332 protein-coding genes, 6 tRNA genes, 2 other RNA genes and 50 pseudogenes (2 of these 390 running past the window's edge) are annotated in these 461,373 nt (G+C 57.4%); 258 read left to right on the forward strand and 132 right to left on the reverse strand.

Features of this window, described 5'->3' with window-relative positions; genetic code table 11:
* The 6 genes and pseudogenes from hisD to priA all read left to right on the forward strand — a co-directional run.
* Window positions 1–876: the 3' portion of a histidinol dehydrogenase gene (hisD, locus tag GSD1FS_RS00265; protein ID WP_196425000.1), read on the forward strand. The gene continues 507 nt to the left of window position 1, outside the view; the window shows 876 of its 1,383 coding nt (coding positions 508–1,383); the start codon falls outside the window, past its left edge; it ends in the stop codon at window positions 874–876.
* Window positions 873–2,039 (forward strand): histidinol-phosphate transaminase, encoded by a 1,167-nt coding sequence (locus GSD1FS_RS00270; protein WP_155587885.1) that lies wholly within the window; start codon window positions 873–875, stop codon window positions 2,037–2,039. The genes hisD and GSD1FS_RS00270 overlap by 4 nt, the downstream gene beginning before the upstream one ends.
* Window positions 2,040–2,085: 46 nt before the next feature.
* Window positions 2,086–2,687, forward strand: a pseudogene (hisB, locus tag GSD1FS_RS00275) (imidazoleglycerol-phosphate dehydratase HisB).
* Window positions 2,687–3,397 (forward strand): hypothetical protein, encoded by a 711-nt coding sequence (locus GSD1FS_RS00280; protein ID WP_155587886.1) that lies wholly within the window; start codon window positions 2,687–2,689, stop codon window positions 3,395–3,397. The pseudogene hisB and the gene GSD1FS_RS00280 overlap by 1 nt, the downstream one beginning before the upstream one ends.
* Before the next feature lie 33 nt (window positions 3,398–3,430).
* Complete coding sequence (hisH, locus tag GSD1FS_RS00285) at window positions 3,431–4,078, forward strand: imidazole glycerol phosphate synthase subunit HisH (RefSeq protein WP_155587887.1); 648 nt, start codon at window positions 3,431–3,433, stop codon at window positions 4,076–4,078.
* A 33-nt stretch (window positions 4,079–4,111) separates the two neighbouring features.
* Complete coding sequence (priA, locus tag GSD1FS_RS00290) at window positions 4,112–4,837, forward strand: bifunctional 1-(5-phosphoribosyl)-5-((5-phosphoribosylamino)methylideneamino)imidazole-4-carboxamide isomerase/phosphoribosylanthranilate isomerase PriA (protein ID WP_155587888.1); 726 nt, start codon at window positions 4,112–4,114, stop codon at window positions 4,835–4,837.
* A 9-nt stretch (window positions 4,838–4,846) separates the two neighbouring features.
* Here the strand turns inward: priA and GSD1FS_RS00295 are convergent, their stop codons facing one another.
* Window positions 4,847–6,292 (reverse strand): DUF2252 domain-containing protein, encoded by a 1,446-nt coding sequence (locus tag GSD1FS_RS00295; RefSeq protein WP_155587889.1) that lies wholly within the window; start codon window positions 6,290–6,292, stop codon window positions 4,847–4,849.
* 110 nt (window positions 6,293–6,402) lie between these two features.
* Between GSD1FS_RS00295 and glnA the strand changes: the two genes are divergently transcribed.
* The 4 genes from glnA to GSD1FS_RS00315 all read left to right on the forward strand — a co-directional run bounded on the left by glnA (window position 6,403) and on the right by GSD1FS_RS00315 (window position 10,596).
* Window positions 6,403–7,740 (forward strand): type I glutamate--ammonia ligase, encoded by a 1,338-nt coding sequence (gene glnA, locus GSD1FS_RS00300; RefSeq protein WP_155587890.1) that lies wholly within the window; start codon window positions 6,403–6,405, stop codon window positions 7,738–7,740.
* Window positions 7,741–7,945: 205 nt separating this feature from the next.
* Window positions 7,946–8,707, forward strand: a complete 762-nt coding sequence (locus tag GSD1FS_RS00305; protein WP_155587891.1) for an ATP-binding cassette domain-containing protein — start codon at window positions 7,946–7,948, stop codon at window positions 8,705–8,707.
* Between the two features lie 10 nt (window positions 8,708–8,717).
* Window positions 8,718–10,034: a DUF7224 domain-containing protein gene (locus tag GSD1FS_RS00310; protein WP_155587892.1), complete on the forward strand. Its 1,317-nt coding sequence runs from the start codon at window positions 8,718–8,720 to the stop codon at window positions 10,032–10,034.
* Window positions 10,035–10,071: 37 nt separating this feature from the next.
* Complete coding sequence (locus tag GSD1FS_RS00315) at window positions 10,072–10,596, forward strand: hypothetical protein (protein ID WP_155587893.1); 525 nt, start codon at window positions 10,072–10,074, stop codon at window positions 10,594–10,596.
* Between the two features lie 32 nt (window positions 10,597–10,628).
* Here the strand turns inward: GSD1FS_RS00315 and hrpA are convergent.
* Both hrpA and GSD1FS_RS00325 read right to left on the reverse strand, forming a co-directional pair.
* Window positions 10,629–14,677 (reverse strand): annotated as a pseudogene (gene hrpA, locus GSD1FS_RS00320) (ATP-dependent RNA helicase HrpA).
* 52 nt (window positions 14,678–14,729) lie between these two features.
* Window positions 14,730–15,377 carry a class I SAM-dependent methyltransferase gene (locus GSD1FS_RS00325; RefSeq protein WP_246165665.1) on the reverse strand — a complete coding sequence of 216 codons (648 nt, stop codon included), beginning with the start codon at window positions 15,375–15,377 and terminating at the stop codon, window positions 14,730–14,732.
* Between the two features lie 207 nt (window positions 15,378–15,584).
* Between GSD1FS_RS00325 and hflX the strand changes: the two genes are divergently transcribed.
* From hflX to GSD1FS_RS00340, 3 genes are all read left to right on the forward strand, one after another.
* Entirely contained in the window at window positions 15,585–17,075 is a 1,491-nt protein-coding gene (gene hflX, locus GSD1FS_RS00330) for a GTPase HflX (RefSeq protein WP_343030165.1), read from the forward strand.
* Between the two features lie 196 nt (window positions 17,076–17,271).
* Window positions 17,272–18,234, forward strand: coding sequence for an L-lactate dehydrogenase (locus tag GSD1FS_RS00335; protein WP_155587894.1), 963 nt, complete (start codon window positions 17,272–17,274; stop codon window positions 18,232–18,234).
* Window positions 18,235–18,397: 163 nt separating this feature from the next.
* Window positions 18,398–19,333, forward strand: a complete 936-nt coding sequence (locus GSD1FS_RS00340; RefSeq protein ID WP_155587895.1) for a cation diffusion facilitator family transporter — start codon at window positions 18,398–18,400, stop codon at window positions 19,331–19,333.
* A 104-nt stretch (window positions 19,334–19,437) separates the two neighbouring features.
* Here the strand turns inward: GSD1FS_RS00340 and lexA are convergent, their stop codons facing one another.
* On the reverse strand, window positions 19,438–20,133 hold the full coding sequence (gene lexA, locus GSD1FS_RS00345; protein ID WP_155587896.1) for a transcriptional repressor LexA: 696 nt from the start codon (window positions 20,131–20,133) through the stop codon (window positions 19,438–19,440).
* Window positions 20,134–20,275: 142 nt separating this feature from the next.
* Here lexA and GSD1FS_RS00350 point away from each other — a divergent pair, with 142 nt between their 5' ends.
* Both GSD1FS_RS00350 and nrdR read left to right on the forward strand, forming a co-directional pair.
* Window positions 20,276–20,674 carry a LysM peptidoglycan-binding domain-containing protein gene (locus GSD1FS_RS00350; protein WP_246165666.1) on the forward strand — a complete coding sequence of 133 codons (399 nt, stop codon included), beginning with the start codon at window positions 20,276–20,278 and terminating at the stop codon, window positions 20,672–20,674.
* 83 nt (window positions 20,675–20,757) lie between these two features.
* Window positions 20,758–21,207, forward strand: coding sequence for a transcriptional regulator NrdR (gene nrdR, locus GSD1FS_RS00355; RefSeq protein WP_155587897.1), 450 nt, complete (start codon window positions 20,758–20,760; stop codon window positions 21,205–21,207).
* Window positions 21,208–21,371: 164 nt separating this feature from the next.
* Here nrdR and serA read toward each other — a convergent pair whose 3' ends face one another.
* Both serA and GSD1FS_RS00365 read right to left on the reverse strand, forming a co-directional pair.
* Window positions 21,372–22,574 (reverse strand): phosphoglycerate dehydrogenase, encoded by a 1,203-nt coding sequence (serA, locus tag GSD1FS_RS00360; RefSeq protein WP_155587898.1) that lies wholly within the window; start codon window positions 22,572–22,574, stop codon window positions 21,372–21,374.
* A 9-nt stretch (window positions 22,575–22,583) separates the two neighbouring features.
* Window positions 22,584–24,844, reverse strand: a pseudogene (locus GSD1FS_RS00365) (HelD family protein).
* A gap of 374 nt (window positions 24,845–25,218) precedes the next feature.
* Between GSD1FS_RS00365 and mraZ the strand changes: the two are divergent.
* The 15 genes and pseudogenes from mraZ to GSD1FS_RS00435 all read left to right on the forward strand — a co-directional run.
* Window positions 25,219–25,731, forward strand: a complete 513-nt coding sequence (gene mraZ / locus GSD1FS_RS00370; RefSeq protein WP_155587899.1) for a division/cell wall cluster transcriptional repressor MraZ — start codon at window positions 25,219–25,221, stop codon at window positions 25,729–25,731.
* Window positions 25,731–26,778, forward strand: a pseudogene (gene rsmH / locus GSD1FS_RS00375) (16S rRNA (cytosine(1402)-N(4))-methyltransferase RsmH). The gene mraZ and the pseudogene rsmH overlap by 1 nt, the downstream one beginning before the upstream one ends.
* Before the next feature lies 1 nt (window position 26,779).
* Window positions 26,780–27,313, forward strand: a complete 534-nt coding sequence (locus GSD1FS_RS00380; protein WP_246165667.1) for a hypothetical protein — start codon at window positions 26,780–26,782, stop codon at window positions 27,311–27,313.
* A pseudogene (locus tag GSD1FS_RS00385) lies at window positions 27,310–29,105 on the forward strand (peptidoglycan D,D-transpeptidase FtsI family protein). The gene GSD1FS_RS00380 and the pseudogene GSD1FS_RS00385 overlap by 4 nt, the downstream one beginning before the upstream one ends.
* A gap of 17 nt (window positions 29,106–29,122) precedes the next feature.
* Complete coding sequence (locus GSD1FS_RS00390; RefSeq protein ID WP_155587900.1) at window positions 29,123–30,004, forward strand: UDP-N-acetylmuramyl peptide synthase; 882 nt, start codon at window positions 29,123–29,125, stop codon at window positions 30,002–30,004.
* 67 nt (window positions 30,005–30,071) lie between these two features.
* Window positions 30,072–31,544, forward strand: coding sequence for a UDP-N-acetylmuramoyl-tripeptide--D-alanyl-D-alanine ligase (locus GSD1FS_RS00395; RefSeq protein WP_155587901.1), 1,473 nt, complete (start codon window positions 30,072–30,074; stop codon window positions 31,542–31,544).
* Window positions 31,545–31,619: 75 nt separating this feature from the next.
* Window positions 31,620–32,725: pseudogene (gene mraY / locus GSD1FS_RS00400) on the forward strand (phospho-N-acetylmuramoyl-pentapeptide-transferase).
* 41 nt (window positions 32,726–32,766) lie between these two features.
* Complete coding sequence (gene murD, locus GSD1FS_RS00405) at window positions 32,767–34,287, forward strand: UDP-N-acetylmuramoyl-L-alanine--D-glutamate ligase (RefSeq protein WP_155587902.1); 1,521 nt, start codon at window positions 32,767–32,769, stop codon at window positions 34,285–34,287.
* Entirely contained in the window at window positions 34,274–35,032 is a 759-nt protein-coding gene (locus tag GSD1FS_RS10095) for an FtsW/RodA/SpoVE family cell cycle protein (RefSeq protein ID WP_281349810.1), read from the forward strand. The genes murD and GSD1FS_RS10095 overlap by 14 nt, the downstream gene beginning before the upstream one ends.
* The gene (locus tag GSD1FS_RS10100) at window positions 34,999–35,655 is read left to right on the forward strand and encodes an FtsW/RodA/SpoVE family cell cycle protein (RefSeq protein ID WP_343030166.1); all 657 of its coding nucleotides are present in this window, start codon (window positions 34,999–35,001) and stop codon (window positions 35,653–35,655) included. The genes GSD1FS_RS10095 and GSD1FS_RS10100 overlap by 34 nt, the downstream gene beginning before the upstream one ends.
* Window positions 35,656–35,714: 59 nt before the next feature.
* Window positions 35,715–36,899: a UDP-N-acetylglucosamine--N-acetylmuramyl-(pentapeptide) pyrophosphoryl-undecaprenol N-acetylglucosamine transferase gene (locus GSD1FS_RS00415; RefSeq protein ID WP_246165669.1), complete on the forward strand. Its 1,185-nt coding sequence runs from the start codon at window positions 35,715–35,717 to the stop codon at window positions 36,897–36,899.
* A gap of 28 nt (window positions 36,900–36,927) precedes the next feature.
* A complete protein-coding gene (gene murC, locus GSD1FS_RS00420; protein WP_343030147.1) occupies window positions 36,928–38,466 on the forward strand; it encodes a UDP-N-acetylmuramate--L-alanine ligase in 1,539 nt (512 codons plus the stop codon).
* Window positions 38,467–38,531: 65 nt separating this feature from the next.
* The gene (locus GSD1FS_RS00425; RefSeq protein WP_155587903.1) at window positions 38,532–39,917 is read left to right on the forward strand and encodes a cell division protein FtsQ/DivIB; all 1,386 of its coding nucleotides are present in this window, start codon (window positions 38,532–38,534) and stop codon (window positions 39,915–39,917) included.
* 106 nt (window positions 39,918–40,023) lie between these two features.
* Window positions 40,024–40,426: a transfer-messenger RNA gene (ssrA, locus tag GSD1FS_RS00430) on the forward strand.
* A 263-nt stretch (window positions 40,427–40,689) separates the two neighbouring features.
* A pseudogene (locus GSD1FS_RS00435) lies at window positions 40,690–41,088 on the forward strand (DUF4186 domain-containing protein); the annotation flags it as partial.
* A gap of 419 nt (window positions 41,089–41,507) precedes the next feature.
* Here the strand turns inward: GSD1FS_RS00435 and dtd are convergent.
* The 6 genes from dtd to GSD1FS_RS00465 all read right to left on the reverse strand — a co-directional run bounded on the left by dtd (window position 41,508) and on the right by GSD1FS_RS00465 (window position 47,565).
* A complete protein-coding gene (gene dtd / locus GSD1FS_RS00440; protein ID WP_155587905.1) occupies window positions 41,508–41,987 on the reverse strand; it encodes a D-aminoacyl-tRNA deacylase in 480 nt (159 codons plus the stop codon).
* A gap of 112 nt (window positions 41,988–42,099) precedes the next feature.
* On the reverse strand, window positions 42,100–42,996 hold the full coding sequence (locus tag GSD1FS_RS00445; RefSeq protein ID WP_155587906.1) for a carbohydrate kinase family protein: 897 nt from the start codon (window positions 42,994–42,996) through the stop codon (window positions 42,100–42,102).
* A gap of 77 nt (window positions 42,997–43,073) precedes the next feature.
* On the reverse strand, window positions 43,074–44,297 hold the full coding sequence (locus GSD1FS_RS00450) for an ROK family transcriptional regulator (RefSeq protein WP_155587907.1): 1,224 nt from the start codon (window positions 44,295–44,297) through the stop codon (window positions 43,074–43,076).
* 235 nt (window positions 44,298–44,532) lie between these two features.
* Complete coding sequence (locus GSD1FS_RS00455) at window positions 44,533–45,195, reverse strand: NAD(P)H-binding protein (RefSeq protein WP_155587908.1); 663 nt, start codon at window positions 45,193–45,195, stop codon at window positions 44,533–44,535.
* 240 nt (window positions 45,196–45,435) lie between these two features.
* A complete protein-coding gene (locus GSD1FS_RS00460; RefSeq protein WP_155587909.1) occupies window positions 45,436–45,963 on the reverse strand; it encodes an NUDIX hydrolase in 528 nt (175 codons plus the stop codon).
* Window positions 45,964–45,981: 18 nt separating this feature from the next.
* Window positions 45,982–47,565 (reverse strand): aminopeptidase P family protein, encoded by a 1,584-nt coding sequence (locus GSD1FS_RS00465; protein ID WP_155587910.1) that lies wholly within the window; start codon window positions 47,563–47,565, stop codon window positions 45,982–45,984.
* Between the two features lie 353 nt (window positions 47,566–47,918).
* Here GSD1FS_RS00465 and GSD1FS_RS00470 point away from each other — a divergent pair, with 353 nt between their 5' ends.
* Window positions 47,919–49,493 carry a bifunctional folylpolyglutamate synthase/dihydrofolate synthase gene (locus GSD1FS_RS00470; protein WP_155587911.1) on the forward strand — a complete coding sequence of 525 codons (1,575 nt, stop codon included), beginning with the start codon at window positions 47,919–47,921 and terminating at the stop codon, window positions 49,491–49,493.
* A 549-nt stretch (window positions 49,494–50,042) separates the two neighbouring features.
* Here the strand turns inward: GSD1FS_RS00470 and GSD1FS_RS00475 are convergent.
* From GSD1FS_RS00475 to GSD1FS_RS00485, 3 genes and pseudogenes are all read right to left on the reverse strand, one after another.
* A complete protein-coding gene (locus tag GSD1FS_RS00475) occupies window positions 50,043–51,014 on the reverse strand; it encodes a hypothetical protein (protein WP_155587912.1) in 972 nt (323 codons plus the stop codon).
* A gap of 1,396 nt (window positions 51,015–52,410) precedes the next feature.
* Window positions 52,411–53,403: pseudogene (locus GSD1FS_RS00480) on the reverse strand (lipid II:glycine glycyltransferase FemX); the annotation flags it as partial.
* 109 nt (window positions 53,404–53,512) lie between these two features.
* A complete protein-coding gene (locus tag GSD1FS_RS00485; RefSeq protein WP_155587914.1) occupies window positions 53,513–55,045 on the reverse strand; it encodes a UDP-N-acetylmuramoyl-L-alanyl-D-glutamate--2,6-diaminopimelate ligase in 1,533 nt (510 codons plus the stop codon).
* A gap of 191 nt (window positions 55,046–55,236) precedes the next feature.
* Here GSD1FS_RS00485 and GSD1FS_RS00490 point away from each other — a divergent pair, with 191 nt between their 5' ends.
* Window positions 55,237–55,935 carry a sigma-70 family RNA polymerase sigma factor gene (locus tag GSD1FS_RS00490; protein ID WP_155588199.1) on the forward strand — a complete coding sequence of 233 codons (699 nt, stop codon included), beginning with the start codon at window positions 55,237–55,239 and terminating at the stop codon, window positions 55,933–55,935.
* Window positions 55,932–56,297 (forward strand): hypothetical protein, encoded by a 366-nt coding sequence (locus GSD1FS_RS00495; RefSeq protein WP_155587915.1) that lies wholly within the window; start codon window positions 55,932–55,934, stop codon window positions 56,295–56,297. The genes GSD1FS_RS00490 and GSD1FS_RS00495 overlap by 4 nt, the downstream gene beginning before the upstream one ends.
* Window positions 56,298–56,390: 93 nt before the next feature.
* On the opposite strand, the gene GSD1FS_RS10310 is transcribed toward GSD1FS_RS00495, so the two are convergent.
* Both GSD1FS_RS10310 and GSD1FS_RS00500 read right to left on the reverse strand, forming a co-directional pair.
* Window positions 56,391–56,465, reverse strand: coding sequence for a 50S ribosomal protein bL37 (locus GSD1FS_RS10310; RefSeq protein WP_369803150.1), 75 nt, complete (start codon window positions 56,463–56,465; stop codon window positions 56,391–56,393).
* A 149-nt stretch (window positions 56,466–56,614) separates the two neighbouring features.
* Window positions 56,615–57,556, reverse strand: coding sequence for an aldose 1-epimerase family protein (locus tag GSD1FS_RS00500; RefSeq protein ID WP_155587916.1), 942 nt, complete (start codon window positions 57,554–57,556; stop codon window positions 56,615–56,617).
* A 156-nt stretch (window positions 57,557–57,712) separates the two neighbouring features.
* On the opposite strand from GSD1FS_RS00500, the gene GSD1FS_RS00505 reads away from it, so the two are divergent.
* Entirely contained in the window at window positions 57,713–58,744 is a 1,032-nt protein-coding gene (locus GSD1FS_RS00505; protein ID WP_155587917.1) for a 4-hydroxy-3-methylbut-2-enyl diphosphate reductase, read from the forward strand.
* Between the two features lie 119 nt (window positions 58,745–58,863).
* On the opposite strand, the gene ybaK is transcribed toward GSD1FS_RS00505, so the two are convergent.
* The 3 genes from ybaK to GSD1FS_RS00520 form a co-directional block, all read right to left on the reverse strand.
* Window positions 58,864–59,367, reverse strand: coding sequence for a Cys-tRNA(Pro) deacylase (gene ybaK, locus GSD1FS_RS00510; protein WP_155587918.1), 504 nt, complete (start codon window positions 59,365–59,367; stop codon window positions 58,864–58,866).
* A gap of 171 nt (window positions 59,368–59,538) precedes the next feature.
* Window positions 59,539–60,597, reverse strand: coding sequence for a type I glyceraldehyde-3-phosphate dehydrogenase (gap, locus tag GSD1FS_RS00515; RefSeq protein ID WP_155587919.1), 1,059 nt, complete (start codon window positions 60,595–60,597; stop codon window positions 59,539–59,541).
* Window positions 60,598–60,769: 172 nt separating this feature from the next.
* A complete protein-coding gene (locus GSD1FS_RS00520; RefSeq protein WP_155587920.1) occupies window positions 60,770–61,495 on the reverse strand; it encodes a thiamine diphosphokinase in 726 nt (241 codons plus the stop codon).
* Between the two features lie 70 nt (window positions 61,496–61,565).
* On the opposite strand from GSD1FS_RS00520, the gene GSD1FS_RS00525 reads away from it, so the two are divergent.
* From GSD1FS_RS00525 to GSD1FS_RS00580, 12 genes and pseudogenes are all read left to right on the forward strand, one after another.
* Window positions 61,566–62,159 carry a sugar O-acetyltransferase gene (locus tag GSD1FS_RS00525; RefSeq protein WP_196424981.1) on the forward strand — a complete coding sequence of 198 codons (594 nt, stop codon included), beginning with the start codon at window positions 61,566–61,568 and terminating at the stop codon, window positions 62,157–62,159.
* A gap of 243 nt (window positions 62,160–62,402) precedes the next feature.
* Window positions 62,403–63,076 (forward strand): annotated as a pseudogene (infC, locus tag GSD1FS_RS00530) (translation initiation factor IF-3).
* Window positions 63,077–63,111: 35 nt separating this feature from the next.
* On the forward strand, window positions 63,112–63,303 hold the full coding sequence (gene rpmI / locus GSD1FS_RS00535) for a 50S ribosomal protein L35 (protein ID WP_155587921.1): 192 nt from the start codon (window positions 63,112–63,114) through the stop codon (window positions 63,301–63,303).
* Between the two features lie 50 nt (window positions 63,304–63,353).
* The gene (gene rplT, locus GSD1FS_RS00540; RefSeq protein WP_155587922.1) at window positions 63,354–63,737 is read left to right on the forward strand and encodes a 50S ribosomal protein L20; all 384 of its coding nucleotides are present in this window, start codon (window positions 63,354–63,356) and stop codon (window positions 63,735–63,737) included.
* A gap of 138 nt (window positions 63,738–63,875) precedes the next feature.
* On the forward strand, window positions 63,876–64,799 hold the full coding sequence (gene xerD, locus GSD1FS_RS00545) for a site-specific tyrosine recombinase XerD (RefSeq protein ID WP_155587923.1): 924 nt from the start codon (window positions 63,876–63,878) through the stop codon (window positions 64,797–64,799).
* A 144-nt stretch (window positions 64,800–64,943) separates the two neighbouring features.
* Window positions 64,944–65,783: a ParA family protein gene (locus GSD1FS_RS00550; RefSeq protein ID WP_155587924.1), complete on the forward strand. Its 840-nt coding sequence runs from the start codon at window positions 64,944–64,946 to the stop codon at window positions 65,781–65,783.
* Between the two features lie 141 nt (window positions 65,784–65,924).
* The gene (locus GSD1FS_RS00555; RefSeq protein ID WP_246165670.1) at window positions 65,925–66,776 is read left to right on the forward strand and encodes an NUDIX hydrolase; all 852 of its coding nucleotides are present in this window, start codon (window positions 65,925–65,927) and stop codon (window positions 66,774–66,776) included.
* A gap of 85 nt (window positions 66,777–66,861) precedes the next feature.
* Window positions 66,862–68,274, forward strand: a complete 1,413-nt coding sequence (locus tag GSD1FS_RS00560) for an MFS transporter (RefSeq protein ID WP_196424982.1) — start codon at window positions 66,862–66,864, stop codon at window positions 68,272–68,274.
* Window positions 68,275–68,431: 157 nt separating this feature from the next.
* On the forward strand, window positions 68,432–70,363 hold the full coding sequence (gene typA, locus GSD1FS_RS00565) for a translational GTPase TypA (RefSeq protein WP_155587925.1): 1,932 nt from the start codon (window positions 68,432–68,434) through the stop codon (window positions 70,361–70,363).
* A gap of 125 nt (window positions 70,364–70,488) precedes the next feature.
* Complete coding sequence (locus tag GSD1FS_RS00570; RefSeq protein WP_196424983.1) at window positions 70,489–71,013, forward strand: alcohol dehydrogenase; 525 nt, start codon at window positions 70,489–70,491, stop codon at window positions 71,011–71,013.
* Between the two features lie 12 nt (window positions 71,014–71,025).
* Window positions 71,026–72,057, forward strand: a complete 1,032-nt coding sequence (locus GSD1FS_RS00575; RefSeq protein WP_343030148.1) for a prephenate dehydratase — start codon at window positions 71,026–71,028, stop codon at window positions 72,055–72,057.
* A gap of 8 nt (window positions 72,058–72,065) precedes the next feature.
* A pseudogene (locus GSD1FS_RS00580) lies at window positions 72,066–73,162 on the forward strand (prephenate dehydrogenase).
* Between the two features lie 26 nt (window positions 73,163–73,188).
* On the opposite strand, the gene GSD1FS_RS00585 reads toward GSD1FS_RS00580, so the two are convergent.
* A complete protein-coding gene (locus GSD1FS_RS00585) occupies window positions 73,189–73,449 on the reverse strand; it encodes a DUF6725 family protein (RefSeq protein WP_155587926.1) in 261 nt (86 codons plus the stop codon).
* Entirely contained in the window at window positions 73,436–74,620 is a 1,185-nt protein-coding gene (locus GSD1FS_RS00590) for a CdaR family transcriptional regulator (RefSeq protein WP_196424984.1), read from the reverse strand. Before GSD1FS_RS00590 ends, GSD1FS_RS00585 begins: the two co-directional genes overlap by 14 nt.
* Before the next feature lie 321 nt (window positions 74,621–74,941).
* Here GSD1FS_RS00590 and GSD1FS_RS00595 point away from each other — a divergent pair, with 321 nt between their 5' ends.
* A complete protein-coding gene (locus GSD1FS_RS00595) occupies window positions 74,942–76,240 on the forward strand; it encodes a GntP family permease (protein ID WP_155587928.1) in 1,299 nt (432 codons plus the stop codon).
* 105 nt (window positions 76,241–76,345) lie between these two features.
* On the forward strand, window positions 76,346–77,482 hold the full coding sequence (locus GSD1FS_RS00600) for a glycerate kinase family protein (protein WP_155587929.1): 1,137 nt from the start codon (window positions 76,346–76,348) through the stop codon (window positions 77,480–77,482).
* 442 nt (window positions 77,483–77,924) lie between these two features.
* Here the strand turns inward: GSD1FS_RS00600 and GSD1FS_RS00605 are convergent, their stop codons facing one another.
* From GSD1FS_RS00605 to GSD1FS_RS00625, 4 genes and pseudogenes are all read right to left on the reverse strand, one after another.
* Window positions 77,925–78,113: a hypothetical protein gene (locus GSD1FS_RS00605; RefSeq protein ID WP_196424985.1), complete on the reverse strand. Its 189-nt coding sequence runs from the start codon at window positions 78,111–78,113 to the stop codon at window positions 77,925–77,927.
* Window positions 78,110–78,988, reverse strand: coding sequence for an aldo-keto reductase family protein (locus tag GSD1FS_RS00610; protein ID WP_155587931.1), 879 nt, complete (start codon window positions 78,986–78,988; stop codon window positions 78,110–78,112). The genes GSD1FS_RS00605 and GSD1FS_RS00610 overlap by 4 nt, the downstream gene beginning before the upstream one ends.
* 522 nt (window positions 78,989–79,510) lie before the next feature.
* Window positions 79,511–82,356, reverse strand: a pseudogene (locus GSD1FS_RS00620) (ABC transporter permease).
* Window positions 82,357–82,359: 3 nt separating this feature from the next.
* Entirely contained in the window at window positions 82,360–83,145 is a 786-nt protein-coding gene (locus GSD1FS_RS00625) for an ABC transporter ATP-binding protein (protein ID WP_155587932.1), read from the reverse strand.
* Between the two features lie 195 nt (window positions 83,146–83,340).
* On the opposite strand from GSD1FS_RS00625, the gene GSD1FS_RS00630 reads away from it, so the two are divergent.
* From GSD1FS_RS00630 to GSD1FS_RS00670, 9 genes are all read left to right on the forward strand, one after another.
* On the forward strand, window positions 83,341–84,342 hold the full coding sequence (locus GSD1FS_RS00630) for a tyrosine recombinase XerC (RefSeq protein WP_155587933.1): 1,002 nt from the start codon (window positions 83,341–83,343) through the stop codon (window positions 84,340–84,342).
* Between the two features lie 534 nt (window positions 84,343–84,876).
* Window positions 84,877–86,505 (forward strand): peptide ABC transporter substrate-binding protein, encoded by a 1,629-nt coding sequence (locus GSD1FS_RS00635; protein WP_155587934.1) that lies wholly within the window; start codon window positions 84,877–84,879, stop codon window positions 86,503–86,505.
* A 267-nt stretch (window positions 86,506–86,772) separates the two neighbouring features.
* On the forward strand, window positions 86,773–87,699 hold the full coding sequence (locus GSD1FS_RS00640) for an ABC transporter permease (protein WP_155587935.1): 927 nt from the start codon (window positions 86,773–86,775) through the stop codon (window positions 87,697–87,699).
* Window positions 87,700–87,711: 12 nt separating this feature from the next.
* Window positions 87,712–88,668, forward strand: coding sequence for an ABC transporter permease (locus GSD1FS_RS00645; protein ID WP_155587936.1), 957 nt, complete (start codon window positions 87,712–87,714; stop codon window positions 88,666–88,668).
* A gap of 17 nt (window positions 88,669–88,685) precedes the next feature.
* On the forward strand, window positions 88,686–90,725 hold the full coding sequence (locus GSD1FS_RS00650; protein ID WP_155587937.1) for a dipeptide ABC transporter ATP-binding protein: 2,040 nt from the start codon (window positions 88,686–88,688) through the stop codon (window positions 90,723–90,725).
* Window positions 90,726–90,941: 216 nt separating this feature from the next.
* Window positions 90,942–91,802, forward strand: a complete 861-nt coding sequence (locus GSD1FS_RS00655; protein WP_155587938.1) for an exodeoxyribonuclease III — start codon at window positions 90,942–90,944, stop codon at window positions 91,800–91,802.
* A 113-nt stretch (window positions 91,803–91,915) separates the two neighbouring features.
* On the forward strand, window positions 91,916–92,800 hold the full coding sequence (locus GSD1FS_RS00660; protein WP_155587939.1) for a DUF3710 domain-containing protein: 885 nt from the start codon (window positions 91,916–91,918) through the stop codon (window positions 92,798–92,800).
* Between the two features lie 35 nt (window positions 92,801–92,835).
* Complete coding sequence (locus GSD1FS_RS00665) at window positions 92,836–93,570, forward strand: DUF3159 domain-containing protein (protein ID WP_246165671.1); 735 nt, start codon at window positions 92,836–92,838, stop codon at window positions 93,568–93,570.
* 58 nt (window positions 93,571–93,628) lie between these two features.
* A complete protein-coding gene (locus GSD1FS_RS00670) occupies window positions 93,629–94,942 on the forward strand; it encodes a class I SAM-dependent RNA methyltransferase (protein WP_155587940.1) in 1,314 nt (437 codons plus the stop codon).
* A gap of 19 nt (window positions 94,943–94,961) precedes the next feature.
* On the opposite strand, the gene GSD1FS_RS00675 is transcribed toward GSD1FS_RS00670, so the two are convergent.
* Together GSD1FS_RS00675 and GSD1FS_RS00680 are read right to left on the reverse strand one after the other, a co-directional pair.
* Window positions 94,962–95,429, reverse strand: a complete 468-nt coding sequence (locus GSD1FS_RS00675; protein ID WP_196424986.1) for a DUF2871 domain-containing protein — start codon at window positions 95,427–95,429, stop codon at window positions 94,962–94,964.
* A gap of 173 nt (window positions 95,430–95,602) precedes the next feature.
* Window positions 95,603–96,385 carry a MerR family transcriptional regulator gene (locus GSD1FS_RS00680; RefSeq protein WP_155587942.1) on the reverse strand — a complete coding sequence of 261 codons (783 nt, stop codon included), beginning with the start codon at window positions 96,383–96,385 and terminating at the stop codon, window positions 95,603–95,605.
* A gap of 121 nt (window positions 96,386–96,506) precedes the next feature.
* Between GSD1FS_RS00680 and GSD1FS_RS00685 the strand changes: the two genes are divergently transcribed.
* The 10 genes from GSD1FS_RS00685 to GSD1FS_RS00730 all read left to right on the forward strand — a co-directional run bounded on the left by GSD1FS_RS00685 (window position 96,507) and on the right by GSD1FS_RS00730 (window position 107,452).
* A complete protein-coding gene (locus tag GSD1FS_RS00685; RefSeq protein ID WP_155587943.1) occupies window positions 96,507–97,358 on the forward strand; it encodes an ATP-binding cassette domain-containing protein in 852 nt (283 codons plus the stop codon).
* Window positions 97,355–98,002, forward strand: coding sequence for a hypothetical protein (locus GSD1FS_RS00690; RefSeq protein ID WP_155587944.1), 648 nt, complete (start codon window positions 97,355–97,357; stop codon window positions 98,000–98,002). Before GSD1FS_RS00685 ends, GSD1FS_RS00690 begins: the two co-directional genes overlap by 4 nt.
* Before the next feature lie 12 nt (window positions 98,003–98,014).
* Window positions 98,015–98,539, forward strand: coding sequence for a DUF4097 family beta strand repeat-containing protein (locus GSD1FS_RS00695; RefSeq protein WP_155587945.1), 525 nt, complete (start codon window positions 98,015–98,017; stop codon window positions 98,537–98,539).
* 289 nt (window positions 98,540–98,828) lie between these two features.
* Complete coding sequence (locus GSD1FS_RS00700) at window positions 98,829–99,431, forward strand: type 1 periplasmic-binding domain-containing protein (protein WP_155587946.1); 603 nt, start codon at window positions 98,829–98,831, stop codon at window positions 99,429–99,431.
* A 114-nt stretch (window positions 99,432–99,545) separates the two neighbouring features.
* On the forward strand, window positions 99,546–99,872 hold the full coding sequence (locus tag GSD1FS_RS00705; protein WP_155587947.1) for a putative quinol monooxygenase: 327 nt from the start codon (window positions 99,546–99,548) through the stop codon (window positions 99,870–99,872).
* Window positions 99,873–99,908: 36 nt separating this feature from the next.
* Window positions 99,909–102,437 (forward strand): HAD-IC family P-type ATPase, encoded by a 2,529-nt coding sequence (locus GSD1FS_RS00710; RefSeq protein WP_155587948.1) that lies wholly within the window; start codon window positions 99,909–99,911, stop codon window positions 102,435–102,437.
* Window positions 102,438–102,491: 54 nt separating this feature from the next.
* On the forward strand, window positions 102,492–105,194 hold the full coding sequence (gene acnA, locus GSD1FS_RS00715; RefSeq protein ID WP_155587949.1) for an aconitate hydratase AcnA: 2,703 nt from the start codon (window positions 102,492–102,494) through the stop codon (window positions 105,192–105,194).
* A gap of 286 nt (window positions 105,195–105,480) precedes the next feature.
* On the forward strand, window positions 105,481–106,755 hold the full coding sequence (locus tag GSD1FS_RS00720; RefSeq protein WP_155587950.1) for a KAP family P-loop NTPase fold protein: 1,275 nt from the start codon (window positions 105,481–105,483) through the stop codon (window positions 106,753–106,755).
* On the forward strand, window positions 106,710–107,087 hold the full coding sequence (locus GSD1FS_RS00725; RefSeq protein WP_155587951.1) for a hypothetical protein: 378 nt from the start codon (window positions 106,710–106,712) through the stop codon (window positions 107,085–107,087). The genes GSD1FS_RS00720 and GSD1FS_RS00725 overlap by 46 nt, the downstream gene beginning before the upstream one ends.
* A gap of 53 nt (window positions 107,088–107,140) precedes the next feature.
* Window positions 107,141–107,452, forward strand: coding sequence for a hypothetical protein (locus GSD1FS_RS00730; RefSeq protein WP_155587952.1), 312 nt, complete (start codon window positions 107,141–107,143; stop codon window positions 107,450–107,452).
* 126 nt (window positions 107,453–107,578) lie between these two features.
* Here the strand turns inward: GSD1FS_RS00730 and GSD1FS_RS00735 are convergent, their stop codons facing one another.
* Window positions 107,579–107,821: a hypothetical protein gene (locus GSD1FS_RS00735; RefSeq protein WP_155587953.1), complete on the reverse strand. Its 243-nt coding sequence runs from the start codon at window positions 107,819–107,821 to the stop codon at window positions 107,579–107,581.
* Window positions 107,822–107,951: 130 nt separating this feature from the next.
* Between GSD1FS_RS00735 and GSD1FS_RS00740 the strand changes: the two genes are divergently transcribed.
* The 3 genes and pseudogenes from GSD1FS_RS00740 (at window position 107,952) to GSD1FS_RS00750 (ending at window position 111,516) form a co-directional block, all read left to right on the forward strand.
* Window positions 107,952–108,596 carry a sugar O-acetyltransferase gene (locus tag GSD1FS_RS00740; RefSeq protein ID WP_155587954.1) on the forward strand — a complete coding sequence of 215 codons (645 nt, stop codon included), beginning with the start codon at window positions 107,952–107,954 and terminating at the stop codon, window positions 108,594–108,596.
* A gap of 198 nt (window positions 108,597–108,794) precedes the next feature.
* A pseudogene (locus GSD1FS_RS00745) lies at window positions 108,795–109,420 on the forward strand (isochorismatase family protein).
* Between the two features lie 2 nt (window positions 109,421–109,422).
* Complete coding sequence (locus GSD1FS_RS00750; protein ID WP_155587955.1) at window positions 109,423–111,516, forward strand: GmrSD restriction endonuclease domain-containing protein; 2,094 nt, start codon at window positions 109,423–109,425, stop codon at window positions 111,514–111,516.
* A 120-nt stretch (window positions 111,517–111,636) separates the two neighbouring features.
* Here the strand turns inward: GSD1FS_RS00750 and GSD1FS_RS00755 are convergent, their stop codons facing one another.
* Genes GSD1FS_RS00755 through GSD1FS_RS00765 form a run of 3 tightly spaced genes read right to left on the reverse strand, consistent with a single transcriptional unit; the run spans window position 111,637 to window position 115,255 of the window.
* Window positions 111,637–112,941 carry an ABC transporter permease gene (locus tag GSD1FS_RS00755; protein ID WP_246165672.1) on the reverse strand — a complete coding sequence of 435 codons (1,305 nt, stop codon included), beginning with the start codon at window positions 112,939–112,941 and terminating at the stop codon, window positions 111,637–111,639.
* Window positions 112,928–114,199, reverse strand: coding sequence for an ABC transporter permease (locus GSD1FS_RS00760; protein WP_155587956.1), 1,272 nt, complete (start codon window positions 114,197–114,199; stop codon window positions 112,928–112,930). The genes GSD1FS_RS00755 and GSD1FS_RS00760 overlap by 14 nt, the downstream gene beginning before the upstream one ends.
* Window positions 114,200–114,244: 45 nt before the next feature.
* Window positions 114,245–115,255 (reverse strand): ABC transporter ATP-binding protein, encoded by a 1,011-nt coding sequence (locus GSD1FS_RS00765; RefSeq protein WP_155587957.1) that lies wholly within the window; start codon window positions 115,253–115,255, stop codon window positions 114,245–114,247.
* 175 nt (window positions 115,256–115,430) lie between these two features.
* On the opposite strand from GSD1FS_RS00765, the gene GSD1FS_RS00770 reads away from it, so the two are divergent.
* Window positions 115,431–116,645: a sensor histidine kinase gene (locus GSD1FS_RS00770; protein ID WP_155587958.1), complete on the forward strand. Its 1,215-nt coding sequence runs from the start codon at window positions 115,431–115,433 to the stop codon at window positions 116,643–116,645.
* Between the two features lie 24 nt (window positions 116,646–116,669).
* Window positions 116,670–117,320, forward strand: a complete 651-nt coding sequence (locus GSD1FS_RS00775; RefSeq protein ID WP_155587959.1) for a response regulator transcription factor — start codon at window positions 116,670–116,672, stop codon at window positions 117,318–117,320.
* Between the two features lie 196 nt (window positions 117,321–117,516).
* Here GSD1FS_RS00775 and GSD1FS_RS00780 read toward each other — a convergent pair whose 3' ends face one another.
* Window positions 117,517–118,542, reverse strand: a complete 1,026-nt coding sequence (locus GSD1FS_RS00780) for an NAD(P)H-dependent amine dehydrogenase family protein (protein ID WP_155587960.1) — start codon at window positions 118,540–118,542, stop codon at window positions 117,517–117,519.
* A 338-nt stretch (window positions 118,543–118,880) separates the two neighbouring features.
* Here GSD1FS_RS00780 and GSD1FS_RS00785 point away from each other — a divergent pair, with 338 nt between their 5' ends.
* A complete protein-coding gene (locus GSD1FS_RS00785) occupies window positions 118,881–119,645 on the forward strand; it encodes a Bax inhibitor-1/YccA family protein (protein WP_155587961.1) in 765 nt (254 codons plus the stop codon).
* A gap of 90 nt (window positions 119,646–119,735) precedes the next feature.
* Here GSD1FS_RS00785 and GSD1FS_RS00790 read toward each other — a convergent pair.
* Window positions 119,736–120,421, reverse strand: a pseudogene (locus tag GSD1FS_RS00790) (GTP pyrophosphokinase).
* Between the two features lie 168 nt (window positions 120,422–120,589).
* On the opposite strand from GSD1FS_RS00790, the gene miaB reads away from it, so the two are divergent.
* The 9 genes and pseudogenes from miaB to GSD1FS_RS00835 all read left to right on the forward strand — a co-directional run bounded on the left by miaB (window position 120,590) and on the right by GSD1FS_RS00835 (window position 130,731).
* On the forward strand, window positions 120,590–122,041 hold the full coding sequence (gene miaB, locus GSD1FS_RS00795) for a tRNA (N6-isopentenyl adenosine(37)-C2)-methylthiotransferase MiaB (RefSeq protein ID WP_155587962.1): 1,452 nt from the start codon (window positions 120,590–120,592) through the stop codon (window positions 122,039–122,041).
* Between the two features lies 1 nt (window position 122,042).
* Window positions 122,043–123,063, forward strand: a pseudogene (gene miaA, locus GSD1FS_RS00800) (tRNA (adenosine(37)-N6)-dimethylallyltransferase MiaA).
* Between the two features lie 79 nt (window positions 123,064–123,142).
* A complete protein-coding gene (locus tag GSD1FS_RS00805) occupies window positions 123,143–125,983 on the forward strand; it encodes an FtsK/SpoIIIE family DNA translocase (RefSeq protein ID WP_155587963.1) in 2,841 nt (946 codons plus the stop codon).
* Between the two features lie 182 nt (window positions 125,984–126,165).
* Window positions 126,166–126,834, forward strand: a complete 669-nt coding sequence (gene pgsA, locus GSD1FS_RS00810) for a CDP-diacylglycerol--glycerol-3-phosphate 3-phosphatidyltransferase (RefSeq protein WP_155587964.1) — start codon at window positions 126,166–126,168, stop codon at window positions 126,832–126,834.
* 174 nt (window positions 126,835–127,008) lie between these two features.
* A pseudogene (locus GSD1FS_RS00815) lies at window positions 127,009–127,595 on the forward strand (CinA family protein).
* A 56-nt stretch (window positions 127,596–127,651) separates the two neighbouring features.
* Entirely contained in the window at window positions 127,652–128,164 is a 513-nt protein-coding gene (locus tag GSD1FS_RS00820) for a helix-turn-helix domain-containing protein (protein ID WP_155587965.1), read from the forward strand.
* Window positions 128,165–128,307: 143 nt separating this feature from the next.
* Entirely contained in the window at window positions 128,308–128,550 is a 243-nt protein-coding gene (locus tag GSD1FS_RS00825; RefSeq protein WP_155587966.1) for a DUF3046 domain-containing protein, read from the forward strand.
* Window positions 128,551–128,735: 185 nt separating this feature from the next.
* Window positions 128,736–129,881, forward strand: coding sequence for a recombinase RecA (gene recA, locus GSD1FS_RS00830; RefSeq protein ID WP_155587967.1), 1,146 nt, complete (start codon window positions 128,736–128,738; stop codon window positions 129,879–129,881).
* Window positions 129,882–130,005: 124 nt separating this feature from the next.
* Entirely contained in the window at window positions 130,006–130,731 is a 726-nt protein-coding gene (locus tag GSD1FS_RS00835; protein ID WP_425481770.1) for a regulatory protein RecX, read from the forward strand.
* On the opposite strand, the gene rnpB is transcribed toward GSD1FS_RS00835, so the two are convergent.
* An RNA gene (rnpB, locus tag GSD1FS_RS00840) (RNase P RNA component class A) lies at window positions 130,729–131,083 on the reverse strand. The two genes, GSD1FS_RS00835 and rnpB, sit on opposite strands and share 3 nt — an antisense overlap.
* 251 nt (window positions 131,084–131,334) lie before the next feature.
* Here rnpB and hpf point away from each other — a divergent pair.
* The 3 genes from hpf (at window position 131,335) to trpD (ending at window position 136,437) form a co-directional block, all read left to right on the forward strand.
* Window positions 131,335–132,021, forward strand: coding sequence for a ribosome hibernation-promoting factor, HPF/YfiA family (gene hpf / locus GSD1FS_RS00845; protein WP_155587969.1), 687 nt, complete (start codon window positions 131,335–131,337; stop codon window positions 132,019–132,021).
* A gap of 253 nt (window positions 132,022–132,274) precedes the next feature.
* Window positions 132,275–135,199 carry a preprotein translocase subunit SecA gene (gene secA, locus GSD1FS_RS00850; protein WP_343030149.1) on the forward strand — a complete coding sequence of 975 codons (2,925 nt, stop codon included), beginning with the start codon at window positions 132,275–132,277 and terminating at the stop codon, window positions 135,197–135,199.
* A 188-nt stretch (window positions 135,200–135,387) separates the two neighbouring features.
* A complete protein-coding gene (gene trpD / locus GSD1FS_RS00855) occupies window positions 135,388–136,437 on the forward strand; it encodes an anthranilate phosphoribosyltransferase (protein ID WP_155587970.1) in 1,050 nt (349 codons plus the stop codon).
* 158 nt (window positions 136,438–136,595) lie between these two features.
* On the opposite strand, the gene GSD1FS_RS00860 is transcribed toward trpD, so the two are convergent.
* Window positions 136,596–137,150 carry a hypothetical protein gene (locus GSD1FS_RS00860; protein ID WP_155587971.1) on the reverse strand — a complete coding sequence of 185 codons (555 nt, stop codon included), beginning with the start codon at window positions 137,148–137,150 and terminating at the stop codon, window positions 136,596–136,598.
* Window positions 137,151–137,201: 51 nt separating this feature from the next.
* Here GSD1FS_RS00860 and GSD1FS_RS00865 point away from each other — a divergent pair, with 51 nt between their 5' ends.
* The gene (locus GSD1FS_RS00865) at window positions 137,202–137,942 is read left to right on the forward strand and encodes a lysophospholipid acyltransferase family protein (protein ID WP_155587972.1); all 741 of its coding nucleotides are present in this window, start codon (window positions 137,202–137,204) and stop codon (window positions 137,940–137,942) included.
* Between the two features lie 105 nt (window positions 137,943–138,047).
* On the opposite strand, the gene GSD1FS_RS00870 is transcribed toward GSD1FS_RS00865, so the two are convergent.
* On the reverse strand, window positions 138,048–140,228 hold the full coding sequence (locus tag GSD1FS_RS00870; RefSeq protein WP_155587973.1) for a Stk1 family PASTA domain-containing Ser/Thr kinase: 2,181 nt from the start codon (window positions 140,226–140,228) through the stop codon (window positions 138,048–138,050).
* A gap of 89 nt (window positions 140,229–140,317) precedes the next feature.
* Window positions 140,318–141,415 carry a polyprenyl synthetase family protein gene (locus GSD1FS_RS00875; RefSeq protein WP_155587974.1) on the reverse strand — a complete coding sequence of 366 codons (1,098 nt, stop codon included), beginning with the start codon at window positions 141,413–141,415 and terminating at the stop codon, window positions 140,318–140,320.
* Window positions 141,416–141,640: 225 nt separating this feature from the next.
* Here GSD1FS_RS00875 and GSD1FS_RS00880 point away from each other — a divergent pair, with 225 nt between their 5' ends.
* The 9 genes and pseudogenes from GSD1FS_RS00880 (at window position 141,641) to uxaC (ending at window position 152,605) form a co-directional block, all read left to right on the forward strand.
* On the forward strand, window positions 141,641–142,381 hold the full coding sequence (locus GSD1FS_RS00880) for a hypothetical protein (RefSeq protein WP_155587975.1): 741 nt from the start codon (window positions 141,641–141,643) through the stop codon (window positions 142,379–142,381).
* A gap of 142 nt (window positions 142,382–142,523) precedes the next feature.
* On the forward strand, window positions 142,524–144,014 hold the full coding sequence (locus GSD1FS_RS00885; protein ID WP_155587976.1) for an RNA polymerase sigma factor: 1,491 nt from the start codon (window positions 142,524–142,526) through the stop codon (window positions 144,012–144,014).
* Window positions 144,015–144,141: 127 nt separating this feature from the next.
* Window positions 144,142–144,848 (forward strand): annotated as a pseudogene (locus GSD1FS_RS10315) (ATP-binding protein); the annotation flags it as partial.
* 230 nt (window positions 144,849–145,078) lie between these two features.
* Window positions 145,079–146,466: pseudogene (locus tag GSD1FS_RS10320) on the forward strand (toprim domain-containing protein); the annotation flags it as partial.
* A gap of 156 nt (window positions 146,467–146,622) precedes the next feature.
* A complete protein-coding gene (locus tag GSD1FS_RS00895) occupies window positions 146,623–148,143 on the forward strand; it encodes a tagaturonate reductase (RefSeq protein WP_155587977.1) in 1,521 nt (506 codons plus the stop codon).
* Window positions 148,144–148,287: 144 nt separating this feature from the next.
* A complete protein-coding gene (locus GSD1FS_RS00900; protein ID WP_155587978.1) occupies window positions 148,288–149,244 on the forward strand; it encodes a sugar kinase in 957 nt (318 codons plus the stop codon).
* A gap of 79 nt (window positions 149,245–149,323) precedes the next feature.
* On the forward strand, window positions 149,324–149,992 hold the full coding sequence (gene eda, locus GSD1FS_RS00905) for a bifunctional 4-hydroxy-2-oxoglutarate aldolase/2-dehydro-3-deoxy-phosphogluconate aldolase (RefSeq protein WP_155587979.1): 669 nt from the start codon (window positions 149,324–149,326) through the stop codon (window positions 149,990–149,992).
* A 114-nt stretch (window positions 149,993–150,106) separates the two neighbouring features.
* On the forward strand, window positions 150,107–151,120 hold the full coding sequence (locus tag GSD1FS_RS00910) for a LacI family DNA-binding transcriptional regulator (protein WP_155587980.1): 1,014 nt from the start codon (window positions 150,107–150,109) through the stop codon (window positions 151,118–151,120).
* A gap of 78 nt (window positions 151,121–151,198) precedes the next feature.
* A complete protein-coding gene (gene uxaC / locus GSD1FS_RS00915; protein WP_343030150.1) occupies window positions 151,199–152,605 on the forward strand; it encodes a glucuronate isomerase in 1,407 nt (468 codons plus the stop codon).
* Window positions 152,606–152,699: 94 nt separating this feature from the next.
* Here uxaC and GSD1FS_RS00920 read toward each other — a convergent pair whose 3' ends face one another.
* The 3 genes from GSD1FS_RS00920 to GSD1FS_RS09570 form a co-directional block, all read right to left on the reverse strand.
* On the reverse strand, window positions 152,700–153,170 hold the full coding sequence (locus tag GSD1FS_RS00920; RefSeq protein ID WP_343030168.1) for a LacI family DNA-binding transcriptional regulator: 471 nt from the start codon (window positions 153,168–153,170) through the stop codon (window positions 152,700–152,702).
* A 157-nt stretch (window positions 153,171–153,327) separates the two neighbouring features.
* Window positions 153,328–153,714, reverse strand: coding sequence for a LacI family DNA-binding transcriptional regulator (locus GSD1FS_RS00925; protein ID WP_155587983.1), 387 nt, complete (start codon window positions 153,712–153,714; stop codon window positions 153,328–153,330).
* Window positions 153,715–153,967: 253 nt separating this feature from the next.
* Complete coding sequence (locus GSD1FS_RS09570; RefSeq protein ID WP_246165675.1) at window positions 153,968–154,132, reverse strand: hypothetical protein; 165 nt, start codon at window positions 154,130–154,132, stop codon at window positions 153,968–153,970.
* Between GSD1FS_RS09570 and GSD1FS_RS00930 the strand changes: the two genes are divergently transcribed.
* The 7 genes and pseudogenes from GSD1FS_RS00930 to GSD1FS_RS00960 all read left to right on the forward strand — a co-directional run bounded on the left by GSD1FS_RS00930 (window position 154,131) and on the right by GSD1FS_RS00960 (window position 165,912).
* Complete coding sequence (locus GSD1FS_RS00930; RefSeq protein ID WP_246165676.1) at window positions 154,131–155,396, forward strand: ABC transporter substrate-binding protein; 1,266 nt, start codon at window positions 154,131–154,133, stop codon at window positions 155,394–155,396. The genes GSD1FS_RS09570 and GSD1FS_RS00930 overlap by 2 nt on opposite strands.
* A 184-nt stretch (window positions 155,397–155,580) precedes the next feature.
* Window positions 155,581–156,534, forward strand: a complete 954-nt coding sequence (locus GSD1FS_RS00935) for a carbohydrate ABC transporter permease (protein ID WP_155587985.1) — start codon at window positions 155,581–155,583, stop codon at window positions 156,532–156,534.
* Window positions 156,534–157,519 (forward strand): annotated as a pseudogene (locus tag GSD1FS_RS00940) (carbohydrate ABC transporter permease). The gene GSD1FS_RS00935 and the pseudogene GSD1FS_RS00940 overlap by 1 nt, the downstream one beginning before the upstream one ends.
* 9 nt (window positions 157,520–157,528) lie before the next feature.
* Window positions 157,529–159,229 carry a glycoside hydrolase family 43 protein gene (locus tag GSD1FS_RS00945; protein WP_155587987.1) on the forward strand — a complete coding sequence of 567 codons (1,701 nt, stop codon included), beginning with the start codon at window positions 157,529–157,531 and terminating at the stop codon, window positions 159,227–159,229.
* A gap of 185 nt (window positions 159,230–159,414) precedes the next feature.
* Window positions 159,415–160,956, forward strand: coding sequence for a glycosyl hydrolase family 28 protein (locus GSD1FS_RS00950; protein ID WP_155587988.1), 1,542 nt, complete (start codon window positions 159,415–159,417; stop codon window positions 160,954–160,956).
* 18 nt (window positions 160,957–160,974) lie between these two features.
* Window positions 160,975–164,073 carry a pectinesterase family protein gene (locus GSD1FS_RS00955; protein ID WP_155587989.1) on the forward strand — a complete coding sequence of 1,033 codons (3,099 nt, stop codon included), beginning with the start codon at window positions 160,975–160,977 and terminating at the stop codon, window positions 164,071–164,073.
* Window positions 164,074–164,265: 192 nt separating this feature from the next.
* A complete protein-coding gene (locus GSD1FS_RS00960; protein WP_196424989.1) occupies window positions 164,266–165,912 on the forward strand; it encodes a UxaA family hydrolase in 1,647 nt (548 codons plus the stop codon).
* A 173-nt stretch (window positions 165,913–166,085) separates the two neighbouring features.
* Here GSD1FS_RS00960 and GSD1FS_RS00965 read toward each other — a convergent pair whose 3' ends face one another.
* Window positions 166,086–167,237, reverse strand: coding sequence for a glycosyltransferase family 4 protein (locus GSD1FS_RS00965; protein ID WP_155587990.1), 1,152 nt, complete (start codon window positions 167,235–167,237; stop codon window positions 166,086–166,088).
* Window positions 167,238–167,345: 108 nt separating this feature from the next.
* Between GSD1FS_RS00965 and GSD1FS_RS00970 the strand changes: the two genes are divergently transcribed.
* Together GSD1FS_RS00970 and GSD1FS_RS00975 are read left to right on the forward strand one after the other, a co-directional pair.
* Window positions 167,346–168,578: an MFS transporter gene (locus GSD1FS_RS00970; protein ID WP_155587991.1), complete on the forward strand. Its 1,233-nt coding sequence runs from the start codon at window positions 167,346–167,348 to the stop codon at window positions 168,576–168,578.
* Window positions 168,579–168,648: 70 nt separating this feature from the next.
* Complete coding sequence (locus GSD1FS_RS00975) at window positions 168,649–173,349, forward strand: DEAD/DEAH box helicase (RefSeq protein ID WP_155587992.1); 4,701 nt, start codon at window positions 168,649–168,651, stop codon at window positions 173,347–173,349.
* 4 nt (window positions 173,350–173,353) lie between these two features.
* On the opposite strand, the gene GSD1FS_RS00980 is transcribed toward GSD1FS_RS00975, so the two are convergent.
* Window positions 173,354–176,023 (reverse strand): DNA gyrase/topoisomerase IV subunit A, encoded by a 2,670-nt coding sequence (locus GSD1FS_RS00980; protein WP_155587993.1) that lies wholly within the window; start codon window positions 176,021–176,023, stop codon window positions 173,354–173,356.
* A 118-nt stretch (window positions 176,024–176,141) separates the two neighbouring features.
* On the opposite strand from GSD1FS_RS00980, the gene GSD1FS_RS00985 reads away from it, so the two are divergent.
* Window positions 176,142–177,419 carry an alkaline phosphatase family protein gene (locus GSD1FS_RS00985; protein WP_155587994.1) on the forward strand — a complete coding sequence of 426 codons (1,278 nt, stop codon included), beginning with the start codon at window positions 176,142–176,144 and terminating at the stop codon, window positions 177,417–177,419.
* 3 nt (window positions 177,420–177,422) lie between these two features.
* Here GSD1FS_RS00985 and sepH read toward each other — a convergent pair.
* Window positions 177,423–178,783: pseudogene (gene sepH, locus GSD1FS_RS00990) on the reverse strand (septation protein SepH).
* A gap of 170 nt (window positions 178,784–178,953) precedes the next feature.
* Here sepH and GSD1FS_RS00995 point away from each other — a divergent pair.
* The 3 genes from GSD1FS_RS00995 (at window position 178,954) to GSD1FS_RS01005 (ending at window position 182,197) form a co-directional block, all read left to right on the forward strand.
* Window positions 178,954–179,247, forward strand: a complete 294-nt coding sequence (locus tag GSD1FS_RS00995) for a DUF4193 domain-containing protein (RefSeq protein ID WP_155587995.1) — start codon at window positions 178,954–178,956, stop codon at window positions 179,245–179,247.
* Window positions 179,244–179,714, forward strand: coding sequence for a dUTP diphosphatase (gene dut / locus GSD1FS_RS01000; protein ID WP_155588207.1), 471 nt, complete (start codon window positions 179,244–179,246; stop codon window positions 179,712–179,714). Before GSD1FS_RS00995 ends, dut begins: the two co-directional genes overlap by 4 nt.
* A gap of 143 nt (window positions 179,715–179,857) precedes the next feature.
* Complete coding sequence (locus GSD1FS_RS01005; protein ID WP_155587996.1) at window positions 179,858–182,197, forward strand: RelA/SpoT family protein; 2,340 nt, start codon at window positions 179,858–179,860, stop codon at window positions 182,195–182,197.
* Between the two features lie 104 nt (window positions 182,198–182,301).
* Here GSD1FS_RS01005 and GSD1FS_RS01010 read toward each other — a convergent pair whose 3' ends face one another.
* From GSD1FS_RS01010 to GSD1FS_RS01025, 4 genes are all read right to left on the reverse strand, one after another.
* Complete coding sequence (locus GSD1FS_RS01010; RefSeq protein WP_155587997.1) at window positions 182,302–182,841, reverse strand: peptidylprolyl isomerase; 540 nt, start codon at window positions 182,839–182,841, stop codon at window positions 182,302–182,304.
* A 177-nt stretch (window positions 182,842–183,018) separates the two neighbouring features.
* Entirely contained in the window at window positions 183,019–183,348 is a 330-nt protein-coding gene (locus GSD1FS_RS01015; RefSeq protein ID WP_196424990.1) for a PIN domain-containing protein, read from the reverse strand.
* The gene (locus tag GSD1FS_RS01020) at window positions 183,348–183,638 is read right to left on the reverse strand and encodes an AbrB/MazE/SpoVT family DNA-binding domain-containing protein (RefSeq protein WP_155587999.1); all 291 of its coding nucleotides are present in this window, start codon (window positions 183,636–183,638) and stop codon (window positions 183,348–183,350) included. The genes GSD1FS_RS01015 and GSD1FS_RS01020 overlap by 1 nt, the downstream gene beginning before the upstream one ends.
* 90 nt (window positions 183,639–183,728) lie before the next feature.
* Window positions 183,729–184,541 (reverse strand): Cof-type HAD-IIB family hydrolase, encoded by an 813-nt coding sequence (locus tag GSD1FS_RS01025; RefSeq protein ID WP_155588000.1) that lies wholly within the window; start codon window positions 184,539–184,541, stop codon window positions 183,729–183,731.
* 164 nt (window positions 184,542–184,705) lie between these two features.
* On the opposite strand from GSD1FS_RS01025, the gene GSD1FS_RS01030 reads away from it, so the two are divergent.
* From GSD1FS_RS01030 to GSD1FS_RS01115, 19 genes and pseudogenes are all read left to right on the forward strand, one after another.
* On the forward strand, window positions 184,706–185,704 hold the full coding sequence (locus GSD1FS_RS01030; RefSeq protein ID WP_155588001.1) for a MetQ/NlpA family ABC transporter substrate-binding protein: 999 nt from the start codon (window positions 184,706–184,708) through the stop codon (window positions 185,702–185,704).
* 215 nt (window positions 185,705–185,919) lie between these two features.
* A pseudogene (locus GSD1FS_RS01035) lies at window positions 185,920–187,177 on the forward strand (methionine ABC transporter ATP-binding protein).
* Entirely contained in the window at window positions 187,177–187,890 is a 714-nt protein-coding gene (locus tag GSD1FS_RS01040) for a methionine ABC transporter permease (RefSeq protein WP_155588002.1), read from the forward strand. Before GSD1FS_RS01035 ends, GSD1FS_RS01040 begins: the two are co-directional and overlap by 1 nt.
* A 167-nt stretch (window positions 187,891–188,057) precedes the next feature.
* Window positions 188,058–189,242, forward strand: a complete 1,185-nt coding sequence (locus GSD1FS_RS01045) for a M20 metallopeptidase family protein (RefSeq protein WP_155588003.1) — start codon at window positions 188,058–188,060, stop codon at window positions 189,240–189,242.
* 48 nt (window positions 189,243–189,290) lie between these two features.
* A complete protein-coding gene (locus GSD1FS_RS10325; RefSeq protein ID WP_425481762.1) occupies window positions 189,291–189,818 on the forward strand; it encodes a nitrilase-related carbon-nitrogen hydrolase in 528 nt (175 codons plus the stop codon).
* An 85-nt stretch (window positions 189,819–189,903) separates the two neighbouring features.
* Window positions 189,904–190,986: an NAD(+) synthase gene (gene nadE / locus GSD1FS_RS10330; RefSeq protein WP_425481763.1), complete on the forward strand. Its 1,083-nt coding sequence runs from the start codon at window positions 189,904–189,906 to the stop codon at window positions 190,984–190,986.
* Between the two features lie 146 nt (window positions 190,987–191,132).
* The gene (locus GSD1FS_RS01055; protein ID WP_155588004.1) at window positions 191,133–191,339 is read left to right on the forward strand and encodes a hypothetical protein; all 207 of its coding nucleotides are present in this window, start codon (window positions 191,133–191,135) and stop codon (window positions 191,337–191,339) included.
* Between the two features lie 281 nt (window positions 191,340–191,620).
* A pseudogene (pflB, locus tag GSD1FS_RS01060) lies at window positions 191,621–193,997 on the forward strand (formate C-acetyltransferase).
* A 147-nt stretch (window positions 193,998–194,144) separates the two neighbouring features.
* On the forward strand, window positions 194,145–195,047 hold the full coding sequence (gene pflA / locus GSD1FS_RS01065; RefSeq protein WP_155588005.1) for a pyruvate formate-lyase-activating protein: 903 nt from the start codon (window positions 194,145–194,147) through the stop codon (window positions 195,045–195,047).
* 120 nt (window positions 195,048–195,167) lie between these two features.
* Window positions 195,168–196,462 (forward strand): annotated as a pseudogene (locus tag GSD1FS_RS01070) (HRDC domain-containing protein).
* Window positions 196,463–196,516: 54 nt separating this feature from the next.
* Window positions 196,517–197,896 carry a trigger factor gene (gene tig / locus GSD1FS_RS01075; RefSeq protein WP_343030151.1) on the forward strand — a complete coding sequence of 460 codons (1,380 nt, stop codon included), beginning with the start codon at window positions 196,517–196,519 and terminating at the stop codon, window positions 197,894–197,896.
* Between the two features lie 237 nt (window positions 197,897–198,133).
* Window positions 198,134–199,417, forward strand: coding sequence for a chloride channel protein (locus GSD1FS_RS01080; protein WP_155588208.1), 1,284 nt, complete (start codon window positions 198,134–198,136; stop codon window positions 199,415–199,417).
* A gap of 122 nt (window positions 199,418–199,539) precedes the next feature.
* On the forward strand, window positions 199,540–200,127 hold the full coding sequence (locus tag GSD1FS_RS01085) for an ATP-dependent Clp protease proteolytic subunit (protein WP_155588209.1): 588 nt from the start codon (window positions 199,540–199,542) through the stop codon (window positions 200,125–200,127).
* Between the two features lie 5 nt (window positions 200,128–200,132).
* Window positions 200,133–200,834: an ATP-dependent Clp protease proteolytic subunit gene (locus tag GSD1FS_RS01090; protein WP_155588006.1), complete on the forward strand. Its 702-nt coding sequence runs from the start codon at window positions 200,133–200,135 to the stop codon at window positions 200,832–200,834.
* 128 nt (window positions 200,835–200,962) lie between these two features.
* Entirely contained in the window at window positions 200,963–202,294 is a 1,332-nt protein-coding gene (gene clpX, locus GSD1FS_RS01095) for an ATP-dependent Clp protease ATP-binding subunit ClpX (RefSeq protein WP_155588007.1), read from the forward strand.
* A gap of 85 nt (window positions 202,295–202,379) precedes the next feature.
* Window positions 202,380–202,453, forward strand: a tRNA-Arg gene (locus GSD1FS_RS01100).
* 56 nt (window positions 202,454–202,509) lie between these two features.
* Window positions 202,510–202,586 (forward strand) — tRNA-Arg (locus GSD1FS_RS01105).
* 306 nt (window positions 202,587–202,892) lie between these two features.
* The gene (gene nhaA, locus GSD1FS_RS01110; RefSeq protein ID WP_155588008.1) at window positions 202,893–204,299 is read left to right on the forward strand and encodes a Na+/H+ antiporter NhaA; all 1,407 of its coding nucleotides are present in this window, start codon (window positions 202,893–202,895) and stop codon (window positions 204,297–204,299) included.
* 94 nt (window positions 204,300–204,393) lie between these two features.
* Window positions 204,394–205,167: an LOG family protein gene (locus tag GSD1FS_RS01115; RefSeq protein WP_155588009.1), complete on the forward strand. Its 774-nt coding sequence runs from the start codon at window positions 204,394–204,396 to the stop codon at window positions 205,165–205,167.
* A gap of 6 nt (window positions 205,168–205,173) precedes the next feature.
* On the opposite strand, the gene GSD1FS_RS01120 is transcribed toward GSD1FS_RS01115, so the two are convergent.
* The 7 genes from GSD1FS_RS01120 to GSD1FS_RS01150 form a co-directional block, all read right to left on the reverse strand.
* Complete coding sequence (locus tag GSD1FS_RS01120; protein ID WP_155588010.1) at window positions 205,174–205,845, reverse strand: O-methyltransferase; 672 nt, start codon at window positions 205,843–205,845, stop codon at window positions 205,174–205,176.
* Window position 205,846: 1 nt separating this feature from the next.
* Window positions 205,847–206,794, reverse strand: a complete 948-nt coding sequence (locus GSD1FS_RS01125; protein ID WP_155588011.1) for a succinate dehydrogenase/fumarate reductase iron-sulfur subunit — start codon at window positions 206,792–206,794, stop codon at window positions 205,847–205,849.
* Window positions 206,795–206,881: 87 nt separating this feature from the next.
* The gene (locus GSD1FS_RS01130; protein WP_155588012.1) at window positions 206,882–208,759 is read right to left on the reverse strand and encodes an FAD-binding protein; all 1,878 of its coding nucleotides are present in this window, start codon (window positions 208,757–208,759) and stop codon (window positions 206,882–206,884) included.
* Window positions 208,760–208,810: 51 nt separating this feature from the next.
* Complete coding sequence (locus GSD1FS_RS01135) at window positions 208,811–209,944, reverse strand: DNA-processing protein DprA (protein WP_246165677.1); 1,134 nt, start codon at window positions 209,942–209,944, stop codon at window positions 208,811–208,813.
* Between the two features lie 20 nt (window positions 209,945–209,964).
* Window positions 209,965–211,497 (reverse strand): YifB family Mg chelatase-like AAA ATPase, encoded by a 1,533-nt coding sequence (locus GSD1FS_RS01140; RefSeq protein ID WP_155588014.1) that lies wholly within the window; start codon window positions 211,495–211,497, stop codon window positions 209,965–209,967.
* A complete protein-coding gene (locus tag GSD1FS_RS01145) occupies window positions 211,497–211,952 on the reverse strand; it encodes a YraN family protein (RefSeq protein ID WP_155588015.1) in 456 nt (151 codons plus the stop codon). Before GSD1FS_RS01145 ends, GSD1FS_RS01140 begins: the two co-directional genes overlap by 1 nt.
* Before the next feature lie 174 nt (window positions 211,953–212,126).
* A complete protein-coding gene (locus GSD1FS_RS01150) occupies window positions 212,127–212,996 on the reverse strand; it encodes a pyridoxamine kinase (RefSeq protein WP_155588016.1) in 870 nt (289 codons plus the stop codon).
* A 307-nt stretch (window positions 212,997–213,303) separates the two neighbouring features.
* Here GSD1FS_RS01150 and GSD1FS_RS01155 point away from each other — a divergent pair, with 307 nt between their 5' ends.
* From GSD1FS_RS01155 to GSD1FS_RS01175, 5 genes are all read left to right on the forward strand, one after another.
* Window positions 213,304–214,626: an O-acetylhomoserine aminocarboxypropyltransferase/cysteine synthase family protein gene (locus tag GSD1FS_RS01155; RefSeq protein ID WP_155588017.1), complete on the forward strand. Its 1,323-nt coding sequence runs from the start codon at window positions 213,304–213,306 to the stop codon at window positions 214,624–214,626.
* 206 nt (window positions 214,627–214,832) lie between these two features.
* Complete coding sequence (locus tag GSD1FS_RS01160; protein WP_343030152.1) at window positions 214,833–216,353, forward strand: ABC transporter ATP-binding protein; 1,521 nt, start codon at window positions 214,833–214,835, stop codon at window positions 216,351–216,353.
* Window positions 216,353–217,156 (forward strand): energy-coupling factor transporter transmembrane component T family protein, encoded by an 804-nt coding sequence (locus tag GSD1FS_RS01165; RefSeq protein ID WP_155588019.1) that lies wholly within the window; start codon window positions 216,353–216,355, stop codon window positions 217,154–217,156. Before GSD1FS_RS01160 ends, GSD1FS_RS01165 begins: the two co-directional genes overlap by 1 nt.
* Before the next feature lie 175 nt (window positions 217,157–217,331).
* Window positions 217,332–218,159 carry an ABC transporter ATP-binding protein gene (locus tag GSD1FS_RS01170; RefSeq protein WP_246165714.1) on the forward strand — a complete coding sequence of 276 codons (828 nt, stop codon included), beginning with the start codon at window positions 217,332–217,334 and terminating at the stop codon, window positions 218,157–218,159.
* A 74-nt stretch (window positions 218,160–218,233) separates the two neighbouring features.
* On the forward strand, window positions 218,234–220,807 hold the full coding sequence (locus tag GSD1FS_RS01175) for an FtsX-like permease family protein (RefSeq protein ID WP_155588021.1): 2,574 nt from the start codon (window positions 218,234–218,236) through the stop codon (window positions 220,805–220,807).
* A 143-nt stretch (window positions 220,808–220,950) separates the two neighbouring features.
* On the opposite strand, the gene GSD1FS_RS01180 is transcribed toward GSD1FS_RS01175, so the two are convergent.
* The 3 genes from GSD1FS_RS01180 to GSD1FS_RS09585 all read right to left on the reverse strand — a co-directional run bounded on the left by GSD1FS_RS01180 (window position 220,951) and on the right by GSD1FS_RS09585 (window position 224,311).
* A complete protein-coding gene (locus GSD1FS_RS01180) occupies window positions 220,951–221,658 on the reverse strand; it encodes a response regulator (protein WP_155588022.1) in 708 nt (235 codons plus the stop codon).
* Window positions 221,659–221,756: 98 nt separating this feature from the next.
* Complete coding sequence (locus GSD1FS_RS01185; protein WP_343030153.1) at window positions 221,757–224,153, reverse strand: sensor histidine kinase; 2,397 nt, start codon at window positions 224,151–224,153, stop codon at window positions 221,757–221,759.
* Entirely contained in the window at window positions 224,099–224,311 is a 213-nt protein-coding gene (locus GSD1FS_RS09585) for a hypothetical protein (RefSeq protein WP_246165678.1), read from the reverse strand. Before GSD1FS_RS09585 ends, GSD1FS_RS01185 begins: the two co-directional genes overlap by 55 nt.
* A 147-nt stretch (window positions 224,312–224,458) precedes the next feature.
* Here GSD1FS_RS09585 and GSD1FS_RS01190 point away from each other — a divergent pair, with 147 nt between their 5' ends.
* The 7 genes and pseudogenes from GSD1FS_RS01190 (at window position 224,459) to GSD1FS_RS01215 (ending at window position 229,460) form a co-directional block, all read left to right on the forward strand.
* The gene (locus GSD1FS_RS01190; protein WP_155588023.1) at window positions 224,459–225,796 is read left to right on the forward strand and encodes an alpha/beta fold hydrolase; all 1,338 of its coding nucleotides are present in this window, start codon (window positions 224,459–224,461) and stop codon (window positions 225,794–225,796) included.
* A 177-nt stretch (window positions 225,797–225,973) separates the two neighbouring features.
* Window positions 225,974–226,176: pseudogene (locus tag GSD1FS_RS09590) on the forward strand (NAD(P)-binding domain-containing protein); the annotation flags it as partial.
* Window positions 226,177–226,488: 312 nt separating this feature from the next.
* Window positions 226,489–226,737: a pyrroline-5-carboxylate reductase dimerization domain-containing protein gene (locus GSD1FS_RS09595; RefSeq protein ID WP_246165716.1), complete on the forward strand. Its 249-nt coding sequence runs from the start codon at window positions 226,489–226,491 to the stop codon at window positions 226,735–226,737.
* Between the two features lie 88 nt (window positions 226,738–226,825).
* A pseudogene (gene ychF / locus GSD1FS_RS01200) lies at window positions 226,826–227,922 on the forward strand (redox-regulated ATPase YchF).
* A gap of 391 nt (window positions 227,923–228,313) precedes the next feature.
* Window positions 228,314–228,742: a DUF2975 domain-containing protein gene (locus tag GSD1FS_RS01205; RefSeq protein ID WP_196424991.1), complete on the forward strand. Its 429-nt coding sequence runs from the start codon at window positions 228,314–228,316 to the stop codon at window positions 228,740–228,742.
* The gene (locus GSD1FS_RS01210) at window positions 228,742–228,960 is read left to right on the forward strand and encodes a helix-turn-helix domain-containing protein (protein WP_155588025.1); all 219 of its coding nucleotides are present in this window, start codon (window positions 228,742–228,744) and stop codon (window positions 228,958–228,960) included. Before GSD1FS_RS01205 ends, GSD1FS_RS01210 begins: the two co-directional genes overlap by 1 nt.
* Before the next feature lie 89 nt (window positions 228,961–229,049).
* The gene (locus tag GSD1FS_RS01215) at window positions 229,050–229,460 is read left to right on the forward strand and encodes a GNAT family N-acetyltransferase (RefSeq protein WP_155588026.1); all 411 of its coding nucleotides are present in this window, start codon (window positions 229,050–229,052) and stop codon (window positions 229,458–229,460) included.
* An 80-nt stretch (window positions 229,461–229,540) separates the two neighbouring features.
* Here GSD1FS_RS01215 and GSD1FS_RS01220 read toward each other — a convergent pair whose 3' ends face one another.
* The 3 genes from GSD1FS_RS01220 to GSD1FS_RS01230 all read right to left on the reverse strand — a co-directional run bounded on the left by GSD1FS_RS01220 (window position 229,541) and on the right by GSD1FS_RS01230 (window position 233,518).
* On the reverse strand, window positions 229,541–230,623 hold the full coding sequence (locus tag GSD1FS_RS01220) for an alpha/beta hydrolase (RefSeq protein ID WP_246165679.1): 1,083 nt from the start codon (window positions 230,621–230,623) through the stop codon (window positions 229,541–229,543).
* Between the two features lie 135 nt (window positions 230,624–230,758).
* Window positions 230,759–232,099 carry a uracil-xanthine permease family protein gene (locus GSD1FS_RS01225; RefSeq protein ID WP_155588211.1) on the reverse strand — a complete coding sequence of 447 codons (1,341 nt, stop codon included), beginning with the start codon at window positions 232,097–232,099 and terminating at the stop codon, window positions 230,759–230,761.
* A gap of 300 nt (window positions 232,100–232,399) precedes the next feature.
* Window positions 232,400–233,518, reverse strand: a complete 1,119-nt coding sequence (locus tag GSD1FS_RS01230; protein ID WP_196424992.1) for a YeiH family protein — start codon at window positions 233,516–233,518, stop codon at window positions 232,400–232,402.
* Between the two features lie 261 nt (window positions 233,519–233,779).
* Between GSD1FS_RS01230 and GSD1FS_RS01235 the strand changes: the two genes are divergently transcribed.
* Window positions 233,780–235,726, forward strand: coding sequence for a DEAD/DEAH box helicase (locus tag GSD1FS_RS01235; RefSeq protein WP_155588212.1), 1,947 nt, complete (start codon window positions 233,780–233,782; stop codon window positions 235,724–235,726).
* 9 nt (window positions 235,727–235,735) lie between these two features.
* On the opposite strand, the gene GSD1FS_RS01240 is transcribed toward GSD1FS_RS01235, so the two are convergent.
* On the reverse strand, window positions 235,736–236,527 hold the full coding sequence (locus GSD1FS_RS01240; RefSeq protein ID WP_155588028.1) for an SDR family NAD(P)-dependent oxidoreductase: 792 nt from the start codon (window positions 236,525–236,527) through the stop codon (window positions 235,736–235,738).
* 209 nt (window positions 236,528–236,736) lie between these two features.
* Here GSD1FS_RS01240 and GSD1FS_RS01245 point away from each other — a divergent pair, with 209 nt between their 5' ends.
* Window positions 236,737–239,547, forward strand: coding sequence for a heavy metal translocating P-type ATPase (locus GSD1FS_RS01245; protein ID WP_155588029.1), 2,811 nt, complete (start codon window positions 236,737–236,739; stop codon window positions 239,545–239,547).
* Window positions 239,548–239,689: 142 nt separating this feature from the next.
* On the opposite strand, the gene brnQ is transcribed toward GSD1FS_RS01245, so the two are convergent.
* Window positions 239,690–241,051, reverse strand: a complete 1,362-nt coding sequence (brnQ, locus tag GSD1FS_RS01250) for a branched-chain amino acid transport system II carrier protein (RefSeq protein WP_425481771.1) — start codon at window positions 241,049–241,051, stop codon at window positions 239,690–239,692.
* Between the two features lie 391 nt (window positions 241,052–241,442).
* Between brnQ and GSD1FS_RS01255 the strand changes: the two genes are divergently transcribed.
* Together GSD1FS_RS01255 and gndA are read left to right on the forward strand one after the other, a co-directional pair.
* Window positions 241,443–242,123, forward strand: a complete 681-nt coding sequence (locus tag GSD1FS_RS01255) for a Type 1 glutamine amidotransferase-like domain-containing protein (RefSeq protein WP_155588031.1) — start codon at window positions 241,443–241,445, stop codon at window positions 242,121–242,123.
* Between the two features lie 45 nt (window positions 242,124–242,168).
* Window positions 242,169–243,626, forward strand: coding sequence for an NADP-dependent phosphogluconate dehydrogenase (gndA, locus tag GSD1FS_RS01260; RefSeq protein ID WP_155588032.1), 1,458 nt, complete (start codon window positions 242,169–242,171; stop codon window positions 243,624–243,626).
* A 105-nt stretch (window positions 243,627–243,731) separates the two neighbouring features.
* On the opposite strand, the gene pgl is transcribed toward gndA, so the two are convergent.
* The 7 genes and pseudogenes from pgl to GSD1FS_RS01295 all read right to left on the reverse strand — a co-directional run bounded on the left by pgl (window position 243,732) and on the right by GSD1FS_RS01295 (window position 251,579).
* A complete protein-coding gene (gene pgl, locus GSD1FS_RS01265; RefSeq protein ID WP_155588033.1) occupies window positions 243,732–244,523 on the reverse strand; it encodes a 6-phosphogluconolactonase in 792 nt (263 codons plus the stop codon).
* 10 nt (window positions 244,524–244,533) lie between these two features.
* The gene (locus GSD1FS_RS01270) at window positions 244,534–245,481 is read right to left on the reverse strand and encodes a glucose-6-phosphate dehydrogenase assembly protein OpcA (protein WP_155588034.1); all 948 of its coding nucleotides are present in this window, start codon (window positions 245,479–245,481) and stop codon (window positions 244,534–244,536) included.
* On the reverse strand, window positions 245,478–247,037 hold the full coding sequence (zwf, locus tag GSD1FS_RS01275) for a glucose-6-phosphate dehydrogenase (RefSeq protein ID WP_155588035.1): 1,560 nt from the start codon (window positions 247,035–247,037) through the stop codon (window positions 245,478–245,480). Before zwf ends, GSD1FS_RS01270 begins: the two co-directional genes overlap by 4 nt.
* A gap of 85 nt (window positions 247,038–247,122) precedes the next feature.
* Window positions 247,123–247,485 carry a hypothetical protein gene (locus tag GSD1FS_RS01280; RefSeq protein WP_246165680.1) on the reverse strand — a complete coding sequence of 121 codons (363 nt, stop codon included), beginning with the start codon at window positions 247,483–247,485 and terminating at the stop codon, window positions 247,123–247,125.
* Window positions 247,482–249,568 (reverse strand): annotated as a pseudogene (feoB, locus tag GSD1FS_RS01285) (ferrous iron transport protein B). The gene GSD1FS_RS01280 and the pseudogene feoB overlap by 4 nt, the downstream one beginning before the upstream one ends.
* Before the next feature lie 105 nt (window positions 249,569–249,673).
* The gene (locus GSD1FS_RS01290) at window positions 249,674–249,943 is read right to left on the reverse strand and encodes a FeoA family protein (protein ID WP_246165681.1); all 270 of its coding nucleotides are present in this window, start codon (window positions 249,941–249,943) and stop codon (window positions 249,674–249,676) included.
* Window positions 249,944–250,106: 163 nt separating this feature from the next.
* On the reverse strand, window positions 250,107–251,579 hold the full coding sequence (locus GSD1FS_RS01295; protein WP_155588036.1) for an aspartate ammonia-lyase: 1,473 nt from the start codon (window positions 251,577–251,579) through the stop codon (window positions 250,107–250,109).
* 139 nt (window positions 251,580–251,718) lie between these two features.
* On the opposite strand from GSD1FS_RS01295, the gene GSD1FS_RS01300 reads away from it, so the two are divergent.
* The 3 genes from GSD1FS_RS01300 (at window position 251,719) to GSD1FS_RS01310 (ending at window position 255,961) form a co-directional block, all read left to right on the forward strand.
* Window positions 251,719–252,183: a nucleoside 2-deoxyribosyltransferase gene (locus tag GSD1FS_RS01300; RefSeq protein WP_155588037.1), complete on the forward strand. Its 465-nt coding sequence runs from the start codon at window positions 251,719–251,721 to the stop codon at window positions 252,181–252,183.
* A 94-nt stretch (window positions 252,184–252,277) separates the two neighbouring features.
* Window positions 252,278–254,035: an ABC transporter ATP-binding protein gene (locus GSD1FS_RS01305; RefSeq protein ID WP_155588038.1), complete on the forward strand. Its 1,758-nt coding sequence runs from the start codon at window positions 252,278–252,280 to the stop codon at window positions 254,033–254,035.
* A 3-nt stretch (window positions 254,036–254,038) separates the two neighbouring features.
* Window positions 254,039–255,961, forward strand: a complete 1,923-nt coding sequence (locus GSD1FS_RS01310; RefSeq protein ID WP_246165682.1) for an ABC transporter ATP-binding protein — start codon at window positions 254,039–254,041, stop codon at window positions 255,959–255,961.
* Between the two features lie 5 nt (window positions 255,962–255,966).
* Here GSD1FS_RS01310 and GSD1FS_RS01315 read toward each other — a convergent pair.
* Window positions 255,967–257,387 (reverse strand): annotated as a pseudogene (locus GSD1FS_RS01315) (glycoside hydrolase family 3 N-terminal domain-containing protein).
* 66 nt (window positions 257,388–257,453) lie between these two features.
* Here GSD1FS_RS01315 and GSD1FS_RS01320 point away from each other — a divergent pair.
* The 4 genes and pseudogenes from GSD1FS_RS01320 to mfd all read left to right on the forward strand — a co-directional run bounded on the left by GSD1FS_RS01320 (window position 257,454) and on the right by mfd (window position 265,493).
* The gene (locus GSD1FS_RS01320; RefSeq protein ID WP_155588039.1) at window positions 257,454–260,606 is read left to right on the forward strand and encodes a UPF0182 family membrane protein; all 3,153 of its coding nucleotides are present in this window, start codon (window positions 257,454–257,456) and stop codon (window positions 260,604–260,606) included.
* Window positions 260,607–260,744: 138 nt separating this feature from the next.
* Entirely contained in the window at window positions 260,745–261,257 is a 513-nt protein-coding gene (locus GSD1FS_RS01325) for a GNAT family N-acetyltransferase (protein WP_155588040.1), read from the forward strand.
* 60 nt (window positions 261,258–261,317) lie between these two features.
* Window positions 261,318–261,917 carry an aminoacyl-tRNA hydrolase gene (pth, locus tag GSD1FS_RS01330; RefSeq protein ID WP_155588041.1) on the forward strand — a complete coding sequence of 200 codons (600 nt, stop codon included), beginning with the start codon at window positions 261,318–261,320 and terminating at the stop codon, window positions 261,915–261,917.
* A 94-nt stretch (window positions 261,918–262,011) separates the two neighbouring features.
* A pseudogene (gene mfd, locus GSD1FS_RS01335) lies at window positions 262,012–265,493 on the forward strand (transcription-repair coupling factor).
* A 130-nt stretch (window positions 265,494–265,623) separates the two neighbouring features.
* Here mfd and GSD1FS_RS01340 read toward each other — a convergent pair.
* The 3 genes and pseudogenes from GSD1FS_RS01340 to GSD1FS_RS01350 form a co-directional block, all read right to left on the reverse strand.
* Window positions 265,624–266,370 carry an ABC transporter ATP-binding protein gene (locus GSD1FS_RS01340; protein ID WP_155588042.1) on the reverse strand — a complete coding sequence of 249 codons (747 nt, stop codon included), beginning with the start codon at window positions 266,368–266,370 and terminating at the stop codon, window positions 265,624–265,626.
* Window positions 266,367–267,331, reverse strand: a pseudogene (locus GSD1FS_RS01345) (ABC transporter substrate-binding protein). Before GSD1FS_RS01345 ends, GSD1FS_RS01340 begins: the two are co-directional and overlap by 4 nt.
* A gap of 69 nt (window positions 267,332–267,400) precedes the next feature.
* Window positions 267,401–268,201, reverse strand: a complete 801-nt coding sequence (locus GSD1FS_RS01350) for an ABC transporter permease (protein WP_155588215.1) — start codon at window positions 268,199–268,201, stop codon at window positions 267,401–267,403.
* 418 nt (window positions 268,202–268,619) lie between these two features.
* On the opposite strand from GSD1FS_RS01350, the gene eno reads away from it, so the two are divergent.
* The 9 genes and pseudogenes from eno to GSD1FS_RS01395 all read left to right on the forward strand — a co-directional run bounded on the left by eno (window position 268,620) and on the right by GSD1FS_RS01395 (window position 275,739).
* Window positions 268,620–269,912 carry a phosphopyruvate hydratase gene (gene eno / locus GSD1FS_RS01355; protein ID WP_343030154.1) on the forward strand — a complete coding sequence of 431 codons (1,293 nt, stop codon included), beginning with the start codon at window positions 268,620–268,622 and terminating at the stop codon, window positions 269,910–269,912.
* 108 nt (window positions 269,913–270,020) lie between these two features.
* Window positions 270,021–270,586 (forward strand): annotated as a pseudogene (locus GSD1FS_RS01360) (FtsB family cell division protein).
* Between the two features lie 48 nt (window positions 270,587–270,634).
* Complete coding sequence (locus tag GSD1FS_RS01365) at window positions 270,635–271,225, forward strand: DUF501 domain-containing protein (RefSeq protein WP_155588216.1); 591 nt, start codon at window positions 270,635–270,637, stop codon at window positions 271,223–271,225.
* A gap of 16 nt (window positions 271,226–271,241) precedes the next feature.
* Window positions 271,242–272,243 (forward strand): Ppx/GppA phosphatase family protein, encoded by a 1,002-nt coding sequence (locus GSD1FS_RS01370; protein ID WP_155588043.1) that lies wholly within the window; start codon window positions 271,242–271,244, stop codon window positions 272,241–272,243.
* A 20-nt stretch (window positions 272,244–272,263) separates the two neighbouring features.
* Window positions 272,264–272,343 (forward strand) — tRNA-Leu (locus GSD1FS_RS01375).
* 143 nt (window positions 272,344–272,486) lie between these two features.
* Window positions 272,487–273,068 carry a cadmium transporter gene (locus GSD1FS_RS01380; protein ID WP_246165684.1) on the forward strand — a complete coding sequence of 194 codons (582 nt, stop codon included), beginning with the start codon at window positions 272,487–272,489 and terminating at the stop codon, window positions 273,066–273,068.
* Between the two features lie 81 nt (window positions 273,069–273,149).
* Window positions 273,150–274,624 (forward strand): annotated as a pseudogene (locus GSD1FS_RS01385) (L-serine ammonia-lyase).
* Window positions 274,625–274,754: 130 nt separating this feature from the next.
* On the forward strand, window positions 274,755–275,162 hold the full coding sequence (locus GSD1FS_RS01390; RefSeq protein ID WP_155588044.1) for an FKBP-type peptidyl-prolyl cis-trans isomerase: 408 nt from the start codon (window positions 274,755–274,757) through the stop codon (window positions 275,160–275,162).
* 94 nt (window positions 275,163–275,256) lie between these two features.
* On the forward strand, window positions 275,257–275,739 hold the full coding sequence (locus tag GSD1FS_RS01395; protein ID WP_155588045.1) for a GreA/GreB family elongation factor: 483 nt from the start codon (window positions 275,257–275,259) through the stop codon (window positions 275,737–275,739).
* A gap of 158 nt (window positions 275,740–275,897) precedes the next feature.
* On the opposite strand, the gene trhA is transcribed toward GSD1FS_RS01395, so the two are convergent.
* Window positions 275,898–276,788 (reverse strand): PAQR family membrane homeostasis protein TrhA, encoded by an 891-nt coding sequence (trhA, locus tag GSD1FS_RS01400; protein ID WP_155588218.1) that lies wholly within the window; start codon window positions 276,786–276,788, stop codon window positions 275,898–275,900.
* Window positions 276,789–276,926: 138 nt separating this feature from the next.
* Between trhA and GSD1FS_RS10335 the strand changes: the two are divergent.
* The 3 genes and pseudogenes from GSD1FS_RS10335 to GSD1FS_RS09600 all read left to right on the forward strand — a co-directional run.
* Window positions 276,927–277,271 (forward strand): annotated as a pseudogene (locus GSD1FS_RS10335) (histidine kinase N-terminal domain-containing protein); the annotation flags it as partial.
* A gap of 168 nt (window positions 277,272–277,439) precedes the next feature.
* Window positions 277,440–277,910 (forward strand): histidine kinase dimerization/phosphoacceptor domain -containing protein, encoded by a 471-nt coding sequence (locus tag GSD1FS_RS10340; protein ID WP_425481772.1) that lies wholly within the window; start codon window positions 277,440–277,442, stop codon window positions 277,908–277,910.
* A pseudogene (locus GSD1FS_RS09600) lies at window positions 277,842–278,386 on the forward strand (sensor histidine kinase); the annotation flags it as partial. The gene GSD1FS_RS10340 and the pseudogene GSD1FS_RS09600, both read left to right, overlap by 69 nt.
* A 115-nt stretch (window positions 278,387–278,501) precedes the next feature.
* Here GSD1FS_RS09600 and GSD1FS_RS01410 read toward each other — a convergent pair.
* From GSD1FS_RS01410 to GSD1FS_RS01425, 4 genes are all read right to left on the reverse strand, one after another.
* Entirely contained in the window at window positions 278,502–278,780 is a 279-nt protein-coding gene (locus tag GSD1FS_RS01410; RefSeq protein WP_155588046.1) for a WhiB family transcriptional regulator, read from the reverse strand.
* 121 nt (window positions 278,781–278,901) lie between these two features.
* Window positions 278,902–280,632, reverse strand: a complete 1,731-nt coding sequence (locus GSD1FS_RS01415; RefSeq protein WP_246165685.1) for an FtsK/SpoIIIE domain-containing protein — start codon at window positions 280,630–280,632, stop codon at window positions 278,902–278,904.
* A gap of 82 nt (window positions 280,633–280,714) precedes the next feature.
* The gene (locus GSD1FS_RS09605) at window positions 280,715–282,103 is read right to left on the reverse strand and encodes an LCP family protein (protein WP_246165686.1); all 1,389 of its coding nucleotides are present in this window, start codon (window positions 282,101–282,103) and stop codon (window positions 280,715–280,717) included.
* Between the two features lie 103 nt (window positions 282,104–282,206).
* The gene (locus GSD1FS_RS01425) at window positions 282,207–283,688 is read right to left on the reverse strand and encodes an LCP family protein (RefSeq protein WP_155588047.1); all 1,482 of its coding nucleotides are present in this window, start codon (window positions 283,686–283,688) and stop codon (window positions 282,207–282,209) included.
* Between the two features lie 199 nt (window positions 283,689–283,887).
* Between GSD1FS_RS01425 and GSD1FS_RS01430 the strand changes: the two genes are divergently transcribed.
* The gene (locus tag GSD1FS_RS01430; RefSeq protein ID WP_155588048.1) at window positions 283,888–286,986 is read left to right on the forward strand and encodes a glycosyltransferase family 2 protein; all 3,099 of its coding nucleotides are present in this window, start codon (window positions 283,888–283,890) and stop codon (window positions 286,984–286,986) included.
* Complete coding sequence (locus GSD1FS_RS01435; RefSeq protein ID WP_155588049.1) at window positions 286,983–288,533, forward strand: DUF5719 family protein; 1,551 nt, start codon at window positions 286,983–286,985, stop codon at window positions 288,531–288,533. The genes GSD1FS_RS01430 and GSD1FS_RS01435 overlap by 4 nt, the downstream gene beginning before the upstream one ends.
* Here the strand turns inward: GSD1FS_RS01435 and GSD1FS_RS01440 are convergent, their stop codons facing one another.
* Complete coding sequence (locus GSD1FS_RS01440) at window positions 288,534–288,962, reverse strand: metallopeptidase family protein (protein WP_155588050.1); 429 nt, start codon at window positions 288,960–288,962, stop codon at window positions 288,534–288,536.
* Window positions 288,963–289,036: 74 nt separating this feature from the next.
* Between GSD1FS_RS01440 and GSD1FS_RS01445 the strand changes: the two genes are divergently transcribed.
* Together GSD1FS_RS01445 and GSD1FS_RS01450 are read left to right on the forward strand one after the other, a co-directional pair.
* Entirely contained in the window at window positions 289,037–289,861 is an 825-nt protein-coding gene (locus GSD1FS_RS01445) for an HAD-IIB family hydrolase (protein WP_155588051.1), read from the forward strand.
* A 37-nt stretch (window positions 289,862–289,898) separates the two neighbouring features.
* On the forward strand, window positions 289,899–290,618 hold the full coding sequence (locus GSD1FS_RS01450) for a ComF family protein (protein WP_246165687.1): 720 nt from the start codon (window positions 289,899–289,901) through the stop codon (window positions 290,616–290,618).
* Window positions 290,619–290,636: 18 nt separating this feature from the next.
* On the opposite strand, the gene GSD1FS_RS10345 is transcribed toward GSD1FS_RS01450, so the two are convergent.
* The 4 genes from GSD1FS_RS10345 to glgB form a co-directional block, all read right to left on the reverse strand.
* On the reverse strand, window positions 290,637–290,960 hold the full coding sequence (locus GSD1FS_RS10345) for a sensor histidine kinase (RefSeq protein WP_425481764.1): 324 nt from the start codon (window positions 290,958–290,960) through the stop codon (window positions 290,637–290,639).
* Between the two features lie 39 nt (window positions 290,961–290,999).
* Window positions 291,000–291,656 carry a sensor histidine kinase gene (locus GSD1FS_RS10350; protein WP_425481766.1) on the reverse strand — a complete coding sequence of 219 codons (657 nt, stop codon included), beginning with the start codon at window positions 291,654–291,656 and terminating at the stop codon, window positions 291,000–291,002.
* A 97-nt stretch (window positions 291,657–291,753) separates the two neighbouring features.
* Window positions 291,754–292,473: a response regulator transcription factor gene (locus GSD1FS_RS01460; protein WP_155588052.1), complete on the reverse strand. Its 720-nt coding sequence runs from the start codon at window positions 292,471–292,473 to the stop codon at window positions 291,754–291,756.
* A gap of 24 nt (window positions 292,474–292,497) precedes the next feature.
* Entirely contained in the window at window positions 292,498–294,750 is a 2,253-nt protein-coding gene (gene glgB, locus GSD1FS_RS01465) for a 1,4-alpha-glucan branching protein GlgB (protein ID WP_155588053.1), read from the reverse strand.
* 136 nt (window positions 294,751–294,886) lie between these two features.
* Here glgB and GSD1FS_RS01470 point away from each other — a divergent pair.
* Window positions 294,887–295,482: pseudogene (locus tag GSD1FS_RS01470) on the forward strand (CarD family transcriptional regulator).
* 20 nt (window positions 295,483–295,502) lie between these two features.
* Complete coding sequence (gene ispF / locus GSD1FS_RS01475; RefSeq protein WP_343030169.1) at window positions 295,503–295,979, forward strand: 2-C-methyl-D-erythritol 2,4-cyclodiphosphate synthase; 477 nt, start codon at window positions 295,503–295,505, stop codon at window positions 295,977–295,979.
* 38 nt (window positions 295,980–296,017) lie between these two features.
* Here ispF and GSD1FS_RS01480 read toward each other — a convergent pair whose 3' ends face one another.
* From GSD1FS_RS01480 to GSD1FS_RS01490, 3 genes are all read right to left on the reverse strand, one after another.
* A complete protein-coding gene (locus tag GSD1FS_RS01480; RefSeq protein WP_155588223.1) occupies window positions 296,018–296,815 on the reverse strand; it encodes a metal ABC transporter permease in 798 nt (265 codons plus the stop codon).
* 44 nt (window positions 296,816–296,859) lie between these two features.
* Entirely contained in the window at window positions 296,860–297,774 is a 915-nt protein-coding gene (locus GSD1FS_RS01485) for an ABC transporter ATP-binding protein (RefSeq protein WP_155588054.1), read from the reverse strand.
* Between the two features lie 126 nt (window positions 297,775–297,900).
* Window positions 297,901–298,968 carry a metal ABC transporter solute-binding protein, Zn/Mn family gene (locus tag GSD1FS_RS01490; RefSeq protein WP_246165688.1) on the reverse strand — a complete coding sequence of 356 codons (1,068 nt, stop codon included), beginning with the start codon at window positions 298,966–298,968 and terminating at the stop codon, window positions 297,901–297,903.
* Window positions 298,969–299,071: 103 nt separating this feature from the next.
* Between GSD1FS_RS01490 and GSD1FS_RS01495 the strand changes: the two genes are divergently transcribed.
* The 14 genes and pseudogenes from GSD1FS_RS01495 (at window position 299,072) to glgX (ending at window position 316,472) form a co-directional block, all read left to right on the forward strand.
* On the forward strand, window positions 299,072–299,950 hold the full coding sequence (locus GSD1FS_RS01495; RefSeq protein WP_155588055.1) for a bifunctional methylenetetrahydrofolate dehydrogenase/methenyltetrahydrofolate cyclohydrolase: 879 nt from the start codon (window positions 299,072–299,074) through the stop codon (window positions 299,948–299,950).
* Between the two features lie 194 nt (window positions 299,951–300,144).
* A complete protein-coding gene (rpsA, locus tag GSD1FS_RS01500) occupies window positions 300,145–301,626 on the forward strand; it encodes a 30S ribosomal protein S1 (protein WP_155588056.1) in 1,482 nt (493 codons plus the stop codon).
* 268 nt (window positions 301,627–301,894) lie between these two features.
* Window positions 301,895–302,410: an NAD(P)H-dependent oxidoreductase gene (locus GSD1FS_RS01505; protein WP_155588057.1), complete on the forward strand. Its 516-nt coding sequence runs from the start codon at window positions 301,895–301,897 to the stop codon at window positions 302,408–302,410.
* Window positions 302,411–302,419: 9 nt separating this feature from the next.
* Window positions 302,420–303,046: a dephospho-CoA kinase gene (coaE, locus tag GSD1FS_RS01510; protein WP_155588058.1), complete on the forward strand. Its 627-nt coding sequence runs from the start codon at window positions 302,420–302,422 to the stop codon at window positions 303,044–303,046.
* Window position 303,047: 1 nt separating this feature from the next.
* Window positions 303,048–305,159: an excinuclease ABC subunit UvrB gene (gene uvrB, locus GSD1FS_RS01515; protein ID WP_155588059.1), complete on the forward strand. Its 2,112-nt coding sequence runs from the start codon at window positions 303,048–303,050 to the stop codon at window positions 305,157–305,159.
* Between the two features lie 97 nt (window positions 305,160–305,256).
* Window positions 305,257–306,263 (forward strand): annotated as a pseudogene (locus GSD1FS_RS01520) (TerC family protein).
* Window positions 306,264–306,408: 145 nt separating this feature from the next.
* The gene (pyk, locus tag GSD1FS_RS01525; RefSeq protein ID WP_155588060.1) at window positions 306,409–307,851 is read left to right on the forward strand and encodes a pyruvate kinase; all 1,443 of its coding nucleotides are present in this window, start codon (window positions 306,409–306,411) and stop codon (window positions 307,849–307,851) included.
* Between the two features lie 127 nt (window positions 307,852–307,978).
* Window positions 307,979–308,052: transfer RNA gene (locus tag GSD1FS_RS01530), tRNA-Leu, on the forward strand.
* Window positions 308,053–308,159: 107 nt separating this feature from the next.
* Window positions 308,160–308,792, forward strand: coding sequence for an NUDIX domain-containing protein (locus GSD1FS_RS01535; protein WP_155588061.1), 633 nt, complete (start codon window positions 308,160–308,162; stop codon window positions 308,790–308,792).
* A 123-nt stretch (window positions 308,793–308,915) separates the two neighbouring features.
* A pseudogene (locus GSD1FS_RS01540) lies at window positions 308,916–309,673 on the forward strand (ANTAR domain-containing response regulator).
* 90 nt (window positions 309,674–309,763) lie between these two features.
* A pseudogene (polA, locus tag GSD1FS_RS01545) lies at window positions 309,764–312,636 on the forward strand (DNA polymerase I).
* Window positions 312,637–312,697: 61 nt separating this feature from the next.
* Complete coding sequence (locus tag GSD1FS_RS01550) at window positions 312,698–313,633, forward strand: Nif3-like dinuclear metal center hexameric protein (RefSeq protein WP_155588062.1); 936 nt, start codon at window positions 312,698–312,700, stop codon at window positions 313,631–313,633.
* A gap of 62 nt (window positions 313,634–313,695) precedes the next feature.
* Window positions 313,696–314,277, forward strand: a complete 582-nt coding sequence (locus GSD1FS_RS01555) for an NUDIX hydrolase (protein WP_246165721.1) — start codon at window positions 313,696–313,698, stop codon at window positions 314,275–314,277.
* 54 nt (window positions 314,278–314,331) lie between these two features.
* Window positions 314,332–316,472: pseudogene (glgX, locus tag GSD1FS_RS01560) on the forward strand (glycogen debranching protein GlgX).
* A gap of 99 nt (window positions 316,473–316,571) precedes the next feature.
* Here the strand turns inward: glgX and GSD1FS_RS01565 are convergent.
* A complete protein-coding gene (locus GSD1FS_RS01565) occupies window positions 316,572–317,804 on the reverse strand; it encodes an ABC transporter permease (protein WP_155588064.1) in 1,233 nt (410 codons plus the stop codon).
* Between the two features lie 90 nt (window positions 317,805–317,894).
* Between GSD1FS_RS01565 and GSD1FS_RS01570 the strand changes: the two genes are divergently transcribed.
* Both GSD1FS_RS01570 and aroA read left to right on the forward strand, forming a co-directional pair.
* Window positions 317,895–317,971, forward strand: a tRNA-Pro gene (locus GSD1FS_RS01570).
* A gap of 167 nt (window positions 317,972–318,138) precedes the next feature.
* Window positions 318,139–319,530: a 3-phosphoshikimate 1-carboxyvinyltransferase gene (gene aroA, locus GSD1FS_RS01575; protein ID WP_155588065.1), complete on the forward strand. Its 1,392-nt coding sequence runs from the start codon at window positions 318,139–318,141 to the stop codon at window positions 319,528–319,530.
* A gap of 106 nt (window positions 319,531–319,636) precedes the next feature.
* Here the strand turns inward: aroA and GSD1FS_RS01580 are convergent.
* The 3 genes and pseudogenes from GSD1FS_RS01580 to GSD1FS_RS01590 all read right to left on the reverse strand — a co-directional run bounded on the left by GSD1FS_RS01580 (window position 319,637) and on the right by GSD1FS_RS01590 (window position 325,437).
* A pseudogene (locus GSD1FS_RS01580) lies at window positions 319,637–320,859 on the reverse strand (acetate/propionate family kinase).
* Window positions 320,860–321,006: 147 nt separating this feature from the next.
* Window positions 321,007–322,689, reverse strand: a complete 1,683-nt coding sequence (gene pta / locus GSD1FS_RS01585; RefSeq protein WP_343030155.1) for a phosphate acetyltransferase — start codon at window positions 322,687–322,689, stop codon at window positions 321,007–321,009.
* 270 nt (window positions 322,690–322,959) lie between these two features.
* A complete protein-coding gene (locus GSD1FS_RS01590) occupies window positions 322,960–325,437 on the reverse strand; it encodes a phosphoketolase (protein WP_155588067.1) in 2,478 nt (825 codons plus the stop codon).
* Between the two features lie 493 nt (window positions 325,438–325,930).
* On the opposite strand from GSD1FS_RS01590, the pseudogene guaA reads away from it, so the two are divergent.
* Both guaA and GSD1FS_RS01600 read left to right on the forward strand, forming a co-directional pair.
* A pseudogene (guaA, locus tag GSD1FS_RS01595) lies at window positions 325,931–327,492 on the forward strand (glutamine-hydrolyzing GMP synthase).
* A 289-nt stretch (window positions 327,493–327,781) separates the two neighbouring features.
* A complete protein-coding gene (locus tag GSD1FS_RS01600) occupies window positions 327,782–328,228 on the forward strand; it encodes a GNAT family N-acetyltransferase (protein WP_246165689.1) in 447 nt (148 codons plus the stop codon).
* A gap of 29 nt (window positions 328,229–328,257) precedes the next feature.
* Here GSD1FS_RS01600 and GSD1FS_RS09610 read toward each other — a convergent pair whose 3' ends face one another.
* Both GSD1FS_RS09610 and GSD1FS_RS09615 read right to left on the reverse strand, forming a co-directional pair.
* Window positions 328,258–328,416, reverse strand: coding sequence for a hypothetical protein (locus tag GSD1FS_RS09610; RefSeq protein ID WP_246165690.1), 159 nt, complete (start codon window positions 328,414–328,416; stop codon window positions 328,258–328,260).
* A gap of 88 nt (window positions 328,417–328,504) precedes the next feature.
* Window positions 328,505–329,500, reverse strand: coding sequence for an ATP-binding protein (locus GSD1FS_RS09615; RefSeq protein WP_155588069.1), 996 nt, complete (start codon window positions 329,498–329,500; stop codon window positions 328,505–328,507).
* A 250-nt stretch (window positions 329,501–329,750) separates the two neighbouring features.
* Here GSD1FS_RS09615 and GSD1FS_RS01615 point away from each other — a divergent pair, with 250 nt between their 5' ends.
* Entirely contained in the window at window positions 329,751–330,719 is a 969-nt protein-coding gene (locus GSD1FS_RS01615; RefSeq protein ID WP_155588070.1) for a hypothetical protein, read from the forward strand.
* 178 nt (window positions 330,720–330,897) lie between these two features.
* Here GSD1FS_RS01615 and GSD1FS_RS01620 read toward each other — a convergent pair whose 3' ends face one another.
* The 4 genes and pseudogenes from GSD1FS_RS01620 to GSD1FS_RS01635 all read right to left on the reverse strand — a co-directional run bounded on the left by GSD1FS_RS01620 (window position 330,898) and on the right by GSD1FS_RS01635 (window position 335,443).
* Window positions 330,898–332,103 carry a MalY/PatB family protein gene (locus tag GSD1FS_RS01620; protein WP_155588071.1) on the reverse strand — a complete coding sequence of 402 codons (1,206 nt, stop codon included), beginning with the start codon at window positions 332,101–332,103 and terminating at the stop codon, window positions 330,898–330,900.
* A gap of 20 nt (window positions 332,104–332,123) precedes the next feature.
* On the reverse strand, window positions 332,124–332,966 hold the full coding sequence (locus GSD1FS_RS01625; protein ID WP_155588072.1) for a DUF3737 family protein: 843 nt from the start codon (window positions 332,964–332,966) through the stop codon (window positions 332,124–332,126).
* Window positions 332,967–333,228: 262 nt separating this feature from the next.
* Entirely contained in the window at window positions 333,229–334,734 is a 1,506-nt protein-coding gene (locus tag GSD1FS_RS01630; protein ID WP_425481767.1) for a nucleobase:cation symporter-2 family protein, read from the reverse strand.
* A gap of 128 nt (window positions 334,735–334,862) precedes the next feature.
* A pseudogene (locus tag GSD1FS_RS01635) lies at window positions 334,863–335,443 on the reverse strand (xanthine phosphoribosyltransferase).
* Between the two features lie 184 nt (window positions 335,444–335,627).
* Between GSD1FS_RS01635 and GSD1FS_RS01640 the strand changes: the two are divergent.
* Window positions 335,628–338,333: an ATP-dependent helicase gene (locus tag GSD1FS_RS01640; protein WP_425481768.1), complete on the forward strand. Its 2,706-nt coding sequence runs from the start codon at window positions 335,628–335,630 to the stop codon at window positions 338,331–338,333.
* A gap of 218 nt (window positions 338,334–338,551) precedes the next feature.
* The gene (rpsD, locus tag GSD1FS_RS01645; protein WP_155588074.1) at window positions 338,552–339,172 is read left to right on the forward strand and encodes a 30S ribosomal protein S4; all 621 of its coding nucleotides are present in this window, start codon (window positions 338,552–338,554) and stop codon (window positions 339,170–339,172) included.
* 111 nt (window positions 339,173–339,283) lie between these two features.
* Here rpsD and GSD1FS_RS01650 read toward each other — a convergent pair whose 3' ends face one another.
* Complete coding sequence (locus GSD1FS_RS01650; protein ID WP_155588075.1) at window positions 339,284–339,649, reverse strand: phage holin family protein; 366 nt, start codon at window positions 339,647–339,649, stop codon at window positions 339,284–339,286.
* A gap of 68 nt (window positions 339,650–339,717) precedes the next feature.
* Between GSD1FS_RS01650 and GSD1FS_RS01655 the strand changes: the two genes are divergently transcribed.
* The 6 genes and pseudogenes from GSD1FS_RS01655 to mltG all read left to right on the forward strand — a co-directional run bounded on the left by GSD1FS_RS01655 (window position 339,718) and on the right by mltG (window position 345,548).
* Entirely contained in the window at window positions 339,718–340,395 is a 678-nt protein-coding gene (locus GSD1FS_RS01655) for a histidine phosphatase family protein (protein WP_155588076.1), read from the forward strand.
* An 81-nt stretch (window positions 340,396–340,476) separates the two neighbouring features.
* Window positions 340,477–340,877, forward strand: a pseudogene (locus GSD1FS_RS01660) (DUF948 domain-containing protein).
* The gene (locus GSD1FS_RS01665; RefSeq protein WP_155588077.1) at window positions 340,877–341,113 is read left to right on the forward strand and encodes a hypothetical protein; all 237 of its coding nucleotides are present in this window, start codon (window positions 340,877–340,879) and stop codon (window positions 341,111–341,113) included. Before GSD1FS_RS01660 ends, GSD1FS_RS01665 begins: the two are co-directional and overlap by 1 nt.
* Before the next feature lie 59 nt (window positions 341,114–341,172).
* Window positions 341,173–343,875 carry an alanine--tRNA ligase gene (gene alaS / locus GSD1FS_RS01670; protein ID WP_155588078.1) on the forward strand — a complete coding sequence of 901 codons (2,703 nt, stop codon included), beginning with the start codon at window positions 341,173–341,175 and terminating at the stop codon, window positions 343,873–343,875.
* Complete coding sequence (gene ruvX / locus GSD1FS_RS01675; protein WP_155588079.1) at window positions 343,875–344,366, forward strand: Holliday junction resolvase RuvX; 492 nt, start codon at window positions 343,875–343,877, stop codon at window positions 344,364–344,366. Before alaS ends, ruvX begins: the two co-directional genes overlap by 1 nt.
* Window positions 344,367–345,548, forward strand: coding sequence for an endolytic transglycosylase MltG (gene mltG, locus GSD1FS_RS01680; RefSeq protein ID WP_343030156.1), 1,182 nt, complete (start codon window positions 344,367–344,369; stop codon window positions 345,546–345,548).
* 19 nt (window positions 345,549–345,567) lie between these two features.
* Here the strand turns inward: mltG and GSD1FS_RS01685 are convergent, their stop codons facing one another.
* Window positions 345,568–346,035 carry a prepilin peptidase gene (locus GSD1FS_RS01685; protein WP_196424993.1) on the reverse strand — a complete coding sequence of 156 codons (468 nt, stop codon included), beginning with the start codon at window positions 346,033–346,035 and terminating at the stop codon, window positions 345,568–345,570.
* A 56-nt stretch (window positions 346,036–346,091) separates the two neighbouring features.
* Here GSD1FS_RS01685 and aroC point away from each other — a divergent pair, with 56 nt between their 5' ends.
* The 13 genes and pseudogenes from aroC to fucO all read left to right on the forward strand — a co-directional run bounded on the left by aroC (window position 346,092) and on the right by fucO (window position 366,229).
* The gene (gene aroC / locus GSD1FS_RS01690) at window positions 346,092–347,282 is read left to right on the forward strand and encodes a chorismate synthase (RefSeq protein WP_155588081.1); all 1,191 of its coding nucleotides are present in this window, start codon (window positions 346,092–346,094) and stop codon (window positions 347,280–347,282) included.
* A 25-nt stretch (window positions 347,283–347,307) separates the two neighbouring features.
* Window positions 347,308–348,951: a bifunctional shikimate kinase/3-dehydroquinate synthase gene (locus GSD1FS_RS01695; protein ID WP_155588082.1), complete on the forward strand. Its 1,644-nt coding sequence runs from the start codon at window positions 347,308–347,310 to the stop codon at window positions 348,949–348,951.
* 102 nt (window positions 348,952–349,053) lie between these two features.
* Window positions 349,054–349,524, forward strand: a complete 471-nt coding sequence (aroQ, locus tag GSD1FS_RS01700; RefSeq protein WP_155588083.1) for a type II 3-dehydroquinate dehydratase — start codon at window positions 349,054–349,056, stop codon at window positions 349,522–349,524.
* A 450-nt stretch (window positions 349,525–349,974) separates the two neighbouring features.
* Window positions 349,975–355,116, forward strand: coding sequence for a type I pullulanase (gene pulA, locus GSD1FS_RS01705; protein WP_343030157.1), 5,142 nt, complete (start codon window positions 349,975–349,977; stop codon window positions 355,114–355,116).
* 247 nt (window positions 355,117–355,363) lie between these two features.
* Window positions 355,364–356,956 carry an alpha amylase C-terminal domain-containing protein gene (locus GSD1FS_RS01710; protein ID WP_155588085.1) on the forward strand — a complete coding sequence of 531 codons (1,593 nt, stop codon included), beginning with the start codon at window positions 355,364–355,366 and terminating at the stop codon, window positions 356,954–356,956.
* A 174-nt stretch (window positions 356,957–357,130) separates the two neighbouring features.
* Window positions 357,131–357,964, forward strand: a complete 834-nt coding sequence (locus GSD1FS_RS01715) for an ABC transporter ATP-binding protein (protein ID WP_155588086.1) — start codon at window positions 357,131–357,133, stop codon at window positions 357,962–357,964.
* 755 nt (window positions 357,965–358,719) lie between these two features.
* Window positions 358,720–360,105: pseudogene (locus tag GSD1FS_RS10355) on the forward strand (FtsX-like permease family protein); the annotation flags it as partial.
* Window positions 360,106–360,320: 215 nt separating this feature from the next.
* Window positions 360,321–360,452: pseudogene (locus tag GSD1FS_RS10360) on the forward strand (helix-turn-helix transcriptional regulator); the annotation flags it as partial.
* A 39-nt stretch (window positions 360,453–360,491) separates the two neighbouring features.
* Window positions 360,492–361,187, forward strand: coding sequence for a hypothetical protein (locus tag GSD1FS_RS01725; RefSeq protein WP_246165692.1), 696 nt, complete (start codon window positions 360,492–360,494; stop codon window positions 361,185–361,187).
* A 120-nt stretch (window positions 361,188–361,307) separates the two neighbouring features.
* Window positions 361,308–362,993 carry a CTP synthase gene (gene pyrG / locus GSD1FS_RS01730; RefSeq protein WP_155588089.1) on the forward strand — a complete coding sequence of 562 codons (1,686 nt, stop codon included), beginning with the start codon at window positions 361,308–361,310 and terminating at the stop codon, window positions 362,991–362,993.
* A gap of 155 nt (window positions 362,994–363,148) precedes the next feature.
* Window positions 363,149–363,508, forward strand: coding sequence for a hypothetical protein (locus GSD1FS_RS09625; RefSeq protein ID WP_246165693.1), 360 nt, complete (start codon window positions 363,149–363,151; stop codon window positions 363,506–363,508).
* Window positions 363,430–364,794, forward strand: coding sequence for a L,D-transpeptidase family protein (locus GSD1FS_RS01735; RefSeq protein WP_343030158.1), 1,365 nt, complete (start codon window positions 363,430–363,432; stop codon window positions 364,792–364,794). Before GSD1FS_RS09625 ends, GSD1FS_RS01735 begins: the two co-directional genes overlap by 79 nt.
* Before the next feature lie 283 nt (window positions 364,795–365,077).
* Entirely contained in the window at window positions 365,078–366,229 is a 1,152-nt protein-coding gene (fucO, locus tag GSD1FS_RS01740) for a lactaldehyde reductase (RefSeq protein ID WP_155588227.1), read from the forward strand.
* A 103-nt stretch (window positions 366,230–366,332) separates the two neighbouring features.
* On the opposite strand, the gene GSD1FS_RS01745 is transcribed toward fucO, so the two are convergent.
* Window positions 366,333–367,370: a LacI family DNA-binding transcriptional regulator gene (locus GSD1FS_RS01745; protein ID WP_155588090.1), complete on the reverse strand. Its 1,038-nt coding sequence runs from the start codon at window positions 367,368–367,370 to the stop codon at window positions 366,333–366,335.
* Between the two features lie 181 nt (window positions 367,371–367,551).
* Between GSD1FS_RS01745 and GSD1FS_RS01750 the strand changes: the two genes are divergently transcribed.
* The 11 genes and pseudogenes from GSD1FS_RS01750 (at window position 367,552) to GSD1FS_RS01800 (ending at window position 379,202) form a co-directional block, all read left to right on the forward strand.
* Window positions 367,552–368,835 carry an enolase C-terminal domain-like protein gene (locus GSD1FS_RS01750; protein WP_155588091.1) on the forward strand — a complete coding sequence of 428 codons (1,284 nt, stop codon included), beginning with the start codon at window positions 367,552–367,554 and terminating at the stop codon, window positions 368,833–368,835.
* Between the two features lie 159 nt (window positions 368,836–368,994).
* Window positions 368,995–369,786, forward strand: a complete 792-nt coding sequence (locus tag GSD1FS_RS01755; RefSeq protein WP_155588092.1) for an SDR family oxidoreductase — start codon at window positions 368,995–368,997, stop codon at window positions 369,784–369,786.
* 118 nt (window positions 369,787–369,904) lie between these two features.
* Window positions 369,905–371,187: pseudogene (locus GSD1FS_RS01760) on the forward strand (MFS transporter).
* Window positions 371,188–371,193: 6 nt separating this feature from the next.
* A complete protein-coding gene (locus tag GSD1FS_RS01765; protein ID WP_155588093.1) occupies window positions 371,194–371,964 on the forward strand; it encodes an amidohydrolase family protein in 771 nt (256 codons plus the stop codon).
* Window positions 371,965–372,055: 91 nt separating this feature from the next.
* Window positions 372,056–372,949 carry a dihydrodipicolinate synthase family protein gene (locus tag GSD1FS_RS01770; RefSeq protein WP_155588094.1) on the forward strand — a complete coding sequence of 298 codons (894 nt, stop codon included), beginning with the start codon at window positions 372,056–372,058 and terminating at the stop codon, window positions 372,947–372,949.
* Between the two features lie 175 nt (window positions 372,950–373,124).
* Window positions 373,125–374,605 (forward strand): annotated as a pseudogene (gene sufB, locus GSD1FS_RS01775) (Fe-S cluster assembly protein SufB).
* A gap of 1 nt (window position 374,606) precedes the next feature.
* A complete protein-coding gene (gene sufD, locus GSD1FS_RS01780; RefSeq protein WP_155588095.1) occupies window positions 374,607–375,833 on the forward strand; it encodes a Fe-S cluster assembly protein SufD in 1,227 nt (408 codons plus the stop codon).
* A 2-nt stretch (window positions 375,834–375,835) separates the two neighbouring features.
* Window positions 375,836–376,615, forward strand: coding sequence for a Fe-S cluster assembly ATPase SufC (gene sufC, locus GSD1FS_RS01785; RefSeq protein ID WP_155588096.1), 780 nt, complete (start codon window positions 375,836–375,838; stop codon window positions 376,613–376,615).
* Window positions 376,616–376,648: 33 nt separating this feature from the next.
* A complete protein-coding gene (locus tag GSD1FS_RS01790) occupies window positions 376,649–377,920 on the forward strand; it encodes a SufS family cysteine desulfurase (RefSeq protein ID WP_155588097.1) in 1,272 nt (423 codons plus the stop codon).
* Between the two features lie 122 nt (window positions 377,921–378,042).
* Window positions 378,043–378,582 carry a Fe-S cluster assembly sulfur transfer protein SufU gene (sufU, locus tag GSD1FS_RS01795; RefSeq protein ID WP_155588098.1) on the forward strand — a complete coding sequence of 180 codons (540 nt, stop codon included), beginning with the start codon at window positions 378,043–378,045 and terminating at the stop codon, window positions 378,580–378,582.
* A 36-nt stretch (window positions 378,583–378,618) separates the two neighbouring features.
* Window positions 378,619–379,202, forward strand: a pseudogene (locus GSD1FS_RS01800) (metal-sulfur cluster assembly factor).
* 144 nt (window positions 379,203–379,346) lie between these two features.
* Here GSD1FS_RS01800 and glgC read toward each other — a convergent pair.
* From glgC to GSD1FS_RS01815, 3 genes and pseudogenes are all read right to left on the reverse strand, one after another.
* Window positions 379,347–380,593, reverse strand: a pseudogene (glgC, locus tag GSD1FS_RS01805) (glucose-1-phosphate adenylyltransferase).
* Between the two features lie 205 nt (window positions 380,594–380,798).
* Window positions 380,799–381,659 carry a TrmH family RNA methyltransferase gene (locus GSD1FS_RS01810; protein WP_155588099.1) on the reverse strand — a complete coding sequence of 287 codons (861 nt, stop codon included), beginning with the start codon at window positions 381,657–381,659 and terminating at the stop codon, window positions 380,799–380,801.
* A gap of 79 nt (window positions 381,660–381,738) precedes the next feature.
* A tRNA-Leu gene (locus tag GSD1FS_RS01815) sits at window positions 381,739–381,829 on the reverse strand.
* Window positions 381,830–381,957: 128 nt separating this feature from the next.
* Between GSD1FS_RS01815 and GSD1FS_RS01820 the strand changes: the two genes are divergently transcribed.
* The 6 genes from GSD1FS_RS01820 (at window position 381,958) to era (ending at window position 387,296) form a co-directional block, all read left to right on the forward strand.
* Window positions 381,958–382,755, forward strand: coding sequence for a 16S rRNA (uracil(1498)-N(3))-methyltransferase (locus GSD1FS_RS01820; RefSeq protein ID WP_155588100.1), 798 nt, complete (start codon window positions 381,958–381,960; stop codon window positions 382,753–382,755).
* A gap of 83 nt (window positions 382,756–382,838) precedes the next feature.
* On the forward strand, window positions 382,839–383,174 hold the full coding sequence (locus tag GSD1FS_RS01825; protein ID WP_155588101.1) for a histidine triad nucleotide-binding protein: 336 nt from the start codon (window positions 382,839–382,841) through the stop codon (window positions 383,172–383,174).
* 41 nt (window positions 383,175–383,215) lie between these two features.
* Window positions 383,216–384,358: a PhoH family protein gene (locus GSD1FS_RS01830; protein ID WP_155588102.1), complete on the forward strand. Its 1,143-nt coding sequence runs from the start codon at window positions 383,216–383,218 to the stop codon at window positions 384,356–384,358.
* A complete protein-coding gene (gene ybeY / locus GSD1FS_RS01835) occupies window positions 384,348–384,893 on the forward strand; it encodes an rRNA maturation RNase YbeY (protein WP_155588103.1) in 546 nt (181 codons plus the stop codon). Before GSD1FS_RS01830 ends, ybeY begins: the two co-directional genes overlap by 11 nt.
* Window positions 384,894–384,913: 20 nt before the next feature.
* Window positions 384,914–386,320: a hemolysin family protein gene (locus GSD1FS_RS01840; RefSeq protein WP_155588104.1), complete on the forward strand. Its 1,407-nt coding sequence runs from the start codon at window positions 384,914–384,916 to the stop codon at window positions 386,318–386,320.
* Window positions 386,307–387,296, forward strand: coding sequence for a GTPase Era (gene era, locus GSD1FS_RS01845; protein ID WP_155588105.1), 990 nt, complete (start codon window positions 386,307–386,309; stop codon window positions 387,294–387,296). Before GSD1FS_RS01840 ends, era begins: the two co-directional genes overlap by 14 nt.
* Before the next feature lie 93 nt (window positions 387,297–387,389).
* On the opposite strand, the gene GSD1FS_RS01850 is transcribed toward era, so the two are convergent.
* Complete coding sequence (locus GSD1FS_RS01850) at window positions 387,390–389,450, reverse strand: AMP-dependent synthetase/ligase (RefSeq protein WP_155588106.1); 2,061 nt, start codon at window positions 389,448–389,450, stop codon at window positions 387,390–387,392.
* A gap of 262 nt (window positions 389,451–389,712) precedes the next feature.
* Between GSD1FS_RS01850 and GSD1FS_RS01855 the strand changes: the two genes are divergently transcribed.
* From GSD1FS_RS01855 to GSD1FS_RS01865, 3 genes are read left to right on the forward strand one after another with little or no spacing between them, the layout of a single operon-like run.
* Window positions 389,713–390,855: an NAD(P) transhydrogenase subunit alpha gene (locus GSD1FS_RS01855; RefSeq protein WP_155588107.1), complete on the forward strand. Its 1,143-nt coding sequence runs from the start codon at window positions 389,713–389,715 to the stop codon at window positions 390,853–390,855.
* A 4-nt stretch (window positions 390,856–390,859) separates the two neighbouring features.
* Window positions 390,860–391,171, forward strand: a complete 312-nt coding sequence (locus GSD1FS_RS01860) for an NAD(P) transhydrogenase subunit alpha part 2 (RefSeq protein WP_155588108.1) — start codon at window positions 390,860–390,862, stop codon at window positions 391,169–391,171.
* Window positions 391,171–392,586 carry an NAD(P)(+) transhydrogenase (Re/Si-specific) subunit beta gene (locus GSD1FS_RS01865; RefSeq protein ID WP_155588109.1) on the forward strand — a complete coding sequence of 472 codons (1,416 nt, stop codon included), beginning with the start codon at window positions 391,171–391,173 and terminating at the stop codon, window positions 392,584–392,586. Before GSD1FS_RS01860 ends, GSD1FS_RS01865 begins: the two co-directional genes overlap by 1 nt.
* Before the next feature lie 119 nt (window positions 392,587–392,705).
* Here GSD1FS_RS01865 and GSD1FS_RS01870 read toward each other — a convergent pair whose 3' ends face one another.
* On the reverse strand, window positions 392,706–393,710 hold the full coding sequence (locus GSD1FS_RS01870; protein WP_155588110.1) for an alpha/beta hydrolase: 1,005 nt from the start codon (window positions 393,708–393,710) through the stop codon (window positions 392,706–392,708).
* 216 nt (window positions 393,711–393,926) lie between these two features.
* On the opposite strand from GSD1FS_RS01870, the gene GSD1FS_RS01875 reads away from it, so the two are divergent.
* From GSD1FS_RS01875 to GSD1FS_RS01885, 3 genes are all read left to right on the forward strand, one after another.
* Window positions 393,927–394,562, forward strand: coding sequence for a 50S ribosomal protein L25/general stress protein Ctc (locus tag GSD1FS_RS01875; RefSeq protein WP_155588111.1), 636 nt, complete (start codon window positions 393,927–393,929; stop codon window positions 394,560–394,562).
* Between the two features lie 275 nt (window positions 394,563–394,837).
* On the forward strand, window positions 394,838–395,965 hold the full coding sequence (locus GSD1FS_RS01880) for a branched-chain amino acid aminotransferase (protein ID WP_155588112.1): 1,128 nt from the start codon (window positions 394,838–394,840) through the stop codon (window positions 395,963–395,965).
* Window positions 395,966–396,126: 161 nt separating this feature from the next.
* Entirely contained in the window at window positions 396,127–396,978 is an 852-nt protein-coding gene (locus GSD1FS_RS01885) for a trimeric intracellular cation channel family protein (protein ID WP_155588113.1), read from the forward strand.
* Window positions 396,979–397,040: 62 nt separating this feature from the next.
* On the opposite strand, the gene rpsT is transcribed toward GSD1FS_RS01885, so the two are convergent.
* The gene (rpsT, locus tag GSD1FS_RS01890; protein WP_343030159.1) at window positions 397,041–397,301 is read right to left on the reverse strand and encodes a 30S ribosomal protein S20; all 261 of its coding nucleotides are present in this window, start codon (window positions 397,299–397,301) and stop codon (window positions 397,041–397,043) included.
* Window positions 397,302–397,460: 159 nt separating this feature from the next.
* On the opposite strand from rpsT, the gene lepA reads away from it, so the two are divergent.
* The 20 genes and pseudogenes from lepA to GSD1FS_RS01995 all read left to right on the forward strand — a co-directional run bounded on the left by lepA (window position 397,461) and on the right by GSD1FS_RS01995 (window position 425,366).
* Window positions 397,461–399,341: a translation elongation factor 4 gene (gene lepA / locus GSD1FS_RS01895; RefSeq protein ID WP_343030160.1), complete on the forward strand. Its 1,881-nt coding sequence runs from the start codon at window positions 397,461–397,463 to the stop codon at window positions 399,339–399,341.
* Between the two features lies 1 nt (window position 399,342).
* Window positions 399,343–400,596 carry a radical SAM family heme chaperone HemW gene (hemW, locus tag GSD1FS_RS01900; protein ID WP_246165694.1) on the forward strand — a complete coding sequence of 418 codons (1,254 nt, stop codon included), beginning with the start codon at window positions 399,343–399,345 and terminating at the stop codon, window positions 400,594–400,596.
* Between the two features lie 306 nt (window positions 400,597–400,902).
* Window positions 400,903–405,423, forward strand: a complete 4,521-nt coding sequence (gene gltB / locus GSD1FS_RS01905) for a glutamate synthase large subunit (protein ID WP_196425001.1) — start codon at window positions 400,903–400,905, stop codon at window positions 405,421–405,423.
* A gap of 1 nt (window position 405,424) precedes the next feature.
* A complete protein-coding gene (locus GSD1FS_RS01910) occupies window positions 405,425–406,957 on the forward strand; it encodes a glutamate synthase subunit beta (RefSeq protein ID WP_155588116.1) in 1,533 nt (510 codons plus the stop codon).
* A gap of 121 nt (window positions 406,958–407,078) precedes the next feature.
* Window positions 407,079–407,534, forward strand: a complete 456-nt coding sequence (locus GSD1FS_RS01915) for a tripartite tricarboxylate transporter TctB family protein (protein ID WP_155588117.1) — start codon at window positions 407,079–407,081, stop codon at window positions 407,532–407,534.
* Window positions 407,535–407,925: 391 nt separating this feature from the next.
* A complete protein-coding gene (glgA, locus tag GSD1FS_RS01925; RefSeq protein WP_155588118.1) occupies window positions 407,926–409,167 on the forward strand; it encodes a glycogen synthase in 1,242 nt (413 codons plus the stop codon).
* A gap of 178 nt (window positions 409,168–409,345) precedes the next feature.
* On the forward strand, window positions 409,346–410,194 hold the full coding sequence (locus tag GSD1FS_RS01930) for an ABC transporter ATP-binding protein (RefSeq protein WP_155588119.1): 849 nt from the start codon (window positions 409,346–409,348) through the stop codon (window positions 410,192–410,194).
* Between the two features lie 71 nt (window positions 410,195–410,265).
* Window positions 410,266–411,357 carry a tRNA (adenine-N1)-methyltransferase gene (locus GSD1FS_RS01935; protein WP_155588120.1) on the forward strand — a complete coding sequence of 364 codons (1,092 nt, stop codon included), beginning with the start codon at window positions 410,266–410,268 and terminating at the stop codon, window positions 411,355–411,357.
* 65 nt (window positions 411,358–411,422) lie between these two features.
* Entirely contained in the window at window positions 411,423–411,971 is a 549-nt protein-coding gene (locus GSD1FS_RS01940; protein ID WP_155588121.1) for a SixA phosphatase family protein, read from the forward strand.
* Between the two features lie 162 nt (window positions 411,972–412,133).
* Window positions 412,134–414,449 (forward strand): 5-methyltetrahydropteroyltriglutamate--homocysteine S-methyltransferase, encoded by a 2,316-nt coding sequence (metE, locus tag GSD1FS_RS01945; protein ID WP_155588122.1) that lies wholly within the window; start codon window positions 412,134–412,136, stop codon window positions 414,447–414,449.
* 102 nt (window positions 414,450–414,551) lie between these two features.
* A pseudogene (metF, locus tag GSD1FS_RS01950) lies at window positions 414,552–415,408 on the forward strand (methylenetetrahydrofolate reductase [NAD(P)H]).
* A 57-nt stretch (window positions 415,409–415,465) separates the two neighbouring features.
* A complete protein-coding gene (locus tag GSD1FS_RS01955; RefSeq protein ID WP_155588123.1) occupies window positions 415,466–418,594 on the forward strand; it encodes a bifunctional [glutamine synthetase] adenylyltransferase/[glutamine synthetase]-adenylyl-L-tyrosine phosphorylase in 3,129 nt (1,042 codons plus the stop codon).
* Window positions 418,595–418,740: 146 nt separating this feature from the next.
* Window positions 418,741–419,694 (forward strand): aspartate carbamoyltransferase, encoded by a 954-nt coding sequence (gene pyrB, locus GSD1FS_RS01960; RefSeq protein WP_425481773.1) that lies wholly within the window; start codon window positions 418,741–418,743, stop codon window positions 419,692–419,694.
* A complete protein-coding gene (locus GSD1FS_RS01965; RefSeq protein WP_155588125.1) occupies window positions 419,694–420,113 on the forward strand; it encodes an aspartate carbamoyltransferase regulatory subunit in 420 nt (139 codons plus the stop codon). The genes pyrB and GSD1FS_RS01965 overlap by 1 nt, the downstream gene beginning before the upstream one ends.
* Entirely contained in the window at window positions 420,113–421,510 is a 1,398-nt protein-coding gene (locus tag GSD1FS_RS01970; RefSeq protein ID WP_155588126.1) for a dihydroorotase, read from the forward strand. The genes GSD1FS_RS01965 and GSD1FS_RS01970 overlap by 1 nt, the downstream gene beginning before the upstream one ends.
* A 64-nt stretch (window positions 421,511–421,574) precedes the next feature.
* Window positions 421,575–422,525: an orotidine-5'-phosphate decarboxylase gene (gene pyrF / locus GSD1FS_RS01975; RefSeq protein WP_155588127.1), complete on the forward strand. Its 951-nt coding sequence runs from the start codon at window positions 421,575–421,577 to the stop codon at window positions 422,523–422,525.
* An 84-nt stretch (window positions 422,526–422,609) separates the two neighbouring features.
* Complete coding sequence (locus GSD1FS_RS01980) at window positions 422,610–423,422, forward strand: dihydroorotate dehydrogenase electron transfer subunit (protein WP_155588128.1); 813 nt, start codon at window positions 422,610–422,612, stop codon at window positions 423,420–423,422.
* A 10-nt stretch (window positions 423,423–423,432) separates the two neighbouring features.
* On the forward strand, window positions 423,433–424,404 hold the full coding sequence (locus GSD1FS_RS01985) for a dihydroorotate dehydrogenase (protein WP_246165724.1): 972 nt from the start codon (window positions 423,433–423,435) through the stop codon (window positions 424,402–424,404).
* 29 nt (window positions 424,405–424,433) lie between these two features.
* On the forward strand, window positions 424,434–425,129 hold the full coding sequence (gene pyrE, locus GSD1FS_RS01990; RefSeq protein WP_155588129.1) for an orotate phosphoribosyltransferase: 696 nt from the start codon (window positions 424,434–424,436) through the stop codon (window positions 425,127–425,129).
* Window positions 425,130–425,150: 21 nt separating this feature from the next.
* Window positions 425,151–425,366 (forward strand): hypothetical protein, encoded by a 216-nt coding sequence (locus GSD1FS_RS01995; protein WP_155588130.1) that lies wholly within the window; start codon window positions 425,151–425,153, stop codon window positions 425,364–425,366.
* A 107-nt stretch (window positions 425,367–425,473) separates the two neighbouring features.
* On the opposite strand, the gene GSD1FS_RS02000 is transcribed toward GSD1FS_RS01995, so the two are convergent.
* On the reverse strand, window positions 425,474–426,373 hold the full coding sequence (locus tag GSD1FS_RS02000; protein WP_155588131.1) for an ADP-ribosylglycohydrolase family protein: 900 nt from the start codon (window positions 426,371–426,373) through the stop codon (window positions 425,474–425,476).
* 175 nt (window positions 426,374–426,548) lie between these two features.
* On the opposite strand from GSD1FS_RS02000, the gene GSD1FS_RS02005 reads away from it, so the two are divergent.
* Entirely contained in the window at window positions 426,549–426,989 is a 441-nt protein-coding gene (locus GSD1FS_RS02005) for a MarR family winged helix-turn-helix transcriptional regulator (RefSeq protein WP_155588132.1), read from the forward strand.
* A gap of 91 nt (window positions 426,990–427,080) precedes the next feature.
* Entirely contained in the window at window positions 427,081–427,683 is a 603-nt protein-coding gene (locus GSD1FS_RS02010) for an NAD(P)H-binding protein (protein WP_196424994.1), read from the forward strand.
* A gap of 336 nt (window positions 427,684–428,019) precedes the next feature.
* Here the strand turns inward: GSD1FS_RS02010 and GSD1FS_RS02015 are convergent, their stop codons facing one another.
* The 13 genes from GSD1FS_RS02015 to GSD1FS_RS02055 all read right to left on the reverse strand — a co-directional run bounded on the left by GSD1FS_RS02015 (window position 428,020) and on the right by GSD1FS_RS02055 (window position 445,183).
* Window positions 428,020–428,379 carry a hypothetical protein gene (locus GSD1FS_RS02015; protein ID WP_155588134.1) on the reverse strand — a complete coding sequence of 120 codons (360 nt, stop codon included), beginning with the start codon at window positions 428,377–428,379 and terminating at the stop codon, window positions 428,020–428,022.
* A gap of 541 nt (window positions 428,380–428,920) precedes the next feature.
* Window positions 428,921–429,952, reverse strand: coding sequence for a hypothetical protein (locus GSD1FS_RS02020; protein ID WP_155588135.1), 1,032 nt, complete (start codon window positions 429,950–429,952; stop codon window positions 428,921–428,923).
* A 687-nt stretch (window positions 429,953–430,639) separates the two neighbouring features.
* Window positions 430,640–431,659 carry an SIR2 family protein gene (locus tag GSD1FS_RS02025; RefSeq protein ID WP_196424995.1) on the reverse strand — a complete coding sequence of 340 codons (1,020 nt, stop codon included), beginning with the start codon at window positions 431,657–431,659 and terminating at the stop codon, window positions 430,640–430,642.
* Window positions 431,660–431,681: 22 nt separating this feature from the next.
* A complete protein-coding gene (gene brxL / locus GSD1FS_RS02030; RefSeq protein ID WP_155588137.1) occupies window positions 431,682–433,802 on the reverse strand; it encodes a BREX system Lon protease-like protein BrxL in 2,121 nt (706 codons plus the stop codon).
* A gap of 32 nt (window positions 433,803–433,834) precedes the next feature.
* Window positions 433,835–436,444, reverse strand: coding sequence for a BREX-1 system phosphatase PglZ type A (gene pglZ, locus GSD1FS_RS02035; RefSeq protein ID WP_155588138.1), 2,610 nt, complete (start codon window positions 436,442–436,444; stop codon window positions 433,835–433,837).
* Between the two features lie 73 nt (window positions 436,445–436,517).
* Window positions 436,518–436,859 carry a BREX-1 system adenine-specific DNA-methyltransferase PglX gene (locus GSD1FS_RS09630; RefSeq protein ID WP_246165695.1) on the reverse strand — a complete coding sequence of 114 codons (342 nt, stop codon included), beginning with the start codon at window positions 436,857–436,859 and terminating at the stop codon, window positions 436,518–436,520.
* 45 nt (window positions 436,860–436,904) lie between these two features.
* On the reverse strand, window positions 436,905–437,639 hold the full coding sequence (locus tag GSD1FS_RS09635; RefSeq protein WP_246165696.1) for a BREX-1 system adenine-specific DNA-methyltransferase PglX: 735 nt from the start codon (window positions 437,637–437,639) through the stop codon (window positions 436,905–436,907).
* 95 nt (window positions 437,640–437,734) lie between these two features.
* On the reverse strand, window positions 437,735–440,077 hold the full coding sequence (gene pglX, locus GSD1FS_RS02040) for a BREX-1 system adenine-specific DNA-methyltransferase PglX (protein WP_246165697.1): 2,343 nt from the start codon (window positions 440,075–440,077) through the stop codon (window positions 437,735–437,737).
* Window positions 440,074–440,706, reverse strand: coding sequence for a hypothetical protein (locus GSD1FS_RS09640; RefSeq protein WP_246165698.1), 633 nt, complete (start codon window positions 440,704–440,706; stop codon window positions 440,074–440,076). Before GSD1FS_RS09640 ends, pglX begins: the two co-directional genes overlap by 4 nt.
* Before the next feature lie 41 nt (window positions 440,707–440,747).
* Window positions 440,748–442,451 (reverse strand): hypothetical protein, encoded by a 1,704-nt coding sequence (locus tag GSD1FS_RS09645; protein WP_246165699.1) that lies wholly within the window; start codon window positions 442,449–442,451, stop codon window positions 440,748–440,750.
* Between the two features lie 15 nt (window positions 442,452–442,466).
* Window positions 442,467–443,720, reverse strand: a complete 1,254-nt coding sequence (brxC, locus tag GSD1FS_RS09650) for a BREX system P-loop protein BrxC (protein WP_246165700.1) — start codon at window positions 443,718–443,720, stop codon at window positions 442,467–442,469.
* Between the two features lie 63 nt (window positions 443,721–443,783).
* Window positions 443,784–444,488 carry a DUF1788 domain-containing protein gene (locus GSD1FS_RS02050; RefSeq protein WP_155588139.1) on the reverse strand — a complete coding sequence of 235 codons (705 nt, stop codon included), beginning with the start codon at window positions 444,486–444,488 and terminating at the stop codon, window positions 443,784–443,786.
* A 128-nt stretch (window positions 444,489–444,616) separates the two neighbouring features.
* Window positions 444,617–445,183 carry a BrxA family protein gene (locus GSD1FS_RS02055; RefSeq protein ID WP_155588140.1) on the reverse strand — a complete coding sequence of 189 codons (567 nt, stop codon included), beginning with the start codon at window positions 445,181–445,183 and terminating at the stop codon, window positions 444,617–444,619.
* 289 nt (window positions 445,184–445,472) lie between these two features.
* Here GSD1FS_RS02055 and GSD1FS_RS02060 point away from each other — a divergent pair, with 289 nt between their 5' ends.
* Complete coding sequence (locus tag GSD1FS_RS02060) at window positions 445,473–446,315, forward strand: aminoglycoside phosphotransferase family protein (RefSeq protein WP_196424996.1); 843 nt, start codon at window positions 445,473–445,475, stop codon at window positions 446,313–446,315.
* Between the two features lie 217 nt (window positions 446,316–446,532).
* Here the strand turns inward: GSD1FS_RS02060 and GSD1FS_RS02065 are convergent, their stop codons facing one another.
* The 8 genes and pseudogenes from GSD1FS_RS02065 to GSD1FS_RS02100 all read right to left on the reverse strand — a co-directional run bounded on the left by GSD1FS_RS02065 (window position 446,533) and on the right by GSD1FS_RS02100 (window position 454,031).
* On the reverse strand, window positions 446,533–446,973 hold the full coding sequence (locus GSD1FS_RS02065) for a GNAT family N-acetyltransferase (protein ID WP_155588142.1): 441 nt from the start codon (window positions 446,971–446,973) through the stop codon (window positions 446,533–446,535).
* A gap of 71 nt (window positions 446,974–447,044) precedes the next feature.
* Window positions 447,045–447,467 carry a PIN domain-containing protein gene (locus GSD1FS_RS02070; protein ID WP_155588143.1) on the reverse strand — a complete coding sequence of 141 codons (423 nt, stop codon included), beginning with the start codon at window positions 447,465–447,467 and terminating at the stop codon, window positions 447,045–447,047.
* Window positions 447,457–447,750 (reverse strand): hypothetical protein, encoded by a 294-nt coding sequence (locus GSD1FS_RS02075; protein ID WP_155588144.1) that lies wholly within the window; start codon window positions 447,748–447,750, stop codon window positions 447,457–447,459. Before GSD1FS_RS02075 ends, GSD1FS_RS02070 begins: the two co-directional genes overlap by 11 nt.
* Before the next feature lie 110 nt (window positions 447,751–447,860).
* Window positions 447,861–448,786, reverse strand: a pseudogene (locus GSD1FS_RS02080) (LysR family transcriptional regulator).
* A 72-nt stretch (window positions 448,787–448,858) separates the two neighbouring features.
* Window positions 448,859–449,491 (reverse strand): HAD family hydrolase, encoded by a 633-nt coding sequence (locus tag GSD1FS_RS02085; protein ID WP_343030161.1) that lies wholly within the window; start codon window positions 449,489–449,491, stop codon window positions 448,859–448,861.
* Between the two features lie 175 nt (window positions 449,492–449,666).
* A complete protein-coding gene (locus GSD1FS_RS02090) occupies window positions 449,667–451,448 on the reverse strand; it encodes an FAD-dependent oxidoreductase (protein WP_155588145.1) in 1,782 nt (593 codons plus the stop codon).
* A 35-nt stretch (window positions 451,449–451,483) separates the two neighbouring features.
* Entirely contained in the window at window positions 451,484–452,047 is a 564-nt protein-coding gene (locus GSD1FS_RS02095; RefSeq protein WP_155588146.1) for a redoxin domain-containing protein, read from the reverse strand.
* Between the two features lie 164 nt (window positions 452,048–452,211).
* Window positions 452,212–454,031 (reverse strand): annotated as a pseudogene (locus tag GSD1FS_RS02100) (bifunctional ADP-dependent NAD(P)H-hydrate dehydratase/NAD(P)H-hydrate epimerase).
* 211 nt (window positions 454,032–454,242) lie between these two features.
* On the opposite strand from GSD1FS_RS02100, the gene bsh reads away from it, so the two are divergent.
* The 3 genes from bsh (at window position 454,243) to GSD1FS_RS02115 (ending at window position 457,210) form a co-directional block, all read left to right on the forward strand.
* Entirely contained in the window at window positions 454,243–455,187 is a 945-nt protein-coding gene (bsh, locus tag GSD1FS_RS02105; protein WP_155588147.1) for a choloylglycine hydrolase, read from the forward strand.
* 101 nt (window positions 455,188–455,288) lie between these two features.
* On the forward strand, window positions 455,289–456,047 hold the full coding sequence (locus tag GSD1FS_RS02110; protein ID WP_155588148.1) for a carboxymuconolactone decarboxylase family protein: 759 nt from the start codon (window positions 455,289–455,291) through the stop codon (window positions 456,045–456,047).
* 101 nt (window positions 456,048–456,148) lie between these two features.
* Window positions 456,149–457,210, forward strand: a complete 1,062-nt coding sequence (locus GSD1FS_RS02115; RefSeq protein ID WP_155588149.1) for a cation diffusion facilitator family transporter — start codon at window positions 456,149–456,151, stop codon at window positions 457,208–457,210.
* Between the two features lie 99 nt (window positions 457,211–457,309).
* On the opposite strand, the gene GSD1FS_RS02120 is transcribed toward GSD1FS_RS02115, so the two are convergent.
* From GSD1FS_RS02120 to GSD1FS_RS09660, 4 genes are all read right to left on the reverse strand, one after another.
* Window positions 457,310–458,911 carry an ABC-F family ATP-binding cassette domain-containing protein gene (locus tag GSD1FS_RS02120; RefSeq protein WP_155588150.1) on the reverse strand — a complete coding sequence of 534 codons (1,602 nt, stop codon included), beginning with the start codon at window positions 458,909–458,911 and terminating at the stop codon, window positions 457,310–457,312.
* Between the two features lie 259 nt (window positions 458,912–459,170).
* Window positions 459,171–459,707, reverse strand: a complete 537-nt coding sequence (locus GSD1FS_RS02125) for a DNA-deoxyinosine glycosylase (protein WP_343030170.1) — start codon at window positions 459,705–459,707, stop codon at window positions 459,171–459,173.
* Window positions 459,708–459,845: 138 nt separating this feature from the next.
* Entirely contained in the window at window positions 459,846–460,478 is a 633-nt protein-coding gene (locus tag GSD1FS_RS09655) for a hypothetical protein (protein ID WP_246165701.1), read from the reverse strand.
* Window positions 460,388–460,783, reverse strand: a complete 396-nt coding sequence (locus tag GSD1FS_RS09660) for a hypothetical protein (protein ID WP_246165702.1) — start codon at window positions 460,781–460,783, stop codon at window positions 460,388–460,390. Before GSD1FS_RS09660 ends, GSD1FS_RS09655 begins: the two co-directional genes overlap by 91 nt.
* 300 nt (window positions 460,784–461,083) lie before the next feature.
* On the opposite strand from GSD1FS_RS09660, the gene uvrA reads away from it, so the two are divergent.
* Window positions 461,084–461,373, forward strand: partial view of an excinuclease ABC subunit UvrA gene (gene uvrA, locus GSD1FS_RS02135; protein WP_155588232.1) — the start only. Its footprint extends 2,656 nt past the window's final position; 290 of the gene's 2,946 nt are visible here — the first part of the coding sequence; the start codon lies at window positions 461,084–461,086; its stop codon lies off the right edge, out of view.

Genomic DNA, 461,373 nt, shown 5'->3' on the forward strand with positions numbered 1-461,373 from the left:
CCGAACAAAACGATTCTAGCCACGTGCGCGATTCTCGGCGTAGACGAAGTGTATGCCGTCGGCGGCGCACAGGCCATCGCGATGTTCGCCTACGGTGCCACCGATGTCGACAACCCACAGTCTCCGGTGCTGTGCGAACCGGTCGACAAGATCACCGGCCCGGGCAACATCTTCGTCGCCACCGCCAAGCGTCTCGTCTCCGGCATCGTCGGCATCGACGCCGTGGCAGGTCCAACCGAAATCGCCATTCTCGCCGACAAGACCGCCAAGCCCGGATTCGTGGCAGCTGATCTGATCGGTCAGGCCGAACACGACGAACTCGCCGGCTCCGTGCTGATCACCGACGACGAACAGCTCGCCGACGAAGTGCAGGCCGAGCTGAAGAAGCGCGTGCCGCGCACCGAGCATGCACAGCGCGTCGCCACCTCGCTGTCTGGCAAGCAATCCGGCATCATTCTCACCGATTCGCTCGAACAGTCGATCGACGCGGCGAACGCCTATGCCGCCGAACACTTGGAAGTGCAGACCGCAGACCCAGATGCCGTGATCGCGAAGATCCACAACGCGGGTGCGATCTTCCGCGGCGACTATTCACCAGTGCCTCTCGGCGACTACATGTCGGGTTCCAACCACGTGCTGCCAACGTCGGGCACCGCTCGTTTCGCCGCAGGTCTTGGCGTGCACACGTTCATGAAGCCGGTGGAAGTCATCGAATACGACGAGCAGGGGCTCAAGGAGCTGGCTGCGAAGGTGAACGCCTTCGCCGTCTCCGAAGACCTGCCGGCACACGGTGAAAGCGTGCTGACACGCTTCATCGACGATCCATACAACAAGAGCACCATCATTGAACAGGAAGAAGAGGCTGGTCTTCGATGAGCGAAGCGATGATCCCGGCGGATCTGCCACTGCGTAACGATTTGATAGGCGAAGTGCCTTACGGCGCTCCACAACTTGACGTTCCGGTATGCCTGAACGTCAACGAGAATCCATATCCGCCGGATCACGCCGTGGTCCACAGCATCGTCGAACGTGTCAAGCAGGTGGCACCCACGCTCAACCGCTACCCGGATCGCGAGCACATCGAACTGCGCGAAGCCTTCGTGAAATACCTCAAAGAGGAGTCAAAAGCCGATCTCACCGTCGATCAGGTGTGGGGTGCCAACGGTTCAAACGAGATCATGCTGCAGCTGTTCCAGGCCTTCGGAGGCCCGGGGCGTTCGGCGCTCGGATGCGACCCGACCTATTCGATGTACCCCGAATATGCGCGCGACACGTTCACCGCATGGCACACCGCTCACCGTAACCCGGATTTCACGCTCGACGTCGATCGCACGATAGCCGACATCGACGCGCTCGAACCGTCGATGGTGCTGCTCACCAGCCCGAACAATCCGACCGGCACACCATTGCCGATGCAAGATCTCAAGCGTATCCTCGACCATTGCCAGAGCGCACAGGTCGCAGGCGCGGCAGACGGCGTGCACCCGATCGTCGTGGTAGACGAAGCCTACATCGAATTCCGCGATCCGGGCACGCCATCGGCCACCACGTTGCTCGGCGCCTACGAGAACCTCGCCGTGAGCCGCACAATGAGCAAGGCGTTCGCCTTCGCCGGAGCACGCGTGGGCTACATCGCCGCCAGCGCAGGCATCATCGACTGCCTGCGCATTGTGCGCATGCCATACCACCTTTCGGCGGTCACACAAGCTGTGGCATTGGCGGCGTTCGACCACACGAAGGAACAGCTCAGCCAAGTCGACCATCTGCGCCACACGCGTGAAGAAACCGCGGCATGGCTTAAAGAGCAGACCTACAACGGCAAACCACTCCAAGTGGCGCCGTCGCAGTCGAACTTCCTGCTCTTCGGCGGGTCGTTCGACGATCGCGGCGCGATATTCGACCAGATGCTGCAGCGAGGCGTGCTGATCCGCGTCGTCGGCCCTGAAGGCTGGCTGCGCGTATGCATGGGCACCGACGAGGAGATGCGGCGGTTCCGCGAAGCGCTCGTCGAATCCATGCGAGTGGTGGAACACGCATAACTGTTCGAAATCGCACACAATTTCAGGATTGCCAAAAGGAGAAAACATGGCGCGCACAGCCCATATTGTCCGTCAGACCAGCGAATCCAGCGTTGATCTCGAATTGAACCTTGACGGCACCGGCCAAACGCATATCGAAACCACCGTTCCGTTCTTCAACCACATGATGACGGCGCTGGGCAAGCATTCGCTCATCGACCTCAACATCGTGGCGAGCGGAGACACCGACATCGATGCTCATCACACCGTCGAAGACACGGCCATCGTGTTCGGAGAGGCCCTGCACGAGGCATTGGGAGACAAGCGCGGCATCCGCCGTTTCGCCGACGCCACCGTGCCGCTTGACGAAGCGCTCGCCAAAGCGGTCGTCGACGTCTCCGGACGCCCATACTGCGTGTGCAGCGGCGAACCGGAAGGCTTCCAATACGCGATGATCGGCGGCCATTTCACCGGCTCGCTCGTGCGTCACGTGATGGAATCCATCGCATTCCACGCGCAGATCTGCCTGCACATGCACCTGATCGCCGGTCGCGACCGCACCATATCGCCGAAGCCGAGTTCAAGGCTCTGGCACGAGCGTTGCGTTTCGCGATCGAGCCTGATCCACGCATCGCCGGCATCATCCCCAGCACGAAAGGCGCGCTCTGATGGCAGAGAACAACAACGATCTTCCAGAAGGATTGTTTGACGACGCGGAGTTCGAAAAAGAATTCGCCGACCTCAACAAGCAGCTCGAAGATCTCGACAAGGCGCAGCAGGCAGACACCGCGAGCCAAGAGAACACTGATGATTCTTCCGCACAGTCCTTGAGCGACTCGGTAGACGATGAGTTCTCGCAGATCATGAACTCCAACGCCGAGACGAGTTTCGACGATGAATTGGAGGGATTGATCGGCAACAAGGCCAAGCGTGCGATCATCGTCACCAGACTGTCGTCAGCTGAACTGCTCGCCGCGTTCTGCACTCTCGCCGACATTTCCGCACAGTGCCTCGACTCGCAATCGGGAGCTGTCGCTGTGCTACGCAATCTCGACGGTGACGGGCCGGAAGCCGCAGCGAAAGACCTGACCACCGTGGTGACCGGACTCAGCGCGCTGCTGCTCGTCGACCGTGCCGACAAGATGACGGCGACCCCGTTCGCGAACGGGGTCGCACAATCCGCACAGTTGCCACCACCGTTCGTGCTCGAAACGTTGGCTCCATTTGTCGAAGACCTGATGCTCGGCATCACCGACCTCGACGCCATCAAACAGTCAGGCACGACGATCATCGATTCCGCGAGCATCGACAAGCCGCGCGCATTCGAGATCATCGCAGAACACACGCATCTCGGTCGTGGCGGTTCATCCATCAAATAGTCGCGTGCGCACCACGCAGAACACAGGAGAGTCATGAAATCAGTTGTCGTTTTTGACTACGGCTTCGGCAACGTGCGTTCGATGATGCGCGCGCTCGCCAATCAGCATCTCGATGTGACGCTCACCTCGGACTACCGCGCGTCATTGGAAGCGGACGGTCTTGTGGTGCCCGGCGTCGGTGCATTCGCCGCATGTATGCAGGGACTTCGCGCGGTGAGCGGAGACGGTGTGATCTATGACCGCCTGCGTGCAGGCCGCCCAGTGCTCGGCGTGTGCGTGGGAGAACAGATCATGTTCGACCGCGGAACGGAGCACGATCTCGACACGCAGGGTCTGCAACTCATCAACGGCAAAGTCGAACGACTCGATGCCGACGTGATTCCGCACATGGGCTGGGACACCGTTGAGGCTCCCGCCAATTCGATTCTGCTCAACGGCGTCGAAGATGAACGATTCTATTTCGTGCACTCATACGCCGCGTTTGATGCTCAACCAGCGGATTGTTCGCAGTTCTCCATCGACTTCGGTGACGCCGAGCAACGAGTCGGCTACTGCCAATACAGCCGCAGCCGTTTCGTCGCCAGCTATGAGCGCGGACCATTGTTCGCCACCCAGTTCCACCCCGAGAAATCCGCGCAGGCCGGCGGCAAACTGCTAGCCAACTGGGCTGCGATTCTCTGACGAAACCACCATTCACAAATCAAAGGAAGATATATGTCGCTCACGCTGCTACCCGCCGTTGACGTTCGAGATGGCAAGGCCGTGCGCCTTCGCCAAGGTGAATCCGGTTCGGAAACCGACTACGGTTCGCCGTTAGAGGCAGCCCGCGCTTGGGTTGAAGCAGGTGCCGAATGGATTCACTTGGTAGATTTGGACGCCGCCTTCGGCACCGGCAACAATCGTGCGCAACTGCGTGCGATCGTCGCCGAGCTCGGAGACAAAGTGAACATCGAGATGTCTGGCGGCGTGCGTGATGACGCATCCCTTGACGCTGCGCTTGAAGCCGGTGCCGCACGAGTCAACATCGGCACAGCCGCGCTCGAGAACCCAGAGTGGACGGCGAACGTGATCGCCAAGTATGGCAGCAAGGTGGCTGTGGGACTCGACGTGCGCGGGCATACGCTCGCCGCACGCGGATGGGTCAAAGAAGGCGGCGACCTGTTCGAGACGATGAAGTTCCTCAACGATGCCGGCTGCTCGCGCTACGTGGTCACCGATGTGACGCGTGACGGCATGATGAGCGGCCCGAACATCGATTTGCTGCGTGAAGTCGCCGAACGCACCGATGCCAAGGTCACCGCATCCGGTGGCATCTCCAAGCTCGACGACCTGCGTGCCATCAAAACGCTCGCCGATCTCGGTGTGGACTCGGCAATCCTCGGCAAATCACTGTATGCCGGCGCGTTCACGCTGCAGGAAGCCCTCGAAGTAGCCAAGTAAACTGAGCGGTTATGCGCAGGGGAGTTCGCCGGATTTGATAAGCGAATCGAAGAGCTCATAGTCATCTTCGTTCTGATCGGCGTACGAATCCGCGAAACTCGTCATCGCAGTCTCGAACTCATCGGTGTCGCCGAGGTAACCGGAGATGGCGAGACTGTCACCACTGCGGGCATGTGCGTGCGCCAAGCACCACGCGCACAGCGAACCCAAGTTGCTCAACGAATCGGCGTGCAGCGTGTCCAAGTCGATGGAACCCTTGCCGTTCCACAACTGGCGCACGTAATAATCGCGCGGCAAGCCATCACTGGCGACGAACTGCGCCCAGCCGAGCAGAATATCGGCTGTGGATTGCACGAGTTTCTGCCCTTGGATCACGCGTTCGCCATGCGTCGCATACCCTGAGCAGCCAACGTATTTCGCGAGTACGCTCGCCACGGCTTCCTTCATCTGCAGAATAAGCGGGTCGTCGATGTCACGCCCGATGAACGCGCTCACCCAGCAGCGCGTACCCACCGAGCCGACGCCGACCACTTTGCGCGCGGTGTCTTGGTAATGGTATTGCTCGAGCACGTGCCTGCGGTCTTCATACAGCGAATCGCGGTAAGTGTCGAACAGCTGCTGCAGTCGGGAGCGCAAAGCGTCGATGTCTTCATACCCCTCCAGCTCGTTGATCTGCACGAGTTCAGGCGGGTCGGACTTGAACCGCAGCCTGTTGCCGTCCAAATAGGTGAGCTTGTTCGCCGCCTTCTTCGAATCCTTTGAACGCGCTTTCTCAATGGCGCCGTGCAGTGTGCGCGACGGCTTGGCCTTCAGCTTCTTTTCGAGGAAGTCGAGCCTATCTTCCACGTCGAAGTGCGTGTACCACGTGTCGAGGAAGCCCATCTGCGAAAACTCATGAAGTGTTTCACGGTACTGTTTCACACAACGGTAGACCGCCTCGTGCCGATTCTTCTCCTTGAGACCGATGTTACGGCCGGCAATCTCCACGGAAACGGCGAGACGCTTGATGTCCCACTCCCAAGGGCCGGTGGTCGTCTCGTCAAAATCGTTGACGTCGAACACAAGACGTTTCGAAGGGGAGTAGAAGATGCCGAAGTTGCCGATATGCGCGTCGCCGATGCACTGCACCGGAATGCAAGTGGTGGGCGTGCGCGCCAAGTCGTTGGCCATGATCGCCGCAGTGCCGCGGTAGAACGTGAACGGGTTCACCCCCATGCGCTTGAAACGAAGTGGAATCAACGATTGCAGGCGTTTGACATTCTGCTGTTCGAGCAGGCCGATCACATCTCGGCGTTTTGTGCACACGCGCCATACGGCATGCGACGCCAGCGGGAACTTCTCACGCAGTGCGATGCCGGCATTCGTGCGCTCTTCGGGGTCTTTGAGCTCCTTCCACGCACTCATGTCGAGAATCGGGTGGTCTTCGCTGGACTCTACGAGATTTCCTTCACTCATAGTTCACACAGTAGCGCGACGGGGTGCACAGCAGCCAGCATTGTGAAAAGCGTGTCAATATCTCGTCTGTTAACGTCTTCCGTAACATGTGTTTGGAACGATGGAGTGCTATGGATAAACAACAAGAATTTGCGCTCCGAACCGTTGAGGAACGCGATGTTCGTTTCATTCGCCTGTGGTTCACGGACGTGCTGGGAACGTTGAAATCGGTGGCGATCGCGCCTGCGGAGTTGGAGGCGGCGTTCGAAGAGGGCATCGGCTTCGACGGCTCGGCGATCGAAGGCATGACGCGCGTGTCGGAAGACGACATGATCGTCAAACCGGATCCGAGCACCTTCCAGATTCTGCCGTGGCGAGGCGGTCCACAAGGCACGGCACGCATGTTCTGCGACGTGCTCACGCCGGAAGGCACCCCATCCCTCGCCGATCCACGCCACGTGCTGAAGCGCTCGCTTGCCAAGGCGAAAGAAAAGGGATTCACGTTCTACGTGCATCCTGAAATCGAATTCTACTTGTTCGAAAAGCAAGACGATTGGTCGCAGACCCCTGTGCCGATCGATCAGGGCGGCTACTTCGACCACGTGCCGCGCAGCCCAGGAATGGACTTCCGTCGTGCAACCGTCAACATGCTCGAGCAAATGGGCATCTCCGTGGAATACTCTCACCACGAAGGCGGCCCCGGCCAGAACGAAATCGACCTGCGCTATGCCGACGCGTTGACGATCGCCGACAACATCATGACGTTCCGCACCGTGGTCAAGGAGATCTCGCTGGAACGCGGCATTCACGCCAGCTTCATGCCCAAGCCGCTCGCGGATGCTCCGGGTTCGGGCATGCACACCCACCTGAGCCTGTTCGAAGGCGATTCGAATGCCTTCTATGAGGCAGGTCAGGAGTTCAACATGTCGCTGACCGCCCGCCAGTTCGCCGCCGGCATTCTGCACCATGCGGCTGAGATTTGCGCGGTCACCGACCAATACGTGAACTCCTACAAGCGCCTGTGGGGAGGCAATGAGGCTCCGAGCTACATCTGCTGGGGTCACAACAACCGTTCCGCGTTGCTGCGCATCCCGCAATACAAGCCGGGCAAAGGCAATTCGGCACGCATCGAATTCCGTGCGCTCGACCCGGGCGCGAACCCGTACCTCGCCTACTCGGTGCTGCTCGCAGCCGGTCTTGACGGAATCGAGCAGAAGATGACGCTGGGCGAGCCGACGAGCGACGACGTGTGGGAGCTCACCGACGCCGAACGCCAGGCGATGGGCATTCAACCATTGCCGGAATCGCTTGACGAAGCGTTGAAGATCATGGAGAAATCCGACTTCGTGGCCGACGTGCTCGGCGAACACCTCTTCGAGTTCTTCCTGCGCAACAAGCATCAGGAATGGGAGGAATACCGCAGCCAGGTCACTCCGTTCGAGCTGAAGAAGTATCTCGCCAAGCTGTGAGGGAATAAAGCTCACATCAAGATACCCAATATAGAGTTCTATATTGGGTATCTTTTTTATTTATTATTATAAATAAATATATTATTTTAAAATTCAACAACTGACGTATAAGTGATTGATATCTTTAGTAGAGAACAGTTCTCTCCACTGATAATCTGATTCTACGAACTGGAAATAATAGATAAAACTTGGAATAAATGAATGCGTGGTAGACACAATGATGTGTGCGCACAATGGATCTAGTTTTTGCTTGCAAAAGGTGAGCTATCGGTATGGACATGGTACGCGGGTGCTGAATGACGTTTCAGCATATATCTCTGCGGGAGCGACTGCGCTCGTGGGGGAGAATGGCGCAGGGAAAACATCATTGATGCGGGTGATGGCTTCGCTCCTTGCCGTAGACAGTGGCACGGTGGGCGTTGATGGTGTGCCATTGTCGCGTAAGATGATTGGTGAGTATCGGACGCATATTGGTTGGATGCCACAAGATATTCCTGTGATATCCGGTTTCACTGTACGTGAGTCTGTGGCCTACCATGCGTGGCTGGGCAAGGTGCCAAGACAACAGTCGGATAAGTGGGTTCAACAGGCGCTCGCGCAGGTCCATTTGATCGAGCTGGAGGATCGTAAGGCATCCAGCCTATCGGGTGGCCAATTGCGCAGACTCGGTTTGGCGCAAGCATTGGTTCGCGGTGCAGATTGGCTGTTGCTCGATGAGCCGACTGCTGGACTCGATCCACGTCAGAAACGTTCATTGGCATTGCTGTTGCAGGAACTCCGCGCACATGTGAATTATGTGATATCCACTCATGACTTCGATTATTTCGAAGAGCTTTTCGACCAAGTTGTAGTGCTGCATGAAGGTCGGATTCTTTGGCAGGGAAGTACTTCGGATTACCTGAGTATTGCCGGAGGTGCGACGCAGACCGCGGCTTTTGATGCGTTCAATGCCATCCTTGATAGATGAGGAGTTCGCAATGGATGGTTATGCGAACGGTTCTACTCGTACAAAAATCCGTGTGACGCAACTGTTCCCTGCATTGCGCGCAAGATTGTTGCATGTTGCATATGGCATTGCAACGTGTGCGGTGTTTATATTCTTCTTACTCGCATTTGGACGGCACAATGTGGCGGGCTTAAGCGCGGCCGCATCTTGGGATGCTGCGGTGGAAACCGGCAACACGATGATCGCTATTATTGGCCCTATTGTTGCCGGCAAAGCTGCATGGGACATATCGGCTTTGCGAAAGGGGCAAGTGTTCCAATACCCGAATGTTCGTTCACATTGGCAGATCTTCGGCCGCGCATTGATGCCAATAATGGCATGGGGTATGACGTGCATGGCAGTTATACAGGTTGTATGTGCCAGATATGCCCGCGACTCATTTCGCATGGCTGACGCCGTTGTGCTGTTGACCGCTGCGCTTATGGTTGTTGGACTGGCATTATTCGGGGCGATGTGCGGCATGGTATTGCAACGGTTGTGGGCTACGGCGGCGACGATTGCGATTGTCTTTTTCGGACTGCTGTTCCCCAGTGCAGTGCAGCCAATGTGGCTTCGTCACCTGAACGGATATGAAGATGCGATGGGGATTCCCAACACGATGCTGAGCATACGTGCGGTTTGCGCTCCGGTACTTGTGTATATTGCGCTGATAATATGCTGCATCACAGTGCTAGGTATGACAGCGCAAAGATCTGCACATGCGATGAACTACTCGATACGCAGACTTGTCGTAGCATTCGCTGCATCCGTTGCGCTGGTGGTTATTGCAGTGTTGTTGGCTCTACCGTTTGGCTCCGCTCCTGTTGTCGCACGAGATACATCGACGATATGCGCACAAAGTGGTTCGACGAAGGTGTGCGTTTGGCCGGAACACGAGGAATATTTGCCGCAATTGGTTGACGATGTACACAAGTTTGATGAAACATTGTCTGCCGCCGGTATCACTGTCCCCGTCATGGTAAGCGAACGCATTCCAGATAAGGCGACGATGACCATAAGCGTGAACGATCTATCTGCAGCAGATGAGAGCGGTAGACAGCGCATTCTATTGGATGCGTACACCGATTTTGCGCCGTCTGAAATTGATGGTTGTAGCATATCAGAGACTTTGCCGGCGTATCAACAGGCTATTGAGACTTTGAATGAGCGGTTGCAGGCTATGAAAACGGTGCAGAACCTGCATCTATGTCAGGCGACGCGTCGAGCATTTCTCGCGCGATCAGTGATGCGCGTGCAGAATGCCAAGCACACGCAGCAAGTTGAGGTGAGCAATGAAACTATGGTGTAAGGCGCATCATGTCTGGTTTGTTTGCATTGCACTTGTAGTGGCGATCATTGCCGAATTGTTTTTCGGCGGATTGCTCATTGGCATGCCTGCTTTTGTGTATGCCGACACGAATCTAGTATTGTCGCTTATCGCAGCAATGCCGCTCATTGTGGCGATTTCGATATGTTTCGATGGTAATGAGCCGGATGTGGGAGTTCCCGTGCGCAATACCGTTCTGTTGGATTATGCTGCGTTCGCGATTATTGTGCTGACTCTGGTTGCAGTGGGATTCGCGGCGATTCCGCTCATCGGTTATGCAGGAATATGTTCCGCGCTCGCAGTGCTTGGGTGTGGAGCTCTTGGTGTTGTTTGCTCACGGTTGTTTGGGAGAAAAACCGGAGGTGCCATAGGTCCTGTGTATATCGTGGTATGTTGCGCGGTGGGAACCCCACCTATGCGCGATCCCGCGGCATGGCAGTTCCCTCTGGCCGTCACTCCGACGCTGGCGCAGTTCCTTGTGGTGCTCGCATTGGTGGTCGTTATGCTGTGGACGCCACCGCATCCGGAGCGCCGTATCGCTTGATTGAATATCGGCTGATGCGGCGCTCCTTGAATCTATCGAAGGGCCTTTTGGATGCGCTGCACGCTCACCGGGTAGGGGGTGCCGAGCTCCTGCGCCCACAGTGACACATAGAACTCTTCGAGCATCCAGCGTGCGTGCTGCGCCTTCGCCTCCAATTCGTCATGCTTGGCTCCGGCAGGCTCCTGCTTAGCTTTATCGAGCGCCTTGTCGACGATCTGCTTGGCTTCGTCGGCCTGCCATGCCCAGCGCACGTCGCGGTTCTTGTCGGTTTTCGCTTTGTTGATGCGCATCAGATCCGCCTGCAGATAGGTCGGCAGGCGGCGGAACGCGTCGGCAGGGGTTTTGCCGATGAAACCGGGGTAGACGAGCGTGGCGATGTGCTCACGCACCGACTGCAACACCGAGAGCATCGGCAGATCCGCTTTGCCGGACACCGCTTTGTCTACCTGCGCATAGTCGCGCAGCACGTTGATCGTGTCTTTCGCCACGTCGTAGACGGCATCCTCGTAGATCTCCTTGACGCCATCGACGGCAAGGCTCAGTTCCTCGTCGTCATGGAGCTTCGCGATGTTCGGCAGGAGGCGTTTCACCGTTTGCAACTGCATGTCTTCCACCAAATCCTTGGTGGTGGAATACGGGGCGGCGGCCAACATGAGCGCTTCGGTGCCGAGCCAGCGTGAGGAGATGCGGTCGGCGGGCAGGCGCAGACGATCCAGTGCGCCGCGCCACAGCATCTGTTCGCGGGACTCGCGCGTGGCACCGGCTTTGCGCAGCAGATCGGCCTCGGCAACGACCTGGCCTTTGCTGGCAGCCTGCTGAGCCTTCTTGTGCACGATCTTGCGCGCGGAATCCTGCGCCTGCTGAGCAAACTTGCGCTGCAGCTCAACCAGTGATTTGCCGCTCGCCAGCACCACCACGCTGTCCGCATACGAACGGTGACGCGGAGCCTTGCGGGGCTTCGGCTTCGGGCGTTCGATCACATAGGTCAAACGCAGGTATGGCGGCAGTTTCTCCATGAGACCGTCAAGCACTTCGGGGTGAATCTGAGCGCCCACCACCGCGATCGCCGCCTGTGTGAACACATGCGCGAAATCAGGCCAAACGCCGTCATCAGGCGCCTCGGCGGGGTGCTCCAAATCACCGGAACCAGGGGAGTCGGGGAAGTGGGCGTCGATCCAGTCCTCGATCTTCACGGCGGTGTCAGGAGCCGGAACGAACTGCACGCGCAACGATTTCGGCAGCGCCTTGATCATCGCGACGATCAGCTCATGCCGCAATCCAGGCACATTCCACGTGAACTCCGGCGCGCTGATGCGCGACAGCGCGGACAGCGGAATGTGTATGCTCACGCCGTCAGACACATCATTCGTGTCGTAGATATAGCTCAAGCGCAGCTCGATCACACGTTCGTCAGAGCCCAGCGTGATCCAATGGTCGGGGAAGTCGCTCATGCTCACCGACTGCTGATCGATCAAGCGGTCGACGTTCGCCGGGTCGAAGGTCAGCAGATCGGGCTGCTTGGCGAACTCGTCCTTCCACCATTTCGCCAGTTCCGCCACATTCGTGACGGTGTTCGGAATCACGCCGTTATAGAAATCGTAAAGATCCTCGTCACTGACGGTCTGCGCAACCTGACGCGTGCGGTTCGACTCGTCGCTGGCCTCCTCGATGATCGCACGGTTCGCGTCGATGAACTCGTCGTGTGCGAAGCGCTGCTGAATCTCACCCTCCACCAGGCCTTGGCGAATAAGAAAATCGCGGGCTTCCAGCGGGTTGATGCGCCCCCACTGCACGTGCCTGCCTTCGACGATCGGCAAGCCGTAGAGCAGCACCTTCGATTCGGCGACGGCGGAGCCACGCGACGCCGACCAATGCGGGTTGGCGTAGGTCACGCGCGTCAGATTGCCGGCCAACGGTTCAGCCCACGCAGGGTCTATCTGCGCGCAGTACCGCGCCCACAGGCGGCTCGTCTGCATGAGTTCGGTGCTCATCACCCAGCTCGGCGTGGTCTTCGACACCACGGAGGCGGGGAAGATCGCGAAATGCGTGCCGCGCGCGCCCTGATAGTCGTTCTTCGCCATCTTCTGCGCGCGTTTCATCGCACGCGCACGGGCAGCGCCCTTGAGTCCGGCGAAATCGGACGCCTTCGGCTCATGCACCACTTGCATGCCCATCATCGACAGTAGTCCAGCCAGCATCGACGTGTGAATGCCCTGCGCATCCCACGAGCACGCCAGCGAATGCGCGGCCTGCTGGTTGATCGGCAGTTCGCGGATCTCACGCGGCGGACGGGAGAGCGGTAACGGGTCGCCCACCTTGAACTTCAGTTCACGGCACAGTTCACGCAGCTGGGAGACGAGATCCTTCCACTGACGCATGCGCAGAAAATGCATGTATTCGGTTTTGCACAGTTTACGCAGCGCATGGTTGCTCATCTCGCCGTCCGCGCCGAACGCACGATCCCAAATATTCAGCGCAGTCAAAAATCACTGGTCGGATCCGCGTAGCGGTTGTGAATGCGGTCGGCCTCCTCGCGTTTCTCATCAGGTCGTTCACGAGGATCCTGCAAGCTCAGGAACGCGACGATCACCAATACGGCGGCCAGCGTGTTCGGCGTCGTGGAGCGAGCCGCCTCGATCACCATGCGCCCCAAACGCACGTCGATCGGAATGCGAGCCAGCTGACGGCCGGTATGCGTCAACTGCATCGACCCATGCTTTCGCGTGATCGCACGCAACTCGGTCAGCTCGTTGATGCCATCCGACACCGCCTTGATGTCAGGCGGATCGATGAAACCGAAATCGGTGATGTCTTCCGCCGTCTTCGCCACGCCCACCGACAGCATGTGCAAGACGACTGCACCCAGCGACGTGCGCAGAATCTCAGGTTCGGTGAAACGCGGGCGAGACTCATAGTCTTCACTCGAATACAAGCGGATCGCAATGCCGTCGGCGATGCGGCCGCAACGACCGGAACGCTGGTCTGCGCTCGCCTGTGAAATCGGTTCGATCGGCAGCCTCTGCACCTTCGCCTGCTTCGAATAGCGCGAAATGCGGGCGGTGCCCGGGTCGACCACATATCGGATGCCTGGCACGGTCAACGATGTTTCGGCGACGTTCGTGGCGATCACAATGCGCTGATGCGAATGCGATTCGAACACGCGATGCTGTTCCTTCGCGCTCAGGCGGGCGAACAACGGCACGATCTCAATGGCGTCGGGTCTGCGCATATCCGCCGCACGAGGTCCGAAATGGTGGCGCAACGCCTGCTCGAAGTCGCGAATGTCGCGCTCGCCGGAAGCGAACACCAGAATGTCACGCGGGCCTTGGTCGTGCGTCGAGAGAATCGCCAGCTCGGTGCAGGCGCGCGCGACGGCGGTGGGCATGTCCATCGCCTCGGCGTCGGGATTCGTGATGTCTTCACCGGCCTCGCCGTCTGCGAAACCGGGCACGTGCCGCATCAGCGCAGGCGTGCCGCCAAGCGGCTCATAGCAGATCGTCACCGGGTAGGTGCGGCCAGACACCTCGATAACCGGCACCTTCGTGTGCAATGCGTCTTCGAAATGCTTTTGGAACTTCACCGAGTCGATCGTCGCCGACGTGATGATGAGCTTCAGATCACGGCGTTGCGGCAGCAGCGCGGTCAAATAGCCGAGCAGAAAGTCGATGTTCAGGCTGCGTTCGTGCGCCTCGTCGATGATGATCGTGTCATAACGGGTCAAATGCGGGTCACGTTGAATCTGCGCGAGCAGAATGCCATCAGTCACCACGCGCAAACGCGTCTTCGGCGAGCTCTCGTCGGTGAAACGCACCTGATAGCCGATCTCATCGCCCAAGTGAACGCCCATCTCGTCGGCGATGCGCTCGGCCACAGTGCGCGCCGCCAAGCGGCGGGGCTGCGTGTGCACTATCTGCTTGCCGTGCGAGCCGCGCCCCAGTTCCAGCAGAATCTTCGGCAGCTGAGTCGTCTTACCCGAGCCGGTCTGCCCGGAGATGATCACCACCTGACTTGAGCGCACAGCGTTCGCGATCGCCTCGCGCGCCGCACTGACAGGCAGTTGATCGGGATATTCGAATTTCATAATCTCTTTTCGTCAACAATCTTGTGAACAGCGCAGAACACTGCGCGCGAACTCAAGCGAGCTTATGCACGTCGATCACGCGATAGCCCTTGGAACTCGCATATTTACTCACGTCGTAGCCCTCGCCGAGATTCTCGGCGAGCCATTTGATCAGCGAATCGGAGCCGAGGTTGCGCTGCACCACCAAGTATGCGTGCCCATCGGCGGCAAGCCGTGGCAGCCACTCCATCAACAACTCGTGCAGTGCGTCTTTGCCGATGCGAATAGGCGGATTCGACCAAATCACATCAAAGCGCGCACTCTCAGGAACTTCAGCAGCAGTGCCCGCGTGAATATTCCCGCAGCCGTTGACCTGCGCGTTGTGACGCGTGAGCTCGATCGCACGCTCGTTCACATCGACCGCATACACAGTGGCGTCGGGGGACTCCAGCGCGAGCGCGAGGGAAATAGCACCCCAGCCGCAACCCAAGTCGAGGAACGTGCCCTCAAGCGGCGGCATCGGCGCGTGCCTGAGCAGCACCGACGTTCCCAGATCGACGCGGTGCGCGGAGAACACGCCGTTCGACGTCTCAACGGTCACCGGGTGGTCGCGCAGCGTTATCTCAAGTTGCTTACGCACGTCCTTCGAAGAAGGGGAGGCACTGAAATACTGTTCGTTCGCGTTTTTTGCGCGCTCGTCGCTCATGATTCCTCGATCCATTGGAATTATCACGTGAAAAGTCTTGTTCTATGCTACGTTCAATGATATAAGCAGGCTACAAACTACTCCTAGCTCAATATAAAACTCAATAGATTCTAGAGATTCAATAGAGAGGCGCATTTGACCCAATTGCACAGCGGCACACGCAGTGATACGCGCGTCAACGATACGCAGGCAAGCGTAGACAACGCTAACGAAGAGGAACTCGTGACGAGTGACGCACAAGACGTGCTGTCGGACCAATCGCAGGTGCTGCTCGAGCATGAGTATTCGGCTCACTCGGCGGACGACGAAACTTGGCGGGAACGCGAGTCCCGTAATGAGCTCAAACATGTCACTGGTTTGGGTGAGCTCGAAGATGTGACCGAAGTCGAATACCGCAAGGTTCGACTTGAAAAGGTGGTGCTCGTGGGCATATGGTCGTCGCGCGAGACGACGCTCGCGCAGGCAGAGGAATCGTTGCGTGAGCTCGCGGCTTTGGCACAGACCGCGGGTGCGGAGGTGTGCGACGGCGTGCTGCAGCAGCGCTCGCGACCGGATGCGGCGACATACGTGGGCTCGGGCAAAGCTCACGAGATCGCCGACATCGTGGCGGCGAACGACGCCGATACGATTATCGTCGACGCGGACCTTCCACCGAGCCAACGTCGCGCGTTGGAGGATCTGACGCGCGTGAAGGTCGTGGATCGCACGGCGGTGATTCTCGACATCTTCGCGCAGCACGCGACGTCGCGCGAAGGCAAGGCGCAGGTCGAGCTCGCGCAATTGCAATACATGCTGCCCAGACTGCGCGGCTGGGGTGCGGCGCTGTCTCGTCAGGCGGGCGGACGCGCGGCCGGCGCGGACGGTGGCATCGGCTCACGTGGTCCGGGTGAAACGCAGATCGAACTCGACAGGCGCGTCATTCGCACGCGCATCGCACGCTTGCGCAAGCAGATCAAGCAGATGTCGGGCACGCGTGAAGTCAAACGCGGCTCGCGCAGACGTTATGGACTGCCGACGATCGCGGTCGTCGGCTACACGAACGCCGGTAAATCCTCGCTGACCAATCGGCTCACCGGTTCCACCGAACTTGTGGAAAACGCACTGTTCGCCACGCTCGACACGGCTGTGCGTCGCGCGAAGACGAAGGACGGCAGACTCTACGCATACGTAGACACCGTGGGATTCGTGCGCAAACTGCCGACGAACCTGGTGGAGGCGTTCCGTTCGACGTTGGAGGAGATCGCGGACGCCGACCTGATCGTGCACGTGGTCGACGCCTCGCATCCCGATCCGTTCTCGCAGATCGACGCGGTGAACGAGGTGCTGCAGACGATCGACGGCGTGGAGCGGCTGCCGATGATCACCGTGTTCAACAAGGCTGATCTGATCGACGATACGAAGCGTGAACGACTGCACGCGCTGGCTCCGCAGGCGCACATCGTGTCTTCCGCTACGGGGGAGGGCATCGCCGAGCTGCGCGCCGACGTGGAATCGATGCTCGCCGATCCGGACGTGCACATCGAAGCATTGCTGCCCTACACGCAGGGTTCGCTTATTTCGAAAGTGCGCGAATACGGGCGACTCGAATCGTTGGAATACCGTGACGACGGTGTGATGCTGCAGGCTTTCGTTGACGAGCGCTTGGCTGCGAAGATCATGGATGTTGCGCTGGAAGAACCATTCGAGCACGAGCGAAACGAACGTGATATATAATCACTTCGGCTGAACTCCGAACCGATGGTGCCATGCCGATGGCATGCCAATAGCATGGCACCAGATGGCACAACGCGCTTGTTCGCGGTCAATCGCAAAAGGACCCGCAAACACAACCGGTAGGGGCGATTCTGCTAAAGTACATGTGAAAGATATGGAATCCCGCCATAAGCGGGTACAACGAGAGGTCGTCAGCATGGTTAATTCTCCAATTAAGCCAACAAAGCTTGCCATCGTCGGTGCAGGCGCCGTTGGTTCCACCCTTGCATTCGCCGCAGCAGAACGCGGCATCGCTCGTGAAATCGCGCTGCAAGACATCGCCAAGGATCGCGTCGAAGCCGAAGTGCTCGACATGCAGCACGGTTCCAGCTTCTTCCCGACCGTCTCCATCGAAGGCTCCGACGACCCAGAGGTCTGCCGCGACGCAGACATGGTGGTCATCACCGCAGGCGCTCGCCAGAAGCCGGGTCAGTCCCGCCTCGACCTCGCCGGCGCGACGATCAACATCATGAAGTCGATCATCCCGAACATGCTCAAGGTCGCCCCGAACGCGATCTACATGCTCATCACGAACCCGGTCGACGTCGTGACCCACGTCTCGATGAAGCTCTCCGGTCTGCCGGCATCGCGCATGTTCGGCTCCGGCACCAACCTCGATTCCGCACGTCTGCGTTTCCTGATCGCTCAGCAGACCGGCGTCAACGTCAAGAACGTGCACGCCTACATCGCTGGCGAACACGGCGACTCCGAAGTGCCGCTGTGGGCTTCCGCAACCATCGGTGGCGTTCCGATGTGCGATTGGCAGCCACTGCCGGGTCACGACCCGCTCGATGCCGAAGCACGCGAACGCATTCACCAGGAAGTCAAGAACGCCGCCTACAAGATCATCAACGGCAAGGGCGCCACGAACTACGCCATCGCCATGTCGGGCGTTGACATCATCGACGCGATCCTCAAGGATTCCAACCGCATCCTGCCGGTTTCGTCGCTGCTCAACGACTTCCACGGCATCTCCGACGTGTGCATGTCGGTTCCGACGCTGCTCAACCGCAACGGCGTGAACTCCCGCATCAACACCCCGGTTTCCGACCGTGAGCTCGCCGCTCTGAAGCGCTCCGCAGACACGCTGCGTGAGACCGCCGCACAGTTCGGCTTCTGATCGATTTCGATCGTTAGTAGCAAATGCCGCCGTTATTCGGCGGCATTTTTGTTGCTCGTCAACCGGTTTTGCGCTAGGAGTAGCACGGTGGGTGCACTTATCATGGTCACGTTGAGAACATCGCAGGTGAATGCTGGTTGACTGCAGGAAGGCGGGAATCCTAATGGCACACGATCACGCACAGGCTTCAACGGCGTCGGACGCATCCGGCCACTACAAGCGGTTGATGACCACGCTGGTGCTCACGGCGTCCATTCTCGTCGCCGAAGTGGTCGGCGCCGCATTGACGGGCTCGCTGGCTCTGCTCGTCGACGCAGGGCACATGACCACTGATGTGGCGGTGCTGGCCGCTTCGACCGTCACCGCACTGCTGATGCGCCGCAAGCCAGACAAGTCGAAGACGTGGGGGTGGGCGCGCCTTGAGGTGATCACCGCCGCGGGTGGCGGACTGGTGCTGATGTTCGTCGGACTCTATGCGCTGATCGAGGCGATTCTGCGGTTGACGGGCGTGCAGGCGGAATCGGTGCACGACGTGCGACTGCTGCTGTTCTTCGGCGTGCTCGGACTCGCGTCGAATGTCGGCTCAATATTCGTTCTGCGCGCGCAATCGAACGACAACATGAACATGCGTGCTGCTTTCCTTGAAGTGTGCAACGATGCTCTGGGTTCGGTCGCCGTGATCGTTTCGGCTATCGTGCTGATGTGCACGGGTTGGGATGGTTTCGATGCCGTCGCTGGCGCGGTCATCGCGTTGATGATGATTCCGCGCGCCTACAAACTGCTGCACCGTGCGATGCGCGTGCTGCTGGAGGAGACACCGGAAGGATTGGATCTGGATGCCGTGCGCAACCATTTGAGCAATGTGCCGCACGTCGTGGCCGTGCATGACCTCCATGCGAGCGTTGTGTCTACCGGCATGCCGATTCTGACCGCACACGTCATCGTGGACCGTGATCTGACGATGGAACAGGCGGGCGTAGTGCTCAAACAGTTGCAGGATTGCACCAGAAAGCATTTTCCGGTTTCCATTGCGCACACCACATTCCAATTGGAGCCGGAAGGGTACACGAATGTGGACGTGGGGCAGATCCACGCCTAACCGAGGCGCATCTCTGCTACGCATATACAACCAGTCCCTGCTCAATCCGTTGTTGGATTGAGCAGGGACTTTTACGTAGTGAGAAGAAAACTTTGTGAATGAGGTCAGACCTTGCGCAGAACGGTGACGACCTTGCCCATGATCTGTGCATGGGTGCCGTCGATCGGGGCGTAGTTCGGATTGTGGGGGATGAGCCACGTGTGACCGTTCTCCTGACGGAACGTTTTCACCGTCGCCTCATCGTCGAGCAGAGCCGCAACGATGTCGCCGTTCTCGGCACTATGCTGTTCGCGCACCACAACGAAATCGCCGTCGCATATGGCCGCGTCGATCATCGAATCGCCTTTGACCTCGAGCATGAACAGGTTGCCGGTGCCGGTGAGACGCACGGGGAGACGCATCACGTCTTCCACATGCTGTTCCGCCGTGATCGGCTGGCCTGCGGCGATTGCGCCGACGAGTGGCACGTCGAGGAACTCCGATGGCTGCATGTCCGCGGATTCGAATGGCGGCAACGAGACATCCGCCGGCGTGTCGGAATCGAGATTGACGATCTCGATGGCACGACCTTTGTTCGGGTCGCGACGAATGTAGCCTTTGCTCTCCAGCGCATGAAGCTGATGCTGCACCGAAGACGTGCTCTTGAGATTGGCGGCTTTGCCGATCTCGCGCAAAGAGGGCGCGAAGCCTTGTTCGTTCAACAGTTTCTTGATGGCATTGAGTACCTGAAGCTGACGCTCGGTCAATGACTCCAGGGTCGGTTGCTCGCTGGCCGCCGTAGCCGCTTCGAGGTTGCTCATGGCGTTGTCCTTTCGTTCGAACACCACCATAGCGCGAAACGCCGAGAAAATCAAACAGATGTTCGAATATGGGTTGACGAAATCGAACATCTGTGCGAACATGTTCTTGGATCGAATAGAACAGATGTTCGAAGGAGTCGATATGCGTTCGATTGATGTTCAGGCGCTTTCCATTCAAGAGCGTCGCCCACAGGTAGGCATTGCGAAAGCGAATATTGCAGGTTCGAACATGAAGGCGGGCACTGCTGCGTCTCGACGCACTTGGAGTGTTCGTCACCGCGTCATCATCTTCGTTGTGGCATTGATCGCTTGCTTTGCTGTCGGAGTCGCGGCTGCAGGAGCTGGCGAGCCTTCGGTGACGCAAGACTCTTCGCAGGTGGTGCACTACACAGTGCAGCCCGGTGATTCATTGTGGAGCATTGCAAACCGTTTCCCCGATGGATCGTCCAGTGACTATCAGCGTGTGGAGAAGCTCAAGCAGGTGAACAACCTCCGTGGTGGGGCGTTGCAGGCCGGGCAGTCGATCGTCATTCCGATGTGAGATCGGTGCCCGATATGGCGATTGATGTGCATGAGCGTTCACAAATGTGCATAAAAGGGCACACTCGCGCTATTCTTGTGTACATGCATTGTCCTTTTTGCCATAATCCCGATACCAAGGTTATCGACACCCGCATCAGCGACGACGGCCATTCGATTCGCCGTCGGCGCGAATGCCCGAATTGCGGTGCGCGATTCAGCACGCTTGAAACCACGATGCTGCTGGTGAAGAAGCGCTCCGGCAATGTGGAGCAGTTCAGCCGCGACAAAGTTATCGCCGGCGTGCGCAAGGCATGCCAAGGGCGTCCGATTCACGAAGACGATCTCAAGCGCCTTGGCCAGCAGGTCGAGGAGGATCTTCGCGCGCGGGGCGTCGCACAGGTGCCGTCGGAAGAGATCGGCAAGGCGATCCTCAAGCCACTCAAAGACCTTGACGAGGTGGCGTATTTGCGTTTCGCCAGCGTTTATCAGAACTTCGAAGATCTTGAAGACTTCCAGCACGCCATCGACAGTCTCAGGCAAGAGGAGAAGTAACGCACAGATTCGTTGAATCTATCGCTTGTTGAATGTATATGGGGCAGTGCGTGCGTTTCAACATCGGTGGTAAATGCAGCGAGTGAATCTGTGATGTCTCTCGAAACAATTGAAAGGGCCCGACCTGTTGAAGGTCGGGCCCTTTCAATTGCGTAACAGCGCGATCACGGTTCGAGTATGCGGGTGCGAATCGTGCCGGTGATGGCGTTCAGCGCGTCAATGGTCTCTTGGCTTGGACGCTCTGTCACATCGGTCACCACATAGCCGATCTCGCCTTCGGTGCCCAAAGCCTGAGCACAGATGTTGATGCCTTGCTCTCCGAGTGCGTGGTTCACGTTAGCCAGCACGCCTGGAAGATTCGCGTGCAGATGCGCGATGCGAGCCGCACCCTTGAGCGGGTTCGTCGTGATCTGCGGAAGATTCACCGAGAGCATCGTGGAAGCCTTGAACCAGTAATCCTCAAGACGCTGCGACACGAACTGCGCGATGTTGCGCTGTGCCTCAAGCGTGGAGCCACCGATATGCGGCGTCAGAATCATGTTGTCTTCATCGGCCAAAGGGGTGGAGAACGGGTCGCCCGTCTTCTTCGGCTCGGTCGGGAACACGTCGATGGCGGCGCCGGAAAGGTGGCCGGAGTCGAGATGCTCCTTCAGCGCGTCGAGATCGACGACGAAGCCACGCGAGCAATTGATGAAGATGGCGTTCTGCTTCATCTGCGAGAACTGCTCTTCACCGAAGAAACCGGTGTTCGACTTGCGGCCGTCCACGTGAATCGTCACGGCGTCGGCTTCCTGCAGTAGTTCGTTGAGCGTCTCGCAACGGCGGGCGTTGCCCAGCGCCAGTTTTTCCTCGAGGTCGTAGAAGATGACGCTCATGCCCATCGCCTCGGCCAGCACCGACAGCTGAGAGCCGATGTTGCCATAGCCGATGATGCCGAGGGTCTTGCCGCGCACCTCATGGGAGCCGGACGCCGACTTGTCCCACACTCCATGCTTCATGTGGTGTGTGTGCGCCGGGATGCGGCGCATCAGGCAGATGATGTCGCAGATCACCAGTTCAACGACGGAACGGGTGTTCGAATATGGGGCGTTGAACACGGCGATGCCGTTCTTCGCGGCGTATTCAAGGTCGACCTGATTCGTGCCGATGCAGAAGCAGCCGATCGCCGTCAGCGTTGGGTGAGCGTCGATCACGGCCTTGGTCACGTTCGTCTTGGAGCGGATGCCGAGCAGATCAACACCGTCGAGGGCTTCAATCAGTTCGGACTCGGAAAGAGCGCCCTTACGGGTCTCGACTTCGAAGCCATGCGCACGAAGGGCCTCTTCGGCCAGCGGATGAATGTTTTCCAGAAGTAGTGCTTTAGGCATGTTCCCACCTTATAGCGTCAGTAGTCTTTCGTCATCTCGTGTCCGAACTATAAGCAATCGCTGTGTCGGGCGTGTCAACGCCACATAGAGATCGGCCGCAGCCGCTAGACGGCTGGGAGCCTCCTGTGCAATGAGGCCGGGTTGCGCCACGACCACCGCATCGTATTCCAAGCCTTTCACCGACTGCGCGTCGCACACCAGCATCTGTGCGTCTTCGATGTGCATCTCACGAGTGCCGGCGATCGACTTGAATCGCTTGGCGATGGCTGCGCGCGCGGCGTCTTTGAGTTCATGGGGCACGATCACGGCCACCCGTCCGGTGCCGTCGCTCTCGATGAATTCCTTCGCCAATTCTGCGGCGTGGAAGCTCAGTTGGTCGAACAGCGTCTCGTCGTCATCAACAAGCAGATGCTGCACGGAATCAGGAATCGAGCGAATCGCCTTGACCGTGGAAATATAAAGTCCTTCGCGTTCGGCGAAATCAGAGGCGAGGTTCGACACCTCCTGCGGGTTGCGGTAGTTGATCGTCAGCTCGTTGAGCGACCAGTTGCGTTCGCCGAACAGCGGGGTCATCGTCTTGTTCCAGTTGCGCGTGCCGCCTAACGCGGATGTTTGCGCAACGTCGCCGACGATCGTGAACGACCTCGACGGGCAACGGCGAATGAGCATGCGCCAATCCATCGCGGTCAGCTCCTGAGCCTCGTCGACGACGATGTGCCCATACGTCCACTCGCGATCCGCGGCGGCACGTTGCGCCACCAGTTCGGCATCCTGCCCGTTCATCTGATCGACGAGCATCTTTGAAGAGACGATTCCGGAGCCGATGCCGTTCTGTGCCAAAGTCTCCTGTGCGAAACGCTCCTCCTCTTCACGCTGCGCGTTGCGAGCTGCCGCTCGCGCCGCTTCTCGTGGATCGGGGCCAAGCAATTCCATCGCCTCATCGAGCAGCGGAATGTCGGAGCGTGTGAACTCCGCACCGCGAGGACGCGTGAGCATGTTCACCTGCTCATCGGTGAGCCACGGCGCAAACCTTGTGAGCTGCTGCGGCTTCGAGAACATCTGGTCGAGCATCCATTTCGCATTCATCGGCAGCCAAGCCATGTTGAGCGCCACGCGGATCGGGTCGCTCAACCGCAGTTGGCTCATGATGTCGGAGAGCTCGGCCTGCTCTGGCGTGTAGTCCAATTGCTCAACGTATTGGGTGCGCAGACGCTCGAGCATTTCGGTGACGAACGTCTCGCGGGCCTTGTTGTGCGGCTGCCGCGTGCGGCGTGCACTCGCGATCGCCTCGGTGACATCCGTGGCGCGCATCGTGATGGCGATGCCGTTCAAATAGATGGTCGGCAGCTTCGATGGAACCCGTTCGCGCGCGGCAACGGCGTTCGCGATCGCGCGTGCCATGCGACGCTCGCCTTTGAGCTGCGCCACATGCGGCTCGTCGTAGCGCTCGGCGACGATTCCTGGAATGAGCTCGCCGATAGTGCGGCTCACCACACCGGTTTCACCGAGCGACGGCAGCACCTGATCGATGTAGTGGAGGAACTCCTCGCTCGGGCCGACCACAAGCACGCCGGAACGTTCAACATGCGACGGTGCGTGTACAGCAGGTAAGCCGCGCGGTGCAACGCCACTGCGGTTTTACCGGTGCCAGGGCCGCCCTGAACAATGACCGCCCCACGCAGATCGGCGCGAATAATGCGATCCTGCTCGCCCTGAATGGTGGCCACGATGTCGGTCATCTTGCCGGTGCGACGCGAACCGAGCGACGCCAGCAACGCGCCCTCGCCGGTCAGTGTGCCCTGTTCGGAGGCGGAGTTGACATGTGGGGAGTGCACATCGAGCACTTCGTCTTCAATGCCCGCCACCTCGCGGAAATGCAAGGTGATGTGCCTGCGCATCACGATGTCGCCGTGATGCGATGGTGTGGCCTCATAGAACGGGCGTGCGGCTTCGGCACGCCAGTCGGTGAGCATCGGCTCATGATTCGCGTCCGAAAGCCCGATGCGCCCAATGTATCGGCGATTGCCCTGTTCGTCGTCGAGCCTGCCGAACACAAGGCGATCTTCCACGGCACGCAGCTGCGTGAGGCGATCCTCATACATCGTGGCGAATGAATCGCGTTCCGTGCGCTGCGTGGGGGAGCCGTGCGAGCCTGCCGCACGCACTTCGTCAAGGCGCTCGCGCGCTTGCGCGCGAAGATCGTCGAGGCGTCCATACGCACGGTCAACAACCTGTTGTTCTTCTTGAATCTGCGAAGAGTACTGTGACATCTATCCGTATTCTCTCTATCAATATGAGCCACACTATTCTACCAATGGGCAACTACTGGGTTAGGTGGTGTTTTTCTTCTCCGTGCATCGCGGCGAGCGAAAACGATGAGGTGCGCACGTCTGCGCTTCGGCAGATCGCCGTGATATGCGCAGTTAGTGATTTACGGGCTCTTCATAAGCCTTTCATAAGGAATATCTCGCATCTGTTGAATGAACCTATGCTGTGCCCAAAGTTGAAAGATTGCGGTATGAAACGCCGCAATACAGGGTATTTGCGTGTTCAGTGGGGATTTTAGGTGAAGTGTGGGGTAGAGTGGAACAACGATATCGATATTTTCAGACCCATCGGGTCATCTGCGGCGTAAGGAGGAGACATGGCCGATTCACAGGTCGCGTTCAACTCCTTGGCAGATTCCTCCGATGCGACTACCAGTGCCAGCCCGGTTCCTCCACTGCTGCTTGGCACATATATGCCCAAAATCGACGCAAAAGGGCGCATGGCCATCCCCGCGAAAATGCGCGAACAACTCGGCGAAGGCATGGTGATGGCCCGCGGTCAGGAACGATGCGTGTATTTGCTGCCGCAAAGCGAATTCCGTCGCATCGCCGCACAGATTCAGCACGTGTCGGTCGGGAACAAGGCGGCACGTCAGTATCTTCGCGTGTTCCTTTCCGGTGCCGTCGACCAGGATGTCGATAAACAGGGTCGCGTGGTCGTTCCGCAGATGCTGCGAGATTATGCCGACCTCGGTAACGACATCGTGGTCATCGGCGTGGGCACGCGCGCCGAGATATGGAACAGAGAGGCTTGGGAGCAATACCTGCACGACAACGAAGAAGAATATGCCGATATTGCCAATGACGTTCTACCGGATCTGGAGTTCTAATGACTGATTTCTCGCAGATTCACCAACCCGTTCTTCTCGAACGCTGTGTCGAGCTCATCGCACCAGCCCTGCAACAACCGAATGCCGTCGCTGTGGATTGCACACTCGGCTTGGCCGGGCATACCATCGCTTTTTGAAGGCTGCGCCACTCGCCACCGTTATCGGCATCGACCGTGACGCCGAAGCTCTCGGCAAAGCGAGCGAACGCATCGCGCAGGAGGGGCTCGCGGATCGATTCGTGCCCGTGCACGCCGCCTTCGACGAATTCGACCAGGTGCTGGCCGAACAGGGATAGACCAAGTGCAGGCCGTGTTCATGGATCTTGGGCTGTCAAGCCTGCAGATCGACGAGCGTGAACGCGGATTCTCGTACGCGCATGATGCGCCTCTTGACATGCGCATGGACGTGTCGCAAACCCTGACGGCGCAGGATATGCTGGCGACCTATGACGTCGACCAGCTCACACGCATCTTCAAGGAGTACGGCGAAGAACGGTTCGCTCGCCCGATCGCGAAGCGAATCGTGCATGAACGTGACCAGCAGCCGTTGACGACTTCGGCTCAGCTGACCGAACTCGTCGACGAGGTGATTCCCCGCTCCAAGCGAAGCGGAGGCAATCCGGCGAAACGCGTGTTCCAGGCGCTGCGCATCGAAGTCAACGGCGAGCTCGACAAACTGGCTCGCACGTTGCCGCAGATAGCGTTGCATCTCGCTGTTGGCGGGCATTTGGCCGTCGAATCGTATCATTCGCTGGAAGACCGTACGGTGAAGAACTTCATGGCGAAAGGTCTTCGCGTGGATGCGCCTGCCGATATGCCTGTTGTGGCGCCCGATATGCAGCCGTTCTTCAAGGCGCTCGTCAAAGGCGCGGTGAAAGCCGACGAACAGGAGATCGCACATAATCCGCGCAGTGCCTCCGTGCGGTTGCGCGCAGTCGAGTTGGTACGGCCTGTGCCACAGCGTTGGCGCAAAGCGTTCGAAGAGGAAAGCCGCGAGGTTGTGCGCACACAGCATGCGCGTCATCATTCACATGCGAGGAGGGGATAACATGGCAGCTCCAATGCGTTCTACCCGCTCACACGTGTCTCCGGCAGGCCGTGACGGGCGCACTGATGCTCCATCGAAGAGACCGGAACTCCATGTGGTGAGCAGCAGTGATCAGCATGGCAAGAAGAACGAGAAACACAGTTTTGCCGAGAATGTGATCACGTGGACGAAGACGCGTTCCCGCCCGTGGCTGCACACCGGCATCGCGGTGTTGTTCTTGATTCTGTGCTGGATCGGCACGCTTCTGCTCCGCACGCAAATGGTGGAGAATTCGTTCGAATCCGCACGCATCGAACAGAACATCACGATGTTGCAGCAAGATGTTGAAGACGATCAGGCGAAACTCTCGAATTTGGAGGCGACGCTGCCTGACCGCGCGCAAAAACTCAACATGGTGCCGGCATCGGGCTCGTTGAGCATCGACTTGCAGGGCTACAAAGCGCCGGAAGACACCAAACAGAACTCGAGTAGCACACAGACCCAGAGCGATAGCTCCAAACAAAACGCCGATGCCGATCAGGGAGGTCAGCAGTGAAAGGGCTGAAGTCAACGTGGAATCGTCTCTCGCAGATGATGAAGCGCACCACCGTCATCGCATTAGTGATGGCGGTTTTGGCCGTTTTCTGCCTCGGCAAGCTCGTCTACATCCAACTCATCGAGGGACCTCAGCTCGCATTGGCGGCGCAGGAAAGCCGAACCCTGAAAGTCACATTGCAGGCGAAGCGTGGCAAGATCACCGACACGAACGGGGTTGTGCTGGCTCAAAGCGTGGAACGCTACACGATCATCGGCAACCCCGATGCGGCACAGACCTTCACGCCGACCGAATGCACGAAGAACACCGAATCGGTGTGCCAGTCATTGGATGGGAAACCGTTGACGACGACAGGCGTGGCTGCGGTGGCGCAACTGCTCGCGCCCGTTCTGGGCATGAGCGCTTCCGAAATCGGCGGCAAACTCTCCGGCGTCGGGCAATACGCCGTGATCAAAAAGACGTGACGCCCGAAGTAAAGCGCAAGATCGCACAGCTTCACTTGGGAGGCATCGTCTATTCCGAGCTGAGCAGTGAACGCGTGTATTCGAACGGAACGTTGATGGGCGCATTGCTCGGCGGTGTTGACGCCGATGGCAAGGGCGTCGCCGGCATCGAACAGTTGGAGAACAAGACGCTGACCGGCACCGACGGCTATCAGGTGTACCAGCAAGGCAATGGCGGCGAAGAGATTCCAGGCACGATGACGGAATCGAAGGATGCCGTTGACGGTTCCAACGTGGCCCTGACCATTGACCGCGACGTGCAGTGGCGAGTCGAGAAGATCCTCGCCGACGCACAGGAGAAATACAAGTCGCGGTGGGGCATCGCAGTGGTGGAAGACGTGCAGACCGGGCAGATCGTCGCGCTTGCCGATAGCGACAAGATCGAAGCCGGTTCCGATGACGCGAAGGTGCAGGTGGCACGCTCCGTCAACGAAGTGTTCGAACCGGGTTCCATCGGTAAGGTCTTCACGATGGGCGGCCTCATTCAAGAGAAGCTGCACCATATGGGCGACAAGTTCACCGTTCCCGACACGCTCACGTTGGATGGCCAGACATATAAGGATTCGTTTAACCACGGTTCCGAACGTTGGACGCTGGCTGGCATTCTCGAACAATCCTCGAACGTCGGCACGATCCTCGCCTCCGAGAACTACTCCGACCAGAAGCGTTACGAATACCTGACCAAGTTCGGCATAGGCCAGCCTTCCACGCTGAACCTGCCTGGCGAATCGCAGGGTGTGCTCGCTCCGGCGAACACGTGGGATGGCCGTACCCGCAACACCGTGCTGTTCGGCCAAGGCTATTCGATGAACGCGCTCCAGATCACCAACGCGATCTCGGTGGTGGCGAACAAAGGCGTCATGAAACCGCAGAGCATCATCAAATCAGTGACTTCGGCGGATGGGCATGAGACGACGGTGAAAGCCGGCGAATCCAAGCGAGTCATCGACGAGAGCGTCGCCAACGAATTGCTCAACGGCATGGAATCGGTGTCTGAGCACTATGCCAAGTTCGCCGGAGTGAGCGGCTACCGCGTCGCAGCGAAGTCAGGTACCGCAGAAATTGTGGGCGATGACGGCAAGCTTTCGTCGCTCATCAGCGACTACACGGCGATCATTCCTGCCGACAATCCCCGGTTCGTCGTCACCGTGGTGCTGCGTGACCCCGAAGGAAGCTACGGCGGTTTGACAGCTGGTCCGGTGACCGCGGAAATCGGCCAGTTCCTGATGCAGAAATACGAAGTTCCGGAATCCAAGCAACGCACCGACGCCATTCCGGTCGAGTGGTGAAGAAAGGAGCCAAGGCCATGAGTTCGTTAAGTGAAGCCTCAACCCATCGCACCACGTTGGGAATGCTTGCCGACCGATATGGGTATGACCTGTCGCCGGAGTTCGCGCGAGCGGTCACCGTCACATCGTTGGCCAACGACATCGATTCGGTGACTGCCGGGACGCTGTTCATGCCCGGCAAACGCATCGACAGTGCGCGTATCGCGGCCGCCTCCCAGCGAGGAGCCTATGCTGTGATGCTCCCGCGTTCAGCTCGCAATAGCGACATTCAGGCCGATATTCCATTGGTGTTCGCCGACCCGACGCCGCGTGAGCTTGGCGAGATCGCATCGAACATGGCCGGTAATCCGGCATCCACACTTGCGGTGTTCGCCGTGGCTGGAGTGCGCGAAGAGCAGGTTCACGCCAATGTGGAGATGCTCTCGCAGTTCCTGCACATGCTCGGCAATCCCGTTGGAACGATCTGCGCAGGCGATTCGCAGTCGTTGGATCGCTTCCTCGATTTGGAATACCCGATGGACATCCTGTCTACACAACGAGTGCTGTCGGTATGCGCAGAAGATGGTGCGGCGGCCGTGATCATCGCGTTGGACGACAACACGTTGCAGCCAGACGCGTTGGCATCCATTGGAGCGGACGTCATCGGATGCGACGGCGTTGCGGATCCGGTGAAAGGGCAAGAGCTTATCGAGCAGATGTGCGCACGATATGGCTGCGGCATCGATGAAGGCACGCATATAGCATTCCGAACCGATGAGACCGACCAGATGGCCGTGCAAGCCGATTTCGGTGTCGATAAGATTCGACCGCTTTCGGTGGCGATAGCCATGGTGATGGCTGCCGGAGTCAAGAAGCAGAACATACGTAGCGCCCTGAGAGTGTCGCGGGAACTCCACTGAGTGTTCGCGAACAACAGTTGAGAAGACTAGAGACTACAAGACGAGATGGTGAAGTGAGGAGACTGCCATGATGCCTATGACTGTGAGTCAGGTGGCGCAAGCCGTGTCAGGCGCAATGGTGCATTGCGCCGATGCAGGGGAGCGAACCGTCACCAATGTGGTCACTGATTCGCGTCAGGTGACCGATGGATCGCTGTTCGTCGCCATCGCCGGCGAACACGTCGACGGGCATGATTTCGTGGCGCAGGTCGGCGAACACGGTGCTGCGGCGGCCTTGGTGGACCATGAGATCGAAGACGCGCCGATCACGCAGATCGTCGTGCCCAACACCGTGGAGGCACTTGGCGCGCTTGCAGCACAGAACCTGCGCCTTCGCAAACAGACGAACGAACCGTTCACCATCGTCGGCATCACCGGCTCCGTTGGAAAAACCACCACGAAAGATCTGCTCAAGAACCTGCTTGCCGTGATGGGCCCAACGGTTGCCCCCATCGGTTCGTTCAACAATGAAATCGGCCTGCCGCTGACGGCACTTGAAGTTGAAGCCGGCACTCGATTCCTCGTCGCGGAGATGGGTGCGAACCACGTTGGAGAAATCGCAAGTCTGACCAAGATCGCGCCTCCAGACATCGCCGTCGTGCTCAAAGTCGGCGTCGCGCACTTGGGAGAGTTCGGCTCAGTGGAACGCATCGCTCAAGCGAAAAGCGAAATAGTCCTCGGAGAAGCCGCCAATGCCACGACGGTGCTCAACGCTGACGACGAGCACGTGGCGGCCATGAGCCAGCTCGCGCAAGGTAATGTGTTCTGGTTCGGCATCGACAAAGCTCAGGCGCACGACATTGATGGCTATATCGCAGCCGACAACATCACACTTGACGATCTGGGCAGGCCGACATTCACTCTCGTCTCGTCGCAAGGCATGGAACAGCGTCTGACATTGGGGATCAGCGGCAAACACAACGTGATGAACGCGCTCGCAGCGGCAAGCGTTGCCAATCTGCTCGGCATGTCTCTCGAACAGATTGCGCAGGTGCTCGGCGACGTGCGTGCTATCAGCCCTCATCGCATGGCTGTCAGCACCGTCTCCAATGGTAAGGAACACTTCACGCTCATCGACGACTCGTTCAATGCGAATCCTGACTCGATGAAAGCAGGCATCAACGGACTGATGGCATGGCATGCTCAGGAAGAACGCCAGCCGTTCCGTGTGGCAGTGTTGGGTGCCATGCTCGAACTTGGCCCCGATGAGCGAGCATTGCACGAATCCGTCGGCGCATATGCCGTGCAATCCGGTGTCGATGCCTTGATCGCAGTCGGTGGCGGCACCGATGAAACCTTGAATGCGTTGGCGCGTGACATCGCCGTAGGAGCGGATGGCGTAGCCGGAACCGACATCGTTCGAGCCGTGTCGACGATTGACGAAGCAGATGCGTTGATCCGCGAGCTCAACGCGGAGCACCCAGATCTGCTGGTGCTGCTCAAAGGTTCCCATGCTTCAGGTCTGAGTGCATTGGCAAGCCGCTGGACGGCGGGGCAATAGCAGTAACCGTCAAATGGAACACGAAGCCCAACCAACAACCCCACATATTGTTCAACCGCGAATGGAGAGATTCTAGTGATTGCCCTCATCATAGGAATTCTGACGTCGCTGATCGTCACGCTGATTGGCACGCCTCTGCTGATCCGTATTGTGCACAAGCTCAACTACGGGCAGTACATCAGGCAGGACGGGCCTAAATCTCATCAGGTCAAACGAGGCACGCCGACACTCGGCGGCGTCGTGATCGTGCTGGCGATCGTGCTGGGCTGGGGTGCTTCGGCGCTCTACAGGTATCTGACCGAAGGAGTGGCCCCCACATGGGCTGCTGGTCTCGCTTTGTTCGCCATGGTGTCGATGGGCCTGCTCGGATTCATCGATGATTTCGCCAAAGTGCGCAAGAAGCAGAATGAGGGCCTGACCGTTGGCGGCAAGTTCTTCGGCCAAGTGGTGTTCGCCACGATCTTCGCGATTCTCGCCCTGATCGTGCCTACACGTTCCGGTTTCCCCGTGGCTCAGGCGGGCATGAGCTTCATCGAGAAGCCGTTCCTGAACTTCAACTTCGCAGGAAGACTTGTGGCGACCATTCTGTTCGTGGTTTGGGTGAACTTCCTGATGGCGGCGTGGACGAACGCGGTGAATCTCTCCGACGGTCTCGATGGATTGTGCGCAGGCTCGTCGATGATCGCCTTCGCAGGCTATGCCGTGATCGCTGTCTGGCAAATGTATCACCTCAAGGGGCAATCACATTCAGGGTTCAGCTATTCGGTGTCTGATCCACTGGATCTGGGTATCATCGCCTGCTGCGCCGCTGTTGCCTGCCTTGGATTCCTGTGGTACAACTGCAATCCGGCGTCCATTTTCATGGGCGATACGGGCTCTTTGGCATTGGGGGTCTGTTCGCAGCGCTGTCGATCATCACGCACACCGAGTTCCTCGCGATCATCATCGGTGGCCTGTTTGTGATCGAAACGCTGAGCGATGTGATCCAAGTCAGCTATTTCAAGGCCACGCATAAACGCGTGTTCAAAATGGCGCCGATTCACCACCACTTCGAATTGTGCGGGTGGAGCGAAAGCAAAGTGGTCGTGCGCTTCTGGATCATCGAGCTAATGTTCGTGATCACCGGTCTGATCATCTTCTACGGCAACTGGGTTGGGCAATCCGGCCTGCTCGGTCACTGATCGTGAACGATTGAACGGCGGCTGCATGTGAGCCGGTACGCATGCAGCCGCACCAGTCAGCCGGCACTGAAACGCGGAGCACGCGCGAAGAAACGAGAAACACGAGGTGCGATATGAGCAGGCATGGGTTTGACGTACAAGGCAAAACGGTTGTGGTGGCAGGTTTGGGAATCTCCGGCCGAAGCATGGCGAAGATCCTCAAAGATCATGGCGCAACGGTGATCGGCGTCGATGAGAAGCAGAAAGACGCCGATCTTCACTCCTTCGACGAAATCGATTGGAGCGGCGTCGATCTGGTGTGCACATCACCTGTGTTCAACCCACGCACCCCATTCATCGTCGAAGCAGGCAAACGCGGCATAGAAGTGATCAGCGAAGTGGAGCTGGCTTGGCGTATGCGCGTCGACAATGCTCGCACAGGCCGACCGGCGCCATGGATCGGCATCACCGGCACGAACGGCAAGACCTCCACGACCGAAATGACGTCGGAAATGCTCCGAGCATGCGGGTATGACGCGCCGGCGGTCGGCAACATCGGCAAAGCCGTTTCACAAGCCGCGCTCGATCCAAGCCACGATGTGCTGTGCGTCGAACTGAGCTCCTTCCAACTGCATTTCACCTATTCGCTTGAACTCGCGTGCGCCGCGATCACGAACATCGCCGCAGACCACCTCGATTGGCATGGTGGCATGGAGAACTATGCGGCAGACAAGGCGAAGGTCTACGACAACGCGAGTGGCGTGATCGCCTATAACGCGCAAGACAAGCGAGTGACCACGCTGGCACAGACCGCACGAACCGCAGAGGGCTGCGAGCATATCGGCTTCACACTGGGCGAGCCGCAATCCGGTCAGATCGGCATCAAAGACGGTTGGATCGTCGACATGAGCGGTTTGACGGGAGGCGAAGTCGGTGAGGAATACGCCGTGGCACCCATCCGCGAGTTCAAATACCTCGCAGAGCCGGACGGCACGATCTACCCGCATCTGCTCGCCGACGCGTTGACCGCCCTGATCCTGGTGCTGGGCATCGGCGCCGACCTCAATACGGCACTGAACGCGTTGAAGGAATTCGAACCAGGTGGCCACCGCATTCAGAAGGTCGCCGAACTCAAGCAGGGCGAAGCGCCATCTATCCGCTTCATCGACGACTCCAAGGCCACGAACGCCCATGCAGCCCGCGCCTCGCTGAGCAGCTTCCCAGACGGCAGCGTGGTGTGGATTGCCGGTGGTCTGGCGAAAGGCGCCACGTTCGAAGATCTCGTGGCACAAGAGCGCGGCAAGATCAAAGCCGCAGTGGTGATCGGAGTCGACCAGCAGCCGATGATCGATGCGTTGCGTGTAAGCGCCCCCGATCTGCCGTTCACACTCATCGATCCGTCTGGCAACGAAACGGTGATGCAACGCACCGTCGATGCCGCAGGCGCCCTCGCACAACCGGGAGACGTGGTGCTCCTCGCACCCGCCTGCGCCTCGATGGACCAATTCAAGTCGTATGCCGACCGTGGCGACCAGTTCGCCAAGCAAGCACAACGTTGGGTGGAAGCACATGCCAAGGCCTGAACTCAAAAAACGCACTGCACGCTCCGCCCGGAGCGCTGGCAGCACGAACACGCAAACCGTGCCGTCGACGCAAACGAACCTGCCGGCAAACACGTCGTCGCAGCAGGCGCAGCAGAGCACGATCGAACAGTTGACGCCATCCGCGCGCAAAGCCGCGATGAACCGTGACTCACGCAATTCGTTCGGCATGATCGATTTCGCCGGCCAATACAAGGGTTGGCGTGCATTGCTGAACCCGTTGGGCTGTTACTACGGTTTCATCGCCGCAGTCGGCATTCTCACGGTGTTCGGCGTGATCATGGTGTTCTCCAGCTCGTCGGTCGACATGGTGGCGGCTGGGGCCTCTCCGTGGGCAAAAGCGCTGAATCAGGGAATCTTCTGCATTCTCGGTCTCATCATCGCATTGTTCGTCGCCCACGTTCCGGGCAGACGATTGGAACAGGTTTCGTTTGTGCTGTATGCGCTCAGCGTCGCGATTCAATATTTCACCGTGTTCTTCGGCGTTGAAGTCGCCGGCAACAGGGGCTGGCTTCGCATAGGCGGATTCCAGTTCCAGCCCGCGGAGTTCATGAAGTTCACGATATGCCTGTGGTTCCCGCTCGCCATGATCTCGGCGATCAAAAAGAAGCCGGGCATCAAGAAACCTACAAGGCGTGGGATCTTGGTGATTGGGGACGCACATTCGGTTTCTATGGTCTCGGACTGCTCGCCGTGCTGCTGGGCAAGGATCTCGGCACCGCATTGATCATCATTCTCATCGGCTTGATGGCCATCGTCGCCAGCGGATTCTCGCTGAAATACGTCGCTATGGTCGGTGCTCTCGCAGCCGTCGTCGTCGCCGCACTGACATTAATGAGTTCGAACCGCATGTCTCGCATCATAGCCACATACACCGGCTGCACTGCAGACAATGCCGACGTGTGCTATCAGGCGACGCATTCGAACTATGCGCTGGCATCAGGCGGATTGCTTGGCGTGGGGTTAGGCAATTCGCGAGAGAAATGGAATTACCTGCCCGCCGCGCACAACGACTTCATCTTCGCCATCATCGGCGAAGAGACCGGCTTTATTGGTGCAGCACTCGTCATTCTGCTGTTCGTCGTGATCGCCTGGTGCCTGATCGCCGTGGCCATGCAGCTGCGCAACCGCTACGCTAGTGTGGCTCTGCTCTGCTTCATGATGTGGATCGTGGGGCAGGCGTTGATCAACATCGCCGTCGTCGTGGAGATCTTCCCGGTGATGGGCGTTCCGTTGCCGTTCGTTTCGGCAGGCGGCTCATCGATGATCTTCTGCTTGGCTGCCGCAGGCGCCTGCGTTGCATTGATGCGCATGCAGCCGGAGATCAAGGCGGCGCACGTGCGCGCATAATAGGTGCACAGGTAGTTCGAAATCTTGCAAGACGTGATCGATCAGATAGAGTGGATGGTATGAGTTCGAGCAAACAACACCGTATTATTCTGGCTGGCGGAGGCACCGCAGGCCATGTCAATCCATTGCTGGCGGTGGCCGATGCCATACGCCGCATCGACCCCGATGCCGATATCGTGGCGTTGGGCACGGCAGTCGGTTTGGAGGCGGATCTCGTTCCACAGGCCGGCTACAAGCTCGAGACGATCGAAAAGGTGCCATTCCCGCGCAAGCCGAACAAAGCGGCACTGCAATTCCCGAAGAAATGGCGTGCGGAAAAGAACAAGGTGGGCGAGCTGATCGAACGTCAGCACACGCAAGTCGTCGTCGGGTTCGGCGGCTATGCGTCGGCCCCGGCATATTCCGCGGCTCACAAGGCCGGCATTCCGGTAGTGATACACGAGCAGAACGCTCGCGCTGGCATGGCGAACAAGCTCGGTGCCCGTTGGGCCACGTTCATCGGCACGGCGTACGACAACACTGGTTTGAAGCCGGCGAAAAACGCGACCATCGAACGTGTCGGCCTGCCGCTACGACCAGCCATCGCAGCACTGGCGGACGAGCTCGAGCATGATCCGAAGGGCGCGCGCGAACGCAATGCGCACGACCTCGGTCTTGATCCCGATCGCCCGATCATCGTCGTCACAGGCGGCTCGCTTGGCGCCGTCAGCCTGAACCGCGCCGTCGCCGGTAGTGCCGCCAGCCTCATTCCGGTGGCACAAGTGGTGCATCTGACAGGAAAAGGCAAAATCGACGAAGTACGCGACCTGGTGGTGCAGAACGCCGGTGCGAAAGTGCTCACCGGATTGGGGGAGGAGAGCCAGCCGGGGCGCGACTACCATGTGGCGCAATATCTTGAACGCATCGACAAGGCCTTCGCCTGCGCGGATCTGGTGATCTGCCGTTCCGGCGCGGGGTCGGTGAGCGAACTGACAGCGTTGGGACTTCCCGCCGTCTATGTGCCACTGCCTATCGGCAACGGCGAACAACGCTTCAACGCTTTGCCCGTTGTGCAATCCGGCGGCGGTCTTTTGGTGGAAGACAGCGATTTCACACCGCAGTGGGTTGAATCGCATGTTCCGCAATTACTGGCAGACCCCGCGAAACTGCGCGCATACGGCGAACAGGCATGGAACTACGGCATTCGCGATGCCGCCAATCGCATGGCGAAGCGAATCCTCGCCATCGCAGACGAACAGAAATAATACGTGAATACTCAAAAGGAGCATTGTCGTGCAAGAGAACATCGTTCTTGACCCAGCCGCCGCGCAATTCGGTGACGCGCAAACCGTGAACGATCTCGGAACCGTCCACTTCATCGGCATCGGGGGAGCGGGCATGAGCGTGCTCGCCGAAATGCTGCACGAGCAAGGCGTCGACGTCAACGGTTCGGATCGCGAGGCAAGCGCGAAAACCAAGCGTTTGGAAGCGCTCGGCATTCCTGTGCAGATCGGCCAGCAGGCAAGCAACGTCGACGGAGCCGATGTCGTGGTGTATTCCAGCGCCATCAAGCCAAATAATCCAGAGATCGTCGCCGCAGTCCGCAATGGTGCCCAACTGGTGCACCGCAGCGACATTCTCGCCCTGCTGATGAACGGCAGGCGCGCAGTGACGGTGGCGGGCGCGCACGGTAAAACGACGACGAGCTCACTGCTCGCGCATATTCTGCTGCATGCCGGTGAAGACGCGCTCGCAGACCCCAGCTATGCAATCGGCGGATCGATTCAAGGGCCAGACGGCACATCACTCGACGGCGGTCACGCAGGTGCCGGCGACGTGCTCGTCGCCGAAGCCGACGAGTCTGACGGCAGCTTCGCGAAATACCACCCTGATATCGAGATCATAACGAACGCGGAAGCAGATCATCTCGACCACTACGGCAACGCGGAAAACTACCACGCGGCGTTCGTCAACCATGCTTCGCACGCCAAGCGAGCAGTCATCATCTGCGTTGACGATGACGGGGCGCTCGCAGTCGTGCGCGCACTCGACCCACAGACGGCGCAGAAAACAATCGCCTATTCCACACGCTCACGCGAAGAAGTCGGAGATCTGAACGGTGCGACCTTCGTGCACATCGCCTCCGAGCACGAGAGTGCGAACAGCGGCACCGAAGATTTCGTCATCGACATTCCCGCGGCTATCGCAGGCGAGGATCTCGCGCTGCCGGTGGAACTCAAAATCCCCGGTTTGCACAATGCCCGCAACGCGACCGCGGCGATTCTCGCGGCAATCCTGCTTGGCATGAATCCGCAACGCGCAGCGCAGGCGGCGGGCACGTTCCTCGGTGCGAATCGTCGATTCCAGATCCGCGGCACAGTCGGCAACGTGACCGTGGTCGACGACTACGCGCACCATCCAACGGAAATCGCGGCACTGCTCACCGCGGCACGCCGCCGCTACCCGCAGTCGAAGCTGCATGTGCTGTTCCAGCCGCACCTGTTCTCCCGCACGCAATTCTTCGCGCAACAGTTCGCCGACGCGCTGATGCTCGCCGACGACGTGATCGTCACCGGCATCTTCCCAGCGCGCGAAAAGCAAGCGGATTTCCCGCAGGTGAATCCTCACACCATCGTCGACCTTGCGCATGCGGACGGCGATAAGCAGATTCAAGCGGTGGAAGATATGAACACGGCAGCGCAGATGCTCGCCATGCGCGCACAATCCGGCGACGTGATCTTCACAGTCGGCGCAGGCGACATCACGAAGATGGGGCCAGTCATCGTGCACGTGCTCACCGCGCACTATGCGGGCGACGATCAGCAGCAGTGAGCCGGCACGCAGACGAATAATACGTCGAAAACACACAGTCGAATAGCGCGCAGCGGGAAGGAACTATGGCAAGACGAACGGTGAGCTCTTCAGGGCAGGCGATGAACGACGACAAGCCACAGGGCAGAAGCGTCAGATCGTCGCGCTCTCATGCCAGCACACCGACCGAGCAGTCGATTCCCGAACAGCAGGCCGAGCCTACAGTTCGCAGAACAACGTCAAGCCACCCGCTGTCGAGCCAAGCGATTCCGATGCAAAGCGAGGCGCCGACTCCACGCACGGCACGAACCACGCGTTCGGGACGGCCGTCGCAAACGAATCAGAGGCTCAGGCACCCTGTCGCCGGGCGAAAAATCCAGAACGATGCGACGGGCATGCGTACCGCGCAATCTCAAGCAGCGCAGCCTCGCACAGCACAGTCCGCAAACGGTGGCGAACAGTCTGGCACCGTTGCGAAATCACCGGCGACCGGGCAAGTGCCAGCACAGTCTCCGGACTCCGCGCGGCATCACAGATTCCGCAAGCTGGTGCGCCGCCGCAAGCAGGAGGCATCCGCGCAAGCGGCGAGAAGCGCGCAATCCACCAATTCGTCACAGCCCGGTTCGTTCGTCGACGCGCGCGCATTGCCAAGCGAAGACCTCGTGGAACGCACACTGCAGGAGAGCGCGGGCACGATTGGCGTCGCCACCAGACCGAAAGTCGTCGATTTCAAAGCGCGCCTGCGTGAGCGAAAAGCGGCGAACACGCGCGTGCTGCTCACACGCATCGGCATCGGCGTTGCGGCGTTCGCGGCACTCGTCGCGTTAATCTGGCTGCTGTTCTTCTCGCCAATGCTGCGTTTGGAAGAAGACCGCATCACCATCAACGGCGCGAACGAGTGGGTGAACAGCACGCAGATCATGAACATCGCCAAGGAACAGGTCGGCAAATCACTGCTCGTTGTGTCAGACAACGCGATCGAGCAGAAACTCAACGACATTCCAGGCGTGTCATCGTCCACTGCCACGAAGAAGTTCCCACGCGGACTCGAAATATCCATCGTGTCGCAGCGACCGGCGGCAATGCTCAAGGTCTCCGGCAAAGATGGACTCACGGCAGTTGACAGCGAAACGCGCGTGCTCAACCAAGTGACCGATCAGACGGTCAAGGGCATTCCGGTCATCGAGGTGAAGAACATCGACACGGCGCTCAAACAGCGCTCCGTGCAGTCGGCGGTCACGATTCTCGACGCCATGCCGGAATCCTGGCGCACAAAAGTGACGGCGGTGAGCGCGAACACGCAGGATTCTGTGACGACGACGCTTGATAACGGCATCACGATCGTGTGGGGTGATTCCTCAGATATCAAGCTGAAAATGGCGATCGTCGACAAGATCATGAACGATCCGAATGTGATCGGAGACAAGAAGCAGATCAACGTGTCTGCACCGGGACGCCCGATCATCAAGTGATTTCGCCCCCTGCATGCTCTATGCCGGTTGTGTGCTTGCATATGCGTGATTCTCGTGTTATATTGAGAAGTCCGGCTTTGTGCCGGTTTGGTTTGATAACTGAAAAGGGGACGATTGGTTTCGACGGTGATCTGTTCGCTTCGGTGAAGCATGCCGAGAATGTAGAGTCCACTCGTGATGTTCTCTGCAATTAAATTAAGTGCTAAATCTAATCGCACTGAGTTTGCCCTCGCTGCCTGATTTTAAACGTAATCAGATTTAAATCAGCGAGCTGGCGCTCCATCTGCTCTCTCGTGTCTTCGGGGAGAGGCCAGGTGTCGTAAGAAGACTTACTCATGCAGTTGAACTGCAGGACTGCGTGAGGACATTGTACTGCGGCTAGGCTCGCCATCAGTTGTCTGCGGCATTGATGGGAGCCGAAAATATGCCTTTCGGGTCAGCAGACTAAGCATGTAGAAGAACGAGGGTACGGTCACCGGACCGGGGTTCAATCCCCCGCGTCTCCACAAAGTTAAGCGCCACTCAGGAAACTGGGTGGCGCTTTTTGTTTTCGCAACCCTTTCTCCCACCCATTTTGCTGGGGGAGATACAAAACTTCCGCAATGCCAAGTATTCAAATTTTCTTTGCGTTGAAAAATAGCCGTTCTTCGTTTCGCATACCCGCCAGTTGCCGAGTTTTATATCCCCGCCAGCAAAATTGGGTGGAGGAAGCGTGTTCGAGGCTATTGACCACGCGGGTGATGCGAATATGCTGGAAACTATGGGACACGACATGCCGGTGGAAGCGGCGACACCTGAGCCAAGCGATGAAGAACAGTGGATCGCATGGTCGTTGCAACGGCTGGCGGGCTCGCCGTTCCGCGCGAAGTTCCAGCTCAGCGACGCAGACCGCGCATATGCTCGCGCAAAAGGCAAGGCGACGATCGACCGTCATGCCCACGAAATGCTGCGCGACCGCGTTGGCGCGGCATACCCGAAGAAAGACGGCAAGCAAACACCGTGGAAAGGGCATCCGGTGTTCACCGCCCAACATGCGACGGCCACATGCTGCCGAGGTTGCATCATGCGCTGGCATCATATTCCCAAAGGGCAACCGCTCACCGAAGCGCAAATAGATCGTCTTGCCGCGCTCGTCATGGCATGGATCGAGCGCGATCTTCGCAGGCACCCCGAACAAGGCGAATTGAATGTGGATCCCGCCGTTCCCACGCCTTCTACGCCGAAACGCAAAGCTCATGCGAAAGAAAATCTAGCAGAGAACGTGATGGATCCCCTGTTCTGAAGCCCGATACTGCATGTCAACGATCGCGTGGGGCATGATGGTTGCGTAATATGTGCTGTATCAGGCATTGATGTAGTATGACAGTATCCGCGTTTCCTGTGTTTTCACGGGAAAGAAGTACGGGAATTGGGTGGCGGCCGGCAAACGGTCGCCACCCAATTGCTTATCCATGCGTATCGTATTCTGCTATGCCGGCAGACATGTTCGAGTGGAACTCATGCACGCAACATATCCGTGGCTGAGTCTGCTCGACGGCACTATCTACTCTTCTTCTGCCGAATCCGGTATGTGATTATTTACCACGGGACTCAGATGCCGAGTTCCTCAGTGTCAAACAGAATCGTCACCGGACCGTCGTTCGTGAGTGAAACGTTCATATGCGCGCCGAAGCGCCCGGTTTTGACCTCCAGTCCCTGCGCACGCAACGCCTCATTGAACTCCTCCCACACGCGTTGCGCATGGTCGGGTTTACCCGCTCCCACGAAACTGGGGCGATTGCCTTTGCGCACGTTGCCATACAACGTGAACTGAGAAATCGACAGCACCGCGCCGCCGACATCGTGAATCGACAGGTTCATTTTGCCGTGCTCGTCTTCGAACACGCGCAGATTCGCGATCTTATGTGCGAGCCAATCAATCTGCGTCTTGCCGTCGTTGTCACTCACCCCCACGAGCAACATGTAGCCAATGCCGATCGATTGCGGGGCGAACGTCGTGTCAAGCTCGCCGGTCTCCTCGTCGACGACGTTGACCGACGCCTCGCTTACTTTCTGCAGAACGATTCTCATAGTTGCAATATAAAACGTCAGCTGGAGGAATACTCGCACAAAATACATGTGTCTCGCACTCCGCACATGCGGAACGCGAGACACATTGGAAATCACGCCACAACCAGCGGAATCACTTGCCGATCTGCGCGAGGTAATCGGTGATCTGAGCCGGGTAGGTAGGCCATGCGCCGTTTTGCGTGCACACGAACGCGGCGGTGTTGACGGCGGCGCGGTGAGCGAGACCGAGCGAATCACCGGCGAGAATGCGGCCGGTGAACGTGCCGGAGAACGAGTCGCCGGCGCCAACGGTGTCGACCACGGTGACGTGTGGCGTGGCCAGCGTGGAGACTTCACCGTCGTTCGACATGATCGTCGAGAACGTGGCGCCACCGGTCAGAATAAGGTAACGCAGGTTGAACTGGTCGATGAACCACTTGCAGGCTTCCTCATCGGAGGTGTTTTCGATGCCGAACATGCCGCGCAGCAGCAGAAGCTCTTCGTCGTTGATCTTGAAGACGTTCGCATAGCCGAGCATCTCTTCGATGAGTTCCTTCGAATACATGTCGCCACGCAGGTTCACGTCGAAGAACTTGAGCGCGCCTTCCTTGGCGTGCTTGAGCAGCTCGATGATCGTGTCGTGCGATTCGGGGGAGCGCAGTGCGAGCGTGCCGAAGCAGATGGCGTCGGCCTGCTCGACGATGTCGATGAGCTGACGTGTGTATGAGATGTGATCCCAGGCCACGTTCTCGACGATCGTGTATTCCGGAATGCCGTTCTTGAGCGCGACCTCGACGGTACCGGTCGGCCATGCGTTGCGCTGCAGCACGGCATGGATGCCGACCTTTTCGGCTGCGATGGCGAGCTCGTCACCCAGATCGTCTTCGCCGACGGCGCTGATCGAATAGGCTTCCGCGCCGTTGTTCATCGCGTGGTATGCGAAGTTGACCGGTGCGCCGCCCGCGCGCTTGCCGGTTGGGAGCATGTCCCAGAGAATCTCGCCGAGGGAGACAACGATTGGCTTTGACATGATGTCGCCTTTCTTCTTTGTTATGTTGCGTTTTGCTAACAGTTTGTGATTATTGATTGCGTGGGTTCTGCCGCGGTTTATGTGGCCGTGGCAAAGAACTTGGAGGGGTGATCGAGAATGTGCATGATCGCCACGGCCGCAGCGCCCGTCACCGCCGCGTCGGTCGGCAGACCAGACAGTTCGATGGTGGTGGAGTTCGCGATTTCCGGCAGCACACGTTCTGCAACGACTTCGCGCACGCGTTCCAGCAGTGGCGTGCCGGCCTGTGCCACGATGTCGCCGATCACGATGCGCGACGGGTTGAACGCGTTGCATATCGTCACGCACCCGTAGCCCACATATGTGCCGATGCGTTCGACGAGTTCCTTCGCCCGTTCATCGCCGGCTTCCGCGCGCTCGAACAATGCGGCGCAAGCTTCATTGTGCGTGAGATCAGCGGAGTTCGGGACAATCGCTTCGCTGCCGGTGCCGCTGCCTAGCTCGTTGAGCGTGTCGTGGATGGCAACGGCGGAGCAATACCGCTCAAGGCAGCCGACGTTACCGCATTCGCATGGTCGGCCGTTCACGTCGATGCTCACATGACCGATTTCGGTGGCCGAACCAAGCGCGCCGTCGATGACGTTGCCGTGGTCGATGACGCCCAAGCCAATGCCTTCGCCGAGCAGATAGTAGGCGAGGCTGTCGTCCTGCGTATGCGCGAACAAATACTGCGCGAGCACGCCGGCACGCGCATCTTGTTCGATGATGACCGGCACGTCGAACGCGTGCTCGAACTCGTTCCTGAAGTTGACTTCACGCCACTGCTGCATGGATGATACGACCGCCGTGTGCCCGATGTTCTTGAGATATGGCCCAGGCACAGCGATGCCGATGGCCATGATCTTGGGGAATTTGCGCAGAATCGAATGGATGAGTGTGCGCACTGATTCCACTGCGTCGGCCGGGGTGGGGTAGTCGGTCGCCTGATCGACCCAAATGGATTTTGAGTTGCCCGCGAGATCGAACAGGCCGATTTGAATGAGGCTGCGCGCGAATTTGACGCCGAGCACCTGATGCTGCTCGGTGTTGACGGCAAGTCCGATGGAGCGGCGCTTGCTCCGACCTTTCAAAGAGCCGGTTTCGGTGATGGCGCCGCTGTCGAGAAGATGATTGCTTATTTTGCTGAGCGCGGCCGGTGTCAGATGCAGGGCTTTCGCTACTTGTGCGCGTGAGACGACATCGTGATGATAGATGTATTGCAGCACTCGCGCGCGGTTGTATTCGGAGGTATTCTGTTGCTCGGTGTTGTTCTGCGAGTTCATGACACCTCCTTTGGCGCTGTGTGCTGCACATCTCTGTGTTAACGATGTTTATATATTAACGCTGTTAATCAATAACGCAAAAACGACACGCCGTTAATGTGCGCGGACATGCATGGAGACATACATAGGGGTCGGGTGGAACCGTAATAACGGTTCGCCGACCCCTATGCGGTGGCAGTGGTTGTGTTGTCGTTGATTACCGCTGCCTACTTCAGATGGATGCTCTCGTTGAGCTCTACATCCATGCCGGCTTGTCGCCGTCGGTGCCGGGCTTGTCAAGACCGATGGACTCGTGCACTTCGTCGGCCGGGTTGAGCAGCAGCTTGACGACTTCGGCGGCCACGGACTTGCGCGATACTTCGGTGCCGCGGAACGGTTCGTTCTTCGTGGTGATTTCGAAGTCCACCTCGTCCTTGTTGGTGAGCCATGCCGGGCGGATGACCGTGTAATCGAGGTCGCTGCCTTCGATGACGTCGGCGGCCTTGCGGTAGTTGACGAGGTAGTCGCCGAGAATCTTGGTGTTCCACTCGCCGAACTTGCCCGGAACCTCGTTGTAGATGCCGATCGACGAGATCCAGATGAGGCGCTTGATGCCTGCCTTGTCCATCATGGCGACGACGGTCTTGGCCATCGATACGATGTCGGCGATGCCTTTGCCGCCGGCGGCGAGGTTCGCGTATACCGCATCGGCGTCCTTGATGGCGGCGAACACGTCATCCGGGTTCTTTGCGTCGCCTGTGACGATGGTCACGCGGTCGTTGTTCCTGATGTCTGCGCTGAGTTTGTTCGCGGAGTGGATGAACAGCGTCAGTTCGATGTCTTCATGTTCGAGCAGCATCTGCTCCGCAATACGGGCGATGCGCCCGTTGGCACCGAGAATTGCAATTCTAGTAGTCATATGCATTACCTCACGAAATTCGTGAAATCATGCTCGAAACTGAACATGAGGCGGTGTCTCCGCCAATTTCCATGAGCCAATAGTAGACGCTGCGCTATGTGCCAGCCGAGAGTAAACAGCGGGAATTTCTGCCCCTCATATGTTGTTTCTAGGTTCTTTCCCGCAATCAATGGAAGCCCGGCTCCAATGGAATATCGGAGCCGGGCTTCCATAGAATATCGCGGAATACGACCGCAAGGCCTAGAGATGTTCGGTCACGCCGTCGCAGGTGAACTGCGCGTGCGCATCCCCCTCGGCTTTGTGCCTGAGGTATTCATGCACGTACCCTATGCGCTCGCGTGTGCTTGCGCCAAGCGGTTCGGGAAGCTCGTCGAGGGAGAACCATCCGACGGACGTGCTCTCGTCGTCGCCGACCATCGGCTCGCTGTTGCCTCCCGGCTTCACCTCGCACAGGAACAGGTGATCCATGTACCAGGTCTGGTCGCCGTTGACGTAGGTGATGATGCGGTCACCTGATTTGACGCTCACCAAGTCGGTGACGATCACGTCGACCCCCGTCTCCTCCTTGGCTTCGCGCACCACCGTGTCGGCCGGTTCCTCACCGGGCTCGTTGATGCCGGTGACGAGCGTCCACTGGCCGTTGTCGCTGCGCCGTTCAAGCAGGATCAGTCCGTCATCGCGGCGTACATAGCCGGTGACGCCCATGAGCCACAACGGCATGTGGCCGATGCGCTTGCGAAGTTCGAGAATGAATTCGGGAGTCGCCATGTCAATCGCCTCTTCTGCTCAGTCGTTGGACTTTGCGCCTTCGGCGGCCATCTGAGCCATCCAAGCCTCAACGTCGTCGATCTGCTTCGGAATGCCGGCGGAGATCCACTCCGGGCCGTTCTCCGTCATCAGCACGTCATCCTCGATGCGGATGCCGATGCCGCGGTATTCCGGCGGAATCATCAGATCGTCCTCACGGAAGTAGAGTCCAGGTTCGATTGTGAACACCATGCCCGGGCGAATCGGAGCCTCTTGGTACGACTCATAGCGAGCCTGTGCGCAATCGTGCACATCAAGTCCGAGATGATGCGCCACGCCGCAGGCGAGCCAACGGCGATGCTGCTGACCTTCGGGGGAGAGGCTCTCCTCCACGTCGACCGGCAGCAAGCCCCAATCATGCAGTCGCTCTGCGATCACGCGCATGCACGCATGGTGAATGTCGGAGTAGGTGGCACCCGGCTTGGCAGCCTCGAAACCAGCCTGCTGAGAGTCGAGCACGGCCTGGTACAGCTTCTTCTGGAAGTCGGTGAACTTGCCGTTCGTCGGGAACGTGCGTGTGATGTCGGCAGTATACAGCGAATCAACTTCCACGCCAGCGTCGATCAGCAGCAAATCGCCGTCGTTCACCGTGCCGGTGTTGCGAATCCAGTGCAGAATCGGGGCGTGCGCGCCGGAGGCGATAATCGTGTCATAGCCAACTTCGTTGCCCTCTTCGCGAGAGATCGAATTGAACGCGCCCTCAAGAATGCGCTCGGAACGCGGCTTGCCCAGCGCGCTCGGCAGTTTGCGCAGAATGTTGTCGAAGCCATGCTTCGTAGCTTCGACCGCCTTGCGAATCTCACGCACTTCGAAATCATCCTTCTCCATGCGCGCCTCGGAAGCGAATTCGTGCAGCTTGTCGTCGTGCGCGGAATTGTCTGCCGCATCAGAGAAACCGTGTTCGGAGCGCAGCTCCTCAACCATATCCGTGATCTGCGGATCAGTCTCAGAAATCACGCGCAACTGCACGGCACCTGCCTCGTTGCCGACATCTTTGCCGAGCATGTCGGCGAGCTGCGAGATATCGTGCGTCTCGATGCCGGTCATCGCCTCGAGCTCCTTCAAGCCAGCGCGCGGGCCTACCCAGTACTCGCCGTAATGCGGGTCTTTGAAGAAGTCCTGCGTGTAGTGATCCGCGCGCGGAGCCACGAACAGCATCGGCGTATGCGTGCCGTCTTCGTTCGGGTCGAGCACGAGCACCGCGCCCGCCTCGTAATCCTGACCCAAACCGGTGTAATACGAGAATGCGGAATCCGGGCGGAACGCGTAATCGCAATCGTTGTTGCGCACCTTCGGCTGACCTGCCGGAATCACCAAGCGCTCGCCGGGGAACGCCTCACTGAGTTTCTTCAGGCGCTCCGGCACGTAGCTCGCGGATTCCAGACGCTCGATCTTTGGCTCGTTGTCATCCCAGCCGGTGCTCATGAACTCAACGAACGCCTCGGACTGGGGGCGCAGAGAACGGTTGTTCACGCGGTCGCCCATCGGCTGATCCTCGCCCGGCGCGTTCGCCTGCTCGCGTGCCTCATACTCTTTGTCTTGTTCGGTGATGACTTCGCTCATCTGCCTTCCTTTCGCATGATTGTGCAACTTGCAACTACTGTCTTCTATCATCGCGCGGCGTTTGGCATTCCCGTTCCTCTGTGAGCTTCCTCGGCGCGGCAGCGCGGCACTTGAGCAAACGGCGGTATGCGTGGCGTGTGATGCTGCACATCATCGTAGTCGGCGGGTGTCACGCGAAGACACGCGCGCGGTGAGCTACGTGTGTTTCGGAACTGCATCGTTGCTTATGAATACGCATAGATACGCATAGAGGATAGCGGTGTTGTGGCGTGCACGTTTGCGCATAGAATGGAACACGGTTTGCAATTTGTAGTGCGCGGATGATCAGCGCAGAAAACGGGGTATGAGGTTTTATGGCAGACGCACAGCTCACCATTCACGATGTCGAGCGCGACATCATGAGCCGTCCATCGGAACGTAACACAACGAATCTCGATCTCAAGAGAATGAAGATGATCCTCGATTTGCTGGGCAATCCACAGGATTCGTTCCGCATCATCCACATCACCGGCACGAACGGCAAGGGATCCACGGCACGCATGGCAGAGGCGATTTGCCGTGCATATGGCATGCGCACCGGACTCTACACGTCACCGCATCTTGAGCATGTGAGCGAGCGCATCGCCATCGACGGGCAGCGTCTCTCCGACGACGACTTCGTGGAACTGTGGACGCAGGTCAAGGATTTCGTGGCGCTCGTCGATAAGAAGATGGATGAAGAGGGCTCGCCGCGCATGAGCTTCTTCGAGGTGCTCACCGCCATGGCCATCTGGAAGTTCGCCGACGCGCCGGTTGACGTGGCGATCGTCGAAGTGGGCATGGGCGGCCGCTGGGACGCGACGAACGTGCTCGATGCAGATGCCGCGGTCATCGGGCCTATCGACATGGACCACATGGCTTGGCTCGGCGACACCGTTGAGCAGATCGCGCATGAGAAGGTGGGCATCATCAAGCCGGATTGCACGGCGATCATCGGCGCCCAGCCGCACGAATTCGCCGTCATGCCGATCATCGAAGAGGCCGCGAAAGAGAATCATGCGCAGCTGATTCGCGACGGCTATGAGGCAGAAGTCGTTTCACGTGTACCGGCCGTGGGCGGGCAGATGGCCACGTTGCGCACGCCGAATGGCACGTATGCCGATGTGCCGATCGACAAATTCGGCGAGCATCAGGCGCATAACGCGCTCGCCGCACTGTGCGCCGCGGAAGTGGTGATTCCGGTGAACGGTGCGCTTGACGGCGATTTGGTTGGTGAGGCATTGAGCTCGGTGAAGATTCCGGGGCGCATCGAACAAGTGCGCACGTCGCCGACGATCATCGTCGACGGCGGCCACAACGTGAACGCGGCGGAGTCTCTGCGCGCGGCGATCGAAGAGAACTACGATTTCACCCAGCTCGTCGCGGTGGTCGCGATGATGGAAGACAAGCAGGTGGAGGAATACCTTGGTGTGCTCGAACCGATTGTCAGCGAACTGATCGTCACCGAGAACTCCTGGAAAGACCGCGTGATGCCGGCCGACGAACTGAAGAAGATAGCGGACGGCGTGTTCGGCCCAGAGCGCGTAACCGCCATTCCGTCCCTGCCCGATGCGATTCAGGAGGCCGTCAACCGTGTGGATGCCGACGATGAGCTCGGTGTCGGCTACGGTCACGGCGTGCTCATCTGTGGCAGCTTCGTGACCGCCGGCGACGCGCGTATGCTGCTCAAGGAAACGGTGAATCCGGATCTGAAGAAGTCGAAGGCGGATCGCGTGCATCAGGTGGCCGTCACCCCGGAATACCAGAAGAAGGCCGAGGAAGAGGACGCCGCAGAAATCGACTTCGAAACCGATGCGAACCCGGACTTCGACGTAGACGACGTGCTAGGCCTCAAATCCGCCGCCGCTGACGCCGCAGACAGTGACGATCAGCCATCCGCCGAAGAGTAGTCGCAATCTGGCGTTGCCTCGGCGAACAGCAGCTGTGCATGTTGTCTAACCGCTGTAGACAACATGCACAGCTGGGCAGTACTTTCATGCCATGTTGTCTAGTCACCATAGACAACATGCACAGGTGGGCAGTGTCAATCGGTCATGTTGTCTAAGAATCGTAGACAACATGACCGATTCAGCGTTGAAATCGTGCATGTTGTCGAACTGGTTTATACAACTTGGCCACGGAGGGCAGCCGGGCTGTACATGTTTCCGGACCAGCTTAGACAACTTGACTACGAAGAGACAACGGCCGCTGAGAAAACACCTAACTGTGCATGTTGTCGCTCGGAATAAGACAACATGACTGTCTCAGTCTCAGAACGTGCATGTTGTCGTTTTGAATACGACAACATGACCAAGTAAGACTGCTCATCCGTGCATGTCGTCTAACCATAGTGGACAACATGTGCAGATACGGGCGATCAAATAGTCATGTTGTCTAAGAACGGTAGACAGTATGCACAAGACACAGGCGTAGATCCAGACCTACTCAACGTCGGTAAATTAGTAGGTACTCCCGCGGTTGTCGGCGGAACCGCGGTACGGAACGCCGGCGGCCTCAAGTTTTGCGCGGAGTCGTTCGGGATTAACTACATCTGTGTATGTGAAATGCACTATCGCCGTGACGCCCTGCTCCATGAGGATTTTGTCTCGCGCCGCCTGACGTGCAACATGTTCGCTGATTTGCGAATACTCAGTACCATATTTACCCATACCGTCGTATTCGCCGACTATAACCGCGCCGTTCGGTCCGTACCACAGAAAATCTGAGCGTAACGGAGCTCGCGGATTCCGTGGGTTTACAAATTGGTGCTGAAGAATCGGCGGCATGAAGCCTGAATCAATGATCACCGCACGTGCTCGTGACTCTCCGCCATTTTCTGCTAATGGATCGGTAAATTCAATCAATCTTTGTATTCTGCTGGTGTCTTCTTTGGCTGTTACACAAATATCTCTGACTCTATCGAGATCGACACCATGTTGAACGAAAGAATCGAATAGGGGGAGCGTATGTTCAAACGCAAACTTCATGCCGCAGTCAAACAGTGTGCGCGTTGAACTAGTGACGCGAACATTGTCGATAGTTATTATTTGAGATGATTCCCAAGGTAGTCTGTGCAAGTTCTTATGGTCGTTTGTTTGTGGCGGTAACTTTGACATGATGACCAGTTCTTGTGGAGCGTAGATCCCGAACGACTGCTCCGATGGGAACATGCATGCCGCACTTTCCCTCGCGAACACCCAACTGGGATGCATTGCTTGCGCAGTGATGACCATATGCTGCATTTGAGCGCGTGGATCGAGACTCTTCCAGTACTCGGCTCGCGCGTACATGCGGTAGTACGGTCTCACCAGAACTCCGTTGATGTATAGTCTGCGCAGGATTCTGCTGTCGTTGCTGTTGCGTGCAACGGTGCAGCGCTGGTGTGCTTCGTCAGCTGCGAACTGCCTGCTTAATCTGTCTATGATTCTCATGCAAGTACCGTATATGATTCGGTAGCGGAGTGATAGCTTCGGAAGAAAATAGTGGATAACTAGGGCGTTTTGAAGGGAAATGTGGATAACTCAGTACTAATTCACATTGGAAAAGTATCGTTGTGGAGAGGATGAAGGGGTATACGCACAATCATTGTATGCATGTCGTATGGCCCGCATGCATGTTGTGCCACCGGTGCTATCTAGCAGCTATGTGTGTTGCCATGTGCATGTTGTCTATGTGCGTTAGACAACATGCACGGGTAGGGACGTGTTACTGGTCATGTTGTCTAGGAAAGAAGACAACATGCACGAGGAGACGGGGCTTCACCGTCATGCTGTCTATGGAACCTATACAACTTGACTACTTCGTCTTCCATAGCTGTGCATGCCGTCCATGAGCGCTAGACAACATGCACAACTATGGATTGCGAGGTCATGTTGTCTAGTGAGTATAGACAACACGCACAGCTAGACGGCGTTAAATGACCATGTTGTCTATAGAGTAAGGATGATTTGACCGCTTTGACTGCAAAGCTGCGCATGTTGTCGAGCTGACTTAGACAACTTGACCACGGAGAGACACTTAACCGTGCATATTGTCTACAGATATTAGACAACCTGTGTATATGAGCAGTAGATGGTTATGTTGTCTATTCCTGCTAAACAACATGAGTGGGCAGAAGCTTGGTATTGGTCATGTTGTCTAGGAAGAGTGGACGATATGCGCCAGTAGACGCTGGTTTAAGGGCATGTTGTCTACGGGAGATATACGGCTTGACTGATTTTACTGCTGAAAATATGCATATCGACTAGCTGGCGTAGACAACATGCACAATGGGACGGGATCGTGATAGGAACGACATCGGTTTCATGCAGCTGGGTGGTAATGGTTGGAAGGACTGGTGGGGTGTAGTGGTTGGAAGGACTGGCACATTGCGGATATGTTGACGTAACGGACTTGGGCGGAAATGGATGATGCCTGACAACAGAGACGTTCTGTTGCCAGGCATCGATGTGAAGCAAGGGGCATGTGGCGTTACTTATTCGTCGACTCGTCTGACTGCGATGATTCCTGCTGGGCAGAGGCTGGCTTGGAATCTGCCTCAGCTACCTGCTGGGGAGCGGGCTGAGCTGCTGAATCCGCCGACTGCGACGAAGACGATGCTGGCTGCACAGGGGCTGCCGGCTTAGTTGCCTGCTCAGGCGACTTCGTAGGGGTTGCTTTTGCAGGCGTCGACTGTGCAGGCGCTGCTTTGGCCGCTGCCTCCTTCTCGGACTTGCGCTCCTGGTGGGCGGCGGCTTTGGCGGCTTTCTTCGACTCGGCTGCCTCATGCGCCTTCTGGTCGGCTGCCTTCTTGATCGCCATTTTGTCGGCATTGCCCTGCTTCTTGCCCTGCATCTTGTGACGCAGCGACTGCAGCAGACGAAGCATGCTGTAGAAGGTCTTCTTCACCGGCACGTCTCGACCCGCGGCAAGCTGGGTGGTCTCCTTGGTGAACTTCGTTTTGAACTCGTTGAGCGACTTCAATGACGGCGCGAAATCGTTGCCGATGCCCATCAGATCGAGTTTCTCGTACCCCGCCTCGCCGAGCATGCATGCCACCGAATAGAGTAGCTTATCGGGCACATGCAGACGACGCACCGAAGTGAGCATCGATGCGTAGTAGTAGACGCCGGTCTTGCCCTGCAACGTGACGAGGGACCACGCCACCACCTTGCCGTCGATGCGCGCGGCGAACACGTGGCAGTGGTTCGGGCCAAGCGCCTTGATCATGTCGGTGTAGTCGGTCATCGGCGCCGGCGTGAAACCGTCGCGCTTCGCGGTTTCGACCATGACGGCGTAGTATTCGCTGAAGTCTTTGGCTGCTTTCTCGGTTTCATCCGCGATTTCGGCGGGGCTTTCGCGCAACGCCTTACGCACGTCGCGGCGGCCGCGTCCCTTCATACGTGCGAGAATGGCGTCATCTCCGCCGGTGACGTCGAGCACGACCGTCTCGTTATATGGCACGGTGGAGAGCACTGGGAACGTGCCGTTGCTGAACCACGTGTCGATGCGCAGGAACGCCACATGCCTGTCGTGGCTCTTGACGAACGAAACGAGTGCTTTGATGACGGCTTGTTCTTGCGCTTCGGTCGGCTTCGTCTTCCAAACCGGCCCGTGCATGGCACGCAGATAGTGGTAGCCGTGGGTTTCCATGTCGATCAGCGAAATCACCGCCACGAGATTGTCGTTGCTGCGCACGAGCAACGCTCCCCATGGGCGGCGTCCCGCAATGCCCGCTTGGAAATCCTCCCAGACTTCTGTCTGCTCGATGGGAAGTTCAATGTTGTTGTTCTGCGCTTCCTGCTCCATGACGGCAGGGGAGACGCGTTCGATGGTGATCATGGAATCCTTCCAAAGACGTTAGGTGAATAACTAACTGTTCTGATTGACTAACTATTCATTGTATGCGACTGTGCGCATTGCCAGCTGAGCACGCAACGCACACGGCGCGTTACGCGAACATGCGGGAGATGATCTGCGAATCGCCCTCGTACGGCGTGTGGATGTTGCGGTTCTTGATCCAGCGCTCATCACCCTTGCCGATGAGCAGCACGATGTTGAAGCCGTCGCGGGCGCGCGCCTCTTCGACGAGATGATTCACCGCCTCCGTGCGATCATAGATAGTCTGCACGTCGAGATTCGGATTCGTCACATAGCTCGCCATCTGCGCGCAGATCTGCTCCACAGGTTCTGTGTCGGTGTCTTCGAGCGTGAGGATGATCTCGTTGACTCGGTTCTGCGCAGCTTCGATGATGCCCGAGCGGCGGTCATACGCTTTATTACCCGCCGAACCGGTGAGCAGTGTGATATATGGGTGCTGATCACCGTAGCGCTGGTCAACGAAGTCGAGCAACGCCTTGAGTGACGCGTAATTATGCGCATAGTCGACGATTGCGAGCGTATTCGAGTGAGCGTCGCGCATCTCTTCCATACGACCTGAAATACGCAGATCACTCAATGACTGCAACGCGCGCGGATCGGTGACGTCGATGCCGGCGTCGCGCGCGATCGCCACCGCCGCAGCTGCGTTCGCATAGTTGAAATCACCTTGCATGGCAAGGCTCAGCGTGCCGATCGACGCGCCGTCGACGAAGAATTCGAAGCTCGTGTGCTGATCATCGACTGGCTTGGCGGTGACGTTCGCGGCGCTGTCGTCCAGCGCAAACGTGCTCACCGGCACGTTGTGCAGAGCGGCGTCCTGCAACAGCAGATCTTCGTGGTGACTGTGCGCGCCGAGCACGAGCATGTCGGTGTTGCGAATAATCTGCCTCTTGCACCACAGATAATCTTCGAGTGTCGGGTGCTCGATCGGGCTGACGTGATCGGGGGAGATGTTGAGGAACGCTGCCACGTTGAAATGGAAATCGTAGACGCGGTTGACTTTGTATGCCTGCGAAGACACCTCCATCACCAAGTATTTCATGCCGTTATCTACTGCCTCGCGCATCATGCGCACCGCGTCGAGAGATTCCGGGGTCGTCAGATCAGACTCCACATAGTGCACGCCGTCCACGCAGTTGTCCACAGAGGAGAACAGCGCGGTCGTGTTGCCGCTCATCTCATTGATGATCGCGTGCGTGTAATACGCGGTGGTCGTTTTGCCTTTGGTGCCGGTGATGCCGATCAGTTCGAGCTCGCGATCGGGGTGGTCGTAGAACGCCAACGCGAGCACGCTCAGCGCCTTCTTGTCGTCGTCCACGATGAGACCCGGCACGTCCGTGTAGTCGCTGTAGTCCTGCGTGGCCACATATGCAGCCATGCCGAGCTCGTTCGCCTTAGCCAAATATTTCGGGTCGAAGTTGCCCTTGCACACGAGCAGCGAGCCGGGCGTCACCTTACGCGTGTCGTAGGTGATCGCGGAAAACGGGGTGTCGCTGTCGGCAACGGAGGCGGCGTCGAGAGTCCAGCCATCCGTCGTGATGATTTCATGAAGCAGATTTTCGGCGAGCAGATCATGCGCCGCGGATTGCAAAGTCAAAGACATTCGTATTCTCCTTGTTACGCTGTCTTGAGATTCTACCGTGCACCATGCATTGCGCTGCATTTTTCGCGACCTGTATATATATGGGTCGCGAAACAACGCCTGCGTACAATCTCGAACGGCGAACGAACATGTTTGCCCTCTTCACGTACAATACAGGTGTGAGCGAAACAAGCGAGACTGAACAAGAAACAATGGAAGAAAAGCGGGCGCGCTTTGAAAAGCTTGCCATGCCTGCCGTGAACGCGCTCTACCGACAGGCGATGAAATTCACGAACAATCCGGAAGACGCGCAGGATTTGGTGCAAGACACCTTCGAGCGTGGCTTCAAGGCGTTCGACACATTCAAACCAGGCTCGAATTTCGAAGCTTGGATGACGACGATTGAACGCAACGCGTTCTTCAACCAGTATGCGAAGGCGAAGCGTCGGCCGCAGCGTGCGAATGATTCGACCGGCGAATATGACGATTGGGATATTTTCGCCGCCTCCGAACACTCTTCACAAGGTCTGCGTTCCGCAGAGCAGGAGTATTTGGAAGCGTTCGCGCCGGACGAGATCATGGCCGCGCTCGACAAGCTGCCGCCGGAACGCCGTCAGGTGTTCATCGACGCGGCGATCGACGGCAAGTCGTACCAGCAGGTCGCCGACGAGCAGGGCATCAAAATCGGCACGGTGATGAGCCGTCTGAACCGCGCGCGCACGCAGCTTCGCAAGGAACTGTCGGAGTATGCGGCGGCACGCGGCTATGGCAAAGCGGCCAAAACGTCGACGCGCAGTTCGAAGCGTGGAAATAAAACCAGCGCCAAAACCGTTGAGACAAATAGTGAAACACAGCGAGCACAGACTCGCGAGAAGGAACTAGTTGGAGCTCAAGGAAAGGCGAAGCAATGAATAACGGCATGTCGCAGCCTTTGGATGAGCATGATGAGACGGCACAAAACGCAGAAGCTGGGAAGATTACCAAGTCCCGCGACAACTCTGTAGATTCTGCGAACTCTGCAAACAGTGCAGGTAGCACGCAGAGTGATGTGTGTGCGGGGGATTGTTTCGACCCGGCATCATGCTGTGATCCACGTGAACAGGTGATGATCGCCGCGATGAAGGCGTATCTGCGGCCGGAGGAAGCACCGGAATGCTTGTATGAGAAGCTGAAGCTCACGCTTGATAGATGCTGTGGTGAAATGATCACCGAGCATACGGTGATCACCTCGCATACGATTATTCATCATCGCCATCGCGAAGATCTGAACTAGATCGCAGACTTCAGAAAAATCTATAGAAATATAGAGATAGAGAAATACAGAAGAGCCCCGCAGAATATTCTGCGGGGCTCTTCTCACAGCTGCTCAGGCATTTGGCCTTTTGCCGTGGTTTGCTGCCTTTTTACGGCGAGCCTTACGCTTACGTCCGCGCATACCCATAAGGGACTCCTTTTCTAAAGCCGTCATGTGCCTTCTGCATTATCGCATGTCGCGAAGACGTGCGAGTCACTGACACAATCACCATACTGTACTGGCGGCAACGGACTTGTTCTCTTTTGCGACCATATATATTGGTCGCAAAGTGCAGGTCAGAGCACGCGGTAGGTGATCGTGGTGTGCGCAGTGCCTCCCGGAGCGATCTCAATCAGATCGGTTTTCGTGTTGAACGCGTTCGCATATGCGGTCTGCGGTTCGACTGCAACGCCGGCCGGATGAATCGCCTCAGGGAAGCCTGTGCCGGTGCACACTTGGAACGACGTGATGCTCTCGTCGCCGATAATCGCCACGCGACGTCCGTCAGGGCGAGTGAACACGGCGGTCACCGTGCCATCAGCGGCGTGAGTCAAGCCGGTCAGTGCATCGTCGTACGGCTGCTCGTTGAGCAGGCGTTCCTTGCGGAAGTCGAACTTCGTGCCGTCAACGGGCTCGGTGCCGGTGGGAACCAGGTTCTCGTTGGCCAGCACATGCACGTTCGCCGGAATCTCAAGAGAGCAGCGGGCGGTGACGGCATCGATCGCGTCACCGTGCGCGTCCTCGCCATTGGCGAACCACGGGTGCAAAGCCAGCGCCCACGGAGCAGGTCCGGTGCCGTGGTTGTGGGCGTCGCAGCTGATGTGCAAACCGTTGTCGTCAAGCGTGTAGGTCATGAACACGATGAGCGAGAACGGGTAGCCGGGCATGAGCGGCACGCGCCAGCTCAGCGTGACGCTGCTCTCGGTGAGTTTCTCAAGAGTCCAGTAATAGTTCATGCCGAATCCGTGAATCGCATTGTCGCGTTCCGGCTCATTGATCGGCAGCTGGTAGTGCTGGCCGTCGAAATCATATTCGCCATGTGCCAAACGGTTCGGGAACGGGATGAGCGGGCGCCCCTCGCAGCATGGCACGATGTCGTCGGGACCAAGCGCCACCGTCACATCGCTGCCTTGGTAACGGAACACGCGCAGTGTGGCGCCGAGTTCGGTGATCACAGCGCTGTAGTCACCGTGTGAAATCGAGAATTGCTGACCTGTGCGCGGCAAATCGAGAGTCATACATACTCCAGTCATCAAAAGAAACCTCAATGCCCAACGTCGAGCATCCGTTTCATTGTATGCCAGCGTGTGCGCCAACGGTTGCGGAGCGCGGCGCAATGAGGCGGCCGCAATAGTGGCGTTCGGTTATGATGTAACAGATTGGAAAGGCTCCTGATGGCAAAACGTATTATTCTGGCGAATCCGCGCGGATTCTGCGCCGGTGTGGATCGTGCGATCCAGTCGGTGCAGACCATTCTGAACACGGCACAATCGCGTGAAGACGGGCTGCCGCCGGTGTATGTGCGCAGGCAGATCGTGCATAACAAGCACGTGGTCGACGAACTGTCTCGCCAAGGTGCGGTGTTCGTTGACGAACTTTCGCAGATTCCACCTGAAGCCGCCGCAGCAGGAATTCCGGTGGTGTTCTCGGCACACGGCGTGTCTCCGCAAGTGGTCAAGGAGGCACAGGAACTGGGCATGAGCGTCGTAGATGCCAGCTGCCCGCTCGTGAGCAAAGTGCATCGCGAAGTGCTGAGATTCGTGCGCGAAGGCTATGAAATCGTATACATCGGGCATCGCGGGCACGATGAAGCGGTTGGTGTGATTGGCGAATCGCCGGAGCACGTGCATTTGATCGAACATGAGGGAGACGTTGATGATCTCGACTTCTCTTCGGATACCAAACTTGTGCTGCTCACACAGACCACGTTGAGCGTCGACGAGACTGCGGGCACGATCGCCGCACTGCAACGACGCTTCCCGTGGATCGAACTGCCACCGAGCTCAGACATCTGCTACGCGACGTCGAACAGGCAGGCCGCCGTCAAACTCGTTGCCGAACAATCGGATTGCGTGATCATCGTCGGCTCCGCGAACTCTTCGAATTCCGTGCGACTGATGGAAGTGGCGAACGAGGCGCTCGCAGGCAGGGGGAGTGCGCATCGCGTCGACGACGCCGGCGAACTCGACCCCGCATGGCTGGACGGCGTACAGACCGTGGGCGTGTCTTCCGGCGCATCGGTGCCCGACACGCTTGTGCAGGGGCTCGTGGAAGCTCTGCAAGGTTACGGATTCACCGAAGTGGACAGCGTGACGACAATAGAGGAAAACATGCACTTCGTGCTGCCCGCCGCATTGCGCAAAAACAGTGAGTTTGGGCTGCTGACCGGGTATTTCGCTTACAAGGCGACATTAGTGACTATATAGGCATATATGGGGGTTGATTTTCCAACGATTTTCCGATGTGATACCTCGCAGATGCCCCACTAATGTCGCCTCGTAAGCGAGAAGCGTTCCGCCGACGTCACATATTGTTTTCCCGATGATTAATATGACTTCTTCTGCGTGGCTATCGGCGCGGTCGTTGCATTGAGCACTGCCAGCAGATCGTGCGGATTGACTCCCAGGCTGAGTCCGCGCTTGCCTCCGGAGACGAGAATCTCATCGAAATTCAACGCCGACTCGTCGAGCACGGTTTTGTGATGGGTTTTCTGGCCGAGTGGAGAGATGCCGCCAACCACATAGCCGCTTTCACGCATCGCGACTTTCGGATCGGCCATTTCCGCTTTCTTGGCGCCTACGGCATGAGCCAGTTCCTTGAGGCTCATATGGCCATTGACCGGCACCACGCCGATCACACGTTCATCGCCGGTGTCGGCCATCAGCGTTTTGAACACCTGCGCTTCGTCGTAGCCGAGTTTCTTCGCAGCTTCAAGCCCGTAGCCTTCATCGCTGGCCTCGTGCACATATTCATGCAGGGTGAATGGGATATTGGCGTCTTCGAGTTGGCGAATGGCTGGCGTGGCCGCGCTTTTCTTCTTCTTACCCATGGTTGCCAGTATAGAATGCTGCCTTCATGCTGTTTGTCGAGCATCATAAAACAGTGAGCTGATGCATGTGATGCAGCAAACACATGAAGAGATATGACAATATGAACAATATGAAAAGGGTCCGAACCACCAGGTCCGAACCCTTTACATTCAGCTTTTCAGCTAATCAGCTCACTCGGAGATCTCAGCGAAGTACTCGAGCGTGCGCACCATGTTGGAGGTGAAGCCATACTCGTTGTCGTAGAAGGCAACGGTACGAGCCATGGTCACGCCGTCAACGGAGTTGACGTCGGTCTGCGTCGGATCGAAGACGCCACCGTGGGTGTCGCCAACGATATCGCCGGAGACGATGCCCTCATCGTTGTAGCCGTAGTAAGCGCAATCAGCGAACGCATCCTTGAATGCGGCGTTGATCTCGTCGGTGGTAGCCGGCTTGTCGAGCACGGTGAAGAGCTCGGTGATGGAGCCATCCGGAACCTGAACACGCTGAGCGTGGCCCTGGAGCTTGCCGTTGACCTCAGGAACGACCTTGCCAATAGCCTTGGCAGCGCCGGTCGAATGAGGAATCGTGTTGATGGCGGCAGCGCGCAGAGCACGGCCTTCCTTGTTGCCACGAGGGCCGTCAAGGATCATCTGGGTGCCGGTGTAGGCGTGGATCGTGGTCATGAAGCCGGTCTTGATGCCCCACTTGTCGTTGAGCAGCTTGACCATTGCAGCCATCGAGTTGGTGGTGCAGGAGCCGGCGGACACGATGTTGTCGTCCTTCTTCAGAATGTCGTGGTTCACGCCGAAGACGACGGTCGGGGTGGTCTCATCCTTGGCAGGAGCGGAGATCAGGACCTTCTTGGCGCCTGCATCGAGGTGAGCCTGGGACTTCTCAGCGGAGGTGTAGAAGCCGGTGCACTCGAGCACGAACTCAACGCCGTCGTTAGCAACCCACTTGAGGTCGCGAGCGTCGCGCTCAGCATAGACCGGGTATTCCTTGCCGTCAACGACGATGGCGTTGTCGGTGGCCTTGACGTCAACCGGGGTGCTGTCAACGTGCTTGAACACACCGTGGGTGCTGTCGTACTTGAGCAGATAAGCCAGAGCGGACGGCGACGTCAGATCGTTGATAGCGGTGACCTCGATGTCGGCAGCTTCGCCGCCCTTCTCCTGCAGTTCGAAAATGCGGCGGAAGGCGAGACGACCAATACGACCGAAGCCGTTGATACCAATCTTTACTGTCATGTAGTTCTCCCTTTGGGAACAGCCAGCGAATGTTCGCACCCGCTGGCTTGGTTAACCAACACCGTTTATTCTAGTGGCGTTGTTTGACTTCACGCGTTTGTTCGCGTGCCGTGAGACGTTGGAATTCCTTGCGAACGTATGCATTCGAGAATTTGAGACAACACTCGGTGCGTCAACGGTGAGACAGCGCGCTGCTGACCGATGTGGAGGGCTCGCCAAGCGAACCATGCGGCTGTGCTCCGGTCAGGCGGGGCAGCGGCGACGTGTCGTCAAACACGATCGTGAGCATGCCGTGCGCCACCGAAATGCTGGCTTCGAGCGAATCCACGAACTCGTTGCTCAGACCATTGACTTGCAGATTATTGAGCTGCGCATCGTTGAGCTCATACTTCAGCCCGCGTTCACACACTCCCGTGGCGGTGTCGGTGTGCGCGAACACCGACACGTATTGCGTGCGCGAGACTTCATGTGTGGGGAAGGTGAGCGTGGAGTCATGAATCGCCGTGACGATCTGCCCGTTGCCGTGCAAATAGGCGATGCCGCCATGCGAGGCGACGAGTGCGAGCTGCTGAATATTCGAGATCGTATGATCCACGCGGCCGCCGAGTCCGCCGTAGATGTGGAATTCGCGCGCGCCATTGTTCCAGCCGACTTTCAGTGCGGAGAGCAAATCTGGATCGTCTTTCTCAGGCGGCAACGCCACCGTTTCGGCGTCGATGTGCTGCCGTGTTTCTTCGGTCGAGTCGAAGTCTCCGACGACCACGTTGACGTGCACGCCGAGCTCGCGCGCGTGGTCATAACCGCCGTCTGCAGCTACCACGAACGCGTCGCCAGGCAGATAATACGGCGAATCGTAATATTCTCCCGCGCCGAACACCACACAGGTCGTGTATGCCATGAGTCAGCTCCTCTTCGAAGATTGCCAGCTACAATGAGCTTCTGAATACTTAGAATACAAAGGACTTGATATGGCAGACGATGCAGCTCGCATGAGCGAAGTGGAGAAACTGGACGCGGGCTTGGAATACGACTTCTGGGATCCCGAGGTAGATGCGCGCAAACTGCATGCGGTGGAAGGCTGCCAGAAACTCAACGCGATTCCGGTGCAGCAGTCCGCGGAACGCGAGGCCGCTGTGCGCGAACTCTTCGGCTCCGCCGGTGCGAACGTGACCGTGCTGCCCACGTTCAACTGCGACAACGGGCGCAACATTCACGTGGGCGAGAACTTCCTCGCGAACTACAATGTGACGATTCTCGACATCGCACCGGTGAACATCGGCGACTATGTGATGATCGGCCCGAACACGCTGATCGTCACCGTGAATCACCCGCTTTCCCCGATGGGCAGGCGTAAGCACCTGGGCATCGCCAAGCCAGTGACCATCGGCGATGACGTGTGGATCGGCGGCGGCTGCACGATTCTGCCCGGCGTGACGATCGGCAACAACGTGGTGGTTGCAGCCGGTGCCGTCGTGACCAAGGACGTGCCCAGCAATTGCGTGGTCGCAGGCGTTCCCGCGAAGGTGATTCGTCAGCTCGAAGACGACGTTCCCAACAGGTGATGTGAACAACGAACGTATTTGGTCGAGGGGTGTGGTATTATCTACAAGGCTTGAGAAATCAAGAAAGTGGGAAACCCACCTGGAAATCCATCATGATTTCGGGTTAAGGCACGGCCTGACGGCTGATATGCATGAATGCACATAACCATTGCATGCGTTTGAACAGTTCCGAGGATTGTTCGGATTTATGTTGTGATGCCTTGATTCGATTGATGTGTTCCTCGCAGGTTTTCCGGCACGAATATGAGGAATGGAGTCATCATTAGCGACGAACCACGCATTAACGACGAGATTCGCGTCTCCCAGGTACGCCTTATCGGACCGAACGGCGAACAGGTGGGAGTCATCGCGACTTCCGTCGCACTGAACCTGGCAAAGGAAGCGAACCTCGATCTCGTCGAGGTGGCACCCAACGCAAAGCCTCCGGTTGCCAAGCTGATTGATTACGGCAAGTTCAAATACAACGAGAAGATCAAGGCTCGTCAAGCACGCCGTAACCAGAGCACCGCGGAAATCAAGGAGATTCGTTTCCGCCTGAAGATCGACGACCACGACTTCGAAGTCAAGAAGGGTCATGTTGAGCGCTTCCTGAACGCCGGTGACAAGGTGAAGGTCACCATCATGCTTCGCGCCGCGAGCAGTCCCGCCCGATCGGTGGCGTCGAACTGCTGCAGCGCTTGGCCGAAGAGGTTTCCGACTTGGGAACCGTGGAGCATGCGCCGAAGCAGGAAGGCCGCAACATCATCATGACGTTGGCGCCGAAGGGCAAGAAGGTGCACACGCAGTCCGAGCAGCGCAGGCGTGGTGCGGAATCCCGCGCCGAACGCCAGGCTCGTCAGGCGGCGCGCCTCGCAGCGAAGCAGGAAGCCAAGGCCGAAGAAGCCAAGGCAGCCAAGGCCGCTATCAACAACGACTAATACTTCAAACACGAAGAACAACAAGGAGGGCAGCAATGCCGAAGATGAAGACAAAGACCGCAGCAGCAAAGCGCGTTCGCGTTACCGCTTCCGGTAAGGTGATGCACGCTGGCAGCGCCATGCGCCACAACCTCGAGCACAAGTCCGCTCGCAAGCGTCGTGCGCTCAGCCGTGACGGTGTTCTGCCAACGGCACAGGCCAAGAAGATGAAGGGCCTGCTGGGCTGAACCCCGCAAGCAAAACAAGTTTTTAGAAGCGTACTGAAAAGAGGAATCACATGGCACGTGTCAAGCGCGCAGTAAACGCACACAAGAAGCGTCGTACAGTTCTCGAAAGGGCCTCGGGATACCGCGGTCAGCGTTCCCGCCTGTATCGCAAGGCGAAGGAACAGCTGCTGCACTCCTTCAACTACAACTACCGCGACCGCAAGGCTCGCAAGGGTGACTTCCGCAAGCTGTGGATCCAGCGCATCAACATCGCCGTCCGCAACGAAGGCATCACCTACAACCGCTTCATCCAGGGCCTGCGTCTGGCCGGCATCGAACTCGATCGCCGCGCTCTCGCCGAGCTCGCTGTGAACGATCCAGACACCTTCAAGGCCATCGTCGAGCAGGCCAAGGCCGCTCTGCCTGAGGATGTCAACGCTCCGGTCGCTGCCTGAGCATCGTGACTTACAAGCCCCGCCTGAGTGCGGGGCTTTTGCTTTATCTGCTTCCGCGTATTATCTGCTCAAACACAGTGCGAATACCGGCAATCCGCTACCATGTAACATCGCAGGAGAACTACTGAGGGAGAGAACATGAACGGCGAACTGCCGATGGTCGAAGCGCGTTTCCTTGCGCACATCGACGTGGAACGCGGGCTGTCTGCGGCCACTGTGCAGGCGTACGAGAACGATCTCGATCAATATGTGCACTGGTTGTGCGACCGCGGCATCACCAAAGCCGACGCCATAACTGCGCGCGACATCGAGGAGTTCGTCGCCGCGCAGTCCCACGACGGGGTGAGCGCAGGTTCTTTGGCGCGCAGACTCGCCAGTATTCACATGTTCCACAGGTTCATGCAATCCGAGCGACTCACCAGTAACGATGTCTCGCAAACAATAAAACCGCCGAAATCAGCGCAAACACTGCCCGACGTGCTCACCGTGGACGAAGTGAGCGCATTGTTGCAGGCGGCAGCGAACGACGACGCAGACAGCGCGGCGAGCATGCGAGACAGCGCGTTGCTCGAATTCATGTATGCCACCGGCTGCCGCGTCAGCGAAGCCGTGGGGCTGAATCTCAACGACATCGACTACGAGGCGCACGTAGTGCGACTCACCGGCAAAGGCTCCAAACAGCGGCTCATGCCGTTCGGCACATACGCTGCACAGGCATTGCACACATACCTCACGCAGGGGAGACCGGAACTCGAGAATCGTGCGAAAGGCGAGCACGAGCGCACGGCGGTGTTCCTGAATAAGCGCGGCAAGCGTCTCTCTCGGCAGTCAGTGTGGGAGATCATCAAGCATGCCGGCGCATTGGCGGGCATCGACAAGCCGTTGCACCCACATATTCTGCGCCATTCATTCGCCACGCACATGCTGCAGGGCGGCGCCGACGTGCGCACCGTGCAGGAACTGCTCGGTCACGCCTCGGTGAAAACCACGCAAATATACACGCATGTGAGTCCGGATTCGCTCATCGAAACCTACATCACCTCGCATCCGCGCGCGAAATAACGCGCAAAGTGAGGGGAAATAGTACGCAAATTGCCAAAAGAACGCCGGCAATCTACTCGGAGCATTACACTTAAGTATTTAGTGAGTGAACAGGGCGTGCTTATACAGGCGCTGACGGAGAACTGAACTGGTAGAGTGAACGGTATGCCTACGGATCTGCTTGGACGTGAATACGAGACCTTCCCGGTGCCGGAACCATTGCGGCAGCATGGTCCCGCGCGGGTCATTGCCATGTGCAACCAGAAGGGCGGCGTAGGCAAAACCACCAGTTCCATCAATATCGCGGGCGCGCTCGCACAATACGGCCGCCGCGTGCTGATCGTCGACTTCGATCCGCAAGGTGCTGCGACGGTTGGTTTGGGCATCAACGCGAACGCGTTGGAGAACACGATTTACACCGCGCTGTTCAACCCGAAGATGGACGTGCACGAAGTTATTCAGCACACCAAATTCGACGGGCTCGACATCATTCCCGCGAACATCGATCTTTCCGCCGCCGAAGTGCAGCTCGTCACCGAAGTCGGGCGCGAGCAGATCCTCGCTTCGGTGCTGCGGCCGATCATCAAGGAATACGACGCGATCATCATCGACTGCCAGCCGTCACTCGGCTTGCTCACAGTGAACGCGCTGACCGCCGCCGACGGCGTGATCATTCCCGTCGCCGCCGAATTCTTCGCGTTGCGCGGCGTCGCGTTGCTGATGCAGTCCATCGAGAAGGTGCAGTCGCGCATCAACCCATCGCTCGAGATCTACGGCGTGCTCGTCACGATGTTCACGCGCACATTGCACAGCGACGAAGTGTTGCAGCGCATCTATGAGGCGTTCGGAGACAAGGTGTTCCACTCGGTCATCTCGCGTTCCATCAAACTGCCGGACGCGAACGTGGCGGCGGCGCCGATCACGTATTTCGCGCATAATCACAAGACCGCGAAAGAGTATCGCGAAGTTGCGCGCGAAATGATCGCGCGCAATATTGTTGCGTGATTTTGCTACGAATTATTGAGGAACTGAGTATTGCAGAAATATTTTCTACTACTAGTGTTCAATATGTGAACTTTAACTAATGGTCATAGTGACTATTACTGCTAGTGTATAACTGACACAGATAAGAGGGAGCATTCGCGGATGGGCATCGGCAATGTCAGCGAACGACGAAACGCGCCGCCGCAGGTGGGCGTGACCTCGGTTATTCTCGCATTGGAATCCGAGGAACGCGCGACCCGCGACGGCGTGAGCAGGCGTCGATTGTGGTTGCCGCTGGTGCGCAGGACCCGTGAACCGTTCAAAGGACTGTGGGCGTTGCCCGGAGGCCCATTGAAGGCGAACAGGTCGCTGGAAGAATCCGCGTATGAGACGTTGGCTTCGACGACCGATTTGCATCCGACGTATTTGGAGCAGCTGTACACATTCGGGGATCCGTCGCGTTCGAGCGGCGGAATTCCGATGGTGTCGATCTGCTATTGGGCGTTGGTGGAGCAGGCGGAATTCGATGTGCGAGACAGCGAGCACAATGTGCGCTGGTTCGCGCAGAATGACCTGCCCCAATTGGCGTTCGACCATGCGCGCATCATCGACTATGCGCTGTGGCGTCTGCGGCATCGCATCGACACTCCGAACGTGGTGCGGCAGCTGATCGGCGAGCCATTCACGTTGGGTCAGTTGCACAGCGTGGTCGAGGCGGTGCGAGGTGAGCAGCTTGATTTGGCGAATTTCCGCCGCAAGATGCTCGCTTCACAGATGCTTGAAGACACCGGCGATGTGCTGCGTGAAGGCAGACGAAGGCCAGCCGCGCTGTATCGGTTCAATTCCGAATTCGAATCGGCGGCGCTCGATCCGACGCTTTTCACGGCTTCGGCCGATGAAGTCGGCGGCTTCGGCGGCGGTTATGGTCGCGGTGACCATGAATCGGACGGCGGCATGTCAGACGAGTTGAGCGCTTTGTCTGCATTGATGCCGAATACGCCGCACACACGCTGACAAGTGCGCCGAATACCGGCACGTACCCTCATATCCGTTTGTCTTTCCATACATTCACACAGTTATTCACACAGTGGGGAGAACTATGACGACCGCGGAATTGGGAATCGGCGCAACGCAGCCGGTTGAGAATCCGGCTTCAGGGCCGGGGGAGCCGTTGGCTCACGCCGATGCGACGACTCTGACGCGCAACGAACGCCTCGACAGATTGCCGTTTAACAAGGCGCATCGCAAGCTTTTGGTCGCTTCGGGCATCGGATGGGCCTTCGACGCTATGGACGTCGGTCTCGTCTCGTTCGTGGTGACCGCCATCGCAGCCGACCCGCATTTCAACTTGGACGCCACACAGAAATCCTGGGTGTTGTCGATCGGATTCATCGGCATGGCGATCGGTGCGGCCTTAGGCGGCTTCCTCGCCGATAAAATCGGTCGCAAGACGGTGTTCACCGCGACGATGATTATCTTCGGTCTCGCCAATGGCGCCATGGCGTTCTCGTGGACGCTGCTCGCTTTGCTGGCGGCGCGTTTCGTGATCGGTTTGGGGCTTGGCGCGGAACTGCCGGTGGCTTCGACGCTCGTTTCGGAGTTCTCTCCGACCAAGCAACGCGGGCGCATCACCGTTCTGCTCGAATCGTTCTGGGCGGTCGGTTGGATTCTCGCCGCGATGATCGGTTACTTCGTGATTCCCAACACCGGCGACTGGGGTTGGCGTTGGGCACTGCTTATCGGCGCTATTCCGCTTATCTACGCTATTATCGCCCGCCGTCACCTGCCTGAATCGGTGCGCTTCCTCGAAGCGAGGGGAGACAACGAGCGTGCTGAGGCATCGGTGCGTTACTTCGAGCAGGCGAGCGGTGTGAAGGCTGTGCCATCGAAGCCGGCGAAGAAGCTCGCGAAAATCAGCGTGCGCGAACTCGTCAGCCGCAAATACCTGGGTATCACCGTGGCTATATGGGCCACATGGTTCTTCGTCAACTTCTCGTATTACGGCGCGTTCACATGGATGCCGTCGCTGCTGGCCGACCAGTTCGGTTCGCTGACGAAATCGTTCGGCTATACGCTCGCCATTTCGATCGCACAGCTGCCAGGCTACTTCCTCGCCGCATTCCTCGTGGAGCGCTGGGGTCGGCGCAAGACGCTGAGCACGTTCCTCGCTGTTTCCGCCATCGCCGCGTTCCTGTTCTCGCAATCCGCAACCGTGGCGCAGGTGCTGTGCTTCGGTATGTTGCTGTCTGCATCGAACTTGGGTGCATGGGGAGTGATGTATGCTGTGACGCCGGAGATCTACCCGACCCGCATGCGTGCCGCCGCATCCGGTGCCGCCGCCGCAGTCGGTCGTATCGCGGCTATTGTGGCTCCATTGCTCGTGCCGTGGTTCCTGACGATGGCAGGCGGGAACAAGTCGGTCGCGTTCATCGTGTTCGCCGTCGCCTTTGTGCTGGCGTGCGTCGCCGCGCTGTTCCTGCCCGAGCGCACCGGCGCTTCCCTCGAAGATTGATGCTGCGCTTTTCGACCTGTATATATATCTGGTTATATATACAGGTCGCTTATTGTGTCAGAACAGTTGAGTAGTATCGTGTTGGTTTGCGACTATGAGTACATATGACCAACATCTGTATGTGAATCACATAGAAATTTTTGAGAGAGGCTTTTGAATGGCTGTTCGCGGCGATATTCGAAATGTTGCAATCGTAGCTCACGTTGATCACGGCAAGACCACGCTGGTCAACGCAATGCTTCAGCAGTCCCATGTGTTTAACGAACGCGAGGAAGTTCCCGATCGCGTCATGGATTCCAACGATCTGGAACGTGAGAAGGGCATCACGATCCTCGCCAAGAACACGGCCGTGGAATACACCGGCCCGTTGGCGGCCAAATACGGCCATCCCGAAGGCATCACCATCAACGTCATCGACACCCCTGGCCACGCCGATTTCGGTGGCGAAGTGGAACGCGGCATCTCGATGGTCGATGGCGTCGTGCTGCTCGTCGACGCTTCCGAAGGCCCGCTGCCACAGACCCGTTTCGTGCTGCGCAAGGCTCTTGAAGCCAAGCTGCCGGTCATTCTGTGCGTCAACAAGGTTGATCGTCCGGATGCCCGCATCGAAGAGGTCGTCGGCGAATCCTCCGACCTGCTGCTCGGCTTGGCGCAAGACGTTATGGAAGAGGGCGTCGACCTCGACCTCGACTCGCTGCTCGACCTGCCGGTGATCTATTGCGCCGCCAAGGTGGGCTATGCTTCGTTCAACCAGCCGGCCGACGGCGCTCTGCCAGACAACGACAATCTCGAACCGCTGTTCGATGCGATCATCAAGAACATTCCGGCTCCGGAATACGATCCTGATGCGCCGCTCCAGGCCCACGTCGCGAACATCGATTCCTCCGACTTCCTCGGTCGTCTTGGCTTGGTGCGCATCTACAACGGCACGTTGGAGAAGGGCAAGACCTACGGCTTGTCTCGTGTCGACGGCTCCATCGAGAACTTCCGCGTCTCCGAGCTGCTGCGCACGCAGGGCCTCGACCGCATTCCGGTCGAATCCGCAGGCCCCGGCGACATCGTTGCAGTCGCAGGCGTCAACGACATCATGATCGGCGAAACGATCGTCGATCCGAACGACCCACGCCCACTGCCGCTCATCCACGTCGACGATCCGGCGATTTCGATGACCTTCGGCACCAACGATTCCCCGTTGGCAGGCACCGAGGGCAAGGATCACAAGCTCACCGCCCGCATGATCAAGGATCGTCTCGATCGCGAGCTCATCGGCAACGTGTCGATCAAGGTGCTCCCGACCGAACGCCCTGACGCGTGGGAAGTGCAGGGTCGTGGCGAACTCGCTCTGGCCGTGCTTGCCGAGCAGATGCGTCGTGAAGGCTTCGAGCTGACCGTCGGCCGCCCGCAGGTGGTCACGAAGACCATCGACGGTCAGGTGTGCGAGCCGATGGAGAACACGACGATCGACGTTCCGGAAGAATACATGGGAACGGTCACACAGCTGATGGCAGCCCGCAAGGGCCGCATGGACAGCATGTCGAACCACGGCTCCGGCTGGGTGCGCCTGCAGTTCACCGTGCCGTCTCGTGGCCTGATCGGTTTCCGCACCGCATTGCTTTCGGCCACCCGCGGCACCGGCATCGCTTCGTCCATCGCAGCCGGCTACGCACCATGGGCAGGTGAGATCGTCACCCGCCAGAACGGTTCGATGGTCTCCGACCGTCAGGGCGTGGCCACGCCATACGCCATGCAGCGTCTGCAGGCGCGCGGCAACTTCTTCGTCGAACCGCAGTCGCCGGTCTACGAAGGCCAGGTCGTCGGTATCAACAACAAGCCGGACGAGCTCGACGTGAACATCACGCTCGCCAAGCACATGACGAACATGCGTTCCTCCACGGCAGATGTGCTCGAAACGCTGACCCCGCCGATCAAGATGAGCCTCGAGGAATCGCTTGACTTCGCCAACGAAGACGAGTGCGTCGAGGTGACGCCTGAGGCGATTCGCGTGCGCAAGATCATCCTCGGCCGTGAGGATTGGTACAAGTGGCGTGCGAAGCAGCGTCGTGCCAACGCGCAGCAGAATAACAAGTAATAATCAATAATAAATAACCGTCGGTGTGGGCGGGCAACGGAACGACGTTGCCCGCCCACACCGTTTTGATATCAGTTTTGATATCAGTATGCGAGAAATCGCGCGCGCCGCCTACCATCTAGAATATGAGCGAGCAAGAGAACAACGTGAGTGTGAACAATGACCTGCCGTGGTCATACAGGCAGCGGACGTGGGTGCAATATCTGATCGACGTGCTCGCGGGCATCGCGTTCGGCATCATCGGCACGCTTGGGCATCGCATGGGAGCCGCCTACAGCATTCCGTACGGCTTGGTGCTATCGCTGCTACTCGTGACGCTCGGTGCGTGGAGTGCGCGCAGTCGCAGCGGCACAATAGGGTACGCGCTCTATCTGGTCGCCATGACCGGAGCGATCTACATGATCGCTACGCACGCCTCCAACAGCGGTGACGCGCTGCTCGTCGTCGGCTTCAACTCGACCACACTGCCGTTCTGGTCGCAGAAAGTGGGGTATTTCTGGTTCTACGGCAGCGTTATTCTGCCGCTCATACTGTTGCTCTTCCCGCGCAAGTTCTTCCGCATGCCCACCGAGCGCACGCGCCGTGTGACAGATGCGGAAGATCCGCAGGATTCGCAGAAATCACAGAACTTGCAACCGAACGCCGTGTGAGAGGAGCGAACCGTGACGCAGATACTCTACCTTGGGCCCGAAGGCTCGTTCACGCATCAGGCCGCGCTTGAAGCCGGCGAGCAGATTCGCGCGCGTTTCGGTGAGCAGCAGTTCGAATATACGGCCTGCGAAGACGTTCCGACGATTCTGCACGCGGTCGAACATGGCGACGGTTGGGGAGTGATCGCGTGGGAAAACAACGTCGAGGGATTCGTCGTGCCGAATCTCGACCTGATGATCGACGCCGATGACGCCGCCGGTTTCACACGCGTCGGCGTGCAAGTGCAATTCGACGCGTTCGTGACGCAAGACACCTATCAGTTGGCTCAGCAGGAGGCGCTCGCGACCGGCGAAGATGCCGATGAGGTGGCCATGCGCAACTGCACCGTCGTCACCGCGCACTCGCACGGGCTCGCGCAGTGCAAACAGTTCACCAGAGCCCATGATCTGCGTGCCGTGCCAGCGGCTTCGAACGCGGCCGCCTGCCGTGATCTGCAAACCGGGCAGATCGCGCTCGGCCCATCGATTTGCGCGGAAATCTACGGATTGCACCGCGTGCGCGGCAATGTAGGCGATTTCGACGGCGCGCGCACCGAGTTTCTGGTGATCGCCCCGCGCGAACAGGTCATGCGCGAACTCGCCGCCGTGCGCGAACAGCCGGACGCGCGGTTCGAATCGATCATCGCGTTCATACCATTGAGCACAGGCCCAGGTGTGCTGGCGAATCTGCTTGACGTGCTGCGTGACGCGCAACTGAACATGGTGAGCCTTATTTCAAGGCCGGTCAAAGGTCGCGATGACACCTACAGCTTCCTGGCGACGCTCGACGCCGCCACTTGGGACGATCGTTTCGTGAACGCGCTGACCGACATCTGCGAGCACGGTGACTGGGTGCGCACGCTGGCGGTGTACCCGCGAAATGAGCGCACATACCCAACCGTGTCGGAGTGGATGCTTCCTCAGGGAGGAGTACGATTCGTAGGGAGGCCTGCATTGGCCGACTGGCGCAATGATGCAGCTGTGCGAAAGGAATTGCTGTGGTAGATCCCGACATGCATGAGGAAACGGTCAAGCAGTGGGACCGCGACAATGCCGGAGAGAAGCATATCGCTCCCGAGGGCATCGAATGCCCGAAACATGTGGCCATCGTCGGCCTCGGACTCATCGGGGGATCTCTCGCAAGGCGTTTGAGGGAGTCGGGCTGCCATGTGAGCGCATGGAATCACCGCGATCACCCGTATGCGAACGCGCGCGCCGCAGGCATCGATTGCAAAGACACTCTTGAAGAACTCGTGCGCGAAGACCCTGACGTGCTGGTGCTATGCAACCCGCTTATGGCGATGCCGGAAGTGCTCGGCACGATCAAACCGCTTATCAACCCCGACAAAACCACGCTGACCGATGTGGGCAGCGTGAAGGCTCCGGTTCGTGCGCAGGTGCGCGAAGTCGGGCTGCTCGACTGCTACGTCGGCGCTCACCCGATGGCCGGCAATGAGCGTTCCGGTTGGGTCGCCGCCGATCCGTCGCTGTTCGACGACGCACTGTGGGCGGTGACGTTCGGCCCCACCACGCAATACCGCCGCGTCGTGCAGATCGCCGGCATGATCACGCGTGGAGTGCGCAACACGATGATCGTGCTCGACGACGAAACGCACGATCGCGAAGCCTCCCTTATTTCGCACATGCCACACGTGGTTTCCACCGCGCTGATCAACGAGATGAGCAACGACCCGAACAATGCGATCGCTCGGCATTGTCCGCCGGTTCCTGGCGCGACATGACGCGCGTCGCGTTGACTGATCCGGATCGCACGCGCGCAATGGTGGTCGAGAATTCCGTCAATGTGGAAGAGCTGCTGCACCGCATGATTGACCGACTCAGTGAGATCGCCGACGCACTGCACGAAGGCGATGACACGGAGATCAAGCGTTTCTTCGCGGAAGGCCAGCCGTACCGCGACTACAAGGCGCAGCTCAACGGTACGCGTCTCTCCGACAGCACTGAGACGGTGTTCCGTTCCATTCGCATCGATCCTGAGCATTGGCGCGAACAGTTGCTCAAATCCGCCCAGCACGGCGAATACATCGTGCGTTTCACTTCAGGCCATCGTCTGATCGCCGAGCAGAGGCCAAATATTCGAGCAAAATAATAAGTAATAATTAGTAATTTATTAACTTAATTATTATCTTGTGTTCGGAATGTACGCTCGGGCACTGGTTTGAGTACCGCGATGTCGCGCGCCTCGATATGCACGATCTGCTCAGGGCGCGACCCGTTCGCCGGCGCATCGCGCCGCAGCAGCAGGCGCTCGCCGTTCCAGTTGATCACATGCCCGACGAAATCGCGGTAGGTCATGCGCCCGGTGTGCTCGTCAACGCCGTCTTCGCAACGCACGACAACGCGTGCGCCGCTCGGAATCATGTCAGGAAGTCTCATATTCTCTCACTGTAGACCGTAGTTCGACGAAATCATATGCGTGCGGTGGCACTGCCTTCGAGCGTGTCGTGAAACGGAGATAGTAGTAGAGGCGGAACGCGGTGTCGAGCACGCTGAAATCACGCAGATCGCGTGGATTGTAACCGGTGTCGCGCGCAATCGTATCGAGATGGTTCTGCATTGTGTTCTTATGGATGAACAGCGACTGCGCGGCGCGCGTGATCCCTCCATTGAACGACGCGTACGCCTGGAACGTGCGAAAATGTGCACTGATACGCGTTTCATCGAGCCCTGCGAACACGCGTTCGACGAACTGTTTCATCGCTTCGCGCGGCATGCTGGGCACGATGAGACCGAAGTCAAGATCTTCTATGTGCATAAGCGTGGCAGAACGGTCGAACAAACACCAGTGCAAAGCCAGCTGCGCCTGCTCATACAGTCGCGGCAGCTGCTCCACGCTATTCGTCGTGCCACTCGCACCGAACACGGCTTTCGTGTTATTGCTTTCCAACTGCGCTGCAATGCGCTGCACTATGTCGTCCGCCGAATCATCGCCGTTGAGAATCAGGCAACATTCGTCGGCGTCCGCGGTGACCAGCACGTTCGGCATACTGCTGAAAACATGCTCGGGAATGAAACTGGTGGCATCGTCGGGAATCGAAGCGAGTGAGGTGACACGCCCCACGACGATGCGGTGGGACGCATGCCGATCCCAGTCGAGGGAAGCGGCGAGGTAGCGTATGATATCGGAATCCTGGTGTTGTGCAATGAGCTGATTGATCAGATTCGCCTGCGAAATACGGCGGTTGAATTTCGCGGTCTGCTCGATATTCTCGCGCAGCAAGATCTCTGTCATTTTGCGAATGACGTTGCCGAATGATTCCACTGCCTCGCGTTCGCCGGTCACGCCGATCACCGCGACCACCTGCCCGTCGATGACCACCGGAGTGTTGATGCCGTTCTTCGCGCCCGCGTATTGGTGCTCGTCATCCACGTAGATCGTGCGGTGGTCGCGCGCGGCCTGCATTGCCGCGTCGTGATACGTGCCGATGCGCGAGACGTCGGTGCTCGAGATGATGTGCCCGTGGGTGTCGAACAGATTGATTTCATGGCGAAGTACGTCTTTGATGTTCGAGACTATGGTGGCTGCGATCTGCGGGTCGATCTCCATCGTGACCTTCTTTGCAAGTGTTGTTGCCGGTTGATATGTGCTGCTGTGCGCATATGGGCACGTTTTGTGTATTTCTAGTATACAAAGCTGCATGTTCAGAAATAGTACGTGTACCAATCTGAGACTGAGAAACGCGAAATGTTTCTGTAGCGCGGAACAGTGGTGAAATTGCGAAGAATGGCAATAATAGAAGTATCTGAAATATTGAAATCATATTTCACTGAATGTGTTTTCAATGGTTGAAAACACTTCCATATAGTCTAGAGAATAGTGTGCGGTGCCAAAGGCGACGTCGTGCGCGCAATTAGAGGAGAACTTAACATGGACGGAACATTGCATTGGTGGGCCGCACTGATCGGCTTGGCGCTCGCCATCTTTTTGATTCTGCGTAAACTCAACGCCACATACGCGTTGTTGCTCGGCGCGGTTGTCGGTTGCCTGCTCGGAGGCGCTTCGCTCGCCGATACCGTCACCGTCGTGGTGAACGGGTCACAAAGCGTGATGGGAACGGTGATACGCGTGCTCGCCGCCGGTGTGCTCGCAGGTGTCATGATGGAATCCGGAGCCGCCGAACGCATATCTCGAGCCATCGTCGAAACAATGGGAGACAAGCTCGCCATCTTCGCGCTCGCACTCGCCACGATGATCATCTGCGCGATCGGCGTGTTCATTCCAGTCGCCGTGCTCATCGTCGCGCCTATCGCCATCGAAGTAGGTTCGAAAATGCACATTTCAAAGCTCGCACTGCTCGTCGCGCTTTCCGGCGGTGGCAAAGCCGGCAACATCATCTCGCCGAACCCGAACGCGATCGCCGCGGCATCAGGCTTCAAAGTGCAGCTCTCCGACGTGATGGTCGGCAGCTTCGTGCCGGCATTGTGCGGTTTGGCGATGGCCGTGCTGCTCGCCTCGATCATGCAACACCGCAGCAAAGAGGTGACGTTGGCGGATCTCAATGCCACGCAGAAGGCTGAGCTTTCGGAATCCGACCTGCCGAGTCTGTCACGCGCTCTTGTGGCACCTGTTCTCGCAGTCGTGCTGCTGATGCTTGGCCCAATCGGTTCGCTCACCCACATTGCGTTCCTTGAACACCTGCAAATCGACGCCATGTATATTCTGCCGTTCGCAGCCATTGTGGGCATGCTCGCGATGGGAAAGGGCAAGCATGTGCTCGAATACACGAAATCCGGTTTGGGTCGCATGGTCGACGTCGTGATGATCCTGATCGGAGCGGGTGCCATCGGCGGCTTGATCTCGGCTTCAGACTTGCCGCAGCAGATTGTTTGGCTCATCAACGCCATGGGCGTTCCTGGCTCACTGCTCGCACCGATCTCCGGCATCCTGATGGCCGCCGCAACCGCTTCCACCTCGACCGGCGTCATTCTGGCCAGCGGCTCGTTCGGCGACACGATTCTGAGCTTCGGCACCGCTCCGACGGCCGCCGCCATCACCATGCAGGCCGGCGCCACCGTGATCGACGCATTGCCGCAGGGCAACTACTTCCACGTCACTGCGAAGTCGATGAACATGGACATCAGCGAACGTATGAAGGTCGTGCCGTTCGAAGCCGCCGTCGGCCTGACGATGACGATCGTTGCCACACTGCTGACGATCGTGCTGTGAGTGTGCTCGTGCACGCACATGCATAGGCACTCCGCATAACCATTACATACATTTACGGCACTTACATCACTTACATCACTTACATCACATCGGTAAGGAACACTCATGAAAATCGTTATCGCACCTGATTCGTTCAAAGGATGCATGACCGCTCAGCAGGCGGCGCAAGCCATTGCCGAAGGCGTGCGCAAGGCCATACCCGACGCGCAACTGGAACTCGTTCCGATGGCGGATGGCGGCGAGGGCACAGTGCAATCGCTCGTTGACGCGACGGGAGGCAGCTTCATCACAGTAACGGTGACGGGCCCACTGGGCGCACCTGTTGAAGCACGCTACGGATTGCTGGGCAACGGCGAAACGGCTGTCATCGAAATGGCAGCCGCCAGTGGCATCAATTTCGTCGATGAACGCACCCGCAACCCATTGGTCACCACCACCTATGGCACAGGCGAACTTGTCAAAGACGCATTGAGCCGAGGAGTCACGCAGATCATCGTCGGATTGGGCGGTTCAGCCACCAATGACGGTGGCGCAGGTATGGCACAGGCGCTGGGCGTGCGGCTGCTCGACGCGGATGGCAACGAGCTTCCGTTCGGCGGTGCCGCGCTCGCTAACCTTGCAGCCATCGACACGTCTCACATCGATTCACGGTTGCAGAACGTGGAAATGCTGCTCGCCTCCGACGTGACGAACCCATTGACGGGCGAACGCGGAGCCTCCGCGGTGTTCGGACCCCAGAAAGGAGCCACCCCGCAAATGGTTCAGCAACTCGATGCCGCGTTGCACCACTATGCGCAGATCATTGAGCGTGATACAGGCAAATCGGTGGAGAATATCCCGGGAGCAGGCGCCGCTGGAGGATTGGGCGCCGGCTTCCTCGCCTTCACCAATGCGCAGATGCGTTCCGGCATTTCACTCGTCGTAGAAGCCACGCATCTCAAGGAGCGTGCTCGTGATGCTGCATACTGCTTCACCGGCGAAGGTGGCATCGACGCCCAGACGCATTACGGCAAGACGCCAATGGGAGTAGCCCAAGCCGTCAAGGAATCCGCTCCCGATTGCACGGTGATCGCGCTCGCAGGCAATGTCGGTGAAGGCACCGACGTGCTCTACGGCGATGGTATCGATGCGATTCTAGGCATTGTGCCCGGTGCCGTCACCCTGTCTGATGCCTTGGCGCATGGCCGCGAGAATCTCGAGCGTACTGCACAGAACGTGGCGCGCATCATCGCGCGGCAGTGATCTGTGTGACCCATGCAACCCGCGTAATCTATGTGAGTTATGTAATTGGCTATTACTAATAATCAGTAATAATTAGAAATATTAATTAATCATAATTCGCATAGTCTGCGACATAATCAGTAACGGCAACTCTCTGAGTAAAAACGGCAAATCCATCTGCTGTAACGTCAAATCCAGTGGTAGAAACAGCAAAATTATATTGCTTTTGCTGTTTCTGCCACTTGACTCGCCGTTTTGTACTATTTCTCTTCTGAAAAGTGTGTATAAACGGCAAATCCATCGGCCGGAACAGCAAAAAGACAGTTTTGCCGTTTTGACCGATGGATTTGCCGTTTTGTCACAGATTGATAGAAAAAGTGAGTTAAAACAGCAAAATTAGCTGATAAAACGGCAAACTGCTGCATAGGACAACTACATAGAGCAATACAAAACAATGCAATATTCAGAACGGCAGCTCGCGTGCATGGCGTAATCGTGGCACGCGCGCTGCAACAAGTTTGCGCACTAATCTATCCGGTCGATAGATGTCTTCGCTGAAGCAGTGAATGATCTCAGAAACTCCCTGATCGAACAGCATCTTGTCACGCCTTGCCTGTCGTGTAATGTTCTCTTCCTCCGCGCGCCGTGTCATTGACGGATTGCTGTATTTGCCAAGTCCGTCGAATTCCAGCACGATGATTCTTCCATCTGTGGTTTCCAATAAAAATCACTGCGTAACGGAGCACTTGGGTTCTCAAAATTAGTGAATTCGTGCTGAAGCTCTGGAATGGCGAATCCCTCACGAATAATAGCGGCCAGAACCATTGATTCGCCGCCATTCTCAGCTAGCGGAGTCGCATATTTCAATATGCAGTCCATGCGACGCGGATTTGCGTGCAGCTGCGCGCAATATATTCTGAGATCTTGTTTTGAAATACCCGTACGCAGCACATGATTTACGCATTCCAAAGCAGAGTCAAAAGTGCCGAGCATAACTGCGTCGAAAACTGTGCGAAACAAGGAAGTGGTGCGAATCCCGCTCACGGTAACTGTTTCATCGTTGGTGATGAACAGGCGTCGCAACGGTTGTTTTGAGCCGCGCACCGGCGTAAGAATAGCCGGGGGAGAGCCGGGAACAAAAGAGTTTGGGGGCGCGTCACTCGGCGTCGCATATCGTTTCCCGCCGTAGGGATTACTGCTGGCCCATTTACTTGCTATCGTGATGAGGCCGTCATGCTGCGACCACGGATGCGGCATGCCGTGCACCTCTATTGCCGACATGCCGGCTGCCACCCAAGCATGAATCTTCTGTAGGCCGCGCAATATGTAGAGATGTTGCTGGCAATACGGCATCACCTGCCATTCCTCTTTTGGATAGAACAAGTTGAGGTAGGGGCTGACGAAAATATCGCGTTTGGTCAAGCGCAAAAGTGTCTGATGCGTTGCGCGCGTTGTTGCAGTGAAGCATCGGTGTTCGCGCTTTGCTCGCTGTACGAGCTGCTGAATTTCTATCTGTGCATTATTCATAGCGTCACCGTATACACTGCGGTGCCAAGCTGTCTACCGAAAAGCAGTGGTGTGGAAAACTAGACTTTCGTGCACTGAAATGTGGATGACTGGCGTCGGATAGAAATTATTGTGGATAAGTCGTGCGCTGGATTTGCCGTTTTGACTAATTTGCTGTTTTCTCAATAAGATTTGCTGTTTTATATGCTTTTCTGCTTGCTGAGTAAGTTAAAACAGCAAAATGTTGGTAAAAACAACGAAAAGACTTAGTTTTGCTGTTTTGCAAGATTTTGTCGCTGTTTTTACCTATTTGAGGTCCGGTATATAGGTAAAAACATCAAAACTTCAGGTAAGAACGGCAAAACTATATATATTGCTGTTTCTACTACTAGTTTTGCTGTTTTATACAGAAGATTTGCTGCTTTATATTATGTTGCATGTGCAGTATGTGTGCATACGAAGTGGATTACATAGGAGGGCCTGCGAATCTGTTCTAAACAACTGATTCGCAGGCCCTGTACAGAATGAATAACGGCGAACTAATTATTCACTGGCGACGGCATCGAGCACGGGTTGCTTCAATGCGCGGCTGGCTGGCGAGATGCTCGCTATCAAACCAATCACAATTGAGAGCAACAGGAACAGCACCAGCTGACCCCACGGAATGCTCAGAGTGTTCAAACCTTGCGCCTTGTATGCTTCACGGATCACCACACCTGCGGCAACACCGGTGATGATGCCGAGCAGCGTGCCGAATACGGAGAGGATGACCGATTCGATGGCGATCATACCGCGAATCTGGCCGTTCGACGTGCCGATGGCGCGCAGCAAACCAATTTCCTTGGTGCGCTCGGAGACGTTCAATGCCAACGTGTTCACGATGCCAAAGATCGCGATGATGATCGACAGGGCGAGCAACGCGTAGATGATCGACAGCATCGTGTTGATCATCGTGCTCATCGTCGACTTGAAGCTGTCGCGATCCATGACGGTGATCGTGTAGTACGGCTTCACCGCTTTCTGCAGATTGGTGCGCAACGTCTCCAGATTCGTGCCGGACTTGGCTTGCACATACATCTGCGTGATCAGCATCATATTCGTGTCGCAGAGTTTCTTCGCAGTGTCTTCGGAAACGAAGATGTTATCCATATACACCGATTCGTCGATGATCGCACCGATCTTGACTTTCTCGGTTTTCGTGACTTCCTTCGTCTTGACGAACTGCTTCTGATCGACGTTCTGCGCCTGCTTGACCACGTCCTGAGCTTCCTGCGCTTTCTGCTGGGCGCCGGCAGCATCTCCCGACAGGGCGAGCTTCTGAGCCTCCTCCTGCAAGGTCATGGCCTGGGTCTCCACCTTGTTCTGGTAGGCTTTTATGGCTTCAGCCGTGGCCTCTTCATCGACTTCCGTGTTCTTCGACGTCAGCTCGATCGTATCGCCGATCTTCCAACCCTCATCGTCGGCAACGTTCTTGCCGATCGCCGCCTCGCCGTTCGACAACGCCTTGGCGGTATCGCCCTCCTGTTTGTCGATCGGGTAGAGCTTCGTCACCAGATCCGTGTTGATGACGGCTGTGAACGTGGTCTTCTTGGCGTCTTTCGCGCTCACCGTGGGAAGCAGACGAATCGTGCTGGTCGCGCCCACGCCTTCGGTTTTCTCGACTGCATCGGCTGCCTTCTGCGATATCGGCTGGGCCATCGAAGCGGAAGTGAGCACATAATCGGCATGCAGGTTGTTGTCGATCATGTCGCTCACCGAGCCCTTCATCGATGACGCCACCACGCCCAAGCAGCTGACGATTGCCACGCCCACGAACAGCGCGGCGGCTGTGTTCGCCGTGCGCCGCTTGGCGCGACCGATGTTGCGCGTCGCCAGCTTGCCGGTCACAGGGAAGATCAGCGTCGGAATCCAGCCGAGCACTTTCGCCGCGGCGGTGACGAATGCGGGGGAGACGACGATCACGCCGATGACGACGAACGCGGCACCCAAGCCAAGCGTCCACCCTGTGCCGAGCGTGTCAAGCCACGACCACTGCACTTTCTGCGCGTTGAGCATCCAGCACAACACCCAGAACACCGAGCCGACAATGACCATGATGAATCCAAGCCAGCCACGCTTGGCGACAGGCTTCTCGGGGTTCACCGTCTCGTTCATCGCCTGAATGGGCGGTGCGGTCGCCGCGGTGCGAGCCGGCAACGTGGCACCGATGATCGTCACCACAATGCCGACGATCATGCCGATCGCCACATCGGTGGCCGAAGGCGCCGGCGACCCCGACAATGGCATGCCGTTGTTCGAAAGAGCCCAGGCGATGAGTTCGAGCAGCCCCCAGCCGAGCAGCACGCCGAGCACCGAGCCGACCAAGCCGAGAATCACGGCCTGAATAATCACCGTGCCAAACACCTGCGCGGGGGAGGCGCCCACCGAACGCAGCAGCGCATAGCCGCGCATCGAATCGCGCACGATCATCGTGAACGTGTTCGCGATGATGAATGCGCCGACGAACAACGCGATCGCAGCGAAAATCAGAATAAGCGGCTGAATGAATCCAAGTGCATCCTGCGTGCTCTTCGTCTCCTCATCGCGGAGCGAATCGCCGGTGATGGCGTGCGCGTCATCGTCTTTGGTCAGCGCGGCGTTGACCCGATCCGCGAGCTGCTGTTGCTCGTCTTGCGTCAACGGCGTTGAATCGTTGCCGTAAATGCCGCGATGTATTGCGTTTGCGTGGTCGATGTGCCCTCTTGCTGCAAATAGTGCTCGACCATCGAAGGCTGCCCGAGCACCAGCAACGCTCCCAACTGCGAATTGCTTGTCGAGAAGACGCCCGAAACGGTCACGTCATGCGGTTCGCCGTCGATGACGATTCTCGTGGAATCTCCGGTTGTCACACCAGCTTTGTTCGCAGCCTCCTCGTTCAACGCCACTTCGCTGTCGGTTTTTGCGTATGAACCGGAGACGAAATTCGCGGAACGCCAAGGTTGCTGAGCGTCGGCGCCGATGAGCAGAGTAGGCGCGCCGACCGTAGACACTGCATTGCCGTCATGGTCGAGTAGCACGACGCCGCTGATCGAATAGGTGACGCTCGCGCTCGCCACACCTTTGACTTTTTCCAGAGACTTCACGAGGTCGGTGCTGATCTCGTTGTACGTCGTGATGGACGAAGAACTCGTGGAACTGGTGGAATCCGCGTCATTCTTCTGCTCGGTGGCACCTCGCACATACACGTCATGGTCCGAATTCGTGCCCATCATCTGAGACACCTGATCGTTGAGCATCTCGCGGAAGCAGAACGAACCGACTACAAAAGACACACCCAGGGCGATGGCGATGATCGACATCACGAATCGACGCATGTGCGCCCTGGCGTCTCGTAAACCAATGCGAATCATTGCTCAGGCCTCCGTCGATTCGACGTCGACCGGCCCATTCTCCGGATCGTCGTGCTCTGCGAACACCGACAGAATCTCGTCGTAGGTCGGGTGATCCATGTCTTGCGTGATCTTGCCGTCAGAGAGCACGAGCACGCGGTTCGCAAAGCTCGCGGCGCGCGGATCATGCGTGACCATGACGATCGACTGGCCGTAGTCTCGCACGCACTGGCGCAGGAAGCCGAGCACTTCGCGGCTCGACCGCGAATCGAGGTTGCCGGTCGGTTCGTCGGCGAAGATGACGCTCGGGCGTTCCATCATTGCGCGTGCGCAGGCTACGCGCTGCTGCTGACCGCCTGAAAGCTGGCTGGGGCGGTGGTCAAGGCGATCTTGCAAGCCGACCACCGACACCACTTTGTTGAACCAATCCATGTCGATCGGCCTGTGCGCAATCTGCAACGGCAGCAGAATGTTCTCTTTTGCGCTCAACGTGGGCACGAGATTGAACGACTGGAAGATGAAGCCGATCTCTTTGCGGCGCAACTGCGTGAGCTGCTTCTGCTTCATTGCGGAGACCTCGAGATTCTCGACGAACACCTGCCCGCTCGTCGGGGTGTCCAACCCCGCCATGCAGTGCATGAGCGTGGATTTGCCGGAACCCGACGGTCCCATGATCGCCGTGAGCTGCCCTCGCTTGAAGTCCACGCTCACGTGGTCGAGCGCCGTCACTTTGTTGTCGACGTCGCCATAGCTTTTATAGAGATCCACTGCTTTCGCCACGATTGGATCGGCGTTGCTGCTTGTGCTCATGGGGTCCTTTCTTGCACTTCTGCCGCTTGCGCGAACGACTGCAATACTCACTGCGTGCACGTTCTGCGTACCCTCGCATAATCCGCTACGATGGTGGCAGATGCGTGACAGACACATGTCGTTCGCAAACAAAAGACCAGCTTATAATATGGGGTATTTCTCCGCTTGGAGAATTCTCACGAGATGGAAGTGAATATGGACGCGAGAGTAGTGATGGAGCGCTTCATCGACTATCTGCGCACCAATCGTGGTTTGAGTGAACACACCTGCATTGCCTACCGTAGTGATATTTCGCAATGCCTGGATGTGCTTGACACGCTCGGCTGCTCGAATCTCGAAGACGTGACGCTTGACGATCTGCGCATGTGGATGGCGCGCGCTTCGAAAACGCTGAGCAAATCATCTCTCGCGCGAAAAACAATCGCCGTGCGCCGGTTCTTCGCATGGAGTTACGAGCAGAATTACTGTTCGCATAATCCGGCGCAATCATTGCAGATTCCCAAAATAGACAAGAATCTGCCCGCAGTGCTGAACGAAGCTCAGGCCGAGCGGTTGCTCGACACAGTGGACGCCGAAGCCGGCGAGAGCATGCCGGGGCACGCGTATGCGCGCAATGCCAATGAAAACGGTGCGCAAAACGCGCAGAAAACCGCGAAAGCAGATGCGAGCGATGCACAGACCGCGCACGCTCGCGCAATGGCTCTGCGTGATTGCGCGATGATCGAGCTGCTGTATGCGACGGGCATGCGCGTGGGAGAGTTGGTTGGGCTCGACATCGGCTCTTTTGAATTCTCCAATAGAACGGTGCGAGTGCTCGGCAAGGGGAACAAGCAGCGCGTGATTCCGTTCGGCGTGCCCGCCGAGCGTGCGGTGAGGGAGTGGCTGAACGACGGCAGGCCGCTTCTCGCCAACGAGCGCAGTGGTAATGCGCTGTTTCTGGGCGCGCGCGGCGGACGCATAGATCAGCGGATCGTACGCGACGTGGTGCACGCGCAGGCGAAGGAGGCGGGGGTGCCCGACATCAGTCCGCACGCATTGCGTCACTCCGCCGCGACGCATCTGCTCGATGGCGGCGCGGATCTGCGCGAAGTGCAGGAGCTGCTCGGCCACTCGTCGTTGCAGACGACGCAGCGATATACACACGTTTCGATCGAACAACTCAAGGCGCGTTACCGGCAGGCGTTTCCGCGCGCGTAGCGTATCGCCCGAGATTGCGCGAGATTATGCGGGCTTATGCAAGTTCGCGATGAAGAAGTGGCTCGTCTTGGGCGTTCGCGTTTTTCTGTGACCAATATAACCAATATATATGAGTCACTTTTATATTGAATGTTTCTTATGGTTGAATGCATGGGTTGTGGAGTTCTTCTCTGTCAATGCAGGTGCATGAGGAACGCAATTAGACACACAGAATAAATGTGTTGAGCATGTAGCCCTATTGCGGGCGTATGGAGCCGGCCGTTTTACGATATGAGACGGTTCCGGCGGATAATTAACGAACTGTTAACACGTGGTGAAGCACGCGACACTGAGTGCAAACCCTTGAAAACCTTAAGATTCCATGAGAAAACCACGCTGGTGAATAGCAGTTTCAGGCAATGAATTGTATGAGCGGCGATTTGGATTTGACTGAGGGTATGGCAATAATGATGGGTAACAGCAATGGGGTTGAAGGATTTCCTTCAACCCCATTGCGTAAGACGGCAAATGCCGTCTTAGCAGATAGGAGACAACATGAAGAAGAAGGCACTGGCGGCTGTCGCCGGTATCTGCGCGTTGGGCATGATGCTCGGCGGCTGCGGATCGAGCGGCGCCTCAAACAGTTCCGGTGACAACATCATCACCGCATACAACTCGGAACCTCAGAACTCCCTGATTCCGGGCAACACCAATGAAACCGGCGGCGGCAAGGTTGGCCAGCTGCTGTTCTCGAACCTCGTTGCATTCAACTCGAAGGGTGAAGCAGAGAACGAGGTCGCTGATTCCATCACGCCGAACAGCGATTCCACCCAGTACACGATTAAGCTCAAGGACGGCTGGAAGTTCACCGACGGCACCGCAGTCACCGCTGAATCGTTCACGAAGGCTTGGAGCTACGTGGCCAACGCGAAGAACGCGCAGAAGTGCTCGTCGTTCTTCAGCTCGATCAAGGGCTACGACAAGCTGCAAGACGCGAACTCCCTCAAGGGCACCGAGCAGCTCGAAGGCCTGAAGGTCAAGGACGACAAGACGTTCACCGTCGACCTTTCGGCGCCTGATTCGGTCTTCCCGATCAAGGTGGGCTACCTCGCATTCGCCCCGCTTCCTGAGTCCTTCTACAAAGACACGAAGGCATTCGGCGAGAAGCCTGTCGGCAACGGCCCATACAAGCTGGATTCCTGGGATCACAACAAGCAGATCGTGCTCTCCAAGAACGCCGACTACAAGGGCAGCCAGAAGATCGCCAACAACGGCGTCACCTTCAAGATCTACACCTCCCCGGATTCGGCATATGCCGACGTTCAGGCAGGCAACCTCGATGTGATGGACACCGTTCCGTCGTCCAACACGAAGACCTTCCAGAGCGATCCAGACGTTGAGGCCTACAACAAGGCCGGCTCCCTCATCCAGACCTTCACCATTCCGGCTGATCTCGAGCACTGGAAGTGCGACACCGAGGAAGGCCAGCTGCGTCGTCAGGCACTGTCGATGGCCATTAACCGCGAGCAGATCGTCAGCAAGGTGCTCAACGGCATCGGTACCGTTGCCACCGACTTCACCGCTCCTGTGATCCCGGGTTACTCCAAGGACCTCAAGGGCTCCGACAACCTGAAGTACAACGCTTCCAAGGCCAAGGAACTGTGGGCGAAGGCCAACGCGATCTCGCAGTACGACGGCAAGCTCACCTTCTCCTTCAACGCCGATGGTGGCGCACAGCCGATCTACGAGGCAATCGTCAACTCCGTGAACAACACGTTGGGCATCCAGGCTTCCGTCAACGCGATGCCGACCTTCCAGGAGTTCCGTGACGCGGTTTCGAACCGTTCGATCAAGGGCGCGTTCCGCACCGGTTGGCAGCCTGACTATCCGTCGGCTGAGAACTACCTGTATCAGCTCTACGACACCGATGCCGCTAACGGCAACGGTTCCAACGATGGCGATTACTCCAACGCCGATGTCGACAAGTACCTCGCACAGGCAGCCGCCGCAACGAGCGACGACAAGGCCATCGAGTACTACCACCAGGCCGAGGAGATCCTGCTCCAGCAGCTTCCTGCCATCCCGCTGTATTACTCCAACGCTGACGGCGTTGCAGCGAAGGGTGTCAAGAACTTCGCAATGGACTGGCAGAACCAGCCGATCTATGAGCAGATGTCCAAGTGACGCATAATATTTCACAATCAAGTGAAAATATTCTCTAAAGAGGGGCGAAAGCAAATGCTTTCGTCCCTCTTTTCATATGTTCAGCTGAAAACACCCATACATAAATGAGAAGGTAAGCCAGTTATGAGTGGGCGTTCAGCCTATTCGAAGCTATGTGTGCAACTCGTTAAGTCAACGCGTGCGGTAAACTAGGCACGAACTGAGTGGCCGATGTGTGCGCTGCATCTTCGCTGTGCGCGTCGGCTTTAGATTTACAAGGAGAAACCGATGGGCAAGTATCTTCTGCGACGCATTCTGCAGATGATCCCCGTGGTTCTTGGTACGACATTGTTGGTGTACGCGCTCGTGTTCGCGTTGCCAGGCGATCCAGTCAAAGCGATGTTCGGTGACAAGCCGGTCAATGAAGCAGTCGCAGCCCAGATCCGCGCTGAATACAATTTGGACAAACCGTTCATCGTCCAATATCTGTTGTTCTTGAAGAATGCCTTGTCTTTGGACTTCGGCAACACGTTCGCAGGGCAGCCGGTTATCGATGAGATCAGCCGCGCGTTCCCGGTCACGTTGAAGCTCGCACTCATGGCATTCTGCTTCGAAGCCATCTTCGGCTGCGTGTTCGGCGCCATCGCCGGTTTGAAGAAAGGCAAGTGGTACGACACCGTTATTCTGATCGTCTCACTGCTGCTCATCTCCGTGCCGACCTTCGTCACCGGTTTCGTCGGCCAGTACTTCCTCGGCGTCAAGGCTCACATCTTCCCGGTGACCGCAGGATCTGACCCAGGCTTCTTCGATCTGCTGATGCCTGCCATGGTGCTCGGATCGGTTTCGATGGCATACATCATTAGACTTGCCCGTTCCGAAATCTCTTCGAACATCTCGCAGGACTACGTGCGCACCGCTCGTGCGAAGGGCATGAGCAACACCGCCGTCACGTTCCGCCACGTGCTGCGTAACTCGATGATTCCAGTGGTCACATATCTCGGCCAGGATCTCGGTGCACTGATGGGCGGCGCAATGATCACCGAGCAGATCTTCAACATTCACGGTATCGGCTACCTGACCTATCAGAGTATTCTCAAGGGCGAAGCGAATCTCGTCGTGTCCGTCGTGACGCTGCTGACGCTCGTCTTCGTGATCTGCAACCTGCTCGTCGATATGCTGTACGCGGCACTTGACCCGCGTATCCGGTATGCGTAAGGGGAGAAGTTAATGTCTGATATTACAAGCAAACCGCTTCCGGGGCAGGAACGTTTTGTCGCGCCTGTAGACAAGACCCCGTTGCAGTCGGTCGACAACGTCGATGAGTCGGCACCGGCCACCAGCATGTGGGCGGATGCGTGGCGCACGCTGCGCAAGAACCCGATGTTCATCATCTCGGGCATCGTCATCATCTTCATTCTCATCGTGGCGTTGTTCCCAGGGCTGTTCACCAAGCAGAACCCTAATTACTGCAACCTCGACAACTCGTTGGCAGGCTCGCAGGCAGGGCATCCGTTTGGCTTCGATCTTCAGGGTTGCGACGTGTATTCACGCGTCATCTACGGTGCCCGCACGTCGATCAGCGTCGGTGTGCTCACCACACTCATCGTCGTCGCCGTCGGTACACTCGTCGGTGCCATCGCCGGTTTCTTCGGCGGTTGGATCGACGCTGTGCTGAGCCGCATCGTCGACATCTTCCTGGCCATCCCAATGTTGCTGGGCGCAATCGTCGTGCTGCAGATGTTCCGCACGAGCAGTTCGATCTGGAAGGTCGTGCTGGTGCTGGCACTCTTCGGCTGGGTGTCGACCGCGCGTATCGCACGTGGCGCGGTGCTGAGCTCGAAGAACCTCGAATTCAACACGGCATCCACCGCATTGGGCTCCACGCCAATGCGTAACCTGTTCCGTCACATTCTGCCGAATTCGGTGGCGCCGATCATCGTCATCGGCACTACTTCGCTCGGCTCCTACATCGTGTCTGAAGCCACACTGAGCTTCCTTGGCATCGGTCTTCCGTCGAGCGTCGTGAGCTGGGGTGGCGATATTTCGAAGGCACAGTCGGTGCTTCGTACCGACCCGATGGTGCTGTTCTACCCGTCACTGGCATTGGCCATCACCGTGCTCGCGTTCATCATGATGGGCGATGCAGTCAAAGACGCGCTTGATCCGAAGAGCCGTACGGCATGAGCGCACAGGAGAAATCGATGACTAACGAAAAGCAGCCAGAAGAGACTCTCGAAGAGAAGATCAACGACATGCAGCGTGAATTCGGGCCTCTGCTCGAAGTCAAGGATCTTGCTGTCGATTTCACGACCGACGAGGGCAAGCCGATCCATGCTGTGCGCGATAGCTCGTTCAGCGTGTATCCGGGGCAGTGGGTCGCCATCGTGGGTGAATCGGGCTCCGGCAAGTCCACGTCGGCTATGGCGTGCCTCGGTCTGCTGCCGGGCACCGGCCATATCGTCGGCGGTTCGATCAAGCTCGAAGGCAAGGAGATCAGCCACTACACGCAGAAGCAGTTCGTCTCCGTGCGTGGTTCGAAGATGGGTCTTGTGCCTCAGGACCCGATGAGCAACCTGAACCCTGTGTGGCGCATCGGCACGCAGGTCAAGGAAGCGTTTGTGGCCAACCACATGGATGTTTCTCACGAGAAGCGTTCCAACCTGTCGAAGGCTCTCGCCGACGCCGATATTCAGATCAAGAGCGAAGGCGATGAGACATTCCTCGGCTCCAAAGAGCTTCCCGAACTGATGGAAGCGGCTGGTCAGGCTCTGATCAAGGCCGGTGTGGAAGGCGATAAATACGAGAAGCGCATGGAATACTTCCACAACGAATGGGTGCCAGGCTCCGAAACCCGTTGGCGCGTCGCCGATGATCTGATCAAGTCGGGTGTGAAAGACGACGATGCTTGGTATATCGCCAAGAAATACGTTGTCGGCTCCACCACGACCGATCGCGCCGCAGGCCTGCTCGACGAAGCCGGTCTGCCGGATGCGGCTGTTCGTGCTCGTCAATACCCGCACGAGTTCTCCGGCGGCATGCGCCAGCGTGCGCTGATCGCCATGGGTCTTGCCTGCCGTCCTGAACTGCTGATCGCCGATGAGCCGACTTCGGCACTCGACGTGACCGTGCAGAAGCGCATTCTCGACCATTTGCAGGATCTGACGAATTCGTTGGGCACCGCCGTGCTGTTCATCACGCACGATCTGGGTCTTGCCGCCGAACGTGCACAGCACATCGTCGTCATGTATAAGGGTCAGGTCGTGGAATCCGGCCCGTCGCTCGAAGTGCTGCAGAACCCGCAGCACCCATACACCAAGCGACTCGTCGCCGCCGCCCCGTCGCTGTCTTCGCAGCGCATCATCTCGTATGAGGAGAAAGGCGAAGACGCCAGCGCGATCATGGAGCACAAGGTCAACGAGGAATCGTTGGAGAAGGGCGACGTCATCATCGACGTCGAGCACCTGACCAAGGAGTTCAAGCTGCCACGCCGTCGCGAGATGTTCAAGGCGGTTGACGACGTGAGCTTCAAGATTCGCCGTGGCACCACACTCGCCATCGTCGGCGAATCGGGCTCCGGCAAGTCGACCGTCGCCAACATGGTGCTGCGACTGCTCGACCCTACCGCGGGCAAAGTGCTGTACAACGGCAAGGACATCGCCAGCTTCAAGAAGGATAGCCTGCTCGAGTTCCGCCACCACGTGCAGCCGGTATTCCAGAACCCATATGGTTCGCTCGATCCGATGTATTCCATCTACCGTTCGATCGAAGAGCCGTTGCGCATTCACAAGATCGGCGATAAGGAAAGTCGTCTCAAGCGAGTCAAGGAACTGCTTGACCTGGTTGAGCTCCCGGAGTCGGTTATGCAGCGCTACCCGAACGAGTTGTCTGGCGGTCAGCGCCAGCGTATCGCGATCGCGCGCGCCATGGCATTGAACCCAGACGTGATCGTGTGCGACGAGGCCGTTTCCGCACTTGACGTGCTGGTGCAGGATCAGATTCTGCATCTGCTCAACGATTTGCAGACTCAGCAGGGACTGACCTACCTGTTCATCACCCACGATCTCGCGGTCGTGCGTCAGATCGCCGATGACGTCGTGGTGATGCAGCATGGCAAGCTCGTGGAACATGGCACGACCGACGAAGTGTTCATGCACCCGAAGAAGCAATACACGAAGGATCTGCTCGACGCAATTCCTGGTGGCAAGCTCGAATTGGGCTTGAACCTGGATCACAAGGCCTGATCAATATGCCACAACAAGTTTGAGGGGCTCGGCACACAACGCCGAGCCCCTCAAACTATGTTATGCACAGTAAGCAGGTATGTATTAAGCAGATATATATTTTGAAGATTGCGCTGATAATACTATTACTGTGAAACTCAGCGTGAAACAACAGTGTTATATTCGTCTCGATTTCGCTCGAAGTCATATGTTCGCCACACTGGTACTCTCGAAATCATGACGATGACAATCACGACTTCCAATCTCAACGGCATTCGCGCAGCCAAACGCAAAGGATTCGAACATTGGGCCCAAGCACACACGCCGAACGTGTGGTGCATGCAGGAGACGCGCGCGCCGCAAGAGATCATTGGCGATATTTATGGAGACTTGGCGAGAGAATACGTCGATGCGGGCAGCATCGCGAGCGTAGACGAGCTCAACACAATCGCCGATGTCTGCAAAATAAAGGGACGCGCAGGCGTGGGCATGATCAGTGACATGCCGGTGCTCGAGACGCGCATCGGCCTGCCGGGACTGACCGAAGATGTTGACACCGGCCGTTGGATCGAAGCCGACATCAAAAGCGAGCAAGGGTACGTGATCACCGTCATATGCGTGTACGTGCACGCCGGTGGACTCGTCGGCGACATCAAAGAAGACCAGAAATACCGCTTCCTCGACACGATGACCGAGCGCATGCGCCAGCTGCAGGACGAAGCCGCACGTGGCGGCAAGCAAGCGGTGCTGTGCGGTGATTTCAACATTGCGCACACGCCGATCGACATCAAAAACGCCAAGGCGAACGAGGATCGCAACGGATTCTTCCCACGCGAACGCGCCTACATCGACAGGTGGATCGACGAATTGGACTTCGTCGACGTGATGCGCGAACTCGCCGGTGACATTCAAGGACCATACACGTGGTGGAGTCAGCGTGGCCGTGCGTTCGACAACAACACCGGCTGGCGCATCGACTACCAGTTCGCCACTCCCGAACTGGCGCAGCAGGCTCGCGGATTCGTGATCGACCGTGCTCCAAGCTACGACGCGCGCTGGTCCGACCACGCGCCACTGACGATCACCTACGATATTTAACAGTGAATTGATTGTCGAGAGACGCGAGTTTCGTGGAGTTCTCGAACATAGCGCGACAGTCGGCATGATAGGCTTAAGACCGGTAACACGATGGCATGCGATGGAGGCATACAATGGGTCTGTTCGGATTCGGAAAGAAGAAGAAAAAGCAGCACGAGGAAGACGAGGATCGTCTCGCCGAAGCCGTTGCGTCGCAAACCGAAGACGTGGCTCAAGAGGATTCCCAAGAAGACGCCGACACTACGGACTTTACGGATCAGGAGCCTCTCGATGGCGCTCCCGTTGAGGTGAGCGCGGAATATGAGGGACGCGGCGAAATCGTAGGCCCGTGGGATGTCGATGACGAGAACGCGCCCGACTACGACGAATACCTGTCGCTCGGCGCATATTACCTGCCATTCGTGCAAGGCGTGGAACTGCGCATCAAGGCGAGCAACGCCACCCACGAGATCGTCGGCGCCACGATGACACTCGGCAAGTCAAGCCTCGAGATCGAAGCATTCGCGGCTCCAAAGACGATGGGTCTGTGGGAAGACGTGCGTGAAGACCTGCTCAACGCTAATCCGGATGCGGAAGAAGAGGATGGCGTGTTCGGCACCGAAGTGCAACTGCCGGTGAAACTGCCCAATGGCAAGACCGCACACACGCGCATCGTTGGCGTCGACGGACCACGCTGGATGCTTCGCGGCATCTTCTCCGGCAATGCGGCCACCGACCCGAACAGCAAAGAGACGAAGGCTCTGAACGATTGCTTCGCGCAAATCGTCGTCGAGCGCGGTGACGAACCGTTGTCGCCACGCGATCTGATTCCTATGGCACGCCCGCTGACGCCGAACGAGCGTCGCGAACTCGCGGCCAAAGCCAACGAATCCGATGAGAACACCGGCGATGATCATTCAACGATTCCGGGACGTCCCGACGGTCCGCTGTCTTCCGACCAGCAGGTCGAGCAGCAGAACACGCTGCGTCGTGGACCAATGTTCTCGGAATTGCGCTGACCTCAGCCACAGCTCGGCCACAACACTGAACACCTATGAACGATTCCGCACACAACACACCTTCCGAACAGCCCAAGCGCACTGGTATGCGTGCGCTCGCCACTGCCGGCGACGACGGTGAATTCTCGGTCATTGCAGCGATCGGAGGCGTCCGAGGCGTCATCGAATCGATGCTGCCAGGGCTCCTGTTCGTCGTCATGTTCATCTGCACGTCAGATCTGCGCATGACGGTCATCGCATCGGCGGCACTCGCCGTCATACAGGTCGTGGTGCGTCTCGTTCAGCGCCAATCGGTTATGGGCGCGCTCGGCGGCATGATCGCCGTGGCCATTTGCCTGTTCTGGGCGTGGAAAAGCGGTGAGGCCCGCAACTACTACATGTATGGGTTCATCACGAATGCCGTCTACATCGTGCTGCTGCTCATCTCGATGGCGGTTCGCGTGCCGGGCTTGGGCTTTGTGATCGAATTCATCCGATCGCTGCCCACCGAGCATTTCAAGGCATGGCTGAACGGTTGGCGAACCGACAAGGCGCTGTACAAGGCCTATGCACAGATCACATGGCTGTGGATCGGCTTGTTCGCACTGCGTCTGATAGTTCAAGTTCCGCTGTATCTGACCAATCAAGTCGGCTGGCTCGGCACCACGAGACTGTTGATGGGCATTCCGTTCTGGGCGTTGGCGATTTGGATCAGTTACCTGATCGTCGCCACCCCGATGCACTACCACAGGCTCGAAGAGAAGAAACGTAAGGAAGCCGCGGAACAGTAACGGCAATTCGCGACCCGCATATACGGGTCGCGAAATTCTATGAGATGGGAACAATAATATGGAAGCGACGCTTCGCATTGAACGATACGCGGATCAAGGCCGTTGCGTAGGGCACATCGACGGACGTGTGGTGTTCGTGCGCTTCGCCCTGCCCGGCGAACTCGTGCGCATCGAACTTGATGAGCCGACGAATCGTGATGACAGGTTCTGGACCGGCGAAGTGGTTGAAGTGCTCGAAGCGAACCCCGACCGCGTGGAACCGCTGTGGCCACTCGCCGGACCTCTCGCCATGGGCGGCGGCGTCGGGGGAGCGGACCTCATCCATGTGTCGCTTGAAGGCCAGGAACGCTGGAAGGAAGCGACCATCAAAGACGTGATGAAGCGCCTTGGCCATATCGAGCTCGACGAAGTGCCGGTCTATGCGATGCCCGGTGACGAGGAAGCCCAAGGCCTGCATTGGCGCACGCGTATCGAGATGATAACCGACGAACACGGCAAACCATCGATGCGCCGCCGTGGAACGCATGTGCGTGTGCCGATCGACACGATGCCGTTGGCATCACAGGCCGTGCTCGAAGCGGCTGCCATGAACGGCGTGTGGGAGGGCGGCTTCGAGCCGAACGCCCAGATTCGCATCGCCGTGCCCGAGCCACGCACGGCAGAACAGGAGAGCGAGCTCACTGGGCAAGCCCTGCGCAAAGCCATCGGCAAGAACTACGCGATCATGGTCGATGGCAAAGTGCGTGACGGCAGCCGTCGCCTTAAAGAGCACATTGAAGTGGACGGCAAACCGTTCGACTACACGGTGGATGCCGGTGGCTTCTGGCAGATGCACAAGCAGGCTCCAATGGTCTTGCCGCAATACGTGATCGATCAGATCAGGGAAGTGCTCGGTGACCGCGCACCACGCAACGGACGCAATCTGGTGATCTGGGATCTCTATTCAGGTTCTGGGCTTTTCACTTTGCCGCTCGCCACGCTGATCGACGACCACGCGAAACTGGTGAGCATCGAGGGTTCCAAAGACGCTGTGGCGAACGCCCGCAGAAATCTTCGCGAAGCTGGAATCCATACCGTGCAGGCGTTGAACGGCGATGTGCTCAAAACTCTGAACAAAGATATCGACCCGCAACGCGCGCACCCCGACATCGTGGTGCTCGACCCGCCGCGTGCCGGTGCAAAAGCGAAGGTCTGCCATAAAATCGCGAACTCAGGCGCGCCGATCGTCGTCTACATCGCCTGCGATCCGGCGAGCCTGGCACGAGACACGGCGACGCTCACCGAGCACGGCTATAAGCTGCACTCGATCGCGGCGTTCGACATCTACCCGATGACCCACCATGTGGAGACCATCGCCGTGTTCACCAAGTAATACTCGAGTTTGCAATACTCTAATTTTTCGCGTCGGCTTGCTCGTCAGTATTCTGCTGATCGTTTGGCATGCGGCGCTTCATCGCGACGAACAGCAGGATGAGCGCCACAGCCAAGCCGATGTGAGAAAGTCCGGCGATGCCGGAGATCGACATGTCAAGCGCGTGACTGATCTGCGTGTGCTCGACGGTGAACATGCCACGAGCAAACAGGCACAGCACCATAATCGGCAGAGAGATGTTATAGATCACATAGAACGCGGTGAATGAGCGGGAATCCGCGAGTTTCGGGTTGTTCTGGCAGAACAGCGCAAGAATAAGAAATAGCAGCATGCCAAGCGCAAACAGATGTGTGTGCATCACCTTGAGATTCGTCGGGCCGGTGTAGCCCACCGCTTTCGTGAACTCGCGGTAAAACACTCCCGCCACACAAGCGCACGCGAAATACACGATCGCCGTGTTGATCATACGGTTCACGGATGCCGTCATCGACTTCATAGTTCTCTTCCCGTCTCGTAATACTATTGCGTATAAGATTTCGTGATCGAGTGTAGTCAGTAAACGTGCTGGTTCCGCCGCCGTTTGCGTTGGGCGAGTGTGATCTCGCCGACACTGCGCGCAGATCGTAATAAAATGAAATATTTCATAATATTTAAAGTAATTTACTTACTAATATATACTTGTAATTCATAATTCCAGTGCAAAATTCCTGAGACGACAATAAGCTGTACCGTAAATCGAGGATCTGCTCCATATTCGTTTGTGGCTTTGCTCAGCAACTCATCCAATGCAGTTTTCCTGTTTTCCTCGGTGCAGTTCGCACACAGATATCTTCCCTCCGGCAATATCTTCAATCCGGCAGTATTCGCATAACGAACGCAAACGGCAAACAGTCTCGACAGTCCGTTTTTGGTGTATATCCCTGCCAGATCCTCAAAATAGAATTGATCCTTCAAGGTGGCGGGCACTTGTTCGTAGAAGTGGCTCAGGTAATTCCAAAGAGTGTCTACAGTGGGCGTTTCCAACGCGTCGGACAGCAGGATAACGCGTTTCGGTATCGTCTTGATGAAGGGGCTGTCAGAGTGTTCGGAAGTCTGCATCTTCCTCTCATAATCCGATTTCGCCAACCGGATTTTGGATTTGGCGTATTGCAATGCGGCGATTTTCTCGTCGGCTTTTGCCTCGGCCAGCGTCAGAGCATCCACGATCTTCTCGAGATCGTCGTAGTCCAGAACTCTCTTGATTTCCTGCAACGGCAAGTCCATCAGCTGCAAGGCTCGAACGGTGTTCAAGCGGACGATGTCTTGATCGGTGTAGTAGCGGTAGTTCGTCCACTCATCCCGTTTGCTCGGCTTCACCAATCCGATGCGGTCATAGTGCCGCAACGTCTCCGTCGTCGTATGAACCGCCTTGGCCGCTTCCCCAATTGAACGGTATTTTTCCAATCTGCCCTCACCTTATTGACATTTGTGTAACACAAAGGTTTAGAACTACTTTAACAAAGAAATTGCGGGAAATGAACTCTGGGGCACAGGGGAATACCGCAATCGATAGGAGGAACGCTGCATGATAGAACTCAGTAATGTGGTGAAACGGTACGGGCAGGCAACCGTGCTGAACAACATCACTTTGGCGATCGACGAGCCGAGCATCTATTGCCTGCTCGGCAGGAACGGCGCAGGCAAGACGACGCTGCTCAAATCAATCGCAGGGTATCAGAACATAACAAGCGGTACGATACAGGTGGATGGCAAGCGCATCAGTACGGCCACGCTGGATACGGGTGTCAGTTATATAGAGAACTTTGCCAAGCACCTCAACCTGCCGGTGGGAAAGCTGCTGAGGATTGCTTCAGAAGTGAACCCCGACTACGATTACGACTTCGCGTCTGAAATGATGGAACGTTTCGAACTGGACGTGAATAAGAAATTCAATCATCTTTCGCTTGGCATGAAGACAATGGTCTCCACAATCATCTGTTTGGCAAGCAATAAAAGCGTGGTGCTCTTGGATGAGCCAGTCCTCGGATTCGATGCAATCATGCGCGTGGAGTTTTACGACATGCTCACCGAGAGTTTCCGCAGACACCCTCGAATCATCATTGTATCCACCCACATCATCGAGGAAATCGCGAAAACGATTCAAAAACTGATCGTCATCGATAGAGGGAGCATCGTCTTTTTCGACACACTTCAATCGGTTGAGACGAAGGCATTCAGCGTCAGCGGACTGCAAAAAGACGTGGAAACGGCAACAAAGCATCTACACGTGATCGGTAAAGATGCGGTCGGCGGTCTTGTAACGGCCTACATCTTTGATGACCCGCCGGAACAAAACGCTTCATTGGAGATTCACCCGCTATCGCTGCTTGATTTCTTCATTCAAATGGTCGGTCACAAAGGAGGCACGGCAAGATGAAAGCTATTTTCGCGATTGTGAAACGTCTATTGGCCAGCAATGCAATCAGCTATATCGTTACGCTTCTCATGGTGCTGTGCGCAACGTCCTCCGGAGACACCGTGCTCAGCAATGGAAACTACACTTGGCTACTTGCCGTGATGACGCCGTTCTTCTTCGTCTTCTACGACTACGCGAAGTTAATGCATTTGGGTGCAAGCAAAAAGGATTACTGTATCGGCTGCCTCATCAGCTATGGCATTCTGGCTTTCGGCATTTCCCTCGTCAATACGTTGATCCATATGCTGATCGATCCCGTATACCCGGCAAGGGCGGTCATCAATATGATGGACGTGTGCAAGTGGACGGGCAACAACATCGTTGTTGCCGCACTGCAGCAGATGTTTTTCCTGCTGCTTGTCATGATTTTCCTTCATGTGCTGCTTTCCATGCAACTTTATTGGTATGGGTGGCTGACGGATGCGGCATTGGTAGCCATTGTCTGCATCTTCACTCCGATTGCGGCGCTGCGCTCTGTGCTGTCTAACTTCTTCCAAGTCATCATGATCAACGGCAACGCGTTCTTACAGATTGGCTTCTGCCTGCTGCTCAGTGCCGCCTTGTCTTGTGTCGGGCTCTATGTTTTGAAAAGAAAAACTTTGTAAAGGGGAATTGTAATGAAGAACGTGAAAATACTCGCACTCGCACTGTGTTTGGTGATGAGCTGTTTTGCCATGGCCGGTTGTTCGGGGCAAAACGAATTTTTCGAAGAGAAGAGTTTTACGCCAAGCACTCAGGTCACCGGAGTGAACGTTGATGTGCGAGACAGGAAAATCGAAGTGACGCCGTCCAAAGACAAGCAGGTGCATGTTCAATATTTTGAAAGCAGCAAAGAGTATTACAATATTTCCGTTTCCGATGCGCATGTGATGACCATGACGAGTGCCAGCAACAAGGAGTGGACGGATTATATCGGAGGGAAACCCTCTGCCGAAAGCCGGACGATAATATTGCAACTCCCAACCTCACTGCTGAACACCGTTGCGCTGTCTACGACGAATGAGGATATCTCACTTCCGGCATTGTCCGTGCAAAGGAGCATAAACGTTTCCGTTAATAATGGGGATATTGCCTTCAAAGCTCTGGATGTTGGGAGCGCCGTGACATTGAACGCAAAAACGGTGACATTTCCGGTGAGATAGCAGGCAGCTATAATGATTTCGCCATTCAATCAACGATCAAGAATGGCGATAGCAACTTGCCTGCCAGCAAAGACGGAGGCAGGAAATCATTGCATGTATCTTGCAATAACGGTGATGTCAGTATTGGTTTCGCGGAGAAATAATCATTTTGCGCACCTATGAAGTAATATGCAACTAATCGTTTGCAAAACACCGAACAATGAGATGACCGGTTGTGCGCGGTGCCATTCGCGCCGCGCACAACCATGTGCGATCAGATACGTAGATGCGTGGAAACAGGGGAGACGGGATGAGACGGTTCATTCGAGCGTGCGCCGCGTGCCTGTGCTGTGTGGCGCTCGCGGCAACCGGCTCATGCGCACCGCACGGTCACGCGGTGGGAGACACGCAAAGTCAGGGCACATACGAGCAGAACCACAACGAGAACGCCGGCTCGCGTCTCAAAGTCGCGGTCATCGGTTCGTCAAGCGACGATGCAAAGCTCGACAAACAAGTGATGAACGCGTTGTCAGATAAGCGATTCGATGCGTCATACACAAGCATGAACCAATATTCCTCCGATGCCGAGCGCGCCGCACGCTTGTCACAGCGTGCGGTCGAAGATGCGGTGGCGTGCAATGTGAAGATCATCGTGCTCAGCGAGTTCACCTTCGCCGGCAGCACCGAGCAAACGTGGGATTCGGTGCTGAGCAAGGCGCGCAACGCCGGCATTCCGGTGGTTCTGCTCGATCCGATCGACGAACCGAAGAACACGCTGCTGTTCGCGGCGACGTTCACGGTGAACAACAAGCAAACCGACGCCGTGGAGATTGGTAAAGCGTTGCAAACCGTCATATTCGACAATCCTCACGAACGTGCCATGACTGTTACGACGCTCAAGCCAAGCGAATAATTCTCGGCAACGCAGACGCGGCACTGGCGACAATAATTACACTGGGCAACAGTTCGCAAGCAAAACCGTGCATGTGAGAAACCACTGCGCTGTGAGGAATATGAGGAGAATGCTATGAGCCTGACCGTGAATCTCTATTACACCGGCACCAACGGCAGCGCGCGAAAATTCGCGGAAGAGATGGAATCGAGCGGCGTCGCAGCGGCGATTCGCGACGAAGACGGCAACGAACGTTACGATTACTTCATTCCGATGAATGACCCCGAAACCGTGCTGCTCATCGACAGTTGGCGCGACCAGCAGGCGCTCGACGCGCATCATGCGTCGAAGATGATGCAGCAACTCGCAGATCTGCGCGACAAATACGACCTGCACATGCACGTGGAACGCTACGTTTCAGTCGATGAACCAAGCAGTGACGAGCGATTCATTCGCAAGTAGTGCGCATGTGCCACGCGGTGTGTAGTGTTGGCTAACATGAGCGCAACCAACAGTGCAACCACCGTGGCAACAAGGCAGCAACTGCCGCAGGTCAACGAGCAGGGGCTGACCGCGGAGCAGGTCACCGAGCGCATCGCGCGCGGTCAGACGAACGCGGTGAAATCATCGACGTCGCGTTCTCTCGCCGACATCGTGCGTGCGAACGTGTTCACACTGTTCAACGGCATCATTCTCGCCGCGATGATTGCCGTGCTGCTCACCGGATCGTGGAAAGACGCGGTGTTCGGCGTCGTCATCATCATCAACACCGGCATCGGCATCATCACCGAGCTGCGCGCCAAGCACACGCTCGACAAACTGTCTATTTTGGTGGCGTCGGATTATCTCGTGCGGCGCGATGGCAAAGACGTTGACGTTTCACACAACAACATTGTGCTCGGCGACCTGATGTGGCTGCGCTCGGGCGAACAGGTGCCCGCCGACGCGACGATCGTGCGCACATGGGGACTCGAGCTCGACGAGTCGATGATCACCGGCGAATCGCGCACCGTGCGCAAAGGCGAAGGCGACACCATCTACTCGGGTTCGACAGCGGTTTCCGGCATGGCGCTCGTCAAAGTGACGGCGGTCGGCGAACACAGTTACGCGGCCACGCTGACCGCGCAGGCGAAGGTCTACAAGAAGAATGTCTCCGACCTGAACAAGGGCATCAACACGATTCTCAAGTTCATGACTTTCCTCGTGGTTCCGCTGTGCATTCTGCTGATTTTCACACAGATGCACACTGTTGGCGGCTGGCACAACGCCATCGCGACCGGCGAATGGCGACAGGCGGTGGTCTCTTCGGTCGCCGGCGTCGTAGGCATGGTTCCTGAAGGCTTGGTGTTGCTCACTTCCCTGAACTTCGCGCTCGCGGCCATACGCCTGGCTCGTAAGAACACGCTCGTGCAAGACCTCGACTCGGTGGAAACGCTGGCTCGAGTGGATGCTTTGAATCTCGACAAAACGGGCACGATCACCGATGGCGGCATCATCTACGACGACTTCATTGCTTTGCCTGATTGCGTGAACAAACAGCACGCGATGCAGGCGCTGTTCGATTTGTCGAACGAGGAGAACCCGAACGGCACCGGCAAGGCGGTGCTCGCCGGACTGGGGGAGCAAGGATTCTCCGGTTCTTCCGATTTGCAGCGCGTGCCGTTCTCCAGCGCACGCAAATGGAGCGCAGTGGCCTTCCATGATCTGCCTGATGAAGACCGCAATGGCGTGTGGTACATGGGCGCTCCCGAAGTACTGCTGTCTGGTCTTTCGCAACAATATCCGGACGTGCTCAGGCAGGTGAACGAATACGCGAATAACGGCATGCGCGTGCTGCTGATCGCGCATGTGCCCAACGCACCCGTGCCCGCCGATTTCGAGACGAATCCGCAGCTTGAGGCTTCCGCCGTGCCGGTGGCGATTGTGCTGTGCTCCGAGCGCATTCGTTCCGATGCTGAAGCTACGTTGCAATGGTTCCGTGAGCAGGGCGTGCGTTGCCGTGTGATTTCCGGCGATAATCCGGTGACCGTTGGCGCGATCGCCGGCAAGGTGAAGCTGACGGGGGATCGCAAACCGGTGGCCATGGATGCTCGCGAACTGCCGTCCGACATTGATGAACTCGCTCGCGTGCTGGAAGGTGTGGACGTGCTCGGACGTGTGCTTCCGGAGCAGAAGAAGGCGATCGTGCAGGCGTTGCACACACAGCAGCATGTGGTGGCGATGACCGGCGATGGCGTCAACGACACGTTGGCGATCAAGGAAGCCGATCTGGGCATCGCGATGGGCAATGCGGCTCCGGCTACCAAGGCCGTGGCAGAAGTGGTGCTCGTCGATTCGAAGTTCTCGCATCTGCCCGACGTCGTGGCTCGCGGCCGTCAGGTGATGGCCAACATGGAGCGTGTGGCATCGCTGTTCGTCACGAAAACCGTGTATTCGGCGCTGATTTCGCTTGGCGTGGTGCTCATGGGTATTCCGTTCCCATATTTGCCGCGTCACATCAGCTACATCGGCGCGTTGACGATCGGCGCACCAGCGTTCTTCCTCGCCTTGGCGCCGAACACTCGCCGCTACATTCCGGGCTTCTTGCGCCGTGTGGTCGCGTTCTCGTTGCCTTGCGGCATCGCCACCGGGCTCTCGGTGCTGTTGAGCGCCTGGTTCATACCGCGTTTCATGCACTGGAACGTGTTCGCATCATCTCAGGAACTGTTCTGGTTGCGTTCGATGTGCGCCACCGTGCTGTTCCTGATGGGTGTGTATGTGCTGGCACGCGTCTCCCAGCCTCTTCGTTCGTGGCGAGGCTGGCTTGTGCTGGCATTCCTCGCCATCGGTGTGATCGGCGTGTGCATCCCGTTCGTGGCGAATTTCTTCGCCTACGGGTTGCCCGGTGGCGTCGCGCTGGCGTATCTGGCGTTGCAGATGGCCATTGCCACCGTGCTGTTCGTGGTGAGCCTGCTGGTGTTTCGCCGGTTCCTGCCCGGTTGGATGAAGGCCGGCATCTCACAATACAAGCGCCTGAAAAAGAACTGACACAAACGCGCGGTAGGGTGAGACCAATTGTCTATTCACACTACCGGAGGAACTATGTCGCTGCATGACGAACAGTTGGATTCCCTTCAGGTGGGCGATCGCTCGTATGACTATTACCGCATTGCCGATCTGGATGGCATCGACCACCTGCCGTATTCATTGAAAGTGCTTGTCGAGAACCTGGTTCGCAACATCGACGGTGCGAATATCACCGACGAGCAGGTGCGTGAACTGCTCGCATGGGATCCAGCGGCGGATCCGAGCCACGAGATCCAGTTCACTCCATCACGAGTCGTCATGCAGGATTTCACCGGCGTGCCCTGCATCGTCGATCTGGCTACGATGCGCGATGCCGTCAAGAACCTCGGCGGCAATCCGGAGGTCATCAACCCGCAGGTGCAGTCCGACATGATCATCGACCATTCGGTGCAGATCGACGCTTATGGCGTCGACAATGCGGTTGAGATCAACATGGACATCGAATACAAGCGCAATGCGGAACGCTACCAGTTCCTGCGCTGGGGTCAGCAAGCTTTCGAGAACTTCCGTGTGGTGCCGCCGGGAACAGGCATCATCCATCAGGTCAACATCGAATACCTGGCACAGGTTGTGATGAGCCGCCCGTTCGGTGACGGCAACACGCTGGCCTACTTGGATTCCTGCGTAGGCACCGACTCGCACACCACCACTGTCAACGGTCTGGGCGTGCTGGGCTGGGGCGTCGGCGGCATCGAAGCCGAGGCCGCCATGCTCGGCCAGCCGATCTCAATGCTCGTGCCACGCGTCGTCGGCTTCAAGCTCACCGGCTCCATTCCGGAAGGCGTCACCGCCACCGACGTGGTGCTGACGATCACCGACATGCTGCGTCAGCACGGCGTAGTCGGCAAATTCGTGGAATTCTACGGCGAAGGCATCAAGTCGGTACCGCTCGCCAACCGTGCCACCATCGGCAACATGAGCCCAGAATTTGGCTCCACCTGCGGCATCTTCCCGATCGACGAGGTGACGCTCGACTACCTGCGTCTGACCGGCCGCTCCGAGGAACAGGTGGCGCTCGTCGAAGCCTATGCGAAGGCAAACAAGCTGTGGCACGACGTCGACGACCCGAACTTCGTGGAACCGCAGTACTCCGAATACCTCGAACTCGACCTGTCGACTGTCGTGCCATCCATCGCCGGCCCGAAGCGCCCGCAGGACCGCATCGAACTGGCCAAGTCGAAGCAGCTGTTCGAAGAAACGTTGCCGCAGTACGTGACGAACGACACGAACTACGATCCGATTCCGGTCTCCACCGACTTCCGTGGCGACTTCGACTTGAAGAACGGTGACGTGGCCATCGCGTCGATCACCTCGTGCACCAACACGTCGAACCCGTCGGTGATGATCGCCGCTGGCCTCATCGCCCGCAGCGCCGTAGCCAAAGGCCTGAAGCCGAAGCCATGGGTGAAGACCTCGCTCGCGCCGGGATCCCAGGTGGTTGCCGACTACTTGCAGCAGGCTGGTCTCCAAGACGATCTTGACAAGCTCGGCTATCAGTTGGTCGGTTTCGGATGCGCCACCTGCATCGGCAACTCCGGCCCACTGCTGCCGGAGATCTCCGAAGCGATCAACGCCAATGATCTGACCGTCACCGCAGTGCTGTCGGGCAACCGCAACTTCGAAGGCCGCATCAGTCCGGATGTCAAGATGAACTATCTGGCATCGCCGCCGCTTGTCATCGCATATGCGCTCGCCGGCACGATGGACTTCGACTTCGAGACGCAGCCACTTGGCGTCGACAAGGATGGCAACGAGGTGTTCCTCAAAGACATCTGGCCTACGAACGCCGAAGTGGAGCAGGTGGTGAGCGGCAACGTGAACCGCGACATGTTCCTCAACGATTACGCGTCCGTGTTCGAAGGCGACGCCCGTTGGAAAGGCCTCGACGTGCCGGAAGGTGAATTGTTCGCATGGGATCCGGAATCCACCTATGTGCGCCGCCAGACCTTCTTCGACGGCATGAGCGCGGACCCGGCTCCGGTGCACGACATCCGTGGCGCTCGCGTGCTTGCCCTGCTCGGCGATTCCGTCACCACCGATCACATTTCCCCGGCAGGTGCTTTCAAGGCTACGAGCCCTGCGGGTGAATACCTGATCGAGCATGGTGTCGAGCCGAAGGACTTCAATTCCTACGGTTCGCGTCGTGGCAACCACGAGGTCATGGTTCGTGGCACCTTCGGCAACATCCGCCTGCGTAACCTGCTGCTCGCTTCGGTGGGCGAGGAGATCGTGCCGGGTGGCTACACCTATGACTTCCTTGCGATGAAGCCGACGACCATCTTCGACGCGTCGCGTGACTACATCAAGAACGACATTCCGCTTGTGGTGCTCGGCGGCAAGGAATACGGTACCGGCTCCTCCCGCGACTGGGCGGCCAAGGGCACTGCCATGCTCGGCGTCAAGGCCGTGATCGTCGAGAGCTTCGAACGCATCCACCGTTCCAACCTGATCGGCATGGGCGTGCTCCCGTTGCAGTTCCCGGAGGGTGAATCCGCCGAATCGCTGGGTCTCGACGGCACCGAGATCTACAACATCGACGGCATCGAAGCGCTCAACAACGGTGAAACCCCGTCCATCGTGCATGTCGAAGCTGTGCATGCAGACGGTTCCCGCACTGAGTTCGAGGCCGTTGTGCGCATCGATACGCCAGGTGAGGCCGACTACTACCGCAATGGCGGCATCCTGCAGTACGTGCTCCGCAACCTGATGAGCGCCTGATGTTTTATGCTGCGTAGAGAATCTGATAGGGATTAATAGAGATTCGGGGCTGGACGCAATTCTGCATCCAGCCCCGAATCTCTATCTATGTATAAGCGACAACATCGATAAGCTGTGTAATGCGAGTCTGATTTTCCGAGCATGGTAATGCGATTGATGAAGATAATGCCTTAATCCAATATATCTCATCAGACGTGCGTATTATTCGAATTCTGGCTAGGCAATAGTACATTCTTTGTGGTTCGTGTACCATCAAAATCGTCAAATAAATTAAGAAGGGTGAATAATGAGCGATATTTTAATGACGAAATATCCGGCTTTCAATGATGAACCAGCAGCTCCATCAGAAATCGAAGAAGATAGTCTGCATGTAAGGAAATATCTCGATGCTTTCACCGAGTTCATTCGTAATTGCGAGACGCCGATGACTGTTGCGATTCAAGGGGATTGGGGTAGCGGCAAAACCTCCGCAATCAATTACATCACGGAACAACTGGAAAAGGATGACAAGAACATCATCCTGAAATTCAATACTTGGCAGTACTCGCAATTCAATTTGGGCGATGATCTTTCTTTCTCTCTTCTGCGAGGCATTTTTGAACGTTTGGAGCCTGAACAATTAAAGAGACAAAAAGATAGCACGGCTGAAATGCTCAACAAGCTGAAATCCATTTTCAAAACGGTCAGTGCTCTGACTTCTCCGACCATTCGTTATCTTGCGAATATGATTGGCCCTGGCGGATTAGCAAACGTATTCGCTGAAACAGGGCAAAATATTGCCGAGCGTAAAGAGGAGATTCAGCAGAATTCTTCATTACCGGAAAAATTACAAGAAGAATCCCCTGCTTCAATGTTGGAGGATTTACGCAAAAATTTGGAAAGCTATATCGATGAGGTTACAAAGATTGATGAGAACGATAAAGATAAGAAAAGAAAATGGAAAATAGGTCATCAGAGCGAAAAAGATAACGCATCGCATCGCAGAATTTACATCATGATCGATGATCTCGATCGTTTGGAACCCGAGCGAGCGGTTGAGATTATGGAGGCCCTCAAGACCTTCCTCAATGTACCTAACTGCATATTTATTTTGGCCATCGATTTCAACGTGGTGTTGCGTGGGGTGCGAAAGAAATATGGTGATGATTTCACGGAGGATAAAGGTCGCGCATTCTTTGACAAGATTATTCAGGTTCCGTTCAATCTGCCGGTCGGTGCCTATTCTCTTAACAATTATGTGAAGAGGTTCGTATCCAATTTGAGCGATGCGGATCAGGATTTCTATATGCGCATTCTTCAGACGACGGTGGGGAACAATCCGCGATCCATTAAGCGTATATTCAATACGTTTAATTTGACCCGTTCTATTTCAGACTCGGAGAGCCTTCAGGATGCCAATAAAAACGAATCGGATATATTCGCTATGCTGTGCTTCCAAAAAGATATCCAAGAGTGTTCGAAGATCTGGCCATCGAGACGCGAGGAGACCAAAAGGCAACGGATTATCTCACCACATTGGAAAATGATCTTGCCGATGACTCTGATACCTGGCAGGATCTGAGCCGTAATGACCGTATTTCTCTTACTCGTATGCTGGTGGAGTTCGGAGAACATTTTGGTTATAACGATTCAGGAGGCAAGCATGATTCTGAAAGTGATGATGATCAGGCTGAGGAACGGTTACGTCAGGCTTTGATGAATGTTGCCGTCACCTCAATTCGTTCAGCATCCAATGACGAACAGGAGGAGGACCCCACTCGGAACGCCGAAGATCTTCGGGAGCTTCGGGTTGATGCGAATGGCATCACCATGATTAATTCAGATGGCAAGTACAAAAATCGTTACTTGCCGGAGCCAAGCTTGTCGGAGCGACATTGGATGGTATACCGATAGATAGCGCAAATTGGAGTGCGCTATCGAATGCCATCATTAAGACATATGCCAGTGTGATTGAGCGGAATGATAAAATTGGTGATGGCACGTCCGGAGACATTACACATAAGCACTTCCGCTATTTCCGAGATGAGCACAAAGCGGAGAGCTACCGTCGGAATATAACAAAAGGGGATGGAAGTCCGCTAAAACAGAGCAATATCAAAGCTACGGAGGTAATGGTCGACGGTGTAAAAGGATATGTGGTAGCCAACCACATGGGTAATGCCGTCAACCTCGAAGGAGTGAAGAATTTGATTGCCGCATATGCGGAGATGAATGAAATCGCATCTTCACCGGTGCTCGTGGTGAAATTCCAAAGATAAAAGATAGTGGTGCGAATATATCGCGGCATATGTTCCGCAACCTGATGCGTAACGAGTGATGCAATGCGAATGGTCGGGCATCATCTTCTGATGGTGCCCGACCATTCGGTCTCTCAACCAGCAAACTTACTTATTCGACTTCTTCTGGGATTGTGCGTTGATGACTGCCTGCACACGTTCCTCCTGCAGAGCTTCACGAGTTCGCTGGAGCTGATCTTCCTTGGTTTCCGGCGTATGCACCAGACCCATCTGCTTGTATGCGTCGATGGTACCGGCGCGAACGGCCGCACGAATCACGTAATACAACGCCCAGATGGCGATGGCGACGACGATGATGGTGAACAACGATGTCCAAACGAAAGCGCTCATGATTTCTCCTTGCCTCATAATGGGAATATCAACACATCCCATGGCAGTCATTCTAATTTCGCTTGAGTGTGCACAACTACAATGGCCGCTAACAGCGGAGCACGCCACAGTGGCTGCTACTATAAGTGATATGTCAACTGCTTTCGAACCTGATACCCGTGAATATGATCGCATGATCAGCGGCGAACTGTACATCGCTCAAGATGCTCACCTCGCAGAGCTCAGCCGCAAGAAACGTAGGCTGATCCAGGCGATCAACACTTCCCCCTACGATGCTTTCAGCGAGCGAGATCAGATGTTCCATGAACTGTTCGGTGCTTTTGGGGAAAACTCGTTCATCGACCCGCCGTTCTACAGCGACTACGGTTGCAATACGTTCATCGGAAGCAACATGTATGCGAACATGGACTGCATGTTCCTCGACGTTGCGCCGATCACCATTGGAGACAATGTGTTCTTCGGTCCGCGCGTGGGCCTGTATACGCCATACCATCCGATTGACGCGCAGGCGCGCAACGAGCAGCTCGAAGGTGGCAAGCCCATCGTCATCGGCAACGACGTGTGGTTCGGCGGCAACGTGGTCGTATGCCCGGGTGTCACCATCGGCGATGACGTGGTTATCGGCGCAGGCTCCGTGGTGACGAAAGACATTCCTTCGCACAGCATCGCCGTCGGCAATCCGTGCCATGTGATTCGCACTATTGGCAAGAGTGATCGTGACTACTGGCGTGCCAAAGCCGACGAATACCGTGCTTGGCGTGAACAGGCCGAGTAAATTGGAAAATACGCCGGTTAGTTGGAAAATACGTCACTTTTCAGACCAAAATGTGACGTATTTTCCAAATAACGCGCGTGATTTCCGATTAGACATAACGTGACGGCGATACCTGCGATAGGTTGAATTCCACATATTCACAAGCACGCATATGTGCATACTGATCGCTGCAATCCTTGGTAGAATGACGTGGTGGATATGAAGCGAACAGCATTGATCATAGTGGACGTTCAGCCGACGTTCTGCGAAGGTGGGGAACTGGCCGTGGAAGGCGGCAACGCAACGGCGCGCGCCATTCAAGATTTCGTGATGCGTAACCGGGGCGATTACCAACTGATAGTCACCACGCAGGATTGGCATATCGAGCCTGGGAATCATTGGGCTGAGCAACCTGATTTCGTGGATACTTGGCCACGTCACGGAGTCGCAGGAACGCCGAATGCAGCATTGCATCCAGCGATTGCGAGTCTGAATATAGGGCATCATGTGAAAAGGGGCAGTACAGCGCCGCGTATTCAGGCTTCGAGGGCATTGAAGACAACGGTGACCGGTTGCAGACACCCGAGGAGGTCGAACAGGCTCTGGTAGAAGGCCGCACACTCAACCGACTTCTGCAAAACCACGGCATCACCGACGTTGACATTGTTGGCATTGCGTTATCTCATTGCGTGCGAGACACCGCGCTCGATGCAAAGCAACGCGGCTTTGCCGTTCGAGTGCTGCGCGATTTGACCGTGCCGGTGAGTGCCGAATTGGGCGAGCAGGCGGTTAACCGTATGCGTGCCGTCGGCATCGATGTAGTCGATGTGACGGAAGGGGAATAACCATGTCGATCAATGCGAGCGAAAAGCCGCTGTCGAAAGTGTTCACGTCGGACTACCGTTTTGCGATTCCGTCGTTCCAGCGCTCGTACAGTTGGCATCCTGAGCAGATGCGCCAGCTGATCAACGATGTGATCGACGCGTGCGCCGTGCAAGACAGCTCATATTTTCTCGGTTCGCTTATTCTGGTGCGCGACGAGCATGGCATCCATCAGGTGATCGACGGGCAGCAACGCCTGGTGTCGCTCTCGATTCTGTTCTCCGTGCTGCTCGCCCTGGAAGATGACTCGCAGCTGGCGCACAGTCTCGAGGGACTGCTCGTTGAATCCGGCGACAAACTACGCGGCATAGAAACCGAGCCGCGACTGCGCTTGCGCGAACAGGACGAGGAGTTCTTCCGCGAATACGTGCAGCAAGGCGATTTGGAGGCATTGTTCGATCTGCGAGAGAACGACATTCAAACGCAGGCACAGCGCAACATTCGCGACAATGCACAATGTGCATACGATATTCTCGCGTCGATGAAAGTCGAAGAGCGCCGCGTATTCGCGTCATATCTAGTCAACAACGTGTTCTTCGTGATCGTGACGACCGGTGATATCTCCGGCGCCTATCGCATCTTCGACGTGATGAACATGCGCGGCATGCCGCTCACCCCGTCCGACGTGTTCAAAGCCAAAGTGGTCTCCGGCATCTCCCCGGCGGCACGTGACGCCTACGCACGCTATTGGGACGACATCATGGAGCCGATGGGAGACGACAACGCGCGCATCGAAGCGTTCTTCGCCGACCTCGACCTCATCTACACGAAGACGCCACTGTGCGAATCGCTGATCGCCGACTTCACCGATCACGTGCTCGACAAATACATACGAAAAGACAAAGGCATCGACTTCATCGATGACGTGCTGCGCCCATACGCCATCTGCGCCGACATCATCGACAGGCCGGGGGAGAGCCTGTTGCCGGACGACATCGCCGACCTGCTCATCGGCTTGAACGACTACCCGTCAACCGACTGGAAGCCGGTGGCGATGTGGATTCTGACGCATTCACTGAACGGTCTCGACGACCCAGACACCGTGGTTACGCGCACCCAACTGAACAATGGAGGTGACGCAAGCCGCGCGGTTCGATTGCACGACGCGAGCCGTCTTCGTGAGGTATTGCAGGCGCTCGACCGCGTGACCGGCATCGATTGTTTGAATGGCAAAAGCATGCTCGAACGACGCACTCGCGCGGCGACGATCATACGCGACCTCAGCAAGAACATGCCATTGCAGCGCATCGCCGGATTCCACGTGGACGGCGACGAGCAACGGCTCGCAATGCTGCACTTGCGCGGCGAGCTCTCCATTGATGACAACATGAAACGATTGTTGCTCATCCGCGCGAACGAACAGCTCGCCGGTGGGCGGATCACACGCCCGCGCTCGCTGCGCGCGGTGCCTCTGATTCCAGAACATGTGCCGGCAGACAGTGAGTTCGCCTCATGGCCGGCGGGGCAGTGCGATTACTGGGCAGAGCGCATCGGCAACTTCGTGCTGACGCAGGCCACGAAGAAGTCCGTGGACGAGTTCAGCGGGTTCAACGAACGCCGCGCCCGCATCCTGAGGAGTTCAAGCTCACGGCAGTTCCCGCTGACGCGCACGCTGGGGGACTTGGAACGGCTCACCCCACAGTTCCTGCAACTGCGGCAGAACCAGATCGTCGAACTGATCGCGCAATCATGGCATATCAGTTACGATGACGTGATGATCGACTCTGTGGCACCAGAGGAGGCGGAACGTCAGGCACGCGAAGCCGAACACCGCAGCCGCCGCACATCGAAACGCGTGGGCATCGGGCAGGTGGTGCGCGCCGGCCTGCTCAACGTGGGCGACGTGTTCGTATGGAACCGCCCGCGCAAGCACGAGGTGCTGAAAGTCACCGTCACCGAGAACGGATTGCGTGGCGAAGATGGCACCGAATACGCGACACCGACCGCCGCGGCACGCGGCGTGGGAGGCGTGAGCAGCGCCAGCCTGAACGTGTGGAAACGCGAATCGGACGGCCGCGCATTGAGCGACATCTGGAAGACCTACCGCGTCTCCATGTGATTCTTTGCACCGCAAGTACTGCACGGTATCACACGCAGTGGGCGTATGGCATGCGGGATAACCCGCACGCCATACGCCCACTTTTGATTCTAAGAAAGCGAATTGCTTGAATTCGCCAGTTTACGCTTCGGCGAGCTGCGTGGTGGCGCTCGCCTGCAGATTCGGACGGCTGCGGCGCAGCTTCGAGAAGGCGAGTCCCAGGCAGATGAACGCGATGCCGAACAGCAGCACGAGGCCATTGTTGGCAAGCCATGCGCCAGCATCAACGGCGTTGCTTGCACCGCCGGCCGCGGTGATGGACTGGCAGTACCACCAGCCGGGCAGGAGCTTGCCGATCATGATCATGATCCTGGGCATCATGTCGATGGGGAAGGCCATGCCCGATGTGAACATGACGAGCAGACCGAACACATTGGCGATCGCATTGACCGCAACGGCGTTGACGGCGAGCATGCTCACCATGAAGCCGCTGGCCACGGCAACGAGTGCATACAGAACCAGAGATCCGGCGCACATCGCCACCGAAGCCGGGGCAAGACCGCTTACAGGCAGTCCGGCCAAAGCCGGCAATGCGAGCGAAATCGCCAGATACACCAGTGCGATGACCACGGCGAACACGCCACAGGCGGCGAACTGTTGGAGCATCATCGACCCCGAGCGTTGCGGGGCGGCATACAGGCGGCGGCGCACATTCGCGTCGGCGAACGAGTTCATCGTCAACGCGGTGACGACCAGCATGGCGGCGAGCAGCGGGTAGACGCCCATCTTCACGGAGGTGACGAATGCGACGCGTGCGGATTCCTGCGCATCGGTGGCGCTGTGCGGGTCGTCGGCGACGCTGATTGTCGGATATGAGTTCTCGTTGCCGTCCAGTGCATCGACCACGTGCTGCGCCGCGGTAGTCAGCGAAGTCGCGGTTATTGCGCTGCCGCCGGCGCCATGTTGGGCAAGCGCCTCGGTACGCGTCAGATTCAGGAAGTTGTTCACCTGCAGTTGCGCAAGAGACCCATACGCGCCGGTGAAACTGACCACCGTATCAAGCTCGGGCACATCCGTGCCGTCAGTAATCGTCTGAGCGAAACGGTCGGCGAAGCCTTGCGGCACGATCACGATCAGATCGGTGTAATTCGAGGCCACAGCGGTCTGCAATTCCTCGTCGCTGCCGCCAACGTCCACCAGATCGCAGTCCTTGGCGAGGAACTCGTTCAGGGAACGAACCAGCGCATCGGAATCATCGTCATCGCGGTTCACCACGGAGACTTCCGGGCGTGCGGAAGCGAAGGTCGTGGAATTGTCGGAATGCGCGAGATTCTGGATGATCGACCAGCTCAAACCGAACATCATCAGGCACAGCCAGACGACGTAGATCATGATCATCAGCTTCTTGGAAACCAGGACTTTGAGGGAAGCCTTAAAGGTGCTCATAACGTTGCCTCCTGAGGAACACGGTCGCAAGTGCAAGGGCGATGGCCGACATGATCATGAGAATGCCCACGGTGCGGAAGAACGGGGCGTAGGAATCGTAATAGAGCAGGTCGTAGAACAGGTTGGTGACCTGCTGCGTGGGATTGACCAGAGCCACAGCGGGTGCGTTGCGTTGGATCCAATCGCTCAGCTCCATCGCACCCGAACCGTAGAGGCCGCTGAGCAGCGAGAGACCGCATGAGAGCGCGGTGGTCAGGCCTATCTTCGTGCCGGAGCTGAGCTTGGGCAGAGCGCCGAGCAACGTGCCCAAAGCGTTCGCGGCGAACGAGGCGACGAGCAGTGCAAATATGATGGCTGCCCAGCGACCGCCGAACTGCACGTTGCAGACGAAGCGGATGTACAGCAGCGCCACGAGCAACGCCAGGAACGTGCACAGCCAGCTGGCGAGGAAGCCTCCCATGAGCTGACGGAACTTGGTGAGCGGCGCAAGCGAACGTCTGGCGCCGAGTGCAGACAGATTCGCCTGCGTGGTGCACACGCTCGTCACGGCGAAGCTCATCGCCATCAACGCCGTCATCGCGAGCAATGCGTAGTAGTAGCGTGCGCCTTCGTCCGGCTGGAAATGAGTCAACGAGATCTCATGCGTGAACGAGTCGGTCTGCTGGGTCTCATGCAGGAACGTCGAGTCTCGCAGCAACGCCGGGCCGGTACGCACGATGTCGCCGACCGTCACGTTCTGCCGGTTGAACATGCCGATCGCGCCGTTCAGAATGCTCAGCGACACCGGCAGACCGGCGGAACCCATCGCATCATTCGCGTCGGACACCGTGGAACGGCTGATCGTCATATGCATGAGCCCGTCACCGTCCACGGTGATGTAGCCGCGCACGTCCGCGTTGCCGTTGATCAGTTCGACGGCCTCATCGGTGGTCGGCACCGTGTGCAGCGTGAGCAGGTCATGTAGGTCGGTGCCGCCGGTGTCCGTGGTGTCCGCTGCGCTCTCCGTGCCGGCCGAGCAATCCGCGGTGACGGGATCGCGCTGCATCGCATCGAGCAACTGCCGTGCGCCCGCCGCCTTGCAATAGGAGTCGTCGGCCACGACGGCGAAATCCATCGTCGTGATCGTATAGGTGGCGCTCAGGTTGCCGAACATGCCGAGGAACATCGTGGACAGCAGAATAGGGAAGCAGAACAGCCAGAACAGCGACGACTTCTCACGCAGATTCACACGCATCGCGGTGAGGAACGTGCTCCACATGTCTTCTCCTTTCGTCTCTTTCGTCGTACATCAATGAACTTGCCGTCAGTCGCGCAGTTCGGTGCCGGTCAACGCCAGGAACACATCGTTCAACGTCGGCGTGTGTGAGCTGACGTGCCCGAGCGGCACGTCGAGCGTGCGCAGCGTCTGCAGCACATCGATGAGATTGTGCGCGCCCTGCGTGCACGTGATCTCCAGCATGTCGTCGGCGAAATCGACGTCGATCACCGCCGGCAGCGCGCGCACGGAGTCCAGAACATGCTCGCGCAGCTTGGCATCGGAACCGAGGGTGGGAGCCTCCACGCTGATGCGCTCGCCGACGTCGATCATGCGCTTGAGCTCGTCCGCCGTGCCGAGCGCGATCTGCCTACCATGGTCGATGATCTGGATGCGGTCGCAGATCTGCTCGACCTCCTCCATGTAATGACTCGTATATATGACGGTCGAACCTTGCGCGTTGAGCCTTTGGATGCCTTCGAGAATCGAATTGCGGCTCTGCGGATCCACCGCCACCGTGGGTTCGTCGAAGAAGATGAGCTCCGGCTGGTGCACGATGCCGCACGCGATGTTCAGCCTGCGCAGCAAGCCGCCGGAGAGTTTGCGCGGGCGGTACGTGCGGTAGTCGCCCAATCCGACGAAGTCGATCGCCTCGTTCACCAGCTGCGCGCGGCGTGCGCGTTCCGGCACATACAGCGAGCAGAAATATGTGATGTTCTCCTCGACGGTCAGCTCGTTGAACACCGCTATATCCTGCGGCACAACGCCGATTCGCCGTTTGAGCGCGTAGTTCGTTGGGCTCATGTGCTCGCCGAAGATGCGGATGTCGCCCGAATCGTAGGAGAGCAGGCCGAGAATGCAGTTGATCGCCGTGGTCTTGCCCGAGCCGTTCGGTCCAAGCAGCCCGTAGATCTCTCCGCGGCGAACCTGCATGGTCAGGTAGTCGAGCGCAATGTGCTCTCCGTACCGTTTCACCAGTTCGTCAACGGCGATCGCCGCTGTGGTCTGCGCGTCGGCTGTACGCGCGTTGTTGTGTGCCGTGGTGGTTGCAGTGTTCATACCATCCATCATGCTCACCGCGAACAGCCCGACACGGTGTCCGCGGTCACGACTCTTGCGGAGAGTATGTGACAAATGTCATATTCGAGACGCGCGCCGCAATGCGATGCTGGATATTGGAAACTGGATACAGCTCGATTTTCACGGGAATCGCATGGATTGGAGGGCAGGAGACATGGCCAACATCGCTGCGCATACGCTCATGTTCCTGTCCGCCGTGCTGTTCGCCATCATGTTGGAAGCCGATGTGACCGCAACCATGATCATTGGTCTTCTACTGTTCATCTGTGTGGTTTCGCTGGGCAGGTTCATGACGCTGAGAACATGGGTCGCCGTCTGCTGCGCGCTGTGCTCGGCGAGCGTGGCGGTGCCCGTGTGGATCACGCTGCTGCCCGTGCTCGCCGCCGACATGGGGTACCGTCTGTTTTCCACTGATGTGGGGCGTTCACGCAGACTCACGTTCGTCAGCTTGCCGGTTATCGCCACATTCGCCGTCGCGTTCCGCCGCATAAGCGAACAGGCTGCCCTGACACAGGACTCCACCGCGCATACATTGTGGTCAGTGCCGACGTTCATGTGCCTGGCACTAGTTGTGCTGACCGCGCTCGCCGCACTGGCCGGCGCGACCTACGCCAAGGAACAGGCGGCGTTCCGCCGCTACCGCGCGCTCGCAGATGCTCAGCGTGAGCGATTGAGGCGCTCGCGCTCGCGTATTTCCGACATGGAGGCGGCTCGCAGCGCAGATATGCAACGCGCACGATTGAACGAGCGTACGCGAATCGCTCGCGAGATTCACGACAACGTCGGTCATCTGCTCACACGCGCGATCATGCTGACGAACGCGGACGAAGTGGTGGCGCGCAGCACCGGAGACAACATGCATGCCAAGCAATTCGAAGAGATCGTCGGCGCTCTGGACGAGGCGATGACGATGATCCGCCGTTCCGTGCACGATCTCAAAGACGAAGGCACTGATTTCACGGCGATGATCGAAGACGCCACTTCTGTGACGGGTGACGCGCGCGTACAAGTGCACGTAACCAATGGCATTACGCAGCCGCCTTCCAATGTGGCACACTGCTTCGCTGCGGTGGTTCGCGAGGCGTTGACGAACACCATGCGTCACAGCAACGCCACGCAAGTGAATGTCAAGCTGGTTGATCTTCCCGGACTCTGGCAGTTGATCGTGCAAGATAACGGTGGGGTGATCAAGCGAAATGCACGACATACTGCGCAGATGCGAGGTATTGGTTTGACTGATATTGAGGAGCGAGCGCGCGTATTGAACGGCTCCGCCGTATGCGGTCCGTATGGTGCCGGGTGGCGAGTATTCGTGTCGGTTCCGAAGGAGTCACGGAATACAAACCGCGTTCATGAGCAGATTTTGTGATGCAGGGCATGACAGGAGATTGATATGAAAGTGGCGATTGTGGATGACGATCCGATCGTCTGCTCGTCGTTGGGCACTATTCTGACGGCCACGGGCACCGCTGAGGTGATCTGGACCGCCCACGACGGTGAGACCGCCGTCGCCGAATACGAGCGGCACGAACCGGACGTGCTGCTCATCGACGTGCAGATGCCCGGCATGGATGGTCTGGAAGCGAGTTCAAGGATTCTTCATGCGCATCCGCAGGCCCGCATTTTGATTCTCACCACCTTCGCCGACCCCGACTACATCCGCCGTTCAATCGAACTGCATACGCGCGGATACCTGATCAAACAGGACGTCGCGTCGGTGATCCCCGCGGTGCAAGCGGTGATGGCAGGCCAAGTGGTGCTTGGTGCCGAAGTGCTGCAGAACCTGCCGTTGTCCGGTGATGCCGGTCAGCCTGTTGGGAGTGCTGGTAGCGCGCCGGTGGAGGAGAATCCTCGGTTCTCGTCTCTGACCGACCGCGAACGCGAGATCATGGCATTGGTCGCCGAGGGCTGCGACAACCGCCAGATCGCCCGCGAGCTGTTTTTGAGCGAGGGCACGGTGCGTAACCGCATCAGTGACATCCTGGCGAAAACGAACATCCCAAACCGCACGAAGCTGGCGGTCGAGTGGCTCTCCTGCCACTAACCTCCCCTTAATTTTGCTGGCGGGGATATAAAACGCTCAGGGAACCAAGTATCTCAAGCCGATTTTCGTTGGAAAATGACCGTTTTCTAAATCGGTATACATGCACATAGAGGAGTTTTATATCTCCACCAGCAAATTGGGGTGACGCCAACGCGTTGGCGTCACCCCAATTTCGTATAAGAGCTGGTCTAATGGCTTATGCGACGTACATTGACGCAGGGTAGGCGAGGTAGCTGATCTCGTCGAGCTGGTCGACCGTCACATAGCCGGCTGGAGCGTTCAGCACATCCGGGATGCGGTTGATGATCGTGGCGCAGGTGTGCTCCACCGTCGCAGGCTTGACCACATGGAACTCGGTGTCGGGTTCGCCGCTGATCTTCCAGTCGCACATGTCGCCATCGTCAGGGCCGTACACCTTGCCGATGCACGCGGTTTCGAGCACTGGACCCTGCATCGTCTCGGTGGTTACCACTGCGGACATGCCGATGCACTTGCCGGCTGGAATCGTTTCGCCCATCGTCTCGCTGTACACGTCCACGTCGCTGAAATACGGCACGGCCTTCTGCGTCTGCGACTTGATTGTGAGTCCCAGCTTCTGCGCCAAGGACTCATTGGAATTCCACACATACGACGGCACGATCTCCTCGGGGTGGGCGAGTTCCTTCTCGAACTCCTCGGCGGTCAGACCCACGCCGTGCGCCTTGGCGAGCGCCAAGCCGTAATCCTCCACGTTGTAGCTGACGGCGCCGGTGATCTTGTCAATCGACTCGCAGCCACCGGCCACCTGGGCCACCATGTTGATCCAGAAGATGTCTTGCATGCCGGAGCCGACGATGGTGGCGCCATGCTCCTTGGCGAGACGGTCGAGCCTGTTCGTGGCGGCCGGATCGGTGGTCCACGGGTAGATGGCTTCCTCACAGGTGGTGATGACGCTCACGCCGTGCTTGAGGCACAGTTCGCACATCGGCTCGATCTCGTTGACGAAGCTGAACAGCGTCACGACGGCGATGTCGGCATCGCAGGAGTCGAGCACGGCCTCGGCGTCGCTGCTGATCTTCACGTTGAGCGGCCCGATGCCGGCGAATTCGCCGATATCCATGCCCACCACGTCCGGGTTGACGTCGATGGCGCCCACGATCTGAATGCCTTTGCTGTGCATGTAGCGAACGGTGTATTTCGCCATCTTGCCGCATCCGAATTGAATGGCTTTGATTGGTTCCATGAATACTCCTTTGTGAGCGGTATGGATGTTGATTCACATTGCGTGTGCCGTTGCCTCGTTGCAGGGGCGGGACGCATACCCTTACTATATCCGTTTTGAAATCCGCGTCCATCGTATTCACATAACATCCACGAATGGTGGGCAAAGTAAGCGTTCGTTCGATAGGACAATGGTAGATTGCGCGGAATAGCGCCAATATCGCCGGTGTTGAATGGCATGTGAGCGTCAGAATAGGCATGTCAGCGGGCTCTCAGCTGGTTTTCAGCGAAGATTATGCATATGGTATGTCTACGCTGTCTATAATGCTCTAGGAAACGTACTACGAAAAAGGACACATTATGACTTTCGGTCAGCAGCCTCAGGGATATAACGGCGCGCCATATGGTCAATATCAAAGCGCCGTGAACGTTCAGCCCACGCAGGTGTATGAGCGTGCGGAACATGTTTCGGTCACCCGCGCATACGGTGAGATGACGCTCGGCTTGGTCATCACCGCCGTCGTCGCGATCCTCACGCAAGTGAGCGGCTTCTACATCAGCTTCCTGCGCGCCACCGGCGGCATGGGTATGTGGATTCTCGCGATCGTGCAGATCGGCCTCGCCATCTATCTCGGCGTGCGCGTCATGAACATGTCGACCACCGCGGCACGCGTCTGCTTCTATGTATACGCGGCGTTGATGGGCGTGACGCTCAGCACTATCTTCCTCGCATACGATCTGGGCACCATCGGCATCGCCTTCTTGGTGAGCGCCGGCTTCTACTTCGCGTTGACGATGTTCGGTTTGACCACCAAGGGCGACATGCTCAAGGCTGGTCCGATTCTGATGATCGCGCTTATTGTGCTGATTATCGCCGAAGTCGTCATGATGTTCGTGGCTCCGACCAACACGGCGCTCAAAGTGGTGACCGCGATCGGCATCATCCTGTTCGCCGGCTTGACGATCTACGATGCTCAGTTCACGAAGAAGGCGTTCGCCGCCTATGCTTCGCAGGGGCCGGAGATGATCGAGAAGATCTCCATTCTGTGCGCACTGAACCTGTATCTCGACTTCGTGAACATCTTCCTGTATGTTCTGCAGGCGTTCGGTTTGAGCAGAGACTGAGTTTTCGGAATATAGCTCGAAGTAATTCGTGAGAACGAAAGGGCTCGCATCCGCGCGGATGCGAGCCCTTTCGCATGTTCGATTAGCTCACTACTTGTCGCGAATAGGCGAATCCTGCGTGGCAGTAGGTGCTTCGCCTCCGTGCGGAGCACCGTTGATGTCGCGGTGGATCGTCTGCATCTGCGTCTCCACGTTTTGCAGCGAGCGCGCGCAATCAAGCAATGTCTGTGAATGCTCGGCGAGCTTGGCGTCGGGCAGGTCGGTTTTGTAGCGCAACGCGTGCTCGAGGCTCGCCCAGTAATCCATCGCGATCGTGCGGAACTGCACTTCGACCGGCGTGTAATACGCGCCGCTCGACAGGAACACCGGCACCGAGTAGATCACGTGCAGTGAGCGGTACCCGTTTGCTTCGGATTCTTGATATAGTCCTTGACTCGCAATACCTGAATATCTGACTGTCCGGAAAGATAGTTCGCCACCGAATACACGTCGTCGCGGTAATTGCAGATCACACGAATGCCGGCAATGTCGAACAGATTATTGCGAATGGCGTCGATCGTGTGCGGAAGTTCGCGGCGGTCGAGCTTGCCGAGAATCGAGTCGATCGACTTCAGGCGGCGTTCCATGTGATGAATGGGATTGTGCGAGAACCGCACTTGAAACTCGGAGTCGAGAATCTCGAGTTTCGTGCTGATCTCGTACATCGCTCCCTCATAGACCTGCATCTGGTTGATGAAGTCGGCGATGAAGTCGACGTCATCCTCCGACATCGACATGAGATTGTTTACCTGATCGTCCGCGGCGAGTCGCACACGGATCTCCGATGTGTTCAATCGTTTCTGTCTGTCAAGTATCACATCACCGATTCTAGTAGCGTAGCTGAAAAAGAGGTGTGTGCGAGCTGCGTGCCGTGCTGTGCGCCGGTTCGGTTAGCATATTGCGGTATGAACGAAGACATGATGACCCGTGAGGAACGGTTGACGAACACGCAGGAGAGTGGGGGAAGCGAACAGCGGGGCAAAGGACTCTATTATGTGCACACGCTGGGTTGCCAGATGAACGTGCACGATTCCGAACGCATCGCCGGCATCATGGAGGCGAACGGCTACAAACCGGCGAGTGAGGAGCAGTTCGAGAACCAGGATGTCGACGTGGTCATCATGAACACGTGCGCGGTGCGCGAGAACGCCACCGAACGCATGTATGGCACGATCGGCCGGTGGAAGCGTTTCAAATACAAGAATCCGAACGCGCAGATCGCCATCGGCGGCTGCATGGCGCAGCTTGATCGCGAACGCATCGCGAAGAAGACGCCGTGGGTCGACGCCGTGTTCGGCACGAAGAACATCGAGGACCTGCCGGCATTGCTCGAACAGGCGCGTGGCAGCAAACGCACACAGGTCAGGGTGAACGATGATCTGGAGATGTTCCCGAGCCAGCTTCCCGCGCATCGCGCGTCGAAACATTCGGCGTGGGTGGCGATTTCGATGGGGTGCAACAACACGTGTACGTTCTGCATCGTGCCCACCACGCGCGGCAAGGAGCATGACCGCAGACCGGGAGACGTGCTCGCCGAGATCCGCTCGGTGGTGAGCGGCGGTGTCAAAGAGGTGACGCTGCTTGGCCAGAACGTGAACTCCTACGGCTACGCGATGGGCGACCGCTACGCGTTCTCGAAACTGCTGCGTGCCTGCGGTGACATCGAGGGATTGGAACGCGTGCGGTTCACGTCGCCGCATCCGGCGGCGTTCACCGATGATGTGATCGCGGCGATGGCCGAGACGCCGAACGTGATGCACCAGCTGCATTTCCCGCTGCAATCCGGTTCCGATCGCATTCTGCGCGCAATGCGCCGCTCATACCGTTCGAGCAAATTCCTCAATATTCTGGGCAAGATACGCGAGGCGATGCCGGACGCGCAGATTTCCACCGACATCATCGTCGGCTTCCCCGGCGAGACCGAGGAAGATTTTCAGGAGACGTTGCGAGTGGTGGAGGAGGCACGGTTCGCGTCGGCGTTCACGTTCATCTATTCGCCGAGACCGGGCACACCGGCCGCCGCCATGGAGCAGGTGCCCTACGAAGTGGCGCTCGACCGGCTCGAACGATTGCTCGCCGTGCAGGAACGCATCACCGAAGAGATCCTCTCCGGCTTCGAAGGGCGCGATGTCGAAGTGATGATCACCGGCACCGCCGGGCGTAAAGACGATGAGACGCATCGCTACACCGGGCGTGAGAAGACCGGCGTGCTCGTGCACGTCGGCGTGCCGGAGGGAATGCCGGCACCGCAGATCGGTGATTTCGTGACGGCCACCGTCACCCACGCCGGCAAGCACAATCTGATCGCCGATCCAGATCCGAGCAAGGGGCAGACCTATGCCATCCGCACAGCCTGACATGGAACTGTCGCAGCAGCCGAAACAGCAGGGGCGCCAACCGCGCGTGATCTCCATCGTAGGCCCGACCGCATCCGGAAAACCGGTTTGGGTATCGCGATCGCACGCCGTCTCGCCGAACGCGGTGAAACGGCGCATATCGTGAACGCCGACGCCTACCAGATGTACAAGGGAATGGACATCGGCACGGCAAAAGCCAGCGCGCAGGAGCAGGCGGCCGTGCCACACCATCTGCTCGACGTGATCGAGCGTCCGACACGATGTCGGTCGCAAGATTCCAGCACATGGCTCGAGAATGCATCGCCGAACTGCAGGCAGAAGGCATTCGTCCGATTCTCGTAGGCGGGTCGGGGCTGTATGCGCGTGCGGCCATCGACGACATCTCGTTCCCGGGGACCGACCCCGACGTGCGCGCTCGTCTGGAGGAACGCGAAAGGGTTGAAGGTTCGGGTGTGCTGTTCGCCGAGCTGCGTGGCAAAGACCCACAGGCGGCCGCTCATATGGATCCGCACAATCCACGCCGCATCATTCGTGCGTTGGAAGTGATCGAAGTGACCGGACAGCCGTATTCTGCCACTTTGCCGCAATACCGCTATGTGATTCCCTCGGTGCAGATCGGGCTCGACCTTGATCGCGTCGATCTTGACCAGCGCATCGACCTGCGCACCAAGCAGATGTTCGATCAGGGTTTCGTCGACGAAGTGGAGCGCCTGCGCCCACACCTCGGTGTGACGGCGGCGCGAGCCCTGGGCTACCAACAGGTCATCGACTATCTGGATGGCTTATGCGATCTGGACGATGCCATGGCGGCCGTCGCACAGAAAACCAAGCGGCTTGCCCGCAAGCAGATGGGTTGGTTCGGCAGGGATCCGCGCATCCACTGGCTGTCCGCACTGAACCCCGATCTGGTCGACAATGCGATGGCGGTCATCGACAACGCCGACGCCGGCGCATACGATGCGATCGACATGCATGCCCAGGAATACGTGCAACACCATCTCGGAGACATCAACCCGTCCTAAACGCATAGACGCACGTCGATGCGCGGTTGCGTGACGAGCTGATACTCAGGAATGGTGTGGGGTAGAATCTGAAGACGTTATGGCACAATCATCCTCCAAATCGAAGTCACGTTCAGCCCGTTCAGCCTCATCTTCCGGCGCGGGCTCATCTGCGCGTTCCTCGCAAACCTCAACCGGTTCGGCAAAAGCATCCGAGCAGAATGTTGAACCGTTCTGGCACAAGGCGTTGCTGGCCATTCCACGCGCCTTCGGATCCGCTGTGCGCAAGGTGAGTGTCGGAGAATACGATCCGGCGTACCGTCGCGATGGCCTGTGCTTCGTGATGATCGTGCTCGCCATCTTCTTCTGCGGTTCCGAATGGTTCCGCGTCGACGGAGCATTAGGTCGCGCCCTGCACTCGTTCGCATCGGCGCTGTTCGGCGTGATGAGCGTCGTTGTGCCCGTGCTGCTCATCGTGTTGGCGATACGACTCATGCGCAATTCCGGCAAGGAATCAGGCAACACCAGTGTCATCGCCGGTTTCGTCATGCTGCTGTGGTCGATCTGCTCGATCATCGACGTCGTGATGGCGGCAGACACGAAGGAGTTCTCATGGCAGAACCTGCAACATGCGGGCGGTCTGCTCGGTTTCGTGATCGGCTCGCCGTTGGCTTGGGGGCTTTCGCAGACATTCGCGATCATCGTATTCGTGGTGGCCGCGCTGTTCTCCATCCTGCTCATCACGCGCACGCATGTCACTGAAATACCCGACAAGCTGAGGGAACTGGGCGGGCGAGAACCTCGCAGCGTCTCCAGCGATGGCGCGGAGCAATCCGAGCAGTTCCCGAACGAAGTGCGCGTGGGCGACGACACCTTGGCGTTCGCGGACGGCGTGCCATCGCACGACGGTAGCGATGAAGATGAAGCTCCACGCAAGGAAAGCCTGTCCTCCCGACTCTTCAAGCGTCGCAAACCGCAAGGCGACGACGATGGCAAACTCGACCAATACGCCGGTGACGAAGCGTTCCTCAAAGCCGCCAGCCGTCACGGTGAGGCCGCCGAAACCAATCTGGGCAACGGCGCCCGCAGCGTGAGCAGCGGTGGCGCCTACAACGACGACATGACGCGTAGCATCGATTCGGGAACATGGAACGCCCAGCCCGCGCCATCCGGTTCGACGGTGCCGATGCCATCGGGCAACATGCCCGCCGTGTCGCAGCGCACCGACCCGTGGGCGCATATGGATAGCGACGGCGAAACGATGGTCGTTTCCACGCAGACCGGCGAGATCCTCGATCAGGCGCCGGGTGCCCAAGCGGCGGCCGACCAGGCGACTGAAGCGATGGTGCCCGTCGCCGGTGGCACGATGGACGATCTCACAGCCCCGAACGCGCAAGCCGACTCCAATGCGCCATACCAGCTTCCCGACCTCAACCTGTTGATGAAGGGCAAGCCCCACGCGGCGCACACGCAGGCCAACGACAACGTGATCCATGCCTTGACCTCCACGTTCCAGCAATTCAACGTCGACGCCAAAGTCGTCGGCTTCCTGCGTGGCCCATCAGTGACCCAATACGAGGTGGAACTGGGTCCCGGCGTCAAGGTTGAGAAGGTCACGAACCTGCAGAAGAACATCGCCTATGCGGTGGCCAGCTCCGACGTGCGCATCCTGTCGCCGATCCCCGGCAAATCGGCTATCGGCATTGAGATCCCGAACATCGACCGTGAGATCGTGCACTTGGGAGACGTGCTGCGCTCCGATAAGGCGGTGCAGGACCCGAATCCTATGCTCGCCGGCGTCGGCAAAGACGTCGAAGGCCACTTCGTCACCGCCGACTTGACGAAGATGCCGCATTTGCTGGTTGCAGGTGCCACTGGCTCCGGTAAGTCGAGTTTCATCAATTCGATGCTCACGTCGATCATCATGCGCGCCACCCCAGATCAGGTTCGCATGATCATGGTCGACCCGAAACGTGTGGAACTCTCCGCATACGCCGGCATACCGCATCTGCTCACACCGATCATCACCGATCCGAAGAAGGCCTCCCAAGCGTTGGAATGGGTGGTCAAAGAGATGGATGCGCGCTACAGCGACCTCGAGTTCTTCGGCTTCCGCCACGTCAAAGACTTCAACGAAGCCGTGCGTGCAGGCAAAGTGCATGCACCTGCGGGTTCCAACCGCAAGGTCGCCCCATACCCATACCTGCTCGTCGTCGTCGACGAGATGGCCGATCTGATGATGGTGGCCAAGAACGATGTGGAGAGCTCCATCCAGCGCATCACGCAGCTGGCGCGAGCCGCCGGTGTGCATCTGGTGCTGGCCACGCAACGCCCGTCCGTCGATGTCGTGACCGGCCTCATCAAGGCGAACATTCCGTCACGCTTGGCGTTCGCCACGTCATCGGCCACCGATTCGCGAGTCATCCTCGACACCACTGGTGCCGAAACGTTGATCGGCCAAGGTGACGCGCTGTTCCTACCAATGGGCTCCGCCAAACCGATCCGCGTGCAGGGAGCATGGGTCAACGAATCCGAGATCCGCAAAGCAGTCGACTTCGTGCGTACGCAACGCAAGCCCCACTATCGCGAAGACATCGAACAGATGGCGAACGAGGCCGAGAAGTCGAAGCTCGACCCGACTGAAGACATCGGCGGCGACATGGACGAGCTGTTGCAGGCCGCCGAGCTCGTGGTCAGCAGCCAGTTCGGTTCCACATCGATGCTGCAGCGCAAGCTGCGCGTGGGCTTCGCGAAGGCGGGGCGTCTGATGGACTTGCTGGAATCACGTGGCGTCGTGGGCCCGTCCGAGGGCTCCAAAGCCCGTGAGGTGCTTGTCCAACCGCAGGATCTGCCGCAAGTACTCGCCTTCATCAAAGGTCAGAGCGACTCTCTGACCGGTTCGCCGAGCCAGCAGTCAGCCGCGCACGAGCAGGAATACTAAATACTGGAACCGTTCGAAAGAACATTGCCGAGCCGCTTGCCGGCACGCGAAGTCATGCGTGCCGGCAAGCGGCTCATTTTGGCATAATCAGTCACGGCAGTACGTGCAACAGTTGTGTATGAGCTGCGCATGTTCGCGATTCCGCCACGGGGTTGGACATATCAACGAGTACTGTGAAACACATGGAGACTGAGCAAGCAAGCAAAACATCGATGTGGAGCGAGTGGAATTCACCGCCGAATCTGGTCACCATCGCTCGAATCATTCTCGTTGTCGTTTTTCTGGGCCTGTACATCGCCGCCGGAGCGTGGGGAGCGAACAACATCGGCATGCGGTGGGCGGCCGCCATCGTGTTCATCGTCGCCGCCTCCACCGATAAGATCGACGGCTGGATGGCCCGCAAATACAACCAAGTCACCGAACTCGGTAAGTTACTGGATCCGATAGCCGACAAACTGCTCACATTGGGCGCGCTCATCGTCGCCGCCTGCTTCAATGAGTTCGGCAATCCTTGGATCGGTTGGATCGTCACGATTCTGTATGTCGTACGTGAAGTGGGCATCACGATCATGCGCTTCACCGTGATCGACCATGGCGGCAAGGTGATAGCGGCATCGCAGGCGGGCAAATACAAGACGTTCACCCTGTGCTTTGGCCTTGGCATGCTGATGCTGCCGGTGTGGAGCTTCGTGCCATACGGTGCGCAGCCCGTCTGGCTGAGCATCTATTTCGTCGTTGCCTATGCACTGATCTACTTCTCGCTTATTCTGTGTCTGTACTCCGGCTACGAGTACGTGCACGGTGTACTCGCGAACCGCAAGCGCAGCGGCCACTCGCATAAGAAAGCGTGATTGCCACGACAATTGATAGAGGAGCCCATGTGATCTTTAGTCACATGGGCTCTTTTTGTTGCGACGTTTTATAGGTGCAACACACCATAATGTCAAGTTGTCTTCACAATTTTTCACACTAGGAGTGAACATCGATGAACAGTAACGAAAAACGTTCACGGACAGGAGGAAGCGATGAGTGAAATATTCGAGCTTCCTGAGCTTGACACCATGACGACTGTGGATGAAGTGCATGCCTACTGTGATGAGCGTGCTCGACGAGTCCTCGCGTTCTGTGAGATGCACGAGTTGAAGATCGCGTGCGCTGAATCTCTGACCGGTGGCCTGCTGGCCGATGCGTTTGTTCGTATTCCAGGTGCTTCGAAGGTGTTTCTGGGCTCCGCGGTCACGTATGACATTCGAGCAAAAGCGAGCGTGTTGGGTGTGAATCGGGAACTCTTACTTTCTGAAGGTGCCGTTGACCCGAATGTTGCCATGCAGATGGCGCATAGCACGGCGCTTCTATTTAACCAAGAGCAATATGGCCACCGAGTGATCGGATTGTCTACCACTGGTGTCGCGGGTCCAGGACCTGACGAAGGAAAACCCGCGGGATTGGTATATGTCGGCTTCTTCATCCCTGATTATGCTGGCAGCAAAATTGGAGAAAAGAATTTTGCGCTCAGATTATCTCTGAAAGGCGCGCGAGAGCTTATTCGACAGAAGAGTGTCGCTTGTATTCTTGGAAAATGGAAGAATTCACAGGTTATTCACAGGAATAATTTCAGATAATAGAAACAAGGAAACACGAGGGGAATGGAAAGGTAAGGTGTCGGTCATGGAACAGGTCATGATGAACGAGCAGATTGATGTCAATGCCGTTGAGACCCCAGAGCAGATTCGTTCGAGCAGTGCTCGTATGCGTGAACTGACCCCGGCGCAGCGCAGGGCGGTCATGTTCGCTCAGCAACAGGTGATTCGTGCCCGTGCGGCGAAGAAGGCGAAAGATGAGCATCAGGCGGCTCTTGTCAGAATGTGGCAGGAGGAAGACGCCGAGACCGCCCGCCCGCGCGCCGTGGTGCGTCGCCGCGAGACGGTCGGTGAAGTCAAAGAGGTTTCGCTCCGCGAGGCCATCGGCCATGTGCTGCGTGATCTGCGCACACGTGATCACAAGACATTGCGTGAGGTCAGCGAAAAAGCTGGAGTGTCGCTTGGCTATCTCTCCGAAGTCGAACGTGGGCAGAAGGAGGCCAGCTCCGAACTGCTCGCTTCGATTTCCGAGTCGCTTGGACTGAGCACTTCGCAGATGCTGCGTATGGTTGCGGATTATCTGGATTCGGTTGATGCCTGATCAGGCGTGAATTAGCTATCGATTATTGAGGGCCCGTCGTCGTCAAGGTGACGGGCTCTCTTGTTGTTGCGCGGGCATGCGTTCGCATTGCCTGCGTGTTCGGGTTCTTTACATCTTCGGGTCGCGCGAATATGCTGGAGCGCATGCGTGAACGTGAATTCTGGCAATTGCTCGAAGAGGTGTTCGGCCGGAGCTACGGTCGTTCCCTTGCACGGGATCAAGGTCTGACGAAACTTGGTGGTCTCACGGTTGTCGAAGCATTGGCCAATGGCGAGGAGCCCCGTGTCGTATGGAATGTGCTGTGCGATCAGATGGACGTTCCTGATTCGCGTCGATGGGGCAAAGATCACAATGCGCCGCCGCTGCCGGTCGATTTCGGCAGGTAGAGGCATAAATCGCAGTGGCAAAGATTCGAACAAATGTTCGCATCGCATCGTATACTTGAAATCAGCAAAACAGCATAAGTGTTGTGGATAACCTGATCCTCCGACCACAATCGTCGTTTGGGCTTGTGGGGGCGGTGCGCCTTCGGTAGGGTGATGGCATCAACGAAGAACGTCAAGGAGACACAATGGCAGCACGTACGAAAACCGCCGCCAAAGAATCGGAAACCGATTCGAATGGCATCGACAAGCGTCGTCAAGACGCATTGAATTCGGCGCTCGCCCAAGTCGAGAAGCAGTTCGGCAAGGGCTCGGCGATGCGCTTGGGCGACAAGCCGGAGCAGAACATCGAGGTGATTCCCTCCGGGTCTCTGGCTCTTGACACCGCGCTGGGCATCGGTGGCCTGCCTCGCGGTCGCATCGTGGAGATCTACGGCCCTGAGTCCTCAGGTAAAACGACCCTCGCGTTGCATGTGGTGGCCAATGCGCAGAAGAACGGCGGCGTCGCCGCATTCATCGATGCCGAACATGCGCTCGATCCGGTGTATGCGCGTCATCTGGGCGTCGACACCGACTCCCTGATCGTGTCGCAGCCAGACAACGGCGAGCAGGCATTGGAAATCGCCGACATGCTCATCCGTTCCGGCGCACTCGACGTGATCGTCATCGATTCCGTGGCGGCTCTCGTGCCGAAAGCCGAAATCGAAGGCGATATGGGCGACAGCCACGTCGGTTTGCAGGCCCGCCTGATGAGTCAGGCGCTCCGCAAGATGACGGGTGCTTTGGCGCAGGCCAACACCACAGCCATCTTCATCAACCAGCTTCGTGAGAAGATCGGCGTGTTCTTCGGCAGCCCCGAAACCACCACCGGCGGCAAGGCGCTGAAGTTCTACGCATCGGTTCGCATGGACATCCGTCGCATCCAGACGCTCAAGAGCGGTGATGAGCCGATCGGCAATCGCACGCGTGTCAAAGTGGTCAAGAACAAAATGGCTCCGCCGTTCAAAACCGCCGAATTCGACATGCTCTACGGTCAGGGCATTTCGCAGGAAGGCTCGATTCTCGACATGGCGCTCGAAACCGATGTCGTCAAGAAGTCCGGCTCTTGGTTCACCTACAACGGCGATCAGTTGGGGCAAGGGCGTGAGAACGTGCGTCGCTTCCTCATCGACAACCCGGAGGTCACGAACGAGATCGCACAGCAGGTCAAGATCAAGACCGGTCTGATCTCCACCGACGACCAGTTCGGGCTCGATGGCACCGACGACGAAAACGGCGAACCGGTCGCAGCCACTGAAGCGAATGCTTCCGGAGCCAAGGCGGAATCGAAGTAAACGCATCATAACGCCGTCCGTCATACACAATGAGCTTGTATGGCGGGCGGCGTTAGTGTCGTTGCGCCTTGTTGACGCGGCGCAAGGTTGGTTGAACAAGGCACAAGCGACGAAAGGGGCAACGGTGATCAGTGCCGAAGAGTTTCTGCGAGGGCGCACGCTGCAGATAGGCGAAGAAGAACCTCGCGTTGAAGCCATTGTGGATGGTGACAAGACGAACGAGAAGGCAGCAGTCTCTAAGCCGGTTTTTCGCGAGCGTGACGCCAGTTCCTCGAAACGATTCGGTAGGGGAGAGTCGCAACGCACCGCGGAGCGTAAGCGCTCACGCAGTGGCTTCACTTACACGGCGGCTGAAGATCCCAACGACGTCGAGGCTTGCAAAGAGAGCGCATTGCGCTTGCTGGACGCGGCGGCGCGGTCGAGCGGCATGTTGCGAGACAAGCTTGCCGAACGCGAATACGATCCCGAAGTGATCGAACAGGTTCTGGCGCGTCTCGAAGAACTCGGGCTCATCGATGACGAGGAATATGCGCGGTCGGTTATCCGCTCATGCTTGGGCAGAATGATGGGGGCGCGGGGAACGGTGATGGAACTGACCCGCAAGGGGATTGACCGTCAGTTGGCGCAACGCATGGTGAACGAAACGGCGAGAACTGGGGCGTTCGAAGAAGCCGCATGGGAACTGGGGCGCAGTGTGGCGAAGAAGACGCGTGGCAAAGATCTGGACGTGCGCAAGCGTCGCTTTTGGAGTGCGGGTGGACGCAAAGGGCATAGTCCCGACGATCTTCGTACGGTCAGTGCGGAACTGTTCACACGAAATGCAGATGATGATTACATCGAAGAAGAGTGAGTGAGACCTCTTATACCCCGGGTTCTGTCGAATGCAAATGCAAACGGATGGCCATCCATCTCGACCTGACGTCGCCGTCAGGCTCTAGCAGCCTACCCGAAGGCAGAGCGAGCAACTCTATAGCCTTCTGCTTGGCCTTGCTCCCGATGAGGCTTGCCGTGCGGCGTTCTGTTACCAGAAGCCCGGTGGTCTCTTACACCGCCGTTTCACCCTTACCGGCCAACAGCCGGCGGTCTGTTCTCTGCTGCGCTATCTCTCAGGTCACCCTGGGCAGACGTTATCTGCCATCGTGCTCTTTGGAGCCCGGAAGTTCCTCAATCGCATACGCGATCGCGGCCATCAAGAGGTCTCGCAATGATTGTAGCAAAGGGCAAGACCGTGCCGGCGCGCAAAAACGGCCTACTATAACGAAAGTTGCGACCGTAGGCTCGATCTATTCCGACTTTTGGAGAAATGGTGCGTTTTTCGAGAATAGAAGAAAGACGGGGCGTGTCTTGTACCGTTCCGTGCCGACTCGGTTACAATATGAAGCATAGCCGGGCGGCAGTAGCTGTTCGGTTCCGCATATAGCGGCGCAAGCCGCTTGAGTCTAGGGAGGTCCACATGGATATCGTTCTTACCGGCCGTCACATTCAGATCAAGCAGAAGTTCCGTGACGTCGTGGAAAGCAAGATGAATCGTGTGACCGCAATCGCGCCTGACGCGCAGCGCGTGCAAGTCGTGCTGTCGCATGAGGGCAATCCACGTTTGCATGATACTGCGGTTCGCGTGGAGTTGACCGTTATCGCCGGTTCCACCGTGGTCCGCGCCGAAGCGTCCAGCCTCGATGAAGTGAGCGCACTCGATCTCGCGCTCGACAAGCTGACGTTGCGTCTTCGCCGCGCACGCGACCGCCGCAAGGATCACCGCAAGAACTATTCGCCGGTTCCGGTTGATGCAGGCAAGTTCGTTCCGCCGAGTGAGGAACGCGAAGACATCATGGGTGATGAGCCTGCCGACAACAGCCCGGCGAACGCCGTCGCAGGAGATCTCGGTCCAGGTGAATCCGTTGAGGTTCACGTTGGTGACACCCCGATCGTGATTCGTCGCAAGCTGCACATCGCCGAACCGATGACCATCGATGAGGCGCTGTATGAGATGGAGCTGATCGGTCACGACTTCTTCCTGTTCGTGAACAAAGACACCAACCGTCCATCGGTCGTCTATCACCGTCACGGTTGGAGCTACGGCGTTTTCGAGATCGATACTCCGGAGAACGTCAAGAAGCTCGAAGAAGAGCGCAAAGCCTGATTCGCAACGTCTGTAAAACGACGAAGTAACAGCATACGGAAGGGCGACCCAAGCAGATTTGGGTCGCCCTTTCATATGTGCACACGGGGCAGGAAAGAAGATCTGCAGCATGGGGCGGAGTCATTTCAGGAATGCGAAATCTCCAAACATGCAAGGCATCTCTATTTCTTACGTATTTCGGTCGAAAAAGTGGATTAATGGGTGAAAACCGTCTATGGTAGATACGTCATTTCAAACCTCATAGGGAGTGAATGTGGTAGATATCGTAGACAAAGCCCTGCGAATGGGCGAAGGTCGCCAGATCAAGAAGCTCGAACACGTCGCTGAAGCCGTGAACGCGCTTGAAGATCAGATCGTGGCCATGAGCGATGAAGAGCTCAAAGGCCAGACGGCCAAATTCAAGCAGCGCCTCGACAACGGTGAGTCGCTCGACAGCCTGATGCCGGAAGCGTTCGCAACGGTGCGAGAAGTGTCGAAGCGCACACTCGGCCAGCGTCACTTCGACGTTCAGTTGATGGGCGGCGCGGCACTGCACTGGGGCAACATCGCCGAAATGAAAACCGGTGAAGGCAAGACCCTCGTGGCAACACTGCCAAGCTATCTGAACGCATTGGAAGGCAAAGGCGTTCACGTCGTCACCGTCAACGACTACCTCGCCAGCTACCAGAGCGAGCTGATGGGCCGCATCTACCGCTTCCTCGGCATGAGCGTCGGATGCATCGTCACCGGCCAGAAGCCGCCGGAGCGCCGCAAGCAATACAACGCCGACATCACCTATGGCACGAACAACGAATTTGGCTTCGACTACCTGCGTGACAACATGGCATGGGAGAAGAGCGAACTCGTGCAGCGTGGCCACCATTACGCCATCGTCGATGAGGTCGATTCCATTCTCATCGATGAGGCTCGTACCCCGTTGATCATCTCCGGTCCGGCCGAGGGTGACGTGACGCGTTGGTATCGCCAGTTCGCCAAGCTCGTGCTCAAGCTCAACCGTGATGAGGACTATGAGGTCGACGAGAAGAAGAAGACCGTCGGCATTCTCGATCCGGGCATCACGAAGATCGAAGACTACCTCGGCATCGACAACCTCTATGAGCCGAGCAACACCGCATTGATCGGCTACCTCAACAACGCCATCAAAGCGAAGGAACTGTTCCTGCGCGACCGCGACTACGTGGTCACCGGTGGCGAAGTGCTCATCGTCGACGAGCACACCGGCCGTATTCTGCCGGGCCGCCGCTACAACGAAGGCCTGCATCAGGCCATCGAAGCGAAGGAGGGCGTCGAGGTCAAGGCCGAGAACCAGACCTTCGCGACGATCACGCTGCAGAACTACTTCCGTATGTACGACAAGCTTGCGGGCATGACCGGTACGGCAGAAACCGAAGCCGCCGAATTCATGGGCACCTACAAGCTAGGCGTGCTGCCGATCCCGACGAACAAGCCGATGATCCGCATTGATCAGGACGATCTGATCTACCGCACGAAGAAAGAGAAGCTCGCCGCCATCGTCAAAGACGTCGCCGAGCGCCACCGCAAGGGCCAGCCGGTGCTGCTGGGTACCGCATCGGTGGAATCCTCCGAAGTCGTGTCGTCGCTGCTCGACGTGGTGAACATTCCACACAAGGTGCTCAACGCGAAGCAGCACGAGAAGGAAGCGGCCGTCGTGGCTGTCGCCGGCCGCAAGGGTGCCGTCACCGTGGCCACCAACATGGCAGGCCGTGGTACCGACATCATGCTCGGCGGCAACGTCGAGTTCCTCGCCGACGCCAAGCTCAAGGAAGAAGGCTATTCGCCGGACGACACTCCGGAGGAATACGAGAAGCGTTGGCCTGAGACCTTGAAGCAGATCAAGGAGCAGGTCAAGGATGAGCACGAGGAAGTCGTTGAACTCGGCGGCCTGTATGTGCTCGGCACCGAACGTCACGAATCCCGCCGAATCGACAACCAGCTGCGCGGTCGTTCCGGACGTCAGGGCGACCCGGGCGAGTCCCGCTTCTACCTGAGCCTGGAAGACGATCTGATGCGTCTGTTCAACACGCAGCTCGTGGCACGTGTGATGTCGAGAGGTTTGCCGGAAGGTGAGCCGATCGAATCGAAGAGCGTGTCGAAGGGTGTGCGCAATGCGCAGAAGGCCGTCGAATCTCGTAACTTCGAAATTCGTAAGAACGTGCTGAAGTACGATGACGTGATGAACAAGCAGCGCACCGTGATCTATGCGGAGCGTCAGGCTGTGCTCAAGGGTGAAGATATTCACCAAGACATCGAAGCGTTCATCAAAGACACCGTCACCAGCTACGTGCAGGGCGCCAAGAACGGTTCAGACAAGCCGAAGGACTGGGATTGGGATGGTCTGTTCAAGGCCATCAACGAGCTGTACCCGACCAAGGTCACCGTCGATGAGGCGCAGGAGGCCGTCGAAGGGCTCAAGGGCGACAAGGCCGTGGATGCCGTGGTCAACCTCTTCGTTGAGGATGCCGACAAGCAATACGAGACCTTCGAAACGAAGCTCGGCGCCGATGGCCTGCGTACGCTCGAGCGTCGCGTGGTGCTTGCTGTGCTCGACCGCAAGTGGCGCGAACACCTCTACGAGATGGACTACCTCAAGGATGGCATCGGTCTGCGTGGCATGGGTCAGCGCGACCCGCTGGTGGAATACCAGCGTGAAGGCTACCAGATGTACAACCAGATGATCGAAGCCATCAAGGAAGAGACCGTGCAGTTGCTCTTCCACATCGATCTCGACAGCATCGCCCAGACCGAAGAGAACGGCACCGACACCGTTGACGATGAGGCAGTCGATTCGGCGGAGATCAAGATGGGCGATGACGTGAGTGAAGACGATGAGCTCTCGAAGGGCAATCTGGCCGAGCATGAGCCGGAAGAGGCCGCTCGCATCGACAACCACGCCGACGAGCTGGAGACCGCCGAGAACGAGGAAGCGCTCAAGGAAGCCGAACAACGAGGCGAGGAGATTCCGGAATCCGGTCTGCTTGGCCCTGAGCCGATGTCGCACGCCGAAGGCGAGATTCCAGCCTCGAAGCGTCCGAAGAGCATCGAGCTCAAGACCCCATGGGCCGACGGCCGCACGTTCCCGGGCACGCCGAAGAACGCGCCATGCCCATGCGGTTCCGGGCGTAAATACAAGATGTGCCACGGCCAGAACGAGAAGTGATCGTCGCTGAACACAACACGACCACCATCTAGCGTCTAAGCGCATCGAGAAGCGGGAGATCCCAGTGGGGACTCCCGCTTCTCGCATTCGGGGCAGGAGGCGCGTGGCCATGATGTGGACGTGGGGTAGCGCGTTACAGACCTCTACCTATGATGGGAGAAAAGTCCGGTAGCCGACGAGGAGATGCTATGGCAGAACTCACATGGAAGTCGATTCTCACGAAGCTCGTGCAAGGCGAGCATTTGAACGCCGAAGAATCCGAGTGGTTCGTCGACGACCTGATGAAGGGCAATGCGAATCCGGCATCCGTTGGCGCGGTGCTCGCCACGCAGCAGCAACTGGGGCTGACCGCGCCGGAGATCGCAGGTGCTGCCAAGGCCATGGTCTCCCATGCCGTTCCACTGCGTGTGGAAGGTGAATGCACCGATATCGTCGGCACAGGTGGCGATGGCGCTCATACGGTGAACCTGTCGACGATGGGTGCGGTGACGGCCGCGGCATCCGGCGTCACGATCGTCAAGCACGGCAACCGTGCAGCATCGTCGAAATGCGGTGCAGCCGACTGCTTGGAAGCACTGGGGCTTCCACTGGATCTCAAGCCTGAAGCCGTTGCGCAAGTTGCCAACGAGGTTGGCATCACCTTCGCGTTCGCCAAAACCTTCCATCCGGCGATGCGCTTTGTGGGCCCTGTGCGCGCAGCACTCGGTGTTCCGTGTGTGTTCAACGTGCTTGGTCCGCTGACGAATCCGGCGAAGCCACAGCACATGGCCATCGGCTGCGCGAATCGTGCGATCAGCCCATTGATGGCGCAGGTGTATGCGTCGAACGGGCAGTCCGGCATGGTTTACACATCGAACGAGGGGCTGGACGAGATGGCTCCAACGGGTCCGATCAGCGTTTGGGAATTCAAAGACGGCAACGTGACCGAAACCGACTTCAACCCGATCGACGAACTTGGACTCGCTCCGGTGACGGTGGACGATCTTCGTGGTGGTGAACCTGACTACAATGCGCAGGCCGCACGCGACTTCTTCGCAGGCAACGACGTTCCGTTCCGCTCCACGGCGTTGCTGAACGCGGCTTCTGCAATCGTCGCAGACGGTCATCAGGTGCCGGCCGACGGCACGCTGGCGGAGCGTTTCGCAACTGCTTACAAGATCGCTGAGGAAACCGTGGATTCTGGTCGCGCGGCGAAGCTGCTCGACGAGTGGATCGCAGTGGCGCGCCGTCACGCCTGATCCTCACAGTCTCTTCTCTACTTCTACTTTTGCTGGTGGGGATATAAAACCACTGTCGTGCAATAATGAGCAAATGCAAAATCATTGGAAAATAGCGGTTTTCAGTGTTGCTATATCAAGCACGACAGTGGTTTTATATCCCCCCAGCGTATTGGGCGCTAGACTCGAGCGCCGTCGTCTTCCTCGCTGGTTTTCGTCTCGTCATGACCGCGATGCGTCACGAACAGGCCACCGGCACCGACCAGCACGCAGATGCCGAAGATCACACCCAACACCGTGGCATATGCTGGAAGGAACGTCGTGGCGATCACACCCACAACGCCCACCACGAGCAGAATGCCGCAAACGAGTCGCGACCAACGTATTTTGCCAAGATCGGGATTCGGGGGAGTGAACACACTGCCGCGATCCATCACATCATCGGTGTCGAGCCAGCTGGAATTCGTGAAATCGCGCGGGCCGGAAGCGTTGACGAAACTGTCTTGCTTCAAATCGTCGACCGACAGCATCGCCTTCTTCTCCTGCTTGGCGGCATGCTTGTCGAATTTCTTTGCAGTGCGTGACTTCTCAACATCTTGCAAATCTTCGGAATACTCGTCGAGAAAACGATCCCACGCCTGCTCTTCGGAGAGCGCGGGCGTATCGGAATCGTGCTGATGTGAGCTCTTTTGCTTCTTTTCTTCGCCGTCGTTGCTATTGTTGAGGTCAGTCATACTCAATACTGTACCAAGCGGATGTCATTGGTGCGAACACAGGAGGCACACATGCTGTATTGGTTCTTTGTCAAAGGATTAGGACCTCTGGCGAGGCACCGTTTCAATCCGACGTCCGAAGGATTGCAGAACATTCCGCGCACCGGTGGCGGCATTGTGGCCGCCAATCATCTCGCTGTCATCGACGATGCTCTGCTGCCGTTGACCTGCCCGCGCATGATTCACTTCATGGGCAAGGCCGAATATTTCGAAGGCAAAGGCATCAAAGGCAAGTTCAAAAAGTGGTGGTTCACGTCCGTCGGCGTGTTCCCCGTAGACCGTTCCGGAGGCTCGAAGTCGCTGGGCGCGTTGGAACATGCGCGCGAGATCATAGAAGACGGCCACCTGTTCGGCATTCACATCGAAGGCACGCGCAGTCCGGACGGACGCCTCTACAAAGGCCATACCGGTGCGGCTCGTCTCGCGTTGGAGACCGGCTGCCCGATTATTCCGGCTGCGATCATCGGCTCGCGTGATCTGCAGAAGCCGGGGCAGGTGATTCCTAGCAAAGGCCACTCGAAGGTGATCTACGGCAAGCCGATCGAAGTGGAGAAAGTACCGGCTGACGAAGTGACCCATGAGCGTCTTCGCGAACTCACTGATGAGATCACGCGCCGCATTCAGCAGATGAGCGGTCAGGAATACGTTCCCGAATACGCGCAGGTGGTCAAGCAGCAGATGAAGGAAGAGCAGAACGTGCTCGATTCAGCCGGTGCCGCCGCAGCCGCCGATGTTACCGAGAAACACGAGTAAATCAGTAGTAAACATACAAATCATTTATGTAAAGAGACAAGAGAGGGGTGCTGTTTGCTGATGGATATGCAGCAAACAGCACCCCTCGAGTTTTTATCTGCAGACTTAGATAACAGTCAAAGTGATGACGGTCGGTTTGCCGTCTTCGCCGCGCACACGCACCTGCTTGCCTCCCGACGGGCTTTGCATGCGCACCGTGTGCAACAGATCGCCGAGCGGTGACGAGACCTTGACCTCGAAACCGAGATCTTCGAGGATCTTCTTCGCCTCATCGGTTTTCTTGCCGGTCACGTCGGGGACTGTGACCATCTGCGGGCCCTTCGACACGGTGACGGTCACCGAATCGCCCCAGTGCAGTTCGGTGCCGGCGTCAGGGGTCGCGGAGATCACCGTGCCGCTGGGCACGGTGTCGCTGTATTCCTCTTTGTACGTTGCCTGCAGTTTGTTGTCTGCCAGAGTCTTCGCCGCCTGATCTTTCGTGACGCCGGCGAGCGTCGGCATCGACACGGGCATAGGCCCCTTCGACAGCGTGACCGTGACTTCGGTGTTATGGTTCGTCGTGGTGCCCGGGTCGGGGGAGATGCTCAGAATCTGGCCTTCGGGAACATCCTCGGAATATTCGTCGGCATTCGTATCGTGCTTGATATTCGTGAATCCGGCGTTGCGCAGCACAGTGAGCGGATCACTTTCGCTTGCAATATTCTCCGGAATCGTCGCCTGCTGCACACCTTTCGACACGGTGACGGTGAGCTTCGCATCGTTGCGTTTGCTCAGATGCGCGTCGACGTATTGCGGATCGGTGGAGATGATGTTGCCGCTGGGCACGGTGTCGCTATACGCCTGCTTCTCTTCATACGGAATATTCGACACGTCAAGCGTGCGCTTGTAGTCACTCCAACTCACGTTGGTGATCTTGCACGCCGTGTTCTCCTGGCACTGCAGGGAATCCGGTTTCGGCAACGTCCAATAGCTGCCCGGACCCACGAAATACCATGCGGCGAACGAACCACTGCCGATGGCCAGAACGCCGATGACGATCAACGTGACGATGAGCCACGTCTTCCGCTTACGCTTCGGTTGCGCCACCGTCGGCTGATCGTTCGGAGATGCGGGAAGCGGCCCAGCCGGCACATTCGGTGTGCCGGTGCCGTCTCCTGAAACGTTCGAAGCGTTGGCGTCGGCCAGTTCACGCAGGAACGGAGGCACGGTGACGGTGGCCTCTTCCTCGGCATGAGTGGTCTGGTCCGCAGGTGTAGACGAGTCTGCCGAGGAGGAAGTCGGTGCAACGGCAACCGTCTCCTGCTGCGACGAAGAGGAGGGAGGCGTCGGGGGTGCCGGAGGAGCAGGCGCATTCGCACCCAGTGGGAACACCCGTGTGCTGTTGATCTTCGGCTCTTCAGGATGATATTGGTAGTCGAGCGCCTCACGGCTCAGCGTAGGCATCAGGTCGCGCAGACGCTGCAACGCCTCCTGCGCGTTTTTGGGGCGCTGATCGACGTCGCGCGCAGTCAAATACGAGATGAATGCAGACACGCGAGGGCCGATGCCATAGCACACAGTGCCAATCGACGGCACGTTCTCGTTCACATGCTTGAACACCATCGTCACCGGGTTGTCGGATTCGAATGGCACTCTGCCTGCAAGCAGTTCCCAAGCCATGATGCCCACCGAATAGCAATCACCCTGAGGTGTGGCCAGATTGCTTTCGATCATTTCAGGAGCCAGATATGCGGCGGTGCCGAGCAGCATGCCGGTGGAGGAAAGCGTCGCCTGCGAAGCGGCCTTGGCCAAACCGAAATCGGTTATCTCCACATGACCGCGGTCGTTGATCAGAATGTTCTCCGGTTTGATGTCGCGGTGCACGACGCCGATCTCATGTGCTGCGGCCAAACCGTTCAATGTCTCGCCGATAATACGCAACGTGTCGCGCACACTGAACGTGGTGTGCGTCTGAATCTCACTGCGCAGGTTCACGCCGTGCACGTATTCCATCACGAGATAATACGAACCGTTCGTCTCACCGGTGTCGTAAACCTGCACGACATGCGGATTCGCGATCGCGGCGGCCGACTTCGCCTCGCGACGGAAGCGTTCGATGAACTGCTCACGGTGGGGCCCCTGCGCGAGCTGCAGATGCATGATCTTCACCGCGACATTGCGTCCCAGTCGTTCATCGACGGTCTGATACACGGTAGCCATGCCGCCGTCGGCGATTTTGCGCACGACTCGGTATCTGTTGTCGATAACAGCGTTGTCGGGCGTGTTCTCAGCCAAATTGTCAGCCATGCTGTACAGTCGTTCCTTCTGCCGCACCTATCAGGTGAAAGATTTCACGAAAATCTCGAGTAAGTTCTCCTGAGTCAAGAATACCGGTGCTACGCGAAATCGGGAAGGAACCTTGCGCAAGCGCTACGCAGCAGCTGCGACTGATCTTGCAGCAGCTGCAGCTGTGAAATAGCTGATTGCGTGGCATCCCACAGATCACCGATGCGTTGACGCGAACGATAGACCGCGCCGGTGGAGTGGAACAGTGCGATGACCTCACTGATTTCCTGACTGCTGCGCTCATCTTGCTCATACAAACTCTGCAGTCGTGCACGCTGGGTGTCATCGCCGAGTTCGAGCGCGTCTGCGAGCAGCACCGTGCGCTTGCCCTCCTTTATGTCGCCGCCCACCGGTTTTCCGGTGGCGCGCGACGAGCCGATCACATCGATCAGATCATCGGCGAGCTGGAACGCCTGCCCCAGAGGAAGTCCTATGGCAAATGCGTGCTCCTGGGCCTGCTGAGCGGGCACGTCGGCGGCGAGGAACGCGAGCTGCAGCGGCGCGATCGTGGTATAACTCGCCGTTTTCCAACGGAACACGTTCAATGATGCCTGTGCGAGAGCGCGCGGATCGTCGAGAGGCATACGCTCGATCGCCAGATCGAGCACCTGGCCGATCTCCACGTCGCGTTGCATGGCGAGGAACGATTCGACGAGACGCTGATGTTCGTTCATGCCGGCGCTCGCATGCTCCATGATCATTGTGCAGGCGGTGGCGAGCATATCGCCGAGCATAAGTCCCAGACCGCGGCCGATGCTCGCCTGACCGACTTGCTGCGTCAACGCGCAGTGAGCGGACGGTTTGCCGCGGCGCAGATCGGAGTCGTCGATGAGATCGTCATGCACGAGCGCGGCGGTTTGGAACACTTCGATCGCGCAAGCGAAGTCGAGCACGTTCGATTGCGCGCTTGCTGTTTGCGTATGCTCAGGCACGGCGTGCAACGTCATGGCATCGTAGGCGTCGATCGTGAGCAATGCGCGCAGTCTTTTGCCACCTTCGCTTGACGAGAGCGCCTGCCTGACCACCGACTTGAGCATCGGCTGCAGCGAAGGGGAGATCTGCGCGTGTGCGGCGTTCGGCTCCACATATTCCCGCACAAGTTCGCCGATGCGCCGCTCAATGGATTTCAGCTCGGATGAATCGCTCATATCGCCAGTGTATTCACATTCTTCCGACATTGCAGCGAAGCGCGCTATGGCGGAATGTTCGTGCGAAATATTCACACGGGGCGCGACGCGCAATGTGCATAACTCGACCTTCGACCACATGTGCCCGACGAGCTGGATTCGACATGCGAATTACCGGACGATGAACGTAAGCGATGCGAACGCAACGCCGTACATAAGCGCAAGCAACGACGCAAGGAGAGCGCAATGAGCAATGCAGAGAACCGCGATATGCCAAACGAAACGATGATTATTGAGCATGACGAACCCGAACGACGAGCGGGTTCGCCTGCGAAACGATTCGAGGAACTGCGGGGCGAATTCGTGCGCATGTATGTGCACAAGGGGATTCACGCCACGGCGGCACACTGGGTTGGTGAGATAGCCGAGGCATGGTTCCCTTGGCTTGACGATGTGAGCAGAGACGTCGATGAATATGACGAGGAAGCATTGCTGACGATGGCGGTGGGCATCACCGAATCCTTGGCGATACGAGACGCACTGCTGATCTCGGTGGTGATTGACAAGGAACGCTGGAACATGCAGATGATTCGCGATTTCGCAACCGACCCACATGAGGTGCGCAATGCGACCGCGATGTCGAGCATGCTCACTGACGCCTTCGCCGACAAGCAACACGGACCGGATCGCGCACGATGCATGCATGCGGTGGATGTGATGCGGCGGATCACGCGGGAACTGCAGCCGATGCAGACACTGCAGGTGCGTTCGGTGATCGCATACCTGCTATGGTGGCTGGGAGACGACGAGGCGCTTGGATACGGGCTTGACGTGCTGAGCGACGACAACGGGATCACGTTGGCGTCGATAGTGGTGACCGCGGTGAGCCGGCACGTGTATCCGGCATTCGTCGAACAGCAACGGCGCACAAGCGACTCGCTTGTGGAAATACGGGACACCGTTGAAGACCGCTCGGCTCCCGCTTGAGCTTGCTCCGAACGTGCGAGCGAGGAAAATACACGGGAATAATCGTCCCCGACGCATGGTTTACTCACATAGTTGGCGACTTGCCCTTGCCGTAACTATGTCTTGAGGCAAGTCGCGCATCCACAGATAGAGGAGGTAGAGTTTGGTCGCCAAGGAAACGACGAACACCGCAGCAGCATCGAAGACAACGACCTCCGAACATGCGGTCGACGAGGAGACGACGTCGAAGAAGAAGAAAACGACGCGTAAGAGCACGGCCAAAGCTTCAACTTCTGCGAAGAAAACCGCGAAGAGAACGACCAAAAAGTCCACAGCCAAGAAGTCGGCGGAAAAGAGCGCCGTCGATGAGAAGGAAGCGACGGCGACTCCGAAGAAGAGGACTCGCAAGTCGAACAAGTCGTCCGCGAAGAAAACCGCGTCAACCAAGCATGAGGAACTTGATGACGACGAGTTGATGGACGATGAAGACGTCATCGACGAGGAGGATCTAGATCTCGACGAAGATCTCGACGCCGACGACGATGAAGACGATCTCGATGAAGATGCCGACGAGGAATCCGAGCCCGAAGACGACGAAGATGAGGAAGACGAGGAGGAGCAAGCTCCTCAAGAGCCTAAGGAGAAAGGCGCATTCGTCGTCAACGACAACGATGAAGACGATGAGGCGTTGCTCGCCAATCCGGGAGTCAACCCGAAGCGTCGAGTAGTGACCGCGGGCGCCACCGCTGATCCGGTGAAGGACTACCTGAAGCAGATCGGCCGCGTCTCGTTGCTGAACGCCGAACAGGAAGTCGACCTGTCAGAGCGTATCGAAGCAGGACTGTATGCACAGCACCTGCTCGACACGGAGGGCGACAAGATGGACTTCCACCGCAAGCGTGAATTGAAGTGGGCCGCGGCTGACGGCAAGAAGGCGAAGGATCACCTGCTGGAAGCCAACCTCCGTCTCGTTGTCTCGCTGGCAAAGCGCTACACAGGCCGTGGCATGCTCTTCCTCGATTTGATTCAGGAAGGCAATCTCGGTCTGATCCGTGCTGTCGAGAAATTCGATTGGAAGAAGGGCTTCAAATTCTCCACCTATGCGACGTGGTGGATTCGTCAGGCCATCACCCGAGCCATGGCGGATCAGGCGCGTACGATTCGCGTGCCGGTTCACATGGTGGAAGTGATCAACAAGCTGTCGCGCGTCCAGCGCCAGATGCTGCAGGATCTCGGCCGCGAGCCAACGCCTGACGAGCTTGCACGCGAACTCGATATGCCGGTTGAGAAAGTGCAGGAAGTGCAGAAGTACGGCCGCGAGCCGATCTCGCTGCACACTCCTTTGGGTGAAGACGGCGACTCCGAATTCGGTGATCTGATTGAAGACACCGATGCGATCGCGCCTTCCGAAGCCGTGGCGTTCTCACTGCTGCAGGAGCAGTTCCGTCAGGTGCTCGAAACGTTGTCTCCACGCGAGGCGGGCGTCATCAAGATGCGTTATGGCCTTGAAGACGGTCAGCCGAAGACGTTGGACGACATCGGACGCGTTTACGGTGTCACCCGTGAACGCATTCGCCAGATCGAGTCGAAGACGATGTCGAAGTTGCGCCATCCGTCTCGTTCGCAGACACTGCGCGACTTCCTCGACCAGTGATTGATACAATGAATTGCTGACTTTACACGTACAGCGGGGCTCAACACCCCGCTGTACGCATTTTCGTATTTCGTATATGCACAATGATGGCCCGAACAGGGCATGTGGAACGGGAAGTGACAGATAGATGGCAAAGCAGGACTACGGCGCCGACTCGTTGACGGTTCTCGAGGGCCTTGACGCCGTGCGCAAGCGTCCGGGCATGTATATCGGCACAACCGACAGCCAGGGGCTCATGCACTGCCTGTGGGAGATCATCGACAATTCCGTCGATGAGGCGCTCGCCGGCGCATGCACGCACATCATCGTCACATTGCATGAAGACGGTTCCATCGAAGTGGCCGACAATGGCCGTGGCATTCCGGTGGACGTGGAGCCGAAAACGAAGCTGACCGGCGTTGAAGTGGTCCTCACCAAACTGCATGCGGGTGCGAAGTTCGGCAACGCCTCATACAACGCGGCTGGTGGCCTGCATGGTGTCGGCTCCTCCGTCGTCAACGCATTGAGCTCGCGCATGGACGTCGAAGTCGACCGTGACGGAAAACGTATCACATGGCGTTCCATCAGGGCATCCGGGTGTGTACACCGACGCGGATCCCGATAACCCGTCACCGAATTCACCGTTCAAGAAAACGCGCAAGAACCGTCCGACAGAACTCGAGATCATCGGAAAAGTGCCGCCGAAGCGCACCGGCACGCGTATCCGCTACTGGGTGGATCCCGAGATCTTCAACGACACCGCAAAGTTCGACTACGACCAGCTGATCGACCGTGTTCGTCAGACGAGCTTCTTGGTGCCGGGACTCAAAATAACCGTCATCGACGAGAACATTCGTGAAACCGGTGACTCCCACACAGACGTGTTCGAAGAAACCGATGTCGCGCAGGCGCAAGCAGGGCAGGCGGAACAGATCGACGATGCCGAGCGTGATGATAGCGACGACGTGGCGCAGCTCGAAGTGGCCAGCGTCGAATCCGCTCAGCAGAGCGAAGAGAATCCAATCGATCCGCTGCCAGTGGAACCGGTGTCAGTGCCAACGGAAACGAACATCAGCGTGCCGGGGCATCGCCGTATCGAGGAATTCTGTCACACCGGCGGCGTCGTCGATTTCGTCGACTTCCTGTCTCACGGCGAACCGATCTCATCCGTATGGCGAATCAACGGGCAAGGCACCTACCATGAGGAGACTCAGGCGGTCGACGAAAACGGTGACCTGCATGCAGAGAAAATCACACGAACCTGCGACGTCGACATTGCAATGCGCTGGGTCAACGGATACGACACCACGTTGAAGAGCTTCGTCAACGTGGTCGCCACTCCGGGCGGCGGTATGCACGTCGACGGCTTCCTGCAGTCGATCACCAAGCAGATCCGCAAAACGGTCGAAGACAACGCGCGCAAGCTCAAAGTCAATCTCAAAGACCCGAAGATGAAAATCGAGCGCGACGATATTCTGGCCGGACTCGTCGCCGTGGTCACCGTGCGCATAGCCGAACCGCAGTTCCAAGGCCAGACCAAGGACGTGCTCGGCACCGCGCCGGTCAAACCACTTGTCACACGCATCACCGACAAGCAGTTCGCGGAGATGATCACCGGTTCGAAGCGCGGGTACAAGGAACAATCCTCACGAGTGCTCGAAAAATAGTCGGCGAAATGCACGCGCGCATTCAAGCGCGCAAGACGAAAGAGGTCACGCGACGCAAGAACGCGCTTGAATCCGCGTCGATGCCGAGCAAACTTTCGGACTGCCAGCCGGGCAACGACGACATCGCCGAACTGTTCATCGTCGAGGGCGACTCGGCACTCGGCACTGCAAAAGCGGCACGCAACTCGGCATTCCAAGCGTTGCTGCCCATCCGCGGCAAGATCTTGAATGTGCAGAAGGCGTCGCTTGCGCAAATGCTGTCGAACAAGGAGTGCGCGTCGATCATCCAGGTGATCGGAGCGGGTTCCGGAGCATCGTTCGACATCGAAACCGCGCGATACAACAAGATCATCATGATGACCGATGCCGACGTTGACGGCGCGCACATCCGCACGCTGCTGCTCACGCTGTTCTACCGCTATATGCGGCCGCTCGTCGAAGCTGGGCATGTGTATGCCGCAGTGCCGCCGTTGCACCGCATCGCGTTGGCGGGAGCGCGTAAAGGCGAATACATCTACACCTATTCCGATGACGAGCTCGCCGGACGTCTCGCGCAACTGGACGCCGAGCACATTCCATACGCCGACGATATTCAGCGCTACAAGGGCTTGGGCGAGATGGACGCCAACCAGTTGGCAGACACGACGATGGATCCGCGAACCCGCCTGCTGCGCCGCATCCGCATGGAAGACGCGGCTCAGGCGAACGACGTGTTCAGCTTGCTGATGGGCGACGAAGTGCCGCCGCGACGCCAGTTCATCGTAGACAACGCCGATGATTTTGACCGTTCAAAGATCGACACCTGATCGACGCTGACAATACTATGGCGTTGCCATCGATTGCCTTATGCAAAGGCAATCGATGGCAACGCTTTTCTTTTGCCGCATTCCACAGCCATATTCTTGCGTGCAGATGCACATGAAAGATGCACATAGATGTGTATGGACAAGGAGTGGCATTCTATGGAACAGGCAACATTAACACGCACGTTTGCGCTTCAACAGGGTCTCATATCTCCTGACGCACAGCAGCGCCCGATCAAAGTCGTGCAATTCGGTGAAGGCAACTTCCTGCGCGCATTCGTCGATTGGATTATTCAACAGCTCAACGATGCGAATCTGTTCAACGGCAATGTTGCAATAGTGCAGCCGTTGCCAGTTGGTCGAGTACGTCAGTTGGAGGAACAGGATCGCCTATACACGGTGATCCTTGAAGGACTGCGCAACGGATTGCCGTTGAAAACACACGAGGTCATCGACTCGATAGGCCAGACAGTCGACGTGTATGCGGATTGGCAGGAGTTCCTGAACCTCGCCGACAATCCAGATCTGCAGATCATCGTTTCAAACACGACCGAAGCGGGCATCGCCACATCCGAAGAGGACTCTCCACAGGCAACTCCTCCTAAGAGCTATCCGGCCAAGCTCGTGCGCCTGCTCAAGCGCAGGTATGACGACGGCCTCAACGGACTGCTCATCGTACCGTGCGAACTGATCGAGAACAACGGGGAAGCACTCAAAGCGGCATTGCTGGAAACAGCGCGCAAATTCGGGTACGAGCAAGAGTTCCTTGACTGGATTGAACACAACAACACGTTTGTCTCCACACTTGTTGACAGAATCGTGCCAGGTTTTCCACGCGATGATGCGAATCGCATTTGGAACGAACTCGGCTATCGCGATGACAACATGGTGAAAGCCGAACCATTCGCCCTGTGGGTGGTAGGCGGCAGCAAGGAAGCACAGCGCAAAGTCAACGAACTTCTGCCAGCCAAATCGCTCGGCATCGATCTGGTCACCACCGATGATGTCACACCATACCGCGAGCGCAAAGTGTTCCTGCTCAACGCTCCGCATACGACGATGGCGCTGATCGCTCGTCTCATGGGACTGGAAACCGTCGGCCAAGTGATGGCCGATGACCGCATGAAGTCGTTCATCGTCAATGAAATGCGCGAAGAGATTATGCCAGTGCTTTCACTGCCGCAATCGGAACTCGATTCGTTTGCCCATGCGGTAATAGAGCGCTTCAGCAACCCATACAACCGTCATGCATTGGATTCGATCGCATTGAATTCCGTGGCTAAATTCAAAGCGCGTTTGCTGCCGATTCTTGAACGCAATGTGAATCAGGGCAGGGCCGTGCCGCGCCGTATAGCGCTCGCCTTGGCAGCATTGCTGGTCACATATGGCCATTTGACCGATGCGCAGATCGCCATCAGCGACGATCCTGCAGTGCTCGAACGTTTCTCCAATATGGAACCGAGCGGTGATTGCGTGCGTCGGGTGCTTGCCGATACCGAGATCTGGGGACGCGACCTCACGGCGATAGATGGTCTCGCGGATCTGGTGGAACAAGATGTGACCGCGTTGTCTAATGGCAACGTGGATGGCTGCGTAGCTCCCGCTTGCGTGACGCAGCCGGAAACTCATGGCAACATTTTGCCGCATCTCATTGTGAGGATTTTACGATCAAAGCATTGAACATCAAATGAACATCGTTGCACTTCATCGTGGTGACATAGCGGTCTTGACGATGAAGTGCAGCATGAAAAGAGAACTGCGATGAACGAACCAGTTTCTCGCATCTCCATCGCATCGGGAACAACATTGCTCGCAGGAGAGCCAATGGCATTGTTCACAGCGTGCGACACGGGAGATCTGAGCGAGGTGTGTCGATGGGAGGAGTCTGTGGCCGGCGCTGAACTCAACGTCGCGATAGGCCTTAACAGACTCGGCCACGACGCACGGTACCTATGCAAGGTGGGGCGTGACCCATTCGGGTTCCGCGTGCTTGACGTGATGCGTACCGAACATCTCGATACGAGTATGGTCACATTGGATCATAGTCACCACACGGGTTTCATGATGAAATCGAAAGTGACGCACGGAGACCCGCTGACATTCTACATGCGCGCCAACTCGGCGGCCTCGACCCTGAGCAGTGCCGATGTGAGCCAAGCTGATTGGAACGGCGTAACACTCATGCACCTGACAGGCATCCTGCCAGCGCTGAGCGAAACGACGAAAGACGCGAGTCAAACGCTCATCGACGAGGCGCGCGAACGTGGCGTTTTCGTGAGCTTCGACCCCAATCTGCGCCCAGCATTGTGGCCGTCACGTGACCAAATGCGCACGACGCTACTGCACTTGGCAGCACAGGCTGACTTGGTGTTTCCCGGCATCGCGGAAGGCCGTGAGCTATTCGGAGCGGACACCGAAGAAGACGTGGCAGAAGCATTTCTCGACAATGGCGCGAAAACGGTCATCGTCAAAAACGGTGCACAAGGAGCTCTCATCGCAAACCGCAATTGGATGAAGCATATCGCAGGATTCCACGTTGACAGCGTGGTCGACACCGTTGGCGCCGGAGACGGATTCGCCGCCGGCGTGCTTTCAGCACTGCTCGAAGGACGAGATCTGTCGGAGGCGGTGAAACGAGGTTGCGCGATCGGCGCAGTGCAAACGCAATTCGTGTCAGACAACGCTGGCCTGCCAAATCCTGCCGAGTTGAAACGTTTCATGTCAACGCACGAACGCACTGGAATCGCTCATCATCTGAGTCGGAGCAGCCAACCGGCATAGACGCAAACCAATGACCCACAGCGGATTCGCAGCGGAATCCGCAATACCGAAGAACCTGAACAACACAAGGAGAATATCCATGCAAGTTGCACAGCAAACGAAGCAAGAACAACAAGAGCAAATCGATTACATCACGCAATTGGGTGTCGTGCCGTTGATAACGTTGCATTCTACGCAGGAGGCGATCCCGCTGGCAGAGGCGCTCGCCGAAGGCGGGTTGCCTATTGCTGAAGTGACGTTCCGCTCCCCATATGCGCTTGAAGGCATGAAACTCATCAAAGAATACGTGTCGAAAGTGACATTGCTCGCCGGAACGGTACTTTCGATCGATCAGGCGAAGGCGGCCTTGGATGCCGGTTGCGCTGGGCTCGTGACACCGAGTTTCAACCCTGAGCTTGTGGACTGGGCGATCGACAATGACGTGCTCATCGTGCCGGGAACGGCCACACCGTCTGATGTCGAACAGGCGTATGATCGCGGTTTGCGCCATGTCAAATTCTTCCCGGCCGAAGCATATGGCGGTGTCGCCACGCTCAAGTCGCTGCATGGTCCGTTCGCCGATATGAAATTCCTGCCGACAGGAGGTATTTCATTGACGAATGCACCGCTGTATCTTGCGCTCAACAATGTGTTCGCGATCGGTGGGTCATTCCCTGTTCCCGCGAGTGCGCAGCAGGATGGCGACTGGGATGTCATCGTACGCAACTGCAGCAAAGCAAGGGAGTTGGTGCAAGCGATCCGCGGGTAACAGCAGCGTTGTGTTTTCTTTCCAGTCATGTGTGTTTGCGAACGGCCGGTCTTAGAACCGGTCGTTCGCATATTCGACGAGTCATTGAAATCCGTGTGAGACGAGGGAGCGGATATGCGAAGTGAAGATGAAGCCAAACATGTGACCATTCGCGATGTCGCGAAAGCTGCCGGAGTTTCTCCATCCACGGTTTCCCGAGCCTTCTCAAAGCCGGATCGCGTTTCAGCACGCACATCGAAACTCATCTTCGATACCGCCCAACGGCTCGGATACCACGAGGAACCTGTGCAAAACGTGCCATTACGTGGCAAAAGACGCATGATCGCCATTATCGTTCCCGACATCGCCAACCAGTTCATGTCGGATGCGATCAGAGCCGTACAGCGGGAAGCGGAGAATCGAGACATCGCCCTTGTCGTCGCCGAGTCACGTGAAAGCGCCGTGCTTGAACGTGCTGCGTTCGACCGCATCGCTCCCGATGTGGACGGCGTCATCCTCACATCATCGCGCATGCCCGACGCCATGATCCGCAAATGCGCGCAAACGCGTCCGGTGGTGGTGGTCAACCGTTCTGTGCTCGGTGTGCGCAATGTGACACTTGATCTCGAAGGCGGTGTCGCACAGCTGGTCGAGCATATCGCACGCCAGGACTACACCGAGGTGACGTATCTCGATGGGCCGATATCTTCCTGGTCCGCCGCAACCAGGTGGAACGCAGTTTCGAGAGCCCTTCATGCTCGTGGTATACGGGCACAACGATTCTGGCCTGGTTCGCCGACGTTTGCAGGAGGATTCGCGATGTGCGACAGATATCTTGCGAATCCCACAGGCATGGTGATTGCGCACAACGACCTGATGGCGATCGGTTTCATTGCCGCGATGAGGCGTAGGGGATTCGATTGCCCGAAAGATTTCGGCGTCATTGGATTCGATGATGACGCTGTGGGGCGCATCTATGAGCCGACACTCACCAGTGTGCGCATCTCCTCTTCGGAACTGGGCGCAAGAGCCGCACGCATGCTGTTTGCCAGCATCGACGGCACGGAAAGCTCCGACGATCTCGCACATGTGTCGACATCACTGATCATTCGCGAATCAAGCAGACGACCGGCACACAGTGGCCGATGACAATCGTTGGCAACAAATCACGGTGCCGTGACCGAATCCATCTACGGTGGCAGTCACGAAGACACTAAGGAGTGCATCGTGAATTACTTGGATAACGATTTTCTGCTGACCACTGATACGGCGAAGACGCTGTATCACGATCACGCAGAGCATATGCCGGTCGTCGACTATCACTGCCATCTGCATCCTGAGGAAATCTATGAAGACACCAATTTCCCCGACATCGTTTCTGCCTGGCTCACCGACGGCAACAACTATGGTGACCACTACAAATGGCGTCTTGAACGTGCCAACGGTGTTCCCGAACAGTTGATCACCGGTGACGCCGATCCATGGAGCAAATTCCTCGCCTATGCCCAAACGATGGAAAAGGCCATCGGTTCACCTGTGTTTCTGTGGACGCACTTGGAACTCCGGCGCTATTTCGGCATCGACGAGACATTGAATTCGCATACTGCGCGCGAAATCTACGACGAATGCAACAGGCAACTGCAAGAGCCTGAATTCAGCCGTCGCGCATTATTGCGGCGCATGCATGTCGACACGATCTGCACAACAGACGATCCAGTCGATGATCTTCACTTCCACGAATTGTTCGCCAACGAAGACGACTCGTTCCAGATGCTTCCGGCCATGCGTCCCGATAAAGCGCTGAACCCTGATGCAGAAGGATTCTCTTCATGGATCGAACAGCTGGAGGGAGTCAGCGGCATCACGATCCACAAGTTCTCCGATCTGATGGATGCGATGGAAAACCGCGTGGAGTTCTTCCACGCGCACGGATCACGTTTGTCTGACCACGCGGCCGATCTGCTCACCTTCGCGAAGGCGACGCCGAACGAGCTCGACCACATTCTCAGCAAGGCACGCCTGCATGATGAGCTGGATTCAACCGAGATCTCACAATACCGCACCGCATTATTGCTCGGTTTGATGCGCTGCTATGCGCAGCGCGGTTGGACGATGCAATTGCATATTCAGGCATTGCGCAACGTCAACACGACATTGTTCGACGAACATGGTGCCGATACGGGCGGCGACGCGCTGAACGATCTGCCGATCGCACAGCCGCTGGCACAGCTGCTGGATGCCGCGCAGACCACAGGGGACCTGCCTCGCATGCTCGTCTATTCGCTGAACCCGAACGACTACATGTCGATCGCAACGGTCATCGGCTCCTTCCAAGGCGGCATGCGCCAGCGCATGTCTCTTGGCAACGCCTGGTGGTTCAACGACACGCGTAGGGGGATTCGTACGCAACTCGAAGTGCAGGCGGAGACGTCACTGCTTGGAAACGCCGTCGGCATGACCACTGATTCACGTTCATTCCTGAGCTTCACCCGACACGAGTTCTTCCGTAGGATTCTGTGCGAACTGCTCGGCGAATGGGCGCAACGGGGCGAAATCCCCGCTGATGAGGATGCACTCGGCACGCTCGTCGAAAATGTTTCGTACAACAACGCCAAGGCTTTGTTTGAGCACTGACATCTTCATATCTCTTTGACCATATCTTCGCGGAGAGGGGCTGTGGCGCGCGGATTATCCGCGCGCCACAGCCCCTCTCCGTTTTCCAAGTCGCCTACAATGTGGCAGGAGCCGCTGTACTCTCTCGCAACACCAACGACGTGGGCATGATCAAGCGCTCGTCAACCGATTTACCGGCACGATAATCCTGAATCATATGCACTGCGGCGGCGGCCATCTGAGAGGTGGGTTGGGCGATCGTCGTCAATGGGGGAGTGAGCAGTTGAGACGTCGGGATGTCATCGTAACCGATCACTGAAAGATCTTGGGGAATGCGCAGATTGAGCACGTGTGCCGCACGATAGACACCGAATGCGAGGAAGTCGCTTTGTGCGAATATTGCGGTGGGGCGGTCATCTTGCTCGAGCAGATCCATCGCCAGTGTATAGCCGCTGTCTTGTGTGAACTCGCCGCGGCGAATGTATTTTTCCTGCACGGGGATACCCGCCTCGGTTAGCGCGTTGCGGTACCCATCAAGACGCGCATTCGCACACATCACCGACGTCGGCCCTGTTATCGTGGCGATCGCCGATGACCAAGCTCAATAAGATGACGCGTGGCGAACACACCGCCAGACCAATTATCGGTCTGTACCGACATGATTCCTGGTCCGGAAGCAGGCGTTCCCCATGGGTCGAGATAGACGCAGGGGATCTGACGGGAAGCCAGACGCTTGGCAAGCGTTATCGTAGGTTTCGAAAAACGACGATAACTCCTAGAGGCCGTCTGGCAGCCACTTCCTCGAGCCATTCACCGCACAGCTCCTCCGTTGAATTTGCTTGTGAGACAACGATGCGTGCGTGCGACGGTTTCAAAGCTTCAGTTGCGCCACGAAGCAGGTCGATGGTCCAGCTGCTGTCGAGATGATGGAATGCCATGTCGATGAACTCAGATGGATGGTTGCTTTGCTTGGAATGGAAGTACCCCAGTTGCTCGATCGCCTGTTCCACCTTTTCGCGAGTATCGCTTGAAATATCTGTTTTCCCGTTTACCACTTTCGAAACGGTTGCCACTGAAACCTGTGCTGCATTGGCGACATCGGAAAGCGTCGTTCTATGATCCTGTGCCATACAAACCCCCTATGCGATGCTCAAACGATAGCACATGTTTAAGAGAGATTTACGTAAATTTTCGAATTGTTAAGTAAAGTGTCGGAATGTTCATAAATGTGAATTGGCTTATTCATTGAGGTTACACCAGTTTTCCGTTGCGAAATATAGGGTTATGCGTGATCTTGGTCACATTTTTGAAGAGTTTGCGTCAATCGGCGTGTCGATTTTGTATTCCTACAATGAAAAGTGAGCGATAAAACTTATCGCATAATCAATGAAGATTATCGAAAGGTTGCATCATGAAGTTCTCATCTGTAGGACGTTGTATTGCAGCAGGAATCTCAGCCATCGCCATGCTGGCCAGCGTGGCAGCGTGCGGAGGAAGCAATTCGTCGAGCGGAAACAGCACGACATCGAAATCGGCGGGAATCACCATGACCGATGTCAACAATGCGCTGACATCCGACAAAGACATCACATTGAACTATTGGACCTGGCGCACTGATATCGAACAGCCGCTGATCGATTCGTTCCAAAAGGCATACCCGCATATCAAGGTGAACGTCACCTCGACGGGTGCGGCAGCTGACCACTACACCAAGTTCCAGAACGTCATCAAGGCCGGCAAAGACATCCCTGACGTTGTTCAGCTCGAATACGACTACCTGCCGCAGTTCGCAGTGACCGGAGCGCTGCTCAACTTCTCCGATCCGACGATCGAGAAAGACATGGGTTCGCTCTACAACACCGCGGCATGGCAGAGCAGCCACGTGGCCGAAGGCCTTTACGGCACGCCATTCGACCAAGGTCCTGAAATCATGTTCGTGCGCCACGACGTGCTCGACAAATACAACATCAAGGTGCCGACCACGTGGGATGAGTTCGAACAGGCCGGCATCGCATTGCACAAGGCGGATCCGAACAAATACATGAGCTTCATCGATACGACCGACGTGCGCTACATGATGCAGATCGTGCGTGATTCCGGCGCAATTCCTTGGAAGGTCAATGGCGTTGAGAACGTGCAGCTCGACATGACCAGCGACAAGGTGAAGCAAGCCGTCAACTTCATCCAGAAGCTCATCGACGAAGATGTGCTCGAACCGGTTGCGAACAAGTCCGATGAATACAACAGAGGCTTCGCTGAAGGACGCTGGGGTGTGCAGTTCGATGGTTGTTGGAAGGGCACGTCGTTCTCGAAGCAACAACCACAGCTCGCCGGCGGCAAGTTGGAACCATACCTGACCCCATCGTGGGGTGACGGTTCCGGCCAGCATCTGGTGGGTGAGATCGGTGGTTCGATGATCGCCGTCACTTCCGCCACTGCCAAGGAGAAGCAGGCAGCCGCCATCGCATTCGCCAACTATCTGTGCTCGAACAAGGATTCCGTGAAGACGATCGAAGACGCAGGCTCCGTATTCCTCGCCGCGAAGAGCTTCCAGGATGATCCAACGCAGGCCGATGTGGTCGACAAGTACTTCGGCATGAAGGCCAACAAGGTCTATTTCGAAGCGGCATCGTTGCTGTCGAAGGGCTGGAGCGTGCTTCCATTCAACTCGCAGTATGCCACCAAGTACAAGGACATCATCGTTCCGGCCATGAAGAAGGGCGGAGACCTCAACGCCGCATTCGCCCAATGGCAGACCAGCCTCGAAACATATGCAAAGGATCAGGGCTTCAAGGTGAGCATCGGTTCGTGACGATGAGCCTCTGAACGCCTTGTGAGGAACACTCCCGATTCGGGTGCGGTCAGATGAACCGCACCCGGCTTTCGGGAAGACGCGTGCAGAACGCGCCAACATAACGTGCGTCGGCGGAAGAAGTCTTGCTCCCTTTTATCTCCTTCCTTCTTCCACCGGCGCTTTCATTTGAAAGGAGCGCGTAATGAGCAACGTGGCTGTTACTGCGCAGAAGAGGCCTGGGCCGTCAACGAAGACCGGTTCCAGCCATGCGAAACCGACGGTTCGCAAGGAACGAATGCAGCATATAGGTATGTTGTGGTGCTTGCCGTACGTCATCGTGTTCTTGGGTGGCACCATCATTCCAATGTGCTACGCCTTTTACTTGGGCTTGTATAAACAGCAGATGATCGGAGGCGAGCAATTCGCCGGATTCGCGAACTATGCGAAGGCGTTGACGGATCCGCTGCTATGGAACGGCTTCCGCAGGGTGCTCATCTATGGTCTCATTCAGGTGCCATTGATGACCGTGCTCTCGCTGATGGCCGCACTGATGCTCGATTCGCAGCGCATCAGGCATGTCGCCATACCGCGCATCCTGTTGTTCCTGCCGTACGCAGTGCCGAACGTGATCGCTGCATTGATGTGGAGCTACATCTACGGCACCGATTACGGCTTGGTGGGGCAGTTCTGCCACGCATTCGGGTGGAACCCGCCGAATATGATGAGCGCCCAACTGATGGTGCTCGGCTTCGTGAACATCTCGACATGGGTGTCGATGGGCTACAACACGCTGATTTACTATTCATCGCTGCGCGCGTTGCCTGAAGATCTATATGAGTCCGCACGTGTGGACGGCGCTAGCGAATTCCGCATCGCATGGAGCGTGAAGTTGCCGCAGATCCGTTCTTCCGTGGTCATGACACTGCTGTTCAACATCATCTATGCACTGCAGCTGTTCAATACGCCGAGCATGATGCAGACGATCGCCCCTGAGGTGGTCACCAGTTACTACACCCCGAATCTGTATACCTATAGCCTTGCCTTCTCCGGGCAAGACCTGAACTACGCCGCTGCAGTATCTATGGTGGTCGGCCTGTTCACGATGATCATCGTCTCCGCGGTGAAGATCGTCGGCAATAAGTGGGAGGAGAAGTGATGACAACGGCAACACGTTCCGCGTCACTGAAGAAACGCGATAAAAACTAGCCATACGAGATCACGAGCTGCGCGAACGCAAACGTCGGAAGCGGGAAAATAATTCGAGTGGAGGCATGGCCGCCAAGCTGACCCCGACCCAAAGCGTGCTCAACGTACTGCTGCACGTGGTCATGGCTCTCATGGTGCTGTATTGCCTGATTCCGCTGGTCTGGCTGTTCTTCTCGTCCACAAAGACGAACGAAGACCTGTATACGTCGAACGGCATGTGGTTCGGTAAGCATTTCGCGCTTTGGCAGAACATCGTCGACACATTCCAATTCAACGGCGGCGTGTATCCCCGTTGGCTGCTCAACACGATCGTCTACGCAGTGGTCGCCGGCCTTGGCGCCACGCTTTTCGCCACATTCGCGGGCTATGCGATCGCCACGATGCGATTCCATGGGCGCAAGGCGCTCATCTGGGTCACGCTGCTGTTCATGTCGATTCCGTCAACAGTCATTACAGTCCCGCTGTTCCTGCTCTATTCGAAACTCGGTATGACCGGCACTCCGTGGGCGGTTATCCTGCCGCAGTTGAGCAATCCGTTCGGTCTGTATCTGATGATCATCTATGCACAAACATCGATACCGATCTCGCTCGTCGAGGCGGCGCGCATTGATGGTGCCAACACATGGACGATCTTCTGGAAGATCGCATTCCCGCTGCTCAGCCCAGGATTCGTCACCACACTGCTGTTCGCATTGGTGAGTGTATGGAACAACTACTTCCTGCCATTGATCATGCTCAACGACGTGCATGATTACCCGCTGACCGTCGGCTTGAACGTGTGGATGAAGATGGCGGGCGACGCGAGCTTCCACGTCGTACCGAACAACCTCATCCTGACGGGCTCGTTGCTCGCCATCATCCCGCTGATCATCGCCTTCCTCTTCCTGCAGAAGTACTGGCAGTCCGGTCTGGCATCCGGCGCCGTCAAGGAATGAGCGAATAAAATGACAGACAACACAGCATTGCTTCTCAACTCCGATCAACGTGTGACACGTCGGGGTGAGAAGGTGAACGTGACGGTGACGAATCCGATCCTACCGGGATTCCACCCCGATCCAAGTGCGGTGAAGGTTGGCAACGACTACTACATCGCAACCTCCACCTTCGAATGGTGGCCGGGCGTGGAAATCTACCATTCCACCGATCTGGTGCAATGGGAATGGGTGTGCAATCCGATCAGTAGAACCAGCCAAGCAGACTTGGCCGGCAACTACAATTCCGGATCGATCTGGGCACCACACTTGAGCTATGCACGCGGTCGTTTCTGGCTGGCATACACCGATGTGAAATCGGCCACGAAGTTCAAAGACACATTGAACTATGTCATCAGCGCACCAAGCATCACCGGTCCATGGAGCGAACCCACATTCGTCACGGCATCGGGATTCGACCCATCGCTGTTCCATGACGACGACGGCACCAGCTGGTTCATCAACATGCTCTTCGATTGGCGTGGTGAAGATCGTGACCGCTTCGTTGGCACGGTGATTCAGCAAATCGATCTGAACACGATGACGCTTGTTGGAAAACGCGCGCATATTTTCAAAGGAACATCGCTCGGCGTGTGCGAAGGACCCCAGATCATCAAAAAAGACGGCTGGTATTACCTGATTTGCGCCGCGGGCGGCACCGAATACAACCATGCGGCGACAGTGAGCAGATCACGCAGCCTATATGGTCCGTGGGAGGAATCACCACACACACCATTGATGAGCACTCGTGATGACCCTGCATGGCCATTGCAGAAAACAGGCCATTGCTCGTTCATCAACAACGGTGATGACTGGTATGCGACATTCCTGTGCGGTAGGCCACTCACACCTCGCGGCGCGTGCGTACTGGGCAGGGAAACTGCCATCACGCGTATACGCTGGGATGCCGAAGGCTGGCCAATGCTCGAGAACGGCACGACGCACCCTGATCTGCGTACAACGATTCCAGTTGACGTGCCCACAGGCGGGCAGCCACCTAAGCAACGTACCGACTGGTCGCAATACGTGGCGTTCTCCGAAAACACCCCATTGCCGAGCACCTTCAAAACACTGCGCATGCCATTGCGCGAGAACGTCGACTATTCCCTCTCCGCACGCCCAGGGTGGCTCAGACTCTATGGCGGCCAAAGCCTGTCCTCCCTTCACCGACAGACGCTGTTCGCCAGGCGCTGGCAGTCCACACGTTTCGACGTCGAAACATTGCTGGACTTCCAACCCGACAATTTCCAACAAAGCGCAGGGCTCGTGCTGTTCTACGACACGCAGCACTGGATGTATGAATTTGTCACTGCCGATGATGAACAGGGCACCAAACGCTATGTGCAAGTGCTCGTCAACGACAACGACGAATTCCATTTCGCCTGTGACCCTATGCCACTGCCGGAAGGATCAGACGTCCGTCTACGCGCTCGAGTGCGGGATGAAGCGATTGCCTTCGATGTCGAAGTGATCGCCGACGGAGACGTGCCGGAGGATCGTTGGACGACCTTGGTGCAAGATCTCGATTCCACAATATTGAGCGATGAACACATCAGCCAGTGGCGAGGACGCACCGTGTTCACCGGTGCGATGGCGGGCATATGCGCGCAGGACTTCGACGCACACGGTTCGCATGCGGACTTCGAGTCGTTCAACTACCACGAACTTCATTGATACACGATGAGTTTTGTGCACAGACCGTCGAAGACGACGGCCGGAAAGGAGGCTGCCGAAGTTTCCGCGAGAGGCATCGCGGATGAATGATCGGCGCTCAATAGGCGCGGTGCCCGGTTCGAAATCGCTTTTGGGCCGGGCACATCTGTAAATGGCAATAATGTCGATCAACATAAGGAAAGCAGATGAAGAAAGGTTTTAGTGTAGCGGTCGCCACCGCGGCATGCGTAGGCATGCTGGCCACATGCGCGTTGACGATCCCGGCGGCACAGGCGGACGATACCACTGTGCAAACGCCGACGGGACTGGCAATGGCGCCGGCCTCGAACACCGATACGTCAGTGGTTCTGACATGGAACAAGCCAGCGAATTACTCCAACGTGGCTCGTTACGACGTCTACGCTGGTGATCAGTATGTGGGTTCCACAGACATGACGTATTTCAAGGTCACGGGTCTGAAACCGTCGACCCAATATGAGTTCACCGTTCGGGCGGTGGATGCATCCGGCAATGTCAAATCGTATCCGTCCGACGCCATTGAAGTGCGCACCATGCAGACTCCGAAGAAATACAACGTGCGTGACTACGGTGCGACGGGCAATGGCACAACGAAAGACACCGAGGCGATCCAGAAGGCCATAGACGCCTGCAAGGAAAAGAACTGCGAGGTATATCTGCCGGCAGGAACCTACCTCAGCGGCGCATTGAACCTGCACGACGACATGACGTTCTACGTCGATTCAGGGGCACAGCTCAAACCGAGCACCGACCTCGCAGACTATCCGTTCACCGATGCACGCCACGACATCGAAGACATCTACGGACGCAACCCAGCGTATTCGAGTCTTCTCAACGTGGGAACGATGGACCATTCGAAAGGGGCCACAACCCACAACATCAAGATCATGGGCGCAGGCACCATCGGCGACGAAGCCAACGGTCTGGCATTGCGCAAAGCATATGATGATTTCACGCACAATGGCAACGGCGGTGATCTGCCGATCCCATCAGACGTGTATCAAAGCGGACAGCATGTTGGTGGCGGTAGCCTCATCAGCCTCAAGAACTGCGGCAACGTCTACATGGACGGCGTGCACATCCGCAACGGCATGATGTGGACGATCGTACCGGTGTATAGCCAAGACATCACCGCATACAATCTCGATCTGGTCACCTCCGTGCACAACGGCGACGGCTTCGACCTGAACTCCAGCAGCAACGTCTGGGTGCTCGGCACCACGTTCTCCACCGGAGATGATTGCAGCGCCATCAAATCCGGCAAAGATGCGGAAGGACGCAGCATTGCACGCCCCAGCGAGAATCTGTATTATCGCGGAGATGTGTTCCACTCTGGGCACGGCGGCGTGACGATCGGCAGCGAGATGTCGGGAGGCGTGCGCAACGTCTTCGTCGAAGATTCAACGATCGTGCCGGTGGACCTTGGCTCTAGCGCCGTCAATCAAGGCATTCGCGTCAAGGTGAGTCCGAAGCGCGGCGGTTACGTCAAGAACATTCAAGTGCGCGATAGCGTCATCAATAAAATCGGCGTGATCACGAACTACGACAGGACCCCAGCAAGTCAGCTCGATGACACGCCTCTGCCAGATATCGAGAACTTCCACTTCTCGAACATCACGGCGCCAAACTGGAACAACAACAACGGCAAGGGCAACGTGATCGACATTTCGGGTTCCGACTTCGGTGAAGGCCGAGTGAAATACCTGTAGAACTTCACCTTCGACAATGTGAAGTTCTACAACGCAAGCGTCAATGCGGCCCAAAACATCGCCTTCAACAACTCGCAGCTGTTCAACGGCATGAGTTTGAGCAAGACGGTGAACGTGACGGTAGACGGCAAGCAATACAAAGATGCGTCGTTCCCGTTCTCCGATACGTTCGACAACGAGGCGGTCGGAACTTCGCCATCCACCTGGAAGACGGAACAGAGCGAAACCGGTGGCGGAATGGCCGTGACCTCCGATGGTACGGATTCGTTCCTGCGCCTGACCGACAACGGCATGGGCTATGAACGCATCTACCGCCCCTTCAGCTCACAAAACGGAACCGTGGACTTCTCATTCCGCTTCCGCAGCCCGGATCCATCACGTCTGCATAACACCGATATGGCGTTCAAGTCATCCGACAACCGCACCGCTACGAAGTACTCGTTCAGGAACTCCAACGGCAAAGCCCAGCTGGTGCTCCGTGACGCGAAGAACCGCGACACTGTGATCATCGATGACGTCAAGGCGAACACCTGGTACAACACAGGCCTCATTCTCGACATCCACAATGCGAAGATCAGCGCCTACGATCCCTCGACCGGAACCAACGTCGAAGGTGCGCAGAATCTGGCGTTCTCCGATAAGAAAGCCACGAACATCGCATCGTTCCGCGTAAACCTGCCGAACAACAACACCGATCAGGTGGTGCTCGATCTCGACAACGTGGCGGCAAGCGCGAAGGCAGATGCCTCGCAGCCGAAGATCTCCGCAATCGAAGTGTCTAGTGACGGCGACAGGCATGCCATCGGCACCAAGGGCGGCACGATGCAATTGCATGCCAACGTTGTGACCAACGATCCCAATGCCGACACCGGTGTAACCTGGGCGGTCACCAAGCCTGACTTCAGTGGAACCAAGGCTGCGACGATTGACCAGAACGGTCTGCTGAACGCCAAGGAAAACGGCACCGTCGTCGTGTCGGCAACCGCTAAGGACGGTTCCGGGACGATGGGAACATGGACCGTCGTGATCACCGGGCAGGAGGAACGCACCGGATTCGAACCGGTGGAGATCCTGACTGCCGTCGGAGTGGTGCCGACGATGCCGGCATACATCTACCAGCGCAACAGCGATGGCACGGTGGTGCCAGTTGCTGCAACGTGGCAGAAGATCGACGCCGCCAACGTAGCCAAAGAAGGCAGCTTCCAAGTCAAAGGCACTGCCGCGAACACCGAAGTGAGTGCAACGGTCACCGTCAGCCCAGTCTCGATCAGTTCGATCCCGACACAGGTTATCAAAACGACGCCTGGCGTCATGCCGAAGTTACCGATCGCCGTCACGGCAAAGCTCAATGACGGTAGCAGCAAATTGTTGCCGGTGACGTGGGACGGCATCGATCAGACGGCGCTCGCCAACCAGAACCTCGATGGCATCGAAGTGCTTGGCACAGTGAGCGGCACCGATCTCAAGGCCAAAGCTCGCGTGCTCGTGCTTCCGCAGATCGTCGAAGGCGTGACGCCGATCGTCGTCGCCCAAGACGGCACGGGTGATTTCCGTACGATCACCGAAGCCATCAATTCGATTCCAAGCAACAATGCACAACGCCGTGTGATCTTCGTCAAGGCCGGTCAATACCGCGAGAAGATTCGCGTCGATCGTCCATACGTCACGATCGCAGGCCAAAGCGCCGACAGCACGTCGATCGTCTGGAACGATGGGCCGAGCACACTCGGTGCCGACGGCAAGCCACTTGGCACCTACGGCGACTACACGATGCAGGTGACGGGCAATGACTTCTCGGCACGCGACATCACGATCGAGACGACGGCAGGATCGTCTGTGGGCCAGGCAGTGGCATTGGATGTCTACGCTGACAGGGCTCGCTTCGACCGCTGCAACATTCGCGGCTACCAAGACACATTGCTGCTGCGCAACAACACCGACACCTCGCAAACCGACAACGTGCCTAACCAGACCACGTTGCGTTCCAACCGTTCGTACTTCAAGGACTGCACGATCAGCGGCTCCGTGGACTACATTTTCGGTGCGGGCATCGGCGTATTCGATAACTGCAACATCCATTCGATGCTCAACGGCTACGTCACGGCAGCCAGCACCCCGCAGAACCAGAAGTATGGGCTGGTGTTCCGCAACAGCACGCTCAGCTCGGAACACACATACAGCGGCAAGCTCAAGACATATCTGGGCAGGCCATGGCGCCCATATTCGAGCGTGGCATATTTGAACACCACGATGGAGAACCACATTCTTCCTGAAGGGTGGAACGACTGGGGCAAGGAGTCGAACCAGCAAACCGCAAGGTATTCCGAATACAAGAGCACCGGCGACGGCGCCGGGGCAGACAAACGTGTGCCTTGGGCCAAGCAGCTCACCGATGACGAGGCCGCGCAATACACGTTGCCGAACATCTTCGGACTTGATGGTGGCATCAACGTGGACGGTGCCTGGGATCCTGATGTGCTCGCTGCGCCAACCCCGGCTCCCGCTACGCCGATCACAATCGACGCGACGGCTCAGACGAAGCAAGGCGTGACATTGACGGGTTCGCTCGCTCCATACGCACAAGCTTCAGATGACGGTGCTCTGACGTTCGCTGCTACGGCGAAGCCCGAGCATGGCACACTCACATTGAATGCCGATGGCAGCTATGCCTACGTGCCGGAGCCTGGATTCCATGGTGATGATTCATTCGGATTCAAGGCCTCGAACAACGGTGCAGAATCCAACGAATCGCATATGCGCATCACTGTCACTCCAGTCGAAAGCAAACCCGACGACAACAAGGGCGGCAATACCGGAGGCAGCACTGGTGGCAACGCCGGTGATCACGACCACGGCAACCAAAGCAATGCCGGCAACACCGGAACCACCAGCCAGCCATCACAGAACACTGGGGCATCTTCCAATGCAAACAATCAGCCGCAGTCCAAGAACTCCGTTCCGAAGAACACGGCAACCGCGGAGGACCATGCCAACGTTGGTGTGGTGGCGCATACCGGATCGTCGATCGCATTGATCGTCGCGGCAGCCGTGACCTTACTGGTTGCCGGAGGTGTGTTGCTGACTCGCGGTCGGCACATGCACTCCACTAGAAAGTGAGGACACAGGCAGGCGCTGATTCCGGTAGTGACATGTGACAGGTGAGACCGGAATACAGCCGATGGGTGTGGGGAGGTCTCTTGGCCAAGAGACCTCCCCACACCCATCGTGCTTTTCATAGAGCTATAGCAATGGTGCAATGCTTGGCAACAGATAGCCGTTGTACGTTGCACAACGCATACCGTAGGAGCCATGAGTGCAGAACTATTCACGCCAAACGATCGCGATTCCTGTGCGTCCATTCGTGCAGCAGCATCGCTGGGGAACCCGGTGCAGGGCGAATTCATTCACACCTGTGGCGACATGGGTGGCAGGAAGCATGACTATCTGGCCGATCTTCCTGAACAGAGTGGGCAAGACACGATCGTGCTTGCTCCCGGAGACATGGTGTGCGTCGCAGCGCACCCGATACACCGAGGAGACACCGTGCGCGTCGGAGATGAGACGCTCACCGTGCTCGACGATGTGCCGCGCGGACACAAGATCGCCCTCACCGACATTCCAGAAGGCGCCAACGTGCGCAAATACGGTTTCGAAATCGGCCACGCAACCCGCCCAATCAAACGTGGCGAATGGGTGCATACGCACAATCTGGCCACGAATCTGGGCGACAACCTGAGCTACGAATACCATCCGACATCCAACACCGTCAAACCGGGCAAGCCCACAACCACGTTCCAAGGCTACAGGCGTGCCAACGGGAAGGTCGGCATCCGAAACGATCTCTACATTGTGCCCACGGTCGGCTGCATCGATGGCTTGGTGGAGACGATGGCACGCATGTTCACGTCGAAACACAACGGCAATGGCAGCTTCGACTCGGTGATAGTGGCGAGGCATCCATACGGATGCTCTCAACTGGGCGGAGATCTTCTGTGGACGCAGGAATGCTTGCGCGGCATAGTCGAACATCCCAATGCGGGCGGCGTGCTCATTGTGGGACTTGGTTGCGAGAACAATCAGATGTCGTTGTTCACCGCAGGATTGAACAACATCGATCCGAACCGTATTCGCACGATGATCTGCCAAGAAGAAGACGATGAACTCGACCGCGCTGCGCAACTGCTCGAAGAGCTCAACGAGCAGGCGAAATTCGACGAACGCGAGCCCATTCCAATGAACGAGCTCACCGTCGGGGTTGAATGCGGTGGATCGGATGGCATGAGCGGTATCACAGCAAACCCGATGGTCGGCAGATTCGCGGAATGGCTGGTGTCACAAGGCGGTTCAGTGGTGCTGTCGGAAGTTCCGGAAATGTTCGGCGCCGAAACGGTGCTGATGAGCCAAGCCCGCGACGAACACGTGTTCCACGACATCGTCGACTTGATCAACAATTTCAAAGGCTTCTTCCGCAAATACGGCGAGAAGATCTCCGAGAATCCGTCTCCGGGCAACAAGGCCGGAGGCATCACCACCCTTGAAGACAAATCGCTCGGGTGCATTCGCAAAGGAGGTCGCTGTGAGGTCGAAGATGTCATCCCATATGGGAAACGCGTGAAGGAACACGGCCTTTCATTGATGCAGACACCTGGCAACGACATGGTGTCGACGACGGCGAAAGGATCCGCCGGATGCAATCTCATTCTGTTCACCACAGGCCGTGGCACACCGTTCGGCTGCTTCGTGCCAACGCTGAAAATCGCCACAAACACGCCATTGGCGATGAAAAAGAAGCGCTGGATCGACTTCAACGCGGGAAGACTGCTCGATGAGCCAATGGATCAGGTTGACGCTGAATTCAGGCAGCTGGTCATGGAGGTGATCAACGGACGGCAGACCTGCAATGAGCGCAACGCCATGCAGGAGACGGTCATCTTCAAAGATGGACCTACTGAATAATACCGTGTACGCGCACGACTCGGCACCGCATGTGCGCGAAGAGTCATGTGTAGCGCAGGCAGATCAGTAATCTGAGTGTGAGAATAATTAATAACGTATAACAGCTGATAAGCGGCGGTGGCTGCCGAAATTACTCTATTTCGGCAGCCACCGCCGCTTATCTATGCTCACAGTCAGTGCTGCCTGTCGGCAATAGCCTGCTCATACACCTGTTCAACCTGATCGGCAACGGTTTTCACGTTGTACCTGTCGAGCAGCTTCAGCTCGCGATCATGCACGCGGCGTGCCCAATCATCGTCACTCAACGCTCTGGCGATGCGTTCGGCGAGAGCGCGCGGATAACCGTCGCCGCTCACGGGGAAAAGCACATCCTCGTCACCCAGCATCGTGGAACGATAACCCGGATTGTCACCGGCCAATGTGACGCCGGCATTCGACGCGATCGCTTCGAGCAGCACGATGCCGAACGATTCGCCACCGGTCGCGGGGAACACGGCGACATCGGCGCTCGCCAAAAGCGACGGCTTGTCTTCTTCGCTCACGAAGCCGAGAAATTCCACTGGTGTTGCCAGCGAACGTGCGCGTTGCTCACACTCTTCAAGAAGAGGTCCTTTGCCCGCGAAACTCACGTGGAAGCCGTCGGGGAACAGGCCGTGCTGCTCTCCGTATTCGATCGCGTCGAGCAGCAGCGACGCCCCCTTGCGAGGAACGAAACGCCCTAGGAACACCACATGATTGCCGCGGCGGAAGCGAGCAGCAGCGTCTATGCCCGCAGCAGTTCGTTGGAATTGCTCGACATCGACGGGGTTGGGAATCACGACGCCGCGAACATGCGCCGTCGCCTGCGCGTATTGCGCGGCGACCTGCGAAACGGCGATCACACGGTCCACGCGGCGGTGTGTCGGCGCGTTGATCATGCCGAGCAGACGGCCACCCACCCGCGAAGCCCAATCGGCGGAGGCGATGTGATATGTGGCGACCACACCTGTTCGCGGGTGCGCGTTGTGCAGTACTTTGCCTCCCATGAACGGACTATAGGGAGCTTGAATGTGCAGAATATCGAAATTCTCGGCGTCGAGCAGCTCGCGAATGCGCGCACTGTTCGCAGGCAATGGAACGCGCATGCGGTTGCCGTTGAATTTGACCATCACGTTCTTCGACATCGAATGCGTGTTGGGAACGGGGGAGTCGTGCGTCTCGCCGACCAGATAATGCACGTCGTGCCCACGCCGGCTCAACTCCGAGCCGAGGGTGACGATGTGCTGCTGCACGCCATCGAGCACATCCAGTGTGTCGTCGAATACGAAGCCGATTTTCAAAGCCATGACTACACAGTCTAATCGGCGTGGCGATCAACCAATTTTTTCTTTACCGAAGAATAGAATTCATTCAGTCTAATAAACATTTTCGATAACAGCTTGTGAAGGTGTGCGATGACGAATCTTCTGCTCGCGGTGATCTATCTGGCGTTCATTTCGCTTGGTTTGCCCGATGGTCTGCTTGGGGCGGCATGGCCGACGATGAGCGGCGATCTGAACGCGCCATTGTCGTGGGCTGGCGGTGTGTCGATGGTGATCAGCGCGGGCACGATCATCTCCGCGCTGCTCAGCGACAGATTGACGCTGAGGTTCGGTGCGGGACGCGTGACGGCGTTTTCGGTGGCGTTGACAGCTGCAGCACTGATGGGATTCTCGTTCGCCCCGAACTACTGGGTGCTCATCGTCATGGCGATTCCCTACGGACTCGGCGCCGGTGGTGTGGACGCCGCACTGAACAACTACGTTGCCGTGCACTACACCAGCAGGCACATGAGCTGGCTGCACTGCATGTGGGGACTGGGAGCGCTGATCGGGCCATACGTGATGAGCTATGCGCTCGCCAGCGCACATGGCTGGCAGTGGGGGTACCGTTCCATTGGCATTCTGCAGATCGTGCTTACCGCGGTTCTCGTGCTCAGCTTGCCGCTGTGGAGATCCCGCACGCAGACGACAGTCGCGGGGGGCGGTGTCGAGCACGACAATGACACGGAGAATGGCGCGACGCCGGCGGCACAGCGCAAACCTCTCGGCTTGCTCGGCGTGCTGCGCATCAGTGGGGCGCCGCAGATCCTCATCATGTTCTTCTGCTACTGCGCGATCGAGCAGACGGCGATTCTGTGGGCAAGCTCATACATGGTAGGTGTAGACGGTCTTGCCAAAGACGTTGCGGCCACATTCACCAGCATGTTCCTGATCGGCATCACCGCGGGACGCTTCGCCAACGGATTCATGACGATGAAATTCTCGGATGCCACGATGATTCGCGTCGGCACGGCGTTGATCGCGTTGGGTATTGTGATGATGCTGATGCCTGTGCACAGTACGGCGTTGGCGGGTGCCGCATTCATCACGATCGGATTGGGCTGCGCGCCGGTGTATCCGTGCATCATCCATTCGACGCCGGCGTATTTCGGCGCGGATAAATCCCAGGCGATCGTCGGTGTGCAGATGGCGTGCGCCTATGTGGGCACCATGCTGATGCCGCCGCTGTTCGGTGTGATAGCGCAACATACGACGATCGCATTGCTGCCGTGGTATTTGACAGTGTTCGTGTTGTTGATGGCATGCATGCACGAATGGCTTCGTGCGCTACGCCGAGGTTCGATGCATGACGTAGCTCTTTCGTGACGGCGAGATATGACGTGCCGCGGCGCGCGGCGACTTGATTTCGTTGGGAAACGCGAACATAATCGAACATATGTGCGAAAGTATGGCGATGTTCAGCGAACCGACACGAGCTTGGTTCACACGCGTGTTCGGCACGCCCACGCAGGCGCAGACGCTCGCGTGGCCGGCCATCAAGAAGGGGAGCAATGTGCTCGTCATCTCACCCACCGGCTCGGGCAAAACACTGTCTGCGTTCCTATATGCCATCGACAGACTGATGTCGCACGCGAACGACACTGTGCGAACTGAAGCCAGTGGAAAACGTGCGGGCGCGCGCAAAAAAGGCGTGCGCGTGCTGTATATCTCACCACTGAAAGCGCTCGGCGTGGATGTCGCCAAGAATCTTGACACCCCACTCGCGGGAATCCGCGAAGAATACGAACGATTGGGCGCGCACGCTCCGCAAGTGAGCGTGGCCACGCGCAGCGGAGACACGACGGCGAAAGAACGTCGCGCCATCGTCTCCCATCCGCCGGATATTCTCGTCACCACGCCGGAATCACTATATTTGATGCTCACCTCGAAAGCACGCTCGATTCTCGCGTCAGTGGAGACCGTGATAGTCGACGAAGTGCACGCGGTGGCGGGCACGAAGCGTGGCTCACATTTGGCATTGAGCTTGGAGCGATTGGATGACCTGCTCGATACGCCGGCCCAACGCATCGGACTCTCTGCCACGGTGAACCCGCCGGAGCGTGCAGGCGCATTCCTCGGTGGTGCACAGCCTGTGACGATCGTACAGACCGGTGGCGCTCCCACGTTGCAGATCGGCATCGTGGAACCGGCCAAACAATTGGGAGATGGTCCAAGCGCGTCAACCAGATCAGGGAGTGGCAAGAGTGCAGGCATGCCCGAAATCAGCGGCGTCACTCCCGCCATGCGGCGCTTGGCGGAACGGCGTTCGCAGCAGAGCGGGGCTCCGGAAGTCTCATCCGAGCCCGTTAAGAAGTGGGGGAACCCAACTGCCCTGCCCTCGACACACGCGGCGGAAGACGATCATGACCTTGCGGAGACGAAATCGGCTTGGCCGGCCATCGAACGCAGCATACTCGACCAGATCCTAGCCCACCGCACCACGCTCGTGTTCGTCAATTCGAGGGGACTGTGCGAACGACTGACCGCGCAACTCAACGACTTGTATGCCGAACGCAATGGAATCGCTAATCCTGTGGATTTGCCATACGATCAGACCGATGAGCCCGCTCATTACCATTCCACATTCGGATCGACAACCACGAAAGTCAACTCGCATGGTTCAGACGAGACGATAGCGATGGCACACCACGGTTCCGTGTCGAAAGATCGGCGCAAGCAAATCGAGGAACGACTCAAAAGCGGACGCCTTCGCTGTGTGGTGGCCACCAGCAGTCTCGAACTCGGCATAGATATGGGGTCGGTGGATCTGGTGATTCAGGTGGCCCCACCACTATCGGTGTCATCGGGGCTCCAACGTGTGGGACGCGCCGATCACAAAGTGGGTGCCGTTTCCCACGCCCTCATGTATCCGGTGACACGCGAACAGATCATTGGCGCCGGTGCGAGCGCCGAAAGCATGCTCGCCGGTGCGATCGAGCCATTGCACATGCCCGCGAATCCTCTTGACGTGCTGGCACAGCAGACCGTTGCCGCCGCAAGTTTGGAACCGCTGAACGTTGACGACTGGTTCACGACGGTGAAACGCGCGGCTCCATTCGCTTCATTGCAGCGCGATATGTTCGACGCGGTGGTCGGCATGTTGAGCGGCGCATACAATTCCGAGGATTTCTCGGCATTCCGACCACCGCTGATGTTCGACGAGGATTCGCATATGCTCTCCGGCCGACCGGGAGCACAGCGCTTGGCCGTGACCAGTGGAGGCACGATTCCCGACCGAGGGCTTTACACTGTGGTGCTGCCGGAGGCGGAAGCGGGGCAGGGGCCACGTCGTGTGGGTGAACTCGATGAAGAGATGGTGTATGAAACGCGTGTCGGCGACATCATCACATTGGGCACGACGAATTGGCAGGTGCAGGAGATCACCAACGACCGTGTGATCGTCGTTCCAGCTCCCGGCAGAAGCGCCAGGCTACCGTTCTGGCATGGTGAAGGCAACGGTCGCGACTATTCGTTCGGTTTGGCTCAAGGCACATGGCTCGACGCCGTGAGCGCTGGGCTCGTCCCGGCGAGCGAAAGCCAAGCCACGCCTCCTCGCGCAGGCTTCGATGATGCAGTGACCGCGCGTTTGAAGGGTGACGGGTTGGACGGCAATTCGATCAGCAACCTCGCCTCGTTCCTGGCCGAACAGCAGGCGAGCACAGGTGTGATACCAACGGCATCGCATATCGTGATCGAACGGTGCCATGACGAGGAGAACGGCTGGCGCGTCGTTATCCACACACCGTATGGCAGACGCGTGCATGAGCCGTGGGCGTTGGCCATCAACATGAGGCTCACGCAACGATATGGGTTCGATGGGCAGATCTTCGCAGCCGATGACGGCATAGTGATGCAGTTGCCGGACGGCGACGGGCAGATCGACATCGCATCGCTCATCAATTTCGATCCGGAAGATATTCAACGCATCGTCGAACAACAGGTGTCGGGCAGTGTGCTCTTCGCCGCCAGATTCCGCGAAATAGCGGCACGAGCACTGTTCATGCCCCGCACCGATCCGGGCAGACGAGTGCCGCTCTGGCAGCAACGGCTACGAGCTGCACAACTACTCGCGGCCGCGAAAACCCGCAAGAACTTCCCATTGTTGCTGGAAACGGCGCGTGAATGCCTGCAGGACGTGTATGACGTACCGGCATTGCGCGAAGTGCTCACTCAGTTGCGCGGTGGCGCCATCACAGTGCACAGCTGCGAAACAGCGATGCCGTCACCGATGGCTGAACATCTGCTGTTCGGCTTCGTGGGATCGGTGATGTATCAATACGACGTGCCACAAGCTGAACGTAACGCCCAACTGTTGTCGATGGATCCGCAGGTTCTGGAACAACTATTAGGCTCGAACAATCTCGCTTCGGTGCTCGACACGCAAGTGATCGATGAGGTCTCGAAACAACTCGCATCGCGCACGTTCTGGAACGATCTTGCGAAAGACGATCTGCGAGGACGCGTGCATCGCTATGCCACCACACACGGTCCGTTCACGGCGGATCATATGATCGCTGATCTCGAGCTCGATGCTCAGACCGCAGTGGAACTGCTTCAGGAATTGCGCGACAGCGGTGAAATGATGACCGGCAGATTCGATGACCGCATTGACTCACAGGCGCCGCAATGGCTGCATGCGGACGTGTTCAAGCGTATTCGCAACAAATCATTGGCCAAAGCACGCCACGCCATCAAACCGGTGCAACCGGAACGCTACCAGTCGTTCCTGCTGCAACGCCAAGGCGTGGGATCCGTGGGCGGTGAACTGCTGCAAGGCATCGATGGTCTGGCACGCGCTTTGGAACAGCTTGAAGGAGTGGCCCTGCCTCTGCAGACCTGGGAATCGTATGTATTTCCGGCACGTGTGGCCAACTACCAGCCGACGATGCTCGACGAATTGGTGACCTCCGGCGAAGTGGTCTGGGTAGGGGAGTCGACGAGCAAACCTACCGGCAAACAGGCGGCGGACAACAATGGTAACATCAGATTCTTCATGGCAGACTCACCACAATTGATGCTGCACTGTCGTGCAGTCGATGAGGCATGGCACATTCACCGCCACGGTGCGACAGCGCAGGAGACGGAAACACTCAGCGTTCGTCAGGCGATCGTGAAAGCCCTCGACGATGGTGCGGCATGGCCTACGCAGCAGTTGGAAGAGCACGCCAAGCAATTGTGGCAAGCGAATCCGGAGACGATGGTCGACGAGCATACAGGCGAAGTGATCCCATCCACATGGTCGAGAAACCGGTTCGAGCAGGCATGCTGGGATCTGGTGTGGAACGGCGTCATAACGAACACCACATTGCAGCCGATGCGCTCACATGCGGCCACGCCATCACGGTTGCCGGCACGAGCGAGCAGAAGACGGGCGCGACTGCGTGCGCCGATGCCATCTGCTTCGATGGGTGGCCTATGGATGCTGGTGCAAAGCCAATCCCAGGCCAGTGATGAGGAAGCCGCATTGGATCTGATCGGCGTTCTGCTCGACAGATATGGCGTGGTGGCTCCGCAAACAGTGGAAAGCGCCGGCATCCCAGGAGGATTCAGCGCGATCTATCCGGTGCTCAGACGCATGGAGGAATCCGGATCGTTGGTTCGCGGCATGTTCGTAGACGGTTTTGGAGCCGCCCAATTCGCCGAACGTGAGACCGTCGACCTGCTACGTCGTGAAGACAACGCAACCGTGACGGTCACCCTTGACTGCACCGATCCGGCCAACCTATTCGGCACTGCTATTACATGGCCCGAACCGGCACCGTTTACCGAGAACGCTGGCACGCAGATTCAAGAAGAGCATGCGATGCAGCCGGTCAAGGCGATACGCCGATCGGGGTCGCTCGTCGTCATCCGTGGAGGGCGAGCCCTGCTATACGTCTCGATCGGATCAGGGCGCGTGCTCGCCTTCGATTCCACGCAGACATTGCTGAGGTCGGCGGCCACGGCGCTCGCCGAGAGCTGCAGCCGCCGGCATGGGGCGAGCATAACGCTCAAAGATTGCAACGGATTGCCCCTGAACCTGCACAATCCGATGACCGCAGCATTGCGCTACGCCGGTTTTTCGCCAACCCCACAGGGGCTCAAACTATACCGATAGTTCCTCAGGCGAAACGAATCGCGGCATCCAGCTCGGTGCCGGAGCCATCCCTGCGCATGTCCACAGCAGGCAGCGCGACGGCATTGCCATGCTCGGTGGCAGCCAGCAACGGATACTCGCCCACGAACGCCGCAATCAACGTGTTCTGCCCCTTGAGGAACCTTTGTGAACGCACGCCACCGGTGGCACGACCCTTGGTCGGGTAGAGATCCAACGGCGTGACCTTCGCACTACCGTTCTCAGTGCCAGGCAACGCGTCTTTGTCTCCGGCAACCGTGAGCACCACGACACCGGCAGCCGGGGAGATCTGCTGACCGTCGTCGCCCACTTCGGCGTCATGCCATTCAACGCTGTCGTGAGGCACCACCGCGAATGCGAGCACATCGCACCCCTCGGCGAGCTTGATGCCGGCCATGCCAGCCGCGGTGCGACCCTGCGGACGCACCTTGCTGGCGTCGAACGTCAGTAACGACGAATCCGAAGACACGAATACGATGCGGTCGTCATCACGCGCCTCGGCAGCCGCCAACAGTTCGTCGCCGTCTTTCAAATCGATGATGCTCCACGAATCCATCGTCGTCGGGGATTCGCGATTCCAACGCTTCACAATGCCGTGACGCGTGCCCAAGCCAACAGGTGGCAACTCTTCCGGCGAAGCATCCTCACCAACCGTACCCGGCAACGCCAATGTAGCGATCACACGCTCACCCGGCACCGGATCTGTGCTCTCGGTGCCACTGAGCAACTCGGTGGCGGGAATGCCACCGGTCAGACTCAGGTGGCTTCCCACAGTGAGCTTCGGCAACTCCACCACATGCGCCACCACCATGCGTCCGGCAGACGTCACCAGCGCATAATCAGCACGCGTCCGCGCAGGCATCAGTGACACAATCACATCATCTGCGCTCCGCTCACCAGCGCCACGCCTGTTCCACACGCCCAACGCGTCGACGTCCATGCGCGCGATCAATCCAGAAGCACTCAGCGCGATAACACATGGCTCGTCTTCTATCTGCAACGCTTCAGCACTTTCACCAGCCTTCTTCGCGGCGGCAACGGCATCGGCCGCGTCGAGCACATTCTCAGCATGGCGTGCGGCAGCCAACGCAGCGTCGGAAGGCATATCGTCACCGTGGGCGACCACCGGCGTCAGTTTGCCGTCGGCATCTTCGTCAAGCAGCACGGTCTGACGTGGCGAACCATATTCAGCCACAGCTTTGTCCATCTCGTCGATCACCACGGCGTCAAGCGTCAAAGCCGACGACAGAATCCGCTCCAATTCTTCGATGCGCTGCATCAAATCGTCACGTTCGGACTCCAATTCGATGCGACTCATCTTCGTCAGTCTACGCAAGCGCAGGTCGAGAATGTATTGCGCCTGAATCTCATCAAGATCGAACTGCTTCATCAACGCAGTCTTCGCGGCGTCAGCGTCTTCGGAAGCGCGGATCACACGAATAACCTCGTCAATGTCCACCAGCGCGAGCAGCAAGCCCTCAACCAAATGCAAGCGTTCCAGAGCCTTCTTGCGGCGGAACTCACTGCGTCTGCGAATCACCTCGCGACGATGTTCGATCCACACGTCGAGCATCTCACGCAATCCAAGCGTGTGCGGACGCCCCTCAACGAGCGCCACGTTGTTGATCGCGAAATTCTCTTGCAGCGGCGTGTGTTTGAACAGTTGCGCGAGCACGGCGGCGGGATCGAAGCCCGTCTTCAGTTCGATCACAATGCGCGTGCCGTTATGCCGGTCGGTCAAGTCGATCGCGCCGGTGATGCCATCGAGCTTATGGTTCTTCACACCTTCGGAAATGCGCTCGAGCACACGTTCTGGGCCGACCATGTACGGCAACTGCGTCACCACAATCGCCTTCTTGCGGGCGGTCAGATTCTCCACATGTGTGGCGGAACGTGTCGTCACCACGCCGCGCCCGCTTTCGTATGCTTCGCGAATACCGGAACGTCCGATGATGATGCCGCCGCCCGGCCAATCCGGGCCAGGCACATACTGCATCAAATCGTCAAGGCTCGCATCGGGGTGTTTCATCACATATTTGGCGGCAGCCACCACTTCGCCGAGATTATGCGTAGCCATATTCGTGGCCATACCCACGGCGATGCCCGAAGCCCCATTCACCAACAGGTTCGGAATCGCGGCAGGCAGCACCGTCGGTTCCTTCAGCTTGTTGTCGTAGTTCGGCACGAAATCCACGGTGTCTTCGTCGATGTCGGCGTTCATGCCGAGCGCGGCGGGAGCCAAGCGAGCCTCGGTGTAACGAGAGGCGGCGGGACCATCATCGAGCGAGCCGAAATTGCCATGCCCGTCAACCAGCGGCAAACGCATTGCGAACGGTTGCGCCAAACGCACCATGGCCTCATAGATCGCGGAATCACCGTGCGGGTGCAGCTTGCCCATCACTTCGCCGACAACGCGCGCCGACTTCATATACGGACGCGTGGGCAGCAGATTCATTTGCCCCATCTGATAGACGATGCGCCTTTGCACCGGCTTCATGCCATCGCGGGCGTCCGGCAGAGCGCGCGCGTAAATAACCGAATACGCATACTCGAGGAAGGATTTGCTCATCTCCTCCGACAGCGGAGTCTCAACAATATGCTCCTCAACCTGACGTGGGTCATACCCTGCGGCGGCCTGCTTGCGACGCGAAACCATAAACGCTCTCCCTTACACATCTGAACCGTTTTATTGTATACTCTTCCACCGCAATTCGCCTGTCGAGCGAGCGAAATTCGCCGGTGAAACGTAACCGGCCGATGCTTGAATGGAAACCATGAGCGTTGACATACCGCAGTCCAGTGAACTACTCGGATTCGTTCCCACCGCGCAATACGGCGACACAATCGACGCGAACCACGGCAGCGACGTGCCCGCGAACCTGCATGCCGCGAATAGCCGTGCGCGTGGGGGAGCGCTGCACCTTTCCGCGGTATTGCCGGCACTGTCTTCGGCAATAGGCGCGCCGGTCTCCACACATGTGCACAGCAATGCGCGCGAACTGCAGCGTGCGCTCGGATTCCCGAACGCAAAGTCAGCGGTCGTCGTGCTCGTGGACGGGCTCGGCTACTGGAACCTCAACATGATGCTCGGGTATGCGCCATATCTGCGCTCGCTGATGAACGAGCCCGCGAACCAGCGTCCGATCAGCACATGCTCGCCAAGCACAACCACGGCGGCATTGGCGACGTTCGGCACCGGCACATGCCCGGGAATGACCGGCCTGGCCGGCTACACGCAGTTGAACCCGCAGACCGGCCAGATAAGCCAGCTGATTCAGTTCCGTGGAGCGTTGCCTCCCGAGCAGCTGCAGACAATGCCGACCGTGTTCGCGAAACTGCGCGAGCAGGGTGCACGCGCAACGAGCGTGGGCATGACGAGATTCATGGCTTCCGCATTGACTCGCGCGGCTCTGCGAGACAGCGACTACATTTGCAACGACAATCCCACCAAACGTGTGAGCATAGCCGCGAATACGGCCAGGGAGCCGGGATTGACGTACCTGTATATGCGCGAGATCGACAAGGCCGGGCACGCATATGGTTGGCATAGCGATGAATGGCAGGTGGCGTTCGAACGAGTGGATATGCGATTGGGCATGCTGCACAGGCAGGCTCCACACGACACGTTGATCGTCATCGTGGCAGATCACGGCATGGTGAGTGCCGACCAGAGTGAAGGCGCGCGCATCGACATTGCAGAAGATCCGGAGCTGATGAAAGGCGTGCGGCTCGTCGGCGGCGAGCCACGTGCCACGATGCTGTATGCCGAGGATGGCGTTAACCCTGATGATCTTGCGGCGCGCTGGCGTTCCCGTTTGGGTGAGCGTGCATGGATTCGCACGAAACGCGAAGCCGTGGATGGTGGGCTGCTCGGCTCTGTGCGCGATGATGTCATGCCGATGCTCGGCGATGTGATCGTCTACGCCGCCGGGAATAACACGATAGTCGACACGCGCACGCAGACAGACGGCGCAACGCGCATGCCCGGCGTGCATGGCTCGCAGACGATGCTGGAAATGGATATTCCGTGCTTGATCGATTACGTCGAGTGACGGTTAGTGCTTGTTCGTGTCTTTGCCGAACATGATCTCATCCCAGCTCGGCATGGTGGCACGACCTGAATGCCGCGTGGCATGGTGTTCTGCCGGCGCGTCATGCTCCGCGGACTTACGCACCGACGGTTGTTGAAGCGTCGGCGTCTCATCGTCTCCTTGGGCTTGCGTGGCTGGCTCATCTGCGTGTTTTGAAGAGACTGCACGAGTGTCGGTCGCGGATTTCGTCGTGCTGCGATTGTGCTTGGGGTAGAGCGCGCTGATCGGTACGGCGTGAGATTTGCTGTGCGCGCGCTTCGCGCTCGCATCTGCATTTGAGTTTTCCGCGTCGGAGTGTTCGTCGCTCGTTGCCGATTCGCCTGTTTGCTGCTCATTTGGCGCGTCTGCTTGTGGCTCATCGGCGGTTGTATGCGTGGGCTGCGCGTCAGTTGCATTCCTATCGGCTGCTTGATCGGACTGCTGAGCAGACTCCGTTGTGCCGGATTGCACGTCAGAGGCAGCGGATGTTTCGTTTGAAGAGGAAATGGCAGTGGCTTCACTGGTTGTGTGGGACTCGCTGGATTCAGGCTCTTGCGTAGCGGGTGCAACGGTTTCCTGAACCGAGGCGTTCGCGTGCTGCGTAGTATTGCGCGCGCTGGCAGCGGTTTGCGTGTTGTTCCACGCGGCGACGGTCTGCTCGATACGTGCGGAACGTGCGGAATCTCCGGGCAGTTGAATGGCGGAAGGCAATGCTTCGGCGAGTGCGTCTTGTGCGGAATCGTCGAAAGCAGCGCCGGTCGAATTCATCTCTCCGATGAGTTTTCCCGCTGCATTATTGATGCACACCACCGTGTTGTCGTGCATGTTCCACGACCACTCCGCGTGAATGCGGTGGCCGGCAGACATGAAGTTGGCGCTTATTCTCCACGGTTCGAGTCCACGGCGAGTCGCTTTCCACTCCACGGACTCCGGACGTACGCGCGCCGCCGCGAGCGTGCGGTCGATGAGCTCAGACAGCGTGCGCACCTTGCTCTCTTTCGGTGCGCGCACACGCAGGAACTGCTCGATCGCATATTTTTCTCGGCTTCGATCGACGAGGCGAAACGCCGTACGAGCACTTCGCTCAGATTGTATTGTTTGGCGATATGCTCGGGGTCGGCGCCAGCGCGAATAAGAGACTGGATCTGCGAGATTGGCAGGCTTCTGTGCTGGTGCGCGCTCGTGCTGGCGCGCTTCTCGGAGCGAATCTGTTTCGCCTCCAAAACCGCGCGTTCAAAGGTGTCGTCGACTTTGACGAGGAACGGCATGCCGTCTGCCGTGAACACCAAATCACCGTCTTGGGTCACATGGTCGAACTGTGCGGCGGGAAACGATTCAGTGTGCATATCTCAACGCCTTCGATGCTTTCCAAAATGTGAACATTTCCATTGTGCTCCACGTGTCGGATTTTGCGCTAATCCTAAATCGTGTATTCTATGCGAGGAATAGTTGCGTACTATTACACGTTAACCTACACGGTAACCGTGTGACACATTCAACTTCGAAAGGGATCGCAATGGCACAGGATTATGATTCCCCACGCAATAAAGACGAAGACGAAGAGTCGCTGCAGGCATTGGGAAAGAACTCGCAGAACTCGTCGAACGACATGGACGATGATGAGAACGCCATCGCCGAGGATTACGAGCTGCCGGGTGCTGATCTGAGCAACGAAGACGCTTCCGTCACCGTGATTCCGATGCAGGGCGACGAATTCATCTGCTCCGAATGCTTCCTCGTCAAGCATCGCAGCCAGTTGGCATACACGACGCCTGACGGTCAGCCGGTGTGCAAGGAATGCGCCGCCTGATGTTCGACGAAGCATACACCGAGCCGGAATCCACCGAAGTGCTGGTGGCCGCCGTCGACCCGGAACATCCGGTCGAATTGCGTTACATGCACGCGGGCGACGCCGGTGCGGATCTTCAGACGAGCGAACATGTGGAGCTCAAGCCGTTCGAACGGGCTCTCGTGCCCACCGGCGTGCGCATCGCATTGCCTGCCGGCTATGTGGCGTTCGTGCACCCGCGTTCGGGACTCGCAGTCAAGCAGGGCGTGACGGTGCTCAATGCGCCCGGCACAATCGACGCAGGGTATCGTGGCGAAATCAAAGTGCCGCTGATCAACCTTGACCCTGAGCACACGGTCGTGTTTGAACCAGGAGATCGCATCGCGCAGCTGGTGATCCAGCGCTATGTCGAAGCGAAGTTCATTCCGGCCGACATTCTGCCGGGATCCGACCGCGCGGAACGTGGTTTCGGTTCCAGCGGCCTGTGATGTGCCGCAATCGTCAGGCATTCGTGTGACTCGATTGAGCTACGCGAATGCCTGACGTGCATATTGCGCGCAAAACGACTAACGTCGGATAGCATTGAAGACAGTTGTGAGATGATTGTCGATGAACGAGGGTGGAGGTAGCCATGAGCGAGCATGACGAAGATCTGCATCCGGCGAACATGCTGGGTTGCGAGATAAGCACGAATCCACTCGACCCGCTTGAGCCGATTCTGGCCATGTGCCGTCAGCATCATCCTGACGAAGACATGGAAATACTGTCGCGCGCCTACACACGTGCCACGATCCAGCACGCCACGCAGCGACGCAAATCCGGCGAACCATACATCATCCACCCGCTTGCGGTTGCACAGATTCTAGCCGATCTCGGCATGGGGCCGGTTGTTGTGGCAGCTGGATTGTTGCATGACACGGTGGAAGACACCGACTACACGCTCGACCAGTGTCGCGCGGAATTCGGAGACACGGTGGCGGGACTCGTCGATGGCGTCACCAAACTGACGAAGATGGACTACGGTGATTCCGCACAGGCGGAAACCATTCGTAAAATGGTTGTCGCAATGAGCCGCGACGTGCGCGTGCTCGTCGTCAAACTCGCGGACCGCGTGCACAATGCACGCACCTGGCGCTATGTCAAACCTGCCAGTGCGCAGAAAAAGGCGCGTGAAACCCTTGACGTGTATGCGCCGTTGGCCAACCGTCTGGGCATGAACGCCATCAAAACCGAGCTCGAAGAGCTGAGCTTCAAAGTACTCTACCCGAAGATCTACAACGAGATCGTCGTGCTTGTGCAGCGTCGTGCCGGCCAGCGAGACGTGTATTTGAAGCAGATCATCGAAGAGATCAACGAAGACCTCGCCGACGCGCACATCGACGCATATGTGACGGGGCGTCCGAAAGACTACTTCTCGATTTACCAGAAGATGATCGTGCGCGGGCACGATTTCTCCGACATCTACGATTTGGTGGGCGTGCGCATCATCGTCGACACGATTCGCGACTGCTATGCCGTGCTCGGTGCCGTGCATGCGCGTTGGAGCCCGGTTCCGGGGCGCTTCAAAGACTACATCGCCATGCCCAAGCTCAACATGTATCAGAGCCTCCACACCACGGTCATGGGGCCGGGCGGTAAGCCGGTGGAGATTCAGATTCGCACATGGGACATGCACAGGCGTGCAGAATTCGGCATCGCCGCACACTGGAAATACAAGGAGAACGGTCAGGCCGGCCGCGCGTTGAGCGCGCCCGATAAATCCGATCTCAAACGTGGTGACAAGCATCTGGACGAGCAGAACAATCTGCAGTGGATCCAGCAGCTCGCCGATTGGACGAGTGAGACTCCGGATTCCACCGAGTTCCTGGGTTCCCTCAAAGAGGATTTGGGGTCGTCCGAGGTGTATGTGTTCACGCCGAAGGGCAAGATCGTCTCGCTTCCGGCTGATGCCACGCCGGTCGATTTCGCATATGGTGTGCATACCGAGGTCGGTCACCGTACGATGGGCGCGCGCGTCAACGGGCGACTCGTGCCGCTCGACACGAAGTTGGAGAACGGCGACACCGTTGAGATTCTGACGAGTAAATCCGACACGGCCGGTCCGTCGCGCGACTGGCTGAGTTTCGTCAAGAGTCCGAAGGCACGCAACAAGATCCGCCAATGGTTCAGCAAGGAGCGTCGCTCCGAATCGATTGACGAGGGGCGTGACGAGCTGACCCGCGCCATGCGCAAGAGGAACCTGCCGGTGAGCACGCTGATCACACCGGAAGCATTGGTGGGCGTGGCCGACGATTTGAATCTGCCGAATGCCGATGCCGTGTTTGCAGCCATTGGCGAAGGTCAGGTTTCGACGCAGAACGTCATCACGCATCTGGTCAAAGATGCTGGAAGCAACGAGGTGGCGGAAGAAGCCGAGCAGGAACTGCTGCCGTTGAGACCGGCGCAGGTGGCGACGAAGACGAAGAGCAATTCGCCGGGCATTGCCGTCAAGGGCGTCAGTGGCGTGTGGGTGAAACTCGCGCATTGCTGCATGCCGGTGCCGGGAGACAACATTGTCGGGTTCATCACACGCAACGAAGGCGTGTCGGTGCATCGCGTGGATTGCGTCAACATGATCAATCTCAAGAAGCGTGAGCCGGAACGCGTCGTCGAAGTGGAGTGGACGAGCAGCAAGGGCCTGTTCATGGTCAAGATCCAAGTCGAGGCTCTGGATCGTCCACACCTGCTCAGCGATGTGACCCGCGTGCTCTCCGATCATGGCGTCAACATTCTCTCCGGTACGATCGCCACTGGCTCCGACCGTGTGGCCACCAGCCAGTTCAGCTTCGAAATGGCGGATCCGGGGCATCTGAACACATTGCTGTCGGCTATTCGTAAAATCGATGGCGTGTTCGACGTCTACCGCATCACCGGCGCGAAGGATTCCTCGGAACCACGTATGCGCAAGATGCGTGACCGCTATCAGGAGTAACAATCAATTTATGTATGTGCCTATCTTCAAGTAATTGGTGATAGGCATACGAAGGGGTCTCGGTATTTGCCGAGACCCCTTATTGTTGTTGCGACTGGGAAATCTTACTTGACGATTTCGATGCCCTCGATCATCACAGGTTCGAGCGGGCGATCTTGCGGATCGGTCGGCACGGCGTCGATCGCGGCAACGACGGCACGCGAAGATTCGTCGGCGACCTCACCGAAAATCGTGTGATGGCCGTTGAGCCACGGCGTCGGCACGGTGGTGATGAAGAACTGCGAACCGTTGGTGCCATGGATCTGGCCGTCGGCGCCACGACGCAGGCCGGCATTCGCCATTGCGAGCAGGTATGGCTTGTCGAACTTGAGCGTCGGATCGATCTCGTCATCGAAATCGTAGCCCGGGCCGCCAGTGCCGGTGCCGAGCGGGCAACCGCCCTGAATCATGAAGTCCTTGATGATGCGGTGGAAGGTCAGGCCGTCATAGAAAGCCTCATGGGAAGGCTTGCCGGTGAACGGGTCGGTCCACTCCTTCTCGCCGGTAGCCAGGCCGAGGAAGTTCTCGACGGTCTTCGGCGCCTTGTCGTCGAACATGTTGATCTTGATGTCACCTTCGGAGGTGTGCATGATGATAGTAGTCATACCTGCCACGCTAGCATATCGTCACGCACAACTCTCCATCCATTCCCACAGCGCATATCAGTTCGCTGCGTTTCAATCATCGTTGATTGAGATGTGATTATGTCTCATAGAAATTGCTGGTGTAAAGCTCTACGTATTCGGAAGGTGTGAGAATTCGTATATGCTGAACATGGACATCTAGAAAATCCTTGTCTCCCGTGACAAAATGTCAGCGCTTCCGATGATGGCCGAATACAGCACTGGATAATCCATGGGGTCGCGAATCTCAAAGAGAGTTGTATCCATGGTTATGGGAGTGTTAATCGTCTCAAAATCCAGTTCTTGGAATAGATCATCGAGCGCCGGGAGTCGTGTCGGCCATTTGCGAGACACAACCTCACGGGCTTCGTCAATCACATACGTGGAAAGCAGCAGACGATTGCCTCTGGATGACGCGAACTCAATCGTTCTAGTCAACGTCGCCGAATGAAAAATAAGTGCTGAAAGAAGCACGTTGGTGTCGAGCATCACTCGCATGGTGTTTTACTCTCGTGTGATTTATCTGCGCGCATGTCACGGATAAGGTCGACCACATCATCCAAATCATTGATTCCAGCTTCTTGCGCTGCTCCATCAAACGCCAACTGAGCCTTATGAAAGGCCTCGAGATTGGAACTGCGCAATGAGATGGTGCCATCGTTTTCCTGCACGAAGAGCACTTTGTCGCCTTCGTGCACGCCGATTGCTTTACGAATGCTGACGGGGATGGTGATTTGCCCTTTTGAAGTTATTTTGGCCATATCGAGTACCGTAGTCATTGCAGTCTCCTTACAAGTAAGAAATTCCTTACTTGTTATTATAAGGCAATCTTTAAAGGTGACACGATCCTTTCCGCTGAAATTGATGATTTACATGATACGGAAGTGGCGGAGCGCCTTGGCGATGCCGTCGTCATCGACATCGGCGGTCACATAGTCGGCGGCGGCCTTCGTCTGCGGCGTTGCATTGCCCATGGCCACACCGATGCCCGCATACTCCAACATGTCGATGTCGTTGCCGCCGTCGCCGAACGCGATCGACTGCTCGCGCTGCAGTCCGTAATGTTGCAGCATATGTTCCATGCCGCGGTTCTTGCCGCCGTCGCCGACGATCAGATCCACGAAATCCGGGTGCCAACGAACACCGCGTACATTCCGGCACAGCGAGGTCAGCTCATCTTGTGTTCGCTGATCGATATACGGGCTGATCTGATAGATGGCTGCGTCGCGCGTACGCGGGTCGGCGAAATCGATGCGCGGAGCCGTTTTGCCGAGTGATGCCCACATAGTGCGCAATGTGGGCGAGTCATGGTTGAAATAACTGTAATCAGCCTCACTGAACGCGGCGCTCACATCGGGGTGTGCGTCAAGCCAGTCGAGAATAATATGCACGTCGTCGGGGGAGATCGGGTTCCTTGCGATGATTCCGTCGTCGTTCCAGCAGTATTGCCCGTTGGCGCCGACGATGCCATCGAAGTGTAGCGGCAGTTTGTTCAGCACGACGCCCATCTGGCTCGGCGCGCGCCCGGTGCAGATGAACAACAGCACACCGCGTTCGCGCAGTTCCTGCAATGCGCGAACGGTGGAAGAGGGAACCTCGTGCGAGGTGAAACTCGTCAACGTGCCGTCGATGTCGAAGAACGCGGCGCGAATATTCGCGTCCGCAACAATCTCATGTGCCATAGAGCCAGTCTACAAGCCGGATTGAGAAGAGCCTATAAGCAGATCCGATAACGACACGCGTGCCATCGCGCCGAGCATGCCGTATTCTAAGACCCGTTGCCAGAAAGAACCTGAACAATTCATGACAATGTTCTTGAAGACGAAAGAGGAAGAAGAGAATAAGCATGACTTCGAACAACACGCAGCCAATACTGTCGGATCCGGAAGAGCCAGTGCGCGTCAACCATACCGCGCGCAACATCATCATCGCCGTCGTGGTCGTGGTGGCCATCATCATCGGCGCGGTGTTTGGCTATCGCGCCATGCACAAAGACAACGCCGCCCCGAAAGGATCGGAGACGAACCCGGTGGTCATCGGCGTAGTCGGCGCCACCGACCCGCAGTGGGTGGAATTCACCAAGCAGGCCAAAGCACAGGGTATCTACGTGCAGATCAAGGATTTCCAAGACTACACGTCTGAGAACCCGGCACTCGCCGAGGGAAGCCTTGACATGAACGAGTTCCAGCACCTGCTCTACCTCGCCAACTACAACGTGCAGAACAAGCAGAACCTGCAGCCGCTCGGCGGCGTGGCGGTCTACCCACTCGGCGTCTATTCGGCGTTCGAGAACGGCAAGCCGAAATACACGAGCATTTCTGATCTGCCGGCCGGTTCCACCGTCGCCATCCCGAACGACGAGACCAACCAGGCGCGCGCCATCGGCGTGCTCAAGGCGGCCGGCGTGGTGACGCTCAAGGGCGATTGGACGGCGTTCACGATTCCGCAGGACATCGACACTGCGAAGTCGAAGGTCAAGGTGGTTCCGATGAAAGCCGAGCAGATCTCCAACACGCTCAAGGCGGGCGGCGATGACCTGTCGGCAGGCGTCGTCAATAACGACTACGTGGCCGACGCGGGTCTCAAGCCGACCGACGCGATCTACCAGGACGACGCGAAATCCGAGGAATCCCGCCCGTACATCAACATCTTCGCCGTGCGCGCCGATGACGTGAACAACGAAGTGTACAAGAAGTGCGTGCAGATCTTCCAGTCGAAGTCCGTGCTCGACAAGCTGCAGGAGAACTCCGGTGGCACCGCCGTGCTCGCCAACGACTACACCACGCAGCAGTTGCAGAGTTACCTGAGCGACATCGAGAAAGATGTGAAAGACAGCTCGAAGTAACAAAGTGGCGGGGCAGGCCAGAAGCTGCGCACGGCGTATGCGATCGGCCTGCCCCGTTTTCACGCCGTCGGGTTACGCTACGATGTGCAACGGACGCGGCAACGTGCATGGCGATATGCCATGCGATGCGAACACGTGACAAAACAAGCATGATGTTCAGCGAACAGCAGATGCTGCGCCGAACATCGTGCACAACAGCTACAGCGAGGGCGGGTATGACGCAAGAGGAGAACGCCATCATCGAATTCGAACATGCCAGCAAGGTGTATTCGGGTCGTGGCAAAAACAGACGCGCGCCGTCGACGACGTGTCATTGACGATTCGCGAAGGCGATATCTATGGCATCATCGGGTATTCGGGCGCCGGCAAATCGACGCTCGTGCGCATGATCAACGCACTTGAAAACCCACGTCGGGCACGGTGACGGTGATGGGGCAGCAGGTCTCCTCGATGAGCGAGTCGAAACTGCGTCCGGTGCGCCAGAAGATCGGCATGATCTTCCAGTCGTTCAACTTGTTCTCCACGAAGACGGTTGCGCAGAACGTCGCCTATCCGTTGCAGCTCGATCACTGGCGCAAAGATTACCAAGACAAACGCGTCAAGGAACTACTCGAGTTCGTGGGACTCGCCGAGCATGCAAACAAATATCCGGCACAACTTTCCGGTGGCCAGAAGCAGCGCGTCGGCATCGCGCGCGCATTGGCGACGAATCCGAAGATTCTGCTCGCCGACGAAGCGACGAGCGCACTCGACCCGGAGACTACTACGGAAGTGCTCGATCTGCTCAAGAAGATCAATGAGCAGCTCGGTGTGACGATCGTGCTGATCACGCATCAGATGAACGTCGTGCAGCAGATCGCGCACCATGTGGCGGTCATGTCAGCCGGCAGAATCGTCGAGCAGGGCACTGTCTACCGCATCTTCGCCGCGCCGCGCGAAGACGTGACCAAGCGATTCATCGCGACCGCCATCTCCGGCTTGCCGGACGAAGCGCGTGTCGCGAAGATGCATGAGGATTGGCCGGGACGATTGGTCACCGTGATCGTGCGACAGCACGACATCACCGATCCCGTGACGAACACGCGCATCAACGCATCCGGCCAGAACATCTCGGAACTGATCTCCAAGCATCAGATCGACAGCAATCTCGTGTTCGGCGGCATCGACACCGTGCAGGGCGTGGCGATCGGCGCGATCACCTATTCGTTCGACGGTGCGGATGGCGAAGTCGATGATTTCCTCGACGAACTCGCACGAAACAGCGACATCGTAGACTTCGGCACCGCGAAGAATCCCGTTGACTACAACGAGGCTGTAGAACACGCCGGCATCGCTTCGCCGGTGGAGCTGACGGAAGAAGACGGTGCTGCGCGCGACGAGCAGGCCGAGCAAGTTGAGCAGGTGGACGATGTCGTCACGATGACGCCACGCGAGGTCGGCGTCGACGGCACTGAAAACACGGAGGAGAAGTGATGCACACATTCACATTGGAACATACGGTCACGCTTGCTTCGCGCAGTGATTGGAGTGTGTTGCGCCCTCTGCTCGGCCAGTCGATCGTGCAGACGTTGCAGATGGTGCTCATCACGATCGTCGTCGGCGGTTTCCTGGGACTCATCCTCGGCGTCATCCTCTATGGCACGCGCCCGGGCAATCTGTTCGAGAATCGGTACGTGTACCGCGTGCTCGACATTTTGGTCAATATTATTCGCCCGATCCCGTTCATCATCTTCCTCGCAGCAATGCAGCCGCTCACGATCAAAGTGATCGGCACGTCGATCGGCACGGCTGCGGCGATCTTCCCGATGTGCGTGATGTGCACGTTCGCCACCGGCCGCTTGGTCGAGCAGAATCTCGTGCCGGTCGACCATGGCATGATCGAGGCGGCGCGCGCGATGGGTGCTTCGAAGTTCACGATCATCCGCACCGTGCTCATTCCCGAGGCATTGGCTCCGCTGATTCTCGCGTACGCATTCCTGTTCATCGGCGTGCTCGACATGTCCGCGATGGCCGGCTACATCGGCGGCGGCGGCTTGGGTAACTTCGCCATCGCCTACGGTTACCAGAAGTTCGACCAGACGGTCACGTGGACCGCCGTGATCATCATGATCGTGCTCGTGCAGATCGTGCAGTCGATCGCCAACGCGATCGCCAAGCATCTGCTGCGCCGCACAGTTAACAGCTGAGTATTCTGTAGATTTTACGTGCATATGCGCGTAAGACTCATGACATCCGCGTGACGGACACTTCGAGGGGTTTCGTCACGCGGATGTTTTCGTTTACCGGCGACTACTATCGGTAGATAGTGAACATTACTGAGTATTGCTCGTCCGAGACTGCGGCAGGAGGGAACATGACCGCCGACCAAAAGAACAAGCAGAACACTGACGCCGTGCATATCGAGCTGACCGACGAATTACGCGCGATCCGCCGCGAGCTGCACCGTCATCCGGAACGTTCGTTCAAAGAATTCAACACCAGCAAGTATCTGCGCTCGATACTGGAGGCGCACGGCATCACGATTCTGCCCGACCCGATGGAAACCGGCCTCGTCGCGCAGATAGAAGGTGCGCATGACGGCCCGCAGATCGGCTTGCGCGCAGACATCGACGGTCTGCCGATTCACGAAGACAGTGGTCTGCCGTTCCCCTCCGAAAACGAAGGAGTGATGCACGGCTGCGGGCACGACCTACATATGACGAGTCTGCTGGGCGCCGCATTCTGGCTCGCAGACCACCGCGACCGCATTCACGGTACGATTCGCTTGATATTCCAACCAGCTGAAGAGCTTGGGCGCGGTGCGCGCGCGGTGATCGACGCAGGACTCATCGACGGATTGGACGCGATGATCGGCACGCACAACAATCCCGACTACAAGCCGGGCGAAGTGGCCGTGGGTTTCGAACCGATGATGGCCGGCTGCGTGCGATTCCGAGTGAATCTGCACGCCCAGGGCACGCACGCAGGCTACCCGCATCGCGGCACTGGACCGATGGGCGCGATGGCCACGATGATTCTCGCATTGCAGACGATTGTGAGCCGCAACGTGTCGCCATTCCACCCGCTCGTGGTGTCGGTGACCGAAGTGCACGGCGGCGACGTGTGGAACGTGGTGCCCGCCGAAGCTGGATTCCAAGGCACCGCACGCTACTTCCACCGCGAAGACGGCGATTTGGCGGCGGAACGTTTCAAGCAGATCGTCGAAAGTACCGCCGCAGCATATGGCATCGGCGTGGACTATGTGTGGGATGACTTCCAGCGTCCGCTCGTTTCCGATCACGATCTGGCGCGACTCGCAATGAAGCATGTGCCGAGTTACGCGCAACTCGAACCGATCCATCCATCGATGGCTGGCGAGGATTTCGCGGAATACGAGACGAAGACGCGCCTGCTGTTCGCATTCATCGGTTCGAATGGACAGCCGGGTTGCGCTGACCTGCACTCACCGAAATTCGTAGGGCTTGACGAAGAGATTCCGACTGCCGCCGACTTCTACGCGAACTCCGCGCTCGAGGTGCTCGACTACCTTCGCCAGTGAACGCACCGGCTACGGTTTTGTGACACGCGATACCTACACTAAGGGCTTATGACTATGCTTCGATTCGCACTTGCACAAATAGACACCTGCGTGGGCGCTTTGGCCGCCAATGCAGACAAGACACTGGAATATGCGGCACGTGCCGCACGCGGCGGCGCACAGGTGGTGGTGTTCCCCGAAATGACACTCACCGGATACCCGATCGAAGATCTGGCTTTGCGCGCCACGTTCCGCAAGGCAGCATGGCAGACCGCCAATGATCTTGCTTCACGCTTGGCTGCTGATGGGCTCGGCGAACTGTTCGTGATCGTCGGTACCATCGGCACCGACCGCGAGAACGGCAAACCGCGCAATCGACTGGTCGTGCTGCACGATGGTGTGGTGTGGGCGGGATACGACAAGCATTTCCTGCCGAATTATGGTGTGTTCGACGAATTCCGCATTTTCTCGTCGGGAGACCGCTCCGTGGTGCTCGACGTTGACGGCGCGCGCTTGGCATGGCCATCTGCGAAGACATCTGGCAGGAAGGCGGCCCCGTTGCGGCGCTCGCCGAACAGAACATCGACGTGTTGGTGACGATCAACGGTTCGCCATACGAAGAAGGAAAACTGATACGCGTCTGCAACTGTGCCGCAAGCGCGCGGCGGAAGTGCATGCACCCGTGCTGTATGTCAACCAGGTGGGCGGTCAGGACGATCTCGTGTTCGACGGCGGCAGCTTCGCCGTCGACGCGGACGGCACGTTGCTTGAGCGCTCGCCTATGTTCGTTGAAGATCTGACCTTCCTCGATATCGACACAAAGGCAGGCAAGCAGCAGGTCGGTTCCGTGGTCGACGTCATGGATGCGGACCAGCAGGTGTACACGGCCTGCGTGCTCGGACTCAAAGACTACATGGTCAAGAATGGGTTCACTGGCGTGTGCCTCGGGCTCTCCGGCGGCATCGACTCGGCTCTCGTGGCTGCAATGGCCGCGGACGCGATAGGGGGAGAGCACGTGCAGGGCATCTCGATGCCGAGCATGTATTCGTCAAGCGGCTCCAAAGACGACGCCGCACAGCTCGCTGAGAATCTCGGTGCGAAATATGATGTGCAGGCCATCGAACCATTGTTCAACGCCTTTCAGAACCAGCTTCACCTTGAAGGAGTGAGCGCCGAGAACCTGCAAGCTCGCATTCGTGGCGTCATCGTCATGGCCTACTCGAATTCCGATGGGCTGCTCGCACTGGCGACGGGCAACAAATCTGAGCTCGCCTGTGGGTACTCGACCATTTACGGCGATGCGGTCGGCGGGTATGCGCCCATCAAAGATCTGTTCAAAACCAAGGTATGGCAGTTGGCTCGCTGGCGTAACCAGGCGCTGAAGAACGGCATCGGCATCGGCGGTCTGCCGATCGTCGGCAACGATGCGGGAAGCGCCGGAATCACGCCAAAGAGCGGCGAGATCATTCCGAACAATTCGATCACCAAGGCACCAAGCGCGGAATTGCGCCCAGGGCAGAAGGATTCCGATTCGTTGCCGGAATATGCGTTGCTCGACCAAGTGCTCGCGGCCTACATTGAACATGCGGAAGGACGCGCCGACCTGTTGGCCGACGGCTTCGACGAGCAGACGGTAGACACGGTGATGCGCCTCGTGGATCGCGCCGAATGGAAGCGCCGCCAATACCCGCTGGGGCCGAAGGTGAGCGCGCTCGCATTCGGGCGTGACCGCAGACTGCCGGTCAGCGATGCTTTCCGCGAATAGATGAAAAACGCCGCGTAAGCTTTGTCCGCAACGCGGATAATCGCAAATAATACAAATAAATAAACGAGTGTAACTAACACAAGTGCCGTTATCTAGCAACGCGAATAAAGTTCGTGATCGCTTTGCGGCACTGATAGGAGAGCGACATGGCAGATACGCAGGAGTGGTACTACAACACGGTGACCGGAGAAGTGGAGCAGGGGCCGCAGTCGCCGATGCAGAACAGGCTCGGGCCTTACAAGACGCGCGAAGACGCTCAGAAAGCGTTGGAAATCGCGAAAAAGCGTAACAAGAAGTGGGACGATCAAGACCGCGCATGGAACAGTTGGAACAACGACGACTCGCATAAGTAATCGATACCACTGACCGTTCCGTGTGACCTGTCTCGAACGAATGGTGCATATTGTGCGCGGCATGACATTGCGTCACGCCGCGCACAACTATCTGTGCTACTTATGCGCACCCCTCGAAAAGTTTCGAAAACTACGTGCTGTTCGGCGTGGTTGTACGCAAATGTGACCAAGCTCACGCATTTGACGCTATGCCAGCGAAGCCATTCCCGCTAGTATAGAGGTTGTTACGAAGTACAGCGCAGAGTTGCGCGGTACACAGCTACAGCCCAAAAGGAGTGGCAATGGCAGCAATTGAAAATGCGACCGAGCTTTCCCCGGAAGCCATCAAGGAAAAGGCTTGGGAAGGTTTCGTACCAGGTAACTGGGAAAAGACATTGACGTTCGTGACTTCATTCAGAAGAACTACACGCCATACGAAGGAGATGAGTCCTTCCTCGCAGACGCCACTGAGAAGACGAAGCATCTGTGGAAGTATCTTGACGACAACTACCTCGCTGTAGAGCGCAAGCAGCGCGTCTACGACGTTGACACCCACACCCCGGCAGACATCGACGCGTTCCCGGCCGGCTACATCGATTCCCCTGAAGTCGACAACGTGATCGTCGGCCTGCAGACCGATGTTCCGTGCAAGCGCGCAATGATGCCGAACGGCGGCTGGCGCATGGTCGAGCAGGCCATCAAGGAAGCAGGCAAGGAGCCTGATCCGGAGATCAAGAAGATCTTCACCCGCTACCGCAAGACCCACAACGATGGTGTGTTCGGCGTCTACACGAAGAACATCAAGGTTGCACGTCACAACAAGATCCTCACCGGTCTTCCGGATGCCTACGGCCGTGGCCGCATCATCGGCGACTACCGTCGTGTGGCTCTCTACGGTGTCGACACGCTGATCAAGTTCAAGCAGCGCGACAAGGACGCGATCCCATACCGCAACGATTTCTCGGAGACCGAGATCGAGCACTGGATCCGTTACCGCGAAGAGCATGACGAGCAGATCAAGGCCCTCAAGAAGCTCATCGTACTGGGCAAGGAATACGGCCTCGACTTGGCACGCCCGGCAATGAACGCCAAGGAAGCCGTGCAGTGGACCTACATGGGCTACCTCGCCTCGATCAAGAGCCAGGATGGCGCAGCAATGAGCTTCGGCCGTGTCTCCGCCTTCTTCGACATCTACTTCGAGCGTGACCTCAAGGAAGGCAAGATCACCGAGACCGATGCTCAGGAGATCATCGACAACCTGGTGATGAAGCTTCGTATCGTGCGCTTCCTGCGTACCAAGGATTACGACAAGATCTTCTCCGGCGATCCATACTGGGCGACCTGGTCTGATGCAGGCTTCGGCGACGACGGCCGCACGATGGTCACCAAGACCTCGTTCCGTCTGCTCAACACGCTGACGCTCGAGCACCTCGGACCTGGCCCTGAGCCGAACATCACGATCTTCTGGGATCCGAAGCTGCCTGAAGCCTACAAGCGCTTCTGCGCCCGCATCTCCATCGACACCTCGGCTATCCAGTACGAGTCCGACAAGGAGATCCGTAGCCACTGGGGCGACGACGCGGCAATCGCATGCTGCGTGTCTCCAATGCGCGTCGGCAAGCAGATGCAGTTCTTCGCAGCTCGCGTGAACTCCGCAAAGGCACTGCTCTACGCGATCAACGCGGCCGCGACGAGATGACCGGCATGCAGGTGATCGACAAGGGCGTTATCGACCCGATCAAGCCAGAGGCTGACGGCACGCTTGACTTCGAGAAGGTCAAGGCCAACTACGAGAAGGCTCTCGAGTGGCTGTCGGAGACCTACGTCGAAGCTCTTAACATCATCCACTACATGCACGATAAGTATGCATACGAAGCGATCGAAATGGCTCTGCACGACCGCGAGGTCTATCGCACGCTCGGCTGCGGCATGTCTGGCCTGTCGATTGCCGCCGACTCGCTGTCTGCATGCAAGTATGCGAAGGTCTACCCGATCTACAACAAGGATGCCAAGAACATGCCTGGCCACGAGAAGGAATACGTCGAGGGCGCGGATGACGATCTGATCGTCGGCTACCGCACCGTTGGCGAGTTCCCGATCTACGGCAACGATGACGATCGCGCCGATGATCTGGCCAAGTGGGTTGTTTCCACCGTCATGGGCCAGGTCAAGCGCCTGCCTGTCTACCGTGGTGCAGTCCCGACCCAGTCGATTCTGACGATCACCTCGAACGTCGAATACGGCAAGGCCACCGGTTCGTTCCCGTCCGGCCACCAGAAGGGCACCCCGTATGCTCCAGGCGCCAACCCGGAGAACGGCATGGATTCCCACGGCATGCTGCCGTCGATGTTCTCGGTCGGCAAGATCGACTACAACGACGCTCTCGATGGCATCTCGCTGACGAACACGATCACGCCTGACGGCTTGGGTCGCGATGAAGACGAGCGCATCAGCAACCTCGTCGGCATCCTCGACGCAGGCAACGGCCACGGCCTGTATCACGCGAACATCAACGTGCTTCGCAAGGAACAGCTCGAAGACGCCGTTGAGCATCCGGAAAAGTACCCGCATCTGACCGTGCGCGTCTCCGGCTACGCCGTGAACTTCGTCCGTCTGACGAAGGAGCAGCAGCTCGACGTCATCTCTCGTACCTTCCATCAGGGTGCGGTCGAAGACTGATAGCCTAATCGCGAATTCTTCGGTGGCATAGCCACAAGCGAATACTTCGCGAATGTGGGGCGGGGCTTTCGGGCTCCGCCCCATTTGCTTTGTATTGTTGTTGTGTAGTGTGCTACCGTGTTAACCGTCAAACGGAAGGTGATTGCCATGTCGAATTCAGAGCAGAATTCTCCAGACAAGTCGTTTCGCACGACCACCCGCCACATGTTGAAAACCTCGAAGGAATACCAGCGTCAAACGTTGATGGGCGGGCTTTCGGGTTTCGAATCACCGATCGGGCTTGACAGACGTGACCGCATTCAAGCGTTGAGAACAGGTGACATCGGATTCGTGCACTCGTGGGACATCAACACGTCGGTCGACGGGCCCGGAACACGCATGACGGTGTTCATGAGCGGATGCCCATTGCGGTGCCAATACTGCCAGAACCCCGACACTTGGAAGATGAGGGACGGCAAGCCCGTCTACCTCGATGCGATGATCAAGAAGGTCGAACGCTACAAAGACCTGTTCCAATCCACAGGCGGAGGCATCACGTTCTCCGGCGGCGAATCGATGATGCAGCCGGCATTCGTTTCACGCGTGTTCCGCGCTGCGAAGGAGATGGGCGTGCACACATGCCTTGACACTTCGGGATTCCTCAACGCCAACTACACCGATGAGATGATCGACGACATCGACCTGTGCTTGCTCGACGTGAAATCCGGAGACGAGGAGACCTACCACAAAGTCACCGGAGGCCTGTTGCAGCCGACGATCGACTTCGGGCAAAGACTCGCCAAGCAGGGCAAGAAGATCTGGGTACGCTTTGTGCTCGTACCGGGACTCACCTCGTCGGAGGAAAACGTCGAAAACGTGGCACGCATCTGCGAGATATTCGGCGATGCACTCGAACATGTTGACATTCTGCCGTTCCACCAGCTTGGACGACCGAAGTGGCATGAACTGCGCATCCCATACCCGCTGGAAGACCAGAAAGGGCCTTCTCAGGCATTGCGCGACCGCGTGAAGAAGCAGTTCGAAGCCCACGGATTCACTGTGTACGTGTGAGTGTCGAATGAATGAGCTTCGAATAGTGAATTGTTCATAGTGCGCGCCATGACACCGATCGGTGTCATGGCGCGCACTATGATTCGAGACAGTATCGATGCATAGTTCAGGAGGACGGCGGTGAATCCAGGGAACAGCGAGCCCGTGCTGCAGACCGAGCCGAAGGAAGGCGTTCCCGACGTCACCGACACCCTTGCCGACTATGAACTGACATGCGAATTGTATGCCGCCGCTTCCGGTTCACTCGCCGCCGATGCGGAACGCGCGAGCGGCTACCGGTATGGCCATGAGGATTGGCTCATCCAGTTCAAGCGCGAAGGCGCACCCATCGCATTACTCGACCCGGTGGCACTGAGCAAACAGGGCGCTGATTGGAGCTTGTTCAACGAAGCGATCGGCGACAGCAATTGGATTCTGCACGATTCACGCCAGGATCTTCCCGGATTCGCGCAAATCGGCTTGCGCCCACAGCGCCTGTTCGACACCGAAATCGCCGCCCGACTGCTCGGACTGCATCGGTTCGGTCTCGCCTATGTGACGTCGTACTACCTCGGCATCACGCTCGCCAAAGAGCATTCCGCCGCCGACTGGTCGTACCGCCCATTGCCACGAGATTGGCGCAACTATGCGGCGCTTGACGTTGAACTGCTCATCGACCTCGAACGTGCGATGACCCATGACCTCAAGCAACAAGGTAAATGGGAATGGGCTCTTCAGGAATTTGCTTATGCATTGCAGGAGGGGCTGCAGCCGGTGAAACCGCATCCGGTCCCTTGGCTCCATATTTCGCATATCAGCGCATTGCACAACGACCAACGGGCTCTCGCCGTCGCGAAAGAACTGTGGACGGAGCGCGACAAGCTCGCCAAGGAATACGATATCGCCCCAACGCTACTGCTCTCTGACGCGGCGATCATCGAAGCCGCACAGAAAAACCGCATAATGCACGTCAATTCAGGGAGATCCGTTCGCTCAACGAGCGCGTGCGCATGCATCTGGGCAACGAGCGCGACAAAATGTTCGAACGGTATGCGCCGATACAGCGCAAAGTCAAGCCATCACTGTGGAAACGCACGATCCAACACGCACTCGATCTGCCGGACAACCGATTGCCGGTTCTGCCGGCCCTCCCAAACGATGATGCAGTGGTGAACGCCCCCAAGTCGATGAAGTTCTGGAAACAGCATCACCCGGAACGCTATGCGATGCTGCAGCGCTGCAAAACGGTGCTCAACCAGATTTCGGAAGACACACGTACGCCGGTCGATGTGCTGATCAAACCGCAGATCGTGAGGAACCTGTGCTGGACCGACGATCCCGCGTCGCGTGATGTCGCGCAATTCCTTGAGGAACAAGGCGCGAGAGCGTGGCAGATTCAGCTGCTCAGCGAGTCTTTGACTCGCGTTATTATGTAACGGTTGCCTACGGGCAGTTGTTGAAACCAAAAGAAAACTTTCAGGAGCGCAAGCGTGAAAATCAGCGTAAGGAATCTCGAGCCTACCAAGGCCAAGCTCACGATCACCGTTGACAAAGACGAGTTCGACCCATACCTCGAGCAGGCTCGCAAAGACATCGCCGAGCAGATCACCGTTCCGGGCTTCCGTAAGGGCCATGTGCCGGGCAAGCTCGTTGACCAGCGCGTTGGCTTCGGCGCCGTTGCCGGCGAAGCTGTGAACAAGACCATTCCAGACATGTATTCGAAGGCTCTCGACGAAAAGAACATTCGTCCGATGGCACAGCCTGAGATCGAAGTCGTCGAGATGCCGGAGAGCGCATCCGACGACACGAAGCTCAAGTTCACCGCAACCGTCGAGCGTCGTCCGGAGTTCGAACTGCCGAACCTCGAAGGCCTCACGATCGCAGTCGACAAGGCCGAAGTGAGCGATGACGATGTGAACAATCGTCTGGAAACGCTGCGTCAGCGTTTCGCCACTCTGGTCGGCGTCGACCGTCCGGCACAGAAGGGCGATTTCGCCAACATCGATCTGACTGCTCAGATCGGCGACGAAACCGTTGACTCGCAGGAAGGCGTCAGCTACGAACTCGGCTCCGGCACCATGCTCGATGGTCTCGATGAGGCCCTCGACGGTCTGTCGGCAGGCGAGGAGACCACCTTCGAAAGCACGCTGGAAGGCGGCGAACACGAGGGTGAAAAGGCTCAGGTCAAGGTGAAGGTCAACTCGGTGAAGGCTGAAGAACTGCCAGAGCTGAACGACGACTTCGCTCAGGAAGCATCGGAATTCGACACGCTCGATGAGCTCAAGGCCGAAATCCGCAAGAACATCGAAGCCGATGCCGAAGGCCGTCAGGCTTCCCTGGCTCGCGATGCATTCATCGAGACCCTCGAAGCTGGTCTCGATCTGCCGCTGCCGAAGGGTGTGCGCAAGCAGAACATCGACCAGCAGCTCAAGACCGCCGGTCTTGACGGTGATGACGCCGATCCGGAGCGCAAGAAGCAGGTCGAAGAAGAAGTCGACAAGATGCTTCGCGACCAGATGGTGCTCGACGCCCTCGCTGAGAAGCTCAACGTTCAGGTGTCGCAGGCCGACGTCTACAACTTCCTTGGCTCGATCGCCCAGCAGTACGGCATGGATCCGAACATGTTCATCCAGGCTCTTATGCGCAACGGCCAGATCGGTTCCGCAGTCGAAGAAGTCGCACGCTCCAAGGGCATGCTCGAGGGTATGCGCGCAGTCAGCTTCACCGTTGACGGCGAGCCACTCGACCTGACGAACTTCCTCGGCTCCGACGAAGACGACGCTCAGGCTCAGGCAGAAGAAGACGAGAGCGTGGCAGCCGCCGCAGCAGCGGCCGCAGTCGCCGACAATCTCTCCACCGATGCCGAGTGAGCGCCAAGCATCACGTGAACATCGAGTGAGATAGCTCATTCATGATTGAGGGGCTCCTGACATGCTATGTCAGGAGCCCTCGCAATTCCAGAGCAGAACGCGATATACGCGGTATTGCGGTGAACTCTGGCATGATCGCATATACGGCACAATCACACAGAAAGCAACAATCCAGTGAAAGAAGATGCAGGGCATTTCGACAACGATTTCGCAACCGCGAAAAGCGCTGAGACCGATATGCCGGCCGAGCAGCACAGCACCACGATCGCATCGCGAACATGGGCGCTGCTGTTGGCAGTCGTGGTTCTGGGAGTAGCCATTGGCGTATGCGCTGGACTGCTGACTCAATTACTGTATGCAATAGAGCGTTTCTGCTTGGGATTCGTGGAGAATCCAGACATGCCGGGGCCATTTCTGACACCCGCATGGAGACGAGCGTTGTCGGTATTCGCAGGCGCGACGATCGCCGCCATCGCATGGTGGCTGCTGCGCACCAAAACGACGGCGGTGCCGTCGGTCAAACAAGCTGTGGCTGGAAAACTCATGCCAGCATGGCAGACAGTGACGCATGTGCTCTTGCAGATCTTCATCGTCGGCACCGGCTTATCGGTCGGCAGGGAAGTGGCTCCGCGAGAGCTCGGCGCAATGCTGGCGCAACGTTGCTCACGATGGCTCAAACTCAATGCCACCGACATGCGCACGATCGTCGCGGTTGCGGCAGGCGCAGGCCTCGCAGGCGTCTACAATGCGCCGCTTGCCGGAGCGTTCTTCACGGTGGAGATTCTGCTCGTCGACGTGAGCCTGAGCACGGTGATGCTCTCGTTCCTCTGCTCCACGTTGGCGGCATGGGTGGCCACTCTGGTCAAAGGTTCGCACACGTTCTACGTGATAGGCCAGGTCGATTCGCGATTCTCTCCCGATCTGATGCTATTCGCCATTCCAGCGGGCATCATTCTCGGCATCTGCGGCGCACTGTTTCGCAAAGGTTCGCAATGGGCGGAACGCAACAAGGCAAGTGGCGCGTCGATTCTGTGGGCGTTGCCTGCAGCCGGTGCCGTGACCGGAGTGGTGGCGATCTATGTGCCGCAGGTCATGGGCAATGGCCGTGCCACCGCACAATTGGCGTTCTCCGGCACACCCACCATGTCGCTCATCCCGGTGCTACTGCTTTCGTTCGCGGCCAAAGCGATTGTGACTCTGATGACGATTCGCGCCGGTGCCTCTGGCGGTGTGCTCACCCCAGGCATCGCATTAGGCTCGTCAATGGGGTGCGTGTTGGGCATTCTGTGGATGCAGATGACGGGAACCAATTCGATAGGCGTATATGCGCTACTCGGTGCTTGTGCACTGCTGTCGGCATCGCAGAACGCCCCGCTGATGGCGATGACACTCGTCATGGAACTGACCGAAGCGCCGATGAACCTGTTCGTGCCGGTAGTGTTCATCTCGATGATCTCATTGCTGGCAGCTCATGTCACGACCGGCATCGTCGAACGCCGCACAGTGAGATTGCTCGGCTGACAGCTTGTTAGTTCGCATGAAATCACAGATATGGGAATAGATTGAATATGAACATGTTTGTACGAGTAGGCATTTTTGAAAGATAAGGAGACAACGTGAGTGATCTGATCACGTCCCCGATGATGGCGGGCGAAGACATGCCGGCTGGCCCGGCAGACCCCATTTTCAATCGTCTGCTCAAAGACCGCATCATCTGGCTCGGTGAGGAAGTCAAAGACGACATGGCGAATCGCATCTGCGCGCAGATGCTGATGCTCGCCGCGGAAGACCCGAAAAGCGATATTTGGCTGTACATCAATTCGCCGGGCGGATCCATCACCGCAGGTATGGCCATCTACGACACAATGCAGCTGATCGAACCCGATGTGGCAACCGTAGGTATCGGCATGTGCGCATCGATGGGTCAGTTCCTGCTGAGCTCCGGCACCAAAGGCAAGCGTTTCCTCACCTCGCATGCACGCGTGCTCATGCACCAGCCATCAGGCGGCATCGGCGGTACGACCACCGATGTGCGTATCAACGCCGAGTTGATCATGGACATGAAGAAGACGTTGGGAGAGCTGACCGCCGAGCAGACTGGCCACACCGTCGAAGAGATCTACCGCGACAACGAATATGACCACTGGTTCACCGCGCAGGAGGCGCTCGACTATGGCTTCGTCGACAAACTCGTCTCCACGCATGACACGATGAACAGCAACAAGGAGTGACACATATGGCATCCGAAGAAGCGAAATTCGTCGCCAGGGCAGAACGCCTCGCAGGGCCACGCGGCATAGCAGGGTTCCAGCCGGCCGCTGCGCGCGATGCCGCGATGCAGCCGCAGAACCGTTATGTCGTGCCGGAATTCACCGAGCGCACGCCGTACGGCATGAAAACCCAGAACCCTTACACGCGTTTGTTCGACGACCGCATCATCTTCATGGGTGTGCAGGTCGACGACACGTCGGCTGACGACATCATGGCACAGCTGCTTGTGCTCGAAAGTCTCGATCCGGGTCGTGACGTGATGATGTACATCAATTCGCCAGGTGGCTCGATGACCGCTATGACTGCCATCTACGACACGATGCAATACATCAAGCCGGACGTGCAGACCGTGTGCCTTGGTCAGGCGGCTTCGGCTGCGGCCATCATTCTGGCGGCAGGCACCAAGGGCAAGAGGCTCATGCTGCCGAATGCTCGCGTGCTCATCCACCAGCCGGCTATCGATCAGGGATTCGGCAAGGCCACCGACATCGAGATTCAGGCCAAGGAAATGATGCGCATGCGTGAGTGGCTTGAAGACACCCTCGCCAAACACACCGGCCAGGATCGCGATCGCATTTCGCGTGACATCGAAGTCGATACCTTCCTGACCGCTCAGGAGGCCAAGGACTACGGCATCGTGGACGAAGTGCTCGAACACCGCGCATAAGCGCGACCGATGGTGCAGCCGAACATTCGTGAGCATTCGCAGATAGGCTGCATTGCCTACAATATGGGTATGCGTGTGAACGCATACCCATATTGCGTATTGGGCGCGAAAGCGCGAGAGAGGATACTATGGGACGTGTCGTCAGCTACAACGATGGCGTGCAACGCTGCACATTCTGCGGGAAAAGCGAGCATGAGGTGCATAAGCTCGTCGCCGGTGCAGGAGTGGCCATTTGCGACGAATGCATAGGGCTGTGCGTGCAGATCATCAATGAGGAGAACGCGAAAGACGCTCGACTCGAAGTGATGAAACTTCCCAAACCCTCGCAGATCGCGGAAGTGCTCGACCGGTATGTGATCGGTCAGGACGAGGCCAAACGCACACTGAGCGTCGCAGTCTACAACCACTTCAAACGTGCGCAGATCGAGCGCAACGACTTGGTGACACGCCAGCAATCCGAACAATCAGGTCTTTCCGATTCCGCCCGTGCGATCCTCAACCCGCTTGACGAGGTGAGTGTAGCCAAATCGAACATCCTGTTGCTGGGGCCGACCGGCGTGGGGAAAACGTATTTGGCGCAAACACTCGCCAAGGCGATGCAGGTGCCGTTCATCATCGTCGACGCCACCTCGATCACAGAAGCGGGCTACGTAGGCGATGACGTGGAGATGGTGCTCTCCAGACTTGTGCAGGCCGCCGATGGCGATGTGGAACGTGCACGGCACGGCATCGTCTACATTGACGAAATCGACAAGATCGCACGCAAAAGCGGCGACAACACGTCGATGACCCGAGATGTTTCCGGCGAGGGGGTGCAGCAGGCACTGCTCAAAATACTCGAGGGCACCACGGTGAACGTGCCGGTGGATGGAGCGCATAAGCACAAGGATGGCGACACCGTCGAACTCGACACCGACGATATTCTGTTCATCTGCGGAGGAGCTTTCGTAGGTCTTGACGATATCATTGCACACAGGCTCGGCGCACATGAAAGCGGCTTCGGCGCCTCATGGCGCACCAACACCATTGAACCTGAGAAACTACTGGAACAGGTCAATGCCGACGATCTTGCAGAATTCGGACTGCTTCCCGAGTTCATCGGCAGACTGCCGGTGGTATGCGCATTACGTCAGCTTTCGGTGGAAGACCTCAAGAACGTGCTGACGAAACCGACGAACGCATTGACAAAGCAATATCAGAAACTGCTGTCTGTGGACGGGGTGGAACTCACATTCACCGATGATGCGATCGAAGAGATCGCGCGCACGGCGATCGACCGTGGCGTCGGTGCGCGCGGTCTTCGCTCGATCATCGAATCGATTCTCGAAGACACGATGTTCGACCTGCCCAACGAAACCGATGTGATCGGCGTGGTCGTTGACGCCGATTGCGTGACGTCTGGCGCATCTCCGAAACTGATTCGTGAGGAACCCCGGCAGGCGATGCGCGCTGTGTCGTGAGAGGTATGCGATAATTCGACACGCCGTGATTTGTGTCTTATTGCAAAACGTTGTATGTTAGTCGAGTTGCCTGAAGCAAGCAATTGCGCGAGTAGCTCAGTGGATTAGAGCAGCTGACTACGGATCAGCAGGTCGCAGGTTCGAATCCTGTTTCGCGCACTTGGCCAGCAGTCAGCACACTCCATATGGAGATGGGTTGGCATGCAAGGCAACATGCGCGAGTAGCTCAGTGGATTAGAGCAGCTGACTACGGATCAGCAGGTCGCAGGTTCGAATCCTGTTTCGCGCACCAGAAGCCCTTGAATGTGCATACGTTCAAGGGCTTTTCCAATTCAATCGCCACCTTATTTCGCCGGTGGGGATATGAAACCGCATCACGCTCATATAAGCCAAATCAATAAACCGCTATTTTCCAACGAAAATGGTTTTGCAAATTCAGCGCTTTCACGAGTTTTATATTCCCACCAGCGAATATGGGGATTGTGTGAGTGTGTTGTGCCTGTCGACACAGAAAGCTGGTGCGATGACTGGAGAATGCGGCATAATACACAGTTGGGTATTGTGTAAAAGTTATTGTGCGAATGAGTAGAGGACAAGCATGAGCAGCAAACAACGTGGATTATGGGCATCGATCAGGCGTGTGGCGGCCTCTGACCGCATATCCGGTTTGATCATGCTCGGCTTCGCACTGCTCGGTCTGCTGTTGGCGAACATTCCGGGAACCGCCCACTGGTTTGAAGAGCTTTCGCACTTCCATCTGGGTATTCCAGGCACGAACATCGACATGGGGATCGGTCACTGGGCGCAAGATGGTTTGCTCACGATATTCTTCCTCGTGGTGGGACTCGATTTGAGGCAGGAGCTGACCACCGGTTCGCTCGCCAACCCGAAGGCTGCGGCCGTTCCGATGCTGTGCGCAGTCGGAGGCATGCTTGTGCCGCCGATACTGTTCATCACCGTGATCTCGTTGTTCTCGAATTTCGGTGCCGGAGACCCGGGAAGCCTGATCATCGCCAATGGTTCGACGTTCAGCTTCGCCCAGACCGCACATGGTTGGGCCATTCCAACGGCAACCGATATCGCCTTCTCGCTGGCTGTGCTCGCATTGTTCGCAAAAGCTCTTCCCGGCTCCATTCGCGCGTTTCTGATGACGCTCGCCACTGTCGACGATCTGCTGGCAATCATTCTGATCGCCGTGTTCTTCTCATCGTTGAACGCATGGTATTGGTTCGTCGGAATCGCCGTGTGCGCAGTGGCATGGTACTTCCTGGTCAGACTCAAGAAAGTGCCTTGGTTCGGCGTCGCCGTCATCGGCATTCTCGCATGGGTCATGATGTATGAGGCGGGTGTGCACCCAACATTGGCGGGCGTGCTTGTTGGTTTGCTCACGCCTGCCCGTGCAATGTATGGGGAACGTTCTCCACGTGCGGAACGCTATGCGCAGAAGCTGCAGCCTTTCTCCGCACTGCTTGCCCTGCCTATTTTCGCGTTCTTTGCCACGGGCGTGCACTTCGACTCGATCACACCAATGCTGCTCGTGTCTCCCGTCGTGATCGCGATCATCATCGCACTGTTCGTAGGTAAGCCGCTCGGCATCATGATCACTGCATGGCTGTCTACGCATCTGGGTCCGTTCTCGATGCCGAAGGGGCTGCGTGTACGTGACATGTTCCCGGCATCGGTCGCCTGCGGCATCGGCTTCACCGTTTCGTTCCTGATCGCTTCTTTGGCTTACAGCAATGAAGAACTGTCGGCAGAAGCCCGATTCGGCGTGCTGCTCGGCTCGTTGGTCGCCGCTGCCGTCGCAGCCGTTTTGCTGAGCCGGCAGTCCAAGAGATTCGCCGCATTGAAGGCGAGCGATAGTTCGCAGCTCCAGTATGAGCGTTCCCATGAAGATGTGCAGACGTTGCAGGATGGCACGGTAGTCGTATTGCAGACGATGGGCGAAGATGCGGCTAAGGAACTGTCTGAGCTCAAAGACGACACAGACGATCGTCACGAGTGACCGTGCTGTCATATTGCGCGGTTTGGCATAGCCGCTGAGCCTGTTCGCAGCGGCTGACTAATCTGGCTTGTAGACCCATTGATGATGGAGGACTATGAGCGAGCAAACGAACAACACGCATGCGAACATGGAGCAGAACCCACTGGGCAAGACGTATACGCAAGGCCCCGTTCTGCTACGTGGCAAGATGATCCCGCAGGAGAGCACCTCGGAACGATTCCTGCAAACCGATTCTGAAACCGATTGGTTGCATCGCGACCCATGGCGTGTGCTGCGCATACAAGCCGAATTCGTCGATGGATTCGGCTCCCTTGCAGAACTCGGACCAGCCGTCAGCATCTTCGGCTCGGCTCGAACGAAACCGCAAGACAACAGCTACCAAGCGGCAATGCATATGGGTGAGAAAATCGCGCAACGCGACATCGCGGTGATCACCGGGGGAGGCCCGGGCATTATGGAGGCTGCGAACAAAGGCGCAGCCCAAGCCGGTGGCAAATCCGTTGGACTCGGCATTGAACTGCCCCATGAGCAGGGACTGAACCAATGGATCAACTTGGGCATGACATTCCGGTACTTCTTCGTGCGCAAGACCATGTTCATGAAATATTCGTCTGGCGTGATCGTATGCCCTGGCGGTTTCGGCACGCTTGACGAGACTTTCGAAGCGTTGACGCTTGTGCAAACACAGAAAGTGGCGAAAATGCCCATCGTGCTGTTCGATTCGTCGTATTGGCGTGGACTGTTCGACTGGCTGGAAGGACCAGTGCGCGAACATGGCATGATCTCAGGATTGGATCCCGATCTGATGACGATCACCGATGACGTCGACGAAGCCGTCGACGTGGCGACGAGCATGATTCGCGCATAGCGCCATTCAGTGGCGGGTGGCGACGAGCAAACCCCATCCGGTTTGCGACAGCGCCGATGAGAAGCGTTCGTCTTCCGCCACTGCATCGATCAGCTCCCGCATGGCCACGGCCTTATCGCTACGATCAGCGGGGTTCGTGAGCCCGCCTTTGGAGTCAGGGGACTCCATGGCGAGGATGTCGGTGAAAATAATCACGCCATCATTGCGCAGCAGGCGTGGAGCCTGCTCATATGCCGCGCGATAGTTCGCCGCGTCACCGCATACGACGATCAGATCGTAGTCGTCACCGTTCAATCGCGAGAGGAACTGTGCGGCATCGGCATTGACCGCGCGCAAAGTGGCGCGCGTCATCGTCGATGCGGAGCGGAACAATTGCCTGATCTGCTCATACCCGGTAGGCGTGGAATCCACGGCGGTGAGCTTATCATCGTTGCCAAGCGAGCACACGATCTGCGCGGTCTGCACCAATGAGCCAGTGCCGATGACGATCACCGATGACGCGTGCGCCATCGTTTTGAACATGCCCAGCATCGCGCCTTCGGCAGAGCACACAGTGCCGTCATTGCCGACGCTCATCAATTCGCGAGCCTGACGCACCAGTTCAGGTTCACTCGCATACTCACGGTTCTCAATCCACTCCCATGCGCGGGCATGGTTCTCAAACGACGTTTTGTCCATTTCACCGTTCCTTCACTTGTGCGATCAGCTGCCAGATCTCTTCGCCAACGTCAATGCCGCGCGGGCACTCACGAGAACATGCGCGCACGGATTGGCATGCCTGGATGCCATCGGCGGTATCCAAAGCGTCCAAACGCTCCTGTGTGGCCGTATCTCGCGAATCATTGATGAACCGAGCCTGATTGATCAACGCCGCCGGTCCGACGAACGCCTCACCACCCGCATACACAGGGCATGCGCCCTCACACACGCCACAGGCGATGCAGTTGCTCAACAACTCATATTTGGCGAGCTGCTCAGGGTTCTGCAGGTATTCGAACACGTCGATGCGGCCGTCGGCTTTCGTGCCCAACGCTCCATCATGAATCAAGTATGGTTTGAGCTTGCGTATTTGCTCGAGCATCGGGTCGATATCGGCGATCAAGTCTCGTTTAACAGGGAAACCAGGCAGTGCCGCGATTTCGATGACACCGAGATCGTCGCCTTCCGCAATCGCCTGCTCGGTGTCTTTCTCGAGTGCATTGGCGTCATCATCAGCGTCAACGTCGCCGGTTTTGCGGAATCCTTCGTCATCGTGGTAATCGACGTCTGGCAGGCGCTGCACCCATTGCCCGACTTGTGCGGAGCACAGCAACGTCGGCGTGCCGTTCACAGCCACGGCATCGGAACCACATATGCCATGACCACAGGAATAACGGAACGCCAACGTCGGGTCAATGTCGCGCTTGATGGTCAACAGGCAGTCAAGCAACGTGTCTTCCGGGTGTACGAGCAAACGGTACTCCTGCACCCACTGCTTGCCTCGAACACGGTTCGAGTTGCCACCAAAAGGAGAGCTGGCGCGTTTGCCAAATGGACTCGACGAATGCTTGCGTTCACGAGCCGGTCGGGGAGTGAAGCGGTGCACACGCAGCGTCACCGTCGCATGAACGGATGAATGAGAACTCATAAATGCCTTTCCTGCAGTAACCCATATGCCTTCCGTGACCCTAGCATACGAGCCGACACCATGAATGCGAAGTAAGTACAGCGAAAATCAGTAAGCTCGTGCGCCAGGCTCAATATCGGTGATTTGCACTGGTTTCCACTGCACATCACCGTTCAAACTCACAAACGAATGTTTGAGATACGCCGAGTCATCTCGCTTCGGAAAATCAGTGCGATACAGCGCGCCACGCGACTCATGACGTGCGCGGGTGGCTTCAAGCATGGCCAACGCCAGCTCGCACAGATGTCTGGCCTCGAGAATCGCGGTGACCTCCTGATTGAACACTTTGGCGTCGCTATGCGCATGGAGGGTCTGCGAGCGTGGCACGAGTTCATTGCGAAGTCCCGCGATCGCCTCGCCGAGCAACGCGTCGTCGGTGACGACTGCGGCATGGGCCTCCATGAATGTGCCGAGATCGGCGATCAAGGTATACGCATTGTCATCGGACTCCGAACGTTCCTCAGAGGTCTCTTCAGGTGAATCGGCGGGCGACAATACTTCGTTGATGATGGAAACCCTGCGTGAAGCCGCCCTGTCAAGCGCAGCAGGAGTTTCGAATGTCTCGCCCTCCATCTCAGCCGCAGCCACTGGGGCATCGGCAAAACGATCGGCCAACGAGCGTCCTGCACGAGTGCCGAACAAGCAGGCGTCGAGCAGCGAATTGCCGCCGAGTCGATTGGCTCCATGCACGCTCACGCACGAGCATTCACCTGCCGCATACAATCCCTCGACGGGCACGACATCACCTTGCTCATCGAGACGATAGACCTCACCCTGCGTGTTGATGGGAACGCCACCCATCGTGTAGTGCGCCGTGGGTTTGACCGGTACTAGATCGACGCTCGGATCCAATCCGGCGTATTGCTTGATCGTCTCCACCACCTGTGGAAGCGCCGTGTTCATACGTTCAGTGGGGATCGCCGTCATGTCAAGCCACACGCAATCCTTCGCCCCCTGAGGATCCTTTGGGTCGGCGATGCCGCGTCCTGCCATGATCTCACTGCGAATCGCGCGCGACACCACATCGCGGGCGGCAAGATCCTTATGCTCCGGCGCGTATCGAGCCATGAACGCTTCGCCATCGGCGTTGCGCAGCACGGCTCCTTCAGCGCGGGATGCTTCAGACAACAAAATGCCGGTATGAGCCAACCCCGTGGGGTGGAACTGCACGAATTCGCTGTCTTCCAACTGCAAGCCGGCCTGCAACGCCAACGCCATGCCATCGCCGGTCAGATCATGAGAATTGGAGGTCGTGTGGAACAGGCGACCAGCGCCGCCAGTGGCGAGCATGACGTTGCGCGCGGCAAGGGGACGAGTGACCCCTGATGCGATGTCGTAGGCCACAACACCTTCGCAAGTCGTGCGCTCGTCGTTCAGCACCACGTCGGTCACATACCATTCCTCGGCGAATTGAACGCCGTAGGCGACGCACTGCTGCCAGAGCGCGAACAGGATCTGGTGCCCGATGCGATCGGCGGCATATGCCGCACGTTTGACGGGAGCCTTACCGAACTGCATCGTATGACCACCGAAACGGCGTTGCGCGATTTTGCCGTCATCGGTGCGTGAGAATGCGACGCCATCGTGTTCGAGGTCTATGACGGTGGCAGGGGCTTCCTGCGCCAGTAATTTGGCGGCATCCTGATCGACAAGCCAATCACCGCCTTTAACGGTGTCGTAGTAATGCCACTGCCATTCATCGCTTTCCATATTGCCCAAGCTTGCGGCGATGCCACCTTCGGCGGAACCGGTGTGGGAACGCAACGGTTGCAGTTTGGAAACAACAAGAACCTTGGGTTCGATACCCTGATTGATGAGTTCTTTCACCTCTTCACTGCGGTAGAACCCCAGTGCGGCCGACAAGCCGGCTGCACCTGCACCGACGATAACCGCATCATACATTTCCTCGACGTTCGTTGGACTCATAGTTCGATTGTCGCACAAGGCTTGACGAAAATGCGCCCCTGCACAACGCTTTCACGCAAACGTTGTCAAAGCGGATTTGCCGACCTTACGGGGTTCATGCGATTCATGGCATATCTCATCGATGTTCGACGTGCTCGACAGCAAATATGCCTCCTGATCGGCGATGAGCTTGTTGCAGCCGGCGTGCGAAGGCATCGTGATGTCTCCGGGAGCGGCGAACAATCGTCTGTTCAGCTCATTGGCCCAGCCTGCAGTGTTCAACGCACCGGAGCGTAGCCTCGCCTGTGCCACGACAACGGTGTATGAGAGCGCGGCGATGATCCGGTTACGCAATAGGAACCTTCGGGCTTCCGGGACGGTTGAGGGAACGCATTCAGAGATCAGCGCACCATGCTGCATTCGTATCTGCTCGAAAAGACGCATGTTTGACAACGGGCCGCAATGGTTCAGCCCACCGGCGAACACGTCTATCGTCGGACCGGCGACATCGGGTCCCAACTGGGCCATGGCGTCCAGCGCACCCCAATGCGCCGCAGCATCCGCTCCGATCGCGCCTCCTGACACGACGGTGTGCCCGTTCAACGCGGTTTGGCAGGCGAGAGTACGTGCCACATGGCGACCATAATCGTTGACGCCACGGGAACCGACCACCGACAACGGCCGTTCGCAGGCGGTCAACGCCTGAATGTCTCCTTGCAACCACAACGCAAGTGGGGGAGCCCAATCGGAACGCAGCTCAAGGTCGTTGAGGGAGATCGGCCATGAAAGATCTCCGGGAACCACCACCTGATAGTCGCCGTGCTCGGTGTAGATGTCTTGTAGCTCATCGGGGTGGAACGTCGGCAATTGTTCAAGACGTTCGATCCAGTGCGCCGCCGCATGCTTGAACGCATCCACGCCACGGGCATGCGCTTTGCGCCCCCAGCGCGCCGTGCCGAGAATGAACACGCGTTCCGCTGCGCTCCAAGCACGGGATTCGGCTGCTTCGTTTGAGGCGACGGCAATGGCCAACAGCGCGTGCAGCGCCTGCGATGCAGGGTATGCTCCGTCAAAGCCTTTGAGTAGTGCAGTCATCAGCGCATTGGCGGATTCCATGCACTCGGTGAGCAGAATGCGGGCGAGACGCTCATCAAACGATTCCATGAGTGGCGCGACATCTGCCGCCGATGGAAAATGCTCGGTCATAACCAATCCTTTCATACAAGTCATGCGTTTTCCTGGGTGCGCAGACTCAACGCCCGGTCCACGTCATCAAGATTGGGGCTGCCTCTTCCATCGAGATCGCAGATCGTCCACGCCAGCCTCATCACCCGGTATGCTCCACGCAAGCTGATCTGATATGTCGACAACGATTTATTGACCACAGCAAGCACGGGTGCCGGCGTGTGCTCACGCAACCATGAGCCAGAGGCCTGCGCATTGCATGCCCAGCCGAACGAAGCGAACCGCTGTGCCGCGATTGTTCTCGCAGCGATGACGCGGTTGCGAATGTGCTCACTGGATTCGCCCTCCTGAGGTGCGGCCGCACCGATGTGCGACACGGGATTGACGCTCAATTGCATGTCAACCCGATCGAGAATCGGACCCGACAGCCTGGAGAAATAACGGATTCGATCTTTTTCGCGGCATGTGCATCGCTCTCCGGTGCCGAACCCGTACCCGCATGGGCATGGGTTCGCAGCCATGATGAGCTGAAAACGTGCAGGGAAAATCGTCACTCCTTTTGATCGAGACACAGCAACGAACCCGGATTCAAGAGGCTCGCGCAACGACTGAAGCACTCGTGGAGAGAATTCAGGAGCTTCGTCGAGAAAGAGCACGCCACAATGCGCCCTTGTCACCGCGCCGGGTTCGCCGATGCCTGCTCCACCGCCTACAAGCGAAGCCACCGTCGCAGTGTGGTGTGGGGCTTCGAAGGGTGGTGTGTCGCGAATGCCGTATGCTCCCAGCTGTCCGCACAACGAGCGAATCGATGCGACCTCGAACTGCTCCTGATGGTCGAGAGGTGCCAGGATTCCGGGAAACCGGGAAGCAAGCATCGTCTTGCCCATGCCCGGCGGACCCGTCATCAACACATGATGCCCACCGGCAGCGGCGATCGTCAATGCCTCCTTCGCCTCACGCTGGCCCACGACCTCGTTCATATCGCCCGGAAGAGTCAGATCCGCTTCGGGAACGTCACGTTTCTGGCTGTCGGCATGCACCTCGTGCACTTCATAGGTGGCATGGGCCCCAAGCATCTCCAGCAACTCGCCCAGATGCGAGACGCAGAACACTCGCAGGCCGTCCACCAGCTCAGCCTCATCGCGGTTCGCACGCGGAACAATCACGTTTTCGATGCCCTGCTCCTTCACATGCAGCATGATCGGCAGCAGACCATTGATCGGCAGAACCGTGCCATCGAGATTGAGTTCTCCCAACACCACGGTATTTTCAAGCGCACGAGGGCCTATGACGCCTGCAGCGCTGAGCACGCTGGCGGCAATGGCCAGATCGTGCGACGAACCACGCTTCGGCATCGAAGCCGGCGACATGTTCACGGTGACACGAGTGGCCGGCCAAGACACGCCGCTCGCCGTGCATGCCGATTTCACCCGCTCGCGAGCCTCACTCAGTGAGGCATCGGGCAATCCGATGATCGAGAAGAACGGCAAACCGGGGCTGATGAACGCCTGCAATTGGATGATGAACGCCTTCAATCCCACAAGTCCTACAGACAACGCGCCACCCAATGCCATCAGAACGCCTCCGGAATGTGGTGAATGCGAACATCGGCCTTGTCTACGGTGACGGCGATGACGTCAAAGCGAACACCGATATGGCGGATGCCTTTGCCCGCACTCATGAGCCACTGAACTGCGGAACGTCGTATCTTCACTTGCTTCGAAGCATGTACGGCTTCTTCAGGCAGACCATATAGCGTGGAACGGCGCGTTTTGACTTCAATGAACGCAATCGTGCCATGCGGGGTGAGAGCGATGATATCGAGCTCTCCGAACCTGCAATGCCAATTGCGATCAAGCACATGCCAATGCCGTTCGATCAGCCATGCATGGCATATCTGTTCACCGAGACGCCCCAGTTCGTGCGAGTCAAGATGATCGGCGAGTAGCCTCGCCTTGCACGCCTCGACCCCCAACGTGCCCAATTCATCGGCATGTATGCCGGTCTGATTCAAATTCTGTGTATCCATGCTCACAGTCCAGCAGGTCGAGGCGGCTCTCGCAACGAGGAAACCCAAGAATGTGGATAAGTGAGGGGTGGTTACGAAAAATGTGGAAACTCAAGCGTTTATCCACAGATTTGCAGGCAACAAAAAATGGGTCGGCGCATGCACCGACCCACTACACAAACAGTGTGAGTATTGTCAGTCGACGAGAGCGGTCAAGTCTCCCAGACTCAATTCGAAGCTGACGCCACGCTCTTCATAGTTGGGCTGGAACTTCGTTTGAATCATCGCATTATGCACGAATTCGCCAGCCAAACGTGCCGCAGCCGCCAAATCGAGTCCGGCCATCACGCCGCCGATCATCGCAGAGGCGAACGCGTCACCGGTGCCATGGCACATGTACGGCAGCTTCTCATGCACGCATTCGATCATCTGATCCGCACCATCCTGAGCGTTCGCCACAAAATTGCGAATGCGACCGTCATTGTGGTCGATGCCCTTGATCACAACGTTCTTCGCACCCATGTCAAACAGTGCGTTGACGAAATCCTTCACCTGATCGTTCGAAATATCTTGCCCCGGGTATTCGGTCCCAGTCAAAATGGAGGCTTCGGTCAGATTCGGCATCAACAGATCCGCGCCATCGACGAGCGCGCCCATCGCCTCGCACAGTTCCGCCGTGTAGGTGGCATACATCTGGCCGCCGTCACCCATCACCGGGTCGACGAAACGCAGCGAATTCGGGTATTCGCGGTACAGGCGCTGAATAATCGCCACCTGATCGGGGGAACCCAGGAAACCGGAATACACGCCGTCGAGGGCGACGTTCTCCTGCTGCCATGCGTCAAGGTAGCCGCTCAGCATGTCGGTCGTGTCTTCCATCGTGAACACCTTGTAGCGAGTGTGAGCGGAAAACAGCGCGGTAGGAACGGGGCACACGTCGCAGCCGGCGGCAGACAGAATCGGAATGGCCGCGGTCAGCGAACATTTGCCGTAGCCGCACATGTCATGCACGGCGGCAATGCGTGGAATGTATTCTCGATTGCGGTCGTAGAGTACTTCAGGCATATTTTCTCCTTAAAACGCAGAGGCGTTGATTTTCCCCACAATAGGCGCATGTGAAGCCAAAGAGCAATGCCGGGTGACTGAATATGGGCTGCCATCTCGATATCACCGCACGAAAATCAGCTGGGCGTGTCGTTTATTGACACATCGCGCGAAAAATCCGTGCAGTAATCCACTCATTAACAACCGTCGTCGCGCCAGTTGATAAGAGGGTATAAGAAAGCGCGATAACGCTGCGCTTGCATTTGCTTGCCAAGGCTCCTTATGGTGCTTACCAAGTTCACACCACACCAAAACGAAGGAACCACAGATGAGCAACGAACACACTCACAAGCCATACCATTTCGAAACACTGCAGCTGCACGTCGGGCAGGAAAACGCGGATCCGGCCAGCGACGCACGCGCCGTGCCGATTTACCAGACCACCAGCTACGTGTTCCACAACTTCGACCACGCCGAGGCGCGCTTCGGACTCGCCGACCCGGGCAACATCTATGGACGTCTGACCAACACGACGCAGGGAGTGTTCGAAGACCGCATCGCGGCGCTCGAAGGAGGCACTGCCGGACTCGCCGTCGCCTCCGGCGCGGCAGCCGTAGAATACGCGGTGCGCAACATCACGCAGTCAGGTGACCACATCGTCGCCGCCAAGAACATCTACGGTGGCACCTTCAACCTGCTGCGCCACACGCTTCCTCGCGACGGCATCACCACCACGTTCGTGCCCGCCAACGATCCGCAGGCGTTCGAAGATGCGATCCAAGAGAATACGAAACTCGTCTACTTCGAAACATTCGGCAACCCGAACGCCGATCTTCCCGACTTCGATGCGATCACCGAAATCGCGCATCGCCACCATCTGCCGGTGATCGTCGACAACACCTTCGCCACGCCATATCTGTTCCGTCCACTCGAACACGGCGCCGACGTCGTTGTGGAATCCGCCACCAAGTTCATCGGCGGCCACGGCACCACGCTCGGCGGTGTGATCGTCGAGGGCGGCAAGTTCAAGTGGGACGAGATCCCCGGCAAGTTCCCGACACTCACCGAGGCCGACCCCTCGTATCACGGACTGAACTTCTACGAAGCTCTTGGCCCGGCCGCGTTCGTGACCCGCATCCGCGCCATCCTGCTGCGCGACACTGGCGCCACACTCTCGCCATTCTCCGCCTTCCTGCTGCTGCAGGGCACTGAAACGTTGTCGCTGCGCGTCGAACGGCACGTGGAGAATGCGCTGAAGGTGATCGACTATTTGAAGACCGTGCCCGAAGTCGAATCGATCTCGCACCCGTCGCTCGAAGGACGCCCCGACCACGAGCTCTACGTCAAATACTTCCCGCACGGTGCGGGATCCATCTTCACCTTCGACATCAAGGGAGGCAAAGACGCGGCACGTGTGTTCATCGACAATCTCCACCTGTTCTCATTGCTCGCCAACGTGGCTGACGCCAAGAGCCTGGTGATTCACCCGGCATCGACGACGCATTCGCAGGAGACGCCGGAGGAACTGGAAGACCAAGGTATTCACGAAGGCACGATTCGCCTGTCGATCGGCACCGAATACATCGATGACATCATCGACGACCTCAAGGGCGGTTTCGAAGCGGTACGCGCTTCCGGCTTCGCGCGCTGAGAAAAATCGGGTCTCACATCTGCACAACGGTGTGAGACCCGATTTTTCATATGATGCATGCGTAATGCATACGTCAACAGTGCACTGACATCGTGCTGCAGCAGAGTAGTATTTATCGACGAACCCATTTATTATTCATATGGGTTAGGTAAGGTGGAATTTCCGTCGAAATACGAAACCCGCGTGCAGAATCAATGGAGCCGATCGTGACCGATGTAATCACTGTGATGAGCCTTGGGTGGCAGTATGCGTCCACACACGGCACGCCGATTCAGGCGTTGCGCGATGTCAACTGCTATGTGGCGGCAGGAAAACTCGCGGGTATCGTCGGCCCCACAGGTTCCGGAAAAACGACGCTCGGGCAGGCGTTGACGGGAATCATTCCTCACATTCTCGATGGCACATTGACCGGATTCGTTCGCGTGGCCGACATGAATGTGAAAAGCACCAGCGTCTCGAACATCTCGTCGAAGGTCGGCTATGTGCCGCAGAATCCGGTCGATCTGTTCGTCACGAACGAAGTGGAGAACGAGATCGCCTTCCCACTGGAGAACAGGGGAGTGGCACCGGACGAGATCCGCGCACGCGTAGACGAAGTGCTCGCAATGCTGCATATCGAAGCGTTCCGTCACCGCGACCCACGCACGTTGTCGGAAGGCGAGATGATGCGCGTGGCCATAGGTTCGGCGATCGCCGCGGAACCGGATGTGCTCATCCTCGACGAAGTGCTCGCAGTACTCGACGAGAACGGCGCACAAGACCTATATAACATTCTTGAACGCATGCTGGCCAGAGGCGCCGCAGTAGTCATGATCGACCTCGACACACGGTGGATGCGCGAACACGCCGACAACGTGTTCCTCATGGTCGGCGGCGAGATCATTCGCAGCACAGGCCGCGAAATATTCACCCGCGAAGCTTCGCTGTTGGAATCGGTGGGCGTCAACATTCCGCGCGCCGAACGTGCACCATTGACGATCGCCCAGCTCGAACCCGAGCAGACAGCCGACGCGATCATCGAATTCGACCACGTCGACTACCTGTATCCGCGCAGTGAGAACGACGACAGTCCACAATTGCAAGACGTGAACGTGCGCATTCCGCGCGGCGCGTTTGTCGGCGTCGTGGGACCCAATGGTTCCGGCAAGACCACATTGCTGACGATGATCAATTCGCAGATCCTCCCATCTCGCGGCCGTGTGCTCGTCGATGAGACCGACACCAGGGAATGCGGCGTACGTCGCATGGCGAGAGAAGTGGCATACCTCGACCAGGATCCGTTGCACATGATGCTCACACGCAACGTTCGCCGCGAAATCGAATTCGCGCCCCACGCGCTCGGCATTCCGTCGGAGGAAGTGAACAAGCGAGTCAACGCGCTGATTCGCGCATTCAACCTGTATGAGATAGAAGACAGCGACCCGATCGCATTGAGCGCCGGGCAGAACAGGCTTGTGGCGCTCGCCGCAACGTTGGCATCGCAGACGCCGATTCTCGTTCTGGACGAGCCAGTCGCCGGACTGGACTATCGACTCAAGACCAGATTCATGACGATGGTGCGTGAACTCAACGACCAAGGCATCACCGTGATCATGGCCAGCAACGATTCCGAGCTGGTGGAACGCTATTGCACCCATGCCCTGCGCTTGGACGCGGGGCGCGTCGTCGATTTCGGGCCGTTGCGCCCGTTGCAACCGACCGCACAAGCAGCACGAAAGGTCCGTTGATGAGATCGCAATTCTACATTCCTGTTGACGGCTGGCTCGCCCGCGTCGATGTGCGGGCCAAACTCTTCGCAATGCTCGCCCTGATCGTCATATGCGCGATGTGGGGCAATTGGATTTTTCTGGCGGCGGTTCTCGTTCTGGAACACATCGCTTTGCTGTCTACGCATATTCCGGCGAATAAAACGCTGAAAGTATGGGCGTTCTTCCTGCCGATCATGCTCATCGTGGCCATCACTATGCTGTTCACCGTGGCGTTGCCTGGCAACACGGTGTGGAACCTCAATGGGTGGCAGGTCAGTGACGCGACACTCACCATGACTGCCGTCGTCGCCCTACGCATAGCGGATATCGCGTTCGCCGTGTTCCTGATGCTATTCACCACATCACGCGCCTCGTGGATCAGCGGCATGGCAGGCTTGGGACTGCCGTATAACGCATGCGCCGCAGTGGCTAACGCCATACAGTTCCTGCCGACCTATGCGGCAACGGTGCATGATCTGGTGCTCACCCAGCATATTCGCGGCAGGTATGCGCGCATTGGCAAACACAATCCGTTCACGCGAACGGCGGCATGGTGCAGCGCGCATATTCGTGCGATTATCGCAGCGCCGGCACACATGCGATATTTGGATCGCTCGCGCAGCATCGCGGCGCTGGCGCACGGTGCGCACATCAACAGAGGGTCTGCGAAACGCACGTATCTGCACCCTGCTCATATGCGTCTCTTTGATTGGCTGCTGGTATTGCTCGCCATTGTGTGCGTGGCGCTGGTCGTAGTGATGATGACAGTGCTCGGCTGGTAGTTGAGTTAACCGCGACTCGTATTTCGTTGGGGATCATCCTTAAGGATGATCCCCATTGTTTTTCAGCCTTTTGAGTGATGCTCACAACGCTGCACACAGCGTATCTTCAGACTTAGGCATAGGAACAGTGATGCTTGAATAGGAGAACAACATGACAAACGCAGCTTTGCAGCCGATGATCGACCAGATCCACCAGCCAGCACATGCACCGGTGGCCATCGAAGCCATCAATCTCGTCAAAGATTACGGCAGCGGTGAGAGCCTGGTACACGCGCTCAAAGACGTGAACGTGCAATTCGAACAAGGTAAATTCACCGCGATCATGGGACCGTCTGGTTCCGGCAAATCCACGCTGATGCACGTGATGAGCGGCTTGGACTCCGCCACCAGCGGCAGCGTTATCTTCCAAGGTCATGATCTGACGAAGATGAACGACAAGCAGCTCACACTGCTGCGCCGCAACTACATCGGTTTCATTTTCCAGAGTTTCAATCTGCTTCCGATGTTCACAGCGGAGCAGAACATCGTGATGCCGCTTACTCTGGCGGGCAAGAAAGTCGACAAGCAGTGGTTCAACACGCTGGTCGACACGCTGGGACTGCGTGAACGTCTGTCGCACCGCCCCAACGAACTTTCCGGCGGCCAACAGCAGCGTGTGGCGATCGCCCGCGCATTGATCACCAAGCCATCACTGGTGTTCGCCGACGAGCCGACCGGCGCATTGGATTCGGTGTCGAGCGCCGAAGTGCTCGGATTCCTGAGAAGCTCCGTCAAGGAACTCGGCCAGACGATCGTCATGGTCACCCACGACCCGGTGGCGAGCTCCTATGCGGATCGCGCCATCGTATTCTCGGATGGCCGCATCATAGCCGACGTTGACAACCCGCAGCCACAGGCGATGAGCGAACTGCTGATGCAGGAACGCGAACGCACCACCAAGCATGCCGCAATGCCACCGGAGCCGCCGGTGCAGGCCATGCAATATTCGGCCAACAATCGCTGAACGCAGCGGCATCGACTCGTAAGGACATAGATTATGTGGTCTGTCACACTCAACATGATGAAAAGAATCTGAGAATGCTGATTCCCGCAGGAATCGCCATTCTCATCGGCACGGCGTTCATCGCGGCGACGCTGCTGTTCACCAACGCGCTCGACACGTCGATGCGCGAACGCACCACCGCACAATACGGTGGAGCGAACTACGCGGTGGTTCACAATAACGATGATACGAGCACTGATTCCGCCCCCGTCACGGTCGGGCAAATGAACGTGCCAGCCATCGAACAAGTGAACGGCGTGGAAGGAGTCCGCACAGACGCCGACATCGAAGTGATGCTGAGCACCGCCGATGCTCATAGCTCCGACATCGTGCTCTCCACCACCTCCGATGCGAAACTGCTGCCCATCGAAATAGTCGGAGGCAAACAGCCTGATCCGAACGGCCAGCAGCAGATCGCCATACCGCAACGCCTCGCCAAGCAGTGGAATCTCAAGGTGGGCGACAGCATCACCACTCGCATGCAATACGGCAATGATCCGCATGACATTACTGCCACGATCGTCGGCCTGACCAACGATCCGAACAATGTGTATGGCTATTACAACGGCGCTTCGGTCGTGTCCAATGATCTGATGAGCGCCTACTACGGCGTGCAATCGTTCAACGACGTGCCCGCCTCCAACGCATACCTGTATATCACGCCATCACAGGAAACCGCCGCGGTCTCGCAACTGAAGTCGGTGCTGCCAAAGGGGTACGGTGTCGAAACACGTGCTCACCTTGAAGATGAAGCCATCAAGTCGATGAGCTCGAACGGCGGCGACGTTACCAAGCAGTTCCTGCTCTCCTTCGGTGTGCTGGCATTGGTGGTTGCGGCGCTCGTGATCGCCAACACGTTCCAGGTGCTTGTAGCACAGCGCCGCCGCACACTCGCGTTGCTGCGCACCATTGGTGCCACGAAACGCCAACTGTATGTGTCGGTGCTGCAGGAGGCCGGTATTCTCGGCTTCGTTTCATCACTGCTCGGCGTCGGCGCAGGCATCGGCCTGATGGCCATCGTGTCGGCTGTGACCAAACAACAGGGAACCATGCTGGCAGGTGGAAGCATCACGCTGAACATCACGGCGCAGGTGTTCATCGTGCCATTGCTCTTCGGCGTCATCATGACGGTACTCGCCTCGATGGGCGCTGCCCGTGCGGCGACGAACGTCACACCATTGGAAGCCATGCGCCCTCTGGAATTGAGCAACCAGCACAAGTCACGCATGGGGCGCGCCATCTTCGGCCTGCTGTTCCTCATCGTCGGCATCGGCCTGATGGTTGCATCAATCCCGATGGGCAAGAGCACCAACGACAGCGTGGCAGTAACGGCATTGCTCCTGGCGATTCTCGGTTGCGCGCTCACCTTCATCGGTCTGGCGATGACCTCGATCTTCTGGCTGCCATGGCTCATGAAAGGCATCGGCTCCCTCGCGGGGCTTTTCGGCCCCTCCGCGAAGATCGCCAACGCGAACATTCAAAAGAACCCTCGCCGCATCGCAGCCACCGGCACGGCATTGCTGATCGGCGTGACGTTGATCTCGACGCTCGCCACCGGCGCAGCGGCGGCCAAGGCGACGATGAACCAGGCGCTCGATACGCGCTACAGCGTTGATGTGGTGGTCACCGGTTCAAGCATCCCCGATGAAGCGGTCACCAAGGTGCTCTCGGAAAAGGGCGTGAAAACCGGCATTCGAGTGAAGACGGCCAATGCACAGTTCTCCAATGATGGCAAGGAAGTCGATACCGAGGTGATCGGAGTGCCGAACACAGCCGCATTGCAGTCGGTGCTCAACGTCAACATCGGTGATGCAAAACTCGATGCGACGGACGCCATCATGCCATTGAACGACAGCTCCACCGGCAAGGCGCTCACGTTCGCCAACAACAAGGTGACGCTTGAGGAAACGAAGACGGATTCCGACGGAGCACCTGCAGCCACCGGCAAATCCGTGGAACTAAACGTCGAACAGCGCGACTTCCACAGGGTGTCGCAGGCAAGTGCAGTCGCCTTCGTCAACAGCTCATTGTTCGACAACGGTACATTCACTGCAACTGGTGACATGCTGCTGCTGAAACTCGCCGTGCAGCCTGACCAGTCGCTCTCCGAGGTGTTCGAATCCATTCAAAAAGACCTCAACGCATATTCCGATGTGAGCGTCGGAGGGCCCGTCGCCGAGCGAAGCATGTGGGAGAGCATGGTCAACATGATGCTGATGCTGCTCGTGGCGCTGCTCGCGGTCGCGGTCATCATCGCCATCATCGGCGTGGCCAACACGCTGAGCCTATCGGTGATTGAACGCACACGTGAATCGGCTACATTGCGAGCCATCGGCATGACCCGTGGTCAACTCAAGCGCTCGCTTGCCATCGAAGCACTGCTCATCTCGGTGGTCACCAGCGTCGTCGGCATGGTGGTGGGCACACTGTTCGGCTGGCTTGGCATCTACTTGGTGATGAACTCGATAGCGCCGGTCGTCTACGTGATCGACTGGTCGACCTACGGCATCATCCTCGTAATCGCCATCGTCTGCGCATTGCTCGCCAGCGTGTTCCCCGCACGCCGCGCGGTCAAGACACCGCCGGTTGAGGCGCTCGCCGAAGCCTGATGCAGTATTCACCTCAATGAAATAACACAAATACAATGAACGGGCGTGTGCGCCACCGAATCAGGTGGCGCACACGCCCGTTCACGTATATGCGTATATCAGTGTTCCGTACGGATTATGTTTACCGACATAAGAGATCGAACTCAGTCGACGAGATGATTCTCATAGGCGAACACGACTGCCTGCACGCGGTCACGTGCGTTGATCTTCTGCAGAATATGCGCCACATGAGTTTTCACAGTGGGCAGCGAAATGAACAGTTTGTCGGCGATCTCCTGATTCGAAAGACCATGCGCGATCTCGATGAGCACCTCGCGTTCGCGCTCGGTCAAGGTCGACAGCTCGGGATCCACATAGGCGGTATCTGCAGCACCCTCCTGTGGTGCCGGAGACTGCACGGTCATGCCGTTTTCCATCATCTTCTCGATCAGACGCTTGGTGGCTGTCGGTGCGATGATCGCATTGCCCTGATACACGGTGCGAATCGAATTGAGCAGCGTCTCCGGCTCGGTGTCTTTGAGCAGAAAACCGGAAGCTCCCGCATTGATCGCCGACATCACATATTCATCGAGATCGAACGTCGTGAGAATGATTACACGGGTGCGATGCTCACCATGCATATGCGAAGTGATCTGCGACGTTGCAGCAAGACCATCCATGCCCGGCATGCGCACGTCCATCAACACGATGTCGGGGTGAAGCTGCTCGACCATCTTCACGGCCTGCGCTCCATCGGATGCCTGCCCGACCACCTGCATGTCGGGTTGCGAGTTGATGACCATCGTGAAGCCGGCCCGCACGAGGTCTTGGTCATCAGCAATAACAATACGGATTCTGTCAGTATTCGCCATACCAGCTACTGTAGCCGAAACCCATCTCGCATCGGCGCTGTGTCAATCACGCGATGGTCATTCACGTACATCGAACAGGTGAAACCAGCCTCGTGCAGTCAGTGAGTCGCATTCGCTGACTGTGAATGCTCCATCGACGTCATCTGCTCGTTCAGCGATTTCGCAGGGGTCAGGTTCAATTCGCCGGATGCCTGCTCGCCGTCATTCTTGTCGCTGAAGCCGGTCTCGCGCAACACGCTCAGCAGTTGACGCATGTGCTTCAATGCCGTGCGTCCCTGCGTGCCAATGGCGCCGAACGCCTCGGAAATCCATTCGGGGCTCGGCTCCTCGCCAGCAGCCACTTGTGCGTCGATCGTAGCGATCTCCTGCGTCGTCTCATCGATCACACTGCTCAACGTGTCGTTGACCTCGCTACGAATATTCGCGCTGATGCGGTCACGCTCACGGTTCGCGGCGTTGACGCGCGCTTTCTCCTGCTCGGCACGCAATGCCTCGGTGCGAGCCTGCAACACCTGCGGGTTCGAACCGCTCGTCTTGACCCAAGCGCCGAAGAACATGCCCATGATGCACAACGTGATTGCGATGATCGCGAACTCGATGCCTGCGCCCGACGACAATTGCTGTGTGTACGCAGGCTCATCATGTGTGAGCCAATACCAGGTTGACGGGTAGCCGGCTGAGAGCAGCATCACCTTAAGTCCCAGGAAGAGGCCATCAACCACAATAAGCGGTGTGAGCCACTTCCATGTACCTCGTTTGCCGTACAGCATTGCGGCATAGGCTATGAACGGCGCGGCAAGATCAGCCATATAGCAGGGGGAGAGGAAGAGCAGCTGCGCGAACACGACGGACGCGAATATGATGGCCACGGCACGAGGAAAACGTCGACGCAAGCACAATGGACCCATCAGCATCAACGTCACAATAACATCGATCAGATAGTTGTTCTGTGCTGATTGACCCAGCAGAACCAATTGCATCGCATCAGTGGACGCCAGTAACGCGAATATGATCGCGACGATGATCGTGTCGGTAAGCACATAATGGTGCTCCGTCCAGTGCGACAACCGCGCAACCCAATTGGAGGGCCCACTCTGATGAACCTGGGCAATGGGTCTGGAACGAAGGATTTTGCCGAGTCGCAGGAATGATGGCCAAAAGACCCGTGTGCCGCTATCTGACGATGGTGCGCTCGCACCCATGTCGCCAGTGGATCCAGTGGACTCGGCGTGCGACGCCGCATCGTCTTGTACTGCGGAAGCAACACGGTCTGAGGGGGAGCCCGTATTGCTCGGATGCGATCCCGCAAGAGTCACAGCTGTGTCGGGAGATTGCAGAGTGGCTGCAGATTGCGCCGGCGCCGATACTGGAGATGCATCACTCGTTTGCGATGAAGATGGCGAATATGCTGCCGCCGGCAACGAAGCGCTTGCCGTGAGGGGAACGCTCGCCTTCACTTCGAATCCGCCGTTCAAACGGGGACCCGCGTCGACCGTGCCATGAACCGCGGTGATGCGCTCGCTCATGCCCATCAAACCGTAGCCAGCCTTATGCCCGTCCAAAGCGGCGGAAGCCCCGCGCCCATCGTCACTGATCGTGAACGTGACGTCGGTGTCGGTCCATTCCTCACGAACGACCACGTTCACATTATGGCCTGCATATTTGCGAATGTTCGTCAAAGCCTCTTGCACCACGTGATACATGGCGATGCTTGCCTGCTCGCTCAATCTGTTCGGTTGAGGAGTGCCGACCGTTTCGCGGCGCAAACTCATGTCGGTGGAGACGCTGGTCGCCTGGTTGATCAGTGCGCTGATATCGTGGTAATCCGCATGTGGAGAACCGCCGAACACGCCAAGCAGACGCTTCATATCGTGCATCGCATGCTCCGCCTCATGCTGAATCGTCACCATCGTGGAACGTGCCAGTGTGGCATCGTGCGTTGCCGCATACCTTCCGCCGTCAGACTGAATAATGATGATCGACAACGTATGCGCGACGATGTCGTGCATGTCTCGTGCGATACGCGCGCGTTCCGCCGAAGCCGCGATGAGTTTCTCCTCCTGCTCGCGCGCGACGATCGCATCGTTGCGCTCGTTGAGCAGTTGAATCGTCTGCCTGCGCGCACGCTGCCAGAATGCGGCGATGAGCGTCGTCAACAGAATAAGCAGAAAGGTGACCGAGGCGATGAGCGTATTGGCCCAGAACGATGTGCCGCTCGGCTCATGTGAACTCAGCAGCGGGCCGTAAGCGTCACCGAACGAAATCACCAAAGCCGCCGCCACTGCGAGTACGCCGGCGGCAATGACATACTGGTTCGTGCGTTTCGGTGAATCATACACAATCGCCGAATAGAACATCGGTAGGGAGAGCATGTCGCCGATAACAAACGGAGGGCCGAAAACAAGCTGCACCACCACAACGGCGACGAACCACCACGCACTCACACGCGCCGCGTGCGCCGCAGCGCCAGCGGCAATGCCAGCATCACCGACCACAGTTTCGAAATGTTGCCGCTCCAGTAGAACAGCAGTCCATCGCCTTCGAACAACGAGGCGTCAGACAACAGAATCACAACGCATATCAGCACAGTCACCAATACGTCGATCACAATGGTGCGATGTTCTCGAAACCAAGTCAGCGCGCGTTCCTTCATACGCGCTAGCATAGCGTCGGGTGCGGTATGACACATCGTTCCTAGGCATGATTCGCGGATACGCATATCTGCGCGCGCAAATGCGGGAACGGTGGAACATGATGCACGAGATCTGCACACCATGGGATCGAGACGAAAGGTGAGCGAATGGCACTGCTGAATGAATATTATGTTCCCGGATTGCACGTTTCGGAACATGCGATCGACGTTCCAGTTGATTGGGCAAATAATAAACCGGGGCAGACCGTCGACGGCGAAACCATTCGACTGTTCTACCGCGTGGTCTGCGCACCCGAACACATCAACGACCATCTGCCGTTGCTTGTGTTCCTGCAAGGCGGGCCCGGCGGCGCTGCACCACGCCCATTGGGTCCGAACTCCGACGGGTGGATCGCCGAGGCGATCAAGCACTTCCGCGTCGTGCTGCCCGACCAACGCGGCACCGGACGCTCCTCACACATCGACTCGCACACCGTTTCCGCAATGAGCGGCACGCAGGCGGCGGACTATCTCAAGCATTTCCTCGCCGACTCGATCATCCGCGATTTCGAACACCTGCGACTTACCGAATTCAACGGCGAGCGCTGGGTGTCGCTCGGCCAAAGCTATGGCGGGTTCCTCACATTGACGTACCTGTCGCTGTTCCCGCACGCGCTGATCGCCAGCTTCACCACGGGCGGCATCCCGCACGTGCCGGCGAACGCGCGCGAAGTCTACGAGCACACGTTCCCGCGCATGCAGCGGAAAACCGAGCAATTCTACGCGCGCTACCCGTTGGAAGAGCAACGCGTGGCCGCGATTGCGAACAAACTGGCTGGTGAAACGGTCACGCTGCCGAACTCCGATCCGTTCACCGTGCAACGACTGCAAACGCTCGGTTCCAGCTTCGGCATGAAGCCGTCGTTCGAGCGTGTGCATTGGCTGCTTGACGAAGCGTTCGCGAACGGTGACGGCAGCGTGGACGAGCACTCGCCGCTGACCGACGAATTCCTGTTCGGAGTGATGACGGCCACCTATTCGAACCCGCTGTATTGGCCGTTGCAGGAGTTCATCTACGCGGACGGCGAGCTCAACGAGCCGATCGCGTGGGCTGCCGACCAGGTGTACCGTTCATTGCCACAGTTCTCGGCGAACGCGCGCCCGCTGCTGTTCACCGGCGAGGCAATTTTCCCGTGGATGTTCGAGCAGGAGCGCGCGTTGCAGCCGTTCCGCCCGGCGATGGACGTGCTGATGAACAGCACGCGGTTCGGCAAGATCTACGACGCCGAACAGTTGAAGAACAATATGGTGCCGTTGAACTCCGCCGTGTATTTCGATGACATGTATGTGGACTCCGGACTGCAGCTCGACACGCTTTCTCGCATTGGCAACTCGAACTATTGGGTGACGAACGAGTTCGAACACGATGGCGTGCATGGCGACGTCGTGTTCAAGCATCTCTTCGACGAGGCGCTGAACAGGGGAGATCTGCACGAACTGTTCTGACATATGTCGGCATACACATATCGCGCGTTTCAATGCAGGCGATACAATATATGCGATACATTGCAGCAAATAATACATTATTCATATACATTCAGTATTTATATTTTGCAAATTATAAATACTGAGAATTTTTACTGAAAGAGTAGTATGAAAATCGGTTTTATCGGTTACGGCAATATGGCGCAAGCGATCGCACAGGGACTGGTGCGCAAGCAGGCGGTGGCAGGCACTGATATTTATGCATGCGCCGCGCATTTCGACAAGCTGAGCCGCAACATCGAAGCCATAGGGGGCATGCCATGCGCAGCCCCGAAGAGGTGATCAACGCGGCGGATCTGGTGGTCATCGCCATCAAACCATACCAGATCGAACCTGTTATCGGGCCGCTGGCGAACTTCCTCGCCGATGAGAACAAAATGGTTGTGTCGATTGCCGCCGGCTGGGATCTGGCGAAATACCGCGCATTGTTCGGCGAAGCCATGGACGGCGTGCATGTGCAGTGCACGATTCCGAATACGCCGATGGAAGTGGCGCAGGGCGTGCTCATCTGCGAGAACGTGAACACGTTGACCGACGAGCAGTGCCGGCAATTCGTCGAACTGTTCTCGCAGATCAGCTTGATCGAGGAAGTCGACACCGAGCATATGGGCATCGCCATGTGCATCGCCGGTTGCGCACCGGCGTTCACCGACATGTATTTGGAGGCGCTCGGTGACGCCGGCGTCAAGCATGGTCTGCAACGCGCCACCGCCTACCGTCTGGCGGCGAAGATGATCGAGGGCGTCGGCGCGCTCTACATGGAGACCGGTACGCACCCGGGCGTCATGAAAGACGCCGTCTGCTCGCCGGGAGGCACCACCATCAAAGGCGTGGCCGAACTGGAACGCCACGCATTCCGCGGTGCCGTTATCGACGCGGTGGACGCCATCCAACAGGCGTGAGCGCTCTGCGCGCCCGCGCAATGACACAGTTCAGCGAATAATCCAAATCCAGCCGCAAATGACATGCGGCACAAGTACTCTAGGAATCATGTCTCTTACTATCGGAATCGTCGGCCTGCCGAACGTCGGCAAGTCCACCATGTTCAACGCGCTCACGCGAAACAACGTGCTCGCGGAAAATTACCCATTCGCCACCATCGAGCCGAACACCGGCATTGTGCCGCTGCCCGACAAGCGCCTGCCGGTGCTCGCCGAACTCGTGCACACCGACAAGATCGTGCCGGCCACCGTCACGTTCGTCGACATCGCAGGCATCGTCAAAGGCGCCTCCGAAGGCGAAGGCCTGGGCAACAAGTTCCTCGCCAACATTCGCGAGGCGGATGCCATCTGCGAAGTGGTGCGCGCGTTCGAAGACGACGACATCATCCACGTGAATGGCCGCGTCGACCCGGCGGACGACATCGACACGATCAACACCGAGCTCATCCTCGCCGACCTGCAGACCATCGACAACGCCCTGCCGAAGCTCGAGAAGGACCTGCGCGGCAAGAAGATCGAAAAAGCTACATGGACGCGGTGCTCAAGGCCAAGCAGATCCTCGAATCCGGCCGCACCATCGATCAGGCGGCCCAAGCCGGCGAAATCAAGAAGGAAGACGTCTACGACCTGCACCTGCTGACCGCCAAGCCATTCATCTACGTGTTCAACGTCGACGATTCCGAACTGCAGAACAGCGAACTCAAGAAGAAGCTCGCCGACTCTGTGGCGCCGGCACCGGCCATCTTCCTCAACGCGCAATTCGAATCCGAACTGACCGAACTCGACGAAGCAGACGCCCGCGAAATGCTGCAGGACGCCGGTCTTGAGGAATCCGGCCTCGACCAGCTCGCCCGCGTCGGATTCGACATCCTCGGCCTGCAGACCTTCCTGACCGCAGGTGAGAAGGAAGTGCGCGCCTGGCAGATCCACAAGGGCTGGACGGCTCCCCAAGCCGCAGGCGTCATCCACACCGACTTCGAAAAGGGCTTCATTAAAGCCGAAGTCGTCTCCTACGACGATTTCGTCGACGCCAACGGCTCCATGGCCAAGATCAAGGAGGAGGGCAAGCTCCGCCTTGAAGGCAAGGACTATGTGATGCAGGACGGCGACATCGTGGAGTTCAAGTTTAACGTCAGCAAAGCCTGACGGCAGTAGCTGTTTCATCGACGCACTCTTCGCGAGGCACACCATGATTGTGTCTAGGTTCTGCATCGAGAAATAGTGGGCCAATTTGACATGGGGTCGCCCCTTCGAACAAGGCGACCCCATTTTCATATGAAAGATGAGTATTACTGTGTTCATCGGTTCCGCCGTGGGGCTGGTCGGGATTTTAGTGCATCGACGACTATCTTGACATATCGAATAACGATAGATTACTATTGAAATACGATAGATCAAAGATGAATATCGAGATAAAAGGATCGGAACCATGAATGCTTTGAATCCTAGATTCCCCCGCCCCGCAATCCTTGTTGTTCTTAAAGTGCTGATTGTGATGGGGGAGTTGTTGTGTCTGCTCGGTCAATGGTTTGTGTTTGTGATTTCGACCGAAATAGTGAGTGAAATTCCGGAAACTACGCCGGGATTGTGGCCGTACCGCATCGCCGGAGCATTGGGCATTGCGTGTCTCGAAGTGGCGTTCGCCGCCGTGTGGCCGTTACTGACATTGGCTGGCCGTCAGGATGTGTTCTCCGGCAAAGCCATTCATTGGGTCAATCTCATCATCGGAAGCGCGATTGCCGAGGGTATCCTCGTACTTGCGGTCTTGGTGTTCTCCAATCTCAGCCTTCCGTATGTCAAGCCGAACGGGCAGGTGGTTCAGGCCGCGCTCGGTGCGCCGATGCTCGAACTGATGCTGGTGGTCGCATTGTTGCTCATCGCCGCATTCGTATTGCTGATGTGGGTTATGCGATCATTGCTGATGCAAGCCATCGGCCAACGCCGTGAACTTGAGGGAGTGATCTGATGGCCATCCAAGTCAATCTCGATGTCATGCTCGCCAAAAGAAAGATGAGCGTTAACGAGCTGGCGGATGCCATCGGCATTACGCCCGCGAATGTGTCGGTGCTTAAGAACGGGCGGGCTAAGGCCATTCGATTCACCACGCTTGACGCGATCTGCAACGTGTTGGACTGCCAGCCCGGAGACGTGCTTGAGTTCAAGCCTGACGTCAGCAAGAGCTGAATGCATTGACTGCAACGGCGGTATTATGCGACTTTCATAACGTGAGCTGTGCATGCCGCCGCTTTGCATACGCACTTATGATGCCCAGTATGGCGATTGAATATACGGAAGACAAACGATTCACTCCGGAGCAGGTGCAGCGGCTGTTCGCTTCGGCCGGCTGGGATTCCGCACGCTACCCGGAACGGGTGTGGCGCGCGCTGATGGGCAGCGACACCGTGGTGAGCGCATGGGACGGCGACCAGCTGGCTGGTCTGGCGCGCGCGATCGACGACGGCGAGATGCTCGCCTACATCCACTGGGTGATCGTCGACCCCGACTATCGAGGCCGGCACGTCGGCGCGCAACTGGTGGAACATATGAAGGCGAAATACCGTGACTACATGTTCCTCGAAGTGATGCCGGAGGAGAGCAAGAACGCGCCGTTCTACCAGCGTCTCGGATTCACGCTGATGGAAGACGGCCGCGCCATGCAGATCGTGCACGCCGAGAACAACTAGAAGCACATGTCAATATGCGAAGAGCCGGCATATATGGTTTCACATATGCCGGCTCTTCGCATAAGCAGTGATTCCAGTAATCAGCTGGCGATGTTGTATGAGAAATCGCGGATCTGCTGCAACACACGCTGGCTTTCCGGCAGCCACGTCATGCCCACCGAGAACACATGGCCGAGCGTTTGCGTCTTCGGCACGGTGAAATCGTGCAGTTCGAAATCACGATCATGCACCGCCAGCGCGGTCGCCAACTGCAACGTTTGCGCTTGAATGAAATCGTCGCTGCTCGTCACCAGATACAGCGGCGGAATATCTGCCACATGACGCATCAGCGAATCAGGATTCAAGTAGGGGAGCGCATCGTCGAGGTCAGTGAAGAACGCGTCTCCGAGCATCTGCGTAAGCAGTTCGCGGGCTGAACTCTCATCGGAGTCAGAGACTTGCGGGGAGAGATTGTAGACTCCAGAGACGAGCGCGCCACCGGCGAAATTCAGTCCGGACACTTCGCCGATCTGGAACGCGCGTGCAGCGTTCTCGCTGTTCTCTATGGCGAGCGCCAGCAATGCCAGGCAAGCGCCTGCGGAATCTCCGGTGATGAAAATATCGGTCGGACTGAGCGGAAACTCGCTCAGATGATCGCGAATCCAACACAACGCCGCCTCGATGTCGGCGAGCTGGCCAAGCAGATTCGTCTGCGGTGCCGGACGGTAGTTCAACGAAAACACGCCGAATCCTTGCGCCGCCAGATGCGTGTTGAAGTTGCGGTTGAGCTCCTTGTAGCCGTAGCAGAACCCGCCGCCGTGAATGTCGATGTACACCGGCGTTGTTTTGCCGCCGCGCACAACGGCGTCGTTCGGCAGATACACGTCGAGCAGATGCCCGCGAACCTGATTCTCGCCATAGCCGCCGTCCGGCAGATACGCGATGTCGGTATGCGCTTGCACTTCCTCGGGATCCTGCCAATGCAGAGCGCGCGGGTAGTCGAAGATCGCGCCATCGGTGCGGCTGCGGTGAATGCGCTCCGCGTGCTCGGCATCAGCCAAGTGCAGGTCGCCGTCGATCTGCGTCCAATACGTCGCCAGATCGATGACCGCGTTCTGGTACTCCGGAGTCTCCGGGTCGAACGGTACTGCGGGAATGCGATTGCGCTCATATCTGTTCATCATGCTCCATTCCTTGCGACGCATCGTGTGCGTCAACAAAAGTATGCATATTATGACGATGGCGGGAGCCTATAGAAATATGACTCCCGCCATCACTGTACTATCAAGTGCTTTGTGCCGCCTGACAGTACTCATATATCACTGCTTGGCATTCGGATTATTAACTGGTTCGTCGAGATTCTCGAACTTCTTCTCCTCGGCGTTGAGCGGCGGCGCCTCTTTGACGACGGTGCCGGTGGCACGGCCGATCGCTTTGAGTCCGTGGTAGAGCACGAGCACGACGATGGAGCCGATGGCGATGCCGTTGAACTGCACGCCGCTGATGGAGAACTGGAAGTTCGCGATGCCGATGATCATGACGACCGAAGCGGTCATGATGTTGATGGGCTTGCTGAAATCGACCTTGTTGTCAACCCAGATCTGCACGCCGATCATGCCGATCATGCCGTACAGCAGCACGGTAACGCCGCCGAGCACGCCAGCCGGGATGGAATTGACCACCTGACCGAACTTCGGGCACAGCGACAACAGGAACGCGAAGCCGGCGGCGCACCAATACGCTGCGGTGGAGTATACCTTGGTGGCGGCCATGACGCCGATGTTCTCACCGTAGGTGGTGGTGCCGGAGCCGCCGCCGAAACCGGCGATCGTGGTGCCCAAGCCGTCGGCGATCAATGCGGTGCCGATCTGGTTGTCGTAGTCGTGGCCGGTCATCTGGGCGACGGACTTGACGTGGCCGACGTTTTCCGCGATAAGCACGAGTACCACCGGCAGGAACATCGGCAGAATAGAGAAGTCGACCTGTGGGGTGTGGAACTTCGGGAAGCCAACCCATGCAGCCTGTTCAATGGCAGAGAAGTCCACTTGGCCGCGGATGCAGGCGTAGGCGTAGCCGATGAGCACGCCGATCAGAATGTTGAGACGACCGATAAGACCCTTGAACAGCACTGCGATCAGCAGCACTGCGACGAGTGTGACGATGGCGGTGTCGGGAGCGGCCTGGAAGTTGGTCCACACCGTTGGCGCAAGGTTGAAGCCGATGATGGCGACGATGGCGCCGTTGACGACCGGAGGCATGATGCGGTCGATCCACACCGCGCCCGCCCATTGCACTATGAAGCCGATGATCGCCAGAAGCAGGCCCGTGCACATGATGCCGAAGCTGGCGACGGCGATGCCCTTACCGGCGCTGGCGACGGCGGCGATAGGCGCGATGAAGCCAAAGCTCGAACCGAGGTACGAGGGAAGCATGTTCTTGTTGATGAGCAGGAACAGCGCCGTGGAGAACGCTGTGAAGAACAGCGTGGTCGAAGGATCAAAATGGGTGAGAATCGGGACCAGGAACGTGGCTCCGAACATGGCGACCACATGCTGTGCACCGATCTCCGCGGTACGCGGCCAAGTCAGTCGCTCCTTCGGCTCGACGATCTCGCCCGGTTTAAGTGTTTTCCCGTCCCCATGGAGAGTCCATGTGAACATGCTTCGTACAGATGTCACGTTTTCCTCGCTGTCTCTTCTTCAAATTTCGTGGCCAAGACAGCTTATTGCCATTGACCGAATCATATTGTAGTGACGTAGGGGAACCAATGGCTTGGCAGCTTAGAATTCTTGTGCTGCTCACGCGGAATTGTCACGAAACGTGCACATGAAGTACCGGAAAGAAATAGTACTTGGAAAAATACGTGGATTTTTCTTGAGTGCAGGGAATAAATATGCCGGCGGACTTCCGTTTTTGGAAGCCCGCCGGCATATTTATAAACTTATGCTCGATAGATTTATTTAGAAGAAGGCAACGGCGAGACCATAGCAGATCGCAACCAGGATGATCGAAGAGATCAGGCTGGCGATGAACGGCTTGATGCCCGTCTTGGCGATCGCCTTGAAGTTCACGTTGATGCCAAGCGCGGCCATGGCCATGCCGAGGAAGATCTTCGCGACGTCGTTACCGAGCACGCTCACGAACTGTGCGCTGGACGGGATGGCGGTCAGCAGCAGCGTTCCGATAGCGGCCGTGGCAATGAAGCCAAGCATGAACCACGGGAAGGCGACCTTACGCTTGCCGCCGACCTCGGTGACCTCGCTGTGGCGCTTATCCCACCAAATGGCGACGATGATCGACACGAAGACGAGCATGAGCACACGGGAGAGCTTCATGATGTTCGCCATCGTAGCGGCGTCCACAACACCCTGCTGTGCGGCGAGGGCCGCGTTGTTCAGACCATCACCTGCGGCAACGGCGTGCGCGATCTCGTGCAGCGAGCCGCCTGCGATGAAGCCTTCCTGTGCCTGGTTGAGACCGAAGGCCGGCAGAATGGCGATCTCAAGCAATGCGAAGATCGTGCCCATGATGGCGACGATCGCGATGGCGGTGACTTCGTCGTTCTCCTTTTCGCTTTCGCGCTTCGGGGAAACCTTGATGGAACCGGAGACGCCCATGACCGCGGCCGCGCCGCAGACGCCGGTACCACAGGAGACGAGGATGGCCATAAGCGGGTCGACGCCCATCAAGCGGCAGATGCCGTAGGTGATGAGAATCGTGACGGTCACGACGAGCGCAGCCAATGGCAGGCACTTCGCACCGGTGGTGAACAGCAGCTCGAGGTTGAGCTTGAAGCCGAGCAGAATGATGCCGAAACGCAAGAACTTGTTTGCGATGAGTCCCGCGGCATCCTTGACGCCGGCTTGACGAACCGGATCGTCTTTCGTGTACCATGCACGGATCGGGAATTGCACGACCATGCCGATGAGCAGCGCGATGATCAGCGCGCCGAGAATCTTGAGACCATCGAACTGTGCCGCCCACATGCCGATCAGCGTGGCGATCAGGGTGACGATGGCAATCAACAACATCTGTTTGGTGGCAATTCTCTTGCCCCATTTCATACAGAATTCTTTCATGGCTCTCATAATACATTTGCCCTGTACATGAGATTTAAATTTCATTAATTGATACACTTTTTGTGAAAACCGTGTGAAATAAAGGGCTCTTGGAGCATGGTTCGCAGCGTGTCATGAAAATCTAGTAGCCACCCGTCGCTACACTAAGATAGTTTGCGCACAGCGCTTGAACAGGCTGCCTATTCCGACTGCCTACGTTTTTACAGATGAAAGGCCATCGTGCCCGATACAACTATTGCAATGACTTCTTTGGATGACGATATGAATGACGCCGATTCCGTATATGAGGAACCGGCCTTGACTTTTGCGCAGCTCGGTGTTCCCGGCCCCTTGGTGCAGATGCTCGCCGCGGACGGCAAGAAAACCGCGTTCCCCATTCAGCAAGACACGTTGCCGGATTCCCTGTCTGGCCGAGACGTGCTCGGACGTGGGCAGACGGGCTCCGGCAAAACGCTCGCTTTCGGACTGCCTCTCGTCGCACGACTTTCACAGATGGATCGTGCCGATGATCGCGAGTTTGCACGCGATCTCAAAGCGTTGAAGAAATCCCGCGTGGTCAGGCGCAAGGTATCGGCGAACATGCCGCATCCGCGTGCATTGGTGTTGGCTCCGACCCGTGAACTCGCCAATCAGATCAGTGACGTGTTGGCTCCGCTCGCCGAGGTGTATGGCATGGCCACGACCACCGTGTATGGTGGCGTGAAATATGATCGTCAGTTCCGCGATCTCGATGAGGGCGCCGACATTGTGGTGGCGTGCCCGGGGCGTCTTGAAGATCTGATCGAACAGCAGGCGCTGACGCTTGCCGACGTGCGCGTCGTCGTGCTCGATGAAGCTGATGAGATGGCCGACATGGGGTTCCTGCCGCCTATCAAGCGTATTCTCACGCAGATAAGCCCGACGGCACAGCATATGCTGTTCTCGGCGACGCTTGACCACGGCGTTGACACCGTGGTCACGGAGTTCCTGCATGACCCGAAAGTGCACAGCGTCGATGAAGTCACGTCGAACGTGGATTCGATGACGCATCATCTGTTCATGGTGCCGCGCAGCGAGAAAATGGCGGTGGTTCGTGAACTCGCCAGCGGGCAGGGGAGACGCATCCTGTTCACCCGCACGAAATTCCAAGCGAAGAAATTGGCGCATTCGTTGACGCAGAGCGGTATTCCCGCCGCGGAACTGCACGGCAACCTGAGCCAGAATCAGCGTGACCGCAATCTGCAGGCATTCGAATCCGGTTCGGTGAACGTGCTGGTCGCCACCGACGTTGCGGCACGAGGCATCGATGTGAGCAATGTGCAGCTCGTCATCCAGGTGGATCCACCGGAAGATCCGAAATCATTCACACACCGTTCCGGCCGTACCGCACGAGCAGGTCAATCTGGTGATGTCGTCACATTGATGACTCGGGATCAGAAGCGCAAAGTGCGGTATCTGCTCAAAGACGTCGGCTTGAAACTCAAGCCGATAGAGGTGTCGGTGGACTCTCCCCAGGTGCAGGAGCTGGTCGGTGAGAAAGCCGAGCCGGTGTATGGGTGGGAGCTACCTGAACTCGAACGTAAGCAGCAGAGCAGAAAACAGCGTAATAAGCGTGATGGGCGCCGTGACCGTGGCGGTAATCGCCGTGGAGAAGAGAACGGCAACCGTAAGCGAGGGAATCGTTCCGAGGCGAAGAATCACAAGCCGTCGAAGCGCGAACGCGAACTGCAGCGTGAACAGCAGGAGTTCGCAGAGGCGTTCCTCGGCAATCTCACGAGTGTCCGCCCGTCTGATGATGAGCGTAGCGAGCGCGATGACCGCAAGGGCAGGAAACATGAGAAGCGCCGTCATGAAGCCGATAATCGTCCACGTAACCGCGAAGAGCGCCGCAAAGCGCGGTTCGGGGAGCACTACAGCGAGGAATATGAACCCAGAAAAAGTCGGCGCAAGCATGCCCATCGCGAAGATGGTGCGGGCAAACGCCGTTCCGAGCAGCGCGGAAGCAAACGAATTCATCGCGATGAAAACCGTGTGATTCGCGATGAGCGCGACGAATCCGTGAAACGTCACGAACGGCGTATGGAAGCGCGTAAGAACGCCGGTGTCACCGGTGGCAAGCGTAAAGGAAAGAATGGAAGGCGTACCGACAATCCGTTCCGTGCGTCGCGTGGTAATCGTTCCGGTGCGCGTAACGGGCACGGCGGCCGTGGAGGTCGCGGCCGCCGCTAACCCCTCTTGTTACTTGCGTTGTTTGACCGGGTCGCCGCCGTTCATGACGGCGGCGCAGGCTGCGGCGAGCCGGTCGGGCACGAAACGCGCGGCAAACGCGGCGCTCTTCGAGAACGCGCCGGCATAGGCCAACACAGCGCGCGCGTTCATCTTGCGGTAGGCGAATCCGGCAACGGCGCGTGGAGTAGCCGGTTTGGTCATCGTGAAGAAGTTCTTGCCGTGCATGTTCGCCGCCTTCTCGAAGCCAGTGCTGGTCGGCCCCGGGCACACGCAGGTGACGGAGACGCCAGTGCCACGCAGTTCATAGGCAATGGCTTCGCTCAACGATCTCACGAACGCCTTCGACGCGTAATACATCGCCATGTATGGCCCCGGAATCGTCGAGGCGATCGAAGAGATGTTCAGAATATGGCCGTTGTGCCGTTGCACCATGTCGGCGCCGAACAAGCGGGTGAGTTCGGCAAGCGCGCACATGTTGACCTGCATCATCGAACGCAGTTTCTCGGTATCCGCTCGCATATAGGAGTTCCAATCGGCGAATCCAGCATTGTTGACCAAGTAGTCGACGATGATCCCGTGCTCGTGCGCATACCTGTGCAGTTTGCTCGCCGCCTGAGGATCCGACAGGTCAAGCACAACTGATCTGACGTGCACGTGGAATTCCCTTTCCAGCTGCTGCTGCAACACTGCAAGCTCGTCGGCATTGCGCGCGGTGAGCAGCAGATTATGGTCATCTCTGGCGAACAACATCGCCAGTTCTCGCCCCAAACCTCCGGTCGCTCCTGTGATCAGTGCAGTCATATTCGCTCCTTCGATCTGCAAAATCAACCTGTGCCACTATGCGAACACTGAACATGTGGTCGCATCGTTTCCTCTCACATTAACCAGCATGCCGCGTGTTGCGCATGATATTCAGCCAGACGGTGATGCTCAGCGGTGTTGCGGGAATGCAAACGCCGTTCCGGTGTTTGGATAAGGCGCAAGAGTTATGAGATGGAAGGAGCGTGAACATGACGGTTGTATGGGCAGTCCTCGTCGCCGTACTGCTCACCGCTGCGATCATATGGTTCTTCTTCGCGCCAAAACAAGCGAAGCAGGCCACGACGCAGAACGGCGTGCAAGTGGCGCATATCACGGTGAGGGGTGGCTACGAGCCCTCACTCATCGAAGTGCAGGCCGGTGTTCCGGTACGCCTTGATTTCGATCGCAAGGAAAGTGGCGAATGCTCGTCGCATGTGGTGTTCTCGGACTTCGGCATTGACCAGCCGTTGCAGGCCTTCGCACAGACCAGTGTGGAGCTGCCGGCGTTGGCACCTGGCGATTACCCGTTTGCCTGCGGCATGAACATGCTGCATGGCATGATTCGGGCCGTCGGGGATGCCGATGCGCAGGATTCCACAAAGAACGCCTCACATGATGCGCATAAGCAGGTGGCACAGAACACCGACGCCGACAATCTCGAACAGGTGCAGGATGCCGATGATGCCGAACGCGCGCATGAAATCGCGACGTTGCGCAGACGACTGACCGTGGGCATCATCTTCACAGTGCCTGAACTGCTGTTGGCGATGCTGCCGATGATTCCCGCCCTAGGCGCATGGATGCATTCCAGTCTGCCGGGCTGGGTCATGTCGCCTTGGCTGCAGCTTGCATTGACGGCACCAGTCATGTTCTACTGCGGTTGGCCGGTGCACCGCACCGGCTGGCTGGCGATCGCGCATCGTGCTCCCGAGATGAACTCGCTTGTCACAGTGGGCACATGCGTCGCATTCCTCTACAGCCTTGTGGTGACGGTACGCCCCACATTGCTTCCAGTCGGTTCGCGTGAACCGTATTATGAGGCGGTGGCGACGATCATCACGCTGATGATTCTCGGCCAGCTGCTCGAATCGAAAGCACAGGCTGGAACCGGAGCCGCCATCAAAGGCTTGATCGGTCTGCGTGTCAACGTGTCTCACGTGGTCACCGATCATGGAGTAGTTGACAAGCCCACGGATCAAGTGCAGGTTGGAGACATCGTTGAAATTCGCCCAGGTGAAAGCCTGCCGGTGGATGGCGTCGTGATCTCAGGTCAGACGAGCATCGATGAATCGATGATCACCGGCGAACCGATGCCGGTCAGCGTGCATGAAGGGTCGAAAGTGGTCGGTGCCACAGTCAACGGCAACGGCACCATCCGCTACCGTGCCACGCGTGTGGGCTCGCAGACCGTGCTCTCACAGATCATTCGCCTGGTGCGCAACGCACAGACATCGAAGGCCCCGATCCAGCGCATAGCCGACCGCGTGGCCGGGGTGTTCGTGCCCACCGTCATCCTCATCGCCATCTGGACCTTCGTGATCTGGCAGTTCACACCAATGCCGTTGCATGCGCTGTATGGCCTGATCTGCGCCATCTGCGTGCTCGTCATCGCCTGCCCATGCGCGCTCGGCTTGGCCACGCCACTGTCGATCACGATCGCCACAGGCAAGGGTGCGCAATACGGCGTGCTGTTCCGCTCCGCGGAGGCCTTGGAGACCACGCATCGCGTCAACACCGTGGTGCTCGACAAAACCGGTACGATCACCGTCGGCAAGCCGCAGGTCTCCCACATGTTCGTTTTCGAGCACGGTCAGTGGAACGAGTCAAACGACACGGCGAGCCTGCGTCTGATCGCGGCAGCAGAAGCCACATCCGAGCATCCATTGGCTCAGGCCATCGTCGCGGAATACCAGAACACCAATTCCGAACAGCTGCCACAAGCACAGCAGTTCCACAGCGTTCCCGGTTCCGGAATCGACGCACATGTGGACGGGCATCATGTGATGGTCGGCAATGAGCGGTTCGTGATGCAGTCCGTTGAGCACGTCGACGAGCAGCAGACTGAAACATTGCAACGCCAGATCGACCAGATCGCCGCGCAGGGCGGCACCCCGATCGTCGCCGCCATCGACGGGGCGCTCGCCATGGTGATCGCGGTATCCGATCGCATCAAAGACACGTCGCTCACCGCTATCAAGGCCTTGCGCGAACGCAACATCGACATCGTCATGCTGACTGGCGACAACGAGCGCACAGCGAAAACGATCTCCGACCAGCTGGGCATCGATCACGTGGTGGCTCAAGTGACGCCTGCCGACAAGGAATTCGTGGTGCGCCAACTGCAAAACCAGCACCGCGTTGTCGCAATGGTGGGCGATGGCATCAACGATGCCCCCGCCCTCGCCCGAGCCGACATCGGCATGGCGATGGGATCCGGCACCGATATCGCGATGGAATCGGCGAGCATCACGTTGATGAACTCGTCGCTCGAATCGGTGGTGACCGCCGTGGATCTGGCCGACCGCACGATGCGCAACATCCACCAGAACCTCGGCTTCGCGCTCGGTTACAACGGCTTGGGTATTCCGGTGGCAGCCGGCGTGCTCTACCCGCTGTGGCACATTCTGCTCAGCCCGATGATCGCGGGCGCAGCGATGGCGTTCTCGTCGCTGTCGGTTGTGCTCAACGCAAACAGGCTGCACACATTCAACCCGAATCATGTTAAGCCTGAACGCAGGTCGTCTCGCGAAGCCCTGAATATGAGCATGCAATTGCCGTCGCAGAGTGAGACGCCAACCGCTGAGCACCAGCACCACCATGAGCACCACGACAATAATGTCGTTGCTGAACGAAAGGAATCCAAGATGAGCGAACACATCGACCCAATCTGCGGCATGGTCGTCGACCCGAAGGATGCGGCGGAAACCCGCACTTACAACGGCAAGACGATCTATTTCTGCAGCGCGCATTGCGCAGCCACGTTCGACGCCGATCCGAGCAAATACGTGCAGGAAAGCTGACAACGCCGAGGCGCTGAGTGATTCCATGTGACAATATGAGTCACGCGGAACGAATAAGGCGCGGACCGAGAACAAGTCTCGGTCCGCGCCTTTCGCGTATTCTCACGCTTGCGGTAACGCTATTGGTGATGCCACAGAACGCTTATTGTTTGTCTACAGACTTTGCCTGCGGCACGGCAAGCGAAACGATGACGCCCACAATCAAACCGACGAGCGCAGGCACCAGCCAACCCAAGCCGTTCGCATTCATCGGCAGCCAATTGCATGCGGTTTTCAGCCAATCGATGTGCCCATGCAGCACTTCCACCAGTTTGACGAGACCGTTGGCGATGCTGGCGACGGCAGTGAAGACGATCGTCGTGAAATACACGTAACGGAAATGGCTGGAGAACGGCTTGTGCACCAGTGAGAGCACTACAAGCACGATGGCGATCGGGTAGAGCGCCTCCAGCACAGGTACGGCAAGCGCGATGATCGAGCTCAAGCCGATGTTGGCGATGAGCAGGCTGACGATGGTGAACAAAATGCTCCATGCTGTGTAGCCGACGCGTTTGCCGAACACGGTGGGGAAGTGGTTGTGGAAATACGAGCTGCACGTGGAAATGAGTCCGATGCACACGTTGAAGCATGCAACCACGAAAATGACGCCGATGAACACCGTGCCCACATGACCGAACACGCGATCACTCAGATTGGTGAGCACGGTGGCTCCGGTGTCGTTCGGGCCAGCCGGCTGGTAGGCACCGGAAACCGCGCCGATGAAGCTCAAAGCCGCATAGACGAGCACAAGCATGACGCCGGTGAATGCGCCGCCGATACCCGTTTCACGACGATTGTCACGCTCATCGGTGACGCCCATTTCACGAATGTTCGCGGAGATGACGATGCCGAAATACAGTGCGGCGAGCAGATCCATCGTCTGATAGCCGTCGATCATGCCTTGGATCAGCTGGCTATGCGCATACGATCCGCTGGGGTCGGCAAACGGTGGGTGATGGAGGAACAGGCAGACCACGAACAATATGACGATGAGTGCGAGCAGCAGTGGGCCCATCACCTTGCCAAGCACTCGCGTGAGCTTATCGGGGTGCTGCGCGATGATCAGCGCCGCCACGAAGAACACAAGCGAATAGGCGAGCTGCACCCATGGTTTCGAAGCGTCGGTGGTGAACGGCGCGAACGCCATTTCGAACGATGTCGACGCGGTGCGCGGAATCGCGAACAGCGGGCCGATCGTCAGAATGATCGCGACGCCCAGCACCAGCGAGAACCGTTTCGACACGCGTGCGGCCAGATTGCCGAAACCGCCGGCTTGGGCGACGACCAGAACGCCGAGAATGGGCAGACCCACGGCGGAGATGATGAACCCAAGCATGGCGATGAACGTGCGGTTTCCAGCCTGCGCACCAAGCAGTGGCGGGAAGATGAGATTGCCTGCTCCGAAGAACATCGAGAAGAATGTGACGGTGACGATGGCTCGCTGACGTTTCGACAATGCGCGCAGTTTGCTTCCCGGACGAAGCCCATCGGCTTCCTCGGTGCTCTCGGCGATGCTTTCAGCCACCTCCACCGCGTTCTCCTGCGCCGGATCGTCGTTGATCGACGTGTGCTCCAATCGGTTCGACTCATCTGTTGATGCGTGCGATGCGTTCTCTCTATGCATATGCTCCCTGCCGTTGTGCATTTCGTGATCTGTGTATATGCCGCGTTCGCGTGAGCGCTAACGGGCAGGCAGGCGCATGGCGTGCACCGCCATCACACAGAATAGGAACACGCGCCTACCAATATTCGCTCCACTGCGCATGCTGTAAGCGCAAAGCATGAATATTGTCAGAAAAACGACCTAGCGTGACGCGCAGAGACGGCAGCATGAGTGTCGTAAGAACGAGGCTGATATGAGTGATTCGCGAACGACCGGATCGGACACACTGCTACTCGCGTCGACGAGCACGGCCATTGCGCGAGTGCTCAAACCATATGCGCGCCAGTTGCAGGGCAAGCGGATGGCGTTCATACCGACGGCGAGTGATGCGGAGACCTATGGCATCGCCAACCGGCTGGCGCGTTGGCGTTTCGCATGCATGGGCATCGACGTTCACATGGTGAACGTGGCGCGCGAACCATACGAGACGATAAGCGGTGAGCTGCGGTTGGCTGACGCGATCTATGTGTGCGGGGGCAATACGTTCCACCTGATGCATCATCTCAATGCGAGCGGTGCCAGCGTGCTGATTCGCAACAAAGTGGCGCGAGGCGCACTGTATATCGGGGAGTCGGCGGGCGCGGTGGCGGCGAGTCCCGACGTCGGCTATATCGCCGCAATGGACGATGACCGCATCGCCGGTTACACGCAAGGGCTTGCGCTGACTCGATACCGGGTGATTCCGCACATGGGGGCGCTCATGCTCGGTAACGCCGCAGCTCGCATATATGCCGAACACCAGTCGGATAGTCGATACGTGGCGTTGCGCAACACGCAGGCGCTCGTCGTATCGAACACGCAGGCGCGTGTGATTGATGCAACATCACACTTCGCCATTGGCGTGGAACATACCGGGTTTTTCGGCTTGACGTGAGCTAGACTGGCACTCGTATGGATTCCGTAAAGAGGAGGCTCGTTTATGAGTGCACCGGCAAATGTGGGCGTGATCGGCCTGGCCGCCATGGGCGCCAGCTTGGCACGCAACCTGGCCCGACATGGCAATTCGGTGGCTGTGTATAACCGCCACTATTCTCGCACCGAGAAACTGATGAAGGAGCACGGTGACGAGGGCAAATTCTACCCGGCACAGACCGTCAAGGAGTTCGTGGATCTGCTCGAGCGCCCACGCACGGCGATCATCATGGTCAAAGCCGGCGCCCCAACCGATGCGGTGATCGACGAGCTCGTTGAATACATGGAACCGGGCGACATCATCGTCGACGGTGGCAATGCGTATTTCAAAGACACGATTCGTCGCGAGAAGGAACTGCGCGACAAGGGACTGCACTTCGTCGGCATGGGCGTTTCCGGAGGCGAAGAAGGCGCTCTGCTCGGTCCGTCGATGATGCCAGGCGGCAGCGACGCCTCGTGGGAACGTCTCAAGCCGATCCTCGAATCGATCGCCGCGAAAGCCAGTGACGGCGAACCATGCGTCATGCATGTGGGCGAGAACGGCGCCGGTCACTTCGTCAAGATGGTGCATAACGGCATCGAATATGCCGACATGCAGCTGATCGCCGAAAGCTACGACCTGATGCGCCGTGGACTGGGCATGACGCCGGATGAGATCGGCGACGTGTTCGAGCAGTGGAACAAGACGGATCTCGACTCCTACCTGATCGAGATCACTGCGCAAGTGCTCCACCACAAGGATCCGCAGACCGGCAAGCCGCTCGTCGACGTGATCGTCGACCACGCGGGCATGAAGGGCACCGGCACATGGACGGTGCAGACCGCGTTGGAGCTCGGCGTTCCTGTGACCGGCATCGCCGAAGCGGTGTTCGCCCGCGGGCTGTCAAGCCAGAGTGAACTGCGCGAAGAGGCTTGGAAGCAGAACTTCGCCGGTCCGGACGGACGCATCGAGCTCGGTTCCGAAAGCCGTGAGGACTTCATCGAGCGCATCCGCCAAGCGCTGTATGCTTCGAAGATCGTCGCCTATGCGCAGGGATTCAACGAGATCAGCGTTGCAGCCAAGACCTATGGCTGGAACATCGACATGGCGCATCTGGCACGCATCTGGCGTGCTGGCTGCATCATCCGCGCGAAGTTCCTCGATCGCATCTCCGAGGCCTTCGAATCCGGTGAGGCAAACGTGTCGCTATTGTTCGCGCCATTCTTCAAGCAGGGCATCGAGAACAGCGAAGCCGATTGGCGCAAGGTCGTCGCAGCGGCGGCCGAGTCCGGCGTGCCGGCACCGGTGTTCTCGTCATCGTTGGCATACTTCGACGGGTTGCGCTCCAAGCGACTGCCGGCAGCAGTTATTCAAGGTCAGCGTGACCTCTTCGGCGCGCATACGTACCAGCGCGTTGATATGCCGGGCACGTACCATATTCTGTGGGCGGAACCGGGGCAGGAAGAAGTCAAGATGTCTGACTGAGTGACAAATAATATTAAGTCACTCACTACAAATACGGGTGTGTATGAAAATAATTTTCATACACACCCGTATTTTAATAATTATTTACTGTGTTTAGTAATGGAGTCAGCAGTTCTTACCACCATCTATGTCGGTGATCCACAGCACCTGCTTCACCGCGTCGGCAAACGACGCGGGAAGATGCGGATTATCATGCTCGTGCCAAGTCAAGCCAATGGCCTCGGCTTTTTTCGAACGCGAACCGCAGATCCACACATAATCCGAACGTGTGATCATCGGCACCGTCAACGTGACGCGCAACGGCGGCAGTTTCGGCGAATTCGTGACACCTGCCGTCAAGCTATGCTCACCATCGATGAGTACCTGCGGGTAGTCGGGGAACAGTGAGGCGAAGTGCCCGTCGGGGCCGATGCCGAACAGAGCCAAGTCAAGCTTCGGATTCTCTCCGAGCTCACGAACCAGCTCCTGCTGATATTGCTCGGCTGCCCTATTCACGAGCATCTCGTTCTCGGCATCGCCCGCCTTTGCAATCTGCTCAGGCGATCGAGAATCCGCAGGCATCTGGTGGATCTGCGTGGGCAGAGCGAGCCCCTTCTCAAGCAATTGGCTGAGTAGGGCATCATACGCGCCAACGGCGTTACGTTCATTGCTGTCGGCAGGTACGAAACGCTCATCACCCCACCAGAAATGCACGCGAGACCAATCGACAATAGGCAGCAACGAGCTTCCTGCAATCGCCTGCAGAATGGCCGTGCCATCAGTGCCGCCGGTGAGCGCCACGTCAACACGTTCACGGTCCGGTTCGCACAACATGTCGTTGACAAGCAGCAACATGCGATTCGCCACGGCGTCAGCCATCAACTGCGGGGTGGGGTAGGTTATGTGTTCGCGTTTCATCTGGCCTCTTTCAAATGCTCGGATTGACTTTCTGCCATCCCGTGGTGAGCACCTCGGCATAGATCTCGTCAGGGTAAAGTCGCCCAAGCTCCTCGCTCATGCAGTCGATCATCGAACGAATCGGCAGCGGCATGGCCTGCGGGGATTGCCCGGGCAGATTCAACTGGGCGATGCCCTCCTCGCTCGGGCGGCGCTCCAAACTCAGCTCACCGTCTTTGCGAGTCAAATACACGCCGGTGATCGCCTTCGCATTCGGTTCGATCTCAATGGTCACCGGCACGTTCAAACGCATCGTCAACCATGCGGCGAGCAGATCCATCGGCAAGTAATCCTTCTCGCCGGTTATGCGCACCGACTGAATCGGCAGATGCGGCGGCTGGTCGAGCATCGAGGCAAGAACGGCACGCCATAACGTCAGTCTGGTCCACGACAGATCCACGTTCTTCGAAGACCAGTTGCGACGAAGATCCTCGATGGTGCGCTTCGGATTCGATGAACGGTAGGCATCGGTGATACGCGTGTGAGCCATCTGACCGAGCAGATCGTGCGTCGGATTCGCCGGAGCCTCGGTGGGCCACCAGACGACCATCGGAGTGTCGGGCAGCAACAGCGGAATGACCAGCGTATCAAGATGATGCGTGAGCCCACCGCGCGGGCGAAGAATAATGATCTCGCCAGCGCCCGCATCGGCGCCGACACGCAGTTCGGCGTCAAGGAACGTGCGCGATTCGTCGGGCTCGCTCATCTCGCGCTTGCTCGGGCAGATCGCGATCACACGGCAAGGATGGTCTCGGCTCGCTTCATTCGCGATGCACAGCGAGCTTTCCAAGTTCTGCTCATCGGTGGAAATAACCAGCGTGAGCACACGTCCGAACGCAGCTTCGCCGCGCTCCTCATGCAATTCGTCGATTTTCGCAGAGATCTCATTGGTCTGCGTATCCGGCATCGTAATGATCATGGCATCCTCCAACGGTGTCCGTCACGGGCGAGCATCTCAACGGCCTCCTGCGGCCCCCACGTTCCAGAACGGTATGGTTGCGGCTGGCCGAGCGTCGACCAGAACTCTTCGATCGGGTCGAGAATCTGCCACGACAGATCCACTTCCTGCGTGGTTGGGAACAGCGGCGGATCACCGAGAAGCACGTCGAGAATCAGACGCTCATAGGCTTCGGGGGAAGACTCTGTGAACGAACGGCCGTAGCTGAAGTCCATCGACACATCGCGCACCTCCATCGCCGTGCCGCCAGGAACCTTGGAACCGAAGCGAATGGTCACACCCTCATACGGCTGGATGCGGATCACGATCGCGTTCTTGCCAAGCTCCTGCGTGGCCGTCGACTCGAACGGCAGGTGCGGAGCACGCTTGAACACGAGTGCGATCTCGGTAACGCGACGGCCGAGACGCTTGCCAGTACGCAGATAGAACGGCACACCTGCCCAACGACGCGTATCGATGTCCAAACGGACCGCGGCATAGGTTTCCGTGTTGGAATCGGGGTTGATTCCCTTCTCCTCCAAATACCCCACAACCGGCTGCGAACCCTGCCATCCAGCGGAATACTGGCCGCGTGCGGTATGCGCAGCCAAATCTTTCGGCAACCTGACAGCAGAGAGGATCTTCGTCTTCTCATTGGTCAGATCCTTCGCATTGAACGAAACAGGCTCCTCCATCGCCGTCAAAGCGAGCAGCTGCAGCAGATGGTTCTGGATCACGTCGCGGGCGGCGCCAATGCCGTCATAGTAGCCGGCACGCCCGGCGACGCCGATGTCTTCGGCCATCGTGATCTGCACATGGTCGACATAGTTCGCGTTCCAGATCGGCTCATACATCGAGTTCGCGAAACGCATGGCCAGCAGGTTCTGCACGGTCTCCTTGCCCAAATAGTGGTCGATGCGGAACACTGACTGCGGGTCGAAGACCTCGGAGATCACCTTGTCGAGTTCCTTCGCGCTCGCCAGATCATGGCCGAACGGTTTCTCGATGATGACGCGGCGCCATGCATTGCCATTCGATTTGGCGAGTCCGCAATGTGCGAGCTGTTGCGCCACGAGAGGGAAGTCACGAGGAGGAATCGACATGTAGAACGCGTGGTTGCCGCGCGTTCCGCGGTCTTTGTCGAGCTCGGCGACGGTGTTGTTGAGACGTTCGAATGCGTCGGCGTCTTCGAATGTGCCTTGAACGAAGCGAATGCCCTCGGCGAGCTGGTTCCAAGTGATCTCGTTGAAATGCGTGCGGCAATGCTGCTGCACGTTCTCTTTGACGAAAGCCTTGAATTCGTCTTCGGTCCAGTTGCGTCGTGCGAATCCGGTCAATCCGAAGCTCGGCGGCAGGAGACCGCGATTCGCGAGATCGTAGATGGCTGGCAGGAGTTTCTTGCGAGACAGGTCGCCGGTGACGCCGAAGATCACGATGCTGCAAGGGCCCGCGATGCGGGGCAGTCGCAGATCGCGAGGATCGCGCAACGGATTCGACCATGATGCAAGATTCACATCAGGTGTTGTGTGTTCAGTCATACGGTTCATAGTAATACGCGAGCGGGGGAGCAGGCTCGGAATGTATTACGCCAGTTGCAAAGCGCGTATGTGAAGTCGAACACGTCTAGGCGTCCGCGTTCCTGCGCGAGTGCCACAAGCGTTTCAGATGATGCAATAGTTGCATTCGGGGAGTGCGACCTTGCTTTGCCGACGGTGCCAATGGGCAGCTTGCGCACACCAGCGATTCCGGGTCGGGTGTGCAAGAGCCGCTGGCGCAACCGTTGTTCGGCGACAGTGAGACGAAGTCAAGGCGTCCCTGCTCGCGCGCGTATTCGACGATCTGTTCGACGAAATCTCGTGGAAGTCCACTTGACCTCGCGTATTCGCTGACGCTTTGCCCATGCCGTAGCGCATTCACCGTTTTATCGACCACGCTGAGTTTGCCTGCCGTGCTGGGCGCGCCTGTTTTTCGGAATTCGCCGCTCATAGGATCAGCCGGAACAGTTGGAAAGCGACGATGGCGAGAACGTAGGCGATCACCAGACTCATCCCGACCGACTGCATGGCGATGCGCATGCCGAACTGCCGTTTCATCTCAGCCACTGTCGCCAAACATGGTGTGTATGCCAACGTGAAGAGCAGGAACGCGATGGCCGCGGCCTGACCGTGCCCGTGTGAGGATTCATCGAATGATTCGCGCAATTGGACTCCGAGCGAGCCTTCGCCCTGTTGCACCTCGTCTTCGTCACCGGTGTCGATGCTGTATGACTGCGCCATCGAGGCGACCACCACCTCTTTGGCGACGAACCCAGTCATCAGAGCGGCGGAAGCGTGCCAATTGTCGAAGCCGGCAGGGGCGAACACCGGTGCAACGGCATCGGCGACCACGCCATACGCCGAATCGTGCACATCCTCCACGTGCCCGAACGAACCGGCGTTGGCCGCCATCGGAATGCTCTGCAACAGCCACATGGCAATGAGCATTGTGATGATGATCGAGCTTGCTCCGCGTATGAACCCCCACAGGCGCAGCAGCACGGATTTAAGCAGCACAAGCAGACGAGGCCACTGGTATGGAGGCAGGCTCATGGCGAACGGTTCGGATGTGAGAGTAGTGAACTTGACCTTGCGCAACAGAATGCCCACGAGCAGGATCAGCACGATCGATGCCACATACATCAGGAAGATGACCAAGCCGGCCTGATCCCTGAAGAACGCGTAGGCGAGCACCATGTATACGGAGAGTCTCGCCGTGCAACTGGCGTATGGCACGAGCATGCCGACCATCACTCGTTGGCGGGAGTCCGGCAGAGTACGCGTGGCGGCCAGTGCGGGAAGGTTGCAGCCGAATCCGACGACGATCGGCAGGAACGCCCTGCCGTCAAGATGCATGCAACGCATGGCGCGATCCATCACGAAGGCGGCACGCGCGAGATAGCCGGAGTCCTCGAGCAGCGACAGCATGATGAACATGATGCCCATAGGCGGGATGAACGTACCGATCGTGATGATGCCATCGAGCACACCGTCCACGATGAGTGAATGGAACCAAGTATCAGTGGCGGTGGGGCCGAAGAGGTTGAAGATCCAGTCGATGCCTGAGGTCAACCATGCTCTCACCGTGCCGTCGATCCAATCCTGAGCCGGTCCAGCGATGACGTCGTGGCTTGGAACACGACGAACATGATCGCAAGAAACACAAGAATGCCAAGCACTGGATTGAGTAGCACTCGGTCGATGCGGTCAGACATCGTCACCCGATCGCGCTCCTGCATGTTGATCTGCGCCAGTACGCGTGCGGCCCAGTCGAATCTAGCATCGGCGCCGGCTTCCACCCACTGCTTCACATCAACGTCGTGGGGATCAATAGGGTGAAGCCCCTTTGGCATGGGAGTCCCGTCGAAATGCGCGGCGACCTCAGCCATGAGGCGTGCACGCCCCTCGCCGGTACGCCCGTTCACGGCCACGATGGGCACGCCACCCAGCGCCTGCGACAACTTGTTGACGTCGAGGCCCGCACCTTGCTTGGCTGCCAGATCGTTCATCGTCAACGCCACGACGGTGGGCTTGCCCAGTTCGAGAACCATGGCGAGGAAATATAGGGCACGGGAGATGTTCGTGGCATCGAGCACAGTGACGATCAGATCCGGTTCGCGTTCGCCATCCAAACCCATCACCGCGTCGGCGGCCACCTGTTCATCGGGGGAGAGCGGCAGCAGCGAATAGGTGCCGGGGGTATCGATGAGATCCCACGACGAACCGTCGTGGTCATACTCACCCTCTTCCAGCAGCACGGTGGTGCCTGGAGCGTTCATCACGCGCGCTTTCGTGCCGAGAATCGCGTTGAACAGCGACGATTTGCCGACATTTGGATTGCCGATGAACACCACGCGTTTATGGGAGCCATCCGAATCGACGCGGTGGCCACCCGTATCGCAGCACGGTTTGGATGGCATCGGTGCATGGTCGCTGTGCTTATCGTGCTTATGTGGCAGCAACGCCGCAAAGCCTCTCGCATGGTTGCTGTGGTCGGAGTAGTTGTTCGGGTTGGAGTGTGGGTCGTCGCTCATAATATCGAAAGGTTGGGGCGGTGGGTGAAAGCGTATGAAATTCAGTCGGTCATGCAACGTGACGGGAAACCGACGTGCAGATAGCGGAACACTTGTGTACAAGCATCAAACAGGCCGAACGCGAATGCAGTCGGCAGTGGCCTTATCAAGTGCGATGCGTTCGGTGGCCTTCGCTACGACACGGCCACCGAAATTCGATTTCTGAATCACTCGCACGGTCACACCGTCGCGGAGTCCCAGCTCGAGCATGCGGAACCGATGCCGGTCGTCAAGCCCGATGCCTTCAATCACCATGTCGGTGTTCAACGGGCATTGTTCAAGCGTCATCGGTGCCGTCGGAACGTTGCGCGACGGTGGTTTGGTGGTTGTGCTCATGCACTCCATTGATATTCGCGATCAATCCGCAAGTCAATGGTTTTATGAAGATTTTATGAAGAATCTCATATTTTGGGCGATGGATGGACAGGCATATCAAGCGATGTCATTTGAGCTGCTTGCCACCATTGCGCAGTTCCGCACACACGGTTTTTGCGAAGTGTCACAGATTTTCCGGCGTGACGATATTGCCGTCAGCGTCCACATCACGGCATGTCTGGCCGAGTTTGCGCGACATTGCGGCGATGTCAAGCAGCGACTCCAGCTCCGTCGGATTGATGTCGGTGCGCTCCTTTGCCACATCATGAACGGAGCGTCCCGTAGCCACCGCTTCTTTGGCGATGGCCATCGCCTGCTCATAGCCGATCCACTCATTGAGTGCCGCACTGATCGACGGTGACATCTGGGCATCGCGCAACCCCTGTTTGGCGTTGATCACCAAACCGTCAACGCATTTGGTGCGGAACATGTCCATCGCATTGATCTCCAGCGTCATTGCGGTCAGAATCTCGTGAATGATAAGCGGATCAAACGCGTTCAATTGCAGTTGACCTTCCGCGCACGCCCAGTTGACGGTCACGTCCATGCCGAAGATAGTGAAGCAGCATTGGTCCACACATTCTGGAATAACCGGGTTGATCTTGCCGGGCATGATCGACGAGCCGGCCTGACGCGGCGGAACCGTCAGATCACCGAAACCGCAACGCGGACCGGAGTTGAGCAGCCGCAGGTCATCGGCGGCCTTCTTCAGATGCACAGCCAGATTCTTCAACACGGCGCTCGCCTCGATGTAGGAACTCGTGTCAGTGACGGCAGCAACAGGATCCGAAGCAGCGGTGATCGGCAGGTCAGTGATATCGGCGAGAACCGAAGTCACTGTTGTACGGAAACGCAGGTCAGCGCAAATGCCGGTGCCGATCGCGGTGCCACCCAGATTGAGCACACACAAGCGCCGCGTCAGCAGGCGCATCGCCTCAAGGTCACCTGCAAGGAAACTCGCCCACGCGTGTATCTCCTGCCCATACGTCATCGGCACGGCATCCTGCAACTGCGTGCGACCGATTTTCACATCGTCGGCATGTTCATCAGCTTGGCTGTGAAACGCTTCACGAAGTTTCTGCGTTGATTGGCGCAACGGTTCCAGCCCTTGCAGAATGGCGAGCTTGCAAGCGGCAGGGTACGTGTCGTTCGTGGACTGGCTCTTATTCACGTCATCATTTGGGTGAATGAAGTCATAATCGCCGCGAGGTCTTCCAGCCAGTTCGAGTGCGCGATTGGCGATCACCTCGTTCATGTTCATATTCAGACTCGTGCCAGCGCCGCCCTGCAGCACGTCGACTGGGAACTGGTCGGCGAGAGCGCCGTTCTCAATCTCCAAGCATGCCTGCTCGATATAGTGTGCCTTGTTTTTGTCGAGTTCGCCAAGCTGATAATTGGCGATCGCACAGGCGCGTTTGACGGTGGCGTAAGCGCGGACCAATGCGGTATGTGTTCCGTCGGCGATGCCTGAAACGGTGAAGTTGTTGATGGCTCGTTGCGTGTGGATGCCCCAATACACGTTCTGCGGAATCTCCATCGTTCCGATCACGTCATGTTCCAGACGCATATTTGAATGCTGAGTCGTCGTTGAGTCCATGAGTGTTCCTTTCCTCGGCGAGGGGAATGCCGTGCATCGACGCACTCATTGTAGTGATGCAAACGCGGTTGTGTCGCGAGTATTATTGCTTACAGCCAATTCCATCGATCGATGACGTTATGGAGGTTCAATAGAGCTTATGGAAAATCTTGAAACCAACAACACGATCACATTCACGTCGTCAAAGCCGATCTACGATTTCTATGTCGCCGGCCCATACGAAACCGCCGAGCAGGTGGAAAGCATGGAACGCCTCGAACGCGTGCTCCACGACCGCAACATGAGCATGTACCGCCCGCGTTTCGCCATGGACGTTAACGTTTCCGGCCCGGAGGCAGTGTTCGAGCACCGCATTGAAGCGCTTAAGAACTCACGTGCGGTGATCGCCAATTTCGATGACAAAGATGAAGGCACCATCTTCACGATGGGCTATGCCTATGCACTGGGTAAGCCGGTGTATGCATATTGCGAGGGAATCCTGCCCAATGCGCGCATCAGTCTGATGATCGACCAGGCTGCAACGGCTGTGCTCGACGGCCCCTCTGCGCTCGCTGAACTGCTCGATTCCGGCCGTGTCAAGCCACTGAACCTCGAACAGCACTGAGCTGTACAGTTCGAATCATCACATCCGTTTGGCGCGCAAAACCACGAGCCAAACGGATTTTTTGTTTTTGCCAACAACCAGTGAAAGGAATTTCATGCGTTTGGTCCTCCATTTCATGAGACCATACAAATTACTTGCGGCGCTCACCGTGATCCTGTCATTCGTGGACGTGTTCGCCGCGTTGCTCATTCCAACGTACGTGGCGCACTTGCTCAATCAAAGTGCGGCAGACGTCGCCTTCGGTGACATCGCGCAAACTTGCCTCAACATGGCCATCGCCTCGCTCGTGGCCGGTGTGGGTTCCATCTTGGGTGTGTATTGTGCCACGCGATTGAGCGCGCACATCGCCAAAGACATCCGCGACGCGCTCTACACGAAGTCGCTTGAGCTCTCACGGTTCGACTTCCGCAGGTTTGGCACCGCTTCGATGGTGACGCGCACACTGAACGACGTCGTCAACATTCAGGTTGCGTTGACGGACTTCATCTTCATGATGATGCCGGTGCCGTTCGTGTTCGTCATCGCGATGACATTGGCGTTCCGACTCAACGTCACGCTGTCGTGGTGGCTCGTCGGCGTGCTCGCCATCGTCATGGTCATCGCCGCATTCATCTTGACACAAGCAGCGCCGCTCTACCGCAGACTCCAGAAACTGCTCGACCGCATCGGCGCAGTGCTGTTGGAGAACCTGACCGGCGTGCGCGTGATCCGCGCGTTCGGCAAGGAGGATTACGAGCGCGAGCGCATGAACACGACGTTCCGTGACTATGCGAACACGTCGATCAAGGCGAACCGACTATTCGCCAACCTTGACGGACTGTCGTATTTGATGATCAACCTGTTCATCATCCTCGTGTTCTATTTGTCTGGCTCGCATATCGCCGCACATGAATTCCAGATAGGAGACATCATCGCGATGATCGAATACGGGCTCATGTGCCTCATGTACATGATGTTCGCGCAGATGATCATCGCCATGCTGCCGCGCGCATTGGAATGCTGCTGCCGTGTGAGCGCTGTGCTGGACTACACGCCGGAGATCCGCGACCCCGAACCGGAACAAGCGGTGCCGCTGAATCAGCTGCACGTGCCGGAGGACGGCGAGGTGTTGCGTTTCGACGATGTGCGCTTCCGCTACCCGGATGCTCAGGAAGATTCGCTCACAGGCATTTCGTTCACCTGCCGTGCGGGCACGACCACTGCGATCATAGGCAGCACCGGTTCGGGCAAGTCGACGTTGGCGTCGCTGGCGATGCGCTGGCATGACGCGACGGAGGGCGAAGTGCTCATCGACGGCGTGGATGTGCGACGCGTCAGCCAGCATGACCTGCACAAGGCGATCGCCTACGTGCAGCAGAAAGCATGGCTGTTCTCCGGAACGATAGCGGAGAACCTGCGCTACCGTGACGATGACGCCAATGCCGAAGATCTGCGTCATGCGCTTGACGTGGCTCAGGCCTCTGAGTTCGTCTCCGATATTCCCGAGGAGCTTGACGCGCGCGTCGCGCAGGGTGGCACGAATTTCTCAGGCGGGCAACGTCAGAGGCTGTCCATCGCCCGCGCTCTCGTGGGTGACGCGCAGCTCATCATCTTCGACGACTCGTTCTCCGCGCTCGACTTCGCCACCGACGCGAAATTGCGTGCTGCATTGCGGGATGAAATGGGCGAGCGCGCCGTGCTCATCATCGCACAGCGTGTCAACACGATCGCGCACGCCGACCAGATCGTCGTTCTTGACGAAGGACGCATCGCAGGCATCGGCACGCACGACGAACTGGTGGAACACTGCGATGTGTACCGGCAGATAGTCGAATCACAAACCAAACAACCGCAAACGATTGGGGAGGAGTAGAGCATGACCGACGAATTGAATGAACTCGACGCACTGCACGCCACCGACACGATCGTTGAAGACGACAGGTCGATGCACGGCAGCGAGCACCCCAATGAGGGGCCGTTCAGTGAACCGGAGCAGCACTACGATGCTCCGGAAGAGGAAGATGACACTCCAAAGGACGCGTGGCGTACGGCGAAACGGCTGTTCGCGCAACTGCGCAATCAGCGCACCCGACTGATTGTGGTCTGCTGCTCGATCGTCTGCTATACGGTCGTGCATCTTGCCGGCCCCGTCTACAGTGCAATCGTCGTCGACGACCTGTGGAAAGTGGTGCAGCAAACGTGGAAAGCTCACGTTGCATTCTCGCTCGCCACTGATGGCATCGGTTGGAAGATCGGTGTGCTCGCCGTGCTCTATCTGCTTGAATGGGCGTTCTACTATACGCAGACATACCTGATGGCGTCGGTCGCTGAACGGCTGAATCTGACGTTGCGTGAGCAGATCAGCGCCAAACTCCAGGTGCTGCCATTGCGGTTCTTCGACCGCAACAAGCCGGGTGAGGTGTTGAGCCGAGTCACCAACGATCTCGACCGCATCAGCGAAACGATGCAGAACGGTTTGCTGCGTCTGATCAACGCAATCGTCGGCACTGTGGGCGCGTTGATCATCATGTTCGTCTACTCATGGCAGTTGACGCTCGTGTTCCTCGCGGTCATGGCCATCAACGTGGCGATCACCAAAATCGTCGCCTCGAAGAACCTGGCCGCCGCTGCGCAACGTCAGGAAGTCGTTGGCGAACTCACCGGCGTCGTCGAGGAATACTATCAGGGCCGCGATGTGATCAAGGCATCAAACCGTGAGGAGCGCAGCATCGATACCGTCAGTGAGATCACCGAACGCACACGTGTCATCGCACAGCGCGCCGATTTCCTCACGCAGGTCATCAACCCGCTCGTGCGTATGATCAACCGCTTCTCGCAGGTGCTGGTTGCACTGCTGGCTGGGTGGATGATGATCAAGGGACGCATGAGCATCGGTGTGACACAGGCGTACTTCCAATACATCAACCAGATCGGCGAGCCGATCACCGAAGCCGGCTACATGATCAACTCGCTGCAATCGTCGCTCGCCTCCGCAGAACGCACGTTCGCATTGCTCGACTCGCCGGAGGAGACGCCCGACCCATCGCCGGCACTCGAACCTGCCGAACCGGTGCGTGGACGTGTGGAATTCAAGCATGTGAAGTTCGGTTACGAGCCAGGCAAAACGCTGATGCACGACGTCGACTTCGTGGCCGAACCCGGCAAGAAGATCGCGATTGTCGGCTCGACCGGCGCAGGCAAGACGACGCTCATCAACCTGCTCATGCGCTTCTACGACATCGACTCCGGCGCGATCACGCTTGACGGTGTGAACACGGCGAAGATGACGCGAGCAGACTTGCGCAAGCAATTTGGCATGGTGCTGCAAGACACATGGCTGTTCGGCGGCACGGTGGCCGAAAACCTCGCCTACGGCAAGCCGGACGCCACGCACAAGCAGATCGTCGCCGCAGCCAAAGCCGCACACGTCGACCACTTCATCCGCACGCTGCCGAACGGCTACGATACGGTGCTTGACAACGAGGCCGCGAACCTGTCGATCGGGCAGCGTCAGCTGTTGACGATCGCCCGCGTGTTCCTGGCGGATCCCGCGATTCTCATCCTCGACGAAGCCACCAGTTCGGTGGACACCCGCACCGAGGAACAGATCGCAGCCGCAATGAACGCGTTGATGGAACATCGTACGAGCTTCGTCATCGCGCACAGGCTCTCCACGATTCGTGACGCCGATCTGATCCTCTACATGGAGCACGGCGATATTCTCGAACAGGGAACGCACGAACAGCTGATGGAGAAGAACGGCGCTTACGCGCATCTCTACAACTCGCAGTTCGCGTAAGCGGCTCAGATGAGTCCAAGCTCGATTTTGAGCTTGATCACTCGTTTCGCGCTGGCCGTCACCTGTGCCGCGAAATCGGCATCGGTGGCGGCCTTTTCACGAATGCCGTCCACGATCGGCTGCGTGTAGTCCGGTGAATTCACGCATGCCAGGTCGCCACCCGCTTCGATGAGGCGAACGCCAAGCTGATCTGTGGCAACGTTACCGACTGCACTGGCAGACAGCGAATCAGAGATCACAACACCGTCATATGGCGTGCCATTGCGAAGAATGTCGGTGACGATCTTGTGCGAGAACGCCGCCGGAGTATTCGGGTCTATCTGCGAATACGTTGCGAGAGACATCATCACCATCGCCGGCTTACCCTGCTTGATGGCGGTGGTGAAAGCCTGTATCTGAGCGCTATCGCTTGTAGTACTCGTGTCGGTTATGCCATCAGCGGTGAAATCAGTGTTACCCTGCACCGAACCAGTCCTGGGTAGTGCTTGACAGCACTGCCAATCCCGCCATCACGCATCCCCTCGATGAAGGCGACCGCATGCTCGGCGTTGCCTTGGGCGTCCAAACCGAAATCACGATCCAATGCTCCGATCGGCGCATTGGATGCACGATCTATCGTCACTGTGTCGACGGATGGAGCGAGATCGACGTTAACACCTGACTGCTTCAATGGTGCGGCCCAAGACGCGGCGGAGGAGCGGAGCTGATCCACACTCATACGACCTTGCTCGACGGCGCTTGGTATCGTGGCGAAACCGGCTCCGGTGAGATGCTGCACCATGCCACCTTCCTGATCGGTGGCGATCAGCAGAGCCGGCAGACCGGCTTGCGAAGCATACGATTGCAACGCATTGCTGGCGGATGCGACACCTTGTACCCCACTCGTCCAATTACCCATCAAAATCACATTGCCCACATGCTGCTGCTCGATCACGCTTTGCAACGAGCTGGCATCGGTGCCATATTGCAGTGCTGCCATCACCAGTTGTCCGGCGCGGTCGTCAAGGCTCATGCCCCCCACAATGCTGTCGGCCCGTGCCTGCGCATCGTTTTGAGACGACGTGGCCTTCGAAGAATCCGAAGTGGAAGGCGCAGCAGAGTCTGAGGAGTTGGCAGTATTCGAAGCGGCGCTTTGCGAAGACGTCTGCTGCGATGCGTTGTGCGCGGCGGAACGATGGGAGAGCGCCCAGACGGTGACGGCCAAGCATACCGCGATCGCCAATGCCACCACGGTGACGATCAGCGCGATCCGCCGTTTGCCACGTGAGTCATCGTCCGCCTGATGTTTCATGCCCATTTGTGTTCCGTTTCTCTCGTCGCTGTTGCACGGTGTCGTGTGCAGACCATGCCCATTGTAGGCACTGGGCGACGCATGCGCCTTTGCCTGAACGTGGAGAAACGGCGCAGAAAACACAATCAAGGGCATATTGCCCCTATACGATGGTGATTCCCATTGATAGAATGACCGAATGTCTTTTTTGATTTCGATTCGCTGTTCGGGGCCGGTTCAGGGCCTCGTCGGTCGCGAAATGATTCGCAGGATGATCCGATCGTCGTCAACATAGAAACCGAAGGGGAGTCCGGTGCGCACGCTCGGCATTCACCTGCCGGTGCACCCCCGAATTCTCCGCGTCTGGCACGCAAATCCAACGGGTCCGGACGACCGAAAGGCCATCATCGCGCATTGATCATCACCGTAGCGGTCATCGCCGTTGTGATCGCATTGTTCTTCGCATTGTCGTCGTTCGCGGCTGACGTGATGTGGTATGCGCAGATCGGCTTCCATAGCATAGTCTGGACGCTGTTGGGCACGCGTGTTGGTTTGTGGGTGTTCTATGCGCTCGTCATGGTGTTGGTGAGCTACCTCGCGGCGACATTGGCGATTCGTGCGCGCCCCGATTTCGCCGATGGTTCGACGATCCGCATCAACGGCGACACCATCGAGATCGGCAAAAGCGTGAGTTCGCGCAATGCGCGTCGCGTGGCCGTCGTCATCTCGTTGATCGCTGGACTGGCGTTCGGATCGCGTTTCAACTCGAACTGGACCGAGATCCTGCTCATGTTCCATGGCAAGCAGTTCGGCACCAAGGACCCTCAGTTCGGCATCGACAATGGCTTCTACGTGTTCGTACTGCCCGGTCTGCGTCTGTTGGTCTCCGCATTCACGTTGCTCATGTTCGTGGCGCTCGTGTTCAGCGTTCTCACGCATATTGCGATGAGCGGCATCCGCTTCACGATGCCGGTGCATGGTCGCGGCTTGTTCACGATGACGACCCGCGCCCGCCGTCAGATCAGCATCTGGCTGATCCTGTGGATGCTGTCGTGGGCTGTGAGCCAGGCGCTCTCCGTGTTCTCGTCGCTGACCGCGGATGGAGACCGCTTCACTGGAGCGAACTATACGGCGGTGAACGCCGGCATTCCGGTGACGTTGATCATGGCTGTGCTCACCGCCGTGCTCGGCGTTGTGCTCGCCGTATGGCTCATGACGTCGCATACGTTTGACGAGACGCCATCACGCCAGAACACGTCGTTCGCTACCGCTTGGGCGGCATGGCGTGTACCGACGATCGCTATAGCGGCAACGCTCGTCGTCGGCCTGCTCTTGTCGACATTGTGGCCGATGCTGTTGCAGCGTTTTCGTGTGAATCCGAACGCACAGGAGATGGAGTCGACATATATTCAACGCAACATCGATGCGACGCGCACGGCATACGGGTTGAACAATATGAAGACCGAGGAATACAAGGCTACGACGAAGGCGCAGGCGGGAGCATTGCAGGAAGACGCTGAAACCGCCGCGCAGATCCGTCTGCTCGATCCGCAGATCGTCTCGCCGACGTTCAAGCAGTTGCAGCAGATGAAGCAATACTATACGTTTGCCGACACGCTCGCCGTCGACAAATACGACATCAACGGAGTCAACCAAGACACCGTCATCGCGGCACGTGAAATCAATCTTGCAGGCAACGACAACCGCAATTGGGTGAACGACCATACCGTGTATACGCACGGCTATGGTGTCGTCGCCGCCTACGGCAACAAGGTGACGAGCGACGGCCAGCCCGAGTTCTTCGAATACGGCATCCCGACGCAAGGGTATCTGACCGATACGCAGCATTACGAGCCGCGCATCTACTTCTCGCCGGAAGCGCCGGAATATTCGATCGTCGGCGCGCCTGAAGGCACCGGTTCGTGGGAGTTCGACTATCCGACCGGATCGGAGGGCGCCACAACCACGTTCGATGGCGATGGCGGTCCACGCATCGGCAACATCTTCTCCAGACTGATCTATGCGATCAAATTCGGTTCCGACCAGATACTGTTCTCCGACCGCGTGAACTCCGATTCGCAGATTCTCTACGACCGCTCCCCGAAAGAGCGCGTGGCGAAGGTGGCGCCATACCTGACCCTCGACGGCCGCGTATACCCGGCGGTTGTGAACGGTCGCGTCAAGTGGATCGTCGACGGCTACACAACGTCAAGCAACTATCCGTACGCGCAGAAAGTCGACTTGGCAGATGCGACCGAAGACTCCACCACCATTTCCTCGCAAACGGTGCAGGGGCTCAGCAACAAAGAGGTCAACTACATGCGCAACTCGGTGAAGGCGACCGTCGACGCATACGACGGTTCCGTCGACCTCTACACATGGGACGAATCCGACCCCGTGCTCAAGGCATGGCAGAGCATCTTCCCCGGTCAATACCATCCGATGTCGGAGATCTCCGGCGAACTGATGTCGCACATACGTTACCCGGAGGGCATGTTCAAGGTGCAACGCCAGCTGCTCGCGAAGTATCATGTGACGAGCGCCAGCCAGTTCTTCTCAGGAGAAGACTTCTGGCAGACCCCTGTGGATCCCACCGCCACGAAGAGCGAACAGAGTCACGATGTGCTGCAGCCGCCGTATTACCTGACATTGCAGACCGGAGGTTCGAAGGAGCCGATCTTCTCACTGACCTCCACATACATTCCTGCAGGTTCGAGCACGCGTGAGATTCTGACGGGCTTCCTCTCGGTCGACTCCGACGCGGGCACCACCAAGGGCGTCAAGGGTTCCAACTACGGAACGATACGTTTGCAGGAACTGCCGAAGGATTCGAACGTGCCGGGTCCGGGGCAGGCACAGAACAACTTCAATGCGAACGCCGACGTGTCGAAGGAACTCAATCTGCTCGAATCCGGTTCCACACAGGTGGAGCGGGGCAATTTGCTCACGTTGCCGCTTGGTGGCGGTCTTGTGTACGTCGAACCGGTATATGTGAAGTCTTCGGGAGCGACGAGCTATCCGCTGCTCAAGAAAGTGCTCGTCGCCTTCGGCGATCAGGTCGGCTTCGCGAACACGCTGAACGAGGCGCTCAACCAGGTGTTCGGCGGAGACTCCGGAGCACAGGCCGGGGACGCAGATGCGGAGCAGGACTCCTCCACAGGCCAAAGCACGCAGAACCAGCAATCCGACAAGAAAGACTCTTCTGGCACGAGCGGCACTGCTCACAGTCAGGAACTGTCGAAAGCACTGCAAGACGCCAACACTGCCATGCAGGATTCCGACAAGGCTATGAAGTCGGGAGACTGGAGTGCATATGGCGAAGCGCAGAAGAGACTGGAAGAGGCTATCAACAAGGCAATGGAACTCGATAAATAAATCGCAGAGTTCACATTTGCCAGATTGCAACTGACAAGTCAACGAATGGGGTCGCACACTCACATGAGTATGCGACCCCATTCCCATACCTCGGTAGACTGCTAAAAGTAGCGTGGAGCCGCGCGCTATGCTGAAACCATGGAAGATCTGAGCTACCGTTTGGCCACCGCTCAAGATGTGGCCGTGATCACGAACATCTACAATAAGGCCGTGATGCGTGGCGGTTCCACGGCAGATACGGCGCCGGTCACCTATGAGTCGCGCGCGCAATGGCTGGCAGGGCACACTGATCCATACGCCGTGTTCATACTCGAGCACACCGATGATACCGGTGCAATGACGCCGGTGGGATTCAGCGCACTGTCGGTGTTCTATGACCGCCCAGGCTACGATGGCGTGTGCGATCTGGCGTATTACCTCGACCCGGATTGGCAGGGTAGAGGAATCGGCACGTTCGCGCTGCGCACACTGCTCGAAGAGTGCCGTGCACGTTCGATGCGCAAGGCGTGTGCGATCATCTTCGCAGAGAACACCGCATCGAATGCGCTCGTACGCAAAGCCGGATTCCAGAAGTTCGGTGAAATGCCGGAGGCGGCGTATGATGCCAAAGGAATATTGCACGATATGAGCTATTGGTACATAGATTTGTGACTATAGGCTGCTGCACAACCATGATTTTTCAAAACAGCAGCGCAAACGTGAAGGAGAGCAATGGCCGGTGATTTCTGGCTGATCGCAGGATTGGGCAACCCAGGGGCGAAATACAGCAACACACGCCACAACATGGGATTCATGACAGTCGACGAACTCGCACAACGATGGGGCATCCATTTCGGCGACCATAAAGGACTTGCCAAGCTTGGGAAAGGAACGATGAGCCTTGGCGGGCAGATGGCGAAAGTGTTCCTGTGCAAACCGCTGACATATATGAACGACTCTGGCCAGGCGGTGGAATCCATTCGCGAGTACTACCACATCGCAACAGAGCACATCATCGTGATCCACGACGACATGGATTTGGAATTCGGCCGCATCAAACTCAAAGTAGGCGGCTCGGCAGGCGGGCATAACGGCATCAAATCGATCGACCGTTGCATGCATACAAACGACTATGCCCGCGTACGCATGGGGGTCGGCCATGCCAGCCGTTCCGGCGACGCTCACAACAACACGATCAACTGGGTGCTCGGAGAATTCAGTGCATCACAGCGCAAACAGTTGCCGGAATTCCTCGCAGACGGTGCGGATGCCGCCGAAATGATCGTATTCGATGGATTGACGAAAGCGCAGGACAAATTCAATGCCCGCTAACCGCGCGAAGAACGCAACCGACACAGCTTCACGGAACGACCACCAGCACGAGGATCTACTTAACGGTTCGCTGACAGGCGTCCGTGAACGTCTCATGCACGATGCGTCGTTCGCCGGCTTGGTTCGTGGAGAGATCGATGCCGCCGATGATGGCGATCCAAGTCTGCTGATCGGCTCACCGGACGGTATACGTCCTGCTTTGGCTGCGGCGAGCGCCGCTCGCAAACCAGTTGTTATCGTCGTTCCCTCCGGGCGAGATGCCGAAGACCTGATGGGGGATCTGCGCTCATGGTACGACGGGGATCCCCAGCAGATCGCCCAACTGATGGCGTGGGAGACCCTGCCGCATGAGAGGCTGTCTCCAAGGGCAGACACGGTGGCCAACCGCATGGAAACGTTCTATCGCCTGTGCCATCCACAACAGGGCAGCGACATGTTCGGGCCGATCCGCATCCTGGTCATGCCGGTTCGTTCGCTGATACAACCGGTGGTCGCCGGCATCGGCAACGTGAAACCACTGGTGTTCGCGCAAGGTGAGCATATCGCGCTCGAAGACGCAGTCAAAGCGTTGGTGCGCAACTCATACAAACGAGTCGATCTGGTGATGGACCGTGGCGAATTCGCAGTGCGTGGTGGACTCGTCGACGTGTTCGTGCCGACGCAACCGCACCCGGTACGCATCGAATTCTTCGGCGACGAGATCGACACGATCAGGCAGTTCCATGCCTCGGATCAACGTACGTATGGCGACAGCTTGCATTCATTGTGGGCTGCGCCTTGCCGTGAACTGCAACTGACCGATGCGATTCGCGACCGTGCGCGCTCGCTTATCGGTTCGATTCCCAATGCCGATGACCTGCTGGAATCCATTGCGAACGCCATTCCACAGGAGGGCATGGAATCGTTGATTCCCGCCCTCGTCGACGATCTCGTCCCCGTGTCGAGCATGCTGCCACAGGATGCCATCGTCATGCTGTTCGACCCCGAACGCCTGCGTCGCGCGGTCGATGATCTGGTGAAAACGGCGAACGAATTCCTCGCCACCAGCTGGCATGTGGCGGCATCGGGGCATGGAGCAGGGGCGCCGATTTCATTCGATTCAGCCAACTTCCTCGATTACGACGAAGTGGTGGGGCAGCTCACCTATTCGCGTCATGAACTCTGGAAAATCAGTGGTTTCACCGTCGACTCCTCACTGCCGGGGCATGTGCAGATCGATGCAATGGCACCGCAAGACTTCCACGGCAGCGAGCAGCGAGCCGAAGACCATCTCGGCGAACTGATTCGAGATGGGTATGAGTTGACCGTCACCGCGGCAGCCCACGGCATATTGAGCCGTCTGACCCGCATGCTGCATGAAATCGGTGTCACGCAATTCAACACCATCCGTTCCCAAGCACAAGATGGCTTCATTGATGCCGCATCAAAAACGGCATTGCTGACCGAGCGAGATCTCACCGGGCGCTCCAGCGTCGCAGCAGGTGCGAAAACACCACGTAAACGCCGTAAGTCCATCGACTTGATGGAGCTGAAGCCCGGCGACTTCATTGTGCACGAGCAGCACGGCATCGGCCGTTTTGTTGAAATGCGACAGCGCACCACGGGCTCCGGCAAGAACCAGACGACCCGCGAATATCTCGTCATTGAATATGCGCCGAGCAAACGCAATGCACCGCCCGACAAGCTGTTCATACCCACAGACCAGCTCGACCAAGTGAGCAAATACATCGGTGCCGAGATCCCGAAACTCAACAAGCTCGGTGGCTCCGATTGGGCACAGACCAAAGCGAAAGCGAAAAAGCACGTTCACGAGATCGCACAGAACCTCATCCACCTGTATTCCGCTCGCCAGCGCGCCAAAGGTTTTGCCTTCAGCAAAGACACGCCATGGCAGAAGGAATTGGAAGATGCGTTCCCATATCAGGAGACCGCCGACCAGCTGACCACGATCGACGATGTCAAAGCCGATATGGAAAAGCCAATGCCGATGGACCGGCTCATCTGCGGTGACGTCGGCTTCGGCAAAACGGAAATCGCCATCCGCGCCGCGTTCAAAGCCGTGCAAGACTCCAAACAGGTGGCCGTGCTCGTGCCGACGACGTTGCTGGTGCAACAGCATTGGGAGACGTTCAGCGAACGCTTCGAAGGCTTCCCGGTGAACGTGAAGCCGATGAGCCGCTTCCAGAGCACCAAGGAGATCAACGACACAATCAAAGGTCTGGCCGACGGCACGGTCGATGTGGTGATCGGCACACATAAACTGCTCAACCCACACATTAAGTTCAAGGATCTCGGTCTCGTCATCATCGATGAAGAGCAACGCTTCGGCGTGGAGGCCAAGGAGACGCTGAAGGCAGTGCGCACGAACGTCGATGTGCTGAGCCTGTCGGCGACCCCTATTCCACGAACGTTGGAGATGGCCGTCACCGGCATCCGTGAGATGTCGACGTTGGCGACTCCGCCGGAGGATCGTCTGCCGGTGCTCACCTATGTGGGCGCCTACGAGGATGCACAGGTAACTGCGGCCATCCGCAGGGAGCTGCTGCGAGGCGGCCAGGTGTTCTACGTGCACAACCGCGTCAACGACATCGATGAGAAGGCCCGTGCTCTTCAGGAACTCGTGCCGGAAGCCAGAATCGGCATCGCGCATGGAAAATGGGGCGCAAACAGCTTGACCAGATCATCCGAGACTTCTGGCACCGCGACATTGACGTGCTGCTGTGCACGACGATCGTCGAAACCGGATTGGATATTTCGAACGCGAACACGCTGATCGTCGACCGTGCCGACAGGTTCGGCCTGAGCCAGCTGCATCAGCTACGAGGGCGTGTCGGACGCGGCAGAGACAGGGCCTACGCCTATTTCCTGTATGACCCGAGCAAGCCGATGACGCAGCAATCGCATGAACGCTTGGTGACGATCGCGCAGAACACCGCGCTGGGCGCCGGATTCGACGTGGCGATGAAAGACCTCGAATTGCGAGGCACCGGCAACCTGCTGGGCGACGAACAAAGCGGGCACATCGAAGGCGTCGGTTTCGACTTGTATGTGCGCATGGTCAGCGAGGCCATCGAAGACTACAAGGATCCGGAACGCGCCGAACCGGTTGCCGTCACCATCGACCTGCCGATCGAGGCGTCGATTCCGGTGGACTACATCAATTCCGACAAGTTGCGTCTCGAAGCCTACCGAAAACTCGCCGGCGCGCGCAACGAGCATGATCTCACCGAGCTGAGAGATGAGCTCACCGACCGCTACGGCAAGCCTCCGCAGGTGTTCGAATCGTTGTTCGATGTGGCGCGGTTGCGAGAGAAAGCCCGTGCGTTGGGCATCAGCGAGATCATCGGTCAGGGGCGCAAGCTGCGCGTCTCGAAAATCGACCCGCCCGAATCGGTGCAACTGCGTATGAGCCGCATATACCCGGGAGCGCAATACCGCCCATTGACCCATATGTATACGATTCCCACACCATTCGAAGGTTCGATGGGATCCGGGCCGATGGACTCGGATGCCGTGCTGCGTTGGACGGAGCAGCTGCTCGACGATCTGGCGTGGCAGCACAAGCCCCGTCCCTAAATTTCGCTGGTGGGGATATAAAACGCTCAAGGCCTCAAGTATCCTCGAATCGTTTTCGTTGAAAAATAGCCATTTTCCAAATTCGGATAGGTGAGCCCAGATGCGTTTTATATCCCCACCAGCAAAATTCTTAGGCACGGAGGGATTCGCGGAGGAGACGCTCCAAAGCCGCATGGTTTCGTGGACGGTGCGATGCGGCGTCGAGGCGCAGTTCGTCGTGGATGCGACCGTCACGCAACACAAGCACACGGTCGGACAGCCGCAGCGCCTCATCGATGTCGTGGGTCACCATAATCGTTGCGAACCCGTCTGAGTTTGACGCGCGACTTTGACGCCGCAGGTCGAGCAGCAGGTTCTGCATGTCCCATCTGGTCAATGCGTCCAATGCGCCGAACGGTTCGTCGAGCAGCAGCAGATCCGGATCACGCACAAGCGCCCGTGCCAGCGACACGCGTTGCATCTGACCGCCGGACAGCGTTTGCGGCCATTGGTTCGCAACATCGGGCAGCTGCACATGCTCCAAGGCACGACGCGCCAATGCCTTGCGCGCCGTGCTGCCAAGCCGCTGGCTCAGGTGCGCGGATTTCCGCGAATCGCCTGCCATGCCAAGCGTCACGTTGTCCCACACGCGCAGCCACGGCACCAGGCGGGCGTCCTGAAAACCGAAGGCATATGTACCATTGAGTGTTCTTGCGCCATGGGTGGGTTCGATCAAACCCGCGATGATGCGCAGCAGCGTCGATTTGCCGCAACCCGATCTGCCGATCAGCGACACGAATTCACCGGAGCGAATCTCCAGCGAAATGTCTTCGAGCACGGGTCGCTCATCGAATGAGCGCCCCACATGCTCCAGCGTGACGAGGGGAGCGCCGCTCATGCGCTGCAATCCATCGTCGCGGAAGCGAGGTCTGGCATCGAGCCGATGAAGCCGAAGTCCGCGTACTCCTTGGCCTGCGCTTCCAGCATCGCCAAGCCATCCGCATCGATCGGTTTAATCACCGGCACATTGAATTTCGCAATCTGGTTCGCCACGGCGTCGGACGCGCCGAACTCGCGGTATGCATCGGTGATGATCGATGGATCATGCTGTGCGGCATCCGATTCCCTGACCAATGCCCTGTACATCGCCTTCACCGCCTCCGGATGCGCGTCGGCGAACGTGCGCGACACCATGTGGATCGACACGTTGCGGTTGCCGTACTCGGTGGCATCCGCCAACAGCTTCGCCCCCGGAGTCGTCATCGCGGCGGCGAGATTCTGGTCGAACGACGCGATCGCATCGATCTGCCCGGAGGTGAACGCCGCCTGAAAATTGCTCGGACTCATCTCCACCACATCGACCTTGTTCACGTCGAGGCCTGCATGTTCGAACGCCTTGTGCAGCACATAGTCACCGGTGCCGCCATGTTTGATGATTGCCACCTTTTGCCATACAGCCCCTCCAAATCGGTGACGCCGGACTGCTTCGACGCCACGATGCCCTGCGAATCGCCGGTGTAGTACTCGATGGCGAACGCCACCCACGGTTGTTTGTTCGCCACGAAATTGATGAACGAGCCGGTGCCGGTGCTCGTCGCATCGGCATTGCCGGACAGCACCGCGGCGTATGCGTCGGTCGGATTATATGGTCCAGTGAATGCGACGTCTGTGCTGTTCATGGCAGCAGATAGAAAATCTTCGTTGCGCACAGTCGTTAGATAATTTGCCGTGGACAGGTATGCGACACGCATTGTGTCATGTTCGGCCTCCGAGGTCGTACCGCAGGCCGCGATGGATACCACGAGCGTGGCCGAACATGCGAGAGCAGCGGCTTTACGTGCAATGGTTGTAATAGACATGGTTCCTCCAAGCGCGCATGAGTATGCGCGCAAATATGGGATGAATTGAATACTGACGGGAACCTGACGCTAGTTAGCTGACGCGCGCAATGGCACGGCAATACGTTCGATGCTGCCCACGACCCATTCACTCAACAGGCCGAGCACCGCGTATGCCGCGATGCACAGCACCATCTGATCGGTGCGGTAGAACTGCTGCGAACGCGAGAGAATGTAGCCGATGCCAGCCGATGCATTCACCGTCTCGCACGTCACCAACGCAATCCATGAAACGGTCAGCGCGAACCGTAGGCCGGTCAGGAACTGGGGAAGCGCGCCACGCAGCAGAATACGCGTGAACACCGTGCGCTTGGGCAGATGGTAGGCGCGTGCGAGTTCCAGCAGACGCGGATCCACGTTCCGCACGCCGTCACGGACATTGATGTAAATCAGTGCGAACGCGCCGATGGCGATCAATGCGATCTTCATCGTCTCGCCGATGCCCAGCAGCACAATCAGCAGCGGAGCCAGCGCGGGGAAAGGAATCGCCCGTAGCATGTGGATGGGTTTGTCGATGATCGCGTGTCCGATGCTGCTTGCGCCGGACAGTACGCCGGCCGGCACACCGAGCAACACGCCGATGACCAGTCCGGCCGCCACGCGCATCACGCTGATGCCGACGGACGGCCACCACAACCCTTCCGCATTCAGATCGCTGAAGGCGCGTATGACTTCGCCGGGGGAAGGCATGGTACGGTTCGAGTCCGGCGACTGTGTCGCCCACGCCCAGCAGGCGAGCAGCGCAAGGCTCGACGCCCATGCTGCGAACGTCCGCGATGCCGCCCGCGATGCTTGTTGTGCATGCACGCGCAGCCTGAAGCCGGCGCGCATATCGCATTCATGCAGCCCCTCACCGGAAGTGCGGATGCGCGACGTGCCGGCTGCGTCGGCCGTGAAATGCGCGCTTGTGCCGGAAACAGCGGAAATTTGGGTGTCGTCAACGACGGATTGTGTCATGACATTCCCTTCGATAGCATTGCCTATGTCAGGTTCAACGAGTGTGATCTCAGCCCAGCCGATCCGCTTCGCCGTCCGCGTCAACCGCCGACGGCACCAGCATTTTTACGATCTTGGCCCGGGCACCCCGTGTCGATGGTCATTGTTGCTGAACGGGCGGGACAATGCGCGTGTCGTGCCGCTGAGAACATTACGTGAACGCTCACATTTTTTCAGGCGACACTCATGAATCGTCCAAGAATCTCATTACGCTAGATGGTGTCATCACAACCTATGCACAAAAGGAGAAGTTGTGGCAGCAATTGAAAGCGTGTACGCACGCCAGATTCTTGATTCCCGTGGCAACCCGACCGTTGAGGTCGTTCTCGACACCGACGACGGTGCTCGTGGCCTGGGTCTTGTTCCTTCCGGTGCTTCGACCGGCGAAGCTGAGGCATGGGAGCGTCGCGATGGCGACAAGTCCGTGTATCAGGGCAAGGGCGTTCTCAACGCCGTTAAGGCCGTCAATGAAGAGATCGCCCCGAAGGTGATCGGCATGGACGCCACCGACCAGCGTGCGCTCGACGATCTGATGATCGAGCTCGACGGCACTCCGAACAAGGGCCGTCTGGGTGCGAACGCCATCCTCGGCGTGTCCCTCGCTGCACTGTATGCCGCTGCCGAAAGCGCCGAGCTTCCGCTGTACCGCTACATCGGCGGCACCAACGGCCATGTTCTGCCTGTTCCGAACATGAACATCATGAACGGTGGTGCACACGCTGACTTCGCCACCGACATTCAGGAATACATGATCTCCCCATACGGCTTCCAGACCTACAGCGAGGCTCTGCAGGCAGGTGTCGAGGTCTACCACACCCTCAAGAACGTGCTCAAGAAGCAGGGCCTGGCAACCGGCCTCGGCGATGAGGGTGGCTTCGCACCGAAGATGAAGACCAACGAGGATTCCCTCAAGTACATCATGGACGCCATCTCCGCCGCAGGCTATGAGCCGGGCAAGCAGATCGGCATCGCACTCGACGTCGCATCCTCCGAGTTCTACAACAAGGAGACCGGCAAGTATCACTTCGACGGCGAAGATCGCGACTCGGCCTACATGCTCGACTTCTACGAGAAGCTTGTCGACCAGTTCCCGATCGTCTCCATCGAGGATCCATTCCAGGAAGAGGGCTGGGAAGACTGGGCGAAGATCACCGAAGCTCTCGGCGATCGCCTGCAGTTCGTCGGCGACGATCTGTTCGTCACCAACCCGGTGCGCCTGAAGAAGGGCATCGACATGGGTGCCGGCAACTCGCTGCTCGTCAAGCTCAACCAGATCGGCACCGTTTCCGAGACCCTCGACGCCATCGAACTGGCCACGAAGAACGGCTTCACCTCGATGGTTTCCCACCGTTCCGGCGAAACCCCAGACACCACGATCTCCGATCTCGCCGTCGCCAAGAACACCGGCCAGATCAAGACCGGCGCACCTGCACGTGGCGAGCGCATCGCCAAGTACAACCGCCTGCTCGAGATCGAGGAAGAGCTCGGTTCGACCGCAGAATACGCTGGCTACAGCGCGTTCAAGGCCTGCAAGAAGTACATGTGATCGTACGCGCTTTTGCGCAAGTCACAGTAGTGCATTGAACATCGCGAACTAGCGAATGTTCCGTCAATACCCGTCGCATCGTCGAATGCGACGGGTATTTTCGTATATATGACTAACCGTTCTCGCGCATCACAGTCCACATCGAAATCCTCGAAGGATCAATCTGCGACGCAGACGAAAACACGGTCCAGGCGAACGAACGCGGGTCCCATCGCGTTCTTCCTAGCATTATTCGTGATTGCAGTCGGCTCCATCCAAATCATCTCAGCATTCCACACGTATGCGATCAATCTATCGGAACTGAACTCGCTGAAGAAGCAGGAGGCGTCGCTCACCGCACAGAAAAAGATCTCGAGAACGACATCGCACGATGGAACGACACCGCATATGTCACTGCACAGGCCAGAGAGCGACTCGGCTATGTGTTCCCTGGAGAGCAGGCCATCAAAGTCGAGCATCCGGAGGCCGTCACTGGGCAGAAAGCACAGACAGACACGCAATCCAACGCTAATAGCAAGCAATCGAACAGTCTGCCATGGTACAGCGAGCTTGCGTATTCGTTCAAAGAAGCCGATGACCAAAAACAAACGGCTCAAAGCGGTAGCGCAACGAACAACGATGCGCAGTCACAGACGACCACCACAGACGGCGCTCAAAGCAGCACGCAACAATGATAAGCAGTAATACACAGTCCACAAAGTACTTAGATGAACGGCAACAATATGGCAACAGAGCAGATTGAGCAGATCCTCACGCGAATCATGGATTCCCCGGCCACACAAGACGACATCGACACTGTGGAGGCGCAACTCGGCAGGTATCCGCGCGGTATGGTCGCAGTCGGAGCCAGATGCGCGCACGACGGAACCCCACTCGTGGTCATCACACGCCCGCTGCTGCCAGGAGGCATACCATTCCCGACGACCATGTATCTGACGAGTCCTGAAGCGGTGAAAGCCGCCTCACACCTGGAAGCCACGGGTGCGATGAAAGAATTCAACGATATGCTGGCTACCGACGAGCAACTGCGCGAGCAGTATGCGAACGCTCACCGGCAATATCTTGAATTCCGTCATGCTCTTGCACAGAGATTGCACGATAGTGAAGAGCACATCGAGGGGATCAGCGCTGGAGGAATGCCGACGCGCGTCAAATGCCTGCATGCTCTTGTCGCACAATCATTGGTCATGGGGCCCGGCGTCAACCCGATAGGCGACATGGCACTCGAACGCATGCGAGATGAATTCGATCCGAACGTATGCCGTTGCGCAACGGCCAGTGCCGATGACGGCACATCGAATGTGAATGACTGATATGGAGGAGAGGGCTATGACAAGTGTGACTGTCGCGGGAATCGATTGCGGAACGAATTCGATTCGGTTGAAGATCGCGCGGGTTGATGAGCACGGTGCCACCGATATCGTGCCGCGAGTGCTACGAGTCGTCAGACTCGGCCAAGGCGTCGATGAGACGCATCGCTTCTCCGAGGAAGCATTGGAACGCACTTACGCGGCGGTACGCGAGTTCAAAGCGATTCTCGACGAGCATCCGGTGGATGCGATCCGCTTCGTCGCCACATCAGCCACACGTGACGCCGAAAACCGCGATGAGTTCGAGAACACCGTGGAATCGATTCTCGGTGTGCGTCCAGAAGTCATCTCAGGCACCGAAGAAGCCGATCTGAGCTTCCTGGCCGCCAGCAGTTCGGTCGAGAAGAATCCAGCAGTGCAGGCGCCATATCTGGTCGTCGACCTCGGTGGCGGTTCATGCGAACTGGTGCTGGGCGGAGATGGCACGAACACGCCGACCACAAAGGTGGAGTCTGCGTTCTCGATGAACATCGGATCAGTGCGCATGACGGAACGTCACCTGCACCATGATCCGCCGACCGACGAAGAGGTAGCGGCGGCGGTCGACGACATCGACGCACATATCAGCGAAGCGTTCGAAACAGTGGAAGCGGGGAAAGCCAACACGATCATCGGCGTGTCGGGCACTGTGACCACGATGACCGCCTTGGCGATGCGCCTTCCCGAATACGATCATTCAGCCGTTGACGGCGTGCGCATGGATTTCGAGACCGCATTCGCCGTTGACGACAAGTTCTTGCACATGAGTCGAGCCGAACGCGCCACCTACAAGACCATTCATCCAGGGCGCATCGACGTGGTCGGTGGTGGGGCTCTCGTATGGAATCGCGTGCTGGCTCGCGTTTCCGAAGCCGCCAGACGCGATCACGGCGCACATATCGATTCATATGTGGCGAGCGAGCACGGTCTGCTCGACGGTCTGATCCTCGATCTGGGCCGCTCATTGCTCGATGCGCAGTGATGTGGCATAATTGAACAGTTGCCTCCATGGCGAAATTGGTATACGCAGTTGACTTAAAATCAATCGCTTCGGCTTGCGGGTTCGAGTCCCGCTGGAGGCACTTCTCACGTCCGCCGTTTTCGGCGGGCGTTTTTTCACTCGATGTTTCGTGGGTGTTGACACAAGTCACCGAATCGTAACACCGGACGACACACGTGTTTTTACACTGGCCATATTGCCCGACCGAACAAATGAGGGAGCGAGATGGCAGCAACACAACAGGGGAGTGTCACGGTTCACGAGAAAAGCGGCATGCCGATCATGCTGACACAGGCCATCATCATCGCCGCGACGCTATGCGTGTGCGAACTGGTCTGCGCGCCGATGTATGTGGGATTCATCCCCAACCTGTTCCCGCTGCTGCCGTGGGCGCTCGTCGCCATGCTGCTCGCAGTGGCGTTCACCTATATCGTCGGCTTCGCATTGCTCTGGTGTGCGGAATCGTTCGCGTACCGCATGAAGCGAAAAGCCCAGCCGATCGTTTATTCGATCATCGGCGCTATAGCATTCGCTGTCTGGACCATCTGGGTGGTTCTTGGCATCATGAACATGATCGCAGGCCCTGCCACAGGGCAGATCGTGTCGAAAAACAACACGGTCATGGCGGGAATCAACGGTGGTATTCTCGGATTCGCCTCATTCTTCTGCGCCTCTACGCTGGCCGAACGCGTCGCCAAATATCGCAAGACATTGATCGTCGTCGGCATCTGCACGATAGTGCTTGCCATTGGTGGGGGATTCGTTCTGGCGTCAATGCTTAACGCCGTTCACTTGACGGTTTCCTGACCGTTTTCGCCAGCTATACCGTGAGCATATAGCACCGTTGCAGAGTGCTGTGCCATGCGGGAACCGAGTAGAATGCCATGTGTGTTTAGTGTTCTCGATATGTTCTCGATCGGCGTAGGCCCAAGCTCATCGCATACGGTTGGCCCGATGCTCGCGGCGAAACAATATGCGTCCACTCTTTCGGATGAGCATCTGTTGGAACGTGTGGCGCATGTGCGCGTCACATTGTATGGTTCACTGGCTCTCACAGGGCTCGGCCATGGTACGGATCGTGCGGCGGTCGTAGGCTTGGAGGGCAACGACCCGACAACGGTCGACACCGATTACTTGGCTCGTATTCATGAGATCTGCGATGATCGCCACACACTCAGACTCAACGGGTCTCATACGATCCCATTCGACTATGACGCCGACGTGCAGTTCGACCATTGGCGTCGGTTCGCAGCGCATCCCAACGGCATGAGATTCAGCGCCATGGATGTTGACGGCGCGACGGTATTCGAACAAGTATGGTATTCGATCGGCGGAGGATTCATACAGCTCGGTCTCGTCGACGACCCCCTGATCCCGATTCACGGTAAGGCTCCCGAAACTGCGGCTCTTGACAGTCAACAGGAACTGGAAGACGATTCCGATGCGTTCCAATCGGCGTTGTCTGTTTTGCCATATCCGTTCACGACGGCACATGAACTCATCGACATCTGCAAGCGCACGCATATGAGCATCGCCGATGTGATCTGGGCCAATGAAACATCGAGACGATCGGCGGAGGAACTGGATGCCCATATCACGGCGATATGGAAGACGATGCGAGAATGCATCCACGAAGGGTGCACCAGCACGCAACAGCTGCTGCCAGGTGGTTTGAATGTGCCACGTAGAGCGCCGGCCATGTATGCGAGGTTGGCTGGAAGCGGGGATCTGCTCAATCAGCCGGCCGCAGACAGCATGCGCGAACTCGAGTCGTCGAACGAGGCGTGGGTCGATCTCTTTGCGTTGGCGGTGAACGAGCAGAACGCCGCCGGAGGACGCATCGTCACGGCACCCACCAACGGGTCTGCAGGGGTTATACCCGCCGTACTCATGTATTACTGGCATTTCATCGCCAATGCGAACATGGCCGGTGTCAAGAAATTCCTGCTCACTGCTGCTGCCATTGGATATCTGATCAAACGAAACGCTTCCATCTCCGGGGCCGAGGTGGGTTGCCAAGGTGAGGTGGGCTCAGCATGCTCGATGGCCGCGGCTGGCCTGTGCGCAGTGGTCGGAGGCAATCCGAAGCAGGTTGAGAACGCCGCCGAAATCGGCATGGAACATCATTGGGGTTGACCTGCGATCCCATCGCCGGATTGGTGCAGATCCCCTGCATTGAACGTAACGCGATCGCGGCCAACACCGCGATTTCGGCGGTGCGCATGGCGATGCTGGGAGACGGTACGCACATCGTGACACTCGATCAGGTGATCAAAACGATGAAAGATACCGGAGAAGACATGATGGCGAAATATAAGGAGACGGCTACCGGCGGCTTGGCTCTCAACGTTGTTGAATGCTGAGAGAACCGTGACGGCGTTTTAGGGCAACATGCATATACAATATGCTCATATATGGCGTGCGAACGATTGCGCCGTACAAGATGCCGCGGTTTTTGTGCTAGGCTGATGGCGTTCAAGGAAGGAGACTGATATGGCAACACAGATGCCACAGGTCAAGGGTGATTTCGGCGATACGCCGCAAATCGAATTCCCAAGCGAAGAGGCTCCACAGGGGCTGAAGGTCGTGGAACTGGTCGAAGGTTCGGGCCCGATGGTTCGCCGTGGCGACACGGTTACCGTCAACTACCATGGTCAGGTGTGGGGGCAGGATAAGGCATTTGATTCCAGTTTCGAGCGCCACCATCCGGCCAGTTTCGGCATCGGTGTCGGTCAGGTCATCAAAGGCTGGGATCAGACCGTGCCGGGGCACAATGTCGGTTCCCGTCTGCTGATCTCCATCCCGCCGCAATATGGGTATGGTTCAAACGGTGCTCCGCAGGCCGGCATCAAGGGTGATGACACACTCGTGTTCGTAGTGGACATCATTTCCACCCGCTGAACAAGCCAGAAACGAGCGAAAGATTCATAACATCGGCACCGGCTCTCCGGTGCCCTTGTGTATCGGGTGCGGTGAAGCGCCCATGGAGGTTGACATGGAACAAGAAGAAAAGGTGGTGCTCCTGACCCAGGAGGCCTACGACAAGATGCAGGAGGAGCTCGCCCACCGAGAGGGTGAGTACCGCGACGAGATCACCGAACGTATCGCCGCAGCACGCGCCGAAGGCGACCTGTCGGAAAATGGCGGCTATCAGGCTGCTCGTGAAGAGCAGAGCAAGAACGAGGGGCGTATCAACGAGCTCATCGTCAAGCTGCGCAACGCGAAGATCATCGAGGCGCCAGCCGCAGGCACCGTTGGCAATGGTTCGCTGGTGACGATCGACCTGGGCGGCAACGAGATGCAGTACGTGATCGGCTCACGCGACATCACCGTCGCCACCGACTACGACGTGATCAGCCCTGAGTCTCCGATCGGCGGCGCGATCATCGGGCATAAGGTCGGCGACGTGGTGACATACGCGGCTCCTAACGGGCGTCAGATTTCAGTGACGATCAAAGAAGCGAAGCCGCTGAACTGAGCTGTCGTTCAGATATCGCCAAGGTGTAGCTGGCTAAAGCAGATTTTGGGTGAGCGTGAACTGTTGAGGTTCGCGCCCACCCTTATTGGTTTGGTGTGGAAGTGCTTAATCCGTTGCGGAGTCTCTGCTCATGACTGCGCTTCACCGGGTCGCTGATGTCACAGCACTGCCAGATGACATACGACGAGATAGATCGCCACCACATGGCAGGCATACCCCAGCACGGTTCCGGTGTGGAAGATCTCGTGGAAACCGAAAACGCGCGGCCATGGGTCCGGCTTGCGTTTGGCATAGACGATGGCACCGGCGATATAGCATGCGCCGCCTGCGAGTAGCAGCCAGACGACGGCGGGGCCGGCGACTGGTGACATCCAGAACAATCCCATGAACCCCACTCCGGAAACGCCGAAGATGATGTATACGATGACATACAGCCAACGTGGTGCATTGATCCACACCATGTGAATGATCAACGCGATGAGCGTGCATGACCACATGCCGATGATGATCGCATTGCGCCAGAACGGTTCGAGTGCGAACGACACAGGCGTGTATGTGCCGGCGATGAGCAGGAATATGTTGACGTGGTCTATACGTCGGAGCACGTCGGTGACTCTCGGCGACCAGTCTCCCAAGTGGTAGAGCGCCGAATTCGTGAACAGGAACGTGGAAGCGGTCATGAACACCGCGCACGCCCATTTCAAAGCCGCGCCGTGCGCTAGGCAGATCAGCACGATGCCGGAAGCCAACGCGAGCGGGGCGGCGCAAGCATGGATCCAGCCACGCATGGCGGGTTTCTCGCGGCCATGCACGTCGAGTCGAATCTTGCGTTCGATTTCCTGAGGCACGATGCCCTCGAGCTTCGCAGCCTTTTGTTCGCCCTTTGCGATTGCCTTGCGTGCCTTTTGCTCCGCTTTCTGCCGAATGTTCGCAGCCTTGGTGTGTGCTTTGACACGCACCATTTCCGCCTTCGCCTCAAGTGCCTGTTCACGTGCCTGCGCCACTGCAGCACGTTTCGCTTCGATTTGCTCGGCAGCCTGTTTCGACATCATGCCTCCACTCATTGTTACGCAACCGTAAGTTACGTTACCGTAGTCTATTGACAGCCGCAACGACATGCAGATAACGCGATATGACGCTCAGTGAACATGATGTCAGTATGATGGAGACATGGCTGATTTTCACAGATTCTGGCAACTCGACCTGATTTCGACGATAGTGACAAGGAATGGCTTCATCATCTTGTTGCAGATTGGCAGGTGATTTCCGATCTGAGTTTCGCGGATTTGCTGCTGATCCTGCAAAAAGGCGACGGAAGTTACGTGTTCGCGGAACAATGCAGACCCTCGACCGTGGTGAGCATGCGCATTGACGATGTGGTCGGGCAGGAGGTCGACCCATGGATGGTCGAGGAATGCAACAAGGCCATGAAGCATCACGGCGTGTATAAGTCGGAGAACATGATCACCGATGGCGACATGAACATCTGCAACACCTACGCTCCCATCCGCCACAACGGCAAGACCCTCGGATTGGTGCTGCGCGAAACGAATCTCGAGAATCGCGAGGCGAACGGCAGATATGAATGGGAGAGCATCAGCGTCGGCAGGCAGCTGTTCTCGATGATCGCCCGCGAACAGTTCCCATACACGGACGCGGTGATGAACCAACGGCACAATGCCCGCGTGTCAGATGGTTTCATGCTGCTGACCAAAGACGGCGAAATAACCTATGCCTCTCCGAACGCGATCAGCTGCTTCCGCAGACTCGGCATGATCGACACAATGCCGGGAAAGAACCTGGGGGAGATAGGCACCGCATTGCTGCACGAAAACGATCCTGTGCCAGAAACGCTCCCATTGGTGCTGATGGGCAAGGCCGCCGTTGACTCAGAATTGAACGCCAACCATTCAATCGTCTCCATCCGGTCGATGCCTCTTATGGACGAGCAGGGGCGCACCGGGGCGATTGTGCTCTGCCGAGACATCACTGAATTGCGGCGCCGTGAAGTGGAACTGCAGACCAAGGATGCGACGATCTCCGAGATCCACCACCGCGTCAAGAACAATCTGCAGGCAGTCTCCGCGCTTCTTCGACTGCAGGCCAGGAAAACGAAGTCCGAAGAAGTCAAAAAGAGCTGCATGAGGCGCAACGTCGCGTGCAGACGATAGCGATGGTGCATGAGGGACTGAGCCAGACCGCAGACGAGAACGTCGACTTCGACAAGGTCATCTCGAATCTGCTGCGTATGAGCGTCGACCTCGCTTCGATGAAAGATCAGCATATCTCCATCGATTTCGTCGGCAAGTTCGGCAAAATGCCGGCACAAGACGCCACCCCTCTGTCACTGGTGCTCACCGAGCTCATCACCAACGCGGTGGAACACGGGTTCGAAGGACGCAAAGAGGGTCACATCACCGTTTCCGTGGGGCGCGAAGGCAAATGCCTGAACGTCGTGGTGGAAGACGACGGCAACGGTATGGACCAGGAGGAGAACAACGGCATGGCACGCTCCTCGGGCTCCGGACTCGGCACGCAGATCATCAATACGTTCGTCACGAACGACTTCGGTGGCAGTGTGCGCTGGGAACGTGGCCGCGAAGGTGGCACACGTGTGATCCTCGACATGACACTGCGCGCCGCCTGAGGGTAAGCCAGCTAATTCAACATTGCTCAGCAATAAAAATAGAGTTGGGCTCCCAGTACTACTCAGTACCGGGAGCCAACTCTATTGTATTACTGCAGTTTCTATTTCGAATACGTCAGATCTGCATCTGCATGGATTGCGAACGACGAGCGCGCATGGCGCGGCGTTTCAGAGCGCGACGCTCATCCTCGCTCAAGCCACCCCACACGCCATAATCCTGATTGGTGTCAAGCGCGCACTTCAAGCAAGCATCGATGACCTTGCATGTGCGGCACACCGCTTTGGCTTCTTCGATCTGCTGATACGCGGCACCGGTATTGCCCACTGGGAAGAACAATTCCGGATCCTTGTCGCGGCACGCTGCCTTTGCTCGCCAGTCGAAAGCACTGCTCATGTGATTCCTTACGCTACTGTCTTGAATTACGCTACAAAACGTATGCTATGCAATTTTCGAGGTTTTTCAAGGGTTTTACCGAAAATACCAATACTTTTGCATGCCGGCGTGCGCGCGAGCATCACATTTCGAAGCACTGCAGCAGCGTCGCCGACCCACGTGACAGCAGAACCGCACGACCAGCACATGTGAGTTCGTCGACATTGCCGTTTGCATATAGATCCGTTGGAATGCCGTCTGCCAGATCTGTGGTGCGCTCGCCGGTAGGGAAGATGACACGGGTGGCCGCATGCTCAGGAACGCGCAGAAAACGCGTTGTGCGAATACGGAACACCGTGAGATGGGAGTCGTCATGAAGACTGCGATGCAGCGCATTGCCGGGATTGGCCATTCCGAGCGGGTCAAGCAGATCATCGGCGTCGTCGAAACATTGCGCGGCGATGCCAAGCTCCCGTAGCTTACGCTCAAGATAGCGCAATAATGTGCCGCCCCCACGGTGGTGCTGCGCGATGATCGCGACGTTGCCTGCGGAAACGTCGATTGTGGCGGGTTGATAGAACACGCCATTGTCGGCGATACCGATTGGAACATGCCGCGCATCGTGGGTAACGATTTCACCGCCGACGATTTGCGAACAATCTCGTTCCGCAACATGGTGGGGCAGCGGCGCAGTGAACAATGGAGGCAGCTGCGCGTCATCGAAGAAGTGCGCGGCGCATCGGATCTGATCGACGAGCATATCGAGCAAAACGGGTGAGGCGCAACGAAAAAGCTGATTGTTGCCGTCACATGCAGCAAACGCCATTCCAGGGCAGGACGCGGGAATACGCGATGCGTCAGCCGAATCAATCATTTCCTGTGACTGCATGGCGTCTTGCACACGCAAACACAAACGCAGACTCATATTCGACTTCATCGACGCATTCACCTGAACCATCGGGTTCTGCGTGCAGACGATCAAATGCATGCCCAACGAACGTCCAAGAGAGGCGACTCTGACCAGTCGATCGATATAGTCGGGTAACTGGTCGCTCAACATATGAAATTCGTCGACGACGATCACCAGCCGGGCGGGAGGGGCACTCATCTGCCGAATATCGGAGACTCTGTGTTGAGCAGCGAGCTTTTCACGCGATGCAAGCTCAAGTTCCAATGCGCGTAGCGCCCGCATCGCGTAGTCGAGGTCAAGGTCGTTCACACACCCGCGAACGTGCGGGAGTTCGGTCAGGCGTTCGAGCGCGGAACCGCCCTTGAAATCGAGAAAGACGAATTGCAGCCGGCGTGGGGAATATCGGCAGGCCAGTGCGAGACACCAGCTCTGCAACAGCACCGATTTACCGGATCCGGTGGTTCCCGCAACGATCGCATGCGGCCCGTGATTGACCAGATCAAGCGAAAAGGGTTCATGGTTTGCGTCAATGCCGATTGTAGCTCTGAGTCCGGTGCTGTGCGCCGACGTGCACCACTGGTGGCAGATCGTGCGCATCGGTGCAGCATCGGCGTTGAGGCCGAGAAGCGCGGAGGAATCCATCTGGCGTATCGCGCGTATGCTGCCTGTCGTTTCCTCGCTATGCATGTTCTCGACGGAGTGTGGTTCGGCAGAGATGCCATCTGTGTCGTCCACATGCCGTCTACGCAGGTTCTGCACGCTTGCGGGTAGCGCGGCAAGCGTCGCCACGCAACTGGAGAACACGAGCAAAGCGAACAACCACTGGCGTTGCAGCAGCAGCGCAGTGAACATGACCAGTTGAGCAAATGCCGGAGCGAACAAGCAGAGCGGACGCAACCACCGTGCCGCACCCTGCGTGTGGGAGCGGTGGCTGCGCTTCCGTTCGTCTCCATTGCCGTTCATGCATCAACTATGAGCGCTGGGGGAGCCCCTCGTCAAGCCGAACCGATGAATGTGGATAACTCGTTCGAAAGCGCAGATGGGACTATTGCTGTTCCGACGTGGAACCGACCTGCCCGGCAGCATGGTCGCCCTCGCGCAGCTGCTTGAACAGTTCGAGATTACGTTGGTCATCAAGCAGCACGCTGGAGCCGACGCCATCGACGTAATACCCCGGATCAGACCAATACAGGCTTCCTGTTATACCGTTGGAACCGGAAGCGTCGCGGAACGCGAGCAGCATCTGCAGCATTGTCCATGGCGTTGAACGTTCGTCGACCGTCAGCGAGCCCAGAGCCGCTTCACCGGTTTTCTTGAGTTTGCCGAAGTTCATCAGCGTGCTGCGTGATGTCGCCTTCGATGCGATGGCGCCGATCACCTGACGTTGCCTGTCGGAACGCCCGAAGTCGGAGCGGGGATCCGAATACCTCATGCGGGAGAATGCGAGCGCTGTAGTGCCGTTAACCACATGGCAGCCGGCCTTCCATTGCAGGCCTGATTTCTCGTCGTCGACATCCTGGTCGTAGCACAGTTCGATGCCGCCGAGAGCGTCGACCACTTTGGTGAGCCCGCCGAATGTGAGCTTGGCGACGTGATCGATATGCTGACCGGTGATCGATTCGACTTGTTTCACCAGTTCTTTCTTCCCGAACTGTTGCATGACGGCATTGATTTTGAGCATCTCATCGCCCACCTGCACCAGCGAATCGCGTGGCACCGATATCAGAGAACTCGGGCCATGCTTCGGCTTGGTGAGGATGAGAATGGTATCGGTTCGTTCTCCTGGCGTGTCATCAAGCGCTCCGGTGGTACCGTCACGCTCATCCGAGCCGAGGATCAGCCATGAGGTTCCAGCGGTGTCGGAGGCGCCAGACAGCCATTCCTCTTTGTGGAGATTTGAGTTGACCCAGTTGTAGGTGCTGATAAGGCCGAACCCGAGCACCAATGCGAGCACGACAATGATGGTGAGAATAATATTGCGCACGCGGTGCTTGCTGTGCGCGCGCGTGGCGCCGCTGGACGGTTTGCCTGTGTGCCCGAAATTGTGCGCAGAAGGTGTGCTGTTGTGCGGTTTGGGGGAGCGGACGCTGGATGAGGATGCCTGTGAGTTGCGTGTGCTTCGCGACGCCGGTGCGAAACTCTGAGGAGCGGGCTGCGAGTCAGATCGTTGCCGTTCGGTATGTGCTCCGGAATGCGGGGCGAAGGAAGCTGGCATACTTTCGCCTTGATTGCGTTGCGAGGCTGTGTTAGTGTGCCCGGATGTGCGCGCAGGCTGGCTATGCTGCGATGTGCGTGACGTGGAACGATGCGGCGAAAAACTTGGAGGAGCCGGAGTCGATGGCCGCGCGGACGATTGCCCACTGTTGGCATGAGCCTTGCCCGGTTTGAAACTCGGTGGAAGCTGATTTCCTTGGTCGTCGTTGTTCGTCGACATGATGTTCCTCGTAGATAAGAACCGTGTTGTTCAATGCGTGCTGAATACGAAAGTGAGCAGGCTGTTCCCGTCAACTCACGTGACGGGAACAGCCTGCATGACCTTAGTCTTTGGAGACTTTGCAGATCGTGTTGTTGAGGTAACGGTACGATATGCCAACGTACTGGTTGGTGTTCGGATCCTTGATCGAACCGTCTTCCGGATCAACCACGCCGCCGGTCTCAGGATCGGTCAGCGTGCCATCGGAATGCACCAAGAGTCCTGTGGCTGCATCGAGCTTGGCTTCATCTTTCTGCTCGCTCTGACCGGAGGTGTCTGCGCCTTCAGTGCTTTCCGTGCTCTGCGATGGTGTTTCTGTAGCCTCTTCACTGGCTTCGGCACTAGGCGAAGCGGATTCGGTGGAAGTCTGCTCCTTGAGCAGGTCGTCCTTCGACGAATCCTTGTTTGTATCGTCGGTTTCCTCTTCCGAACCATAGAGGGGCTTTGATTCCTTGAACTTCGCCCATACCTCTTTTGCGGCGTCGGTCCACACCACGCGGTTCGGATCTTCAGGTGCGGCCTGAACCGGAACCGTTTGAGAATAGACATGATCCACTTTGAGGTTGCGTAGGCTCACGGCCAGACCCATCAGCGCGTTGGTGTCTGCCATGCCCTCACTGAAGCTCAATGATTGCAATGCATTCTTCACCAATTGATACAACTGGCTGGTCTGTGTGAACAGGTTCTTCGAAATGGCGACCTGCAGCACCGATTTGATGAGATACTGTTGACGCGTGGTGCGCATGATGTCGGAGCCGTCGGTGTCGTTGCCATGGCGACGACGTGCATAGTTGGTGGCTTCAGTGCCATTGAGATGATGCATGCCCTTGGTGAAATGCATGTTGGTGTTCTCATCATCGACATCGCTGGGGAAGCACAGGTCGACGCCGCCGATGGCGTCGATCATCTTGCTCAGACCGTTGAAATCGACGACGATGAAGTTCTTGATGTCGAGTCCGGTCAGCGCGTTCACCGCGCTGACGGTGCAGCTTGCAGCGGAGGAGAGATCTCCGCCTACCGAATACGCGTTCGCGAAGATGGAGTTGAATTGCACTCCATATTGAGCTGGAATGGTATCCTTCGACGTCTTGCATGCAGGAACATCGACGAGCGAGTCGCGTGGTATCGACACGAGATTCACATATTTCCTGCTCGCGCCAATCTGCACGACCATCGTTGTGTCGGCATTGTGTAAGCCGACTTCAGTGGATCCGTCACCGGAGACGCTGCCATTGCCGTCCCCGTCACGCGTATCTTGCCCGATGAGCACGAAGTTGATGGGTTTGCCTGAATTCGGATCGAGATAGGCATCTTCTTTCGAGAGCAAAGATCCGACCTTGTTCTCTTGCACAATGCTATTGATATTCAGCCACGTGGCAGCGGCAACGGCACCTGCGAACACGAGGGCGCCAACAACGATCATCGAAATGATTTTCACAACACGGTAGCGGGCATTTCGATATTGAACCCCGCTGTGTTTCGGTCGTTCGCTGATCGGCCCGCCGATAGTGACCGTGCGGTTTCTGTCATCGGTATGTGAAGCCAAAGCTCATACCTTTCTGTGTCGTCATCACTGCAAGACAACTGCCATGTCGCAGCTGCGCGCATGCCGTTTCCTTCTGCTTCGGCACGCAAACTCTTTCAGATTATAAGGTATTCACCTGAGAAAAGACGCTTTTAAGTAAGATCTTCACCTATTTCACGTCAGAAAAGCCGAATAGACCCTCTTGCGTACACTGGAGCGTATGAGACTTTCCGGCGACAGCGAGATCCAGCAGCTGATCAGTGACACACTGGCCGAACGACCGTATTCGCATGACCAATCCGTGCGCGATGACGTGACCGCCGTGATCACCGTGGAGAACGACATGCGTTTCTTCGCGGAGACGTTCGCCGCAGTGCTCCGGCAGAGCGTATTGCCCTCGACCATCGTCATTGCGGACTGCTCAGGGCAGACGTTGCAATCCGTACAGACCAGCTTCAACGTCATCCCCACCCGTGGCGACGCATTGCACCGCATGCCGCAGGAGCACACGATCCGCGTGCAGATCCTCAAAGTCGCCCAAGCGAAATCGTTCGGGGATGCAGTCACCAAGGTGCTGCGCAACGCCCAGATCGACACGTCGACGAAAACGCTGTGGGTATTGCACGACGATTCACGACCGGCAGACACAACCTGCTTGGAGCGGCTGCTCGACGCATGGACCAACGCCCCCACCGCGGCGCTCATCGGATGCAAGCAACTCGACTGGGATGCCGTGCGGTTGCATGATGTCGGCAAATATGCGAACAAGCACGCAGTGGTGTCACTCGTCGTAGACGGGGAACCGGATCAGGAGCAATACGATTCGCGCAACGATGTGTTCGCCGTATCGCTGGCGGGTGCGCTCATCCCGGTCAACACATTGCACAGTGTGCGAGGCATCAACCCCTGGTTTACGACATACGGTGAGTCCGAAGACCTGTGCAGGCGATTGTGCAGGGCGGGCAAACGCGTGGTCGTCGTACCGTCGGCGCGCATCGCGCATCGCCGTGCACGTTACGAGGGCGTGCGTACGCATGACGGGCATCCATCGGCAGAGGGCCGTGTCATAGACACATCGATGACACAACTCAACGTCAAGCAGAAGTATTCATACACCGACGTCAACGCAGGCTGGTGGCCGCTATTGTGGGTCGCCAGCATCTTCACCTGCCTCGCGAAATCCATACGGCTCCTGTTCCGCAAACAGCCATACCGTGCATGGTGCATGCTCTGCATGCCTTGGATCGCGTTGTTCAACATTCCGGGGGCTTTCGGCGCACGACACCGCTTGTCGGCCGTACGCTCGGTATCAAGGTCGCAACTGTCGAACCTGATCGCCGACCGTGATCAGATGAGAACATGGCATGCGCGTCTGAAAGCGTTTGAATCCGAACAGGGGGGCTTGGTTCTCGACCCGCTCGCGCAAGCGCATCTGCACAGGCGGCTCATACGGCGTTGGGTGCTGGCATTGATCGCGGCGTTCGCCGCATTCCTGTGCGTCATGGTCATCTATTGGCCGCTGTTCGGTCGCGCATTCGGCGGCGACTCACTCTACTCCAGTCAGCTGCTCGCTACGGATGCCACGTTCAAGCAGCTGGTTCAGGCCGCCACCACCACATGGAACTTCGGTGCGGGAACAGGCATGCCCGTTCCGCCTTCGCCATGGCTTCTGGTGCTGATGGTTGCGAGCATCTTCACCGGAGGGCACGTCGCCGCTGCCTTGGCATTGATCTTCTTCCTGTCGGCACCGGCCTGTGTGCTGAGCTTCTGGGCTCTCGCCGGTGTTGTGACGCGTTCCGACGAGATCCGCGTATTCAGCGGCTTGATGTGGTTCGCCCTCGCTTTGGCATTGGGACTGTATTCCAGCGCGAATCTGCCGATGCTCACGGTCATGGTGTTCTTGCCGGCGGCATTCGCGTTCTGCTTCAAGGCAGTGGGCATGTATCGCACCGAGCAGCCTGTGAATCCAAGGGCTTCGGTGCAGTCTGCCGCGGCTGCGGCGCTGCTGTTCATTCCGACGGTTGCAGCAGAGCCGCAATTGTTGCTTGCCCTGATCGTGATCTTCGTGGCCTTCCTTGTGTTCGTGCGAGACCACAGGGCGATGCTCGTACTGATCCCGTTCCCAGCGGCATTTGCCATGGCGCCGACATTGGTGAACTCTGTGAGGTATGCGAGCAATGGAATGATGAGGCAACTGTTCGGCGACATCATGGTTCCCGTGCAATCGGTGAACGGTTCGCCGAAGGTGCTCAATCTCACCGAACTCGTATGGCGTGCGTTCAACATCTCGGCACCCACGCAATTCTCCAATTGGTTCAGCGTCAGTGGTTTGACCGATATGCTGCTGTTCATAGCCGTGTGTGTCATCACGGTTCTGGCTTTTCTGGCGTTGCTGCGCCCATCGGTGTTCCGCGCCAGCAGGATCCTATGGATGATCTCCATCAGCGGATTGTTGCTGTCCATCGTTTCCGCCGCCATGGTCATCGCAGTCGAACCCTATGGCTTGGCCTCCGGATCTGTGCTGCCGGGCGTCGTCTTGGCGCTATGCGGCATGTTGGCGAATATCGCGGTTCTTTCAGGATCCGCCACAAAACGTTTCGCCCGTTTGAATGTCGAGCGGCAATCACGGTCTGTGGTGCGAGTCATCGGTCGCGCATCGGTGGCGATTGTGCTGGCCGTGCTGTCATGCGCCGGCATCTTCTATGGGTACCAGATCGCGTATCGCGATGGAATCGGTGCACGGGATTATGGTCTGCCGCAGGTTGCACAGGAATACCTCAGAGGCGGTGAGAATCGGCGCGTGCTCGCTTTGGCGGCAACCGGCTCCGATACGGTTGCATATTCGGTTATGCGTACGGGTAGCGGTGATTTGATTGACTCGTCTGCCGCACAGCGTGCACGTGAGGCGAGCGAAGGATTCAGCGAAACCAGCGACCAGACCAAGATCGCGCACGCGAGTGCGCAGCTGCTGGCCCAGAACGACGATGATGCCATCAGGCAGCTTTCCGACCTCGGTTTCGGTGGCATCTATGTCGTCACGGATTCCGCTGCGAACACCAGCAGCAAGGCCAGTGCTCAACTATTGGCCAATATCACTTCGTGTGCGGGTACGCAATCCGTTGTCAGCAATGATCAGGGAACATACTACCGATTCACATTGAATCCGGCGAACGAGCAGCATATCGACGCGTCGAAAGCACAGGAGCAGAGCCGTAATCCTTGGCGTATCGCCTGGCTGTGGTGCCTTGGCATAGTCGTGGTGCTGTATTGCATCGTTGCCATCCCGAGAACGCATACGAACAATCAGGAGGAAGCATGAGCAAGCGGTTGGAATCTTCGCATTCGCGACGCCATTCACCGGTCACGAAAGCGCTCATGACCACGATTTCCGCCGGGGTGGTTGCTGCGGTGCTGGTCGGTTTGGCTTTCATTCCAGGTAAGAATCTCCCTGCAGATCACGCAGATACGGCCAATGCATCTGTGACGCAGGAAGTGAGTCCGAAGGTCATCGACCAGTATTGCCCGGCGCAAATGGGTCTTGCGGACACAGGTACGTACGGTGATGAGGAATTCCAGGCCAGTGTTGGAGACCTGACTTCAAGTGCCAGATACGGCGCGTTCGGGGCGATATTCCATGCACAGGTTTCGGCTATGGGGGATTCTTCGAAGAACACGGTGCTGCAAGGCCAGCAAGAAAATGATGATGATGCCACTGCATCCAATGATTCGGTTGTGCTCGCCTCACAAGATGGCGTTCAGCAGCCACAGGTCTTTGAGACTCGTCTGCTCGGCGCCCAAACGGGAACCGGCGCAAGCGGAGCCATTGCTTCCTGGGCCACCAACGGCGACATCGCAGGCGTGTCGGCTGCTTCATGCGTCAGCACAAGCCTGCAGCAGGATTTTCTCGTCTCAAGCACCAAGCAGGGAACGACGCAACAGTTGCTGATCGCCAATCCCACCGATAAATCCACGACTGTGGAACTCACGATGAATGGCACCGACGGGTCGATCACCATGGCTACACAAAGCACTCTTGTAGTCGGTGCGAACGAACAGATATCGGTCGATCTCGCAGCGGCTGCATCGAACCAGAACGCCGTGTATGTACGCGTTCGTTCTCAGGGCTCGCCAGTGGCTGCCGTGGTCCGCACCATTCAGATGGATGGTTTGAACGCCGACGGCAACGATTTCGTGATGCCTCTCGAATCGGCTGCATCAACGCAGGTGATCAATCTGGGGGAGCAGCACAACAACGTCACATTGCGAGTGTTCGGCTCTCAATCCGGTTCGCTGAATCTGTCGTGGATCACAAAATCTGGCGTGAAAAGCGAAGGCAAGCACGCGGTCGAGGCAAACAAAGTGAACACGCTGTCGCTGAAATCGATCCCATCCGGCGCATTGGCATTGCTTGTGGAAAGCGATGTCGATGTCAAAGCGAATGCGAGCATAGACTCCACGAATAAGGATTCTCACGATTTTGCGGTCGTCAACACCACCCATGCCTACGCGCAATCTGCTCTGACCATTCCAGCGAACATGGACGCGCAACTCGTGGTGACCAATGCCTCATCGAAATCGATCACGGTGACATTCACCGCATACGATGAACACGGTGGGCAACTCGCGGTAAAAACAATTGACCTGGACGGTGACTCGGCACGGACACTGAAGCCTTCCGATATCGCGAAGAACGCCGTTGCCATCACCACAGACTATGCGGACAGCAATCTGGTGTGGGGAGCGTTCCTGACGAACAGCAAAGTCAGTGACGCCAACGTGGCCGGCATCGCCTATATCGGTGCGAACTCGTTGCGCGTTGCCGAACAGACGGTGTATGCAGTGCACGACGCAACCATCGTGCACTGATCACATGCCCCAATCAGGGTCGATCTCTTCCGGACGCCTGCCATACAGCTCGGCAATGCGCAATACGAGCTCATCACGAATGGCGAACTGCAGGTCGGCGCGCGAACGGGCATGACTCTGCAACGGCATCCTATAGAGCACTACGCGCGCGGGAATACCATGCGATGCGGGGAATGCCTGCGAGGTGAGACGCGGATTCGCCTCCCAAGGTGCAGGCGACGACGGCGGCACATCTTCCACGGCGAATTGCAACGGTGCGAGAAGTTGCGGCCACGCTGCGTTCAAACGACGGATCTGCGCAATGGCCATGTCGTCGAACATGCCGCTTCGTGTGTGGTAATGCGGTAATCTTGTGCCGAACGGGGGAGTGCGAATACCGCGTCCATGACGGTTCCTGTAGACTTTCTCTTCCCAAGGTGCGCGAATCATGCTTCCCACTCTAAAACATTGCTGGGTCTTTGCGCTACGATTACTAGCTATTGACTAACGATGGAGGAGTGAATATGAGCGAGCACGTCAAGATCGTGATGGCCGATCAAGTTGATATCGCCCAACTATGCGCACGCATGAAGGTGATGGCTTTCGACTTGGATGGCACGCTGGCGCGGTCGAAAAAGCCGATGCATGAGCCGATGGCGCAGGCATTGTCTGCGTTGACTCGGCTGCTTCCGGTGGCGATTATTTCAGGTGGCACGATCGACTTGGTGCGCTCCCAGGTCACCGATATGCTCACCGCCGACGCGAATCGTGCCAACATGCATCTGATGCCCACGTCGGGAACACGATACTACAACTGGAATAGTGCGGACGGCATGTGGCAGGAGATCTACGAGCATAATCTCAGCGAGACAGATCGCGCCACGGTCATCGCCTCCTTGGAAAAGCATGCACGTGAACTCGGCATTTGGGAAAGCAAGACTTGGGGGCCGCGCATTGAAGACCGCGGCAGTCAGATCACATTCTCCGCGCTGGGGCAGCAGGCACCGGTCGAAGCCAAGGAACAGTGGGACCCTGACAATGTGAAGAAGAACAAGCTTGCGGAAGCCGTTCAGCGTGATGTGCCGCATCTGGAAGTACGTTCAGGCGGTTCGACGAGCGTTGATATTTCGAACAAGGGCGTCGACAAGGCGTATGCGGTGAAAGAACTTGCTTCGATGCTGGGCGTGGAGGTTTCGCAGATCGCATTCGTCGGGGATCGCATGGATCCCGACGGCAATGATTATCCGGCCGCCCGTGCGGGAACGTTCGCCATTCGCGTCACCGGACCGCAAGACACGCTTGTACTGTGCGAACGCATCATCGAATGGTATGGTGCGCACATGCAATAATTCAAACTATTGCTTGTGTGAACGAGAGGGGGCTGCGATGGGGCGGTTCGCGCAGTTGATCAAGCAGATCGCGCGGGAATGCGTCAATCTGCTGTTCCCACGCGGGTGCTCCGGCTGCGACGCTCCCGATGAGGTGCTGTGTGAACGATGCTCAAATAGACTGCGGTTATGCGTGCCGTTCACATTGCAGCACAGTACGTCGCACACTGGCTTCGCCTGTGCGTTCTACACGGGTACTGTCAGGCAGATGGTGCTCAATTGGAAGGATCACGGCGACGAGGAGTGCGATGTGCCGATCTCACAAGCACTGTGCCGTTTGACGGATCACGTGTTTGCACATAATGCTGAATTATTGCGGAGCATGAACCGAGCGGAGACTATTGTGCTGGTACCTGCGCCGTCATCTTCCAAATCCGTGCGAAGACGCGGCAGAAGTCAAGTGAAACCGTTAGGTCGTGCGCTGTGCCGGCATTGGAGTTCGCTCGGATGGCAGGTGCATTGCCTGCCATTGCTGCGAGTATGTTCCAGCGCGAAATCCGTGCAGACGTCAGGGGCGCGGCAGCGTGCGCGACGTGCCAGCCAGTCAATCATTCTCAATACGCGAGTCAGCAGTGCAATGCAGAGCGCCACGGTGATTTTGCTCGATGACATCGTGACCACTGGTGCGACGATCAACCAATGCGCCAAAGTGCTTGACGAACATGGTTTCACGGTGCTGTGCGCGTTCGCCGTGGCCTGCACTCCCACACGGGAATAATTAGATATTACTGTTCAGTCACTCAGCTGATTCAAGTTGCTGCATATCGTCGTGATCGAGGTGCGGATGCATGGGAAGCACGATCTCAAAATTGACTCCGCGCGCATCGTCGACCACGTGAATGGATCCGCCGTGCAGTGTCGCCGCCCATTTTGCGATCGACAAGCCAAGGCCGGTGCCGCCGGATTCCGAACCGCGTGTGGTGATGCCCTTGACGAAACGCTGGAAGATCTTCTGACGCACGTCTTTGGGGATCTGCGAACCGGAGTTGATGATATTCGTGATCACATGTTCGCCGCTATGGTCAACATGCGCTTCCACAACCACATCTGCGCCGTCCAACGAATGCTTGAGAGCATTGGCGATGATGTTCGTGAACAGTTACCGCAAGCGATCGACGTCACCTTCCATCACAATGTCATCTGGCACATGTGTTTTAATGGCATGTTTTCTGCCATTGTCGGTGAACGTGAGCGGGGCGATCGTCTCGTCGATGAGATCGGCGAAATTGAATTGCTCGATATCAAGGCTCGATGAGCCGGCCTCTATTCGCGATAGATCGAGCAGGAACGAGATGAGATCGGTGAGCCTATGCGTCTGCGCAAGAATATTCTCCATATTCTGCTCATTGGGTTCCACGATGCCATCGGCCATATTCTCCACCATGGCCTGCAACGCTGAAACGGGAGTGCGAAGCTCGTGGGCAACGTTGGCGATCATGTCACGGCGAAGTTGATCCTCGTGTTGCAATTCAGCGGCCATTTCGTTGAACGCGTGCGCGAGCTGCCCTACTTCGTCGTGCTTGTTTTCAAAGTCTGGAACACGTGCCGAATAGTCACCATCGGCAAGTTTCTCGGCGACATCTCTCATCTGGCCAAGCGGGTCGGTAAGGTGCCTTGAAGTGGCATAGGTGAAGATCAATATGACGATGATTGTGATCGGCAACGCCAGCCAGTCGTTGATCTTCGTCTTCGAGAAAATCCAAGCCAATACGAATGCGGAGACAGTGGCCACGACGATCAGCAGACTGATCTCCACCTTGAGGGACGAGAAAAGCGGGAGAGGCGCCGCTTGGCATCTCTACGATGCTGCGAGCGCCTCATCCTGCGGTTATATGCTTCGTCGGTCATAGAGCTCAGTGTTCCGGTGGTTCGAAGGCATATCCAACGCCATGCACAGTGCGGATCGTCGCAGGTCCGAGCTTGTGACGCAGGGCTTTGACATGCGAATCGACGGTGCGTGTGCCGGAGGCATCGACCCAATCCCACACTTCTTCGAGCAGTTGCTCACGAGTCAGCACGGAGCGCGGCTGGCGGGCGAGCGTGGTGAGCAGGTCGAACTCGGTTGGAGTCAGATGCACTTCCTTGCCGTCGAGGATCACATGGCGTTTCGCCGGATCGATGACGAGCGAGCCGAAATCGAGAATGCGTTCGTTCTCGCTCTTATGGGCGATGACCTTGGCGCGATCCACACGACGCAATAGCGCGCGGACACGCGCGACAAGCTCGCGCATCGAGAACGGCTTGGTCATGTAGTCGTCGGCCCCCGCGCCGAGGCCGATCACGATATCGGCCTCGTCATCTCGCGCGGTGAGCATCAGAACCGGAATCGGGTGTTGCGCTTCGATCCGCTTGGTCGCTTCAACGCCGTCCATCACCGGCAGCATCAGATCCATGATGATCAAATCCGGATGCAGTTTGTCAGCGGCCTTGACAGCCGTGGCACCGTCAGATGCGATGCGTGCAATCCATCCCTCATTGGTCAGTCGTTGAGCTATGGCCGTTGCCAGTGTGGGTTCGTCTTCCACGACGAGAATCGTGTGTCGTTCTTCGTCGTTGTTCGAAGGAGCAGACATGCGAACGCCCTCTTCCTGTTGGTTCTATTTGTTGTCTGGTTCCAAGAATACGACACCGAGCGCCGGCACGGTTATCTTCGTAGAATAATCGCGCGAGTGGTATGGTTCGGAATTCGCCACGATATCAGTATTGTGAATATCCGATCCGCCGTACTTCTTGTCGTCAGTGGTCAGCACTTCCTTCCAGCGGCCTCCGCTTGGCAAAGCGACCTGATAGTCCTGCCATGCCGTGCCGGAGAAGTTGACGACCACAACCATTTCTTCGCCGTTCTTGCCGATGCGCACGAAACTCAACGTGTTGTGGTCGGCGTCATCGCTGGTGAGCCACTGGAAGCCGTCCTGCGTGAAATCTTGGCTCCACAGAGCCGGAGAGTTCACGTAGAGCTTATTGAGGTCGGCCACAAGCTGCTGCACGCCACGGTGATCCGGCCAGTCGAGGCAGTTCCAGTCGAGCTGGTTGTTGTAGTCCCATTCGCCATACTGGGCGAGTTCGTTGCCCATAAACGTGAGGTTCTTGCCCGGATGCGCCCACTGGTAGGCGAACAGGGCACGCACGCCGGCATAGCGCTGCCAATCGTCGCCCGGCATCTTGCCGAACAGCGAGCCCTTGCCATACACGACTTCGTCGTGGCTGATGGGCAGCACATAATGCTCGGAATATGCGTAGACCATCGAGAATGTGATCTCGTTGTGGTGCCACTTGCGGTTGATCGGTTGTTCATGCAGGTACTGCAATGTGTCGTGCATCCAACCCATGTTCCATTTGAGACCGTAGCCCAAGCCACCTTGATCTGTCGGCGCGGTGACGCCCGGATACGCAGTGGACTCCTCGGCGATCATCATGATGCCAGGATTGTTCTTGTATGCGGTGGCGTTGGCTTCCTTGATGAAGTCGATAGCCTCGAGGTTCTCTCGGCCGCCGAACTTGTTCGGGTGCCATTGCCCTGGTTCACGGCTGTAGTCGAGGTAGAGCATCGAGGAAACGGCGTCGACGCGCAGGCCGTCGACGTGGTATTCGTCAAGCCAGAAGCAGGCGTCCGCCACGAGGAAGTTGCGCACTTCACGACGGCCGAAGTTGAAGATGTAGGTGCCCCAATCCGGGTGCTCGCCACGGGTCGGATCCGGATCCTCATACAGCGGCGTGCCGTCGAAGCGCCCGAGTGCGAACGCATCCTTCGGGAAGTGCGCAGGAACCCAGTCCATGATGATGCCGATGCCGGCATTGTGGAACTTGTCGACCAAGTACTTGAAATCATCTGGGCCGCCCAAGCGGGAATCGACGCTATAGTAGCCGGTGACCTGATAGCCCCAGCTACCTGCATATGGGTATTCCTCGAGAGGCATGAACTCCACATGCGTGAAGCCCATCTTCTGCACGTACGGCACAAGCTTGTCGGCGAGCTCGCGATAGTTGTGCACGTCATTGCGCCAGCTGTTCGCATGCACCTCATAGATGGCGACAGGTCCCTGATGCGGATCGGTCTTTGCGCGCTTGGTCATCCAAGCATCGTCATCCCAGTCGAACTTGGACTCGACGACGATGGAGCCGGTGCGCGGTGGAATCTCATGGGAGCGTTCCATCGGGTCGGCCTTCATCTCCCATTGGTTGAAAGCGTTGAGGATCTGATACTTGTAGATCTCGCCCGCTTCAACGCCTGGAATGAAGATCTCCCAGACGCCGGAGGAGCCGAGTTCGCGCATCGAGTGGCAGATGCCGTTCCAGTTGTTGAAATCGCCCACCACGCGCACCGAATGAGCGTTTGGAGCCCAGACGGTGAATGCGGTGCCGACAACCTGCTGGCCCTTGGTTCCGTCGATGCCGCCCATGGCGTCATCGTAACGCTTGACACGTGCGCCCATGGCTTCCCACAAGCGTTCGTGACGGCCCTCGCCGAACAGGTAGAGATCCATTTCTCCGACGGTGGGCAGGTAGCGGTATGGGTCGTCTTCGGTGACGACGGTGCCATCCTGCTGCGTGGTGCGAATGCGGTAGTCCGGCACGCCATAACCGTCTTTGGTTTGTACTGCCGGAACGACGGCGACGAAAACGCCGTTGTGTTCTTCGACTGCTTGGACCTGCGCATCGGGGGTGACGATGACGACATCTTTGGCGTCAGGACGAAGCACTCGAACGGTGGCGGTGTCACTGAATTCTCCAGTACCCAGATGGGCTCCGAGAATTTCGTGGGGATTATAGAAACGTCCCTCGCTGACGGTGTCGAGCTGGTCGGGATCCACCGCAACGATGGCCTGTGTGTTGAACTGATTAGTTTTCATATGTAGAGGATAAGCATGAAACCGCGCAGGTGTGCGCGTGTCTTTGCAAAAAGCGACGATTTTTTACGTAAATGCTTGCAAGTCCACGCTTTCGGGCATACTTATACGGGTTTTATATTGTTCTCACGGAGGATTCATGGGATACAAAGTCGGCGATATGGTCGTATATCCGCGTCATGGTGCTGCTCGAGTTGAGGAGATCTCGCAAAGAACCGTCAAAGGCGTCACTCGTGAATACCTGAAGCTTTCCGTGCTTTCCTCCGACGATCTTGAGATTTTCGTACCTGTCGACAATCTCAAGAAAGTCGGTGTTCGCGACATCGTCGATGGCGACGAAGTAGACAAAGTGTTCGAGATTCTACGTACGCCCATCGTGGAAAAGAGATGAACTGGTCTCGCCGCTACAAGCTGAACGTCGAGAAGATCGCCACTGGAGACGTCAATAACATCGCTGAAGTGGTACGCGATCTGTCGCAGCGCGATGTCGACGAGCATGGTCTGTCTGCAGGCGAGAAGCGCATGCTCACCAAGGCACGTAGCGTACTCACTTCGGAGATCGCGCTTTCGGAGCACATCAGCGAAGATGAAACGCAGCGCCTGCTCGATGTCAATCTCGGGTATCGCGATCCGGAGCCAGGCGATGAAAAGCATCACACGCAAGCCCCTGAAGAGCCTGCCAGCGAGACCCTTGCCCGGCTTGAATCGGAAAACAAGAAGTCCAAGAAGAAGTAGGCGGCAGCGTGAGTCCGCACATTCGCAACGGTTTGGGATTCGACGCGCATCGTTTCGCAGATGAGAGCGATCCCAAGCCGCTTTTTCTTGCCCTGTTAAACTGGGACGGCAATGGCATCGAGGGGGATTCGGACGGCGATGTCGTCGCCCATGCATTGATCGACGCCATGCTTTCGGCATGCTCCCTTGGAGACATCGGCACGATGTTCGGTGTGGGGAAGAACTCGAGGGGTGCCGGCATGCATGGTGATCAGATGCTGCGTGAAACGGTGAACCGTGTGAGGGGAGAAGGGTTCCAACTGCTCAGTGCAAGCGTGAGCGTTATCGGCAATCGACCGAAAATCGGGTCACGCCGTGACGAGGCCATGCGTGCGTTGTCGATGGCATGCGGTTGCCCGGTGTCGTTGACGGCGACCACAACCGACGGTATGGGTTTCACCGGGCGTGGTGAAGGCATCGCCGCCATCGCCACGGTTCTCGTGCAATCCGAGCAATAGGCCATCACAGGTCTGAAAATGACGCAACGCATCGCGATCTATGCGCGGTGGTTCTTCTTTCGTGCTGCTTCGATTCCTTTGGCGATGCCCCAGAACAATGTTGACAATGCCACGATAACGAAGCTCGGCGGTGCGGGGAACATCGTCGAGATCACCAGACCACCCCAAATGCTCACCAAGCACAGGAGCGTTGCCACAACGATCGCCTTGAACGGGGAATTGGTGACGATCATCGCCGTTGCGGCGGGAGTGACGACCAATGCGAAGATCAGCAGCGTGCCGATCGCGGGGACGGCGATCGTGATGACACCGGCGAGAACGGTCATGAACAGCAGATTCATGAAGCCCACCGGCACGCCTTTTGCCTGCGCCACCTGTTCATCGAGCGAGCTGAACAACATCGGGCGATACACGATCGCCATGACGATGAGCAGCAGCACGTCGAAGATCGCGAATCCGACGATCTGCGAAGGCGTGATAGTCAGAATCGAGCCGAACAGAATGGCTTGAAGCTGTTGCGATGCGGAACTCGACATGCGTGCGAAATACAGACCGAGACCTGTTGCGAACGCCAGAACCGTTCCCGTGGCTATTTCGCGTTCGCTTGCTCGTTTGCCAAGGGCTGCGATCACCCATGCTCCGCCCACGGCGAACACTCCGAGTCCCAGCGCGACAGGCAGACCCAGAAGCACCGCGCCGGTAGCCCCTGGGAGTCCGATATGCGCGAGCGCGTGTGATGCGAATGCGGAGTTTCTTGCAATCGTGAAATATCCGATGACGCCGGCGGCCAAAGCGATGCACAGTCCGGCGAGAAAAGCGTTCCTCATGAACGGCATCGTCAGCGTCTGCGTCCACAGCGGATCATATGAGAAAAATGCGTTCACTGGTGTTCCCCTCTCTGCGCGTCACCTTCGCGCAAATCGTCTGATGATTGTGGCGAATGGGTGTGATGGTGGAATTGCGCGACGTCGCTGGAGGAGTGCATGTCGGGATTCGTGTCGATGGTGTCGGCGTTCGGTGTGACGAACATGTCTCCCTGTGGCGTGGTGATCACTTGCACTTGTGTGCCATACAGGTGCGTGAGCAGATGGGAGTCGAGCACCTCGTCGAGGCGTGCATAGTGTGGGTGCCCGTCAAGCAGATAGACGGCGCCGGTGAGAATCGGCAGCAACATGTTCAGATCATGGGCCACGACCTGAATCGTCATGTTCAGCTCCTTGTTGAGCTTGGCGAGAATATGCACGGTTGTGCGTTGGCTTGCGAGATCCAGGTTCGCCAGCGGCTCGTCGAGCATCAGCAGCTGCGGGTCGCTCACCAAAGCCTGGGCTATGGCGACTCGTTGGCGCAGTCCTCCCGAGAGTTCGGAAAGACGATATGACGCTTTATCGTCAATTCCCACGAATTGCATGGCTTCATGAGCTTTGGCGCGCTCTTTCTTCGAGACGATGTGGAAGCCGAAGCGTGTGCCGGTCAGCCCGAGCAGCACTGATTGCTCGGCGGTCAATGATGAGTCGATGTCGGAAGTGTAGCTCTGCGGAACATACCCGATGCGGTCGTTCATCGCGCCGGCCGGTTTGCCAAGTACCGTCAACGTGCCCTGAGAGAGGGGGAGAAGACCGAGCTCCGCTTTCATCAACGTCGTTTTACCGGCTCCGTTGGTGCCGACGATAGCGGTGACGCTGCCCGTTGGAATAGAGAAAGTTCCGTTGCTCCAAATGGTGTGACCACCGCGCTGGATGGCGATGTCATGACCGACTATGCAGGATTCCTCCTGCAATGACCCCGAAGATGTCATGGCTGCTCCTCGACAACTGCTGACAAGGTGTAGATATTCATCTGATATGCGTTACCAGTGTTTCAATCAGTATTGACAATCATTCTCAATAAGCAGTCAGCTTGACTGTATCGCAAAGTTCACTTTTTATTGAGCGCAAGAAAGCCAAAGCGCAATGGTTATATTGCGGTTAATGCGGTTACTTCGATCGTTCCGAACCGCTTGTAGAACTCGATGCTGATGGGCTTGGGCTGGCAGTGCCGGATTCCTCTTGCGTCGACTCCTCTTCTTCGACTTGCGAGATGATCGTGTCACCCAGTGATTCGATCCAGTCGAGGAGTGTTTTTGGTCTTTCGGCATCGTTTCGGTGACGGTGACGACGGGAATCTTCTTCTCTTTGGCATCCTTGGTCAGAGTGTCATCGGCATCTGTTTTGGCCTGTGAGTCGCATATGAGCAGCTTCGTCTGCCCGTCTGTGATCACCTTTTCGAATTCCTTGGTGTCGGCAGACGTCAGCTCATCGCCGCCCGTCACGGCCTGTGCGAAATTCTTGGGCGTCACATCGGTGAATCCAAGATCACTCATCAAATAATATGCGACGTCTTCCGTCGCGGCATACGTGGGGTTCTTGAGTTCTTTGCTGCGTTCGCTCAGTGTGCTTTCAAGTTCTTTTTCGTTCGTTTGCCATTGCTTCAGATTCTTCTCGAAATAGCTTTTGCTAGAAGGCTGGAGCCGGCTGAACACTTCGGTCAGCTCTTTGGCGACGGCTTGACGGGCGTCTTTCGAGAACCACAGATGGGGATTGTCTCCCTCCATCGCGCCCACTGTGTCGGCCACCGACACGAGGGTGGTGTCTTCGGACTGGCCTTTGTCGGCCCAGGAGTCGTAGCCGGCGCCGTTCGACACCAACACCTGCGCTTTGCGCATCGTAGACACTTGTTTGCTGGTAGGGGCGAAATTATGCGTATCGGCGGTGGACGACGACATGATCGAGGTGACGCTCACCTTGTCTTTGCCGATGCTGTTGGCCAGCGAACCCCATTGATTGAGTGTGGCGACAACCGTTATCTTCTCGCTGGCTTGCGTTGTGCTGGTCGAAGGCTGCGGCTGGCTGGTTTGTTCGGAAGCCCACCCGCAGGCGCTGGAACCCAGAAGCGTCGCAATGCAGGCCAACAGTGCAACGATGGCGCGACGGCCGTTCTTACGATTACGCATGTTCGTTCCTTTATGTGGTTAGTGCCTTGCTCTTTTTCGCCGTGTTCTGCAACAATGGGGCAACGTCAGACCCATATGTGTAACGGCGGGAAGGCTCTTCTAGATGGCAATCATACTCGATGGCAAACAAGTTGCCGCACGGATCAAAAACGACATCGCGACGCGTGTCGCTTCGCTGAAAGAACAAGGTGCAACCGTTGGCTTGGGAACCGTGCTCGTCGGCGAAGACCCAGGGTCGGTGAAATATGTGGAAGGCAAGCATAGGGATTGCACCCAGGTGGGTATCGCCTCCATACGCAGACAGCTGCCGGAAACCGCAAGCACGCAAGACGTGCTGCAGGTCGTCAGGGAGCTCAACGAAGACCCCGCATGCACCGGCTACATCGTGCAGTTGCCGCTTCCCGCCCACATCGATTCGAATGCCGTCATCGATGCCATCGACCCCGCGAAAGATGCCGATGGCATGCACCCGTTCAATCTCGGTGAACTGGTACTGCACGTTCGCGGTCAGATCGCGACGCCATTGCCCTGCACTCCACGAGGCGTGCTCGCATTGCTTGACGCCTATGGCATCGATCTGAACGGCAAAGACGTGTGCGTCCTGGGTCGAGGCATCACAATAGGCCGTACCATCGGGCTCATGCTCACCCGAAACGAGGTGAACGCCACCGTCACGTTGTGCCATACGGGCACTCGAAACATCGAGGAATATATACGCCGTGCAGATGTTGTTATCTCTGCGGTCGGCAAAGCCGCCTTCGTGCGAGCCGATCAGGTGAAGCCTGATGCGGTTCTCGTGGACGTGGGCGTGTCTCGCGTCTACGACGAGCAGGCGGGAAGAATGCGCATAGCGGGCGACATCGATCATGCCGCTTACGAAGTTGCCGGTGCCTATTCACCGAATCCCGGGGGAGTGGGGCCGATGACCCGAGCCATGCTGCTGCTCAACGTCGTTGAGCAGGCCGAACGCATGTGTCGATGACACCATGCCCGCATCTGTGTGTCTTTCCTCACAGGAAGGCGACACGCCGGAGAACTTCCTTTTCTTGGGCAGTGCTTCGCCTACAATTGAACGTGCATGTGTTCGGAGGGTTTCGATCGTTTCGAAGCCACCTGCACCTGCATATAACTGAATATCGATTTTATCCACCCAACTATTTGTAAGAAACCACATTAATGGCAGAGAACAATACAGAAGTCGAAAAGGTCGCCATCAACGATATCGGCACCGTCGACGACTTCATCAAGGCAGTCGATTCCACCATCAAGAACTTCGATGATGGTGATCTGGTCGAAGGTACCGTCGTCAAGGTCGATCACGACGAAGTCCTTCTTGACATCGGCTACAAAACCGAAGGTGTAATTCCTTCCCGCGAACTTTCCATCAAGAAAGATGTCGATCCGGATGACGTCGTCAAGGTCGGCGACACCATCGAAGCCCTTGTCGTCACCAAGGAAGACAAGGAAGGTCGTCTCATTCTGTCGAAGAAGCGTGCACAGTACGAGCGCGCTTGGGGCGACATCGAGAAGATCAAGGAAAACGACGGCGTCGTCGAAGGCACCGTCATCGAAGCTGTCAAGGGCGGCTTGATCGTCGACATCGGCCTGCGTGGCTTCCTGCCGGCTTCCCTCGTCGAAATGCGTCGCGTCCGCGATCTCTCCCCATACATTGGTCAGAAGATCAAGGCCAAGGTGCTCGAGCTCGACAAGAACCGCAACAACGTGGTGCTTTCCCGCCGCCAGTACCTCGAAGAGACCCAGTCCGAAGTTCGCGAGACCTTCCTCTCGCAGCTCAAGAAGGGCCAGATTCGCGAAGGCGTCGTCTCGTCCATCGTCAACTTCGGCGCATTCGTCGATCTTGGTGGCGTTGACGGCCTGATCCACGTTTCCGAGCTTTCCTGGAAGCACATCGATCACCCGTCCGAGGTTGTCAAGGTTGGTGACAAGGTCACCGTCGAGGTGCTCGACGTCGATCTCGATCGCGAACGCATCTCCCTGTCGCTCAAGGCGACCCAGGAAGATCCGTGGCAGCGCTTCGCTCGTACGCACGTTCCTGGCCAGATCGTCCGTGGCAAGGTCACGAAGATCGTCCAGTTCGGTGTGTTCATCTCCGTCGAAGACGGCATCGAGGGCCTGGTCCACATCTCCGAGCTCGCCAACCGTCACGTTGAGAATCCGGAAACCGTTGTCAAGCCAGGCGAAGAGGTCTTCGTCAAGGTGATCGACGTCGATCTCGATCGTCGTCGCATCTCCCTGTCGCTCAAGCAGGCCAACGATTCCGTCGACCCGAACTCCGAAGACTTCGATCCAGCACTCTACGGCATGCCGGCAGAGTACGACGAAGACGGCAACTACAAGTATCCGGAAGGCTTCGATCCGAACACGAACGAATGGATTCCTGGCTACGAGAAGCAGCGTGAGGAATGGGAAGCTCAGTACGCTTCCGCTCACGGTCTGTGGGAGCTGCACAAGGAGTTCGTGCGCAAGGAGCTCGAGAACGCCGAAGCTTCCGCCGCGGAAGACGGCCAGTCGGCTCCGAAGGAAGAGAAGGTCGAAGAGACTTCGAACTACTCCTCCGACAACGAGTCCAATGGCACTCTCGCCGATTCCGATCAGCTCGCCGCTCTTCGCGAGCAGCTGCTGAGCGAGAAGAAGTGAGTTCATCGAACGGCTCGTGACTATACCTGACGTATAGCGAAGCGGGTGGGGTTCCGATGCGAAAGCGTCGGAACCCCACCCGCTTTTTACTCAGATAAGATCACGGGCAGCGCACTTATGCAACAATGTTCCATGCGGACGTCTGCTATGAGTTTGGCTCATGCCATAACACTCTGTTCAATCAACGATCTGTAGACTACGATTCACGATTACGGTTATGGCGATATCAATGCGTAGCCGTTCACAGCGATGACTAGCAAGGAGAATCATGACAAACACATTGGTGCTCGCATTCCACCCGCATCTGCATGACGGCTCGCGAGTCAATAACAAACTTGCGCAAACCGCCGCCTCGATCGATGGAGTCACCGTCCGCGACGAATATGCGTTGTACCCGGATGGCCATATCGATGTTGAAGCGGAACAGCGCGCATGCGAAGCAGCTGATCTCATCGTCTGGCAAAGCCCGATGTTCTGGTACAGCACCCCGCCGCTGCTCAAGGCATGGGAAGACCAGGTGCTCGCATACGGGTGGGCATATGGTGGAGGGCATGCACTCGAGGGTAAGCGTCTGATGGTGGCCATCAGCGCGGGTGCGGATGCACACACATACATGCCAGACGGGCCGTTCCCATTCGAACAACTGCTGACCCCGCAACGTGCCACCGCATGGCGCATCGGTATGCAGTGGGTCGAGCCCCTTGCTATCGGTGGCGCCATGAAGCTCAGCGATGCTGAGTTGGATGCCGTCGCGCGAACCTACGCGCAGCGTCTGCAAGCCTAGGGGTACGGTATGCGCATCGGATTGACTGGCGGCATCGCCGCCGGCAAAAGCTCCGTCTCCGGTCGTATGGCCGAAGACGGAGCCGATGTGATCGATTACGACGAACTGGCTCACCGTTTGCAGGAGCCGGGATCTGCGGCAATCCCGCAATTGACGGTCTCCTTCGGCGACGATATTCTCGACGAACACGGTGCGGTGAACCGTGCCGTTCTCGCGGAACGCGTCTTCGGGAGCGATGCGGCACCTGGCAATGTGCAGCGACTCAACGCCATCATGCATCCACTCGTGTACCAGTTGGCACGTCGGCGTGAACAGGAAATACAGCATGACGGGCGTGCACATCACATCATCGTGCATGACATTCCACTATTGGCTGAGGTGTTCGAAGACCTGCCCTTCCGATTCGACCACGTGGTGACGGTTGAAGCCCCGTGCGCCTTGCGCATTCGGCGCATGGTCGATACGCGCGGTATGAGCGAAGCACAGGCTCGAGCCAGAATCGCCAGCCAAACGGATGACCACTGGCGCGAAGCGATCAGTGATGTTATTATCGATGGCAGCAAACCAATAGAACAGATGTTCGAAGACGTTGATTCTCTGATGCAACGCTGGTGGAGAGACGTGAACGAGGAGTGACATGGGATTCGAGATTGAGCGCATCAACAAACCGTTTGTGGTCAAATCGCCATACAAACCATCCGGCGATCAGCCGAAGGCCATCGAAGAATTGGCCACGCGTATTGAAAACGGTGAAAACGACGTCGTGCTGATGGGTGCCACCGGCACCGGCAAGACGGCGACGACCGCATGGCTCATCGAACGGTTGCAAAGGCCGACGCTCATCATCGAGCCCAACAAAACGCTGGCGGCGCAGCTTTGCGCGGAATTTCGCGAACTCATGCCCGACAATGCCGTGAGCTATTTCGTCTCCTATTACGACTACTACCAGCCTGAAGCATACATTCCGCAAACCGACACCTACATCGAAAAAGACTCCAACATCAACGATGACGTTGAACGTCTGCGCCATGCGGCAACGGCAAATCTGTTGACGCGACGCGACTGCGTCGTGGTCGCAACGGTGTCGTGCATCTACGGCTTGGGCACTCCCGAGGAATATGCAGGACGCATGCTGTTCCTGCATGAGGGCGACCAGATCGACAGAGACGACCTGCTGCGCACATTCGTCGATATGCAATACAAACGCAACGACATCGCCTTCACGCGAGGCACATTCCGCGTACGCGGAGACACAGTGGAGATCATTCCGGTCTATGAAGAACTCGCCATTCGCATAGAGTTCTTCGGAGACGAAATCGATCGAATCACCACATTGCACCCACTCACCGGTGACGTGATCGATCATGTCAGCGATGTGCACATCTTCCCGGCATCGCACTATGTGGCGGGGCCGGAACGCATGGAACGCGCGCTGAAATCCATTCAGGAGGAACTCGACGAACGCGTTGCGGAACTGCGCAAACAGGGCAAGGAGCTGGAAGCGCAGCGTTTGAGCATGCGCACCACCTATGATCTGGAGATGCTTTCGCAGGTTGGCGTCTGCTCCGGCATCGAGAATTACTCGAGGCATTTTGACGGTCGTGCGCCGGGCACCCCGCCTCACACATTGCTCGACTTCTTCCCCGACGATTTCCTGCTCGTCATCGACGAATCCCACGTGACCGTTCCACAGATCGGGGCGATGTACGAGGGTGATGCGAGCCGCAAGCGCACACTCGTCGAACATGGATTCCGTCTGCCCTCGGCGATGGATAACCGCCCACTCAAATGGCCTGAATTCCTCGATCGAGTAGGGCAGACCGTGTATTTGTCGGCAACCCCTGGCGACTACGAGCTCGGGCTCTCCGACGGCGTGGTCGAACAGATCATTCGCCCGACCGGACTGCTCGACCCGAAGATCGAAGTGCGCCCTGTGGAGGGCCAGATCGACGATCTGCTCGCTGAGATCAAGGATCGCGTCGCCAAGAAGGAACGCACGCTGGTGACGACGATGACCAAGAAGATGGCGGAAGATCTGACGGACTATCTGCTTGAACGTGGCATCAAGGTCGAGTACCTGCATTCCGACGTCGACACATTGCGCCGAGTGGAACTGCTCCGAGAACTGCGTGAAGGGAAAATCGACGTCATTGTCGGCATCAACCTGTTGCGTGAGGGTCTTGATCTGCCGGAGGTCTCGCTTGTGGCGATCCTCGACGCAGACAAGGAAGGCTTCCTGCGCTCATACCGGTCGCTCATCCAGACGATCGGACGTGCCGCGCGTAACGTCTCCGGCACCGTCATCATGTATGCCGACGAGATGACCGATTCGATGACGAAGGCGATCGACGAAACGAACCGCCGTCGTGAGATTCAAATCGCCTACAACAAAGAGCATCACATCGATCCGAAGCCATTGATCAAGAAGATCAGTGACGTCAACGACATGCTCGCCAAAGAGGACGTCGACACGCAGGAACTGCTGGAAGGCGGATACCGCAATGCGGGCAAGGCCGGCAACACGCATCTCGGCGTTCCGACACTCGACAAAGAAGAGGCTGATAAACGGCATGAAGAGATTCTCAAAGCAGGTCTGCCGGCGCAGGACCTTGCGGATCTCATTCGCCAACTCTCCGACCAGATGCACACGGCCGCCGAGCAGCTTCAGTTCGAACTCGCGGCGCGGTTGCGCGACGAGATTCGCGATCTCAAGAAGGAACTGCGTGCGCTGACGGAAGCGCAGAAGTAGCCTGCACATCATTCGCATCGCCTGTCTCACGCGGCGACGTGGGGTCCGTCATGCTCTTCAGCTACATGAGTCGGCAATAATCCGTAAGCTGAAGAGCATGGCAGAAACCCCAATCTCGTTCATGATCGGCACCTACATTGTTCTGGTCATTTTTTCGTCGTAGACCTGTTCATTCTTGGCCGCAAACCACATGTGCCATCCACGAAGGAGTGCGTGCAGCACATTGCGTTCTTCGTCGCGATGGCATTGATCTTCGGTGGATTGATATGGTGGGTCGCCGGCTCCAAACCGGCCATTGAATTCTATTCGGGCTGGCTCACCGAATACTCTCTCAGCATCGACAATCTCTTCGTGTTCGTCATCATCATGTCGAATTTCGCCGTGCCGAAGAAACTGCAGAAATTCGTGCTGTCCGTCGGCATCACGATAGCGCTGGTATTGCGCGGCATCTTCATTCTCATCGGTGCGGCGCTTGTGTCTCGATTCACATGGGTGTTCTTCATCTTCGGCGCATTCCTCATCTACACGGCCATCAAAGTGGCGATGGGTGAGGACGATGATGAGGAATTCCATGAGAACGGGCTCATCAGGCTCATGCGCAAATTCACGCATATCACGAACGAATATGACGGTGAGAAGCTGCGCACCACGATTGACGGAAAGAAGTACTGGACGCCGATGCTCATCGTGTTCATCACGATCGGCACGACCGACGTGATGTTCGCATTCGATTCGATTCCTGCGATTTTCGGCCTGACGAAAGATCCGTTCATCGTGTTCACGTCGAACGTATTCGCGTTGCTCGGTCTGCAGCAGCTCTACTTCCTGCTCGGACGTCTGCTCGACAAGCTGGTGTATTTGCCCGTCGGCCTTTCGATCGTGCTCGGATTCATCGGCGTCAAGCTCATCATGGAGGCATTGCACGGCAACTCTCTGCCGTTCATCAACCACGGTCAGCCTCTCCAGATGGTGCCGGAAATACCGACGTGGCTTTCACTGGTCGTCATCATCGTCGCCATCGGTGGTTCGGCGTTGGCCAGCGTCATCAAAATGAGAGCAGTAGATTCAAAAGCATCCGACAAGCAGCTTGAAGGAAAAGCGTGAACGGCGGTCGAGGGGATGCCCAAAGTATGTGAGCGCTCACAGTCTTCTGCTCGATTTGCGCCGAGCGGAAGAGAAAAAGGAGTAAGCTTAACAACGTTGAGTGTGTTCGCAACGAACACGAACGTCAAAGAATAGGTAGGCATACATGCGTAAAGCCAAGATCGTAGATACCATCGGTCCAGCCACCGAATCTCTCGAGAAGATCACCGAGCTCGTCGAAGCCGGCATGGACGTCGCACGTCTGAACCGCTCCCACGGCACGCCGGAAGATCACCTCCGCGTCTATAACAACGTTCGCGAAGCTTCAAAGACCACCGGCCGCAACGTTGCAGTCCTCGTCGATCTGCAGGGGCCGAAGATCCGCTGCGGTTGGTTCAAGAAGAACGCCGACGGTGAAGACAAGGTTCAGCTTCAGGAAGGTCAGGAGTTCATCATCACGACCGATGACGTCGAGGGCGATGAGCACATCACTTCCACCACGTTCAAGGGTCTGCCGGGCGACTGCCATCCAGGAGATCCGATTCTGATCGACGACGGCAAGGTTCGTCTTGAGGTCACGAAGGTCGAAGGCAACAACGTCTACACCAAGGTTGTCGTCGCCGGACCCGTTTCCAGCCACAAGGGCATCAACCTGCCAGGCGTCGCCGTCTCTCTGCCTGCACTGACTGCCAAGGACGAGGAAGACCTTCGCTGGGCCATCCGCACTGGCGCCGACATCATCGCCATGTCGTTCGTGCGTTTCGCCACCGACATCGATCGCGCTCATGAGATCATGGACGAAGAAGGCCGCCGCATCCCGATCGTCGCCAAGATTGAGAAGCCGCAGGCTGTTGAGAACCTCGAAGACATCGTCAAGGTGTTTGACGGCATCATGGTCGCTCGTGGCGACATGGCCGTTGAAATGCCGTTCGAAGAGGTTCCGCTGGTCACCAAGCGCTGCATCGAGCTGTCTCGCCAGTACGCGAAGCCGGTCATCGTGGCAACCGAAGTGCTCGGCTCCATGGTTCATTCCCCGGTTCCGTCGCGTGCAGAGGCATCCGACTGCGCCAACGCTGTGCTTGACGGCGCTGACGCCACGATGACCTCCAACGAGACCGCTGTCGGCGAATACCCGGTCGAGACCGTCAAGACGATGTCTCGCATCTCCGGCTATGCCACCGAACACGGTTTCGACCGCATTCCTCACCTCAAGGATCTCGACATGTCGAGCACCGGTGCCGTGTCTTCCGCCGCTGTCGATCTGGCCGACAAGCTCAACGCCAAGGCCATCGTCGCCTACACGCAGACCGGTTCCACTGTGCATCGCGTCTCCCGCGAGCGTCCAGCCACCCCAATCTTCGGCCTGACCAACAACGAGCACACCTACCACTGGCTGGCTCTGAGCTGGGGCACCGAAGGCATCAAGCTCGACGAGGATTATCATGACATGTCTCGCAAGGACCTCATGACCTTCACCGATCAGGTGCTGCGCAAGGCCGGCAAGGTTGCAAATGGCGACAAGATCGTCGTGCTGAGCTCCGCACAGGGCGAGCACCAGCCAGGCCGTACCGACTCCATCTACGTTCACACCGTCGGCGCTTGCGACTGATTGAGTTTGTGAATAAGTGAGTGGCGTGGCTCGACGGTTTCGTCGGCCACGCCACTTCTTTTTGAAATACGGTGTGTCTGAATTTGCAAAATGTGCGAAGTGTAGTATATTGACATAGGTTGCTTTTGCCCCTGTATCCCAATTGGTAGAGGAGACAGCCTCAAAATCTGTACAGTGTGGGTTCGAGTCCCACCGGGGGCACCGACAGAAAAGACCCGCGAAAAACAGCGGGTCTTTTTCTTTGCTATCAACAAAATGCCGGAATGTTTCTATATACAATGGAGTGCAGTGCAACAGAAAGGACTGTTATGAGCAGGGAAACAACATATCGCCGTTTTGATCCGTGGCGCAGCACGCCGATTCGCGAAGAATCCCGCCAGACGGTCATCGAAGGCCATTATTTCAATGTTGACCGTGCTTCCTTCGATTCTGCCACTGCCGGCCATTTTGAACGTTTCATCTTGCACAAGAACAACGGTGATTCGGTTGGTGTCATCGGTTTGACGAAAGACGGCATGGTACCGTTGATCGAACAGTACCGCATACCGGTGCACCGCTGGACACTGGAGATCCCAGCCGGTCATGCCATCGAAAAAGACGAGCGTCCTGTGGATGTTGCACATCGCAAACTCGCCGAGGAAGTCGGCTACAAGGCAGCGACGATGACGCAGTTCTGCCGCTTCATCAATACGCCGAGTTATTCGACCCAGCACACTGCACTGTATTTCGCATACGATCTGACTCCGATCGCGGATCGTGACCAATACGCCAGCGAAGCGCGAGCCCAGGTGCGTTTCTACACGCCGGAGGAGTGCTATCACATGGTGATCAACGGTACGATTCTCGACGCCAAGTCGATCATCGCCATTCAACGTCTGTATATGGCACCGAACAACATGATCGCGGTTTCCGAGGAAGAGGAAGCGGCATTGCGAGATTAGTCCCGTATGCACGAGCAGTGTGGGGTATACTGTGTTGTTGGGAATGTCCGGCCGCGAATAGGTTGTATTCGTATGCGGAAGTTGCGGTGAGCGCAGTTTAAGGAATGAATGGAGAATCTTGCTATGTCTAGTGAAGAACAAGAGAATACTACGACGGAACCGGTGGTAGATAACGCCGCCGATGCCATCGCAGCCGGCAATGAAGCCGTAGAGAACAAGGAAGCCAAGCGTAAGCCCACCGTCGTCGTCGCCGAAGATGAATCGGTGAACCGTATGGATCTTGTGGCAATGCTTGAAGACAATGGCTATGAGGTCGTGGGCGAGGCCGCCAACGGTGAAGAGGCCATTGAACTGACCCGTGAGAAGCGCCCGGACGTGGTGTGCATGGATGTGAAAATGCCTCATATGGATGGCATCACGGCCGCAGGCGTCATCTGCGATGAGAATCTCGCGCCAGTGGTCATGCTGACCGCTTTCTCGCAAGCCGATCTCGTCAAAGAGGCCATCGGAGCGGGCGCGATGGCATATGTGACCAAGCCATATGAGGAGTCGAAGCTGCTGCCTGCTTTGGCAGTCGCCATGGGACGCTTCGCAGAAATCAATGATTTGCTCGACAGCGTTGAGCACAACGAGAGCGAATTGCGTTCAACTCAGGAACAGCTCAAAGACACGGCTGAGGAACTTCGCAAGACGAAGGAGACCCTTGAAGAGCGCAAGCTCATCGATCGAGCCAAGGGTCTGCTGATGGACAAGGCGAACTTCTCGGAATCCGGAGCGTTCCGCTGGATTCAAAAACATCGATGGACCAGCGCATCCCCAAGAAGCGTTTGGCGCAGGCCATCATCGAGAAATACAGCGATACGCCAAGCGACGCTGAATAATCTTTGGATCGCGTGGTCTGCGAACTCTCGCAGGCCACGCGCCTTTGTTTTAAGACACTGTTAGCTTACGTTTTGTGAAATAGGTGAGACATGGAATCCGAACAGTCAGATGCCAAAGGCACACTTCTCGTCGTCGACGGTCATTCTCTTGCCTTCAGGGCGTTCTATGCGCTACCTGCCGAGAATTTCACCGCAGCGGATGGGCAGGCAACGAACGCCGTCTACGGGTTCTTCACGATGCTCGCGCAAGTGATCTCCACGGAGAAACCGAATCTGCTGGGAGTCGCATTCGATGTCAAAGGCGGCACCTTCAGAAACGAGATGCTCAAGCAATACAAAGGCACACGTGAGGCTGCTCCAGAAGAGCTCATCACGCAGATACCGCTGATTCAGGAGATGCTGCAGGCGTTTGGAGTCACCTATGTGACGAAGCAGGGGTATGAGGGCGACGATGTGATCGCTACGCTGGCAACGATGGGGGAAAACGCCGATTATAAAACGTTGGTGCTCTCCGGCGACCGAGACGCCTTCCAACTCATCGACGATGACACCACCGTGCTGTATCCGGGCTATCATTTCAAAGAGCTCAAGCACATGACTCCTGAAGCCGTTGAAGAGAAATACCATGTCACGCCGCAACAGTACCCCGATCTTGCGGCGCTGAGAGGTGAAACCGCCGACAACATTCCCGGTGTGCCCGGCGTCGGTGATGGCTATGCGGCGAAGTGGATCAACGAATACGGCGGCTTGGAAGGCATCATCGAGAACGCCGACAGCATCAAAGGCAAAAGGGCGAAGCGCTTCGCAAGAATATCGAACAGGTCAAACTCAACCGCAGAGTCAATGCCTTGGTGCGCGACGTGGACCTTGACGTCAATGTGCAGGACCTCGCATTTGGCACAGTGAACGCCGATGCCGCCGAAGCCATGTTCAAACAGCTCAATTTCGGAGCACGAATACGAAAAAAGTTGCTCAACGTGTTCAATTCGGGAACCTCGGCAACGAACAATGGCTCCAAGCCGACTGGATCAGTCACATCGCAGGTGCAAACAGATGCTGAGGAACATGAAGAGACCAAGGTTGAGATGCCCGAGCCGGTAATCGACACCGTGACCGATGCAGCAGCATTGGAGGCGTGGGCACAGCAGCACTGCCCGATACCCGACCCACAGTCGGCCGACACATCCACCGATGTCGTGGCCGAATTCGATGCAAGCTCGCAACACCAGCAATGCGTCGATGCCGTGGATGCCTCATGGAGCATGTATGCAACCGGAAGCTCCAAACCAGGCAGGGCTTCCATCACGAGCCTGACATTGCTCGCCGATGGGCACGCAGTTGTGCTTGACCCGCATGACGAGCGGTTCCATTCCGCTCTGCAGCACATATTCGAGGCACACGCATCCACGTTGAGCGTGCACGGCTACAAAGAGATCCTGCACATGCTGGCCGCCGCGAATCTCGATCTGCCGATGGTGCTGTTCGACACGAATCTCGCAGGCTATCTGATCGACCCGGATTTCCAAGGAGGAACCCTGCAGGATTGCGCCCAGCACTTCCTGCAGCTCGACGTCGATGAAAGCCCCGAACCCGAACAGGGCGAGCTTGATCTCGACGTTGACAACGAGCACGACGCAAGTCGAAACAATGTGAAGAACGCTGCTACAGTCGCTCTGTTGGCGAGAACGTTGGCCCGCCCGCTCGAGCAGCGCTGCCAGTATTCGCTGTTGCGCAGCATCGAACTGCCGACATCGCAGGTGCTGTTCCATATGGAGAACACGGGGGCGAGCGTCGATCGTGAGCGTCTCGACCAGCTGCTCGACATGTTCACCGAAGAATCGGCACGCATGGAACAGATATGCTTCGAAGCCGCGGGGCATGAGCTCAACCTGCAAAGCCCGAAGCAATTGGGTAGCGTGCTGTTCGACGAAATGGGACTCAAGCCTACGAAGAAAACGAAAAAGGGTTCCTACACGACGAATGCGGCGGCATTGACAACGCTGTATGCGACTTCGGAAGAAGGCAGCAAACCGAATATGTTCCTCGGCACACTATTGCGTCACCGTGAGGTCAACAAACTGCGCCAGATCGTACAGACGCTGATCGATGCGATCAATCCGAAGGATGGGCGAATCCACACGACGTTCATGCAGACCGTCGCTGCAACGGGACGCTTGAGTTCGGTCGACCCGAACCTGCAGAACATACCGAACCGCAACGCGGAGGGCCGTGACATTCGCTCGGCATTCGTGCCGGGCGAGCAGTTCAGTGATCTGCTGAGTGCGGATTACTCCCAGGTGGAATTGCGCATCATGGCCGATCTATCGGGGGATGAGGCGCTGATCGAAGCATTCAAATCCGGCGCCGATTTCCACCGATATGTGGCGAGCTTGGTGTATGGCATTCCCGTTGACGAGGTTACCGGTGATCAACGCAGTCACGTGAAGGCGATGAGCTATGGACTCGCATACGGGTTGAGCACCTATGGGTTGTCGCAGCAACTCGGCATCTCCGCGAAGGAAGCGAGTGCATTACGCGCCAAATACTTCCAAACCTTCGGCAAAGTGCACGACTACTTGGAATCACTGGTTTCGAACGCTCGTCGCACCGGCTACACCGAGACGATGTTCGGCCGACGTCGCTATTTCCCGGCACTGACATCGACGAATCGCGTCGCACGCGATGCCGCCGAACGTGGCGCTTTGAACGCGCCGATCCAAGGTTCCGCCGCCGACATCATGAAGATCGCGATGATCCGTGCGGATCGTGCACTGCGTGACGGTGGTTTCACCAGTCGCATCGTGCTGCAGATTCACGATGAACTGGTCGTGGAATTGGCGCCGGGCGAAGAAAAACAGGTGACCGAGCTGGTTCAAAACGCGATGGAACATGCGGTGAGCATAGCCGTTCCGTTGAACGTGTCGACGGGCATCGGCGCCGATTGGCAGAAAGCCGCGCACTGAGTGTAAAGCTTGACGGTTCGAGGCGACCGTATGGAATATTCGCAACGATCAAGGAGAATATATGGCTTCGTTGTTTGATGTTGTCAACGTACTGGAATCGTTGTACCCGCTGCGATACGCGGAGGAATGGGATCACCCGGGGTTAATCGTCGGGGATCTGGAGAATCCTGTTCGACGCGTCGTGTTCGCCGCTGATCCGACGATGGACGTCGTGGATGACGCCATCGCCAGCGGAGCGGATCTGCTGGTCACGCATCACCCATTGTTCTTCAGGTCGGTTCACGAGGTCTCAGGTCGAACATTCCGAGGGCAGATCGTCAACAAGCTCGTGAAGAACGATTGTGCGTTGTGGGTTGGGCATACCAATGCAGACGCGGCATATCGCGGTGTTGCGCAAGCTGCCGCCGACGCTTTCGGACTCGTAGACCAACGTCCGATGCAGCCGATCAACGACCAGACGGCGCAGCATCCGGTCGGGCTCGGGCGCGTCGGCAGGCTTCAGGAGCCGACATCATTGCTGCTGTTTTCGAAGATGGTGGCTGAAACACTGCCGCAAACCACCTATGGGATTCAGGTGGCAGGTCCGCTTGACATGCCAGTGAGCACGGTCGCGGTGCTGCCCGGATCTGGGGACTCGATGTTCGCCGATGCCAATGCGCTCGGAGTCGACGTGTATGTGACCAGTGATCTACGGCATCATCCGGCAACCGATGAACTACAGGAAGCCTACTATGAGGCGAACATGCGTCGCGAAGGCTTCGCATTGGGCGTCAAGCCGTCGCATGCAGTGAAGGAAGACGAGTTCATGCACCCGGCACTGATCAACACCCCGCATAGTGCCATCGAAAGCATGTGGTTCACCTACGCGCTTGAAGATGTGCCACAGGCCATTGAGGAGACCACAGGAGACACTGTGGAAGCACGTTGGAACACGATGAGCACCGATCCATGGGATATGGTCATCTCCGGCAGTGCCAACGAAGGACGTGTGAAGTGAGCGAGCAGGAAGGAAGCGAGCAGCTTTCTCAGCGCCTTGCCGGTAGCTCCGATGGCGTAGATATGGATATACCCGCACAGACGTTGAGCCAAGAGCTCAAATACCAAGGAGCAATTTTCAAAGTCGAAGACAGGACGATCGCCCTGACACTGAATTCCGGCAAACAAACCGTCATCCACCGTCAAGTGATCGTGCACGCACCTTGCGTCGTGATGCTCGTCCACGACTGCGAACACGACACATACCTGATCGAACGGGAATATCGCGCCGGAATCGACAGATTCACCTATGGTCTTCCGGCAGGATTGATGGACGCCGGAGAAGACCCGCAACGGGCAGCGCTCAGGGAACTTCGCGAAGAGACTGGCGTCGTGGCCGACGATGCCACTAGTCTTCGTTTTGATGCTGCGGGAGACTATTACTCGTCCGAAGGCATGACCGACGAACTTGCGCATATCTTCGTGATCCACATGCACGGCTGGCATCAGGAGAACACTGATTTCGATCCCGACGAACATGTGGAATCCGCATGGGTGGGATGGAATGAACTGCTGGCCTTGCCGATAACCGCGTCAAATTCGATCATCGCCGTTCAACATGAGCGAATTCGACGCATGAACAACGTTCTGTCTGAGGCACAATAGCCGCAGAGCACAAAGAACAGTCACCATTTCAATGATTGTGAGATACTGGAAGATATGCAAGCACGACCAGGTTCAATGTATCCACTCGGAGCGACCTATGATGGCGCAGGCGTCAACTTCGCACTGTTCTCTCAAGTTGCCGAACGCGTGGAGTTATGCCTTTTCGACGATCAAGACAACGAAAGCCGCGTGGAGCTGACAGAGCAGAACTCGTATGTGTGGCACACGTATCTGCCGGGCATCCAACCCGGCCAGCGATATGGCTACCGCATCCACGGCCCGTACAATCCTTCGCAAGGCCAGTGGTGCAACCCCAACAAACTGTTGCTCGACCCCTACGCGAAAGCAATCGAAGGTAACATCGACGGCGACGAAAGCCTGTATTCGTACTGGTTCAACGATTCAAGCAACCCCAGCAACATGAACGACCTCGATTCGGCGCCGCATATGATGAAGGCCGCCGTCATCAACCCGTTCTTCGATTGGGGAAGCGACCGCCACCCATACATCCCATATTCGGATTGCGTGATCTATGAAGCGCATGTGCGTGGCATGACCAACCTCAACAAGAACGTGCCACCGGAGATTCGCGGCACCTACGCTGGTTTGGCACATCCAAGCGTCATCGAATACCTGAAGAAGCTTGGTGTCAACGCCATCGAACTCATGCCTATCCACCAGTTCATCAACGATCCGTTCCTGCAGGAAAAGGGTTGAATAACTACTGGGGCTACAACACGATCGGATTCTTCGCACCGCATAACGCCTATGCAAGCCAAGGTCAACGAGGCGAACAGGTCAACGAGTTCCGTGCGATGGTCAAGGAATTCCACCGCAATGGCATCGAAGTGATTCTCGATGTGGTCTACAACCACACCGCCGAAGGCAACAACATGGGTCCGACCCTGAGCTTCAAAGGCATCGACAATCAGGCGTATTACCGTCTCGTAGACAACGATCCGATGCATTACTTCGACACCACCGGCACCGGCAATTCTTTGCTGATGCGTTCGCCGCACGCATTGCAGCTCATCACGGACTCGTTGCGCTACTGGGTGCAGGAGATGCACGTCGACGGCTTCCGCTTCGATTTGGCTGCAACATTGGCCCGCCAGTTCCAAGAGGTCGATAAACTCTCTGCATTCTTCGACATCGTGCAGCAGGATCCGGTCATCTCGCGAGTCAAACTCATCGCCGAGCCGTGGGATCTCGGTTCAGGCGGCTATCAGGTCGGTGGCTTCCCCCCGAACTGGTCGGAATGGAACGGTCACTTCCGCGACTGCGTGCGCGACTTCTGGCGTTCGCAACCGTCCACGTTGCCGGAACTCGCCAGCCGCATCATGGGCAGCTCCGATCTCTACCAGAAGAACGGACGCAAGCCGGTTGCTTCGGTGAACTTCGTGACCGCGCATGATGGCTTCACGATGAACGATCTGGTCAGCTACAACGAGAAGCACAACGAGGCGAACGGCGAGGGCAACCGCGACGGCGAAAGCAACAATCGTTCGTGGAACTGCGGCGTGGAAGGCCCTACCACCATTCGCGACGTCAACGAATTGCGTCACCGTCAGATGCGCAACATGTTCTCGACATTGCTGCTCAGTCAGGGTATTCCGATGATCTGCGGCGGTGATGAGGTGTGCCGCACGCAGTTGGGCAACAACAATGCGTACTGCCAAGACAACGAGCTGTCGTGGACTCACTGGGATCTCAAGGAATACCAGCAGGATATGCTGGATTTCGTTTCCAAACTCATCCATCTGCGTCTCGACCACCCTGTGCTGCATCGTCGTCGTTTCTTCACAGGCAGGGATTCGAACATGCCTGACGATGCGGTTCCGCAAGTGGAATGGTTCGACCACAACGGCAACATCATGGATGCGAACGCATGGCAGAACAGCCACGCGTCATCGATCATGGTCTTCCTCAACGGCGGCGACATTCCGGAGACGGATTGGTACGGCAGTCGAATGGTAGACAACGATTTCATCCTCATCTTCAACGCGCACTATGAGCCGATCATGTTCACGTTGCCGGAGGAGAAATACGGTCGTAAGTGGCGTCTTGTAATCGACACGTATAATCCAAAGGGTCCGGAGCTCAACTACGAAGCCGGATTTGCCATCACCGCACAATCAAGGTCGTTCATCATGCTAATGAGTGACTCCAAAGCGGTTGATAACAATAGAAACTAAATAATACATATTCTCAATAATTATGCGTGTGCCTCACACCGGAGTTCCGGTGTGAGGCACACGCATATCACAGCACATAATGAGCAGGCGAGCTTATCGTCATTCTTTGCTCGTGCCGGTCTGCGTACCGGTTTCCGCCGTGTTCGTTGCCACAGTAGCCTCATTGTCGAGCACAGTCTGGAACGTGTGCTCAGACGCGACATCAGCGGCCTCATTCTGCGAGTCATCGAACGGAACAGTCTGCCGTAGTAACAGCTGTTGCTGTATTCGATCCGCTTCTATAGCAGCGATCTGCCTGGAGAACACGATGAACCAGCCGAGGAAAAGCATGGCGGCAAGTGCCTCGACGTTGGTGAGCGTATTGCGTCCCAGTAGCCACATAACTCCCTCGATGGCGCATACGACAATCGCCATGTCGGAGATCACAAAGAACGCGCGGGAGAGCTGGGGAGCGAGCCAAGGCAGAGCGACCAGCATGATGAACATGATCACCGGCATGCCGCGTGCGAACACGTTGTGCAGAATCGGGTGGGGGGTATAGCGGAATGTGCCGATGCCGATGAAGCACACGCCGGAGAGAATCAGAAGAATGGTGAGCGCGGTGATACGCGCTTTGAACTGCGGCACGCGGTAGGAGAACTTCGGGTTGCGCATCTGAATCTTGCCGTCAAGATCGCGCACATGATAGGTGGCGATCAGTTCGGAGATGGCGAAGTAGCTGATGATGATGATGCAGATTCCGCCCAGAATAAGCGTCGAATTGAACATGCGTGCCGCAAACGTCGTGCGATCGCCAAGCTGGGAGAAGTTGTTGTTGAACCAGTACGGGTCGTTCGACGTGAAGCTTGCGGTGCCGACGCCGGAGATGATGAAGAAGGGGAGCAGGGAAGCGAGCGTCTTCGCGTCCATGAGCTCTGCCTGCACGAAGGTCAGATAGCCGGAGATTCCGGCGAACGCGGCGCAGATCGCGGGAATATATGTGCTGAACGCTTTGCCCATCGCACCGTTCATGATGTTGAAGAGCATGTATGAGGTGAGAAACAGCGTCGCCGCATACACGACGGACAATGCGAGTACTTCGAAAATACGGCGAATATGGAACGTGAACGCGTGCTGAAGCGTGTTGCGCCCCTCACGCCTGAGATAACCGGCGATGAACGATCCCACGCCGCACGCCGCCACAATAGCCGCGCAAGCCATGAACCGACGTTGGGAGATCTGCCAGAACGCCGAAGCTGCCTGCATATACCAGTACATGCCGAATCCGCCGATAACGGCGCACAGCACAAACGAAATAAGGCCCGATGCCTCAGCTTTTTGATGACGACCCATAACACCTCGATCTTCCGACACACCATTGTATGCATGATGTCAGACCCCATGCTATAGTTACTTCTTGTGCTTAACGAGAGTCGAGCACATCGGGCTGTAGCGCAGCTTGGTAGCGCGTCTGCTTTGGGAGCAGAATGTCGCAGGTTCAAATCCTGTCAGCCCGACCACCTACCCGGTTCCATAACATTGGAATCGGGTTTTGTTTTCTCATGTGCACGATTACGGTGAGCAGCCGAATTGTAGGAACGCCAATCCAGTCACGGCACGTGTGAATCACATGAATGCCCGTGACCAAATACACGCAAATATCAGCTGTACCGATACGATAGAGGGTATGAGCGAACAGAATACAACGTTGTGGAATGCGCCGGTCGCAACTCGGCCGCTTGACGCGACCGTCACCATTCCGGGCAGCAAATCATTGTCGAACCGTTTTCTTATTCTCGCGGCATTGTCACACAAACCCGTGCGCATCGAAGGACTCCTACGTTCTCGCGACACGGAACTGATGATGAACGCATTGCGCGCGTTGGGTGTGCAATGTGAGGAGGATCCTGCCGAACCGACGACCATCACCGTTACACCGCCGGAGAGCGGCACATTTACCGGCAATGCGGAGATCTTCTGCGGACTTGCCGGCACGGTGATGCGTTTCGTGCCACCGCTGGCATTGTTCGCTGACGGACCGGTGCGTTTCGACGGTGATGAACAGGCGTATGCCCGCCCGATGGGACCCGTGTTGGAAGGCTTGCGTCAGCTTGGTGCGACGATCGAGTTCGAAGGCGAGCAGGGGTTCCTGCCGTTCACGATCACGCCGCCGAACATGCTGGGTAATCTCAAGGGCAGGCCGCAGAAGGTGCGTATCGATTCGTCGGCGTCATCGCAGTTCATTTCGGGACTGCTGCTGATCGGCTCGCGTTTGCCGGACGGTCTTATTCTCGAACACACAGGCACGCAACTGCCAAGCCTGCCGCATATTCGCATGACAATGGAAGATGTGAACGGTGCTGGTGGCTCCATTGACATGCCTGCACGCGGACAGTGGGTTGTGCGTCACGCTGACCTGCAGTTGCACGAAAACACGGTTGTGGAACCCGACCTGTCGAACGCCGCGCCGTTCCTGGGAGCGGCGTTGATCGCCGGGGGAACGGTGCGCGTACCGAACTGGCCCGCACACACCACACAACCAGGCGGCCTGCTGCCATCCGTTCTGCATAAGTTCGGCGCAACCGTCACACTGAACGGCGAGGAGTTCAATGAGATCAACGATTGCGAGTGCTTCCCCGACACGTTCAACGGTATGTTGGAAGTGACCAGTGACGGGACGATTCACGGGCTGGGGGAATGCGATCTTTCCGCAATAGGGGAGATCACGCCGAGCATTGCCGCCATTGCCGTGTTCGCCGACGAGCCGAGCGAATTGATCGGCATTGCACATTTGCGCGGGCATGAGACGAACCGACTCGAAGCGCTGGTCAATGAGATCACACGCGTCGGCTCGCATGCGCAAGAGGAAAGCGACGGCATTACGATTTCACCGGTGCCGCGCGAGCAGATGCATGGTGCAACATTGGAGACGTATGCCGATCACCGCATGGCCACGTTCGCTGCGATGCTTGGCTTGGGTATTGACGGCATCGTCGTGAAGAACGTGGAGACCACGCGGAAGACGATCCCCGATTTCGTTGGCATGTGGACGAACATGCTTGAGCAGAGCAATATCTGACGTTGCTGAATTACACACGAAATAAGATATAGCTTGTATAGCTTACGAAATAGTTGAGGGCCAGCAGTTCAAACTGCTGGCCCTCAACTATAGGCTGATGGGAAAATCAGATCTTGTTGCCGTACTTGTCTTCGCCGGCTTCAACGATCTCGTTCGCACGACGTGCGATGGCGAGCTCTTCGTTGGTCGGGTAGACGACGACGGTGACGGAGGAGTCCGGAGTGGAGATGACACGTGGCTCCTTGGAACGGGCGTCGTTCTTCTCCATGTCGAGCTTGACGCCGAACGGAGCGAGCTTCTCGCACACCATGCGGCGCACGATCTCGTCGTTCTCGCCTACGCCTGCGGTGAAGGTCAGCACATCGAGGCCGCCGAGCTGAGCGGTGTAGGCGCCGATGTAGCTGACGATGCGGTGCACGTAGATGTCGAGGGCGAGCTTGGCGTTCTCGTCGCCTTCGGCGACCAGACGATGCACTTCACGCATATCGCCGAAGCCGGTCATGCCCATCATGCCGGACTTCTTGTTGAACAGGTCGTCGAGCTCGTCGACGTCCATGTGTGCGTTGCGAATCAGGTGGAAGACCGCGGCAGGATCGATGTCGCCGGTACGGGAACCCATGACGAGGCCCTCGAGCGGGTCAGACCCATCGAGGTCTCCATTGGACGGCCGCTGAGTTCGGCGGAAGCGGAAGCACCGTTGCCGATGTGCAGCACGATCTGCTTGAGGCCCTCGGCAGGCTTACCCAGGAATCCTGGGATCTGCGAGGAGACGAACCAGTGCGAGGTGCCATGCGCACCGTAGCGGCGGATCTTGTATTTGTCGGCGACTTCCTTGTTCAGCGCATAGGTGCTGGACGCCTTAGGCAGCTGCTGGAAGAATGAGGAGTCGAAGACGAAGACCTGCGGAATGTCTGGCATGAGTTCACGCATGACGCGCGCACCCTTGGCCTCAGGACCATTGTGAAGAGGAGCGAGAACCGCGAGATCTTCCACCTTCTGGGTGGTTTCATCGGTCACGAGCGCCGGATCCGGGAAGGTGTTGCCACCCTGGACCACGCGGTGACCAACGGCGATGATGCCGGACTCGTTGAGATTCGGGCCATATTCCTCGAAGAAACCGAGCACACGCTTGAGACCCTGCTCATGATTCGCGATCGGCTCCTCGAGCTCGTGCTTCTCACCGTTGTATTCGTACTTGTAATGACCATCAATCGGTTCACCGATCTTTTCGACCAGGCCGGAAGCGATTCCTTCACCGGACTCAAGGTCAACCAGCTGGTATTTGATCGAGCTGGAACCCGAATTGATAACAAGGACGGTTTTCGCCATTGTGGCATCCTCCATTGATTATTACTCCGCCGCATGCACGGCTTTCCAAAACTTTAGATTACTCAGTGTTTGCTACAAACATATGAATGGGTGCCCCTCCATTCTGCATTTCGAAAAGGCACCCACTCACTTATGCTCAGCGGAACGTCACGCGTTGCTCTGAGCTTCGATGGCCGTCAAAGCGATCGTGTTGATGATGTCTTGCACCAGGGCACCACGGCTCAGATCGTTGACAGGCTTGTTGAGACCCTGCAGCACGGGGCCGATCGCCACGGCACCGGATGTGCGCTGCACAGCCTTGTAGCAGATGTTGCCCGCATCAAGGTCAGGGAACACGAATACACTCACATTGCCGGCGATGGCATTGCCTGGAGCCTTCGCCTTGGCGACGGTCGGCGACCATGCGGCATCGAACTGGATCGGTCCCACGATCGGCAGATCAGGGCGCTTCTCCTGCGCCACAGCGGTTGCTTCGACAACCAGATCGACATCAGGGCCCTTGCCAGAGCCAAGCGTGGAATACGAGAGCATGCCGACTCTCGGGTCGACGCCGAACGATTTCGCCGTTTCAGCGGATTGGATGGCGATATCGGCAAGCTGCTGCGGGTCTGGATCGAGGTTGATCGCGCAATCTGCGAACACGGAGACGTGGTCTTTCAGGCACATCAGGAATGCGCCTGAAACGGCCTTGGCGGTAGGCTTCGTCTTGATGAGCTGCAAAGCCGGGCGCACGGTGTTCGCGGTCGAGCCGATGGCGCCAGACACCAAACCATCCGCCATGCCAAGCACGACGAGCATCGTGCCGAAATAGTTCGCATCGCGCAGCGTCTTGAGAGCGATGTCTTCAGTCATGCCCTTCTTCGCACGCAGCTCGCACAGTTTCGGAACCATCTGATCGAGAAGCTTCTTATCGTCGAGCGACACATATTTCGCCTGCTCCAGCGAAGTGAGGCCAAGCTCCTTGCCGCGGTGAAGAATCTCGTTGTGGTCGCCGATGATGATCAGGTTGACGACTTCGGACTTGAGCAGATAGTCAGCAGCGGTGATAATACGATCATCCTGACCTTCAGGCAGCACGATCGTCTGCTTGTCGCTCTTGGCACGTGCCAGCAAGTCATATTGGAACGCGAACGGCGTGGTCGGCGGCACAAACGGCGTTTCGAGCACACGCAGCAGGGACTCCTTGCCGACATGCTCGTCGAACGCGGCGATCGCATCGTCCACATGCTCGTCGTTCTCACCGAGTTCCACGTACGGCAAAGTCCAGACGGGCAGATCGTACTCGACGAACTCATTGCTGATCGTCTCAATATTGCCGTCTGCACAATCCGTGACGAAGATGCCAATGACCTGAGTGCCGGCATTGGAGACCACTTCACGGCACGCGTCGATCGTCTGACGAATGTCTTCGACGGAACGTGCGAGCGCACTCACGGTGAGCAGTACAGGGGATTGCAGGTCCGCAGACACGTCGGCATTGAACGTGAAACGTTCCGGATCTCCGACATTGGTGCGGTCGGAGCCGACGATCACGCGAATCTGAGGATCGAGCTGCGCGTTGGTTTCGATGAAGCGTTCGATGATCTTCGCGCGAGCGTCACCTTTGTTCAGCTGTGCATCCCGGGTCGAGACTCCGGTGGCCTGCTCATGTGTCTGATCGGTTTTCGTCACTTTGAGCAGCGAATCGGTGAAGGTGTCGTTGTCGGGAACGTCAGGTCGGAATACGCTGGTTTTCGCAGTTGCTGCGAGCATGTTCACCAAACCGATTGCTGCGACGTTGCGGCCTTCGCCCGGTTCAGGGCTGATAACACTGACGTTCTTGAGACTCACGATAACTCCTTTGAAATCGCTTACGCCATGCGTAAGCGTGAGGCATTGCGTGCGACTACATTGTGCACGCTCACTGTTCATTGTAAGGCGCAATATCTCGATTAGCTCCATCAGATTGCAACAAAAAAACAGATGTGACAAAGATCACATCTGCTGTATATGTAGGATTTTGCGCGATATGTGGGGGAGCGAGTGGTGTCAGCGAACAAAACAGGGGTTCGAGCATGAGCTCGAACCCCTGAATATGCGAGTTAGTTCAGATTACTGAAATCACTCGTTGTCGCCTGCGGTTGCGGCGGTTGCGGAGAGCATCTGCGTCTCGTCAACCTTGACATCCGGGTACACCCAGTCGGTGAACTCAGGGATGTCGTAGCCGTTGTCGACAGCGAACTGGAACGCGGTCTTGCGGAACTCGTTCAGCTCGTCGATCTTGGAGGCATACTTGTCGGCGTCGATCAGCTTGAGAGCCTGAGCCTGCAGAGCATAACGATCCATATCGTTGACGCGAACCATGTCGAACGGCGTGGTCGTGGAGCCCTGCTCCTTGTAGCCGACAACGTGGAAGTTGTCGTGGTTCGGACGATCGTAGATGAGACCACGAACATCCTGTGCATAGGAGTGGTATGCGAACAGAACCGGCTTGTCGGCGGTGAAGAGATCAGTGAACTCCTCATCGGAGAGAGCTTCGTCGTTCTCAGCGGCGGACTGCAGCTTGAGGAGGTCAACAACGTTGACGACCTTGAACTTGATGCCCATCTTGTTGAGAGCGTCGGAAGCGGCCATGATCTCCTGGGTAGGAACATCGCCAGCAGCAGCGAGGACGATCTGAACCTCGTCGTTGTTCTTGGCGTTGGAAGCCCACTTCCACTCGGCGGCGCCGGCTTCGAGCTCAGCGCGTGCCTCGTCGAGGGTGATCCACGTCGGAGCAGGCTGCTTGCCCGAGAAGATGGCGTTGATCTTGTTGGTGGACTTGAAGCACTTCTCGGCGATGGCCAGCAGCATGTTGGCATCGGTCGCGAAGTAGATGTTCGTCACGTGATCGTTGTTGAACGTCTTGTTGATCAGGACGGAGGTCACACCTGGATCCTGATGCGAGAAGCCGTTGTGATCCTGACGCCACACGTGGGAGGAGACCAGGAGGTTGACCGAGGAGATCGGCTTGCGCCATGGGATCTCACGGACGGTGGCCTCAAGCCACTTCGCATGCTGGTTGAGCATGGAATCGATGACGTGGACGAAGGACTCGTAGGAGCTCCAGATGCCGTGACGGCCGGTGAGCAGGTATCCTTCGAGCCAGCCTTCGCACTGGTGCTCCGACAGCTGCTCGACAACCTGACCGGTGACGGCCATGTGCTCGTCGACGAGCGAGGAGAGGTAGCCGTTGTCCCACTGCTTGTTGGTGACCTCGTAGGTCGCGTTCAGGCGGTTGGAAGCAGTCTCATCAGGGCCGAAGACGCGGAACGAATCCGGGTTGTTCTTGATGATGTCGCGGCAGTATGCGCCGAGCGAGCGAGGAGCTTCGACCTGGCCCCAGCCATGGCCGTATTCCTTGACGCCGGTGACCTCGTACTGATCGAGCTCAGGGAGGTTGAGTTCCTGACGGATGCGGCCGCCGTTGGCGTTCGGGTTGGCGCCGATGCGCAGTTCGCCCTTAGGCATGAAGGCGGTGACGTCTTCCTTGATGGAGCCGTCGGCGTTGAAGAGCTCTTCAGGCTTGTAGGATTCCATCCAGTTCTTGAGAACCTCGAAGTGAGCCTCGGTGTCGCGGGCGGAAGCCAGCGGAACCTGGTGTGCACGCCAGGAGCCTTCGGTCTTCTTGCCGTCGATGAACTTCGGGCAGGTCCAGCCCTTCGGAGTGCGGAAGATCAGCATCGGGTAGAACGGACGAGTCATGTCGTCGGTCTGTGCCGCAGCCTTGATATCGCAGATCTCATCGAAGATCGTCTCGAAGAGCTCGGCGAAGCGACGGTGGATCGACAGGTGATCCTCGTTGTCGAAGCCAGCGACGAACTCGTATGGGTGATAGCCCATGCCACGGAAGAAGTCGTGCAGCTCTTCATCGGAGATGCGGGAGAGGATCGTCGGGTTGGCGATCTTGTAGCCGTTGAGGTGCAGGATCGGCAGGACGATGCCGTCGGTGCGCGGGTTGACGAGCTTGTTGGACTGCCAGCCGGTAGCCAGCGGGCCGGTCTCAGCTTCGCCGTCGCCGATGATGCACGGAACGAAGAGGCTCGGGTTGTTCATGATCGCGCCATAGGCGTGAGACAGGGCGTAACCCAGCTCGCCACCTTCGTGGATGGAGCCTGGGGTCTCCGGAGCGAAGTGGGAAGGAATGCCACCCGGGTAGGAGAACTGGCGGAAGAACTTCTGCAGACCAGCTTCATCCTTGGTGATCTTCGGGTAGTACTCGGTGTAGGTGCCGTCGAGGTACGACTGCGAGGTGCCTGCAGGGCCACCGTGGCCAGGACCCATGATGAACACGGTGTTCTGCTGGTGATCGGCAATCAGACGGTTGATGTGGGCCAGAAGGAAGTTCAGGCCCGGGGTGGTGCCCCAGTGTCCAACCAGACGGTGCTTCACATCGTCGCGGGTGAAGGGCTCCTTCATCAGCGGGTTGCTACGCAGGTAGATCTGGCCGATGGAGAGGTAGTTGGCGGCGCGCCAATACTTGTCCATGCCTTCGATGGCTTCTTCGGAAACCGGGCGATCCAGCTTCTGCCACGGGGTACCAATAACAGGATTAGTCATGTGTGCTCCTGTACTCCTGCACATATGCAATGTGCGATTTGTTTTTCCAATGGACATGGGCTCCGTCATGCCGTTCGGCAGTGGAATCTCCATGTCCGATCGCTGATTATGTTACGCGAATATGTTGACGTTTGACCCTTTTTGAGAGGGTATGAGCGAATCTGAGTGGTTTTTTACCGCTTTTGGTCGTTTTTGCGGGTGATTTGTGAAAATGGCAAATGGTTGAATAAATACAAAAAGTGCCGAAATACCAATGTTTTCTACTGTTTTTGCGCAGTATTGACGTTCGATTTGTGACGATATCGGGCGGCGTGTTGAAAACAATCGCACATAATGGCGCTTGCCGTTCTGAAATCTATGCTTGAACGCTTAAGCTCAGCGTGAACGGTGATGGCACGTGCAAAGAAATGCGCCAGCGGTGCAATGTCGCCTTGCACCAGCACAATGGAGTAGTCGTAAAACCCGAAGATACCTAATATATAAGGGGAGTCATATGGCAACAGGTCCTGTGCTCGTCGTTGATTTCGGAGCCCAGTATGCGCAGCTGATCGCACGCCGCGTGCGCGAGGCGAATGTCTATTCCGAACTCGTACCGCATTCGATGCCGGTCGACGAGATGCTGGCAAAGAATCCTTCGGCAATCATTCTTTCCGGTGGTCCGGCGTCCGTGTATGAGCCCGGCGCTCCGACCATCGACAAGAAGGTCTTTGACGCAAACGTGCCGGTGCTTGGCATCTGCTACGGATTCCAGGTCATGGCCCATGAACTCGGTGGCGACGTCGACAAGGCGGCACTCGGCGAATATGGAAAACCGAAGCCGTGATCGATGACCCGCGAGGCATTCTCGATGGTTCACCATCGTTGCAGACCACGTGGATGAGCCACGGCGTCGCCGTGAACAAGGCACCCGAAGGCTTCGAAGTGCTCGCCCATACCGAGGGCGCTCCCGTGGCTGCGATGGAAGACGACGAACGCAAACTCTACGGCGTGCAGTGGCACCCAGAAGTCAAGCACACGCCGCTCGGCCAAGACCTCATCGAGAACTTCCTGCACGACTGCGCGGGCATCGATGCCGATTGGAACGCCAAGAACATCATCGACGAACAGGTCGCCGCCATCCGTGAGAAAGTCGGAGACGCTCAGGTGATCTGCGGGCTCTCCGGCGGCGTTGATTCCGCTGTGGCTGCGACGCTCGTGCACCGTGCGATCGGCGAACAGCTCACCTGCGTGTTCGTCGACCATGGCCTTCTGCGCAAGGGCGAGGCCGAACAGGTCAAGCACGATTTCGTCGAAGCGACCGGCATCAAGCTCATCGCCGTCGATGCTTCCAAGGACTTCCTCGACGCGCTCAAGGGCGTTTCCGACCCGGAGACCAAGCGCAAGATCATCGGCGAGAAGTTCATCCGCACCTTCGAGAAGGCGCAGCGACAGGTGATCGAGGAGGCCGGGGCACAGGGCAAGGAAGTCAAGTTCCTCGTGCAGGGCACGCTGTACCCGGACGTCGTTGAATCCGGTGGCGGCGATGGCGCCTCGAACATCAAGTCCCACCACAATGTTGGTGGTCTGCCCGACGACATCAAGTTCCAGCTCATCGAACCGCTGCGCTCCCTGTTCAAAGACGAGGTGCGCGCCATCGGCACCGAGCTCGGTCTGCCCGACGAGATCGTCTGGCGTCAGCCATTCCCGGGCCCTGGCCTGGGCATCCGCATCATCGGCGAGATCACGAAGGAACGTCTCGACGTGCTGCGCGAAGCCGACGCCATCGCCCGCGAGGAGCTTTCGAAGGCCGGTCTCGACCGCGACATCTGGCAGTGCCCGGTGGTGCTGCTAGCCGACGTGCACTCCGTTGGTGTGCAGGGCGACGAACGCACGTACGGCTCGCCGATCGTGCTGCGCCCGGTCAGCTCCGAGGATGCGATGACCGCCGACTGGTCGCGCATTCCATACGACGTGCTGGCCACGATCTCGACGCGCATCACGAACGAATGCCGCCAGATCAACCGCGTGGTGCTCGACTGCACGTCGAAGCCGCCGGCCACCATCGAGTGGGAGTGATTCGGCATGAATCCCAGGTGGGTATCTCGATGAGGTACCCACCTTTTCATGTTCTGTGGAAGTTGCGCCGTTGCCGATTATGCGGCTGAACCCGCGCAATTGGCAACGAGGATGCCCGTCCATCGGTGTTTTCGCGGGCGTCTCCGCAGAACTGACCATGAAGGGCCGTTTATTGTCGATCCTGCGGGTTCCGCCGCACAATTGCCAATAGAGAGGCTAGTTCATCGCATATTCTGCGGTTGTCTACGCGAAATATGCAATAAAGGTTTTCCAATGACATAATTATCTGATGAATATCATGAATATCAGAGAGGCGCGCGAATCGGATCTGGATGCATTGCTCGAACTGTACCTTGACCTGCACGAGCAATGTGTGCCGGAACATGATGAACGGTTGCGCAATACCTGGACGCGCATAATCGCCGATCCGGACCACCATCTCATCGTTTGCGAGCATGGCGGACGCATCGTCTCCTCGTGCGTATGCGTAATCATCCCCAACCTGACACGTGGCGTGCGCCCGTATGCGTTCGTGGAGAACGTCGTGACGCGAGCCGACGCACGCGGCAACGGATACGCCACCGCATGTCTTGACCGCGCGCGTGAGATCGCAGCGAAGTCCGGCTGTTACAAGATGATGTTGCTCACCGGTTCCCATGACCCGAAGACGCTCGACTTCTACCGACATGCCGGCTACAACAGCACGGACAAAACGGCCTTCATCCAATGGCTGTGATGGCTTGACCCCGCTGGATGCGTCGGTGTTCACGAATCGAGCAGCCAGTCGACGATGTTGCGGATCTCGATGCCATCGGTGGTAGTGCCGAGGCGGAATCTATCGAGCGTGAGCACGATTTTCGGGAATGAATCATGCACTGCCTGCAACGGGGCGAGCTCCCGCGTTCGAGTAGTTTCGTCGAGCATGGTTTCGGTGACTTGGATATAGATTCTGCTGTCGAATCGTTGGGCGACGAAATCAATCTCGCCACTGCGAAGGCTCCCTACATGCACGTCAAACCCACGCCTGCGCAGCTCTGTCGCAACGACGTTCTCCAATTGGAACCCATAGTCTTGAGAGGAGAATCCGGTCGCGATATTGCGTAAGCCGCAATCTTCCGCATAGAACTTGCGAAGAGGGTTGAGCATATTTTTCCGCGAAGACCGAATTGCGTGGCCTCGAACAGAATGAACGCGCGCATAAGTCCATCGATGTAGGTCTCAACCGTCTCAGCAGAGGTTTTGAGTCCTCCGCTCGTGAGTGCTCCGACGATTTTCCGAGTGGAGAACAGATTGCCTGACGTTGAAAAAGATATGCGACGAGACGGTTGAGCAGCGAGATGTCGCGAATCTGCAGATGTTGGGCGACATCGCGCAAAATGACACTGTTGTACACAGAGTCCAGTTCGCGCGCGATGCCTTCCTGGGTGAATTCTCGAAGCGCAAATAACGTGGGCATGCCGCCGAAACGAACATAGTCTGCGAACAATTCATCGTGGGAGAGGCGCGCGCGATCCGGGAATGATGTTCGCGTGAACTCGAGATACTCTCCGAATGAGAGCGGGTGCACATCTATGGTTGTGGTCCTGCCTGCGAGCGCGGTTGCAAGATCGGTCGAGAGCAGATGCGCGTTCGAGCCGGTGATGTACACGTCCACGTTCCCAAGTGTGTGCAGTCCGCGCACCACTTTCGGCCAGTCCCTCACCTCTTGGATCTCATCGAGGAACACGTAGCGCATTTGCGAATCGTCGGATTGGCGCAGCATCTGTTGCAGCTCAGTGGTGAGCTGTTGCGCTGTGAATTCGAGGGGAAGTCCGAACTCGTCGAAACGCTTGCGATAGATGTTGCGTTCGGGAACACCTTCTGTGAGCAGATGTGCACGGAGCATCTCAAGCAGGCTTGATTTACCGCATCTGCGAATGCCTTGCAAGACCTTGATATGTTCGGATCCACGATAAGAATCCAGCAGATGCATATACTGCGGACGGTCGATGTACTGCTTGGTGTCCATGTATAATCCCCGTTCTCCAAAACTGTTAACTATATCTTACGTTTTATTGGGATAGTGTATAAATATCAATTATAACTGACAGATTTGGCGACTGTATAGTGAAGTGTAAGATATAACTTATGGATTGAAAGTTGCGGTTGTGTTCTTGGAAGTGAGATGGCGCTGTTACTGCTCGACACGCTATTTCTGAGTTGAGGCTACCGTCGAACAATACTGACGATAATATGGCACGTTTCGTATGCTATTGCGTGTGGCAAAGCAGAAATCAACACAGAGAAGTAGACGCGAAGTCGAACGTTTGGCCCGGATTGTGGCGAAAGAATACGACTACGCGGCATTCTGCAGAAAACGTGCGATGCTCGTTCCCACCGGCACCGCGTTGGTTGTTTTGGGCATAGCGCTGAGCTTCTTCGGTTCCCTCCTTCCGGCGTTGCCGCAATCCGATGCGAAAGTGCTCGGAGCTGGAATGGACTGGCTCATCAAATTCCTCTCAAAAGAGGTCATCGAAACCGATTATGCGGAAAAACACGTTGGCGCGGCTCTTCTTCTGCTGACGTGCATAGTCGCCGGACTGCTCATATTGAGACACGCGCGTACCATGCTTCATGAATTTCAGGCGGCGCATCCATACATCAACCACGGACTGCCCCAAGATCAGGCCGATGTGTTGAACACGCGCGGCAGACGCTTCCAATGGGCCGGCGGAACGATCATTGCCATAAGTGCGGTGGCATATATCATCGGCAGATTATGCGGAATACCTTTCTCGGGCTCCACGTCTGCGAGCGTGCTCTCCGGATGCGTGCTGACGTTGGCGTGCCCCGGCATATGGTTTGCCTTGCATGGCGAATGGGTGAGGGCGACCACCGGGATTTTCGCATATAACTGTTCCGCCACCAACAGGCGAAGCGTGTATGAGATCGACGTGAACGAACAGGAGCCGCTCCGCTCGCTGCTGCTCGCAGAAAAATATGAGTTTTTACGATGCTCACTCCACGGTAATACGGTATTCGCATGCTGCGCGGTATTGTCAGCCGCCATGTTCTTCCTGCCCACACTTGAATCTCCGGCATGGTGGGTACCGCTCGCAATTGGCGTCATCATTCGATACCTCTACGGCAGGCATGGAGTGAAGAACGCTGAACGATTGTTCTACAAAGTCGCGCAGGAAGATGCGAAACTCTCCATTGGCAAAACCGCGAGCAAATCCGCAAATTAGACAATGAAGATGGCCGTTCATCGTCTAATTTGCGGAACATGCCGCAGAAAAGACGATACGTAGCTGCCCGTTGTCAGTTGTGCGGATGCTCGCGCACAACTGACAACGGGCAGACTGGTTATTGCATAATCTGCGAAAAGACTCGCAGAACTGACAATAAGAAGATAGACGTTCATTCTTATCTGTCGTTGCGAACATAGTCGTTCGCGCCGGTGGCGAGACGATTCAGCCCGTCGATCACCAGATCGGCGCGCGTGCCAAGATTCATGCGCAGGAAGCGAACGCCGTTCTCACCGTAGATGCCGCCGTAAGAGAGTATGAGGCCGGTGTGTTCGCGCAGATAATCGCAGAACCGTTCGGCGGTGGCGTCTCCCACGCGGTCAAGGAGTCCGGAGCAGTCGATCCACGCCAGATAGGTGGAATCGGAGGGCACCATGTGCAATAGTTCTGCGCAGCGCTCGCCGATGACGCGATTCGCATAGTCTTTGTTACGTTGCGCCACCTGGCACAGTTGATCGAGCCAATCCGCGCTATGCTCATAGGCGGCGATCGTTGAGAACACCGCGAAATCGTTCGGCTCCGCCACCTCGTCGGTGTTGACTCCGCGCACTGCGCGTGCACGCAGGCCGGCGTCGTCGCAGAAGAAATACGCGGACTGCAATCCGGCCACATTGAACGCCTTCGAGGGGGAGGAGCAGGTGACGCTAATGCGCCGGTTCGTCTCGCTCGCCGCTGCGAATGGCGTGTGCGTGAGGCCGGGGCGGATCACATCGCAGTGGATTTCGTCGCTGATGACGGTGACATCATATTTCGCGCACAGTTCTCCGATGCGCGCAAGATCGTCGCGACTCCACACGTTTCCGCTCGGATTGTGCGGGTTGCATACGATCATGAGACGGGCGAGGGGGTCGGAGAGCTTGTTTTCGAGGTCGTCGAAATCAATCGAATACTCGCCGTTGCTGTAGATGAGCGGATTATTGAGCACGCGACGCCCGTTATTGACGATCGAATTCGTGAAGATGTTGTAGACCGGCGGCTGGATGACCACTTTCTCGGCGACGTTGGTCAGCGAACGCACGAGTGAGGAGATCGCCGGAATCACGCCGGTGGTGAATGTGATGTGCGTAGGGTCCACATCCATGCCGTAGCGCGTCTTCCACCAGTTGGCGATCGCCGTGCTCCACTCGTCCGGGATGTCGGTGTAGCCGAACGTGCCGTTGGCCACACGTTTTTTCAGTGCTTCGGTGATGCACGGCGCGGTCTGGAAGTCCATGTCGGCCACCCACATCGGCAGCTCGCTGTCCGCGACGTTCCATTTCATCGACGAGATCGCCGTGCGATCCACCGGTTCATCGAATTGGGGTATGCGTTCCGTGATATCCATGGGTTCTCTTTTCTCACTTCTCACTGTTCGCTGATGAGGTGCACGTTCGCGGTGTCGATCGCCGGGTCGTTCTGCACGACGTCACCAAAGTTTGTGGCGCGGATGGTGCCCGAGATCGGGTTGACGATGCCGTCGACGCGCGTGGTGATCTGCGCGTCGATGTTCGAGCAGTATTCGAACGCGCGCGTCGTGTTGATCACGCGGCAGTCGCGCATCGTGAGCCCGTCGATGTAGCACAGTCCCTGCAGGCTCTCTATCGTGCAGTTCTCGAAGGTGATGTTCTTCGTGTTCCATGCCAGGTATTCGCCGCTGATGAACGAGTTCCTCACGGTCACGTTCTCGCAGTTCCAGAATGCGTCTTTCGACAGCAGTCGTGCGTGGTCGATGACGAGATCACGGCATCCGTCGAAACAGTAGTTGCCGGTGAGCTGGAAATCGCTGATGGTGATATTCCTCGAATTCATCGCGAAGTAGTCGCCGTTCGCGCTCACGTGATCGAGCGTCACGTCTTCGCAGTTCCACAGTGTCTCTTCCGCGTTGGTGAACGATGTGTTCGTGATCGTCACGTCATGGTTGCGGCGGAATTCCTTGGGAGCTTGGATCGTGCAGTCGGTGAAGGTCATATGGTTGCTGTACCAGAACGCCGCATGCGCGTCGAAGTCGAACAGGCAGTTGCGCACGGTGCTGTTCTCGCTGTACCAGAGCGGGTATTTCCAGCGGAACACCGAGTCGTTGACGGTGATGTTGCGCGATTCCTTCAGAGGGGATTCGCCGTCTTCGAACACGCAATTGTCGATGGTGAGGTCTTTGGCTTGGAACAGTGCGCGTTCTCCGGTCAGTAGCTGTTGTGCAATGGTATTCATGGTCTTCTTTTGCAAATGTGTTTTCTTGATGGTGTTACGATGCACTTATTGTAATTTCGTATGAGTGCGAATGTGTACTCTCTTTTGCTGCGAACTGATTCCCGACCGGCATATGCGATATTCTTCGAGGGAATTACTCAACGACGAACCATGCGTTTTGTGCATGATGATCGCGGATATGCGGGAAACATGTGCGTATGACCATAGGAGAAGGGGCTGCGATTGCAGCCCCCCGAATAAGAAATTTTTCGATGATTATTGATCATTCGTGCTGTGCCGGCGTTGCGAGGAAGTGCTCTTCGCTCGGCAGCACGAGGTTGAGGATGACGGCGACCACGAAGGCGACGGCGATGCAGTTCTGCGCGAAGATCGACTGGAACAGTGCGGGGAAGTGCACGAAGATGCTAGACACCTGCGTGAAACCGATGCCGATCGTCAGCGACAACGCGGCGATCGTGATGTTGCGCTGCGTATAACCGGCGTCGGAGATCATCTGGAAGCCGGAGAGGATGATGTTGCCGAACATCATGATCGTGCACCCGCCGAGCACGGCCTGCGGCATCGAATTGAACACCTCGGAGATGGCCGGCACGAAGCTGGCGAGGATGAGCAGCAGGCCGCCGGAGAGGATCACCTTGCGGTTGACGACCTTCGTCATCGCCACCAGACCGATGTTCTGGGCGAACGACGTCAACGGCAGGCAGCCGAACACACCGGACACCGAGGAGATCAGGCCGTCGCCGGCGATCGCGCCAGCAGTTTCGCGTGGCGTGGGCTCACGGTTCAGGCCGACCTTCGTCAATGCGGCGGTGTCGCCCAGCACTTCGACGGAGGAGACCACATACAGCAGGCCGATGGAGATGATCGCACCCCAGTCGAATTCCGGTTTGAACGGCATGATCGTCGGCACACTGACCACTTGCAGATGCTGGAAACCGCTGAAATCGACTTTGCCGAAGAATATGGCGACGACATAGCCGACGACGAGTCCGAACAAAACCGACAGTTGCTTGGCGGTGCCCTTCATCAGCAGTTGGAAGGCGAGGCAGGCGACCAGCGAGATCAGGCCAAGCGTCAGATTCTGCCAGCTACCGAAATCCTTGGCGCCTGAACCGCCGCCGAAGCTTTCCGCACCCACCGACAGCAGCGAGAAACCGATCGACGTGACGACGATGGCGGAGACGATCGGCGGCACAAAACGCTGCCAGTACTGGGCGGTCAGGCCCAACACCACTTCGAGCAGGCCACCGACGAGCACGGCGCCCACGACGGCGCCATAACCCTTCTGGCTCACGATGGAAATCGCCGCAGCCACATAGGTGAACGAGATGCCGGTGACCATCGGCAGACGGGAGCCGAAGCGCCAGATGCCATACAATTGCAGGCACGTGCCGAGTCCGGCCACGAGGAGGCCGGCTTGAATGATGCGCGCCGAATCAGCGGCACTCATATGACCCGCGGCGGCCACCAGGAAGATCGGAGCCAGATTCGCGACGAACATCGCCAACACATGTTGCAGGCCGAACGGAATGCCCTTCCAGAACGAAACCGGCGCATCGAGACTGGAGAGCGCTTCGAACGAGATGCCAAGCCTCTTGCTCTCCTTCCTGCCTTCGGACGCCGACTCCTTGGCCTCCTCCTGCAATTCGGGAGTCATGACAGTTTGCTCGATGCGGTCTTCGGTTTTCTTGGCATCCGTGGCGGAGGCGACGTTGGCGGACGATGCGTCGTCGCTTGAATCAGGCGACATGGAATCCTGTTGCTTCATAATGAACTTCTCTCAATCTCTCATTGCTCTCTATCGATCCTGTGATTGCGGCAATGCCGCAATGAGCGTCGACTGAAAAACGGAGGCGACGCACATCCTTTGATGATGTGCGTCGCCTCAAACGTCTGCTAGTTTCGGAACACGATTTCACCGGTCTCGTCGTTCATCGATTCGACGATCGCCAGCGAATCGAGATCGTAGCCGGCCTCCCTTAATGCGTCACCGCCACCTTGGAAGCCTTTTTCGATCGCAATGCCGATGCCTTCGACGATTGCGCCGGCAGCTTCGCACAATTCAATCAGACCACGCAACGCCTTGCCGTTGGCCAGAAAATCGTCGATGAGCAGCACGCGGTCGCCCTCGTTGAGGAACTTCTTGGCCACGATCACAGGGAATTCCTTCTGCTTCGTGAACGAATACACGTGCGTCACGTATTGCTCGCCCTCGAGATTGATGGACTGAGCTTTCTTCGCGAACACAACGGGAACATCGTTGAAGTGCATGGCGGCCACGCATGCGATGCCGATGCCCGATGCCTCGATGGTCAGAATCTTCGTGATGTGCTTGTTCGCGAAATGCTCTGCCCATTCGGCTCCCATATGGTCGAACAGCCTCACATCGCATTGATGGTTCAAAAGGAGTCGACCTTGAGCACATTGCCCGGCTTGACGACACCCTGTTCACGGATCCTATCCTCTAGTTCCTGCATAGCGGCCCTTCACAAAATCGTCGACGAACGCCTAAACGTTCATGTGAAAACACATGCTCCGCCCGGTGAAACGCGGAGCGGAGCCATATGGCGCATAGCATACGCCTGCCAAGTGACCATTGAATGTGCTAGAACTTAAAGCCGACTCGCAGCTTCACCGATGCCAATACCAGAAAGGACCACCGTGCCACAGGATGCTGATTTCATCGCCCGCCCAGCCCAGGAGCTCATAGGCGACCTCAACGAGCAGCAAGCACAGGCCGTGCAATATCGTGGCCCGGCACTGTTGATTGGCGCAGGCGCGGGATCCGGCAAAACGCGCGTGCTCACACGTCGCATCGCCTGGATCCTCACGCAATTCGGCGCATGGCCCAGCCAAGTGCTCGCCATCACATTCACCAACAAAGCCGCCGCCGAAATGAGGGAGAGGCTCGCCGCGCTCATCGGAGGAGTGGCGGAACGCATGTGGGTGTCGACCTTCCACTCCGCCTGCGTGCGCATCCTGCGCCGTGACGGAGACGCCATCGGACTCAAATCCGGATTCACCATCTACGACACCGCGGATTGCGAACGTCTCATCAAACTCATCTGCGGCGACTTCAACATCGACATCAAACGGTTCACACCCCGATCCATACTCGCGAACATAAGCGACTACAAGAACCAGCTGACCAGCTGGAAAACCGTGCTCGCGGAACATGCCCCGGACTTCAAACCGGGTATGCGCAGCTACCGGTTCGGCAACCTCGGCAACACGGATGCCGTGTATGCGGTCATATTCGCCGAATACCAGTACCGGCTTGCGCTCGCCAACGCGGTCGATTTCGACGACCTCATCGTGCGTACCGTCGAACTTCTGCAGACGCAGCCGCAGGTCGCGCAATACTACCGTCACAAATTCCGCTACATTCTCGTCGACGAGTACCAAGACACGAACCATGCGCAATACGTGCTCATCCGCGAACTCGCAGGCGTGGATGCGAAGGAAGAACCCTCACCGACCGCGGTGGGCGCAGGCAAGACCGGGCCGGCATGGATCACCGTCGTCGGAGACTCCGATCAATCCATCTACGCGTTCCGCGGAGCGGATATTCGCAACATTCAGGATTTCGAACAGGACTTCCCGAACGCGCGCACGATCATGCTCGAACAGAACTATCGTTCCACGCAGACGATTCTCGACGCGGCGAACGCCGTGATTGCGCACAACAGCGCGCGTAAGCCGAAAAAGCTGTGGACCGCACTCGGTCAGGGCAACAAGATCATCGGGTACGCGGCCGACACCGCGCAGCTCGAAGCACATTGGATCGCCCAGCAGATCGCACATCTGCACGATGAGGAGGGCGTGCGCTACAGCGACATCGCCATCATGTATCGAGCCAATGCGCAGTCCCGCTCGCTTGAAGAGGGGCTCATTCAAGCCCATATTCCATACCAGTTGATCGGCGGAACGAAATTCTACGAGCGTAGGGAAATCAAAGACGCGCTCGCATACTTGCAGGCGATCGTCAATCCCGCCGACGACATCAACATGCGCCGCATACTGAACGTACCCAAACGAGGTCTCGGTGCACGCGCTGAATCACAGCTCACGCTGTTCGCGAACGAACACAACGAAACATTCTGGTGGGCCATCGAACACCTCGAGAACATCGAAGGCGTCAGTGCACGCACGGCGAATGCGATCCGGGCATTCCGGGAGCTGATGACTTCACTGCGACAGTTCGCGCAGGAACATGACAGCAAGCCATCGGAGATCGTGGCGCAGGTGCTCAAGGAATCCGGCATGCTCGAGCAGCTGCAACGTTCGGAGGATCCGCAAGACGAATCGCGCGTCGAGAACCTGTCGCAGCTGCAGTCGGTGGCGGCGGAATTCGAACAGGCCACGCAAGACGCCACCCTCGCGGGATTCCTCGAGACCACGGCACTCGTGGCCGACTCCGATCAGCTGCTCGGTCAGGAACAAGACAGCGGCAAGGTCACATTGATGACATTGCACACCGCCAAAGGACTCGAATATCCGGTGGTGTTCCTGACCGGCATGGAGCAGGGCACGTTCCCGCATTCACGGGCGATGGAAGACACGAACGAATTGTCGGAGGAACGCAGACTCGCCTATGTGGGCATCACGCGCGCCAAGAAACAGCTGTATTTGACCCGAGCCGCGGTGCGCTCACAATGGGGGCGTCAGAGCGAAATGATGCCAAGTCAGTTCCTCGACGAGATTCCCGACGAGCTGATCGACTGGCAGCGTCGCGAGGCGGGCATGGAACGCATGCGCGCGGGCTGGCAAAGCCGAGATGGTTTCAGCGACGAATTCGGCGGCTGGGATGACGATGACTATTCGCAGGACTCCTTCGACACATACGGACGTTCGAGCTACGGATCTTCGGGACGAGCTTACGGTTCGTCGGGCACCACGTCATACGGTTCGCGCGGTTCGTCATATGGCAGCGGTTCACATGCCTACGGTTCCTCAGGCACATCTCGCACGAACGGTTCGGGTTGGGGGAGCGCGGCGAAGTTCCGCTCCGGCTCATCTGCCTCAGGTGGCGCGAATGGGTCGTCGACGAGTTTCGGCTCGAAGTCATATGGTTCACGTTCCCACTCGTCAAGCTCGTATGGTTCGTCCCGTTCGGGTGCCGTGCACACGCGCCGCACCTCGGCGAAGGCCTCTTCGTCAACGAAACCGGCGTCGCAGGTGACCTCCGACAATAATCTCGACATCGCGGATTTCCATATGGGAGATAAGATCACGCATGACCGTTTCGGATTGGGAACGGTGGTCGACACGCAAGACAAGGGGAAGAACTCCATCATCACCGTCGACTTCGGCAGCAACGGAACGAAGCGGCTCATGCTGAGGCTTGCTCCTATCGAGAAACTCTGAGACTACCTTCATTCGCAAAAGTCCAGACCCATGCGGTAAAGTATTGCGCTGGTGTCTTAGAACAAAGGCACTGTCTGGGAGTCTTAGCCCATCAGTGGGTCGGCGGTTTCATCACCGTTCGTGCTTGTCACGATGAAGCACTGGAGAGGCTGGCTCAGTCGACATTCGCCAGAATGTCGATTCCGTTCAGACAACGACAGAACAATTAAGGAAACATTATGTCGAATCGTTCCCGCCGTCAGGTGCGTCTTTCCCGCGCCCTCGGTATTGCGTTGACCCCGAAGGCACAGCGCATCTTCGAAAAGCGCCCATACGCTCCTGGCGAGCATGGTCGCACTCGTCGCCGCGCCGAGTCCGATTACGCCGTGCGTCTGCGCGAGAAGCAGCGTCTTCGCGCCCAGTACGGCATCTCGGAGAAGCAGCTTCGCGCAGCCTATGAGAAGGGCACGCACACCGCAGGTCAGACCGGCGACGCCATGCTGACCGATCTCGAGACCCGTCTCGACGCACTGGTTCTGCGTGCAGGCATTGCCCGCACGACCGCCCAGGCGCGTCAGTTCGTGGTTCACCGCCACATTCTCGTCGACGGCAACATCGTTGACCGTCCTTCCTACCGCGTCAAGCCAGGCCAGACCATTCAGGTCAAGCCGAAGAGCCAGACGATGGTTCCATTCCAGATTGCCGCCGAAGGCACGCACCGCGATGTGCTGCCGCCGGTTCCAGGCTACCTGGACGTGAACCTGGCTTCGCTCAAGGCGACGCTCACCCGTAAGCCGGAGCCGGAGGAGATCCCGGTTCAGGTCAACATCCAGTACGTGGTCGAATTCTACGCCCGCTGATCTGGATCTACATACTGTACACATATACGGTATAAGGACATACAGCAAGAAGGAGTCCGAGGCATTCGCCCGGACTCCTTCTTGTATTCGCATGCAATGCTCGGCAATAAATCATTGGCCGATGACGGCGCTGACAATGCCGCTGACGATCGACATGATGAGGGAACCGAGCACGGCCCACCAGAATCCTCCAATCGTTACGCCCACGTTGAACAGGTTGAGCGCGAGCCATGACGCCAGCTCCATGAACAGCCAATTGATGATCAGCGCGATCAGCCCGAAACTCAGAATGCTGAAGGGGAGCGCCAGCGCCTGCACAACTGGTTTGATCGAGGCGTTGAACAGCGCCATGAACAGCGAAAATGCCGCAATGCCCAGAATCGGCGGGTCGCCCACGGCATGCATTCCCGGCAACAGCAGCACCATGACGGCCGCTGCAATCGTCAGGATGAACCATCGAATAAGAAAACTACTCATGCTCCGATTATGCACGAAAGCGCAATGCTGGTGAAATCCAGGGTGACGCCCATGAGATAATCAAAGGCATGATCGTTCATCTTCATCTGGTCCGTCACGGGCAAACATTCTTCAACCGCTACAACCGTCTGCAAGGATGGTCGAACTCGCCGCTCACCCAAGCCGGCCTTGATGACGCCGTTCACGCCGGGCAGACCTTGAAAAACGTCAGGTTCGCTGCAGCCTACTGCTCCGACACGACTCGCGCGCAGACGACTGCGCGCACGATTCTCGACATCAACGCAGCGCAGGGGCATGACGTGCCACAATTGCAGGCCGACATGCATTTCCGCGAGCAGTTCTACGGCTATTTCGAAGGCCAAGACATGGGTGTGGCATGGTTGGCTGCAGGCGGCCCCCACGGTGCTCCGACCTATGCGAAGATAGTCGAACAATATGGTTTGGCGGCCACCCGTGACTTCCTCAAAGAAGCCGATCCGTTCCACGACGCTGAATCCGACGCAGAATACTGGAGCAGGGTGGAGGGAGCGTTCGCGCTTATCGCCTCCAATAAGAACCTTCATGACGGCGATGACGTACTGATGATCTCGCACGGCAACACGCTGCTCAGCCTGATGCAACGGTTCGCCCCGAAAGGGTACGACTTGAGCGTCCGACCCGCAAACGGTTCCGTGACCACTTTCGATTTCGATGTGGAAGCGCCGATCGATGAAGCGATCACCGTCATCTCATACAACCAACGCTAACAGTTCACCTCCGTCCGTCTGGACGATTGGCTAGGCTAAAGCGCGTAGATAAAGTCATTTGGCACGAAAAGAGGGTGCATCATGGGTGCTGGAGAAATTGCGGGACTGATTGCGGCGATAGCCTTCGCGATCCTTGCAGGTTTTTGATCTACCCGCTGATCCGTTTGGGCAAGATGTTTGACCAGATTGCCGAGACGGTCAAGGAAACCGGCGATCATGCACTCCCCGCATTGGACGAGGGCGTCACAACGGTCAAGCAGGTCAACAAGTCATTGGAAGACGTCAACGAGATCTCCGGCGCCGCATCGAGCACGATGAACAATCTCGGTGCGCTGACGAACCTGTATGGCTCATTCCTGGGCAAGCCGATCATCAAGCTGGCCTCCATCTTCTACGGCGTCAAGGTCACGGCACAATCATTCATGGGCAAAGACAAGGGTGCCGAGGAATCCTCCGCGCAGCAGAAAGGTAAGAACGAGTAATGTTCAAACGAGTATTGTGGGTCTCGGTCGGCGTGGCACTAGGCGTCGTTGCCGTCTCCAAAGCGAACGCATACGTCAAGGCGAATACTCCTGACAAAGCACGCCAATTCCTTCTCGGACCCGACCAAGAGAATGTCGGAGCACGCACGCTGCAGGGTCTCGTCAGCCAGTTCAAGCAGGCTCAGCAGGAGCGCGAGCGTGAACTCAACAACCAATACATCAATAAGCTCAACTAGTTCACCGAACTCATTCACGTTTCGGCCAACGCACGAATCACACAAGGAGCCGCACTCACATGCGCACCGCTGAAATCGCACAGCGTTATCTCAACTATTTCAAGAAGCAGGATCATCTGGTCGTTCCCTCGGCATCATTGATCTCCCCGAACCCGACCACATTGTTCACGATCGCAGGCATGGTGCCGTTCATTCCATACCTGATGGGTGAGCAGACACCGCCGAGCCACCGCATGGCCAGCAACCAGAAGTGCGTGCGTACGCTCGACATCGATGAGGTGGGCAAGACCACGCGTCACGGCACGTTCTTCCAGATGCTTGGCAACTTCTCCTTCGGCGACTACTTCAAAGAGGAGGCCATCCACTACGCCTACGAGTTGCTGACGTCTTCCCGCGAAGACGGAGGGTACGGCTTCGACCCGGAGAAGCTGTGGATGACCACCTTCACCGATGACGATGAGGCACGGGCGATGTGGCGTAACGAAGGTGTCGACCCCGAGCACATTCAGATCCTCGGCATGGAAGACAACTTCTGGACAACCGGAGGCCCCGGCCCTGGTGGTCCGTGTTCCGAGATCTACGTCGATCGCGGCCCCGAATACGGCAAGGAGGGCGGCCCGATCGCCGACGAGACTCGCTACATCGAGATCTGGGATCTTGTGTTCGAGAACTACATGGTCGATAATGTCAAGTCGAAAACCGACCTGCATATCGCCGGCGAACTCAAGCACAAGAACATCGATACCGGTGCCGGGCTCGAACGTCTGGCATACCTGCTGCAAGGCAAGCAGAACATCTACGAAACAGATGAGGTCTATCCGGTTATTGAAGCGGCCGAGAACATCACCGGCCTGAAGTATGGCGAGAACAAGGAAGCCGATGTGCGCATGCGCGTCGTCGCCGACCACGTTCGTTCCGCGCTGATGATCATGAGCGACGGTGTGCGTCCAAGCAACGCCGGACGCGGCTACGTGCTGCGCCGCCTGATTCGCCGCACGATTGAATCGATGCGCGTGCTCGGCGTCACCGATCCTGTCATGCCACAGTTGCTCCCGGTGTCGGAGCAGGCTATGGAGCCGAACTACCCGGAGTTGGCCAACACGTTCCACGACGTGTCGGAAGCCGCCTATGGCGAGGAAGACGCGTTCCGTCGCACATTGACCAACGGTTTGGAGATCTTCGACATGGCCGTCAAGAAGGCCAAGGACTCCGCCGATGAGAGCGACACGGAGAACGCCACGCCGATCGTTTCCGGCGATGCCGCGTTCACTCTGCACGACACCTACGGATTCCCGATCGAACTGACGCTGGAGATGGCGCAGGAACAGGGCGTCAAAGTCGACGAGGAGAAATTCCGTGAGCTGATGAACGAGCAGAAGTCCCGCGCTCGTGAAGACGCGCTCAAGAAGCGCCACAACGTCGATCTGAGTGAATACGACGACTTCAAGAACAACATGCAGGCCCCGATCGAGTTCCTCGGCTACACCGAGGTTTCCTCGCGCAGCCGTGTGCTCGGCATCATGCTCGACGGCGTTGGCTCAGTGCCTGCCGTCACCGCTCCAGCCAACGTCGAAGTGATTCTCGACCGCACGCCGTTCTATGCGGAGGCAGGCGGCCAGCTCGCCGATCAGGGCGAGATCATTTCCGATGACGGAGCCGTGCTTGAAGTCGATGACGTGCAAAAGCCGATCAAAGACCTCATCGTGCATCAGTGCCGTCTGATCGAAGGCACACTCGTCGTGGGAGCTGACGTCGCAGCCACGATCGATATCGAACGTCGAGGCGCGATCGCTCGTTCGCACACCGCCACGCATATCGTTCACAAGGCGCTGCGCGAGGAGCTCGGCCCACAGGCCACCCAGCGAGGTTCCGAAGATGCCCCAAACCGCCTGCGTTTCGACTTCCAATGGCCGAAGGCCCCCACCAAGCAGTTGATGAGTGCTGTCGAGGCTCGCGTCAACGATCGCGTGCGCGACAACCTGCATGTGACCACCGAGGAAATGAAGTTCGATGACGCCATCGCATTGGGCGCCATGCATTTGTTCGGCGAGAAATATGGCGACATCGTGCGCGTCGTCACCATCGGCGACGACGGATGGAGCCGAGAGTTGTGCGGTGGCACGCACGTCGACTTCGCCGGCAAGATCGGCCAGGTCAACATCCTTTCGGAAGCATCCGTCGGTTCCGGCGTGCGTCGCGTGGATGCATTGGTCGGCCAAGGAGCTTACGACTTCAACGCCCGAGAACATGCGCTCGTTTCGCAATTGTCGGACACCTTGAACGCCCGCCCCGACGAGCTTGCTGAACGCATCAACACGTTGCTCGCCAAGCTCAAGGACTCCGATCGTCGCCTCGCGGCCATGTATGAGCAGCAGCTCGCCGCATCGGTGCCGGAACTGGTCGACGCCGCGAAGAAGGCCACGACCCCTATCGTCGTGGTGTCGAAGAACGTCGGCCATTTCGGCTCGTTCGATGTGCTGCGCAAGACCGTCATGGATGTTCGTTCCCGTCTTGGAGACGACAAGCCGGTTGTTGTCGCTCTGGCTGGTGTGAGCGCAGAAGACAAGCCGATGGTCGTCGTCGCGACGAACGAGAAGGCTCGTCAGGAAGGTATCAAGGCCGGCGACCTCGTTCGTGGCGCGTCGAAGATGCTCGGTGGTGGCGGCGGCGGCAAGCCGGACTTCGCGCAGGGCGGCGGCGCTGACGCGTCGAAGATCGACGCGGCGCTTGAATCGCTGACTCAAGAGGCGATGCGAGGCTGATGTCGCAGATCTGGCTTGGCCTTGATCTGGGGAACGCCAGGGTTGGAGTGGCAATCTCCAACCCTGAGCGTTCTTTTGCTTACCCGGCCGGTAACATCAAAGTGCAAGGTGACTACTTCCAGGCCTTCGACGATGTGCTCAACCTCATCGAAGACCAACAACTCGAACACAACACCGTGACCTGCATCGCCATAGGGCTCCCATTGCAAATGGACGGTTCAGTGGGGGCAAGTGCGAAGAAGGCGCAACGCTGGGGGAGGTCGCTCGCGAAGCGCCTCGAGGCGGAAATCGCGGATCCGGTCTCGCAAATCAGCTCAATGCCCGATATCATATTCATAGATGAACGATTGACAACCGTCGATGCACATCGGCGTCTATTCGACGCGAACGTCAATTCGAAGGCGCACCGTGCCGTTGTCGACCAACAGTCGGCTGTGGAAATACTGCAAGCGGCTCTGGATCGCGCGCACCGCACTACAGAGGAGTTTTGAGTGTCTGACGATCTGCATGATTTCTTCGAATCAGACGAAGCTTGGGAAGGTAATGCCGGAGTATCGCCTCTTCCCCCGTCTCCACCCAGAAGTCGCCGCGAGATGCGTAGACAGCGCGCGCTGAAAAAGCGTAAGCGGCTGATCCTCGTCGTCATTCTCGTGGTCTCGCTCGTCGTGGTCGCCGTTGGCGGCGTGTTCGCCACCCGTGCGATCAAGAGTTGGAGACACGCCAACATGGCACAGGAATCGGTTGCTGAAGACTATTCAGGGCCGGGCGATAGTGCGGTCGCGTTCACGATCAAGCAGGGGCAGGGCGTCATGGAAGTGGCCAATGCACTGCAAAACGCCGAAATCGTCAAATCATCGGAAACGTTCGCCACATATGTGTCGTCGAACAACCTGACACTGTACCCCGGCACATATGCGTTGAAAACACATATGAAGGCTTCGCAGGTCGCCCAGGTGCTTTCCGACCAAGGCAATGCGAAAGGGTTCGCCGAAGTCCGTCAAGGGGAGCGAGTCTCCGAGGTGATCGACCGCATCTGCACCGACAACGACATCGACAAATCGAAATTCGAAGCGATCATCAACAACAAAGATGAGGCTGCGAAGATCCTGCCTGCGGAAGCGAACGGTAATTTCGAAGGTTGGCTCGAACCAGGCACATACACGGTCGGCGATGTCAACACCGCTCCGGAACGCCTGCTCAAAGAAATGGTGCAGGCCCGCATCAAGAAACTCGACGAGCTCAAAGTGCCCGAGGGCGAGGACCGAGAGAAGACGCTCATCATCGCGTCGATCGTCGAAGCCGAGGTGAACTCATCCGAGTACTACAGCAAGGTGAGTCGAGTCATCTATAACCGTCTGAGCAAGAACATGACCCTCGGCATGGATAGCACCGTGGCATATGGTGCCGGAGTCAACGGTATGCAGCTGACGAATGACCAGCTGCAGGATGCCTCGAACCCATACAACACCCGCATCAACAAGGGTCTTCCTCCAACGCCGATCAGCAATCCCGGCGATGATGCGATCACCGCCGCATTGCATCCGGCCGATGGCAATTGGCTCTATTTCGTAACCACCAACCTTTCGACGGGCGAGACGAAGTTCGCCGAAACCGACGAGGAGTTCCAGAAACTGGTGCAGGAATACCGTAGCAATAATCCAGATGCCAATTAATTCGGTTTCAAATCTTTTCTCAGGGAGTGCAGAGCACGGCGAGGATACCTGAAGCCACCAGCACGGGGACGAACGGAACACGAGTGTCCGATCGTCCCCGTGCCCTATGTTGGAACAGCCTGCCGCACAGCATCCATACGGCCATCCAAGCCATGCCGATGAGCCCCGTCAAGAGCCACCAGAACAGAAACGCCATGAAACCTACATGCCCCACCGTCAGGCAGGCCAAGGCACTGGTGGTCACATCGCCGAACCCCAAGCAACGTTTAGGGGCGAGCAGGGCGATGCACAGCTGTATGCCCATGCCCGCCAGCATCAGTGCTAACGCTCGCCACAACGGTGCGAAATCCGAAGTCAGGCACGCCAACACGGTGAACAGCACGGTCTGCAGCATGATGGTCACGACGATCCAGCGACGCGGCACACGGCGTCGACGCATGTCCGTGCAGCAGATGGCGAGTCCACAGACCAAACTCGGCGTATACATAAGGCAATACATACGGTTAAAATAGTCGAGATCGAGTTCGAACAGAAGGAGTTGGCATGTTGCGTTGGCAGACCGCGGGCGAATCGCACGGGGAAGCATTGGTGGCGATGATCGAAGGGATGCCGGCGGGAGTGCATGTCACCTCCGACGATATTCGCAGGGCGCTCGCACGTAGGCGACTCGGGTATGGCCGTGGCGCACGCATGAAGTTCGAGCAGGATCAGGTTCGCCTGCTCACAGGTGTGCGATTCGGCAGCACATTGGGATCTCCGATCGCCATTGAAATCGGCAACACGGAGTGGCCGAAATGGACCGAGGTGATGAGCGCGGATCCATTGGACCACGAACTGCCGCGTGAAGGGCGCAACGCCCCGCTGAGCCGCCCGCGCCCAGGGCACGCCGATCTGACCGGCATGCGCAAATACGGTTTCGACGACGCCCGTCCGGTGCTGGAACGCTCCAGCGCACGAGAAACCGCGTCACGGGTGGCGTTGGGTGAAGTGGCAGGCCGGTTCCTGGAGCAGGTGGCAGGCATCCGCACTGTCAGCCATGTGATCTCCATCGGCGGAGCAGGCGTAGAAGACGAGAATCCCGTGCTGCCCACTCCAGACGACGTTGAACGGCTGGACGCCTCTCCCGTACGCACTCTCGATGAAGCCGCAGAACGACGCATGGTGGCGCGCATCGATGAGGCGAAGGCGAATGCCGACACCCTCGGAGGTGTGATCGAGGTCATCGCCTACGGCGTGCCTGCAGGCATCGGCACCTACGTGGAATCGGACCGGCGTCTTGACGCTGCGTTGGCATCGGCGCTCATGGGTATTCAGGCGATCAAGGGCGTGGAGATCGGCGATGGATTCCTTGAGGCGATGCGCCCGGGCTCCCAAGCCCATGATGAGATGGTGCCGGGTGCCGATGGCCACATCGAGCGATTGTCGAACCGTGCCGGAGGCATCGAGGGCGGCATGTCGAACGGGCAGCCGATCCGCGTGCGTGCGGCCATGAAGCCCATCCCCTCGATTCCACGCGCATTGCATACCGTCGACGTGCTCTCCGGAGAAGCGGCACAGGCGATCAACCAACGCTCCGACAGCACCGCCGTTCCTGCGGCGGCAGTCGTGGCCGAGGCGATGGTTCGTCTCACGATAGCGCAATACATGCTTGAAAAATTCGGTGGAGACAGCATTGAGGAGACTCGCCGCAACATCGAGACATACCTGCAATCATGGCCTGAGCACATGCGCTGACAGGCGTTCGAGGAGACGATGGGCAATGGCGCGCAAGCACAACAGAAAGCATAGGCAGCCTGAAGCGGTGATCATCGGCATGATGGGAGCCGGTAAAACCCGTCTGGGCAAGGAAATGGCTCAGATGAGGTCTCTGCCGTTCCGTGATGCCGATGTCGAGATCGAGCATGAAATAGGCATGAGCATTCCCGAATACTTCGCCGAGTACGGAGAACCCGCGTTCCGTGAAGTGGAAAGCCAAGTGGTTTGCCGCACACTTGATTCATTCGCCGGCGTGTTCTCTCTCGGCGGCGGTGCGCCGATGACCAAATCGATTCGCAAACGTTTGGAACGCTATGTTCGTGACGGCGGCAAAGTCGTCTATCTGAAAGCGGATCCGCATGAGGCCATGGAACGTGCGAGCCGCGGGGGAGGCCGGCCGATGCTCGACGGCGATGCGCAGCAACGATGGATGTCGCTGTTCAAGCAACGAGATCCGGTGTATAGGGCGGTGGCCAACGTCACAGTACAGACCAAAGGCATGACGCCACGGGCGGCGGCGAAAAGGATGGTTGAAATGGTATCGGAACACATCGTGCACATCGACGGCAAGGGCATCGAACCCTATGACGTGCGCATCGGAGAGGGAACGCTCGGGCATCTTCCCGAGATTCTGGGCAGCAAGCCGGTTCGTGTGGCGCTGATCCACACGACGTCCGTGCAACGGCACAGTGACCGTGCACGTGGAATCCTACGCCAAAGTGGATACCAGGTGTTCGACATCGTCATTCCCGATGCGGAGGCCGGCAAAACGATACAGGTCGCCAACGGGATCTGGGAGCGACTCGGCAATGAGGGGTTCACACGCTCCGACGCGATCGTCGGATTGGGCGGCGGCGCCTGCACCGATCTCGCCGGCTTCGTGGCGGCGACATGGATGCGTGGCATCAGATATGTGAACTGCCCGACCTCACTGCTCGCGATGGTGGACGCTTCCACCGGCGGCAAAACAGGCATCAACACCCCGCAGGGCAAGAACCTCGTCGGCTCGTTCTACACCCCGGCCGGCGTGCTCGCCGACCTGCGCACACTGACGACCCTGCCTAACGACATCTTCATCGAAGGGCTGGGTGAGGTAGCCAAATCCGGTTTCATTCGCGACCCACATATTCTCGACATTCTCGAGGATCATGCCAGCGAACTGCGTAGCTTCGATGGTGTGCAGTTCCTCGGCTCGCCACTTGAAGACGTGGTGAGCGAACTCATCGAACGAACGGTGCGTGTGAAGGCATACCACGTGAGCGCAGACCTCAAAGAGGCCGGTCTGCGCGAGTTCCTCAACTACGGTCACACGTTCGGCCACGCGATCGAACAGCTTGAGCACTTCCGTTGGAGGCATGGCAATGCCGTGGCCGTGGGCATGGTGTATGCCGCGGAGCTCTCCAATTTGACGGGTCACCTCGACAGGCAGACCGTTGACTACATGCGTGGATTGCTCGACGAGCTCGGCCTGCCGACATCGTGGCACGGCGCCGACTTCGACGCCGTGCTCGAGCTCATACACCGAGACAAGAAAGCGCGCGGCAACACGCTCCGCTTCGTGGGACTCGAACGTGTGGGAGAACCGTTCCACCTCGACGATCCCGACCCGCAGGCGGTGGAGGAGGCCTTCAACCGCGTCGCACAGTGATTCAGCCCATTGTGCGAAGTGGCGGAAACACCAACCCGCGCAAGCACTCGCGGCTATCATGGAGACGGTATTGATGTTGCAATGAAAACGAATGGAGAGAACATGACGAAGTCGTCGCTTCCAGTCAAAGTCATGGTGGTCAATGGGCCGAATCTGGGTCGTCTCGGCGTTCGGCAGCCGGATGTGTATGGTTCGCAGGACTTCGAGGAGCTTCGCCGCCTGTGCACTCAGTGGGGAACCGAATACGGTCTTGACGTCGATGTTCGGCAAACAGACGACGAGGCGCAGATGGTTCACTGGATGCATGAGGCCGCCGATAAGCATATCGCCGTCGTCATGAATCCTGCCGCATTCACGCATTATTCGTACGCGCTCGCCGACGCCGCACATATGGTGCTTGACGCTGACATGCCGTTGATGGAAGTGCATATCTCGAATCCCGCCGCCCGCGACGAGTTCCGCAAGCGCTCGGTGATCAGCCCGGTGGCCACGGGAACCATCACAGGCTTAGGGTACTTGGGGTACAAACTCGCATTGGAAGCCGTGGCTTCTCTGACGAAAGTCACCGACTGACTCACACGGATCCGATCAATTTCAACCGCCCGCTTTGCCGGGCGGTTTTTGTATGCGCGAATACCCAGCTGATTTATCACACAGAACGCGAGTATTTGAATCTTTACAAAATCTTCTCATCTGTTGTATAGTTATCCTGACTATTTTGCAAACGTATGCAAACTCATCGTTGAGTTATTTGCTGATTTGTACGGCAAAATATAAGAAATTACGTAGGCAAAGAGTCAAACAAAAGAACGGATATTGAAATAACTGTCTTTTACAGGTTTCAATGATTACGTTCGCATAGAGATAGGAAAGAATAGATGGAGAAACCGAAGTTGCGCATGAAGTTAAGCCGCGCTTTGGGAATCGGCGTCACGGCCGCGATGGCATGCACCATGCTGCCCATGGCCGCTGTAGCCGCCCCCCACAGATACCGGCAGCGAGCAATTGCCTGCAAAAACGAATGTGCAGGTGATCGCGTTCCAGCAGACGTGGAATTCGATCGCCAAGGAATGCACGAACACCTACGGCCCTGAAGGAGTGGCCTATGTCGAGGTCTCGCCTCCGCAGGAGACGATCCAAGGCACGCAATGGTGGACGAGCTACCAACCGGTCAGCTACAAATTGGATTCGAAACTCGGCACCGAAGCCGAGTTCAAGAACATGATCACCCAGTGCAAGGCAGCGGGCGTGGGCATCATCGCCGACGTCGTGCTCAACCAAACCACTGGTTCTGATGTCGCCAGCGGCGACCAAACCGGTGTCGCCGGCACTAAATACAACGGCAAAACCGGCACCTATCCGGGATTCACCGGCGAACGGAACCAGTATCCGGAAGGCGTGACCGCCGCCGACTTCCACAACTACGAGAACGGCAAGAGCATCTCCGACTACACGAACCAGCAGGAAGTGCAGGAGGGCCGCCTGAGCTCGATGTGGGACTTCAACACGTCGTCGGCGAAGGTGCAAGACATCCAGTCCGACTACCTCGCCAAGCTCTACAATCTCGGTGTCACCGGCTTCCGCATGGACGCCGTCAAGCACATCAGCAACGACGACATCCACGCCATCAAGGAACAGATGGCGAAGAAGGTCAATAAGAACATCGACGACATCTACTGGATTCAGGAGGTCATCGGCAACGCCAGTGAAGCTCCGGGCATCCAGCCGTACAACTACTTCGACAACGGCACGGTGACTCAGTTCGACTACAAGTCGGATCTCAACGCCAAGTTCAAGGGCAACATCGCCGGATTGAAGGATCTCTCGTCGCGCATCGGCGACACGAGCTCCAACAGGAACGCGATCTCGTCCGACTTGGCGAATGTGTTCGTGACGAATTGGGACACCGCACGTAGCGATGGGGCCGTCACATACAAAGACGGATCCATGTATTCGCTGGCGAACGCGTTCATGCTCGCCTACAACTACGGCACGCCGCGCCTGCTGTCCGACTACAAGTATGACGTCAACGACAACGGTGCTCCGGGAGCAACCGCCACCAAGGTGCCGGACGTCGACTTCGACCAGGCCTGCTCCACGAACAGCGGCGACTGGAACTGCCAGCAGCGTTGGACCACGACGCGCGGCATGATCGCATTCCACAACTACGTTGAAGGCACCGGTCTCAACGATTGGCAGGACGACGGTGCAAACAACATCGCGTTCTCGCGCGGAGACAAGGGCTTCATCGCCATCAACAACTCCTCGCAAGACAAGGATGTCAGCTACACGACGACGCTGCCCGACGGCGAATACTGCAACGTGTATGGCACGCAGGATTGCTCGAGCACCGTGACCGTCTCCGGCGGCAAGGTCAACACGAAGGTTCCCGCCATGCAGGCCATCGCCCTGTACGCGGGCGCCACGAAGACGACCCACCCGGCCTCAACCACCGCGGTCGACCCGAGCACGCCGAAGGTCGTCGTGCCGACGAACACCGTCACCCCTGACGATACGAAGCTCACCGTGTGGTACAAGCCGACCAAGAAGTGGGATACCGTCAACATCCACTATGGTCACGGCGATCAGTGGACCGCTGTGCCAGGCGTCTCCATGGGACAGCCGGACGCCCAGGGCTACTACAAGTACACGCTCGACACCGGCGGCAACGCAATCGAAGTCTGCTTCAACAATGGCGACAACGATTGGGACAGCAACGGTGGCGCAAACTACAAGATCGCCAAGGGCATGACCCAGATCGCCGTGGATAACGGCAAGGTGTCGGTCGGCGATCCGGAGGCCATCACCGCCCAGACCCGCTTGGTGGTCCACTACAAGGCCGCCGCAGACGATCCGGGCCGTGGCGTGTATATGTGGGGCAAAGACACCACCGGCAAGGATCTCGCTGGCACGCACAACGCATTCACCGGCGAGGACTGCTGGGGCAAGGTCGGCGAATACACGCTCGACGGTGCGTTCGACAAGATCAACCTCATCATCACCACCGATAGTTGGAACAAGTTCGGCGGCGATCGCACTGACCTGAAGGCCAAGAACGGCACGATCGAAGTGTGGATCGACGGCACGGGCGACGCGAACCAGACGCAGACCACGGCTCCGGCCGACTACAAGTGCACCGTACAGAAGGTGGACGTCACCGTCCACTACAACCGCTCCGACGGCAAGTATTTCAATGCGGAAGACACTTCAGTCAAGGTTCCGCAGTGGGATGTGTGGATGTGGAACAGCAACACCAACGGCTTCGCCGGCAAGTTCAACAACCACGATGATTGGGGAGAGGTTGCTAAGCTCTCCTTCTCCAACTACACCTACAGCGTCGACGGTTCCGGCAACTCCGACTTCGGTCTGTTGCGCCGTTACGGTGTCGATCAGTGGGCCAAGAAGGATGGCGGAGATGGCGACATCAAGATGCCGGCCAACGCCCTCGTGTTCGACAAAGACGGCAACGCCAAGGCCGAAGTCTGGCTCATGCAGGACGACGCCACCGTCTACACCGCACGCCCCGCACTGGGCGCGCGCATCAATTCCGCCGAGATCAGCGACAACAACCAGCTTTCCGTCAAGCTCTCCAAGCAGGTGAGCGACGCGGATGTGAACGGCAAGGTCAAGGTCACCGACGCGAAGGGCAATGCGGTTGAGGTCAGCAAGATCGAGGTCAACGGCAATGCCGTGACGATCACGACGAAGAACGATCTCGACGTGGCAGGCAAGTACACCGTCGAAATCGAAGGCTTCGGCTCGGCCACCGCCGTCGCAGGCTCCGTGGTGCGCACCGCCACCTTCGACAAGAAGTACGCGTACAACGGCGACGATCTCGGCGCGACATACGCGGATTCCGGCACCACGTTCAAACTGTGGGCGCCGACTGCGCAGAAGGTGCAGCTCGTCACCTACAAGAGCGCTGAAACCGCTAACGCGGCTGAAGACAAGGTCATCGACATGAAGCTCGGCGACAAGGGCGTGTGGTCCGTCACCGAGAAGGTGCCGACGAACACCGCCTACATCTACCGCGTCAGCTTCGCCAACGGCACCGTCAACGATTCCCCTGACCCGTATGCTCGTGCGGCCGTGGTCAACGGACGTCGTTCCGTGGTGCTTTCCACCGCGCAGACGACGGTGAAGGATTCCGGTCGCATGGCGCCGTTCACGAAGAACACCGACGCCGTGATCGCCGAAACGCACATCCGCGATCTGACGAAGAACGCCAACTCCGGTGTTTCCGAGAACGAACGCGGCAAGTACCTCGGCATGATCGAAACCGGCACGAAGAACTCCGAAGGCAAGTCCACCGGCGTGGACTACCTGAAGCAGCTCGGCATCACGCACGTGCAGATCCAGCCGATGTTCGACTATGCGAGCGTCGACGAGACGAAGCCGGAAACCGACAGCAACTACAACTGGGGTTACGATCCGGAGAACTACAACGTTCCTGAAGGCTCGTACTCCTCGAACGCCAGCGATCCGAAGACCCGCGTCGTCGAAGCGAAGGAAATGGTCAACGGCCTGCACAAGAACGGTCTGCGCGTCATCATGGACGTCGTGTACAACCACGTCGCCGACGTGAACACGAACGCGTTCAACCTGACGGTTCCGGGCTACTACTTCCGCTACCAGAACGGTTCGCTCGTCAACAACTCCGGTTGCGGCAACGACACCGCTTCCGAGCGTGCGATGATGCGCAAGTACATCGTTGATTCCGTCACCTATTGGGCGAAGGAATACAACATGGATGGCTTCCGCTTCGACCTGATGGGTCTGACCGACCTCGAAACGATGAAGGCCGTGCGCGCCGCGCTCGACAAGATCGATCCGTCGATCATCATCGTCGGCGAGGGTTGGGATATGAATTCCACGATGCCGAAGTCGCAGATGTCGATCCAGCCGAACGCCTACGAGCTCGACAACGGAACGTCCACTGTGGCGTTCTTCAACGACTCGATCCGCGACGGTCTCAAGGGCTCCGTGTTCTCCGCCACCGACACCGGTTTCGTCTCCGGCAAGCAGGGCACCGAGAAGCTCATCATGAACAACATGCTGGGCTGCCGTAACCTCGACAACACCGCCGCAGGCGCCTTCTGCACGAACGGCAACGCGAACGCGAAGTACGCAAGCGCCAACCAGGTGGTGCAGTACGTCGAGATCCACGACAATCTGACGCTCAACGACAAGCTGGAGAAGTCGCTCTTCCAGGGCGATGACGCCTCGAAGCTGACCGATGCGCAGAAGAAGACCGAAATCGTCACCACCTCCAAGCTGGCGAACTCGGCTATCTTCCTCGCCAACGGCGTTTCCGAAATGCAGCTCGGCCAGGAGTTCCTGCGCACCAAGGGTGGCAACGACAACAGCTACAACGCTGGCGATAGCGTCAACGCCATCGATTGGGATCGACTCAACGATGCCGAATACGCCGATCATGCGCAGTACGTGCGCGATCTGATCGCCCTGCGCAAGAAGACCGCCGCGTTCCGCATCGCCGACTACAACGAGATCACGAAGAACTCGAAGGAGCTCAAGAGTGATAACGGCGTGGTGGCCTACGAGATCTCCGACGACAGCGGCACCTATGTGGTTGTGCTCAATAACAACAAGGCAACCGCAGATGTGCCGAACGTCAAGGCAGGCGAATACGGCGTGCTCGTGTCAAACGGCAAGACGTACATGCACCCGGGCAAGACCGAGGCCGTTGCCGCTCGTGCCGCTTCGACCGGCGTCGACGCCTCGCAGGCGGGCTCCACGATCACCGTCAATGATGGCGACAACGTTGTGGTGCCGGCGATGAGCGCAGTCGTGCTCGGACCGACTTCCGCGATGAAGAGCACCGATGAGCCGACAACGCCGACGAATCCGGACAATCCAGATAACCCGGATCAGCCGACGACGCCAACCACTCCGACAAATCCGGAGAACCCGTCTCAGCCATCTCAGCCGGGCACTTCGGGTGAGAAGGGCAATGCGGGCGAGAAGAACAATGCCGGTGCCAAGAAGCCTAACGGTTCCACCTCCGCCAAGGTCAAGGAGAACGCTCCTGTGATCACGGCGATGGCTTCGACCGGTTCGCGCACCGCGCTGTTCATCGTCATGGCGGCAACGCTGCTCATGGCGGGTGCGATCATTGTGATCACGGTTCGTCGCCAACGCGACTAACACAGTGAACCACTGAACCGCTAGTTCAGTCACTATGAATAGGGCGCATCCCATGTGGGTGCGCCCTATTCATTTGTGTGACGTTACATTGTTTATATGTCGTTTTTACATGAACGTAGACGTGGATCTATTCATCGACATACCTGCTAAATCGGTTGTACAAAGTGAGTCATGCGCTCAGCTACTGCGGTGCGATACAGTGGGAAGTACACAGATTTTATAGTGAAGTGACGGAGCGGCAGAAGACATGACGAAGAAAAACCATGCGGTCACACGTTCGATCGCTGTACTCGCATGCTCAGCCATGATCATTCCAGTGGTGTCGGCGTGCGGGGCGAGGGATACCGGCAGTGCGGAATTGCCGAAGAAGACCGATGTGCAGGTAATCGCATTTCAACAGACGTGGAATTCGATCGCCAAGGAGTGCACGAACACGTATGGGCCCGAGGGAGTGGCATACGTGGAGATCTCGCCCCCGCAGGAGTCGATCAAGGGTACGCAGTGGTGGACAAGCTATCAGCCGGTCAGCTATAAGTTGGATTCAAAACTCGGTACAGAGGCAGAGTTTAAGAATATGATCTCGCAGTGCAAAGCCGCGGGTGTGGGCATCATCGCCGATGTCGTGCTCAACCAGACCACCGGCACGGATTCGTCAAACGGTGTGCAGACCGGCGTAGCGGGAACGAAATACAATGCGAGCACTGGCTGGTACCCGGGATTCACCGGCAGTGATGACCAGTATCCGCAAGGATTGAATGCCTCCGACTTCCATGATTATGAGAACGGTGCCGCGATCTCCGACTACAACGACCAGCAGGAGGTGCAGGAAGGCCGCCTGAGCTCGATGTGGGACTTCAACACGTCGTCGGCGAAAGTGCAAGACATTCAATCCGACTATTTGGCGACGCTGTGGAAGCTGGGCATACGCGCATTCCGCATGGACGCCGTCAAACACATCAAGAACACCGATATGGCAGCCATAAAAGCCCAGATGGCGAAGAAGGTGGGCGTCTCCGCCGATGAGATCTACTGGATTCAGGAGGTCATCGGCAATGCGGGGGAGGCGAAAGGTATCCAGCCGAGCAACTATTTCGACACCGGCACCGTCACCCAATTCGCCTACATGAGCAATCTGACGACGAATCTGCGCGGCAGCATCAACGGATTGTCTGACCTGAATGAACGGTTGGGCAGCACGAAACGCAACCCGTATGCGATCCCCACAAAGCTGGCGAATGTATTCGTCACAAACTGGGACACCGCCAGAAACGGACAGGCGATCACCTATAAGGACGGCAAGACCTATCAACTGGCCAACGCATTCTCGCTCGCCTATGACTACGGCACGCCACGACTGCTGTCTGACTACAAGTTCACCGACAACGATGCCGGTGCGCCGGGCGCCACTGATACGAAGGTGCCCGACGTGGATTTCAACACGGCATGCGCTACAAACAGCGGCGACTGGAACTGCCAGCAAAGGTGGACGTCCACGCGCGGCATGGTCGCGTTCCACAACTACGTGCACGGCACCACGGTGAGCGGATGGCAGGAGGCCAACGAGAACGTGGTCGCCTTCTCTCGCGGAGCCAAGGGTTTCATCGCCATCAACAATTCAGCTAGCAGTGCGGATGTGGAGTTCACCACTGACATGCCGGACGGCGAATACTGCGACGTGTATGCTACGCAGGATTGCTCGAAGACGGTGAAGGTGCGCAAGAGCAAGGTGAAGACGACGGTGCCGGCGCAATCGGCGATCGCGATCTACGCCGGATCCACGGCGAAAACGCACCCGGCATCCACGGTGGCCGTCGATCCAAGCACGCCCAGCGACGAGTAACGGTCTACTCGAAATCGGTGAAAAACCAAGGATGCTACGCATCGTAGCAGCCTGAATCGTTGATGTCAGCGGTCGTTGCTTGCATGGCTCGATCTGGATTTCGTACGGTTACGGCAACACCCACGCATTCCAACGGGACGCACTGGAACCGTAACCGAACGAAAGACACGAATCATGGCACATCGCATCAACGCGCTACACACCACTCGCCGGCAATGGCATGCAACAGGGCGAAACGCTTTCCACGACGACGTGATCATCCAAGCCCAAGGGCTTACGACGACAATCAGCGCGGGGAAGCGCGAGCAGACCGTGCTCGCGAACCTGGACGTCACCATCCGCCGAGGTGACTTCACCGTCATCATGGGTCCCTCCGGCGCCGGAAAATCGACGCTGCTCTACGCGCTCGCTGGGCTCGACCGTCCCAGCTGCGGGCGCATCACATTCGCCGGTGAAGACATCATGGCGATGCGCGACGATGATCTCGCACGATTCCGCCGCACAAACTGCGGCTTCGTGTTCCAACAGAACCAGTTGCTCGAGTCGATGAGCCTGATGGACAACGCCATCGTCGCCGGCGCGCTCACCACCGGTTCCACGAAGACCATAGCAGCCAAAGCACGTGAACTGTTCTCCATGGTCAACATCGACGAGGCCACGCAACACCGCAGCGTCAGTCAGGTATCCGGCGGCGAGGCGCAACGCGCCAGCATCGTACGGGCGCTCATCAACGAACCAGAACTCGTATTCGCCGACGAACTGACCGGCGCGCTCAACTCGCAGAACGCCAAAGCCGTGCTGGACATATTCTCGCGCATGCACGAACGCGGCCAGAGCATCGTTATGGTCACACACGACAGGCATTCCGCCTTGCGCGGCAACCGTGTGCTGTACCTGCGCGACGGAGCGATCCAAGGTGAATGCGATCTGGGTGCTCATGACGGCGCTAAACCATACGGCGAGCGCGAACATGCACTCGCCATGTTCCTCGACGAGATGGGATGGTGACTGGCATGCATACGCTCATAACCAACCAATGGCGCACCAGCCGCAGCTCGTTCATCGGCATCGGCATCATCCTCGTCATCGCGGCGTGCATGCTCAATACTGCACTCACACTGTTGCTCGAAGTGGATCGTCAATACGATGAGCGCTCACAGCAACTGCATACAGCGCAGATCGTCGCCATCGCCCCACGTTCAGCAGCAACGGCCGGTCTGCTGGGAGACTTGCAAGCCATCAGCGGAGTTGCACAGGTGGACGCACAGGACGCCGTGCTCGCCGACGCGACCATCCGTGATTTCCGCGGCACCGACTTCACTATCCGCACGCTCGTCTTCAACGCCGATGCCACGCGCACGCTCAACCGATTCGAGACGGTGCAACGTTTCGAAGCCACGCAGTCCGCGGACGTTGCCGTCAACATCAACCAATACATCGCGCAGTTCGGCGAATACCAGCCGGGCGACACCATTACCATGAGTATTGACGGGCAAGACCACACCATGCGAGTCGGCAACGTCATCGAGGAGATGGAATTCGGCAACGCCGGATCCGGCATCCTCGTCGTCACTATGCCACAGGCGGGTTTCGAAGCATTCATACACGATCATGCAACCCAACAAGTGGTCGACTACGCCATCGCAGTGGAGCCGGAAGCCGACATCAGCACCGCACGTCAATCAGTCGAACAAGCGTTCGATAGCCATGATGTGCGGAACGTGAGCATCCACGACGCGGACACCGTGCGGGGAGTACGCACCATGGTCAGCCAACTCATCGTGCTCGTCCTGATCGCATTCGCCGTGCTCATCACCATCGTCAGCTTGGCATTATGCACGTTCCACATCGCCAACACCATTGACAAGGAGCTCGCGACCATGGGCATCCTCAAAGCGCTCGGCTACACCAGCCCGATGATCGAACATGCCATCATTACCCCTTACCTGATCACCTGCCTGTGCGCCACGCTGCTGGGCTCCGCATTGAGTACCATCCTCACACCGGTGCTTGGCACGCTGATCGCCTTGCAATCCGGATTCAGCTTCCATGCCGCCATCTCGCCGGCTGCGTGGATCGTCACGCTGCTCTGCCTCTCCGGTATCACACTGCTGTTCGCCACCCTCGGCGTGCGTCGCGTCCGTTCGATTCAGCCAATCGAAGCGGTACGTGGCAACGCAGCGGGCCGCGCGCAACACATTGTATGGCCGCTGACGCGCATGCCGGGCAATGCGCCCATCGCCATCGCGCTCCAACAAGCTGGCAGCGCCCCGGCACGCAACACGCTCATCACCATCATCACCGCCAGCGCAACGCTCTTGCTCGCCTTCTGCGCCACGTTGTTCTACAACGCGACGACGAAGCCGAACAACCTCTACAACACACTCTCCACCGAAACACCGCAGATCACCCTCACCCCAACAGCAGGGCACACGCAGGAGATGGCCGACGCCGCGGCGCACACGCCGGGAATACACGCCGTCATCGAATACACCACCACGCGCATCGATCTCGACGGAACGCCGACACCCACCTTCGTCAGCAACGACTTCTCGGCAGCCGTCAACGACATCCACTATCAGGGGCGCCACCCGCGCACGGCGCAGGAAATCGCCATAGGATCCGCCCTCGCCGACACACACCCCATCGGCACGAACATCAACGCGACTCTTGACGACACCACTCGCACATACACCATCGTCGGATACATCCAAAGCGTCAACGACGGCGGAACGGCATGCGAACTGACCAACGCAGGTTATACGCGGCTCGCCCCAGCCTTCGCCGACCAGCCCCATACGCTGTACATCTACTGCGACGAGCACAACACGGACAGCATCATGAACACACTCAGCACAACCCATGCCGCGCACATCTCCGCCATCGCCAACACGCAAACCATGCGCACCATCACCCAACAGATGTACGGAACGCTCATGGCGGCGGTCGGCATCGGCATCACCGCCATAGCCCTGCTGCTCACGGCGCTTGCACTGATGATGACGGTACGCACCACACTCACACGGGAACGCCACATGCATGGCATCCTCAAAACACTCGGTTACAGCAGCAAGCAGCTTATCGGCCGGACAGCAGCCAAACTCCTGCCCGCCACCATCACGGGAGCACTTATTGGAACCGTTATCGCATTGCTCGCCACAGAAGCCGATCTTCAACACGCTCCTCGCACTCGTCGGCGTCATGCGCAGCCAATTCGAGACACCAATAGCGGTCATCATCATAATCTCGCTATTCTTGGTGCTCATCCAATTCACGCTCACACTCGCCTTCGCCACACCGATCAAGCACATCAGCCCACGCTCACTCATCACCAGCGACTAATCACCCGACAGGAGCCGACACCATGGAATTCGCGGACCAGCTCAAAACGCTACGCAAACAGGCGGGACTCTCGCAGGAACAACTCGCCAACCGCATCTATGTCTCCCGTCAAGCCATCACCAAATGGGAGAACGGAGCCGGCAGACCGGAAATTGAAAACCTCATCGCGCTCGCCGACGCCTTCGCTGTCAGTATGGACACCTTGCTAGGCATCACCGGAACGCAGAACAGCGGTAGCAACAGCGGATTCCGGTACGAGAACACCATTCACTGCGATATCGACGGCACCAAGCACTTCGACATCGACTGCGGATCACTCTACTCATGCACGATCCGCGCGTACGATGGCGAACAACTGCGCATACGCATCGCATCAAACACCATTGCCAACCTCGCCCAGCACATCAAAACCAGCATCGACGACGGCCGCAAACGCATCGATGTCGCTATCAAACGCGGCGCCGGCATCAGCGAGACTCTTGCCAAGGAAGATGTCAGTGTATTCCTGTGGATGCCGCAACGCTACTTGGCAACAATGGAATGCGCGGCGAAAGCGACCGAGATGAGCGTGCGCGCAATCTCTTGCGAAGAGCTGGAACTCGACATTCGCACCCAAACACTGCGGCTGGAAGACGCGCATGGGCACGTGGAGATCAACTGCAACCTCGACATGGAAATCGACTGCGCGACGCTCGACGGCAGAATCGACATCAACCAGCTGTCAGCCACATCACACATGACCGTGCCGAAGAATGTGCCAGTGGCGTTGCAGACTCGAGGCATACACACGCGGACGATCGCCGGTACGGGAGTGCATAACGATGAGAACGCGCCGAACATCATTGAACTCAATGGCATGAACAGCGAGCTCATAGTGGACGTTCGCTAGGGGATAAGAGGCGCTCGAACGAGCCCGCAGAAAACAACGTGTTTCTCAACGGTGAGTCGTCAGGTGCTGCCGTGTCGGAACAGCGCGTCATGTCACGGCGGAGCGATACTATGAAGCTCCATGGTTAGAAGACAACATGGCAATTCTCAAGAACACGTCACCAAGCATATTTTCGTCACCGGCGGCGTTGTTTCCTCCCTCGGTAAAGGTCTTACCGCCTCCTCTCTTGGTCGTCTGCTGCGCAGTCGGGGCATCAAAGTTCTGCAGCAGAAACTCGACCCTTATATCAACGTCGACCCGGGTACGATGAACCCGTTCCAGCACGGCGAAGTCTATGTGACCGAAGACGGCGCCGAAACCGATCTCGACATCGGCCACTACGAGCGTTTCCTCGACGTCTTCCTCTCACAGAAGGCGAACGTCACCACCGGTCAGATCTATCAGGAAGTGCTGCGCAAGGAACGCGCCGGCGAATATCTCGGCCAGTGCGTGCAGGTGATCCCTCACATCACGAACGAGATCAAGTCCCGCATGCGTGCACAGGCTTCCGATGACGTCGACGTGATCATCACCGAAATCGGCGGCACTGTAGGCGACATCGAATCGCAGCCGTTCCTCGAAGCGGCGCGTGAAGTGCGTCGTGATCTCGGCCCTGAGAACTGCATGTTCGTGCACGTTTCCCTGGTGCCATACATCGCCGCAGCACATGAGCTCAAGACGAAGCCGACCCAACATTCCGTCATGATGCTGCGTCAGCTTGGCATCTCGCCAGACGCGCTCGTACTGAGGAGCGACCGCCCGCTCACGCAGGCGATCAAAGACAAGATCTCGCTGATGTGCGATGTAGATTCCGAAGGCGTCGTCAACTGTGTGGACGCTCCAAGCATCTACGACGTGCCGAAGATCCTGTTCGACGAAGGTCTCGACGCATATGTCGTTCGCGAACTCGGCCTGCCGTTCCACGATGTCGACTGGGACGAATGGGAGGATCTGCTCGAGCGCGTGCACCACCCGAAGCACGAGGTCAACGTGGCGATCGTTGGCAAATACATCGACCTGCCAGACGCCTACCTCTCTGTCACCGAGGCCATCAAAGCCGGCGGCTTCGCCAACTGGGCCAAGGTCAACGTCAAGTGGGTCGCGGCAGATCTGTGCGAAACGGAAGAGGGTGCTGCGGCTGCATTGAACAACGTCGATGGCATCGTCATTCCAGGTGGTTTCGGCATTCGTGGCATCGACGGCAAGATCGGTGCATTGCGTTATGCGCGCGAGCACAAGCTTCCTGCACTGGGTCTGTGCCTTGGTCTGCAGTCGATGGTCATTGAATACGCCCGCGACGTGCTCGGCTTGGAAGACGCTAACTCCTCCGAATTCGATCCGGATTGCGCAAACCCGGTGATCGCGACAATGGAAGAGCAGAAAGACATCGTTGCCGGCAAGGGCGATATGGGTCACACAATGCGTCTGGGCTCCTACCCGGCCGAGCTGCTTGAGGACTCGTTGGTCGCCAAGCTGTATGGCACCACGCATGTGACCGAACGACATCGCCACCGTTACGAGGTGAACGTGGCCTACAAGGACCGCTTGCGTGAAAACGGTCTGGTCATCTCCGGCCAAAGCCCGGACGGCGAACTCACCGAATTCGTGGAATTGCCGCAAGACGTGCATCCGTTCTACGTGGCAACACAGGCACACCCTGAATTCAAATCGCGCCCGACCAAGCCGCATCCGCTTTTCGCCGGACTCGTCAAGGCCGCGTTGGATCATCAGGCTGAACGCGAGGCACGCACCGCGAACATCGACTGATTGTGCACGCGATAGGCAGATGCGAATCGCATGCCTGATTCGAGTGTGAAGAATGCTCAAAACATGGCCATGAACTCTTTTCTCGTTCATGGCCATGTTGCATAATATGCAAAGACCCGTGTGCACAAGAAGGGCCAGTATTTTCAAGGAGAACCATGACTTTTCCAACCGGTAGTAACGGTTTTTCGTCGAATAGGGGAGACGAAGACGCATCATCTTCACAGGATGCTGAGCGTACGCAGGTGTTTGCACCCATTCAGGACTCGAACGCGAATCCGAGCGACTTCTTCGAAGACGTTCCGACACCGCCGCAGAAAACCGTGAAGAAGCGCCATGTGTGGCCTTGGATTCTCGTTGCGGTCATCGTATTGATCGCAGCCGTCTGCGCAGGCATGATCGCATTCTTCAACAATCGCGCATTGCCGGGCACGACTCTGTGGGGCAACAATGTGACCGGAAAACGCAGCAGCAGATTGCGCAGACCATCTCCGATGATGTCAGCAACACGAAGGTGAAGGTCAGCTATAACGGCAAAACGGATTCGGTGACACTCGCGGATCTGGGAATCAAGGTTGATGCAAACGCGATCGCTCAGGAAGCAGTGAACGCCAAACGCCAAGACAACGTGTTCGCACGATACGCGTTCTGGAACAAGCAGGATGTCACACCGAACATCGATGTGAAGACGGCGAGTTCGAGCACGCTCGATCAGAAACTGAGCACCAATAGCCAGCAGCCAACCGACGCAAAACTCCAGATGAGTCAGGATGGCACCACCATCGAGGTCGTTGAAGCGCAGGAGGGCAATGGCGCTGACCCCACCGCAGTCGCAAGCGAAGCCGTGAAAGCCGTTGAATCCTTGGGCTCATACCAGCCCAAGGAAGTTGCCGTGCAGATCAAGAACATCGATCCGGCAATCACCACCGACGATGCCAACGCCGCAAAGACCACACTCGACAAGCTGATGCAGCAGAACCCGGGGGTCTATATCGGTTCGGAGCGTTTCGCCGCATTCACTCCGGCGATGATCCTCTCCGCAGCGCATATCGATACCGATACAAAGAGCTCATTGCCGGAAGGCCAATCACGCAATGGCAACGTCGTGTTCGACGCAGCTGCTCTGCAGAAGATCTACGATGAGCAGATCAAGCCAAATCTCAAGAGCACGAAGGAAGATCGCGAGGTCATCGTCAACAACAGCGACAAGGAGATCAAGGTCATCAAGGAAGGCCATGATGGTGTGACCCTTGACAACGGTGCCGATAGCAACATCGGCACGCAGGCCATCGCCGCTTTCTCTGCCAACAAAGGCAACGTTGAGGTCAGTGGAAAACTCGACCCAATGAAGGTCAAGAAAACAAAGCGCCACGTTGTGGTCGATCTGTCTGACCACAAGGTCTACGCCTACGAGAATGACAAGCTCATCAAATCGATGAGCATGTCGGCAGGGCAGGGTAACGATTTCACAACCGGCAAATGCCAGGCATCCGGCGATCTGTGCACACCGGAAGGCGATTTCGAGGTCTGGCTGAAATATGACTCTCAAGACATGTCTGGCACGCTCACGCTCTCCAACGGTCAGAAGGAAAAATGGGATGTGAAGGATGTCGGTTTCGTCAATTACTTCTCGAAGACCGGCTGCGCAATTCACCGCATTGCCACCGGAACATCATTCTCGGACGCGCAGATCGCAGCAATGGCCAAGAACACGTCGCACGGTTGCGTGGGCATTGGCTGGGACGTCGCCGAATGGTTCTACAACTGGTGCGTTATGGGAACCAGCGTGCACGTGCAGGAGTGACAGCTAGGTTCTCCAAGGATCACTGAGTGGAGGGTCTCAAAAGCATTTGCTTGAGACCCTCCATTATTTGCTCAGTGTGAATATAGAAATATTCTTCAACGTATTGTCAATATTCGTTGAGAAACGCCGATTGATTGCAACGATTCCTATTCAAAATACACGCAAACCAAGCTATTGTTCCTGACTAATCATTCATCTCGTGTTGCGATGAATGATTCAGAGAGCTACGATGAAGAAGTCGTTTCGAAGAGGCAACGACCTGTTCACTAAGGAGCATACCAATATGGTGTATCGCATGATTTTCAACCAAACCGCATATTTCGGCAGGGGCGCCATCAAGGAGATTCCAAAAGAAGCGAAGTCCCGTGGATTCAAGAAGGCGTTCATCGTCTCCGATCCGGTTTTGGTGAAGAACGGAACCGTCAAGAAAGTCACCGATGTTCTCGATGAGGCACAGATCCCATACGAAATTTTCGATGACGTGCAGCCAAACCCGCCAGTTGAGAACATTCAGCATGGTGTGGAAGAGTTCAAGAAGTCGGGTGCTGACTTCCTGATCGGTCTTGGCGGCGGCAGCCCGCAAGACACCTGCAAGGGCATCGGCATCGTCGTTGCCAATCCTGAATTCTCCGATGTGCTGTCGTTGGAAGGCGTGGCAGACACCAAGCATCCAAGCGTCCCGATCTTCGGCGTTCCGACAACGGCAGGAACCGCATCGGAAACCACCATCAACTACGTCATCACCGACACCGCGCACAAGCGCAAGTTCGTCGCCGTCGACCCGCACGACATTCCGCTCGTTGCATTCGTTGATCCTGATCTCACCGATGGCATGCCTCGCGGCCTGAAGGTCGCCACCGGCCTTGATGCATTGACGCACGCCATCGAAAGCGTGATCACGCCTGGAGCCTGGAGCCTGTCTGACGCATTGTCGATGCAGACGATCCGCATGATCGCCAAGAACCTCGCCAAGAGCGTCGAAGGCGACAAGGAAGCCGGCGAGCAGATGGCATACGCCTCGTACATCACCGGTATGTCGTATTCGAACGTCGGCCTCGGCCTTGTGCACGGCATGGCACACCCACTGGGTGGACGCCTCGGCGTGGCCCACGGCGTCGCCAACGGCATTCTGTTGGCTCCGGTCATGGAATACAACAAGGATTACTCCGGCGAGAAGTATCGTGACATCGCCGATGCGTTCGAGATTCCGGACGCCTACACGGGTGATCTGGAGCATGTGCGCGAAGAAGCAGTCCAGGCCGTCGCCAAGCTGACCCGCGATCTCGGCAATCCGACGAAGATCAGCGAGGTCGGCGCAACGGAAGCTGATCTCAAGCCATTGGCTCATGACGCGTTCGTCGACGTGTGCACGCCGGGCAACCCGCGTAAGCCAACGGAAGAGGAGATCTACGAGCTGTACAGCAGCTTGATGTGATCTGTTTTGCTCTGAACTAGTTTGCGTATATATGCGGGGAGGGGCACAGCCGCTGTGGTTGTGCCCCTCCCCGCATATTGTTTTCTAGCGAGCCTGCATCGCCTTAATCTTGCTTCAGCTCAATCGTGCTGTCACGAGCCACGACATGCGTCGGGTAGATGACATGCTTATCGGTGGCTCTTCCATTGCGAGTATCGACTATCATCTGCACGGCGCGCTGGGCGATTTGATTGAAAGGCTGATGCACGGAGCTCAGCGATGGCGTCACATTGGCGGCGGGGAAGATGTCGTCGAATCCCATGACCGACAATTGATCGGGCAGTTGAACGCCATGCTCGCGCGCAGCTCGATAGGCATTCAATGCTGAAAGATCGTTGCAGCAGAACATTGCGGTAGGGGGCTCGGGAAGCTCCAACAACTCGCAGGCTCCCCGATAACTTGTTTCAGCGGGGAAATAGTCACCATTACGCACATACTCATCCGGCAACGAAACGTTGCTCTGCTGCAATGCGGAGACAAATCCATTGAATCTGGCGAGAGCGGTCTGCATGCGCAATGGACCGCGAATAATACCTATTTTGCGGTGCCCCAGAGAAAGCAGATGCTTGCCGGCTTGATAGCCTGCCGTCCAGTTATCGATGGCGACGCTCATCACATCGTCGTCAACGGTATCTACCGGATCGATGATGACCACAGGGATATCGCGGGCCTGAAGCAGTGCCTTAGCGCGTTCGTTAAGACCCGTCATCTGTTGGAGGATCACCCCTTGCGGATTGCGGTCGATGATGCCCCTGAACACGTTTTCGCTGGCTTCGCCATGCTCGGATTGCGTCACGGTTATGGCCAGCCCTGCCTGCTGCGCCCAATATGAAGCGTATTTGATGAGCTCCATCGTGCCATTGTGCTCGATGTATTCCACGACGAGTTCTATGGTCGGCGAAAGTTTCGTAGTCACCAATGGCTTGGAATACCCATGCTCCTGCATGACTTTTTCAACGGCTTTGCGCGTCTCCTCGGAGATGCCGCTGCGCCCGTTGATGACCTTCGAGACCGTGGACGGTGATACCCCCGCCAGTCTTGCTAATTCTTGGACTTTAAGCTTATGCGAAGCATCGAGCTTCTTCGTTGTCTGCTTTGCCATAACTCCTCCTCATACAGCTGTCACACCCTGCTTTGACAGTACCACGCATTTATGCGAAATCTGTCGAGATGCTCATTGTTATACAGCGGTAAGATAAAAATTTCGTAATTGAGTTTGCACTTTTCCAACATTAGGCTAGTATGAAAACTGTAGTTCATCGAGGCAAAGGAGCCAGATAGATATGAGCACAATCACCAAAGTCAAGACTTATGATTTTCGTTTCCCCACTTCCCAAACGCTTTCCGGGTCGGATGCGATGAATCCGGATCCCGACTATTCCTCCGCATACGTCGAAGTCTCTACTGATGCCGACGACGGCATCAAAGGCGTCGGCTTCGTGTTCACGATCGGCCGTGGCAACGACGTGGTGTGCGCTGCCATCGATTCGATGGCGCAAGCGCTTATCGGCCGCAATGTCGAGGAATTGCTCGACAACATGCGCATTGCCTGGGATCTGTTCGTGCATGATTCCCAACTGCGCTGGCTGGGGCCGGAAAAAGGCGTCGAACATATGGCGATCGGCGCATTGCTCTCGGCGCTGTGGGACATCAAGGCGAAGCGTGCCGGCCAGCCTCTGTGGCTCATGCTTTCACGCATGGAGCCCGAGGAATTGGTGTCGACTCTTGATTTCAGGTATCTGAGCGACGCCCTTCGCCCTGAAGAAGCCATCGAGATTCTTAAAGAGGGGCAGAAGGGCAAGGAGGAACGCATCAAGCACTTGCTTGAAGTGGGCTATCCGGGGTATTCCACTGCAGCCGGTTGGCTGGGCTACTCCGACGAGAAGATGGTCGCCATTGCCAAGGAAGAGACGCAGGTCAAGGGCTTCAAGCAGATCAAGCTCAAGGTCGGGCGCAACGTCGATGATGATCTGCGTCGCCTGGCGAAGGCGCGCGAAGCGATCGGCCCTGACGTGAGGCTCGCGGTCGACGCCAACCAGGTGTGGGATGTGCCGACCGCGATCGAATGGATCAACAAGTTCCACGAGTTCAATCTCGCGTGGGTTGAGGAGCCCACGAGCCCAGATGACGTCATCGGCCATGCCACCATCGCACGCGCCATCAACCCCATCAAGGTGGCCACCGGAGAGCAGATGCAGAACCGCATTCTCTACAAGCAGTACTTGCAGACGAACGCATTCGGCATCATGCAGATCGATGCGACGCGCGTCGCGGGTCCGCAGGAGATCGTGCTCGAATACCTGATGGCCAAGAAGTTCAACAAGCCGGTGTGCCCGCATGCGGGCGGTGTCGGTTTGTGCGAAGCCGTCTGCCAATTCGCCATGTTCGACTACGTGTCGGTGTCTGGCACAATGGACGGACGCATGATCGAATATGTCGATAATCAGCACGAACATTTCGTGAATCCGGTGCGCATCGAGCATGGCAACTACATGGCTCCGACCGCTCCGGGCAACGGCGCCGAAATGACGGTCGAAACCGCCGAAAAATATCTGTACCGCGGCTGAGCCGAGCGGTGCCCGTTCCCCGTGTGCCAACATGAAGAACGGTTTGCAACGACTCTACCAATCAAATAACCAACAACAACCAAAAAGAAACCACATATAACAGCTTGGCGCGGAACCTCCACGTCAAGCATGCAGCACAGGTGTAACAAAGGAGTTCCCATGGATCTGCATCTCGAAGGCAAAGTCATCATCATCACCGGAGGCTTCAAGGGCATCGGCAAGGGCATCACGCTCCAACTGGCTCAGGAAGGCGCGATCCCGGTCGTGATCAACCGTGCAGACAATGCACAGGAAGAGTTCAAGCACGACATCGAGCAATACACAAAGAACTATGACGTGCATCTGCTCGACCTCAACGACACCGATAAGATCGCACCGATCGTCGAAGAGACCTACAAGAAATACGGCCATATCGACGGCATCGTCAACAATGCGGGCCGTAACGACAACAAGGCGCTCGAAACCACCAGCTGGCGTGAATTCGAAGAGTCGATTCACGGCAATCTGACCCATTACTACGAACTCGTTCACGCAGCAGTGCCATACCTCAAGGAAAGCCACGGTGCCATCGTCAACATTTCCTCGAAGACGGCACTGACCGGCCAAGGCAAGACGAGCGCATATGCAGCTGCCAAGGGCGCCATCCTCGGCCTGACCCGCGAATGGGCAGCGGCCCTCGTCAAAGATGATGTGCGCGTCAACGCCATCGTCGTCTCCGAATGCTGGACACCGCTGTATGCGGAATGGATCAAGACGTTCGGCGACGAAGCAGCGCAGAAGGCGCGTTTGTCGGTGATCACCGACAAGATCCCGCTCGAGCATCGTATGACCACCCCGGCGGAGATCGGCAACGAAGCGGCGTTCCTGCTGTCCGACCGTTCCTCGCACACCACCGGCCAGTGGGTGTTCGTCGACGGCGGCTATGTGCATCTCGACCGTGCACTGAGCTGATCTAACCCCTCCCAACGGTCTGTGAAAGACGGCCGCCCATGTTCAGCGTCGAACATGGGCGGCGCTAGGGGATTTTCCATATCGTGAACATTCTTCAACTACTATCAGGGAGTCAAAGATGACATCCACAGATCAATCAAAGAAGCCGGTGAAAACCACCGGTTCGAAAGCAACCGTCGCCATTGTGCTCGTGACCTCACTGTTCTTCATCTGGGGTCTGACGATGAACCTGGTGAACGCGCTCAATTCGCCGTTCGCCAACTACATGAAGCTTGACAGCACACAGGCGGCCTTGCTGCAGGTCGCCTATTACGGCGCATATTTCGTCATGGCGATCCCAGCAGGCTTGATCGCCAAACGATTCGGATGCAAAGGAGGTGTGATCTCAGGCCTGTGCCTGTTCGTCCTCGGCGCCTTCATGGTGGTTCCGGCCACGAACATGGCCAGCTACGGGCTCTTCCTCCTCGCGATGTTCGTCATCGCATTGGGCGCATCCTCACTGGAAACCAACTGCAACCCATACATCACCAAGCTCGGTGACGAAAAGGTGAATCATTCCGTCTGAACATGGCGCAAAGCTTCAACGGCGTCGGCAACATCGTCGGCCCGCTGATCCTCGGCCAGATCCTCGGCACCACCATCGCCCCGGGACAGCCTGGATTCGAAGAAGCCAAAACGCAGTTCCTGAGCGAAACGCGCACCATCTACATCGTCATCGGCGTCGTCATTCTTCTCGTGCTCGCCGTGTTCGTGTTCTTCAAGCTGCCGACGCCTCCAGGCGATGCCGAAGAGCAGGCTTCGGGCCACAGCAATGGCGAGACATTCGCCACACTGCTCAAGAGGCCGTATTTCACGCTTGGCATTATCGCCGAGTTCATCTTCATCGGTTTGCAAGTCGCAGGAATGGCCATGTTCTCCGCATATGCGCTCAAACATTGGGGAGCCGGCATCACGGCAGGACTCGCCGCAACGATGCTGTCGGTGTTGTCGCTGCTGTTCACGCTCGGTAGGTTCATCACCACGCCACTGATGACGAAATTCGATCCAGCAAAGATCCTCGGCGTTTACATGACCATCTCCGCTGTGCTGATGTTCATCGTGTTCCTGGGACTCGGCAAGTTCTCGGTCATCGCGTTCATGGTCGCCTACCTGTTCATCTCGATCGGCTACCCGACCATCTTCTCGCTCACACTCAAGGGCATCAAGGGCTCGGGCGCGAAGACCGGATCGTCCGCACTCGTCATGAGCATCGTCGGCGCAGCGCTCATTCCACTGCTGCTCGGTGTGATCCAGGATGCGGCAGGCATCGAAATCGCAGTGCTCGTCATGGTTCCGTTCTTCCTCTTCATTGCTTGGTATGCATTCTGGGGTTCGAAGATCGGTCTCAAAGAGGGAAAGTGATCTGATATGACACTCAAAGTAATCGATTCTCATTTTCACATGTGGGATCCGCAAGTGCAGGATCTCCCATGGCTCGCTGATCTGCCGAAGCTCCAGCACAAATACACAATCGAAGATCTGACCGCGGAATATGCGAAGTTCGACGTGGACTTCCTCGGCGGCGTGTATGTCGAAGTCGATGCGGCAGACCACGAACTTGAAGACAAGCTGGTCTACTACAACAGGAATCCGAAGATCCTCCGTCGAATCATGCGCAGCCGCGTCAGCCCATACATGCGCATACCAGTGTTCGCGGACGGCATTCGCGAGCCGCTGCACACGCCATCCGAGCCTCGCGGACGCGTGTTGGAGCCGGAGTTTCTGGAAGGCTTGCGCACATTGGCCGAGCTGCATCTCCCATTTGAACTGTGCAACAGGGGAGAGGAACTGCCCGACATGGCGAAAGCCCTCAAGCAGGTGCCGGAAGAGACGGTCATCATCGATCATCTGGGCAACATGCCAGGACTCGACTCCGATTCTCGCAAAGCCATCACCGAGCTGGGCGCATTGCCAAACACCTATATCAAGGTTTCCGGAGATAATCCAGTCGACCCGGAGATCGTGAAATTCGTGGCCGGCGCATTCGGCCCGACCAAGCTGCTGTACAGCTCCAATTGGCCGGTCGTTGAACTCAACTCGTCGTTCGACAAGCATTTCGAACTGATGCTCAAGTTGTTCGGCGAAGACGAGAACTTCTTCATGAACAACGCCAAGCGAGCATACGGCATCGAGATCTAGCGCTCATAAGCGTTTTGCGTACCGCCGTGCGGCATCTGCTGCGTGGCGGTACGCTTTCACATAGTTGAAAACATAGTTGCGAAAGGTTTTCATGGTTTTCAATCCAAGGTTTTCGGGCGTGGTCTGCCCGTCAATCACCGTCACGCATGACGATGGCACGATAGACTATGAGCGTTGGGGCAAACACCTCGACCATCTCATCGACGCCGGCATCGACGGCGTGCTGATCTTCGGCAGCATAGGCGAATTCTATGCGTTCGATTTGCAGACAAAAGAGCAGGTCGTCGATTTCGTAGTCAAGCATGTGAACGGGCGTATGAAAGTGTTCGCCGGCATCGGCGACACCGACATAGACCGTGTGCTCGAGTTCGCAAAATCCGCCGAGAAGAGCGGAGTCGATGCCGTGGTCGCAGTCTCTCCGTATTACTTCGGCCCCTCGCCAGATGCAGCGCGCGTATACTTCGGCAAAATCGCGGACACCGTGTCGATTCCAGTCATTCTCTACAATTTCCCGGCACGTACCGGCTCGGATCTGACACCCGAACTTGTAGCTGATCTCACAAAGAATCATCCGAACATCGTCGGCATGAAAGACACCGTCGATACGATCAGTCACACGCGCAAGGTCATCCGCGCAGCACGCGCTGTGAACCCTGATTTTGCCGTGTTCTCTGGATTCGATGAGTATTATCTGGTCAACCGCGTCTCCGGAGGAGTGGGCGTGATCAGCGGACTGACCAACGTGGAGCCTGAGACATTCGTCACATTGCGCAACGCATACGACTCCGGTGACATGGCGACGACACTCACGGCAGCGGCACGCATCAGCACACTCATGGCGGTATATGACCAGGCGGATCTGTTCATCTCCGCTATAAAAGGTGCGGTGAAAGCCAAAGGACTTGATATTTCCACGCTTATTCGCGAGCCCGCGGCGCAGCTCACCGACGAGCAATACCGCAAGATCGTGCAGATTCTCAGCTGACAATTGCTGTCGGATATTGTGACGGTACATTTGTGACATTCGCGCGGAGACGTTGTATTCGTCTCCGCGCGTATTTTCTTCGGTCCTGAAACTCTGGCGTGTTTGCAGGGTGTCTGCTACCGTGGAGCAAGACATTGACAAACATGGGAGGTGGCGACGAGTGGCAGAAGATCACATGCCCCATGCCGCATCTGACGTGGAGATGAATCAGTACGTCGCTGATCGAGCTCGCGTCAACGAGGAGAAAATCAAACAGGATGACGAGATCATCGAGCAATTCGGTGAATACTCGTATGGCTGGCACGATTCCGACGCAGCGGGCGAAGCAGCCAAAAAGGCATCGACGAACAGGTCGTTCGAGATATTTCGGCAGATAAGCACGAACCGCAGTGGATGCTTGACATGCGTCTGCGCGGATACAAGGCGTTCATCGAACAGCCGATGCCGAAGTGGGGAGTCGATCTCTCCGGCTTCCACGCACAGGATTTCAAATACTATGTCAAGCCGGTTGGCAAGCAGGCCGCGCACTGGGAAGATCTTCCCGACGACATTCGCAACACATACGACAAGCTCGGCATTCCGGAAGCTGAGAAGAGCAGGCTCGTCTCCGGTGTCGCAGCGCAATATGAATCCGAAGTCATCTACAACTCGATCCAGGAAGACCTCGCCAAGCAGGGCGTGATCTTCGTCGACACTGATACCGCAGTGCGTGAATACCCGGAGCTTGTGAAGAAGTACTTCGGCACGGTCGTTCCTCCTGAAGACAACAAGTTCGGTGCGCTGAACACCGCTGCATGGTCGGGTGGCTCGTTCGTCTATGTGCCGAAGGGCGTGCACGTGGATATTCCATTGCAGGCGTATTTCCGCATCAACACCCCGAACATGGGTCAGTTCGAGCGCACGCTCATCATCGCAGACGAAGGTTCGTACGTGCACTATGTGGAAGGATGCACTGCACCTATCTACTCGACCGACTCACTGCATGCCGCCATCGTCGAGATCATCGTCGAGAAGAACGCACGAGTGCGCTACACGACGGTGCAGAATTGGTCGAACAACGTCTACAATCTCGTGACGCAGCGCGCATATGTGCGTGAAGGCGGCACGATGGAATGGGTCGACGGCAACATCGGTTCGAAGGCCACGATGAAATACCCGGCCTGCATTCTCGCCGAGCCATATGCCAGCGCCTCCACGATGTCGCTTGGATTCGCCGGCAAAGGCCAGTATCAAGACACGGGTGCGAAGATGATTCACTTGGCACCGCACACGTCTTCCACCATTGTGGCAAAGTCGATTTCGCGCGGCGGCGGGCGTTCCGCATACCGCGGACTCGTCAAGATCGTCGACGGAGCGGAAGGTTCCAGTTCGAACGTCGTCTGCGACGCATTGCTCGTCGACGACTTCTCACGCTCCGACACCTACCCGCATGTTGACGTGCGAGAAGATGACGTGTCTATGGCGCATGAAGCCACGGTGTCGAAGGTCTCCGAAGACCAATTGTTCTACCTGATGAGCCGTGGCATCGAAGAGAAGGAGGCCATGGCGATGATCGTGCGCGGCTTCGTCGAGCCGATCAGCCGAGAGCTTCCGATGGAATACGCTCTGGAACTCAATCGTCTGGTGGAACTGCAGATGGAAGGATCGGTTGGCTGATATGGCAGACCAAAAGGAAATTTCGATTCCGGTTGCGGATCCGAACGATCCGTATGCCGTTCCGGCGGCCATGCCGTCAAGCGCCGACAACGCTCCGCGCTCCTTTGCTGTGGATGATTTCGCCGTCCCCACGCGCAAGCAGGAGGATTGGCGTTTTACCCCAATCGAACGCATGAGTGAATTCTTCGACGTGTTCGAGCCAAGCGGATTGACGCAAGTGTCGATCAGCATGATCGACGGCTCGCCGGTTGACACGAGCAGTGTGGACATTCGCACGGTGAAGATCGGTGATGATCTCAGCGGTACGGTGAGCAAGCCGAACGACCGTGTGTCGGCAGTCGAATGGAACAGTGAGAACTCGGCGACGATCATCGAGATCAAGCGCAGCCTCGACCACCCGCTGTTGATCAAGGTGCTCGGCACCGATGAGCGTCTCGATGCGTTGCATCTGGTCATCGCCGCTGATTCACAGGTGCATGCCGACGTGGTGGTCGAACACTACGGTGATGCGAAACTCGCAGAAGGCATCGAAATCACCACCGGCGATGACGCGCACATCTCCACGACGTTCATTCAGGAATGGGATCGCGGTTCCAAGCATGTTGGCAATCATCGCATCCACGTGGGCAAGGATTCGTCCATTCGCCACTCGGTCGTCACGCTGGGCGGCGACGTGGTGCGCATCCGCATGGATCAGGATTTCGGCGGCGAACACGGCGAGATCAACATGCTCGGCATCTACTTTGTGGATCCAGGCGAGCATATCGAACATCGTACGATGGTGGTGCACAATGCTCCGGAATGCCGCTCCCGCGTGGTCTACAAGGGCGCGCTCAATGGCAAGGGAGCACATTCCACATGGGTGGGCAATGCGTTGATTGAGCCGACCGCCCCTGGAACCGATTCGTACGAGCTCAACAGGAATCTGGTGCTCACACCGGGTGCGATCGCGGATTCCGAGCCGAATCTTGAGATCGAGAACGGCAACATCGTCGGTGCAGGCCATGCCAGCTCGGTCGGACGTTTCGACGATGAGGAGCTGTTCTACCTGCAGTCGCGCGGTATTCCGGAGAAGGAAGCGCGCAAACTCGTGGTACGTGGCTTCTTCGGTGAATTGGTTGAAGAGATCGGCATCGAAGAGATCGCAACGCACCTGATGCAGGCCATAGACCGTCGTCTCGCTCGCGGTGAGAGCGAAGAAATGAAGAACGTTTTGGAGGAGAAATAACAATGTCGACGTTGGAAATCAAAGATCTCTACGCATCGGTGGAGACGAAGGAAGGCCGCAAGCAGATTCTCAAAGGCGTCAACCTGACCGTTAATTCGGGGGAGACGCATGCCATCATGGGTCCCAACGGTTCGGGCAAATCCACCCTTGCCTACACGCTTGCCGGACACCCGAAATACGAGGTCGACAGCGGTCAGGTGCTGCTCGACGGCGTTGACATTCTGCAGATGACCCCGGACGAGCGCGCAAAGGCGGGCATCTTCCTCGCCATGCAGTACCCGGTTGAAGTGCCGGGTGTGTCGATGACGAACTTCCTGCGCACTGCGGTGACCGAGGTCTCAGGTAAGGCGCCGGCCATTCGCACGTGGACCAAAGAGCTCACCACTGCGATGAAGGAGCTCAAGATGGATCCGAAGTTCGCCGGTCGTTCCGTGAACGAAGGCTTCTCCGGCGGTGAGAAGAAGCGTGCCGAAGTGTTGCAGCTCGAAATGCTCAAGCCGAAGTTCGCCATTCTCGATGAAACCGACTCCGGGCTCGATGTTGATGCATTGCGCGTCGTCTCGGAAGGTGTGAACCGTGCGAAGGCGAAGAACGATTTCGGCATTCTGATGGTGACGCACTACACGCGCATCCTCAAATACATCAAGCCGGACGTCGTGCATGTGTTCGCCCAAGGCCATTTCGTGAAGAGCGGTGGCCCGGAACTCGCCGATGAACTCGAGGAGACCGGTTACGACATGTATCTGCCGGAGGGCGCGGACTCCGAATCCGCTCTTGCCTGAATATCGCTTATACATAACGAAAGAAGACGATCGATGACGGATTTTGATGCGATTCGCTCGCAGTTCCCCATTCTGCGCCAACAGGTGAATGGGCATCCTCTGATATATCTCGACAGCGGTGCCACGGCTCAGAAACCGCAATCTGTCATCGATGCGGAATCAAAGTTCTACGAAACGATCAATGCGGGCGTGCATCGTGGAGCGCATACACTTGCCGGGCGTTCCACGGTGGCGTTCGAAGAAGCCCGTGCACAGGTTGCAAAGCTCGTCGGGGCGTCATATGAAGAGGGCAACGAGGAGCTCGTCGTGACGATGGGCGCGACCGATGGGTTGAACACCCTTGCCACAGCGTTCGGCAATGCCAGCCTCGGGAGAGGTGGCAAATCGGCACAACGTTTCGCACTGAAACCCGGTGATGAGATTGTGGTGTCGAGAGCCGAACACCATTCGGTGCTGCTGCCATTCCAAGAGCTTGCCACACGCACCGGTGCCACATTCAAATACTTCGATCTTGACGACGACGGGCGTATCCTCGCTGACACCGCCGACGAAGTGATCACCGAACACACGAAGATCGTGGCGATCACCCACATCAGCAATGTCACCGGCGCGATCACCAATATCGCGCCGATTGTCAGGCGCGCACACGAAGTGGGAGCGTTGTTCATTCTGGACGCCTGCCAGTCCGTGCCCCACATTCCAGTCGATTTTCATGCACTCGACGTGGATTTTGCCGCATTCAGCGCGCATAAGATGTATGGTCCGACAGGCGTGGGCTTCCTGTATGGCAAGCGAGAGTTGCTGGAGGCGTTGCCACCGGCGAAGTTTGGTGGATCGATGGTCGAGTTGGCGTTCATGGACAAGCCGGCTCAATACATGGAGCCGCCAGCACGATTCGAGGCTGGCACACAGCCTGTTGCACAAGTTGTCGCAGCCGGCGTTGCAGCGCAATGGATGATGAGCATCGGCATGGATGCCATCGCACAGCATGAGCGCACGATAACCGATGAACTGCTGAAGCTGGCCGACGTCGATGGCGTACGCATCCTTGGGCCGGCGAACAACGTCGATCGCATCGGCACCGTCGCATTCGAGGTTGACGGCGTGCATCCGCACGACGTGGGGCAATATATCGACGCACGGGGAATCGCCATCCGCGTCGGCCACCATTGCGCACAGCCGATTCACAGGCATTTCGGGGTGTTTGCTTCGAACAGGGCTTCAACAGGCGTCTATAACACGCCTCAAGACGCTCAGGCACTCGTGGAAGCCGTTCAAGGGGTTCGCAAGTTCTTCATCGCATAGCATCCAATGTGGTTGCATGATGGGAAACCATGGAAGAACGCTTGCGGTCGGGAATACGATCGCCGCATATATGTTACTCAGATAGATAGTGGGATTGACGGCAGTCGACGGAAAGGAATGCGATGACCAACATCGGAAATCAGGAATTGGAGCAGATGTATCAGGAAGTGATTCTTGACGCATCCCGCCATCCTCATGGCAAGGGAACGCTTCCCGATGGTGTGTCATCAGATACCGATGATGGTCAGGCGACCGTCTCCGCGATGCATGAATCATGTGCGGCGGCGCAGTCGCACCAGTTCAACCCCACATGCGGCGATGAAGTCACTGTGCACGTCGAAATCAGCAAAGACGAGCCTCACCGCATCGAAAGCATCGTGTGGGATGGTCAGGGTTGCTCGATCTCACAAGCCAGCCTCTCGATCATGGTTGATCTGGTCGAGGGAAAAACGGTTGATGAAGCGATGAAACTGTTCAACGAGTTCCATACGCTTATGCAATCGCGCGGTGCCGGCGTAGACGACGAGCAGATTGAAGACGATCTTGAAGATGCACTTGTGTTCCAAGGCGTTTCCAAATACCCGATGCGCATCAAATGCGCATTGCTCGGTTGGGAAGGACTGAAGGACTCGATGGCCAAAGCACTGGCTTCACAACAATAATTATTCTTACGAGCACATAGAAAAGCGAGGATGGCAATGAGCAGTAATCTGGTTCCAGAGCCGGAAAGCACTATTTTCGACGCGGTGAACACCGTGGCGGGTGATGAAGATACCGCTCGAGCAGTCATGGCGAATCCCGCCTTGGCCAAGACGATCGGCGTCAACGCGCAGGATTCAGCCGAACAGGATGCGAAGACCGATTGCTGTGGTGGGCATGGAGATGGCGATCATGACTGCCAATGCAAGGAAGACACAGTTGACGGCATCGAGCTCAAAGGCGTGGATGATATTGGCCGTGCCACTGCGCAAGATGTCAAAGAGGCGTTGCATCAGGTCATCGACCCGAGCTCGGCATCGACGTGATCGACTTGGGATTGGTGTATGGCATCGAAATCGATGAACTTGGTCGAGCCATCATCACGATGACGTTGACGACGCCAGCATGCCCATTGACTGATCTTATCGAAGACGAGTGTGCCAGCACATTGGCCGGATTGGTCGAGGAGTTCCGCATCGATTGGACATGGACGCCACGTTGGACGGTCGAGAAGATCACGCCGGAAGGCGCGGAACAGCTTGCTGCTCTTGGATTCAACCTTGACAATATGCCGAGATACTAAAAGCCTGGTACCTGGCACAAACGTTGCTGCACGGCCGAGAGTGCTTACGCATACTATATATTTTCCGGTATAGAAATTGGCCGGTCGCCTCAACAATTCGAGACGACCGGCAATTTCTATAGTCAGCGGATTTGAAACGCTACATCAGCCGTCAACGATGGTGCCCTTCGGGACGACGGTGATGCCATCCGGCGTGACGGTGAACCCACGTTCCAGATCGTGCTCCATGTCGAGACCCACTGTGGCATTCTCGGTGAGGACGACGTTCTTATCGAGAATCGCGCGGTTGACGCGGGCACGGCGATTAACTTCAACGTTGTCGAACAGAATCGAATCGTTGACCTGCGACCATGAATGCACGTGCACGTTCGGAGAGACGACGGAATGATGCACTTCGCCACCGGAGACGATGACACCGGGGGAGACAATCGAATCAGTCGCGTGGCCGACGCGATCACCTGCGGCATGCACGAACTTCGCCGGCGGAAGATTGCCGGAATTCGTGTAGATAGGCCACTCCATATTGTAGAGATTGAACTCCGGCACATACGAGATCAGATCCATATGCGCGTCATAGAACTGGGTGATCGTGCCCACATCGCGCCAATATGCGTGGTCGGTCGGCGTGGAGCCGGGGATCTCGTTCTTGCTGAAGTCATACACGCCGGCTTCGTTACGTGCCGCGAAGAACGGCGCGATGTCTCCACCCATATCGTGCTTCGTGTTCTCTGCCTTGCTGTCGATCGACAATGCGTTGAACAGCGCATCGGTGTTGGCCACATAGTTACCCATCGAGGCGAGGATCTCGTTCGGGTTGTCGGGCAGACCAGTGGTCTCTTTCGGCTTCTCCTGGAACTGATGGATCATGTTCGGATGATCGTGATCCACCTGGATGACTCCGAACTGGTTCGCCTGTTCGATCGGCTGGCGGATGCCTGCCACAGTGAACTCGGCTCCCGACTCGATGTGCTGACGCACCATCTGTTCGAAATCCATGCGATACACGTGATCGGCGCCGACGATCACGACGATGTCGGGCTGCACGTCTTCGATGATGTTGATGGTCTGATACACCGCGTCGGCAGAACCCAAGTACCAATGCTTGCCAAGACGCTGTTGTGCTGGAACAGGGGAGACATAGCTGCCGAGCAAAGTCGAGAAGCGCCACAATTGGGAAATATGACGGTCAAGCGAATGCGACTTGTATTGGGTCAATACGATTATTTGGCTGTACCCCGAATTGACCAGATTGCTCAACGGGAAATCGATGAGGCGGTATACGCCACCAATGGTACGGCCGGCTTAGCGCGATCTCGTGTCAGAGGCATGAGACGGGTTCCTTCGCCGCCTGCGAGAACGATGGAAAGAATCTTGGGGTTCTTCTTCGCCATAGCAGCTCCTTCCTGCGGACTTACAGAACTGAATCTGTGAAGTGGTGTTCATCATTGAAGACACCTCAATAATTGCATACATTCGCTCAATGGCAAAGCCAAAACGCCTGTTTTACGGCGTGTTCTTTCAAGAAATACCAAAATCGTTTCACATTTCGAACCAAAATGGGTTCTTATTGTGATATTCCCTGTGCTTAAGTGAGCTTTATACGTTACGCGTGCTGTAAAAGGCTACGGCACTCGATGCGGCGACGTTGAGTGAATCGACCCCATGACTCATCGGTATTTTCACAGTGAGATCGGCGTTGGCGATCGTATGTTTGGTCAGTCCGTCTCCTTCGGTTCCGAATATCAATGCGAGCTTCTCGATATGTTGATCTCCGTCAGTGTGGAGTCTGTCGACGAGGGCGTCCAGCGATATGGAATCGTCAGAGAGCGCCATGGCCGCCGTGGTGAAGCCAAGTTCATGAAGCTCCTTCAACCCTTGCCACGGCCAGTAATGCACGTCATCGCCCCCGATGCGTGTCCATGGAATCTGGAACACCGTTCCCATGGAGACGCGAATGGAACGGCGATACAGCGGGTCTGCGCAAGATGGTGTGACTAGCACGGCGTCCACGTCAAGCGCCGCAGCCGAGCGAATGATGGCACCCACATTCGTATGATCGACGATGTTCTCAAGCACTGCGATGCGTGTGGCGCCTGCGCACACCTGTGCAACACTGGGCAATTCCCAACGGCGCATGGCTGCCAGAGCTCCGCGGTGCAACCTGTAGCCGGTGAGTTGCTTGAGCTGTTCGGGGGAGGCTACGAACACTGGAACGGAGTCTCCCCAGTGCTCGTCAATATATTCGAACGTCTGCTTCATGCCTTCGAGCCAAGGTTCCTCCACGAGCAGAGATATCGGTTCACGGCCCGCTTCAAGTGCGCGGGTGATGACCTTCGGCGATTCCGCTATGAACAGGCCCTGAGATGGTTCCAAGCGGTTGCGCAGTTGCAGCTCGGTCAGATTCGTGTATGCCTCCACCTGCGGGTCATCAATCGATTCGAGCCGTACTAGTCGCATGCATCCTCCGTTCGCTGCTCTGCCATTCGGGTAGTCGTCTTGGAAAACAAAAACCGGTTCCGAAGGGAACCGGTTTTGCTGGTGTCCGGAGCGGGACTTGAACCCGCACGCCTGTATAAAATAGGCACTAGCACCTCAAGCTAGCGCGTCTACCATTCCGCCACCCGGACAGGTGTCGTTGCCGCGCAACAGAAAAAAATATACGCGAACATGAGTTCGAGCGCAAGTTCGGCGTGTCGCATGTGAACAGGGTTGTTCACGCAGTCGTTCGTGTACGCCGGTGTGTAGCCTACGAAATATGACTGATGCGTTGTTTTTGGTGGATACGAGTAGCGATGATGCGCCGTTGCGGTGCGACGAACTGTCGGCTGGCTGGAAAATAACTTTGCCGCAGAGCGTGAAAAGACATGCGATCGGTTCGATGAGGTTGGCCGAAGGCGACGAACTCCAATTGTCTGATGGCAATGGGCTACGCATTCAGGTAGTGGTGGATGATGCGCAAAACGGCGTGGTGCAGGTGCTGGGTTTCGAGAGGGAAGACAAGCCGACTGTGCGACTCGGTCTCATTCAGGCTTTGGCGAAGAACGGCCATGACGAACAGGCCATCGATGTGGCCACTCAAATAGGCGTTGACGAAGTGACGCCATGGCAGGCCGATCGTTCCATCGCGCGGTTCAAAGCAGGGCGAACCGATCGCAAATGGATGCAAACACTGCGTGCGGCAACCGAACAATCTCGACGGGCTTTTGTGCCCGAGCTGCGCGAGGCGATGAGCAGCAAACAACTGTTGGCGCAGATTCGGCGTGATATGGTGCACGGGAACCTCGTCATCGTGTTGCATCAAGACGCCAATGCTTCCTGGTCGCAGGTGGAGGAGGCCGTCGATGCGCTGACCTCGCGCTGTTTGGAAGATGGCAAACCAAGAACCATCAGCGTGGTCGTCGGCCCGGAGGGCGGCATCAGCGAGCAGGAGGTCGACGCATTCCGCACAGCCGGCGCTCTGGTGTGCGTGCTGGGATCGAACATCCTGCGCGCATCTGCGGCGGGACCTGTGGCACTGAGCCTGTTGAGCCGTGCTGTGGGACGCTATCGCTGAACAGGGTTCGCGGAATGAATATGCGATGGAATTGGTAGAATCAAACAGTGCTGGCATATCCGTTCATTGGAAATGAGGAATAGATGAAAGACCCGAACTGCCTGTTCTGCAAGATCATCGACTGTGAAGTGCCGAGCGAGAAGGTGTTCGAAGACGCCCAAGTGTATGCGTTCAAAGACATCAACCCGAAAGCCAAGGTGCATGTGCTCGTTGTGCCACGACAGCATTACCGCAACGTCGATGAATTGGCGAAGGCAGACCCATCTCTGCTGGCGCACATGGTCGAAGTCGCGCAAACCATTGCTGATGAGGCCTATAACGGTTCGTTCCGCCTGATCTTCAACACGGGCGAAGACGCCGGCCAAACGGTGTTCCATGTGCACGCGCACGTGCTCACCGGTGAACCGATGGGCGAATAACGCAACATACATTCAAAGTCAAGTAAGTCAAAGAGGAGCATTTGGCGACTACAACACGAACAGTGCAGATCCCGGAACAACTCGATGCCGTCAAGGTGTTTGGGGCCTACGATGAGGTGATACGCGAGATCGAACGCGAATATCGAGATATCACCATACATATTCGAGGCAACCGCGTTACGATCACGTCTACGACGAAGGCGGGGGAGAGCGAGGCGTCGGCGGCGCAGGATCTGATTCACACGCTTATCGATGCGGCCTACACGAATCCCTTGGACGCGGCTACGGTGAAGCGCATGCTCGAACAGCAGGTGTTGGCGAACGACATACGTGAAGAAGTGCCTGGTCACGGCAGAGAAGTCGAGGCATTGCGTCGTGTGAAGAAACAGGAGCGAGACAACGCAAGGCAGGCGCATGCCCGCTATCGCAAGCCGAGCATTCCCGGAACAATCGCGTACGCCGCCGGATATCCGGTTCGGCCGAAAACCGCGGGCCAGGTCGATTATGTGAACGCGATCGAAGCAAATACGATCACATTCGGCATAGGCCCCGCCGGCACCGGTAAGACCTATCTTGCTGTGGCGAAAGCGGTGCAGGCTTTCGAAGACGGCGCGGTTCGCCGCATCATTCTGACGCGCCCAGCCGTGGAAGCCGGGGAGAATCTCGGTTTCCTGCCAGGCACGTTGAACGAGAAGGTCGACCCGTATTTGCGTCCGCTGTATGACGCGCTCTCCGACATGCTGGGAGCAGACCAGTTGAAGCGCTGCCTTGATGATGGCTCAATAGAAGTGGCGCCATTGGCGTATATGCGTGGACGTACGCTGAACGACGCGTTCGTCATTCTCGACGAGGCGCAGAACACGACGAATCAGCAGATGAAGATGTTCCTCACGCGTCTTGGATTCAACACGAAGATGGTGATCACCGGCGACATCACTCAGGTTGATCTTGATGTGCCACGTTCGGGATTGGGGTCAATCGAATCGATTCTGCACGGCATTGACGATATCGCGTTCGTGCATCTCAACGCTGAAGATGTGGTGCGCCATGCGCTTGTCGGCAGAATAGTCGCCGCCTATGAATCGCACGACGAAGCTGCTCGCAAGGGTGAGGCCGCCCGCCGTCATGCTCAATCACAGCGGTCGAACGCCGCTGCTGCGCGAAAGGAAGAACATGAGCGTTGAAGTTGCCAACGAAACGCAGTGGCAGCTCGATCCGAAGATCTTCTCGGAACTCGGCATCTGGGTCATGCATCAGATGCGCGTGAGCACGCAATCCGAACTGACGATCACTTTCGTGGACCCGGAGCCGATCGCCGAGCTGCACGAACGCTGGATGAATCTGCAAGGGCCGACCGACGTGATGAGCTTCCCGATGGATGAACTTCGCCCCGGTGACGATCGCAATGAACCGGAAGGCATGCTCGGCGACATCGTGATATGCCCGTGGGTGGCTCAGCAGCAGGCTGCGGCGGCGGGACACAGCACGATGGAAGAGATGATGCTGCTGACCATTCATGGTGTGCTCCATTTGCTCGGTTACGATCACCACACCAAAGAGCAGGAACGGCAGATGTTCGGTCTACAGCGTCAGCTGCTGCTCACCTTCTTCGCGCTGCATCGCTCAACACCATGGGTAGCGCAGCTGCCCGAGGGAAGCGTCAATGAACTGGAAGTCTATGAGCGCAAGCATGGCGCGGACCGGCAACTCGGTCACTAGAAGTGCATGAGGAGTATGCGATGAATGAGATGACGATCATCACCGTCGTTGTTCTTGCCGTGGTTGCCTGTTTGTTGTTCTGGCAGTCGCTTCTGTTGGCGTCGTTGGAAAGCGCTGTTGTTCGCGTGACCCGCGCGAATCTCAACAATCTGATGATCGAAACGCAGACCGATTCGGAACTCAGCCAGTTCACGCGTCAGAAGAAGATCGATAAGATACACAGGCTGCAGCGGCTCATTGCGAATCGACATGCCACATCTTCGGCGTGTGCGTTCCAGCGCATCGTCAGTAACGTGCTATTGGGAGCGATCGCCGTGTGCATCGCCGCGATATTCGGTTGCGCGGTATGGTTGCAGCTGATCATAGGCGTCGTCGTGGCGTTGGTTGTGGCTTTCGTGTCGGTTTTGGTACGTCCTCGTTCCGTTGGCTCGGATCGACCGTTGGAGATTCTGCTTTCCCACACGAGACTGGCTTCATTCGCCTATGCGTGCGCGCCGTTCCTGCATCGGCACAAGTCGAAGACGGCGCAGAACAAAGCGGAGCTTTCCGAAAACGAAGAACTCGAGGAAATTCACCTTGAGCAGGGGCGCGCTGCGATCAACCGTGTTCTGGAAACGAATCGTTTCGACCCTGAAACCTCCGAAATGCTGCACAACGTATTGGAGCTTTCGGATTCGCTGACACGCGAGATCATGGTGCCGCGCACCGATATGATCTGCATCGAAAAAGACGCCTCCCTCGAAGACTTCCTGAAACTGTGCTCGCGTTCGGGCTATTCGCGTATTCCAGTCATCGGCAACGACATCGACGATCTGCTGGGCATCGCGTATATGAAGGATGCCGTGCGCGCCTCGATTTTCAACAATGCGGCGTTGAGCCGTCCCATTGCGTCCATAATGCGTGATCCGATGTTGGTGCCCGAGCTCAAGCCGGCAGACGACCTCTTCCACGAGATGCAGCAGACCTGCCACCATGTGGCGATCGTCGTCGATGAATACGGCGGCATCGCAGGCATGGTGACCATCGAAGATGCGCTGGAGCAGATCGTCGGCGAATTGCAGGATGAGCATGATCATGCTCAGCATGGAGAGCCACAGCAAATAGGCGAAAGCAAATGGAGCATGCCTGCACGTACGCCGATCGCGGATCTTGAAGACATCTTCGAAGTTGATCTTGACGAGGACGATGTAGATACCGTCTATGGGTTGCTGACCAAACTGCTCGGCCGCGTGCCGATCGTCGGTTCCAGCGCCACCACCCACGGCTTGCGTTTGACCGCCGTCGATTCGGCCGGAAGGCGCAAGAAGGTGTCGACGATCGTCGTCGAACCTCAGAGCGAAGCGGAGCAGACCGAAACGGAAGAATCGTCTCAAGACGATGAAGCAACCCCAACCACCACCACACAGGAGTCCAATGACCATGAGTGAACAATCCAACGCTGCGTCGCAGCCCGCAACCCCGTATCGATCTGGCTTCGTGGCCGTGGTGGGCCGCCCCAATGTCGGTAAATCCACGTTGATCAACGCGTTGATCGGCATGCAGATCGCCATTGCGTCATCTCGGCCGGAAACGACGCGTAAGGCCATTCGAGGCGTGCTCACCACCGACCACGCCCAGATCGTGCTCGTCGACACCCCAGGCATCCATCGTCCTCGCACTCTTCTGGGTCAGCGACTCAACGATGTTGTCGACGAATCTTTGGCAGACAGCGACGAGATAGCCTTCCTGCTGCCGGCAGATCAGGAGATCGGGCCGGGGGACCGCAGGATCTTGAGTAGGCTTCGCTCTCAATTCGCCACGAAAAACGACGATGGCACGTTCAAATGGAAGGTGCCGCTGATCGCGATCGTGACGAAAATCGATCAGCTTGACCGCAATGCATTGGTGAACAAGCTGATCGAAATCAACGAATTCGCTGATTTCGCGGATATCGTGCCGGTAAGCGCATTGGAAGACGACAATCTGCAGGAAGTACGCAACGTGCTGATTGACCATCTTCCCGAAGGGCCACAGATGTATCCGACCGATCAGGTCACCGAAGAGCGTCCTGAAGATGCCATCGCAGAGCTCATCCGTGGTGTGCTGCTTGAAGAACTCGATGATGAGCTGCCTCATTCATTGGCCGTTGTCGTCGACTCGATCGACTACCCAGAGAACATGGACGAGGAAGATGCCGAAATGATGCACGGCAAAGCTCGCGTGATGGTCTCCATCTACGTTGAACGAGACTCACAGAAGCCGATCATCATCGGCAAGGGAGCGTCGCATCTGGTGCATATCAAGAAGAAACTGCGTACGCCGGTGAATCGTCTGGTCGGTCGTAAAGCGAATCTCGATATGCAGGTCAAAGTCGCGAAGAACTGGCAGTCCGACCCGAAGAAACTCGATCGTCTGGGCTTCTGACTTCTCATAGGACCTTTTGCGCACGTAGTGCGCATATGAGTTGGGCCCACCGAGATTATCGGTGGGCCAACTCATATGCGATGCTGATGTAGGTCAGCCGTTGTTCTGCGCGTCCGGATTCGGCTTGCGCTTCGTGTACATCTGCGTGTTGAGCAGTGTGTTGTAGCGCTTGAGCACACGCGGGCGAATGATCTTCATCGACGCTGTCATCAATCCGTTATCCTGACTGAACTCCTCAGGCAGAATGATGAACTTGCGAACGGATTCGGCACGGGAAACACCCTCGTTCGCCTGATCCACCCACTTCTGCACCTCGGCACGCACCGCAGCGTTCTGAGCAGCCTCTTCCATCGTCATGCCGGTGTCAAGACCATGCTTCGACAGCCACGGGCGCAACGCATCCTCATCCAAGGTGATCAATGCGGAGATGAACGAACGCTTGTCACCGACCACCAATGCCTGAGACACGAACGGGCAACGCTTGATGACATCTTCCATCGGGCCCGGGGAGACGTTCTTACCGCCTGCGGTGATGATCAGATCCTTCTTACGGCCGATGATATAGAGGAAGCCATCATCGTCGAGACGCCCCAGATCGCCGGTCTTGTACCAGCCATCTTCGGTGAAGCTCAGCTCGGTTTCCTCTTCGTTCTTGTGGTACCCCTTGAACACCGGAACGCCTTTGACCTGAATCTCGTTGCCTTCGCCGATGCGCAGCTGGAATCCCGGGAACGGGATGCCGACGGAACCCTGATGGTAGGGCACCGTCAACGGATTGAACGCGCATGGCGCCGTGGTCTCGGTCAGGCCATAGCCCTCATACACCGGGATGCCGGCGCCACGGAAGAACGCCATCAGATCGGGGTCAAGCGGCGCGCCGCCGGTGACGATCCACTTCGCGCAACCACCGAGGGCTTCGCGAATCGACGCGTAGACCAGCGGGTCGAAGGCATTGCGCTGCATGGAGACGAATCGGCTGGCCTTGCCATTCTCGCTGACCTCCTTCATGTATTTCTGGGCGGCTACGACGGATGCCGCGAACACGCGTCCCTTAGGGCCGCTACCGGCTTTCTGGGAGGCTGCGTTGTAGACCTTCTCCAGCACACGAGGAACCACGATCATGATGTGCGGGCGTGCGATCTTGAGGTCGGCGGTCAGCGTCTTGATGCCACGGGCGATGTAAATGTGCAGATTGCTGGCCACGCAGATGTAGTTGATGGCGCGGGCGAAGGAATGCGCCTGCGGCAGGAACAGCAGGACGCGGTTGCGCTTGTTGGACAGCAGGTCGGGCATGTAGGTGGGCAGGTTGGTGGCCGTGGCGCAGTAATGCGCGTGCGTCATCTCCACGCCCTTCGGCGCGGCGGTGGAACCGGACGTGTAGACAATCGAGCACAGGTCGGTTTTCTTGACGCTGGCGATGCGCTCGTCGAGCTGTGCGTCGGAAACGGTGGAGCCATATGCCTTGAGTTCATCCAACGCGCCGTTCTCAATGCACATGATGGTCTTGAGCGTCGGGCAGTCCTCTTTGGCCAGCTCCGTTTTGTTCAGCATGTCTTTGGTCTCGACCACCAGCAACGAGGAGTCGGAGTTGTCGACGATGTTGCGAATCTGCTCCGCGGAATCGGTGTCGTAGATGGTGGCGAGCACACCTCCGACCGACAATACGGCTGCATCGAACACATCCCACTCATACGACGTGTGGCACATGAACGCCACACCATCGCCTTTGCGGAGACCCTGATGCATGAGACCCTTGGCAACCTCGCGAATGTCAAGCAACGTTTCGCTCGCGGTCTTCGTCACCCATTCATCACCGTATTTAAACGTATACAGCGCTTCGTCAGGCATACGCTTAGCACGGGATTCATAGATGCGATACAGGTTGAAGTCTTCTGGCAGAGGTTCGTTGCCCTCGGTGTCTGCCGTGATGAAATCGGAATTGGCGTCGATGAACGTGGTCGTCGGGCGATCCGGACCCCAGAAGTCGATATGCGGCAGATCCTCATAGTCGTGATGCTGCGGCGTCGTTTCCGGGTCCACATAGTCAGGAGTGTCGCCATCAGCGTTGATCGGATGTTCGAAATCACCGCCGAGATGCAATATTCTCTGCGTCGCATCCGACGCGTGCTTTTTGACCGATGTGAAAATAGACATAGTGCTCCTTATAGCCCGCAAAAACGTTCTTCAACGGATATTAGCCTTAAAAACGTTCCACGTCACCTTACGCTTACGTAACGAAGCCTTCTGGCGTAATTCGAAAACCGTTCGCACGAATTGACGGGCATCCTATGAAACCGCTTGGAACGCGGATATTCGCAGAATGGACTCCAACCATATGTTACGGACGTGTTTCGGTTACACTGGGGCGCTGTATGTTCATCATCCCGTCATACGGGGATGCATAGAAAGGGTTCATATGGCTCAAACACCAGAAGCCACTGTGGTGTTCGGCGTATTCAATGAAACGTCGGAACATGAGTCCCGCGTCGCACTGACGCCGGATATCGCTACACGCCTGCGTAAGGCAGGGGTGTCTTGTTTGATAGAACATGGAGCAGGCGAAGCCGCCTCATACACGGATGACGACTATGCCAAAGCTGGCGTGACCGTCACCGACAAGCAGACGATTCTCGATGAAGCCGACGCTCTCGGCTTCGTAGACCGCCCATCGGAGCAGATGATCACGCAGATCAGCAAAGGCACATGGGTCATCGGCATGCTCGGCTCCTTCACCGATGAAGCATATGTCAGCGCATTGCAGCAGGCCGGACTCACGGCCATCGCCATCGAGCGACTGCCACGACAGCTCAGCTCGGCGCAGTCGATGGACGAGATGACGTCGCAGAATTCGGTCATGGGCTACAAGGCCGTTCTGGTGGCGGCCAATGAATATGGTTCGTTCCTGCCGATGATGACGACGGCAGCCGGCACGATCCGACCGGCGAAGGCGCTTATTCTCGGCGCGGGCATCGCCGGCCTGCAGGCCATTGGAACGGCGAAGCGCCTCGGTGCCGTTGTCACGGCGTACGACGTGCGCCCGGCTTCGAAGTCCGAGGTTGAATCTCTCGGCGCCAAGTTCCTTGACCTCGGGCTCGACTTCTCGAAAGGTCAGGGTGAAGGCGGTTATGCCCGCGCGCTCACTGCCGAAGAGCAGGCGCAGCAGCAAGCCGCCGTCGACAAGAAGGCCAGCGAATTCGACATCATCATCACGACGGCGAAGGTTCCCGGCCGCAAGCCACCGGTGCTGTTGACCAAGGAAGGCGTCGCCGGTTTGCATCGTGGCGCGGTCGTCGTCGACTGCGCCGCCAGCGATCTGGGCGGCAACGTTGAGGGCTCTACGATCGGCGAACAAGTCACGGATGGCGGTGTCAAGATCATCGGCGCACCATATTTGGCCAGCGAAGTGAGCACCACCGCATCGAATCTGCTCAGCCGTAACGTCGGCGATATTCTGACGCATTTCATCAAAGACGGCAAGCTCACCGTAGATATGAACGAGGAGATCGATCAGGCGATGGTCGTCGCCGGCGATTCCTCGCAGGAACGAAAGGGGGAGTGAACCGATGCCTGATCTCGTAGTATCGATCACCCTGTTTATTCTCGCATTGCTCATCGGCATCGAAGTCATCGGCAAAGTGCCGGCAACGCTCCACACGCCACTCATGTCGGGTGCGAACTCCATTCACGGCATCGTCATCGTCGGCGTCGTCATCGTCGCCGCCGAAGCGAACTCGTGGCTGTCATATGTGTTCATCTTCCTGGCCGCTGTGCTGGGCACGATGAACGTCGTCGGCGGCTATGTGGTCACCGACCGCATGCTTGAGATGTTCAAGAGCGATAAAGACGGCGCGAAGAGCAAGGGAGGCAACAAGTAATGACCGCACAGCCAATCGATATTGTTGCATGGTTCGTATACCTGCTGTCTGCGGTGATGTTCGTCATGGGACTTCACTACATGAATTCCCCGAAAACCGCACGTAAGGGCAATTCCATCTCCGCAGTCGGCATGATCATCGCCGTGGTGATGGCGTTCATCAAACTCTTCGTCTCCGGCTTCGTCAACGGCATCGCCGTCATCGTGCTGATCGTCGGCATCGCCATCGGTGCTCTCGCCGGCGTTGTCTCGGCCAAGAAGGTCAAGATGACCGACATGCCTCAGCTTGTCTCCATCTTCAACACCGTCGGTGGCGGCGCCGCTGCGCTCGTCGCCCTGAACGACATTCTGGCCAACGACCATGCTCCAAGCCTTGTGGTGCTCATCACGGCCGGCCTCGGCGTGATGATCGGTTCCGTCACCTTCACCGGTTCGCTCATCGCCGCCGGTAAGTTGCAGGGCATCCGCTGGGTCAAGAACCTCAAACTGCCGGGCAAGGGCTTCTGGAACGTGCTTTTCATCGTGCTGACCATCGCCTCCCTCGTGATGCTGTGCGTGTTCCCAAGCCAGCGTCTGCTGTGGTCGATCCTGACCACCGTGTTCGCGCTGTGCTATGGTCTCGTCTTCGTCATCCCGATCGGTGGCGCCGACATGCCGGTCGTCATCTCCGTGCTCAACGCTTGCACGGGTACGGCTGTCGCCATGTCTGGCTTGGCCATTGACAATGTGGCGCTGATCGTCGCCGGCGCACTGGTCGGTTCGGCTGGCGTCACGCTGTCGGTGCTCATGTCGAAGGCCATGAACCGCCCGCTCATGTCTGTGCTCGCAGGTGGCTTCGGTGGATCCGATGCGGCATCCGGTTCCGCTGATGGTCCGGAAGGCACGATGAAGGAGACGACCCCTGACGATCTCGCCGTCCAGCTGGTGTATGCCGACAAGGTGATCTTCGTGCCAGGCTTCGGTCTCGCTCAGGCTCAGGCACAGCGCGAACTGGCCGATCTCGGCGAACTGCTCAAGGAGCATGGCGTCGAGGTTGAATACGCCATCCACCCTGTGGCAGGCCGTATGCCAGGCCATATGAACGTGCTGCTCGCCGAAGCGAACGTGCCATATGACGAGCTCATCGATCTCGATGACATCAACCCGCAGTTCCCGACCGCCAACGTCTCGTTGGTCGTCGGCGCGAACGACGTCACGAATCCGGCGGCACGCAAACCGGGCACGCCTGTTTCCGGCATGCCGATCCTCGACGTCGACAAGTCGCAGAACGTGGTCGTCATGAAGCGCGGCCGTGGTCGCGGTTACGCCGGCATCGAGAACGAACTGTATTACGAAGACAACACGCAGATGCTGTTCGGCGACGCCAAGCAGAGTCTGCAGGAGGTCATCGCAGCAGTCAAGGAATTGCTGAACTAATAATCAGTTTTCCAATAATTCAGTTTCCAAGTGGTGTGGGCGTTCCGATATCGGAACGCCCCACACCACTTTCGCGTTGATAATCCAACGCATTCCTCAGCTATTGTGCCGCACGTGACTCATGCAGCGATATGAAAACAGCGGCGTACAAAAGCGTCTACGGTCTGCCAATACAACGTCGGGTTCGTGCGCAGACTCAATGTGTGCCCAGCGCCTTCAACACGTAATTTCTTTTTCACCGGACTCGCACATGCGGCATACAACGTGTCAAGCATGCGCGGGTTCACGATCTCGTCACGGTCTCCTTGAATAAACAACATCGGCAGCGTAGTGCGGCGGAGCTGTGCCAGCGCGTCCGCCTGCGTGAACCAGAACCCCAGCCTCACCTTATTGATCAGGCTGCCGCAGTCAACGATCGGCTTGGCCATGAGCTTGCTGATATGCAGCATGCCGGCAACGCTGTTCAACAGCTGGTCGTATTCGCCAGAGAACCCGCTGTCGACGATCGCGCACGTCACGTTCCTGGCCAATCGGGGATCGGCGCACGCGTCGAGAATCGTCGCGGCGCCCATCGAATTTCCTTGAAGCACAATGCGGGCGTCGGGATCTTTGGCGACGATGGAATTCACCCACCTGAGCAGATCCTCTTTCTCGAGCCACCCCATGCCCACATAGCGCCCCTCACTCAACTCATGGGCACGTTGCGCCGGAACCAGCACGCGCATGCCCATGTTCGCATAATGAAAAGCCCACGATGCCATCTCGGACGGTTCACCCGTGTAGCCATGCAAGCAGATCGCGTAGGCGTGAGGCAGTGGCACCGCTGTGTTGGCGTCGAAACGCCATGCATGCAAGGTGAGATCGTCATAGCTGCGAATAGTGACGCCATGCTTGACCTCATCGAACCATTGTAACGCCTGCTCGTCAACGCCGGCCTGCTTCGCCGGATCATGCTGCGCAAGGGAGTCGTCATCGGTTTTACGGCGGAACAGTGAACGCTTCGACTGCGAATCAAGCGCCACCGAGAACAACGTCTCGCCGGCGGCAAACACCATGCCACAAGTCAAGGCGATTCCTGCCGCGGCACCGACGTACGGCCATATCTTCGAAGAGTGCGTTGCCATAGATTCTCCAATCATATGCTCTAACCGGCATCGTAGCGTATGCGTGCCGTTGCCGTAGTGTTTCCACCATCATCGGAGTTGTCAAATGCAAACACTATTCTAGAAACGTTGCTTTGGCGAGGGAAGCTGTTGCTTCCGTCATCGACTCGGCAGAAAGTGGGCTCCTTGAGCACTGCTTTGGCTCGTTGATGCGTCAATTCAGAACAAGGAGGAAATATGGCAAATAGCACAACCATCACGCTCGAAGGCGAACTGCGCACCGAGTTCGGCAAGGGCCCTGCCCGCCGTATGCGCGTCGCTCATGAAATTCCTGCAACCGTCTATGCAGGCGGCGAGCAGCCGGTGTATGTGAAGCTGCCGATGCGTGAGACCACGCTGGCTCTGCGTCACACCAACGCTCTGTTCACCATCAAGTACGGCGCCGAATCCAAGCTCGCCGTCGTCAAGGACGTTCAGCGCAACCCTGTCAAGCGCATCGTCGAACACATCGACTTCTACGAGGTCAAGGCCGGCGAGAAGATCGAGGTCGAGGTTCCAGTCTTCGTCGAAGGCACTCCGAAGGGCGGCGCCATCGCCGTTGTCGACATGCAGCAGCTCACTGTTCGTGCCGAGGTCAACAATCTGCCGGAGCGCATCGTCGTCTCCGTCGAAGGTCTTGTGGATGGCGACAACATCTTTGCCAAGGATCTCAAGCTGCCTGAGGGCGTCGAACTCGACATCGCCGATCCGGAAGAGTCCGTCGTCACCGTCGAGATCCCGCAGGAAGCACCAGCTGACTTCGAGACCGCTGAGCCGGCCGACGAGGTTCCTGCCGAGGATGAGAAGGACGACACCGCTGCTGCGGAAGCCTGATCTCATGGCAAGAACGGCATAGACGATTAGTCTGATTTTGATAGTGGGGTCTGCCTGGAAACGGGCAGACCCCACTATTTGTATGGCAATACACTGTTTTTCGCGCGCGCGAATAAACCTCACGCTGACATTTCAGCTCGCGGAAAGAAATTTCATATTGTGAATCACCTGCACGGTTTCGTAGCATGCCTTGCATAAAGTAACAGACAAATCAGCGCCACAAGCGCTGTAGAAACCATCCACGACCACTATTCGATATTTGAAGAAGCAATATCATGACCAATGATTCCCATCACAATCCGGCAGCACTCGACAAGCTCGCGCAGAATTGGACGGTTCTGCCCAACGACAATCCGGCATCTGACGCCAAGCGTGAAGAACTGATCGACAAGCCAGCATTCGGACAGGTGTTCTCCGACAGCATGGCTCACATGACGTGGACCAAGGGTGAGGGGTGGAGCGATCGCCGCATTGAACCATACGCGCCGCTGAAGCTTGACCCGGGCGCCTCGGTGCTGCATTACGCTCAGGAATGCTTCGAGGGCCTGAAGGCCTACCGCCATGCGGACGGCTCGACCTGGCTGTTCCGCCCGGACGCCAACGCGGAGCGCATGCAGAATTCGGCTAAGCGCCTCTACCTGCCTGAGGTCGCCATCGACGATTTCCTTGGTTCCTGTGCGGCTTTGGTCGAGAAAGACGCTAAGTGGGTTCCTGCCCGCCGTGAATACACGCTGTATCTGCGTCCGTTCCTGTTCGCCTCCGAACCGTTCCTCGGTGTGCGCGCTCCTGAGGAAGTGGATTACTGCGTCATCGCTTCGCCTTCAGGCCCATACTTCGCCGGCGGCGTCAAGCCGGTGAGCATCTGGGTGGAAGACAAGTGGTTCCGCACCGGCCCTGGCGGCACCGGTTTCGCGAAGTGCGGCGGCAACTACGCCGCCTCGCTGCTTGGCGAATACCGTGGCATTGCCGAAGGCTGCGAGCAGGTCTGCTTCGTCGACGCGGCAACCAAGACCTACCTTGAAGAGCTGGGCGGCATGAACATGATGGTCGTCTATGCCGACGGCCATGTGGAGACTCCAAGCCTGACCGGCAACATCCTTCCAGGCGTCACCCGCCGTTCGATCATCCAGCTGCTCGAAGACGACGGCCATGACGTTGTCGAGACGATGATCGCCCTCGACCAGTTGCTCGAAGACATCAAGTCTGGCAAGGTCACCGAGGTGTTCGCCTGCGGCACCGCTGCTATCGTCACGCCTATCGGCCGCTTCAAGTCGGAGACCTTCGACGTGACCGTGGCCGACGGCCAGCCCGGAGAACTGACGATGGCAATCCGCAACCAGCTTCTCGGCATCCAGCTCGGTGAGATCGAGGATCCACATAACTGGATGTGGAAGGTTTGCTGATCTTCTGATCTTTGCGGATACATTCAATCCGACATAATGAATGGGGTTGACGCACATGCGTCAACCCCATTGTCGTTCTAGTTTCGTTGTAGGCTGTTGTTGGTTTCGTACTGAAAATATAAACCTTAGCGAGCAGAAAGAAGCGGGAGGGGAGAGCGTCAATGGAGATAGCGTTGCAGAGCACGCCCTTTTTCCAGGCGGTTGAGTATCTGGCGATTTTCTGCTGTGGCATGGGTGGCGGTTTGACGGCCGTACGCAAACGCTACGACGTCTCGTCGATTATCATCATCGCATGGCTCACCGCTCTTGGAGGCGGCATTGTGCGCGATATTCTTCTTGGCGCGTTGCCTCCTGTGGGCATCTCCGACATGGGGTCGGTGCTCACCGCGTTCGCGGCCGGTGCAGTGGTCGCCGTGGTGCACCCGGAGGTCAATAAGCTCAAATGGTCGATGATCACCATCGATGCGTTGGCATTGGGGCTTTTCGCGGTCAATGGCACCAGCAAGGCGTTGCTCTACAACACGTCGGGCATGACAGCCGTGTTCCTAGGCACGTTCACGGCGATGGGCGGCGGTGTGATCCGCGATATTCTCGTCAATGAGGTGCCTATGGTGATCCGCGACCCGCATTTTTACATTGTTCCGGCGGTGTTGGGCAGCATCTTCACGGTGTGGGTGTGGCGTGCGCACACCGCTCACCGCATCGGGGACGCGACGGAGATGATTCTGGACATCGGTATTGTGCTCGTCGTGATTCTGCTGCGTCTCTGCTCGGTGAAGTTCAATATTCAAGTACCTGGTGCCGTGCGAAGACAACGCGTGCATTTACCGAAGAAAGTGCTCAACCGCATGCCCAACGACGATTCGGATGATGATTTCGACCCGTTGCTGGTCCCTCAACCAGTTGCAGCTCAACGTGCTGAAGAACAACCGAAGAGTTCGGACTCTACTGCACATGATTCCATTCGCACACACGGCAAAGCAAACACGCAGAATAACAAACACACAGAATGAGGGGAAATAAATAATGCCTCCGGTCATGTGACCGGAGGCATTATTAAACGATGTGAATCAAATCACATGGCGTTGATCTGCAGAGCCAGACTGGACTTGCGGTTTGCAGCCTGATTCTTTGCGATGACGCCCTTGCCAGCAGCCTGATCGAGCTTACGGCCGGCGATGGCGAAAGCAGCCTCGGCTGCGGCCTTGTCACCGGAAGCGATGGCTTCACGGGTGCGACGGACGTAGGTCTTCAGTGCGGACTTGACCGCAACGTTGCGCTGATGCGCCTTCTCGTTAGTGCGAACGCGCTTCTTCTGCGACTTGATGTTTGCCACTGTGTATTCTCCAAACGACGTATTTCTATAAGGACATACGAAAAGAGATGATAGCATGGCACGCAGATAAATGGCAGACCGGCAATGTTCTGTGAAGAGCGGTGTGCTTGCCGTGACATGTAGGTAGAATCATACAGTTACCGATTTATAGGAGGGTTCGTGAGCCAGCAGCATAACCAGCCGGGTTTCACCGATCAGTCGTTGATTCGTAATTTCTGCATCATCGCGCATATCGACCACGGCAAGTCAACCGTTGCCGACCGCATTCTGCAACTCTCCGGCATCGTTCCCGAACGTGAGATGCGCGATCGCTTCCTCGACCGTATGGACATCGAGCAGGAGCGCGGCATCACCATCAAATCCCAGGCCGTCCGCGTGCCTTGGACCTATGACGGTCAGGAATATACGCTTGGCATGATCGATACCCCCGGCCACGTCGACTTCAACTACGAGGTGTCGCGCGCATTGGCGGCATGCGAGGGCGCCGTGCTGCTGGTGGACGCCACCCAGGGCATTGAAGCACAGACGCTGAGCAACCTGTATCTGGCCATCGACCATGATCTGACGATCATTCCGGTGCTCAACAAAATCGACCTTCCGAGCGCCGAACCCGACAAGCACGCCGACGAGATCGCAGGATTGATCGGCTGCGAGCCGAGTGACGTGCTGCGCGTATCAGGCAAAACAGGCGAAGGCGTCAAGGAGCTGCTCGACCGCATCGTCGTCGACGTTCCCGCTCCGAAAGGAGACCCGAAGGGCGACGCCCGCGCGTTGATATTCGACTCAGTGTATGACTCATACCGCGGCATCGTCACCTACATCCGCATGGTCGACGGCGAGCTGCGTTCCCGTGAGAAACTGCACATGATGAGCGTCGGCACGACATACGACCCCATCGAGATCGGCGTGATCAGCCCCGACATGATGCCGACCCGTGCACTGGGAGCGGGCGAGGTCGGCTACGTGATCACCGGCGCGAAAGACGTGAGCCAGTCGAAGGTGGGCGACACGATCACATCCGCCGCGAATCCGGCGAAAACACCGTTGCCCGGCTACAGGGATCCTCAGCCGATGGTCTACGCGGGATTGTTCCCGATCGACAACGCCCAATTCCCCGAACTTCGCGAAGCGCTCGACAAGCTCAAGCTCAACGATGCGGCGCTCGTCTATGAGCCGGAGACGTCGGTGGCACTGGGCTTCGGCTTCCGCTGCGGCTTCCTCGGACTGCTGCATATGGAGATCGTCTCCGAACGCCTGAGCCGAGAATTCGGACTCGACCTCATCTCCACAGCCCCGAACGTGCCCTATGAGGTCACCGCCGAAGACGGCAAGGTGCACATCGTCACGAATCCAAGTGAATTCCCCGAAGGCAAGATCAAGAAGATAGTCGAGCCGATGGTCGCGGCCGACATCATCACGCCGAAGGAGTTCATCGGCGCGGTCATGGATTTGTGCCAGGAACATCGCGGCACGATGAGCACGATGGAATACCTGTCGACCGAACGCGTGGAGATGCATTACCGCATCCCGCTCGCCGAGGTTGTGTTCGACTTCTTCGACCAGCTGAAGAGCCGCACTAAAGGCTATGCTTCACTCGACTATCATGAGGACGGCGAACAGGCAGCCGATCTGGTCAAGGTAGACATTCTGATTCAAGGCGAGAGAATCGACGCGTTCTCCGCGATCGTGCACCGCGACAAGGCGTATTCGTATGGTGTGATGATGACGAAGAAACTGCGTGAGCTCATTCCGCGCCAGCAGTTCGAGATCCCCATTCAGGCGGCCATCGGCTCGCGCATCATCGCCCGTGAGACGATTCGTGCACTGCGTAAAGATGTGCTTGCGAAGTGCTATGGCGGCGACATCACACGTAAGAGGAAACTGTTGGAGAAGCAGAAGGCCGGTAAGAAGCGCATGAAGATGCTCGGCCATGTGGAGGTGCCACAGGAGGCCTTCGTAGCCGCGCTGTCTACCGGCGAGAGCGCAAACGACCGCGACACGAAAGACAAGATCCGTGCGGCGCAGAAGAGCGAAGGCTAGTATGCGCCAACCGTTCGAAGTGTATGTGCATGTGCCGTTCTGCATTCGTCGCTGCGGCTACTGCGATTTCAACACATACACGGCGCTGGATTTGGGCGAGGGGGCGTCGCGCGCGAATTACGCGACGCTCGCATGCTTGGAAATGCGGCATGTTCATGCTTGGCAGGAGGCTCACGGCATACACGAGCCTCCTGCTTCCACCGTGTTCTTCGGCGGCGGCACGCCGACGATCCTGCCGGCCGAGGATCTCGTGACGATGCTCGATACCGTGCGTGAACTGTGGGGAATGGAAGAACATGCCGAGATCACGACCGAGGCGAACCCGGATTCCGTGGATCGAGAATACTTGCACACATTGCGGCAGGGCGGATTCACGCGCATTTCGTTCGGCATGCAATCGAGCGTCCCGCATGTGTTGCGCACACTCGACCGTACGCATGATCCGCGCAACGTCATCGACAATGTGCGCATCGCCAAGGAGCTCGGCTTCGAAGTGAGCGTCGATCTGATCTACGGCGCTCCGGGGGAGAGCCTTGCCGACTGGTGTGCAAGCGTGCAGACGGCGATCGAGCTTGGCGTGGACCATATCTCCGCGTATGCGCTCACGATCGAACCTCATACGAAGATGGGCAGGCAAATCGCCAGTGGGCAGATAGCGGCACCGAACGACGATGACGAGGCCGCGAAATACGAGATCGCCGATGCGATGCTGAGCGAAGCCGGTTTGCAATGGTATGAGATTTCGAATTGGGCGGCGCCGGGGCATGAAAGCCGTCACAACCTCGGGTATTGGCGCAATGTGGATTGGGCTGGCATCGGCCCCGGAGCGCACAGCCACTACGGTGAAGTGTTCAACGTCGCCGACCCTGAACAACAGGATGCCAAGGCGGGTGTTGAGATCGCAGCCAGTGCGAGCACTGCTGAACAGGCGTGCTCGCTTCGTGCTTGGGACATTCCTCATCCGCGTGTCTGGGCGGTCGCATTGGCCAATCACCGCGTGCCATGGCAAGGCTATGAACTGATCAGCGCCGCGGAGAACGCCGAGGAAATCATCATGCTCGGCATTCGTCTGCACGAGGGGTTCGACCTCGACGCGTTCACCGAGCGTACCGGTAGGCGGATCACGAATTATGTTGTGGATTCTTTGGTAGAAGAGGGTCTCGTTACGCGTGACGGTGAGCGCATCATCGCGACGCTGCGTGGACGTTTGCTCAATGATCTGGTGATCGAACGTCTTCTCGATTCACTCGAATAATCAATATTTGAACTCTCACGCACATCACCTCATCTCAATATTTGGGCATCTGAACTGGTATCGAGCGTTCGACATACTTCCGTAATAATGCGGGAAATAGAATGCTGAAAGTCTTGATTCCCGTTCGTGCGCGAGCCGAGTATTGACAGGAGCCGGGTTCTCCGATATGCGGAAGACCCGCGTAGTCTCGACATGCGCGCCCGGTAACCTAAGTGGAACACGAAACCCATGGATGCCCATGAAGGAGAGGTGATCGCGGTGACTTTTTCAAGCCCGCTAGATTTGACGATTCATCGTCCGGAGGGAATGTATGATCCCGCTTCCGAACATGACGCTTGCGGTGTCGGCATGGTCACCACCCTCAACAAGCGACCTGAGCGCAAGATCGTCGATGACGCCATCGAAGTGCTCATCAATCTCAATCACCGTGGCGCCGTAGGCGCGGAGGAGAACACAGGTGATGGCGCCGGCATTCTGATGAGCATGCCCGATGAGTTCATGCGCGCCGTCATCGATGCCGAGCTGCCGGAGGCGCTTCACTATGCGGCCGGCATCGCATTCCTCGACCGCGACATCGCGGTTTCGGGGCAGCAGGAGCAGGCCATTGCACGCATAGCCGACGAAGAAGGCTTGGAAGTGCTCGCATGGCGTGAGGTTCCGACGAACCCCGATGGCTTGGGACTTCAGGCTCTGGCGAGCATGCCGTCATTCAAAATGCTGGTGCTCGCAGACCCTGAACGCCGCCTCGCCGGAATCGATCTTGACCGAAAGGTGTATCGCGTGCGCAAGCGCACCGAGCATGAGGTCGGCATCTATTTCGCATCGCTGTCTGCCATGACGCTCACCTACAAGGGCATGCTGACGACGATGCAGCTCAAACCGTTCTTCCCGGACCTCTCTGACGAGCGTATGAAGACGACCATCGCGATCGTCCATTCACGCTTCTCCACGAACACGTTCCCGTCATGGCCTCTCGCCCAACCGTTCCGTCTGATCGCGCACAACGGTGAGATCAACACTATTCAGGGCAACCGCAACTGGTTCACCGCCCGTGAAGGCAGGCTGGGCTCCGAACTGCTCGGTGAAATGAATGATCTGCTGCCGATTCTGACCCCTGGGTATTCGGACTCCGGCACGTTCGACGAAGTGCTCGAACTGCTGCATCTCGCAGGCCGTTCACTGCCGCACGCCATTTTGATGATGGTGCCCCCGGCGTGGGAGAACAACACGGAGCTTGACGCCGACGTTCGCGCCTTCTACGAATACAACAACACGCTGATCGAACCATGGGACGGTCCGGCCGACATCGTGTTCACCGATGGTGAGCTCGTCGGAGCCGTGCTCGACCGCAACGGTTTCCGCCCTGGCCGCTGGCAGATCACCGATGACGGATATGTGGTGCTCGCATCCGAAAGCGGCGTGCTTCCACAGGTCGAAGAAAAGCACATCGTGCGCAAGGGGCGCTTGGAACCCGGCAAGATGTTCCTCATCGACACGACTCGAGGCGAACTGGTTCCCGATACCGTCATCAAGCATGAGCTGGCCACTGCGCACCCATACCGCGAATGGGTCGAGAACAACACCGTGGAAATGAAGGAGCTGCCCGAACGTCAGCACATCAACTATTCGGATCGCTCTGTTCACCGTCGCCAGCGTGCCTTCGGCTACACGCAGGAGGAGCTTAAGATGGTGCTGGCTCCAATGGCGAATACCGGCAAGGAGCCATTGGGATCGATGGGCAACGACATCCCATTGTCGGTGCTGTCGAACCGCAGTCGCATGCTCTTCGACTATTTCATGCAGAAGTTCGCGCAGGTGACCAATCCTCCGCTCGATTGGGAACGCGAGAAGATCGTGACGTCGATCGCCTCGGCGATCGGCCCCGAACCGAACCTGCTCGATGATTGCGCATTGCACGCCAAGAAAGTCATCATCCCACAGCCCGTCATCACCTCGGACGAGATGGCGCAGCTCAAACGAATCGACCGCGCCGCGCAGCTCGAGGGCTATTACAAGCCGTATATCGTCAAAGGCCTGTACCAGGTGGCCGGCGGCGGAGACGCTTTGGAAGCGCGACTGCAGGAGATCTTCGACGAGATCGATCAGGCGATCGAAGACGGCAAGAACTTCCTGGTGCTTTCGGACCGTGACTCGAACCATATGATGGCTCCGATACCGTCGCTGCTGCTCACGTCGGCCGTGCAGCATCACCTGCTGCGCACCCATACGCGCACGCAGATCTCGATGGTGGTCGAGGCGGGAGACGTTCGCGAAATCCACCATGTGGCCCTGCTGATCGCCTACGGCGCGGCGGCGGTGAACCCATACCTCGCATTCGAGTCCGTGGAAGAGCTGTCACGCAGCGGCTATGTGAAGGTGTCGCCCCAGCAGGCCATTGAGAATCTGCGCAACGCGTTGTCGACCGGCGTCCTCAAGATCATGAGCAAGATGGGCGTCTCCACGATCATGAGCTATCGCGGAGCCCAACTCTTCGAAGCGGTCGGCCTGAACCAGCACATCATCGACGAATACTTCACCGGAACGGTTTCTCGCGTCGGCGGCTGCGATCTGAACGATCTGGCCGAAGAAGTGGCCATTCGTCACCACGAGGCCTATCCGAACCAATGGACGGCAACTCCACATCGCGTGCTGCGCACCGGCGGTGAATACAAGTGGCGTCGCACCGGTGAGGAGCATCTCAACGACCCGGAGGCCATCTTCCTGCTTCAGCAGTCGACGCAACGCGGCGACTATGAGATGTTCAAGAAGTACTCGGCGCACATCAACGACACGTCGAACCGTCTGATGACGCTTCGTGGCCTGATGAAATTCAATTCGAAGCGCAAGCCGATCGACATCAGCGAGGTCGAACCGGCCAGCGAAATCGTCAAGCGTTTCTCCACCGGTGCCATGAGCTACGGGTCGATTTCGAAGGAAGCGCATGAGACGCTGGCGATCGCGATGAATTCGATCGGAGCCCGTTCGAATTCTGGCGAGGGCGGCGAGTCGACGGAGCGTTTGAACGATCCGCAACTGTGCAGCAAGATCAAGCAGATCGCCTCCGCGCGATTCGGCGTGACGAGCGACTACTTGGTGCATGCCACCGACCTGCAGATCAAGCTCGCCCAAGGCGCGAAGCCGGGCGAGGGCGGCCATCTGCCCGGTGCGAAAGTGCCGCCGTGGATCGCCGAGGTGCGTCATGCCACGCCTGGTGTCGAACTCATTTCGCCGCCACCGCACCACGACATCTATTCGATCGAAGACCTGAAGCAGCTGATCAACGATGCGAAGATGGCGAACCCGAAGGCACGCATCCATGTGAAGCTCGTCTCCGAATTCGGCGTCGGCACGATCGCCGCGGGCGTGGCGAAATGCCATGCCGACGTGGTGCTCATCTCCGGTTACGACGGCGGTACCGGCGCGGCACCGCTCAACGCGATCCGTCACGCGGGCACACCTTGGGAGATCGGTCTTTCGGAAACCCAGCAGACGCTGATTCTCAACGGCTTGCGCTCGCGCATCACCGTGCAATGCGATGGTGAGCTCAAAACAGGCCGTGACGTGGTGATCGCAGCCCTGCTCGGAGCCGAGGAATTCGGTTTCGCTACGACCGCTTTGATGGTCGAGGGCTGCGTCATGATGCGAGCCTGCCAGAAGAACACGTGCCCGCAAGGCATCGCCACACAGGATCCCGAATTGCGTGCACGCTTCACGGGCAAGCCCGAGCATGTTGTCAACTTCATGATGTTCATCGCACAGGAGGTGCGCGAACTGCTTGCGCAGCTCGGATTCCGCACATTGGAGGAGGCTGTGGGCCACGTGGAATGCCTCGACCAGAACGAGGCGATCGAACGTTGGAAGTCCGCGGGCGTCGATCTGAGCAATGTGCTGATGCAGTCCGGCCCGGTGCCCGGAACGGTGCTGCATCAGACGATCGAGCAGAACCATGAGCTCGACAAGGCGATCGACAATCAGCTCATCGCCGAGGCTCAGGATGCTCTTGAGAATGGCAGACCGGTGCGGTTCGACGTCGATATTCGCAATGTGAACCGCACGGTCGGCACGATGCTTGGCTATGAGATCACCAAACGGTATGGCGAAGAAGGCCTGCCGGACGATACGATCGACATGACGATGAACGGCACGGGTGGCCAATCCATCGGCGCGTTCATTCCGCGAGGCGAAACGATCCGCATCGTCGGCGAGACGAACGACTATGCCGGCAAGGGTCTTTCCGGCGGCCGTCTGATCATCAGGCCGAAGAGTGACATCACCTTTGACCCGCATACGAACGTGATTGCAGGCAATGTGCTCGGTTTCGGAGCCACGTCCGGCGAAATGTTCGTGGCTGGTCGAGCCGGCGAACGTTTCGGCGTGCGCAACGGGGGAGCGACCTTCGTGGTCGAAGGCGTCGGCGATCACGGGTGTGAATACATGACCGGCGGCACCGTCGTGATTCTGGGATCCACTGGCCGCAACCTTGGCGCAGGCTTCTCCGGAGGCCACGTCTATGTGCTCGACCTCGACATGAACAAGGTCAATCCGCAATCCGCCGCGGGAACCTTGCTGTTCGAGCCGCTCGACGACACCACGAACGGCATCGTCCGCACGCTCGTCGAACGCCATGCGCAGGAAACCGGTTCCAGATCCGCACAGGAACTGCTTGAGAACTGGAGCGAATCCGCGAAACGATTCACACACATGGTGCCGAAGCAGTTCGTCGCCATGACGGATGCCATGAAGACGGCGGAAGCCGAACACATTGATTTCAACGAGCCCGGAGTCTGGGAAGAGACTTACGAGCATGTGATGGAAGGAGCGCGCTGACATGGGTGATCCACGTGGATTCCTGAAGGTTCGCACACGTCGGGAACTGGCCGAACGCCCCGTTGAGGAGCGAGTCAAAGACTGGCTCGACGTCCATGCTGAATCGGGTTTGCAAAGCTGGACGGTGGAGCAGGCCTCCCGTTGCATGGATTGCGGTACGCCGTTCTGCATGTCGGGATGCCCGTTGGGCAATCTGATTCCCGAATGGAACGATCTGGTGAGTCAAGGCAAATGGGAAGACGCCTATCACCGTCTGTCGATGACGAACAATTTCCCTGAGGTCACCGGACGCATCTGCCCGGCCCTATGCGAGTCGGCATGCGTGCTGGGCATTCACCAGCCTCCGACGATGATCAAGAACGACGAGGTGACCATCATCGATCAGGCGTGGGGCAGCGGCTTCGTCGAGCCTCTTCCACCGGAGCGTCTCAGCGATCAGACGGTCGCCGTCGTCGGCTCAGGCCCAGCGGGATTGGCTTGTGCGCAACAGCTGACGCGTGCCGGCCACACCGTCGTCGTGTTCGAACGCGATGACGAAATCGGTGGCCTGATGCGCTACGGCATTCCGAATTTCAAACTCGAGAAGAGTCTGCTCGATCGCCGCGTCAAGCAGATGGAGGCCGAAGGCACGCGATTCCGCACGAACACGGAGATCGGCAAAGACATTTCGTGGGATGATCTGCGTAGCCAGTTCGATGCCGTCGTCGTGGCCATCGGTTCGACCGTGCCACGCGACATGAAGATTCCAGGCCGTGAGCTCGACGGCATTCATTTCGCGATGGAATTCCTTCCGGACGCCACGCGTCGAGTGTTCGGCAAGAAGCCGATCCACAACATCACAGCCGAAGGTAAGCACGTCGTCATCATCGGCGGCGGCGACACGGGTTCCGATTGCTTGGGCACGTCGATTCGCCAAGGCGCAAAAGATGTGACGGTGCTGCAGATCATGCCGCAGGAGCCGGCGAAACGCCCAGACAACCAGCCTTGGCCGACGTTCGCCCGTCTCTACCAGAAGACCTCTTCGATGGAAGAGGGCGGTGAATACGTCTACAACACGGATTCGGTGAATTTCGTGGGCACTGATGAGGAGAACAGCCGTGTGAGTGTTGAGAACAACACGCAGACCGAAGGGTTCATCGCCGATGAGCACGGCCATGTCACCGGTTTGAAAGTGGTATCGGTGGCTCCGGGCGCCGATGGGCCGTTCACCCGCCAACCCGGCACCGAGCGCGTGATCCCGGCCGATCTGGTGTTGATCTCCGTTGGATTCCTGCATCCAGACACGACCACGCTCAACGAACAGCTGCCAGTGGAGCTCGATGGCCGTGGCAATGTGGCGCGTAACGACGGTTTCCAAACCTCACAGGACGGCGTGTTCTCCTGCGGCGACGCAGGACGCGGTCAGAGTCTTGTGGTGTGGGCCATCGCGGAAGGGCGTTCCTGTGCCGCGGCGGTCGACAAGTACCTGACGGGCGCCACCGAACTTCCCGCCCCGATCACGGCTTCGCAGCGTCCAATGGCGTTGCCTCGCTGATGCTTCGGATGGCTTAACGTTGAAAGGCTCCTGTGCATTCGTGGAGTTTTTGCAGGAGCCTAAATAGCGGTGATGCGCTACAGTGGCATGTAGTGACCTGAACTTGTGCAAAGGAGAGATTATGGCAAATCGTGCTGAGCGCCGCGCAAAGAACAAAGGTGTACCGCAGCAATACGATCAGACTCAGGGTCGTGGCCGCGGCGGCATGATTGATGAGGGGCAACTGCAGGAGCGTTCCCGCCGTCTCAAGGAAGGCAAGACCGGCCCGTGGAAGCCGACGAGCAGCGAGCAGGAGAAATACGAAGAGATTGCGATGGATACGAATCCGAACAACTATGACCCGCCGAAGGTCATTCGTGCTCCTCATTCCGCACGCCAGTGGGCGCGCGTGTGCAGCTGGATCGTCATCGTGCTCTCCGCCATCGCGTTCTTCGTGGTGATGTGGATCCCGAATCTGCCGTTGTGGGCCATCATCACCGTGTCGGCCATCTTCGCATGCGGCGTGATCAGCCTGTTCTTCACTGCTGGGGATCCGAAGAACAACCCGAATCTCGACCAGAACGGTACCGCAGTTTGATCGAGTGGATGCGATATCTGCAAGCATAAGCAAATACGAAAAGGGGGCCGGATATCTTCCGGACCCCTTCGTTTTGCGAATGTATGTTACTTGGTCTTCTCGATCTGCTTGAGCAGTTCGTCGATCTGACCATTCACATTCACGTCATAACCGGCGAACACGATCTTGCCCTCATCGTTGATCACGAACGTGGAACGCACGGTCTTATATGTTTTCTCACCGACGGTACGTATCGCTATATTTTAGACATTTTTATTTCGGATGACCTCTTTTCGTCGGTCTGATTGAAATTGCACACGTTGTCATTCTCCGAATGCTTGACACGCCGTGGTTTTGTTGCGATTCACGCCGTATTGTGAATAACGACAGACATCTACGAAAGAGGTCATCCATGAAAGTCGACATTCTTACCCGTGAGTATCCGCCGCATGTGTATGGTGGTGCCGGCGTGCACGTCGAAGAGCTGGCGAAGGTGCTGGCCGAACGTATCGATGTGACGGTTCGTGCATTTGACGGTCCGCGTGACCTGCCTACCCAGACCGATGAGCACGGTTCACTCGAAGTGGTGGGCTACGACGTTCCCAAGGAACTCAAAGGAGACAATGCCGCGATCGAGACGTTCGGCGTCGACCTGCAGATGGCGAACGACGTCTCCGGCGAACTGGTGCACGCACACACGTGGTACACCTGCTTGGCGGGCCGCACGGCGCAGCTGCTCCACGATGTTCCGCTCGTCATCACAGCGCATTCGCTGGAACCGTTCCGCCCGTGGAAGCGCGAGCAATTGGGAGGCGGCTACAATCTGAGCTCTTGGGCGGAACGCGACGCCTACGAGCACGCCGACCGCATCATCGCCGTATCCGGCGGCATGCGCGAAGACATTCTGGCCGCATACCCGAACGTGGATCCGAACAAGGTGGTCGTGGTGCACAACGGCATCACACTTTCCGAATTCGAGACCCCGGCCGCCGACGACGAGGGGTGGAAGGTGTTCGACCGTTACGGCATCGACAGGAGCAAGCCGACGCTGCTGTTCGTCGGCCGCATCACCCGTCAGAAGGGACTGCCATACCTGCTGCAGGCGTTGCACTTCGTCGACCCGAGCATTCAGGTGGTGCTGTGCGCCGGCGCCCCTGACACCCCTCAGATCGGCCAGGAGGTGAAAGACGCCGTGGCGCGCCTCAACGAGCAGCGCGGCAACATCGTCTGGATCGAGGAGATGCTGCCGAAGAACGAGCTCAACGCGCTCGAACATGGCTGCGATGCGTTCATCTGCCCGAGCATCTACGAACCGTTGGGCATCGTGAACCTTGAGGCGATGGCATGCGGCCTGCCCGTCGTGGCGACGGCCACAGGCGGCATTCCGGAAGTCGTCGTCGACGGTGAGACCGGCTACTTGGTACCCATCGACCAGAAGCACGACGGCACCGGCACGCCGACGAATCCCGAGAAGTTCGTGCATGATCTGGCTGATGCGATCAACAAGATGTTCGCCGATCCGGAACGTGCGAAGACGATGGGCGAACGTGGTCATGATCGTGCGCGCGACAAGTTCAGCTGGGAATCGATCGCCGACCAGACCGTCGACGTCTACAAGAGCGTCCTCGAGGAACGCGCTGCGAAGAACAAATAAAAGCGCCGGATTCGAGCATGATGATGCTCGATACGCGGCATGATGGTGGCGCGGAACCCGCAATGGAGGGGTTTCGCGCCACCATCGTTGTTGCCGACATGGATCTGCGAATATGACCACAGTGCACAATATGACATTGTTGGCGTCGCTCGCATCGCATGTTTGCTAAGGTGAGCGCATGCAAGAATCATCTTCACCTACTTCGCATGCCGGTTCCGCACTGTCGTTGCACGATGTCGAGCTGCGCCGGTTCGGACGCGTCATCATCCAGAACGTCAATCTCGACGTCGCCCGTGGCGAGAAGTGGATTCTCTTCGGGCCCAACGGCATCGGCAAATCAAGCCTGATCTCGATGATGAGCACACGCTCGTTCCCCTCGAGCGGCCATATCGACATTCTCGGCAACCGCTTGGGCAAAGTGAACGTGTTCTCGTACCGCAACCGCATCGGATTGAGTTCCGCGGAACTTTCACGCGCGTTCCCATCGAACGAGGACCCCCTCGACGTGGTGGTGACCGCGTTGAAATCGACCACCGGCCGGTGGAAAGACACATACAGTGCTGAGGAGTATGCTCACGCCCGCGCGCTGATGCGTGATTTCGGCATCGAATATTTGGCCGGCAAACGGTTCGGACTCCTGTCGGAAGGAGAAAAGACGCGCACGCTGATCTGCCGCGCGCTGATGGCACAGTCGGAGCTGCTGATTCTCGACGAACCGACCACCGGCCTCGATCTTGGGGCGCGCGAGATCACGATCCGCTCGTTGAGTGGGCTTCGTGATGATCCGCGTACGATCATCGTCGTCACCCACCACTTGGAGGAGATTCCCGAAGGGTTCGACCACATAGCCATCATGGGACGCATGGGAAAAGGCGAACAGCGCAATCCACTCGACCCCGCACCCGGCACGATCGTCTATGCGGGCGGTTTGGAAGAGGGGCTGACCGGTGACCGGTTGAGCTCGATTTTCGGCATGGATCTTGACGTGCATCACATCGGCGGCCGTTGGAGCGCATACGCACGCTGAGATTCGCCGACGAACCGGCCGGTGTATGCTTGAGCGCGGAATACAGCCGCCAACCACATGTGAGGAGCGATATGCGCCGAGGGCCATTGCAATCCGGTGAGAAAGTGCAGTTCACTGACCGCAAATCGAATAAGATCACCGACCAACTGGTGCCCGGAGGAGTGACGCAGACGTCGCATGGCATCATCAGGCATGATGATGTGATCGGCATGAGCGAAGGCGGCATCGTGACCACGGTAAGTGCGAAACGTGAAGACCAGTTCGATGCCCGGCATCCGCAACGGGATGCGAACAAGCCATGGAAGGGTACGCGTGCGATAGGCGGCTGGCAGTTCGCGGTCATGCGCCCGCGTATGGCCGACTATATTCTGTCGATGCCGCGTGGCGCGCAGATCATGTATCCGAAAGACATCGCGCAGGTGCTGGAGCTCGGTGACATTCGCGCTGGCGCTCGTGTGCTGGAATCCGGTGCAGGATCGGGGGCCATGAGCCTGCATCTGCTCGATGCGGTCACCGATCGGGGATCGCTGACGACGATCGAACTGCGCCCTGATTTCGCGCGTGTGGCCGAGGCGAACGCCACGTTGTATTACGGTTTTCGCCCGCAATGGTGGACGCTCGAGGTGGGGGATTTCGATTCCGTCGCAGCCACGTTGCCCGAACATCATTACGACCGCATCGTGCTCGACATGCTCGATCCGTGGAATCGTTTGGAACAGGCGTATCGCGTGATCGCGCCAGGTGGCGTGCTCGTCGCCTACATCACCACGACGACGCAGATGAGCCGCATGGCGGAGGCATTACGTGATTCACAGCATTGGACGGAGCCGCAGATCCAGGAGACGATGGAACGCAACTGGAAGGCACAGGGATTGGCGGTGCGCCCTGACCATCAGATGATCGGGCACACGGGATTCCTCGTCATCTCACGTGCCATGGCTCCCGGTTGCGATGCGTTGCGCAAGCGTGAACGTGCCACGAAAGACACAAGCACAGACATCGATTCGCTCACTCCCGACGAGCGCAGGGATGCGTTGGAGGATCTTGAGCTGCGCGACATCTCCGACCGCAAGCTCCGCAAGGTGCTCCGTGATCTGCAGATGCAGCAACAGCATCTCGACGACGTGGCGGGCGATGACGGGGATGCTGATTCCGCGCAGTGAACACGGAGCGCGTTCGCTAGGATTGTGGATGAGTGGCATCACAGACCGAGTGTGAGGTGGAACGGATGAATCTCAAGAAAGTCGCGAAAAAGGCGAAGGATCACAAATACGTTCTGATCCTCATGCGCCATGCGAAGACGGAACCCTCCAGCAGCAAAGGCGATTTCGAACGGCAGCTGACCGACAAGGGGCTCAAGCAGGCGAAACGCGTCGCCAAAGGGCTGCGCGACATGAACCTCGTTCCCGACCAGATCGACTGCTCCAGCGCCACGCGCGCGCAGCAGACCTGCGAGCGCATGCTCAAGGTGTTCGGGGATGATCCGAAGGTCGACTACCACAAAAGCCTGTATGAGGAGAGCATCCAATCCATTTTCGACGTGCTCGCAGGCTGCAAGGAGAAGCGCCACACACTGCTGGTGATCAGTCATGAGCCAGTCGTCTCCCTTGCAAGCCAATGGTTGGCGTCCACGGAATCCGACCCTAGTCAGCTTGATCTGCTGAATCTGGGAATGACGACCGCGGGCATCGCGATCTTCGGCTCCGACATTCCGTTCAGGAAATGGGATGTGCATCAGGCCGACCTCATCGCCGTGCTCACGCCGAAGGATTTCTAGCGGTCAGCCATAACCCCGAACGCCGATGAAGCGTTCCGCTATAAATTCGTTTTATAGCATCCAAAAGAAAACAACTATGCGTTTTCTCAAGAAAACACGGCTTCTTCCTCGATTGTTTTGCTAACGTGGTTTGCATTGCACGTTCGAACTATTGGAGGATTCATGGCCATTGTGACGTCCATCTCGGGATTCCCGCGCATCGGTCGCAACCGCGAATTGAAGAAAGTCATCGAAGCCTATTGGAAGGGTGATGCCACGCTCGACGATGTTCGTGCCACTGGGCGTGAACTGCGTGTGCGCCACTGGAAGCTCGAACAGGATGCCGGCATCGACCTGATTCCGAGCAATGACTTCAGCCTGTACGATCAGATGCTCGACACCGCGATCCTGCTGAACGTGATCCCGGCACGCTACCGTCGACTGTCGTTCGACAACCCCGAGGAGACGCTGTTCGCCATGGCTCGCGGCTACCAGGGTGAACGCGGCGACGTGACCGCGTTGCCGATGAAGAAGTGGTTCACGACGAACTACCATTACCTGGTTCCCGAATTCGACGCATCCACACAGGTCAAGTTGAATGGCACGAAGCCGTTCGACGAATACCTGGAAGCCAAATCGTTGGGCATTGAAACCAAGCCGGTGCTGATCGGCCCATACACGTTCCTCAAGCTCGCCCGCAACGCGCAGGCGCAGGAGCTCACGATCGACGCCGGCCTGATCGACGCGGTGAGTGGCGTCTACGCGCAGGTGCTCGAACGCTTCGCCCAACTTGGCGCACAGTGGGTGCAGTTCGACGAACCATACCTGGTGCTCGACAAGCACGATGGCGACGTGGCATTGTTCAAATCCCTGTACACGCGCCTGCTGCCGGCCAGGGATGCCGGCGAGGGCCATGTCAACGTGTTGCTCAACACGTATTTCGGCAATATCGCCGACGTGTATGAGACGGTGAAGCTGCTTGAATTCGACGGCGTTGGCCTCGACCTGATCGAAGGCCGTGACGCGAACCTCAAGGCCGTGGAGAAGCACGGCGTGGCGGCGCGCACCACGCTGTTCGCCGGCGTGGTGAACGGACGCAACATCTGGCGCAACGATTACGCGCAAAGCATCGCGTTGGTCGAAGCGTTGCAGAAGGTGACGCCGAACGTGGCGGTCGCCTCCGCCTGTTCGCTGTTGCATGTGCCGTTCAGCACGCAGGGTGAGGAGCAGCTGGGCGAGAACGTGCTGCGCCACTTCGCTTTCGCCGTGGAGAAACTTGAAGAGGTTCGTGAGATCGCCGACCTCGTGCAGTTGAGCGACGACGAGAAGAAGGCGTCGAGTGTGCTCGCCGCCAACCAGGCGTTGTTCGACGGTACGCGCGTCGCGGAAGACGAGGCGGTGCGCGAGCGCATCGCCGCATTGACGGACGCCGATTATGTGCGCCAGCCAGCCCGTGAGGAACGTCAGAGGCTGCAGCGTGAGGCGCTCGGCCTGCCGTTGCTGCCGACGACGACGATCGGCTCGTTCCCGCAGACCAAGCAGGTGCGTGCCGAACGCGCCCGCCTGCGCAAGGGCGAGATCACGCAGGAGCAATACGATGAGTTCATTCGCGCCCAGATCGATGAGGTGATCCGCAGGCAGGAGCAGATCGGCCTCGACGTGTTGGTGCACGGCGAATTCGAACGCAACGATATGGTCGAATATTTCGGCCAGAATCTCAACGGGTTCCTGTTCACGAAGAACGCGTGGGTGCAGTCCTACGGCACGCGTTGCGTCAAGCCTCCGATCATCTGGTCTGACGTGTCGCGCGCCAAGCCGATCACCGTCGAATGGAGCGCCTACGCGCAGTCTCGAACCGATAAGCCGATGAAGGGCATGCTCACCGGCCCGGTGACGATCCTCAACTGGTCGTGGCCGCGTGAAGACATCACGCATGAGGAGCAGACCAAGCAGCTCGCCCTCGCCATTCGCGACGAGGTGCTCGACCTTGAGAAGGCCGGCATCAAGATCATTCAGATCGATGAGGCTGCACTGCGCGAGAAGTTGCCGCTTCGTGAATCCGACTGGCATTCCGAATACCTGGACTGGGCTATTCCAGCGTTCCGCTTGGTGCATTCGGCCGTCCAGCCCGACACGCAGATTCACACGCACATGTGCTATTCGGAGTTCAACGACATCATCTCCGACATCGATGCGATGGACGCCGACGTGATCTCGTTCGAAGCCTCCCGTGGAGACCTCGTGGTGCTCGACGCGATCCATGACGCCCACTTCGAGACCGAAGCCGGCCCCGGCGTCTACGACATCCACTCGCCGCGCATCCCGTCCGTCGACGAGATCGAGGCGCGCATCCGCGAGATCCTCGCGAAGATGGACGTCAGCAAGGTGTGGATCAACCCGGACTGTGGTTTGAAGACTCGCGGCAACGAGGAGACCTGGCCGAGTCTCGAACATATGGTCGAGGCCACGAAGCGCGTGCGCGAAAGCCTTGACGACTAACCCAACCGAACCATCTCATATTCGAGGTGTGGTGCAGCCGAAGTGTTCGACTGCACCACACCTGCGATCTTCCTCCGCCTGATAGCCTTATAGGAACCTCTTATGCATTCCCCGCTGTTCTCTCTTGAAGTCTTCCCTCCCAAGCGCACATCGCCCGTCGGCACGATCTACGACACGCTCGATGGTCTCGACGATCTCAAACCGGATTTCATCTCCGTCACCTACGGCACCGGCAAATCCGCCGACCGCACGGCCACCGCGCGCATCGCGAACACGATCCGCTCCGAATACGGCATCGACGCCGTGGCTCATCTGACCGCGCAATATCTGACCGCATCCGACGTGGACGAAGCATTGGCCATGTTCGACGAGGCGAAAGTGAGCGGCATCCTCGCATTGCGCGGCGACCGCAACGGTGATCGCGAACCAGCCGGCGTGTTCCATCATGCCAGCGATCTCGTACGTTACATTCGCGAGCATCGGCCGCAGATGAAGATCTATGGAGCCTGTTACCCGGAGAAGCACCCGCAATCCGCCACGCTCGACGACGACATCGCTAACCTGAAGATCAAAGTGGACGCCGGGGTCGCGCATCTGATCTCCCAACTGTTCTACGACAACGATGATTTCATGCGGTTCCTCGACAAAACCCGCGCCGCAGGCATCGACGTGCCGATCGAAGCGGGCATCATGCCGGTGACGAACGCGAAATCAGTGCGTCGCATGACGAACATGTGCGCGTCGCGAGTACCCAGGAAACTCGCACGCATGCTCGACAAGTGGGGGATGATCCGCAGACATTGCGTGAAGCGGGCATCATCTACGCGAGCGAGCAGATCAGCGACCTCGTATGCCAGGGAGTCGACGGCATCCACCTCTACACGATGAACCATCCATGGGTGACGCGCAGAATCTGGCGCAACGTGGGCGACCTGTTCGAAAACACCGCCGTGGCATAATCAACGTAATCCAAAAACGCGCGGCGCAGAGTCATAGAACACATGTAGATTGAAGTCATGGACACGAGTGCGAACGTTTCACCGAGTACGCGAGACATCATTCACGCAGGCCTGCAGAACATCAGCCGTTCCAAGGAACTCATAGCCGACGTCTGCAATGCCGGTGATCTCGACGTCACCGGCATGCAACTGCTCGCGCAACTCGCCGACAGCGAGGATCCAGACACAGCGCTATCCACGTTGCGCGACCTGCTGCTCGACCTGCATGCGCGCGACCTGCAACTACGCACGCTCCTTGAAAACCATTCCGCGCACACGCTCATCCAAGTATTGGGCGCCAGCAGCCAGCTCGGCATGCTCATGCGCAGCCGTCCGGAACTGATCCGCGCGGCGGGCATCGACCCCGACCGCCAAGCCGACTACACGGCCGAACAGCGAACAGCGGCGATGCTTGACGCCATCGGTGCACGCACCGACACGCTGACCACAGTCTCCGGAGACACTATCGAACGAATCGTGACAAGCACGCCACTCGCCGACGCGACGAACGCGCTGCGCCTCAACTACTACGAGCAACTGTCGGCGATCATGGCCAAAGACGTCACCGCAAACGACCCGATCGACATCCAACCGACCATCTCCCGCGCGCTGTCTGATCTGGCTGACGCGGCGCTCGAAGGAGCGCTCGCCATCGCGTTGAGCAACGTCAAGGAATCCGAACGCCTGCGCTTCACCATCATCGGCATGGGCAAACTCGGTGCGCAGGAACTCAACTATGTGTCTGACGTCGACCTCATCTACGTCGTCGAACCGGTCGATGAAGACCTCACGCAAAGCGCGTTGACGAAAATCGGTTCGAAAATCGCGATGCTCATGCAGAAAATCTGCCAATCGGTGATGCCAGGCGTCACCGAACCGTCATTATGGCAGATCGACGGGGCGCTGCGACCGGAAGGCAAGGACGGTCCGCTCGTGCGCAGGCTCGACTCGCACAAGGCATACTACGAACAGTGGGCGGAAAACTGGGAGTTCCAGGCACTGCTCAAAGCGCGCGCCGTGGCGGGGGACCGCCAGTTGGGCGACGACTACATGAGCATGGCGAGCTCGTTCGTGTGGCAGGCGGCGCAACGCAAGGATTTCGTCTCCGACTGCCAGCGCATGCGCGAACGTGTGGAGAACCTCATCGCGCCGGCATTGCGCGACCGCGAGATCAAACTCGGCAGAGGCGGCCTGCGCGACGTGGAATTCACCGTGCAGATGCTCCAACTCGTGCACGGCCGCACCGACGACTCACTGCACGTTCGCGCCACATTGGACGCGCTGCAGGCGCTCTCCGACGGCGGATACGTGTCACGCAAGCAAGCGAAGGCGCTCGCTCATGACTACCGGTTCGAACGTGTGCTCGAGCATCGCCAGCAGATGTGGATGTTGAAGCGCACGCACCTGTTCCCCGACATGGGCAAGGCGAACGTCGGCGGTCTGGAGAAGAAACGCACCATCAATCTCGAGGAGCTCGACCAGAACACCGAACTGCACCGTTTGGCACGCGTGTTCGGCTGGCATCCCGAAGAGCTCGTCACCCACTTCGACGAGACACGGCAGGAGATCAGGCACCTGCACAACGACATCTATTACCGGCCGATGCTGCCGATCAGCGCGGAGAACGGCGACGAAACCGTCGAACTGCCGGAGCATGCGATCATCGACCGCTACGAGGCGATCGGTTTCGCCGACCCGCAGGCCGCATTGCGCCACGTGCGCACGCTGACCGACGGGTTGACCCGCGCGGCGAAGATCAACCGCATCATTCTGCCCGCCGTGCTGCGTTGGCTCGGCGAGGGGCAGAACCCCGACATGGGTCTGCTCAACTGGAGCAAACTCGAGCAGAACTTCGGTTCGGGCAGCGAATACCTGGGATTCCTGCGTGATTCCCCGTCGGCGGCGCAACGCCTATGCCACGTGCTGTCGAATTCACGATTCCTCGGCGACGCGCTCAACAAATCCTCCGAATCGATTCGTTGGCTCGGCGACGACACGTTGCTGCACGCGCGCACACGAGACAGCCTCGACGTGCAATGCCAGGCGATCATCAACCGTTACGATGATTCGATCAACGAGGCCGCGACGATGCTGCGTGCGATGCGCCGCCATGAGATCGAACGCATCGGCCTGGGGTGGATGAACGATGTGATCACATCGGCCGACGCGTTGATCGGCATGACGGATGTGTATGACGCGATCATGCAGGCATCGTTGCAATGGTCGGTGCGCGACTACATGAAGCGGAACGGTTTGGCCGAACCGCAGGCGCATCTCGCCGTGATCGGCATGGGTCGCTATGGCGGACGCGAGGTCAACTTCAGCTCGGACGCCGACGTGATCATCATCTACCGTCCCGCGCACGATTCCGATGACGCCTCGGCGAATCTGTTCGCCCGCAAGGTGCAGGAGCAGATGCGCATGATGCTCATGGGTCCCGCCTCGTTGGAGCCGAAGATCGAGCTCGACATGGATCTGCGTCCCGAAGGCAAGAACGGCCCGCTTGTGCGCTCCTACGCGTCATGCGAGGAGTATTACCGTTCGTGGGCGAGCGTGTGGGAGCGTCAGGCATTGCTGCGCGCGCGCTTCACCGCCGGCGACGAGGAATTGGCGCAGGATTTCCTGACGAACATCGTCGACCCGTTCCGATACCCGGCGACTGAACTGACCGAAGACCAGTTGCAGGAGATCCGCAAGCTCAAGGCACGCATGGAGGCGGAGCGGTTGCCGAGGGGCGTGCGCCGCGAACGGCATCTCAAACTCGGCAAAGGAGGACTCTCCGACGTCGAATGGACCGTGCAACTGCTGCAGCTCCAGCATGCGCATGAGATCGAGGACCTGCGCGTCACCTCGACGATGGGAGCGTTGGAGGCGCTGGTGCACGGTGGCCTGATGGACGTGGAGGATGCGACGATTCTCGCGGACGCCTGGCGCATGTGCACGGCGGCACGCAACGGCAACTATTTATGGAGCGGGCGTGCGAACCGCGCCGACGTGCTCTCCGACCTGCAGACCGATTTAAGCGGTATCGGCACCTACCTCGGCTACGACCCCAACCACGGCCAGCAGTTCGAGAACGACATCCTCTCGCAGATGCGCAAAAGCCGTGAAGTGTGCGAACGCCTGTTCTACGGCGTCGAAGAGTGACGCTCCGTCGTGCTTGGGCGAAGCGTGTCGCTTAGGCACGTGGTCGGGGTATAGTTAACTAGGTCACTTCGGTGATCACCTTGAAAAGCATCTGCACGAAAGGTGAGTCATTGTCTAGCGTAGAATCTCACGCAACAGGACGTTCCATTGTCGGTAAAAGCGTCATCACTCTTGATGATCTTTCCGTTCCCCAAATACAAGAATTGCTGCATAAAGCGCAATACATCGATTCTCATCGTAAAGAAGTGGCACACACCTGTGATGGCAGAGTGTTGGCCACTTTGTTTTATGAGCCGAGCACACGCACACGCCTGAGTTTCGAAACCGCGATGCTGCGCTTGGGCGGCAAGGTGATCGGTTTCGCCGGCGCGCAGCTCTCGTCGGTCACCAAAGGCGAGTCGATCAGCGATACGCTCAAAACGGTGTCGAACTACGTCGATGTGGTCGCCATCCGCCATCCCAAGGAAGGTGCCGCGCTGGTTGCCGCCGACGCCGCCGGAGTGCCGGTCATCAACGCCGGTGACGGCGGTCACATGCACCCTACGCAGACGTTGGCCGATCTGGCGACATTGCAGTCGAGGTTCGGTCGCGTCAACAACCTGACGATCGGCCTGTGCGGTGACCTGACCTTCGGACGCACCGTGCATTCGCTGATCGAAACGCTGTGCCGGTTTGGCAATGTGCGTTTCATCCTCATCTCGCCGAAGGAACTCAAGACCCCGCAATATGTGATCAACCGCATCAAGGCGACGCCGAGCTGCTCGTACGAGGAGGTCACCGATCTGAGTTCGGTGATAGGCGACCTCGACGCCCTGTATATGACCCGTGTGCAGAAGGAACGCTTCTTCAACGAGGACGACTACCTGCGTCTGCGCGACACATACATCCTCGACGAGGCGAAACTGCGCAAGGCCAAGCCGACGATGGCGGTGCTCCACCCGCTGCCGCGCGTGAACGAGATCGCAGTCGAAGTCGACAACGATCCTCGCGCAGCATATTTCGAACAGGTCAAGAACGGCATGCTCATGCGCATGGCCTTGGAAAGCTCGGTGCTCGGCGACCAGCTCGCCGGCTATGAGGAGAAGGAGATCACGCTCTAATGGAAGTCACCAGCATTCAGGACGGCATCATCATCGACCACGTTCCGGCCGGCACCGCGTTGAAGGTGCTCGACTACCTGCGCATCGACCCGGCGACCACGAAACTCGCGCTGATCATGAACACCGACAGCAAACGCTACGGTTCCAAAGACATCATCAAGATCGAAGACAACGCAAACATCGACCTCGACGTGCTGGGGCTCGTGGCGCGTCAGGCGACCGTCGACATCATCCACGGCGGCCAGATCGTCGACAAGAAGACGCCGACGCTGCCTGAACGCGTCGTCAACGTGATCACCTGCGTGAACCCGCGTTGCGTGACGACCACCGAGCCTGGCATCGACCAGGTGTTCTACCTCGACCGCACCGACGGCGAGGTGTATCGCTGCAGGTATTGCGACGAGGAAGCGAAGTTCTGATGGCATTGACGTTCCGCGACATCACCGTGTGGGACACCGGCGAACGCATCGACCTGGTGGTTCCCGATGATTCACGAGACGAGGTGGTCGACGCCTCGACGCTGACCGTGGCACCCGGCTTCGAAGACCCGCACGTGCACTTCCGCGACCCGGGGCAGACCTACAAGGAGTCGATGGTCTCCGGATGTGCCGCCGCAGCCAGCGGCGGATACACGAACGTGCTCATCATGCCGAACACCGTGCCCGCCATGGATGGTCTGCCCGTGCACGAGGGCGAACCGGGCGCGCGGGAGGTGCTGGACGCCGGCTACCACACGGTGATCGACTATCTGCAGCATTACGAGCTCGTGCACAATGTGAAGCTGCCAGTGCGTTATGAGCTGTGCGTGTGCGCCACGAAGGGGAGGGCCGGCAAGGAGCCGACCGACCCGCAGGATTGGGCGTGGTACATGCCCGGCCATGACGGCGAGAAGGACGCCTACCAGATCGCGCACCCCGTCACGGCGGTGAGCGACGACGGTTCCGCGGTTCCCGAACCGGTGCTGCGCCGGGTGTTCGAGAACATCAAGGCAACCGGCACGTATCTGATCGAGCATTGCGAGCACCACGACGTCGGCGCGGTCAACGAGGGTCCCGTCTCCCGTAAGCTCGGCGTGCCCGGAATACCCGAAGACACCGAACTGGCGATCGTGCAACGTGATATCGACCTGGTGCGCGAAACCGGGGTGCACGTGCACTTCCAGCATGTGAGCACGGCGATCTCCTTTGACGCGATCCGCAAGGCGAAGGCCGAAGGGCTGCCGATCACCTGCGAAACAGCGCCGCACTACCTCGCGTTGAACGACGAGGCGCTGCTCGAATATGGCACGTTGGCGAAGATGAACCCGCCGCTGCGCAGCGAAGCCGACCGCCGGGCCACGATCGCGGCGATCGCCGACGGCACGGTCGATATGATCGCCACCGACCACGCCCCGCACACGCTCGAGGAGAAGGAACGCGGATTCCTCGAAGCGCCCAACGGCATCATCGGACTGGAATGCGCGTATGGGGTGTGCCACAAGATCCTCGTGGACGGCGGCTACATCAGCGACCAGCGTCTGATCGAACTCATGTCGCTCAACCCGGCCACACTCATGGGGCGTCACGCCACCGACATCGCCGGACTGCTCAACACCGCATCGAAGTGCGCGGTGAAACGCACGCTTGACCTGGCGAAGGTGGAGCATCCGGAAACCGTGGACCTGGTGATCCTCGGATTGAACGACCGGTGGACGGTGGATGCGGACGACTTCCATTCCACCGCACGCAACACCCCGTTCGACGGGTGGGATGTGAGCGGCAAGCCATATGCCACGATCATCGGCTCGCATCTGGCGTTCAGCAGACTCACCGACTGAACGCACTACAGCCCACGAGCAAACACAGCGCACAGCGAAACGGTTACAGGAGATTGGAACACATATGGATCGACTGATCGAAGCGATCGAAGACAAACAGAACCCCAGTGTCATCGGACTCGACCCGACACCGGCCGTGGTGCCGGCCGCCGTCATGGAGGCCTACAGCATCGAGGTCGAAGAGAACGTGGACACCGACGACAATGTGGAGGCCACCGCCGCCGCTGCCGCCTACTTCGAATACAACCGCGCCATCATTGACGCGGTCTACGACATCGTGCCGGCCGTCAAACCGCAGATCGCCATGTATGAGGCGCTCGGCCCCGCGGGCATCGACTGCTACACGATGACCTGCGAGTACGCGCGTAGCCGTGGTCTCTACGTGATCGGCGACGTGAAGCGTGGTGACATCGGTTCGACGGCCGCCGCCTACGCCCATCACCTCTCCGGTTTCAACGGCAGCGACATCTGGTATGAGGACGCCGTGACCGTCAACCCGTACTTGGGCTCCGACGGCATCGAACCATTCATGCAGGCGGCGCAGGAGACCGACCGCGACCTGTTCATCCTGGTGCGCACGTCGAACCCGTCGAGCTCGCAACTGCAGGAACTGGAACTGGCGTCGGGGGAGCATGTCTACGAGCACGTGGCCGACCTCGTGGAATCCTGGGGCGCTAGCAGCATCGGACGTTTCGGCTATTCGCGCGCAGGCGCTGTCGTCGGCGCGACGCACCCGGAGGAAGGCGCGCGCCTGCGTGAACGCATGCCGCACACGTTCTTCCTCGTACCCGGCTACGGCGCCCAAGGCGGCACCGCGCAAAGCGTGGCCGGCATGTTCGACCGCAACGGTTCCGGCGCGATCGTCAACTCGTCGCGCGGCATCATCGGCGCATGGCGTTCCGACGAGCGTTACAGCGACGAGATGGAACCGGAGGATGCGCTGGCGATCGTGGCCGAGAACGCCCGCGCCGCAGCCGCCGACATGCGCGACCAGCTGCGCGTCGCCCTCGCCTGAACCGCGAACCCGCACAGCAATCCACGCAGCACCCTACAGAGCAATCAGAGCAATCCATAAGCAGACAACCAAGCAAGGAGACCCATGTCATCCGCATATTCGCACACGGTGGAGGAAGCCGAGGAAGCGGGCTTCATGCCGACGAGACGAACCGTGCTTGTCACGCAGGTCAAGGAACTCGCGCCATCGGTGATCCGCCTGACCTTCCGCGACGAATTCATCGCAAACCACGTCAAACCCGCCCAGTTCGTCAACCTGTATTCGTCGAACCCGATGCACCTGATGCCACGCCCGTTCGGTGTCAGCGAGGTCGATGGCGACGAGGTGAGCCTGATCTTCGCCGTCGTGGGCTACGGTACCGAGGAGTTCAGCGAGTTCAAGGCCGGCGACCATGTTGACGTGCTGGGGCCTCTCGGCAAGCCGTTCAACACGTCCAAGCAGGCGGACTACCTGCTGGTTGGCGGCGGCTTGGGCATCCCGCCGCTGCTCGAAGCAGCGCAGGCCCTGCAATCTGCGGAAGGCAGCCGCGCCATCGCCGTGTTCGGCTACCGTGACGAACATTTCGCCGACACGTACGCCGCGAAATACGCGGATGAGGTGCACAGCATCGACGAGTCCGAAGGCAACGTGCTCACCCTGCTCGAACGCCTGTGGCCGAGCCTGCGGGAAAACGGCCGTGAGACGATCATCCTCTCCTGCGGCCCCACGCCGATGATGAAGGCCGTCGCCCAATGGGCGTCCAAACGCGGCGTCGACGCGCAGTTGAGCATGGAGCAGCGCATGGGATGCGGGTACGGCACCTGCGTGGCCTGCACGATCGACACGCGCGCCGGACGCGAGAAAGTGTGCGAGGCGGGCCCCGTGTTCACCGCACACCAATTGGGATGGGACGAGTGAGATGAGCGAAATGAGCAACATGAGCGTGGATATGGAGATGAACGAAACCCCCACCAGCGTGTATGAACCGCACGAGTGGAAGCATGGCACCGTGGTGGCCGGCATACCGTGGAAGAACCCGGTGGGCACCGCCTCCGGCACGTTCCAAGTGGACGCCTGCGGCCGTTTCTACGACGTGAGCCAGCTCGGTAGCGTCACCACAAAGGGCGTCTCGCCGGTGCCGTGGCTCGGCAATCCGGGCGTACGCACCGCGGAATGCCCGGGCGGTACAGTCAATGCGGTCGGTCTGCAGAATCCGGGCGTCGACCACTACCTCGACTATGACCTGCCCAAGCTCAAGAAGCTCGGCGCGACGGTCATCGCCAACGTGGCCGGCCATTGCGACGACGATTACGCGCAGGTGGTGGAGAAGCTCGCCGATTCGAATGCCGACATGCTGGAGATCAACGTGAGCTGCCCGAACGTGACGCACGGCGGCATGAGCGTGGGCACCGACCCGGTGGCGTTGAGCCGCCTGATGGACAGGCTTCGCCCGTTGACGAACAAGCCGATGATCGTCAAGCTCACGCCGAACGTCACCGACATCGCAGCCATCGCGAAATCAGCCGTCGAAGGCGGCGCGGACGCGTTGAGCATGATCAACACGCTCGTCGGCATGCGCATCGACATCCGCACCGGCGAACCGATCATCGCCAACCGCACCGGCGGCGTCTCCGGTCCCTGCGTCTTCCCGGTCGGCCTGGCATGCGTGTGGCGTGTGCGCACAGCGTTGCCGGATGTGCCGATCATCGGCATCGGCGGCATCGACTCCGGCAAGAAGGCGCTCGAATACCTGTACGCCGGTGCGAACGCCGTCGAGGTCGGCGGCGCGGCCCTGTATGACCCGACCGCCCCGATCCGCGTGGCGCTCGAACTTGAGGAGCTGCTCGATTCACGCCCGCAGCTCACCGAAAAACTCGCCAAGGGCGACACTTGGCGCTGAACCTGAACCAAAAAGTGGAGGAGAAATCCATGCCAGAGGCATTGCATACACGTTTCACCCAGTTCCTGCTGGAATCGGAGGCATTGAAGTTCGGCTCGTTCACATTGAAGTCCGGACGCCAGTCGCCGTATTTCATCAACGCAGGCGCGTTCGATGATGGTGCCAAGATCGCCACGCTCGGCGAATTCTACGCCGAGAAGATTCAACACGAGATCGCCGAAGGCCGTCTGGACTCGCGCATCGACACGGTGTTCGGCCCGGCATACAAGGGCATTCCGTTGGCGGTCTCCACGTCGATCGCATTGCAGAACCGCTACCACGCCACCGTCGGCTACACCTTCGACCGCAAGGAGAGGAAGGACCACGGCGACGGAGGCATCATGGTCGGCAAACCATTGCAGGACGGCATGAACGTGCTGCTTGTCGACGACGTGATGACCGCCGGCACCGCGGTGCGCGAGGTCGTGCCGAAGCTCAAGTCGGTCGCCGACGTCAACATCATCGGCCTCGTGCTCTCCGTGGACCGCATGGAGAAGACGAAGGACTCCGACCTCTCCGCGGTGCAGGCCGTGGAAAACGAATTCGGGTTCCCTGTGTTCGCCATCGCGAACGTACGCGAGATCTTCGCCGCTGGCAAGCAGCTCTTCGGCGAGGACGGCGCCCCCTATGTGACCGACCAGATCGCCGTCGCCGCCCAAACCTACCTCGCCCAATACGGTGCGTGAACAACAGGCAAAGGAGTGGCCATGCGCAACAGGCTGAAGGAACTCACTCCTGAGGAGATTAAAGAGCAGGAGGAATACATACGCGCTGCAGAACGGAACGATACCGTGAATAAGTCAGCCGCTGCGAAAGCCGGTGCAGCACTTGGCCGCGCCAACCATGGTGGCCCGCACCCGATTTGGGTCAAAGACGATGCCGGGCAGACGGCAGATAAACCCGAATCGCAGCAGAATCAATAAAAACTGATGGGGATGGTTCTCAGGGCCATCCCCATCAGTTTTATAACGTGCGGATGAGCGTTTGCACCGCAAACTGCTCCTAGCAAGTTTTGTGGCGTCGCGAACGGCTAGTCAATGATCGGTTCATGTTTGAAGAAGAGAGGCGGAACGTCGCGCTCGCGGTAGAAGTCATCCCACCGGTCCAGCACGTCACGCAATGGGCCGGGCAGATAGGAGAGCGTCTGTTTAGCAATGTCATCGGGAATGCCGTAAGCGGCCTGCGCGATGCTTGCGGCTATCGCGGCCTGAGTGTCGCTGTCGCCGCCCAAAGAGACGGCGTTGCGGATGGCGTCCTCGAAGCCGGTGCTCTCTAGGAAACACCTGATCGCCTCCGGTACCGAACCTTGGCAGGTCGCATCGAATTGGTAGGAGGGGCGTATCCGATCCAATGGAACGCTCAGATCGTAGCCGTATTCACGGGCGATGTAGTCGGTGATGCGCTGCTTGCAATCATCCGGGTCGTCGGCGATGCTTTCCTCGAAATCCACGGCACAGCCACCGAAATAGAACCTTGCGAGGAAGATCGCATCACATACAGCCATGCCACCTCGTATGCCCTCCGGATGGTTGTGCGTGACGGTGATCGAGCGTTCCGCCAGTTCGCGACCCGCTACCGGTAGGAAACCTACTCGTGCCGCGAACCCACAGTCCATCATCCAGGCGCAGGGGGAGACGCGCATGGCGGAACCGTTGCCGAAACTGTTGATGGGCTCGCGCGTATCGGAGAACAGCCAACGCAGGAACCGGGGCCCGTACCCCGCGTCCGGGTACATGCGACCGTATTTCCGCATCGCGTCGATAAAGTCGTCGGAGCCGCCGCCGTTCATGATGCCTTCGGCCACCGCGCAGGTCATCACCGTGTCGTCGGTGAACCGGCATCCCTCGGAGAACAATGGGAAATCCTTGGTTTTGAGGGGTCTTTGCTCGTATTTCGAGCCGACGATGTCTCCTACAATCGCACCGAACATACGCGTACCTCCTGCGAGCGGATATATATGCCACATTATCAGCAACGTCATTAGTAGCGCATCTGTCTAGTTTCCCACGAGAGCGTAAAATTGGTGCCAGTTTCTTGACGGGCGGTTAACATACGATATGATGGTCTTATATTCGGACTATCTGGATGAAGGTGAGCACGAGCATATGAGCAAGGAAGTGGTCGAGCGGCAGTCGCAGGAGTTCTGCGAGGCGTGGCAGGGGATCGACAGCATCTACGAGGACTATGCGCGCCGTATGAACATCTCATACACCACGCTCTACATTCTCAACCTGATCTCTCAGCTCGACGACTGCACGCAGAAGGACATCTGCGAGCGCGGCCGCCTGCCCAAGCAGACGGTGAACTCGGTGGTCACGTCACTGTATAAGCAAGGGCTCGTCGAATTGAGGGAGACTCCGGAGGATCGTCGCGTGAAGACGGTGCACCTGACTGATAAGGGGCGCGATTACACCGGCAGGATCCTCCCGCATGTGCAGCAGGCGGAATACGAGGCGATGGCCGGACTTACGCAGGAGGAGCGCAACGGTCTGTTGCTCGGCATGCAACGGTATTGCGAACTGTTCCGCGAGAAGATGCTGGAGTAGGGGATGCGCGGATCTTACGGTTTACCCATATCCATATAGTCCGAATCTCATACCTTATTATTCGAATACAAATCGGAATGGAGATACTTCAATGACCAAGAACGTGATCGTATTCGGAGCCACCGGCCGCACCGGAGCATACATCGTCCGCAGATTCCAGCAACTGGAAGACGTGAACCTGAGCCTGTTCGCCAGAACCCCGAGCAAACTGGCCGACGCGCAGGCAGCGGGAGCCACCGTGATCCAAGGTGATGCGACGAACCCAACCGACGTGGAGCGCGCATTGCAAGGCCAGAACATCGTGCTCGTCTCCCTAGAAGGCAACGTGCTGGAGATGGCGAGGAACATCGTCGCCGGCGCGAAGAAGACGGGCGTCAGACGCATCATCTGGATCACCGGCATGGGCATCCATCACGAGATCAAAGGCATGCGCGGCATGATGCTCAACGCGCTCGCGAAATCACGCCCAGACTACGTTGAAGCCGCCGACCTCATCGCAAACAGCGGCATCGACTACACGCTGCTGCGCTGCCCGATGATCAACGACGGCGACAACGCCACCTACCACCTGACCGACGAAGGCGAACAGCCACGCAACAAGTCAGTCGATCGCGCCGCCATCGCACAAGCCATGGCCGATATGGTTGCGAACGAATCACTCGGCCGCAACAAGAGCGTCGGCATCACCAACTGAGAACCCCAGCCAGCAACAACAATTTACCGAATTCGCCGAATACATCGACGGTGAAACAACCTACGTGGACGGAGACTACAAACTCATATGAGCAGGAATACTGGACTCGATGGCTGAGTCATTAAATAGCTCAGTGCAGTAAGGTGACGCTACCGATACGATAACAGTAAACATTGGTGGAGCAAACATATATGCCTGCTCCACCAATGGTTATAAGCGGTGCTATGAACCGTGAAAGCACCAGAGCAGCGATGGCCTGTGCTGCCGAGAATCAATCTTAGACAATGGCTAGATCACTGCACGTCATTGTTTTGGAAGGCCTCTTGCAGAAGGTTATCACTGTTGCTTGCGAGACGATGAAGAAACACCTGGGGGAGACACGTATCCATCAGAGAACAGGTCTAGGGCCTTTGCCGACTGTAGTAATGATTGATATCCAGCACCTCCAACTGTTTCCATCTGCGCCAGCATCTGTGCAACAGTATTCTGACTTAGTCTCTGTCGAACGTCATTTTGCCGGATCACTTCCGTATAGAATGCCATTAAGGATTCTCTGTTTCCTTCATCCATATCATCAATAGGAATATTGCACGTAAACATCTGATTTAGTTGCCATTGTTCTGCATCAGAGTAATCGGGTAAATCACCTAAAATCTCTCGTGCTTCACTAACGTGATTTCCTAATAATGGAATCAAGAATGAGAACTGTACACGCTCCTTGTTTGACCAAGCAGGTCCCTTATTGTCTGAACGAGATTTTACGTATTTCTTTAGCCAAAGATCCCATGTGGCGTCACAGTTCCACTGTGCATCTTCTTGGCTATTCCTCCAACATAGTTGAGCTATTTCCTTTCCGAAGATGACACCGGCCTCCTGATGACGCTCACTGACTATAGCGTGTGTGATTTCGTCCCGCTCTGCATCGGTAAAATCTGGAGCATCGAGTATTCCTAACGCAGTCCATATGACTTGTCGTTTAAGACTATCGCCACAATCATCGAAAGATTTGAATACTTCTATGAATTTTTGAAGAAGAAAAATCTCATTAATCTTAGGTTTGGGCGAGTACCGGAGTATAGCAATACTTGCCAGACCCTTATTGGGCTCTCCGTGCGAAGAATCCGGGAAACGATCTTCTCTGTCGCTTTACTATCAAGATCATGCAGACGATTCACATTACTTAGAAGGGGAGGACGCACCATAAGTGCAAGATCTCCCGTCGCTTCCGAGAACTGGTCTAAAATATTGAGTTCTGTTTCATTGAGACCTGCCCATTTTTAATCTCATGCGTTTTTCTCCATTGGATTCGATGAATCCAATACCATGCCAATTCGCCCGGCCAATTATTTCGGGTTGGCGTGATTGGATCATGTTTCCATTCTTCATGATTCCTGAATACGTATTGTTCGCGTTGTTCGTTCCATACTTGTTGTGCAACAGAATCCGTCCAGTGAAGGTCCTCTTCGGGAATCTGCCTATCCGCATCTTCAACTTGCCGAGTAATGAACTGAACTACCGTGTTGATCACAGATGTTTTACTTTGATCTGAGAGTTCGTCGATAAGGCCAAAGATTCTTTGCAGTTCAATGTTTTCTGGTTTGCAACGAACCCATCCGCTAAGAATTTCCTGCTGGATAGTCAGAATTATGTTTGCAGGACGACCGCTATCACGCACTATTTTCCAGAGATTCATCCCAACCCGATAATCGTCCTCAACAAGTTGAGGGATTTGGTATTGAATCGTGTGATTCAAGCCGAATGGAATATCTTTGATGGGCATAAGCAGCGAGATAAGTTGCTCTGGGTCGTTCTGTAACAACGATAGGAATGTCGCATTATCTACAAGTCCTGATGAGAAATCGTCGTCCGAACCATGCCAAGTACAGAAATCCGGATGACTCTGAGGGCTTAATCCGCTTTCCCTCTCTATGGACTCCTTAAGTTCTAAAGCCTCTTTCCACGAGTTATCTTGGATGCCTCTTAACATCCAGTCGAGAATGCCATGCTGTCTCGCTGCAGAGGTCTTAGGATCATCGGTATTCCCAATATCCTTAATCTGCTGGATAAGCTCATTTCGAATGCCAGCGGAAGCGCCTTCTATAGATTTTCTCAGCAGGGTAAGAGTTTCATGCCATAGATCCAATTGCGAAGTGAATCCAAGGATTATTCTCTGATCAATGATCCACTTTATCTTCTTATCTGAGCTCCAACCGGATGCATTCACCGCAAAATGGCCAAACGCTGAAGCAATGTGGTATTGCTCTGCCACCATCTCCAAATGAAGCGTTCAGGGTGATCCGCATGATGCGTTGCATACTCGCGGAGAATCTCAATAAAGAAGGACGTTGTCTTATCAAATCTTCGATTCTGCTCATGAATCTCAATAGCAGGACGTCCCATGTATGTATAAAAACGCCCTAGTCCATTTATCACACGATAAACATTTTGCTGCTTCAAAGATTCTTCTGCGAAATCTATGATTCCATTGGATAATAAGATGGAATCATTTGGTATTACGGTATCTTTTCGTCGATCATATATTTGTAATGACCATGAAACGTCTGGATTTGAGTTGATGGAGCCGGGAACAGCGTATTTTGCAATGGGATAGATTATCCGCGATAGCAATCTACTAGGCATACCAGCCGCTAACAGATTTTCTAAATGTATATATGCGGAATATCGGATTTTGATGTGTTTTTCTGGATTTTGGGTCAACAAAATAGATAGAGGCTTGCAAGCCCATCGTTCTTATGCTCTAAGGCAAGGAACAGAGAAGTAAAGCACTGGGAAAAGAGCCAATCTCCGATATTGTTTTGGAGTTGAACGAGCAGTGAGCATAATACGCTCTGATGCTTTTCCATAGTGGTATAGTCAAGGATTCTTCTACCGAGGAAGCTTTCACCTTCTGAGGGCTCTTGAGAGTCTGTGAAGAGATGAGACAACTTACTATTATTCAGCATCCAAGAAAGCCATCGAGAAGCTTCATCATTATCAAATCGCGCAAAAAGTTCATAAAGCATTTTGCACCATCTTCGGTACGCAATGCCATGGTCATAAAATCGCTGTCATCAAGTGAAGATGGAACGTTTCCAGAGTCGATGATTCTTTGAATCCTCTCCTTTATCTCTATGTAATCATCGCTCAGGCTTTTAGCAAAACGGTTGAGCACAATCGGGAGCTCTTTAAATCGAGGTTCAGGATCCTCATGAAGTGGGAATTGTATTGGAGTGATTCCTCGTTCAATCCAACCATTGTCATCCACATTTGAATCACCTTGTGCGATCTTCTCACCAATCAGGACAAAATGTGGATGATTCTGTGAGATTCCTCCAAGTGTTAGATACTTCATAATCGGGTCTGTCATTCCATAGCCGATGAACAGCACGGAATAATGTCTGAACATTTCCGTGATGAATCGTGCTGCCCACGAATCTTGCAGGTATGCTTTCGCATAATCATGATTGTCGAGAATGATCTCATCAGGCCTGCTTTGCAGATTGCCGTGAACATGGACGATTCCATCGAAGGATGAACCAAGGGGCAACGCTGGACCTGCATATACTCTGCCAAAGTCGATTTCGAGATTCTTCCCAGCTTCTTCCAAGAGCATGTCATAGTTGGTGGTGACTATGCGCGGAGTGCCAACTGCTTTGGCAAGCCTCATGATGGCTTTATGAGTCTCATTGCAATGCGATTCATTTGGTTGCATTAACCGCAAGGCTCTACTGTGTGCGTTTTCCCGGTCAGGGAGCTTACCAAGAACGTCATCTAAGGAAGAACCATCTAGCAGCTGTTGAACGGCTTCCTCGTCAGGTAGCTGTTCTCTCGCTAATTCAGTTACCAACTCTTTGTATGAAGGCAAACTCGCCGGAGGATCTATAGACGCTCCAGCTCCAACAAAAAGCACGAGTTCATCTTTCCGGGCAGCATCGATGAGCTCATCCGGGAGTTCCACCGTCTCAGTGATCCACATCTCGAGTCCTTCCCTCGCGCATTTACTGGCGCTTGTCGTAATGAATGGTAAAGGCCTTTGTTCTACGCAGTGACTGGACGCGGACCTGTGGGTCCAGCCCATCTTTGGTGTTAAACCGTTGATAGATATCCAAGCCTCTGCCGAGATTGAGTTCCCAACCGGTGTCGGTGATAATAAAACGATCGTGCAGATTGTCGTCGAACTCATACGTGAAGTTAATTCCATATGGTTGGAAGATGCCGGCAAGTTGGTTCAACTGTTCGATCTGATCTTGCTGATATTGCGGATCAGCTTTTCCTGTGGACAGGTGCACCTGTATTTCCTGCTCATGATCGGTGAACTTATATACTGTTTCGAGGAATTCGGCTACATTGCGTATCTGGTATGTGCGTCGGATATAGGAATCTATGATTTGGATTTCCGTTGTGCCGGCGATATAAGGTGCGAACAGTCCGTCATAGGTGACACCTCGATAGTTTTCCTCGATTTTGCGTCTGCCGACTTTTGCGCTGTTTGCCAGACGTTGTATTCGACTTAGTTGGCTATTCTCTGTATCGTTCGCTTTATCCATTGCTGGTTTGACGGCTTTGGGACTCGCCGTGCTAGACATTTGAGTGCCTTCGTCAGATTGCGGCTGTTTCTGGCCACGGAAATAGAGCTCAGGATAGTCGTTCTCCTCAAGGGTGTGCACTGCGTTGACTTGGCCGCCACCACGACGCTTATACGTGAATTCCACAGGTGTCATGGTCGAATCGATGCGGCAGAGCTGATCCTTGACGCGTTTACGCCCTTCAATAGCGCAGCGCAGCAGGGGCTCCATCTGGTCTTCAGTGGCTTCGCCGGTAGGGTAGATGAGCTTCATCAATCCGGAGAACGTTTTGCGGATGCCGTCCTTATCTCGGGTGGAGAGCGTGGAGGAAAGCTCGAAATGCTCATCGAGGAGAGGACCATAATCCACGTCGCGCATGTTATGCAGGATCTCGGCGAGATAGTCAACCACGAACCCATATCCATGCGTGAACATTTCCGAACGGATTTGCTCGAACTCCCAGCCGGGAATATAGTAGTGGACACGGTCAAGGAATGCCGGATCGTGGTACTGAGGCGGCAGTTCCTCGAACAGATCAGAGTTCTTGAGCATATAGGGCACGGTATGTGAGGTGTTGCCGACGAACACCATGCTGGCCTCGCCCGGAAGCATCTCACCGCCGCGGGAGAACGTCTTGTTCGCCATGTAGTTCTTCATGATGTCGACGAGGTCCTTACCAGCTTTCTTTGATTTGCCGGCGAATTCGTCAAAGGCCACGAGATCCCAATAGCCCACCAAGCCAATGTGCCCGGTGGCGTTGTTGACGAATAGTTTTGCCACGGAAATCTCACCGCCGGAAATCAACACCCCGTGAGGGGAGAACTCCGAGTAGATGTGAGATTTACCTGTGCCCTTCGGACCCAACTCAACAAGATTGTAGTTACGCTCCACAAATGGAACCATGCGCACCAAATGCAGCAGTTTCGCCCTGTCGGAGAACAGAGCCGGATTGAACCCGATCGATTGCATGAGCAGGTCAATCCACTCTTCTGTGCTGAAATGAGGACGCTCTTCCAAATAGTGCGCGCGATCGTCGCGTGACATCTGCACCGGCTGCAATTTACGCAATTGCCACGGTACTTCGTCTTTGTCATTGGTGTACTGGTACCCAATGTCGCACATGCACCAGATGCCGGAAACCAGCAGTTTCTCGTTTGCCTTCACCACTGCCGGATCAACGACCACCTGACTGATCTGTAGATTGGAGAAGGACGCTTCATATCGGTCAAGTTTCTCATTCAGTGAGACCTGTACTCGGTCGATGACACGGTAATGGCCCTTCTCACGAATCTTCGATTGGACCAGATTCGCCTCCTCACGGTGCACATAATGCTCTTCGAGGATTTGCGACACCCGTTCCACGCCAGAGCGCATGGTCTGTTCGTCGGTGGTCGTCGCATACCGGCTGAGCAGAAATTCCAGCACATACGTTGGCACCAATGCGTTGCCCCTGAGATTGCTTACCAGATCTTTACGCACGGTGACGCCGGGAAAACGCTCCGTGATGGTGCGATCAAGCTCATCCAACTCACGGGGTTCAATGTCATTCGTCATGGTTTTCGCCTCACTGTCTCTCATCGCGTTCATTACTCTTCGTCGAAGAAGCCGGCATCATCGAACAGGGAGCCCCGCTGAAGATGGTATAGCGCTTTCGGCTCTAGCATGCGCATTTGGTTCGTGCCCTCGATGCGCTCGCGTATGTGCAGTTCCACCATCGTATCGTTGAATTGCTCCGCTTTGTTGGTAAGAAGCAGGGTAGCGGAACGGTGCCGTTCACTTGGTTCCCGGCTGGTGATGTCGAAGGCGATCGGCACCTCATTGGAGATGGGCACGTCATTGCCATTGGCGTCATGCCCATACAACCCCACAAAGACCGTGCGTGACTGGATTTTACCGCCAACTGCCTCTGTCTGCATGAGGTCAACGGTGAGCTGACCGCTGGTGAGCCGGTCAGTGGTCTGGTTGATGGTGAAACCAACCGCTCGCGCATCATCGGTTTTGGATCGGCTCTTGTTGATATGCACAACAGGCACGACGATTTCCTGAAGGGACGCGCCGCCATGCGTATACCGACCCTTGTAACCTTGCTTGCGCAATCTGAGGATGGAATTCGGCACCTGTACATCCACGCCCGGGTTATCCAAACCGACTTGCTCAGCGGTGAACGTGGTGAATGCCTGAGTACGTTCCAAACCGCGTCCGATAACGAAACGGCGTTTCAGCTGCCATATCTCTTCACCATGCGGTTGCTCGCTGAGCCATTCCGATGCTTCCAACTTGGATTCCTGATACAGGAACCCATGATCTGCAGTGACAAGAATGTTATTCACATTGGCGTTCGTTAGACGTTTGACGATATCCTCAAGCTGCTTCAATGTGGCCGTGCAGGCGTCGAATACATCCAAATCCCCTTCGCCGGATCCATCAATGCGATCATGGTACACATACAGCACATCGTGTGATTTGACCAATTCACGTGCCTCGTCACGGTTCATAACAGCCAGATCATCCGCTGTGACGGCGCAACCTTGCTCCTGTGAGAGTATCGTATTGCGGTTCTTGGTGCCGGTGGCGTCCGCACCGTCCACCAGCGCTTTGTAATGGTCCTTACCGTCCAAAGCCAATCGATTATGGGGGAGAAGGGCAGCCATGCCCAGCTGCGTATATGACGGCAGCACGCTCAATCGCGCGTCAATGGTCACATTGAAACGCGACTTCGTATTCATGCGGCGGCAGAATTCCTCGCCCACCTCATAACGCAATGCATCGGAGATGATAACGGCAACTTTGCGTTTGTTTCTGGTGAATGACCTGACTTCGTTTTCGAAGAAGTCCCATTGCTGATCCACGTTTTCGATGTGCCACCGATCCATGGAATCGATTTGCTGCTGCCATGCCTTCCCGAGTTCAAGCTGGAAAGCCACGTATTTACGCTCCAGCTCCTCATTGATATGCGAAGTATCGATTTTGGTCTTTTGCCAAACGACACAAAAATGCCTGTATGCTTGATCCACCCTATACAGATGCTCCACATACGTCTTAAAGCCATGTTCGGGTGATGCCAATGCATCCACGAATGGCTGAGCATCATCGAATTTCTTCCACAGTGTGCTAGCCGAGGAAATGGCTGCATAGGTGTCGGCATAACGGTCATACCACAGCATGGGAGTGCGGGTTGAAACAATGCGCTGCACGTCCTCATCGGTGATGGAACGAGCCTCCACCCGTTGCAACAGCCTGTGAATCAGTACATCATCTACGGCACGGAACGTATCGTGTGACGATAGCTCCTCCACATCCATCGCATCAATCTGCGTCATCATCTGCAGCTCATCGGCCGCAACATCCGTCAGAGCGCGAAGAGAGTCACGGAACGTCACATTATGAGACCAGTTGGCGTAATCACGCATGATGTTCGCATAATACGTAGACGCATGCATGCCATCATTGAAATCACGCCATGCCAGATCGAGCAACCAAAGCAAGAATCCCTTGACGCTCGGAGCTGCATCCTCATCGGCATCAACGGGGAAATGGTAGATGAACCGCGTGCCCTGCCAATGGAAGTCTCCCAAACCCATATGTTCGATCGACCGTATACCCGAATCATCGTCCTGCGCATACTGACGCAACAGCACCATCCAGATATCCTGCAGACTATGCTGAGTGTCAGGTAGTCCCAACAACACGGCGATCATCTTCGCCTGGAAATCCGTGGCATCATCATTAGGCTGCAGCCGCTTCGCCAGCTTTCTCACTCGTTCAGTACTATCAAAGAACTTCGGAGCTTTGCGCATCGCATCCAACCACGACTCCCGTGTTTCGTCGGACGCTCCAGGCACCAATTCGTTCACGATCATCGTCAATTTATCGGCAGAGAACAATGGGCCATACGCCAGCTTCAAATCCAACAACCAGTCATCCTGCAATGAGGGCTGCTCACCATGCAGATACACCAGGAACTTCGATTCGGGCCGTTCGATGAACATCGTGTACCGCACATTGAACGGCGTGTGATCAGGCTCAATCAATTCCACTGTTCGTAACGTCTCATCGGAGCTCGCCTCACCAACCAGCGAGGCAACCTCATCGGCATATTGGTTCTCCTCATCCAACCAGAACACGATGCGGCCGCGCTCGCCATCTTGCTTGAAGCGTTCGGCAAGCAAATGCGATACCTGTTCCAATTCACTCATCGGTCTTCCTCCAACACTTTTAATCTATCCATACGCTACGTGCGGTATGCCCAATCAGCTAGGCACTGACTATTCAGTGAGCGGGATGTACCGGCCAACTCCATGTCTGCACTTCCTTGCGCTTTTTCTCGATCGCAGGAATGGCTCGGACAGCCTTGCCCATGCGCAGATAGTTGACGAGCACGCCATCATCGAGATCGATTTCCATGTTCCGCGCAGCCAAGGGGTACAGCGTCTGATCCTCATATGCATGGCATTCGGTGACAGCTTTGCGCAGTTTCTCCGCCTCTCGTTTATTCGAAGTCTTGTCGGATTTGTCAAGCCGCTCGGCAATGTCGGCAATGCGTCCGGTGAAATCACGCAGATAGCCGAGCGCTGTATTCGTGGTCTTCGGCGTATAGCGATGCAGATACACCAGTGCTTTAAATGCACCTTTGTTGTCGGTGCGGCTTGAATACTGTCAGTAGATCGGACGATTTGAATACATCTTCACGTGGTCGTTGTAGAAGTCATTGACGAAGTATTTGCGCAACGTCTTGCCTAGCACTTGCTCGATGTACGCAATGTTTTCCGCCACATGTTCCTCGCCGAAAGCCACGGCTAGGAACCGACGGAAGCGTGAAACGATATCATCTTCGAAACAGTCCACTTCGGTGACGGGAATCACATTGTCCGCATCTGGCTCGAACGTCGGATGCAACACCTTGGCATGGTAATCATCGATGGTCTCGCCCTGCGAAGCCAGAATCAGCCCTGGCTCATCAAGGGAATACCTGCCGAACATGCATCCGACAGCATAGGAGATGAGTTCCTTGACCGCATCTCGCTCAAACAACTCGTTGCGTTCTTCAGGGCTTGCTTTCGGATAGGTGAACGCCTTGTTACGTTTCAACGACACACGCTCGATAGGGACGTCGCAATTCACCACATCACGTACGCCATATGCGTCCGCAACAATTTGATTATTGAGGATTTCGCGCTGACGCTGCTCTTCGGCAATGGCATCCTGTTCAACGCGCAGGTTTTGAATGCATTCCTGCAACGACTTGGCATAGATGCGATCATCGAAAAGAGGCAGCCGAGAAAAATCCCACGATGTCTCATATGAATCCCAATCGAAACGCGATGCGTTGATTAGTTCACCTATATGATTGAAGTCATGACCAGCGCATTCCACAAAAGGAATGTTGCTCACCTCACCTATATTAAACGATAGAGTTGGTGATAGCGCAGCGAGGACAATCCTTGCATAAGATGAATTACACAGCCCAAGAATCTGATTTGATACTGCTAGGTTTTGGGGAAGAACGCGTTTGTCACACTGCCGAATATATAACCGTTAGGGAAGAACCGAAACGCCGGCGCTCCGCTACTAATCTTTGACCAAGATATAGATCGATGAAAATAAAGTTGTGGATTACGGATGGTCGAGTGTGGCCGAATGCTGTATATGTCTTTCCCATTGTTAATCCAATTGATGACATATTGCTGGTTTCCATACCATTTGCGAAAACTGCCACCCGTATTGAAGGGGAACCAACGGGCCTCAGATTTAAATGACATATTGCAATCAACACAATCAAATACAATATTATTGTAGCCATTTTCCCACCAAGAACGTACGAATCTATCGTTATCGCCCGTTGATAATCCTTGGTAAGGATGATGAATTGACCCGAGCATCGTGCCTTTGCTAAAGGTATCCAACAGCGTTTCAGGAAGCCAGTAAACGATAGGGGAGCCAGGGATTTGCGAAAACTCCTGCTGGTCGACTACAAATGTATAGTCAGCAGAACTGTGGATTGCTGCGCGGCATGTTTGTGCCTGCTGGGTGTCTCCCTGAATATCGACAAGGCGAATATAGATTCCATCCTGTGCTGGCTTCGGAATGGTGTTCTTCATGGTGAACACCACAGTGGACACCACTTCACCGCCGATGCTGTCGAATGCACCGGAACCTAAATGTGCCATCGTGTCGAACTGCATGGCGTGCAGTAGGTTGGTCCTCAACTCTTCGAACGAGGAGAGGAACATCCATGACTGCATGGTAATCATACCTAGTTCCGCCCCTTGTTTCAGGAGTTGCCGGTTACGCAGTATGAATGCCGCGAACAAATCCGCTTTGGCTGGAGTGTAATGATCCTGCACATAACTCTTTAGCAGAGAATTCATGTTCTTGGAACCCATGTATGGCGGATTCGCAACGACGGTGGCATATGTATGGCCAAGATAGCGGGTCTGGTTGAGCATTTGATGGCTGCGTTCGAGCAACGCTTCATCAAGTATTGTTTCAATGTCATCCGGCTCATTGTCGGCGAGTTTCAGCAAATCCTGACTCGGCTGGATGAGCGATCCGTACACGTCCGCGTGAGCGAAGATATTCCATGTGGCATCGTCCAGATTGGTGTGGTACAGGTCGTTAAGGGATTCAACCTCCTCGTGATTAAAGGATTCCGGCTGTACCTGGATGATGTGCGGCATGACTTGTTTACGGAAGAAGCGGCGTGATTTGCCTCGAGCTTTCATCATGAGGGCGAATGCGGCCAGATTGGCGGCTCGTTCGTCGATATCGATGCCGAACAAGTTGTGTTCCAAGATCATGCCGGGAATATCGGATGGCGCGTAGCCTTCGGACTCGTAGATCTGGTAGAGCAGGTCGAAGGCATAAGTGAGCATGTGGCCAGACCCGCATGCTGGGTCGCATACAGTGAGCTCCTGCGCGCTCGCTATATGGAGCATGGCATCGTCGGATGCGTTGGCTGGTTTGATGTAGTATTCCCACTGTGCGTCGAGGCCGCAATCTGGGTGGCTGTGCATCCAAAGTTTTCCAATGGTGTTCTGTACCAGGTAGCGTACAATCCAGTCGGGGGTGAACAGCTGCGTGGCCGCGGGGATTTCCGCGGCACCGGCTTTTCTGCTGTGTTTGAGCCCGTCCATCACCTGTGTTTTGCGTTCGGCGATGTAGAACTGGTACAGCCAGCCGATGATCTCCACGTTGCCATCATTGGTGCCCACTCCACAGGCTTCGGGCGTTATCACTTCAATGGCGTTACGCAGTACGGATCCTTTGGCGAGCAGGTCCCGAGGCATGAGCAGTTCGTCAATGTGTGCTTGCACTGGGTTGGTGGTGCTCTCGAACATGAATGGCATGAACGTGCTCCAATAGCGGCATGCCGCTTGGAACAGCAGAACATATGCCTCTCCCTGCGGGTCAGCTACGGGAACGCTGCCGTTGAGCAACCGTTCGATTTCGTCCCGTAATTTGGCGTTAACGGTTCCTTGCCCATTGAATACGGTGTCATCGTACTCGCCACGTTTGGCCGCCGCCAACAGTTCGGGCAACGCGTTCACGCTGGTCATATCCGCGGGGGAGACCACGGCTGTGGTGGTGAACTCGTGCACGTCCATGTATCTGAAGGCGATGATGCGGTTGAACCACCTGTAGGCATACCGTTCCACTACCTGGTCCTGCCCATGTTCGCGCACCTCGCTCTGGAGAGCGTGGAACACGGTCGGCATATCGGTTTGCGTGGGGGAGCCGGTGGCGAGCGCCGCATCCAAACGGGCCTGCACGGCGTTCATGAGCTGACGCCGAGCGTCGGCGGCGAAGCGCTGCAGTTGCGAGGTGTTCATGGCAGGATCTTCTTTCCTTGTTGGATGGCTTCGATGAGCTTGCGCCGGTATGCGTCGAGGTATTCGTCTACGTCCGCAACGCTGGCTAATGGTTTGTGGCTGGGACGGCTGATGTCCGTTATTGGTATGAATGTTTCCGCCAACTGTTCTCCAGTGCTTTCCGCGGATTCTGCATGCTTCCCAGTGGTTGCATGCGATGGGCTGGCAGGGCTGGAATTGGCTGTATGGGGTCTGTTTGCTGAGGCAAGTTCATTGATGAGTCTCGCATAGATGCTCTGCATCCGGTGTTGGATGTTCAGCACGGCAAGAATCAAACCGGTCTGATTCGTTTCATCGGCCATATGATCCAAAACACTCATCGCATGCTCCTGCGCCTCCATGGGAGCGTCACGGTATTCATCGGTGTCTTGGATGTTCGAGCGTATGTCTTCGATCATGTCGATGGTTGTCTGCCGAGCGTCGCTCAACTCATTGCTGACGGAGGTACGTAGCGTGTCAACCATTATTTTGAGCTGGTTCACTTTGACGCCACGATAGATATCTGGGGAGTTGGCAATGGCTTGGGTTTTCTTGAACAGCGGCTGCAAGTCGGAGCTGGACGCGTCGATGTTCGGCTCGTTCTGCTGCATCCATTCGATACTGCGTTCAAATACGGCGCACTGCTGACCATTCAGGAACGCAATGATCGGATCGATGACATCCTCTTTTCATCGAGCAGCATGTTGATATTAGGCTCAGCCTCGTCACCGGTGAATTCGTTGATGAGCCATGAGTCATCCTGCTTTGCGGCGGAACTGATCTGATTGATGATCGGCGTGAGCTGGTTCACGAACGTGAAGGCACCGTACCGTGATACGGTCAGTTGAAGTTTGTTGACATAGGCGTTCAGTGATTCCTTCAACTCATGTGCCAAATCTACCGGTGCTGAAGGCCAAACACCTGAATCGAGGAATTCCTTGGCAAATTTACGTAGAGTCACCACCCTTCTTTGGTCGTATTCACGTGGGGTGGAAACCAGTATATTGACGCGTTTCTTCGAATCCCGCAACGTGTTGACGGTTTGCTCGGCTGGCAATGGTCTGCCGTCCAAAGTCAAATCGATGCTGCGACTTCCAGCTAGATGCGCGATGCAAGCCAGCGTGACGCCTGAGGGCCACCCATATGGAGCCTCCTCATATCGTGTGAGTAGGTCCTTGACCGAAACTGTGATGTTTCTCTTGGTGTCCAGCATAACGGTTGAACGGATGTCTTCGGCCGGAGCACCGATGACATTATCAGCAGTGTCTGGGACCAGTGCAGAGCTGGTATCACGAGCCTCCTGGTATACGCGCTGTATATCGCTTTCCTGATATGCCAGCTTTCCGATCATCGGGAAATTTGTATACCGTTTGCTGATTAGTGTCTGCATTGCCTCAATAATTCTGGCGTGGGGATCGCTGCTGTGCGGATCCACTAGAGCACCGTTGTAGTAGAACTGGCTTTTAGACACGGCTGTGCTCAGGCGCCCGCTCAGTTCATGCTCCGCTTCCTCGAGATCAGCCCGCTTGTCGATGATGATGCTTCTACGAGTCTTTGATTGTGAGTCGGCGTTGATGCGACTGATGAACGTGCTGGTCTTTGCGTGCATACGCAGATCGTCGAACAGGGTTTTATCGTTGGTATCAATGAGCATCGTGATAGTGTCGAGGCCACCCATTGATTGTGTGATGGCCTTCTCTCGGTCATCGTTATTGAAAGACGTAACTACATTCAACCAAAGTGGGCGGGGAACGTTCTGCGCTATGTCATCGATTTTCAGACCGTAACGGAATGGGACTTTCTGCAGCCCATATGTGACGCGCATATCGCCTAGTATGTCATCAAGGAGCATCCCCTTGAATTTCGCTGTCACCTCGTTAACATCGAGCACGGTGTTCTTGATCTCCTGCTCGATGTCTTGTTCCTCGTTGGTGAGGTAGTGATAGCTGGTACCGATGCGCTGCACAAACGTTTGCCGTTCGAGCTCATGGAGCACGTCCTTGATCTGCGTCTCAAGAGTCATCACATCCTCGTCGAAACGGTCGGTGAGCAGGATGCGCAGGTTCCGCGGCGTCGCCTTGAACCCCTCCACATGACGTACAAGTAGCAGGACCTTGAGTAAACGCACACCTAAGTCATGTGTTATACCTTCGGGTAACCGGTTCTCAGCTTGGTTGATGCGGTAGTTCGCTGTGCTTTGGATCGTATCGCGAATGCCGTCGTAGAGCTTGTCGAACGGCACGATATCGCCAACTCGTCCTGTATGGTCATCACGCAGTGTGGCGCTGATGGCGGCGAGCATAGAGCGTTCGCCGATAGATGAGTGACGGCCGTCCAACACATTGTAGTCACTCATTGAACGCAGTACGTTCTAGAACAGCTCGAACTCGTAGTTGACGAATGGGTAAGTGGCGATGAAATCGGATTCGTCGCCTTCCTTGTTATTGGTGAACTTTGACGTGCCGTCGCCGAACTCGAAGAGGGTGCGTAGATTCGCGTGCACCGCATCCCATAGTTGTCCCAGTTCGGGCATGTATTCGCTCTTTTTCACGAGCAGTCGCTTCTGGATCACTTCGATCACATCGGCGCTGTTGAGCTTAAGCTTGATGGCGAAACGGGCTTGGATCTTCGAGAAATCATGCTCCTGCTTCTCATTGCGATCCTTGAGGATGTTATCCATGTCCTCCTGAGAGGTGACCACCACCCAGGCACGCCCATTGGTTTTGACGGCCAGATCCTCGGTGACCGATTGAAGTTGAAGCATCAAATCGGTGTTGTCGCCGATAAACTGGCCCACTTCGTCGGCCAGAAACACGATGCGTGCGTTCGTCCCTTGGGTTGCGAGCCAATCGCTCACGTCCTGAGCGAAATCCTCCACGGTCGCACTGTATGTGTTCTCATACCGTTCGATGATGCTGTCCTGTGCCACATTGTGGGTAACTTCGCCGTATGCTTGGCCTATTTCCACATCCCAAAGCACGGCTTCCGCACGGCCTTCGACCCATGGTTTGCCGGCTTTTGCTTCGAAGGCTGCTTTGAACGCGTCAAGTTGCCCATTGTTGTCGAGGTCACGTTCGAATTTGGCCACGGCAGGGTTCCGGCCGAAATATCCACGTGCTTCGTCAAACACTCGAATGAACGTGTACAGGAGAGGGGCTGGCGTGGACTTGTCGGCCTTCTGATCGATGTTGAACAGAATGGAAGTGGCGTCGATTCCCCGTACGCGTTCCAACTGACCTTGCAGTTCAAGGTTGTCTTGCTTGCCGGCCTTGGTGATGAATGCCCGCAGGACCTGCTCACGGGTCATTCGCTGATCCGCGGGAGTATCCTCATCCATCACGCCTTGTGGCACCGAGCCCAGAATATGGGAGAGCATCTTGAGCAAATGTGATTTACCGGAGCCGAAGAAACCGGAAATCCAAGCACCGTTTTGCTGATGGTTCGTTGGATCGTTGTAATCATCCAGGAATCGTTCAAGATTACGTTGTATCTCATCAGTGAGCACGTATTCGTTGACCTCATCGGCCAAATCACGGTCATCATTCGCCTTGATGACGCCATTGATCTTCCGCGTCACATCCGTGGCGAAAATATCCTGCCACATAGGGGTTGCGGTCTCGCTCATCAGCTTTCCCTCCAAAATCTATAGATAAAGACAGTGCGTGAAATGAATATCGGCAGAGTCACATCAACGTTTCGGTGTCATCTCCCTGAGATTTCTGGCACGATAGTAATTGTCGGTGTCAATGAGACTGAACAGGGACATCGTCGACCCGGTATTGCTTCTAGTGGCATAAGTGCCCGGGTAAAACAATACGAGCGGACAATCGTCGATGCGCCCCTGAAGATTCTCCAACAACGTATGCGCGCGAACGTAGGGGTATACGCTTCCTACGCCGGTGATGAACACGATATCCGCCTCATCCTGCGCCTTCTTCTCGTCATATTGGGCATTCATGAATTCAGCGAGATTCGCGCCGTCCCCATACACCATGTTGTCCAACAGTTTGAGGAACCGGTCAGAGGCTGCGCTATTCGACATGCGTGTATGCATGCGTTGCTCGTTATTCAACACACGATTCAGCACCTGACGTTGCTTGATCATTTCGAGCACTTCATGGTACAGGTCCATCACCAGCACTTTTGGCGCATAATCGCCAGGGGCATCGCTCGGCGTCATCGTTTGCAACTGGTTCACCAACGTTGGTATGTGCTCTTGCACCTCAAGCTCTTGGGTCGCAGGGTAATCGTAGATATAATACGGTTGTTCGCCGCCCAATCCGGTACTCTTACGGAACGACCAGCCCGTCATGATCTCACGCAGATGCTCAAAATCGGCGTCAATATCACGGTGCTCCAAAGTACGTGCGCTCGCTGTAATCACATCCGTCATGCAATCTCCTCAGAACTTGCTCGGAACATACATGGGGAAGAACTCAAACGCTGTCGCCATGTCTTCCAAAATCGCCAGTAGCCCATTGCTCAGCAACGCAGGTACAATCTCATGATCCGTCCCCTTCGTCAGACGAGCGTCATCCATCGCGTGAAAACGTTTTGACGCAGTTTCCTGTACGTCAGTTCACTCAACTGCTCAATCTCGGGATGCCACATCGCCGCATTACGCATGAACCGGTCATAATCATCTTTGTTCACGGTCTCCTTGCCAGCAAGGAAATTACCCCTGAGCACATCCTTCGCGAACACACCCACAATACGGTAATACCGGCACATGGCAACCCACATCAAGGCACTGCGGTCATCATACGAAGCCTCAGCAGAAGCCAAATAGGTAATTTCCCTCACCGACAGGGCGCTAAGACGCTTACTGGTCTCCGATACAAAACGAACATTGGAAGTATGTGATCGCATTCCCAACACATTGCCATCAATGGCGGCCTTCCTGACCCGGACAATATCCTCACCGACAACGCGATCACAGGTGATATCCGTCATGTCAGCGAATAAGCGAGCCAACAGTACACCCTGAGGTTCCAACAGGCCACCGACGGTAAATGACAGACGATACTTATTCGTATCACCCAAAGACTCAACTCCATAGGAAGCAGCCATCAAATGACCTTTCTCCACGGCGCCATGACAATCCTTTTCCAAAATCAATCAATTAACAAACCAACGATACTACAAACAGTTCAAAATCCGGTGATTCAGCCCAAGAAACGTCATCGAAACTCTAAAACCGGGATTTCCAATGACCACCTCCGTAGCGCATCCAAGGAGTGACCGGACAACAAGGATCCCCAGGTAGATTCCTATCTAGCAAGCGAACAAAAGCATCCCAACGCAAGTAATTATGGGCATATACTGTTTGGCAGGAGCACTGCAAGAACATAGAGCCACACCACTATCGGAAACAACAATGAATCCCAACGACCCATGCATCCCACACCTCATCGCACAAGGCGGCGAAGCCGACGTGTATGCCATCGACGAGCACACCGTACTGCGCGTCGCGAGAATCGCAAACGGCAAAACCTCCAGCACCGAGCGCATCATCGAACCAGTGCTCGAAAGCCACGGCATACCAGCACCGCGCATTCGCGAGTTCCTCACCATCGACGGAAAACTGGCCGAAGTGATGGATCGCATACACGGAACAAGCATGCTCGAAGACATGCTCACAGACCCAGCGACGGCAATGACCGACTTGCACACATTCATTCACTTGTTCAGCCAAGTGCTCAGCATCCATGAGGATGACATCCCAGACGGCAGCAAACTGTCAAACATCACCGACACGATGCACGCGCTCGCCAGCAGCGACAATGAGCTGCCCGCAAATATCAAAGAGTTCGCAACGCACACGCTCAACGAATTGCCAAGGGGAGATGCATTGTGCCACGGCGATTTTCACCCGGGCAATATTCTCATGCAAGATGGCCAGCCTTACATCATCGACTGGTCAAGCGCCCATCTCGGCAACCCGGTCTCCGACATCGCGCACACGTATCTGCTGCTCACGTACGCGCCGAAAATCCCCGGGCAGGGCGAAGAGGAACGCGCGCAGATCACTGAAGCGGGCAGGCAGATGGCCGACCTATACCTCAAACTCATGCACGAGGTCATCGAATTCAGCGACGAGGAGTTCCGAGGCTGGCTCATCATCATGTCTTGGTACCGTTTCGCCTACGGACTGAGCACCGAGCATGAGGAACGTCTCCAATTCCTCAGCGATGCGCACGCCAACTCACTTGCAAGCTGATCGTAAATGCCGACGAAAGGTGTGCGAAGCTCTTTGAGTGGCTCAATCCGCAACGTAGCACCTATGCATTTTGCTGGCGGGGATACAAAACTCAACTAGATGCAAGTATGCCGCTTAGAAAACGGCTATTTTCCAACGCTAAAAATTTAGAATACATAACGTTAGCCGAGTTTTGTATCCCCGCCAGCAAAATGGGGTCAAAATAGGCGTCGAAAAACTAATCGAGGCGCATTGTGAGAATCGGGAAGGGATTGCCTTGCTCGTCGAGTTCGCTACGAGACACCGTGTGGAATCCCATGTGCTCGTAGAACGCGAACGCCTGCGGGTTCTGCTCGTTCACGGTGAGCTCGTTGACGTTGTAGTTCGCGATGCCGTCGCGCAACAGCCGTGCGCCAAGTCCTTGACCGCGGTAATCGGGGGAGAGGAACAGCATCTCCAGGCGCTGCCCGTCCACGCCCATGAATCCAACAGGCTGTGCTCCGTCAAAGGCAACAACCAGATGCTCGATGCCACGCAGTGCATCTGGCACATATTCGCGGATCTGCTCGATTTGCGCGTTCGTCAAGAACGTGTGCGTCGCACGCACCGATGCTTCCCACACCGTGACGAGCTGGCTCACCAGTTCGCTGTTGCGGTCATTGTGTTCGATTTCTCGCATGTCAATATTGTTTTGTGCAGTAAGCATCATTCACTCCAGAATTCTTGAATTGGACCCTTAGACAGATAATGTCATTCTTTGAATAGTTCCACGTACCGTGCTGCATCCATGCTACGAACGCTCGATCTTTCAAAGGCGGTTTGATCCCGTGAAATCAGAAAATCCATGTCATTGTTCTCGGCAACCGCACGAATAAGCCCATCTTCAAAATCAGGTTCGTTTGAGCGAATCGCAGTTTCGCATGCGGCCCTATCAATCGGAAGCACATCCAAAACATCCATGAATAATTGGATGAACGTACGCACCACTGAATCAGCGGCATATTTGCGAGCAATGTAGTAGGTGTCTTTCAACGACCCAGCACATACAAAACCTGCGGCTCTCTTCCCGTCGAGCATGTCATCAATCAGAGTGACAGCCGAATCATGCTCCGGGCGGTCGAGAATCATGTAGTCGAGCAGTATGTTCGTGTCAAGGAGCAGCTTAGAGGTCACGATCGGCCAACTCCTTCTTCACATCATCCGCAGTCATTGACGACAGCGGAGTGTTCTTCGGCATCTCATCCATCAGCTGATGCATGTGCTGAATCGCACGTTGACGTTTGCTGTCCGGCGCTTCGGTGTCCTTGTCGAAATCAGGGACTTCTCCAGTGGAGGCGATGTATTCCCACATACTTTTGATGAGACCATTGGGGGTCTGCCCAGCTTCGCGAATACGGGCATTAGCGATGGTTTTCGTTGTTGTATTGACGCTTGCGCTAATAGTGGATGTGCTCATAGCCGACTACCTCCTTGTTTTATACCTATCTACTATAAATACCAAAAGTATATTGCAACAGCTGGCGAAATACAATAGCAAGGTGTGTCTGCGCCGGAAGAGTCAAAGAATCAATCGTCGATGAGCTTGTAGCCGTGCGAGTCGATCACCTGCTTGAGCTTGTCGAGGTAGGTTTGCGCCGCCTTCGAGAGTTTGGCGCGTTCGTTCGTGATCCAGCCGACGAGCATCGTCTCGTCGGTGTCGAGCGGCACCGTCATGATCTTCTCATTGTTGAGGTCGCCGTTGTCGATGCCCGTGCACACGGTGTAGCCGTTCAAGCCGATGATGAAGTTCAAAATGGTGGCGCGGTCGGTCACGTTGATCTGTTTGGGGGAGTAGTCGGGCCACACGGCTTCCTCCGCGAAGAAGAAGCTGCCTTCCTCACCCTGCTCGTATTGGATGAACGGGAACGGCTTCAAGTCTTCCATCGTCACTTTTTCTTCATCGCCAACGGGTTGTCTTTGGAGATGAACACGTGCAATGGCGCACGGAAGAGCGGGTGGAATTCCAAGTGCTTCTCACGCAGCATCTTGCCGATCACATGCGTGTTGTAGTCGGAAAGATAGAGAATGCCGATTTCCGAGCGCATGTTCGCAACCTGGTTGATGATGTCTTTCGTGCGCGTCTCGCGAATCGTGAACTCGTATTCGTCCGATTTGAACGAGTTGATCATCTCCACGAACGCCTCGACTGCGAACATGTAGTGCTGCGTGGACACCGAGCACAGCTGCTTGCGTGGCTTCGCGTTCTTGTACCGTTCCTCGAGCAGGTCGGCCTGGTCGAGCACCTGACGCGCATAAGTGAGGAACTCCGCGCCGTCCACTGTCAGGGCGATGCCCTGCGAGGAGCGGGTGAAGATCTCGATGCCCAGCTCGTTCTCCAGTTCCTTCACTGAAGAGCTCAACGCCGGCTGCGAGACATACAAGGCGTGCGAGGCCTCGTTCATCGACCCGCATTCCACGATTTTCACGATGTATCTGAGCTGTAATAATGTCATGGTTTCCCTGCTTATGCGCGTATGGCTTCGGCTTTCATCATAGCCGCATCGTCGCTGATGTGCAGTGTTCGTTCAGCGCAGCGCGCGCAATGTGCGCAGATCGCGGCGCGCTTGTTCGGTATCGGTGAACCGAAACGCATGCCAGCCCACGTTCTGTGCGCCGCGCACGTTCTTCTCGGTGTCGTCGAAGAACACCGTGGTGCTTGGCGTGAGATTGAAGCGTCGCTGTGCAAGTTCGTAGATGTCCGCGTTCGGCTTGCGTTTCTTTTCGATGCCGGAGACGACTGTGCCCTGCAGCAGTTCGTCCAACTGCGGGAACTTTTCGAAGGCGAAGTGGAACGTGTCGGCAGACCAGTTCGTCAAACCCCATACGCGTATTCCTTGTGCGCGCAGGTCGCGCAACAGTTCTTCGGCGCCGGGGATGAGGCGCGGCAATGCATCGTCGTAATGCTCGATGTAGTAGCGGAACACGTTCGCGATGTCATCGCCTTGTTCCCGCCTGACTGTTTCGAGTTCGCTGGTGAAGGGGATGCCGGAGTCCATGTCGTCTTCATACCGGAAGAATCCGTAGGGGTCATCGTCGGCGCAGATTTTCTCGACCAGCTCTGCGGGGTAGTGGCCGTCGAGCGCGGCATGGCATTGCCAGTCGATGAGTACGCCGCAGAAGTCGAACACGACGTCGGTGATTGGCTGTGCTTGGTTCACGAAGACCTCTTTCTCGCTGGGTTCCGGCGCTTGGCGTTGCTTATATTCCGTGCTGTGTGCTGAATATGGATTTGCCGGCTGTCTGCTTTCCGACACTGCTTAGTGTAGCGTGCCGTCGGCAGACAGCCGGCAAATGACTCATATATTTTGTATTTCAGTCGCGAAACCGCTTCGATCAGATTTCGTCGATCAGGTCGAGCATCTGGGAGACGTTCTTCTTACCGAATTCGATCTTCGACTTGCCGTTACGATGCAGCACGATGCATGGGACGCTCATCACGTCGTACTTCTCCTTGAGTTCGGGGAAGTGGGCGACGTCATAGGCTTCCGCACGCACGTTCTCGTTGAGGGCGGCGATGCGTTGCGAGGCACGCACCGTCTCCGGGCACATCGTGCAGGTGAGTCCCACCAGAATCATGATGTCCACCGGATCGTGAATCGCTTCGATGCGTTCCTTCTCGTCTCCGATCAGCGGCTGGCCTGGGCCTGCGGCATTGTAGAGACCGAGAACGAAGGAGTTGAACTCGTGGCCGGTCGGCACGCCATGGAAGACGAGTCCGGTGGGCACGAGCATGCCTGCGTCGTCGCGAACCATCATGCGCACCATCGGCGTAGCCGCGGGCAATGGCTCGTTCACGTCGAACGCTCCGCGACCGGAGTTTTCGAGATCGCCGGCGGTTTCTTCAACCATGTCGAGCTTGCCGGCGCTCAAACGCACCAGCTCACCGATGAACGCCTTCAGCTGCTCCGATGTGGCAGTGTTGTCAAGCTGCAATTGCAGGGTGACGGGGCGCTCCATGCGGGAGAACACCACGTTGAGCTGCTTGATCACGTCATCGTTGAACACCACGCTGGCGGTGTTCTGTGGATCCTGCGCTTCACTGCGATCGGAGGCAGGGGCCGGAGTGGTGTTTGCAGGAGTGCTGTTGGCAGCCTTCTCGGATTCCTCCTCGTAAACGGTGTGCTGCGGGCGTTCCGGAACCAAACCGGTTTTCTTGCTCATCTCTGCGGCATAGCGCTCCAAGCCGACTGCGGCGATAGCGCCATCGGCCGTTGCGGTGACCACCTGACGAAGGTCCTTGACACGCAGGTCACCTGCGGCGAAAATGCCGGGTTCGCTGGTTTCGAGGTGTTCATCGGTGATCACGTAGCCGTGCGGATCGAGTTTGACGAGATCCTTGACCATCTGCGTCTGCGGCACGTAGCCTGCGAACACGAAGACGCCGAATGTACCACCGTTGTCTGGCTTCCACTCGTATTCGGAACCGTCTTTGACGTTACGCAACGTGGCGCTTTCCAAGCCCTTGGAGCCGGCTTGCACGCCGACGAGCTCAGTACCGTAGTGGATCTCGATCTTCGGATTGTCTTTGGCGGGTTGCGCCACCGTCGCATCGCAGGTGAAATCGTCTTCACGTACCAGCAACGTCACTTTGCGTGCGAAGCGGGTGAGGAACACGGATTCCTCGGCTGCAGCGAAGCCGCCTCCGACCACGATCACGTCTTTGCCGGTGAAGAATTCACCGTCGCAGGTCGCGCAGTAGGCGACGCCACGGCCGGCGTATTCGAGTTCACCGTCGAAGCCGATCTTGCGCGGGGCAGCGCCCATCGCGAGCACCACGCCGAAGCAACGGTAGTCGCCGCGCTTGGTGTGCACGATCTTGAGGCCTTCGGTTTCGGGGTCGTCTTCGATGCCGGTGACATCGCCGACGGTCAGTTCCGCACCGAAATCCTGCGCCTGCTGGCGCATCGCGCTGGTGAGCTTACGCCCATCGGTGCGTGGCACGCCAGGGTAGTTGACGACCTCGGCTGTGATGGTGATCTGCCCGCCGAAATCGGCCTTTTCGATGATGAGCGTGCGGTAGCGTGCGCGCGCCAGATACATGCCGGCGGTGAGTCCCGCCGGGCCGCCGCCCACGACGATCGCATCGTAGAGCGGGGTGTGCTGAGCATCAGTCATATGATCCTCCAATCAGCAGTGCCGTTGAGCAGCGATCAGAGCTCTCCAACCAAGTCAAGGCTCGGCTCGAGCGTCTCATCGCCTGGCTCCCACTTCGCCGGGCACACCTGATCTCCGTGCTCATAGACGAATTGCGAAGCCTTGACGCGGCGCAGAATCTCTTCGGCGTTGCGTCCGACATTAGACGAGATCACCTCATAGGCCACGACCTTGCCTTCTGGGTTGATGATGAAGTCGCCGCGCTCGGCCAAGCCACTCTGCTCGTTGTAGGTGTCGAGATCGCGGGCAAGCGTCGCCGTGGTGTCGGCGAGCATCGGGTATTCGATCTTGCCGATCTTGTCGTTGGCTTCATGCCAAGCCTTGTGCACCCACTGGGTGTCGCAGGAGACGGAGTAGATCTCACAATCAGCCTTCTTGAACTCCTCGTAGTGATCCTGCAGATCCTCCAACTCGGTTGGGCACACGAACGAGAAGTCAGCTGGGTAGAAGAACATCACCGACCAATGCCCGAGCAGGTTCTCCTTGCCAACTTCTTCGAGCTTGCCGTTATGGAAGGCGGGAACGGTGAAATCAACCACATCATGTTGCAACATTGTCATGAGAGAACTTCCTTTCAGTAGAGCTCGGCGTCATCGCGAGCTGTTTTGAGTTCCTTCTCGAGTATGGCTCGATATGGCGCTCATTGCCAAGTCCTCAACTCTGAGCGAATGAGTGCAATGTCACATATGAGATTGGTCACACAAGCCTGCATGCAGGCTCTCTGCTAGTTATCGATGTTCTCCAACACATCGAAAGCGTCTGGAATCGCTTCGATCACGTCGGTGGCGATGATCGGATGCCCTGCGGCCGTTCTCTGATCAGATTTCTCGGCTCCGTAGATCTGCGGGTGGTTCCAAGCATGATGCGTGTTCTGCGAGGCGAGGGCTGCGGCCAGACCATGCATGTACGCACCACCGGCCACGACCTCGGTGATGGAGGCGGGATCGTCGAGCAGGGTTTGTGCCTGCTGCGCGAGAAGGGCGCCGAGCATGCCGGCGAGCACGTCTCCGGCTCCGGCTGTGGCAAGCATGGCGGGAGCCCTGCCGACGACCAGCGTGCGAGTCATCGAACCTTCTTCATCAGGGCCGACGACGATCGTCAAAGCGCCTTTGAGCAGTACCGTCGCACCGGTCAACTGTGCGGCTCGTTGCGCATAGTGCAATGGCTGTTCGTTGATCTGCTCGACTGAAGTGACTTGATCGATGCGGCTGAGAAGGCGCGCCAGCTCGATGGCATGAGGCGTGATCACCACTTGCGCAGGCACACGCTTGGGTAGCAGATCCAATGCGCCGGCGTCCACCACTATCGGCGGCATCTGCATCGCCTCATCGTCATTGCCGGCGTCCGCATAGTCCACGTCTCCGCCGTCGATGTTGGAGATTGATTCCGCGCGTGACTCACTGTGCAGTGCGTAGTGGGCGAGCAGCGTGGCGATGGCTTGCCTCTGCATGTCTTGCTCGCCTTCGCCTGCGGCGGGAACGCCACAGCCGACCACCCAGGATTCCACGCGACCTTTGCCTATAGTCGCTTCGGGAAGCGATTGCAGCACGAGATCCTGTGCGCGTTGTGGCCCTAAATATCGCACCATGCCGATGTTCGTGCGTGCCGCCGCCATCGTAGACAGCACTGCGGCACCAGGGTATTTCACCGAGCCGGTGATCAATCCGGTCACGCCACGGGAATACTTCGAGTCGAAGGGGAGTGGCTCACGGAGTGACGAACCGGCGAAACTGGCATCGGCCGATTCCACGGTGGCGGTCATGTTTTCAAGGTCGAAACCGAAATCGACCACCACAACCCGCCCGCAAGCGAAAGCGGCTGGTGGGAGCATCGCGCAGGGTTTCATCGCGCCGAACATCACCGTCACGTCGGCGGGAATATATGCTCCAGGAAGCGCACCGTCGTTGACACCGATACCAGACGGCGTGTCTACCGCGACGACGATCGGTTTGGAATCCGCATCTTCGCACACATAGTCTCCCAACGCTTCTGCAAGCGCCGCAGGAATGCCACGCAATGCGCCGTGCACGCCGATGCCGGCCATTGCGTCGATGATGATCTGCGAGCGCTTGGCGAAGCGGATGGCTGCGGCAAGGCGTTGCCCTGCTTCACCGGATGAGAAGCCGGTGGGCACCCGGGGATGTGTGACTGCGGATCGAGTGTCCAGATGTGCCCGCCAGCTTGAATGAAGGTGGCGAATGCTTCGCTATGCAATTGCTTGCCAACGACGATGGCGGTCACATCGATGCCGCGCGAGGCGAGGAACGCCCCCGCGAACAGTCCATCTCCGCCGTTGTCTCCCGCACCTGCGAGCAATGTGACGCGCAGATCGTCGGGATCCGTGTCGAGGTCTGGCAGGAGTTCGAGCACGGTGTGTGCCGTGGCTCGTGCGGCCATTTGCATGAGCGGCGTGCCTTCTTCGAGCAGTGGCCGTTCCATGGCGCGCACCGTGTCGACGTCGTATGCGGTTGAGGTCAGCATGTCGACATGCGTGGTGTCGGTTTGCGCGTCGCTTCCCTGCGATGCGCGAGATCGTGAAAACATTGGCGACGCCATGTGTACCCTCATTCCTGTTGTTCGCATGCCCGATGGCATGCGGTCATACTTCTCCACTGTAGTACCGCACGCATTCGCAGAACTTCACCGAGAAAGATAAACGGGCACTCTGCTTTCCCCGATTCCTACAATGGCGGTAGCGTTCCATGCGGATTCCCCGTGTGAAATATGGAATGAATGTCTATGGAAGGAACGTTTTATGTGCACTGCCATCCGTTTTGATGATGACCATGATTCCATGTATTTCGGCCGTAACCTCGACTGGTCGGAAGACTACGGCGAGAAGTTCGTGTTCGCACCGCATGACTACCATTATCAGCCCGCGTTCAATGCGGAAGACAAGAATCACCCGGTGCTCGGCATCGGCATCATCGTCGATGACACCCCGCTGTATTTCGACTGTGCGAATGATGCCGGACTCGCTGTGGCAGGTCTCAACTATGCGCGGTATGCGAAGTATGCGCAGGAGCCGGTGAACTTCACCACCAATGTCGCCGCCTACGAGTTCCCGCTGTGGGTGACGCGCAATTTCACCAGTGTCGATGACGTGCAGGAGGCGCTGAAGAACGTGACGATCGTCGCTCAGGCGATCAACAAGCAGTATCCGGTGGCAACGTTGCATTGGATGATAGCCGATGCGAAGCGCAGCATCGTCGTGGAATGCGATGCCGACGGCTTGCACGTGTATGACGATCCCGTTGACACGCTCACCAATCAGCCTCCGTTCCCGCAGCAGATGGAGAATCTGGGCAACTACGCGCATGTGGCGCCACGCACGCAGAAGTCGGTCAAGTGGGGCAACGTCTCGTTGGCGACGAATCAGGATGCGAACAGTTCGGAAGGTTTGCCGGGCGGCTATGGTTCGGTGGCACGTTTTGTGCGCGCGGCATACAACAACATGCATTACCCGACGCAGAGCGGCGAAAAGGCGAACGTGAACCGCCTGTTCAAGACGCTGTCGATGGTGTCGGTGATCGAGGGAACCGCGATCAGTGCGAACGGCGAATTTGAGAAGACGCTGTACACGAGCTGCTTCAGCGGCGCCACGCGCACGTACTACTTGAAGAAGTATGACGACGAAACCGTTGCGTCGTGCGCGATGAGCGATTTCGACAACTCCGCCAACACGTTGCAGACGAAGTGAACCACTACTTAACACCGTTGGAAACGAAGTGATTCTACGCTGGTTGCTGTTCAGGGGGCTTGCGGATATGCGAGCCCCTTTGCAACTGTAAGGAGACCCGCATGTTCGAAGAACTGCATAGGAAGATGAATAAGTTCTGGAACGACGATCGCACGTTGAACGAAACCGATCCGGAGTTCATCAAGATGTTCAGCGACTTCGCATATGACGAGGTCATCAATGACGAGAACGCGAACGATCCCGCGCTTGACGACAAGGCTCGTTGCATGGCGATCATGGCGTCGCTGATCGGCGCGCAGGGCATGGATGCGTTCGAGATGATGCTTCCCGTGTCGTATCGCGCAGGAGTCACCTCCGTGGAGCTCAAGGAGATCATCTACCAGTCGACGGCATATGTGGGGTTCGCGCATATGCTGCCGTATTTGAAGAAACTCAATGATTTTCTGGGTGCGCAGAACGTTGCGCTGCCACTTGCGAAGCAGGGCACGGTGACCGGCGACGACCGTGCAAAAGCTGGCGAGAGCAAACAAGTGGAGATCTTTGGCGAGAAGAGACGCGGATTCGCGCAATCCGGCCCTGAAGATACTCGGCATATCAATAAGTGGCTTGTAGACAACTGTTTCGGTGATTACTACACACGCGATGGACTGACCAACGCGCAGCGCGAAATGGTCACGTTCTGCTTCCTCATCGCGCAGGGAGGGTGCGAGCCGCAGGTTCGCGCGCATGTGCGGGGCAATCTCAACGTCGGCAATTCCGAGCATTTTCTGATCGCCGTGGTTTCGCAATGCCTGCCATATATCGGGTACCCACGCGCATTGAATGCGATCGCCTGCATACGCGATGTGATCGACCAATAGATACATAGATAAGCAGAGCATCAACAAAAGATGCATATAGGTGTATGACTAGCACAGATACGCAACTGACAGACAGAGATAGAGATAGGAGAGAACACACCATGGCCAGTGAGAATACTGCAGCTGAGAGCAGGACGATACCGCCGAAGTCCGGCAACCCGGTCGTCGTGCAGGAGAAGAAGCATGAGGGTGCCACAGTCAAGGCGGCGTTGGCGGCGAACATCGGCGTTGCGATTGCGAAACTCGCCGCTTGGATGTTCACCCGTTCGTCGGCGATGCTTTCGGAATCGGTGCATTCGATCGCTGACTGCTCGAACGAGATCGTGCTGATGATCGGCAACCGTGTGTCGAAGACGCGGCAGGATTCCGCGCACCCGTTCGGCTGGTATCGAGTGAAATACCTGGCGTCGTTCGTGGTGGCGACGCTGCTGTTCTTCGTCGGCGGCTTCTTCTCGACGAGCGAGGCCGTCAAGAAGATCACGGCCGTGCTCGCCGACCCGTCGATTCGTACGGCGAACCGAGGTGAACTGGTGATCGCATTGATCGTCGTCATCATCAGCGCCTGCTTGGAAGGGTATGGCTTGCACCAGTCGATCAAGGAATCGAACGAACGCATGCATCACACCGGCATGCCGAAGATGGGCGTCTACAAGTTCTGGCGCATCACCAAGTCCGCTGATTTGGCGTCGGTCATCATGGAAGATACGCTGGCGTTGATCGGCTTGGTGTTTGCGTTCCTCGGCATCGGCTTGGCTATCGCGACGGGTGATGAGCTGTTCGATGCGCTCGGCGGCATGGGCGTAGGTCTCGTGCTGATCGTCGGATCGTTGCTGCTCGCTTACAAGACCGGTTCGTTGCTCATCGGAGAATCGGTGAGCAAGCTCACGCAGGAGCGCATCATCAAGGCCGTCGAATCCACGCCGGGCGTGGAGGAGCTCATCAACATGCAGAGCGTGCACATGTCGGAAGACAACATTCTGCTGTGCCTCAAAGTGCAGACGTCGAAGCTCGACCGCGACTACGACGTCGATACCGTCAACAAGATCGAGGCGTCGATCCGCACGTCGATGCCGTGGTACAACTGGGAGATCTACGTGGAGCCGGATGTGTTGCGTTCGTCGCAGGCCGGTGAGCCGGATGAGCCGGTGGAGATCGGGGAGTAGTTCCTCGGCGGCAGGCACGGCATAAACGGCAAATACGATTTGGGGCCGAAGGTGTGTGTTCACCTTCGGCCCCAAATCATTGCTGTGGGAAAGCAGGTTTTACTCTTCAGCGACGAGCTCCAGGTAGGAGTCGTTCCACAGGTCCTCATCACCGTCTGGCATCAGCAGCACACGTTCCGGACGCAGTGCTTCGACGGCGCCCTCGTCGTGGGTGACGAGCACGATCGCGCCCTCGTATTTGGAGATGGCTTTGAGAATCTCGTCTCGCGACGCCGGGTCGAGGTTGTTCGTCGGCTCGTCGAGCAACAGCACGTTCGCACGCGATGTCACCAAGGTGGCGAGTGCCAAGCGCGTCTTCTCACCGCCGGAGAGCACTTTGGCTGGTTTGAACGCGTCATCGCCGGAGAACAGGAACGAGCCGAGGATCGAACGCGCTTGCGTGTCGTTCAGTTCGGGAGCCACATGGCGCAGGTTCTCCAATACGGTCACGTCAAGGTCAAGCGTGTCGTGTTCCTGCGCGAAGTAGCCGATCTTCGCGCCGTGCCCGTATTCGACGACGCCGGTATCGGGTTCCTCGAGATGGGCGAGCAAGCGAAGCGTGGTGGTCTTGCCCGCGCCGTTGTAGCCGAGAATGACCACGCGTGAGCCTTTGTCGACCGCCAGATTCACGCCGGCGAACACGATGTTCGAACCATAGGCCTTCGAGATGTCTTTCGCCATGATCGGCGTGCGCCCGCATGGTGCCGGTTCCGGGAAGCGGATGTCGGCGACCTTCTCTTTCTTCTCGGCTTCCGAGGTTTCCGACAGCAAGCGTTCCGCGCGACGGATCATGTTCTGCGCTGCAACGGCTTTCGTGGCCTTCGCATGCAGGCGGATGCCTTGCTGCATCAGTCGTTCGGCCTTCTTCTCGGCCACTTCGCGTTCACGGCGGCGACGTTCCTCGTCCACGACGCGCTGGTGCAGGTAGGCTTTCCAGCCGAGCGAATACATGTCGATCTGGCCGCGTTGCGCATCCAGATGCCACACTTTGTTCACCACTTCGTCGAGCAGTTCGGTGGAGTGCGAGATCACGAGGAACCCGCCCTCGTATTTCTTGAGGAATTCACGCAGCCACAGAATCGAATCGGCGTCCAAATGGTTGGTTGGCTCGTCGAGAATCAACGTGTCGGCGTCGGAGAAGAGGATGCGCGCCAGTTCGATGCGCCTGCGCTGGCCGCCGGAAAGCGTGCCGAGTTTCTGGCTCATGACCTCTTGCGGGAGTCCCAAGCTGGCGGCCATGGCGGTTGCCTCGGATTGTGCGGCGTAGCCACCGGCCTTCTCGAAGTCCTGCATCGCCTTGTCGTAGCGATTCATGGCCTTAGTCATCACGTCAGGATCCGGGTCGGTCATCTCCTTTTCCGCTTTGCGAATGCGTTTGATGATCGTCGCGATGTCTCGTGCGCTCATCATGCGGTCCAGCGCGGTCTGTTCGGGGTCGGCGGCATGTGTGTCTTGCGGCAGGTAACCGAGTTTGCCACTGACACGCACCGAACCAGCGGTCGGGAGCATGTCTCCGGTGATCACACGGGTCAACGTGGTTTTGCCTGCACCATTGCGGCCGACCAAACCAATTTTGTCTCCCTTGGTCACATGGAAGTTCGTAGGGTGCAGCAGTGTGCGCGCGCCGATTTGAATCTCAAGGCCTTGCGCATCGATCGCCATAACTCACCGTCTTTCTTGTATTCATCCGTATCATTCAGCGAGCCGCGCGGTTCATCATCTTTTCAGCGGCTTCCATCAAGCAGGTCAACGTAGATCAGTCAACGCAGTCAACATAGACAGCATAGCCATGTGCGCGTATTTGTTCGCGCACATGCCGCTCCGCTCGATTTGTCGACCAATATATATTGGCCAGTTCGCACTAACTATCAAATATCAAACGAATCTGTGCGATGGGGCGGTCATGCTGCTCAATCATAAATCAGTCAGCGGGAAAAACGGCGTCCCTGTAGATGTCGATGAGCTGATCCAGCGTTTTCGCGGCATAGGCCGGGCTCGTCGACGGCAACGCTGTTTCCGGCACGTTGATGCCGTTCTTAAGCAGGGTCGGCTCGCAGTATTTGTGATACAGCTGGTTCGCCTTCGCTCCGCACGCATAGATATGGCTGATCTGCGAGTGCGTGATGATAGTCGTCAGATCACTGGGCACGACGTTGCGTATGCTCGCATCGCTCGCGCCAACGATGTCGCAGGACTCGATCGTATCCCATAACGCTATATGGTGGCGCAATGCGAACGCGCGACGAGTCTGCGCGGTATTGCCAACCACGTCGTCGGGATCGTTCGGGTCGGCGAAGAGAGCCTGCATGATCGGCCAGAACCTGTTGCGCGGATGCATGTAGAAGAAACCGTATTCCCTCGACTTCGGGCTGGCCATCGTGCCCAGGAACAGTCGTGTGGAGTGTTCGTCAAAACAGGGGCCGAACCCGTGTTCAACATGGGTGAGCTTGCCCTGCACGTCATGGTGTGGGCCGCGAGCGGCGCGCGGTTTGCCGGTATTGCTTGTGTGAGTCACGGAATATACAACAGCCGCGCATTCGAGATATTTCCCGAGTGCGCGGCCGTTCAGCTGGCATGTCAGTGTGTTCAAGAAAACTCAGTGAGTGCTTTCATCGCCATCGTCTTGATCGGTGTCGTCCGCGGCTGCGTCATCAGTCACCTCGACGGCGTTGCCGGTCTGAGCCGACACGGTGTCGACCGAGTTCAGTCTGCCGGTGAGTTTGCGCCACGGCAGGTACATCAGCGCGGCAGCCAACGTTTCGAGAACGATTATCAGCACGGCGGTCACCTTCGATGTGTCCATCAGACGTACGGCGATGCCGAGCAGCGCCCACAACGCCGACAATCCGAACACCCAGTCGTGGAAGTGCCAGCGTGCAAAGCATGCGAGCGCCAGCAACAGCACGGCGAGAATGATCGTCGATGCCATTTGCGCGAGCGAAGACAGGTCACCGTCTTTCGACAGGTAATAGCTGACCGCGCGGGCGATGTCGGTGATGGTCTCGATGCCCATCCACGAGCCCCACAGCGAGAACGGAGCCCAACCCCAGATTGTCTGGTCATGCTTGCGTGAGAAGAACCACAGCACCCACAGCACGATCGTGGCGGCGAGACCAAGTGTGATCGTGGCCGGATAGTTCACTGCATGGAAGCAGAACAGCCATGCGATCTGCAGCAGGCAGGTGAGCGTGAACAGAATGCCCAGAATGCTCGGGGGAATTCTGCCCAACCCTTTTCACGATGTTTGTCGTTGCGCAGACGCACCAACCACACCGCCACGAACGCATACACGACCACCCAGATCAGGTCGACGTACCTGGCGGGCACGAACCATGTGAACGCCTCCGCATGCGTCGGGTGCACCATCTTGCGCAATATGCCGGCCTGTGCGAGTGCGTTGAACACGATCAGCGCGGCGAACGACACCCACGCGCAGATCATCTCAATATCACGCTGCACATGCGCGCGCGACTTCTCGTTGACAGACACGGCCGACGTGGAAGTGGTCTGCCGCTCCGAACTCTTCTTGTTCATACCTTCTCCAAACTGTTCGATACCTCTTCCACGATAAACCGTCGGCGCGGACGCCGCCCGCGTAAACACCTCGATTACGTTCATTGGAAAACTCACTGGAAACGTCTTATGAACACCACGTATCTTTGCAGTAGCACGAACGTTATGAAGCAGGCGCACCCAAGTCGAACAATTGTTCGACTTTTGTGAATGAATGGGGTACGATACTGCACATAAAGCACACACGGCTTTATTCCAACAGGAGGAGCAGCATTGGCGGACCGCGTATCGCAGAACACGTCACCTGTCATCGAAAAAGTGATGACCAGTGACGCCTTCCTCAGCAAAGAGCTTGAAAAGGCGCCGCTCAAAGAGCATAACGGCAATCTGATCGCCGACATCAGCCACCTTCCCAACGATCTGAAAATCGTGGTGCAGGGCGCGCGTGAGCACAATCTCAAGAACGCGAACCTCGAGTTTCCGCGCAACCGCATGGTGGTGTTCACCGGACTCTCCGGCTCGGGCAAATCATCGATGGCGTTCGACACATTGTTCGCCGAAGGCCAACGCAGGTACGTGGAATCGTTGTCTGCCTATGCGAGGCAGTTCCT

The organism is Bifidobacterium canis (assembly GCF_009727065.1).
In the GTDB taxonomy this organism is placed as follows: domain Bacteria; phylum Actinomycetota; class Actinomycetes; order Actinomycetales; family Bifidobacteriaceae; genus Bifidobacterium; species Bifidobacterium canis.

What these genes read in the sequence shown, in the direction of transcription:
- ybaK (WP_155587918.1), bottom strand. Translation starts at nt 59,367, where the DNA reads ATGGGTAAGAAGAAGAAAAGCGCGGCCACGCCAGCCATTCGCCAACTC.
- GSD1FS_RS00415 (WP_246165669.1), top strand. Translation starts at nt 35,715, where the DNA reads ATGAGTTCGAGCAAACAACACCGTATTATTCTGGCTGGCGGAGGCACC.
- GSD1FS_RS01280 (WP_246165680.1), bottom strand. Translation starts at nt 247,485, where the DNA reads ATGAGCGGCGAATTCCGAAAAACAGGCGCGCCCAGCACGGCAGGCAAA.
- GSD1FS_RS01600 (WP_246165689.1), top strand. Translation starts at nt 327,782, where the DNA reads ATGAATATCATGAATATCAGAGAGGCGCGCGAATCGGATCTGGATGCA.
- sufC (WP_155588096.1), top strand. Translation starts at nt 375,836, where the DNA reads ATGTCGACGTTGGAAATCAAAGATCTCTACGCATCGGTGGAGACGAAG.
- GSD1FS_RS00560 (WP_196424982.1), top strand. Translation starts at nt 66,862, where the DNA reads ATGACGACCGCGGAATTGGGAATCGGCGCAACGCAGCCGGTTGAGAAT.
- GSD1FS_RS02090 (WP_155588145.1), bottom strand. Translation starts at nt 451,448, where the DNA reads ATGACTGATGCTCAGCACACCCCGCTCTACGATGCGATCGTCGTGGGC.
- GSD1FS_RS01460 (WP_155588052.1), bottom strand. Translation starts at nt 292,473, where the DNA reads ATGTCTGCTCCTTCGAACAACGACGAAGAACGACACACGATTCTCGTC.
- GSD1FS_RS00880 (WP_155587975.1), top strand. Translation starts at nt 141,641, where the DNA reads ATGAGCAATGCAGAGAACCGCGATATGCCAAACGAAACGATGATTATT.
- GSD1FS_RS01770 (WP_155588094.1), top strand. Translation starts at nt 372,056, where the DNA reads ATGGTTTTCAATCCAAGGTTTTCGGGCGTGGTCTGCCCGTCAATCACC.
- GSD1FS_RS00660 (WP_155587939.1), top strand. Translation starts at nt 91,916, where the DNA reads ATGGGTCTGTTCGGATTCGGAAAGAAGAAGAAAAAGCAGCACGAGGAA.
- GSD1FS_RS01860 (WP_155588108.1), top strand. Translation starts at nt 390,860, where the DNA reads ATGCCTGATCTCGTAGTATCGATCACCCTGTTTATTCTCGCATTGCTC.
- GSD1FS_RS00760 (WP_155587956.1), bottom strand. Translation starts at nt 114,199, where the DNA reads ATGTGGAGCACGTTCCTCACCGCGATGCGTGTGAATCTGCGTGAGAAG.
- GSD1FS_RS01810 (WP_155588099.1), bottom strand. Translation starts at nt 381,659, where the DNA reads ATGCGACTAGTACGGCTCGAATCGATTGATGACCCGCAGGTGGAGGCA.
- GSD1FS_RS09640 (WP_246165698.1), bottom strand. Translation starts at nt 440,706, where the DNA reads ATGCAGCAGAACGAGCCGAACATCGACGCGTCCAGCTCCGACTTGCAG.
- GSD1FS_RS01765 (WP_155588093.1), top strand. Translation starts at nt 371,194, where the DNA reads ATGACACTCAAAGTAATCGATTCTCATTTTCACATGTGGGATCCGCAA.
- GSD1FS_RS01625 (WP_155588072.1), bottom strand. Translation starts at nt 332,966, where the DNA reads ATGAATACCATTGCACAACAGCTACTGACCGGAGAACGCGCACTGTTC.
- GSD1FS_RS01225 (WP_155588211.1), bottom strand. Translation starts at nt 232,099, where the DNA reads ATGTTCACATGGACTCTCCATGGGGACGGGAAAACACTTAAACCGGGC.
- GSD1FS_RS01910 (WP_155588116.1), top strand. Translation starts at nt 405,425, where the DNA reads ATGGGTGATCCACGTGGATTCCTGAAGGTTCGCACACGTCGGGAACTG.
- trhA (WP_155588218.1), bottom strand. Translation starts at nt 276,788, where the DNA reads ATGTCGAAACAGGCTGCCGAGCAAATCGAAGCGAAACGTGCTGCAGTG.
- GSD1FS_RS00925 (WP_155587983.1), bottom strand. Translation starts at nt 153,714, where the DNA reads ATGGCACAGGATCATAGAACGACGCTTTCCGATGTCGCCAATGCAGCA.
- GSD1FS_RS01970 (WP_155588126.1), top strand. Translation starts at nt 420,113, where the DNA reads ATGGCATTGACGTTCCGCGACATCACCGTGTGGGACACCGGCGAACGC.
- GSD1FS_RS01175 (WP_155588021.1), top strand. Translation starts at nt 218,234, where the DNA reads ATGCTGATTCCCGCAGGAATCGCCATTCTCATCGGCACGGCGTTCATC.
- GSD1FS_RS01190 (WP_155588023.1), top strand. Translation starts at nt 224,459, where the DNA reads ATGGCACTGCTGAATGAATATTATGTTCCCGGATTGCACGTTTCGGAA.
- priA (WP_155587888.1), top strand. Translation starts at nt 4,112, where the DNA reads ATGTCGCTCACGCTGCTACCCGCCGTTGACGTTCGAGATGGCAAGGCC.
- GSD1FS_RS09585 (WP_246165678.1), bottom strand. Translation starts at nt 224,311, where the DNA reads ATGAAGGAACGCGCGCTGACTTGGTTTCGAGAACATCGCACCATTGTG.
- GSD1FS_RS01155 (WP_155588017.1), top strand. Translation starts at nt 213,304, where the DNA reads ATGAGCAACGAACACACTCACAAGCCATACCATTTCGAAACACTGCAG.
- GSD1FS_RS01870 (WP_155588110.1), bottom strand. Translation starts at nt 393,710, where the DNA reads ATGGCAACGCACTCTTCGAAGATATGGCCGTACGTCGGTGCCGCGGCA.
- GSD1FS_RS00380 (WP_246165667.1), top strand. Translation starts at nt 26,780, where the DNA reads ATGGCAGCTCCAATGCGTTCTACCCGCTCACACGTGTCTCCGGCAGGC.
- GSD1FS_RS01245 (WP_155588029.1), top strand. Translation starts at nt 236,737, where the DNA reads ATGACGGTTGTATGGGCAGTCCTCGTCGCCGTACTGCTCACCGCTGCG.
- GSD1FS_RS00875 (WP_155587974.1), bottom strand. Translation starts at nt 141,415, where the DNA reads ATGAGCGATTCATCCGAGCTGAAATCCATTGAGCGGCGCATCGGCGAA.
- pyrG (WP_155588089.1), top strand. Translation starts at nt 361,308, where the DNA reads ATGGTTAGAAGACAACATGGCAATTCTCAAGAACACGTCACCAAGCAT.
- era (WP_155588105.1), top strand. Translation starts at nt 386,307, where the DNA reads ATGACCATGAGTGAACAATCCAACGCTGCGTCGCAGCCCGCAACCCCG.
- GSD1FS_RS00740 (WP_155587954.1), top strand. Translation starts at nt 107,952, where the DNA reads ATGTCAACTGCTTTCGAACCTGATACCCGTGAATATGATCGCATGATC.
- murD (WP_155587902.1), top strand. Translation starts at nt 32,767, where the DNA reads ATGCAGCCGCACCAGTCAGCCGGCACTGAAACGCGGAGCACGCGCGAA.
- ruvX (WP_155588079.1), top strand. Translation starts at nt 343,875, where the DNA reads ATGTCGCAGATCTGGCTTGGCCTTGATCTGGGGAACGCCAGGGTTGGA.
- GSD1FS_RS01755 (WP_155588092.1), top strand. Translation starts at nt 368,995, where the DNA reads ATGGATCTGCATCTCGAAGGCAAAGTCATCATCATCACCGGAGGCTTC.
- GSD1FS_RS02000 (WP_155588131.1), bottom strand. Translation starts at nt 426,373, where the DNA reads ATGTTCGGTGCGATTGTAGGAGACATCGTCGGCTCGAAATACGAGCAA.
- GSD1FS_RS01230 (WP_196424992.1), bottom strand. Translation starts at nt 233,518, where the DNA reads ATGAAAGAATTCTGTATGAAATGGGGCAAGAGAATTGCCACCAAACAG.
- GSD1FS_RS01685 (WP_196424993.1), bottom strand. Translation starts at nt 346,035, where the DNA reads ATGTATACGCCGAGTTTGGTCTGTGGACTCGCCATCTGCTGCACGGAC.
- GSD1FS_RS01015 (WP_196424990.1), bottom strand. Translation starts at nt 183,348, where the DNA reads ATGCTCGACACCAACGTGCTTCTTTCAGCACTTATTTTTCATTCGGCG.
- GSD1FS_RS01935 (WP_155588120.1), top strand. Translation starts at nt 410,266, where the DNA reads ATGCGCCGAGGGCCATTGCAATCCGGTGAGAAAGTGCAGTTCACTGAC.
- GSD1FS_RS01150 (WP_155588016.1), bottom strand. Translation starts at nt 212,996, where the DNA reads ATGCCTGAAGTACTCTACGACCGCAATCGAGAATACATTCCACGCATT.
- GSD1FS_RS01365 (WP_155588216.1), top strand. Translation starts at nt 270,635, where the DNA reads ATGGCAACAGAGCAGATTGAGCAGATCCTCACGCGAATCATGGATTCC.
- GSD1FS_RS01875 (WP_155588111.1), top strand. Translation starts at nt 393,927, where the DNA reads ATGGCAAATAGCACAACCATCACGCTCGAAGGCGAACTGCGCACCGAG.
- GSD1FS_RS01840 (WP_155588104.1), top strand. Translation starts at nt 384,914, where the DNA reads ATGAATGAGATGACGATCATCACCGTCGTTGTTCTTGCCGTGGTTGCC.
- GSD1FS_RS02095 (WP_155588146.1), bottom strand. Translation starts at nt 452,047, where the DNA reads ATGACAATGTTGCAACATGATGTGGTTGATTTCACCGTTCCCGCCTTC.
- rplT (WP_155587922.1), top strand. Translation starts at nt 63,354, where the DNA reads ATGGCACGTGTCAAGCGCGCAGTAAACGCACACAAGAAGCGTCGTACA.
- uvrB (WP_155588059.1), top strand. Translation starts at nt 303,048, where the DNA reads ATGGGATTCGAGATTGAGCGCATCAACAAACCGTTTGTGGTCAAATCG.
- pflA (WP_155588005.1), top strand. Translation starts at nt 194,145, where the DNA reads ATGTCGAATTCAGAGCAGAATTCTCCAGACAAGTCGTTTCGCACGACC.
- rpsD (WP_155588074.1), top strand. Translation starts at nt 338,552, where the DNA reads ATGTCGAATCGTTCCCGCCGTCAGGTGCGTCTTTCCCGCGCCCTCGGT.
- GSD1FS_RS01350 (WP_155588215.1), bottom strand. Translation starts at nt 268,201, where the DNA reads ATGCGCGCCGGCTTCAGGCTGCGCGTGCATGCACAACAAGCATCGCGG.
- GSD1FS_RS01020 (WP_155587999.1), bottom strand. Translation starts at nt 183,638, where the DNA reads ATGACTACGGTACTCGATATGGCCAAAATAACTTCAAAAGGGCAAATC.
- glnA (WP_155587890.1), top strand. Translation starts at nt 6,403, where the DNA reads ATGGATAAACAACAAGAATTTGCGCTCCGAACCGTTGAGGAACGCGAT.
- gltB (WP_196425001.1), top strand. Translation starts at nt 400,903, where the DNA reads ATGTATGATCCCGCTTCCGAACATGACGCTTGCGGTGTCGGCATGGTC.
- GSD1FS_RS00395 (WP_155587901.1), top strand. Translation starts at nt 30,072, where the DNA reads ATGATGCCTATGACTGTGAGTCAGGTGGCGCAAGCCGTGTCAGGCGCA.
- GSD1FS_RS01535 (WP_155588061.1), top strand. Translation starts at nt 308,160, where the DNA reads ATGAGCAGGGAAACAACATATCGCCGTTTTGATCCGTGGCGCAGCACG.
- GSD1FS_RS00445 (WP_155587906.1), bottom strand. Translation starts at nt 42,996, where the DNA reads ATGTCAAAGCCAATCGTTGTCTCCCTCGGCGAGATTCTCTGGGACATG.
- GSD1FS_RS00585 (WP_155587926.1), bottom strand. Translation starts at nt 73,449, where the DNA reads ATGAGACTTCCTGACATGATTCCGAGCGGCGCACGCGTTGTCGTGCGT.
- GSD1FS_RS09625 (WP_246165693.1), top strand. Translation starts at nt 363,149, where the DNA reads ATGACTTTTCCAACCGGTAGTAACGGTTTTTCGTCGAATAGGGGAGAC.
- fucO (WP_155588227.1), top strand. Translation starts at nt 365,078, where the DNA reads ATGGTGTATCGCATGATTTTCAACCAAACCGCATATTTCGGCAGGGGC.
- GSD1FS_RS01325 (WP_155588040.1), top strand. Translation starts at nt 260,745, where the DNA reads ATGGAAGATCTGAGCTACCGTTTGGCCACCGCTCAAGATGTGGCCGTG.
- GSD1FS_RS01445 (WP_155588051.1), top strand. Translation starts at nt 289,037, where the DNA reads ATGAGCGAGCACGTCAAGATCGTGATGGCCGATCAAGTTGATATCGCC.
- GSD1FS_RS00930 (WP_246165676.1), top strand. Translation starts at nt 154,131, where the DNA reads ATGACCGATGTCAACAATGCGCTGACATCCGACAAAGACATCACATTG.
- GSD1FS_RS09645 (WP_246165699.1), bottom strand. Translation starts at nt 442,451, where the DNA reads ATGAGTGACTACAATGTGTTGGACGGCCGTCACTCATCTATCGGCGAA.
- GSD1FS_RS01620 (WP_155588071.1), bottom strand. Translation starts at nt 332,103, where the DNA reads ATGGATATCACGGAACGCATACCCCAATTCGATGAACCGGTGGATCGC.
- typA (WP_155587925.1), top strand. Translation starts at nt 68,432, where the DNA reads ATGGCTGTTCGCGGCGATATTCGAAATGTTGCAATCGTAGCTCACGTT.
- eda (WP_155587979.1), top strand. Translation starts at nt 149,324, where the DNA reads ATGCAAGTTGCACAGCAAACGAAGCAAGAACAACAAGAGCAAATCGAT.
- pgsA (WP_155587964.1), top strand. Translation starts at nt 126,166, where the DNA reads ATGGAGACTGAGCAAGCAAGCAAAACATCGATGTGGAGCGAGTGGAAT.
- GSD1FS_RS00425 (WP_155587903.1), top strand. Translation starts at nt 38,532, where the DNA reads ATGGCAAGACGAACGGTGAGCTCTTCAGGGCAGGCGATGAACGACGAC.
- GSD1FS_RS01480 (WP_155588223.1), bottom strand. Translation starts at nt 296,815, where the DNA reads ATGCCGTTCATGAGGAACGCTTTTCTCGCCGGACTGTGCATCGCTTTG.
- GSD1FS_RS01750 (WP_155588091.1), top strand. Translation starts at nt 367,552, where the DNA reads ATGAGCACAATCACCAAAGTCAAGACTTATGATTTTCGTTTCCCCACT.
- GSD1FS_RS01310 (WP_246165682.1), top strand. Translation starts at nt 254,039, where the DNA reads ATGACCGACGAATTGAATGAACTCGACGCACTGCACGCCACCGACACG.
- GSD1FS_RS00985 (WP_155587994.1), top strand. Translation starts at nt 176,142, where the DNA reads ATGAGCGTTGACATACCGCAGTCCAGTGAACTACTCGGATTCGTTCCC.
- gndA (WP_155588032.1), top strand. Translation starts at nt 242,169, where the DNA reads ATGAGTGCACCGGCAAATGTGGGCGTGATCGGCCTGGCCGCCATGGGC.
- GSD1FS_RS01885 (WP_155588113.1), top strand. Translation starts at nt 396,127, where the DNA reads ATGGAGATAGCGTTGCAGAGCACGCCCTTTTTCCAGGCGGTTGAGTAT.
- GSD1FS_RS01850 (WP_155588106.1), bottom strand. Translation starts at nt 389,450, where the DNA reads ATGTCTATTTTCACATCGGTCAAAAAGCACGCGTCGGATGCGACGCAG.
- GSD1FS_RS02005 (WP_155588132.1), top strand. Translation starts at nt 426,549, where the DNA reads ATGAGCAAGGAAGTGGTCGAGCGGCAGTCGCAGGAGTTCTGCGAGGCG.
- trpD (WP_155587970.1), top strand. Translation starts at nt 135,388, where the DNA reads ATGGCAGAACTCACATGGAAGTCGATTCTCACGAAGCTCGTGCAAGGC.
- GSD1FS_RS00625 (WP_155587932.1), bottom strand. Translation starts at nt 83,145, where the DNA reads ATGAGCACAAGCAGCAACGCCGATCCAATCGTGGCGAAAGCAGTGGAT.
- GSD1FS_RS00340 (WP_155587895.1), top strand. Translation starts at nt 18,398, where the DNA reads ATGGCACACGATCACGCACAGGCTTCAACGGCGTCGGACGCATCCGGC.
- GSD1FS_RS00710 (WP_155587948.1), top strand. Translation starts at nt 99,909, where the DNA reads ATGAGCGCAACCAACAGTGCAACCACCGTGGCAACAAGGCAGCAACTG.
- GSD1FS_RS00280 (WP_155587886.1), top strand. Translation starts at nt 2,687, where the DNA reads ATGGCAGAGAACAACAACGATCTTCCAGAAGGATTGTTTGACGACGCG.
- GSD1FS_RS00485 (WP_155587914.1), bottom strand. Translation starts at nt 55,045, where the DNA reads ATGTCTTTGACTTTGCAATCCGCGGCGCATGATCTGCTCGCCGAAAAT.
- GSD1FS_RS00335 (WP_155587894.1), top strand. Translation starts at nt 17,272, where the DNA reads ATGGTTAATTCTCCAATTAAGCCAACAAAGCTTGCCATCGTCGGTGCA.
- GSD1FS_RS01505 (WP_155588057.1), top strand. Translation starts at nt 301,895, where the DNA reads ATGACAAACACATTGGTGCTCGCATTCCACCCGCATCTGCATGACGGC.
- GSD1FS_RS01980 (WP_155588128.1), top strand. Translation starts at nt 422,610, where the DNA reads ATGTCATCCGCATATTCGCACACGGTGGAGGAAGCCGAGGAAGCGGGC.
- GSD1FS_RS01395 (WP_155588045.1), top strand. Translation starts at nt 275,257, where the DNA reads ATGGAACAAGAAGAAAAGGTGGTGCTCCTGACCCAGGAGGCCTACGAC.
- miaB (WP_155587962.1), top strand. Translation starts at nt 120,590, where the DNA reads ATGAACGAAGACATGATGACCCGTGAGGAACGGTTGACGAACACGCAG.
- GSD1FS_RS00650 (WP_155587937.1), top strand. Translation starts at nt 88,686, where the DNA reads ATGACTAACGAAAAGCAGCCAGAAGAGACTCTCGAAGAGAAGATCAAC.
- brxL (WP_155588137.1), bottom strand. Translation starts at nt 433,802, where the DNA reads ATGACGAATGACATTGAACCCCGTGAGTTGGATGAGCTTGATCGCACC.
- GSD1FS_RS00470 (WP_155587911.1), top strand. Translation starts at nt 47,919, where the DNA reads ATGGCAGACGCACAGCTCACCATTCACGATGTCGAGCGCGACATCATG.
- GSD1FS_RS00950 (WP_155587988.1), top strand. Translation starts at nt 159,415, where the DNA reads ATGAAGAAAGGTTTTAGTGTAGCGGTCGCCACCGCGGCATGCGTAGGC.
- GSD1FS_RS01215 (WP_155588026.1), top strand. Translation starts at nt 229,050, where the DNA reads ATGGCGATTGAATATACGGAAGACAAACGATTCACTCCGGAGCAGGTG.
- GSD1FS_RS00995 (WP_155587995.1), top strand. Translation starts at nt 178,954, where the DNA reads ATGGCACAGGATTATGATTCCCCACGCAATAAAGACGAAGACGAAGAG.
- GSD1FS_RS00690 (WP_155587944.1), top strand. Translation starts at nt 97,355, where the DNA reads ATGAAAGCTATTTTCGCGATTGTGAAACGTCTATTGGCCAGCAATGCA.
- GSD1FS_RS01915 (WP_155588117.1), top strand. Translation starts at nt 407,079, where the DNA reads ATGGCAAATCGTGCTGAGCGCCGCGCAAAGAACAAAGGTGTACCGCAG.
- GSD1FS_RS01080 (WP_155588208.1), top strand. Translation starts at nt 198,134, where the DNA reads ATGCCGGCCGAGCAGCACAGCACCACGATCGCATCGCGAACATGGGCG.
- GSD1FS_RS00310 (WP_155587892.1), top strand. Translation starts at nt 8,718, where the DNA reads ATGGATGGTTATGCGAACGGTTCTACTCGTACAAAAATCCGTGTGACG.
- GSD1FS_RS01295 (WP_155588036.1), bottom strand. Translation starts at nt 251,579, where the DNA reads ATGGACTCAACGACGACTCAGCATTCAAATATGCGTCTGGAACATGAC.
- GSD1FS_RS01855 (WP_155588107.1), top strand. Translation starts at nt 389,713, where the DNA reads ATGGCTCAAACACCAGAAGCCACTGTGGTGTTCGGCGTATTCAATGAA.
- GSD1FS_RS01220 (WP_246165679.1), bottom strand. Translation starts at nt 230,623, where the DNA reads ATGATGAACAGATATGAGCGCAATCGCATTCCCGCAGTACCGTTCGAC.
- GSD1FS_RS00900 (WP_155587978.1), top strand. Translation starts at nt 148,288, where the DNA reads ATGGCATTGTTCACAGCGTGCGACACGGGAGATCTGAGCGAGGTGTGT.
- GSD1FS_RS01995 (WP_155588130.1), top strand. Translation starts at nt 425,151, where the DNA reads ATGCGCAACAGGCTGAAGGAACTCACTCCTGAGGAGATTAAAGAGCAG.
- aroQ (WP_155588083.1), top strand. Translation starts at nt 349,054, where the DNA reads ATGACGAAGTCGTCGCTTCCAGTCAAAGTCATGGTGGTCAATGGGCCG.
- brxC (WP_246165700.1), bottom strand. Translation starts at nt 443,720, where the DNA reads ATGAGCGAGACCGCAACCCCTATGTGGCAGGATATTTTCGCCACGGAT.
- GSD1FS_RS02010 (WP_196424994.1), top strand. Translation starts at nt 427,081, where the DNA reads ATGACCAAGAACGTGATCGTATTCGGAGCCACCGGCCGCACCGGAGCA.
- GSD1FS_RS09615 (WP_155588069.1), bottom strand. Translation starts at nt 329,500, where the DNA reads ATGGACACCAAGCAGTACATCGACCGTCCGCAGTATATGCATCTGCTG.
- GSD1FS_RS00750 (WP_155587955.1), top strand. Translation starts at nt 109,423, where the DNA reads ATGTCGATCAATGCGAGCGAAAAGCCGCTGTCGAAAGTGTTCACGTCG.
- pyrE (WP_155588129.1), top strand. Translation starts at nt 424,434, where the DNA reads ATGCCAGAGGCATTGCATACACGTTTCACCCAGTTCCTGCTGGAATCG.
- pyrF (WP_155588127.1), top strand. Translation starts at nt 421,575, where the DNA reads ATGGATCGACTGATCGAAGCGATCGAAGACAAACAGAACCCCAGTGTC.
- GSD1FS_RS01140 (WP_155588014.1), bottom strand. Translation starts at nt 211,497, where the DNA reads ATGGCATTGGGTGGCGCGTTGTCTGTAGGACTTGTGGGATTGAAGGCG.
- GSD1FS_RS00460 (WP_155587909.1), bottom strand. Translation starts at nt 45,963, where the DNA reads ATGGCGACTCCCGAATTCATTCTCGAACTTCGCAAGCGCATCGGCCAC.
- GSD1FS_RS00610 (WP_155587931.1), bottom strand. Translation starts at nt 78,988, where the DNA reads ATGAATAATGCACAGATAGAAATTCAGCAGCTCGTACAGCGAGCAAAG.
- GSD1FS_RS00965 (WP_155587990.1), bottom strand. Translation starts at nt 167,237, where the DNA reads ATGGCTTTGAAAATCGGCTTCGTATTCGACGACACACTGGATGTGCTC.
- sufU (WP_155588098.1), top strand. Translation starts at nt 378,043, where the DNA reads ATGACCAACATCGGAAATCAGGAATTGGAGCAGATGTATCAGGAAGTG.
- GSD1FS_RS00655 (WP_155587938.1), top strand. Translation starts at nt 90,942, where the DNA reads ATGACGATGACAATCACGACTTCCAATCTCAACGGCATTCGCGCAGCC.
- xerD (WP_155587923.1), top strand. Translation starts at nt 63,876, where the DNA reads ATGAACGGCGAACTGCCGATGGTCGAAGCGCGTTTCCTTGCGCACATC.
- GSD1FS_RS02060 (WP_196424996.1), top strand. Translation starts at nt 445,473, where the DNA reads ATGAATCCCAACGACCCATGCATCCCACACCTCATCGCACAAGGCGGC.
- GSD1FS_RS00475 (WP_155587912.1), bottom strand. Translation starts at nt 51,014, where the DNA reads ATGAGAATCATAGACAGATTAAGCAGGCAGTTCGCAGCTGACGAAGCA.
- GSD1FS_RS01725 (WP_246165692.1), top strand. Translation starts at nt 360,492, where the DNA reads ATGGACACCTTGCTAGGCATCACCGGAACGCAGAACAGCGGTAGCAAC.
- GSD1FS_RS02065 (WP_155588142.1), bottom strand. Translation starts at nt 446,973, where the DNA reads ATGCGAGAAATCGAACACAATGACCGCAACAGCGAACTGGTGAGCCAG.
- GSD1FS_RS00390 (WP_155587900.1), top strand. Translation starts at nt 29,123, where the DNA reads ATGAGTTCGTTAAGTGAAGCCTCAACCCATCGCACCACGTTGGGAATG.
- GSD1FS_RS00780 (WP_155587960.1), bottom strand. Translation starts at nt 118,542, where the DNA reads ATGGAACCAATCAAAGCCATTCAATTCGGATGCGGCAAGATGGCGAAA.
- GSD1FS_RS00720 (WP_155587950.1), top strand. Translation starts at nt 105,481, where the DNA reads ATGAGCGATATTTTAATGACGAAATATCCGGCTTTCAATGATGAACCA.
- GSD1FS_RS01665 (WP_155588077.1), top strand. Translation starts at nt 340,877, where the DNA reads ATGTTCAAACGAGTATTGTGGGTCTCGGTCGGCGTGGCACTAGGCGTC.
- GSD1FS_RS00705 (WP_155587947.1), top strand. Translation starts at nt 99,546, where the DNA reads ATGAGCCTGACCGTGAATCTCTATTACACCGGCACCAACGGCAGCGCG.
- glgB (WP_155588053.1), bottom strand. Translation starts at nt 294,750, where the DNA reads ATGAAAACTAATCAGTTCAACACACAGGCCATCGTTGCGGTGGATCCC.
- GSD1FS_RS01180 (WP_155588022.1), bottom strand. Translation starts at nt 221,658, where the DNA reads ATGGCGAATACTGACAGAATCCGTATTGTTATTGCTGATGACCAAGAC.
- GSD1FS_RS01590 (WP_155588067.1), bottom strand. Translation starts at nt 325,437, where the DNA reads ATGACTAATCCTGTTATTGGTACCCCGTGGCAGAAGCTGGATCGCCCG.
- GSD1FS_RS01300 (WP_155588037.1), top strand. Translation starts at nt 251,719, where the DNA reads ATGGAAAATCTTGAAACCAACAACACGATCACATTCACGTCGTCAAAG.
- GSD1FS_RS01965 (WP_155588125.1), top strand. Translation starts at nt 419,694, where the DNA reads ATGGAAGTCACCAGCATTCAGGACGGCATCATCATCGACCACGTTCCG.
- GSD1FS_RS09605 (WP_246165686.1), bottom strand. Translation starts at nt 282,103, where the DNA reads ATGTCGACGAACAACGACGACCAAGGAAATCAGCTTCCACCGAGTTTC.
- hpf (WP_155587969.1), top strand. Translation starts at nt 131,335, where the DNA reads ATGGATATCGTTCTTACCGGCCGTCACATTCAGATCAAGCAGAAGTTC.
- GSD1FS_RS01135 (WP_246165677.1), bottom strand. Translation starts at nt 209,944, where the DNA reads ATGACCGAGCATTTTCCATCGGCGGCAGATGTCGCGCCACTCATGGAA.
- GSD1FS_RS01040 (WP_155588002.1), top strand. Translation starts at nt 187,177, where the DNA reads ATGCACACATTCACATTGGAACATACGGTCACGCTTGCTTCGCGCAGT.
- GSD1FS_RS00770 (WP_155587958.1), top strand. Translation starts at nt 115,431, where the DNA reads ATGGCCAACATCGCTGCGCATACGCTCATGTTCCTGTCCGCCGTGCTG.
- GSD1FS_RS00980 (WP_155587993.1), bottom strand. Translation starts at nt 176,023, where the DNA reads ATGGTTTCGCGTCGCAAGCAGGCCGCCGCAGGGTATGACCCACGTCAG.
- GSD1FS_RS00605 (WP_196424985.1), bottom strand. Translation starts at nt 78,113, where the DNA reads ATGACACGGCGCGCGGAGGAAGAGAACATTACACGACAGGCAAGGCGT.
- GSD1FS_RS02025 (WP_196424995.1), bottom strand. Translation starts at nt 431,659, where the DNA reads ATGTGGATCACTGAGACGGTGGAACTCCCGGATGAGCTCATCGATGCT.
- GSD1FS_RS01085 (WP_155588209.1), top strand. Translation starts at nt 199,540, where the DNA reads ATGGCGGGCGAAGACATGCCGGCTGGCCCGGCAGACCCCATTTTCAAT.
- GSD1FS_RS00895 (WP_155587977.1), top strand. Translation starts at nt 146,623, where the DNA reads ATGGAACAGGCAACATTAACACGCACGTTTGCGCTTCAACAGGGTCTC.
- GSD1FS_RS02110 (WP_155588148.1), top strand. Translation starts at nt 455,289, where the DNA reads ATGTTCGAAGAACTGCATAGGAAGATGAATAAGTTCTGGAACGACGAT.
- GSD1FS_RS01940 (WP_155588121.1), top strand. Translation starts at nt 411,423, where the DNA reads ATGAATCTCAAGAAAGTCGCGAAAAAGGCGAAGGATCACAAATACGTT.
- GSD1FS_RS01790 (WP_155588097.1), top strand. Translation starts at nt 376,649, where the DNA reads ATGACGGATTTTGATGCGATTCGCTCGCAGTTCCCCATTCTGCGCCAA.
- GSD1FS_RS01555 (WP_246165721.1), top strand. Translation starts at nt 313,696, where the DNA reads ATGGATATACCCGCACAGACGTTGAGCCAAGAGCTCAAATACCAAGGA.
- GSD1FS_RS01450 (WP_246165687.1), top strand. Translation starts at nt 289,899, where the DNA reads ATGGGGCGGTTCGCGCAGTTGATCAAGCAGATCGCGCGGGAATGCGTC.
- GSD1FS_RS00820 (WP_155587965.1), top strand. Translation starts at nt 127,652, where the DNA reads ATGGAACAGGTCATGATGAACGAGCAGATTGATGTCAATGCCGTTGAG.
- GSD1FS_RS00295 (WP_155587889.1), bottom strand. Translation starts at nt 6,292, where the DNA reads ATGAGTGAAGGAAATCTCGTAGAGTCCAGCGAAGACCACCCGATTCTC.
- GSD1FS_RS01235 (WP_155588212.1), top strand. Translation starts at nt 233,780, where the DNA reads ATGAATGACGCCGATTCCGTATATGAGGAACCGGCCTTGACTTTTGCG.
- GSD1FS_RS01305 (WP_155588038.1), top strand. Translation starts at nt 252,278, where the DNA reads ATGCGTTTGGTCCTCCATTTCATGAGACCATACAAATTACTTGCGGCG.
- GSD1FS_RS00675 (WP_196424986.1), bottom strand. Translation starts at nt 95,429, where the DNA reads ATGACGGCATCCGTGAACCGTATGATCAACACGGCGATCGTGTATTTC.
- clpX (WP_155588007.1), top strand. Translation starts at nt 200,963, where the DNA reads ATGGGACGTGTCGTCAGCTACAACGATGGCGTGCAACGCTGCACATTC.
- GSD1FS_RS00695 (WP_155587945.1), top strand. Translation starts at nt 98,015, where the DNA reads ATGAAGAACGTGAAAATACTCGCACTCGCACTGTGTTTGGTGATGAGC.
- GSD1FS_RS00960 (WP_196424989.1), top strand. Translation starts at nt 164,266, where the DNA reads ATGAGTGCAGAACTATTCACGCCAAACGATCGCGATTCCTGTGCGTCC.
- GSD1FS_RS01655 (WP_155588076.1), top strand. Translation starts at nt 339,718, where the DNA reads ATGATCGTTCATCTTCATCTGGTCCGTCACGGGCAAACATTCTTCAAC.
- aroC (WP_155588081.1), top strand. Translation starts at nt 346,092, where the DNA reads ATGTTGCGTTGGCAGACCGCGGGCGAATCGCACGGGGAAGCATTGGTG.
- GSD1FS_RS01930 (WP_155588119.1), top strand. Translation starts at nt 409,346, where the DNA reads ATGCAAGAATCATCTTCACCTACTTCGCATGCCGGTTCCGCACTGTCG.
- GSD1FS_RS00910 (WP_155587980.1), top strand. Translation starts at nt 150,107, where the DNA reads ATGCGAAGTGAAGATGAAGCCAAACATGTGACCATTCGCGATGTCGCG.
- GSD1FS_RS00495 (WP_155587915.1), top strand. Translation starts at nt 55,932, where the DNA reads ATGAATAACGGCATGTCGCAGCCTTTGGATGAGCATGATGAGACGGCA.
- pglX (WP_246165697.1), bottom strand. Translation starts at nt 440,077, where the DNA reads ATGAACACCTCGCAACTGCAGCGCTTCGCCGCCGACGCTCGGCGTCAG.
- GSD1FS_RS01340 (WP_155588042.1), bottom strand. Translation starts at nt 266,370, where the DNA reads ATGAGCGGCGCTCCCCTCGTCACGCTGGAGCATGTGGGGCGCTCATTC.
- GSD1FS_RS00450 (WP_155587907.1), bottom strand. Translation starts at nt 44,297, where the DNA reads ATGAACTCGCAGAACAACACCGAGCAACAGAATACCTCCGAATACAAC.
- GSD1FS_RS00555 (WP_246165670.1), top strand. Translation starts at nt 65,925, where the DNA reads ATGGGCATCGGCAATGTCAGCGAACGACGAAACGCGCCGCCGCAGGTG.
- GSD1FS_RS00765 (WP_155587957.1), bottom strand. Translation starts at nt 115,255, where the DNA reads ATGAACACTGCAACCACCACGGCACACAACAACGCGCGTACAGCCGAC.
- GSD1FS_RS01955 (WP_155588123.1), top strand. Translation starts at nt 415,466, where the DNA reads ATGGACACGAGTGCGAACGTTTCACCGAGTACGCGAGACATCATTCAC.
- GSD1FS_RS01270 (WP_155588034.1), bottom strand. Translation starts at nt 245,481, where the DNA reads ATGATCATTACGATGCCGGATACGCAGACCAATGAGATCTCTGCGAAA.
- GSD1FS_RS00785 (WP_155587961.1), top strand. Translation starts at nt 118,881, where the DNA reads ATGACTTTCGGTCAGCAGCCTCAGGGATATAACGGCGCGCCATATGGT.
- GSD1FS_RS01430 (WP_155588048.1), top strand. Translation starts at nt 283,888, where the DNA reads ATGAGACTTTCCGGCGACAGCGAGATCCAGCAGCTGATCAGTGACACA.
- GSD1FS_RS01865 (WP_155588109.1), top strand. Translation starts at nt 391,171, where the DNA reads ATGACCGCACAGCCAATCGATATTGTTGCATGGTTCGTATACCTGCTG.
- GSD1FS_RS00590 (WP_196424984.1), bottom strand. Translation starts at nt 74,620, where the DNA reads ATGGAGATCGACCCGCAGATCGCAGCCACCATAGTCTCGAACATCAAA.
- GSD1FS_RS01170 (WP_246165714.1), top strand. Translation starts at nt 217,332, where the DNA reads ATGATCGACCAGATCCACCAGCCAGCACATGCACCGGTGGCCATCGAA.
- GSD1FS_RS00805 (WP_155587963.1), top strand. Translation starts at nt 123,143, where the DNA reads ATGGCACAATCATCCTCCAAATCGAAGTCACGTTCAGCCCGTTCAGCC.
- GSD1FS_RS01115 (WP_155588009.1), top strand. Translation starts at nt 204,394, where the DNA reads ATGAGCGAGCAAACGAACAACACGCATGCGAACATGGAGCAGAACCCA.
- GSD1FS_RS00490 (WP_155588199.1), top strand. Translation starts at nt 55,237, where the DNA reads ATGGAAGAAAAGCGGGCGCGCTTTGAAAAGCTTGCCATGCCTGCCGTG.
- GSD1FS_RS01255 (WP_155588031.1), top strand. Translation starts at nt 241,443, where the DNA reads ATGAGTGATTCGCGAACGACCGGATCGGACACACTGCTACTCGCGTCG.
- GSD1FS_RS01005 (WP_155587996.1), top strand. Translation starts at nt 179,858, where the DNA reads ATGAGCGAGCATGACGAAGATCTGCATCCGGCGAACATGCTGGGTTGC.
- GSD1FS_RS00825 (WP_155587966.1), top strand. Translation starts at nt 128,308, where the DNA reads ATGCGTGAACGTGAATTCTGGCAATTGCTCGAAGAGGTGTTCGGCCGG.
- hemW (WP_246165694.1), top strand. Translation starts at nt 399,343, where the DNA reads ATGCGCCAACCGTTCGAAGTGTATGTGCATGTGCCGTTCTGCATTCGT.
- GSD1FS_RS10095 (WP_281349810.1), top strand. Translation starts at nt 34,274, where the DNA reads ATGCCAAGGCCTGAACTCAAAAAACGCACTGCACGCTCCGCCCGGAGC.
- GSD1FS_RS01125 (WP_155588011.1), bottom strand. Translation starts at nt 206,794, where the DNA reads ATGAGTTCTCATTCATCCGTTCATGCGACGGTGACGCTGCGTGTGCAC.
- GSD1FS_RS00945 (WP_155587987.1), top strand. Translation starts at nt 157,529, where the DNA reads ATGACAGACAACACAGCATTGCTTCTCAACTCCGATCAACGTGTGACA.
- GSD1FS_RS10325 (WP_425481762.1), top strand. Translation starts at nt 189,291, where the DNA reads ATGACTATGCTTCGATTCGCACTTGCACAAATAGACACCTGCGTGGGC.
- GSD1FS_RS01045 (WP_155588003.1), top strand. Translation starts at nt 188,058, where the DNA reads ATGACCGCCGACCAAAAGAACAAGCAGAACACTGACGCCGTGCATATC.
- GSD1FS_RS01025 (WP_155588000.1), bottom strand. Translation starts at nt 184,541, where the DNA reads ATGGCACATGAGATTGTTGCGGACGCGAATATTCGCGCCGCGTTCTTC.
- GSD1FS_RS02075 (WP_155588144.1), bottom strand. Translation starts at nt 447,750, where the DNA reads ATGAGCACATCCACTATTAGCGCAAGCGTCAATACAACAACGAAAACC.
- GSD1FS_RS00630 (WP_155587933.1), top strand. Translation starts at nt 83,341, where the DNA reads ATGGACGCGAGAGTAGTGATGGAGCGCTTCATCGACTATCTGCGCACC.
- GSD1FS_RS01820 (WP_155588100.1), top strand. Translation starts at nt 381,958, where the DNA reads ATGACTGATGCGTTGTTTTTGGTGGATACGAGTAGCGATGATGCGCCG.
- alaS (WP_155588078.1), top strand. Translation starts at nt 341,173, where the DNA reads ATGCGCACCGCTGAAATCGCACAGCGTTATCTCAACTATTTCAAGAAG.
- GSD1FS_RS00455 (WP_155587908.1), bottom strand. Translation starts at nt 45,195, where the DNA reads ATGACTACTAGAATTGCAATTCTCGGTGCCAACGGGCGCATCGCCCGT.
- GSD1FS_RS01630 (WP_425481767.1), bottom strand. Translation starts at nt 334,734, where the DNA reads ATGAAGCAACAGGATTCCATGTCGCCTGATTCAAGCGACGACGCATCG.
- acnA (WP_155587949.1), top strand. Translation starts at nt 102,492, where the DNA reads ATGTCGCTGCATGACGAACAGTTGGATTCCCTTCAGGTGGGCGATCGC.
- metE (WP_155588122.1), top strand. Translation starts at nt 412,134, where the DNA reads ATGGCCATTGTGACGTCCATCTCGGGATTCCCGCGCATCGGTCGCAAC.
- GSD1FS_RS00755 (WP_246165672.1), bottom strand. Translation starts at nt 112,941, where the DNA reads ATGAGCACCTTTAAGGCTTCCCTCAAAGTCCTGGTTTCCAAGAAGCTG.
- pglZ (WP_155588138.1), bottom strand. Translation starts at nt 436,444, where the DNA reads ATGAGTGAATTGGAACAGGTATCGCATTTGCTTGCCGAACGCTTCAAG.
- gap (WP_155587919.1), bottom strand. Translation starts at nt 60,597, where the DNA reads ATGACAGTAAAGATTGGTATCAACGGCTTCGGTCGTATTGGTCGTCTC.
- GSD1FS_RS09610 (WP_246165690.1), bottom strand. Translation starts at nt 328,416, where the DNA reads ATGCTCGACGAAACTACTCGAACGCGGGAGCTCGCCCCGTTGCAGGCA.
- GSD1FS_RS00325 (WP_246165665.1), bottom strand. Translation starts at nt 15,377, where the DNA reads ATGGATCGAGGAATCATGAGCGACGAGCGCGCAAAAAACGCGAACGAA.
- GSD1FS_RS01370 (WP_155588043.1), top strand. Translation starts at nt 271,242, where the DNA reads ATGACAAGTGTGACTGTCGCGGGAATCGATTGCGGAACGAATTCGATT.
- GSD1FS_RS01715 (WP_155588086.1), top strand. Translation starts at nt 357,131, where the DNA reads ATGGCACATCGCATCAACGCGCTACACACCACTCGCCGGCAATGGCAT.
- GSD1FS_RS01130 (WP_155588012.1), bottom strand. Translation starts at nt 208,759, where the DNA reads ATGAGTCCAACGAACGTCGAGGAAATGTATGATGCGGTTATCGTCGGT.
- GSD1FS_RS01120 (WP_155588010.1), bottom strand. Translation starts at nt 205,845, where the DNA reads ATGGACAAAACGTCGTTTGAGAACCATGCCCGCGCATGGGAGTGGATT.
- GSD1FS_RS01490 (WP_246165688.1), bottom strand. Translation starts at nt 298,968, where the DNA reads ATGCGTAATCGTAAGAACGGCCGTCGCGCCATCGTTGCACTGTTGGCC.
- mraZ (WP_155587899.1), top strand. Translation starts at nt 25,219, where the DNA reads ATGGCCGATTCACAGGTCGCGTTCAACTCCTTGGCAGATTCCTCCGAT.
- nrdR (WP_155587897.1), top strand. Translation starts at nt 20,758, where the DNA reads ATGCATTGTCCTTTTTGCCATAATCCCGATACCAAGGTTATCGACACC.
- GSD1FS_RS01650 (WP_155588075.1), bottom strand. Translation starts at nt 339,649, where the DNA reads ATGAGTAGTTTTCTTATTCGATGGTTCATCCTGACGATTGCAGCGGCC.
- GSD1FS_RS00700 (WP_155587946.1), top strand. Translation starts at nt 98,829, where the DNA reads ATGAGACGGTTCATTCGAGCGTGCGCCGCGTGCCTGTGCTGTGTGGCG.
- GSD1FS_RS01415 (WP_246165685.1), bottom strand. Translation starts at nt 280,632, where the DNA reads ATGAACGGCAATGGAGACGAACGGAAGCGCAGCCACCGCTCCCACACG.
- GSD1FS_RS00465 (WP_155587910.1), bottom strand. Translation starts at nt 47,565, where the DNA reads ATGAGCGAAGTCATCACCGAACAAGACAAAGAGTATGAGGCACGCGAG.
- GSD1FS_RS01485 (WP_155588054.1), bottom strand. Translation starts at nt 297,774, where the DNA reads ATGACATCTTCGGGGTCATTGCAGGAGGAATCCTGCATAGTCGGTCAT.
- GSD1FS_RS00860 (WP_155587971.1), bottom strand. Translation starts at nt 137,150, where the DNA reads ATGACTGACCTCAACAATAGCAACGACGGCGAAGAAAAGAAGCAAAAG.
- GSD1FS_RS00865 (WP_155587972.1), top strand. Translation starts at nt 137,202, where the DNA reads ATGCTGTATTGGTTCTTTGTCAAAGGATTAGGACCTCTGGCGAGGCAC.
- ybeY (WP_155588103.1), top strand. Translation starts at nt 384,348, where the DNA reads ATGAGCGTTGAAGTTGCCAACGAAACGCAGTGGCAGCTCGATCCGAAG.
- GSD1FS_RS01745 (WP_155588090.1), bottom strand. Translation starts at nt 367,370, where the DNA reads ATGGCAAAGCAGACAACGAAGAAGCTCGATGCTTCGCATAAGCTTAAA.
- GSD1FS_RS01550 (WP_155588062.1), top strand. Translation starts at nt 312,698, where the DNA reads ATGGCTTCGTTGTTTGATGTTGTCAACGTACTGGAATCGTTGTACCCG.
- GSD1FS_RS01010 (WP_155587997.1), bottom strand. Translation starts at nt 182,841, where the DNA reads ATGACTACTATCATCATGCACACCTCCGAAGGTGACATCAAGATCAAC.
- GSD1FS_RS01410 (WP_155588046.1), bottom strand. Translation starts at nt 278,780, where the DNA reads ATGAGCAGTGCTTTCGACTGGCGAGCAAAGGCAGCGTGCCGCGACAAG.
- rpmI (WP_155587921.1), top strand. Translation starts at nt 63,112, where the DNA reads ATGCCGAAGATGAAGACAAAGACCGCAGCAGCAAAGCGCGTTCGCGTT.
- GSD1FS_RS00270 (WP_155587885.1), top strand. Translation starts at nt 873, where the DNA reads ATGAGCGAAGCGATGATCCCGGCGGATCTGCCACTGCGTAACGATTTG.
- GSD1FS_RS00970 (WP_155587991.1), top strand. Translation starts at nt 167,346, where the DNA reads ATGACGAATCTTCTGCTCGCGGTGATCTATCTGGCGTTCATTTCGCTT.
- glgA (WP_155588118.1), top strand. Translation starts at nt 407,926, where the DNA reads ATGAAAGTCGACATTCTTACCCGTGAGTATCCGCCGCATGTGTATGGT.
- GSD1FS_RS10340 (WP_425481772.1), top strand. Translation starts at nt 277,440, where the DNA reads ATGCTGCTGACCAAAGACGGCGAAATAACCTATGCCTCTCCGAACGCG.
- GSD1FS_RS01440 (WP_155588050.1), bottom strand. Translation starts at nt 288,962, where the DNA reads ATGATTCGCGCACCTTGGGAAGAGAAAGTCTACAGGAACCGTCATGGA.
- coaE (WP_155588058.1), top strand. Translation starts at nt 302,420, where the DNA reads ATGCGCATCGGATTGACTGGCGGCATCGCCGCCGGCAAAAGCTCCGTC.
- GSD1FS_RS00735 (WP_155587953.1), bottom strand. Translation starts at nt 107,821, where the DNA reads ATGAGCGCTTTCGTTTGGACATCGTTGTTCACCATCATCGTCGTCGCC.
- GSD1FS_RS00520 (WP_155587920.1), bottom strand. Translation starts at nt 61,495, where the DNA reads ATGGCATACACGACCTGTGTGGTGTTCGGCGCGGGAGAATATTACGAT.
- GSD1FS_RS00505 (WP_155587917.1), top strand. Translation starts at nt 57,713, where the DNA reads ATGGCAAAACGTATTATTCTGGCGAATCCGCGCGGATTCTGCGCCGGT.
- dtd (WP_155587905.1), bottom strand. Translation starts at nt 41,987, where the DNA reads ATGAGAATCGTTCTGCAGAAAGTAAGCGAGGCGTCGGTCAACGTCGTC.
- GSD1FS_RS00645 (WP_155587936.1), top strand. Translation starts at nt 87,712, where the DNA reads ATGTCTGATATTACAAGCAAACCGCTTCCGGGGCAGGAACGTTTTGTC.
- GSD1FS_RS01825 (WP_155588101.1), top strand. Translation starts at nt 382,839, where the DNA reads ATGAAAGACCCGAACTGCCTGTTCTGCAAGATCATCGACTGTGAAGTG.
- GSD1FS_RS01055 (WP_155588004.1), top strand. Translation starts at nt 191,133, where the DNA reads ATGGCAGATACGCAGGAGTGGTACTACAACACGGTGACCGGAGAAGTG.
- GSD1FS_RS01030 (WP_155588001.1), top strand. Translation starts at nt 184,706, where the DNA reads ATGACTTCGAACAACACGCAGCCAATACTGTCGGATCCGGAAGAGCCA.
- recA (WP_155587967.1), top strand. Translation starts at nt 128,736, where the DNA reads ATGGCAGCACGTACGAAAACCGCCGCCAAAGAATCGGAAACCGATTCG.
- hisH (WP_155587887.1), top strand. Translation starts at nt 3,431, where the DNA reads ATGAAATCAGTTGTCGTTTTTGACTACGGCTTCGGCAACGTGCGTTCG.
- GSD1FS_RS00975 (WP_155587992.1), top strand. Translation starts at nt 168,649, where the DNA reads ATGTGCGAAAGTATGGCGATGTTCAGCGAACCGACACGAGCTTGGTTC.
- GSD1FS_RS01880 (WP_155588112.1), top strand. Translation starts at nt 394,838, where the DNA reads ATGACCAATGATTCCCATCACAATCCGGCAGCACTCGACAAGCTCGCG.
- GSD1FS_RS01210 (WP_155588025.1), top strand. Translation starts at nt 228,742, where the DNA reads ATGGCCATCCAAGTCAATCTCGATGTCATGCTCGCCAAAAGAAAGATG.
- GSD1FS_RS00665 (WP_246165671.1), top strand. Translation starts at nt 92,836, where the DNA reads ATGAACGATTCCGCACACAACACACCTTCCGAACAGCCCAAGCGCACT.
- GSD1FS_RS00685 (WP_155587943.1), top strand. Translation starts at nt 96,507, where the DNA reads ATGATAGAACTCAGTAATGTGGTGAAACGGTACGGGCAGGCAACCGTG.
- GSD1FS_RS00670 (WP_155587940.1), top strand. Translation starts at nt 93,629, where the DNA reads ATGGAAGCGACGCTTCGCATTGAACGATACGCGGATCAAGGCCGTTGC.
- GSD1FS_RS00550 (WP_155587924.1), top strand. Translation starts at nt 64,944, where the DNA reads ATGCCTACGGATCTGCTTGGACGTGAATACGAGACCTTCCCGGTGCCG.
- GSD1FS_RS01985 (WP_246165724.1), top strand. Translation starts at nt 423,433, where the DNA reads ATGAGCAACATGAGCGTGGATATGGAGATGAACGAAACCCCCACCAGC.
- GSD1FS_RS01240 (WP_155588028.1), bottom strand. Translation starts at nt 236,527, where the DNA reads ATGACTGCACTGATCACAGGAGCGACCGGAGGTTTGGGGCGAGAACTG.
- pyk (WP_155588060.1), top strand. Translation starts at nt 306,409, where the DNA reads ATGCGTAAAGCCAAGATCGTAGATACCATCGGTCCAGCCACCGAATCT.
- GSD1FS_RS00640 (WP_155587935.1), top strand. Translation starts at nt 86,773, where the DNA reads ATGGGCAAGTATCTTCTGCGACGCATTCTGCAGATGATCCCCGTGGTT.
- sufD (WP_155588095.1), top strand. Translation starts at nt 374,607, where the DNA reads ATGGCAGACCAAAAGGAAATTTCGATTCCGGTTGCGGATCCGAACGAT.
- GSD1FS_RS01165 (WP_155588019.1), top strand. Translation starts at nt 216,353, where the DNA reads ATGAGATCGCAATTCTACATTCCTGTTGACGGCTGGCTCGCCCGCGTC.
- zwf (WP_155588035.1), bottom strand. Translation starts at nt 247,037, where the DNA reads ATGACTGAACACACAACACCTGATGTGAATCTTGCATCATGGTCGAAT.
- lexA (WP_155587896.1), bottom strand. Translation starts at nt 20,133, where the DNA reads ATGAGCAACCTCGAAGCGGCTACGGCGGCCAGCGAGCAACCGACCCTG.
- GSD1FS_RS09660 (WP_246165702.1), bottom strand. Translation starts at nt 460,783, where the DNA reads ATGAACAAGAAGAGTTCGGAGCGGCAGACCACTTCCACGTCGGCCGTG.
- GSD1FS_RS00635 (WP_155587934.1), top strand. Translation starts at nt 84,877, where the DNA reads ATGAAGAAGAAGGCACTGGCGGCTGTCGCCGGTATCTGCGCGTTGGGC.
- GSD1FS_RS00775 (WP_155587959.1), top strand. Translation starts at nt 116,670, where the DNA reads ATGAAAGTGGCGATTGTGGATGACGATCCGATCGTCTGCTCGTCGTTG.
- GSD1FS_RS01565 (WP_155588064.1), bottom strand. Translation starts at nt 317,804, where the DNA reads ATGGGTCGTCATCAAAAAGCTGAGGCATCGGGCCTTATTTCGTTTGTG.
- serA (WP_155587898.1), bottom strand. Translation starts at nt 22,574, where the DNA reads ATGCCTAAAGCACTACTTCTGGAAAACATTCATCCGCTGGCCGAAGAG.
- pth (WP_155588041.1), top strand. Translation starts at nt 261,318, where the DNA reads ATGGCCGGTGATTTCTGGCTGATCGCAGGATTGGGCAACCCAGGGGCG.
- GSD1FS_RS00870 (WP_155587973.1), bottom strand. Translation starts at nt 140,228, where the DNA reads ATGGCTGACAATTTGGCTGAGAACACGCCCGACAACGCTGTTATCGAC.
- GSD1FS_RS09595 (WP_246165716.1), top strand. Translation starts at nt 226,489, where the DNA reads ATGTATTTGGAGGCGCTCGGTGACGCCGGCGTCAAGCATGGTCTGCAA.
- GSD1FS_RS01090 (WP_155588006.1), top strand. Translation starts at nt 200,133, where the DNA reads ATGGCATCCGAAGAAGCGAAATTCGTCGCCAGGGCAGAACGCCTCGCA.
- pgl (WP_155588033.1), bottom strand. Translation starts at nt 244,523, where the DNA reads ATGAAACGCGAACACATAACCTACCCCACCCCGCAGTTGATGGCTGAC.
- GSD1FS_RS00570 (WP_196424983.1), top strand. Translation starts at nt 70,489, where the DNA reads ATGAGCGAGCAAGAGAACAACGTGAGTGTGAACAATGACCTGCCGTGG.
- GSD1FS_RS09570 (WP_246165675.1), bottom strand. Translation starts at nt 154,132, where the DNA reads ATGGTGATTCCCGCCGATTTCGATGTCGTGCTGTTTCCGCTCGACGAA.
- GSD1FS_RS01710 (WP_155588085.1), top strand. Translation starts at nt 355,364, where the DNA reads ATGACGAAGAAAAACCATGCGGTCACACGTTCGATCGCTGTACTCGCA.
- GSD1FS_RS00600 (WP_155587929.1), top strand. Translation starts at nt 76,346, where the DNA reads ATGAAAATCGTTATCGCACCTGATTCGTTCAAAGGATGCATGACCGCT.
- GSD1FS_RS02115 (WP_155588149.1), top strand. Translation starts at nt 456,149, where the DNA reads ATGGCCAGTGAGAATACTGCAGCTGAGAGCAGGACGATACCGCCGAAG.
- GSD1FS_RS01290 (WP_246165681.1), bottom strand. Translation starts at nt 249,943, where the DNA reads ATGAGCACAACCACCAAACCACCGTCGCGCAACGTTCCGACGGCACCG.
- GSD1FS_RS00350 (WP_246165666.1), top strand. Translation starts at nt 20,276, where the DNA reads ATGCGTTCGATTGATGTTCAGGCGCTTTCCATTCAAGAGCGTCGCCCA.
- GSD1FS_RS02050 (WP_155588139.1), bottom strand. Translation starts at nt 444,488, where the DNA reads ATGACGGATGTGATTACAGCGAGCGCACGTACTTTGGAGCACCGTGAT.
- GSD1FS_RS01695 (WP_155588082.1), top strand. Translation starts at nt 347,308, where the DNA reads ATGGCGCGCAAGCACAACAGAAAGCATAGGCAGCCTGAAGCGGTGATC.
- GSD1FS_RS00500 (WP_155587916.1), bottom strand. Translation starts at nt 57,556, where the DNA reads ATGACTCTCGATTTGCCGCGCACAGGTCAGCAATTCTCGATTTCACAC.
- bsh (WP_155588147.1), top strand. Translation starts at nt 454,243, where the DNA reads ATGTGCACTGCCATCCGTTTTGATGATGACCATGATTCCATGTATTTC.
- GSD1FS_RS00525 (WP_196424981.1), top strand. Translation starts at nt 61,566, where the DNA reads ATGGCAGACGATGCAGCTCGCATGAGCGAAGTGGAGAAACTGGACGCG.
- GSD1FS_RS00935 (WP_155587985.1), top strand. Translation starts at nt 155,581, where the DNA reads ATGAGCAACGTGGCTGTTACTGCGCAGAAGAGGCCTGGGCCGTCAACG.
- GSD1FS_RS02120 (WP_155588150.1), bottom strand. Translation starts at nt 458,911, where the DNA reads ATGGCGATCGATGCGCAAGGCCTTGAGATTCAAATCGGCGCGCGCACA.
- GSD1FS_RS00595 (WP_155587928.1), top strand. Translation starts at nt 74,942, where the DNA reads ATGGACGGAACATTGCATTGGTGGGCCGCACTGATCGGCTTGGCGCTC.
- nhaA (WP_155588008.1), top strand. Translation starts at nt 202,893, where the DNA reads ATGAGCAGCAAACAACGTGGATTATGGGCATCGATCAGGCGTGTGGCG.
- GSD1FS_RS01495 (WP_155588055.1), top strand. Translation starts at nt 299,072, where the DNA reads ATGGCAATCATACTCGATGGCAAACAAGTTGCCGCACGGATCAAAAAC.
- rpsA (WP_155588056.1), top strand. Translation starts at nt 300,145, where the DNA reads ATGGCAGAGAACAATACAGAAGTCGAAAAGGTCGCCATCAACGATATC.
- aroA (WP_155588065.1), top strand. Translation starts at nt 318,139, where the DNA reads ATGAGCGAACAGAATACAACGTTGTGGAATGCGCCGGTCGCAACTCGG.
- GSD1FS_RS01145 (WP_155588015.1), bottom strand. Translation starts at nt 211,952, where the DNA reads ATGGATACACAGAATTTGAATCAGACCGGCATACATGCCGATGAATTG.
- GSD1FS_RS01390 (WP_155588044.1), top strand. Translation starts at nt 274,755, where the DNA reads ATGGCAACACAGATGCCACAGGTCAAGGGTGATTTCGGCGATACGCCG.
- GSD1FS_RS01380 (WP_246165684.1), top strand. Translation starts at nt 272,487, where the DNA reads ATGGCAGCAACACAACAGGGGAGTGTCACGGTTCACGAGAAAAGCGGC.
- GSD1FS_RS01435 (WP_155588049.1), top strand. Translation starts at nt 286,983, where the DNA reads ATGAGCAAGCGGTTGGAATCTTCGCATTCGCGACGCCATTCACCGGTC.